The organism is Erwinia sp. 009765445 (assembly GCF_058137865.1).
In genome coordinates, this window is record NZ_JBYUWC010000001.1 from 1,984 (window position 1) to 442,145 (window position 440,162).

The window sequence follows — 440,162 nt, forward strand, 5'->3', positions numbered from 1 at the left end:
AGCAACAGCAACAGCAACAGCAACAGCAACAGCAACAGCAACAGCAACAGCAACAGCAACAGCAACAGCAACAGCAACAGCAATGTAACATATTGATGAAAAAGGTATGTATTTTGATAACAGCCATCTCCGCCAGATTCAATAACAGGATGATGATCCCAAATTAGTGAAATATTGACTGTTATGATCAACCTGCAACGACAGATTGCAGGGGTACTGATTTTATGCTTTCGTAACCATAAGGATGAGGGAATAATATGAGTAACAGCAACGATCAGGGAACTATGACGGTAAATGGCCCATCATCTGATCCAGGGTCAGAAAGCCCGCGCGGAAATAGCGGCGGTTCCGGTAATACCGGTTCTAACGGTGGGAATGCAAACAATTACACGGGAGTTTCCAAAACGGCAGGCGATGCCCTTGCCCGTTCGTGGGGTTTAAATCCAGCGGATTTCACTGAATATTATGTCCGTGAAGACGGTGAAGTTATTGGTATAGTTTCCCCTTCTGCGCCAGTAAAACCTACGGTAGACGGGTTTGTCGTTGGAGTAAACCTCGGCCCCATGCCCCCCGATATTGTTGACGGAAATAATAAAGATGAAGGTGCTGGCGGAACAGTCAGCAACAAACAAATAGTCGGTGAGGTAATCAACTTCCGTGGAGATACTTCAGATGCGCGCATTGCCGCACTGAATAAAATCGTTGCCGACAATGAAAAACTGGCGAACAGCGGCCAGGCTGGTCAAAGGATTGCCCGGGCCAAACAGGCGACGCGGCTGGCACAGGCGGAGCTGGCGCTGATAAATAACGTCAGGGAAAAGCAGGCTGCTGAAGCCAGAGCAAAGGCTGAAGCCGAAGCCCAACGTAAGCAGGCAGAATGGGATGCAACGCATCAGGTGGAGGCAGCACAGAGGGATGTGGATACTGCCCAGGCAAATCTGGACAATGCACGGAATGCGGTCAATGCTGCACAGAACGGCGTCAATTCAGCAAATGCTAATGTTGCCCAGAAAGCGAATGAATATAACGCCGCCCAGGCAAAGTATGACCGGACAATGCAGGATGTAAAACGGTTCTCCGTTTTTGCCAGCCAGCCAACCCTTCCCGGTTACCGTAATTTCATGGAAGCGGGTAAGGTTGCCGCACAGGATAAGCAAGCCATGGATGCCAGGAAGGGGGAACTTGATGCAGCCTATCATCAACTCAACGCAGCTAATGCAAATTTAAATAATGCTAATGCAGCAATGGAAGCGGCACAAAACAATCAGGTTCAGGCTGATAATAAGCTGGCAGAAGCCAGGTCAAAACGAGATGCCACTGAAAAAGAAAATGCGGCCAGGCGTGCGGCAGAAGAAAAGGCAAGAAAAGAGCAGGAAGAACTGGCGCGCCAGCGTGAAAAGGAAGCAGCTGAAAAAGCAAGTAATGAAAAAGAAGCGCTTACCAAAACCAGTGAACTGATTGCTGATATGGGTGACAAGATTGGTGAGCATCTTGGTGATAAATATAAGGCAATAGCTAAAGAAATTGCGGATGATATAAAGAACTTCCAGGGTAAAACGATCCGCAGTTATGATGACGCAATGGACTCTCTCAACAAAATCACCTCAAATCCCGGGATGAAAATCAACAAGGCGGACAAGGATGCAATTGTTAATGCATGGAAGAATGTTGATGCTGATGATATGGCGAATAAGCTCGGAAATCTTGGCAAAGCGTTTAAAGTTGCCGATGTGGTGATGAAAATCGAGAAGGTCCGGGAGAAAAGTATCGAGGGATATGAAACCGGGGACTGGGGGCCGCTGATGCTGGAAGTGGAGTCCTGGGTGCTGAGTGGGATGGCAGCTGCTGTTGCTACAGGATTGTTTGGGGCTATTCTTAGTGCATTACCTATTTCTGGACTGGCTCTAACAGCTATAACCATTTTGGGAATCATGACTATCAGCTATTTAGCATCGAAGATTGATGATAAAATAGCTGAAAAGATAAATAACGAGGTGATTCGACCTGGAAATTAACATGTTAAGGAGAGGTGCTTACCACCTCTCCTTGAATGCCCTATAAGTACCAATAGCAAACCATAAATACAAATAACTAAATATGTAAACCCCTGAATACAAGCTCGCATAAAAAAACGATAGAGTGAAATCATTTATTGACATCACTTTAAGTATTTTTTTTGAATCAGTTAGCTCTGTATTTGTAAACAAGAAACTATAAATTAAAATAGCATAAAACGTTGTAAAAAGAATATATATCATCAGCATGTTCCATGCTGACTGACCTCTCTTTAATTTTAGATTTTTACATGAAACTAGAAATACAAAAAAAGCAAAGAAAGGAGCTGTTTTTACATAAGCATCCATCACCTTAGTTAGTAATGGACTATTGGAAGATGAAATTGCTGGTAAGTTTTCCATGCCGCATGATATAGCGTTAAGAAAATTAGAGTTTGTATTATTCATGTAAATAACAGAAACTAATAACAAAGGTATAAGTGCAACTAATAAAAAAAAGAGCATTTTCCTTACTGCTTTGTTACCTTCATTAATCTCATTAAAGGTACTCATGTTACCTCCAGTTTTTTTTGCACAAAACAAAATATCAGTGAGATGTTGCATCTGTAAATAAATACATGAGAAATGTTATTTTTATTTCCAATGTTACCCATACTAATTCTGCCTGTTTTTTTAACTTTATTCCATTATATGCATGAGCTAGATAGTATTAAATCAGATACAATCACCTTATCCTTCAGGATTGAGGCCTTTACCCTGAGTATTGTCTGCCGTGTCGTATTGAATTCACGGGCAACGGCGCTCACGCTGATCCCTGCGCTCAGGCGTTCCAGCGCGGATTTTTTCTGTACATCGTTCAGCGCAGAGGGACGCCCAAAACGCTTTCCTGAGGCTTTTGCCCTTGCAATGCCAGAGTGCGTGCGCTCGAGCAGCAGGTCTCGTTCAAATTCTGCCACCGCTGAAATCACCTGCATGGTCATCTTTCCGGCCGGGCTGGTGAGGTCAACACCACCCAGCGCCAGGCAGTGAACACGAATATCTGATGCTGCGAGCAGCTCAACCGTTTTCCTTATGTCCATCGTATTGCGTCCAAGGCGATCAAGTTTTGTGACAATCAGTACGTCACCATTTTCCATGCGGTCAAGTAGCCTGGCAAAGCCGGGCCGTTCGCTGGCGGCCACCGAGCCGCTGATATGCTCCTCAATCAGCCGCTGGTGCCTGACGCTAAAACCGGCAGCTTCAATCTCCAGGCACTGGTTTTCAGTGGCCTGTTCCAGGGTGGACACCCGGCAGTAGGCAAAAACTCGTGACATAAAGTAATCTTCTGTACGAAAAGGATGTACGGATTATAACGTGTGTACGAAATAAATTTCACTTACTTTCGTACATCATGAAGATCCCGTGTACGAAACCGAACGGTTATGGTCACTCTTATGCTGCCACCTTCAGCCGACTGCTCATGTCCAGTTCGATACGACCATATGGATTGACATGGCTGTATATCAGCGGACTCAGCCCCCTCCTGTCAGCTTCTGTCATTTTGCTTCGCCAGGCAGGTTCAGACAGTAGCTCCTGAATCAGAAGTGTGTTGACGTAAACCAGACTGATCTGCAGCAGATGCAGTGCCAGCATGGAAATTTCCTGTTCCTCTGGCCTGTTGGAGGTGAATTCACCGTGCTCGCCGTAAAAAATAAAATCATTGGCGCTGTTCCAGTTCTCCACAACGTTCAGTCCGGAATTGATTTCACGCCGTAACCCCTCATCGTTTAAATAGCGGCAAAGGAAAATAGTTTTTACAGCCCGTCCCAATTCTGCCAGGGCTTTATATGTCGGGTGTTGCGCATTATTGCGGGTAAATCGTCTTAATATGGCCTCCGGCTCTGCAGTGCCGGTTCTCAGGGCCGCTGTATATTTAATAATTTCATCATACTGTTGCCGGATCAGCTCCCAGTTTATTTCTTTTGTCAGCACCGGAGATAGTGCCGGATATAGAGCGGTGTCACCAGATTCGCAGATACTGAGCTTTTGCCGGGCGATATTTTTCAGTCGGGGCAGTAAGTCAAACCCCAGCACATAGCTGAAGGCAAAAGCCACCTCGCTCTGACCGTGGCTGTCCACGTACTGGTGGTCGATTTCCATATCCGTACAGTGCCGCAGGACGCCCTCCATCATGGCGGCCACCTCTGACGATGAGCACCGGCGCAGCTGGGAATAAATGCAGGTGGAGTTGGTATCCACGTGCCAGTAAATCATAATGCCACGCCCGCCGTACCGCGCATGCCATTCCGTCATCAGATTCTGATCGTACGCGCTGAATTTCCTGGAGTCAGCGGCGCAGGACGTGGTGGCATTACCCCAGATGGTGGGCTGCTTTATCCGGAATATCCCGTTAACAATCTGCGCGATGGCCGATCGCAGAGTATCTTTCTGGATAAACTTCCGTTTGATATGACGTAATTCTTCATAAGAGACGCCCGGCTGCTGGCTGGCGATACGCTTCAGACCGACGTTGGTACCCAGCCCGAACAGACACAACAATAGCCGGTGCGGCAGCGTCTCCGGCTCAATCACCTCACGGCTGCCTGACGTTCTGAATAATGACGAAAACTTTTCCCGCAGGTCAACCTCCTTCAGCATGTCAATAAGCTCGAGGTCGGTCCAGCGACGTCCAATTTCACGCTTCAGCAACAGCGTATTCGGCGGCTCTTCCTGCGGGGGCAACGGGCTCAGGCGTATCCGTTTTTTCCCCTGCGACCGGATACTGACCTTCTGATTCAGAGGAAGTCCGTAATTTAGCGTTTCCAGCCACTGCCGCAGGGTCTTTTTGAGTTGGGCAATAAACACCTCTCCGTCAGTAGGTGCGCCCAGGAGCGTATAATAATGCTCCCGGTTATCAGAATAATCAGCCGGTAGATCTTCCTCCGGATTGCGGTAACGATCGGCTCCATTTACCCATATTTCTTTATTTCTGAGGCTGTTTCTTAACGCTCGCAGGACGCATATTTCATAATTAATTCGGTTAATTCGATCTTCACCCTGTTTACCAGTTTCCATAATAATATTGCGCCATTTTTTTTGGATTACACCATCAACAGGCACATCGTCTGCAGCATAATAATGCTGGTTACTGTGCCGGTGCATTTTTATAATATTAATAGCGTCAATCACGGGACGGTACAGGTGATTACCGGACTGGAAATCCAGTTGATCCAGTACGGGGAGCAGCATCCGGCGATAATGAGCACCATAAGATGCCCGGATAGACTCATGGACTTCAAGTTCAGGATCGCTTCCCAGCGTATTAAACTCCTCCACAAGACGCTGCAGCGTTCTCTGTGCAACAACGGGATAAACCACTTCTTTGATGACACCATCGGGTTGATCCGCTGTTGCTTCAGCCATCCGGAAGAGCAATTTTGCTTTTCCTCTGACTTTTTTAAAGGCCGCAAACTGTTTTTTATCCACTTTCTTCTCAGCCCGCGTTCCGAGGTTGTGGATCAGCTGCATCAGCATTTCAGTCAGGGCATCCGTCAGCTGTTGCCGACGTCGCCAGCAGTACATGATAATCATGGGGTAACGAATACTGACAGGGTGGCGCCGGATTTCCCTGACAGATTCGGCAGCGCAGCGCTGACGATATATTTCGATAAATTTGGGTGGTACGCCCCGGACCAAATCAGCATTCAGCCCCAGTTCATCGAGGGCTGTTAGTTGTGAAATAACAAAGAGAATATTATCGAGGCTGGGTTTCCCCGGTTCCTTTTTTATTATGCTGAATATATTTTCTTTATTATCGGAGTCATCATCTGTTTCTTTTTGCTTGTCGGGTAATAATTTATTGATTACATATTTATGGTTGCCGGTGAGTCTGTTGTAAATGGAGCTTAAAAGGGTCTCTTCATAATGGTATGTTGCCGAACGAATAACCCGCTCAAGATGTGCTGTTGCAGGAGGCTCTGTGCGTTGCTCGCGAAACCAGTCAAAAGCAGCTTCCCGGGCGTGGAGTGCTTTTGGATCCAGGGGCAAAACCTCAGCGCACAACCAGTCAAAAAGCTGCCGGAGATCACTGTCAGCAGAAGGGCGATAGCCGAGTAACTTCCGGATCGTCTGGCGATGCCGTAGCCCCTGCCGATCCAGTGGTTCGTATGAAGAAAAAAGATCACCAGAAAGACCGAGCTGTTGAGCAAGGTACTGAATAACATCCATGCTGACATCCTTGCCTGACGAAGGAAATCGTCCGTACATCTCCATAAACTTCAACTGAATGGCAAATCCGAGACGGCCCTTGTCGGTCATACCAGACAACAGGGGAACTTGCTCAGGAGTCAACAACCAGAGATCTTTCCATTCAGTTTTATCCTGCCAGTTATCCATATGTACTCCGATATATGTAACTATCAGAAGATGCAGGTGATTTTATTCCTGTATACCACAAATGTCGTCATATTGCAGCTTCGCTCCCATTAGGCCAACCTGCTGGAACAGATACGGGCCGTGCGGCTGGGGCACATCAGTAACGCGCTGGAGCTGCAATGGTCACAACCCATGACCTACACCTCGCTGAGCTTCGAAGAACGTCTGGGGCTCCTGCTGGAGCATGAACTGCTGCAGCGTGAGGTCTCGAAGGTCAACCGGCTGCGAAGGCAGTCAAAACTGAGGCTGGATGCTCAGCCTTCACAGCTTGACTACCGGCCGGAACGGGGGCTGAACCGGCAGTTACTGGTACAGCTGCTGACAGGCGCTTATGTTCACCGTCATGAAAATGTGCTGATCACCAGGCCAACGGGATGTGGCAAAACGTACGTTGCCTGTGCCCTGGGGGAGCAGGCCTGCCAGCAGCATATGCAGGTGGTGTACTACCGGCTGACGCGACTGCTTGATGACCTGAATATCAGCCATGCCGACGGGAGCTACCAGAAACAACTGCTGCAGCTGTCGAAAAAGGACCTGCTTATCCTTGATGACTGGGGCCTTGAGAAACTGAACACCCGGCAGTCCTCAGACCTGCTGGAAGTGATGGAAGACAGATACCAGCGTGGAAGCACGATAATCATCAGCCAGTTACCGGTGAGTGAATGGTACAAACTGGTGGGTAACCCGACGGTAGCCGATGCGCTGATGGACCGGCTTCTGCATAACGGACATCGCGTTGAGCTCAGAGGTGAATCAATGCGTAAACTGGCGCAAACCGATCAGACGGGTTAAAAACTAAAGTAAGAAATAACCAGCGCGAGAAGAGCGATCGAAATCGCCGGAATCACTGACCGGAATCATCGGAATATGCAGTTAACCGCCCGTCCGGTAAAATACATTGTAACATCGGCAGTTGTACACGGAACAAGCGATGGCGTTGTTATCAGTAATGAAAACGGTAAAGAGTGTTTTCTGAAAGCGGAATTTAAGATAACCAGTGACGACCGCAGGCCAGTCGGTTTTCTCACGCATGAATGACGGGGGAAAGGATACGGCTATTCAGATCCCTGCCCTGATCGTCAGTTTCATTCTTTCGGTGGAAGTGCCCGCAGCACGGCGGCGGCCTCCGCGACCCCGCCGCTGAACGGCACCGCCAGCGTGGCGGCCACGTCCAGCGCAAAAACCCGCGTATACACCTCAATGGATCGCGCATCCTTATGTCCGGCCTGCGCCTGGATCACTTTGAGCGGCTGGCGGTGGTAAAGCATGTGCATGATGTACGAGTGGCGGAATGTGTGCGGCGTCACCGGCACTGAGAACTGCACCCCGTCATCACCGGCCCGCCTGACGGCGGCCTTCAGCCAGTTGCGCATTGTTTCGTCGGTGACGGACCAGAGCGGCTCGGTGGCAAACCAGCTTCTGACCTGATGCACGTAGCCGGCGTCGGTGAGGGGTACCAGGCGCACCGCGTCCTTCGGCGGCCGCCCGCGCCGGTTGCGGACCTTCTCCGACAAAATCCTCACGAACGGCCGTGGACCGTCCGGCTCAAAGGATTCCGGCGTCAGCGTGCAGGCCTCGCCGATGTGCGCGCCGGTGTTCCACAGCGTGCTGAACAGGAAGGGGGGGCGCCGGTCCGGCATGTAGTGACAGCGCGCTCACCTCCGGCGCCAGCAGGTAAAACGGCGTGACGCCGTTCGCGGTGGCCATGCGCCGCAGCGCCACCGCCGTGGCAAAGTCCGCGCCCGGCGCGAACGAAAGTGCGCTGACGCGTTCTGGTGAATTCTGCAGGGGGAACGGGGTTCATTATCATAAAGTTTTCACGTAGCTCGATCTGTGCATTTATCCGTAGATTAGCGCCTTATCCAAAGCCGGTAAAGGAGCCTTTTTCGTCATAAACGGCGCAGACCCGCGTGGCACAAGGCTTTGCCCCCCGATCCGGGCGTTTGTTATAATAAGCGTAATCCCAGGTGGCGTCTCAAACGCGCAGCGTTCGCGTGAGGCGCAGCTTAAGGCGGAACTCATACAACCCGCAGGAGAAGGTATACCACAGAACAGGGAGACAAGTGGGGGGATGGACTGGCATTTATCTTTTCGTGGCATGAAGCGGGGATAGCGCCCCCCTTAATGACACAGAACAGAGTGTGGAGCATGTTAAAAACGGAGCAGGGAGGGAATATATTTTTCCGGATCGGAAGACAGCATTACCCCTTTTAAAGAGATGACATTAAAATAGTCTCAAATGGAAGCAGGCGCTGTGATTATTTATCTGCCCGAATATGGAAAAGGCGCGACTAAAAAAAGAATGAAGAACGGATAAATATTTACTTCATTCTTACAGAAAAATGGAGGGAATAAATAAACACCACATCTCTCCTGAAACCATCATAATCCATTCCGGATGGTGGAAAAAATTTCACCAAGAAGAGTCAAGAAAAGGATAAATAAAAATATGAAGAAAACGGGATGAGACAATCTGGTTCTGTCGCATTAATGAGTGGTCAGGTAACATACTGTTTTTTTCAATGTTGCCTGACCATGCCTCTGATCGAAAATTCCTTTAAACGCCTGCATTATCCCTCAGATGTAATTGCCCAGTGTGTTCGCTGGTATCTGGCCGACTCCCTGAGCCTGCGCAATCTGGAGGAGATGATGGCTGAGCGGGGTATCACCGTTGAGCATTCCACGCTTCACCGCTGGGTCATCCGGCTGGTACCCCTGCTGGATAAGGCGTTTCGCCGGCATAAACGTGCCGTGGGCCGCCGGTGGCGAATGGATGAAACTTACGTTAGGGTCAGGGGGCAGTGGAAATATCTGTACCGCGCGGTCGATACCGAAGGTCAGACCATCGACTTTTTGCTGACGGCTAAACGGGATGCCGCAGCAGCCCTGCGTTTCTTCCGCAAAACCATCCGCCACCACGGAGCACCGGAGGTGGTGACCATCGATAAAAGTGGCGCCAGTACGGCGGCACTGGCCACAGCCAATGCTGGTAAATCAGAAGAAGAAATCATCACCATCAGGCAGAGCAAATACCTGAATAACCTGATTGAACAGGATCACCGGAATATCAAACGCCGGACAAAACTGATGACGGGATTCAAATCGTTCCGGCATGCACAGTGTCTCCTGGCAGGAATTGAACTGCTCCACATGATACGTAAAGGGCAATATCAGCCCCCTGCCGGGGACGGGATGTCTCCGGCAGAACAGTTTTATCTGATGGCTGTCTGAAAAACAGGGAATACACTTTTTGCCATCCTGCTGACGTTAATGCGACAGAACCTGTTACCCGACCATTTCTTAATTTGACAGAACCTGGTTAATGACCTTCCAGTTGCTACCATCAGACATATACATTATGTGTTGGCCCTTGTTTACCTTAGTAATAGAACCATTAACATGAACAGATGAACTGTAACCAGCTCGATGGTCCATAAATATGGATTTCCATTTAAGCTCGTTAGGCTCCGGGAAATAGATGTTCGGTGCCCAGTTACCATCCTGAGAGCGAACAACTACCAAATCGACGTTGTTCAATGCATTAGATATGGTCTCTGCGGTCAAATCGTTTTCGTTGACAATCGATACTATAGGCGCATTTGGGGAGGCAATCGCATGAAGATTGCTTACAGTATTGATGCACGCATCATCGTTACATGCAGCTTTTACCACGTAAGGATCATTGCAGTTCCCATAAGTATAGGAACTCTGACCAGCCTTTATTTTATCATCGCCTAATGAGTTCAGAAAGATTGAACTTTGAGCTCCCATCACATAGCAGGAAGAAAGCTGACCATTCCCCTGGGAATACTCTTCAACAAAACCAGAGGATGAGTATAACTTGCCGAATATTTCTGGAACTTCGATAACGCCAACCGTTATAGCTGTACCATCCATCATATCTGTCACCACCCCTGTAACTAGATTTCCATTTTTGGAAACATCTAATTTGTACTGATGCCCAGTTTTCCACGGTACGACAATCTGGCATTGTACTCCAGAACCTTCGTGATCGAAGTAACTGCACTCACCGCTCTTCCATCCTTTTGCCTTCCATATAGAGTAATTAAAGGCATGAACTCCATCACCCCGATTTTGTAAACCAATGTATCCTCCATCCCCTTGTTTAAAATGAAACTGGTTGGCCCAGTAGTATTTGGACTCTGTTCCGCCATCGTTACTTATCTGCTGAAAAAAAGATAATTTATTAAATTCTGAGTTGACAGGCCATGAATGGTTGACCGAAACAATCCCACCGGCTACAACCGCATGGCTTAAGGGGCTTACCAGAAATAACAACAGGACTAATGCAGTTTTTTTAATCACACAGCTCATGATTTAATTCCTTATTTAGATGCAATGAAATTTTACTTACCCTTGCAAATGCAAAAGTATTATTTTAATGTAAGTATAACAATATTAATTGATAATTTACATTAACTCTCATTCTGTGAGAAACTACATACCCTATACGAAAGCATCAATATTTTGGCTATTTTATGATATCATCAAATAAATTACAGTAACGAAAGCCAAATGCCGTCAAATCGTGGGGTTGGCATACTTATTATTGCTGCAAACATATCCGACTTCGAGTATGAAGTATTGGTGAATTAACTTAACTATTTGTTTTTATATTCACTAGTTTGGTGTAATAAAGTTATCTTAGGTGACCATTCAAATTATCACAATCTCATCTTTTGAAATCAATTTTGGAAAAATTAGAAGCGACTGTGTGACCTGCTCCCCGTTGATTGATAGGGGCCAGTTGACGCATAGGAATTTCGAGGTACTGTCGCATTAACGGCTGCGGGTCGACAGAAGGGCACTGTTGCAAAGTTCGCGATGAGGTAACCTTTTATCTGATTGAAAGACCTTAGATGTAAAAGACTCTGCTCACCAGACGCATCTCGCCCAGGAGATCGCCATAATAAAATGCTGAGGCCTGCCCTTTGCGTAGTACACGGCCATAGGTGGGTGCTTTATCCGTGTTGATGAATCGCGGGATCTGCCACTTCTTCACATTGTTGAGGATTTTATCCAGGAACCTGTATGCGGCTTTGCTGGTACGACGTAGGGAGAGATAAAAATCGATGGGGCGGCCCCTGCTGACGACTGCCCGGTATAGATAAGCCCAGCGGCCACTGACCTTTACACACGTTTCGTCAATGTGCCACGGGTTGAGATCGGAAGGGTTACGCCAGTACCAGCGCAGTCTTTTTTCCATTTCAGGCGCATCACGCTGAACCCAGCGGTAAACCTTATATATGAAACGCAACTCTTTTACCGGTAGGCAATTCCACATCCAGACTGAGTTTACCGCCCATTGCCTCTACATAGCGCTTGAGTGTGGCAACCTTGATTTCGTTTCCGCGCTGCTGAATCTGAGAAATTGAAGTACGGTTATCAGTGCGGGGACGGTCTGTCCCCTGCTGAGCAGTTCTACCTGATAGCTGCCAAAAAAACAGGCAATGCGTTTTTTGCCAGCCTGCGGCCGTTAATGCGACAGAGTCCCTCTGGATGTGACGTTTACCTTTGTTATAAAAGATATTGTGTAACATGAATTTTCTACTACTGAGCGCCTGTCCCCACAAGTGTGGGGACAGTCTTCAATATCTAAACTGACCCCAATATCTGAAATTCCTCCTTAGCATTTGAATGCTGAAATTTACTTAAGTAGCATTCTTCGTGTGTCCCTTATTCTTCTTTCTATATGAATAACTGTTTTCTCGATATCTTCACTACTTACCCTTGCGAACTTAATTGTGTTTACGATTCCATCTCTTTTAATCTTTTCTTTTCCGAGGCTCTCAAACCTGTTCTGTATTTCATTATACATATCGGCGGCAATGATTGGCTCAACCACCTGAAATATTGACTCTATTTTCTTTTGTTTTTCACTTCCAATAGTTCCTTCACCCAATTCTTTCACCTGCATTGAGAGCCCTGCCAGGGCTTCAACAGGGAGAGATATATTCGTGGTTTTTTTCATCGCTTTTTTGGTGGCCATTAACGCGAAAGTTTTAAGTGAATCCTTACTTATGTAACTGTCCGCAACATCTAACATCACATTTGAAATAAGCCATGCATTAGCCCTGTCAATTTTTTTTATGAGCCTTGATGTTTGTAACCTTTCCTGTTTCTTTAAACCAGCCTTATCCATCACGATCCCACTTAATTTTTTGCCAATAATTCCGCCTGCTGCTGAGCCGATACCTGCCCCAATAGCTGTACCTACTCCGGGAGCAATTGCCGTCCCAATTAACGCCCCGGCGCCTGCTCCTGCCATACCCGAAAAGCTACCAGCTATATAAGATGTGGTAATGTTTGTGCCATTCCTGATAACTGTACGCAATCCACGGACGGGATTAAGGGTGCTGTCGACAGCATCATGTATAGTGTCCACAACGCTTTTCATGGCATCCAGACTGTTTGCGTATCTGTTGATTACATTTCTGTCTTCTTCATGTACTGCGTCCTCAAATTTACTGAACGCAGGATCTTCTTTGGCAATAGGCGCGTACTTTGGCATGTGCCCATCGGGATCAAATAACGTCACAGGATTATTCCTGCACATCCTGAACAGGTTCAGCCCGTCCACCGTCCCCGCCGGGTCCGCGCTCAGCCATCTGCCCGCCCACGGCTGGTAGTAGCGGTAACCGTAACAGTACAGCCCCGTCGCATCACGCTCCTTCCCTGAGTATCTGGTGGTTTTGTAGTCCGCCTCCACCTCACTGCGCGCCGTCCATACCGCCGTCCCGCCGTACGGATAATACTCCTCCGCGCTGATGATATTGCCATCGCCGTCCAGCTCCAGCCCGCTGCTGCCGGTCAGGTTATCGTGGCTGTAACGTAGCTGGTCGTCAGTGATTTCAGCCGGCCTGCCGCTCTCCCAGTGCAGTACCCGCACCTGCGCACGCCCTGCCTCGCCCACCGTGATAACCTGCAGGCTTTCCGTTTCCGCGCCGCCGGTTTTTGTGCTGCGCAGCTCCAGCCCAGGCAGGTACAGCGCCCGCTGAGTCTGCGTGCTGCTGCCCGTTTTCTGCACGCTGACCTTCAGGATGCGCTGGCTGCCGCCGTCATAGCGGTAGCTCTCCCTGTCATCCGTACCGCCGTCACGCACCACCGGCGTCACCTTCAGCAGTTCATTGCGGGCCGTCCAGATGAGGCCCTGCCCCGGCTGCAGCTGCTTCTGCTGCCCGCCCGCGGTGAACAGCGCATCCACGTCTGAGGGATTGTCCGTCAGGGTGCTCAGCACGCCCCGGTTGCTGCGGTCGCTTACGGTGATTTTTGTGGTGTAACCGCTGTCCGTTGCCGGGGTATGGCGGACCTGCGTCAGGTTACCGGCTTCGTCGCAGGTGTAAGTGCGGGTATAGTTTGTGTACGCAGAGCTGTCGCCGGGAAGGGGAACGGCGGTGGCGGGGAGATTACTGCCCTGCTGCCCGGCACCGGCCCTCTCGCGCCCGGTGGCACTGACCAGCTGGTACAGGCTGTCGTAGGCGTACGTATTCTCCGGCACCACTTTCTGGTTGCGCCAGAAGCGGGTCTCTTCCGCGTCGTTGGTGATTTTCAGGACGTTGCCCACCGGGTCATACTCGTAGCGCAGGTCCTGCAGTACTTTCGCACCGGAGACATGCCCGGTGGGACGCTCCGTTTTCATCCCGGTCAACCGCTGCGTCTCCGGCTCGTATTCATACGTGGTCACCACGCCGTTGCCGTGTACCTCGCGCAGTTTCTGCCCGGCGGCCGAATATGTCAGGGAGGCGACGATGATCTGCTCTTTTCCGCCCTTCAGGGTCAGCCAGCTGCCCGACAGCAGGCCCGCCACGTCGTACGCCACCCGCTGCACGTTGCCTTTTGCATCCGTGGTGGTCAGTACAGCGCCCGTGGCGTCCGCCGTGGTCTGGGTGGCGTACGTCTCTGCCGCCAGCATGTCGTTCCACGCAGAAGCGTCAGTGCCCTGCCAGTCGGCCGTAACGTCGGGATTGTCCGCATCCTTCAGCAGACGGCGGGTGACGGAGAGCGGCACGCCGTTCAGCGCCACGCTGTTGGTCTGCACCAGACCGGCCGTGTCGTAATGACTGACGCACTGCCCGGCCAGGTTCAGGGCCTTTTCTGCTGCCGTGTTACCGGCATACACGTAGCGTTCCGTGATGCGTGACGCGCCGTCCTGCACCTGCCCGGTGATGCTGAGGGGACGCCCGGACAGTTCGTTCCCCTCGTACTGAAAGGTGGTGACCGTGCCGGCGGCGTTCACCGCACGGAAGGGGCGCCCGGCTGCGTCGCTCAGCGAGACGGCCATGCCGGCATCGGCGCTCAGGGTGATAAGCGGGATGCCCGCCAGGTCCGTAAGGTACGTGAAGTTTGCCAGCCCGCTCTCGTGCAGGCGCGGGTCGGCGCTCTGTATCAGAAAGCCGTACTCATCGTACAGATGGCGGGTGATGCGCTCATCGGTCTTCTCCGGTGCATCAGGGTGACGGCAGTACGTAATATCGCGCACGGTCAGGCCGCGGTTGTCCAGGACCGTGACCGACGGGGTTTTAGTGTGAAGAGTGTCAGTACTCATAATCAGTTATTCCTGTAAAAGAGGTAAAATACCGGCAGGCCTCGTGCCTGCCAGAGCGGTGGTCAGGCGGCATCACTTGCTTCTGTCGCCGTGTCATTTTCATCCTCGCTGACCACAAACCACGGTGTTAACAGCACCCGGCGCAGCCAGCATTTAGCCGTCTGTACCTGCCACTCCCGCCCCACAGGGTCGTAATAATGCGTGTCGGCGTACAGGTCCTGACGGGCACTGTCGTCGCTGACGAACTTCCAGCTGTCCAGGAAATACGGCTGGTAAGTACGCACGGGTTGCCCCTTGTTGTCATATTCTGTGCGGCCAGTCACGGCCCAGCGCGTATCCGTCTGTGCCGTTACCGGAACGCCGTCTGCCCCGACAGTCAGCGAGCCGTCCTCTGCCCGCAGCCAGGCTTCGCCGTCCGCCTGCCGCGCCGCAGCCTGCAGTACCCGGCCAAAGCCATCGCTGAACGTCACCTGCTGCCGGATTTGCTGCGACTCATCGCTGTCATAGCGGTCAGTGGTCAGCGTCACCACGTGCGGCGGCATCCTGTCTTTTTCTGCTGTCCAGCTGTCCACCACGTAAACCAGGCACTGCGCCACCGGCAGTGCAGCCTTCAGCGCCAGTGCCCCGTCTGCCGATTCCGGAATGGTCATGGCCGCCTCGCTGTATCCCGCGGATACACCGTTTTCCGTCCCGCTGAAACGCAATGAAGTGACCCGGCCCAGTGCATCGATGGTGACTGACCGGACGTTGTCGTTCGCATCGGTCACCCTGACCGGCGTCAGAAAGCGCCAGTCATACTCTGCGGTGGTGGTCAGCCCGGCGGCATCCTTTAACCGGGTTATCACACAGTCATGCGCATCACGGGTGACGGTCACCGCGCCGGTCAGCAGCGTTTCCCTGAGCGCCACCGGCAGTCGGAAGTGCTCAGCGGTTCCGTATGTTGCATATCCCTGACGAACGCTCCACAGCGTTTTATCCGCCTCGCCGTCACGCGGGAACAGATATCCGGTCCGGGAATAACCGGCCTCTGTCAGGTGATCGGTGCTGATATTCCCCGACAGCGAGGTGACGGCGCCCTCATCCAGCACGGCGGTTTCAGTAAACGCCTGTAAGGGGGGAAAGGCCGGCGTCCCGGTCGTTGCCTCATTCCGGCCATCCAGATACCAGACCCGTGTCTGCCCGGCCAGAACGGACGACTGCCCGTCAGACAGCAGGCCGTCGCTTTGCTGCAGCCGTTCAAGTGACAGCCCGCCTGCCGGAACGGCAGTGGCCGGGTGCGTGAATGCGTCACTGCGGCTGCTGTCCGCCAGTCCCGGCAGCCAGATACCGTTCTCCGGGGATAACAGCGTGTGCCACCGGCTCTGTTGCAGCTGCAGGCGCAGAGCCTGCTGCTGGTCGTCATAACTGGCGGCAAAAAGCGTATCCGGCAACGTATCGGGGTACGGACTTTTCGCCGGCTGAGCACGCCGCGGGTAGATGATGCTGACCTGCTTCAGCGGCTGGCCGTACACATCGCTGCTCAGCAACACCTGCTGCCTGCACTGCGGGTCGCTGCTGACCCGCTCATAGTTGTATAGCCGGTTTTCTGCTGTAGTTGCCCGGACCACCGGATAGCTTCCCTGCTCCTGAATCAGCCGCACCTGCGGGCGGACTTCCGTGACGGTGTACGGAACGCCGGCCTGGGCGCTACCATCAGCGCCGTAGAGCTCACTGCGCAGCAGCATGCCTTTCTGTCCCCGGCTCAGCCAGAAGGCCATATCAACATCCGGCAAGTATGCCTGTTCATCCTCACCGCTGCCGGTGGTGAAGCGCGGGGCGAAGCCGGTAAAGGCTGCCGCATCGCCTTTCCAGTACTCTTCCGGCAGCAATGCATCGACTGCGGACAGGCCGGTGGCATACCAGCTGCGGGTGATAGCAGGCATACTGATTTCCTGCGCCGTGCCCCGACTGGCCAGGGTGTCCGTATCACTGACCTGCACATACCCAAACCCGCGGAACTCACGCTCCCGTCCATCCCAGGCGCCGTGCCGGTAACGTACCGTGCTGACCAGCCGGTTGCCGGTGATTTCGTCAGTGGTTTCCGTGCGGCACAGCGTATGCAGGGCGAACGGCAGGTGACTGACCGGTGTCGCTTTTCTGGCCGCCAGGGCTTCCGCCTTTTCATCCAGCCAGAATTGCGCCGAACTGCGGTAATGCAGAGCGTGGGCCGCTCCCATGCTGTTATTCATCCCGTTCAGCAGCCAGGGTTTTTCTGCTGACAGATGACAGACCCAGTGTTGCGTGGCCGGATGCGGCACCGTCAGCACCAGGCTGGCGACCCCGAGCCCCTGGATATCCGCCAGCTGCAGACTGCAGGTGCGGTCATAGCGCACGCCATCCGGCAGGCTCACGCTGAACGGGGCGGCAAAGCGGTTACCACTCTGATTGAGGTAAACCAGAAGATGGTCACTGAGGGCATAAATCAGGTCGGTGGTCCCTGACCCGTCCACATCGGCCAGATAAAGCTGCTCAGGATTGAACGAGGCGGCCGGCTGGCTGAAGCCAGACAGGCTTACCGGCTGACCGAAGCGTCCGTGCCCCAGGTTCGGCCAGTAACGCACGCCGTCCGCCCGTACCTCCACCAGATGCTGCTGGCCGCTGCCGGCCATATCGCTGAAGGCGACCATCACACGGGCATCCGTACCGGGAACCGGCAGCGTGATGCCCGCAGACTGAATAACCGTCTGCGCTTTTGTCCAGCCGTCTCCGTTTCCGCCGTAAAAGCGCACGCTTTTCGGGCCAATCAGCGCAAGGTCCGCCAGACCGGAGCCTGTGATATCCGCCAGCAACGCGCGCGGATGGACATATTCCACCGGCAGGGCAGACAGCGGCGTGAAGCGCCGCCATTCCCGCTCAGCGGTGCGATCGTACTGACCCGCCACGCCCGGCGTGGTCACCACCCATTCCAGATAACCGTCGCCGTTCAGGTCAGTCAGGAGGCCGCCATCACGGAGAGCCGGTACCGACGGCAGCGGGGCAGCCTTATCCCAGGTGACGGCGTCAGGATTATCCCCCGGCAGACGTACCGGTGCCCGGTACCACCAGGCACCGTTGTCCTGGTATAAAATTCCCGCCAGCCCTTCCCCGTTCAGGTCCACCATCTGGTAGGGCTGCAGCAGATTCATTTTTTCCAGGTCATCACGCTGCTGCCAGTCCGCGTCGTCAGGTGTCGGTGGCGTGAACGTCTGCCAGCTGAAGCGCAGTGGCGGTAGGGCAATGACGGTTCCGCCCGGCTCATACGCAACCTGCTGCACGCTCTGCAGGGTGGTGACAACCGGTGACTCCCCGTAATTCAGCTGCAGCCGCGTAATCAGCTGCGGCTCGTCACTACCCTGTCCTATGCCGTCCAGTGTCGTCACGGCGTGATACATCAGCAGCTGACGGCAGAGACGACGGGTGCGTACCTCAAAACCGAATTCCCAGCCGGAAAACGCATCCTGGCGGCATGGCCAGCCACCACTGCCGGGCGTAAGCCAGCCCGGGGCCGTCTCCGGCCCTGTACCGCGCTCGCCATAGTCAAACACCAGCGTGAACAGCCAGTCACCGGCAACCGGTACGGAAGAAAGCGCCGGCAGCGCCCGCGACGCCTTCCGGTTGCCGTACCAGACCGCCGCCGGATAGCGCTGCGCCGTAGCACCCGGATGCGCCGCCTCTTCATCTTCCGTACAGCCGGTATCGTCCTCAGCCCGGTACTGCCAGTAAATCTGCTCCCCGGTCAGCGTCACCGAGGACTCCTGCAGCCAGGCGGCGGTCTGAAAAGCATTATCCGGGTTGCTGACGCGCGCCTGGGCATTGCGTCCGAACAGGTGCGCCTGCCCGTCCGGGGCGTACAGCACCCAGAAGTCCGTCCCGGCACCGCTCTGTGGAGCCCAGTACTCCAGCCGGGTGAATGTGGTTTCTGTCCGGGAGCGGTAAGCGTGGACGGTGAAATCACCGCCCAAATCCGCCCCCAAAAGCGTGGCCGCCGTACGGGTTTCCCGTGCGCCGCTGTCAGTCAGCACCGGCACCAGCGCCTCACCGTCCGGACCGGTAAATTCATCCGCGCCGTCATACGACGGGACGCCTTTACTGGTACGCAAACGAATGGCCGGCAGGTTAAGATTCCAGCCAATGCCAAACGGTCCGTTACCGGCCCGGCTGTGATAGTTGAGCGCCAGTTGCGGGGCATAGCCCCGTCCGGCGCTGACCGGCAACGGAATGCTCAGCGTGGCCGCACCGTCCTGTCCGGCGGCGGCAATGTCGCCTTTCAGCCCGGTTATCGCGCCACCGCCGGAAGGCAGCGTGGGCGGCGTCAGGCTCAGTTGCTCTGTATTTTGCATAATAAAACTCTCCACAGGCTCCCCGCAGGGAGCCTGATAACAACAAAAAGGATGATTAACTGAGGATGGTGTAACGGATATGCAGAATGATGTCCGTCAGGCTGAGTAGCAGGTCTTTCTGCCGGTCATCCGCATCCGGGAAGCTCAGCGTCAGCGTGCCGGGGCCATCCACCGGAATCCCCTCGAACGGCAGCCAGCGGCCATCATTAAAGTCCAGCTGGAACTGCCCGCTGTCGTTCATGCCGTGCGACACCGCCAGTGCATCGCAACCTTTCGCCAGCCCTTTCGGGTCGCCATAGCTGAGCACCGCACGCACGTCCTGATACGGACCGACCAGCGCCGGCAGGGTGACGCTGATTTGTTTGATGCGCTTCATTTTACCCAGTGATTCGGGGTAATCTTTAGTAATATTCAGGTCAGAAAGCGTCAGCGTGGCCTGCAACTGACCGTTCTCCCTCTTCAGTCCGTTACCCGCAGAGCCAAAGTCGCTTGTCTTGCCATCCACCAGTGAGGTGATGACGTCTGCCAGCGTCGTATCCTTATCTTTTAACTCCGTCGCATACACGTCAGACAGGCACACGGTGCGCGTCACCTCTTTCCCTCGCTGGTCTTTGTTCAGATAATCCTGCTCCATCTGTGCCAGGTTCAGCATCAGGGTCTCACCCGCCATCAGGCCGGCATAGGTTCCCTGCCAGGCGCCGGGACGGATGAAGGTCGCAGCCGCGTCGCTGAGCGCCCACTTATACGCCTCTTCCGCCATCAGGCAGCGCGAGACCGCCAGGTCATAGAACTGGTAGTAAATCGCCGCCAGTTTGCCGCGCAGCCAGTTGTAGAGCGCTTTGCTGGTGAATTTGTTCAGCAGGAAGGTCATCTGCGCCTGCGTCTGGCTCTGCTGGGTCTCCAGGTACGTTTTCTGCAGCACGGCAGCCTCGCGCCGCACCGCCAGCGCATTCAGCTGAGCGTTAATCTGCTTCACGTCAGCCTGCGCGCTGTTGCGCTGGATTTCCCACTCCTGGCGCCGGCGGCGCCAGGCTTCCGACTGGCCTATACGTTCGGCCGAGATCCGTAAAGCAGAGGCGGCAATCTCAATGCCGGTACCGATAGCCTGTGGAATGGCGCCATAGCGGCTTCCGCCAAAAGCAAAACCGTAAATATTAGGCACCGCATCCAGCCCGGCCGCAACGGTATAGGAAATGGTGGCCGTGGTGGAAAGCACCGAAGCGGACAGCGCCAGATCCATCACCTGCTTCTCGCCGGTGTTGACATCTTCATCATACAGCGCGGTGTGGCTGTCCAGGCGCGACTGCGCCCCGATGAGGCCCTCTTCCAGCGTGGCCCGCTCCGCGTCAATTTCGGCGATGTTTTTATCCTGCAGCGCAATACTCTGCAGGACCAGCTCGCAGCCCTGGGTCTGCAGCAACTCGGACAGCGCCTCCGCGTCCTGACGTTCGGTAATGCCGAGCAGCGTGCTGCCGAACTGGCTCAGCTGCCCCACCATGCCCCGGGCGCTTTCCAGAATCACCGGGAACCGGTACGCCGGCATCAGCGCGGCAGGCAGGTCGGTGCCGCCCTGCGAGGCGTTCACTGCCGCGCTGAGCAGCGCCGCCGGATCGGCCGGCGTTGCATAGATGGCCAGCGACAGCGGATTACCGTCAATGGACAGGTTATGGCGCAGGTTGTACAGACGCTGCGCCAGCGTCTGCCAGTAACCCGCCAGCTTCTCATTCTGCTGCGGCAGGAACAGGTCAGTCAGGGAGTTGGCGGTGCGCAGTTCACCAGAGGCAACCTGCCGGCGTACGGTCAGCAGCGCCTGCTGCGTGCGGGTCTGGACGGTCTGGTCCGCCGCATCGCTCAGCTGCGGACTGGCCCAGCCTGTGCCCTGCGTCATGTAAGGTTCATCACCGAGAACATCCAGCGCCTGCACGTACCACATTTTAGCCTCGTTGAGGGTGTCGCGCTCAAGCTGGCGGTAGGCCGCGTCGCCGCGGGCAATCAGCAGGTCAAGCCAGGACATAAAGGTGGTCACCTTGTAGTGCATCGGGTCGGCCTGCGCCACCGCATCCGGGTCCACCGAGTCCAGCGGGCTGGCATTCCAGCTGGTATCTTCTTCCAGCGGCCGCACGTTCCACTGCCACGGGGCCGGGGTGCCATTATCCAGATAGCCCTCCGGGCTCCAGACGTATTTAATCCACTGCGTGGCTTCGGTGAAGCGGCCTTCCTGCAGCTGGCGTTTAAACGCCATCATCGGCACGTAGTAGAACATCTCCCAGAAGTAGAGCGCGTTGGCGCCGCTGAAATCCATGGGTTCCGTCTGTGAGTCAAGAACACGGCTTGTCAGACCCCGAGTTCTTGACGAATTATCTGAAGCAGCAACAAAGAGTTGCAAGCTTTGATTGTAACTGAATGACTGCATGGTAGCTGCAGATGAGGAGAATCTGGCATCCGAATATTCCACGCCAATAAAGACACTGCCGGGTTCCCGTGTTTTGACAATATAGGGGATAAAAACAGTGACAGTTGTGGTTTCACTCTCCGAAACATGTCCCGAAGCAACCAGATCCCGGCTGCGGCTGCTGTTATCCCCATTGTCGCGGGCGCCTATCAGATAAAGCTGATACGAACCGTCACCATGCAGACTGGTGTCATAGCGGCTGAATACCACCTGCACATAGCTGCCTTCACCCAGCTTTGGTTCCTGCAACTGCTGAGTTTCCATTGACAGAACGGCATTCAGACCGGTGTTTGCCCGCGCAACCAGCTGTTTTGCGAACAGCGTGTTCACCCTGATTCGTGCGGCACCATACTGCAGGTACTGTGCGGATGTGTCGGTATGATTCAGCGTGATAACAGGAAGCGTGTCAGCGGTCACCCTGGTCAGGGTGATCCTGAATGAGTTATTACCCAGTGAGCGGCCGTCCCCTGCCGGGGCAGAGGCACTGAAGGTAAAGTCAACGTCAGCAGTATTGCCGCTGAATGCGCTCAGAGGGACCTCAATGGTTTTCTCTTTAAACAGAAACAGTGATTCATCAAACGTATATTTTGTCCGTTCCTCCGGTGTGAAATTTGCGTTTCCGGCACCGGTAACAGCAAGTTTTACATCGGTTGAATTAATGGTCGTATCCAAACGTACAAAGCTGTTAAATTCTATCTGATAATCCAAAGAATTATTTAATGCTTCTGGTGTAACTCTTATTACGTCCGGTGGAACTGAAATATTTACACCATCAGCACTCCAAAGCCCGTTATCCTGCCTTATCAATACATACGGGTGTCCTGGATCATTACCATCGTTAAAGCCAGGCCATCTGGAAAAAATATTTTCAAGTCTGAAATACACATACGGATCTTTATTAATACTTACGCATTCCGCAGAAAAATCCATCGAACCTAGATTGGTCACACTTGATGGAAGATAAAACTCGTCACCTATATTACCAGCCAGCTTCATCATATCGACAAGTGCACGGCTTCTGGCCCCCCCATAACCATTATAAATCACTCTTGCCGTTGCATTAAAAGTAAATATGGCTTTAATCTCGCCTTCTGAAACAGAGGCATCAACACCGGATACAGTACCACCAGTCATAATGGTATAATAGCCATCACCCCAGCCGTATGCAGTTTGTGTGGCAGCGGAAAAGTTAATGTTATTACTGTAATGAGAGTTCAGTATCACCGATGAATGAGTACTTAACTGAGAATAAACCGGATAAGCCAACTCTCTGGCCACTTCTCCTTCCATATTTTCAACCCGGCCATCCGGAAAAATATTTACCGCAGAGATGGTTGACGATGTCTTATTGTAACTGTCAGCTATTTTGTAAAAGAATATATAAAGTTTCTCCTGCTCCACATCCCGGGCGCAGTACATACCCGTTTCAGCAATACCGGTATTGACAGGTGGCAGAATATTCCTGTCCGGCGTGACCAGGACAGGCACACTCCATGTTCCATCATGCCGGATATGGGCATATTTCAGCAGGTACTCTGTGGACTGAGTGGTCGTGCTGCCGGATGTAACCGATACTTCACGACTTTCCACCCAGACAGCGTACAGCCTTGACTGGAAGATGACCGGACGCACCAGATCATTAACGGCGGAAATTGCCGCAGTGATTTTCTTCCAGTCGCTCCACGCGTTAGCCGGCAGTTTTCCGGCCGACATTTTTCCGATATCGGCACTGCGCCAGTAATAGTCGCCGCTGCCGGATTTTCCAATCAGCCATGTGGTACCATTCCGATCGCTGACGCTGTCATGATAACCACTGATAACATCCAGATTGGCAATATCCTCAAAACGGGTCATGTAGGTTTTGAAGGCATCTTCCACCGTATCACTGGTCAGCTGGCTCTGACTGAGCGACTGCAGCATCTCATCCATCATCCCGGTTTGGCCAATGCGCATCGTCGGGTCAATGTAATTTTCCGGATAGTAAACCAGCTCCGACACCCCGGCCCAGGTACTGTAGCGCTTGTTATACGTGTCCCAGTCGCTAAAGAACTGACGCGCCCTGACGGCGGTCTTCACCCCTTCTTCCTGACCGCCCAGCGCACGGTTCACATACAGCTGCACACTGGCGATCCCCTCTGCCACCCGGGTGGTTTTGACCTGGGCGGAGACCTGATTATCAATCAGCAGCCAGCTGTACAGTTTGTTACGGTCTGTCACCTGGTCAGGTGCGATATTTTTGATAACGTATGTACTGGCGGCGGCACTGAGCGTTTCATCCAGTACCCCCTGCAGCTGCGCGGTCTGGCGGGTGCTGAGTCCGGCCTGCAGGGCATGGCTGACAGCTACCCAGTCGCGGTACGGTGACTGGTTATTCTCATCCGTGTATTGCAGATCCATTAACGCCGTGATGGCCGCTGGCGTGATACACAGGGTACCGGTCATATCCACCCATTGCAGCGTGATGTCCACATCCGTCCAGCTGCTGAAAGTGGAAGTTTCGCTGTCATGCTGGGCCAGCCCCAGAGTAACCATCTGCTCATCCAGCATCATCACCCGGGCCAGCCGGGCTGCCGTAAGGGTTCCGCCACCCAGCGCTGACAGGATTTCCGTCGCCGATTTCCCGCATTGCTGCAGCCAGTGGTGAAAACGCGCCAGGCTGCGGATCGTGGCGATATTCTGGGGCAGCGTAGAGGCTCCGGACTGGAAGACTTCAGGATGGCTGACCGCAAGCGAAAGTTCCCCCGGAGTGATCCCCAGCCTGCTGACAGTCAGCGCCAGCTGGGCCAGAACCTGGAAGAAAGTCACCAGCGCAGTGGTCTCAGCAGGAGTATGTTCATCCTGGTCTATCAGTTTCCTGAAACCCTGCAGGGTGAGTGCCTGCGGTCTGAGTTGATCCAGCCATTGCAGGATTGCTCCTGCCATATCTGCCGAATCCAGCTGTGCCGCAGCAGCAATAAATGGGGCGGCAGCCCTGATAAACTGACTGTCATCAGCCTGGCTGAGATCCTGATTAGCCAGTCCGTTTTTCAGCGTTGACAGCATATTTTCAATATCCGGTGACAGCGAGGTACTGTAGCGTCCTGTCGTCATCAAAAATAAATCGCCGACGGTCAGATTCTGGTCTTTCAGCCATCCGCAATACAGAGAAAGAAAATTATTCAGTTCAGAAAGTGATGAACCCGTGAGGGCGCCAATTGCGACGGAAGCATAAGGTGAAACTGACAGCAAGGCGGCCAGTTCTGTAACGCTCAGATCATGCACATCTGCCAACAGCTTTATCCGGTAAAGGATGGACAGGTTGGCAATGGTACAGGTGAAGTCTGCCGGGGTGCTGCTGGCCTGTGCCAGCGACCACAAAGTATAAAGCTCGGTGTCATTTACCTGAAAAGCGCGTTTCATTACGCCGGCACGGAAAGTATCCGTGATGTCAGAAGGCTTAAGTTTAACCGTGACGCCGTCAGCTGAAAAAAGCTGACCATTTAACGCCGGGGAGTTGAACAGCCGGTTGAAAGTGCTGCTCTGATTATTGTAGCCCGTATTATTAATGGACACACCGGACAGGACCAGAGCTGCAGATGCATCAATGTCATAACGATGCATATAGGAATTCACCCAGAACAGCCCACTCATCACTTCGCGGGTAATCGTGAGGTCATTATTACTGCTTTCAATAATGGTCCGGATATCGGCCGGCGAAATGCCTGTTGCCTTGTACAGACGTATCAGCTTATCCAGCTTCAGGAGAAGCAGTGCGGTAATACTGCCGGGATTAAAGTCCGTCGTGGCTCCGCCGGAAGCGGTTTCCAGACGAAAACTGGCCCGGGAGGATATTTTTGCAGCACTGTCATTTAGCCCATAGCGGTACAGAAACAGCCCAAACTCCCCGGACAGATCGCTTTCCGTCAGCGTGAACACTGGCGACTGATAAGTTACCTCTGCCAGCGTCGGTCCCGGAATGCGGCAGAGGAAAATATCACTGCGGGGAAAATCCAGCTTGACGCTGACCTGACCATAATCCCCCCTGAAATTTACTCTGACATAAAACCTGTTATCGCCGAGATAAAAAAGATCCATATAATGAAGCTGTGATTCATAGTTGGTTCCTCTCACTCTGGTAATACGATAAGTCTGTACAGAACCGTTATCATTGATCAGAAATGAATTCAGTACATCCCCTGAATAGGCATTACTTCCGTTCATAACGTCAAGAAAAAGAGACATTTCATCGAAAGTTATTCCGTAATACCAGGCGAGAAACTGAGGGCTCTGGAATCTTTCAATATCGATTACACCAAAATTTTTATAAATAAGATCGTCTACATTATTTTCAGTAATCTCTTCTGTCAGAATATTAAACAGATCGGGTGAAATATCGGCCTGGATACTGAGCAGTGAAGCCGTATCCATTTTTGCCGCCACGGACGGGTTGCGGTGGAAGGAGGCAAACTCCGGATCCTGCAGGAGAATGGCCTGCCGGGTGGCTTCATACGGATGATGATACGGCGTCATACCGGTCTGACGGTAGGTGGAAAGCATTTCCATCACCCCGTCATAATCTTTGCCTTCTTTCGTCTGAATATTATTTAACAGCAGCTCATTTGACAGGGACAGAGTTGAGAGCTCGTCGTCCATATTTGACTGGGACAGCGACAGTGAGGCCAGGTCCGGGCGGCGCGTATCGAGGTTGTATCTGTCGCCTCTGCCATGAAGGTTCCGTGCTTCGCGATACAGTTCGGTCAGATAGCCCGCCGGCGAGAACATCGAGGCGACGGAGCCGGGCCTCACGAAGCTGCTGGCGCGCGCCGGAAACAGATCGTCATAGCTGCGCAGCATGGAAGACTGGCGGATACCCAGCCGGACCGCGTTTGTTAATTGAGGATTGGCGCGGCTCAGGATGCGGGACTCCTCCATTTTATTTTCTTTCAGCTCTGCCTGTGCCTGCTGGTAAAGAAAGTTTTTTTCACCCCAGGAAAGACTGTCGCCGGCCAGTTCTTTAACCTCAGCAAAGGAGCGTACCATAATGTCAGGCAGCGTAATCTGGCTCTCACCGGCGGATTTACTGCGTTTTTTTTTCGTTTTGTTTTTGTTAATTTTGGTCAGGATTTCATCAGCAGAATACATATCAGTTACCTTGTTATAAGTTACAGGGTTGCTCGCCCGGAAGGAGGGATATACCTTCCTCCGGAACTCATGCATTAATAAGATAAATATTATTCATGTTCTCATTAAAGATAACCCGGAAATGGAAATTAATCCGTTGCCATTATTTCAGGGGCTGTTTTAATAATTAGCGATAACTGCATATTCTGGCGGAACGTGAACGCTGTTTCTGGTTTTACGTGAAAGCGTATTCCGGCGGAAAATACCACGATTTTGCACTATGACCAGAATCACTGTTCATTTTGCCAGAATCGGTGTTGACCCGATCGGAATTGCCGTTCACGTCGCCAGAACAGGGCAGCCTGACGGCCGCAATTGAAAAACGCCGCCCCTTGCCGCCCCGGTTTCATTCCCTGTGAGCACGCTGAGGAAGAAAACAAAAAAGGCGGCCCGCCATGGCGACGCCTGCTGATAAGCCATCTGGTGTTCCGTCCTCAGAAGCGATAGCTGAGGCCCAGTGACCCCGCCGTGTCGTGGTAGCCTTTGCTTCCCACCTGCTGCACCACCGCGCCCCACACGCTCAGTCCCTGGCTCAGTTTACCCTCAACGCCGGCCTTTACCTCGCCGGCATTCCGGGTGCCCGATACCGCATCCCCTTCGCCGTTCATTCGCACGCCGGTGGTTTCCGTGTTGTGGAGCCAGTTCGCTTCCACAAACGGCTGGAACTCGCGCACTGCTCCCTTATCCTTCACGCTTGGGTCTTCCGCAACCTGGGTAGAGATTTTCATGCAAGGGGACTCATCACACGTCGCCTCAGTAGCTCGAACCCTGCCCGACCATACATCTGGCGTTTCAGCATCTTCAGTCGGTTTACATGGCCTTCAACTACACAATTACTCCATCTGCTGCTTATCGCTTCGTGTATTGCTGTTGCATCAGCCTCCATCCCGGCCGCAACGCGCTGAAGGTCAACGAGACCACTCTGACTGACGTCAACGAACCATTGATTTAGCTGGGATTTATTCTTCATCTTCAGCCTCCGGTAGAAGTCGAGTGACAGTTGTTGTGCCATTTTCAGTTGCGGTTCCGTCTGGCACATTGACTCGATGAAGCGGGTCGCATAGTTTTCTTCTCCTCTGATCATTCGCCAGGGCATTAACCAGCGACTGACCCGGGATGCTGAGGGAAGCCGCCCTGGGGCGACAACAGGATCGCTAACCTGCCTACGCCACCTGGACACAGCATCCCTGACAGTCGTTTCACTCCCGGTAAAACCAGCACCAACCATCTCCCGCCATAGCTGCCGGGCATTATGGTTACCGTTTATTCGTTGTTCCTCCAGCCATTCCTGCCACGGCTCAATAAGTCCGGGTTTTGGTGGTCTCGTTGATATTTCAGGGAAGGCTTTCGACTGTATCCACCGACGAACCGTCACCCGGGACAGCCCGGTGAGACGTGATATTTCTCTGATCCCGCAACCTTTTTTATGAAGAGAGTCGACCTCAGCCCAGCGTTGATATCGCTTATCACGCCGTTGTTGTTTAATTTTCTCAGGGCGACGTAGCGTTGCGGCAGGTGCCGGAGAAGCTTCAGTATTCTGTTTTCCGGGAGACAACTCAGTGGCAACCAGCCGTATTAATGGCATGTGTCTGTACATCATGCGCTCCAGCGCATCACCGATATTCTTCAGCAGGTGCCAGCGATCGGCCACCTGTATTGCCTGCGGTGCTCCATCGCGTGCAGCTAATGCATAGATCCCGCCACGATCGCGTGAGACAACCTGTATCTCCGGATATTTTTTGAACGTAGCGCCCTTGCAGGGCGAGCGTCACGGCTTCGCCGTTCCGGTGGGTTACATGCCCTGTTCCCCGTTTTATACTCTGCCTCATGTATATTCCCCGCCCCGCCAAACTGCTGTTCACCGTTGATGACGGCTGGAACCGCTACCTTGAAAAACACGGCGACGGCGTCAGCCAGTGGACCCGCCTTGCCGTTGAGCGCATGCTCGCCTGTGGCACCTGCGCAATGGGCATTCGCCGTTACTGCTGTGCCTCTCCTGACTGCACCCACTCACGCTTCTTCTGCCAGAGCTGCAAGTCAAAGGCCTGCAGCGCCTGCGGCATGAAGTCCACTGAGCAGTGGATTGCTGAGCAGCAGCACGTTCTGCCCGACTGCGAGTGGCAGCACATCACATTCACCATGCCACACCTGCTGTGGCCCTTCTTTAACAATAACTGGCCCCTGCTCAATGACCTGTTCCGCTGCGCCACCCGCACCATGCTGAAGTGGACCCGTAAGCAGGGTATTGAGGTGGGTATATTCTGTGCCCTCCACACTTACGGTCGCCAGCTCAATCAGCATCCTCACGTCCACGTCTCCGTCACCCGCGGCGGCCTCGACGTTAAGCACGGCGTATGGCACAGCCTCTTCTTCAAAAAGAAGGCCGTGGAGGATCTGGCGGAATGCGGTCATCCGCCTGCTGCGCAGCCGCTACGAGCGGATCATGCCCGGCATGTTGCCGGGGGTGGGCCACATCCGCGATGAGCGCCAGTGGCACCGTTATCTGCAGGCCCAGTATGGCCGTTACTGGAAGGTACACTTCGCGAAGAAGACCCGGGGGGCCTGGCACAGCGTGAAGTATCTGGGCCGGTACCTGAAGCGGCCGCCGGTGTCAGCCTCCCGTCTGCGGCACTACGGTGGCGGCGCGGTGGTCCACCACTACCTCGATCACCGCACGGGTAAGCATAAGCGCCAGACGCTGAGCCAGGAAGAGATGATCGGGCGCTATATCAGCCACGTTCCGGCGCGCCATTTTAAAATGATGCGTTACTCCGGGTCTCTGGCCAACCGAAAGCGGGGAACGCTGTTGCCCCGGGTGTATGAGGCCCTGCAGATGCAGGCGCGGGAAAAACCGGAGAAGCCGGGATTCGCCGTGCTGATGAAGGGCTTCCTGGGCACGGATCCATACAAATGTATCCTGTGCGGGGACCGGCTGCGCTTTACCGGCGCTCAGGCCGGCACGCATGCAACGGAATTGTTGTCAGAAAGGCTGCGTGGAATGGAGAAAAAGCGATGGCTGCGGATGCCTGAATTGGATCAGTGCGCCTGATAAGTGGATTTTTGGTTAAAAACACATCAGAGACGGCATTTTCATACATATACTGATGAACAACCACGTCATAAAAGGGATGAGCCGCGGTTAAATTCATGGTCAGTCGCTATCAAAAGATGCGATTCAGATTCCTAACCATGAACGGCAAGCCTGCTATGGAGCTGGCTGCCACCCGGCCAAACCCGATGATTAACGGGCATCAGGAATGGCTGGATGGCCTGATTGCGGCGGCGCGGGCAGCACTATAGTTGACTCACCTCGTGGCGACCTCAGCCGCCACGAGGTGCCTGCATGAGCCTGGCTTAATTACTCCCGGCCTCCCAGCGCAGTTTTAACCTCGTTGGCTATCTTCTCCACCTGCGGGCCGTAAATGACCTGCACATCATGATCGCTGACGCGATTAACCCCATTCGCGCCAGTGGTCATTAGGGTTTGATCCACCACTTCCTTCATCTCTTTCACCCTGACGCGCAGTCGGGTAAAGCAGCAATCGACATCCTCTATATTGGCCTCACCGCCCAGTCCGCTGATGATCACCTGGGTTCGCTCACTGGCAGAAACGGTTTTACTCTCCTGCCCTGTTTCTTCCGTTTCCCTGCCCGGCGTCTCAACCCGCATGCGCAGAATGATGAACCTGAAGCCGTAGTAATAAACCGGCACATAAATAATCCCCAGCAGAATGCTCCACCACCACTGGGTCTTGCTGCCGCCCAGGATGCCGAATACCACCAGATCGATAGCGCCGCCCTGCACGTTGCCAATCATCAGGTGCAGCATCGACATCAGCATAAATGACAGGCCGCTCAGCGCCGCGTGAAACAGATACAGCACCGGCGAGACAAATATAAAGCAGAATTCCAGCGGCTCGGTGATCCCCGTGGTGAACGAAGTCAGCGCCCCCGCCAGTACCAGCGCTTTAACCCGCTGCTTGTGTTCCGGTTTGGCGCAGTGATACATCGCCAGCGCCGCCGCTGGCAGGCCAAACATCATCACCGGGATTTTGCCCTGGGCCAGAAAACGGGTGGCGCTTCTGATGGTGTCGTCAGGAATCGATCCCGGATGAGTCAGGGAATTATTAAAGATATTCAGTGCGCCGACGATAGTCTGGTTATCAACCGTGGCGATGCCACCGATGGGCGTAAAGCGCACCGTTTCATTAAGAATGTGATGCAGGCCGGTCGGGATCAGCAGACGTTCGCTGGTGCCGTAGAGGAATGCGCCGTACTGACCGCTTTTACCAATCAGTTCGCCAACCCAGGCAATGCCCGCGCCAACGGTCGGCCAGACCATCGCCAGCAGCACGCCCATCAACGGCAGGATCGTCAGGGTGATAATCGGCACCAGTCGCCTGCCGCCAAAAAAGGCAATCGCGATGGGTAATTGGGTCTGGTAAAAACGGTTGTGAATTACAGAAGTGAGTAATCCGGCGATCACCCCGCCCAATACGCTCATGTTGTAAGTAAAAATGCCCAGCATCTGGATAAATTCTGCGGCTGTCATCATTGCCGCCGTCTGGGACATACCGTTGGATTGCAGCGCCTGTGGCGTCATGGTTTCAGCCGTCATGCCCTGTGCCGCCAGCGTGGTGGTGACGCCGATATGCATGGCGATAAAACCAATAACGGCAGAGAACGCCGCCGTGGGTTTCTCGGCCTTCGCCTGACCTATAACAATAGCGATGGCAAACAGCACCGGCAGATTGGCAAACAATGCCCCGGCAATATTGCGGATAAACCGGATGATGAGCTGAGGCAGGAACAGGTTGGCAAAAGCCTCTCCGGTGATCGCCGGGTTTTGCATAGCGGCGGCAACGCCGAGGAAGATACCGGCGGCGGCGATGACCGAAATCGGCATCATCAGTGCCTTACCGAAGGCGTGAATTTTGCTGGCAAATTCTTTCACATAAGCCTCGCTTTCTCATCAGAAAGCCTAATTATTAGTCGGCTCTGACTGGAAGGAGGGGCAAATGCATAACATACAGCGCAATTCTTTGAATCAGTTCACGCTTTAGCGATAAATCGCGCCTATCGCACCATTAAACCAATCAATTAGACAATCCGTTTACCTGATTGCACACTTATCGCATAAAAGAAGCAATAACTTCTTAACAAGACAAAAACATAACTTAAACCTGCGAAGCATTATGAAATTTAAAACAGCCATTAAACCCTACCAGGCCGCTGCGGGCGGTTGGGGATCGCTTGAAGCTACCACCCGCTTTGTTTTCGACAGCAAACAAGTTCTGATAAACATGCGCAATCTAATGCGCATGAACAAGGCTAAAGGATTCGACTGCCCGGGCTGTGCCTGGGGCGACGACAACAAAAGTACCTTCAGCTTCTGCGAGAACGGTGCCAAAGCCGTGACCTGGGAAGCCACCCGCCGCTACGTTGATGCCAGCTTTTTCGCAAAATACAGCGTCTCAGCACTTTATCATCAGAGTGATTATTTTCTTGAATATCAGGGCCGTCTGACTGAACCGCTGCGCTACAACCGCGAAACCGACCATTACGAACCAATCGGCTGGGACGACGCTTTCCGGCTGATAGCCAGCCACATCCACGCGATGGACAATCCTGACCAGATGGAGTTGTACACTTCCGGCCGCGCCAGTAATGAAGCCTCGTGGCTCTACCAGTTGTTTGGCCGGATGAACGGCAGCAACAACTTCCCTGACTGCTCCAATATGTGCCATGAGGCCAGCGGCGCGGGTCTGAAACGCAGCATTGGCGTGGGAAAAGGCACTATCCGTCTCGACGATTTTGACCATGCCGACGCCATATTTGTATTCGGTCAGAATCCCGGAACTAACCATCCACGTATGCTGCACAGCCTGCGTCACGCAGCCGATCATGGCGCGAAAATTGTCACCTTTAACACCCTGCGCGAACGCGGACTGGAGCGTTTTGCCGATCCGCAAAAGCCGCTTGAAGTGGTGACCAGCAAAGCCGGTACCATCAGTTCCACCTATTATCAGCCCAACCTGGGCGGCGATATGGCGGCGATCCGCGGCATGGTGAAAGCCCTGTCTGAAACCCATCACGCGCTGGTGGCTGAAGGCAAAGAAGGCTTGTTCGATCAGGTGTTTATCAACGCCAAAACCGAAGGGATAGAGGCGTATCTTGCTGCCGTTGAGGCAACCAGCTGGCAGCAGATTGAGCAACAATCAGGCCTGACCGAGCGGCAGCTGCGTGAAGCGGCAGCCATTTACCAGAGCGCTGAACGGGTAATCTGCACCTGGGCGATGGGCATTACCCAGCATAAACACTCAGTGGATACCGTGCGTGAAATCGTTAACCTGCAGCTGCTGTTTGGCCAACTCGGCAAAAAAGGCGCAGGCCTGTGCCCGGTCCGTGGTCACAGCAACGTGCAGGGTAACCGCACCATGGGGATCGACGAGAAACCAGCCAAAGCTTTCCTCGACAGCATGGCAAACCATTTTGGCTTTGAGCCACCACGTGAACCCGGCCATAACACCGTGGAAGCGCTGGAAGCAATGCTGCGTGACGAGATCAAAGTGCTGATCGCGCTGGGTGGAAACCTGGCCGCTGCAGCACCAGACAGCCCACGAACTGAAGAAGCACTGCGCCGCTGTGGACTGACCGTGCAGATCAGCACCAAGCTGAACCGCAGCCATCTTTGTCCGGGCGCGATTGATGCGCTTATCCTGCCTACGCTGGGGCGTACCGAACAGGATATTCAGGCCAGTGGCCCGCAATTTATTACCGTTGAAGACTCCTTCAGCATGGTGCACGCCTCAGAAGGCGTCGGTAAACCCATTGCCGACACGCAGCGATCTGAAACGGCGATTATCGCCGGGATCGCTGATGCCGTGCTGGGCAAAGAGAAACTGGACTGGTTAGCGCTGGCGGCGGACTATAATAAAATCCGCGATCACATCGCAGCTACCATTCCTGGCTTCAGCGATTTCAACGCAAAATGTGATATTAAAGGTGGATTCTATCTGGGTAACGCCGCTGCTGAGTTCCGCTTTAACACACTGAACAATAAAGCGCAGTTCAGTGCAGCCAGCCTTCCTGACTCTCTGTTCCCACAGCTGGGCGACGACGTTAAAGTACCGTTCACTCTGCAGACGCTGCGTTCCCACGACCAGTACAACACCACCATTTACGGTCTGGACGATCGTTATCGCGGCGTGTACGGTCAGCGTGAAGTGCTGTTTATCCATCCTGAAGATATGGAAAAAATGGGTCTCGCCGCCGGTGACGATGTGGATATCGAAACGTTGTGGAATGATGGCATAACCCGCAAAGTCTTCGGTTTCAAGCTGGTGCCTTACAACATTCCGAAAGGCAATCTGGCTGCCTACTATCCGGAAACCAACCCGCTGGTCCCCCTTTCCAGCTATGGTGACGTCAGCGGCACGCCAACTTCGAAATCTGTTCCGGTGAAAATCACCCTCTCGCAGGTAAAAACAGGCCTGCGAATCGCCTGACAAACGGGGTCATTTGCCTTAAACAAAGCCGGGATATCCCGGCTTTTTACTTGCCGCGAGGCGGTTAATCGCGTAAAACTGTCTGCCGCTCTTAGGCCACGAAAACTGTTGAGATTATGTTCCAGGATAACCCGCTGCTCGCGCAGCTCAAAGAGAAACTCCACTCCCAGACGCCGCGTGTTGAGGGTGTGGTGAAAGGCACCGAGAAAGGCTTCGGCTTTCTCGAAGTAGACTCGCAGAAAAGCTACTTCATTCCGCCTCCGTTCATGAAAAAAGTCATGCACGGTGACCGCGTGATTGCCGTGCTGCAGACCGACAAGGATCGTGAAGTTGCCGATCCGGAAAAACTGGTTGAACCTTTCCTGACTCGTTTTGTTGGCCGCGTGCAGAAGAAAGACGATCGTCTGTCGATTGTTCCCGATCATCCGCTGCTGAAAGACGCTATCCAGTGTCGCGCCGACCGCAATGTCAAGCATGACTTCCAGGCGGGCGACTGGGCAGTTGCCGAGATGCGCCGTCACCCGCTGAAGGGCGACCGCACTTTCTACGCCGAGCTTACCGCTTTTATCACCACCGCTGACGACCATCTTGCCCCGTGGTGGGTAACGCTTTCCCGTCACAACCTGGAGCGTGAAGCCCCCGAAGCCGTGACCGGTGAAATGCTGGACGAACAGCTGGAGCGTGAAGACCTGACCGCGCTGGAATTCGTCACCATCGACAGCGCCAGCACCGAAGATATGGATGATGCACTGTTTGTGGAAGAGACGCCGGAAGGCACTCTGCGCCTGACTGTCGCCATTGCCGATCCTACTGCTTACGTTGCCGCCAACAGCGAACTGGATGCCATTGCAGCCGAACGCTCGTTCACCAATTACCTGCCAGGCTTCAACATTCCGATGCTGCCGCGCCAGCTGTCTGACGACATCTGTTCGCTGCGCCCTGACCAGCGCCGTCCGGTACTGGCCTGTCGCGTAACCGTTGCGGCTGATGGCACGCTGAGCGAAGAGATCACCTTCTTTGCCGCCTGGATCGAATCCAAAGCCAAGCTGGCCTACGACAACGTCTCTGACTGGCTGGAAAACAGCGGCGAATGGCAGCCAGAAAGTGAAGCGGTAGCGAATCAGATCCGCCTGCTGCACCGTCTCTGCCTTTCCCGTGCTGAATGGCGTCAGACCCACGCGCTGGTATTTAAGGATCGTCCGGACTTCCGCTTCCTGCTGGGCGAAAAAGGCGAAGTGCTGGATATCATCGCCGAACACCGCCGCATCGCGAACCGCATCGTCGAAGAAGCGATGATCACCGCCAATATCTGTGCCGCCACCGTGTTGCGCGAGAAGCTGGGCTTCGGTGTGTATAACGTTCACCTTGGCTTTGATCCCGAGAAAGCTGAACAGGCTGCAGCCGTGCTGGAAAATCATGGCGTGAAGGTCGATCCGCTGGCTATCGCCACGCTGGAAGGCTTCCGCGCGCTGCGTCGCGATTTGGATTCTCATCCAACGCAGTTCCTTGACAGCCGCATCCGTCGCTTCCAGTCGTTTGCTGAAATCAGCATCGCACCAGGTCCGCACTTTGGTTTGGGTCTGGAAGCGTATGCCACCTGGACGTCACCTATTCGTAAGTATGGCGATATGATCAACCACCGCCTGCTGAAAGCAATGATCAAAGGTGAAGCAGCCGAACGCCCTCAGGATGAGATTACCGTGAAGATGGGCGAACGCCGCCGCCTGAACCGCATGGCAGAACGTGATGTCGGTGACTGGCTGTATTCGCGCTTTCTGCAGAAATCGGCAGGAACCGACGAGCGTTTCGCTGCGGAAATCATTGATGTTTCCCGTGGTGGCATGCGCGTACGCCTGACCGCCAACGGCGCGGTAGCCTTTATCCCTGCCCCGTTCATCCACGCCGTGCGTGATGAGCTGGTATGCAGCCAGGAAAACGGCACCGTGCAGATCAAAGGTGAAGTGGTCTATCGTGTGACGGACGTGATTGAAGTCACCATCGCTGAAGTCCGCATGGAAACCCGCAGCGTGGTGGCACGTCCAGCATAACGTTTCAACAGGCGGGATAACGTCGATTATCCCGCCTGCTTCCCTCCCGCAACCATGCAGGGAACTAAACATTCTTTACTCTCATTAGTGCGGCAATGTTGCTGTTACTTATGAAAAAAAACCGATAGCAACCACTCAGTCGTCAATATACTCATCGCTACTACCCTCAAAGCTGTTTACCACTTAAAGCAGGTTTCTCAGGCAAATCTCCGCAGTAAATTCTCCATCCGGAGCTTCGATCGGGGCATTTTATTCGCCGGGTTGTTTTACCGTTTAAAAATATATACAACATACATCTTGAGATTATGCTGGTTGCCGAATACTGTTGCTAAAATAAGAAGATACAGCCTGCATTGCATCCTTCGAGGAGAACCAGATGACCGATGACCAAGGGCAATCGTTACTTGATACCTATTTTGGTACTACCCGCCCTCATTGGCGTTTAACGGCCGACAGCGATGCCCTTTTGTTTGCTGAAGATGAATCAGCCAGTACGCATATAGCTGTCGCCCTCACCGCGAGCCAGGCCAGCCTGCTGCGGGCAATGACAGTGATCACCAGCAGCGTAAATATTACGATTTCCTTATATGGGGAACCGCTGTCGCTGCATCTGGTTGGCAGAAAGGTTAATCAATCTGAATGGGCGGGCAGCGCTTCGGCGTGGGGAGATACCTCTTCCGTGGCCCGCGATCTGGTGCTGGCTCTCTCTTTCGCCGAGCAGGTGGTTTCCGAAGCCAACTCGGTGATCGTGATCCTCGATCAGCGGGGAAATATCCAGCGTTTTAACCGCAAGAGTGAGGAGTATACCGGGCTTAAGGAGCAGGAAGTGATAGGCCGCAACGTCTTCCAGCTGTTTATGACCAGGCAGGAAGCCGCCGCTTCGCGCCGCAATATCAGCGGTTTTTTCCGCGACGGCAGCTCTTACGAGGTGGAACGCTGGATCAAGACCAAAAAAGGCCAGCGGCTGTTCCTGTTCCGCAACAAGTTCGTCCACAGCGGCAGCGGTAAAAACGAAATTTATCTGATCTGTTCAGGCACAGATATTACCGAAGAACGACGGGCGCAGGAGCGCCTGCGGGTTCTGGCCAACACCGATACCATTACCGGTTTGCCCAACCGTAACGCGATCAACCACTCCATCGCCGAGGCGCTGGAACACCGGGTTGATCAGCAGATTGGCATCGTCTATCTCGATCTGGATAACTTTAAAAAGGTCAACGATGCCTATGGCCATATGTTCGGCGATCAGCTGTTGCAAGCGGTCTCACTGGCGATCCTCAGCTGTCTGGAGAAGGATCAGACGCTGGCCCGACTGGGAGGCGATGAGTTTATCGTGCTGGCAACCACGGCCAGCCAGGCATCGCTGGAGGCAATGGCTTCACGCATTCTGGACCGGCTTAAGCAGCCGTTCCGCATCGGCCTGATTGAAGTGTACTCGGGCTGTTCAATTGGCATTGCCGTCAGCCCCCAGCATGGCGAAGACCGCGAGAGCCTGATACGGAACGCCGACACGGCAATGTATACCGCCAAGGAGAATGGCCGCGGCAAGTTCTGTATTTTCAGTGCCGAGATGAACCAGCGCGTCTTTGAGTATCTCTGGCTGGATACCAACCTGCGCAAAGCGCTGGACCAGAATCAGCTGATTATTCACTATCAGCCAAAGTTGGATCATGCAGGCAATGTACACAGCGTCGAAGCACTGGTGCGCTGGCTCTCTCCAGAACGCGGGCTGGCCTCACCGGGTAATTTTATCTCCTATGCCGAAGAGTCAGGCCTGATTGTGCCGCTTGGCCGTTGGGTGATGTTAACCGCACTGGCGCAGATCGTTCACTGGCGAGAGAAAGGGATCAACCTGCGCGTGGCGGTAAACGTTTCACCCCGTCAGCTGATCGACCAGAGTATCTACTCAGACCTGAAACTCGCGCTGGATCAGGCAAAGCTGGAGGACTGCCCGATCGATATCGAACTGACCGAAAGCAGCCTGATCGAAAACGAGCAGCAGGCGCTGGCGCTGATGGAGCAGTTCCAGCAGCTGGGAGCAGAAGTGCATCTTGACGATTTCGGTACCGGCTACTCTTCCCTCTCTCAACTGGCAAGAGTGCCGATAAACGCCATCAAGCTGGATCAAAGTTTTGTGCGCGGTGTGAATAATCAGCCGGTTTCGCAGTCGCTGGTTCGCGCTATCGTCGCAGTGGCCAAAGCGCTGGATTTGCAGGTTATTGCCGAGGGAATTGAAACGGTGGAGGAAGAGTCGTTCGTGATGGCGAGCGGTGTCGATGCTCGCCAGGGGTTCTTATATGCCAGGCCGATGCCTGCAGAGGAGCTTGAGCAGTGGCTGGCTAAGCGTCCTGCCCGCTAGATTATCCGGCTTTGCGCATCGTCTGAGAGCTGTGACGATTCTGCAACTGCACCAGACGTTCCATATAGGCGATATCCTTAGGCTCAATGGTAAACGCAAAGTCGACCCAGTCTTCAGTGATATCCATCAGCTCAGCCCGCGTCAGCTGCAGCACCCGCTGACGCGCCTTCAGCATGGCTCTGACACCATTCAGTTTCGGCTGCAGAGTGTCAATGAAGGTGCGTGTGGCATGGTAGCCTTCGCCCGGCTGGAACAGCTTGTCAACCAGGCCACGTGTTTCAAACCATTCTGCCGTATGTGATTCTCCTTCACAGATCAGTTCTTCTGCCAGTTTCATTCCGGAACGACGGGCAACCAGAGAATAGCCACCCATGCCGGGAAACAGGTTGAAAGCTATCTCCGGGAAGCCCATCCTTGCAGTGTCCTGCGCCAGAATAAAATGGTGGGCCAGCGCAGCCTCGAACCCACCCCCTAATGCACTGCCTTCAATCATCGCGATGGTGACCGCCCCGGTATCAAATCCTCTGGCCGCCGCGTGAATGCAATCCACGCAGGCCCGTGCGTAAGCTCTTAACGCCTCACGCCGTCCGTTCTTGATTGATTCAACAAAGAACCGCAGATCGCCGCCGGCATTAAACATCGTCGGCACCAGTGAGCCGGTTACCCAGAAATCAATGGGTAAGCCAGAACGCTGGGCGGCATAGCTGAGGTTCATGATCTCTTCGATCAGTTCGTGGTTAAAACTCGGGCGCGGTTGTGCCCGCAGCAACATCCACAGGGTACGTCGGCCTTCTTCATAGTAAGCGGAGATCTGTGTGGTTTGTCCAACTTCGCTAAAGAGCCTGCAGGTAGTCTGATTAATTACTGTCATAGTCTCATCCTCTGTTTGTGGGAGCGCTTAAGCGCGTTTCCAGCGTAATCCAGAGTGTGAGTTCACTAAACGGGCATTTGATTTTTAAGATAAAACAGTAAGAATTATCTCCTTGCCAGCGCCTGAAAAACAAGGAGGGGCAGATAACCAATTTCAGTTAAAACTGTTGCCGGGATTATGTTAACAGCACTGATCTGATTATTTTCCCTGACCATACCAGGCATTACTTCCGTGTTTACGCAAATAATGGCAGTCCAGTAATGGCTGTTGTATGGACGGTAATGCGGGTGACAGCTGTTGGCTGAAAATCCCCATATACGCCACCTCTTCCAGCACCACGGCAGAATGGACTGCTTTTTCAGGAGTGGCTCCCCAGCAAAACGGCCCGTGTGAATTGACCAGTGCGGCAGGCACTGCCAGCGGATCCAGATCACGCTGATGGAAAGTTTCGATAATCACCTGCCCCGTTTCCCACTCATAGCGGCTCTGGATCTCTTCCGGGGTCATCTGTCGGGTGCAGGGGATCGCCCCATAAAAATCATCAGCGTGGGTGGTTCCCCAGGCGGGAATATCCAGACCGGCCTGCGCCCAGATAGTCGCGTGACGGGAGTGCGTGTGGACAATACTGCCAACGTTGGGCCAGGCGAGATACAGCGCCCGGTGGGTATCCGTATCGGATGAAGGGCGCATTTTTCCCTCAATCACTTTACCGCTGGCAACGTCAACCACCACCATATCGTCACGCTGCATGTTGGTGTAACTTACGCCTGAGGGTTTAATCACCATCAGCCCTGACTCGCGGTCTACCGCACTGACGTTGCCCCAGGTGAACACCACCAGCCCATGATGAGGTAACGCAAGATTGGCTTCCAGCACCTGTTGTTTCAGTAATTCCAGCATTCTGTTTCTCCGCAGGCAATTTAGTCCATTTTCCTCTGAGGGTCTCTGGCTGGGTATGGAGACAATGGCTGGATGCGCGGCAGTATTTGGCTGGAGAGCCGGAAATGCGCGTTGTGATTTAAGATTTTTTACCTGTAAAAATAACCAGAGGTCCATACAATATTAATGTGCAATAGCACCAGGGATGATAGTTAGAAGCTAAACTAAACAATGGTATCTCTGCAGTGTAATTTATGGAGAAGTGATTATGACAATAACTGCAAAACGCATTACTGCGGGCCTGCTGGCCGCAACTTTAGTGCTTTCTCTGAGCGCGTGCTCTCACTGGTCGAAGCGCGATCGCAATACCGCGATTGGCGCTGGTGCTGGTGCTATCGGTGGTTCTATTCTGTCCAATGGAAGTGGTCTGGGCACGGTAGGCGGCGCTGCGGTAGGTGGGATTATCGGACATCAAATCAGCCGTTAATCCTGGTGATATTCTCTGAACAATAAAAAAACAAGTCAGGCTACAGCAACGCATCTACACAAAAAGGGGCCGCGATCTTTCGCAGCCCCTTTTGCATTGCGTCACCACCTCAGCCACCTGTCAGTTTGACTTTATGTCCTTTGGCTTCAAGCAGCGTTTTAAGCAGGTCGCGCTTGTCACCCTGGATCTCAATAACGCCACCTTTGACCGAACCGCCACAGCCGCACTTCTTTTTCAGTTCTGCCGCCAGCTTGTCCAGTTCCCCATCCTCCAGATCCAGTCCGGTGACCAGGCAAACGCCCTTACCTTTTCTGCCGCTGGTCTGTCGCTGGATGCGCACTATACCGTCACCCTTTGGCCGCTGTACCTGCTCTTTTGGCTGATCAATCCGCCCGCTTTCGGTGGAGTAAACCAGCCTGTTGTTATCAGCCATTATGCCTCCTGTAACGATGCAAGTATGCCGGCAAGCGCGGCAGCCGGATCGGTGGCCTGAGTAATCGGACGCCCGATCACCATATAGTCCACGCCTGCCTGCTTAGCCTGCTGTGGTGTCATGATGCGGCGCTGGTCACCCGCATCGCTTCCTGCCGGGCGGATACCCGGCGTAACCAGGCGGAAATCTGCGCCCAGTGCATGCTTAAAGCGAACGGCCTCCTGCGCTGAGCAGACAACGCCGTCCAGCCCACATTTCTGCGTTAATCTTGCCAGACGTTCCGCATGGTCTGCAGGCGAAAGCTCAATACCGATATCTCTCAGATCCTGGGCCTCCATACTGGTCAGTACGGTGACAGCAATCAGCAAAGGCGCATCCTTCCCAAACGGCAGCAGCGCTTCACGGGCCGCAGTCATCATGCGCGCGCCGCCGCTGGCATGCACATTAACCATCCACACACCAAGATCTGCCGCGGCAGCCACGGCATGTGCCGTAGTGTTGGGAATGTCATGGAATTTCAGATCGAGGAACACTTCAAAGTCACGCTGTTGCAGATCGCGTACCAGCTGAGGCCCAAACAAGGTAAACATCTCTTTGCCCACTTTAAGCCGGCAGCTACGCGGGTCGATCTGGTCAACAAAAGCCAGTGCACTGTTGCGATCGGCATAATCGAGCGCGACCAGAATCGGAGAACCGGTTACCTGAGGTGACTGCATGGAAAAACCCTCTGAATATGAAGCACCGCAAGGCGCAAGAGATAAACGGCAAGCATTCTACCTGCGGACTCCACAAATTCACAGTTTACCGTCAGAGTTTTCGCCTGTTTCGCCCTGCCAGACGAAGTGAACACTGAAGTAACAGACAACTGTTTATGTCGACATTTTCAGTATGTTGTAACTAAAGAACACCGAAAAACAACGGCCACTTCCCTTGCAGGATTACTGACCGTCGAGTCCGCGAATCGGTTTAACGGATGACCAGGCCCGGCATGAAGGACAGTGCCAGTAAAGCGCATGGGCGGTGAAACCACATTTGTTGCAGCGGTAACGAGGTTTAGTGCGGATTTGCTCACCCACCATATCCCGCAGCACCATCAGGCTGTCTTTCGCCCTGCCTTCTTCCGCTTCGTTAAGGTGGAAGTCCATCAGCCGGTGGAACACACGCATGGTTGGATGGCGCTGCAGTTGACGATTGATGTAAAGCTGTGCCACTTCCCCACCTTCGTCGTGCTCAATCACATCGGACAGATAAAGTTCGGCCACCGCGCCAGTGTTCTCCTCAACACAACGTTTGAGGTACTCCGCCCAGGCCTCCGGCTGTTTCAGCTGTATGTAGCAGGTTTCCAGCATTTCCAGCGTTTCACTGACCAGCTCTTTATCCTGCTCAATGACCCGCTGCAGGAAGCCAACAGCTTTGCCGTACTCCCCTTTCGCCATGTAGATGCGGCCCATCATGATCGACACCCTGGCGCTCTGACGGTCGGCAGCCTCGCCTTTTTTCAGCAGGTTCATGGCACGATCGAGATCGTCGCTGCTCATCGCCTGTAATGCCAGTTCGCAGTAGAAGTGAGCAATTTCCATCCGCTGGCGATCTTTGCCCATCTTCACCAGCCGTTCTGCCACTTCAATCGCTTTCGGCCAGTCACTGGTGGCCTGATGAATAATCAGCAGCTGCTGCAGTGCTCCCACCCGGAAGTCAGTCTCATCAACCAGTTGGCTGAACATCTCTTCTGCTCGATCGTAAAAACCTGCCGCCATGTAATCGCGTCCCAGCTGCTGCACGGCGAGTAAACGCTGATCGTAAGTCAGCGAGGCACTTTCCATCAGCGCCTGGTGAATGCGGATGGCCCTGTCCACCTCTCCCCGGGAGCGAAACAAGTTTCCTAACGTCAGGTGAGCTTCAACCGTTCCACTGTCCTCCTTGAGCATATCAAGGAACAGATCGACCGCTTTATCCTGCTGGTTGGAAAGCAGGAAGTTCACCCCCGCCACGTAATCCCGTGACAGCCGGCTGGCTTCCTGTTGCTTATCCTGTTGCGCACTCCTGCGCCCCATATACCAGCCATAGGCCGCGGCAACGGGTAATAACAGAAACAGCAGTTCCAACATATAAAATTATTCCTTAACGACCGGAACGGGTGACGTTGTCACTGGTTCTTCAACCTGCCCCAGCTGTTGCTGCAGGCGTTTAAGTTTGCGTTGCGAGTTTGCCAGGGAAACACGAAGGCGCAGCCAGAAAAGGCCGCAAATTGCCCAACCAAGCACAAACCCAGCGGCAAACAGTATTGCCACCAGCGTGGAAACCCGATATTGGCCCTGTGCAAGCAGGTAGTTAAAACTGACAACCTGATCGTTATGTGCCCCGAGGGTAATGGAGATAATGAAGATCACTAAAACCAGTAAAAAAATCAGCAAATATTTCACAGTCCGTCCCATAGTCTGGTGATAACCAGATGAATTATGCCAAAAAAATCGCCCTGTTGCTTGCCTGATGCATCAACAAAAGCCGGGACCGTTAAATTTCCTTGTCCACGATTAAGTTATGGGGGCAAAAGCCAGAATAACAATCACTGCTCTTCTCGTTGATGAATCTCCTGTTGCTCAGCAGGCGGCACGGTCAGCGGCCCACAGTAGCGCTGAACCAGCCAGGTGGCGAGCGTCACCAGTACCCAACTGATTAGCGTGGATGTGACCAGATCGCGCGGCCAGTGCATACCCAGTAACAGGCGGCTACCCATCACCCCGACCGCCCAGGCAAATATCACGATTAACGTGACGATCCTGCGCCGGGGCCACAGCAATCCTGTCGCCAGCAGCGCCCAACTGGCAGCAAACATGGTATGGCCTGACGGGAAGGCATAACCGGTTTCAAACTCCCAATGAGATTTCAGCCAGCCTGGCATCCGGCTGTCGCTGGCTATTGCTTCGCGGACCAGTGCGCTGCGGTGTTTGCGTTTTTGTTCATAGAATGTTTTTTCATTCAGACCGTGATTTTGTTCCAGCCAGAGCACGTAAGGCCGGGGTTCCTGCACCTGGTCTTTAATAAAGGTTTTGGTTTGTTGCCCGATAAGGATCGCCAGGATCATAATCACCAGCAACAATACCGCAGGCTTCAGGCGATAGCGCAGGCACCACAGAAACCAGGCGCATAATATGGCGCTGCTCAGCGTTCCCCACGGACTGGTCACCGTTTCAGTCAGCCAGAACAGCATCTGGTGACCCAACCCCATCTCCACTGGATGCCACTGCCAGCCAGATACCCAGACGCTGAGCGGCATAATCAGCAGCAGCAAGGCTCCCAGCGTGGTGCGTTTAACGATGTCGAGCATAATTCTCCCTGTCCTGTTCGGGCCTTAAGGCCATTTTTAGCTGACAATATGAGAAAAAATAATAACATACTGGCTGAGATGGTGATAATTGTGCGTTATCACAACAATCGCTCTAAGACGTTAACCGCCCTGATGCTGATTGTGGCAAAATAAGCGCAACTGAGTGTCAGCTAGCTGACCACGCACTGCCATGAGGGCAGAGCAATCTTGAGTATCTGGAGAGTCACATGCAGCTTAAACGGGTAGCAGAAGCCAAACTGCCCACACCATGGGGAGATTTCCTGATGGTTGGTTTTGAAGAACTGGCAACCGGTCACGACCATGTGGCCCTGGTTTATGGCGATATCAGCAACAGCGAGCCGGTTCTGGCCCGTGTGCATTCTGAATGTCTGACGGGCGATGCCCTGTTCAGCCTGCGCTGTGACTGTGGTTTTCAGCTGGAAGCGGCGCTGAATCATATCGCTGAAGAGGGTCGCGGTGTGCTGCTTTATCATCGTCAGGAAGGTCGTAACATCGGCCTGCTGAATAAAATTCGCGCCTATGCTCTGCAGGACAAAGGGTATGACACGGTAGAAGCGAACCACCAGTTGGGCTTCGCCGCCGACGAGCGGGATTTCACCCTGTGTGCCGATATGTTTAAACTGCTGGGAGTGAATGAAGTTCGCCTGCTGACAAATAACCCGCGTAAAGTCGAAATCCTCAGCGAAGCGGGAATTAACATTGTTGAGCGTGTTCCGCTGATAGTTGGGCGCAATCCTGAAAACGCTCATTATCTGGATACCAAGGCGGCCAAAATGGGCCATCTGCTGTCGAAAGAGTGAGTCACTGTTGATCAAAACCACACGGGTCAAATTCAGACTGCCAATACCGCCTTCCCTGGCGTGAGGCACAACATTTACGGCCTGTGTTCCTTTCCTGTCAGTGTCTTAGCCTTAGCAGAACTAATTCAGCATATTACGAATTACGTAGTGCAGAATGCCATCGTTCTGGTAATAGGTCAGTTCATTGCCGGTGTCGATGCGGCAGCGGGTTTCCAGCGTCTCTTTATCGCCATTCACTCTGGTCAGCGTCACGGTCACCGTGCCACCGGGTTTAAGTTGTGACAGATTTTCCACATCAATCTGTTCATCACCGGTCAGCTTCAGCGTTTTCCTGGTAACGCCCTGCGGGAACTCCAGCGGCAGGATCCCCATGCCAATCAGATTTGAACGGTGAATACGCTCAAAGGATTCAGCGATAACTACCCTGACGCCTAACAGACGCGGCCCTTTCGCTGCCCAGTCACGGCTTGAACCCGAGCCATACTCCTTACCGGCGATCACCGCCAGTGGCGTCGACTGCTGCTGATACTTCATGGCAGCATCGTAAATAGCCAGCTGTTCATTGCCGGGAATAAATCGGGTGATGCCACCCTCCACACCGGGAACCATTTCATTTTTGATACGGATATTGGCGAATGTGCCGCGCATCATCACTTCATGATTCCCCCTGCGTGAACCGTAGGAGTTAAAATCAGCCCGTTCAACGCCATGATCCAGCAGATAACGCCCTGCCGGACTGTCGGCTTTGATGCTCCCGGCTGGCGAGATATGGTCGGTGGTGACGGAATCACCCAGCATCGCAAGGATTCTGGCCCCCTGAATATCTTCCACCGGCTCGGGCTCTTTGCCCATCTCATCAAAGAACGGCGACAAACGAATGTAGGTTGAGCCTTCATCCCAGTCGTAAGTTGCCGCCTCGCTGACTTTTATCTGCTGCCACTCAGGCGTGCCTTCAAAGACTTCGGCATACTCCTTATGGAACATATCGGTGGAGACCATCTGCACGGCTTCAGCAATCTCTTCCGGCGAAGGCCAGATATCTTTCAGGTAAACCGGCTTGCCTGTTTTATCCTCACCGAGCGGGTCTTTCTGAAGGTTAATATTCATATTCCCGGCGAGCGCGTAAGCCACCACCAGCGGTGGCGATGCCAGCCAGTTCGTTTTGACATAAGGATGGATACGGCCTTCGAAGTTACGGTTACCCGAAAGCACCGCGCCAACAGTCAGATCGCCCTCTTTGATAGCGGACTCAATCTCAGCCGGCAACGGCCCGGAGTTGCCGATACAGGTTGTGCAGCCATACCCAACCAGATTAAAGCCCAGCTTATCCAGATAAGGCGTCAGTCTGGCCGTAGCCAGATAGTCGGAAACCACTTTCGACCCGGGAGCCAGAGAAGCCTTCACCCATGGCTGACGTTTCAGACCCAGCGTCACGGCTTTTTTCGCCAGCAGTCCGGCAGCCATCAGTACGCTCGGGTTGGAAGTATTGGTACAGGAAGTAATCGCAGAAATGACCACCGCACCGTCTTGCAGTGTATGCTGCAGCCCGGTAGTGCTATCGGTATAGCTGACAGCCTTATGCTGTTTCTGAGCCTGGTTGACCTCAAGCTCGTTGCTGGCCTGAAATGCCTTCGGCACATCGCCAAGAGAAACTCGGTCCTGAGGACGTTTCGGACCTGCAAGGCTGGCTTCGACCTCTTTCATATCCAGCGCCAGTGAGCTGGTGAAGATCGGTTCGTCACCCGGATTACGCCACATGCCCTGCTCTTTAGCATAAGCTTCTACCAGCGCAACCTCTCCAACCGTTCTGCCAGTCAGCGTCATGTAACCCAATGTGACATCATCAACCGGGAAAAAGCCGCAGGTGGCACCGTACTCAGGTGACATGTTCGCAATGGTTGCACGGTCGGCCAGCGGCAGATCGTCCAGCCCGTCGCCATAGAACTCAACGAATTTCCCGACCACGCCATGCTTACGCAGCATCTGGGTAACGGTCAGAACCAGGTCGGTTGCGGTGATCCCCGGCTTTAATTTTCCGGTGAGCTTGAATCCCACCACGTCCGGTATCAACATGGAAACGGGCTGGCCCAGCATGGCAGCTTCCGCCTCAATCCCGCCCACGCCCCAACCCAGCACGCCAAGCGCATTGATCATAGTGGTGTGGGAGTCGGTACCGACCAGCGTGTCCGGATAGGCAAACGCCTCTCCGTCCTGCTTTTCATGCCAGACCGCCTTTCCCAGATACTCAAGGTTAACCTGGTGACAGATACCGGTTCCCGGTGGCACCACGCTGAATTTGTTAAAGGCCTTTTGCCCCCAACGCAGAAATACGTAGCGCTCGTGGTTACGCTCCATTTCCAGCCGGACGTTCTCTTCGAAAGCATCATCATCGCCGAAGTGGTCAACGGTAACAGAGTGGTCGATAACCAAATCGACTGGCGAGAGCGGATTAACTTTTGCCACGTCGCCACCGAGCCGCTTAACGGCTTCACGCATTGCGGCGAGATCGACCACGGCAGGTACGCCGGTAAAGTCCTGCATCAGTACACGGGCAGGACGATAAGCAATCTCACGGTCGGCATGAGCCTGCTTCAGCCAGCCGGCCAGTGCATAAATATCTTCTTCTGTTACGGAATCTTCATCCTGCCAGCGCAGGAGATTTTCAAGCAAAACTTTCAGGGATTTGGGCAGGCGGGAAAGGTCACCAAGGTGTGCTTCAGCTTTCGGCAGACTGTAATAATTATAGTGCTGGCCTTGCACATTCAGTCTGGCCCTGACCGTTTGGTGTAGGGTGGATGACATTGCTCCTCCTTTATTTGTCTTATCATAACCTGAGTAATTACATGGTCTGATGTAAAGATAGTACAAACAGGAGGTAACGTTTTGATAACAACATGAAATGATACCTGGAGCAACATCCGGTAAAACAAAAACGCCCCGCTGTATCAGGCAGCGAGGCGTTATTATGAGAATTCTTTTTATTTTATATATGCATTATTAATGCATCATCATTCCCAGCCAAAGCAGGCTTGTCCAGAATAAGGCAGAAAAAGTCCAGGTGCTGAACCAGGTCATTTGAGTTAAATTCATTTTATGCCCCCACTCAGGTCGAAATGACCATAAATGTACTGCTTCGAAACCGTTGCTATTGCAAACCAGCTTCACCGTTTATTGATGGTTTTCCCATCAGCAGGCGACAACGTGCCTTGACCAATAACAGGGTCAATAAGTTAGTTCTAAGTTTTTGAATTTTTAATGTCCGACCAGAAGCCGGTAAAGTACTGCTTAATTACTTACTTTTTTTTATCGATCATCACTTTTTTTATCGATCATCGAATCGATAAAACTGCGCTGCAGTTCACTCAGGCCCCAGGAGTCAGGAACAATCACTTCGTCCGTTTTTTTGCCTTTGCAATAACGCTCTTTGATTTTGCTTTGCTGCTGTGGCTTACGATTCAAAGTCTCCAGGTGCATCATTATCCCCAAATGCGCCAAATCATTAAGGCGGCAGCGATCCAGAATACAGCTGAACCAGCGAAAACGGCCATCCACGCTTTGCGTTTCAGGTTTGCATTACGCTGAACCGGTACGATCTTGTGCCCGAAGTCGGGTTGTACAGATAGTCTTGTAGTCATAGTTTTTGATAATCACTCTCATTAGGAACGATTGTTTGAACCAATCAGAAATTAGGATGAATCCTAAACATTTTACGGAGCGAGATCCAGTCATTTTTATTGAACTAAACGATTAACGGTATTCATCAAAGCAGAAAACCTAAATTGATTGTCCTTAAGCAAACTTAAGTCAATTAATGACTTCTTAAGTCAAATAACCCCGAAGACATCCCCTCTCAGATCCATTAATTACTCAAGTCACCTTTACTTACCCTTACGAAGCGCCTGTTCCAGCGACTCTTTAACTGGAGTATGGGAATGTTCTTAGAGGAGTGCAAAGCCGCACGGTAAAAAGTGTGTACCATTTCTCATTTAATGAATAACAAAGAAAAAACATGTGATACATGTTTCATTTACGTAAAAAGAATAAAAAGCTTTCATTGATGGGAGTAATAGAAAGGGACAATCAAACGATTCAGGGCCAAAGATTGGCCCTGATAATAACACTAATATTCACGAGGGAAATTATCTGGCAGGCAACTTGATATCTTTAAACATGGCTTCAATATCTTCATTCGAACGCAAACCTACAGCAGTATCAACAACATCGCGGGTCAGATGAGGAGCAAAACGCTGTATAAAGTCGTACATATAGCTTCTGAGGAAGGTGCTGCGGCGGAAGCCAATCTTGGTTGTACTGTAGGTAAAGACATCCGTTGCTTCAATTCTCACCAGGTCGGGATCGGAGACAGGATCAACCGCCATGCTGGCAATGACGCCAACACCCAGTCCAAGACGTACATACGTTTTGATAACATCTGCATCCGTCGCAGTGAAGACAATCCTTGGTGTCAGCCCCGCGCGATTAAAGGCCGTGTCCAGTTCTGATCGGCCCGTGAAACCGAAGGTATAGGTGACCAGCGGGTAGTCCGCAAGTTCCTCGATCGACACTTTCTCTTTACCCGCCAGTGGATGGTCGGGGGTAACGACGATGGCGCGGTTCCAGTGATAGCAAGGCAGCATGATTAAGTCGTCATACAGATGCAGGGCTTCGGTGGCGATGGCAAAGTCGGCATTACCCTTAGAAACGGCTTCGGCGATTTGCGTTGGCGATCCCTGATGCATATGCAGAGAAACCCGTGGATAGCGTTCGATAAAGCCTTTAATCACATTTGGCAGCGCATAGCGCGCCTGCGTATGCGTGGTAGCAACGTAGAGCGAGCCTTTATCCGGCCAGGTGTGCTCCCCCGCCACGGATTTGATCGCATCCACTTTGGAGAGAACTTCACGGGCAATGCGGATAATTTCCTGACCGGCTGGCGTAACCTGAGTCAGGTGCTTGCCGCTGCGGGCGAATATCTGGATACCCAGCTCATCCTCCAGCATGCGCACCTGCTTACTGATACCAGGTTGGGAGGTATAAAGCCCTTCAGCCGTTGAAGAGACATTCAGGTTATGGTTAACCACTTCAACGATATAACGCAGCTGCTGCAATTTCATGTTCATTCCATCCAGGGTTGAAGCCACGCGCCGGTTACCCGCGCTAACAGTTGCGGATGATCCACTGCACTGGGGAAATCCGGTCTAATGCGATTTGATAATAAGGAAAGGTATATCTATAACAACTATACCAAAAAAGCCTGGAATGTATAGCACAGTAAAGAGAGGGAGAAAAGGAAGGGCCGACAACAGCCGGCCCCTGAGGACTATTTTTTACCTGCTGCCTTGCTGGCCGCTTCCCATTTACCGTCGACGTAAAATGCCGACCAGCCAGTTGCCTTCCCGTCTTTCTCGGTGCTGACATACTGCTGTTTGGTTTTGCGGCTGAAGCGCACTACCGATTTATTGCCTTCATCGTCCGCTGCCGGAGCATCCGCCAGGTAGCTGAGCTTCTCAGGCAAACGGTCGCGGAAGCGCTGCAGCTCTTCCACCAGCGGGGCACGTGTTTCCCTGGATTTAGGGAAAGTGTTAGCCGCCAGAAAGACACCTGCTGCTCCGTCGCGCAGGACGAAGTAAGCATCCGATTTCTCGCAGGTAAGTTCTGGCAGCGGAACCGGATCTTCTTTCGGTGGCGCAACGTCACCATTACGCAGGATCTTACGGGTGTTTTTGCACTCGTCGTTGGTACAGGCCATATACTTACCGAAACGCCCCATCTTCAGGTGCATTTCAGAGCCGCACTTCTCACACTCAACGACAGGGCCGTCATAGCCTTTGATCCGGAACTCGCCCTGCTCGATTTCGTAACCATCACAGCCCGGATTGTTACCACAGACGTGCAGCTTACGCTGGTTATCGATCAGGTAGCTGTCCATTGCCGTGCCACACTTGTTGCAGCGATGGCGGGCGCGCAGCGCGTTAGTTTCCGCATCATCCCCTTCGAGAATATTCAGCACTTCATTCTCTGGAATCAGGTTAATAGTCTGTTTGCAGCGCTCTTTTGGCGGCAGCGCATAACCTGAGCAGCCCAGGAATACGCCGGTACTGGCAGTACGGATGCCCATTTTACGGCCGCAGGTCGGACAATCGATAGAGGTCAGGATCATCTGGTTCGGCTGCATGCCGCCCTCTTCCGGATCCTTATCCGCCTTCTCCAGCTGCTGGCTGAAATCGGTAAAGAACTTATCCAGCACGCCTTTCCACTGCGCTTCGTTATTGGCAACTTTGTCCAGATTGTCTTCCATGTGCGCGGTGAAATCGTAATTCATCAGCTCACGGAAATTCTCTTCCAGACGGTCGGTGACAATTTCGCCCATTTTTTCGGCGTAGAAACGGCGGCTTTCAACCCGCACATAGCCACGATCCTGAATGGTCGAAATGATGGAAGCATAGGTGGAAGGACGGCCAATGCCACGTTTTTCCAGCTCGCGAACCAGTGAGGCTTCGCTGAAGCGTGCAGGCGGCTTGGTGAAGTGCTGACTTGGCTTCAGCTGCAGCAGCTTAAGCTCTTCGCCCACGTCCACCGCCGGCAGGGTGCGATCTTCATCACCTTTACGCAGCGCAGGCATCACTCTGGTCCAGCCGTCAAAGCGCAGGGTACGGCCTTTCGCTTTAAGTTTGAAGTCACCGGCCGCTACGGTCAGCGTGGTGGAGTCGTACTGGGCTGGCATCATCTGGCAGGCCACAAACTGGCGCCAGATCAGCTGATAGAGCTTCTGTGCATCGGCTTCCATGTCCTTCAACTGCTCGGACTGCACGCCAACGTCGGAAGGACGAATCGCTTCATGCGCTTCCTGGGAATTGTCTTTACTGGCATAGACGTTTGGCGCTTTTGGCAGGTATTTCCCACCGAATTCGCTTTCAATGTAACCACGCGCCATGCTCACCGCATCCTGACTGAGGTTAGTCGAGTCAGTACGCATATAGGTAATGTGGCCAGCTTCATACAGACGCTGCGCCATCATCATGGTTTTCTTCACGCCGTAGCCCAGACGGGTACTTGCCGCCTGCTGCAGCGTGGAAGTGATAAAGGGTGCACCCGGCTTGCTGCTGGTTGGCTTGTCTTCACGATCGGCCACCACATAACGGGCTTTTTCCAGCAGGCTGACTGCCGCCTGAGTCTGCTCACCGTTAACCGGACGGAACGGCTTGTCATGCTGATGGGTCACTTCCATCGGCAGATCGCTGCCTTTCGGCGTGTTCAGATCGGCGTGCAGCTCCCAGTACTCTTCCGGGACGAACGCTTTAATTTCGCGCTCACGCTCGACCACCAGACGCACAGCAACGGACTGTACGCGGCCTGCAGAAAGGCCTCGGGCAATTTTCTTCCACAGCAGCGGGGAGACCATATACCCCACCACGCGGTCCATAAACCGGCGCGCCTGTTGCGCATTCACCCTGTCAATGTTCAGCTCGCCCGGCTTTTCAAAAGCCTGACGGATTGCATTCTTGGTAATTTCGTTAAACACCACGCGACTGAAGCGCGAATCATCGCCACCGATCACTTCCCGCAGGTGCCAGGCAATGGCTTCCCCTTCGCGGTCAAGGTCCGTTGCGAGATAGATGTGGTCAGCGTTCTGCGCCAGCGATTGCAGTTCGGAAACCACTTTTTCTTTACCGGGCAGGATCTGGTAGTTCGCTTCCCAGCCGTGATAAGGATCAACGCCCATGCGGTTAACCAGCGCCGCTTTTTCGTCCTTTTTCACCTTTTTGGTGGTTTTACTGGTTGTAGAGTCAGCGCTCTTTTTAACTGTTGATCCACTGGTCGGCAAATCACGAATATGACCGACGCTGGACTTCACCACGTAGTCATTTCCAAGATATTTATTGATCGTTTTGGCTTTTGCCGGGGACTCAACTATTACGAGAGCTTTTCCCATATTTACCTTTACCTGATTAAAACATCCGAGAGTAAATTGTGCCGTCTGCCCTGGGCAAACCTGCCGCGTCAAAGATATGGCTGCCGGATTTCAGTTTTTCAACCCGGTGACTTTTTACCAGATTGAAGCTACCTGCTCAGGAAGCCAACCTGCTGATTAACGACACCTTTTACAACCTGTAGAGCGAACTGCTCACAAAGCGTGAAGCCTGTTTTACGCCCGGAACCCGAAACGCCCACACTCTACCTGATAAAATCTGATACGCAACTTAATTAGCATCTGCCCGACGTTTCCGCCAGAAACTGGGGTAAAAAGAGTTACATGGCCCATGCTGCTACAAACATTGCGGTTTTGTTTATCGCGGACGTAATATATTGAGCGATAGAACCACTATAAAGGAGAGAACGGTGAATCAAACTGAGGCTGTTGACAAGGCCACCTTGTTGCTTAAAGCGAACGAGATGATTGCGCAGCATGAGCACTATTTCGAGGGATTAGCGGCCACGGACGTGGAGCAGAAAGGCGATGTACTGGTGTTTCGCGGTGAGTATTTCCTCGATGAACATGGGCTGCCCGGAGAGAAAAGTACCCTGGTGTTTAACGTGTTTAAATTTCTGGCGGTCGAGCTTTCGCCCCGTTATCACCTGATAAAATAACGCCCGCAGCGCGGGCGTTAGGATTACGCTGAATTTTATCGGTTACAACAGCGGCTTCTCACCACGCTGCCAGAGCCGTAACAGCAGACGTTCCGCGCTACTGGCGGCGCTCTGGGTAAAACGGTCCATCATTTTCTTGCGGCGGGTAAAGCGTACCGAGATCACTTCACGACCATTCATCTGATCAATGATCAAATCGTCGCTGGTGCCGATGGCGTCAACCAGCCCCTTTTCCAGCGCCTGAGTACCAAACCAGTGTTCACCGGTAGCGACATTGTCGATATCCAGCGAAGGGCGCATCTGGTGAACAAACTGTTTGAACAGCAGATGAGTTTCATTGAGGTCTTCACGGAATTTTTCACGTCCCTGCTCAGTGTTTTCACCAAACAGCGTCAGCGTGCGTTTGTATTCCCCGGCGGTATGCAGCTCAACGTCAATTTCGTTGCGCTTCAACAGGCGGTTGAAGTTCGGAATTTGTGCCACAACGCCAATTGAACCGATGATGGAGAATGGCGCTGCCACGATACGGTCGGCAACGCAGGCCATCATATAACCGCCACTCGCAGCAACTTTATCCACCGCTACGGTCAGACGGATACCTTTCTCACGCAGGCGCTGCAGTTGGGAAGAAGCCAGACCGTATCCGTGCACTACTCCACCCGGGCTTTCCAGACGCAGCAGCACTTCATCTTCCGGTTTCGCCACGGCCATCACCGCAGAGATCTCTTCACGCAGTGAGGAGACTTCATGGGCATCCATGCTGCCTTTAAAATCAATCACGAACAGCGTGGGCTTGCCGCTGTCTGATTTCAGCCCCTGCTTTGTACACTGTTTGGCGGTTTTGGCCTCATGCTTCTCTTTCTTCTTCTGCTCTTTGTGCCACAGTTTCTGATCCTGGTGCTTCATCTTCGCCAGCATCATCTCATCTTTCATTTCCTGGTAGCGTTCGCCCAGATGCGTCAGCTTCAACTGACCGCCCTGTGCCCGCTTGCGCATGGCCAGTTGAGTTATCAGGATAGCAATCACGGCAATCGCCACTACTACCGTGACCGTTTTGGCCAGAAATAGCCCATAATAAGAGAGTAGTTCCACTCATTCCGCCTTATTTAACATCGTATTGTACAGTCGCCAGTGTAGCCGAGTCGCTGGCTGGCGTCGCCCGAATCCCGTCGCCTGTGGGATGTTTTACCGTGGGATGACATTGAACTGATAATCATTTTCAGGCATAAAGCACATTATTCATTGCGGGCAAGGGGTTAACGGCGGTGCTGTGCCAGCCCTGCATCTCATTATTACCGCCAGAGGACTTCTTCGTGCACTATCAACCGAAAAGCAATTTGCTGAGCGATCGTATCATCCTTGTCACCGGAGCCAGCGACGGGATTGGCCGGGAAGCCGCGCTGACCTATGCACGCTATGGCGCTAAGGTTCTGCTGCTTGGACGTAATCCGCAAAAACTACAGGCTGTGGCGGATGAGATTGTCGCCAGGGGGAACCCCACTCCATACTGGTTTATTCTCGATCTGGAGACGGCTACGCCGGAACGCTGCCATCAGCTGGCCAGCGAAGTGGCAGAGAAAGTCTCGCTGCTGGACGGTGTACTGCACAATGCCGGTTTACTGGGCGAAATCGTGCCGATGGATCAGCAGGATCCGGTGGTCTGGCAGCAGGTCATGCGGGTGAACATTGATGCCACTTTCTTCCTGACTCAGGCTCTGCTACCGCTGCTGCTGAAATCCGCCTCGGGTTCGCTGGTGTTCACCACCTCCAGCGTCGGACGTCAGGGTCGTGCGGGTTGGGGAGCCTATTCCGTTTCCAAATTTGCCACCGAAGGCATGATGCAGGTGCTGGCCGAAGAGTATGGCCCGCATAACCTGCGGGTAAACTGCATCAATCCTGGCGGCACCCGTACCAAAATGCGGGCCAGCGCGTTCCCGCAGGAAGACGCCAGTAAATTAAAAACGCCGGCTGATATTATGTCGCTCTATCTCTATCTGATGGGCGACGACAGTAAAAGGAAGACCGGGATCAGCTTTGATGCCCAGCCGGGCCGTAAACCCGGAGCAGCAGAATAATGGCCGACGATCGTCACCAGCAACGCCAGCAGCGGCTGAAGGAAAAGGTGGATGCCCGTATTGCGGCTGCTACCGATTCGCGCGGTATTCTTATGGTGTTCACCGGCAATGGAAAAGGCAAAACCACCGCAGCCTTCGGAACCGCGACGCGGGCTGTCGGCCACCAGAAACGGGTGGGTGTGATTCAGTTTATCAAAGGTGAATGGCCAAACGGCGAACGCAATCTGCTGGAGCCGCACGGCGTGGAATTTCAGGTGATGTCTACCGGTTTCACCTGGGATACCCAGAATCGCGAATGGGATACCGCTGCCTGCCTGGCAGTCTGGCAGCACGCCAAACGCATGTTAACGGACGAGACGCTGGATCTGGTGGTACTGGATGAGCTGACTTATATGGTCAGTTTTGACTATCTGCCGCTGGAAGACGTGCTGGAAGCACTGGCGGGTCGTCCGTTGCTGCAGAGTGTGATCGTCACCGGCCGCGGCTGTCATCGCGATCTGGTGGAAATGGCCGATACCGTCACGGAAATGCGTCCGGTACGCCATGCTTTTGATGCAGGCATTCAGGCTCAACAGGGCATTGACTGGTAATAACTCATCCTGCAGGCGAAAAAAAAGGGTGAATATTTCACCCTTTTCACGTTTATCGTGCTGTTAACGCTTGCTGGCCGGACGGCGGCTGCCGGTTGACTGTGCGTGGCGCTTAACGGCGCGACGGATCTGATTCGCTTTGGTACGGCGACGATCTTTCTCGACCGGCACTTTACTGGTGGTTTCTGGTGGCAGACCAACCAGTTCACGCAGGTAATTAGTCGGAGCCAGATCCAGCTCGGTATAGCCACCGCGCGGTAAGCCTTTAGGCAGATCGATATCACCGTAGCGGGTACGGATCAGTCGGCTGACCTGCACACCCACGGACTCCCACAGCCGACGCACTTCGCGGTTACGGCCTTCAGTCAGGGTCACGCTGTACCACTGGTTGATACCTTCACCGCCGCTGAACTTCAGCGTTTTGAACGCGGCCGGCCCATCTTCCAGCTGCACGCCACGGCTCAGTTGCTTCAGCTTATCGTTATCAACCTGGCCGAAGACGCGAACCGCATATTCTCTTTCCACTTCACGGCTTGGGTGCATCAGGCGATTTGCCAGCTCACCGTCAGTGGTGAACAGCAGCAGGCCGCAGGTGTTCACATCCAGACGCCCTACGGCAATCCAGCGTGCGCCACGCAGCTTTGGCAGACGGTCGAAGACGGTTGGGCGACCTTCCGGATCGTTTCGGGTACATAACTCGCCTTCCGGCTTGTAATAAGCCAGCACGCGGCAGACTTCTTCTGTGGATTCCGCAACGGAGACCAGGTGGCCATCAATACGGATTTTCAGAGCTTTGCTCGGCTCAACACGGTCACCCAGTGTGGCCAGCTTGCCGTCCACACTAACCCGTCCGGCAGAAATCATGGTTTCAATCTCACGGCGGGAACCGTGCCCGGCGCGCGCCAGGACTTTCTGTAATTTTTCGCTCATGGAGCTACCTCTGTGTCGCCTTCCCAGGCGTCATGCTGTACGTCAACACGCCAGGCCAGAAACGAGTCGGGCCAGGCGTATTGTAGAGATTTCCTGGGTCAGCCCTGTCTGAACAGGCAGCTGTTCCCTCTTAATCGTGGCCGCACATACTACACGATTTTTCAGATAAAGGATGCTGATTAATAAGATCTCCGCTAACAAGCTTTGGCGATACGTGCGCCATGCCGGTGAAATCTTCCGGCGTAAAGCTTGCCATTACTGGTATTCGTAATGAATGGAATAAGCGCCCGTGCGTGGCAATCGCTTCAAACGCTGGCGCGGTAGAAGGAATGTCAGGCGGTGCGATTTATAATCATGATGACACCATCGGCGGCGTGATAGTCGGCTATAACCGCCAGGTGAGAAAACACAATTCAGCAGTTCCTGTTAAGGATGTCTCTGACTACATTCCCTGTCAGGATTTTAAGAGTAGCTGACTAAGTCAACTTCTTAATAAAATAATTAACACGCCCGATTAAATGAGATTTAAATGCATCTTATATTTATTTAGCGGCCGCCAGAATAATGTTCTCTGGCGGGCGTTTTTATTTACAGGAAAGGTTGCACATCCCCCATCCCTTCCCTGACCACCACCGGGCTGTTTTCAGTCAGGTCGATCACCGTTGTTGGGTGCTGCCCCAGATAGCCACCGTGGATGATCAAATCCACCAGCTTACCAATGGTGTCCTGAATAGCCTCCGGATCGGATTCCGTAAAATCATTGCCCGGCAGCATCAGCGAAGTCGACATCAGTGGCTCATTCAGCGCTTCAAGCAGCGCCAACGCAATCGGATTCGACGGCACGCGCAAGCCTATGGTTTTCCTCTTTTCGCTCATCAGACGGCGTGGCACTTCCTTGGTGGCTTTCAGGATGAAGGTATAGTTGCCCGGCGTGTTATTTTTAATCAGCCGGAAAGCCGTATTGTCCACATGAGCATAAGTAGACAGCTCCGACAGATCCCGACACATCAGCGTAAAGTTGTGATTGCCATCCAGCTGCCTGATGCGACAGATGCGCTCCATAGCATTCTTGTCTTCCAGCTTGCAGCCCAGCGCGTAGCCAGAATCCGTTGGGTAGACAATAACACTGCCTTTATGCAGCAACTCTACCGCCTGCTTGATCAGGCGTGGCTGCGGGTTTTCCGGGTGAATATAAAAAAATTGACTCATAACAAACCTCTTGTTTGCCGCGCAGCGGGCGGATCAAACTTGTGCAATTTCCGGGAAGCGCAGCCAGACGGCCTCAACGCCACCCGGCAGCCATAATTTTTTTCCCAACTCGATCCACGGACAGGGCTGATGGAAGTCAGAACCCTGCGACGCAGCCAGCTGGTAGTCCTGCGCATAGCGCGCCAGCTGGGTACGCTCATTGGGCGCCTGCTGACACTGTGCCACTTCCATTGCGTCGCCGCCCTCCTCACTGAAGTGGGCGATCAAACGCTTCAGCCATTTTGCCGACAGGCCGTAACGGCCCGGATGGGCCAGTACCGCACGTCCACCAGAATGATGAATGGCATCAATGGCTTGTTTAATTGTACACCACTGTGGCGGGGCATAACCGGTTTTGCCTCTGGCGAGGTAGTTTTTAAACACCTGCGCCATGTTGTCAGCTTTGCCCTGAGCGATCAGGAAGCGGGCGAAATGCCCCCGGGTGATCGCCCCGCCCTCAGCCAGCGCCATCGCGCCTGCCAGGCTGCCTGGAATATGGGCTTTTTCCAGCCGTTCTGCGATTAACTCTGCACGCGCCAGTCGCCGGTCAGTCTGTTCCTTCAAAAAAGCGGTCAGCTCCGGATGCTCAGTGGCCACACCCAGACCAACAATGTGAATCTCATGATTTTCCCACAGAGAAGAGACTTCCACCCCGGCGATCAGCTGCAAAGGGAGCTGATGCCTCGCAATCGCCTCACGCGCGGACGGAATGCCATCCACGGTATCGTGATCGGTGATAGCCAGCACGCCCACGCGATGCTCGACCGCGCGCAGCACCAATTCTTCCGGGGTAAGTAAGCCATCAGAGGCGCGGGTGTGACTGTGGAGATCGTATACGGGCCAGGGATCTAACGGGGTTGGATCTGTCAAAACTGCTCCGGCATCGGCGGATAAATGTCGCAGCATGATACCGGGATTTCGCTCCGGAGGAAAAAGAGTATTGACTTTTTGGCGGCGAACCAGTTAACTAGTACGCAAGTTCACATGCAAGGGTATCTGAATCATGACTATGACACATTTAATGATGACTGGTTGGTGGCGCACTTCTCCCTGAACGGGCGAAGGAGTCATGCACGCAACCAGACGTTGTGCAGATACCCAAGCCCGCCTAACGCGGGCTTTTTTTTAAGCAAATTTCAGAGAACTGACCTCATGCAAAATGCCAAACCTACAGTGAAGTTGATTACCGGCAACGCACCTTACCGCGAGGATCCGGCCGCCGTTTTTCATCAGCTGTGTGGTGCCCGCCCGGCCACGCTGTTGCTCGAATCCGCTGACATTGACAGCAAGCGTAATCTGAAAAGCCTGCTGATTGTCGACAGTGCTCTGCGCATTAAAGCACTGGGAAATACCGTTACCGTGCAGGCGCTGTCAGAGAATGGCCGCGCGATCCTGCCCCTGCTGGATGTCGCATTGCCTGCAAGCGTGATCAGCACCGTCCGCCCCGATGGCCGTGAGCTGACCTTTCCGGCCAACACAGAAGTGCAGGATGAAGATTCACGGCTGAAGTCGATATCCGTTTTTGATGCGCTGCGTCTGATCCCGCATCTGGTTAACAGCCCTGAAGAAGAGCGCGAAGCTATGCTGCTCGGCGGCCTGTTTGCTTATGACCTGGTGGCCGGGTTTGAGAACCTGCCAGAGCTGAACAACGACCAACGCTGCCCGGACTACTGTTTCTATCTGGCTGAAACGCTGCTGGTCATTGACCACCAGAGCCAGACAGCCCGCCTGCAGGCCAGCCTGTTTACCTCCACGCCGGGCGAATTTTTACGCCTGCAGAGCCGTATAGAACAGCTCCATGCGCAGATGCTGCAGCCCGCTCATCCACTCCCGGTCCAGCCGGTTGAAAAAATGACGCTGAGCTGCAACCAGAGCGATGAAGAGTACTGCAACGTGGTTCGTGAGCTGCAGGAAGCCATCCGCGTTGGCGAAATTTTCCAGGTGGTGCCGTCACGCCGTTTCTCACTGCCTTGCCCTTCTCCGCTGGCAGCTTATGACACGCTGAAAAACAGCAACCCAAGCCCGTATATGTTCTTTATGCAGGATCAGGACTTCAGCCTGTTCGGTGCCTCACCGGAAAGCTCACTGAAGTATGATGCCGCCAGCCGCCAGATTGAGATCTACCCAATTGCCGGTACCCGTCCGCGCGGACGCCATGCCGACGGTTCTCTGGACCGCGATCTGGACAGCCGCATTGAACTGGAAATGCGCACCGACCATAAAGAACTGGCCGAGCACCTGATGCTGGTTGACCTGGCACGTAACGATCTGGCACGCATCTGCACATCGGGCAGCCGCTACGTTGCTGACCTGACCAAAGTTGACCGCTACTCCTTTGTGATGCACCTGGTATCCCGCGTGGTCGGCCAGCTGCGTGAAGATCTGGACGTGCTGCACGCTTACAGCGCCTGCATGAACATGGGCACGCTGAGCGGTGCGCCGAAAGTTCGCGCCATGCAGCTGATTGCCGGAGCCGAAGGCACCCGTCGCGGCAGCTACGGCGGCGCGGTGGGCTACTTCACGGCCAGCGGCGATTTGGATACCTGTATCGTTATTCGTTCAGCTTACGTTGAAGACGGTGTCGCTACCGTTCAGGCCGGGGCTGGTGTGGTGCTGGATTCTGTTCCGCAAGCGGAAGCGGATGAGAGCCGTAATAAAGCCCGCGCCGTTCTTCGCGCTATCGCCACGGCCCATCACTGCAAGGAGATTTTCTGATGGCTGATATTCTGCTGCTCGACAACATTGACTCCTTTACCTATAACCTGGTTGACCAGTTACGTGCGTTTGGCCATAACGTGGTGATTTACCGTAACAATGTACCGGCAGAAACGTTAATCGACCGCCTGCAGAACATGGAAAATCCGGTGCTGATGCTGTCACCAGGTCCGGGAGCCCCTTCTGAAGCAGGCTGCATGCCGGAACTGCTGCAGCGCCTGCGCGGCCGTCTGCCGATTATCGGTATCTGTCTGGGCCATCAGGCGATTGTGGAAACCTACGGCGGCCACGTGGGGCAGGCTGGTGAAATCCTGCACGGTAAAGCCTCAGGCATTACCCATGATGATCTGGGCATGTTTGCCGGGCTGAGCAACCCGCTGCCGGTGGCGCGTTATCACTCTCTGGTGGGCAGCAATGTCCCGGCAGAACTGATCGTCAACGCTACTTTTAACGGCATGGTAATGGCTGTCCGTCACGATGCCGATCGCGTCTGCGGATTCCAGTTCCATCCGGAATCCATTCTGACCACCCAGGGCGCACGCCTTCTGGAACAAACACTCGCCTGGGCGCTGGCGTAATAAGGAGACCCCGATGAACGAGATTCTGGAAAAACTTTATCAGGCTCAGACCCTGACCCAGGCGGAAAGCCATCAGCTGTTCTCGGCAATCATAACCGGTCAGCTGGCGCCGACCCAGCTTGCTGCCGCGCTGATTGCGATGAAAGTTCGCGGTGAGCGCCCGGAAGAGATTGCCGGTGCTGCCACGGCGCTGCTGGAAGATGCCAAACCTTTCCCGCGTCCTGACTACGCCTTCGCGGATATCGTCGGGACCGGCGGTGACGGCAGCAACAGCATTAATATCTCCACCGCCAGCGCCTTTGTGGCGTCTGCCTGTGGTCTGAAAGTGGCCAAGCACGGCAACCGCAGCGTTTCCAGCAAATCCGGTTCTTCCGATCTGCTGGCGGCGTTTGGCATCAGTCTGGATCTGCCAGCAGAAAAAGCTCGCCAGGCACTGGACGATCTCAACGTCTGCTTCCTGTTCGCGCCCCAGTACCACACCGGCTTTCGTCATGCCATGCCGGTACGCCAGCAGTTGAAGACCCGCACACTGTTTAACGTACTCGGCCCGCTGATCAACCCGGCGCGCCCTCCTCTGGCAGTGATTGGCGTTTACAGCCCTGAACTGGTGCTGCCAGTGGCAAAAACGCTGAAAATGCTGGGCTACCAGCGTGCGGCGGTGGTCCACGGCGGCGGGATGGATGAGGTTGCCCTGCACGCTAAAACCCACGTGGCAGAACTGCGTGAAGGCGAGATCACCAGCTACCAGCTGACGCCGGAAGACTTCGGCCTGAGTTTCCACCCGCAGGAGGCGCTGGCGGGCGGCACACCTGAAGAAAACCGTGACATTCTGACACGATTACTCCAGGGTAAAGGCGAGCGCGCGCACGAGGAGGCCGTTGCGGCTAACGTGGCGCTGCTGCTGAAGATTTTCGGCAATGAAGATTTACGGGAAAATGCCCGGACGGCGCTGAGCGTCATCCGCAGTGGTCAGGCTTACGAGCAAGTTGTCGCACTGGCAGCAAGAGGATAATCATGCAGGAAACCGTACTTAACAAAATTGTTCAGGACAAAGCCATCTGGCTGACAGAACGCCAGCAGCAACAGCCGCTGTCGACTTTCCAAAACGAGATCGCACCGTCCACCCGCAGCTTTTATCACGCGCTGCAGGGTGCCAGGACCGTGTTTATTCTTGAATGTAAGAAAGCTTCGCCTTCAAAGGGGCTGATTCGGGAAGATTTTGATCCGGCGACTATCGCGGGCGTTTACCGGCATTACGCTTCGGCAGTTTCTGTGCTGACCGACGAGAAATATTTCCAGGGAAGCTTTGATTTTCTTCCCATAGTCAGCGCGGCGATTACTCAGCCAGTGCTGTGCAAAGATTTTATCATTGATCCTTATCAGATCTACCTGGCGCGTTTCTGCCAGGCCGATGCGATCCTGCTGATGCTTTCCGTGCTGAATGATGAGCAGTATCGCCAGCTGTCCGCCGTGGCGCACAGCCTGAATATGGGCGTGCTGACTGAAGTGATCAGCGATGAAGAGCTGGAGCGTGCCACCGCACTGGGCGCAAAAGTGATTGGGATTAATAACCGCGATCTGCGCGACCTGTCCATCGATCTGGACCGTACCCGCCGCCTGGCCCCGAAAGTATCCCATGGGGTAACGGTGATCAGCGAATCCGGCATTAACAGTTATGCGCAGGTACGTGAGCTGAGCCACTTTGCCAACGGCTTCCTGATTGGCTCAGCGCTGATGTCAGAAGCTGACCTCGCAGCCGCGGTGCGTCGTGTGATTATCGGCGATAATAAAGTCTGTGGCCTTTCCCGAGCGGAAGATGCGCTTAGCGCACTTGAAGCCGGTGCCATTTACGGCGGCCTTATCTTTGCCGAAGGCTCTCCACGCAAAGTGAGCATTGAACAAGCCAGAACGGTCCAGGCTGCTGCAGCGCTGAAATATGTTGGTGTATTCCGCAATAACGCCATCAGTGACATTGTCACGACGGCTCAGGCGCTTAATCTGCAGGTCGTTCAACTGCATGGCGACGAAGATCAGGCTTTTGTGGCCGAACTGCGCAGCCTGCTGCCCGCAGAGGTGAAAATCTGGAAAGCCTTCAGCATTAAAGATGCCCTGCCAGCCCGCGACTGGCCGCACGTTGACCGCTATGTATTTGATAACGGAAACGGCGGCAGCGGCAAACGCTTTGACTGGAGCCTGCTCAGCGGCCAGCAGCTGGACAACGTCCTGCTGGCTGGCGGACTGGGAGCGGATAACTGTGTTGAAGCCGCTCAGCTGGGCTGTGCCGGTTTAGATTTCAATTCCGGCGTGGAAAGCGCGCCCGGAATCAAAGATGCCTCGAAGATTGCCTCAGTCTTTCAAACGCTGAAGGCGTACTGACCGTCCGGAGCCGCCTGCGGTTCCGTTAGCGAAAAGAGAAGCGATATGACCTTACTGAACCCCTATTTCGGCGAATTTGGCGGCATGTATGTGCCACAAATCCTGATGCCAGCCCTGCGCCAGCTGGAAGAAGCCTTTGTCAGCGCTCAGCGCGATCCGAAGTTTCAGGCCGAGTTTACTGACCTGCTGAAAAACTATGCCGGTCGCCCGACAGCCCTGACATTGTGTAAGAACCTGACCAAAGGCACTAAAACCCGTCTCTACCTGAAGCGTGAAGATCTGCTGCACGGGGGTGCGCACAAAACAAACCAGGTGCTGGGTCAGGCCCTGCTGGCTAAGCGCATGGGCAAAACCGAAATCATTGCCGAAACCGGCGCCGGGCAGCACGGTGTGGCCTCCGCTCTGGCCAGCGCGCTGCTGGGACTGAAGTGCCGCATCTATATGGGCGCGAAAGACATTGAGCGCCAGTCGCCTAACGTCTTCAGAATGAAGCTGATGGGCGCGGAAGTGATCCCGGTGCACAGTGGCTCATCCACGCTGAAAGATGCCTGTAACGAAGCGCTGCGTGACTGGTCTGGCAGCTATGACAACGCCCATTACATGCTGGGTACTGCAGCCGGCCCACACCCTTTCCCGACCATCGTACGTGAATTCCAGCGGATGATTGGCGAAGAGACTAAAGTGCAGATTCAGGAACGCGAAGGCCGCCTGCCGGATGCGGTCATTGCCTGTGTCGGCGGTGGCTCCAATGCTATCGGCATGTTCGCCGACTTTATCGATGAAACGTCTGTTGGTCTGATTGGCGTTGAACCTGCCGGTCACGGCATTGAAAGTGGGGAACACGGCGCGCCACTGAAGCACGGTCGCGTGGGGATCTACTTTGGCATGAAAGCCCCAATGATGCAGACCGACGACGGGCAGATCGAAGAGTCCTACTCTATCTCGGCCGGTCTGGACTTCCCGTCAGTGGGACCGCAGCACGCTTATCTGAACAGTACCGGTCGTGCTGACTATGTGTCGATTACCGATGATGAAGCCCTTGATGCCTTCAAAATGCTGTGCCGCAGCGAAGGGATTATCCCGGCGCTGGAATCGTCGCACGCACTGGCTCATGCGCTGAAAATGATGCGCGAAGCACCAGAAAAAGAGCAGCTTCTGGTGGTTAACCTTTCCGGCCGCGGCGATAAAGACATTTTCACCGTTCACGACATTCTGACCGCTAAGGGAGAAATCTGATGGAACGTTACGATCGGCTTTTTACACGCCTGAAAGCACGCAAAGAAGGCGCATTCGTGCCATTCGTCACGCTGGGCGATCCCACACCTGAGCTGTCGCTGCAGATTATTGATGCGCTGGTTGAAGGCGGTGCCGACGCGCTGGAGCTGGGTATTCCCTTCTCTGACCCGCTGGCCGACGGCCCGACCATCCAGAATGCCACCCTGCGTGCATTTGCAGCAGGCGTGACACCGTCACAGTGTTTTGAGATGCTGACCGCCATTCGACAGAAATACCCGGAGATCCCGATTGGCCTGCTGATGTATGCCAACCTGGTCTTCTCCAACGGCATTGATAACTTCTATAGCCGCTGCCAGCAGGCCGGTGTCGATTCCGTGCTGGTTGCGGATGTGCCGGTTGAAGAGTCAGCGCCGTTCCGCCAGTCAGCGATGCGTCACAACATCGCGCCTATCTTCATCTGCCCGCCGAATGCTGATGATGATCTGCTGCGTGAGATCGCTTCACATGGTCGCGGTTATACCTACCTGCTCTCGCGCGCTGGCGTCACCGGCTCTGAAACCCGTGGTGAAAGCCTGTCGTTACAGCACCTGGTGACTAAACTGACCGAATATAATGCCGCGCCGTCGGTACAGGGCTTTGGCATTTCTGAGCCAGGCCAGGTGCAAGAAGCGCTGGCGGCCGGCGCTGCCGGTGCCATATCCGGTTCTGCCATCGTGAAAATCATCGAGAAAAATCACGCCAATCCTCCGGTTATGCTGGCTGAACTGAAGGCTTTCGTCTCCGGTCTAAAAGCCGCCACGCGCTAATCCCCTTGCTCAGTGCCTTACCTCTCACGGTAAGGCATTATTTTCCCACTCTTTATGGCCTTATCCGATTGCGAATTTTCCGCTCAGGACTAAGCTTCTTTTACAGAGCGATTCTGTAATCACGGCGAAGGCCAATCGAGAATGACAGGGAGAATGACAATGAAGTTGATGAAAATCCTGACCGGCATGGTTATTGCGGCAGTAGTGGCTGTTTCGGTCAGCGCCTGTGCGCCGACAGCAACCAAAGAAGGCACCGGCGGCTATCTTGATGACACGGTGATCACCACTAAAGTCAAAGGCGAGCTGTTGAAAGATGATTCGCTGAAATCGACTGAAATCAACGTGGAAACCTTTAAAGGCCGCGTACAGCTGAGTGGGTTTGTCAGCTCACCGCAGATGGCTAACCGTGCCGTTACCATTACCCGCAGTGTGAAAGGCGTCACCTCGGTGACTAATAACATGCAGATAAAGTAAGTTGCTGCACCATGTAAAAAGCCGCCCTGAGGCGGCTTTTTTTACGCCCGCTGAAGGCGGTCAGAAGCGATAACCTGCCCCGAAGAAGAACACAAACGGGTTGATATTCGTGTCGATACTCTGATGACCCGCCGGAGAGTCAAAGCCGACTTTGGTTTTGATATTCATGTACCACAGGGAGGCATTGAGCATCCAGTCCGGCGTCAGCTGATAATCCAGACCGAGCTGACCTGCCACACCCCAGGAATTTTTTACGCTCAGATTGCTTAACCCGGCATCACGCCCGGTCTGGTTGAAATCGTTGTCATAGAACATGGTGTAGTTAACACCGATACCGGCGTAAGGCTGCCATTTGCTGGTATTACCCATAAAGTACCACTGAGCCATCAGTGTAGGTGGCAGCTGGTGCACGGTAGCCAGTGTACCGGTCGCCTCCAGACCCACTTTATGGCGAAATGGCGTGGCTCCCAGCAGCTCAATACCGATGTTATCGGTCGCCATATAGGTAAAAGTCAGGCCCAGCTGAGTATTGTTGTCGACGTTGAACTCACCCAGCCCCAGCACATTGTCAGAGCCACCGGTTGGACGGACGGTTGCAGTACCTGCACGCATGAAAAAATCGCCAGCCTGATGGGCTGAAGCGACCGCCGGCAGCAGAGTCACTACCGCCAGAGCCAATGCTGTTAATTTCATAACCACTCCTTTGCATGTCATTAAGCGTTTTTACGCAATTGCTTACTGTTATCTGCGCCATCTTTACCTTTATTTGCAGAAAGGTCATGCAAATCATTTCTTTCATTCTCCTTAAAAAACAATGATTTGATTTGGATCAATTTCTACAATCATCCTGGTGAAGACGTTTTGCTTAATGGAGTCTCTAACCTGCCAGAGCGCGCCAGGGTCTGCCGCAACGGTTTGAGCCGATAATGCCTTCTTTAATTGAAAGTTATGTAAGTCAGGGTGCCAGGTTGCCGCCAGACCATGTACAATCGCCGGATCGCTAATACCGGCTTTTCAAGGAGTGTACATGTCTTTCACGGCAGGTTCGTTATACCGTGACACGGGGAACTTTTTTCGCCATCAGCTGATTACCATCGTGCTGATTTCGCTACTGACCTCATTTATCACCGTCCTGATCGGCCACGCGCTGACGCCAGGCGCCGATCAGCTCTCCCTTCTGACGGAAGGCGACAGCGGCTCGCGCATGAGCCTGCTGGAGATGGTGCAGAATATGTCACCTGACCAGCAGCGTATCCTGTTACGTGCTTCTGCAGCCGGAACCTTAGCTTCTCTGGTGGGGAATACCCTGCTGCTGGGTGCCATGCTGAGCCTGATCCCGATGGTCTCTGCCGGACAGCGCATCAGCGCGCTTCGGGCGATTGGGGCTTCTGCGCCGATGCTGCCTCGCCTGCTGCTGTTGGTGTTTATCATGACTCTGGTGGTGCAACTGGGCTTTATGGTGCTGGTCGTGCCTGGCGTGATCCTCGCTATCGTGCTGGCGCTGGCACCGATAATCCTCGCTACCGAAAAGATCAGCATCTTCGCGGCCATGCGCAGCAGCATGCGTCTGGTGTGGAGCCAGATGAAGATCGTTGCCCCTGGCGTGGCCGTCTGGCTGCTGGCAAAAATTGCCGTATTGCTGCTGGCATCCTCGCTGACCGTGCTGCCAGCCAACGTCGCGTCAGTGGTGCTGAACGCCCTGAGTAACCTTATTTCGGCCATACTGATTATCTATCTTTATCGCCTGTATATGCTGTTACGTTAATGGTGATTGCGTGCCCTGCGGGGCACGCAATGATAACGTGATGTTTTGCCCCAGTCTGGTATTTGGAAGCCTTTATGAAGCAGTTACTTGATTTCCTCCCGCTCGTGGTCTTTTTCATCTTTTACAAACTGTACGACATCTTTGTCGCCTCTGGTGCGCTGATTGTCGCCACCGCTCTGGCGCTGGTTGCCAGCTGGATAATGTTCCGCAAAGTAGAAAAAATGACCATCTTCACCTTCGTGCTGGTCGCGGTGTTCGGCACCCTGACGCTGGTGTTCCATAACGATGAGTTCATCAAATGGAAAGTCACGGTGATCTACTCCCTGTTCGGGCTGGCGCTGCTGTTCAGCCAGTTCTGGATGAAGCAGCCGCTGATCCAGACCATGCTGGGGAAAGAGCTGAAGCTGCCGGAATTTGCCTGGCGTAAGCTGAATGTGGCCTGGGCGCTGTTTTTCTTCGCCTGCGGGATAGCAAATATTTACGTCGCTTTTTGGTTATCTCAGGAATTTTGGGTTAATTTTAAAGTGTTCGGCCTGACCGGCCTGACCCTGCTCTTTACCCTCATCAGCGGCCTGTATATCTACCGCCTGATGCCACAAGAAGAAAAATAAACCTCAGAGCCCGGCATCAGTCGGGCCACCCTCCCATTATCTGGAAGCAAGCAATGAACGACGATAAAAACAGACTCCCGCAGGGCGAAATGGTGCTGCGGACGCTGGCCATGCCTGCGGATACCAACGCCAACGGGGATATTTTTGGCGGCTGGCTGATGTCACAGATGGATATGGGCGGAGCAATTCTGGCCAAGGAGATTGCCGGAGGACGTGTGGTCACCGTGCGTGCGGACGGCATGACCTTCCTCAAACCGGTCGCGGTGGGAGATGTGGTGAGCTGTCATGCCCGCTGCATTCGTACCGGGAAAAGTTCGATCACTATTAATATCGAAGTGTGGATCAAGAAAGTCTCTTCCGAGCCAATCGGCCAGCGCTATTGCACCACCGAAGCGGTGTTTATCTATGTCGCGGTGGATAATGAAGGCAAATCCCGCGAGCTGCCCGCCGATAAGATGCATTTCCAGCCGGATGTGCAGAACTGAAAAAAAAGCCGGATTTTCCGGCTTTTTCTTTATTCGATGCTGGTGCCACCGTCAATTTTGAAGACGATGTTCATGGTCAGGCCTTTGCCCGGCTTACCGGCTTCATATCGCCACTTCTTCATAGCCAGTTTTACTTCACGCTCAAACATATTCCGCGGCTCGGCAGAGAGAATGCGGATGTTGTCGACCTGACCTGAACTGTCCACGTCAAACTGAACCCGCACTCGCCCTTCCATCCGCAGTGCAAAGGCACGGGCCGGATAACCCGGTTTGCCCACGCTGATAGCTTTCGGCCCCGTTGAGGCCACAGCAGAAGGCGCTGGTGAGGTTTTGGGTGCAGTAGACGGCTTAGGCGCGGTCGCCATCTTGTCTTCATTAAACGGCGATGCCTGACGCGGCTCCGTGCGGGGTTTCACCTCTTTCTTCGGCTTCACCACTTCTTTTTTTACCGGCTTTGGCTTGGGCTTAGGCACGGGTTTTGGAATGGGCACTGGCTCAGGTTTGGGCGGCTCCGGCTCCGGCTCCGGCTCCGGCTTCGGAACGGGTTCGGGTTCAGGCTCTGCAACAGGTTCTGGAGCAGGCTGAGGAGCGGGCTGAGGCTCTGGCTGCACTTCAGGCGCAACCATCGAGACGCTGATGGGCTGAGACGCTTTCGGCACTTCGACTACCTGGTGAAAAGAAGCATAAAGTATTCCCCCAATCACTACCGCGTGCAGTCCCACAGAGAACAACATCGGCAGCGATATACGGCGGGGTAAAGAATTTTCTGTCAGCGTCGTCATAATCTTTCTGCTGTAAGTATTGAAACGTAAGTTTAAATGCAAATAGCAATCAGTTTCAATAACCCAGCCGCGCTGGCAGCGTGATTTCGTCAGAAAAGTGCCCGAAACTGACCGTAATCAGGCCGCGACTATCTTTCGTTTGCAGAAAGGTGAACGATGACTTAACGTGATCGCCGAATCTTACTGACCCGACAGGAGTTGTAAACGTGCTCTACGTAATTTACGCAGAAGATAATGCTGATTCACTGGAAAAGCGTACCGCCGTGCGCCCTGCCCATCTCGCACGTCTGCAGCTGTTGCAGGACGAAGGCCGGTTGATTGTGGCCGGACCGATGCCCGCCGTGGACAGCAATGACCCGGGCGTGGCTGGTTTCAGCGGCTCAACGGTGATTGCCGAGTTCGCGTCGCTGGAAGAGGCGCAATCATGGGCGCAGGATGACCCTTATATTGCCGCCGGAGTTTATAAGCAGGTTGCAGTCAAGCCCTTCAAACGGGTGTTTTAACCGCAAGTTTGCTTTCCCTGTGCGGTAAATGCACAGGGAAAAGTGCCCACTCAGGCAGGTCAGAACAGCTGATTGATAAACAGAACAGAACGTCGCTGCTGCTGGTTTACCTGATGACGGATGGCGTGCATACGACCATAACGTCTTGACTGCCCCTCCAGCCAGCGTGCCCGACGACGCTGGATCTGACGCGACATACGCCAGCGTGCGACTTCATTTCTGCTCCGTCTCATTTTACCCTCTGAGGTCAAAAAACTCGCGCAGCAGTATAAACCTTTCTGTTCTCATGCCAGGTCCGATGACTTTAAACCGGAAAAGGTTTCGCATGCTGTCATCTGCACGTAAACTCCCTGTATTCAAGCGCGAACGGGATTTCCACTGACATGTCGACTTTTTATACTGTACTCAGCTGGCTGCTGATTTTTGGCTACTGGCTGCTGATCGCGGGTGTGACGCTGCGTATTTTAATGAAACGCCGTGCCGTCCCTTCCGCCATGGCCTGGCTGCTGATTATCTATATCCTGCCGCTTGTCGGGATCATAGCCTATCTCTCCTTTGGAGAACTGCATCTGGGGAAGCGGCGGGCGGAGCGCGCGCGCACCATGTGGCCCTCCACGGCTAAATGGCTGAACGATTTAAAATCCTGTCACCAGATTTTTGCCGGGGACAACAGCGACGTTGCCCGCTCCCTGTTTCAGCTGTGCGAGAACCGTCAGGGCGTGGCGGGTGTGAAAGGCAATCAGTTGCAGCTGCTGACCTCAACTGAAGACACTATGCAGGCGTTAATCCGCGATATTCAGCTGGCGCGTCATAATATTGAGATGGTGTTCTATATCTGGCAGCCGGGCGGACTGGCGGATGAGGTGGCGGAATCGTTGATGGCCGCAGCAAGGCGCGGCGTGCATTGCCGCTTAATGCTGGATTCAGCCGGAAGCGTACAGTTTTTCCGCAGCCCGTGGGCCGCGATGATGCGCAATGCCGGGATCGACGTGGTAGAGTCACTTAAAGTCAGCCTGCTGCGCGTGTTTCTGCGCCGCATGGACCTGCGCCAGCACCGCAAAGTGGTTTTAATCGATAACTATATTGCTTACACCGGCAGCATGAACCTTGTTGACCCGCGCTATTTTAAACAGGATGCGGGCGTCGGCCAGTGGGTGGATTTAATGGCGCGTATGGAAGGCCCGGTTGCCACCACCATGGGGATTATCTACTCCTGCGACTGGGAGATTGAAACCGGCAAGCGCATTCTGCCGCCGCCGCCGGATGGCAACGTGATGCCTTTCGAGCAGGAAAGCGGCCATACCATTCAGGTGATTGCTTCCGGCCCAGGCTTCCCGGAAGACCTGATCCATCAGGCTCTGCTGACCGCAGTCTATTCCGCGCGCGAACAGCTGATCATGACAACGCCCTACTTTGTCCCCAGCGATGACCTGCTGCACGCCATCTGCACCGCTGCACTGCGTGGTGTCGACGTCAGCATCATTGTGCCGCGCCGCAATGATTCAATGCTGGTTGGCTGGGCAAGCCGTGCGTTCTTCGCTGAACTGCTGGAAGCCGGGGTTAAAATTTACCAGTTTGAAGACGGTCTGCTGCATACCAAAAGCGTGCTGGTCGATGGGCAGCTGAGCCTGGTCGGCACGGTGAACCTGGATATGCGCAGCCTGTGGCTGAATTTTGAGATCACGCTGGTGATTGATGATGACGGTTTCGGCGACGACCTGGCCCGCGTTCAGGACGATTATATCGCCCGCTCGCGGCTGGTAGATGGCAAACGCTGGTCCCGGCGTGCTTACTGGCAGCGGATTGTCGAACGACTGTTTTACTTCTTCAGTCCGTTGCTGTAAAACGAGCGGAATTGCACAGCGCCCGACGGGCATTATGGGAAATGTTATGGATTTAAATAACCGCCTTACCGAAGATGAAACCCTGGAACAGGCTTACGATATTTTTCTGGAGCTGGCAGGTGACAACCTCGACCCGGCCGATATCATTCTGTTCAATCTTCAGTTTGAAGAACGCGGCGGCGCAGAGCTGTTTGATCCTTCAGAAGACTGGGCTGAGCATGTTGATTTTGACCTGAACCCGGACTTCTTCTCCGAAGTGGTGATTGGGCTGGGTGAAGTGGATGGCGATCCGATTACGGACGTGTTTGCCCGCGTACTGCTGTGCCGTGAGAAAGACCACAAGCTGTGCCATATTTTGTGGCACGAGTAACGTTTGAGTAAATCAGCGGCTGCGTGATGAAGGCCACTCATAAACAGGCAAACAACGCCATTTATGGCAGCCCGACTCGCGCCGTCCATGGCGCGAGACGCTTTCCCGACCGGTGTTCCCCACGCCTCAGACTTCAGCGAAAATCACCTTACAGCGGGTCCACTTTCAGGCAGGAGACGGCATGACGGAAGCTGCCTTCCAGCAGCGGACGTGTTTTGGCACACTCCGGCCCGGCAATCGGACAGCGGGTGCGGAACACGCAGCCTGACGGCGGATTAATTGGCGAAGGCAGTTCTCCTTCCAGCAGCTGGATAACCTTATTCTTCTCCAGATCCGGATCGGGAATGGGCACAGCTGACATCAGCGCGCGCGTATAAGGATGCTGCGGATTCTGATAAACCTCATTGTAGGTTCCCAGCTCCACCGCATGGCCCAGATACATCACCAGCACGCGATCGGAGATGTGCTTCACCACCGCCAGGTCGTGGGCGATGAAGATCAGTGACAGCCCCATCTCTCGCTGCAGCTTCTGCAGCAAATTCACCACCTGCGCCTGAATTGACACATCCAGCGCCGAAACTGGCTCATCACAGATAATCAACTTTGGTTCAAGGATCAGCGCGCGGGCGATACCAATACGCTGGCACTGGCCACCGGAGAACTCGTGAGGATAACGGTTAATCAGGTTAGGCAATAAGCCCACCTTCATCATCATCGTTTTCACCCGCTCCTTCACTTCCTGCCGCGCCATCTCAGGATGATAGGTGCGCAGCGGCTCGGCGATGATGTCCCCGATGGTCATGCGTGGGTTAAGCGAAGCCAGTGGATCCTGAAAAATCATCTGGATATCGCTACGCGCCTTGCGCCACTCTTCCTCACTCTGCCCCAGCAGATCGCGTCCCAGCCAGGCCACACGCCCTTCGGTCGCCTTCACCAGGCCGATAATGGCGCGGGCCAGCGTAGATTTGCCACAACCGGACTCACCCACCACGCCAAGCGTCTCCCCTTCATAAAGACGCAGGCTGACGCCATCTACCGCTTTCAGAGTCTTTGGCGGCTGCCAGAACCACTGACGGCCATCTTTAATGTCGAAATGTACCTTCAGGTCGGCAATTTCTAACAGGACTTTCTTTTCAGCTACCGCACTCATACCAGTTCCTCCGCGGGTTTGAAGCAGGCACGCAGACGACCTTCACCAAACGGCGTCAGCGGTGGTGCAGTGGAACAGATTTCCATCGCGTGCGGACAGCGTGGCTGGAACGGGCAGCCTTGCGGCAGGCGCAGCAGGTTTGGCGGATTGCCCGGAATGGTGGTCAGGGATTCCCCTTCAGCATCCAGACGCGGCACCGCGTTAAGCAGGCCAATCGAATACGGATGAGTCGGTTGATAAAACACATCACGCGCCTTGCCGTATTCCATGGTTCTTCCGGCATACATCACCAGCACCTGGTCACAAATTCCGGCTACGACGCCTAAATCGTGGGTGATCATGATGATCGCGGTGTTGAACTCTCTTTTCAGATCGTTCAGCAACGTCATGATTTGTGCCTGGACCGTAACGTCCAGCGCGGTGGTTGGCTCATCGGCAATCAGCAACTTTGGCCGGCACAGCAGCGCCATAGCAATCATCACGCGCTGACGCATCCCACCGGAAAACTCGTGCGGGTACATTTTCATGCGCTTGCGGGCTTCCGGCATTTTTACCGCGTCCAGCATCCGCACCGACTCTTCAAAAGCCTGGGCACTGGTTATGCCTTTGTGCAACTTCAGCACTTCCATCAGCTGCTCGCCAACGCGCATATATGGGTTCAGTGAAGTCATTGGATCCTGGAAAATCATTGCAATCTGCTCGGCACGCAGGCTGTTAAGCTGCTTCTCCGGCAGGTTGAGGATCTCTTTACCGTTAAACAGCGCAGAGCCGCCAATGCGGCCATTGCTGGCCAGCAGGCCCATCAGGGCAAATGCCATCTGCGACTTACCGGAACCTGACTCACCCACAATGCCCAGGGTTTCACCGGCACGCAGGCTGAAGTTCAGGTCGTTTACCGCCGGGACATCACCATCCGGCGTGCCAAAGGTTACCCGCAGATCCTTCACGTCCAGCAGACGTTCGCTTCCCGCTTGTTTAGCCATTGCTGGCTGCAGTTCAGTTACGCTCATCGGGAAACTCCTTAACGATCTTTCGGGTCGAGGGCATCACGCAGGCCATCGCCGATAAAGTTGAAACAGAACAGCGTAACCACCAGGAATCCCGCCGGGAACAGCAGCAGCCACGGCGACACCTCCATTGAGTTAGCACCATCGCTGAGCAAAGCACCCCAGCTGCTCAGCGGCTCCTGCGTACCCAGCCCAAGGAAGCTGAGGAAGGATTCGAACAGGATCATGCTTGGCACCAGCAGCGAGGCATACACCACAACCACGCCGAGGACGTTCGGCACGATATGCCGCAGCACAATACTGGCGGTGGAAACGCCACCAACGTGGGCCGCTTCAATAAACTCTTTGCGCTTGAGGCTCAGCGTCTGGCCACGGACGATACGCGCCATATCCAGCCAGGAAACCAGCCCGATAGCGACGAAGATCAGCAAAATATTACGGCCAAAGAAGGTCACCAGCAGGATCACAAAGAACATAAACGGGAAGGAGTTGAGGATCTCCAGCAGGCGCATCATCACCGAGTCTGTTTTACCGCCCAGGTAACCGGCCAGCGAGCCATACAGCGTGCCCACCAGCACCGCCACCAGCGCAGAAGCAATCCCCACCATCAGCGAGATACGGCCACCAATCGCCACGCGCACCAGCAGGTCACGACCTGATGAATCGGTACCGAAGTAGTGTTTTGAAGCCATGTCCGGAGCGGCAGACATCATACCCCAGTCAGTATCGTCATAGGTAAACGAGGAGAGCATCGGGGCGAAGATCACAAACAGTGCAATCACAACCAGCACAATCAGGCTGCCCAGCGCGGCGCGGTTATGGATAAAGCGACGACGGGCGTCCTGCCACAAACTGCGGCCTTCGACCTCCAGCTTTTCACTGAAGGCATCGAGAGCTTCGCTATTTTTTTTACTCAACATCATGGCGAGCTCCGGATCAGTAACGAATTTTCGGATCGATAACCGCATACAGCACGTCAACGATCGCATTGAAAAGAATGGTCAGCACGCCCACCAGAATGGTCAGGCTCAGCACCAGCGAGTAGTCGCGGTTCAGCGCGCCGTTAACGAACAGCTGGCCGATACCCGGCAATCCGTAGATGGTTTCAATCACCATCGAGCCGGTGATAATGCCGACGAAGGCCGGACCAAGATAAGACATCACTGGCAGCATCGCAGGCTTCAGCGCGTGGCGCAGGACAATGCGGTGCATTGGCAACCCTTTCGCCCGCGCGGTGCGGATAAAGTTGGAGTGCAGCACTTCAATCATCGAGCCACGGGTTATACGCGCGATACTGGCGATATAGGCCAGCGACAGCGCCACCATTGGCAGGATCATGTATTTCACCTCACCGCCGTTCCAGCCGCCACCCGGCAGCCATTTCAGGGCAATCGCGAAGATCAGCACCAGCAGCGGTGCGACCACGAAGCTGGGGATCACCACCCCGGTCATCGCCACACCCATCACCACGAAATCCCATTTGCTGTTCTGTTTAAGGGCCGCAATCACCCCTGCCGACACCCCAATGATGATCGCCAGAATAAAGGCGGCCAGGCCGAGTTTGGCGGAAACCGGGAAAGCATGGCCGACCAGATAGTTAACCGAATAGTCTTTGTATTTGAACGACGGTCCGAAATCACCGTGGGCCAGCTGCACCAGATAGTCGGTGTACTGTTTCCAGATCGGATCGTTCAGATGGTATTTGGCTTCGATATTCGCCATCACTTCTGGCGACAGCGTACGCTCACCGGTAAAAGGACTCCCAGGTGCAAGACGCATCATAAAGAAGGAGATAGTAATCAGAATGAGTAACGTCGGAATCGCTTCCAGAAAACGACGTAAAATAAACTTTAACATTGCCCGTACCTGCTGGCTTGTGCCTCAGCACTGCTTAAAATAGACACGCTGAGGGAAGGTCGCCCTTCCCCCCATTTTTGCCATTAATGTTTGATGATATACAGATTTTTGTCATACACGTTGTCGAGGGCGTCTTTACCGGTGTAGCCACCAACGTAGGTTTTCACCAGGCGGGCGTTCACGTAGTAATAGACAGGCACGATAACCGAGTCTTTATCCAGAACCTGCTCAGCTTTTGCGTACAGCTGGCTACGGGCTTTCTCATCACTGGCCTGAGCCGCATCCGCCATCACCTTATCGAACTCTGCCGATTTATAGTGAGAAGTGTTGTTGCTGCTGTTAGAGAGCATAGTATTCAGGAACGAGGTTGGCTCGTTATAGTCCGCACACCAGGCTGCGCGGGAAACATCGAAGTTACCCTGATGACGGGTATCCAGGAAAGTTTTCCACTCCTGGTTGTTCAGCTTGATGTTCACGCCGAGGTTTTTCTTCCAGATTGAAGAGGCCGCAATCGCCAGCTTTTTATGCAGGTCGGAAGTGTTGTACAGCAGTTCGAAGGTCAGCGGTTTGTCCGCCGTGTAACCTGCTTCGGCCAGCAGTTTTTTCGCTTCTTCGTTACGTTTATCCTGTGACCAGTTGAACCACTCAGGTTTGATCAGCTCGGCACCGTCGGTAGCTGGCGGTGTGTAGCTCCAGGCAGGCAGCTGCCCCTGAGCCAGCACTTTGTTGACCATGATGTCACGGTCCAGGCCCAGCTTCAGCGCGGCACGGACGCGAGGATCGGTGAATGGCGCTTTTTGGTTGTTGATTTCGTAGTAATAAGTACACAGGTACGGGTCAACATGCAGCTCTTTCGGGTTATCGCGCTGCAGCTTTTTAAACAGCTCGATTGGCATGTTGTTGTAAGTCATGTCGCTGCCGTCGTTACTGAAGTAGCGGTTAACATCGCTCACTTCAGAAGAAATTGGCAGGAAGGTCACTTTATCCAGCTTGGTGTTGGCGTTGTCCCAGTAATCCGGGTTACGCACCAGCACGATACGCTCGTTAATCACGTGGGTCTGCAGTTTAAAGGCCCCGTTGCCCACCCAGTTTTCCGGCTGGGTCCACTTCTCGCCGAATTTATCGATCGCTGGCTTGTAAACCGGAGACATGGACGGGTGGATCAGCAGTTTGTAGAAGTAAGGCACGGATTCACTCAGGGTCACCTGCAAAGTGTGAGCATCCAGTGCTTTCACGCCGAGTGTATCAGCTGTTTTTTTACCGGCGATGATGTCGTCAATATTTTCCAGATGACCATATTGCAGATAGCTGGCGTAAGGGGAGGCCGTTTTCGGGTCAGCCAGACGCTGCCAGCTATACACGAAGTCCTGAGCAGTGACAGGCTCGCCGTTGGACCATTTAGCCGTGTTACGCAGGTGGAAGGTCCAGACTTTGCCGTCTTTGTTTTCCCAGCTTTCAGCCACGCCCGGGACCGGGTGGCCCTGAGTATCACTGATCACCAGTCCTTCCAGCAGATCACGACTGACGTTGGATTCCGGCACGCCTTCAATTTTGTGCGGGTCAAGTGACTGAACTTCGTCGCCGTTGCCTTTAACCAGTTCCTGTTTAGGTGCCAGCTCAACGCCAGCCGGAACCGTTGCCGCCACGGCCATATTGCCTGCAAGTGCAGTCAGAACGCCCAGTGCAATCAGGCTTTTTTTCGTGATGTTGGTCATAGTGATCCTACTCCAGTTTTTATCATTGCCAATGTGCTCAAAACCATCAGCGACCCCCGTTAACCGGGTAATCTTCCCGGAGCGCCGGAACGACGACGCTCAGAGTCGTTTTTGCTTTACCCTTTACTATCAATTCTATACGGGCGGCAAAATCCCACCCGCTCTTAATGCTTGATGATGTAGTAATACCGGAGGTTGGTCAGATCCTGCGGATCTTTGCCGGTGAATCCGCCAACCGACGGCTTGATCAGACGTGCGCTGACCCGGTAATACACCGGGACAATCGCCGAATCATTATCCAACTGCTGCTCTGCCTGCTGATAGAGTTCTGCCCGCTGCTGGTCGTTGGCAACCGTGAGCGTTTTTGCCATCAGCGCATCAAATGCTTTGCTGCTGTAAAAAGCGGTATTGCTGGAAGAGTTGCTCACCATGATGTTGAGGAAAGTGGAAGGCTCGTTATAGTCAGAGCACCATGTCGCACGCGCCACGTCAAAATTGCCCTGATGACGGGTATCCAGCATGGTTTTCCACTCCTGGTTGTTTAACGCCACGTTGGCACCCAGGTTCTTTTTCCACATTGAGGCGGCGGCAATCGCCTGCTTCTGATTCACGTCGGAAGTGTTGTACAGCAGGCTGAAGCTCAGCGGCTTCTCTGCGCTGTATCCGGCTTCGGCCAGTAATTTCTTCGCCTGCTCGTTACGTTGTTGCTGCGTCAGCTTCATCCACTCAGGCTGCTGCAGCTTTGCACCATTGATAAATGGTGGCGTGAAGGTACCCGCCGGGATCTGCCCCTGGGCCATAATTTTTTCGGCAATTATGTTGCGGTCGAGCGTTAATTTCACCGCCGTACGCACGCGCGGATCGTTAAACGGCGGGCGTTTGTTATTCAGCTCATAATAGAAAGTACAAAGCAGCGGGCTGACGTGAACCTGAGTTCCCAATGTTTTTTTCAGCGTCGGGAACTGTTCAGGCGGCAGCGTGCTACCGGAGATGTCAATTTCACCGCTGCGATAACGATTCACGTCGGTAGAAGCAGAGGTAATCGGCAGGAAGGTGCCGGTATCAATCACGGTGTTGCCGTTATCCCAGTAAAGCGGATTGCGCTTAACCACGATCTTCTCGTTAATCACCCAGTCACTGAGCGTATACGCACCGTTGCCAACGTAGTGGCCCGGCATCGTCCATTTTTCACCCCACTTCTCCAGCACATTGCGGTTAACAGGCATCAGTGAGGTATGGGCTGCCAGCGCGAGAAGATAAGGCACCGGCTCGCTCAGCGTGACCTGCAGATGATGGTCATCCAGAGCTTTAACGCCCAGCGTATCCGGAGATTTTTTGCCCGCCAGAACATCGTCAATGTTGGTGAGATGCGCATACTGCAGATAACTGGCATAAGGAGAAGCCGTTTTGGGATCGGCCAGTCGCTGCCAGCTGTAAACGAAATCACTGGCGGTTACCGGATCACCATTGCTCCACTTCGCCTCTTTTCTGAGTGTGAACGTCCAGACTTTGCCCTGCTCGTTGCTCCAGCTTTCCGCCACGCCCGGCACCACCTGCCCGATATTGTCTGTAGTGACCAGCCCTTCCAGCAAATTGAGGATAATATCGCTCTCAGGCACCCCTTCAATCTTCTGAGGATCGAGAGAAGAGACTTCGCCGCTATTATTAATCACTATGGACTGCTTCGGAGCCAGTGTGATACCCGCAGGTACCGTCGCGGCGTAAGAGGCGCTGGCATAAATAGCCAGGTTAACAACAATGGCCAGGTTGAGGCGCTGGCGGGCAAACGGAATACATTTCATTAAGGGCGATTAACCTGTGTTCTTGAACCTGTCCCGGTCCGGAAAAAGCCAAACGTAGTTGCACATCCGATGCCAATTTTTACAAACGCTACCGAAAACTAGCAGAACGCCGTTTTCTAAGCCAAAGCAAAATGACGGAAATGTTAAGTAATTCTCTTTTATCATGAGAATTTTCGCAGGAGAAGTGTTATTTAATGTTGAGAAATAAGGATTAAGCCAATGAAAAACATCAACTAAATTCAAATAAGATACTTATTCATTCAGGGCAAACAGGGATTTTGTTCACAAATTGAACGAGTTACTGCCGTTAAACTGCATTTCGGACTGATATCCCGCACCAGATGCATTTGTCAGCAAAATAACCTACCCGCATGGTATCTGACAGGCATTAAAGACTGTGATGAAATTAACATTCAAGGAATAATTTCTGCGGTAGCAGGGATTTGCAGTAATTACATTAATAACAGCGAGGCGCTGTTAAGCAACACGAATAATTGCACCATTATCAATCGCAAAACACGCATATCGCACTATTATGGTGCCTCATTTTGCAGCAAACAGAAAAAAAGCGCAGATTATGCGCTTTAATATCGACTTTCCAGTGACTGATATTTCAGTTAACCAGCCCCGGGAAAAGGGCTTTCACGCCGGTGACCACAAATTCAATTCCCAGCGCCATCAGCAGCAAGCCCATGATACGGGTGATCACGTTAATCCCGGTCTGCCCTAACACCCTTACCATCAGGGGGGCCGCACGGAATAACAGCCAGCAGCAGAAGGCAAAAAGCGCAATCGCCAGGCTGAAGCCGATCAGGTTCTGCCAGCTGTGGTAGCGGGTGCTCCAGACAATAGTCGAGCTGATTGCACCCGGACCCGCCATCAGTGGCAACGCAAGAGGCACCACACCAATGCTCTCTCTGATCGCCGTTTCTGACTTTTCCTGTTTGTTCTGCTTATCTTCCCCCAGCTTGCCGCTGATCATCGACATAGCGATGGTCACCACCAGAATCCCCCCGGCGATGCGGAATGAATCAATTGAGATCCCAAAGAATTGCAGAATAATGTCGCCCAGAAACAGCGAGGTCCACAGGATTATCGCTACCGACAGGTTGGCGGTCATGTTGGTTTTATTTCGCGCAGCTGGCACCTGGTAGCTGGTCATACTGATAAAAACCGGAATGATGCCGAACGGGTTGACCAGGGCAAAGAGCCCGACGAAAAATTTGATATAGACCGATAAGTCGAAAAGTGCCGGGTTCACGCTGAGCTCCTGCAAGGACTAATTAACGTGGCTAATTTAATGTAAAATCATCTCGCTTACCATGGCAAAAAGAAGATATTTTCGCCTGTTTTATCACCAGTTATCCGGTCATAAAAACTGCATTTCCGGATTTTATTAGCACTACACCCCTTCAGTATTACTGGCAGAATAATTTCATTCACCTGCCAGGCTGTGAAGTGGCGCACAACCTGAAGCTGAAAGGAGTCAGCTTGGAGCAAACTTGACTCAGATCAAAATTAAACTACTCCATTGTGAGTAAGATTTATTCCAACACACGGACCTGTTGAGTACTGCACATCTCCCCGGACAGGGAGTAATGCGAAGACTCTTTCAGTAAACCTGTAGAACTTATTCCAGATAATTCAAGTAAAGTCACACTGCCTTAACAGCACATTAACCGCCCGTGGCTATACTCGTTAGTTCTGACTTGTTTACTAATAGAGTTTAAACTTCCATCAGGAGATGCATTATGGCCGTTACTAATGTTGCTGAACTTAACGCACTGGTTGAACGTGTTAAAAAAGCACAGCGCGAATATGCCAATTTCACTCAAGAACAAGTAGATAAGATCTTCCGCGCCGCCGCTCTGGCAGCCGCTGATGCCCGCATCCCGCTGGCAAAAATGGCGGTAGCAGAATCCGGAATGGGGATAGTTGAAGATAAAGTCATCAAAAACCATTTCGCATCCGAATACATCTACAACGCCTACAAAGACGAAAAAACCTGCGGTATCCTCAGCACTGATGAGACTTTCGGTACCATCACCATTGCCGAGCCTACCGGCCTGATCTGCGGTATCGTTCCTACCACCAACCCAACCTCTACGGCTATTTTTAAAGCGCTGATCAGTCTGAAAACCCGTAACGGGATTATTTTCTCTCCACATCCACGTGCCAAAGACGCGACCAACAAAGCGGCAGATATCGTGCTGCAGGCTGCGATTGCCGCAGGCGCACCGAAAGACATTATTGGCTGGATTGATGTGCCTTCCGTTGAGCTGTCTAATCAGCTAATGCACCACCCTGATATCAACCTGATCCTCGCTACTGGCGGCCCGGGCATGGTGAAAGCCGCATACAGCTCTGGTAAACCAGCCATTGGTGTGGGCGCGGGTAATACCCCGGTTGTGATTGATGAAACCGCCGATATCAAACGTGCTGTGGCTTCGATCCTGATGTCCAAAACCTTCGATAACGGCGTTATCTGTGCTTCAGAGCAGTCAGTTATCGTGGTGGATTCCGTGTATGAAGCAGTCCGTGAGCGCTTCGCCAGCCACGGTGGCTACCTGCTGCAGGGCAAAGACCTGAAAGCGGTTCAGGATGTGATCCTGAAAAATGGCGCGCTGAATGCGGCCATCGTAGGCCAGCCAGCGGTGAAAATTGCTGAGATCGCCGGTATCACCGTACCAGCCAGCACCAAAATTCTGATTGGTGAAGTGAAACTGGTCGACGAAACTGAACCTTTCGCTCACGAAAAACTCTCCCCTACTCTGGCGATGTACCGCGCGAAAGATTTCGAAGATGCCGTCAGCAAAGCCGAAAAACTGGTTGCGATGGGCGGTATCGGTCACACCTCCTGCCTGTACACCGACCAGGATAATGAGCGCGAACGTGTGAACTTCTTTGGCGACAAAATGAAGACTGCACGTATCCTGATCAACACCCCGGCTTCTCAGGGTGGTATCGGCGACCTGTATAACTTTAAACTGGCGCCGTCACTGACGCTGGGCTGTGGTTCCTGGGGTGGTAACTCCATTTCTGAAAACGTCGGACCTAAACATCTGATCAACAAGAAAACCGTGGCTAAGCGAGCAGAGAATATGTTGTGGCACAAACTTCCTAAGTCCATCTACTTCCGCCGTGGTTCATTGCCAATCGCCATGGAAGAAGTGGCTACCGATGGTGCCAAACGCGCCTTCATTGTTACCGACCGTTTCCTGTTCAATAACGGTTATGCTGACCAGATTGTTGCCGTACTGAAATCACACGGCATCGAAACTGAAGTGTTCTTCGAAGTGGAAGCTGACCCAACGCTGAGCATCGTGCGGAAAGGCGCTGAACAGATGAACTCCTTCAAGCCCGATGTGATTATCGCTCTGGGCGGTGGTTCCCCAATGGATGCAGCTAAAATCATGTGGGTAATGTACGAGCATCCGGAAACCGCATTCGAAGAGCTGGCGCTGCGCTTTATGGACATCCGTAAACGTATCTACAAGTTCCCGAAAATGGGCGTGAAGGCTAAAATGATCGCCATCACCACGACTTCCGGTACCGGCTCTGAAGTTACGCCATTTGCGGTAGTGACCGATGATGCCACCGGCCAGAAATACCCACTGGCTGACTACGCTCTGACTCCGGATATGGCCATCGTCGATGCCAACCTGGTGATGAACATGCCTAAGTCGCTGTGTGCCTTTGGTGGCCTGGATGCGGTGACTCATGCGCTGGAAGCTTACGTCTCCGTGCTGGCGAATGAATACTCTGACGGTCAGGCGCTGCAGGCTCTGAAACTGCTGCAGGAAAATCTGCCAGCCAGCTATAACGAAGGGGCGAAAAACCCGGTTGCCCGTGAGCGTGTGCACAATGCCGCCACCATCGCTGGTATCGCCTTCGCTAACGCCTTCCTGGGTGTCTGTCACTCCATGGCCCACAAACTGGGTTCAGAGTTCCATATCCCACACGGTCTGGCGAATGCCCTGCTGATCAGTAACGTCATCCGCTACAACGCCAATGACAACCCGACCAAGCAGACAGCATTCAGCCAGTACGACCGCCCACAGGCACGTCGCCGCTACGCTGAGATTGCAGATCACCTCCGCCTGAGCGCACCTGGTGACCGTACCGCGCAGAAAATTGAGAAACTGTTGCTGTGGCTGGAAGGAATGAAAGCCGAGCTGGGTATTCCTAAATCAATCCGGGAAGCTGGCGTGCAGGAAGCTGACTTCCTGGCGAAGGTTGATAAGCTGGCTGAAGATGCCTTCGATGACCAGTGTACCGGTGCTAACCCGCGTTACCCACTGATTGCCGAACTGAAACAAATCATGCTCGATACCTTCTACGGTCGCGAATATGCCGAACCGTTCGCCAACATGGCGGAAGCGGCAGTTGCTCAACCGGTTGATGCTAAGAAAAAAGTTAAAAAGTAAAAGTAGTTTAAAAAAAACCCGCCATCCGGCGGGTTTTTTATTTGTCTGACCCGTAAGAAAAACTAATCAACCACTGAAATAAAAACCCGGTTAACAATACCGGGCGAATGAATAATTCAGACCGACTATTTTAGTGCTTATTTAATGCCGTGTTCGCCATGTACTGCCCTCAGGCATCCCTGCTCGATAGCCACTTTGTAATGCTTACGGCACACCGAGACATAACGCTCATTACCGCCAATAACAACCTGCTCACCCTCTTTGAAAGGAGCACCGTTTTCATCCAGTCTTAATACCATCCCGGCTTTTCTGCCGCAGTGGCAAACTGTTTTTAATTCAACAAGCTTATCTGACCAGGCAAGCAAATACTGGCTTCCGCCAAATAATTCCCCGCGAAAGTCTGTACGCAGCCCATAACACAGTACAGGTATATCGAGATTATCCACCACGTCTGATAGCGCTTTTACCTGGTCTCGGGTCAGAAACTGGCATTCATCAACCAGCACGCAGTGAACCGGTTCCATCTGATTCTCGGCATTAATTTCAGCAAAAAGTGCTGTCTCGTTATTAAACAGTTTTGCCGGAGATGAAAGGCCAATACGTGAACTAACCTTACCGGAACCGAAGCGGTTATCGATCTCCGCAGTATAGACCAGCGTACGCATGCCGCGCTCCTGGTAGTTATACGAAGACTGCAGTAAAGCGGTAGATTTTCCCGCGTTCATCGCGGAATAATAGAAATAAAGCTGAGCCATCAGGCCTCACTCCGGGTAAAAAAAGGGTAACAGGATGGCATGAATTGTACCACAGCCCTGCGCCAGCGGGAGACCTTAATGAAGCCCGCAAAAGGCATTTAACGATTAAAAAAAACAGAAATAACCCTGCTAATATTCGCAGAATTTTCTTAAGGTTAGCAAGATAACCCCGGTAAAATGCTTTATTTCTGCCCGTTAATTATTTTGCTGAACAAATGAGTCGCCGACAGATTTTATCTGCAACCGGACAGGGGAATGAACAACGTTGTTATTCAGAGAATGTTAATTTCCCGTCATGTTAATAGTCATTCTGCTAAATCAAATGGTTTTGTTATTCTGAATTACTTACAAAATTAACTATTGCAGTTCGTATTGCCGCACTCTATTATTATCAGGCAGAACATTCCCCCACCCATTATAATTTTTGAGATCAGGAACATGAGCGAAGCACTTAAAATTTTGAACAACATCCGTACCCTGCGCGCGCAGGCACGAGAATGTTCTCTGGAAACTCTGGAAGAGATGCTGGAGAAACTGGAAGTTGTGGTTAACGAGCGCCGCGACGAAGAGAGCCACGCTCAGGCTGAAATCGAAGAGCGTACCCGCAAGCTGCAGCAGTATCGTGATATGCTGATTGCTGACGGTATCGATCCAAATGAATTGCTGTCCACTCTGGCAGCGGCTAAAGCACCGGGTAAAGCAAAACGCGCTGCCCGTCCTGCCAAATATAGCTACGTTGATGAAAATGGCGAAAGCCGCACCTGGACAGGCCAAGGACGCACTCCTGCCGTGATTAAAAAAGCAATTGAAGAACAAGGCAAGAAGCTGGAAGATTTCATGCTGTAATGCTGGCAACCGATGCTGTCAGAAGACCCCATCCCTGAGATGGGGTTTTTTATTTGGCCCCCCACCAATTTCCTGGCCCTTTTTTAAAGCAAAAAAAGGAAGCCGCAGCTTCCTGTTTTTTTTATTTTTACCGCACGGTTTTAAACCTGATAGTAAGAACGATACCAGTTAACGAACAGCTGGATCCCTTCTTCCACACCGGTCTGGGGTTTAAATCCAATAGCGTTATATAAAGCAGTAGTATCCGCACTGGTTTCCAGCACATCGCCTGGCTGCATCGGCATCATATTTTTGTTAGCAGAAAGGCCTAATGCCTTCTCAAGCGCTTCGATATAAGCCATCAGCGTAACCGGATTACTGTTACCGATATTATAAACCCGGTACGGAGCAGAACTGCTGGCAGGGCTGCCCTCTTCTACTGTCCACTCAGCATCCGGCGACGGAATGACATCCTGTAGCCTGACTATGGCTTCCGCTATATCGTCGATATAGGTGAAGTCTCGTCGCATCTGGCCATTGTTATAAACATCAATCTGTTCACCCGCCAACATTGCACGGGTGAATTTAAACAGAGCCATATCCGGCCTTCCCCATGGCCCGTACACGGTGAAAAAGCGCAGTCCGGTAGTCGGGATACCATAGAGATGTGAATAAGTATGAGACATCAGCTCATTGGCTTTTTTGGTCGCGGCATACAGCGAGACCGGATGATCAACAGCATCATCAGTAGAGAAAGGTAATTTGCGGTTAAGACCGTAAACGGAACTTGAAGACGCATAGAGCAGATGGCCCACTTTATTGTGGCGGCACCCTTCAAGTACGTTCAGATGACCAATCAGGTTAGCATCAGCATAGGCTAACGGATTATCCAGCGAATAGCGGACACCAGCCTGAGCACCCAGATGGATAACGCGGTCAAAGCCCTGCTCACCAAAGAGTGAGGCCATGCCTTCTCTGTCAGCAAGATCGAGCTGGATAAAGGAAAATGCAGAATGAGGCTTGAGTAATTCAAGACGGGCAAGCTTCAGCTTTACGTCGTAGTAATCGTTCAGGTTGTCGATTCCGACAACCTGGTGACCGGCGCTGAGCAGGCGTTCCGCAACGTGGAAACCTATAAATCCTGCCGCACCGGTAACCAGATATTTCATACTGCCCTCATTAATTATGCAACTTGAATAGAAGCACCGCGGCCGATTGCATAATAAACAAAACCGCGTTTGCTGACTCTTTCTGGATCATACAGGTTACGACCATCAAAAATCACGGGTTCTTTCAGAGCATTTTTAATGACGTCGAAATCCGGCGCGCGGAAATTCTGCCATTCAGTACAGATAACCAGGCCATCAGCACCCTGCAGAGCGGCTTCTTTGGTTCCCATCAGCTTCAGATCGCTGCGATGTCCATAGATGCGCTGAGCTTCGTCCATCGCTTCCGGATCGAAAGCCTGCACGCTGGCACCGGCCTGCCACAGTGACTCCATCAGCACGCGGCTGGAAGCTTCACGCATATCATCGGTGTTTGGCTTGAATGACAGGCCCCACAGCGCAAAGGTTTTGCCCTGCAGATCGTCGCCAAAGTGACGTTTGATAAAGGCGGGCAGCTTGGTCTTCTGAGAGTCGTTAACGTCCTCAACAGCCTGCAGCAGGCGTGGCTTATAGCCAATCTGCTCGGCTGTACGGATCAACGCCTGCACGTCTTTCGGGAAGCATGAACCACCGTAGCCGCAGCCAGGGTAGATGAACGAGTAACCGATACGGGAATCAGAACCGATACCCTGACGAACTTTCTCGACATCCGCTCCCAGACGTTCAGCCAGGTTGGAAATCTCATTCATAAAGCTGATTTTAGTTGCCAGCATGCAGTTAGCGGCATATTTGGTCAGCTCAGCACTGCGGATATCCATCAGGATCATACGATCGTGATTACGGTTAAACGGCTCGTAAAGTTCACGCAGAAGTTCAACAACGTCATCATTGTCGGTACCCACAACAATACGCTCAGGACGCATGCAGTCAGCAACGGCTGCACCTTCCTTGAGGAATTCCGGATTTGAGACCACGTCAAAGGCAATCTCAACACCACGTGCTTTCAGCGTTTCAGTCATCACGGCGCGAACGCGGTCCGCAGTGCCGACAGGAACGGTTGATTTGTCGATAACGACTTTATGATCGTTCATGTGCTGTGCAATCGTGCGGGCCACTGCAGTAACGTATTTCAGGTCAGCAGACCCGTCTTCGTCCGGTGGCGTACCCACAGCGATAAACTGCATGATACCGTGATTCACACCCTCTTCCGCGTTGGTGGAAAACTTGAGGCGACCCGCCTCATAGTTTTGCATCACCAGAGGCGTCAGACCCGGTTCAAAAATAGGAATGATCCCTTTCTTCAGATTCTCGACTTTCTTTTCGTCGACATCGATGCAAAGAACGTCATGTCCGACTTCGGCCAGAACCGCAGCCTGAACCAGACCAACATAGCCGATACCAAATACGGTGACTTTCATTGAATTGTCCCGGTTAGAAATTAAATTTACTTTTTATTACCAACAGTGCTTTCCAGCCACTCTTTAAAGTCGCTGCCCAGCGTATTGTGCCGCACGCCATACTCGACGAAAGCCTGCATATAACCCAGTTTGTTACCGCAGTCGTGGCTCACGCCTTTCAGGTGGTAAGCTTCAACGGTTTCTTTATCCATCAGCATCGCGATGGAGTCTGTCAGCTGGATCTCATCGCCTGCGCCCGGAGGAGTCTTGGCCAGCAGTGGCCAGATGTCTGCAGACAGAACGTAGCGACCCACAACCGCAAGGTTGGATGGTGCTTTGTCTGCTTTAGGTTTCTCTACCACGCCCACCATCGGCGCGCTCTGACCTGCGGACAGTTCAGCGCCCTGGCAGTCAACCACACCGTAAGCGGTTACATCGGCAACGGGCTCAACCATAATCTGGCTGTGACCGGTTTCATCAAAGCGACGCATCATGTCGGCAAGGTTATCCTTCGCCAGGTTTGATTCGTACTCATCAATGATTACGTCTGGCAGAATGACCGCGACTGGCTCATTACCCACAACCGGGTAAGCACACATCACCGCATGGCCCAGACCTTTTGCCAGACCCTGACGAACCTGCATAATGGTGACGTGAGGTGGACAGATAGACTGGATCTCTTCCAGCAGCTGACGCTTAACACGTTTTTCCAGCATCGCTTCCAGCTCAAAACTGGTGTCGAAGTGGTTTTCAATCGAGTTTTTAGATGAGTGCGTGACCAGCACAATCTCAGTGATCCCTGCTGCGATGCACTCGTTAACGACATACTGAATTAACGGCTTATCAACCAGCGGCAACATCTCTTTTGGAATCGCTTTGGTTGCAGGCAACATACGCGTTCCCAAACCTGCTACCGGGATAACCGCTTTTTTTACTTTGGACTTATAGGCAGACATCTAAGTACCTCTCTTTATAGGCCGTTCAAGTTATTACTTGATATGTCGAGTTAAAAAACGAATTGAGTATACCAGTGGAACCCTGACGGATTTATCCTGGATAAACCATTTCAGCGCAAATTAAGACTATTACCTAAGTGTAAAGCTTATCTCTGGCCCTGTCTGCGGGGCTCAGCGATAAAATAATGCGGGTTGGTCAATCTGTGGACAACATCAGGCGCAGCCTGCCGCCAGCGCCCCATACCTGACACTGCCAGGCGTCACATCTCTGACTTATTTGGTTGAGATGTGTATTGCCTAAAGTACCAAGGGGCACGCCATTGCTGAGTTGTATTTGGTTTGTATTAATATTGAGCGTGGCATTCAGCCCTGCAGAAACGAGGATCAGATTTTTTAACCCCTGGTGATAGTAACCCACCAATAAAGGGAACTGTCCTTTCAGATTTGCCTGACGTAAAAGCAGGTTAACCTGTTTTAACAATCTATTTAATTCCGGCAGGCGTTGCGCCTGACCCGACAATTGATCCTGTAACAGCCCGTTGAATAATGCGCGTAATAACAAGGCTGCCAGGACGCCATTATCTCCTGCCCTTGTGACATCCAGACAATAAAACGCCAGATCTTTTTCCGACAAGGCAGCCACATCAAGAACCAGTCCTGGCTGTTCAGCCATGGTTAACTGGCGATAATTGATCCGGCAATTGGCAATGGTCTGCTGCACAGGAGGCTGAAGTTGTTTGAGCAATTTGGCCGCCGCCTGCGGGTCACGCACCAGCGCATCCCAGTCCTGAAACAGCTGTTCATCTTCTTCCACTTTAGAGGTAAACATGGAGGGATAAAGACATTCGTAAACCGCCTGGCGCAGACGTCCAAGATCTTTCAGCGGTTTAAGCAGCACATCCTGCACTCCAAGGCGCAGCACGTGAGCGATATCAGACATATTTTCCGTGGCGGAGATCACCAGTACGGGGACGGGATTGCCATTACTGCGCAGATGCTCAACCAGCCTGATACCATCCATACGCGGCATCGCCAGGTCACAGATAACCAAATCATGTGCCTGATGCTTCATTTTTTCGAGGGCGTTAAGTCCGTCATCTGCCAGCGTAATGACAGCACCGAGTGCAGACAGATAATTATCCAGCAGAGAGCGGAAAACGACTTCGTCTTCAACGATCAGGATCTGTTTTCCACTTAATGGCTTCTCCATTATCCCCCCTTATACACCGGTAAAGACAATAGTGGCTCATAATCCACAATCGCGCCTCCCTGATTTGCCCGAAGTACGATCATTTCGCACCCGGCAATTCATGTTGACGGACTAACGGCAGCAGCTCATCCATTTTCTTCTCCACGGCGAGTTTTCCTGCCTCTATCGCTTCTTCCGCACGATGGAAATCCAGCGTAGAAATCTGCGGGCAGAAAGGTTGGATCAGCACATCCGGAGGATCGCCCGCCATACGGTTGCGCTTGACGCGGTTCTCTAGTACCTGAATAGAAGTGGACATGATTTCCATCGCGGCCGGCGTCTGGTTAACTTTGCGCTGGGCGACTCTGGCCAGGCTTTGGCGCAATCTGCCGCCCCAGCTGGTTGAGGCTGCGGTGGTTTGGTCTTCCACCGACTGTGGCGTGATGGATAATAAGTCCTGCTGCATTAAGTGTGCATCGTGCTGAAGATCCACCGCGATGACAATGTCAGCGCCGAGCGCGCGGGTTAACGAGATAGGCACAGGGTTGACTACCGCGCCGTCCACCAGCCAGTAGCCGTTCCAGGCGACCGGAGCCAGCAGCCCCGGCATACTGCACGACGCTCGCACAGCCTGATGCAGATCGCCTTCGGTCAGCCAGAGTTCACGGCCGGTACTCAGGTTGGTGGTGACCGCGCCGAACGGCATGGCACACTGCTCAATATGATCGTTTTTCACCAGGCGGCGCACATGATTGAAAACACGTTCACCTCGCAGCAGGCCACCGCGACGCCAGGAGAAGTCCATCAGGCGGATAACGTCCCAGTAGCTGAAGGAGCGAACCCAGGTTTCCAGTCGCGGCAGGCGGTCGCTGGCATAGGCAGCGCCGACTAATGCTCCAACGGAACATCCGGCCACCACGTCTACCTTAATCCCGGCCCTTTCCAGCGCGTTGATCACGCCTATATGGGCCCATCCCTTGGCCGCTCCGGAACCCAGTGCCAGCCCTATTTTAACCTGTCTCATTCACCCTCTGGTACCCGTTTGACTTACAAATGGCATCATTAACGCCGCTCAGTTAACATGATGCCCAAACCCGCATTAAAACCCTATCTGGAGTTAACGTGTCAGACCCTTGCCCCTGCTGTAGCGGATCGGAGTATAGCTTATGTTGCCAACCCTGGCTGGACGGTGTGGCTTTCCCCCCTACACCGGAGGCGCTGATGCGCTCCCGCTATACCGCTTACGCCCGTCAGGATGCCGGTTACCTGATTGACACCTGGCATCCATCCTGCGAAGCAGAACGTTTTCGTACCAGCCTTGAGCAGAGCTTTGCCGTTACGAAGTGGCTTAGTTTACATATAATTACCACAGAAGTACCGGGAGATAACTCTGAAGGTTTTGTGACCTTCTGTGCTCGTTTCTCTGAAAATCAGCAGGAAAGTTTTATTCATGAACGTTCCCGCTTTCTTCGACTGGAGCAACGCTGGTACTATATCGACGGAACATACCCTGACACAGGGCGAAATGACCGGTGCCCGTGCGGTTCCGGCAAAAAATTCAAAAAATGTTGCGGGTAGCCAACTGCCCCTCATCTGACCCCAAGTTGCTACGACAGGATTACCATCGCAATGCAAGCGCAAACACTGCAACGAAAAGTTTTACGGACCATTTGCCCGGACGCAAAAGGCCTGATCGCCAAGATCACCAATATTTGCTACAAGCACGAGCTTAACATTGTGCAGAACAATGAGTTTGTCGATCACCGCACCGGTCGCTTCTTTATGCGTACCGAGCTGGAAGGGATCTTCAACGATGGCACGCTGCTGGCCGATCTTGACAGCGCGCTGCCAGCCGGGTCTTTCCGCGAGCTGAACCCGGCCGGACGCCGCCGTATTGTGATCCTGGTGACCAAAGAAGCGCACTGCCTGGGCGATTTGCTGATGAAGAGCACCTATGGCGGGTTGGACGTAGAGATCGCGGCTGTTATTGGTAACCATGAAACGCTGCGCACGCTGGTAGAACGCTTTGATATCCCGTTTATTCTGGTCAGCCATGAAGGCTTAACCCGCGAAGAGCACGATAACAATATGGCTGCGGAAATCGACCGTTACCAGCCTGATTATGTGGTTCTGGCCAAGTATATGCGCGTTTTAACGCCTGCTTTCGTGCAGCGTTATCCTAACCAGATCATCAATATCCACCACTCATTCCTGCCAGCCTTTATCGGTGCGCGCCCTTATCACCAGGCATACGAGCGCGGAGTGAAGATCATCGGCGCAACCGCTCACTACGTGAATGATAATCTGGATGAAGGTCCAATCATCATGCAGGACGTGATCCATGTGGATCATACCTACACAGCTGAAGATATGATGCGCGCCGGTCGCGACGTCGAGAAAAACGCGCTGAGCCGTGCCCTTTACCAGGTGCTGGCGCAGCGCGTATTTGTTTACGGCAACCGCACCATCATCCTTTAACCTGGTGAAAGACTGCTGTTTTGTCTGACAAAACAGCAGTCCGGGCAAAAAAACGGCAAACGAAACAATTTCTTTGCTGACGGGCTTTACAGCCACATTTCATCTGATATGATGCGCCCCACTTAAGCAACCAGCAGCAAGGCCAGCAGGTTGTGTACAGCAAACGTTTTACCCCTGGTGGGGTTCCCGAGCGGCCAAAGGGAGCAGACTGTAAATCTGCCGTCATCGACTTCGAAGGTTCGAATCCTTCCCCCACCACCATCTCAGACGTCCCCATACCTAAATCCTTTGCACGTTCCATCATGTTCCCTCACAAAAACACAGTCAGCCACCAACATTAAACACCCGCTTCCCTCACTTTCAGTTCATCCCCACATCTGCTACCATTCCACTCACTTTTTCCTCCCGATACGGCCGCCGAAATGAAATTTGTTTCTTTTAATATCAATGGGCTGCGCGCCCGTCCTCATCAACTGGAAGCCATCATCGACCAGCATCAGCCAGACGTCATTGGCCTGCAGGAAACCAAAGTTCACGATGACATGTTCCCGCTGGCAGACGTGGCTAAACTGGGTTACCACGTGTTTTATCATGGCCAGAAAGGCCATTATGGTGTGGCGCTGCTGACTAAAGAACAACCGATAATGGTCCGCCGTGGCTTCCCCGGTGATGAAGAGGGCGCACAGCGTCGCCTGATCATGGCTGATATCCCCAGCCCGATGGGCAACATCACGGTGATCAATGGCTACTTTCCCCAGGGCGAAAGCCGTGACCATGCCACAAAATTTCCGGCTAAAGAGAAATTCTATCGCGACCTGCAAAACTATCTTGAGCAGGAGCAGAACGCTGAAAACCCGGTGTTGATCATGGGTGATATGAATATCAGCTCGACCGATCTGGATATCGGCATTGGCGAAGAGAACCGTAAGCGCTGGCTGCGTACCGGCAAATGTTCATTCCTGCCAGAAGAGCGTGAGTGGATGGTTCGCCTGATGAACTGGGGTCTGGTGGATACCTGGCGCGCAGAGAACGCAGAAGTGAATGACCGTTTCTCGTGGTTCGATTACCGTTCAAAAGGCTTTGATGATAACCGCGGGCTGCGTATCGACCTGGTGCTGGCCAGCAAGCCACTGGCAGAGCGCTGTGTGGCAACCGGCATCGATTATGATATCCGCAGCATGGAGAAGCCATCTGACCACGCGCCAATCTGGGCGCAGTTCAGCTTCTGACCATGAAGAATTCCCCCGGTGCATAGCCGGGGGGCCTGAGTTACCTGATGGTTTTCCAGATCAGATTATTCGTGCCGAAAGATTTTTCATCACGCGCACACTGCAGCAGCATCCCTTCCATTTTCACTACAGAACCTTCCGTGTAGCTCCGGTTCTCATAAGTGCAGCAGGTCTGGCAAGGTGGCTGGTTGTTATTCTGCCTCTGCGTCCAGACTTCAGGCGGCATATCCACCATAACATCCGCATCAGGGCCGCTGCTGGTAGTGGTGTTACCGCGATAGCCAGTGCCGCTCTCATAGCTGCTACCGTGACCGGTACTCAGCCTCTGTTCAGCCGCCAGCAGAGGCTGACTGCAAAGCAGCAGACCCGCCAGCATCATCACACCCGTTCTTTTCATCATTCAGTTTCCTTTGCTTTTGCCGTTTTACGCCTGGGCTTTTTGTTCTCCGCCTCAGGGGCTGGCAACCCACGAAACGCATGGGCAGCAGGCTGCTGTCGTGCCTGAAAAATCAGATTATGCAGCGTCTCCACCAGCGGCTGCATAAACCCCTGATAGCTGCACTGCTTCTCACTGATTTTGGTCAGCGTGGACTCCCAGTGGGCGGTCATATCCGGTCGCGCGGCCATTTCCGGCAGCGAGTGGATTAGCGCCCGCCCGGCGGGACTGGAATGAATATAGCGCCCTTTCTTGAATAAGAACGAGCGTTTGAACAGCAATTCAATGATCCCGGCGCGCGTGGCCTCTGTTCCTAAACCATCGGTCGCACGCAGCACTTTCTTTAGATCTTTATCCTGCACAAAGCGGGCAATCCCGGTCATTGCTGACAGCAGGGTGGCATCGGTAAACGGACGCGGTGGCTGCGTTTGCTTCTCCACCACTTCTCCCCGCTCGCACAGCAGCTCATCCCCTTTCGCCACCACCGGCAGCGGCGTGCCGTCATTTTCCTCATCACGTTCTTTGCTGCCCAGCAGTGCGCGCCAGCCAGCTTCGGCGAGAAAACGGGCTTTGGCAACGAATTTACCGCCCGCGATATCCAGCTCGATAACGCATTTACGATAAACCGCATCCGGGCAGAACTGCATCAGATACTGAGTCGCCACCAGCCGGTAAATGTTATTTTCATTTTCGGTCAGTCTGATTTGATTGCTGCGCGCTGTCGGGATGATCGCATGGTGAGCATCGACCTTTTTATCATCCCAGCAGCGGTTTTTCCGGTCGGTATCAAAATCCGCTGGCGGCGTAATATCAGGTTGATGGGCATTGATGGCGTTTAAAACGGCATGCCGCCCGGCAAAATGTTCGTCCGGCAGATAGCGGCTGTCCGAACGTGGATAGGTAATCAGCTTATGGGTTTCATAGAGTTTCTGACAGGTATCAAGCACCGTCTGCGCGCTGAGGCCAAAACGTTTAGCCGCTTCGATTTGCAGGCTCGACAGCGAGAACGGCAGCGGCGCGGTGTCATTTTCGCGCTTATCGTTATAGCTGGTGACGAAAGCAGGCTGCCCGCCAATACGGGCCACCACATGGTCCGCCAGCGGGCGATGCAACAAGCGCCCTTCTTCATCCTGGTAAGGCTCACAGGAATCACTGGGCTGCCAGAGGGCAACAAAACGCTCCTCTTTCGGTGTGACAATATGCGCCTTCACTTCAAAAAAGTCTTTCGGGATGAAATTCTCAATCTCTTCATCACGACGGACCACCAGCCCGAGCACCGGCGTCTGCACTCTTCCAACCGAAAGCAAGCCATCATAGCCAGCGTTACGACCAAGCAGAGTATATGCGCGGGTCATGTTGATGCCGTAGAGCCAGTCAGCACGAGCCCTGGCCAGCGCCGAGACACACAAAGGAATAAACTCGCGATTCTCTCGCAGTCGCTCCACCGCGCGCTCAACGGCGGAAGGGTTGAGGTCGTTAATCAGGCAGCGTTGCACCTTTTCGCGCTTCTCCGGCGGCAACGCCAGATAATCCAGCACTTCATCCACCAGCAGTTGCCCTTCCCGATCCGGGTCACCGGCGTGGATCACTTCGCTGGCCTGCTCCAGCAGCCCTTTAATCACGTTGAGCTGCTTTGCCACTGACGGGCGCGGTTGCAGCTGCCACTTCTCCGGAACGATCGGCAGATCGGCCAAAGACCAGCGGGCAAAACGGCTGTTATAGCTGTCCGGCTGGGCCTGCTCAAGCAGGTGTCCCACACACCAGGTCACCATATGATCGCTGCCGCAGGCTATAAAGCCATCACCCCGGCGATGAGGTTTCGGTAAAACATCCGCAATAGCGCGGGCGAGGCTTGGTTTTTCGGCAATGAACAAACGCATCCGGCAGTGACTTCCTTCAGGAAACTATTTCAATTAAAGCATGCCCTTCGCGGGCTGGCAGCAGTTCCCCAATCGCGTTCAGGGTGATCCCCATCGCGCTGGCACTGTCGGTGACCGTGGCTTCAGCCTCAGGGGTCACGGCCAGCAGCAGACCGCCTGAGGTTTGTGGATCGCACAGCAGCTTACGCTGTTCATCACTCATTGCGCCAATTAAATGACCATAGCTGGCAAAATTGCGCTCCGTGCCGCCCGGAACACAGCCCTGAGCGATGTATTCATCCACACCTGCCAGTCGCGGAACCTGGCTGAACCAGACATCAGCCTGCACGCCAGAGCCCTGGCAAATTTCGCTCAGGTGGCCCAGCAGGCCAAAGCCGGTTACATCGGTCATCGCCGTCACACCGGCGATCTCAGAGAAAGCAGCACCGGCGCTATTCAGCTGGCACATCACCGTGGTCGCCAGCCCCTGATGTTCTGGTTTCAGCCTGGATTTTTTCTCTGCGGTGGTCAGCACGCCAATCCCCAGAGGTTTGGTCAGGAAGAGTTTGCAACCGACCTGTGCCGAACTGTTCTTTTTCACTTTCTGCGGATCGATAATGCCGGTAACCGCCAGCCCGAAAATCGGTTCTGGCGCATCAATAGAATGGCCGCCAGCGAGTGAAATCCCGGCATCGCGGCACACGCTGCGCCCGCCCTCGATTACCTTTCGCGCAACTTCAGGCGCCAGTTTATCAACAGGCCAGCCCAGAATAGCAATCGCCATGATCGGTTTCCCGCCCATGGCATAGATATCACTGATAGCATTAGTGGCCGCGATTCGGCCAAAATCAAAGGGATCGTCGACTATCGGCATAAAGAAGTCGGTAGTGCTGACAATCGCGGTGCCATTGCCCAGATCGTAGACTGCGGCATCATCAAGTGTTTCATTTCCGACCAGCAGCTTTGGGTCGTGCAGCAGCGCATGATCGCTGTGCAGGATTTTTTCCAGCACGCCAGGGGAAATTTTACAGCCGCAACCGGCTCCGTGACTGTATTGTGTCAGGCGAATAGCATCATTGTTCATGGGCAACATCCCTCAAAGTTTACCGGCGTTATGGTAACGTTTTCGACAGTCAGAGGTAAGGCTCTGACCTGTCGTTCGCTCAATATCCCGACAAATTGCAGGGCCGCTCACAACCTTGCCTGTAATGGGGGCGTTTGTCTTTCAGAAATAACTGACAAACGGTGCCGTGTCCGGAGGGATAATGGTGGTGGAAGATTTCAGCTCCGGGGTTCCCAGATAGAGGAAACCAACGATGGCATCCTGCTCGCGACAGTTAAAAGCTTTACGCACCGCTTCATGCCCGGTCCATGCGCCACTGCGCCAGATGCCGTTGAAGCCCTGAGCGACTGCCGCCATCTGCATCGCCATTACCGCACAGCCAGCAGAAACGACCTGCTCCCAGCGCGGAACTTTGTGATGCTCTTCGCAATGCGCCACCACGGTAATGATCATCGGCGCGCGAAAAGGCGACTGTTTTGCTTTGTCGATGGCCTTCTCATCCATGCTGTCATTTCGTGCTGCGGTTTCCAGCAGATCGCTGAAACGCTCGCGGCCCTGATTTTCGACAATAATAAACCGCCATGGCTGTAGCGTTCCATGGTCCGGTGCACGCATACCAGCGCGAAGAATGTTTTCCAACGCCTCGCCTGCCGGTGCTGGTTCACTCAACCGTGATGCTGAACGACGGTTAACCACTAAATCAAGTGCATCCATAACTGACTCCTGATAATGATTTTCATTTAGCTGAAACTAGCACAGGATGATGATTTGTTACAGCATCGCGCTTTTTCCTGCTGACAATTTCGCCCCTGCTATTTAGGATGTGACCAACACCACCCTGTTTGCGCCGTTTTACTTTTCAACTGGCGGACGCAGCGGGCTTTTTTACCGCTATTATGGAGATCATATGCGCATCTTGTGGCGAGCGATCGCTGGTTTTTTCAAATGGACATGGCGACTGCTGAATTTCGTCCGCGAGTTTATCCTCAACCTGTTTCTGGTGTTGTTGATCCTGGTTTGTGTCGGTATTTACTTTCAGTTCAGTAAATCCAGTACGCCAGTCGAACCTCAGAAAGGGGCACTGGTTGTCGATCTCAGCGGCACGGTGGTGGATAAACCTTCAGTCAGTAACAAACTCAGCAAAATTGGCCGTCAGTTACTCGGCACCAGCAGCGACCGCCTGAAGGAGAACTCCCTCTTTGACGTGGTGGATGCTATTCGTCAGGCCAAAGATGATGCCAATATCACCGGCATGGTTCTTGACCTGCGCGACTTCGCCGGAGCAGATCAACCATCTCTGCAGTACATCGGTAAGGCTCTGCGTGAATTCCGCGACAGCGGTAAGCAAATCTATGCCACCGGTGACAGCTACAGCCAGGCGCAATATTACCTGGCCAGCTTCGCCAACAAAATCTATCTCTCCCCTCAGGGAACGGTGGATCTGCATGGCTTCGCCACCAACGGTCTTTACTACAAGACCCTGCTGGATAAGCTGAAAATCAGCTCACACGTCTTCCGTGTCGGCACTTATAAGTCGGCGGTAGAACCGTTCCTGCGCGATGATATGTCACCGGCAGCGCGTGATGCGGACAGCCGCTGGATTGGCGAACTGTGGCAGAACTACCTCAACACCATCGCCGCTAATCGCCAGATTACGCCTGAACAGGTGTTCCCGGGCGCTCAGGGCGTGCTGGACGGCCTGCAGAAAGTCGGTGGAGATACGGCTCAGTATGCCAAAGATAACAAGCTGGTTGATGAGCTGGCTTCCCGCGCGGCAGTAGATCAGCAGATGAGTAAAATCTTCGGCTGGGATAAAGCGGCCAGTGATTTTAAAGGCACCAGCATTTACGACTATCAGGTCAAGGATTACAGCACGACTGACGGCAACATTGCCGTGGTGATGGCGAACGGCGCAATTATGGACGGCGATGAAACACCGGGCAGCGTCGGCGGCGATACCACCGCGATGGAAATTCGTCAGGCGCGCCTGGATCCGAAAATCAAGGCAATCGTGTTCCGCATTAACAGCCCTGGCGGCAGCGTGACGGCTTCCGAGACCATTCGTGAAGAACTGGCTGCGGCGAAGGAATCGGGTAAACCGGTGGTGGTTTCCATGGGCGGTATGGCTGCCTCCGGTGGTTACTGGATCTCCACTCCGGCTAACTACATCATCGCCAGCCCAAGTACGCTTACCGGATCCATCGGCATTTTCGGGGTGATTAACACCGTTGAAAACACGCTGGACTCAATTGGTGTGCATACCGATGGCGTCTCCACTTCGCCACTGGCTGATGTGGCAACCACCAAGGCGCTACCGCCTGAGGTTGCGCAGATGATGCAACTGAGCATCCAGAACGGTTACAAAAACTTCCTTGGCCTGGTCGCCAGCTCGCGCGGTAAAACACCAGAGCAGATTGACCAGATTGCCCAGGGTCACGTCTGGACCGGCAGCGATGCAAAATCCAACGGTCTGGTGGATTCACTTGGTGACTTCGACGATGCCGTGGCAAAAGCGGCCGAACTGGCAAAACTCAAGCAGTGGCATCTCAACTGGTATCAGGATGAACCCGGCTTTATTGACCTGCTGTTCAGCCAGATGAACGTGTCAGCCCGCGCCGCGCTGCCGGATGCTCTTAAAGCTTATCTGCCTGCGCCAATGATCGACGTAATGGCGGCAATGAAAAACCAGCCGGGTCTGTTTGATAACCTCAACGATCCGCAAAACCGCTATGCCATGTGCCTTACCTGTGGACAGGTGAAATAACATAACCCGCAGCCCGGCATCTGGTCGGGCTGCTTTTGCTCTGCTTTCCCCTTATACTTCGCCTTTTTGGCAAGCCTGAGTCTTTAAATGCATAAGAAATCAATTTACGTCGCCTATACTGGCGGGACCATCGGCATGCAGCGTTCCGAGCATGGCTATATTCCGGTATCGGGCCACCTGCAAACCCAGCTGGCGAATATGCCAGAATTCCACCGCGCCGAGATGCCGGACTTCACTATACACGAGTACTCGCCGTTAATCGACTCATCGGATATGACGCCACAGGATTGGCAATCGATTGCGGATGATATCCAGGCTAATTACGATAAATACGATGGCTTTGTGATCCTGCATGGCACAGATACCATGGCCTTCACCGCTTCAGCTCTCTCCTTTATGCTGGAGAATCTGTCCAAGCCGGTAATTGTGACAGGGTCACAAATCCCTCTGGCAGAACTGCGTTCAGACGGGCAGCAAAACCTGCTGAATTCCCTGTTCGTTGCCGCCAACTACCCGATCAACGAAGTTGCACTGTTCTTCAACAACACGCTGTATCGCGGTAACCGTACAACCAAGGCCCATGCCGATGGCTTCAACGCCTTCGCCTCGCCTAACCTTGCGCCGCTGCTTGAAGCGGGCATCCATATCCGTCGCCTGAACACCCCTGCCGCGCCAATGGGCCCGGGCGAGCTGATTGTGCACCCTATTACGCCACAGCCGATTGGCGTGGTGACTATCTATCCCGGAATTTCTTCCGATGTGGTAAGCAACTTCCTGCGTCAGCCGGTGAAAGCGCTGATCCTGCGTTCTTATGGCGTTGGCAATGCCCCACAGAACCCGGCCTTCCTGAAGGAGCTGAAAGAAGCTTCCGATCGCGGCATTGTTGTGGTCAACCTGACTCAGTGTATGTCCGGCAAGGTGAATATGGGTGGCTACGCCACCGGTAACGCCCTGGCGCTGGCAGGCGTGATCAGCGGTTATGATTTAACGGTAGAAGCAACGCTGACCAAGCTGCACTATCTGCTGAGCCAGAATCTGACCAGCGAGCAGGTGCGCCAGCAGATGCAGATTAACCTGCGCGGTGAACTGACCCCGGACGATAAGTGAGAGAGCGATAATGACCACACAGCAGGCGCTGCTTCTGATTGATTTACAAAATGACTTCTGTCCCGGTGGCGCGCTGGCGGTCAGCGGAGGCGATGAAGTCATCGCTATTGCTAACCAGTACGCCGCAGAATTTCACCAGCGAGGTCAGCCGGTGGTGGCCTCGCTGGACTGGCATCCGGCGGAACATGGCAGCTTTGCTTCCAACTCCGGCCAGGCAGCCTGGACGTTGGGCAAACTTGAGGGGCTGTCGCAGGTTTGGTGGCCCGATCACTGTATCCAGCACGGAGCCGGTGCGCAGCTGCATCCCGGGCTGGATCAACGCTATATCAGCGAGAAGATTTATAAAGGGCAGGATCCGAAGGTGGACAGCTACAGTGCATTCTTCGATAACGGCCACCGCAATAAAACCACGCTGGATCTGTGGCTCAAAAACCACGGGATTACCGCCCTGACGGTGATGGGTCTGGCAACGGATTACTGTGTGAAATACAGCGTGCTGGACGCACTGGCGCTGGGCTACACCGTTACGGTGATCGCTGCAGGTTGTCGTGGCGTCAATCTGGCATCGGGTGACAGTGAGCAAGCGCTGGCAGATATGGCGGCAAAGGGTGCCATTATTTTATAAACCCATTGCCAGTCAGATGCGCAGCCATTGCTGAACCGTCAGCATTCGCTGCCATTATAAGGGGGCCTTCTGCGCCCCTTTTTAACGCCATTTATTCCTGAAGGAATAATTTACTGCAACCGGATATGGGTGACGTTGTCATCCTCAATGCCGAACTCCTCTTTCAGCTGCTTCTTGGTTTTCATCACCATTTCGCCGCCCTTACCCACGCTCATGTGCTGAGGCTGTTCGTTATGGCGAGCCTGCCAGAGCATCACCAGTTGCAGACTGTTTTCCTTCTGTTCTGGCGTCAGAGCCACGCCATCAGCCCATTTGCCGGTTTCCACTGCGGTGACCAGACGCTGATAAACTTCCGGCGTCATGGCGGCAATCATCTCATCCAGCTCCATAGCAACTATCCTTTAATATTATTGCCATCATCGTCGGTAAAGCTTAACGAGGCGGAGTTAACACAGTAACGCTCTCCAGTTGGCTGTGGGCCATCAGGGAAAACGTGCCCCAGGTGTGCATCACAGTTGCCGCAGCGGATTTCAATACGCTGCATACCGTGCGAATCATCTTCAATATATTTAATAGAATCTTCATGATACGACTGATAAAAACTCGGCCAGCCGCAGCCGGAGTCGTATTTAGTTTCAGACAGGAACAGCGGCGAGTTGCACACCAGGCAGTGATAAATTCCCTCGCCTTTGTTGTGCAGCAATTTACCTGAGAAAGGCGGTTCGGTGCCGCGATGCTGCGTGACATAGCGCTGCATTTCGTTGAGGTCGGTTTCTGGGCTCAGTTGCTTCGGGTCATTAGCCATTTTGCTACTCTCGGGGGGTGAATCTGAAAATATCGGCTACTATTCTAACAAATACTTAACAACGTCAGGGGATTTTTTCGTTTCAGGGGGAGTCTGAAAGTGACCTGAAGATGAAAATGTGACTCAGATCACCCTTTGAGTTCGCCACCCCTTTATATTTGGGCAGAGCGTCCCCATATGAACCTTTATCGGTGGTCAGGGAACACGCATCCAGGGCAATAATTCCTGCTTTGCGGTTTGATTTGTCGCAACTATTGAAGCGATTCCGCTTGACGCCTGGTAAGGTTTTTGTAATTTTACAGCCAACCTTTTATTCACTAACAACAGCTGGTGGAATATATGACTATCAAAGTAGGTATCAACGGTTTTGGCCGTATCGGTCGCATCGTTTTCCGTGCTGCTCAGCAGCGTTCTGACATCGAGATCGTGGGCATCAACGATCTGCTGGACGCAGAGTACATGGCTTACATGCTGAAATATGACTCTACTCACGGTCGTTTCGACGGCACTGTAGAAGTTAAAGACGGCCACCTGGTTGTCAACGGCAAAACCATCCGTGTTACCTCTGAACGCGATCCGGCTAACCTTAAGTGGAATGAAATCGGTGTTGACGTTGTTGCTGAAGCAACCGGTATCTTCCTGACCGACGAAACTGCGCGTAAGCACATCGAAGCTGGTGCCAAGAAAGTCGTGCTGACCGGTCCTTCTAAGGATGACACCCCAATGTTCGTGATGGGCGTGAACCATAAATCTTACGCTGGCCAGGAGATCGTTTCTAACGCATCCTGCACCACTAACTGCCTGGCACCACTGGCTAAAGTGATCAACGACAAGTTCGGTATCGTTGAAGCGCTGATGACCACTGTTCACGCAACCACCGCTACTCAGAAAACCGTTGATGGCCCGTCTCACAAAGACTGGCGCGGCGGCCGCGGCGCATCTCAGAACATCATCCCTTCTTCTACCGGTGCTGCTAAAGCGGTAGGTAAAGTGATCCCTGAGCTGAACGGCAAACTGACTGGTATGGCGTTCCGCGTTCCTACCCCTAACGTTTCCGTAGTTGACCTGACTGCACGTCTGGCTAAGCCTGCTTCTTACAAAGAAATCTGTGCAGCAATCAAAGCCGCAGCCGAAGGCGAAATGAAAGGCGTCCTGGGCTACACCGAAGACGAAGTGGTTTCTACCGATTTCAACGGCGAAACGCTGACTTCTATCTTTGATGCGAAAGCCGGTATCGCACTGAGCGACACTTTCGTGAAGCTGGTTTCCTGGTACGATAACGAAACTGGTTACTCCAACAAGGTCCTGGACCTGGTTGCTCACATCGCTAAATAAGCGCGATGAACTGACTCTGAGGGCGACTACGGTCGCCCTTTTTTTTCGCTAAAGGAAAGTTTTCTGATGAACGAAAAAATTTTTTCGCTTCCGGTTATCAACCAAATCACCCCGTATATTTCTCAACGCAAGATTGGCGACCTTCCCGTTGTGGTGATCGTCCATCCAAAAGTGCGTGCCGCCGTCACCCTGCAGGGTGCTCACCTGATTGCCTGGCAGCCGAACGGTGAAAAGCCGGTGATCTGGTTGAGTGAGAAAACGGCCTGGGCTACCGGTAAAGCTATCCGGGGCGGCGTACCTATCTGCTGGCCGTGGTTTGGACCTGCAGGTGAACCCGCTCATGGTTTTGCCCGCACCCTGCCATGGACGCTGTCAGCGCATGATGAGAACGATGAGAGCGTGATGCTGACGCTGGTGCTGGAGAGCAACGAGCAGACCAAAAAGCTCTGGCCGCACGACTTCACCCTGTTTGCCCGCTTCCGCTTCAGCGACCGCTGTGAGATTGAGCTGGAAGCCCACGGGGATTATGAAGCCACTGCAGCCCTGCACAGCTACTTCAGCGTTGAGGACATTGCAGGCGTGGAAGTCAGTGGGCTGGGCACCAGTTACATTGATAAGGTTAATAACGGCGTTACAGGCACATCTGAGTCTGGTAAACAGACCTATCCGGACCGCATCGACCGCATATATACGCAGCCAGAAGATTGCAGCGTGGTCGCCGATAAAGCCGGTAACCGTTCGCTGGACATCTATCATCATTACCAGAGTGACGTTGTCACCTGGAACCCTGGTCCGGAACTGTCATGCAGCATGGGTGATATGGCGAATGAAGGCTATAAAACGATGGTGTGCGTTGAAACGGCTCACGTTTCTTCACCGATGAAGTCAGCGGGTGAATCCCCTTCCCGCCTTGCCGCGACTTTCCGGGTGCGGAAAGGCGCTTGATTATCAATACTGACCGGGTCGTAACCGACCCGGAACTTTGGCACACGGGTAAGGATCTTGTCCGACATGAACCTCAGTTGGCTGGCGAACATTGCGGGCGGATGGCTGGCTGAGGTGGGTTTTGAGATGGGAACCGGCATGAGCGTGAAGGTGCTTGATGGCTGTGTGGTGCTGCCACCCTGTTCGCGTCTTTGGTGCTAAATTTTGCGATGCTTCTCAACACCGAACGCAGGTTATGGCTGCTGTAAATTTTTTACTTGATGGTATCCAGTCCCGCAAGCTTTGCCCGCAGATCTCTGCTGCAGATGCCGCTCGCAGGATTGATTTTTAGCTTTTGCGCGGCAGGTACCACCTCTTCCCTCAGCCATTTTTCCACCCACTCCTCCTGCACGTCTTCTGACAGTTTTGACCGAAGCAGCCCGAACTCTTGCTCCACGTCCTGAATGTTTATTCCGTCACCTGTACCCACCGACATGCACCTTTTTCAGATGACCGATTGCTGATAACAGACAACTTAGCAGGAGTTGATCATGGCTGAGCACGATTGTATTGCAGAAGGGAAGATTTCCAAAACGGAACGGCGCTTTCTTGTGGGCTACCGCCCGAAAGGCGGTGACCGCAGCACGCCGCAGGTGAACCTTGCAGGTAAGTGGCTGGCTGAGGCGGGATTTGAGGTGGGAACCGGCGTAAGCCTGAAGGTGCTGGACGGCTGTCTGGTGCTGATCCCCGACAGCCGCGAAGAAACGCGGCTGCGGGCACTGGAGAAGGAGCTGAACCAGCAAAAAATCGAACTGGAACAGGCTAAAAAAAGGATGAAAGCGGCACTGGCATGACTGGCGACTGAAGATAAAAAGCCGGGAGGATCGTGGAAATTTTTCCGGCTATTTCTGGTTGGATTATTTATGATAATTCATTAATAAAATCATCAAAGGATTCCGATACGAAGGCTAACTCTTTCTCATCCATCATCCATATATATATCTTTCCATAATCTTTATCTTTCAATGAAAGCAAAAAGCAATTACCACCATCATCGTAAGCAAAAGGAACCATTTCTTTTAGCTCAGAAAAATTTTTCGTTAAGCTAATGTAGGTTTTTTCAGCAGGCACACTTCCATATTTTATTGCAATGAAACCACCTAATAAAAAAGGATTATGGCAATTATCTTCCGGTAGATATCCTCCATTATTATTGATATAAAAACTTCTAAAATTATCTGGGAATGATTTTTTGAAGGTTTTCTCAAACTCTAAAATATCATCGAGAGTAAGTGACCTTTCCTGTTCTTCAAGTATTAACATGTGCTTCCACCTCTTGCCCTGGCTGGGTGAGTATATGCATTACCTGTTGCCGCCTTATATTGGCTTACGCCACCATTATGATTAATTCCTAAATGCGCATTTTTTTCAACAAGCTGCATTGTACCTCTGTTTGTTGAGGGATCAAAATCATCAAGATGATGCCAAACATACCCTCTGGGTGTTGTCACCTGTTCTAAACCAGCAGCTCTATTTGCAGCTCGAAAATCAAGATCATAATCGCCAGTGTATTCTATTGGCACTATTGGATTAATACCGGGGATTTTATTATATAATGCATTACTCCCAGAATAATCCAATCCGCCACCTGTAGTTCTGATTACCCCGGTATAACCACGTTCAATTAATTCAGCTAAGGGATCATATGAGGATAACCCTAGCGGATCGATGTATGACAACGGATTCGGCGCATATTGATATAAATTAATACCTCCCGTCAGCCCCACCGGGTCCTGAGTAGTAAATCTTCCAACTTCAGGATCATAGTACCGGAACGTATTGTAATGTAAACCCGTTTCATCATCATGGTACTGTCCGGGATAACGCAACGGCTGATGTGATAGTCCTGAGTTATCTTCTTCAAGATGCACCTGCGGCTTAAGCTTACCCCAGGCGCTGTATCTGCCGCACCATATTATGTTGCCTTCGCTGCTGGTAAGCTCCAGCGGAGTTCCGTTCAGGTCAGTATGGAAATAATCTGTCTGCTGGCCATTCTCACTTTGAGTGATACGTGCAAGCGGAGCCCAGTTTTCATTCGGATCATAAATATAACTACGGACATGTTTCGGACTGATTTCTTGGATCAGTCGCAGTCCTTGCCAGCGAAAACGGGTAACTCTCTCTTCGATTTCTCCTTGATAAGTGACTCTCTTTTCCATACGCCGTCCCAGTCCGTCATACCGGTATTGCGCCTCATAGCGCCCTTCCGGCCCGTCTCCGCTGGCCCTGACCAACCGATTTTCATCATCATAAACAAAATTCTGCGTCTGACTCCCCTGTGTTCGCTGAACCATGTTGCCAAAACCATCATATCTGAATCCCGTACCGCACCAGACCGGCAACCGGTTTGTTCTGAAAGAATCCGGCCTGCCATTGTGGAAATTTGCCCAGTCAATTTCGGGTAAACCAAAGATATTATCCGCATCATCATAATTGAACGTTTCCACTCCTTTATCCGGTTGCGGCGTTTCATAACTCAGCAAGCGACTCTCCGCATCAAAGAGATAATGCTGGGTTCCCCGGAATGCATCATTCGTTCGTGTCAGCTCACCGGCCTGGTCAAAATGATATGTTCGCCATAATTTAGCCTGCTGTTTTATATCTGCATTTTCATTTAAAGCCTCCGCGGTAAATGCCCGTTGCCAGGCTCGCCTGCCCCGACTATCATATCCCCGTCTCTGCGTAAGTCCCCCCTGGGTTCGCTGTGTTTCGCGATGTAAATCATCACGTTCAAATTCGGTTACCAACTGATTATTATGGCGAATAGCACTGACATGACCTGCTCCGTAACTTAACCAGTGCAGAGTATTATTATTGGGTAGGCTCAGCTCTGTCAGTTCACCTGTTGGACTCCACTGGTAGCGAATTTTATCGCCATCACAGCTCTCCTCAAGCATCTGCCCTCTTTTATCCCAGCTGAACGTCAGCAGGTTTTCAACGATGCCATTTACTTCACCTTGCCTCGTCGGCGTTCTTCTGAGTTTAGTAAGCCTGTCCGCCGCATCATAGCTGTATGAAAATGAGGCTGTACCATTGCCCCTGGCAATCATCCGGCCCCCCTTATCATACTGACAGTCAAACTCACGCGAGACAGTGTTTCTTTCCGTGTGTCCGCATCCCAGCCATCTCTCCCTTACCGGATATCCGGAAGTATCATATTCAATCAAGTGGCGGGTTTTATCAGGCCGCAACTCCTCCACCAGACTGCCGTTTACATCATAACTAAACTTATATTCACCACCATTACCATTCATTAACCGGTATAAATGTCCCCGCGCATCATACCAATAGTGCAGCTGACGATTGAGCCGGTCAGTATATTGCACAGGCTGTCCCCGACGATTATAGCGCCACTCACGTTTTTTCCCCGCTGTATCGGTATGACATCTTAATAGACCTGATGGGAAATAAGTAAAATGCTCGCTACTGTTATCCGGATAGTGAACAGCTTTCAGCTCCTGTAGTTTATTATAAATAAATTGCGTTACCTCACCATGCATGTTGGTCGTACTGATTAAACTTCCGCTTTCATCCCAGGCGTAATAGATAGATTTTCCTGAGCAATCCGTGTATTGCAGTAAATTTGCATTCTCATCCCATTTCAGCTCTTTTTTTCCTCCCTTCGCATCAACGATCTGAATGGGTAATCCTGTTTTATCATAGCTGTACTTCGTCTGATGTTTAAGTGGATCGGTGGCTATCAGCAAGTGTCCTTTTTCATCATAGTCAGCCTGCCAGATACTGCCATCAGGAAACACTTTGCGTACCACTTTAAGTGTATTGAGATAGTAGTCTGTGCTGGTCATGCGACCAAGCGGATCAGTTTCTTCAATAATACGATTCAGTCCATCACGTTCAATTGTGATTCTTCGCTCTCCGGGAAGATGAAACAGGACGGGCATTCCTTCTGAGTTATACTCCACTCGATAAATATCCTGACTGAAGTCCTCAAAAAACGTAACCTGCTGTTTCTCATTAAATGCCCAGGTAGCCCTCAGCCCCCGCTCATCAATGACACTGCTTTGCCGTTTAGTGAAATCATAACTGTAGTGGGCTTGCTCCCCCTCGCTATTACGGCTTTCCGCTACACACCATTTCTCTTTCTCAACCAAGTGCCAACGGTAAAAACACTGCATCCCGTTAACATCAGTTTGCTCAGTCATCAGAGCATTTTCGTTGTAAACAAAGCGACGTGTCCGCGTGCCAGCAGTGTCATAAACGGCAGACAAATTGCCTTTTTCGTCGTAGTCATATCTGACCATGACTTGTCTGGTTCCATTTTTCTTTAATTGCTCAACTGAAATCAGACGTGCCAGCGTGGGATGCCAATTGCAAATCAATTTGTGGTCCTGGCTGTCACTGATCCCAACCAGTTTTTCCGCATTCTGTTCATCATAATGAAAGCGAATAAAGTTATGATCTGAGTCTTCGATATGTTCTGGACCTACAACATCACGGTCTTTAAATTCAGGATAAACGTAGTAAATATCATCAAGGGTACGTACAACGTGGCGCCCATCTGTCATGCAATAAAAGTAAATCTGGGATTCAGAACAATACGAATACTCTCCCGTACCCAGACGGGGAAAAACCGTTTGTTGACCGGTTCTGCCAGTATGTATAAGTTCTTCTCCATTACGCCGCAGAGAAACCTCAAAATCCAGACGCCATCCTTTCCCCAGAACACCTTCATTCAGCTCACTGGAATAATATCGTTGCCAGTAAATGGGAAGCCTTGCAGATATGATAAAATCCAACTCCCGTTCATCAAACAAAACTTTCTGACCATTAGTCACATCAACAGGATTTCCAAATAACCCACCAATATATTCCATTGCCTTATCCGAAATATAATTTGATGCAACTTCTCCGGCGACAAAACCAGCAACAAATTTAAGTGCACATTTACTTAACACTCCACCTGCCTTTTGAAAGGCACCAGCAGCTCCTCCTGCTATGCCGGCAACGACAAATAATATATCCGAAGCTTTTCTAACCCAGTCAGGTACTTCATCTTTTACCGGTAGATACTGAACTTTACCGCCACCGATAATCACATTATCGGAGCCTTCACTGATGGTTGCGCCACATTGTATCTTATCATTCTTGCGTGCAGCAGCATTCTGGTTGATAAAAACATTGGAAGATCCTTCTGCTACAGGCGCCATAGGCATATCCTTTGCGCATTCAGCGTTAGAGACTATCGCCTTTGCTGCCTGTCTTCCATTAATAAAAACATTGTTTGAACAACCAACCTGCAATATTTTTCCCGTTGTTGATTTGCACTTACTACCGACCCTTTCGGCCAAATCGCGGATACCATTAGCTGCAAAACCAGCGAACATTCCGGCAAGCAATGCAGCTCCAAATCCACATGTAAAAGTAGCAAACGCGACGGAAGCAATCAGTGCCGCTCCAATAATTGAACCAACAATGAATCCGGCAAGGGCACTGGTATGATGAATATTGTCCCCTGCTCTCGCAGCTGCTTCAGCCATAATTTACTCCCTTAAAATCTGTCATTGCCATGGACACCGCTTTCAGCGAAAACTGTTCAACCACTTCTGCCAGTAATTGAATTCCCGTTCAGCAAAGTCCTTCTCCGATGTTGCGCTAAATATCAAAATCTTATTTTGCGTGATTAAAAATGCGGCCTGACGCTGAAAGATGTTCTGTTTCTTTTCCTTCCATGTGCCGTAGATTTCAACCCCATCATATTTCCCACCTAACTGGCTTTCTTTCTTTTGTATCAATTTATATTTGTTAATATTTTTTTTTAAAATTTTTAACTGCCTCTCAACGTAATCACCGACCTGCTCACCTTGCAAAGGAATATCACGTGAAATACTGAGATTAAACTGACTTCTACCAGTTTCTCCAAGAACAAAACAGTTAACGGTTCTGTCATGGAAACTTTCAGAGATTTCAAAACTCCCTTCTTCTGTGTGATACATTTTCATGATTAATAACCCCGTATCTCATTCATTTAACTGAATAGGCTCGCCTTTAACAAAAACTTGCGCTGCACTTTCTACCTGAATTGCCTTACCTTTGATTATCACCTCACCACCTGAACACAGAGTAATTGAAGCACCACCTCCAGTTGAGATGACGACATTGCCGGATTCTGAGATAATTTGAATATCATTTGTTACTGTCAGTACATCACTGTCCTTAACTGTCGTCTGCCGGAACTTTGTTATATCTGTTATCTGACCGCCCTTAATGGTGGTCGATTGGTCTTCTTTAACTGTGACTGTCTGGTTCTTACTTATCTCAACCGTCTGATCTTCTTTAACCCTTTCATAGTGATTTTTTGACACGGTCACTAACCGGTCGTTTGTTACTTCCAGCGTCTGATCATTGCCAATTTTCTCAAGCTGGTTATTACTAATGGTCTGTTTTTGATCGTTGGCAACGGAAATTATCTGGTCGTTACCTATTGACTGAGTTTGATCATTTCCTACATTTTCACTGTGATTATTGCCAACATTCGTTCCTCGATCGTTATTGACTTTAGTATTCATATCTTTTTGAGCATGCATCGATAACTCTTCTTTACCTTTTGCGTCCTCGAATTTCAATTCGTTATAACCATCGCCTTTATGTGTTTTTGATTGCAACGCCATCTGGGTTTTACTTCCCGGCAGTGACCCCGGCGGAATATTATTCGCATGATAAGTCCGGCCGGTAACAATAGGCTGATCGGGATCGCCATGAAGGAAATCCACCACCACTTCCTGACCGATGCGTGGAATAGCCAGCATTCCCCAACCCTGGCCGGCCCAGGGCTGTGTTACGCGGATCCAGCATGAGCTGTTATCGTTGCTCTGCCCGTAGCGATCCCACAGGAACTGCAGTCGGATGCGGCCGAACTCGTCACAGTAGATTTCTTCTCCTGGCGGTCCCACCACCATGGCAATCTGCGGGCCATCCATTGCCGGTTTGTTCATCGGCGCAGGACGCCAGGTTTGATTAGGCGGAATAAAGGTGAAGTGGTTGTATAGCACCGTTCCCTGCTCGCCAGATTCCTGCTCAAGCGCCTGAGGCTGCTTACCGCTGTGCTCCACACTCATGACCTGCCAGAGGTGGTTCAGATCGTTTCTGGGATGGTTGCTCAGACGGAATAACACTCCAGGTTGCAGAGTAAAGTCATTACTCTGTCCCTGACCAAGATTGGCGTCATTGCGCAGAGCTTCCAGCCGGTAACGGGTGAAATCCTGTCCGTGCTGTTCATCTTTAAAACGGCCCGGAAAATCAAAGTGCTCATAGTCAGCACGCTGATTTTGTAATTCCCCGGATTGTTTGCTGAAGGCGGCCTGCCAGTTGGGATTTTTAAAGGTGTAATCTTTCAGCTGTACTGATGCTGTCCGCACCTGTGCGCTGCGGGTGAAAGTGGTTACACACAACTCCTGCGCCTGAGCGGCGACATTCGGGTTATAGGGTAATGTGGCCCCTTTCGGCAGCGAACCCACATCATCGGCATAGACAATGGTGTTCTTGCCCATAGTGAATTCGAAGTAATAAAAGATGCCTTCCTCAGCCGTCAGCCGCTGAATAAAATCAAAATCCGACTCCTGATATTGCACGCAAAATTCACGCGCAGGATGTGGATTACGAAATCCGAAGGCGAAATCATTAATACCATTTTCTTTCAGCAAGGTGGTGATAATGCTTTCAACAGACTCCTGCTGGAAGATGCGCGAATTGCGCCGCAGTGTGGTACGCCAGAGCGCCGGACGGATCACCATGCTGTAGCGGGTTTGATGAAAACCGGTATCTCCCTGTTCAAAACTGGAGACCATGCCGGTGATATTGCGTTGCAGCACACAATCCCGCCAGATATATAAGGTCGCATCTTTATCCAATACTGCCGCAAAATCGACGGCCGGATCTGCGCTGGCCAGTCCAACACTTAACTCAAATGGTGAAGAGAGTGTTTCCGTCAGCGCAAAGTCCACCACTACGAATGTCTCCGGCGAAACACCGGACGAAGTAAGCGTGAATTTTAAGCCCCGGTGCTTAGCGGCGGCCTGACTGGTTGCCAGAGCAGCTATTTGCCCGCCACCCATCTCTGAAGATTTAGCAGAAGACATAATATTCTTCGGTGCTGAGCCAGCTTGATCGCTGGCTTTTTTATCGTCAGTAAACATATTTTTCTCCTTCCTGGACGTTAACGAGCAGTCTGGTCCTGCCTGGTTAATTGGTGATAACGGCTGAGTAATGCATTCCAACGGTCCTCTATCTGCCCGATCAGCAGGGGTGAAGCTGGCTGCCGCTGTTCGGTTGCAACTGACAGCTGGCGCAGCAACTCTTCCAGTGGAACTTCACGATTTAGTCCGGTCTGCATCTGATAAACTGCTGTCTTTAGCCACGAAATAGTCAGGCTGCCGCGCGCCTTCTCCTGTTCCAGTAATTTTTCCGACAGGGCCTGGAGTTGCTGCTGCAGACGGAAATAGCTGCTGTCGGCAATAACCTTGCCGTTACGGGCTTGCAACAGACGCTCCCAGCGCTGACTTTCCGCAATCTGTATCGGATCTGTCGGCCAAAGACGCCGGGCTGTTTCCACGCTGGTATCCGCCATCTTTAATCCAGCCAGAGGGGATATCTTTTCCAGGTTATTGAGTTGCTGACCATAGGTAGCCACCTGCGGATTGTTAAGCCACAGCATCGCAGCCCCTTCAGGCAGCGAAGACATCGACAGCAGCTGCTGTTGTAATGGTCTGATTTGAAATACATAAACGCTCAATGCAATCAGCAAGCTACAGAGAACGCCGTAGCCAAGCCCCCAGAGAGTGGCAAAGCGCCCGACCACTGGGGCACTCGCAACCTGCGCGACGTGAAGTGGCGGCGATTGTGACGCTTCATATCCGGCTTCGGGAGAAGAAAGATCTTCAGATTCCGGTGCTGGAGTCGCTAAATACACCATTGAGGGGATCAACGGCGTTGCAGTCTTTACAGGCGAAAGCGTCCTTTCCGCTTCCAGCCGTTTTACCGTGTTCTGCATCAGGCAAAGCAGGTTTTCGATGCGCGGAACACGTTTAAGCTCAACCTGCTGCAACTTATCGCAAAGTAGCTGTAGCGCCCGCTCTGCGCGATACACCAGCCGCAAATCATCCCTTCCGGAAGGGTGCTGACGTAACTGTGTGCTTACCCGGTTATTGAACCACTGCAGGATCTCTGTACGTGCAGCCTGTTGTTGCGGCCAAAGCTGCTCCCACTGGCTGACTACCATGCCAGCCAGCAGCTCGCACCCTTCGGTGAAACCTGCCTGCCCATCCTTATGGGTACGTGCCAGGGTGTAATAGACTGCGGTTTGCAGATCCACACCATTGGACGCGAATAATTGTATGGCCAGTGTTTCAATCCGACTCCAGTTCACTTCTGGCCGCGAAGGATGGTTAATTTTATTAATTTCTTCACGAATTGCATTGAATTCAGGGCAGTCACGGGGGTCCTGACCCGTTTTGATGATGATATGTTGTGAGATTTTATTCATATGTGCTCATCCTTAAGACCCTCCCGATAATAACTACCGCTTATTCAAGTTCCGAATTAATAAATTCTTTCATCCCAGATACTGTAGCCTGATGTTCCGGCAACATGATGTTTCCAGGTGATGCTTTTGTATTTTACCGAGACAGTCTCATAAGGCTGTTGTTCATTATGGGTGAGTGAATTTGGATAAACACTGGCAACATTGTTAATGACCGCGTCGGTAAGTTCAATGCTGTAATATTTTTCAAGCCCCCCATCACGCGCGGTTCTGTAAAAATCAAAATTACATTCTAATAGCTCGTTGTTTGATATAGCCATACCAAACAAAGGTGAAGATTTATCAATAGCTTTTATAAACTTTACGGGATGATGACTAACATTTTGTTCGCGAGTCAGGTCATGTTCAAAAGAGTAAACCAATATCTCATTTTCATGCCCTGACTGATATTTATTCCCAACAGAATCATAAGTTGAGCAACCGGAGGATATCAGCCCCTGACTTTTTCCTTTTACTGTTAAATATATGACATTTGACATGCTATTCTCCTTGCACTTGAAATTGATAACAGCAAACAGAATGTGCCCGTAAAGATTTATCCAAACGGGACTTTCCTTATTACCCATCTGATAATTCACGCAGTGCTAATATCCATTAACCAGAAATATATCCGGTTCAGCCGTTACTGGAATTAATACAACGTCTCCGGCAGAGAAAATTGACTGAACAACCCACCGGCAAAGGGGTTATCAGACTCGTCCACATGGATGCGATAGGTCATCTCCCCACCCTCAACTTTGAAACGGACATCGAATGAGTTTGTTCCCACGTTGGTCAGCTCACCGGCGTTAATCAGACGCAGCTGAGCCCAGGGACCGGTGAAGCTGATCGAACGCGGTGATTTGTTGCTTTCGTCCGGGATCAGCGTCACTTTACTTTCCACTCCCGTACGCATCGAATTTGGCCAGACCAGATGCACCACGCTACTGCGACCATGTGCATAATCCAGCAACTGGCCGTCCAGGTTCAGCACGCTACGACGTTTGTTGCCACTCAGCGTAACCGGTTCTATGGCGAACTGGGTTCCCAGTCCGTTTTGCCCGGAGAAGAACGTGTCACGGATCTTCCGGGCCAGCGTCAGCTGCTGCAACACATCCGGGCGAATCAACAATTGCCCGTCGTTACCACTGCTGAGATTATTTTCCACGAATGGTCTGAGGTTTTGCTTGTAGAAGGTGGCGAGCGTTCCCTCAGGACCGAAGAATCGTTCGAATTCGCTCAGCGGTACATCCTGTTTAGCTTTCGGATCAAAGGGATAACGTCCAGCCAGATAGGTTTGGTACTGCCTGAACACCGTATCATTCCACTCCACCTCCAGCGACTGAATAGCCTCCATCATCACCACACGCCAGGCCTGTTCAGCCAGTTCCCCCACCCAGCGATTCAGCGGTTCTGGCAGATTTTTTGCCTGCTGCTGAACTTCAAAAATCGGGTCGCTGTTATTCTGATCAAGGCGTAAATGAACCGCCTTCATCGCCGCTTTGCCGGGTACTGGCGAATTCTGAATCGCTAACAGATAGCGGTGTAGCGCGGTCAGTTTTTGATAGACACTCTGGATAATGCTGCCTTTATCACCGTTTTCCACCAACACAGATGTTTCCGGCGCAAATTCACGATGGATACGAGCCAGCAACTGGTAATCTGGCTTCTGCACTGCCTCCTGAAGCTGTTTGCCTGCCAGTGCCTCAGGCAAAGCCGGGACCAGAGTGTTATCACTCAATGTCTGTAACGCCCGGCGGAAGGGTTGCTCACCGCTAATCACCTGCTCGATGGCCCCGATCGCCTGCGGCAGATCGTTTAGTTCACTGACTGAAAGATTATTCATCGCTGCCCGCCAGGTGGCGGTATAGTCGCCGAGATACAATTCAGTTACCTTGCGCTGAATTTCTTTTCGGTCTGCCTCGCTATATTCGACATTGCTGGTGAGATTGAGTACCCAACTGTCCATGACCGTCAGATCTACCAACTGATCGTTCTGTTTCGCGAAGTAATTTTTTAAACCATTTACCGTCAGTAACTGCGGGATGGTCAGCAGCCGATCGTTACCGGAGATAAATACCTCATCAAAGCTGGCGCCAATCTGATCGCGCAGGTTCAGAGACGGTGGCAACACATCCTGCGCCTTAATTCGCAGGTTCTGATAGACCCGCTGATAAATAGACAGTTTACTTAACTCACGCTGCGCGCTCTGTATTGGCTGGAGATAAGGCACAAAACTTCTGATAGCAAATTGATCGCCTCTTTCACGGGCGGCATGCCAGTCTGTATGGTTGAGTGCATAGTCGAGGTGGCTCATCAGCTGCTGCTGCAGTTCTCGTTGCCCGGTAAATTGCTGGCTCCAGCGATCCCTCATATATTGCTCAACCAGCGCGATATTGCGGCCGCTGCCATCTTCCAGCATTCGCATCACCCGCAGAATTTCGAGCTTATCCTCACTGCCTGCCGGTGCCGCATTCAACTGTTGCAGCAAACCGCTCATTAACGTTGGAACAAAACGTTGCTGCAACAACTGCAGGTAAGTGCCCTCAACATAGGGGCCGATATTATTGCCCTGATACAACCCCATATCAGCAAAAAAGATATTTTTGTCATGATAATTACCGTATGCCAGCGTGGCGTCACGGATAGGATTCAGCAAAGGCAGCTGCAGATTTCCATAGCGGTCATCACCGTCCGGGATCGGAATGGCAAGGAACGTTTTAGCCTGCGTGAGGACCTCTTCTCCGGCACGAAAGTTAATCTGATAGTAATAATGCCAGCAGCTCCATAGCATCAACGCAACCAGGCCGCCCGCGCCAGCAATAATGTTCATCCGCCTGAGGGCAACAGCCTGCCAGACTGTATTTTCACTCGCCAGATTCGGCTCGGCCAGCAGGACCTGATTAAACAGGTCCCGGGTAAAATAAGGGGTCATTTGTGCGGCAGGCCAGGTGGGGAACGCCTGCGGCGCAAGGTGATATTGCACGGCGGCTGACTGGGTAAAAACATCATCCATCTGACCGCTCTGTTGTGATGAGGTAAGATAAACCCCGCGCAATAATGGCTGCACGTGCTCACCGCTATACAGGATCCCCTCCAGCAACTGAACCACGTAATCCTGTGCTCCCTGCATCTGACGGGTGAAACTAAACAGCTGGCTGCGCTGTCCAGCTTCAACGCTACTGAGCATCATATCCGGCATTGCACCGTTCAGCTGCGCGATCCATTGCTGCCAGAACTGCTGTAACTCCTGACGCCAGCCGTCTGCCACGCCGGGGCTGAAAGTCACCCCTAAAATCTCCTCACGCTGCGTTTTATCCAGCGTCTGATACATCGCACCGAATCCATACAGCAAATCCAGCTTCGTCAACACGACATATAACGGCAACTGACTGTGCAGGGTCAGCCGCACATCCTGTAAACGCTGATGAATGCAGGAAACATAATTTTCCCGCTGAATTTTATTCGCCGTCAGTAACTGATGAAAATCAACTGTGAGGATCAGCCCGTTAAGCGGCTGGCGCTGGCGATGTTCAACCAGCCATGCCAGCAAGCCCTGCCATAGCCGGCCGTTAAGCGCGGCTTTACCGGCACCAGGGCACAATGGTTGCTCAATCAATTCGCCCGCAGGATCGATAATCACCGCCTTCTCACCCAACCAGCAGTGGACACGGACTTCGGCTGCGTCTTCCCTGTAGCTCTGTTCAGGCCCCGCAATCTCACTGAGCTTCACACCTTCTTTGATCAGCGTACTTTTGCCGCTTTTCTCCGCCCCCACCAGCATGTACCAGGGCAGGCAATACAAATACGCCGTCCTGTTAAGGTGCTTTTGCAGCTGCTGAAGCCAGACGTCGAGATAGCGATCCTGCCGCTCGATGTCCACCAGTAGCGGATCCTCAACCTTTGAGTTTGCCTGTAGCTGCAGATGCTCCAGATGTTGTACACGTCTGATCGCCTTCAGCGTCAACCAGCATATTGCCAGCAGCACAACAATAGCGGTCACCAGCCAGCGGCTGATTAATGTCGCCAGCGGATGGCTGTCCCGCACCTGCCATCCCGGCCCGTATACCCAGACCAAGAATAAACCTGCGCAGGCGAGCAGCGCGATAATCACCGGCACAGAGGCCTTAAAGCGTGGAATAGCGGGTTTCGCAAAGCGAATAAAAGACGGCAGTTTCATGCGGTAATGCTCCTGTTCCCTTCCCTGGCGATCACAGTTTGTGCAGCTGCCGCTTCTCTTCCAGCAGTGCTGTTAACGTGGGTTCCCATGCGCTTAGCTGCAATTGCTGAGCGATCTGTAACAAGCTGTGGTATTGCTGCTGCGCCAGCGTCGTTAAACCTGCTGTTTCGAGCAGTTGCGCACTTTGCAGTTGGTGGTAGAAACGATCCCTGGGTTGGTATTGGCTGGATTGCCGCTCCAGCAGCTGCAACGCGGCTTCCAGTCCTTGCTGTTGATAGCATTCCCTGATTTCATCCTGTTCAATGGTATTACTGCTTCCCTGCCCCCTGGTCTCCTGTCTTAACCAGTCGCTGGACTCAGCCGAAAGAAATGGCGTCATATTGCTAAAAAAGAGCTTTTTCAAAGCCGGTAAGCGCGTTAAAAAATCGTTGAGTTCATCGCGGATTGCCCGGGCGATATTTTCATGACCCAACCTGAGGGCGATTTGCGCGGAAAGCAGATGTCCGTCAAACCAATATGGTGCCAGAGTCAGGCTTTGTTCCACCTGCTGCCACAAAGCCATGTCAGCTGTAGCCATCCTCGCCTGATACTCTGCCGTACGGTCTGCGGAGACCGCTGCTAATGGCGTTCGGCCATCGACCTGTGCCACAGGAGGGGCGATTAAACTCCCCCAGATGGCATAACGACGCAGGCGAAAACCCATTGCAGCCTGAGGTTGCTGCTCACTAATCAGATCGGCCATTTTTAACAGCGTCTGCCGCCAGGCTTTATCGCTGGAATGATCAAGCTTCAGTTCAGCCAGGGGAGCAGACTCCGAAATTGAACCTGGCACAGTGCTGACCAGCAGGCTGGCTTCCCCGGCGGTCGCAATCTCAAGCACGGGCTCGGGTTGCCCGGCATATCGACTCCGCAAACCGTCCACCTCTTTAGCCAGCTCAGCTTCGGTGCTGTGCCAGACCTGAGCCAGATGCGCCAGCAATCCCTGCATAGTCTCGCGCTGCTCATCACTGGCTGTCTGAGAAAAACTGCCGCTGGCAAGAGCAAAACGTTTGAGGATTTGTTGGGCAAACCGCCGTTTCTGCAATGGATTTTGTGGCCAGGCGTCAGTCCAGAAGTTCCGGATATAACTGGTCAGCAGCTCTACGGCAAGGAGTAGTTCATCTGGCTTCCCCGCATGTTGCAAAGTACGCAACAGATGCGTCAGCAAACGAACATCCTTACTTTTCTCTGCCAGCAACTTCAGCGTTCTTTGCTGCAAATCGGGGATATCCAGCGTGGCGTGGGTCAGTGAACCTAATTTGACCATCTGACCGTCGAGATATTCCCATTGTGGATCGTTATCAGCCAGCGGCTGCCGGGTTTGTTCCGCCGTTAATTGCGCCAGCAACAGTGACTGCCAGGGATGTTGTGAAGTGATATCCATTGTCTTCACCAGTGGCAAGCGGCACGCAGCGGTTTTAATGCCTGCGCCAGTTGTGAAATGTTAAATGTCAGGTGAGGAAAACCACTCCCCGTCCCTTCAATTTCCAGCGTTCTGGCGGGTATCAACCGCTTTATTTCGTCAATTCCTGCCAGTCCACGGCTGGACTCCAGTAAATAACCATTTTCACGCAGGAACCACTGCACGCTAAACCGATCTTCATCTGCGCTTAACGTCACAACGCCCTCTTTCTGCGGAGCAGCCAGCGCAATCTGCAGGCGGGTAATATTGTCGATACAGCTCAACATCAACACCGGTCGCGGCGGCGGCACTCCCAGAGCAGGAGTAGTCACCGCCACCACCGGGTTCGGTCCTTCTCCGGCAGTAATCAGGAATATCGTCGAGTGATCATTACGTCCCTGCTCCTGATTCATCGCTCTTTGCCAGGCTGGACCAGCAACTCTCGACTCCGGCCGGGTTCCGCTATCCGGCAACAGAGCGTTGTCGTAGCATTCCAGCCGCACCAGAGGTGAATTCTCTGCACGGCATAGCATGACCCGTGCCAGCTGATTCAGCTCCCCATTTGCCGGTGGTACAGTGAATGACTTCAGCCAGGAAAAATCCCCCGGCGAAAGCAACAGCGTGCCAATGACAAGCCAGATATTCATAGGCTGCACCTGTATTTCGCAAAACGATATAGCAGGGTTCGCACCGAAATCCCCAGGCTTTCGGCGATGCGTTTCTTGTCGTTACCATAAAGGCGCTGACGCTGGAGCAGTACAGCATATTCGAAGTCCTCAATCGCCTCTCCCAGATCCTCAATTTTACTGTAATCCTGGGATAATCCCGGCGCTGCGCGGGCATCAGCGGTGCTGAGCGTCATCAGCAATTCATCCAGCTGCTTCTCTCGCTGCTGTTGCGCTTCAATCACCGAACGAATTTGGCTTAGCTGTGCCCGCAGGTGATCCAGCTCCTGAAGTTTATTGAGACGATGCTGAAAGACCTGGCAGTAAACGCCAAACATGCCTTTCGTATCCGCATAACGTTGGATATCACCGGCAAAAACGGCAATGACGCCGCAGGCACTACCCTGTACATCGAACAACGGCAAAGCATAAAGACCACAGTCAACAGGCAGTCCCTGAACCAGCCCGCGAAAAGCCTCATCTTCAATGCGCACTCCCTGAGACAGGGAGATCCACAATTCGGGTAAGCCCTTACGCAGCACCTGCACCAGTGGATGATTGCTGTCTTCGATATTGGCATTCAGCTTCTCAATGGCTGGCAGGTTGGCATCGGGCTGCCGAAAGCAGTCGAGATGCCCTTCACTGGCATTGAACAACCCCACGATCAGGGCACTGAACCGTTGCCGCTGGTGATTTACCGCCAGAAAATCAAGGACCAGTTGCCCGACAGAATCATTTTCCAGCAGTGACAGCATGCTTTTCAGTCGTTGCCGCATAGCGTCTCCTCAACCTGAGCGGTAAAGGCGCTTCCTTCCACCGCAAGCCGGATGTGGCTGACGGCTTTTCCCGCCGCTATTTTTTGCAGCAACAGTAAGGAAACCGGCGGTAATAGTGCCCCATCGATAATCGATTCGAGCATCCGCGCGCCATTTTCAGCACGGGTGGCCCGCTGCAGGATTTCCTCATTCACTTCCGGCGCTATCTCCACTTCGGCGCTGAAGCGCTGGCTGAGGAGATCATCCAGCCGCTTGAGTTTGCTGAAGATAATGGTTTGCAGCGTTTTTCTGTTAAGCGGCAGATAAGGCACCACTTCCATCCGGGCCAGTAGCGCAGGTTTGAAGAAAGCGGCCAACTCCGGATAAAGCAGCCCGGTAAGCTGTTCCGGCTCTCCGGCATGTTCGACAATCGTCTGATAGCCGAGGTTGGATGTGAGGAAAAACACGATATTTTTGCAGTCTATGATCCGGCCTTCACCATCAGCCAACTCACCTTTATCAAAAGCCTGATAGAAAAGATTAAGCACATCCGGATGGGCCTTTTCGACCTCATCCAGCAGCACTACCGAGTACGGTTTCTGGCGGATAGCCTCGGTCAGCACCCCTCCTTCACCATATCCGACATAGCCGGGCGGAGATCCGATCAGACGTGAGACAGTGTGTTTTTCCTGAAACTCAGACATATTGATGGTCGTGAGATACTGGCGGCCGCCATATAACAGTTCGGCGATTTGTAAAACGGTCTCCGTTTTCCCCACACCGCTGGGCCCGACCAGCAGAAAAGCACCCATTGGTCGCCCGGGTCGCCGTAAATCGGCTCGCGCAGTCAGCATGTGTTGATGCAGACAACGGATTGCCGTCTCCTGACCTTTAATCTGCTGCTCAAGGAAAAACGGCAGCTCAGTCACCACGGCAAGTTCACTTTGGCTCAAACGGTTTAACGGCACGCCGGTCCATTCGGCAATCACTGCAGCTATCTGCTGTTTGTCGACGTGAGGAGAAACCAGCGTCTGGTGCTGCTGCAACTGCTGCAACTCATCATCCAGCCTGCTCAGGCGTGCCACCTGCTCATCAGTTGCCGTTCCATCCTGAGTCAGTAAAATCGCACGTAGCGCCACAATCTCCTGCACCAGTAGCTGCTGCTGTTGCCAGCTGGCATGCAACGTGGCCAGTTGCTGTTCAGCCTCTGCGCGCTGCAGCCGCAATGCTGACAGCCGTTCGTCCGGGTGATTCAGATTAAGGCGTTGTTCCCGTTCGAGTATTTCAATTTCCATCGCCTGCTGATGCAGTCCTGTTTTTAGCGCAGAGATCTGGCGCGGAGCTGAGCTCAGATTGATGGCCACCCTGGCCGCCGCCGTATCCAGCACATCAATCGCCTTGTCCGGTAGCTGGCGCCCGGAAAGATAACGACCGCTGAGAGTGGCCGCGGCCTGCAAGGCCCCATCATCAATCAGCACACCGTGCGCCTGCTCATAAACAGTACGCAGCCCACGCAGGATCACCGTCGCCTCTTTCACGCTGGGTTCAGAGACCATTACCCGTTGGAAGCGACGTGAAAGTGCGGCATCTTTCTCGAAATACTTTTTGTATTCACTCCAGGTTGTGGCGGCAATCGTTTTCAGCTCTCCCCGCGCCAGCGCAGGTTTGAGCAGGTTGGAAATATCCAGTCCTCCCTGCTGATTTCCGGCACCAATCAACGTATGCGCTTCATCAATAAACAGAATAATGGGAACCGGCGACTCAGTAATTTCCGCCATGATGGCCTTGAAGCGTTTCTCAAACTCACCCTTCACTGCCGCACCAGCCTGCAACGCACCTAAATCCAGCGTCATCAGCTCGCTGCCACGCAGTTTTTCCGGCACCTGGTTATCCACGATGCGCAGTGCCAGCCCTTCGATCAGCGCGCTTTTCCCTACACCAGCCTCACCCACCACGATCGGATTATTTTTGCGTCGACGGCAGAGAATATCGATCATCAGGTCGATCTCTTCATCACGGCATAAAACCGGATCCAGCCCTCCGCTACGGGCCTGCAGAGTCATATTGCTGGCATAGCGGGCCAGCAAATTTTCACCGCTGGTCACCGCGGTTTTCCCCGTCCCCTTTTCTGTCAGGGGATTTTCAGCTGACGCTGCGGTCCAGTCTGCAAAATTCTGCCGCAGCAGTTCGCGATTAACCACGGAGAGCAGCTGGCTTGCCGCTGGCGTCAGGTAGCGCAGAGGACTTAACAGTAAAGTGAGCAGCATGACGCCGCTGCGCAGGCGATCGTGTGACATCTCGGTGGAAGCAAGCAGCCAGCTGTCCTGCAACCACTCCACCAGTAAAGGTGAAAAACTGGGATAGGCCTGGGTGACAGGCTGCAGATTGGGTATGCGTTGATCGAGTAATTCTCGCAGTTCCTCCCCCTCCACACCGCTTTGGCTCAAAATCAACCTGACATCACTCAACGGTGTGGCGCTCATTTGCAGCAATACCTGCGAGACGGTAATTTCAGCCTCCTGCTGGCTGACACAGCGTGCCGCAGCCGATTCCAGCGCATGGCGCGCAATGGGATTGAGGCAATTTACCAGCGCGGGTAAGTCAATCTGGATCATCTTTTAGCTTCCCTGGCTTAATAGATTGTTTAGCTGCTGCAAAATATCGAGAGACTGATTGTGCAGACGGAGGGCATAAAACAGATACACCATCACCAGCAGGGCGAAACCGCTCCACAGCAATTGTCGGATGCTAAGGCGTTTTTTCAGTAAATAGCGGCCGCCTGACTGAGCGTGTTTCTGGTGCAATACGGTGGCTGGCGCTTCACCCCGCAGCTGATGTAACTGATGGTGCAACCGCCGGAACAGTTGCCCGAACTCATCACTGTGTTGCAATGTCACTTTGTAGCGGCCGCGATAGCCAAGGCAGAAACAGAGATAAATAAATTCCAGCAAATCCTGGTAGCGCCTGGCTTCTCCCATCAGTCGTTCCAGCAGGACATAAACTTTCTCTCCACCCCAGGTTTCATTATGAAAATGCACCAAAAGGGATTGCTGCACCCAGCCATTTTGCGTATCCCAGCCATGCCCCAGAGCCGTTTCATCAATGAATGTACAGAGTACATAACGGAATGAGACGATAGCGCCCGGCTCATAACCTTTGGTCTGCAACAGTTGTTCAATAGCACGAATGTCTGTCACCACCTGTTGATACAGCTGGTCCGGCAAAGGCTGGTTTTCCATATCCTTCAAACGCAGCACCATCCCTAGTAATGGCGTGGCAGCATCCACCATCGCATTCAGGCTCTCGCCTCGTAGCGGAAGCTGGTATTGCCGGTAGTCAGCCACTTGTTCTTCTGCCGGTAGCAGACTGTCGGTACTCAGTTCTCTGTTCATCAGCTGCTCCTGATCGCCCAGAACTGCATATCCAGTTCAGGAAAATCGCCCGAGACGTGGAAAGCGATGGCATTACTTTGCTGGATTTCCTGCCAGGCTGGGCTTTGCCGATCCAGTCTGAAATAGGTATAACCGGAGTGGTAAGGCAGTTGACGTGGAGCGGCAGCAAGAGCAACCAGCGGTACGCCTGGTAACTGGATGCTGACAAGGTCGCGTATCTTCTCCAGGGTAGTGATTTTAATTTGCTGTACCAGCTGACGACGCAGCTGTTCCTGAGGCAGTTGCGCACGGACCGCCAGCACGAATTCGGCACTACGCAACAGGTCGGGATCGTTAATCGTCGCCACCCGAATGCCATGAGCCTGCAAATGCAACTGAATCGACACCGCTCTGGGAGTCAGAACCGTGCTCAACGCCTGTCGCATCGCCAAAAACAGGGGCTGAAAACTGTCGGTAAGATTGTCATGGTTATACACCGGGAAGATCCCCGCCAGACGGGACTCATCAGTGAAAGTACGCAACTCACCGCAGGTCTGCACCAGCTGGCGATAAAAATCCCGGGGATGCACAATCGCCTGATAAGCAAGATGGGTGTACACAGGCTGTTCCCGGTTAAATACCTGCAGCATCATAAATTCTGCCACGTCGGCTATCCCCTGTTGACCCGGCGAACCAATCCGCTTCGCCAGCAGCCGGGCCCGCTCCACCAGCGTGCCTTCCACTTCGTCCATAAAGCTCTTCAACTGGTCAGACACACCGATTGCAGTGCAGGTTGGAATGAACTCTTCCTCCAGGATTAATGAACCGTCGGGGCGTTTTTCTTTGATGCGACAGAGCGGCAGTACGGTCCAGGCGCTGAGATCTTCAGAACCCTGCATTAACCGGGGCGCCAACTGTGCCAGCAGCAGTTGGCTGACATCTCCGCCATCGGTATGCAAGTCGCGTACGTCATCAGCCTGTTCGCAGTATCGCAGTGTTCCCGCCAGAGGACTCTGCGCATCAGCCATCTCATTAACAGCCTCAGTTTGCATCGGCAGGGCCAGAAAAATCTCCCGACTGGCTGCATCATTGCAATTCAGAACATCCAGAGGCCTGGGTGCACGATCCTGAAAGGGAATATCAAATACCGTTCCGTCAGCCAGAGTTCCACTGGCCGAACTCAGGCCTATTCGTCCCAGTTTCAACAGCTCCTGATTAATGACCAGCGTGCTGAAGCCATAGCTGTAATCCTGGAGCGTGGTAATCCGGCGATGCAGTTGATAGTCGTTATGCCTTTGCTGCTGCTGGAAATGCTGCGGCTTGATGAACAAACCTTCGCGCCAGATCACTCTGTTCCTTGTTGGCATGGTTACTCTTCCTCTTTCCTAAGGTCTATTTCCCCGGATTTAACGTGGATCAGGACGGCATAGTGATAGCCAGTCCCCTTGATTTTGACGATCTTCTTCCATTCACTTCTGTTGGCATCGGCATACCAGGCAATCACCGCCAGATAACGGTTTTTCTCTTCAAGTACAATCGGCGACAGCGGCTTATATTGGTCGGGTAACAGGGTGTAATCCTGATGATCGATATAATTCTTACCCAGTGTTTTTTCTAACTTCTCACTCTCGAGCTGGTCATAATCAGCCGCCAGTAATCTGGAGTCTTCGCTCAGATACACAACTGCAATTTCAATGGGGGCAGCTTCGCCTTCCTCAGTAGGATTGATATCCGGATCGGCCAGCAGTGTCAGCCGTACCGTTGATTGCTGATCGGAGGCCTGTCCAACCTGGATATCCGGATCCATCATCACCTGCCCCATTTTTTTGCTGGCTTTCCAGACTGAACAACCCGACAGCGAGAAGACCATACAGAGCATGCCAATCAGCAGGTGACTTCTGCGGCTGCTCATTGTTCACTGTCCTTCATCCCCTGCCGCAGCGCATGGTCATAGGCCTGCTCATACACTTCACCAAACAATTTTTCGAAGCCTTGCTGGCGGCTTGAAGAGAGTTCCTGATAGTAGTTTTTGTACATTTCCCAGGCCCAGGCTGCGTCACCTGACTGACGCTCACTGCTGCGCAGATATTGCGCAAACCGCGTCAGCAGCCGATCCGGCGAAAAGGCTTCCAGTATGGTATCCAGTGCCTGAGCAATAGCCTGCTGATTAGCCTGATGATGCAGCCGCAGGTTATGCAGGCACTCGGCAACCGCCGCAGGGGCAGAAAGATGAACCGGGCTTTTTTGATCGGCAAACAGCAGGCTGAGCGTGGTGTGATAATCCATATTCAGGCGCAGCGGATTGTCTTCAATCGGCCGCAAATGTTTATCCCGCAGACCATGCTGGCTACGCTGTAAAGCCAACAGACCTTCGAGGGCCGCTTTTAAGGTTTTGCCGATCTCTTCAAGCAAATCATTGGCTTCCAGACTGTTACGTATTGGCAGCTGGGCAGAAACGCCACGCATTAACGGAGCGATCGCGACATGAAGCTGCGTCATTTCCAACTCTGTCGGCTCTTTTTCATCAGCGCAGAAACTGGCTGGCGGCAAATCTAAAAAAGGCTGATCCATGGTGCTGTCCCTTGCAGTATCAGAAAGTGGGGAAGGAAAAAGCGGAACGGAATAGCTCTCATGGTGCGCAGGCTTACCGGCAGAAGTTGCGACAAGCGATTCACTCATCGTCAGGCTTTCAGTTTCCAGAGCCTGTAAAGGATCGTTGCTGAAACTGTCAGCAATGGTGGTGGCCAGATAGCCCTCCGGCCTATGGTGAGATCGCTGCACTGGCACAGCTTCCATCATGGCATCCAGTGGATTGCTGTGGCTGGAAACCAGTGACTCTGGTGAGACTGTTAGCGGATCGACTTCTTCCAGGGCTGAACGATTGAGATGACAGCGGATAACCAGATGATCCAGCGCGATTTCATCCCCCTGCTGGAGGCGGACCGGAGCAGAGTTCACTGTCAATAACGAGTGATTGACAGTGACGGAGTCCTCTAATATACGCAGACAATAAGAACCATCACGCCATTCAATGGCAAAGAGTGAAGGACTTATGCTGCCTTTTTGATCCTGAACTGACCAGTGATGGCTGCCGCTACTGCCCACGGTTCCGCCGTCGACGTTAAACAAGCGGCAGGGTTGTTTACCGCTTTCAAGTTTATCGCTGTTTACTACCCGTAAAGAGAGCGTGGGCTGAGGTTTATCCATGGTTCCGGTTCCCTTGTTATTCCATAACGCTAAGGGTGACGTATGCCTTTTGCTCCGGATGCCCGAGAAAGCTCGTCCAACCCAAAAGAGTATTTTCTGGCGATCCCAGCAGCATGCCTTCAACCTGCTTTTCTGCCAGTCCCAGACGTAAATCCCATGCAAATTGATCGCGCATAATAAAAGCAACAAACATCACCAGCGGTTTATAGTTGGTGCCGTCCGGTAAAAATGACAAAAATTGCTCCCGCGTAAGCTGATTAATACACAGTAAAAATTTGCCGCTGCGATCGGCAACCTGCGAACCGATGGAGAAATTCACGCCCAGCACCGTTTTTTCCTGATATTTTCGGCCGGAATACTTCGCTCTGCTGCCCAATCGGTTCTGCTGCTCTGGCGCAATTTTGACTTTACGCAGCTGCCAGTTATGCAGAGTGACATCAGGTAAGTTGAAACAGTGCGAAACCAGGCTACAAATCACCTCAGGCGACCTGCCAGGGTTTGCCAGCAATCCGGCATAAGCCAGCATTTTGCAGTGGTTGATCTGCAACTTGTCCCGCACAACCTCGCTGCCTAATCCCACCAGCGCGAACATACGCTGGGAGAAAACATCATTACCGGCACCGTCAAAACAAATGTAATAGCGATATTTACGCCAGATTTGATGCAACAGCGTTATCAGCCGGTGATTAAAGACATTCAGGAAATCGGTCAGACGGTTTTCATTCTGAGCATCTTCCCAGGCCAGCGAATCAAGGTAATAACCGGGCAGTGGCGACTGGCTACCATGCAACCCGAGAAAAGAGACTTCCAGTTCAAACTGGCCGCTGTCAGAAGTCCGAAGTGCAATAACGTCCCTGGAGGGGAACGCCAGGCTGGCGGTTGATTTGAAACGGATGGCCTCCCTGGCTAATCCGGACGTACCGTCGGAATTCTGGCACGCTACCGCCATTTGATTGAGTAGCTCAACCAACTGAAAAAATTGATATCGTGAAACATCCGGCACCAGCTCTTTAGGTGCCACCTGACCATCCTCTACATCAATGCATGCTGCCCCATCTGTACCGGCCATTCGTAACATTCCTGATTGTCGGGATTGATGACTTTTAAAAGGTGAAATGCGTTTACGCTGGCATACAGAGCAAAGAAACGTGCCAGTACCGAGCTGAAGAGATAAAGCTCACCCTCGGAGCCAAAAGCGGTTTGCTCCAGCCAGAGAGTGGTTTGTAAACCCCTGACCGGCAGTCCGCGGAATAACCTGTCTACAGGTTGGGTTTCAATACGCTGGATCGCATCGAGTTTTTTTTCCGATGCTCTGGCGGACTGCCGATTGTGTAAGGCCGGGAAATCATAGGTTTGCAAAATTTGCTTCAGCGCATCTTTATCCAGCAAGGAGAGATAGTTCAGCGACATATTAGAAAGCAGCGACCAGTGCAGGCTGCCATCCAGTGCCGGATAGAGCGGCACTGAAGGTCGGGTAATATTGCGAAAAGTGGCAAAGGAAGGGCTGTCTTTCGTTAACTGACTGATATCCCCCACGCGAAGAGAAAGGGGTAATTCCCGGTTAGTGCAGGTCAGGCTGACCGAAACATTTTCTTCCGCCAGCGTCAGGGCTGACTCATCGCCACGGACAAAGGAGATAAAATGTTCGAAGCCTTTACGGAACAGCCCGTTCCTGATCCGTAACCGGTAATAAAGGGTGTTCCTCGCGTGGGCATTTTCAAACTGATGATGAAAGCTCTCGAACGAGGCATAGACTCTTTCCTCGCCCCGCGCACGTCCCTGGCGCGTCTGCTCTTCACTGAGCCAGCTGTCGACACGATCCACCGAGAAAATGTCATAGCGGTCCGGATCGGTGTAGCTGGCGCACAGAGGATATTCCGTTCTCCGACCGTCAAGCTCGATCGCTTCACTGTCGTGCCGGAACAGATTCACCGCAGGCGCACAGTTGAGACGTAATGTGGACGGCCGGATTTTAACATCGGCAGGGAGTGAGCGGGAAAAATGAAGGTTAATAGTGAATTCCCTGGCATTCAGATGCGCAGGGAAATCGATAACCCCACTGACATCAAAAAACAGAAAGCCTTCAGAAAAACAGAAATACTCCTGCAGAATACGATAGCCAATATAGGCATTTTTAGGGTAAGGCAGCAGTGCATCATCGCGTTCAAAACCCACCGGATTAAAGTCGAAATCCGGCATCGGCAACGTAACCCCGTTAACAACAATCTCAGCCGTTGAAAAATAATGATTAATCCAGAAATAAAGCTGAGTACTGGAGTACTGATCCTCACCAAGATAAAACCGCAGCTTATCCAGCTTCAGGCCCTGCAGGTTGAGATCGGTACCGGCTCTGAAATGCAGGCTTAGAATCCCCTGCTCGTTACTGTTATTGACGGTAATATTGACAATGCTCATCGGGAACAACCAGACATCCCGGCTTAAGGTAAAAATACATTGCGTCCCGGCAGAAGTTTCATTATTTTTCTGTGCCTCCGGCTTAACAGCCACGCTTAATAACTGCTTGCCGCGCTCAATCAGCGTCGCTTCCGTTATCACACTGTCATTTGGCGTATATTCAATAATAGTCATACTGGGGACAGGCCGGAGATAGTTCGGCCATAGCATCGTCAATAAACCATGAGTCAGTTCGGGAAACTGATCATCTATTTTCGCGCGCAGATTGCCAGTCAGAAACGCAAAACCTTCCAGCAGTCTTTCAACATCCGGGTCTGAACCCTGCTCGGATAAAAAAGCGGCTAAATGTGGTCGTTCGGCCGCAGCTTCACGACCAGATTTTCGCAAATAGTCGAGTTCATCCCTGAAATACTTTTCGAACGACATTATGCATCCTGATTAAGGCAGTAGCGCTGGTTATTATCTAACTGAATATTGAATTCGACCATATCATCCATATTGTCGAAATCAACCTGAGCGCTGATATGAAAACTTAACACCAGTGGATCGTTATCATTAGCTAAAGACTGGACTTCAACGGGAGAAATCCTTGGCTCATAATTATCGATACACTCCTTGATAGCCTGTTCAATGCTTTTCCTGAAATCAGTGGTTGTTGCTGTCGCGTCATTCAGATCGATAACTCCCAGGCTAAACGCACTCTGGCATGCACCGGGACGTGAGTTAAGCACTTCGTTAAGATGCTGTTTAATTGAATTTAAAAGCGCATGCGTCCGTTTGTCAGAGGAAGGCTTGCTGCCCTTCCCCTGGATCCGCTCAAATAAGCTGGCAGAATCCCCTCGCGTCCAGTTGAGCAGCGCAGCCATTGAGTATTATTCCTTATCAAGACGGCCAACCAGCGAGAGTTCAAAACTGGCGCCCATATATTTAAAATGTGGCCGCACCTGCATCGCAACCTGATACCAACCCGGATCGCCTTCTACATCCATAACCTGGATCTGTGCGGACCTCAGAGGGCGACGGCTGCGCACATCAGTCGGTGGATTTTCCTGATCGGCGATATATTGTTTGAGCCAGATATTGAGTTCACGTTCAAGATCCTGGCGCTCTTTCCAGGAGCCTATCTGTTCACGCTGCAGGACTTTAATATAATGAGCCAGCCGATTGATGATGAACATATAGGGTAATTGCGTTCCCAATTTATAATTGGTCTCCGCCATTTTCCCCTCGCGAGTATTGGGGAATATTTTCGGTTTCTGAACTGAATTAGCAGAGAAGAAAGCCGCGTTATCGCTCCCTTTCCGCATGGTAAGAGTAATGAATCCCTCTTCTGCCAGTTCAAATTCACGGCGATCGGTGATCAACACTTCAGTCGGGATTTTGGCCTGAATCTGCCCCATGGCTTCATAAAGATGAACCGGCAGATCGTGAACTGCACCGCCACTTTGCGGACCGATGATGTTAGGACACCAGCGATATTTAGCAAAGCTGTCGGTCAGGCAGGAGGCCAGCAAAAACGCAGTATTCCCCCACAGAAAATGCTCATGTTCCTTGCTGACATCTTCATAATAATTGAAGTTTTTAATCGGATTTTCGACAGTTGAATAAGGCAAGCGCAGCAGGAAACGTGGGGTAGTCAGGCCCAGATAGCGGGAGTCCTCTGACTCACGCAGTGCCCGCCATTTGGTATGGGCAGGCCCTTCAAAGACGGATTTAAGATCCTTGATGGCAGGCAGTTCCGTGAAGCTTCTGATACCGAAAAAGTCAGGTGCAACGCTGGAGAGGAACGGCGCATGCGCCATTGCACCAACGGCACTGACATACTGCAGCAACTTCATATCCGGAGTGCTGTTATTGAACGCATAGTTGCCGATAATCGCAGCTGTCGGCTCTCCGCCAAACTGGCCATAGCCCGCAGAGTAAACATGCTTATAGAAACCTGACTGGATAATCTCCGGCGAGAACTCAAAATCCTCCAGTAACTCTTCTTTAGTGACATGCATAATGTTGATTTTGATATTTTCACGAAAGTCAGTTCGATCAACCAACAGCTTAAGAGAGCGCCACGATGATTCTATTTCCCGAAACTCTCTGGCATGCAGGATTTCATCCATCTGTGCACTGAGTTTTTTATCGAGCTCAATAATCATTCTGTCAACTAACAGTTTATTGATCGGCTCTTCGTTAGCGCCGGTGTCCAGAATACTGGCAATAAAAGCTGCAACGCCCTGCTTTGCCACATCATAACCGTCATTTCCCGGCATCATCCGCGTCTGGGACATAATTTCATCAAGCAGCAGCGTTGGGCTGGCAGTACCTGCTGTTAAAACGGCATCTTCTTCTTGTAAAGACATACGCAAGACTCCTTGTTTACCGCTCGATTATTTTTGATTAATAACATCCAATTCTTTCAACAGCTGTTCGCGCATCTCTTCATTACCCAGCAGTTCCTGCAGGCGAGAGCGGAAAGCAGGAATATTTCCTAATGGCCCTTTTAAAGCCACTAGCGCTTCACGCAATTCCAGGATTTTTTTGAGTTCAGGGACCTTTTTAGCCACATTATCAGGCGAAAAATCTTCCAGTGAATTAAAAGACAAGGTAACAGGCATGTCGTTCTGCTCATTCCCTTCCAGCTGATTGGGTACGTTAAATGTCAGATTTATATTGGCTTCATTCATCACTGCGTTGAAATTATTCTTATTGACAGAGACAATCTGACGCTCCTCAATCGAACTCTCCTCCCGCTTGCCTTTCAAATCCCCTACAACCAGTAAGTTCAGAGGTAATTCAACTTCAGCAACTTGATCGCCAGTATTGGGAACATACTTGATATTTATTCTTTCCTTGGGAGCAACACTGCTTTGCTTACTTTTACTCATAACACGTCCTTTTAGCCACGAAAGTGATGTCAGCTAATTTCCTTATTACAGGCCATAACTGGCACCAGCCACAATGAGGAGCAGGTATATTCAGTTCAAAAAACTGTCCACTACGGTAACCGAACCAGACCAACGGATAGGTTGAAGACTATAATTCTGAAGACATTCGCTTTCCGAAATAATCCGGAAGATGAAAAATACTTAACAGTGCTAATCATTAGCGTATCGATTGAGAGAATTCCTATATCACGTCAGTTATCTACGGATATCGTCTACGATCTTTACCCTGAAAGTCTATATGCTGACCTCAATTTTTCGATCTTATTCTGTTAATGTGATGCTGTTGGCAATTTGAGTATGATCACATTTAAAATAACAGTATGATTTTAATTTTCCATTAAAAACATAAAATTACGTTATTGAATTCTCTAAGAACGTGAAATAAGTGTTGCAGTTAAAGTATGTGCTAACCATAAAACCAATATTAATCACTAATTACGCAAAAATTATAATATTTATCTCTAAGCCTGTTCAGGGGGAGTTATAGTCCTTACAGAATAGCCCTGGCTCCCGCCGCTGAGGGTGCTTATAGTCATCCTGAAAGTGTCGTTACGGAGCAAGTTGCACTCATACCTGACTTAAATGGACAGCAGAGGTGACTCGCATATAGTCGAAAGATGCAAACAATCAAGGATAGTTAAAATGCCAACTCCAGCTTATATTGCCATTACCGGCAAAACTCAGGGGAATATCACCTCAGGGGCTTTTACCGCAGAATCAGTGGGCAACATTTACGTTGAGGGCCATGAAGATCAGATGCTCGTGCAGGAATTTGAACATATTGTCACTGTACCTACAGACCCACAGTCAGGTCAGCCTTCAGGTCAGCGTGCACATAAACCCTTTCGTTTTACCGTCGCCTATAATAAAGCTGTCCCCTTGCTGTATAACGCCCTGGCGTCCGGAGAAATGTTGCCAGAGGTGGAATTAAAGTGGTATCGCACCTCGGTTGAAGGTAAACAGGAGCACTTTTTTACCACCAAATTAGAAGATGCCACGATTATCGACATCGATTGCAAGATGCCACACTGCCAGGATGCGGCAAAAGCGGAGTTCACGCAACTGGTTCGGGTCTCTCTGGCTTATCGTAAGATCAACTGGGAACACACCACCGCAGGAACTTCAGGTGCTGACGACTGGCGGGCACCTATCGAGGCGTAAGTTGTTCCACGTTCCGGCTTTTCCGGGGAGTAGAATGACTTTATTCTCAATGCAACAACAACGCTCCGGACTGGTTTAGCGCGGGGCGTTCTTGCATTAATGATTTATCGATCTCAAACCACATCCAGCGGCATTTTGCGTTCTGGCGGCGGGAAAGCCTGATTGATCAGCGCAAGGTCTTCACTGCTCAACACCACCTCCAGCGCCGCAGCATTCTCTGCCACATGCTGAACCGAACTGGCTTTTGGAATAGCGATGACCCCTTCCTTACGGATGACCCAGGCCAGCAGCAGCTGCGCCACGCTTATGCTCTTTTGTTGTGCAACCTGCCGCAGGATCGAGTTCTCCATCAGGTCGCGCCGGAGCCGGCCAGCCTGAGCCAGCGGGCAGTAGGCCATCAACGGGATCTGTAACTGCTGGCAGTCAGGCAGAAGATCGTATTCGATTCCCCGTGATGCCAGATGATAAAGCACCTGATTGGCAGCACAGGCATATCCGCCCTCTTCGGCAAGCAGTTCTGCCATATCATCACTGTCAAAATTGGAGACTCCCCAGCGCAGAATTTTGCCGGATTGTTGCAGAGCTTCCATCGCACTGAGGGTTTCTTCCAGCGGCACATTGCCACGCCAGTGCAGAAGATAAAGATCGAGGTAATCAGTTTTCAGACGGCGCAAACTGCGTTCGCAGGCTTCCACGGCATCCACGGCTCCGGCATTCCAGGGGTAAACTTTCGAGACCAGCCATGCATCGTCTCTGCGTCCCTGCAACGCCTCGCCCACCACTTCTTCTGCACCGCCATCTGCGTACATTTCAGCGGTATCGATCAGCCTCAGCCCTTTATCCAGCCCTGACTGCAACGCCGCCACCTCTTGTTTACGCTGGCTGACATCTTCACCCATATACCAGGTGCCCTGACCGATTGCCGGCAGGCTGCTGCCACCGCTAAATTCTACCGATTTCACAATTGCATTCTCCTGCACCATTTCAGGTCACCACAATCATGCAAAAGGGCGCAAAGCGCCCTTTTTTAGTGCAGTAATTGCAGATCAGAATGTGTAGCTGATTCCTGTCCACACTGCGACCTGGGAATCGCGATCAACCATTGGGCTGTTTTTCACTTCGCTGCTCAGTCGAGTGTAACGTCCTGAGAGCGTGGCATTCCAGTTCTGGTTAATCGACCACGCGGCCGTCATTTCCAGATAAGGATTCCAGCTGTCATCCGCTTCATAGCTGCCAAGGCCGCTGCGACGGGATTCCGCTTTGGAAACACCATAATAATAGTCATTCTGGTTTGAACTGCTGTACAGCGCACCGATACCCGGCGTCAGACTGAAGTCCCCCATCTGGAAGCGGTAAAGATAGGCCAGATCCCACTGATAGCCGTCGCTGTTGCCTAACATATCCCCAGCCAGCACGGTCCTGACGATGCCCCAGTTAGCCACGTGGCGATATGCCAGACCTCCCATCAGCGTCATATGACGATTATCCAGCTTTTTCAACTGCTTATTTTTGGTATCGTCAGTATTGAAGTTCTGCGGCGACCCCAGAATGGTCAGCGACAGCTGATCCTGCTGGTCTTTCCACAAATAGTAGCCAGCCTGCAGACTGTGCAGATAGAAGCTGTCACCGTCATAGTTAATCAGCGGAACCGGATAGTAACGCCCTTCGCCACCTTTATAAGGACTCTGGCTGTAGATGACGGAAGCACCCAGTGTTAAAGGGTTGGCATGTGCCAAAGTGGCAGAAAAACAGGCCGGTAAAAGCACGGCGAGCGCAGTAACTTTGAAATAGTTCACAATTTATTCATTCCATAAATATAACAATCAAGTCAGGCAGTTTAACAGCCCGGACGCCATTGATTAAAAGTTTACACGGTCTGTAGCACTCAGAATCAATTTTCAGACCGCCCGGCGCCCCAGCGATTGTACTGGCTTATTTACAATTTCCACGCAGCCCGCATCAGCCAAGGCCATCGCCAGGTCATTAAATGACTTTGTTATTGAAATTTCATTGAAAAAGGCGGGAGGTTCAGGAAATTTCTTAAATGCCAACTACGCTTTAATGAAAGAAGGTCAGTTTTAACGAGCAGAGTAATCATAAGTTTTGTGTATCCCGATAAAAAAACGTCAGGTTGGCATAAGGGTTGCTCTACTCATATAAGTTCCTTCAGGGGCTGACCGCAATTAGGCTCCTGTTACCTGTGCTAAAAACGAAAGGACGGGCATCGCTATGAATATATTCGATCACTATCGTCAGCGTTATGAAGCTGCCAAGGACGAAGAGTTCACACTGCAGGAATTTCTTACCGTTTGTCGGCAAGATCGCAGTGCATACGCCAACGCGGCAGAGAGACTGTTAATGGCTATAGGTGAGCCAGTAATGGTTGATACTGCGCAGGAGCCTCGCCTTTCCCGACTGTTCTCCAACCGTGTTATTGCGCGTTACCCAGCCTTTGAAGAATTTTACGGTATGGAAGAGGCGATTGAACAGATCGTCTCTTATCTGAAACACGCCGCGCAGGGCCTTGAGGAGAAGAAACAGATCCTTTATCTGCTGGGTCCGGTCGGTGGTGGTAAGTCCTCTCTGGCTGAGCGTCTGAAATCCCTGATGCAGCGCGTGCCTATTTATGTGTTAAGCGCTGACGGCGAGCGCAGCCCGGTCAATGACCATCCGCTGTGTCTGTTTAACCCGCAGGAAGACGCTAACATTCTTGAGAAAGAGTATGGCGTGCCGCGCCGCTATCTCGGCACGATTATGTCGCCGTGGGCAGCGAAAAGGCTGCATGACTTTGGCGGCGATATCTCCCGCTTCAAAGTTGTTAAGGTCTGGCCATCCATCCTTGAACAGCTGGCTATTGCCAAAACAGAACCTGGTGACGAAAACAATCAGGACATCTCTGCTCTGGTGGGTAAAGTGGATATCCGTAAGCTGGAAAACCACGCGCAGAACGATCCTGATGCCTATGGTTACTCTGGTGCACTGTGCCGGGCCAACCAGGGGATCATGGAGTTCGTCGAGATGTTTAAAGCACCAATCAAAGTGCTGCATCCCCTGCTTACGGCCACTCAGGAAGGTAACTACAACGGTACGGAAGGTATCTCCGCCCTGCCGTTCAACGGTATCATTCTGGCGCACTCTAACGAATCAGAGTGGGTCACCTTCCGTAACAACAAAAATAACGAGGCGTTCCTCGACCGCGTGTATATCGTTAAGGTGCCTTACTGCCTGCGCGTGTCTGAAGAAATTAAAATTTACGACAAGCTGCTCGATCACAGTGAGTTGACCCATGCGCCATGCGCACCAGGTACGCTGGAAACGCTGGCCCGCTTCTCTATTCTTTCGCGTCTGAAAGAACCTGAGAACTCCAGCACCTACTCCAAAATGCGCGTTTATGATGGGGAAAGCCTCAAGGATACCGATCCGAAAGCCAAGTCCTATCAGGAGTATCGTGATTACGCAGGCGTCGATGAAGGGATGAACGGCCTTTCTACCCGTTTTGCCTTTAAGATCCTCTCCCGCGTGTTCAACTTTGATCACGCCGAAGTGGCGGCCAACCCGGTGCACCTCTTCTATGTACTGGAGCAACAGATCGAGCGTGAGCAGTTCCCGCAGGACCTGGCGGAGAAATATCTGGAGCACCTGAAAGGCTATCTGATCCCGAAATACGCCGAGTTTATCGGTAAAGAGATCCAGACTGCTTATCTGGAGTCCTATTCGGAATACGGCCAAAATATCTTCGACCGCTACGTCACTTATGCTGACTTCTGGATCCAGGATCAGGAATATCGCGATCCGGATACCGGGCAGCTGTTTGACCGTGAATCACTGAATGCGGAGCTGGAAAAAATTGAGAAACCTGCCGGGATCAGTAATCCGAAAGACTTCCGTAATGAGATCGTCAACTTCGTGCTGCGTACCCGAGCCCATAACAGCGGTCGCAATCCGAACTGGACCAGCTACGAGAAGCTGCGTACGGTAATCGAGAAGAAAATGTTCTCGAACACCGAAGAGCTGCTGCCGGTAATCTCGTTCAATGCAAAAACGTCCACCGACGAGCAGAAAAAACACGACGACTTTGTCGACCGTATGATGGAAAAAGGATATACCCGCAAGCAGGTCCGCTTGCTGTGCGAATGGTATCTGCGCGTCAGAAAATCGTCCTGATACCAGCCTCAGAAGTGCTACAGGGGTCAGGGAAACCTGACCCGGCTTGCAACGTTGTTTGGGGGAGTTATGGCCTATTTTATCGATCGGCGTCTTAACGGGAAAAACAAGAGCGCGGTGAATCGCCAGCGCTTCTTGCGCCGTTACAAGTCGCAAATCAAACAGTCGATCTCCGAGGCCATTAATAAGCGTTCGGTAACAGACGTTGAAAGCGGCGAATCTGTCTCTATTCCCATTGATGATATCAACGAACCAAGTTTCCATCAGGGTCGCGGCGGCCAGCGCCACCGTGTTCATCCTGGGAACGACCACTTTGTTCAGAATGACCGTGTCGAACGCCCTCAGGGCGGCGGCGGGAGTGGTCAGGGCAATGCCAGTCAGGATGGTGAAGGCCAGGATGAATTCGTCTTCAACATCTCGAAAGACGAATATCTCGACCTGCTGTTTGAAGATCTGGCGCTGCCGAACCTGAAAAAAAACCAGCATCGCCAGCTGAATGAGTACAAAGTCCACCGCGCTGGCTACACCTCCAACGGGGTGCCGGCTAATATCAGCGTGGTGCGCTCGTTACAGAACTCACTGGCACGCCGTACTGCGATGACCGCAGGCAAACGCAGAATGCTGCATGAGCTTGAAGCTTCTCTGGAAGCCGTACAGCAAGCGGAACCCGCTCAGTTGCTGGAAGAAGAAAGGCTGCGTAAAGAAATCGCCGACCTTCGTGCCCGCATTAAACGAGTACCGTTTATCGACACTTTCGACCTGCGTTACAAAAACTTTGAAAAACGTCCTGAGCCTTCCAGCCAGGCGGTAATGTTCTGCCTGATGGACGTTTCCGGTTCGATGGACCAGGCCACCAAGGATATGGCTAAGCGATTCTATATCCTGCTTTACCTGTTCCTCAGCCGCACCTACAAAAATGTCGATGTGGTTTACATCCGCCACCACACTCAGGCAAAAGAGGTCGATGAACAGGAGTTCTTCTATTCGCAGGAAACCGGCGGCACCATTGTATCCAGCGCACTAAAGCTGATGGATGAAGTGATCAAAGAGCGTTACGACCCGGCACAGTGGAATATCTATGCTGCTCAGGCTTCCGATGGCGATAACTGGGCCGATGATTCACCTCTTTGCCACGAAATTCTGGCAAAACATCTTCTGCCAGTGGTTCGCTACTACACTTATATCGAAATCACCCGGCGTGCTCATCAGACGCTCTGGCGGGAATACGAACATCTGCAGGCCATGTTTGATAATTTCGCCATTCAGCATATTCGCGAGCCTGAAGATATCTATCCGGTCTTTCGTGAGCTGTTTCACAAACAAGCGGAAAAGAGTTACTGATCTTCTCTACGGTCATTCACAGCCAGTAAATTTTTTACTGGCTTTATCCATCGTTTATCAGATGTAACTCACAAAAACCCCGCACTTCTTCCGTTTTCTCAGTCAATCCCATAAATAAGCCCTTATTCATACGCACTCAGTGCCATTTGCCTGAGGGAAAAATAAGTTAAGATAGTGGCCTGAAAAAAAGCCTCTCACAGCGAGATGAATGATGCCCACGTTTTAACATTTGCGGTACTCTTACAACACACTGTTAAAACGCATAATTTCTAACCCACAGGAGAATGCCCCATTGGAAGCCAGCGCAATCTACAGTTTGTTTATTATCGGATCCGTGCTGGTTGCTGCGAGCATTTTACTGAGTTCGTTCTCTTCAAAGCTGGGCATTCCGATTTTGGTTATTTTCCTCGCGCTGGGCATGCTGGCTGGCGTCGACGGCATTGGTGGTATAGCGTTTAATGACTATCCGGCCGCCTATCTGATCAGTAACCTGGCACTGGCGGTGATCCTGCTGGATGGCGGTATGCGTACCCAGGCCAGCTCATTTAAGGTCGCGCTCGGACCGGCTCTTTCACTCGCTACGTTGGGCGTGCTGATCACGGCGGGACTGACCGGCATGGCGGCGGCGTGGTTATTCAATCTGAATATGATTGATGGCTTCCTGGTTGGGGCGATTATCGGCTCCACGGATGCAGCGGCAGTGTTTTCACTGCTCGGCGGCAAAGGGCTGAACGAGCGTGTCAGCGCCACGCTGGAAATCGAATCTGGCAGTAATGACCCGATGGCCGTGTTTCTGACCATCACGCTGATAGAGATGATCCAACGGGGCGAAACCGGCCTGAGCTTTATGTTTGTCGTCCATCTGATCCAGCAGTTTGGTCTTGGCATTGTGCTTGGTCTCGGTGGCGGCTGGGCTTTACTGCAGCTGATTAACCGCGTCTCGCTGGCCAGTGGCCTCTATCCACTGCTGGCGGTCAGCGGCGGCATCCTGATTTTTGCGCTGACCACCGTGCTGGAAGGCAGCGGCATTCTGGCGGTGTACCTTTGCGGGTTCGTGCTGGGCAACCGCCCTATCCGCAACCGCCACGGCATTCTGCAAACCTTCGACGGCATGGCATGGCTGAGCCAGATTGGCATGTTCCTGGTACTCGGCCTGTTAGTTAACCCGAAAGATCTGTGGAATATCGCTGTGCCTGCGATGGCACTCTCGGTCTGGCTGATCCTGATTGCCCGACCGCTGTCGGTGATGATTGGCCTGCTGCCGTTCCGCGGGTTCCATATTCGTGAGAGGTTGTTTATCAGTTGGGTAGGCCTGCGCGGAGCGTTACCGATCATCCTGGCCGTGTTCCCGATGATGGCTGGTCTGCCCCACGCTTCGTTGTTCTTTAATATTGCTTTCTTCGTGGTACTGGTATCGCTGATGGTACAGGGAACCTCTCTTGGCCTTGCCGCCCGTAAGGCCAGAGTCATCGTCCCGCCAATGGCCTCACCCATTTCCCGTGTCGGGCTGGATATTCATCCGGAAAATCCCTGGGAGCAGTTCGTTTATCAGTTAGGCGCGGATAAATGGTGCGTGGGCGCAGCACTGCGGGATTTGCGGATGCCAAGGGAAACCCGTATTGCCGCCCTGTTCCGGGATAACCTGCTGCTGCATCCCACCGGCAATACCCGCCTGAGAGAAGGCGATGTGCTGTGCGTGATTGGCCGCGAAAAAGATCTTCCGGAACTAGGCAAGCTGTTCAGCCAGTCACCTCCTGTGGCGCTGGACCAGCGTTTTTTCGGAGACTTTATTTTGCAGGCTGATGCACGACTGAACGATGTTTCCGAAATTTACGGCATAGAACTGGATAATGAGACCAACATTCAGCAGACGCTGGGCCATCTGATCGCCGGGATGATTGGCGGCGCACCGGTGGTAGGCGATCAGGTGGAATGGAAAAACATGATCTGGACGGTTGCCGAGAAAGAAGACAATGAGATTATCAAAATTGGCGTGCGGGTGGCGGAAGACAAGGAATAATCCTGGGCCGGATCGCTCGATCTCTGTGAAATAGCGACTACCATTAAAGTTCATGTATTTCCGAAGGGAGAAAATCATGGGTCATGTCGTGAAGATTGGTCGCTATGAAATCATCGATGCAGAGCTGGATGTGCAGAATATCGATACCGTCAGCATCCCCTGCCAGACCAACCCGGGGCTGACAGATCAGCTTGACGGCTGGGACGGTGAAACCAGCGTGCCCGCCTGGATTGACGGTGAGCCAGTCGATCTTGCCATCGGGCATTATGATAAAGAGCAAAATCGCTGGATACTGAAAAAACCTGCATAATCATGCCTTCTCACCGTTGCGGTTATTCGTAACGGTGAACCTTCATATTATTGTCGCCATATTGTTATCTTATTATCATAAGATGACAAATTAACTTATTTCTCCCCTCATTCATTTTCTTTCGCTCGCAATGATTCCCGATTCTAATTTTACCGGAAGCAATTCCACCATTTTAGGAATATCCCGTATTAACTAAGCCAAATAAGTCCTGCATACTCGTTCACTGCTTCACGATGCAATGGACCGCTGCGGCATTTACGGTGCTCAGTTCCCGGCGGTACACGATGGAAGACCGATACTCTTTTTTAGTTGAATTTTAAGGGATTAACTTCAACCCGTTACGCCTGAACGCGTGCTTGAACCTCGTCAGGTCTCCTTCACTCATGAAAAGAGAGCAGGCATTATGGCAAGTACTCTGGTACTGAACGACCGCCGTCGCGCTTTTAGCGGCACCCGAAAAAACATTATTGCCAAGGTGACATTAAGTCTTTCAGATTTAATCTCAATCAACCTGGCGCTGTTTTTATCCGCAGCGACTGTAAGAGGTATTTGGGGTAATCTGGATATATTTATCCCACCTCAGGAAGTGAAGGTCCGTTTTATTGCTCAATTCGTTATGTCAGTGGTCTGTACCGCATGGTTTTGGATGCGACTGCGTCATTACACCTATCGCAAACCCTTCTGGTTTGAATTAAAAGAGATAATTAAAACTCTGGTGATCTTCTCCCTGCTGGATCTGGCACTGATTGCCTTCTCCAAATGGGATTTCTCCCGCATGTTGTGGAGCTTCACCTGGGCTTTCGCACTGATCCTGGTGCCACTGCTTCGCTCCAGCGTTAAACACGCCATTCTGAAAGCGGGCCAGTGGCAAAAGCAGACCATCATTATTGGTTCCGGCAAGAACGCCCGTGAGGCTTACGCTGCGCTGCAAAGTGAAGAGCTCCTCGGTTATGAGGTTAAGGCGTTTGTTGCTTCTAATGGTCACAATGGTGCAGAAACCATGAATGGCGTGCCGGTGATCACCTCGAAAGACATCGTCTGGGACACGGTTGACCTGGAAAACACTCAGTTTATCGTGGCGATGGAATACGAGCAGCAGTCGATGCGTGACAAGTGGCTGAAGCTGCTTTCCAAGAAAAAATGCCGCTCCGTCTCTGTGGTGCCTACCCTGCGAGGTGTTCCACTGTACGGGACCGATATGTCGTTTATCTTCAGCCATGAAGTGATGATCCTCCGCGTCAGTAACAATCTGGCCAAACGCTCTTCCCGCTTCCTGAAGCGAGTATTCGATATCGTGGTCGCTTCGCTGCTGCTGCTGTTCCTGGCCCCGGCCTTTGGGTTGATTTGCTGGATGGTCGGCCGTGATGGCGGCAACAAAATCTATGGTCACGAGCGTGTGGGTCAGGACGGCAAGAAATTCAAGTGCCTGAAGTTCCGCTCAATGGTGACGAATTCAAAAGAAGTGCTGGAAGAGTTATTAGCCACCAGTGAAGAAGCCCGGGCCGAGTGGGACAAGGACTTCAAGCTGAAAAACGATCCACGTGTCACCAAAATTGGAGCATTCCTGCGCAAGACCAGCCTCGATGAGCTGCCACAGTTATGGAACGTTATCCGTGGTGAGATGAGTCTGGTGGGGCCACGTCCGGTAATTGAAGCCGAACTGGAGCGTTACGCCGGGGATGTGGATTACTATCTGATGGCTAAACCCGGCATGACCGGTTTATGGCAGGTCAGCGGACGTAACGACATCGACTATGACACCCGCGTCTATTTCGATTCATGGTATGTGAAAAACTGGGCACTTTGGACCGATATTGCGATTCTGTTTAAAACGGCCGGTGTGGTTCTGCGTCGCGACGGCGCGTACTAATCCCTCAAAAGTCAGAGTCATGCCGGTCAATGACGGCATGACTCTGAACTCTTGCCCTTCAGATTCTCCTTTTCTTTTTCCCCGCTAATCACTACCCTTTCCGGCTTGCTTGTTAATGGATGTCGCCTCGCACGATGCAAAAATTCACCTTACTCCTTCTCAGCCTGGTGCTTCTGGCGCCACTGGGTATCGATTTGTACCTGCCCACCCTGCCCGGGATCGCTCTGGGGCTGGATACGCCAGTCAGTAAAATTCAGACCACTATCCCGATTTTCCTGCTGGTGATGGGATTGGGGCAGCTGGTTGCCGGTCCGCTGGTGGATAACCTCGGCAGAAAACCGCTGGCGCTGGCCGGTCTGCTGCTTTATCTGCTGGGCAGCATCCTGGCGGCAACCGCCACCGACTGGCCGCAGTTCCTTACCGCACGCATCATCCAGGGGTGTGCCGTTTGCTGTACTGCCGTGGTGGCATTCAGCGGCGTACGGGATCGTCTTGACGGCGACGATGCCGCCCGCGCTTACGGTTTCCTTAATGGCGCGCTGAACATCGTTCCGGCACTTGCGCCGATGCTGGGCGGCTTTCTGGCAGATGCTTTTGGCTGGCGTGCGCCTTTCTGGTTCCTCACCAGCTATGCGCTGGTGATTGGAGCGCTGGTGATCTGCTTCCTGCCGGAAACCCGTCCGGCTGGCACTCTGGCGGTTAAAGGCATCCCCCTGCGCCAGTATTGGGAAATCCTCCGGCAGCCGCGTTTTCTGGCATTCGCCTTCGCCAATGCCGGAGCAATGGGTATGGTGCTGACCTATGTGTCTCTCGCACCACAGGTGCTGATGACCGAAGGTAAACTGAGCGCCCTGCAATTCTCCATTGCCTTTGGCGCCAATGGGTTCTGGATCATGCTGGTCAGCGTACTGGTGAATAAAATGATCCGTAAGCTGGGCCGCCCGATTTGCCTGGCGACCGGCAGCCTGGCGATGGCGCTTGGTGCCCTGACACTGACAGGTGGCGTAATATTGATGCCCGCAGCATGGCAAACAAGCTGGGCGCTCTATATGTTCCCCGTGGCGATTTCTGTGGCGGGACTGGCCTTTACCGTTGGTCCGGCCACCAGCTATGCGCTGGAGCCATACAAGCAACAGGCTGGCGTGGCTTCAGCACTTAACGGATTTATTCAGATGGCGGGCGGTTCATCAGCAGGTCTGCTGATGATGGCGATGCCGATAGCGGAAAAATCAATGCTGGCACTGATGATGGTGGCAGGTGCCGTTCTGACCGGCCTGGCGTGGGTATACAGTAAAAAAGTGCACGGCACGCTGACCGCGCTCAACTCTTAACTGACCTGTACCGGTACTCGTGGCGCTAAGGCACACATCAGTTCATAGCCCACGGTACCGGCTGCTCCGGCAACTTCGTCAATCTTCACATTGTTGCCCCACAGCTCGACCTGACTGCCAATGCCAGCCTGCGGGCAAGGCATTAAATCCACCGTGATCATATCCATCGATACAGCGCCAACAACCTGCGTCATTACGCCGTCCACCCAGACAGGTGTGCCGTTTGGTGCATGGCGCGGGTAGCCATCCGCATAGCCACAGGCCACCACACCAATGCGCTGCTCGCCTGCTGCACGGTAACGTGCTCCATAACCCACACCGTCACCCCCCTTCAGCGTCTGTACGGCGATAAGCTCGCTACTCAGCGTCATTGCCGGTTGCAGGCCGCTGCTGGCGACATCCTGCCATTTACCGCTCGGCGATGCACCATAGAGGATGATACCGGGACGAACCCAGTCGAAGTGAGTTTCACTGTGCCACAATGTCGCAGCAGAGTTTGCCAGCGAGCGAGGACAGTCCAGACTTTCAGCGGCATGAACGATGCGTTTCATCGGCTCAACGATCCCCTGGCTGGTCTCTGCCTCAGCAAAATGAGCCATCAGCGTCATCTCGCCGACGTTCTCCAGCCCCCTGAGTTTATGCCAGGCATGATTAACCTGCTCCGGCTGGAAGCCCAGACGGTTCATACCGCTGTTCATCTTCAGGTAAATATCCAGCGGCGCAGAGAGCTTCGCCTTCGACAGCGCCTGGATCTGCCAGTTACTGTGCACGCTGGTGGTCAGGCGGTAGCGGTCAAGGATCTCAAGCTCATCGGCGTGGAAAAAACCTTCCAGCAGCAGGATGGGCTTTTTCCAGCCGCGCTCGCGCAGCAGGATCGCCTCTTCAAGGTTCAGCAGGGCAAAACCGTCTGTATCGGAAAGACTCTGCCAGACGCGGTCAATACCGTGCCCGTAAGCGTTGGCCTTAACTACCGACCACAGCCGGGAATGAGGTGCAGCCTGGCGGGCAACCGCCAGGTTATGTCGCAACGCGCTGGTGTCGATAGTTGCGACAATCGGACGAGACATAACTTCTCCTGGTTCTCAATGCGTGAAGACTAACGGGCGCCGTGCAGCGTCTGACCGGATACCGGATAAAAGCCGGGCAGATAACGCATCACTGACAGGTCATCTGCGGCAATAGCTGGAGTCCGTCCGGAGATGATATCAGAAATCAGCTGACCCGAGCCGCACGCCATGGTCCAACCGAGCGTTCCGTGACCGGTATTCAGATAAAGATTTTTTAGCGGTGTGCGGCCGACAATGGGCGTCCCGTCCGGTGTCATCGGCCGCAGCCCGGTCCAGAAGCTGGCCTGCTCAATATGGCCGCCCTGCGGATAGAGATCGCTGACCACCATTTCCAGCGTTTCACGGCGGGCCGGTAGCAGTTTGGTGTTATAACCGACGATTTCTGCCATGCCGCCCACGCGGATGCGGTCATCAAAGCGGGTAATCGCCACTTTATAGGTTTCATCCAGCACAGTGGAAACCGGTGCCGCTTCGGCATCTTTAACAGGAATGGTCAGAGAATAACCCTTCAATGGATAGACCGGCACCTTCACAATATCATTCAGCAGACCAGTGGAATAAGAGCCAAATGCTACAACATAGGCATCTGCCTTAACAACCTCAGCTCCGCACTTCACGCCGGCAATCTGGTTACCTTCCTGCAGCAGCGCATCCACTGGCGTGTTGAACCGGAAAGTGACTCCTGTCGCGGCGGCCATTTCCGCCAGGCGCCGGGTAAACAGCTGACAGTCGCCGGTTTCGTCATTCGGTAAACGTAAGCCGCCTGTGAGTTTGTGCTGAGTGGTCGCCAGAGCGGGCTCAGCATCGGCAAGCTGGCTGGCTTCCAGCAGCTCATAAGGCACACCCGCCTCCTTGAGCACCGCGATATCTTTGGTGGCACTTTCAAACTGCTGCGTAGTACGGAACAGCTGCAACGTGCCGCCCTGACGACCTTCATAGGCAATGCCGGTGTCCTGACGCAGCGCCTTGATACAGTCACGGCTGTATTCAGCAATGCGCACCATGCGGCTTTTGTTCTGCTGATAGTGCCGCATATCGCAGTTACGCAGCATCTGCCACATCCACTCCAGTTGAAAGCGGCTGCCGTCCGGGCGGATAGCCAGCGGCGCATGGCGCTGGAACATCCATTTGACCGCTTTCAGCGGCACGCCCGGGGCTGCCCATGGCGCGGCATAGCCTGGAGAGATTTGCCCGGCATTCCCGGCACTGGTTTCCAGCGCGACATCCGGCTGGCGATCGATTACCGTGACTTCATGCCCGGCCTGAGCCAGATACCAGGCGCTGGCCACGCCGACTACCCCACTCCCCAGAATCACAACTCGCATAACCACTCCAACGATGTTTAGAAAAGAAGATTAAACTGGCTGCAGGCGACAGCACCGGATGAATTCACTACCTGCAACACACCAACATTACGCTGACATATTTCACATCTTTTTTACCCTGAAGGGGAATAAAAACAAGGTGGCAAATCCAATTTGGAGTTAAATACTGCTTAATCTCTATTTTAAGCAGCATATCATTGCGAATCCGGCGTTTTTAACTTTTGACAGTAGATTGTCAGTACGCCATATTTTTATCTTATATACAGCATTTTATACTGTTAGTTTTGCCATTTTCTGCATTTCGCCTCAGGTTAAAATGATTTTTCTCCGGGGGCTCTATTTTCTGTCAAAGATTTCAATTGTATTAGCCAGAGGGATCGGAGAGAGTGAACTATCATTGAAGTATTGGCTTTAATTCCAGGCTTGCCTGAGCACTGATTTTGCCCCGGCAGGTCGATATGAAAACGGATGTTTTGCCGCTACGTGTTGTAACGTCGAAAACCGGTTTTTAAAAAGGGGTGCGCTATGACGACTATCTTTGATGATCCCATTGCTGACAGCAAACGGCTGAGCGATGGGCCGGACTGGACTTTCGACCTGCTGGATGTGTATCTGGCGGAGATTGACAGAGTCGCCAAACTCTACCGGCTGGAAACCTATCCCCATCAGATCGAAGTGATCACTTCCGAGCAGATGATGGACGCCTATTCCAGCGTCGGGATGCCAATCAACTATGCGCACTGGTCGTTCGGTAAAAAGTTTATCGAAACGGAACAGCGCTACAAGCATGGTCAGCAGGGACTGGCGTATGAAATCGTCATCAACTCCAACCCCTGTATCGCCTACCTGATGGAAGAGAACACCATTACCATGCAGGCACTGGTGATGGCGCATGCCTGCTACGGGCATAACTCCTTCTTCAAGAATAATTACCTGTTCCGCAGCTGGACGGATGCCAGTTCAATTGTCGACTATCTTATTTTCGCGCGTAACTACATTACCCGTTGCGAAGAACGCTACGGCGTTGAAGAGGTTGAAAAGCTGCTGGACTCCTGCCATGCACTGATGAATTACGGCGTGGACCGCTACAAGCGCCCACAGAAAATCTCGCTGGAAGAAGAGAAAGCGCGTCAGCAGAGCCGCGAAGAGTATCTGCAGAGCCAGGTTAATATGTTATGGCGCACGCTGCCGCGGCGTGAAGTCGAGTCTTCTCAGGCGCAGGCGGCTCGCTATCCTTCTGAACCTCAGGAAAACCTGCTCTACTTTATGGAAAAGAACGCCCCGCTGCTTGAATCCTGGCAGCGTGAGATTTTGCGCATCGTGCGTAAGGTCAGCCAGTATTTCTATCCGCAGAAGCAGACTCAGGTAATGAACGAGGGCTGGGCCACTTTCTGGCACTACACCATCCTTAACCACCTGTATGACGAAGGCAAAGTTTCCGAACGCTTTATGCTGGAATTCCTGCACAGCCACACCAATGTGGTCTATCAGCCGCCTTACAACAGCCAATGGTATAACGGGATAAATCCCTATGCGCTGGGCTTTGCGATGTTCCAGGACATCAAACGTATTTGTCAGGAGCCGACGGAGGAAGATCGTTACTGGTTCCCGGAAATTGCCGGCAGTGACTGGCTGGAGACGCTGCATTTCGCCATGCGGGAGTTTAAAGACGAGAGCTTTATCAGCCAGTTCCTCTCACCGAAGGTAATGCGCGACTTCCGTCTGTTCACGGTGATGGACGATGACCGCAATAATTTCCTGGAAATTGCCGCAATCCACGATGAGGCTGGCTACCGGGCGATCCGCCAGCAGCTGTCAGCCCAGTACAACCTGAGTAATCTGGAGCCGAATATTCAGGTTTACGACGTCGACCTGCGTGGCGACCGCTCTCTGACACTGCGCTATGTACCGCAAAACCGTACACCGCTCGATAAGAGCCGCCGCGAAGTGTTGAAGCATGTGCACCGTCTGTGGGGCTTCGACGTGCATCTGGAGCAGCAGAACGATGACGGCAGTACCGAAATCCTCGACCGCTGCCCGCCTCGCCCTTCCACTCGGTGATTCTTCAGGAACAAAAAAAGCCGGTGAAAACCGGCTTTTTCTTTAGCGTCGCTGCTGTGGCGACAAATCCGTTGGCATGCTGTTCTGCATCCCGTGCCAGATTTCTCCGCTGCGCCGTCCGTAGTCACGAACCGCGTCCACGATTTTGTCAAACTGTTCGTTCTGGCAGATGTTCAGCAGTTGCTGGTAGAAATCACGTGCCAGCTGGCGGGCTTCCGGGTTAGAGAAATAGTGGCGACCCACGCGGGTATAGAGCCCCTTCAGCCCGTTCAGAATCAGACCGTAAATCGGATTGCCGGAAGCAAACGCCAATCCGCGGAAGATGCTGTAATCCAGATCGGTATAGGCTTCCGCTTTATCTTCCACGCCCTGCGCAGTAGCCAGCACTTCTTTTGCCTTATCCGGATAGGTGCGTATCGCCCGGCGGATAAAGATGGAGGAGATATTGGTCCGCACGGACAGCAGGTTATCGATCAGTTGCGGCACGCTGTCATGATCCAGCCGGGCAAGCGTTTCCAGAATACTGAGACCAGATGTTTCCCAAAAATCATTCACCCGCGTCGGCTTACCATGCTGAATGGTCAGCCAGCCATCGCGGGCCAGACGCTGTAACACTTCGCGCAACGTGGTTCGGGTGACGCCAATCAGTTCTGAAAGCTCGCGCTCTGCAGGCAGAATGGACCCAGGTGGAAAGCGGCTGTTCCAGATGCTTTCAATAATATACTCTTCAGCGAAACCGGCAGGGCTCTGCGCCTTAATAACCATAGCGTTTTGTTTCCGTTGCGTTCAGGGCTGCAAAAATTCAGCTCATCATACCAGACGCCCCCGGCATCACATAGACCAACCCATCAGTCAAAATCACTTTCGCCCCGCAAATTTCTAAAAAATTTAAGGCTTTCACCCTTACTGTAGCCCGCCACAAGTTTTATGCTCACGCCGGACAACATCAGAGACTGGAGAAACACATTTCATTACAAGTCATATAGGCTGATGCCATTTTCAGACCTAAATTTTATGCCTATCTGGCTGGCACAGCGACACTTTTAGTTTACACTGCCGGTTCAACGCCCATTACATGGATTGACTATGTTGCGATATTTGAATAGCTGTTCACGCGGCCGCGGAGCCTGGCTGCTACTGGCCCTGACGGCTTTTGTGCTGGAGATGGTTGCGCTCTATTTCCAGCACGTGATGCTGCTGAAACCTTGCGTGATGTGTATTTATGAGCGCTGTGCGCTGTTTGGCGTGATGGGTGCGGGTCTGGTGGGCGCAATCGCCCCGAAAACCCCGCTGCGCTGGGTAGCGATCCTGCTGTGGCTGTACAGCGCCATTGAAGGTTTGCGCCTCTCCTGGGAACACACCATGATCCAGCTGCATCCCAGCCCGTTCGTCACCTGTGATTTTGCCGCTCGCTTCCCGGGCTGGCTGCCACTGGATAAATGGCTGCCGTCGGTATTTGTGGCAAGCGGTGACTGCGCAGAAAAACAATGGTCACTGTTCACGCTGGGAATGCCGCAGTGGCTGATTGTCATTTTTGCCGTATTCCTGGTTGTCGGGCTGCTGGTGCTGATTGGACAATTCTTCAAACCGAAAAAACGCGATCTGTTTTCGCGCTAACTCTGGAAGGACGACGATCCCGCGACTAAGCTGAAGTTACGCATAATTCAATGATGGGATCGTCATGAAAAATCTCGCTTTTATACTGGCCCTTGCCTTTTCTTCCGCCGCCCTGTCGAGTTGTGCCTGGCAGAATGATGATCTGCACAGCGCGCCGCCTGCGCCACCAGGCGGCAGTGGACCGGTCGGCCAGCCACAGGCTGGCGGCTGATTCAGCAAGCTAAATACGGCGAATGAAAACCGTAAAAAAAGCGTTATCCATGACCAACGGTAAAGCCGTCATGGATAACGCTTTTTTTGTCTTTATAAGCCATCTGTAATCTCAGACAAGCTGCGATTTTTCAGCGATGGGGCCGGTTGATAATATGGTCTTCCCAGTCACGCACTTCACTTTCCCGCACTGCAATATGCCTGACAGAGATACGCTCGGCGTGCATAGCCGCCTTGGAACCTGTACGCAGCGGGTGCCAGACGGGCAGGTTTTTGCCTTCAGCCAGCACGCGATAGGCGCAACTGGGCGGCAGCCAGGAGAAGGTCGGCAGGTTTTCGCGCGTTAACTTGATGCAGTCTTCTTCATAGTCAAAACGGCGCTCATAGTTACGGCACTGGCAGGTTTTAATATTGAGCTGGTTACAGGCCACGTTGGTGAAATAGATTTCATCCGTGTCGGCGTCCTGCAGCTTGTTCAGACAGCACTGGCCACACCCATCACACAAGGATTCCCATTCCTCATCACTCATTTGTTCCAGCGTTTTCCGCTGCCAGAAAGGGGTATCAGTCATGTTGGTGTCCCATTTAAGTAAAAGCCCGCACCTTATAAACAGTTCGGGCTTCAGATGCAAGTCTTACAGGACGCGGGTGGCCACACCATGTCCGCCCAGCGACACTTCAAGCTTATCGCCAGAGGCCATCGGACCCACGCCTTCCGGTGTGCCAGTCAGGATAATGTCGCCCGCGCGCAGAGTGAAGAATTTACTCATATAGGCAATCAGCGGCAGTATTTTATGGATCATATCTTCCGTACTGCCGTGCTGGCGCACTTCGCCATTCACCACCAATTTCAGATCAACGTTTTGCGGATCGGCGTCAAATTCGCTGGCCGGAATAAAACCGGAAACAGGACAGGAACTGTCAAAGCCTTTGGCCTTTTCCCACGGCTGACCAGCGTTTTTACAGCCAGCCTGCACGTCACGCAGTGTCAGATCCAGCGCCACACCATACCCGGCAATGGCTTTGGCAACATGCTCTTCAGAGGCGTGCTTCAGCGTGGAACCAATCAGCACGGCCAGCTCCACTTCGTGGTGAACCGCGCCCAAGTCTTTTGGGATTGACAGCGGCTGGCGGATATCGCACAGCGCCGTTTCCGGCTTGATAAATAATACTGGCTCAGAAGGCGTCGCGCTGCCCATCTCTTTAATGTGCTTTGCGTAGTTACTGCCGACACAAACTACTTTGCTCACCGGATAATCCAACAACGCGCCCTGCCAGTTATGATGCTGATACATACTGTTCCCCCTGCCTGTGTTGAGAGAGGATGCCTGAAGAGACATCGTTCCGTTACTGTTAGCCTGTATTATTGTGCAATAGCGTCGGCCATCATGCCGATACTGATGGCGAAATAATAAGATCGATTCCAGTGCATGATGGTGCGGAAATTGTCATAAACCATGAATGCACGACCTGGCACATCATCCGGGGTAATAATCCACGCACGCTGGCTGGTCTCTGGCAATGCTGCATCGCTGTTCATGCGAACACCCAGCTTCTGCCATTCCCCTACTGTTTTGGCCTGCGCGTCTTTCAGCCCCGCCAGTTCCGGTACAAAGTCTGCCGGCAGGATCGCTTCCCTGCCCCAGCTCTGTCCTGGTTTCCAGCCCTCTTTCGCCAGATAGTTGGCGGTCGAAGCAAACACATCGTCGACGTTAGTCCAGATATCGATTTTACCGTCGCCGTCGCCATCAGCACCGTACCGCAAGAACGAACTCGGCATAAACTGATTCTGCCCCATCGCTCCGGCCCACGAGCCTTTCATCTGATCCGCTGTGATATGCTGTTGCTGAATAATTTGCAGCGAGGCCATCAGCTCTCTGGTAAAGAAGGCTTCGCGACGCCCCTCAAAGGCCAGCGTGGACAGCGCGGATACCACATCTTCCTTACCCTGAATATTGCCGAAGCTGCTCTCCATTGCCCAGAGGGCAACGATATATTGCGACTGCACGCCATACCGCTGACTGACCGGCATCAGTTCACCCTGATAGCGCTGCGCATTATCCCGGGCCTGCTGGATTTTCCACTGAGGCAGCACGCGAGTCAGGTAGTCGCTGAGCGTCACCTTCTTCTCTAACTGGTTGCGGTCCGAAGAGATGACATGATCGACAAAATGCACATTACTGAAGGCTGCATCAATGGTTTGCTGATCGATACCCTGCTGTCGGGCCTGCTGTTTAAGCTGCTCAACATAGCCCGGAAACTCTGCCGGATCGCGCCCTTGAGCATCCAGTGTGGTTTTGCCTGCCGGTTGTAGAAAACCGCCCTGAGTAGCAGGCTTGGCGGCTGATTGGGCAGAAGCTGACGCTTGTGGCGCAGGGGCGGCGCTGTTTTTGCTGGCGCATCCTGCAAGGATCAGGGAGAAAATAAGGGTGTTGAGGGATGAAAGCTTCATGCGGCATCCTTTTTTGATGAATCTCCGCCACAATTAAAATCCAGCTTTGTGAGCCTGCAGCGGAGATATATTTTGCAGACGAATCCTAATTAATTCTTTTTATCTTTTTCCAGATGGCTCTTGAGCAGATTTTCCAGCGGAGGAGGAACCTGTAAATAATAGCCCTGCTCTTCAAGTGAAGCCTTCACTTTTGCCAGGTCAGCATTGACGAGGCGCTTGCTGCCGTCGAGCGGCAACATCATCGCCAGCTGTGGTTTACCGAATCCCTGCATCAGTTCAGCAGGAACACGTGAGAAATCGTCTTTTTTTTCAACATACAGATATGTCTGGTCACGTTTGGAGCTTCTGTAGATCACACAAAACATATTTTTTACTCGAATTAACCTGGATGGTGACTTGCCTGAATATAGCAGTAACTATAACATGCTTGCAGAACTTCGGAATATTGTCTCAACGCGATTAAATGTCGGCCTGACTGGCATAATTTAGCGGGGAGATGAAATAACAGGACTGAGCGGGACAGATGTCACAAACGCCAATCGAGTTAAAAGGCAGCAGTTTTACTCTGTCTGTTGTTCATTTACACCACAGCGATCCGGAAGTGGTCAGTCTGGCGCTGCAGGATAAGGTTAGCCAAGCCCCAGCCTTCCTGAAAAATGCGCCCGTTGTGCTGAACGTGGCTTCCCTGACCAGTGAAGTCAACTGGCGGCTGATGCAGCAGGCCGTGACTTCCGCCGGGCTGCATATTGTTGGCGTCAGCGGGTGTAAAGATGAGTCACTGAAGCGCGTGATTGGCCGGGCAGGTTTGCCGCTGCTGTCAGAGGGCAAAGAGCAGAAAAAAGCCGTTGAAGTGGTCGAACCCGTCAAATCTGTTGAAACGCCTGCGTTCAAAACGCGAGTGATCAACACTCCCGTCCGCTCCGGCCAGCAGATTTATGCCAAAAACAGTGATTTGATCGTTACCAGCAGCGTCAGCGCCGGTGCCGAACTGATTGCCGATGGCAATATTCATATTTACGGCATGATGCGCGGCCGGGCTCTGGCCGGTGCCAGTGGCGACCGCGAGTGCCAGATTTTTTGTACCAGCTTGTCAGCGGAGTTGGTCTCCATTGCCGGTGAGTACTGGATCATGGACCAAATCCCTGCTGAATTTTTTGGAAAAGCGTCGCGTCTTTGCTTAAAAGACGGCGTCCTGACTATACAGACACTGAACTGAGCCAGGCTCATGAGCCCTTTCTTTTCTTAAGGAAATTATTTTATGGCACGCATTATTGTAGTTACATCGGGTAAAGGAGGCGTGGGCAAGACCACGTCCAGCGCGGCCATCGCTACCGGTTTAGCCCAGAAAGGTAAAAAAACCGTGGTGATCGATTTTGATATCGGTCTGCGTAACCTCGATTTAATCATGGGCTGTGAGCGCCGCGTGGTATATGACTTCGTCAACGTCATTCAGGGTGATGCCACGCTGAACCAGGCGCTGATTAAAGATAAGCGCACCGAAAACCTCTACATTCTTCCTGCGTCACAGACCCGTGATAAAGATGCACTGACCCGTGACGGGGTGGAGAAAGTGCTGAACAACCTCGGCACCATGGATTTCGATTTTATCGTCTGTGACTCTCCGGCAGGGATCGAAACCGGTGCGCTGATGGCGCTGTATTTCGCTGATGAAGCGATCATCACCACCAACCCGGAAGTCTCTTCCGTACGTGACTCCGACCGTATTCTCGGCATTCTGTCTTCCAAATCCCGTCGTGCGGAAAATGGACAGGACCCGATCAAAGAGCACCTGCTGCTGACCCGTTACAACCCGGGCCGGGTTAACCGTGGCGATATGCTGAGCATGGAAGACGTACTGGAAATCCTGCGCATTCCTCTGGCCGGTGTCATCCCGGAAGATCAGTCAGTGCTGCGTGCCTCTAACCAGGGTGAGCCTGTTATCCTGGACGCAGAATCAGATGCGGGTAAAGCCTATGCTGATACCGTTGACCGTATTCTCGGTGAAGAACGTCCCTTCCGCTTCATTGAAGAAGAGAAGAAGGGTTTCCTGAAACGCCTGTTTGGGGGATAAACCATGGCCTTACTTGATTTCTTTTTATCCCGTAAAAAGAGCACAGCCAATATAGCCAAGGAACGGCTGCAGATCATTGTGGCAGAACGCAGGAGGGGCGACAGTGAGCCCCATTATCTGCCACAGCTGAAAAGGGATATTCTGGAAGTCATCTGCAAATACGTGAAGATTGACCCTGAGATGCTCAGCGTGAAGCTGGATCAGAAGGACGACGACATTTCAATTCTGGAGCTGAACGTCACGCTTCCGGAAGCGGAAGAAGCACCGAAATGATCCACTTCTTCTCCTGATTTTCCCCTGCTTTTATGCAGGGGAAAGTTGTTTCCTCAGTCTTTCAGGATCTCCGCGATCCCGTCACGCAGCAGTTCGCCCCGCCAGCCATCCAGCAGTTCCGGTTTTCTGTCACGCGGCTTCAGCTGCCAGTGCCAGTTCAGCAACTGGTTAATCTGCCGGCGCGAAGCGAGTAATTCCTGACTGACACCGTTTTTCTCCGCAACGACCGCCATCAGCGCTTTCATCGATTTGAAAATTTGTTTATAGCCCGGATAGTCGACCAGATTCGCCACCGGCTGCGGCAGCTCGCTTTCATCCAGTTCACTGGCTCTGGCAACCATCGCCACCAACGCTTTACCGTGGAAGCGGATTTCCTGACCTGCCAGACCAAGATGATCAAGCTCACCCAGCGAGCCGGGCATAAAGCGCGCAACTTTCCACAGGTTCTCTTCGCGGACCACAAAATTCACCGCCATGTCTTTCTCGCGAGCCAGCTCAAGCCGCCACGCAGCCATCAGGCGCAGGGCAGCAAGCTGACGAGGGCGCAGCTGCCAGGCATTGGTAATATCACGCCAGGCCTCCTGGGGATCGACAACGATCTGACGACGCTGGCACAGCAGTCCGCACTCATTCAGCGCGGCATCATTTTTGCCAGAGGCTTCCGCTTCAGCCATCAGCTTTTGAGCAATCGGCAGCAGGTAATAAACATCGGCCGCTGCATACTGGCATTGCTTTTCAGTCAGTGGACGCGCCAGCCAGTCAGTACGGGATTCACTTTTATCCAGTGCAATACCGGTGAATGACTCAACGATTGTCGCAAACCCGCAGGAGAGTGGACGACCGGTGAAGGCAGCCAGAATCTGGGTATCGATCATCGGTGTTGGCAGCACGCCATATTCATGCAGGAATACTTCAAGATCTTCACTGCCCGCATGCAGAAACTTGATCACGCCGGTGTCGATCAGCAGATCGTGGAACGGCCCCCACTCGGTAATGGACAGCGGATCGATCAGCGAGATAGTCTCGCCGTCATAGAGCTGGATCAGCCCAAGGCCGGGATAATAGGTTCGGGTACGGACAAATTCGGTATCCAGCGCCACTGCGGGTACCTGGCGGGCAGCCTGACAAAGTACAGCCAGCGCCTCGTTGGTGGTTATCATGGTGTAATTCAAAGTGATCCTTACGCTGTGGCGTCTTGCGCCTCAGTCAATCAATAAAAACGCCGGCTTAACCGGCGTCTTAAACATTCAACGTGAACAGAAGCTGTTAACTGGCTTTGGCCCTTTTCATTGCTTCATCACGCAATTCGCGTCGCAAAATCTTCCCGACGTTAGTTTTCGGTAGCTCTTCCCGGAACTCAACAAGTCTGGGGATTTTATACCCGGTCAGATGTTTCTTACAGTGGGCAATCAGCTCTTCTTTGGTCAGCGAGTCATCTTTTTTCACCACGCAAACCTTCACCGTCTCCCCTGATACCTCATTAGGCACGCCAATGGCAGCAGCTTCACGCACTTTCGGGTGGAGCATCAGCACATCTTCAATTTCATTCGGGTAGACGTTAAAACCGGACACCAGGATCATGTCCTTTTTACGGTCAACAATGCGGATGAAGCCTTCATGGTCAACGGTAACAATATCGCCGCTGTGAAGCCATCCATTTTTCAGCACTTCATCCGTCGCATCTGGCCGTTGCCAGTAGCCCAGCATCACCTGCGGCCCTTTGATGCACAGCTCACCCGGTTCGCCTTCGGCCACTTCGTCACCCTGATCGTTCACCAGCCTGATATCGGTAGACGGGACCGGCAGACCAATGCTGCCGCTGTGGTAGCGAATATCATAAGGGTTAACCGAAACCAGCGGTGAACACTCTGTCAGGCCATAGCCCTCCAGTAGATAATGGCCGGTCAGTTTTTCCCAACGTTCGGCGACGGCTTTCTGGACTGACATCCCGCCCCCCGCCGACAGGCTGAGGCTGGAAAAATCCAGCTGCTGGAAATCTTTATCATTGAGCAGCGCGTTGAACAGCGTATTCACGCCGGTAATTGCCGTGAAGCGGACTTTTGACAGCTCCTTCACCAGACCGGGTATATCGCGTGGGTTGGTGATCAGCAGGTTGGCCCCGCCCAGATCGATAAACAGCAGGCAGTTCACCGTCAGCGCAAAAATATGATACAGCGGCAGCGCGGTTACCACCGTCTCTTTGCCATCCTTCAGCAGTGAACCGTAGGTCGCTTTGGTCTGTTCCAGATTGGCCTGCATATTGCGGTGGGTAAGCATCGCACCTTTGGCAACGCCGGTGGTGCCGCCAGTGTATTGCAGGAAAGCTAAATCATCATTGACGATTTCAGGCCGCACATATTGCATCCGGTAGCCTTTCTGCAGCGCGCTGCGGAACGAGATGGCATCCGGCAGATGATATTTCGGCACCAGCCGCTTAATATATTTCACCACGAAGTTCACCAGCGTGGCTTTCGCCGGGGAGAGCTGATCGCCCAGACGGGTCAGGATAACGTGTTTCACCTGCGTTTTGGCGACGACTTTTTCCAGCGTGTGAGCGAAATTGGAGACGATGACAATCGCGCTGGCACCGCTGTCATTAAGCTGGTGCTCCAGCTCACGCGGCGTATAAAGCGGATTTACGTTCACCACAATCATCCCGGCCCGCAGAATACCAAACAGGGCAATCGGGTATTGCAGCAGGTTTGGCATCATCAGCGCCACGCGGTCGCCCTTCTTCAGTCCCAGCCCTTGCTGCAGATAAGCAGCGAAGGCACGACTGCGCTCTTCCAGCTTACGAAATGTCATCGCCTGCCCCATATTGATGAAGGCTGGCTGATCGGCGTAGCGTTTAGCCGCCTGCTCAAACAGATCGATAAGGGACGTATAGCGGTCAGCACTGATCTCTGCCGGTACGTCAGCCGGATAACGGTTTAACCAGACCTTATTCAAGGAAACACCTCGGAAATTATTATTCGTTGTCATCGCAAGCCCGTCCGAACGCCTTAATTAACATTATTTTAACTCAGCGTACCAGTTAGCTCATTTCTCTGTTTCGAGGTTGCGAAGCCCATCACTAAATTTATCTCATCCTGAGACAACCAATAAAAAACGACCCGGCAACTGAGGTGCAGCCGCCGGGTCGCTAAAGAGTAAAACCTGTTATTCCGTCAGGATCGTCTGTACCTGAGCCGGTCCCTGATTATAGAAACCATAACCCGGAGCGGGTCCCCAGTAGCCACCACGATGACGGCCCGGAGGCGGACCATACCAAATCCACGGATCGATGGGCTGAGGTGGCGTGACTATCTGCTGGGTCAGGTGCCAGCGCTGATAACCAGTAACATTGACCGTAATAAAGTTATAGGTCGCCTGACCCACTTCACCTTTTTCGGTGCCTTTTATCGGCCCGACTACGGTGACCATCTGATTATTAAAATCAACCGGATCGACAAATCCGTTAATGTCCGCATAAATACGGCCAATCGACGGGCTTCCTAATACCGGCCTGGCAGTGTCATCAAGGCGCATGGCGGCAATTTCCAGCCGGGTCATGCCGTTTTTATTGGTGACCTTTACCACCCGCCCACCGAAGCGCGACTCCTGCCCGACATAGATCTGCGGCGCGTTAAGCACACGCACCAAATCCTGCTGTGGTGTCGGTGAAGTGCCCCGCACTGAATCCGGTACGCTGACACAACCCGCCAGCAAAGCCGAGGCCAAAACTAAACTTCCTAACTGCAATAAAACACGTTTACGCATAAAGTTCTCCCAGTCCTGTTAGCTTGGACTTCACCGCCACTGTTTAGTTGCTGCGGTTACTCGCGTCCCGGCAATTTTTTCCATGCCACTTCATTGCGCAAATAGGTTGGTTCGGCGTTTTCAACCGCCACCGCTTTGCCTTCTGCCAGAGCAGCCACCGCCAGCGGGATCATGTCTTCCGCGCACGGCAGCTCAACTTCTGTCGGCTGAAGCGCCAGCGAGCCCGAAGCAGCCAGCTGCGGATAAGCCTTCCAGCCAGTCCCCACCAGCGCCCACTCGCCGCCCAGTTGTTCCATACGTTGCTGTGCCGCTTCCGGCTTCAGCACCGCTTCCGTGTCTTCGCCCTGCCAGTTGCCTTTTTCGTCACGCTGATATTCGGCCCAGTAGACCTCTCCCATTCGTGCATCAATGGCTGCCAGCACGCGGGTCGCTCCTGTCAGTCGCCAGGCGCTCTGCGCCATGGTTTGCAGCGTTGACACACCCACCACCGGCAGCGCCGCACCCAGTGCCAGCCCCTGAGCAATACCGATGCCGATGCGAACGCCGGTAAAACTGCCCGGGCCCTGACCAAAAGCTAAGGCGTCCAGATCGGTTAAGGCTGTCTGCCGCTGCTGCAAAATATTCCGGACCAGTGGCAGGATGCGCTGCGTATGTTCGCGCGCACAAAGCTCGAAGTGAGCCGTTACCTGATCATCTTTCAGCAGAGCAACTGAACAGGCTTCTGTCGCCGTATCAATAGCCAAAATTCGCGTGGACATACTTACCTCTGGCGGGATAAAAATTTCGGCGCGCAGCATAGCATACTGCGCGGAAAATTACTGTTGCGGCTTGAGGAATTCAACCGCCTGCTGAATATCACGTGTGCGTGGCGTGGGGGGCAGACTGTTGAGGAAAACAGCGCCATAAGGACGCATCACCAGCCGGTTATCGCAAATCACCAGTACGCCGCGATCGTCGACATCACGGATCAGACGCCCGACGCCCTGTTTCAAAGTGATTACCGCATCCGGAAGCTGTACCTCATCAAAAGGATCGCCGCCACGCAGCTTGCAGTCATCCATTCTCGCTTTCAATAGCGGATCGTCCGGCGAGGTGAACGGCAGCTTGTCGATGATCACCAGCGACAACACGTCACCCCGTACGTCCACCCCTTCCCAGAAGCTACTGGTGGCTACCAGCAAGGCGTTGCCTGCGGCAATAAACTGCTTCAGCAGTTGGCCTTTACTGGTTTCTCCCTGCAGCAGAACAGGTAATGTCAGCATAGCGCGAAACTGCTCAGCCAGATCGCGCATCATCTGGTGCGAGGTACAGAGAAAGAAGCAGCGGCCGTTGTTGGCCTCGATCAGCGGCAGCAGCATCTGAGCCATCTGTCGTGCGCTGCCCGGTTGGTTAGGCGACGGCAAATTACGCGGCACGCAGAGCAACGCCTGGCTGGCGAAATCAAACGGGCTGTCGAGGATCATTGTCCTGGCCTTACTGACGCCGAGGCGGTCGACAAAATGCGTCATCTGCTCATTCACCGCCAGCGTTGCCGAGGTGAAAATCCAGCTGGCAGGCCGTTCATTCATCACTTCACGGAAGCGTTCAGAGACCGATAACGGCGTCAGGGCCAGCATGAAGTGGCGGGAATTGCACTCATACCAGTAGCTGAAACCAGGCTGGGTGACATCCTTCAGGCGCTTCAGCCTGCCGCGATAGAGCGCAGCCCTGTCAAAGGCAGCATCAAGCAATGCGGAGCGACCGAGTGCCATTTTCGCCACGTCGTAACACAATTCAAGTGCGTCATCGAGCAGCAGCAGCGAACGCTGAATAGAGGGATTGTTCAGCAGATCCCGCAAGTTACCGCGAAAACCAGGATCCCCCAGTGCCAGACGGAAATCCTGCGCGCTCTGCGCCAGCCGATCAGCAGACTTTTGCAGCTGCTGCATATCCCGGATTTCGGTGCGGTAGGCAATGGTAATGTCTTTGGCGAGGTCGATCAGCTGCTTGCTGGAGAGCTGTTGCCCGAAATACTGGCTGGCGATATCCGGGACCTGATGGGCTTCATCGAAGATCATCACGTCGGCCTCGGGGATCAGCTCGGCAAAACCGCTCTCCTTCACCACCATGTCTGCCAGGAACAGATGGTGGTTGACCACCACCACATCAGCGTCCATCGCTTTGCGACGGGCTTTCACTACAAAGCAGTCCTGATACTGCGGACAGTCGCTGCCCAGGCAGTTATCGTTGGTACTGGTGACCAGTGGCCAGACCGTACTGTCTTCCGCCACGCCTCCACAGGTGCTGATATCGCCATCCACGGTCTCGATCGACCAGCCACGCAGATGCACCAGATCGCTCATCGCCTGAGCGACCAGCTCGCCACCGGCCATCGACTGTTGCTCAAGCCGCTCCAGACACAGGTAGTTGGAGCGCCCCTTCAGCAGCGCCATTGAACCTTTGAATTTTAGCGCGCGGGCAACAGTCGGCAAATCGCGGCTGTAAAGCTGATCCTGCAGAGCTTTAGAACCGGTGGAGACGATCACTTTTTTGCCAGAACGCAACGCCGGTGCCAGATACGCAAAGGTTTTACCCGTGCCTGTTCCGGCTTCCACCACCAGCTCATGCCGCTCTTCAATTGCCCTGCTGACCGCCTCTGCCATCTGCCGCTGGGGTTCACGCGGTCTGAAACCGGGAATAGCCTGCGCCAGCGCACCATCTGCTGCAAAATCGTCTGCCACACTTCCTCACTGCCGGAATAAAAACACTGTTTATTATGTCAGTATCCACGCCCTCACTCCACCCTTAAGGTGACAGCCGGGGAGAATTTATGGCAGGCTAGCGGCAAATTTACAGCGATCTGCAAGAGGGAAAACTGATGAGCATTGAACGTCTCGATCCGGAACACCGCATGTCTGAAGCGGTTATTCATAACGACACGGTTTACTACACCAGCGTACCGGAAAATCTGGATGAGGGTGCTGAGGCGCAAACGGCTAACGCGCTGGCGGTGATCGACCGTATTCTGACCCGTGTAGGTTCGGACAAAAGCCGTATTCTGGATGCCACCATCTTTCTGGTGGACAAGGAAGATTTCCCGGCGATGAACCGTGCGTGGGATGCCTGGGTTTCACCGGGTAATGCGCCAGTACGTTGTACCGTGCAGGCCGGGTTGATGAACCCAAGATATCTGGTCGAAATCAAGATCGTCGCCGCTAAGTAATCACCATGGTGCTTCAGCGTGACGACGCGAAAAGCACCTGTCTGCCGGCTGGTGAAGGGAATACGCAGCCGACATCATGCCGACAGCCGTCCACCACTGTCAGCTGATGCGGCCTGACCGGCTCGAGGACATCACGATCGTATTGCGCGTAGTTCACCCCCCGATCCAGCCGGTAATTTCCCTGGCTGTTTGCCGCGCATGATTTATCCAGAATGCGGTAATACACTCCCCGTCCTTTGCCCCTATCATTACCCCCTTCCAGATAGCTGATATCTGCTGAGCGATAGCGTTCCCGCGCACCGGCTATTGCACTCTTTAGCCATTCAGGGACATTTTCCAGGCCATACTTCCAGTCATTCGCCGTCTTGCAGTCCGCCATTACCGGGCGCTTATCAAAATAGAGCCAGCTTCCCGGATCGGCAATCACATAACGCATCCGGACCCCTTCCGGGGGCTTAGCGAAGGCAACATAATGCTGCACAAACTGCCCGCCAGCTGAAAAGCCTGCCAGCGTGACCTGCCGCAGTGAAGGCCAGCGATGCCTGAGATGGGCCACCAGTTGATCGAGAGCATCGAAAGCATTCAATTTGCCGCTGATGTCCAGGCCGCCATCGAGCCATGAGTGGCAGTTCCAGAGGGCGTCATCAGGCAATGCTGCTGGCAGACCGGGCGAATGACAATGCACAGACTGAGCGGCAGAAACCTGAAATAACGGGGCAATAATGGGAATGTTGCTGGCTGCGGGATTACCGCTGGCAGCCTGTAAAGCAGCGCTGAGGGTGTTGCCGACATCACGCGGATGGCCATGCATCACAATCAACACCGAGGTGGTATTTTTGTCAGCATCCTCACCGGAGATAAAGTAATGGAGGTTGCCAGCGGAGTTACTGGTGGCGAAGGCCTCTTCTTTAAAACCTGAAGGAATGCCTGCGGCCTGAGTCATAGCAATCGGGCCGCAGCAAAACAGCAGAACGCAATAAAGGCGCATCAGGAGAGGGGTCGTCTTCTTCTGCCAGCCCGCCTTATGTTTCACGATTACTCCGCGTCGTCTTCATCTTCAAAACGGGCAGCAATCATGCCTCCGGTGTGCGTTTCGCGGATTTCCGCCGCCACCAGCTGGATAGCCTGCCCGCTACTCATGCCTTCGGCCATCAGCTCCTGAATGCGTTCCACCGCCTGTTGCTGCTGCTCGTGGGAAAGCGCCGGTAAACCAGTAATCATATGTACTCCTGTCAGGTAGCGCGGATGATTCCGCGCGGAACAAACAGATGCCAGCAGCAGAAAAATATGCCAGGCTTGCGGCCTGTTAATGTCTCGATCTGCTTAAAATCTATGTCAGCTGTTTATTATCCCCTGAAGTATACCCCGGAAGCACTCGGGGATCTGTTTGCTTGTGTGTCTGACCAGCCCTGGTCGATGCTGCTGCATTCCGGTTTTGCCGAACACAGCGATAATCGCTGCGATATCATGGTGGCCGAACCGCTAAAAACCCTGACTACCGTGGGTGAACTCACCCGCGTGCAGAGTGCCGGAAGCCTGATTGAAAGTCACGAAGACCCCCTGACTCTGCTGCAGAATGCTCTGCAGGAATGTGGGCTTGAGGCAGATGAGCGCAGCGACTCTCCCTTCCAGGGGGGCGCAGTGGGGCTGTTCGGCTATGATTTGGGCCGCCGGTTCGAAAAACTGCCGCAGCAGGCTGAACAGGATCTTCATACACCGGATATGGCTGTGGGAATTTATGACTGGGCATTGGTAGCCGATCATCACCTTAAAACGCTGACGCTGATTGACCATGGCAAAGCACAGCTCCGGCTGAACTGGCTGCACTCCCTGCAACCACGTCAGCAGGCTACTCCCTTCCGGCTGACCAGCCCGTGGTTGTCGAATATGACCCGCGAGCAGTATGGGGAGAAATTCCGCCGTGTGCAGGAGCTGCTGCGGAGCGGAGACTGCTATCAGATCAATCTTGCCCAGCGCTTTCAGGCAGGCTACCAGGGGGATGAGTGGCAGGCTTTCAACCTGCTGAATCAGCAGAACCGGGCGCCTTTCAGCGCCTTTCTCCGGTTACCGGGTAGCGCTGTTCTGAGCCTGTCACCGGAGCGCTTCCTGAAAATTGAGGCAGGAACAGCGGAAACCCGGCCAATTAAAGGCACACTTCCCCGCCTCAGCGACCCGCAGGCTGACCGGGAGCAGGCTGATAAGCTGGCGAATTCCCCTAAGGATCGGGCAGAGAACGTGATGATCGTCGATCTGCTGCGCAACGATATTGGCCGTGTTGCCCTGCCTGGCAGCGTACAGGTGCCGGAACTGTTTGTGGTGGAACAGTTCCCCGCAGTGCATCACCTTGTCAGCACGATAACTGCCAGGCTGAAGCCGGAACTGACCGCCTGCGATCTGCTGCGTGCCTGTTTTCCCGGTGGCTCGATTACCGGTGCGCCCAAAGTCCGCGCGATGGAAATCATCGATGAGCTGGAACCCCATCGCCGCAATGCCTGGTGTGGCAGCATCGGCTATCTCAGCGTCTGTGGCCGGATGGATACCAGTATCACTATCCGCACGCTGACCGCCGAAGCAGGCCAGCTCTATTGTACCGCCGGAGGCGGAGTAGTGGCCGACAGCGTCGAACAGGCCGAATATCAGGAAACCTACGACAAACTGAATCGCATTCTTCCCTGCCTGGAACAGCGCGATGGCGGATAATTATCTGACGCTGGATCAGTTTATGAGCCGGTTTGTGCTCCAGCTCCCGGAAGTTCAGACGGCGATAATGCCAGCCCGCCGGGCAGCCGTGCTGGTGCCCATTATCGATCGTCCCCGCCCCACGCTGCTGCTGACACGGCGCGCCGCCACGTTGAGAAAACACGCAGGACAGGTCGCGTTTCCCGGCGGCATGATGGATCCTGAAGATAACTCGCTGATCGCTACCGCCCTGCGCGAAGCAGAAGAAGAAGTGGCGATCCCACCAGCCAGCGTGCGCGTTGTCGGTGTGCTGCCAGTGGTTACCAGCAGTACCGGCTTTCAGGTGACGCCCGTTGTCGGCATCCTGCCGGATACCCTCAGCTGGCACGCCAGTGAAGTTGAAGTGGAGTCTGTCTTTGAAATGCCACTGCAGGAGGCGCTGAGGCTGAGCCGCTACTCTTCTCTTGATATCCAGCGCAACGGAATCGGCCACCGCGTCTGGCTCTCCTGGTTTGAGGACTATTTTATCTGGGGCATGACCGCAGGAATTATCCGCCAGCTCAGCTTGCAGGTGGCAAAATAGACAACTCCTGCACAAATTAACGACGCATTGCCTGCCTGACATCTCATTTTCGCTATTAACCACCATAAAGTGGCGCTTTATGCCAACTGAAACACTTCACAAATGCTGCGAATCCTTTATATTGCAGCGCAAATTATCAGGATACCCGGCGCTCATGGAAGCCTGCGCGCTTTGCCTTAGTTCAGATAAGGCACACTTCAGCACAAAACAGCCTGACAGGCCGCCTGCTGCCATAACTTTATTGTCTGAACCTGATTAGTTTATTTCATGCGATCATCTGCCTCAGGATGATTACTATTAGTACATCAGTTTCCGGGTGGTTCCAGTAGCCCCGTTAAGGAGCAAAGTGTGATTAGCGTTTTCGACATGTTCAAGATCGGCATTGGCCCTTCCAGCTCGCATACGGTGGGTCCAATGAAAGCCGGCAAACAGTTTGTCGACGATTTGGTAAGTCAGGGCATCCTGGAGAGCGTCACGCGCATTGCTGTGGATGTTTACGGTTCGCTGTCGCTGACCGGAAAAGGCCACCATACCGATATTGCGATTATCATGGGCCTTTCCGGCGCATCTCCTGAGTCCGTGGATATTGATGGTATTCCGGGCTTTATCCGTGATGTGGAAGAGCGTCAGCGCCTGCTGCTGGCCGACGGGCGCCATGAGGTGGACTTCCCACGCGAAGGTGGAATGGTCTTCCGCAGCGATAACCTTTCCCTGCATGAAAACGGCATGCGCATTACTGCTTTTGCTGGTGAAAAACCAGTCTGGAGCAAAACCTATTATTCCATCGGCGGCGGCTTTATCGTTGATGAAGAGCATTTCGGTCAGTCGACGCTGGAAGAAGTATCGGTGCCCTATCCGTTCAACTCTGCCAAAGAGATGCTGGCCCACTGTCACGAAACCGGTTTGTCACTCTCCGGCATGGTGATGAAGAACGAGCTGGCGCTGCACAGCAAGGCGGAAATTGAGCGCTATTTTGCCGACGTATGGCAGAGCATGCGTGACTGCATCGATCGCGGTCTGAACACTGAAGGCGTGCTGCCTGGTCCGCTTCGCGTGCCGCGCCGTGCCTCTGCCCTGCGCCGCCTGCTGGTCTCTTCGGACAAACTCTCCAGCGATCCGATGAACGTGATTGACTGGGTTAATATGTTTGCGCTGGCAGTTAACGAAGAGAATGCTGCCGGTGGTCGCGTGGTGACCGCTCCAACCAACGGAGCCTGCGGGATTGTTCCGGCGGTGCTGGCTTATTACGATCATTTTATCCAGTCGGTCAGCCCGGACATCTTTATTCGCTATTTCCTCGCGGCGGGCGCAGTAGGCATCCTGTATAAAATGAATGCTTCAATCTCCGGCGCAGAAGTGGGTTGCCAGGGGGAAGTGGGCGTGGCCTGCTCCATGGCGGCGGCCGGTCTTGCCGAGCTGCTGGGAGCCAGCCCGGAGCAGGTTTGCGTGGCTGCGGAGATTGGTATGGAGCACAACCTCGGTCTGACCTGCGACCCGGTTGCTGGTCAGGTTCAGGTGCCCTGCATCGAACGCAACGCCATTGCTTCCGTTAAAGCGATCAACTCGGCAAGGATGGCAATGCGCCGGACCAGCGAAGCGCGCGTGTCGCTGGATAAAGTCATCGAGACCATGTATGAGACCGGGAAGGATATGAATGCCAAGTACCGGGAGACCTCCCGCGGCGGCCTGGCAATCAAGGTGCAGTGCGACTGATTTTCTGAAACAGACATCATAACGGTGAACGCCACCCTTTTCGGGTGGTATTTTCTGTAATTCATTAAAAAATAATTACTCCGCCAGCTATCACCTGATTCCAGAAAACGCTAGAGTGTTTCTGGCCAGGCGGTGCGATAAGTCACTGTTTTAATTATTCCGTATTTCTTTCATACAAGACTAAACTTACTGCTTATTTTGCCGATAATGTGTGTTCGGTCTCTGTTTTCGTGTTTCGAATAAAGGGTGGTTAACTGATGCAAATGTCCCAGGAAGTTTTAGGACAGTTCCGCCGCAAGCGATTACTTATCGCTGTGGTCGTTGCAGCATTGGTTCTTATCCTCATCTTAGCATTCCGTTTCTTTGAAGAAAAAAGCCGTATCGAGCAACAATCCCGCTCTTTTGCAGACAACGCTATCCAGCGTTTTGACCGCCTGTTTTCGCCGCTGGACGTGGCAGCCAACAACACGCTCGGTCTGGTGGGGTTGCCCTGCGAAGAGGTGCGCTTCCCGCTGATTGAAAAGCTGGCTTCACTGCAGACCGTGCGCTCCATTATCCTGGTCGATAAAGACATCATGTACTGCTCCAGTATTTTCGGCCGCAAGACTCTCAGCTTCAGCAACGCCTATCCGGAACTGGCGGTTAATAATCAGCGCATGATGCTCAGCACCGACCAGCATCTGCTGAAAGGTTCGCCGATCCTGCTACTGTGGACGCCGCACGACAATAATAACCGCGCAGGTATCCTGCAGGTGATCAACATCGAGATGATGAGCAACTACCTGCTGGAGCCTACTCTGCCCTGGGTCGAACGTGCCATTTTCAACGTGGGCGGTAAGAGCCTGGAATATGGCAATCCGATGATCGAAGAAGCTGTCCCTTCTGAAGATGAAGTCAGCTATCAGGAATCCTCACTGCGATATCCGTTCAGTATTACCTTATTTGGCCCGGCGCCGACGCGACTGGCTCTGATGACCGTCCCTTCGCAGTTGCCGCTGGCTTTGCTACTGAGCCTGCTGATGGGCTATATTGTCTGGCTGGCTACAGCGAACCGGATGAGCCTGTCGTGGCAAATAAGCTACGGCATTACCGCCCGAGAATTTATGGTTTACTGTCAACCGCTGATTAACTCACGCAGCGGCGACTGCGACGGCATAGAGCTGCTATTGCGCTGGCACAACCCGCGTCAGGGCTGGATACCTCCGGATGTGTTTATTCCACTGGCTGAACGGCATAATCTGATCGCCCCATTGACCCGTTTTGTACTCAGCGAGGTGGTTCGCCAGCTGCCGGTGCTGCCAACCTGCCCGACTTTCCATATTGCGATTAACGTCGCTTCCAGCCATTTCCACGATCGTGAAATTATCGACGATTTACAGAAGTTCTGGTGGCCAGCCAACCCGGTGCCACAGCTGATTGTCGAACTGACCGAGCGTGATTCCCTGCCGGAAGTGGATCAACGAGTGGTGTCGCATCTGCATAAAATTGGCGTCAAGCTGGCTATTGACGACTTCGGCACCGGTCACAGTTCGCTTTCCTATCTGAAGACGCTGAGCCCTGACGTGCTGAAAATCGATAAGGTCTTCACCGCTGCAATCGGCACAGACGCGATCAACGCCACGGTCACGGATATGGTGATTTCGCTGGCCCAGCGCCTGAATATCAGCCTGGTGGCTGAAGGCGTGGAAACGGCAGAACAGGCAGAGTATCTGCGTGAAAAAGGAGTGGATACGTTGCAGGGTTATTTCTACGCGCGTCCAATGCCACTGGGCGACTTCCCTGAGTGGCTCAGAGAGCATAAAACCACCCTGATTGCCTGAATAAAAAAAGGGGGCGAATAAATTCGCCCCCTTCCTTCGCTATCTTCTCACTTATTTGCTGCGAGCCTGATCAAACCGGGACGAAAAGCGCCGTCCCGTTAGATATTATTCTTCCTGATCTTCGTCGTGAGGGTCTCGCTCACGAGTCACCCGTACCAGATCGACACGGTAGTCCGTGGCCTCAATGATGTGGAAACGCAGCGGGGGTAGCTCAATCATCTCACCAGCCTGTGGCAACTGCCCTTTCTGCGCAATCAGCAGACCGGCAAGCGTTGCATGATCGTCATCACGATTCACCAGTACCTGAGTATCCAGCAATTGCTGCAGCGAATGTAAATCCGTCCCGCCTTTGACCAGCCAGCCGTCACCGTCAGCAATGATGTCTGGCGTTTCATCTTCGTCCGGGAACTCACCGGCAATCGCCTCCAGCACGTCCAGCGGCGTAATCAACCCCTGCACCACACCAAACTCGCTGGTCACCACCACAAAACTGCCTTTCGCCCGACGCAACACGCCCAGCAGGTTAATCGGATCCAGCGTTTCCGGCACGATGATTGGCGGCGTTGCCGCAGCAAACGACACCACATCCATGCCATGATCCAGCGCCACAAGCAGCTCTTTAGCCCGTACCACGCCGATGATTTCATCCAGCTCGCCCCGGCAAACCGGAAACAGGCTGTGCGGCGTATCAAGCAGCTGCATACGAATTTCATCCGGCGGACGGGTGGCATCCACCCAGGAGATATCGCCGCGCGGCGTCATGATGCTGCGCACTGAACGGGAAGCCAGGGTGAGTACGCCATTAATCATGTAACGTTCTTCATCCTTAAAGGCTTCCTTCGGCAGGTTCTCCGCCACTTCTGCACCTTCTGCATTGTTCGCTTCCTGGCTGCGACGGCCCCCCATCATTCGCAGGATGGCCTCCGCGGTTCTCTCACGCATCGGCTTGCGGGCCTGATTACGCATAAAGTTTATGCGCGCAATCTGGTTGAACAGCTCGATCAGAATGGAGAAACCAATCGCCGCGTAGAGGTAGCCTTTCGGGATATGGAAACCGAAACCTTCGGCCACCAGGCTCAGACCGATCATCAGCAGGAAGCTCAGGCACAGCACCACCACCGTCGGATGCGCATTGACGAAGTTGGTCAACGGCTTTGAGGCCAGAAGCATCACACCCATCGCAATCACCACGGCGGTCATCATGATCGCCAGGTTGTTTACCATACCCACAGCGGTAATCACCGCATCCAGTGAGAACACGGCATCCAGCACCACGATTTGGATCACCACGGCCCAGAAGCTGGCGTAGCCTTTATTGCCCCCTTCTCCATGGTCGCGGTTCTCCAGCCGTTCATGCAGCTCCATGGTGGCTTTGAACAGCAGGAACAGTCCACCAATCAGCAGGATTAGATCGCGGCCGGAAAAACTGAACTCCCCCACGCTGAACAACGGGCGCGTCAGAGTCACCATCCAGGAGATCAGTGACAGCAGACCCAGGCGCATTATCAGCGCCAGTGACAAACCAATCAGGCGCGCTTTATCACGCTGCTTTGGCGGCAGCTTGTCGGCAAGAATGGCGATAAAAACCAGGTTATCAATACCCAGCACGATCTCAAGAACGACCAGCGTCAGCAGACCTGCCCAGATTGAGGGGTCTAAAAGAAATTCCATTACAGACTCCGGAAAAAGGAACGGGAAAACGCAGCCGGCGAACACAGGATCGCACAGCGTGAGGAAACACAGAGGGAATGAACATTGTCGTCAGATGACGGGGTGAAACTGGCCGGATGACCCGGTGGCATGATTAAGCGACTTCGGTGACAGTCCATGGGGAGGGCTGAGGCCCGTTACTCCTGTAAAAAATAAGGATCCCTACTGTAAACAGCTGCATCGGCGGCGTCAAAAATATTTTCTTACATTTACACATTTTCAGGTCATTTCGTGCTGCTCTTTTAAGCAAAGGCGTCAGAAGATGATATCGGCGTCTAAATAGCTGAGCACCGTCACATAATTTATTTTTTCGCGGACTAAAATAAATCCCGTCTCAGATTTGGGTTTGTGGCGTTAAGCAGTGACAAAGAACGTTAACAAAGCTCAAAATATAAACACCCTTTAATTCATGCTATTTGCTCTGGCATCTGGCTGAATACTCGCGCGGCTCGCCAGTACTTCGGGTCGCAGATTATTGTATAAGGAGGTAGCAAGTGACTATTGCTATTATCATCGGCACGCATGGCTGGGCTGCAGAGCAGCTGCTGAAAACAGCAGAAATGCTCCTTGGGGAACAGCAAAACGTGGGGTGGATTGATTTCGTACCCGGCGAAAATGCGGAAACCCTGATTGAGAAATATCAGGCACGAATGGCCGATTTAGACACCAGCCAGGGCGTACTTTTTCTGGTCGATACCTGGGGTGGCAGCCCGTTCAATGCAGCCAGCCGTATCGTGGTTGATAAAGAAAACCATGAGGTTATCGCCGGGGTAAATATCCCGATGCTGGTGGAAACCTTAATGGCACGCGATGACGACCCCACCTTTGATGAACTGGTCGCTATGGCGGTAGAAACAGGCCGCGAAGGGGTGAAGGCCCTGAAAGCGAAAGAGCCGGCACCTGCCCCGGTCGCTGCTGCCCCGGCCAAAGCGTCTCCCGCAGCACAGAAACCCATGGGTCCAAACGATTACATGAAGATCGGCCTGGCTCGTATTGATGACCGCTTAATCCATGGTCAGGTTGCGACCCGCTGGACCAAAGAAACCAACGTCACCCGCATTATTGTGGTCAGTGATGAGGTGGCTGCGGACCAGGTCCGTAAAACCCTGCTGACTCAGGTTGCCCCTCCTGGCGTCACCGCTCACGTGGTGGACATCGCCAAAATGATCCGCGTCTGGAATAACCCGAAATACGCTAACGACCGCGTCATGTTGCTGTTCACCAACCCTACCGATGTGGAACGTCTGGTGGAAAACGGCGTGAAAATTACCAGCGTCAATATTGGCGGTATGGCATTCCGTCAGGGCAAAACGCAGGTAAATAACGCCGTGTCGGTGGATGAAAAAGATATTGTCGCCTTCAAGAAACTGAACGAGCGCGGTATTGAACTGGAGGTGCGTAAGGTCTCCAGCGATCAGCGTCTTAAAATGATGGACCTGATTGGCAAAATGGCCCATTAAGCCGGCCATAATTTATTGCCTGACGAGTCAGGTTTAACTCAGTTCACGAATGTCAGAGGAGAAGTACAATGGAGATTACCACTCTTCAAATTGTGCTGATATTTATCGTTGCCTGTATTGCAGGTATGGGTTCCATTCTCGATGAGTTTCAGTTCCACCGCCCACTGGTGGCCTGTACCTTAATCGGCATGATTTTAGGGGATATGAAAACCGGTATTATTATCGGTGGTACGCTGGAAATGATCGCGCTGGGCTGGATGAACATCGGTGCAGCGGTTGCCCCTGATGCTGCCCTCGCCTCGATTATTTCGACTATCCTGGTCATCGCCGGGGGTCAGAGCGTGGGTGCCGGTATCGCACTGGCCATTCCGCTGGCTGCGGCTGGTCAGGTACTGACCATTATCGTGCGTACTATCACCGTGGCCTTCCAGCACGCAGCAGATAAGGCGGCCGAAAAAGGCAACCTGTCCGCTATATCCTGGATCCACGTATCAGCCCTGGTTCTGCAGGCAATGCGTATCGCCATTCCGGCAATCATCGTTGCCGTTTCCGTGGGTACCAGCGTTGTTCAGGGTATGCTCGAATCTATCCCTGAGGTGGTCACCAATGGCCTGAACATTGCCGGTGGCATGATTGTGGTTGTCGGTTATGCGATGGTCATCAACATGATGCGCGCAGGTTACCTGATGCCTTTCTTCTACCTCGGTTTCGTTACCGCGGCCTTCACCAGCTTTAACCTGGTTGCGCTGGGCGTGATTGGTGTGGTGATGGCGATTCTGTATATCCAGCTGGCACCGAAATACAACCGCGTGGCGGGTGCACAGGGTTCCGGCCCGGTAGCCAACGACCTTGATAACGAATTAGATTAAGAAAGGGTGAAAACAAATGGTTGATACCACAACAACTACTGCGCCAGCTGGCACGCAGAAGAAACTGACCCCGGGGGATGTGCGTGGCGTGTTCCTTCGTTCTAACCTGTTCCAGGGGTCATGGAACTTTGAACGTATGCAGGCGCTGGGCTTCTGCTACTCCATGGTTCCGGTGATCCGTCGCCTCTACCCTGAAAACAATGATGACCGTAAGCAGGCAATCAAACGCCATCTGGAGTTTTTTAACACCCACCCTTACGTTGCGGCTCCGGTGCTTGGGGTGACCATGGCGATGGAAGAGCAGCGTGCTAACGGCGCACCGATTGACGATGCGGCAATCAACGGCATCAAAGTGGGTCTGATGGGTCCGCTGGCTGGCGTGGGCGACCCTATTTTCTGGGGCACCGTTCGTCCGGTGTTCGCCGCGCTGGGAGCCGGTATCGCGATGAGCGGTAGTCTGCTGGGTCCTCTGCTGTTCTTTGTTCTGTTTAACCTGGTTCGTATGCTGGTTCGATATTACGGTGTGGCTTACGGCTACCGTAAAGGCGTGGATATTGTCGGCGATATGGGCGGTGGCTTCCTGCAGAAACTGACCGAGGGGGCGTCGATTCTGGGCCTGTTTGTGATGGGGGCATTGGTTAACAAATGGACCCACGTTAACGTGCCGCTGGTTGTATCACGCATTACCGACCAGACGGGTAAAACCACCGTCACCACCGTGCAGTCAATTCTTGACCAACTGATGCCGGGGCTGATCCCGCTGCTGCTGACCTTTGGCTGTATGTGGCTGCTGCGACGTAAAGTCAACGCGCTGTGGATTATTATGGGCTTCTTCGTGATCGGTATCTTTGGATACTGGATCGGCCTGCTCGGCGTTTAACCGTGAATACCGGGGGAAACCCCGGTATTTATTCAGAGGTCAGCCGGAATCGCTTTGACTAAAACGATCCCGGCTGTTCTTTCAGAGGAAAAAAGATGTCACTGACTGATTACGTCATCGTGCTGTTTATCACGTTGTTTCTGCTTTACGCGATTTACGATGAACTGATTATGGACCGTCTGCATGGCAAAGCCGGTCTGAAGGTGTTGCTGAAACGAAGAAACAAGCTGGACAGCCTGATCTTCGTTGGCCTGATCGCCATTCTGCTGTATCAAAACCTGAATAATCACGGCCCGCAGATCACCACCACACTGCTGCTGGCTCTGGCTTTTGTTTCGCTTTATCTGTTCTGGATCCGGCTGCCAAAATTGCGTTTAAAGGCCGATGGCTTCTATTACGCCAATATCTTTATCGCCTGGAGCCGGATTAAAAGTATGAACCTGTCAGAAGACGGTATTCTGGTTATTGAGCTGGAAAATCGCCGCCTGCTGATCCATGTTCGCAAGCTGGACGATCTTGAAAGTATTTATCAGTTTATGGTTGAACAGCAGTAAGTTCTGCAACTACCCTGCGCTGCCATAAACGCAGGGTAAAGTCGGTTTCACAGGTAAACTCGCTGGTGGTTGCCAGCACTCCCCACACTTCCGGACGTGCACGCCACGCAAACGGCGTCATCTGCAGCAGTGCGGCAGACTCTTCGCTGTTCAGCCGCAGCGGATAATTCAGTGAATGCTGTTCCACCAGCTCAAAACCGTCCATCTGCTCCGGCGTTTCATCGTGCAGTTTCACTTCCTGATAGATAAGCTCTTTAAATTGGATCAGATGGCGTGGACCTGGCGTGACGGTCAGCACATAGCCATTATCCTTCACCACACGTGCCAGTTCTTCAGCCTTACAGGGTGCATAAATTCGCAGCACTGCATCAAACTGAGCGGCTGCAAAGGGCAGACGGTGGCTGGAAGCCACACAGAACTCAACGTTGTGATAGCGCTTAGCACCAGAACGCACCGCGACTTTTGACACATCCAGCCCGTAAATCAAAGCCTCACCCCGCGCCTGCAGGCTGTTAGCCACTTCGTGGGTGTAATACCCTTCCCCGCAGCCAATATCCAGCAGGCTGACCGGCGACTGCGGCAGTACACGCTCAAACAACTCACAAACTTTCTGCTGCAGAGGCTGATAGTGTCCGGTATCGAGAAACTCGCGTCGTGCCTGCATCATATCTGCGCTGTCGCCTGGCTGGCGGGATCTCTTATGCTGTACCGGCAACAGATTAACGTAGCCCTCTTTTGCCCGATCAAACTGGTGCCGGTTTTCACAGCGCCAGACGGACGCTTCAGGCAGCAGGGGCTGATGGCAAAGGGGACACAGGTACGACATAACACTTCTCCGGCAACATTGACGGCGGCAGTTTACCGGAAAGCGACCGGCAACGGCACCCTTTCCTGCAGCCAACGAAAAAGCCCTGCCATTTCTGGCAGGGCTTTGACATTCAGATTCTTGCCTGAATTACACGACGCGCGGGCAATAGCAGGCTCAGATCGAAAATTAGATAGCGGTGACGTTCACAGCAGCAGGGCCTTTCTGGCCATCCTGAATTTCGAACTCAACGTTCTGGCCTTCAGCCAGAGTTTTAAAGCCATTACCCTGGATGGCAGAGAAGTGTACGAACACATCTTTGCTACCGTCAGCTGGGGTGATGAAACCAAAACCTTTAGACTCGTTGAACCACTTAACCTGACCTTTAATCTTTGCCATTTTGCAAATTCCTTAGAGTGTTTATTCGCCCGAGGGCTTACGTACAGAAAAACCAGAGACACTACTGCATGAGGCACGAATTAAGGCTCGGCAAGGAAGCGGTATTCAACTTAACGTCTTTACTCAGAACTTCTTTACTGAAGATGCCATACATAAACAGAACTGTACCTCGTTTAACCCAGAAAGCGTTATCACATATTCGTTTATTAATGGCAAGTCATTTTTAAACAGTGATAGAGATGCCGCACACTATTGAAACGGGTCTGGCACAATTTGCACATTATGCAGAGCGTCTGAAAACGTTAACGGTTAAAAACCAAATGCTGCAGACCCAATTGTTACTCAAAACGTAGGGGCCATGATAGCCCGCCGTCTCGCCGAAGTCTATTCCCCCCGTTTAACGCTGTCGCCAGTATGGCCTGAATTTATTGCACAATTATGGCATTGCTTGCTCAAAAAAATTCATTGCCCCACGAAGGTCATAGGTTAAAAGTCTGTCAACCGCTGGTGTACAAAAAGAAGCCGTTGGTACAATTTCATTTTAAATTGCACCAAAATCAGGAGGCTGTATTTCACATTGCCCCATTTAAAAGCACAAAGGCCTTCTATTTATTCCCGGCCGTACCATCAATCTGTTTGTATTATTAGACGTGGTTCTCATTTCTTCACAGTGTTAAATAAAAAGGTTTTAAGATTATTCCTGGAATATATTATTTAGCGCCTTTTTCGCGCCAATTTTCCATGGCTGAAATCGGCTTTCATCCATTCCTGCTGCCTGCATGGCCGCCGACAGCACTTTCGGCGGTTCATCCAGCGATTCGTCCGCCAGTTCGAACACACCCCAGTGGATAGGGATACTCAGCGGCTGACCTAATGCCTGGTGCAGAAGCACTGCCTGTTCCGGGTCCATATGCTGCCCGCGCATGAACCATTTTGGTGCATAAGCCCCCACCGGTAATGCCGCCAGGTTGAATGGCCCCAGTCGTCGGGAAATTTCCAATAGATTTTCCGTATAACCACTGTCACCAGTAAACCAGAAATTTAATTCTTTATTTTGTATCACCCAGCCACACCACAGCGAATGGTTCCGGTCCCAGGGCGTTCTCATGCTCCAGTGACGGGCGGGTACAGCATGAATTTGCAGCCCTGCAGCGTCGGTGGTTTCCCACCAGTCCAGCTGCACCACATTTCGGGCACCCAGCCTGCTGAACCACGGCTTCAGCCCCAGTGGCACTACGAACTGGGTTTTGGGAAAGCGTTTAAGAATTTTTTTTATGGTAGGTCGATCAAGATGATCGTAGTGACTATGCGAGATCAGTACGCAGTCCAGCGCCGGTAAGTCTTTAATCTCAAGTGCAGCAGGCGTTTTGCGCTTCGGACCGAAGAAACTCACAGGTGAGACGCGCCTGGACAAAGCGGGATCGATAAGCGTGTATTTTCCGCGAGACCGCAGCAGCAAACAGGCATGACCCAGCCACCAGATGGCGTCCTCCTCACCAGAGAGATCCGCTTTCTGCCACCACTGCTGAGTAAACTTGTCATAGCCCTGAGCCGGAGGAAAAGGCAATCCTGCAGCTTTACGCTCCTGGCGCCAGCGCCTGAGATCACCATTCTGCCGCAATTCTTCTTCATGATTACAAAAACCATCAGGCGTATGATGCGCCTTGAGGGGATCGTACCAAGGGTTGAGCCACACCATAGAATATCTGTCCTTGAGTTGGGCGATTATCGCTCCGGGATCAAACGGGTGAAGTCTTTGCTCTCTTTCTCACTGCCGGGGGCCTGCTCTTTACCAGCCACGGAATCCGTCAGGCGGCGCAGCAGTGTATTTTGCCGCTTCTGCTCTTCCAGTAATGCCTCCAGCAGGCGCACCTGTTGAGTGGCTTTTACGCTGGCACGATTAATGAAATACCAGGCTATCAACCCGACGATCGCCAGCGCGACCATAAACCCCATCGACGTAAAACCCATTGCGCCATTCGCTATCTCATTCATAAGTGCCTCAAAGTTCAAGCTACTCTGCTTCCTGACCGGACAGCAGACCTTGAAGAATTCTACCAGGTCGTACGCGAATTGATAGCCAGCTCACATAAATTTCAGAACGTTCGCGCAGGCGAAAGGTCACCAGTTGTGTATTCTCAATTCGAATTGCGTACGCTGTCACAACATGTTGATATGTAGCCGCTGACAGCGGGGCGAAACGCCAGGGTTGCTGTCTGATAAACTATAAGGGGAATACATGAGATTTTTAGTTCGCATTGTTGCGTTGCTGGTCATTATCTGGCTCGTCCTGTTGATGACTGGCTATGGCGTGCTGACAGGAAGTGCCAAGAACGTCGCCGGTATGGGATTACAGTGTCAGTATCTGACTGCCCGCGGCATGGTTACCGCCCAGTATCTGCATACTGACAGCGGGATTGTCGGCGTGACCGACTGCCCACTGCTGAAGAAAAGCACTGAAGTCGTTGATAACTGATCAATATCGGGCCGGTTACTTCCGGCCCACGTTATTTAAAATGGGTAATTGTGATAGCCCATCTGCTCGGAAATCTGCCTGGCAGCCTGGTGCAACATCTTCACATAGCCAGCTTTGTCTTCCTCAGAAAAACGAATTGTCGGGAAAGAGAGGCTCAGACCGGCAATCACCACGCCAAAGCGGTCAAAAACCGGTACGGCGATACAGCGTAACCCCTCTTCCTGCTCTTCATTATCTTCACCGAAGCCCTGAGAACGCACTTTATCCAGTACGGGCATTAACTCTTCTTTACTGCTCAGCGTCCGGGCGGTACTGCGGGTGAAGATCACCTCCGAGATAATTTCTTCCACTTCATGTCGGTCGCGCCAGGCCAGCAGCACCTTACCAATGGCAGTGCTGTAAAGGGGGTTACGACGACCTATGCGGGAATACATCCTCAGGTTATACAGCGAGTCGATTTTGTGGATATAGACGATACTGTCTTCCTCCAGCGCACCGAGATGGATAGTCTCCCGCGTCTGCCGGGAAATCTCACGCATCTGAATATCCGCGCTGCGGATCAAATCAACGTTTTGTAATGCTTTAGCACCCAGCTCGAACAGCTTCAGAGTCAGGGCGTATTTTTCTGACTCCCCTTCCTGCGAAACATACCCTAATGATTTCATTGTCTGCAAAAAGCGGTAAACAGTGCTTTTGGACATCATTACGCGCTGTGAAAGCTCAGTAATGCCGTGCTCCCTCTCCTCGCCCAGCGCCTGCAGGATGCCGAAAACCTTCAGCACCGAGGAGACTGAATCCGGCTGTTTGTCCAATTCGTCCTTTGCCATGAGCCAACCTTTTTAACTGTTTTATAAAAAATGGAACGCTATTTCCAGTATACGTTTGGCCACGTAAGAGGCGCAATGCCCGCAAGCAAATCAGACGGACACATCTGCTGATAGTTTTAGTTCATTAACAGATTGGAATACTCAGTAAAAAATCATTAGCATAATGATATTCACTCTCCTGACTAATCCGGACTATGCCGCAAACTCCACAACAGGACGGCCTTCCCGTTCCTCAGCGCTACGGCGCCATTCTTGCTATTGCCCTGGGTATCACCGTTGCCGTACTTGATGGCGCTATCGCCAACGTAGCCCTGCCGACCATTGCACGTGAGTTACAATCCAGTCCGGCGGAGTCGATCTGGATTGTTAACGCCTATCAGCTGGCAATCATCATTTCTTTGCTGTCGCTGTCTTTCCTTGGGGATATTGTTGGCTACCGTCGGGTTTATCAGTGCGGCCTGGTGCTGTTTACCTGTACCTCGCTGTTCTGCGCCCTGTCGAATTCACTGGAGATGCTGACGTTTGCCCGCGTGTTGCAGGGGTTTGGCGGTGCGGCATTGATGAGCGTGAATACCGCGCTGATCAGGATTATCTATCCGCAACGCTTTCTGGGCCGGGGGATGGGTATTAACTCGCTGATTGTCGCCGTTTCCACCGCAGCCGGGCCTACGGTAGCGGCTGCGGTGTTGTCTGTCGCCTCGTGGAAATGGCTGTTCCTGCTAAACGTCCCGGTCGGGCTGGCGGCACTGTATCTGGCATTCCGCTTCCTGCCGGATAATATGCAAAAGAGCAAAGAACAGCGCTTCGATATTCCCAGCGCGATCATGAATGCCCTGACCTTCGGCCTGCTGATTTCAGCTCTTAGTGGCTTTGCTCAGGGACAGAATATCCGGCTGGTGCTGGCGGAAGTTTCAGGCTTGTTCGTCGTGGGCTTCTTCTTTATCCGCCGCCAGCTGCGTCTGCCCTTCCCGCTGCTGCCGGTTGATTTGCTGCGCATTCCCGTCTTCTCGCTGTCTCTTGGCACTTCAGTCTGCTCTTTCTGCGCGCAGATGCTGGCGATGGTTTCGCTGCCATTTTTCCTGCAAACAGTGCTGCATCGGGGAGAAGTGGCGACCGGCCTGCTGCTGACTCCGTGGCCGCTGGCCACCATGGTGATGGCGCCGATTGCCGGCAGGCTGATCGAACGGTATCACGCCGGGCTGCTGGGCGCGGTCGGACTGGGAATGTTTGCCTGCGGACTGTTTTCTCTGGCACTGCTGCCTGCTTCACCGGAAGATCTGAACATTATCTGGCGAATGGCGCTGTGCGGAGCCGGATTCGGGTTATTCCAGTCCCCCAACAACCACACCATCATCTCTTCCGCACCACGCCATCGCAGCGGCGGAGCCAGTGGCATGCTAGGCACGGCTCGCCTGCTCGGCCAGACCAGCGGCGCGGCTCTGGTCGCACTGATGTTCAATCTGTTTGATGCACGCGGCACCCATGCCTCGCTGCTGCTGGCAGGCAGTTTTTCCACCGTTGCCGCAGTTGTCAGCGCGCTGCGCATCACCCAGCCCCGTCCTGAACAGGCATAAAAAAACCGGGCCTTACAGCCCGGTTTTATGTTCAGCCTGAGACAACTACTTCAGGTACTGTCCGCTGCGCAGCGCTTCAATACGCTTATCCAGCGGCGGATGCGACATAAACAGCTCGCTCAGTGACTTCGATTTGCCGTTGATGCAAAACGCCATCATGGTGCTGGCTTCCTGCGGCTCATAGCTGGTTTTCAGACGCTGTAGCGCAGCAATCATCTTCTCACGGCCCACCAGTTTTGCCGAACCGGCGTCGGCGTGAAACTCACGGTGGCGGGAGAACCACATGGTGATGATGCTGGCGATAATACCAAACACCAGCTCCAGCACCATCGACACCGCGAAGTAAACCAGCGGGTTGCCGTTGTTGCTCTCACCTTCATCGCGATCCCCGGACATAAAACCGGCAGCAATCTGCGCAATAATACGCGAAATAAAGATCACAAAGGTGTTCACAACACCCTGGATCAGCGTCATGGTGACCATGTCACCGTTGGCAATGTGGCTGATTTCATGCGCCAGCACCGCTTCGGCCTCGTCGCGGCTCATGTTCTGCAACAGGCCAGTGGAGACGGCTACCAGCGACGCATTACGACGGGCACCCGTAGCAAAGGCGTTGATATCCGGCGCGTGGTAGATAGCGACCTGCGGCATGGTAATGCCTGCCTGCTGCGCCTGCTGTGCAATAGTCTGAATCAGCCAGCGTTCGGTTTCGTTGCGTGGCTGCTCAATAACTTCACCGCCTACGGAACGCAACGCCATCCATTTAGACATCAGCAGTGAAACAAACGCACCGCCGAAGCCAAACAGACCCGCCATAATCATCAGTCCCTGTACACTGCTTGACTGGATCCCTGTCAGGCTGAGTATCAGCCCGAAAACCAACATTACCCCCAGGTTGGTCAACAGGAAAAGCGCAATACGCATCATAAAATTTCTTCTTCCTCAGTTAACAAAATCGCTCTTGGCGGATAACTATCCTATGGGCATAGCAAAACATTTCAAGCACTCTCCTGATTTAAGTCTCTAAAAAGACATAACTTTACATTTTGACGCATCTTGCTTTACGCGCGGAGAATGCGCCTGTCAGCCTGTGGTCAGAAAAGGTGAAGATTAACCGGGAGTGTGAAAAATTCAGGTAAAAAAAGGACACAGACTGTGCTGTGCCCTGAGGGTTATTTTGCTGTCGCCGGTGGTGTCTGAGCTTTCTCAAGCTGCGCCAGGTCGTTAGCAATATCGACCGTCTCATCAAGATACGGATCGGGTTCTTTGTAGTCTTTTGGCAGATCTTCGAGCTTAGCCAGCGGCTTTTTCCCCTCAGCCTGCAAACGGGCATTGATGCGCTCAAGACGCAATGCATCATCTTCTCGGTTCTCTTTCTCGCGCTCTGCGAGGTTCAGAGAAATGATATTGCGCTTATCTTTGTTAGCATTGAAACGCGCGATATCTTTGATGATGTACTGGAATTCGCGATCTTTTGCGATACGGTCCTGATGCATTTTAAGCAGCTGCGGCTCCAGCGGTTTCATGTCGCCGGTTTTGGTGTAGCTCGCCGCATTGATGCTGTCCCACGGCAGCGCGTTGTCTTCGAACTTCTCACCCGTTTCAACCGCTTCCACACCCGTTGGCATCAGCAGGTCTGGCGTTACGCCCTTACGCTGAGTACTGCCGCCATTGACGCGATAAAACTTCTGAATGGTGTAGGTGATGGAACCCAGCGCAGGCCATTCAGGACGCAGCATCTGATCGTAGATACGGTTCAGCGAACGATACTGCTGCACGGTACCTTTACCAAAGGTCGGCTCACCGACAATCAGCGCACGACCGTAGTCCTGCATTGCCGCCGCAAAGATTTCTGACGCGGATGCACTGAAGCGATCGACCAGCACCACCAGCGGGCCTTTATAGTAAACAATGCCATCGGTATCGCTGTCTTCACGCACTTTGCCATTATTATCACGAACCTGTACCACCGGGCCGCTTGGGATAAACAGGCCGGAGAGCGAAACCGCTTCCGTCAGTGCACCGCCGCCGTTGGTACGCAGGTCGATAACGATACTGTCAACGTTCTGCTTCTGCAGTTTCTGCAGCTGCACTTTCACATCATCAGTCAGGCCGACGTAAAAACCTGGGATATCCAGTACGCCAACTTTCTCTTTACCGACATTGTGCACGCTCATTTTAACCGCGCGATCTTCCAGACGGATTTTCTCACGTGTCAGGGTCACGATGCGGGTTTTGGTCCCCTTGCCTGCCGGCAGCACTTCAAGGCGAACTTTACTGCCCTTAGGACCTTTAATCTGCGCCACAACGTCATCAAGACGCCAGCCGATCACATCAACAATGGACTTACCTGGCTGGCCAACACCGACAATGCGGTCGCCAACGGTAATAGATTTGCTTTTCGCTGCCGGGCCACCGGCGACCATGGAATTGATCACGGTGTAATCATCATCCATCTGCAATACCGCACCGATACCTTCCAGAGAAAGGCTCATTTCGGTGTTGAACTGATCGGTGTTGCGCGGCGACAGGTAGCTGGTGTGCGGGTCGATTTCGCGGGCAAAGGCGGTCATTGCCAGCTGGAACACGTCCTCGCTGTTACTCTGAGTCAAACGACGAATGGCAAACTGGTAGCGTTTGGTCAGCACATCGCGGATCTCTTTTTCATCTTTACCGGTCAGCTTCAGGCTCAGCTCGTCATATTTGACTTTGGCATCCCACAGCTGATTCAGCTCGGCAGTGGTTTTTGGCCACGGTGACTTGCTGCGGTCGATATCAATGGTATCGTTTCCGGTGAAATTCATTGGCTTGTTCAGCACCGACAGCGCGTACTTATAGCGCTCGAAGCGACGTTTCTGTGCCAGATTGTACAGATCGTAGAAGACGTCCAGCTTACCGCTCTTCAGCTCATCGCCTAAGGTGGTCTTCTTGCTGGCGTACTGATCGACATCCGAAGAGAGCAGGACGTTGTGGTTGTAGTCGAGCAGGTTCAGATAGCGAGTGAAGATTTTCGCGGAAAAATCCTGATCCAGATCGAACTGACGATAGTGTGAACGGGTGAAGCGTGAGGTAACACGTTCACTGACTGTCGCGTGTTGCGCTTCCTGGTGAAGCTGTGGGATTTGGTCAGCGCGCGTAATATTGTCCGCAGCGAAAACATTTCCTGCCAGCAGCAGCCCAGCAATAACGGTGGTTCTGAAAAAGTTGTTCATGCCCTGATTGGCCTCCGTATCAGAACTGCAAGTGTTCTGCGCGTACTATCATTGCCAGGCCGGAAGCCAGCTGGACCCGGACGCCATCTTTAGTGATCTCAAGAATGGTCGCATCCATCGCACTTTTACCCGCGGTGACTTTGATATTCTGACCCACCTGCAATGCTGCAGTATCGGTGACGGGTTTGGTACGCGGTGGCTGACTTTCGGCGGCAGGTGCGCGCTCAGCAGCAGGACGCTGTGGTTTGCTGCGAGCCTGACGTGGCTGGTCGCCTTCAGCAGAAGGCTTACGGGTCGGCTTGCGAGGACGACGAGGGGCGCTTTCTTCACCCGCTTCGCGTTTTTTCGCCTGTTGCTGCTCGCGCTGTGCCTGAACACGCGCTTTTGCCTCTTCGAGCTGCTTACGGGCATGTTCAACATGCTGCTCGTCGAGGACGCCGCAGGCGTTGCCATCCAGGTCAACGCGGGTGGCACCAGCTTTGATGCCATACAGATAGCGCCAGCTGGAAGTGTACAGGCGTAGCGCGGAACGAAGCTGAGTTTTACTCAGGCTCATTTCGCCCTGAACACGGTCGACTAAATCCTGAAAGATGCCGATCTTTAGCGGGCGTGCTTCGCCTTCGGCACTGAAGCATTGGGGAAAACGCTCGGCCAGAAAGGCAATAACTTCTTTGCTGCTATTCAACTTGGGTTGATTTTCCATGAAATTTCCTGATTACAACGGGTAGCCAACAAGCCGCAGGCATGAACAGGCGTCATTATAATGACCCCATCGGCAAATGCTACGTGATCCAGCGCTTTAGCTGCGTTTCATGTGAATAAATTTTTCCACATCAGACCCGGCAAGCACTTCACACAGCCCGTCAGTCAGGGCTGACAGCCCCGCTTCGTCTTCGCTGTCGAAGCGGTTATACACTACGCTGTCGATGTCCAGTACGCCAATTGTCTGGCCGTTAACCACCAGCGGCAGTACGATTTCTGCATTGCTGGCCGCATCGCAGGCAATATGACCCGGAAACGCATGCACGTCATCCACTCGCTGGATCCGGCTCTCAGCCACCGCCGTGCCACAAACCCCTTTGCCCACAGGAATGCGCACGCAGGCTATTTTGCCCTGGAAAGGCCCCAGCACCAGCGTATCCGCTTCGGTCAGCAAATAGAAACCTGCCCAGTTAACACCTTCCAGGCGCTCAAATAAAAGTGCGCTACAATTGCCCATCGCCGCCAGAAAGCTGGTCTCGCCTGCAATGAGTGCACGCAAATCACGGTTCAGGTCCGAATAAAATTCTGCTTTTGTCATTTTTTAACCATTGTGGAAACTTGTCACGAGGCCCATCATGACCCCGCCTGTTAAAATAAGCATTAAATGTCCAGCGGGACAAGGTGAATGATTCCGTTGGTTAATATACCCTTATCCGTCTGGAGCAGTTGAGCATGACCGGGATGGGTCAATTTACCGCCGTGGCGATGAAAAAGCCTAACCCTGCCCTGGACCTGGTCCGGGCCTGAGCACCAAAATCAGGATTATGAAAATACACGCTATCAGCCATGCTCTGCCTCAGGCACGTTATCAGCGTTGCCCGCAATGCGATACCCTTTTTTCCTTACCAGATGTGAAATCCAACCAGTCGGCACACTGCCCCCGCTGCAACGCCAGGATCCTGAACGGCCGTGACTGGTCAATGACCCGTCTGACCGCAATGGCAGTGACTATGTTGATGCTGATGCCCTTTGCTTTCAACGAATCACTGCTGACCATTCGCTTGCTGGGCACCAATATTCGCGCCAGCCTGCTGGAAGGCATCACGCAGATGGCGCTGCAGGGAGATGTGATCACCGCATCAATGGTCGCGTTCTGTACCATCGGTGCGCCTGCCACGCTGGTTGCTTCCATTGCCTGGCTCTATTTTGGCAATATGCTGGGTATGAACCTCCGCCCGATCCTGCTGATGCTCGACCGCCTGAAGGAATGGGTGATGCTGGATATCTACCTGGTCGGGATCGCGATCGCCTCCATTAAAGTGCGGGATTATGCAGATATCACTCCCGGCCCCGGATTGATAGCCTTTATCTCTCTGGCTATCCTCAGCCTGGTCACGCTAATTCATATAAATGTCGAGCAGCTGTGGCACCGCTTTTATCCGCAGCCACACCTGAACGTGGCTCCGGAGCAGTTGCAGGTTTGTCTCAGTTGCCACCACACGGGACTGCCTGACGATCGCGGACGTTGCCCGCGCTGCCATACCCCTCTGTATTTCCGGCGGCGCTTCAGCCTGCAAAAGTCCTGGGCGGCACTGATCGCCTCAATAGTGCTGCTGATCCCGGCGAACCTGCTGCCAATTTCAATTATCTACCTTAATGGTGCGAAACAGCAGGACACCATCCTTTCCGGCATCATGTCGCTGGCTGCGGGAAATATTCCCGTGGCCGCAGTAGTATTTATTGCCAGTATTCTGGTTCCCTTTACTAAAGTGATAGTGCTGCTCACGCTGTTGATTAGCATTCATTTTAAATGCGAACAGGGCCTGAAAACCCGAGTCCGCCTGCTGCGGGTGGTCACCTGGGTAGGCCGCTGGTCGATGCTGGATCTGTTTGTGATTTCGCTAACCATGTCGCTGGTCAATCGTGACCAGCTTCTGGCTTTTACCATGGGACCGGCAGCCTTCTATTTTGGCTCATCGGTCATCCTCACTATCCTCGCCGTCGAGTGGCTGGATAGCCGTTTACTTTGGGATGCACATGCAACAGGAAACGCCGACTACACCGACTAACGCACGCATTAAAAACCGGCGCAAGATTTCGCCGTTCTGGCTGCTGCCCTTTATTGCGCTGCTGATCGCTGGCTGGCTGGTCTGGACCAACTACCAGGAGCGCGGCACTACGGTCACCATTGATTTCGCTACGGCGGACGGCATTGTGCCCGGCAGAACCCCGGTGCGTTACCAGGGCGTGGAGGTGGGTCTGGTGCAGGGCATCAGCATGACTGACGACCTGCGGACCATCAAAATCAAAGCCAGCATCAAAAATGACATGAAGGATGCGCTGCGTGAGAACACGCAGTTCTGGCTGGTCACGCCTAAAGCCTCACTGGCGGGCGTTTCCGGGCTGGATGCGCTGGTTGGCGGTAACTACATCGGCATGATGCCGGGCAAAGGTCAGCCGAAGGAAAACTTCGTCGCGCTGGACACTCAGCCAAAGTATCGTGTGAATACCGGCGAGATGCTGATCCACCTGCACACCACGGATTTGGGGTCGCTGAATACCGGATCGCTGGTCTATTATCGCAAAATTCCGGTCGGCCGCGTTTACGATTACAGCATTAATCCTGGCGATCAGGGCGTGACGGTTGATGTGCTGATCGAGCGTCGCTTCACTAATCTGGTGAAAAAGGACAGCCGCTTCTGGAACGTTTCGGGCGTGAAGGCAGACGTTGGCCTCAGTGGTGCGAAAGTCGAACTGGAAAGTCTCGCCGCACTGGTGAACGGAGCGATAGCGTTTGACTCACCTGAAGAGTCAGGACAGGCGAAGACCGACGACAATTACAACCTCTATCCTGACCTGGCGCACAGCCATCGTGGCGTCAGCATCAAACTCGACCTGCCTGACGGCAAAAATTTGAAAGCTAACAGTACGGTGCTGATGTATCAGGGACTGGAAGTCGGCACGCTGACCAGCCTCAACCTGCAGCCTGGCGGTAAAGTGACCGGCGAACTGACTATCGATCCTTCAGTCACAGGGCTGATGCGCAGCGGCACCCGTATTGAAATGCGCAGCCCAAAAATCAGCCTGTCGGATACCAGCCTCAGCAGCCTCCTCACCGGAAATACACTGGAGCTGATCCCGGGAGAAGGGCCTCCGCAGGATCATTACACCGTGCTGCCGGGCAATGAGTCATTGCTGCAGCAGCCGAATGCCATCGAGGTCAAACTAACCTCGCCCGAGAGCTATGGCATTGATGCCGGTCAGCCGGTGATGCTGCACGGCATGCAGATTGGCCAGGTGGTCAGCCGCACACTGACGGAGCAAGGGGTCAACTTCGTCGTGGCTGTTGCACCTGATTTCCGGCATCTGGTGCATGGTGACAGTAAGTTCATTATTAACAGCCGCCTGGACGTGAAGCTGGGCCTGGACGGAATGGAAGTGCTGGGTGCCAGCGCCCGCGAATGGATTGATGGCGGCATCCGCCTCGATCCGGGCAGCAAAGGCGAAGTGAAAGAGAGCTATCCGCTGTATGCCAACGCGGAGAAAGCAGCGGAAGGTATTACCACCAATCAGCTGCCCACCACTCTGACGCTGACCGCCAATAGCCTGCCGGATATTCAGGCCGGTTCCGTGGTGCTCTATCGTAAGTTCCAGGTGGGTGAAATCGTTGACGTGACGCCAAGAGCTAACGAGTTCGATGTGCGGGTGCATATCAAGCCGGAGTACCGCAAGTTGCTGACGCCGAACAGCGTGTTCTGGTCTGAAGGCGGTGCCCGCGTACAGCTGAACGGCAGTGGCCTGACGGTTCAGGCTTCGCCGTTGAACCGTGCGCTGAAAGGTGCTATCAGCTTCGATAACCTGGTGGGTGCCGGTGTGGGGCTGACCAGCAAAGACAAGCGCATGCTGTATAATTCGGAAACGGCTGCCCGCGCGGTCGGCAGCCAGATTGCGCTGCACACCTACGATGCCAGCAAGCTGGCGGCAGGTATGCCAATTCGCTATCTGGGCATCACCATCGGTCAGCTCGAATCACTGGCGCTCAGCCCGGATAAAAACCAGGTGATCGCCAAAGCAGTCCTCTATCCGGAATACGTGCAGGACTTTGCAAGGCTGGGCAGCCGCTTCTCGGTTGTCTCTCCGGAGATTTCTGCTGCAGGCGTTAACCATCTGGATACCCTGCTCCAGCCCTACATCAACGTGGATCCGGGTAAAGGGCGTGCCCAGCGCAGCTTTGAACTGCAGGAGTCGACCATTACCGATGCGCGTTACCTTGACGGGCTGAACGTGGTGATGGACGCGCCTGAAGGAGGCTCGCTCTCAGTTGGCACGCCGGTTCTGTTCCGCGGTATCGAAGTGGGTACCGTAACCGGAACTTCGCTGGGTGCAATGGCCGACCGCGTGCAAATTACGCTGCGGATCAGCAAAAAGTATCAGCACCTGGTACGCAATAACTCGGTGTTCTGGCTGGCTTCCGGCTATAACCTGAAATTCGGACTGATCGGTGGTGTGGTGAAAACCGGTACCTTCCAGCAGTTTATTCAGGGTGGTATTGCCTTTGCCACGCCGCCAACCATTCCGCTGGCCCCGCAGGCGTCCTCTGGCAAACACTTCCTGCTGGAAGATGAAGAACCGAAGGACTGGCGCAAATGGGGGACGGCGCTCCCCGCTAACTGACCCGGACGGGCAGCTCAGGCTGCCCGTTTTTTTATGCCGTCGGGGATGTGATAAACTCGCCCTACTTTTTTCCAGACGGAATTTTTCAGTGTCCTCCTCACGTGTGTATTTTCCCGAGCTCTTTCTCAACCAGATGCGCGAACTGCTGCCTGATGCAGCCGAATTCGACAAATTTATGGCGATCAGCCAGCAGCCATTACGCCGCAGCCTGCGGGTTAATACGCTGAAGATCAGCGTGGCTCACTTTCTGGCTCTGGTGGAACCTTATCAGTGGGCGCTGACGCCGATCCCGTGGTGTGAAGAAGGATTCTGGATTTCACGCGATGATGCTAATGCCATCCCGCTGGGCAGCACCGCAGAACATCTGTCGGGTCTGTTCTATATTCAGGAAGCGAGTTCAATGCTGCCGGTCACCGCCCTGTTTGACGGCTGTCCCGATCCTGAACGAGTGATGGATGTGGCGGCCGCGCCGGGATCGAAGACCACGCAGATTGCGGCAAAGATGGGAAATAAAGGAGCCATTCTGGCCAATGAATACTCCGCCAGCCGGGTGAAGGTGCTGCATGCTAACCTCAGCCGCTGCGGCGTCAGTAATACTGCCATGACCCATTTCGATGGCCGCGTATTCGGACCGGCGCTGCCGGAGACGTTTGATGCCATTCTGCTGGATGCGCCCTGTTCCGGCGAAGGCGTGATCAGGAAAGATGCAGATGCCCTGCGTAACTGGACGCCGGAGAGCATGGCTGAGATAGCTGCCACTCAGCACGACCTGATTGAGAGTGCTTTCCATGCCCTGCGCCCTGGTGGCACGTTGATTTACTCAACCTGCACCCTGAACCGCAGCGAAAATCAGCAGGTAGTGGCCTGGCTGATGGCGGCGTACCCTGGTGCCGTTGACATCGAACCGCTACATTCTCTGTTCCCCGGCGCGGAACGTGCCTGTACGGAAGAAGGGTTCCTGCATGTTTTCCCACAGATTTTCGACAGCGAAGGTTTTTTCGTTGCCCGATTACGTAAAGTGCAAAGCGTGCCTCCTCTCCCGATTCCTGGCTATAAGGTCGGTAAGCTTCCTTTCACTCCGGTAAGACCGCGCGAGGAACAGGAGATCGCCAATGCTGCAGGAAAATCTGGCCTGGCGTGGAACAGCAAAACCCACGGCCTGTGGCAGCGTGATAAAGAGCTGTGGCTGTTTCCGCGCGCCATTGAACCGCTGCTGGGTAAAGTTCGCTTTTCGCGTATTGGGCTGAAGCTGGCGGAAACTTTCCCGAAAGGCTTTCGCTGGCAGCATGAAGCGGTGATTGCGCTGGCGAAGCCAGAAGCGGCAAACCGGTTGGAATTGACCCTGGCGGAAGCGGAAGAGTGGTATCGCGGTCGGGACATCTATCCGGAGCGTGATTTACCCGCAGATGAAGTGATTGTGACCTGCCAGCAACACCCAATCGGACTGGCTAAAAAGGTTAACAGCCGGATCAAAAACAATTATCCGCGCGATCTGGTCCGCGACGGGAAGCTGTTCTCATCCTGAAGATGCTCACTGAACCTGCACCAGCGTCAACCGGTTGCCGAATACGGCACCGGTATCAATAAAATGCTGATTGTAAGCATTGAGGGGAGCGGAAAGCGGCGTGTGGCCAAAATAGAAGGCATCCGCCCCGGTAATGGCGGCTCCCCTGCCTTTTTGCAGTGATTCAATACGGGAACGGCTCCACACCACTTCAGCGCAGTCAACCTCCGCTCCCCAGGCATAGTGGTCGCCAGGATAATCGGCGTGGGCCACTACTACTATTTGATCCTCCAGCAACAGATGGAGGATCAGCGGCATTTCCCGACAACGATTAAGCGCATGTTTTGCCTCAATCATCCGCACTCCATCGAGCTGATAAAACCAGTCACCACCATTTCTCATCCACTGCTGGTGGTTACCCCCGCTCAGAGCATTCAGGGCCATCTCTTCGTGATTGCCGCGCACGCTGCGAAACCAGGGTTCATTGAGCAGCGCCAGGCAGCCCGGGCTGTCCGGACCGCGGTCAATCAAATCCCCCACGCTGACCAGCAAATCCTGTTCCACATCGAAGTGATGTGCCAGCAACTGCTCATCCAGCATCCGGCGGCAACCGTGTAAATCACCGACGATAAATATATGCCGCCAGTTTTCACCGTTAAGATATTGATACATCATCGTTACACCCTGGTACGCTTTTGCTGAAATATTGACTGTCTGTTTAAGTAATTCGCACTACAGTATAGTCAGTTCAGGGAACCGGGAGTCGACAGCCAATGAGCAATCAAAAACAGTTTTATTTTATGCTGGCACTGATCGCCGTCGGCAGCGCTTTAGTGATTGAGGTGCTGGCCAGGTTAGTTCATTTGCTGGTTGTGGGCTGACGCCCCTATTAGCGCTCTTTCAACGCCCGTGGGTTTTTACTCCTCGAAGCTGACCAGTTAAAATCTTTGATCTCACTTTCTTTCGCCGCTGCGGGTTTGCGGGGTTTTTTCGCGATAACTGCTTTGGTTGTCTCCTTTACCACACGATCTTTCATCACCAGGCGTTTCGCTTCTTTCAGGATCTCCTTCTCCTCTTTCTTACTCGCCACGTGCCCCAACTTCAGGGTCAGTGCCTCTACCTTCGCCGAGACCAGCTCTTTTTCACTGTCGGTAAACTGGTCAATCGAAATCTCTTTATCATTTTTCATCAGATCGGCTCCAGGCCAGAACGTGCGGACGCAAACTTCGCGTGTCATTGGTGCCCGTTGAGGGTAGAGCGTTGCCAGAGGATACACAAGCAGCAGCAGGAGAATAATAGAGGCGATCGGGGATAAAAATGGAAGGTGGCCACTCTTGATGGAAATCACCTTCCTCAGCATCGTTTTAACTTGCTCGTCTGGTTATTTATCCTGATCGGTATCTGGTCTTTCTGGAGTGGCCGTTTCAAATTGCTGGACTGGTTGTTCCAAATCGCAAAGCAACCAGCCCGAAACCAAAAAACAATCGGTGCTCCCCCGCCTCTCCCGGCAGTACCGGCAGCCTGGCCAACTTCACCCTTCCCTCGCTAAAAAATGGCCGGCTGATTGAGTTTGACGTGAACGGTCTGGTATGGGGTCAGAAGATCCTGCAGGAGGATATAATAGTCGGAACGATTGATACGATTGAATGGATTCCTGACAGGGCCGGGCTGGTGCCGGTGAAGAAGGAAGCGATCGAGGAAATGGCGAGAGGGTTCGGAAATATGTGGGATACCGCATCTCCGGGAATTTCTTCTTTACATGGTTAAATCAAAACCACATAGTTGATACGGTTAGCTGGCATCCTGGTAATGTCACATTTCTGCAGCAAAAGGTTGCCGGTTAGACAATCCATACAATTCACAAGGATGATTTCGAGAGGGAATAGTGCGCTACAACCGATTTATAAGCGACAAGTTAGAAGCTGACAAGCAACTGGCAATACTTTTGGATAAAGGCGTTCAGGGCTCGGGTCGTATGGCACTTGAGCAGGCTAATAAAATTGAGTCAGGATTCACCCGGCTCACATGGTATTCATCTTGTTTTTTTGAAAACTACCAGGATGTTTGCTCTAATTTGAAGCATGAGGATATAAGATTTATTAAAGCACTGGTAAAATTAACCCTTCACCCTGATGTAGTATTCAATATTGTCCAGATAATGGTTAAAGACATGTTAGGTGGACAGTCTGAAGAAAAAACAAACAAAATACATTTAATTCTTCTACAAAAAGGCGCAGGATTTGCGAGTAGTAAATACACAAGCAAAGCTTTTACCTTTTCCATTTCAACTGCAATATGTTCCAGTTTTGGAATGCGGGTTGCTATCAGTAGTTTTACGACGAGTGTATCAAAATGGGGAGTTTTTGCGGTAGGGGTTTACTCATACGTCAAGGTTGCTGCTGATGCTGCCAGCCGATTAAAATCACGTAAGCCGATGGTTTATGCCGCATTGTATCAAGCCGAGCTTGAAATGCTTTACTTCATTATTGAGCCAATATTTTCAAAGATTGATACCACCAGCTACTCAATGAGGAGTGAAAATGAGATAGCCTCTGACATAATGAGATTAATAAAATGAAAAAATTACTTAAGCTATTGTGGGATGATTTTATTGATGACATTATTGTTGTATACATTCCCGTTGCCAGCATAATAGCATTTGCAATTCTTGCGGTAATATTCTGGCCTAAATATGCTTGGGGATCCATAGTTTGCTATATTATATTTATTCCTGTTGTCTTGTATTTTTATCGAAGAAGGACCCCAAACCTTAATCCTTTCAGAAAGAATAGAAAATAAAAAAACCGCGTGAGCCGGGCCTGGTGTCGGTGCTTCAGGTTGGGAAATTTCAGGTAAAGGGTGACTCAGGGGCGATCAACATAATGCGGTGTGATTATGTGGGTCACAACGCCAAATACTGTCACCTCTTCCAGTGCTGGGCCGGACTCCAAAATGATCATTAATGTCAAAGCGTTTGTAGATGTAATCAGTGGCGGGTGAAGGGAGCCCATACTCAACCCCCGCCGTTTGGATTAAAAAACATGAACGTCCTCACTGCAATGAGATTCAGTCACAGTGTCAATGACCGCCTTCAGGTGATACAGGGTAAAACAGGCATGATGATTTCAATACCACTGGTTCTGGAATTACCAGCTCTGGGCCTCAAACTGAGGGCCATCGTTGACCGCTGCAGGCTGGCCAGCCAGATTTTCTGATAAGTCCCGGTGTTCGCAAAAACAACCTTGAAGGAGCATTGCACCCTGACAAACTAACAGATTCGTTCGCGTCCGCCCGGAACGCATCTGGTCTGAAGTTTACTGACTCTCCGCCAGGCTTTCATGAAATCAGAAGCCTGGGCGGCAGACTTTATGAAAAGCACAAGGGAAAAGAATTTGTCCGTAAATTGCTGGGCCATAAAATGGAGGCAATGACAGAAAAATATTTCGTTACACGCGGAAAAGAGTAAGTGATGTTATAAAAGCCTGAAGATATAATTTCGGGGAAATTTTGGGATTTTTAGAGATAAGGAAATTAACCCCGACAAAACAATTAATTAAAAAAAGACTGAAGACGATTCCTGTCTTCAGTCCAGGGAAATGGCTCCTGAAGGAGCCGTGCGCTAAAAGTTGGCATTATTGCAGGCGATGTCGCCTTGCCCTTTAAAAGATAGTCGAGATGTGAGGTTTTTCCAGCCAGTTGTCAACAGCGGGACGGAAAGATGCCAGCACTGTGATCGTGCTGGCAGAATTGTCACATCACGGTTTTTTAACGGGGTTTTACCAACTCAGCGGTCGATACTGCCTCAGTCGCACAGCTTCTGAGCACGTTCAATAAACGGCGCGAGACTCTTCTTCTGTCCGGGATGCTGGGGATCGTCAATCTGGATCACGCTAATCGGCTGCCCTTTCATCTGACCACTTTTCATCATCTGCTGCGCCGTGTCGTTTAGCGGATACTGCATCAGCGTGCTCGGGTTAACCGCCAGCAACGCGCCACCTTTGGCACAGGTCAGCATCACCTCTTCCCGATTAAACGCCCAGTTATCTTTGCCTATTTCGAAGCGGCTGACGGTGATAATCTCCGCAGCCATCGCGCTGGTACAGAAACTCAGAGCAATCATCAGACTGGCCAATTTTTTCATGGTGTAGCAAACCTCTCCGGTTAACGCCTGTTACGGCGATAAAAATAATCAATTTCAGGCTGGTTCCAGCGTGGCAAACACGCTGACCAGCAGCAATACCAGCGCGGCAACAAGCAACTCAGCCAGCGTGGTATGCATAAAATGATACTGGGCGCTCTCGCCACTGCGCTGAAAGCGGGGAACCAGCCAGTAACGGTTAAAGACGGCTACGCCGCACATTGCCGCCACTAACAGCGTTTTAAACAGCAGAAGCTGGCTGTACAGACGAAAACTGGTCGGCGGCCAGTTCAGAATTAGCAGCGCATTGATGACACCACTGATCACCACCAGGGCAACGGCAAGGTGTCCATAGCGGGAGAAGCGCATCAGCGTTCTGATCGCGTCATATCTCGTGTTCAGTTGGCGGGCATCGCGCATCAGCAGCAATACCGGTAATAATCCCCCGGCCCAGAAAGCCCCAGCAATAAGATGAACGACCTGATTAATACGCTGCAAAATCCCCATCGCGCCATCCAGCATCGCAGCATGGCCGACAAACGCCAGCCCGATCAGTTGCCCTGCTCCACTGAGCAGCAGCAACTGCTGACGAGGAAGGCCTTTTAACAGCAGCGCGAACACACCCACAACGGCCGCAATCAGTTGCCATTGCCAGACCTGTCCGAAACTGGTCTGCAACACTGCCTGCCAGATACCGACATTCAGCATATCCGCCCAGCCATTGCCCATCAGGCCGGTTTGCGCCGCGAGCAGCAGGATAGCCGTGACCAGTGCAGACACTGCGCTGGTCACCAGCAACAGATGAAAACGCCCAGCCAGATAATCCCTGAATCTTGCCGGGGCCATCAGTGCGGTATAAACACTGCCACCGGTCAGCGACATTAACGCGGCAAAGTGCAGCCAGCGACACAAAACGTAAAACAAACTCAGGGACATATCACTTCACGCTGAAGCTATAGTTCCCGTTGGTCTTATGACCGTCCACTGACAGCACATGCCAGTTGACCTGATAGTGGCCGTTGGCCAGGGGTTTCTCCAGCGGTACAATCATTTGGTTATGTTGCGCAGGTGCGCGCTCTGCTTTAGCCAGCGGAACAGGTTTCTGGTTGCCGTCAAGGACTTCAATCCCGCTGAATGCCGGTTCAATATCTTCGGAAAAAGTCAGCGTCAGCGCCTGTGGGGAAGCCTCCACATTGGCATTGGCCGCCGGATACTGGCTTTTAAGGTGAGCGTGAGCAGAGGCCTGCTGGGAAAACGCCGTTGCCGTGAGAGCAAGAGCAAAAACCAGAGAGAATTTACGAGTGAACATCGTATCATCCTTAACAGAGCAGCCGGTGGCTGCGGTAAGGCCGAAAGAATACCCCGCCAGAAATGGAGTGTCGAGTCGATAAGGGCGATTACCCGCAACCGGACTTGCGAAATCCTTCAGGGTGTTTTATTTTTGCGGCGAACTTCAGGAGAACCCCGATGAATTACAATCTGGCAGAGCTGCCACAGGAAGAAAAAGACAAAATTAACGTCGAACTGGCTGCGGCCAGCGTGGCTTTTAAAGAGCGTTATAATATGCCAGTGATTGCTGAAGTGGTCGAACGTGAACAGCCAGAACCCCTGCGTGACTGGTTTCGCCAGCGGCTGATGCAGTATCGTCAGGCTTCGCTGAGTCTTTCCCGCCTGCCTTATGAACCGAAACAAAAATAGCATTTAATATTCATTTTCACCTCTTGTGTTTCCTCACCGCTTCGGTTGAGATATTGGCTTAAATCCAGCTTCAAAGGAGAGCCTATGTCCGTCTGGAGTGTCGCTGCGGCACAGTCAGGATCGCGTCCGGGAGAGATTGACCATAACCTCTCACGTCATCTTGATTTCATCCATCAGGCCGCTGAACTGCAGGTCGATGTGCTGGTTTTCCCCGAACTTTCCCTTAGCGGTTACGAGCTGGCTCTCAGCCAGACGCTGGCCATGGAAATAAACGATCCCCGCCTTGACGCCTTTGCTTCTGCCGCCAGCGAATATCAGATGTCGATCGTTATTGGCCTGCCGTTGCTGCACGGCGATCAAACTCTGCTTGGCGCACTGACATTTCTGGCCGACGGTACCAAACTGGCCTACGGCAAACGAGAACTGTTTGGCGAAGAAAATCTGTTTTTTCAGGCTGGTGAAGGTGTTCCGCTGTTCGGCTATCGACACCACCACGTCGCACTGGCTATTTGTGCAGACATCAGCGTGGAAGAGTATGCAAGGGATGCCGCTAGACGCGGAGCAAACCTCTACGCCACCGGCGTGCTGGTCTCGGAAAAAGGGTATGCGAAAGATTGCGAATACCTTGCCCGCTGGTCAAAAGAGTACAAAATGCCGGTGCTGATGGCTAACCATGCACTGCCCACCGGCGGTTACCAGAGTGCCGGAAAAAGTGCGTTCTGGGATGAACAAGGTCGGCAGGTCGTATCGGGCAGTTCCGGGGAACAGCTGGTCATCGCCAGAAGAACGGGTAAAGATTGGCAAGGAGAGGTGCATTCGTTACGCTACCCGTCAGTTATTTAATAGGGACGAATTATGTTACGTGTGATCGATACCGAAACCTGCGGCCTGCAGGGCGGCATTGTCGAAGTGGCGTCAGTCGATGTGATTAACGGCCAGATTGTCAATCCCATGAGCGATTTAGTCTGCCCTGATCGCCCGATCAGCCGTCAGGCAATGGCTGTCCACCGCATCACCGAGGCCATGGTGGCCGGTAAACCTCCTATCGAACAGGTCATCAGCCGTTACCACGGCAGCGCTTACTATGTGGCTCATAACGCCAGCTTTGATCGCAGAATGCTGCCGGAAATGCCCGGTGAGTGGATCTGCACCATGACGCTGGCAAGAGGCCTGTGGCCGGGCAGAAAGTACGGTAACCAGGCATTAAGAGAATCTCTGCAGTTAGAGGTTACACCTCCCGCTGACCTGCATGCTCACCGTGCGCTGTATGACTGCTACGTGACAGCGTCACTTCTTATTCGTATTATGGAATTTTCCGGCTGGGATAGTGTGGAGATGGTTCGCCGGATGCAGGTCCGCGGTTCAGGCACCACCTTCCCGTTTGGCAAGTACCGCGGCAGTAAGATTGATGAAGTGGCGAAGCGCGATCCGGGTTATCTCAGGTGGATGCTCAAGAATATCCCGGACCTGAAACCCGATCTGCGCAGCGCCATGGAGCGGGCGCTGTCGGCAGAGTAAATATTCAGTGCGCAGTGGCCGCGCTGAGCGTTTCCTGCGCCAGCGCGATCAGGAATGCATATTCCAGTGCCACCCCTTCATAAGATTTGAATCGGCCTGATTTCCCACCGTGCCCGGCATCCATATCGGTGCAAAGCAGCAGCAGATTATCGTCAGTTTTCAGCGCCCTCAGCTTAGCCACCCATTTTGCCGGTTCCCAGTATTGCACCTGGGAATCATGCAGTCCGGTGGTCACCAGCAGGTGTGGATAATCCTGCGCGGATACGCAGTCATAGGGGCTGTACTGGCGGATGTAATGATAGAACTCCTCTTCCGCCGGATTCCCCCATTCGTCATACTCTCCGGTAGTCAGTGGAACTGACTCATCCAGCATGGTGGTCACAACATCCACAAAGGGAACCTGCGCCACAACACCATGGAAACGAGCGGGAGCCATATTGATTACTCCGCCCATCAGCAGGCCGCCCGCACTGCCTCCCATCGCATAGATTTTTTCAGGATTACCATACCCCTGCTCCACCAGCGCATCGGTCACATCAATGAAGTCGTGGAAAGTGTTCATTTTTTTCAGCAGCTTGCCATCTTCGTACCACTGCTGTCCCAGTTCACCGCCACCGCGAATATGTGCCAGTGCAAACACAAAACCGCGATCCAGCAGGCTCAAGCGGCTGGCGCTGAAGTCCGCATCCATGCTGCTGCCGTAAGAGCCATAGGCGTAAACCAGCAGCGGGTTTTTGCCGGGCTGATAGTGTTCACGGTGATAAACCAGCGAAACGGGCACTTCCACTCCGTCGCGGACCTTTATCCAGTGATGCTCACTTCGGTAGTGGCTGGCATTAAAGCCCTTCACTTCTGACTGTTTGAGCACCTGACGCTCACCGCTGTCCATATCAAGTTCAAACAGTGTGTCGGGCGTGGTCATTGAAGAGTAGCCGTAACGCAGCTTGCTGGTTTCTGGCGTGGGGTTGTATGACAGCCAGGTCACATAGGCCGGATCGTCGAATGCGATACCCATATCCTTGCCGGTTTTCCAGCAAATCTGACGCAAGCTGGTCAGGCCGCGCTGCCGTTCTTCCACCACCAGCCAGTCACGGAACAGGCTGAAATCTTCCAGCACAACAGCATCACGTGCCGGGATCACCGTTTCCCACATTTCTTCTTTAAAATGGTCGGTCCGGTAAATGCCGAAGTTCTTGCCTTCGCGGTTGGAACGAACGTAGAAATGTTGCTGGTAATGATCCAGCGTATATTCGTGGTCCTTACGCCGCGGGCAAAATACCTGTGGTGTGGCATCTGCATATTCGGCATCCAGCAGCAGGATTTCACTGGTAGTACTGCTGTTCAGAGCAATCAGAATAAAATGTTCGGAAGTCGTTTTATGCACGCTGACGTAGAAGGTATCGTCCTGCTCTTCATAGACCAGCTCATCTTCCTGCTGCGAAGTACCCAGCTGATGTCGCCATACTTGCCAGGGCAGCAGCGTTTGCTTGTCCTTGAGCACGTAATAAAACGTCCGGCTGTCGCTGGCCCAGACAAAGCTGGATGACACATTTTCCAGCTTTTCAGGATACCAACTTCCCGTTTCCAGATTGCAGAAGCGGATCCCGTACTGACGGCGTGACAGAAAGTCCTCTGCCAGCGCCATAGTCTGGTTGTCCGGGCTGATGCCCATGCCACCCAGCGTGTAAAACTCGCTGTGTGCCGCTCGCTGATTGCCGTCCAGCAGCAGGTCCCACTGTTCCGGCGTGGCGGTGTTCTCCGGCTGTCTGGTGTAGATGGCATACTCATTGCCCTCGTCATAGCGGCGCTGGTAGCGGTAACCATTTTTAACGTAAGGGACGGAGTGGTCGCGCTGCGGGATACGGTCAATGATTTCTTTCAGCACACGATCCTGCAGCGATTTCTGCAACTTCATCACTTCTTTGCCGTAATCGTTCTCCGCATGCAGATAGCCAAGCACCGCAGGATCTTCACGTTGATCGTCCCGCAGCCAGTAGTAATTATCTGTCCGGGTTTCTCCGTGGAGGGTCATCTCATAAGGAATTTTTTTGGCGACTGGTGGTTTAATCATGCTGCATCCCCGTTGAATAAGTCTTATCGGATAAGGGTGGCAGCTGTCACAGGGATTGCCAAGCGCTAAACGGAGGGACAGGTAAAAATAATGTCATAAAACAGGTTGTTGGGGGGCATTAAGCCCCCTTTCCGCCTCAGGCAGGCAGTTTTTGCTTTTCAGCCTGAATATCCCGGGCCATGCTGTCCCGGACATCCTGTGGGATTTTCAGCTCATCGCCCAGAGCCTGCAGATAGCTGCGCTCCATAAAATGGTCAACATCGACGACCAGATTACTGAGGAAATAGACTTCCAGCGCCTCTTCTTCATTTCTTACGTCGTGCGCCAGCATTTTTGGATCCAGCGGCATCTCAATGGCAGACTGCAGCAACCTTTCCCCATCACTACCCAGTCCTGACTGATGGATATGCTGATCAATAGCCTGTCGTTCACTGCTGTCGATATGACCATCACTCTTGGCTGCAAAAACGAGTGCCTGGATCAGGCGCTCAGCCCGGCGATCAACCGGTGACTGTTGCTTACCGTACTGCGGCTCCTCACTGTGTGATTCGCTCACTCGCTGCTTGTATTTATTCCAGAGCAACGCACCTGCGGCTGCACTGCCGCCGATAATTAATGCGTTTTTGCCATATTTACTCAGCAGTTTACGGGAGGATTTGCTGGCAATCAGCAGTCCGGCAAGGCCGCCCAGCGCCCCCGGAGCCAGCATTTTACTCAGTCCTTCGCTTCCCTGCTGTCCCGGCTTACTGTTTCCCAGAACAGATTGTATTTGCTGCAGCCAGTTCATCACTCTTCCTTCTCATAAATGAAAACATCAGCATAGAGTGGCATACGTCAAGTACCGTCAAGGCCTGCAAAGCCTCGAAAACCCCCTTACGTTTTGCCGATCCGGCAAGCCTGAGTGCCGGGCTATACTGTTGAGGACACCGGTTAACTTTTTCGCGGTAACAAAAGGTCAGACCGGGCAGGAGTAAGGGCAGCCAGACCCTGACCGGCAGTGCAATGTTGCAAGGTTTTAAAAGGGGAAAATCATGCGATTCAGCAACAATCCACTGTTTATCAATACGGTTCTGCTTGGCGGAACGCCGGAGGAGAAAATTGAGGCCGCAGCAACGGCAGGCTTCAGTCAGGTTGAACTCTGGCGACAGGACGTTGAGGCCGCGACCGGCAATACGGCCGATCTCTCCAACCTGCTGAAAGGGCACAATCTGGCGCTGACAGATTATCAGGTTCTGCTGGATTTTGACGGTGCGCCGGATGAGATGCGGCAGAGCAAGCATGATGAAGCTTTGCAGATGCTGGACACGGCCGTCTCGCTTGGCGCAACCACTGTTCTGACACCAGCTTCCACTCAGCAGAATTGTATTGCCGAACGAGAAGAGGAGGATATTCGCTGGCTGGCGCGTGAAGCGGGTAAACGGGGGCTGCGGATTGCCTTTGAAGCCATGGCATGGAGCACACACATTAACAATACCGCCGCAGCATGGAAACTTATCCAGCAGGTTAATGAACCCAATTTGGGTCTGGTGGTGGATGCCTTCCACATTTTCGTTCGCAGTCGCACCGTGGCGGATCTGGCAGGTATTCCAATGGATAAAATCTTCCTTGTACAGCTTTCCGATCTGGTTGTTCTGCCCGCTCAGGGTGAACTGGTGGATACAGCGCGCCACAAAAGGTTGTTACCCGGTCAGGGTAGCTTTCCGCTGTATACGCTGCTGGATTATCTGGAGTCAGAGGGTTACAGCGGGCCGCTGGGGCTTGAAGTCTTTAACGACGATTTTAACCAGCAGAATCCTGCAGATGTGGCAAGGGAAGCAATGCATGCCCTGAAGCGCTGTTGCACAAGGCTGACAGCCCCGCAAACTTACTGAGCTTCACAAAGAACGCCCGGCTAAATTTGCCGGGCAGTTGCGACGATAAATTTAAGCCGCTTTGCTGGCGCGTGAAGGCCTGGCGGCTTTTTTAACAATTTCAGCTACTTCCACCTCACCAGCATCATCTGATTCTTCAGACTCAGCCAGTTCTTCGTGGTGCTCAGCCAGAGGTGCAGATTCACTCTCTTCAGAAACCACATCGCTGCCTTCCGGCAGCTTGCTGGTGCGCAGGATGTGCTGAACGGCATCCTTGTTTTCGGCGAGGAACATGCCCAGCGCTTCACGCTGCTCTTCTTCTATGGTCAGCGGAGCAACGCTCAGCCAGTCGGAGAACACTTCCGCCATGTCGAGCATTTTGTCGTAAGCATCGGCTTCTTTCTTACTGGCGAATGTCATCTTTTCCTCACCTTTTCTGACGACAACATATTTGATTTCAACAGCCATAGTGCACACCTCAGTTAACTGTATTTTTATACAGTATAGCAGCGATGAAATTTTGGCTCAAGTCCGTAAAGCAGATGTATGCGCAATCGTTTTCGTTTATACTGCGCGCGTTTTTTTCATCCAATCAGGTAGAGATTATGACAACTCTTGGAACTGCGCTACGCCCTGCTGCCACTCGTGTAATGCTGCTGGGTTCAGGTGAACTGGGCAAAGAAGTCGCGCTGGAGTGCCAGCGTCTGGGCGTGGAGGTGATCGCCGTGGATCGCTATGCCGATGCTCCCGCCATGCACGTTGCTCACCGCAGCCATGTCATTAATATGCTGGATGGTGAAGCACTGAAGGCTCTGGTGGCACTGGAACGCCCTGATTTTATCGTGCCGGAAATCGAAGCCATCGCAACCGATATGCTGATTGAGCTGGAAAAAAAGGGTCAGCATGTTGTCCCAACCGCGCGCGCTGCCCGCCTGACCATGAACCGTGAAGGCATTCGTCGCCTGGCTGCGGAGGAGCTGGCTCTGCCCACTTCAACGTACCGCTTTGCCGACAGCGAAGAGGCTTTTCGCCAGGCTGCGCAGGAAATTGGCTTCCCGTGCATCGTTAAGCCGGTAATGAGTTCGTCCGGAAAAGGACAGAGTTTTATCCGCGAAGCTTCACAGCTGGATGTGGCCTGGGATTACGCTCAGCAGGGTGGCCGAGCCGGTGCCGGTCGCGTGATCGTTGAAGGTGTGGTTAAATTTGATTTTGAAATCACCCTGCTGACCATCAGTGCGGTGGATGGCATTCATTTTTGCGCGCCGATTGGTCATCGTCAGGAGGATGGCGACTACCGTGAATCCTGGCAGCCGCAGCAGATGAGCGCCCTCGCCCTGCAGCGTGCGGAAGAAATTGCCCAAAAAGTGGTACTGGCACTGGGCGGTCATGGTCTGTTTGGTGTTGAGCTGTTTGTCTGCGGCGATGAAGTGGTGTTCAGTGAAGTCTCCCCTCGCCCACACGATACCGGCATGGTCACGCTGATCTCTCAGGATCTGTCGGAGTTCGCACTGCATGTTCGCGCCTTCCTCGGCCTGCCTGTTGGCGGCATCCGTCAGTACGGCCCGGCGGCTTCTGCAGTGATCCTGCCAGAGCTGGACAGTGACAACGTGCAGTTTGCACAGTTGGGTAATGTGCTGGGTGCGGGTCTGCAGGTTCGTCTGTTTGGCAAGCCGGAGATCCGTGGTAAACGCCGTATGGGTGTGGCGCTGGCGACGGGCCACGACATTGACGACGCCGTGGAACGCGCAGTTAGCTGCGCGGCTGGCGTTAAGGTCAGCGGTTGAGTTAACTCTCGTCGTACCTACAAAAAAGGATGGCTTTTGCCATCCTTTTTTTTTCCGGAACCGGCTTCATCGCTGCCGGTATCTCAGCCGCAGCGAACAGAATCTCAGCGCGCGCCGGCCACGGCCTCTTTCGCCAACTGGGTGATACGGTCGTAGTCACCCGCTTCCAGCGCACCCGCCGGAACCAGCCAGGATCCGCCGATACAGAGCACGCTTTTCAGCGCCAGATAGTCGCGGTAGTTAGCCGGAGAAATACCACCCGTCGGGCAAAAACGCACCTGCGGGAACGGGCCGCCAATCGCCTGCAACGCTTTCACGCCACCATTCGCTTCTGCCGGGAAGAATTTAAACTCACGCAGGCCGTAGTCCAGCCCGGTCATCAGCTCTGAAACCGTGCTGATCCCCGGGATTAACGGAACAGGCCCCGCAACTGCTGCCTTCAGCAGTGATTCGGTAATACCAGGGCTGATAACGAACTGCGCTCCCGCATCAGTCACTTCTTTTAGTTGCTCTACGTTGAGTACCGTACCGGCCCCCACAATCGCTTCCGGCACTTCTTTGATCATCGCTTTAAGGGCATCCATGGCACAAGGCGTGCGCAGCGTCACTTCCAGTACCTTAACGCCACCCGCCACCAGCGCTTTCGCCATCGGCACCGCATGTTCCAGTCTGTTTACCACGATGACCGGCACAACCGGGCCAGTTGTCAGGATCTGTTCTGCGCTTGTTTTCCAGTTACTCATCGACCTGCTTCTCCTGTCTGACCAGCCTGATTCCCGTGGATACATGGCTGGCAAAAAGCGACGCCCAGGGCGTCCGGAAAGTGATTTCGTCCTCTACCATACAGGATAGTCACCGTCTTCGTCCATGCGCTTCCTCTGTTTTTGAAACCGCGGTTCATTTTTTTCTTTTTGTCGTTCAGGCATAAAAAAACCCGCCTGAGCGGGTTTATTCAGCCAGCGTGATTATTCAAACTCATTCCACGAGCGGCCATCGCGGGTGATCATCGCCACCGAGGCAACCGGTCCCCAGGTGCCTGCCTGATAAGGCTTAGGCGCTTCGTTATCAGCAGCCCAGGCTTCCATGATGGAGTCGACCCATTTCCAGGCCTCTTCGACTTCGTCACGGCGCACAAACAGTGCCTGAATGCCGCGCATTGTCTCCAGCAGCAGACGCTCGTAGGCATCGGCGAGATGTGACTGGTTGAAGGTTTCTGAGAAGCTCAGATCCAGCTTGGTGGTTTGCAGGTTGTGCTTGTGATCCAGACCGGGAACCTTGTTCAGGATCTGAATATCCACGCCTTCATCCGGCTGCAGACGGATAGTCAGTTTATTCTGCGGCAGTTCCTGCCAGGATTCTTTAAACAGGTTCAGCGCCGGATTCTTGAAGTAGACCACAACTTCGGAGCACTTGGTCGGCAGACGTTTGCCGGTACGCAGGTAAAATGGAACACCCGCCCAGCGCCAGTCATCAATATCCACGCGGATGGAGACGAAGGTTTCGGTGTTGCTGGCCTTGTTGGCATCTTCCTCTTCCAGGTAGCCAGGCACTTTTTTGCCCTGCACAAAGCCAGAAGTGTACTGACCACGCACGGTTTTATCGCGCACGTTGGTGTGGTCGATGCGGCGCAGCGAGCGCAGCACTTTCACTTTCTCATCACGGATACGGTCAGCAGAGAGATCGGCTGGCGGAGACATAGCAATCATGGTCAGAACCTGCAACAGGTGGTTCTGGATCATGTCGCGCATCTGACCAGCTTTATCGAAATAGCCCCAGCGACCTTCGATACCCACCTCTTCCGCCACGGTAATCTGCACGTGATCGATAGTGCGGTTATCCCAGTTGGAGGCAAACAGAGAGTTAGCGAAGCGCAGGGCCAGCAGGTTCAGCACCGTTTCTTTGCCAAGATAGTGGTCAATACGGAAGACCTGGTTCTCTTCGAAATATTCACCGACCTGATCGTTGATCTCGCGTGAAGTTTCCAGCGAGGTTCCAAGTGGTTTTTCCATCACGACGCGGGCAGGCTGAGCATTAAGTTTAGCAGTCCCCAGCCCTTTACAGATGGCGCCAAAGGTACCTGGCGGCATGGCGAAATAGTTGATGGTGACGCGCTTTTTCTGGTCGAGCATTTTGCCCAGTTTAGTGAAGTGCGCTACGTCGTTAACGTCCAGATTGCAGAAGTCGAGACGGCCGCTGAGCTTATCCCACAGCGCTTCGTCAATCTTCTCCTTCATAAAGGTTTCCAGCGCTTCACGCACTACCTTGGTATAGGCTGCTTTGTCCCAGTCCGCACGGCCCACGCCGATGATGCGTGAGTCTTCGTGGATTTGACCGGCTTTTTCTAATTGATACAGGGAAGGCAACAGTTTCCGGCGTGCGAGATCGCCTTTGGCACCGAAAATGACCAGATCGCATGCCTGGGCCGTTTGTGTAACCGCCATTATATTCTCCTCGTTGCAGGACAAGCCTGACCTGCGTAATCCGTAAGCATTCAGGCTCTTATTGTAATTTTCTTTCAGTACAATGTACTGCTTTTGCCGTGGCCGCGTAAACCTGAGAGCATCGTTCCAGCACAGAGTAGCCAGATTGTGCAAACTTTATCGCTGACCGGGCAGACAGTTTGTGCGTAATTTTTCAACTTTTTTGTTACTTCGTTTACAACTGTGAAAGTCAGACACAGATCAAATTCTGGGAAAAAAAGCGCAGGAAAGCACGTGAAGCCCCTGCCCCCGGCTGTTTAGCGCAATGTATATTCTCTACAAATTGACATCGATTTCTCCTTTGGTTGAAATCGTCAGAATGTATGAGTGGATGCCGTTATGAATATGCTGGAAAAAATCCAGACTCACCTGGAACACCTTAGCAAATCCGAGCGCAAAGTAGCGGAAGTGATCCTCGCCGCGCCCGGTTCCGCCATCCACGTCAGTATCGCGCTGCTGGCCCGTGAAGCAGAAGTCAGCGAACCCACAGTCAACCGCTTCTGTCACCGGCTGGAGGCGAAAGGCTTCCCGGACTTCAAGCTGCAGCTGGCGCAAAGTCTGGCCAACGGCACCCCCTATGTCAGCCGCAACGTCGATGAGAATGACAGCGTCGACTCCTACTCCGGCAAAATTTTCGAATCGGCAATGGCCGGGCTGGACCGGGTCAGAAACGGTCTGGATACCAGTGCAGTTAATCGCGCTGTTGACCTGTTGACCCAGTCAAAAAAGATCGCCTTCTTCGGTCTGGGTGCTTCTGCCGCCGTTGCTCACGACGCAATGAATAAATTTTTTCGCTTCAATGTGCCTGTCATCTATTCCGATGATATTGTGATGCAGCGGATGTGCTGTATCAACAGTACGGAAGGCGACGTTATGGTGCTGATTTCCCATACCGGGCGCACTAAAAATTTAGTCGAACTGGCACAACTTGCCCGGGAAAATGATGCCACGGTGCTGGCCATCACCTCCTCTGGCTCGCCGCTGGCGCGTGAAGCCACCCTGGCACTCACCTTAGACGTGCCGGAAGACACCGACATTTATATGCCGATGGTGTCGCGCCTGGCCCAGCTGACGCTGATAGACGTGCTCGCCACCGGCTTTACGCTGCGGCGCGGAGCGACATTCCGTGACAATCTTAAACGTGTGAAAGCGGCACTGAAGGAGTCGCGGTTTGAAAAAGAAGACGGGCTTGCGTTACCGACGCGACCCTGATTTCCATAATGACTGTGTAAAGGGCCGATCGACACGGTCCGAATATTATAAAATCACTGAACCTTTACAGGGATTGCTCCGGCAGTACCCTTTCAAAGTCAACGGAGTCATACATGTCCAGACGTCTCAGAAGAACCAAGATCGTAACCACGTTAGGCCCTGCCACCGATCGCGATAATAACCTCGAAAAAATCATCGCTGCCGGCGCCAATGTCGTTCGTCTTAACTTCTCTCATGGCACCCCGGAAGATCACATGCAGCGCGCCAACAGCGTCCGCGAAATTGCGGCGAAACTCGGCCGTCATGTGGCTATCCTCGGCGATCTGCAGGGACCTAAAATCCGTGTTTCCACCTTTAAAGAAGGCAAAGTTTTCCTCAGCGTTGGCGATAAATTCCTGCTGGATGCCAGCCTGGGCAAAGGTGAAGGCGATAAAGACAAAGTAGGTATCGACTACAAAGGCCTGCCTGCTGACGTAGTGCCGGGCGACATCCTGCTGCTCGATGATGGCCGTGTGCAGCTGAAAGTGCTGGAAGTTCAGGGGATGAAGGTTTACACCGAAGTGACCGTCGGCGGCCCGCTCTCCAATAACAAAGGCATTAACAAACTTGGCGGTGGCCTCTCTGCCGAAGCGCTGACGGAAAAGGACAAAGCGGACATCCTGACCGCTGCAAAAATCAACTGTGATTACCTTGCCGTCTCCTTTCCCCGCTGTGGTGAAGACCTGAATTATGCCCGTCGCCTGGCGCGTGAAGCCGGTTGTGAAGCAAAAATTGTTTCCAAGGTTGAACGTGCCGAGGCCGTTGCCTCCCAGGAGGCGATGGATGACATCATCCTCGCCTCCGATGTGGTAATGGTTGCCAGGGGCGATCTGGGCGTCGAGATTGGCGATCCTGAACTGGTCGGCATCCAGAAAGCCCTGATCCGTCGTGCCCGTCAGCTGAACCGTTCGGTGATCACCGCAACCCAGATGATGGAGTCAATGATCACTAATCCGATGCCAACCCGCGCCGAAGTTATGGACGTGGCAAACGCCGTGCTGGATGGTACGGATGCGGTTATGCTCTCTGCTGAGACCGCAGCCGGTCAGTATCCTGCCGAGACGGTGACGGCGATGGCGAAGGTTTGTCTGGGCGCTGAGAAGATCCCAAGCATCAACGTTTCCAAGCACCGCCTGGATGTGCAGTTCGACAATATCGAAGAAGCGATTGCCATGTCAGCGATGTATGCAGCTAACCACCTGCAGGGCGTCACCGCGATTATTACCATGACCGAATCAGGCCGTACCGCGCTGATGACTTCCCGTATCACTTCTGGTCTGCCCATTTTTGCCATGTCCCGCCACGAGCGCACGCTGAACCTGACCGCTCTGTACCGTGGTGTCACACCCGTTTATTTCGACAGCAACAATGACGGCGTGGTCGCAGCACATGACGCCATAAACCTGCTGCGTGACAAAGGTTTTCTGATGTCCGGCGACCTGGTTATCGTTACTCAGGGTGACGTGATGAGCACAACCGGCACCACCAACACCAGCCGCGTACTGCGCGTCGAGTAATTATTCAGGTTACTTGCTACTCAACGTCTCGCGTCATGACCGACGCGAGGCGTGCCTGGACTGAAATAGCGCTCTGTCCGGGCCACACGCCCTGTTTTGTACTTCCTGTATCTTTCCCATCTGCAATAAATTTCACTTATCTCCTTATCGCACTTTAGCTGCCTTTTTCCAGCCCTGATTGATTTTTGAGACGGAATTTTGTGATCTTGATCACACTTATAACATTAACAATACTTATCACAACTTTGTCACAATAATCTTATTGAATGATAATGATTACTATTTATAATCTCATCCTCAATAACAAACGGCGCCATTGAGCAACAAAACCACACAAAAGAGAGGTTTTTTCGCTTATCAAAGCAAAAGCCACTAACTGAAAGTGCCACGGGGAAATCTACCCTCCCTGAAAAACGTTAAATAATCTGAACTGGCGATCCGTCGTCAGGCGTATAACGCTGTCATTCTTCTGTGGCGGCAGGGCTTTTTACGTCTTCAATAAAGGAACAGGATATGGTTTTACGTTCGCAAACTCAGCCAGTGCCTCGCCGGCATCTCACTCCGGAGGCTGTTGCGCCTCAGGATTACATCTTCAGTGACCGGCAACTGGACGCCTGGGACCGGCAAACGCGGGATGTCCTGACGCTGCTGACCAGCACCCTGAACGGGGTTGAAAAACCTTTCAGCGGTATCCTGCCACATGAGCTGTCCCCCCTGTTCAGCAACGTTGACCTGAACGCGCCGCTGGGCAGCAACAAAGCCGCGCTGGAAGAACTGAAAGAGCTTTACCTGCGCGACGCCGTCTGGTTCCACCATCCTAAATATGTGGCCCATCTGAACTGTCCGGTGGTTCTCCCTTCCCTGCTGGCCGAGCAGATTATGGCTGCTGTTAACAGTTCGGTGGATACCTGGGACCAGAGCGCCGGCGGCACGCTGATTGAGCAGAAGGTGATCGACTGGACGCTCAGCCGCATCGGTCTGCCGCAAAACGCTGATGGCATCTTCACCAGCGGTGGAACCCAGTCCAATCTGATGGCGATGCTGCTGGCGCGTGACAGCTGGTGTGCCCAACATCATGCAGGTCACCTGATTAAACACCGTGGGCTGCCGCAGGATGCCAGTAAGTGGCGTGTGTTCACCTCAAAACTCAGCCACTTCAGCATTCAGAAATCGATGGCGATCCTCGGTCTGGGGTATGACGCAGTGATCCCGGTGGATCACGACGACTGCTACCGTATGGATGCCAGCCTGCTTGAGCAGGAAATTCAGCGCTGTCACCAGGAAGGATTGATTCCGATTGCGGTGGTTGCCACCAGCGGTACCACTGATTTCGGCAGCATTGACCCGCTGCAGGATATCGCCCACCTTTGCCAGCACTACGGCCTGTGGATGCACGTTGATGCGGCTTACGGCTGTGGCCTGCTGGTTTCTGAGCAACATCGCCCACGCCTGAAGGGAATTGAACTGGCGGATTCCGTTACCGTTGATTACCACAAATCTTTCTTCCAGACCGTCAGCTGCGGGGCGTTCTTCGTGCGGGACAAACAGCATCTCAGCCACGTGACACATCATGCGGATTACCTGAATCCATTGAGCGCTCAGCAGGAAGGTACGCCCAATCTGGTGAACAAAAGCATCCAGACTACCCGCCGTTTTGATGCACTGAAAATGTGGCTGACGCTGCGCATCATGGGACCGGCAGCGCTGGGTGAAGCCTTTGATTCCATCATTGCCCTGACCCAGACCGCTCACCAGTTGCTCACTGCCCATCCGGCGATTGAAGTGCTACATGTGCCGGAGCTGACCACTCAAATTTTCCGCTACGTTCCCCGGCCGGGCATGAGCGACGCGGCGGTTGACGAGATCAACGCCAATATCCGCAAAGCGCTGTTCCGTTCCGGTAATGCGGTGATCGCCGGAACCAAAGTCAACAGCCGTCAGTATCTGAAGTTTACCCTGCTGAACCCCAGCACCACCGTCGCAGACCTTGAAGATGTTATCGCCCTGATTGTGCATTACGGTCGGGAGCAGGTGCGGGCTTCTGCACTTAACGCGGCTAATCAGTGAGAGATGCTATGAAAACTATCCACGATTTTATCGGCATTGGCATCGGTCCGTTCAACCTGGGCCTGGCCTGCCTGAGCGAGCCGGTTGAGGGCCTGAACGGCGTGTTCCTTGACCAGAATCCGGGCTTTGACTGGCACACCGGCATGATGCTGGAAAGCGCACACCTGCAGACGCCATTTATGGCCGATCTGGTGACGCTGGCTGACCCGACCAGCCCTTACAGCCTGCTCAACTATATGAAAGAGAAAGGCAAGCTGTACTCTTTCTATATCCGGGAAGACTTTTTCCTGATGCGCAAAGAGTACAACCAGTACTGCCAGTGGGCGGCGGCGAAGCTGAGTAACCTGCGCTGGAACACCCGCGTGGAATACCTCAGTTTTGATGAGAGCGAGCAGTGCTACACCGTGCGTTCTGTCGATACTGTCAGCGGCGCAGCCAAAGAGTGGTATGCCCGCCGTCTGGTGCTGGGCACCGGGCCACAAGCCTGGATGCCAGCCTGTAGCCGTCCGTATCGCGATCGCCTGACCCACTCCAGCGAGTATCTGGTCAACAAAGATCAATTGCAGCAGAAAAGTTCGATTACCGTGCTGGGCAGTGGCCAGAGCGCCGCCGAGATCTATTACGACTTGCTGACCGACATCGACAAGTTTAACTACCAGCTCAACTGGATCACCCGTGCGCCGCGCTTCTATCCGCTGGAGTACACCAAGCTGACGCTGGAGATGACCTCACCGGAGTGGATCGACTACTTCCATGACCTGCCACCGGCCAAACGTGATGAGCTGAACGCCCGTCACAAAAATCTCTATAAAGGCATTAACAGCAGCCTGATTAACGACATCTATGACCTGATGTACGTCAAGCGTCTGGACGGCGAACTGGATGTCAATCTGTTCACCCACTCCGAGCTGTGCGATATGCGCCGGACGCCGGAAGGGGAATTCGAGCTGTCACTGCATCAGCAGGAACAGGGACGCGACTTCATCCGCAAAACCGAAGGTCTGGTTATGGCGACCGGTTATCATTATCAGCCACCGATGTTTATTGAAGGCATCGCCAGACGTCTGCGCTGGGATGAAAAAGGTCGCTACGACGTCCAGCGCAATTACAGCATCGACCACGACAACCAGATCTTTGTGCAGAACGCCGAGCTGCATACTCACGGTTTCGTCACCCCTGACCTGGGTATGGCGTGCTACCGCAATTCCGTCTTACTGCGCGAACTGGCTGGCCGGGAAGTCTATCCCGTCGAGCGTCAGATTGCCTTCCAGACTTTCCCGGCAAAAACGGAACGTTGATATGTCACAGAATCCTTTATTCAGCACCTCCCGCCCGGCGGGTCAGTTCACCCTCCGTCCGATGCAGGCCGAAGACGCCTCGCTGGTCCACAGCTGGGTGACACGTGATTACGCCCGCTTCTGGGGAATGCAAAACGACAGCCTGGAGCAGGTAGCGAAGTTTTACCGGGAGCTGACAGCCAGCAATCCGCAGGCGGCGATGATCGGCTGCTGCGATGATAAACCGGTGTTCCTGATGGAGTTCTATCAGGCCAGCGAGGATGAGGTAGGCAAGTTCTACCCGGCGCAGGAAGGCGATTACGGCATGCATATCCTGATTGCTCCCGCCAACAGCCCGGTACGCCAGTTCAGCTGGCAGGTATTCACCGTGGTGATGGATTATATGTTCAGCCAGCCCGCAGTAAAGCGCGTGGTGGTTGAGCCGGATGTGCGCAACAACAAGATCCACCCGCTGAACAAGCGTGCCGGTTTCCGCTACCAGCACACCATTGATATGGGCCACAAAACGGCGTGGCTGGCTTTCTGCCACCGCGATGATTACCAACACTCTCTACTGCAGGAAAAGCTGACTATGAATAGTGCCAACCCACTGCTGACCGGTAGCCATCTGTCAGGCGACAACTGGGCGCAAGCCAACCGGATGCTGATCCGCAAAGCGATTGCCGAATTTTCCCACGAGCTGATTATCACCCCAACAGAGCTGGCAGATGGCCGCTTCGCAGTGGCTGCACCGGTGGGTGAAGCAGATTATCAGTTTAAAGCCCGCCGTCTGGCGCTGGACCACTGGGAAATTGATGCGGATTCGCTGATTAAACAGGAAAACGGCCATTTGTTACCGCTTGACGCACTGCAGTTTATCGTCGAGTTCAGCCAGCAGATCGGTATCCCACAGAACCTGCTGGCGACTTATATGGAAGAGATCACCAGCACCTTATGCAGCAGCGTGTTCAAGCTGCAAAAGAACAACCCGGACAGCGCCGCACTGGTGAAAGCAGATTTCCAGACCGTGGAAGCCTCAATGACCGAAGGCCATCCCTGTTTTGTCGCCAACAATGGCCGTATCGGTTTTGATGCCCGCGACTATCTGGCGTTTGCACCGGAAGCCGCAACGCCTGTTAATCTTGTATGGGTGGCCGTTCACCTGCGTAATGCGCACTTCTCCAGCCTCAGTAACCTGGACTATGAACAGCTGATGCGCGATGAGCTGGGCCAGCCGTTAGTAGACAGTTTCAACAACAAACTGACAGCGCTGGGCGTATCGCCGGATGACTACCTGTTTATGCCGGTTCACCCCTGGCAATGGCAGAACAAGCTGCTGACGGTGTTTGCGCCGGATATCGCCAACCGCGATATCGTCTGGCTGGGAACCGGTGACGATCAGTATCAGGCTCAGCAGTCGATCCGCTCCTTCTTCAATCGCAGCCAGCCGGATAAACGCTACGTGAAAACCGCGCTCTCCGTACTGAATATGGGCTTTATGCGCGGCCTGTCGCCCTATTACATGGCTACCACTCCGGCCATAAATGAATGGCTTGAAGAGCTGGTTGCGAAGGATCAGTGGCTGCAACGCTGTGACTTCCGCATTCTGCGCGAAGTGGCGGCGGTCGGTTATCACAACCGCTATTACGAGAAAGCGATCACCGGCGACTCTGCCTACAAGAAAATGTTCGCAGCCCTGTGGCGTGACAACCCGGTAGCAAGCCTCCAGTCCGGCCAGCGCCTGATGACTATGGCCTCGTTCCTGCACGTGGATCAGCACCAGAAAGCCCTGCTGCCCGCGCTGATTGCCGATTCGGGTATTCCGGCGGAACAGTGGGTGCAACGCTATCTGACCTGCTACCTCAGCCCGCTGCTGCACTGCTTCTATCAGCACGACCTGGTGTTTATGCCTCACGGTGAGAACCTGATCCTCCTGCTGGAGAATAACGTGCCGGTCAGCGCTTACATGAAAGATATTGGCGAAGAGATTGCGGTGATGAACCCGGATGCGGAGCTGCCGGAGAAAGTGCAGCGTTTGGCTGTCGACGTGCCGGAAAACCTCAAGCTACTGTCTGTCTTTACCGATGTGTTCGACTGCATCTTCCGCTTTATCAGCGCGATCCTCGACGAGTCCGGCACGCTGCCGGAAGAGAAATTCTGGCAGGCCGTTGCCAACTGTGTGAAGGAGTACCAGCAGGCGCATCCGCAACTGGCCAGTAAATTTGCCCGCTACGATATGTTTACCGCTGAGTTCACCCGTTCCTGCCTTAACCGGCTGCAATTGGCTAATAATCAGCAGATGATCAACCTCTCTGACCCGGCAGAGAACCTCAAGTTTGCGGGCACGCTGGTTAACCCGATTGCGGCCTTTCGCTAAAAACTTCATTAAACCGGCATAAAACTGGTGTATGTTGGCGCGGTCGCTTCGGCGGCCGCGTCTTTTCATTTATTTCCTGCTGGAAGGAGCCAGAATGGCCTCATTTATTCCGGTGTCGAGCCTGACCCGCCGTCATCTGATTTTCCCTCTTTCACTGGTGCTTTTTGAGTTCGCCACCTACATCGCCCACGACATGATCCAGCCTGGCATGCTGCTGGTGACCAGCGAGTTCAACGTAGGACCGGAATGGGTTTCCGCCTCGCTCACCGCCTATCTGATCGGCGGAATTGTGCTGCAATGGCTGCTGGGGCCGCTCTCGGACAAGCTGGGGCGTCGTCCGGTGATGCTGGCCGGGGTCGCCTTCTTTATGCTGACCTGCTTCGCCACCCATTGGGTGCAAAGCATTGAACAATTTATCCTGCTGCGGTTTCTTCAGGGGATAAGCCTGTGCTTTATTGGCGCGGTGGGCTATGCCGCTATTCAGGAAGCGTTTGATGAATCACTCAGCGTGAAGATTATGGCGCTGATGGCTAACGTTGCTTTGCTGGCCCCGCTGGCTGGCCCGCTGGCCGGTGCGGCTTTCCTGTCGGTAAGCGACTGGCGCACTATGTTCTGGCTGTTTGGAGCCGTGACTGCCGTGGCACTATTTGGGCTGTGGCAGACCATGCCTGAGACCTCCGGAGATCGCAGCACCTCGATTTCACTCAAATCGCTGGGCAAGGGCTATTTCAACCTGCTGAAAGATCGTCAGGTGATGGGCGGTTCGCTGGCAATTGGGCTGGTGACCATTCCCTGCCTGGCCTGGGTAGCGCTTTCGCCGGTGATCCTGATCCACGATGAAGGGCTGACCAGAATGGATTATGCTCTGCTGCAGCTGCCGGTGTTTGTCGCCATGATAGCCGGTAACCTTACGCTGGGCCGCATATCCGGGCGCATGCCGATTGAACAGCCGCTGAAGCTGGGCGCATGGCCGATCCTGATCGGGCTGGCGCTGGCTGCATTGTGCACCTCAATCAATCCGCACAGCTATCTCTGGCTGACCGCTGGCCTGAGTATCTATGGCTTCGGCACCGGGCTGGTGAACGCCGGTCTGTACCGCCTGACGCTGTTTTCCAGCACTGCCGGAAAAGGGAGCGTGGCGGCAATGTTGGGGATGGTCAGTATCGTGGTCTTTGCGCTGGGGATTGAACTGGCGAAAAGTGCTTACTTCAGCGGAGGCAATTTCTGGTTCAGTGCAACCAATCTGCTCTGCGGGCTGGCGTGGTTCTGGCTGGTGCGCGCATTCCTCCGGGAGCGTAAGCGCCGGACAGCGATTGTTGAAGTGGAATAAATTCATGAGCTGAAAATGTCGCCGGGCTGAAACGAATGCCACCCCGGCGACAAAGCTGTGCAGTCTGCAGCGGCCGAATTTATCCGGCCCACATCAGGTCACTTCTTACGGTAAAGATCCTTACGCTTATAAGGCTCAATATCGCCCTCTTTCCGCGTTTTCAGCAGCTTCAGGATCCAGGTGTATTGCTCCGGATTCGGCCGCACAAAAATCTCCACTTCTTCGTTCATCCGGCGCGCCAGCGTATTGTCGTCCGCATCCAGTAAATCATCCATTGGCGGCCGCAGATGCACATCCAGACGGTGCGTTTTACTGTTATACACCGGGAACAGCGGCACAACTTTAGCGCGGCAAACTTTCATCAGCCTGCCAACCGCCGGGAGCGTCGCTTTGTAAGTGGCGAAGAAGTCCACAAACTCACTGTGCTCAGCACCGTGGTCCTGATCTGGCAAATAGTAGCCCCAGTAGCCCTGACGCACCGAGCTGATAAACGGCTTGATACCGTCGTTCCTTGCATGCATACGCCCGCCAAAACGACGGCGGATAGCGTTCCAGATATAATCCATCAGCGGGTTACGCTGGTTATGGAACATCGCGGCCATCTTCTGCCCTTCGGAAGCCAGCACCATCGCCGGAATATCCACGGCCCAGCCGTGCGGCACCAGGAAAATCACGTTCTGGTTCTCAGCACGCAGGTTGTCGATGATCTCCTTATTGTGCCAGGTAATACGCGGGCGGGTATGCTCCGGACGCATTGCCAGCTCGGCCATCATCACCATTGACTGTGGCGCAGTGGCGAACATCTCGTCGATGATTTTCTCGCGCTCCGCCTCGGGGATCTCAGGCATACAGTAAAACAGGTTGATTTGCGCACGACGACGCGCGCTTTTGGCAAACTTTCCGGCAAAGCGCCCCAGTGCGCCAAGCAGCGGATCGCGCACGCCAGCAGGAACCCAGGCCAGCCCGGCACAGGCACCAATTGCCAGCCAGTTACCCCAGTAGCGTGGCAGAAGAAAAGACTTCTGAAAGACGGGAATAAACTCAATGTTGCTTTTTTTGCTGTTTTCCATGCACTCGCCTCAAACAATAACCGGCTAATGATAGTGCTGGCGGGCAATTTTGCAATGCCTGCCTCATTTCCAGCAACAAGAAAAGCCGGCGGGAGATCCCGTCGGCTTACAGAACAGTAGCACCGTGGCTTATTTAAAGCGCAGTTGCGGCATAACCTCACGAACCTGAGCCAGGTAGGCTGAACGATCTTTACCGGTCAACCCTTCCATCCGTGGCAGTTTCGCTGTCAATGGATTGACGGCCTGGTTGTTGATCCAGATTTCATAGTGCAGATGCGGCCCGGTTGAACGGCCGGTGCTGCCGGAGAGGCCAATACGCTCGCCACGCTTCACTTTCTCGCCCGGCTTAACCAGCAATTTCTTCATGTGCATATAGCGCGTCATATACTGGCGGCCATGGCGGATAGCAACATAGTTGCCAGCTGCGCCGCTGCGTTTGGCAACGATCACTTCACCATCGCCAATAGCCAGCACTGGCGTACCCAATGGGATCGCAAAGTCGACACCTTTATGCGGAGCAATACGGCCAGTCACCGGGTTAAGACGACGTGGATTAAAGTTCGAGGAGACCCGATACTGTCTGGTCGTTGGGAAGCGCATAAAGCCCTGCGCCAGACCCGCGCCTGTCCGGTCATAAAACTTGCCATCTTCAGCGCGGATCGCGTAGTAATCTTTGCCACCGGTTTGCAGACGGACACCAGCCAGCTGACTCTGCTGACTCTTACCTTCCAGCATTTCGCGGGACATCAGCACGGAGAATTTATCGCCGTTACGCAGTTTGCGAAAGTCCATCTGCCACTGCAGGGCTTTGATCACCGCGCTGATCTCTCCGCTGGTAAGGCCTGCCTGTTTAGCGCTGCTGACAAAACTGCCGTTAACCGTGCCGGACAGTACGCTGTTACTCCACTCTCCTTTCAGAATTTCCGAGGAGGGTTTGAAGGAATCGCCAGAGCGGTCATAAGTGCGGGTTTCACGACGGGAGGCTTCCCATGTCAGACGTTGCAGTTGGCCGTCATCGGTCAGGGTCCAGGAGAGTTGCTGGCCCACCCGCAGATTACGCAGATCTTTATCCACCTTCACCAGCTGGTTGATATCGCCCATATCAATGCCATACTGATTAAGCACGCTGCTTAAAGTATCGCCAGAAGAGACAACGTAATCGTGGGTCCCCGATTCGTTAGGAACATCCTGATCTATCTCATCTTTTGGCACATCGTCTTCGGGGGCTGGCGTGTCCTGATCGAGCGGTTCACTGGCATCAGGCAGCAGGGTTCGCAGCTGATTTTTGTCCAGTTCAATGCTCTTTACAACGGGGTTTTCACCGGCATCGGAAGGATGATAGACAAACGGCCGCCAGACAGAGACGGCCAGTGTGACGACGGTGAGCGAACCCAGCATAATGCGGTGGGTTCGCGGTAAGGTGTTAAACGCCATGGCGACAGCGCGGGCAATCTGCTGCACTTTTACAGTTCCTCTAGGCTCCTTTCAGGCAGCTCGCATACTGGTTCGACAGCTGTGAGAGGAATTTCACATAGCTGTCTTTACTCACAGTGATGTCGGTTCCCAGCGGATCCAGCGTTCCAGAACGCACTTTGGTTCCTCTGGCAACGGCATCGATGACGGCCGGCCTGAATTGTGGCTCAGCGAAGACGCAAACGGCCTTCTGCTCAACCAACTCTGTTCGAATTTGATGTAGACGCTGGGCACCAGGCTGGATTTCAGGGTTGACGGTAAAATGACCTGTTGGGGTCAAACCGAAATGTTTTTCAAAGTAAGTGTAAGCATCGTGAAAAACGAAATACCCTTTCCCCTTAACCGGTGCAAGCTGAGTCCCTATTTGCGTATCGGCGGTCGCCAATTCTGCCTCAAAATGTTGCAGGTTCGCGTCTAGTTTGTCTCTGCTTTGCGGCATAAGTTCCAATAATTTTGCATGGATTGCAACCGCAGATTGCCTTGCAATCTCAGGGGACATCCAGAGGTGCATATTATACTCACCATGGTGGTGGTGTTCAGCAGACGAGTCGTGATCCTGGTGGGTATCCTGATGGTCATGATCGTCATCCTCTTCACCGCGCACTAACAACGGTTTAACAGATGCCAGATCGGCCAGTTCAATGGATTTTTGCGACGGAAGTTGGGCTACTGCTTTCGGCATAAAGGCTTCCATTTCAGGCCCAATCCACACCACGAGATCCGCGCCCTGCAAGCGTTTAATGTCCGATGGGCGCAGCGAATAATCATGCTCAGACGCCCCATCCGGCAGCAGCACTTCCACCGGGGTGACACCGTCGGCAATCGCTGCGGCAATAAATCCCAGAGGCTTTACTGAAGCGACTACTGCAGCCTGCGCCGGGGCAGCAAGCGAGGCGGCAAAGCTCAGGGCAGAAAGAAGGGTTATAACGCTCTTGTTTTTCTGTAACATAATGATTCAGTCCATCGTGACAGGTCGATGGAGTGTGATATTATAACATTCGAAAACTTCTGCAACCTGTAATCACTATGTCATCATTGATCAGTCTGGAAAAAATCTCGGTCAGCTTTGGTCAACGTTCCGTGTTGTCCAATGTTTCTCTGACGCTGCAATCCGGCAAAATTCTTACGCTGCTGGGACCTAATGGTGCCGGTAAATCCACTCTGGTGCGCGTCGTGCTGGGGCTTATTCAACCCGATCAGGGAAAAATGGTCCGTCCCGATCGTTTGCGCATTGGCTACGTACCGCAAAAAATTCATCTTGATGCCACCCTTCCGCTGACCGTTTCGCGCTTTATGCTGCTGCGCAACGGCGTGAAGCGTACCGATATCCTGCCCGCGTTAAAAAGAGTGCAGGCGGCGCAGCTGCTGGAGTATCCACTGCAGAAACTGTCTGGCGGCGAGATGCAGCGCGTATTGCTGGCCCGCGCCCTGCTCAACCAGCCTCAGTTGCTGGTGCTGGATGAACCCACGCAAGGAGTGGATGTGAATGGTCAGGTAGCGCTATATGACCTTATTGACCAGTTACGTCATGAGCTGAACTGCGGTGTGCTGATGGTTTCCCATGACCTCCACCTGGTAATGGCGAAAACCGACGAAGTTCTCTGTCTGAATCAGCACATCTGCTGTTCCGGCACGCCGGAAGTGGTGTCAAAACACCCGGAGTTTATTTCAATGTTTGGCTCACGCGGGGCCGAGCAGCTGGCAATCTATCGCCATCATCACAACCACCGTCACGATCTTCAGGGACGAATTGTTTTACGCAGAGGACAAGGGCAGTGATTGAATTGTTGTTACCCGGCTGGCTGGCCGGTTTTTTATTGGCGCTGGCTGCAGGCCCGCTGGGCTCGTTCGTGGTCTGGCGCCGGATGTCCTATTTTGGCGATACCCTGGCCCATGCTTCCCTGCTCGGGGTAGCTTTTGGTCTGCTGCTGAATATCAGCCCTTTCTATGCGGTCATCGCCATCACCCTGCTGCTTTCTTTACTGCTGGTGTGGCTGGAGCGACGCCCGCATCTGGCGATTGATACCCTGCTGGGCATTCTGGCGCACAGCGCGCTCTCGCTTGGCCTGGTGGTAGTCAGCCTGATGTCCGGCGTACGGGTGGATTTAATGGCCTATCTGTTTGGCGATTTGCTGGCCGTAACCCCAACTGACCTCTACACCATTGCTGTCGGCGTGGTGATTGTGCTGGGCGTGCTGGCGCTGAACTGGCGCTCACTGCTGTCGATGACCATCAGCCCGGAGCTGGCGCAGGTGGACGGGGTGAATATCCAGCGAACCAAGATGGTGCTGATGCTGGTGACGGCGCTGACGATTGGGGTGGCGATGAAGTTTGTCGGGGCGTTGATTATCACTTCGCTGCTGATTATTCCTGCAGCCACCGCCCGCCGCTTTGCCCGTTCGCCTGAACAGATGGCGGGTTGTGCGGTGCTGGTGGGGATCCTGGCCGTGACCGCCGGTCTGACTTTCTCAGCCTTTTACGATACGCCAGCAGGCCCGTCGGTGGTATTGGGCGCTTCGCTGATGTTTATGCTGAGTATGGTGAAGAAGCCGGTGGTTTGAATTGGTGGATTTAGCCGGTTTAGTTGATTCAACGATCAAAACCGGTTATTGCGTGGGGGAACCTGATCGCTCATAAAGACGCAAAAAGCGTCTTCCCTGGCACGAGACGCTTTATTCCCAACCAGCATCCCCCGCGCCTCAGGCAATTGAGTTGTCTCTACGATATTACTCTTCGCGCGTTATGCCGAAATGTCTGTAAGCGTGCTGGGTTGCCATCCGGCCACGCGGCGTGCGCTGAATAAAGCCCTGCTGGATCAGATACGGCTCCAGCACGTCTTCAATCGTTTCCCGCTCTTCGCCAATCGCCGCCGCCAGGTTATCCAGCCCTACCGGCCCGCCGGTAAACTTATCGATAATCGCCAGCAGCAGTTTGCGGTCCATATAATCAAAGCCTTCGGTATCCACGCTGAGCATATCCAGCGCTCTTGAGGCTACTTCCCCACTCAGATCGCCACCGGCGCGCACTTCAGAGAAGTCCCTGACGCGGCGCAGCAGGCGGTTAGCAATACGCGGCGTACCGCGTGAACGGCGGGCGATTTCAAGCGCGCCCTCGTCACTCAGCGGCAAACCCAGACAGGCGGCGCTGCGGCCGACAATGTGCTGCAGATCTTCTACCTTGTAAAACTCCAGGCGCTGGACGATGCCGAAACGGTCACGCAGCGGCGAAGTTAACGATCCGGCACGGGTTGTCGCCCCGATTAGCGTAAACGGCGGAAGATCCAGTTTGATCGAGCGGGCCGCCGGGCCTTCGCCAATCATGATATCCAGCTGATAATCTTCCATCGCCGGATACAGCACCTCTTCCACCACCGGGGAAAGCCGGTGGATCTCATCGATAAACAGCACGTCGTGCGGCTCAAGGTTGGTCAGCATGGCAGCCAGGTCGCCTGCTTTCTCCAGCACCGGGCCGGAGGTCGTACGCAGGTTAACGCCCATCTCGTTGGCGACGATATTCGCCAGCGTGGTTTTACCCAGGCCTGGCGGTCCGAAAATCAGCAGATGGTCCAGCGCGTCGCCACGCATTTTGGCCGCCTTGATAAAGATTTCCATCTGCTCGCGCACCACCGGCTGACCAACATACTCGTCCAGCAGTTTGGGGCGAATGGCGCGGTCAATGACCTCTTCTTCTGATATCGTTCCCGGCGAGACCAGGCGATCGGCTTCAATCATGCTTTACCTCAAATGGCTGCGCGCAGGGCTTCACGGATCAGCGTTTCACAATCCGCCTCCGGACGACCCACTTTGCTGATCATCCGGCTGGCTTCCTGAGGTTTATACCCCAGCGAGACCAGAGCGGCAACCGCTTCACTTTCCGCGTCGTTGGCCGCCGCAGCAGGCTGAACTTCACTGGTCAGGGCAAATGGCGCATCCGCAGCAAACAGATCGCCATGCATGCCTTTGAAGCGGTCTTTCATTTCCACTACAAGGCGTTCGGCGGTTTTCTTGCCCACGCCCGGCAGCTTGACCAGCGCGGCGATCTCTTCCCGCTCCACGGCCGTCACAAACTGCTGGGCGGACATGCCGGAAAGAATAGCCAGCGCCAGTTTTGGCCCAACGCCATTAACTTTGATCAGCTCGCGGAACAGCGCCCGCTCCTGCTTGCTGTTAAATCCAAACAGCAGCTGAGCATCTTCACGCACCACAAAGTGGGTAAACAGCACCGCTTCGTGATTCAGTTCAGGAAGCTCATAAAAGCAGGTCATCGGCATATGCACTTCGTAGCCCACACCGTTGGCTTCCAGCAGCACCAGCGGCGGCTGTTTCTCCAGAATATTGCCTCTCAGACGACCAATCACGTTAGCTTCCTTCAGAAAAGATTCAGTGCGGGGGTTATATCATAAAAAAAGCTGGATGAATATCCAGCTTATTAAGAACGCAGGCGGCCTCGCGCCAGATTCAGCGGCCCTTCGCCCATGCGGTTAGCATTCTGGCTGACGTGGCAATGGGTGATAGCGATTGCCAGCGCATCCGCGGCATCCGCCTGAGGATTGGCAGAGAGCTTCAGCAGGGTTCGCACCATGTGCTGAACCTGACTTTTTTCGGCGCTGCCGATCCCCACCACCGTCTGCTTAACCTGACGCGCAGCATATTCGAACACTGGTAGATCGTGGTTAACTGCTGCCACAATTGCCGAGCCGCGCGCCTGGCCCAGCTTGAGCGCCGAGTCGGCATTCTTCGCCATAAAAACCTGCTCTATGGCGAAAAAGTCCGGCTGGAACTGGGTGATAATTTCACTGACGCCAGCGTAAATCAGCTTCAGTCGGGACGGCAAATCGGTCACGTTGGTGCGGATGCACCCGCTGCCGAGATAGGTCAGTTGACGTCCCACCTGGCGGATTACGCCGTAGCCGGTGATGCGTGAACCTGGATCGATACCAAGAATGATCGCCATCACGCCTCTCCGGCCAGCGGGAATTCGGACAACACCATTACAGGGTTGCCGCCACCTCGTCGGAAATCTCACCGTTATGGTAGACTTCCTGCACGTCATCACAATCTTCCAGCATATCGATCAGACGCAGCAACCTGGGCGCGGTCTCTTCATCCATATCGGCTTTGGTTGACGGGATCATGGTCACTTCGGCTGACTCAACGGTCAGACCAGCAGCAGCCAGCGCATCTTTTACGTCGCCCAACGTTTCCCACTGCGTGAATACGTCAATCGCGCCGTCGTCATAGGTCACCACGTCATCAGCACCCGCTTCCAGCGCCGCATCCATCACGGCGTCTTCTTCCAGGCCCGGCGCGAAAGAAACCACCCCTTTACGGGTGAACAGATAGGCTACTGAGCCATCGGTCCCCAAGTTGCCACCGGTTTTGGTGAAGGCATGACGCACTTCAGACACGGTACGGTTACGGTTATCACTCAGGCATTCCACCATCACTGCCGTGCCGCCAGGGCCGTAACCTTCATAAATGATGGTTTCCATGTTGCTGTCATCTTCACCGCCCACGCCGCGTGCGATAGCACGATTCATGGTGTCTCGGGTCATGTTGTTGGACAGCGCTTTATCCATAGCCGCACGCAGACGTGGGTTCGAACCTGCATCGCCACCGCCCAGTTTGGCAGCGGTAACCAGCTCACGAATAATTTTGGTGAAGATCTTACCGCGTTTGGCATCCTGTGCCGCTTTGCGGTGCTTGGTGTTGGCCCATTTACTGTGACCTGCCATAAATTCATTTCTCCAGAAAAGACTAAATAACAAATTCTTCAATTGCCTGGCGATTACTCCAGGACCGGGTCAGCGCAGCGGCTTCGGTGGCAGGCAGCCACTGAAAGGCGAGATGTTCGCTCAGCACGATGTCCCGCTCCGCAGGCAGCGCCAGACTGAACCAGTGTTCACTGTTATGCGTCACATCCGGCGCATAACGATGGCGGAAGTGCGCAAAGATCTCGAATTGTATCTGACGCTGGCAGTCCACTAATGTGAGCTGCTCTGCGTTGATATCAATTGCCACCTCTTCACGCACTTCCCGCCGGGCGGTCTCTGCCAGCGTTTCACCCTTTTCCTGGCTGCCGGTGACCGACTGCCAGAATGTGGGATCGTCACGCCGCTGCAGCATCAGCACCCGCCCGGTATTTCGGGCGAAAATCACCACCAGTACCGATACGGGGTGCTTGTAAACCATCAGTTGTTCTCTGAGTTTTCTTCAGAGGAGGACTTCTGATATTTCTTCATCACTTCGATGCCCAACTCCGCCAGCGAGGCCGGGTTAGCAAAGTTTGGCGCTTCGGTCATCAGACAGGCCGCTGCGGTGGTTTTCGGGAAGGCGATAACGTCACGGATATTATCGGTTCCGGTCAGCAGCATCACCAGACGATCCAGGCCAAAGGCCAGGCCCGCGTGCGGAGGCGTACCGAACTTCAGCGCATCCAGCAGGAAGCCAAACTTCTCACGCTGCTCCTGCTCGGTGATCCCCAGAATACCAAACACGGTCTGCTGCATCTGGCCATTGTGGATACGGACGGAGCCGCCACCCACTTCATAGCCGTTGATCACCATATCGTAAGCGTTGGCGATAGCGGTTTCCGGTGCGTTTTTCAGCTCTTCCGGCGACATGTCGCGCGGTGCGGTGAACGGATGGTGCATTGCGGTCAGACCGCCCTCGCCATCTTCTTCAAACATCGGGAAGTCCACCACCCATAGCGGCGCCCAGGCATCTGCTTTGGTGATGTTCAGGTCGCGGCCTACCTTCAGGCGCAGCGCACCCAGCGCATCGGCCACCACTTTGGCGCTGTCAGCCCCGAAGAAAATGCTGTCGCCGTCGGTGGCACCAGTACGAGTCAGGATCTCTTCAATGATTTCCGCAGTCAGGAATTTGGCCACCGGGCTGGTGATCCCTTCCAGACCATTTGCGCGTTCGTTGACTTTCATCCACGCCAGGCCTTTCGCGCCATAGATCTCAACAAACTTGCCGTACTCATCGATCTGCTTACGGCTGAGCTGAGCGCCACCCGGCACGCGCAGGGCAGCCACGCGGCCTTTGGCATCGTTAGCCGGACCGGAGAAGACTTTGAACTCCACGTCTTTCAGCAGATCGGCAACGTCCACCAGCTCCATTGGGTTACGCAGGTCTGGCTTGTCGGAACCATAGCGACGCATCGCCTCGCCGAAGGTCATCACAGGGAAATCACCCAGATCAACGCCCTTCACGTCCTGCCACAGTTCGCGCACCATTTTCTCCATCAGAACCCGCACCTGTGGCGCAGTCATAAAGGAGGTTTCCACGTCGATCTGGGTAAATTCAGGCTGACGATCAGCACGAAGATCTTCGTCACGGAAGCACTTAACGATCTGATAGTAACGGTCGAAGCCGGACATCATCAGCAGCTGTTTGAACAGCTGAGGAGACTGCGGCAGCGCATAGAACTTACCTTTGTGCACGCGGCTCGGCACCAGATAGTCACGCGCACCTTCCGGCGTGGCCTTGGTCAGCATCGGCGTTTCGATATCCAGGAAACCATTGTCGTCCATAAAACGACGCACGAAACTGGTGATTTTCGCACGACTCTTCAGGCGCTGGGCCATCTCCGGGCGACGCAGATCCAGGTAGCGATACTTCAGGCGGGCTTCTTCGCTGTTGGTCTGGTTGGAATCCAGCGGCAGCGGTTCAGCGCGGTTGATAATGGTCAGGTCAGTGGCGAACACTTCAATCTCGCCGGTGGCCATATCGCTGTTTTTATTTTTTTCGTCACGGGCACGCACGGTGCCAGTGAGCTGAATGCAAAATTCGTTACGCAGCTCGGAAGCCAGTTTGAATGCGTCCTGACGATCGGGGTCGAAAAACACCTGCACGATGCCTTCACGGTCACGCATATCAATGAAGATCAGGCTTCCCAGGTCGCGGCGGCGATTGACCCAACCGCACAGTGTCACTTGCTGGCCTACGTGAGACAGGTTGATCTGTCCGCAATACTCAGTACGCATAACGATATCCTTTAAACTTCGCCGCTTCGCCGCAGTATGTTTAATTTTCAGCCACCGGGGGCCATGCTGCCGCGAAAAAAGGCGGCCATTATAATGGAAAAAGCCCGGCGCGATAAGTGCCGCAACGCACTCTGTGCCATTGTTAACGGGCAATCGTCTCCACAATTCGTCCGTTAATCACAAAAGCTAACAAATTTCACCCTTTTCGAACATTGTAGAGTTACGTATAAGAACTGATTGTCTGTAATCTCAATGATTTCCCCCTTTTTTTTACTGGAGAAACTATGTTGGAATTAAAAGCTGCATCCACAGCACTGGTACTGATTGACCTGCAGGAAGGCATCCTTCCTTTTGCCAAGGGACCTCACGCAGCATCCGATGTTGTGACTCGTGCAGCTAAACTGGCCGAAAAGTTTCGCGCAGTAAACGCCCCCGTCGTGCTGGTGCGCGTGGGCTGGGCGAAAGATTTCGGTGACGCACCGAAACAGCCAGTAGACGCAAGTCACGGCGGCGCGCTGCCGGACAACTGGTGGGTTTACCCGACCACGTTGGGCAAGCAGGACAGCGACATCGAAGTGACCAAGCACCAGTGGGGCGCGTTCTACGGTACCGATCTGGAGCTGCAGCTGCGTCGTCGTGGTATCGACACCATCGTGCTGGGCGGCATCTCTACCAACATCGGTGTGGAATCTACCGCACGTAATGCATGGGAGCTGGGCTTTAACCTGGTGACTGTGGAAGACATCTGCAGCGCAGGCAGCACCGAAGAGCACGAAGGTAGCTTCAAAAATATCTTCCCACGTCTGGGCCGCGTGCGCTCCAGCGAAGAAGTTATCAGCGCGCTGTAATTTCTCTGCTGCGATCGATGGGATTCGATCGTGGGTTGCACTCTCCCCCACTGATTCGTACCCTTGCAGTCCGGTTGGACAATCAGGGAACGCCAGTGAAGCCTTTTTATCTCGGACTGCCGCAGTGGCAGCACCCACAGTGGAAAAAACTGGGGATGAGCACCCTTGCCGATTACGCCCGCTATTTTAACTGCGTCGAAGGCAACACCACTCTCTATGCCCTGCCACGCCCGGAGATCGTTCAGCGCTGGCGTGATATGACCCACGACGACTTCCGCTTCTGCTTTAAATTTCCGGCCACCATCAGCCATCAGGCGGCTTTACGCCAGTGTGGCGACCTCACCGCTGAGTTTTTTGATCTGCTGGAGCCTCTGGCACAGCGACTCGGACAGTACTGGCTACAGCTGCCATCCGCTTTCAGTCCGGCAGATTTGCCCACTTTATGGGCATTTCTGGATAGCTTACCGGATACCTTCAGCTACGGCGTTGAAGTTCGTCATCCACAGTTTTTCGCCAAGGGCGAGGCTGAACAGGCGCTGAATCGGGGGCTTCATCAGCGTGGCACTAACCGCGTTATTCTGGATACGCGCGGCGTGCATTCAGCCCTTCCCACTACTCCCGAAATTATCGACGCCCAGCGTAAGAAACCTCAGCTCCCCGTGCATGCTGTCATGACGGCAGACCAGCCGATGGTCAGGTTTATCGGCGGTGATGATGAGCAGGCCAACCTGCAGTGGTTCCAGGCCTGGCGGCAGTTGCTGCCGCAGTGGTGTGAACAGGGACAACCGTGGCTGTTTATTCACACGCCGGATATCGCCTTTGCGCCAAAACTGGTGCAGCGCCTGTGGCCCGCATTGCAGCAGGCCGTTCCGCAGGTGGGAAACATGCCGGACTGGCCGCAACAGGAGAGCCTCTTCTGAGTAACCGATCTGATTAACCGGACGTGTAATTTAATCACTGAGTGCGATTGGTATGACAGTACCTCCTTTCGCCGCTATTATGACGTAGTTTTTAATGTGCTTTACGGAGTCTGGATGGTCAGCGCACTGTATGTGGTGCTTGGAGCACTGTTTCTGATTAAGTTTTCGCTTGATGTTGTTCGCCTGCGTCGGCTGTACCGGGTGACCCACGGTGACGGCGGGTTTTACGAACTGCAGGTTGCCATCCGCATCCACGGCAACTCGGTGGAAACTATCCCGATCGCCGTGCTGCTGCTGGTGATGATGGAGATGAATGGTGCCGATATCTGGATGCTGCACCTGGTGGGGCTGTTCTTTTTCCTTGGGCGCTGCCTGCACTGTTATGGCATGCGGACCAGCACTCTTTTGTGGCGCAAAAACGGCATGATTATCACCCTGCTTTCACTGGTGGCGATGATCCTCCTCAACCTGGTCTTCCTGCCGTGGGATCTGGTTCTTACGCTGCATTAATCCAACGACTGTAGCAGAAAGGATGCGCCCCGCGTCGCTTTCTGCCAGAATACTGCCTTTCCGTTTTTCTCTCGGACTTACCATTATGTCTAACCGCGATATGCTGTTCTCCGCGCCAATTGCCAAACTGGGCGACTGGACGTTTGACGAGCGCGTGGCCGAAGTTTTTCCCGATATGATCCAACGCTCGGTGCCGGGCTATTCGAATATTATTTCGATGATTGGCATGCTGGCCGAACGCTTTGTTCAGCCCGACACTCAGGTTTACGATCTGGGCTGTTCGCTGGGTGCCGCAACCCTTTCCGTTCGCCGTAACATCAAGGTTGAAGGGTGCAGAATTATTTCCGTGGACAACTCCCCGGCAATGGTCGAGCGCTGCCGCCGCCATATTGATGCTTTCCGCGCGGATACGCCAGTCGAAGTAATTGAAGCCGATATTCGCGACATCAACATTGAGAATGCCTCGCTGGTGGTGCTGAACTTCACGCTGCAATTCCTGGAGCCGGACGAGCGCCAGCAGTTGCTGAATACCATATGGAAAGGGTTACGTCCCGGCGGCGCGCTGGTGCTGTCAGAGAAGTTCAGCTTTGAAGATGCTGATGTCGGCGAACTGCTGTTCAATATGCACCATGACTTCAAACGAGCCAACGGCTACAGCGAGCTGGAGATCAGCCAGAAGCGCAGCATGCTGGAGAACGTCATGCTGACCGACAGCGTTGAAACCCATAAAGCGCGTCTGCGTACTGCCGGATTTGAACATGCGGAACTGTGGTTCCAGTGCTTCAACTTTGGCTCGCTGGTTGCCCTTAAAGCAGGTTCCGCCTGATGGATTTCGGAAACTTTTATCAGCTGATTGCCAAGAGCCCTCTTTCCCACTGGCTGGAGACGTTACCGGGGCAGATTGCCGCCTGGCAGCGCGAGCAGCTGCATGGTCATTTTAAAAACTGGGACCGCTCGGTGGAGCATCTGCCGGTGATGACGCCGGAAACGCTGGATTTACTGCACAGCGTCACGGCAGACAGCAGCCAGTTGAGCGAGCGTCAGCGTGGCGGCATTGAAAAATTGCTGAGAAATCTGATGCCCTGGCGTAAAGGCCCCTTCTCACTTTACGGCGTAAATATTGACACAGAGTGGCGCTCAGACTGGAAGTGGGAGCGGGTATTGCCGCATATCTCGCCGCTGGCCGGGCGCACCATCCTCGATGTGGGCTGCGGCAGTGGCTATCACATGTGGCGGATGATCGGCGCTGGCGCGCATCTGGTAGTTGGTATCGATCCGATGCAACTGTTCCTGTGTCAGTTCGAAGCCGTCAGGAAACTGCTCGGTGACGATCAGCGAGCCCATCTGCTTCCGCTGGGCATTGAGCAGCTTCCGGAGTTAAAAGCCTTTGATACGGTGTTTTCGATGGGCGTTCTCTATCACCGCCGTTCCCCGCTCGATCATCTGATGCAGCTGAAGAATCAGCTGGTCAGCGGCGGCGAACTGGTGCTGGAAACGCTGGTAGTTGAAGGTGATGACCGTGCTGTGCTGGTGCCCGGTGAACGGTATGCACAGATGCGCAACGTCTATTTTATCCCGTCGACCGGAGCACTGAAAAACTGGCTGGAGAAGTGTGGTTTTGTTGACGTGCGTATTGCTGATTATTCCATAACCAGTACCAAAGAGCAGCGCCGCACCGACTGGATGACCAGTGAGTCACTGGCCGAGTTCCTCGATCCTGACGATGCCAGCAAAACAGTTGAAGGCTATCCGGCCCCGCTTCGTGCCGTACTGGTGGCGCGTAAACCTTAAGCCTGATCATTTTATTGCGCACAATGCCGTTTTTTAACAAGTGTGCTGAAAGAGAAAGGATTAACCTGGGGACAGCACGACATCTTTTTCATTTAACTGAAAGGAGTCCCCATGAGTAAGTTCGTTTTCTCTTCCCCACGAAAATATGTCCAGGGTGCAGGTGTGATGGCGCAGTTGGGCGAGTACGTGGCTGAATTAGGTAACAATGCTTTTGTCGTCGCCGATGAAATTGTCTGGGGGTTGATTGGTAAAGAGGTGCAGGCTTCTTTACAACAGCACAACATCGAATTCCATTACCAGCAGTTCAACGGTGAAGCTTCCAAAAATGAAATTACCCGCCTGGCCGGTATCGCTAAAAGTGGCGGTGCCAGCCTGGTGGTTGGCCTTGGCGGCGGTAAAACCCTCGATACAGTGAAAGCCGTAGCTGATGAACTGAAGCAGCCGGTAGTGATTGTCCCGACCATTGCCTCAACGGATGCACCATGCAGTGCCCTTTCGGTTATTTACTCTGACAGCGGCGTGTTTGAGAGCTACCGTTTCTACAGCAAAAATCCCGATCTGGTGCTGGTGGATACCCAGGTTTGTGCCCGTGCGCCCGTTCGCCTGTTTGCTTCCGGTATTGCTGATGGCCTCGCCACCTTTGTTGAAGCTCAGGCGGTTAAACGCTCTCACAGCAAATCAATGGTAAACGGCGATCCCACCATTGCAGGAATGGCCATTGCCGAAGCCTGCGAGAAAACGCTGCTGACCTGGGGTTACAGCGCTTATCAGGCCGTGGAGAAAAAAGTGGTCACTCCGGCCGTCGAAGCGGTGGTTGAGGCCAACACGCTGCTTTCAGGTCTCGGTTTCGAGAACGCAGGGCTGGCAGGCGCACACGCGATACATAATGGCTTTACCGCTATTGATGGCGATATCCACCACCTGACTCACGGTGAGAAAGTGGCCTATGGTACGCTGACTCAGATGGTGCTGGAGCAGCGTCCTGATGAAGAGATTGCCCGCTATGTCCGCTTCTATCGTGCGATCAAAATGCCGACCACGCTGAAGGAGCTGCATCTGGAGCACGAGAGCTGGGAAAATCTGGTAAAAGTGGGTGCGCTGGCCAATAGCGAGGGCGATACCCTTAAGAACCTTAACCCCAATCTGAGTGCCGAAGATATCGCCAACGCCATTCTGGCGGTGGATGCATTCAGCCAGACCGTGGAGTAACGGCGAAGTTAATTCCTGCCAACCGGGCAGAAGTGAGTCGGCATAAGTGGCCCTTCCCTGAACAACAGCACTGTCAGAGACTGTGCCTGTCACAAATTAAGGGCGCCTGCAAAGTCGCCCTTATCAATCGCTTACTTACCTTCGCCCTGATCCCAGTATTCAAACTTATAGGCTGCGCTGATGTTCCGGCGAACCTCTCCTTTAGCAAACACCTCAGTTTCATGCGAATAACTCAGCGTACAGTTGTCGTGTTCGTCCCAAAGCTGGCACTCATCCACTGAGGTCAGATCGCTGTTGTCATTGTGGGTCATGGTCAGCAAGCGCTGCTCGCGATCATTATTGTCGTAGGTCCAGGTCATTTTGTTGGCACCTGAGTGGCTTGAAACCAACTGATTCTTCCGGTTCCAGCGGTAGGTGTATTCGCCATTGGCCTGAGCATCCGATCCTCTTGCCACGCTTTTAATCAGCCGCAGATGCGAATCGTAGGTATTAGTGGTTTCAGTAAACCCTTTTTCACCTTTTAACAGGAATGCGTCGGAAGAGCTGGTAATCGTGCCCTGCTTGCCGACCAGATAATTAATCTTGCCCTGCTTGCGGTTAACCTCAAACGGCTGGCCTTCTTTAATGACAAACACCGACAGGTCATACACCGCTTCCCAGCCGGTGGTGACCCGGACAATGCTTTGCACCATTTTCAGCATCATATTGCCTTCGTTTTTGTCGAAGGTCACATCCGCGCGCTCCAGAACGCCGCAGCGGTCGAACTCGCTGAGAATGCGCTTTTGCTGATCGACATCCTTGCCAAACTCCCCCATAACAACCTGTTTGATTGGTCCTTTCGCCGTACCGCCCAGCAGCAGCAGGCTGTTGCTGTCATTGATCTGCTGAGCATTGCCCGGGCAGTTTGCTGCCGCCAATGCCACATCCGGGGCCAGAGCCGCCAGCAGGACCACACCACTTGCACTCAGCATGATGATTTTCATCAATAATCTCGTCATAGAGGAATGGGGATACTCTAAGTGTAAAAGGCTTTTGGGCGTTAATGAATATTTTCGCCTTTTGCCGCATTTCCTGCCTGGTTGTGAAGCCAACCCGCTGACAATAGCCGCCTGTTTACAATTCCACACAAAACCATATAGTAACGCAGGTTAATCTGCGCACTGATGAAGTCCTGTTCCGCAACTCTCAGCCAGCTGATTAAACACTAACGAACACAAGGACAAGTTATGGATAACTACTTAGCAAAGAACCGCTTTTCTGATTATTTTCTGACTATGGCTAACCTGGAAGCCCGCCAGCTTTCAGAGACTGCACGCACTGTTTCATCTATGCACCTGACGGATCTGATAACCCGGATGCGTTTTATGGACGAGGTACAAAGATTCATATCCTCTCAGATGCAAACTATTCGGGCCGCCACGAACGATGCTGTTTGTCAGGAATGCCTGAACAATATTAAACAGGAGCGGCAGTATCTTGGTGTGCAAAACGAAATGTTACGCACCGGTCGTGCCGCAGTTAGTGCATCCGTGAAGTTCTATCACGACAATGAAAAAATTATTGGATATGTGATCGATGGGATTGGTGTTGTTCTTGGTGGGCTTCAATTGGTTGCAGGATTAGGAATAGCCGCCTCATCACTTATGACCGGTAATATTATTGGCACCGTAGTAGGTGTCAGTTTAGTTTTAAACGGTGCAAGTTCAGCTTATGAGAGTTTGCAAAAACTACAAGGTAAAAATGACGCTGAAGGGTTTATGAAAGTGGCATATATGGATGCAGCGGAATTTTTAGGATTTGATAGAAAATTTGGCATACTCACCTACCAGACTGTCGATTTATCTACATCTTACTATGGGATACTGAAATTATCTCTTAAGCCAGAAAGCTGGAGACTCTTCAAATATCTTCCTTCAGATTACTACAGAAAAATATCCACGATGAGCCGACCAGCACTCGCCATTAAGGGTGTTGGCGCAGCGTCAAAAATAGGAAAGATGGGGTTGACATATAAAGAGATTCAGGACAATAAATAATTTAAAAGGGGTTTTCACCCCTTTTTTTCTAAAAGAAACCGGTATGATTTCCAGGCTAAATTCATAGGTATAATATAATACACACATACCATTCCAAAAATCAGAACTATCAGATAAGTTTTTACATCACCAGATGAAGTGCCAATCATAATTAATAACGGCATAAATAAAACTAAAATTAAAAAAAATCCCGCATAAAATCGCTTTTTCAAATCATATAACAATGTAGCAAATGTTTCTTTACCTTCATCATCACGCGAAATTATCTTACGCATATGTGTGATGTTTTTTTCTGTGAAACCATTTTTAAGCAGCTTTGCTTCCATTTCATCATCGTTCATATCATTCCCTTACATTGCATTATCCGTTGCTGTTTATCATAACGTTATCCATGCAAAGGGCAACAAAAACCCTGTTTGCGCCAGGCCTGATGCTGCTGCTTATGATCCTGAGATTAATAACATCGGCCTGCAGCAGAAATAACGTTCTGACCTGTAAAAGAAAAAAAGCCCCATCAAAACGATGGGGCCTGGTACTTGCAAACATCACGTCGCTGAACTGGCGTGCTGCGCGGCAAAACCGGTTGTCAGGCGACTCTGACTGGCGAACGGTGAGACATCGCGACTTTCATGGCTTCCACCATATCACTGTCCACGCAGGTTCGGCTGAATTCATCGGTTTCAGCCACGGAACTCATCGAAACACCTGCTTTACGGTAGCGCATAGGTGAGGCGACACGCTGACTGGCCGAGCTGTGAAGCTCGCTCAGGCCAGCATCAATAAACTTTTGCAAATTGCTGAGGCGCACACCTGCGCCAGCCATGATGATTGGACCACGGGTGACGCGATTAAGTTCCTTCAGCAACATCAATCCGCTTTCCGCACTCTGCTGCTGTCCCGACGTCAGGATGCGTGCAACCCCTAAATCGGTCAGCTGTTGCAGCGCCACTATCGGACTGTGGCAGAGATCGAAAGCCCGATGGAATGTCACTGCCATGCCTTCACAGAGTGCCATCACCTGCTGCATTCGCGGCAGATCAATATGGCCGTCAACGTCAAGCATTCCTACCACCAGCCCGGGAAAACCCAATTCCCGAATAAATGCTATATCCGATTTTATTTCATTAAATTCGGTAGTGGTAAAGCAAAAATCCCCGCCGCGCGGTCGCACTATGGGGTGAACCGGAATGGTGACCGCCTCGCGCGCCTGTATCAGGCTACCGGCAGAAGGGGTTAACCCTCCTTCAGAAGGGGCGGCGCACAATTCTATACGATCGGCTCCCGCTTTCTCGGCGGCTGAAGCACAATCGACTCCATAGCAGCATACTTCCAGTTTTAGCATCCCATCCTCCTGTTAATGACTGCTGGCTGGTTGTGTAAATGAGTCCCGATGTTTAGTCTGACTGAAGAACTTAAGATTTATATTAACGGGAATCACTAACATGGCATGCAATTTTGACCAACGGATAGATCGCCGTCACAGCGATAGCCTTAAATGGCAGAAATATGGCGATCGGGACATTCTGCCATTATGGGTAGCCGACACCGATTTTCGTTCTCCTGAGTGCATTATTACCGCACTAAAGCAGCGCGTCGATCACGGTATTTTTGGTTACGGCAGTCCACCCGCTGAGTTAATCGACGTGGTGATCGCCCGCATGGCAGAACGCTACCAGTGGCAAATAAACCCGGAATGGCTGGTATTTTTACCCGGCGTGGTCAGCGGGCTGAATATCGCCGTACGCGCCTTTACTGACGAGCATCAGGGAACTATCGCACCCACCCCCATTTATCCGCCGTTCCGCTCTGCGGCTAAACTCGCTAACCGCAGCCAGTTGAATGCCCAGATGCGGCTGGAAGGAGAGCGCTGGGTCATGGATCTGGCCGCCCTCGTTCCTCAGATGACCGGCAGTGAAAAACTGCTGATGCTCTGTAATCCCCATAATCCGGGCGGCACCGTCTATCGTCGGGAGGAGCTTGAAGAGCAACTGCGCTTTGCCCGACAGCACGACCTGATTGTCTGCTCCGATGAAATCCACTGCGATCTGCTGCTGGAACCAGGTGTGAAGCACATTCCATTTGCCAGCCTGAGTGAAGATGCCCAGCAGCGCTCGGTCACCCTGCTCTCGCCTTCCAAAACCTTTAACATTGCGGGCCTGGGCGCTTCGCTGGCCATCATTCCTGATAAGGAGTTACGCCGCCGCTTCACCGCCGTGCGTCAGGGTATCGTACCCGGCGTCGATATCCTGGCTTTCGTTGCCGCCACAGCGGCCTGGAAAGAGGGCCAGCCGTGGCTGGATCAGCAGATCGGCTACCTGCGCGACACCCGCGATTTACTGACTCAGCGTGTCAATGAAATCGGTGGACTGTCGCTGATCGCACCGGAAGCCACATATCTTGCCTGGATTGATGCCAGCGAGCTGGATGTTGCCAGCCCAGCGCTGTTCTTTGAACGTCACGGGCTGGGGTTTTCCCCCGGGCGTGATTTCGGTGACGATGCTTTTGTCCGCTTCAACTTCGGCAGCACGCGCGATCTGGTCAATGAGGCGCTGCGCCGGATGGAGAGCGCGGTCAGAACTCTGCCGCGTGCCAACACGTTATAACTCACTCTCCACAATCTCTTTCAGGCTCCAGGGATGGAACTTGATGGTGACCCTCCCGTCAGACAGTGCCAGGGTGGGATTAGGTAAACTTTCCCCCTCTCCTTTTGGCGCACTGTTTTTGATTGAAATCCCCGGTTCAGTCAACCCTTCATCAGAGCAAAGCGCCAGCGCACGGGCTGCCAACCCGGCTTCCTCACCCCGTAATACAATTTCGAAATGCTCCCAGCCTTCATGGCGATAGCGCTTCTCTCCCGGCCAGGGAAGTTCAACAACGCTAATTTTCCAGGGGCCAATCAGCAGTGGAGTGATCAGTTCGAACAACGCTATCGGTCTGCCGTTGATCTCTTTCTCTGAAAGCAGCACTCCATGCTGTAAAAAACCTTGTTTCCATCGTTCCGCCGTGGTGTTTTGATGACATCGTACTGCAATATGGTCCACTTCCAGCCCGGAGAGATCCAATCCTAAACGGTTTGCCAAATCGTAAAGGGATTGTAAAAAAAAGGGCAAATCATTAGCCAGATCGCTTAATTCATCGGCAATTTTAGCCTCAAACATCGCCATTCCTCTTCATTACTGTAATAACTCTGAACATTAAGTTTTTCTTATCGGAACGATACAGATCCAGTAAAACCTCTGCCAAACCCAAGACGGCCCTGCCAACAGAGTAAAATTAATGCGATTTAATCGGATTTTCTCAGTTTTAACTGGCTCAGATCCAGTTTTTTATTTGGAAAATAGTTCTTAACTTAATGTTTTAGTTTAGTTAAATTTATACAATGAGACTTATCCTAAATCATTGTCACTACATTGTGAGGTAGTCTGGATTCTTATAGATTTGTCCCGAACCTCTCACAAGGAATAGCAAAATGCTAATGTTGATACTTGTCGCAGTGCTAATCGTTATGATGGGCTTTGCTCTGGTACGCCACTGGAAGGTGCGTAATCACAAAACCACCATCGCGAGCCCACATCGGCCTGGCCGCCGTCGTTCTTAATTCTTAATTCTTTTGGGCGGGACGCAGACACAGCACTGTTTCCCGCCATCCCTTCAGGTTCCTGGATAACTGCAGTTAAAATGCAGTATACTTTTCCCCTTATTTTTTAGCGGTGTCAGACGGTAGCAGAGTGTCTCGCTGTCGGACATCGTACAGAATGACGGCCTGTGCTTCCCGGCGCAGGTCTTTTTCAGCATATAAGGTAACCCGGTGAATATTCAGGCTCTTCTCTCAGAAAAAGTCAGTCAGGCGATGATCGCAGCAGGGGCTCCGGCCGATTGCGAGCCGCAGGTTCGTCAGTCCGCTAAAGCGCAGTTTGGTGATTACCAGGCAAACGGCATGATGGCCGTGGCGAAAAAACTGGGAAAGGCGCCCCGACAACTGGCTGAAGAAGTGCTGACTCATCTGGATCTGCAGGGCATTGTCAGCAAGATTGAGATTGCCGGACCCGGCTTTATTAACCTGTTCCTTGATAAGGAGTGGATCTCCGCACAGGTTGACAGCGTGGTGAATGCCCCGCGCCTGGGCGTCACACCAGTAACTCCTCAGACAGTGGTTATCGACTACTCTGCGCCTAACGTCGCAAAAGAGATGCACGTCGGGCACGTCCGCTCCACCATCATCGGCGATGCTGCGGTTCGTACGCTGGAATTTCTGGGTCACAATGTAATCCGGGCTAACCACGTGGGTGACTGGGGTACGCAGTTTGGCATGCTGATCGCTTTCCTGGAGAAGCAGCAGAACGAACATCACGAAGAGATCGCGCTGGCGGATCTGGAAGTCTTCTACCGTGAAGCGAAGCGCACTTACGACGAAGATCCGGTCTTTGCAGAGCGTGCCCGTGGTTACGTGGTTAAGCTACAGGGCGGCGACGAATATTGCCGTAAAATGTGGAAGAAACTGGTCGACATCACCATGTCGCAAAATCAGCTGATCTATGACCGCATGAATGTCACCCTCACCCGTAAAGATGTGATGGGTGAAAGCCTGTATAACGATATGCTGCCTGGCATTGTCACAGACCTGAAGGCTAAAGGCCTGGCGGTGGAAAGCGAAGGTGCCACCGTGGTGTTCCTCGACGAGTACAAGAATAAAGACGGCGATCCGATGGGTGTGATCATCCGGAAAAAAGATGGCGGCTACCTCTATACCACCACCGATATCGCCTGCGCCAAATATCGTTACGAGACGCTGCATGCCGATCGCGTGCTCTATTACATCGACTCCCGCCAGCATCAGCACCTGCAGCAGGCGTGGACCATCGTCCGTAAAGCCGGTTATGTGCCAGAGTCAGTGCCGTTAGAACACCATGCTTTCGGCATGATGCTGGGTAAAGACGGTAAACCGTTTAAAACTCGCGCCGGTGGCACCATCAAGCTGTCCGACCTGCTGGATGAAGCCGTTGAGCGTGCCACCAGTCTGGTCAGCGAAAAGAACCCGGATATGCCTGCTGATGAGCTCACGAAGCTTGCCAACATTGTGGGTATTGGCGCGGTTAAATATGCCGACCTGTCCAAGAGCAGGACCACTGACTACATCTTCGACTGGGATAACATGCTGGCCTTTGAAGGTAACACTGCGCCTTACATGCAGTATGCCTACACCCGCGTGCTCTCGGTCTTCCGTAAGGCCGGGATTGATGAAGCTTCAGTCAACGGGAAAACAGCTATTGGAGAAGATCGTGAAGCGGCGCTGGCCGTGCGTCTGCTGCAATTTGAAGAGACGATCACTCAGGTTGCCCGTGATGGTACGCCGCACGTGATGTGTGCCTATCTGTACGATCTGGCCGGTCTGTTCTCTGGTTTCTATGAACACTGCCCGATTCTGGCTGCGGAAGATGAAGTGACGAAGCAGAGCCGCCTGAAGCTGGCGCTGCTGACGGCGAAAACCCTGAAACAGGGTCTGGAAACGTTAGGGATTGAAACCGTAGAAAGAATGTAAACCTGTCAGCTACGTGGTGAGTCGGAGAGATCCGATTCACCACAGTTTAAGCGGGCATGTTCGCAGGGCGGAATTCACTCCGCCCACACCGAAATTGACTCCGGCCACATACGCCAACCTTATTGGTAGTTCACCATCACTTCGTTACTGAGCACCCGCAGTGCTCGCGGCAGCTTCCCCTTCCCCTGTACGCCATACACAAAATGCAGATTCTCCGCTGCGTTAACGTTAGTCAGCCCGCGCGTACTGCCGCTGGCTCCCTCAAGAACCACACAACGGCTCTGCGCGCAGAGGTGAACAATCAGCCCGGAAGGTGCCGGACCGGTCAACGTGTAACGCCAGGAGATCTGCGTCATTGCCCCCTGCACCGCTTCCGGTGCGCTGAGTGCCGGAGAGAACGCCTGCATGCCCCGATTCTGTAATCCCGGGCCGGTGCCGCTGGCCTGCCAGGCTCCTCCGGCCAATGCCAGACCGGGCAGACAAAGCAGGAACAGCAGTGCCTGCCTCATCAGTTTCCACCAATAGTTGACGTCATGCGGATTTGACGGTTATCGGTCAGTTCCAGATTAGAGATCACCATCAGCTGCGGCAGGTTGCGACGCAGGAAGCGGGCCAGCAGCGCACGAAGCGGATGGTTAACCAGCAGCACCGGCGGCGCGCCCAGCGACTCCTGATGAGCCAGTGCGCCCTGAGTCTGTGCCAGCAGGCGGTCTGCCAGGCCAGGTTCCAGACCGCCACCGCCCTGCAGAGCCTGCAGCAGCAGACGTTCCAGCGTGGTATCCAGCCCGATAACCTGCACTTCGCCGTTGCCAGGGAACCACTGCTGAGTGATCGCACGCCCCAGCGCCACACGCACTACCGCTGTCAGTTCCTGTGGGTCAGTCTGTACGGAAGCGTGTTCCGCCAGCGTTTCGATAATGGTACGCATATCACGGATAGAAACGCGCTCAGACAGCAGGTTCTGCAAGACTTTGTGCAGCGTGGTCAGGGTAATCACGCCGGGGATCAAATCTTCGGTCAGCTTCGGCATCTCCTGGGTCACACGGTCCAGCAGCTGCTGTGCTTCCTGACGACCGAACAAATCGCTGGCGTACTGACCAATCAGGTGGTTGAGGTGAGTAGCCACCACGGTACTGGCTTCCACCACGGTGAAGCCCTGAATTTGTGCCTGCTCTTTCAGCGCGCTGTCGATCCAGATGGCAGCCAGTCCGAAGGCCGGATCAATGGTCGCCTCGCCAGGCAGAGTTCCGGCGGCCGTGCCCGGATTGATCGCCATCCAGCGGCCAGGATAGGCATCCCCGCTGCCAATTTCGACTCCTTTCATCAGAATACGGTAGCGGGCAGGCGGCAGATCCATATTGTCACGGATATGCACCACCGGCGGCAGGAAGCCCATCTCCTGGGCGAACTTCTTACGGATGCTGCGGATGCGTCCCAGCAGCTCGCCGTCCTGCATATGATCCACCATCGGGATCAGCCGGTAACCCACTTCCATCCCCAGAGAATCTTCCAGCTGCACGTCGGTCCAGGAGGCTTCAACGTTCGCCGGCGTTTCAGCGGTTTTCACCAGGCTGCTCTGCGGTTCGGCTTTCGGCTTACTTTCTTTCCCGCGGATATACCAGGCCAGCCCGAGCAGTGCGGCAGTGAACAGCAGGAACACGAAGTTCGGCATCCCCGGCACCATCCCCAGCATCCCCAGTACGCCAGCGCTCAGCATCATCACGCGCGGATTTTTGAACAGTTGGGTCACCATCTGCTCGCCAACGTCCTGGTCGGTGCTGACGCGGGTCACGATAACACCGGCTGCGGTAGAGATTACCAGTGCCGGGATCTGCGCCACCAGACCATCACCGATGGTCAACAGGGTGTAGCTTTCTGCCGCGTGGCCAACGTCCATTCCATGCTGAATAACGCCCACCAACAGACCGCCGATCACGTTGATCACCATAATCATGATCCCGGCGATGGCGTCTCCGCGAACGAATTTACTCGCACCGTCCATTGAACCGTAGAAGTCAGCTTCCTGAGTCACTTCAGAACGGCGCTTTTTCGCTTCATCTTCGCCAATCAGTCCGGCGTTCAGGTCGGCGTCAATCGCCATCTGTTTACCGGGCATCCCGTCGAGCACGAAACGCGCGCCCACTTCGGCGATACGGCCAGCACCCTTGGTAATCACCATAAAGTTAATGATCACCAGGATAATAAACACCACGATACCGATGGCGAAATTACCGCCGACCAGGAAGTGACCGAAGGCTTCCACCACGTGACCAGCCGCACCGGCACCGGTATGCCCTTCCATCAGAATGATACGGGTTGAGGCGACGTTCAGCGCCAGGCGCAGCAGCGTTGAGAACAGCAGAATGGTCGGGAAAGCGGCGAACTCCAGTGTCCGCTGGGTGAACATCGCCACCAGCAGGATCATAATCGACAACGCGATGTTAAAGGTGAACAGCAGATCAAGGATGAAGGCCGGCAGCGGCAGCACCATCATCGACAAAATCATCAGGATCAACACCGGCCCGGCCATTACCTGCCATTGGGTATCTTTAACATTGGGTAACCGTAATAAAGCGGCCAGATTCGCCATCAGTCTTCTTCTCGTGGGCTAAAGTCCAGTGCTTCCGGCACGGGTAAATTAGCAGGTTTTTTCGGAGCCAGGCCGCCCTCAAGCTTCCATCGACGGAGCTGCCAGACCCAGGCCAGGACTTCAGCAACAGCCGCATATAACGTTCCCGGAATATGCTGGCCAATTTCACTGTGTCGGTACAATGCACGCGCCAGCGGCGGCGCTTCTAAAACAGGGATCCGGTGTTCTTTACCCAGTTCACGGATACGCAGGGCGATTTCACCTGCCCCTTTCGCCACCACTTTCGGCGCGCTCATTTTGCGCTCGTCATACTGCAGGGCGACAGAATAGTGCGTCGGGTTGGTGACAATCACGTCGGCTTTCGGCACATCGGCCATCATGCGGCGGCGTGCTGCGGCTCGCATTTGCTGGCGAATACGCCCTTTAACGTGCGGGTCACCTTCCTGCTGTTTGTATTCATCACGAATGTCCTGGCGGGTCATCCGCAGCCCTTTGAAGTAGCTGTACAGCTGCCAGAACACGTCAAAGCCCACCATTGGCATCAGGCCAAACACCACCAGGATGCAGCTCAGGGCGATCATATTGAGTGAGCTGGCCAGCGCGGTGTAAGGTGATTCGCTTATCAGCCTGAGCATATCCGGCCAGTGATGGCGGATATTTAGCCAGGTGACGATACCTACCAGAATCGCTTTCAGTACCGATTTCAGCAGTTCAGCCGCCGTCTGCGCCGACACCAGTTTCGCTAATCCCTTCAGCGGGTTCATTTTGCCAAAGTCGACCTTGATCGCTTTGCCACTGATCACCACCCCGCCGAGCAGCATTGGCGCAGCAATCGCCACCAGTACCAGACCGGCCATCATCGGCAACAGCGCAAACACGGCCTGCATTAACAGATTGCTGATCAGACGCAGCATCTGGCTGGTGTCGCTCACCACCGAATGATTGAAGTTGAGGCCCTGAGCCAGCAGCGAGCCGACTTTCTGTGCCAGAGATCCGCCACCGATCCACAAAATACTCAGTCCCGCCACCAACATCAGCACGGAGGTCAGTTCGCGCGAACGCGGGATTTGTCCTTCCTCTCGTGCTTTCTCAAGTCGGTGGGGGGTTGCGGCTTCGGTCTTTTCCTCTTCGCTGTCCCCGGCCACGGCAATTAACCTTCAGTACGGAATTTTCAGCTAGCATGACAAATTGGCGCAGGGATAATGCCGCGAGTAAACACGTAAAAAGGGGGTTATTTAACGGATGGTGAAAAACAGAGACGGCAAGCCGCCAGGCCGGGGGGAATCCCGACCTGGCGGCTTGATTATTCGAAGGGCACGTTCTCAACATGGGCGGAATAAATTCCCCCCTTACAACTGATTGGTTTAGCCTTCATGCGGCAAATTTATTCACCCCGAACAAGTTATGTGCACCGCCAGAATCAGAACCCGAGGCTGTCCAGCAGGTCATCGACCTGATCCTGGTTTGCCACGACGCCAGGCGCGGTACCGTTGATCTGTGGGCCGTTGAGCAGGCTGTCAGCATCCTTTTTCGGACGCACGGGCTGTTCCGGCATGTTCTCCAGTAACACCATCAGCAGCTGGCGCTCAATTTCCTGGATCACATCCATCATGCGTTTGATCACCTGCCCGGTGAGGTCCTGGAAATCCTGTGCCATCATGATTTCCATCAGCTGGGCATTGGTAAAGCCAGTGTGCCCCGGCACGGATTCCAGATAACCACGGGTATCCGAAACCAGAGAGCGGGCATCTGCCAGTTCGATGGGATTTTCAAACCACTCATCCCAGCGCCCTTTCAGCGCCTTCGCTCCATCTTCCATCAGTGTCTGACGTGGTTGCGCAGCCTCCACGCAGTTCAGAGCACGTTCGGCCGCCTGAGCGGTCATTTGCACAACGTAATCCAGGCGATCGCGGGCGTCGGGAATGGCTTCCGCCGCTTCAGCAATGGCCTGATCCAGTCCCAGCTCACGCAGGCTGTCGCGCAGCATCCGCGTCAGCGAACCAATTCGGGAGATAATGTCGTGCGCCGGATCCGCATCAACACTCGGTTTCGGAAGTTCGCTCATCTCGGCTCCTTACATACCCAGTTTTTCGAAGATCTTACCTAACTTCTCTTCAAGGGTGGCAGCAGTAAAAGGTTTAACAACATAGCCACTGGCACCCGCCTGAGCAGCCGCAATAATGTTCTCTTTCTTCGCTTCTGCCGTCACCATCAGCACCGGCAGCTTGCCCAGCGTGCCGTCGGCACGAATGGTCTGCAGCAGTTCCAGGCCGTCCATGTTGGGCATGTTCCAGTCGGAGATCACGAAGTCGTACCCCCCCGCGCGCAGCTTGGTCAGTGCATCAACACCGTCTTCTGCTTCTTCAACGTTGTTGAAGCCGAGTTCTTTCAACAGGTTCCGGACGATGCGACGCATGGTGTTAAAGTCGTCGACCACCAGAAACCGCATATTTTTATCAGCCATACTTACTCCTGTTTTTTGTAGCCCCGCGGGACGGGCGCTGCGTTAGATACGTAATGCCTGTCCGGCGCTAATTTTTGCCAGCATGTGCTGACTGATTTGGTGGAGATCCACCACTTCACTGGCTCCCCCGAGGGCGATGGCCTCACGGGGCATGCCAAAGACCACACAGCTCGCTTCGTTCTGCGCGATGGTCCAGGCCCCGGCCTTGTTCATTGCCAGCAGGCCTGCCGCCCCATCGTTGCCCATGCCGGTCAGGATCACCCCAACGGCGTTACGGCCCGCATACTGCGCCACTGATTTGAACAACACGTCCACCGACGGCTTATGACGGTTCACCGGCGGCCCTTCATTCAGTTTTACCTGGTAGTTGGCCCCGCTTCGGGACAGCTCCAGATGCATCGCGCCAGGGGCGATATAGGCATGGCCTGGTAAGATACGCTCACCATCTTCTGCCTCTTTCACCGTGATCTGGCACAGCTTGTTCAGTCGCTCGGCAAACGAGCGGGTAAAGCCTGGTGGCATATGCTGAGTGATCAGCAGCGCCGGGCTGGTTGCCGGTAGAGGCTGCAGCACATGCCTGATGGCTTCGGTACCACCGGTTGAGGCGCCAATCGCAATCAGTTTCTCACTACTCAGCAGCGGTCCGGCTTTCAGCATCACCGGTGCAGGCATTGGCCCACGGGCGTGCAGTTTGGCTCTGGAAGCCGCGCGAACCTTATCGGCAATCATCTGGCTGTAGGCCAGCATGCCCTCGCGAATGCCCAGAGAAGGTTTGGTGACAAAGTCCACCGCACCCAGCTCCAGCGCCCGCAGCGTCACTTCCGATCCTTTCCCGGTCAGTGAGGAGACCATCACCACCGGCATCGGACGCAACCGCATCAGTTTTTCCAGAAAATCCAGTCCGTCCATCCGCGGCATTTCAACATCCAGCGTCAGCACATCAGGATTGAATTCTTTAATTAAATCCCTTGCCACCAGTGGATCGGGTGCGGAGGCAACCATTTCCATGTCCGAATGACTGTTGATGATTTCCGTCATCAGCTGACGCATCAGTGCGGAATCGTCAACACATAACACTCTGATTTTGCCCATTATCTATCCTTAGTCAGTCCGTAGACCGTCTGGCCGCGCAGATAAAACTCTTTGCTAATCTGGCTGAAGTTCTCCGAATGCCCGGCAAACAAAATGCCTCCGGGTTTCAGCAGCGGTACAAAACGCCGCAGAATCTTCTCTTGTGTCTCTTTATCGAAATAGATCATCACGTTGCGACAGAAAATCGCATCAAACGGGCCGGGCAGCGCCCAGTCGTTCGCCAGCAGGTTTAGCTGCGCAAAAGCGATCGAGTTCGCCAGCTCCGGACGCACGCGAACCATGCCTGAATGCGGGCCGGTACCGCGGAAGAAAAAGCGCTGCAGCTGCTGTGGGGACAGCGTGCGAAGCTCCTCCTGCCGGTATACGCCAGCCAGTGCTTTTTCCAGCACCTGGGTGTCGATGTCCGTGGCGTGAACCTGGTACTTGCCCGGTCCACTACCCAACGTTTCACTCAGCGTCATGGCAATGGAATAAGGTTCCTCGCCAGTTGACGCCGCCGCACACCAGACGTTAAAGCTGCCACTGCGACGTTTGGCATGATCTGCCAGAATCGGAAAGTGGTGCGCCTCACGGAAAAATGCCGTCAGGTTGGTGGTCAGTGAGTTAACAAAAGCCTGCCATTCCGGGCTGTTAATATCGTTTTCCAACAGCGCAAGGTAACGACCAAAATCGTCGATGCCCAACATCCGCAACCTGCGCACCAGGCGGTTGTAAACCATTTCCCGCTTGTGATCGGCGAGAACGATACCTGCCCGCTGATAAATCAACTGACTGATACGCTTAAAATGCGTATCCGATAACGGCAGGCGCTGGACCATCTGAGCCAGCAGCGTTGCGTTTTCGGGCGGTGCTAACAACGTCGATTTTTTCATGTAATACCACCCTGCAAAGTACAGATTAAGGGGTTAAAACAAGGTTATTTTCCCTGAATGCCTGTACGGCGACCTGCTCCGGCTTGTCTGCATCGAGCGAGAACTTCCTCACTGCCCCGGTGAGATGATCGGCCTGTGATTCAAGTGCTTCCGTTGCTGCTGCCGCTTCCTCTACCAGCGCGGCGTTCTGCTGCGTGACCTGGTCCATCTGACTGACCGCGAGGGCAACCTGTTCGATGCCGCTACGCTGCTCATCAGAGGCAGAGGCGATCTCGCCCATGATGTCGTTCACCCTTGCCACCGAGCGGACAATTTCGTCCATGGTTTCACCGGCTGAGGCCACCTGAACCGATCCCTGGTCCACACGACTGACCGATTCTTCGATCAGCACTTTAATTTCTTTGGCCGCCTGAGCGCTGCGCTGTGCAAGATTGCGGACTTCACCGGCCACCACCGCAAACCCTCTTCCCTGTTCTCCGGCCCGTGCCGCTTCAACTGCAGCGTTGAGTGCCAGGATATTAGTCTGGAACGCGATGCCGTCGATCACGCCGGTAATGTCACCAATCTTCTTCGAACTGCGGGCAATCTCACTCATGGTGTTCACCACGTCGCTGGTAAGCGCACCGCCTTTAAGAGCGGTGGTGGAAGCCTCTCTGGCCAGCTGCGAAGCCTGGCGGGCATTCTCAGCATTACCGGTCACCGTGGCCGTGAGCTGCTCCATGCTGGCTGCCGTTTCCGCCAGCGAGGCTGCCTGTTGCTCGGTGCGTGACGACAAATCATTGTTGCCTGACGCAATCTCCCGGATGCCGGTTTGCATCGCATGCGTGCCATCTCGTACGCTGCTGACCGTGCCCGCCAGAGAAGCCTGCATCGCCTGCAAACTGGCAAACAGCTGGCCCAGTTCGTTGCGCCCCTCAACGGTAATCTCCCCCGCCAGGTTACCCGAGGCGATGCGCTCAAAGTGTCCGCGCATCAGGGCCAGCGGCGCGATAACCGCTTTTCTGACCCACCACATACCCGCCATTGTCACCAGCAGTGACAGCGCCACGGTGACAATGAAAATAATCTTAGACTGAGCGTAAAAACCCTGCCCTGCCTCGCTGGCGTGCTGGCGCAGCTGGTCGATATGCACCATCCACTGGTTGTACTCAGCCTGAAACTTGTCCTGCTTACCCTGTGTCGGAGAGTCCAGAAAATCCTGCAGCTGGAAGTTCTGCAGGTAAACAATCAGATGGGCCAGCTCCTGCGAGTAATTGTCATATTCGACCTTTATCGCTTTCTTAAGCTGAGCGCCTTCCGGCGTCACCACCCCGATAGCTTCGAACTGCTTATAAGCATTATCGGCAGCATCCAGATCTTCCTGAGCCTTTGCCATCAAACTTGTTATCTGATCGCGTGGCAGGCTCAGTGCCGCGCGGGTTCCGGCACGACTTAATGTCACGCGGGCGCTCAATAACTCAGCCCAGGTCTGACCGAGCGCGTCGCGCTGGTTGCCGCTGACTTCAACGTCGTGCAGATTACGGGCATCCAGACGAAATGAGTTAAATGACAGACCGTTGCCAACAATCTGCATGATACAAAACAGGCCGAGCAGAAAGATGATGGTGGTAGCAATGCGAAGCCGACTGATCATCAAAGTCTCCAGGTTTTGCCGCCCAACGCGGGCGGCAAAAAAATAGTGTTAAAAGGTTTCCCAGTTGTCACTGGACACCGGTGCAGCCAGCGCTTTGCGCGGGGCAACAGCAGGTGTCAGCAGGACGTTTTTATTGCTCTTAGTGCTGTTAACGGCCTGGATGACATTTTCTTTACGTACGCGAAACACTGCGACAGCCTGAGACAACCTGCTGGCCTGTTCTTCCAGCGCGGCAGCAGCAGCAGCGGACTCCTCCACCAGCGAGGCGTTCTGCTGGGTGACGCGGTCCATCTCGGTCACGGCAGTGCCTACCTGATCGATGCCGCGGCTCTGTTCGTCAGAAGCCGAGGCGATTTCGCCCATAATGTCGGTCACACGGGTCACGGCACTGACGATATCCGCCATCGTTTCACCGGCGCTTTCCACCAGCACTGAGCCGGTATCAACTCGCGCCACCGAGTCTTCAATCAGGCCTTTAATCTCTTTTGCCGCCTGGGCACTGCGTTGCGCCAGGTTACGTACTTCCCCGGCCACCACAGCAAATCCTCGGCCCTGTTCACCGGCACGCGCAGCCTCCACGGCGGCGTTCAGGGCGAGGATGTTGGTCTGGAAAGCAATGCCGTCAATCACGCTGGTGATATCAGCAATTTTCTTGGAGCTTCCGGCGATGTCGTTCATGGTTTTCACCACGCCATCCACCACTTTGCCGCCCCTCTGCGCGGTTTCCGAAGCGCTGAGCGCCAGCTTAGAAGCCTGACGTGCGTTCTCGGCGTTCTGCTTCACGGTGGCGGTTAACTGCTCCATGCTGGCAGCGGTCTCTTCCAGCGAGGCTGCCTGCTGCTCGGTACGCGAAGAGAGATCGTTATTCCCGGCCGAGATTTCGCTGGCACCGGTATAGATCGCATCTGAGCCATCGCGAACATCGCTGACCGTACGCACCAGGGACTGCTGCATATCGCGCAGGCTTTCTGCCAGTTGGGTCATCTCGTTGCGGCCATCCACCTCAATCGACTGGGTCAGGTCGCCACTGGCGATTTGACGGATATGGTCGATGTTGGTTTTCAGCGGACGCAGCAGGATTTTATAGATCCCGCGCCACGCCACAGCGATGACCGTCAGCAAGATCAGCAGCACGCCCAGCAGCGTCCATATAGTACGCTGCCAGGCATCCTGGTTAGCCTGGATCCCTTTTGCCGTCAGCTGGTTATTGGTTTCCAGCCACTCGTTGTAGATTTTATCGAAGTGGTCCTGATAGCTCTGCGTTGGCTGGGCAACGAAGTCGTTAAATCGGCCGTTTTGCATCATCCCAATCAGCTGAGACAGCGCGTCATGCAACTGCAGATAACTCGCCTGCAGCGCTTTCACGTTCTCTGCCGTTTTACCGTTTTCCGACATGTTGGCATTGAACACCGCCAGCGATTTATCCGCCAGATCGAGGTCGCTCTGCGCCTCGGTCAGCAGCTCTTTCACCGTGGCGCCCGAACCTGACTGATTAGCATCCAGCAGATAGCGGATACCGGCCCGGTTCAGCGTGTTGCGGGCCTGAACCAGCGAGATCCACGAGCTACCCATTGCCTGCTGCAAAACGCGCAGGCGCTGGTTGAAAGCAAAATTCTCTTTATCACTGTGTACCGTCTGGAAAAACAACCCACCGGTACCCAGCTGCAGAACAGCAAATAACACCAGCACGCATACCAGGCCAGTGACAACTTTTACACGCTTGAACATAACTACCTCTGTACAGGGCCAATTGGCTCTGTTATCGGCAGTCTGACCGGGATCTTTATCACAGAATCCACCGATTGCCGGGCGAAAGAGGATTCTGAAGTGCAACTCATCATCATGGGTGGAAGCGATTCCGGCCCTGCATGCGTGCAGCTCTCATCAGCAGGGGGGAGAAGTGATTGGTCCCCTGCCTTTTCAGTACTCAAAAGGTTTCCCAGTTACCCTGGTCTGCAACCGCTGCTGCGGCGGCTTTGCGCATCACTGGCTGAGCCGTCTTACGCACTGCAGGCGCTGCAGGTTTGATCCCCTGTTCTTTGCGCACGCGGAACACGGCAACAGACTGGGTCAGACGGCTGGCCTGCTCTTCCAGCGCGGCGGCAGCGGTGGCGGACTCTTCCACCAGCGAGGCGTTCTGCTGGGTGACGCGGTCCATTTCCGTTACGGCAGTGCCGACCTGGTCGATACCACGGCTCTGTTCATCAGACGCAGAGGCAATTTCGCCCATGATGTCGGTGACGCGGGTGACCGCATTGACGATATCGCTCATGGTTTCACCTGCCGTGCCGACCAGCACTGAACCGCTGTCCACGCGGGACACAGAGTCTTCGATCAGGCTCTTGATCTCTTTCGCCGCCTGGGCGCTGCGCTGGGCCAGATTGCGCACTTCACCGGCGACCACAGCAAACCCACGGCCCTGCTCACCGGCCCGCGCAGCTTCTACGGCGGCGTTCAGAGCCAGGATATTAGTCTGGAAGGCAATGCCGTCAATCACGCTGGTAATATCGGCAATTTTCTTCGAACTCCCGGCAATATCGCTCATGGTTTTCACCACTCCATCGACCACTTTGCCACCTTTCAGAGCCGTTTCAGAAGCACTGAGTGCCAGCTGGGAAGCCTGACGGGCGTTCTCGGCGTTCTGCTTCACGGTGGCCGTTAGCTGCTCCATGCTGGCAGCGGTCTCCTCCAGCGAAGCAGCCTGCTGCTCGGTACGGGCTGACAGGTCGTTGTTACCTGCGGCGATTTCACTGGCCCCGGTGTATATGGCGTCAGAGCCATCGCGCACGTCGCTGACGGTACGCACCAGAGCCTGCTGCATCTCCAGCAGACTGGCTGCCAGCTGGGTCATCTCGTTGCGCCCTTCCACGCTGATGTTGTGCGTCAGATCGCCGCTGGCGATATGGCTGATGTGCGCAATATTCTGCTGGAGCGGTTTGATTAATATGCTGCGCAGGCCGATCCAGCACAGCGCAATCAGGCCAATTACCAGCACCATCACCGCGCCGATCACCCACAACATTTTGCTGTACGCTGCCTGGTTATCCACCACACCCTGCCGGGTGATCACGCCCAGTGCATCACGCCAGCTGGTGTAAGCCTCCTGAACATCATTCTGCTTCTGCTCAATATTCAGTTTGTCCATCTCATCCAGCTGCTTGCTGTCCATCAGGGCCAGCATTTGTGTCAGAGCTTTGCCATAGCTGTCGTAATCTTTTTCCATACGCTCGACAATTTTCGGATCGATCCCTTTGGTATCCGGAATTGCCTGGTACAGTGCGAAAGACTTATCCGCAGCGGCCAGCATTTTTTTCGCTGTGCCGTTAATCTCACTCAGCGCAGTACTGCTGCCACTGTCTGATTTTTCAGTCTGCAGCTGCAGCATGCCGCTGCTAAGAGCAATACGGGTTTGGTTCAGAGCCATCAATGCGTCCGTAAAGGCCGACATGTTGTCACTCGAATTTTGGGCAACGGAAAAGCTGTTTTTATCGCCGGTCAGCGCATTGATAAATAATCCCCCTGCCAGCAGCTGCAGTGAACCAAATACCAGCATCACTAACAGCAGGCTGGTGACGACCTTAATACGTTTGAACATAATGGACCCTTGGTGTGTATAAGTGGCTCAACACTGGATCTATCGGCAGGTTTTAGCGGAAACTTTATGTGGCGTGAATCAGAATTTGTGGATAAATATTTTACTTTAAATATCAATGACGGATGATTACTTCAACGATCTGCAAGGATACAAAGGCCGATCTCTCGATCGGCCTTAATCGTTTGTCCCTTCTACAACACTTATGCGCTGCGCAGGGTGTCCATCAGCGCCATTTCTTCGCTGTTCAGCAGCTTCTCAATATCCACCAGGATCAGCATACGCTCGCCGAGCGCACCCAGACCGGTCAGATATTCGGTGGACATGGTCACCGCGAATTCCGGAGAAGGACGGATTTGCTCGTGCGTCAGTGACAGCACATCCGACACGCCATCCACCACTATACCCACCACACGCGCTTCAAGATTCAGCACGATCACCACCGTGTTGTCGTTATAGTCCACATCCGGCTGAGCAAACTTAATGCGCAGATCGATGATTGGTACGATAACACCGCGCAGGTTAGTGACGCCTTTAATGAATGAAGGCGTGTTAGCGATGCGGGTCACCTGATCGTAACCGCGGATCTCCTGCACCTTAAGAATATCAATACCGTACTCTTCGTCACCCAGTGTGAACACCAGGAACTCCTGCCCTACGGTTTCGCCAGCAAGTTTAGTGACAGTTGCCATTCCAGTCATAGTTCTACCCTTAATCGGTTAAAGTCAGGCTGCGGCTCCGGCCACACGCTTTTCACGGTTGAGCGATTGCAGAGCCGACACATCGACGATCAGCGCCACGCTGCCATCACCGAGGATGGTCGCCGCCGAAATGCCCGGAACTTTGCGATAGTTGCTTTCCAGATTCTTTACCACCACCTGGTGCTGACCAATCAGCTGGTCAACCAGCAGCGCATAACGTTTACCCGCGCTCTGCAGGATCACCACGATGCCCTGAGTGGCTTCGGTTTTTGCACCCTGTACATCAAAGACATTCCACAGCTCGACCAGCGGCAGGTATTCGCCACGGACTTCCAGCACGCGCTCGCCTCCGGCCAGCGGATGCAGGTCATCAGCCAGCGGCTGCAGTGATTCCATCACCGCGTTCAGCGGCAGGATAAACACTTCATCAGCCACGCGGACTGACATGCCGTCGAGGATTGCCAGCGTCAGCGGCAGCAGGATACGGATGGTGGTGCCTTTGCCCTGTTTAGAGGCAATTTCCACGTGGCCGCCCATCTCCTGGATGTTACGTTTCACCACGTCCATGCCCACGCCACGGCCGGAGACGTCTGTCACCTGCTCGGCTGTGGAGAAGCCCGGGGCAAAGATCAGCATGCCGACCTCTTCGTCGCTCATGGCGTCGCTGACCGGCAAGCCAGAAGAGAGCGCCTTCGCCAGAATGCGTTCGCGGTTCAGACCGGCACCGTCATCGACCACTTCGATGCAGATGTTGCCGCCCTGATGTTCCGCAGAAAGCGTCAGGTTGCCCACCGCATCTTTGCCCGCAGCCAGACGTTTGTCCGGGGATTCAATCCCGTGATCCAGGCTGTTACGCACCAGGTGCGTTAATGGGTCCATGATGCGTTCAATCAGGCTCTTGTCGAGTTCAGTTGAGCTGCCCTGCAGCGTCAGCTCCACTTCTTTACCGAGCTTGCTGGCAAGGTCGCGTACCAGACGAGGGAAGCGACTGAAGACGTATTCCATCGGCATCATACGAATTGACATCACCGATTCCTGCAGGTCGCGGGCGTTACGCTCCAGCTGTCCCATGCTGTTCAGCAGATCGCCGTGCGCCACCGGGTCCAGCTCGCCAGAACGCTGAGCCAGCATCGACTGGGTGATCACCAGCTCACCGACCAGGTTGATCAGCTGGTCAACTTTTTCCACCGCAACGCGGATGCTGGTAGATTCGCTGGCTTTGGCTGCCGCCGGTTTTTTCACGGCTTCACGCTTCACCGCCGGGGTGATATCGGTGACCGTAGCCAGTTCAGGCTCAGGAGTGGCTGCCACTTCGGCTTTCGCAACCTCTTCCGCCGCCGGAGCCGCGCCAGCATTGAGGAATTTAATCTGCGACTCTTCAATGACAAAGCACAGCACCGCCACGATATCGTCCGGGCTGACAGAGGAGTCCAGCGTCACCTCAACGGAGGTTTCCCCTTTTACCACATCAGAAACCGTGCCCAGGTTCCCCAGCTCTTCCAGCATCAGCGGAATTTCCGTTGCCTTCAGGTCAACCAGCGCCAGGCGCAGGCCACCCGCAGCCACTTCAGGCGCGGCGGGTTGCTCAGCAGCCAGCGTTTTTGGTGGAGCAATCACTTCACCCCTGGCTTCCAGAGCCAGCTGGCGCAGGGCCTGACAGATGTATTCAAACGTCGCGGCATTCGGTTCCGTGGCGGTTTTATAGGCATCCAGCTGTTCCTGCATAATATCTTTGGTTTCCAAAAACAGGTTGATGATATCGGTGCTCAGCTGCATTTCACCGCGGCGGGCACCGTCGAGGATGTTTTCCAGAATGTGCGTGGTTTCCTGTAAAACAGTGAAACCAAAAGTACCCGCCCCGCCTTTGATCGAGTGGGCCGCGCGGAAGATAGCGTTCATCTGCTCCGCATCTGGTTCCTGCGGGTCTAACCCCAGCAGGTGTTGTTCCATGTCGGCCAGTAACTCATCGGCCTCATCGAAAAACGTCTGATAAAAATCGCTGATATCCATGCTCACGGTATCACCTCTGCTGTGAGTCGCGACCGGTCTGGGCAGCTGGCGCGTCTGGCCGTCCTGAGGAGAATGCCCCCGGAACGTCCTGAGTACCTGCCGTCCCAGCCTTTGGTGGTTGAGGGGCTGGGTTATTGTTGGCACCGGACGGTATCGCCGGTGCCGCTATCTCTTTAAGGCTCGCCGGATCGTCGCCGCTTAGCTGCACGGCGTCACTCTCCGAGTTTTCCTTCTCAATCTGCATTTCGGTGTCATGGTTCAACACCAGCAGGCTGATCCGGCGGTTAACGGCATCATTCGCGCCGCGGTTTTTCAACTTCATGGTGTCAGCCATGCCGAGAACCCGCAGCATCTTGCCGCTATCCAGCCCGCCCGTTACCAGCTCACGGCGTGAGGCGTTGGCACGATCGGTTGACAATTCCCAGTTGCTGTATCCACGGTCACCGTTGGCATACTGGAAATCATCCGTGTGTCCCGCCAGGCTGATTTTGTTCGGAATATCGTTAAGGATCGGCGCAATAGCCCGCAGAATGTCCCGCATGTACGGTTCCACCTCTGCACTGCCGGTCTTAAACATCGGCCGGTTCTGGCTGTCGATAATCTGAATGCGCAGTCCTTCTTCCACCATGTTGATGATCAAGTGCGGACGCAGCGCCTTCAGTCGGGGATCGGCTTCAATCAGCTGATCCAGCTTTTCGCGCAGGCGGTTCAGCCGAATGTCATCCAGCTTGCGTTTCTGCGCGTCCATATCGACAACTTTTTGCACTTCACCTTTCTTCTGGGTTGGGTCTTCGCCACCGCCAGGGATTACGCTCACGCTCTCACTGCTGCGGGTGCCTCCGGTCAGAGCCACTCTCAACGGTGTTTTAAAATACTCAGCAATGCTCACCCGCTCCGCCGGTGTGGAGATTGAAATCAGCCACATCACCATGAAGAACGCCATCAATGCAGTCATGAAGTCGGCATAAGCAATCTTCCATGACCCATGCCCACCTTCATGGCCTTTGTGCTTCTTTTTCTTAACCAGAATAATGGGGTGATTGTTATGCTTCATGCGTCTTGATCCGAAGTCTGTTTCGCTGGTGATTTGGCGTTACGGACGTGCTCCTCCAGTTCGGTAAACGACGGTCGGTCTGTTGAGTAGAGTGTCTTACGGCCAAACTCAACGGCGATTTGCGGCGCATAACCATTCAGACTTGAGAGCAACGTTACTTTGATGCACTGCATCATCTTGGTGGTTTCCGCACATTTCTGCCGCAGAACACCGCTCAGAGGTGAAATAAAACCGTACGCCAGCAGGATCCCGAGGAATGTCCCCACCATCGCATGCGCCACCGAAGCACCCAGTTCTGCCGCAGGACGGTCAGCAGCAGCCAGCGTATGCACCACCCCCATTACCGCCGCGACGATACCGAATGCCGGAAGGGAGTCCCCTACCGTTTGCAGCGCCGTTGCCGGCACTTCGCACTCATGCTCGTAAGTTTCAATTTCCTCGTCCATCAGCGCTTCGATCTCAAAGGCGTTCATATTGCCGCTGACCATCAGACGCAAATAGTCGGTAATAAAGTCCACTAATCTACTATCGGCAAGAATGCGCGGGTAATTAGCGAAAATTTCACTCTCTTTTGGGCTTTCAATATCGCCTTCCAGCGATAACATGCCCTGCTGACGGGATTTCGCCATCAGGCGATACAGCAGAGCCATCAGATCCATATAGACAGATTTATTATATTTAGCACCACGCATTAACAGCGGTAGGGATTTCATGGTGGCTTTAATTGCTTTACCACTATTCCCCACAATAAATGCGCCAATACCTGCCCCACCAATTATCAGCAGTTCGGAGGGCTGATAAAGCGCCCCCATATGGCCGCCTACCATTGCATAGCCGCCCAACACCGACCCGAGAACCAGGATGTACCCCAAAATAATTAACACAATAAATCCTTACGTCTGCTGACGTGTGGGTGGAAGATGACCAGATTGCGTCAGGTTAGTTGGCCTGCGTGGGCAAAAAAAAAGCAGCGGTTAAATTACCGCTGCTGGATTCATTCCACGTGGCGAACTTAATTAAACGGCTTGTTTAACCTGTTCATCCAGCAGTTGTGAAATGTTATCGGCAGATTCCGGGAGAAGTTTACGTCTTTTTACCGCTCGTGATGGCGGCTGGCACAGGCTGCAGACAAAACTGCCAACAGGCTGATGCGCGTGGTTAATAAAGCTGCCACCGCAGCATTTGCAGTCGGACAGTTCGAGCATTCCACTCTCAACAAACCGGACTAAGGTCCAGGCACGGGTCAGCGCCAACAGCGGGCCTTCGTCCTGTTGCGGGCACTGCTCAAGGTACAGGCGATAGGCCTTGATCACAGCCTCCACGCCCTTACTCAGCCCGCTTTTGAGTAAAAACTGCCAGGCATTACAGAACATTGAAGCATGAATATTCTGCTCCCATGTCATAAACCAGTCGGTAGAAAATGGCAGCATGCCTTTTGGTGGCGGACTGCCGCGCAGTTCTTTGTAAAGTTTAATTAAACGGCCGCGGCTCAGTTGCGTTTCGCTTTCTAACATTTGCAGACGTGCACCCAGCGAAATTAACTCCATCGCCAGCTGTATATCACGTGCTTCCTGAACAATACTTTTCTCGCTCATTAACTCGCCCTCTTTTTCGGCAACTCGTCGGCTTTCTCCGACACGTTGCGTAATAAACGGCTTGATAACAGAATGCCGGTGTGGATTTGCTGTAAATCGTCCACGCGGGATTCCTGCGTTAAGCGGGTAATCGTATTGTGATCGTTAAAGCGGAACTGACAAACCAGCTGATTGGTTTCGGCCAGTTTTACCATTTCAGGTAAGGTTAACTGAGACAGCGCATCAGCCATCGCTTCGTCGATACCCAGACGGAACATAGCAGAAGCTTTTTCCTGGTTAATTAGACGTTGTGCAAGCAATAAATATGACAAGTTGATGTCGTAAATATGTTTGAGTAATTCTGATGTACCCATTTTTTATCCATCCTGACTGACGCTACATAAACGTTTGCGGATTGCGCCGCTACCTTGGTTGCTGGTTGGTAAATCTAAAGATGGCAAAAAATTTAGTGGCAGAAGCCAAACGTTTGCGAAGCTGATGGCTACCAAAATGGTGGCCTAACAGAAAGTAGTCATTAACTCATTTTGCCAGTTACTGCTCCTGAGTATCTCCTCTTCCCTGACATCATCCTTTCCTGTTTCGGCTCCCGTTTTAGGACTATTCCGAAAACAACGCAACTTTATCTGCTCTAATTTTTGGATACAACGAGAGCCAGGACAAATTTTAGATAAAGTGTGATACAGATCACACTTTTAGGGCAAATTTGACAAAAAAACCCTTCAGGAAAGCTGTTGATTAGTTCACTAACTAACCAAATTGGGCACTTTATGTTAATTTTTAACCTTCAGCATACATTTTCAAATGAAAACGATTCTTTTTACGCAGATTAAACGGAACGGTGACGTGATTTAGATCAAAATTAGAGTAAGTATCCGAATTTACAAAAATATACAGCATTAAATTCTGTATATTGCAGTTATGATACGTGTGAAAAGTAATCACAGAATGTGACTATCGTTAGGCAATACGATCGGTGAAATGTGACATAACGCAGGTTTTTATCAGGAAGTGTTTGTCTTTTGTAAGCCGCGCCAAGCTTGTGTTTAGAGCATGCCAGGAGATGTAACTGACGATTACATTAGTGATGTGAATGTTTTCACACAGGTTTTGCCCCTGCAGGGTTAGTATCGGCACGGCGTGCTGATTCTTGAGTAAAAAGGCGCATTTTTACCATTTTTTCTTTTAACTGGCCCTTATATCGCTCTTTTTGTCTTCCCAGGATTCCTAAAGTCAAATAAAAAAGGCGATCTGAGATCGCCCTTTTTTTAGCTGGCATGCATTATGCTAGTCGCGGATAGGTGGCAACTTTGTTGGCCTCCCCCTGCTCCTTGCTGCGGGCCGGTATCGCCTGCAAATCCTTCAGGTAGGTTTTGCGCCAGTGGGTAATATCGTTTCTGCGCAGCACTGCCATCATGTCGTTATACCGTGAAATACGTTCATTCAGCGGCATGGTTGCCGCCTGATTCAATGCTGCAGCCACTTCGCCACGATCGTAAGGGTTCACAATCAGCGCTGAAGTCAGTTCATTGGCTGCCCCGGCAAAACGTGATAGCACCAGTACGCCCGGGTCCTTAGGGTTCTGAGCGGCAATATACTCCTTCGCCACCAGGTTCATGCCGTCGCGCAGGGGCGTCACCAGACCGATGTCCGTCAGGCGGAAAATTTTCATCAGCAGGCGGCGATCAAAGTGCTGGTTCAGGTAATAGAGCGGCGTCCAGCCCAGCGTGCCGTATTTGCCGTTAATTCGTCCGGCTTCGGTCTCCAGCTGGTGGCGGATATCCTGATAGGCCTGCACATCCCCACGGGAAGTTGGAGCAATCTGAGAATAGCGAATCTTCCCGCGATGCTCCGGATAGTTTTCCAGCAGCTCTTCATAAGCCAGAAAACGCTCCGGCAGCCCTTTGGAATAATCCAGCCGCTCGCAGGCAATAATGTTCTTGGCATCCCCGAGATCTTTCTTCATCGCCGCCATCTTCGGTGGCAGCGGGCCTTCCGCCATCTCTTTAATGCTGTCCGGCTCTATCCCGATGGGGTAAACCTCAGTGGTGAAGTGGTTGCCAAAGGCGGTGTGTTGTTTTCCTTTGGTCTGCACCAGCGTCAGCAGCGACAGGCATTCCAGGAAGGCGGTACGGTCGTTTTCCGTCTGGAAGCCCAGCAGATCGTAATCACACAGCATCTCCAGCAGCTCACTGTGCGGTGGCAGTGCGTTAAAGATTTCCGGGGTCGGGAACGGAATATGCAGGAAGAAACCAATGCGGTTATTGACGCCCAGCTCGCGCAGCTCGGCGGCGAACGGCAGCAGATGATAGTCATGGATCCACAGAATATCATCCGGTTCAAGCAGTGGCAGCAGGCGTTTCGCCAGCATTTTATTGACGCTGCAGTACCCTTCCCAGGCTTCCCGCTGGAAATTGACCAGATCCAGCCGGTAGTGAAACGCAGGCCAGATTACGGCATTGGAAAATTGCAGGTAATAAAGATCGTAATCGTTCTGGTTCAGCCCAAAAGAGGCGTAGGTGACGCTGTCCTGTTCGAACAGGTTCATCTCTTCGTCATCCTCGCCGATTTCATTGATTTCGCCGTTCCAGCCAAACCACAATCCTCCGGTGGTTTTCAGCGCGTCCATGATACCAACGGTGAGACCGCCTGCGCTGGCTTTCGATCCATCGGGTACAGCGATGCGGTTAGATACGACTACTAAACGACTCATAACCTTTGACTCCTCGACCTTAGATTTTTAGTCTTGATCTAATTGTAATAGCGTTTGTTCCAGCCAGTGGTAAACAGCGTCAACATCCCGCAGGCGATACACTGCGTCAGTCTGGCCCTCTCCCACTTTGACTGTGATACCCTCCATGGCATTGACCGCTTTAAATGCTGCTTCATCGGTCAAATCATCACCAAGAAAAACCGGCGTTCTGCCGGTAAAGGGAGCCTGCTGCATAAATGCGGCAATGGCCGCCCCTTTATTGACACCTTTCGGTTTAATTTCCACCACGCATTTGCCGGGTTGCAGCGTCAGCATCGGGAAGCGTTCGATCGCTGATTCAGCCAGCGCCAGAACGTCCTGCTGAAAGTGTTCCGCGCGGCGATAGTGCAGCGCAAAGGCCATGCCTTTCGTTTCCAGCTGCGTATCCGGCAGGGCGGCCATCGCCTCGCTCAGCAGCGAAGAGAGCGACTCAGCCACATTCTCCGGCAGTGAGAGGCGTTCAATCTGATCAGCAGCATCACGGCGTTCTGCACCATGGACGCCAGCCAGAGGAAGGTGCAACGGCGAGACCAGCTCATCCAGCTCGCTTATCGGGCGGCCGGAAACCAGTGCCACGGCACCGTCACTCAGCTCCACCAGCCGCTGTAAATTGCCGAGGGTCTTTTCCGGAATAAAGACTTCATCCGGTCGCGACTGAATCGCCGCCAGGGTACCATCAACGTCGAAAAAGAGAGCATAGCGACCAGTCGGAGATAAGGGGGGCACGGACTCGTTCTGGGTATTCACAGTATTCCTCCTGATTAGATGTGTCATAGCGATACGTTCATCAGGCTGTTGCTGCGGCCCAAATTGCGCGGGCATGGGGGGGAGACTGGCGGGACTTATGGTGTCAGATATCATCAGATTACTGGTTCTGTTTTTTCCCTGTCAGCACTGCACGGCAGGTGCTGCCGGACTCCCCTTATTGCCCGGTACGCAACAACTTCAGCTTTCAGTATAGTCGCTGATCCGGGCTCTGCCAGACCAGCAGCCACAGCAGTCTGTTGCGGGATTGTTAAGAGTGGCAAATAACGGCAGAGAAAGATACAGGAAAAAGATGAAAGACATCTGACAACTACTGGAAAATACAGAAAAACCAGAAGTCAGGGATGCGGGACGTTGCGCCCTTGCAAAAAACCTCAGGCGACTGGCTTCATCCACAGAGAATCGACGTTGACTCCACTCCAGCACGCTGACTCTTCGGGACCGGCAATGCTGTCCCAGCAGTAGCGGTCTGCCAGGTCAACAATCTCCGGACAGAGAGACTGATTGGTTACCAGCGAATAAAAGACACAGACTTTAGGCTGCAACAGTGACCCCACGCCAGGTTCTGCCACCACAGCCACCCGTCCCGATGCCAGACGCACGACCGAGCCGACCGGATAGATCCCCACCGCCTTTACAAAGGCATAGAAGATTTTGCGGTCAAAGTGCCCTTCCGAGCTGGCCATCTGGTGCATGGCGTTGGCCGGATTCCAGCCCGCCTTATACGGCCGGTTGGAAGTAACCGCATCATACACGTCGCAGACCGCAGCCATCCGCGCCAGCAGCGAAATCTCTTTGCCCTTCAGACCATGCGGATAGCCGCTGCCATTCATTTTTTCATGATGATGCAGCGCCACGTCCAGCAGATCTTCCCTGGCTCCACTTTTCCTCAGCAGCGCCTCTCCAGGCACCGGATGCTGTTTCATGACTTCAAACTCCGGGCCGGTCAGCTTGCCGGGCTTATTGAGGATTGCCAGCGAGATCCCCGCTTTGCCCACGTCATGCAGCAGCCCGGTAGTCCCGGCGCGGCGGATCTGCTCCTCGTCCAGCGCCAACTGACGCGCCAGCGAAACCATCAGCGCGCAAATCGCCACAGAGTGCAGGTAGGTATAGTCATCGTGCGTTTTCAGGCGCACCACGCTTAGCAGTGCCGCCGGATGGCGGCTGATCGATCCGCCGATTTCATCCACCAGCGGCAGCGCGCTGACCGTGTCGATGGTTCTGCCCAGCCGTGCATCGCTGAACATATCCATCACCTGCCCTTTGGCATTCAGACAAATTGCCTGGGCCTGCTCAATCTCCTGATACATACCGCCCGATTCTGCGGCCACTCCAGGCAGCTCAGGTTCATCCAGTGCTGCCACGAGTTCCAGCCCGCGCCCTTTATCCAGGTCGATCCAGACTTCTTTAATGTCGTTTTCCACGATGCTGTTAATTTGTTGCTGGGTAGTAAGCAACATAGCGTTATGAACCAGGGGATCTTTCAGCCAGAAAACCTCCAGCTTGTGGACGTACATCCCGGTTCGCAACTCATGGGTCTGAACTTTTATTATCATTCTGACTCTCCCGGGTTTCCTGCCGGTTCCTCCATTCAGCACAGGTATCGGCCAGACCTTTGAAACCTTCAGGTGGGGGTGACGCTTAAACGCATCATTTACTAAATTTTTACATTTCAGCAATATTGTTGAGGGAAATGAGAGCAAATGAGCCCACCCACAGCTATCACTGCCAGGGGCAGTACACGCCGTCAGACCAAAGCCCCCTTTAGCATGCAGATAATGAAATCAGTGAGTGGGAAATGAAGCGCACTGAATTACTGTCTATTTTCCTGTTGCAGATAATCCGTCAGGAAAAATTGTGCATTCCCTTCTTCAGAAAGTTCTTTATTAAAACAGACGTTATAACTCTCTGCTTCACCGGGAAGATAAAGTTCACCCCGGTTATTACCCGTAATGATCAGTGCAACGTATTTCTTGCCATCAACCATGACGGAATAATCCCGGCGCTTGCCTTTTTTATCCACGTCCATCAGCTGGATTTTATTCTTCCAGGCATGGTCAATTTGCGTTATCTGTACCAGTGCTTTATGTTCATCCGGATGACCATAGCGCAGCGTCCAGACCTGAATCCCCTGTTCCCCACTCCATGCATGGACATTGTCAGCCACCTCTGGGCGGGTTGTCGTTGCTGCTGCGCTGCCCTGCGCGGCACTCAGAACCAGTAAAGCAACGGTGAATATCCTTAACATAACTTCTCCTTTTCATCATTTTCAACTTGCAGATAATGTTGACCGGGCGAAATCCGGCACGGGTATTTTATTGTTTGCAGGTTTTCTCTGACCACTCTGAAAGAGGTTTTATTATTTCAGGGCACAATATAACAAAGCCATTTTAAAAATAAAGCCGTCTTTTTTTTAAAAATGGTGTCATGAAAATATTATTATTCTGTCAGGGTGTTATTATTTTCTGTTACGTTTTAATGTTATTAAAACAAATCAGAGAAACGTTTATTTCTGCCAGTGATTCCTGACGGAGTTCTCAGCACCCATTTTTTCGCGGTTTAGTCAGGGAGTTGCTCAGTTCGTACAACCGGTTAACACTCTTCACTGGCAGTTCAGGCGCTGATGCGGCGAGGGCAAGTACAAGGATTTCCAGGCAAATCATCGGCGTGCCATGCACCGGGATTTTTTCCGCCTCGGCGCTGCGGGGGATCAGGATCACCGTGTCAGCAACGTTAACAAACGCTGCGTCCGGCGTACCGGTCAGCAAAATAATGCTGATGCCAAGCCGCTGCGCCTCTTCAACCGTCGTCGTTCCTTCCCGGTGCGCACTGCGCTGTGCCATCATGATCAGCACATCGCCCTTATTCATACCGATTAGCTGTTCGCTCAAAGCCGCCCCGGTACGGTTAAGCACATAGGCGGGCGTGCCGTTTCGGTTGAACAAGCGGGCGGCGTAATCTGCCAGCAGTGACGAGGCACCGATCCCAAAAACCGCCACCCGCTTTGCCGCTTTAAGCAGAGCAGTGGCGCGAGAAATCGCCTCACGGTTAGCGTCAGAGGCCAGCATCTCGCAGCTGATAAGATAGCTTTTCAGCACGAAATCAATGCTGGAGTTGCTGTCCGCCGTCAGCGCGCTGACCGTCGTGGCCATTCTCGCCGAGGTGCTGAGCGTTTCATCCAGCCACGCCGCCAGCACATTTTTCAGATCCCGCAGCCCGGAAAACCCCAGAGCCTGAATAGCCCGGATCACCGTGGCATCGGAAGTCTGGGTGTCAGCCGCAATTTCAATCGCCGTTTTATGCAGCACTTCCCCCCGATGCCGATCGATATACTGCGCAACGCTAAACAGGCGGGGTGAAAGCTCATGCTGGCGGGCGCGAAAACGCTCGCCATACAGATCGTGACGCTTGCGGCTGGAAGAGACGGTTGAAGTATTCACATCGGGCCCGGGTAGTTAAATGAGAACAGTTTACATCAGGGCGCTGGCCAGCACGGAAAATATTCGTGCATTCTCAGACTGCGAGACGTTAAAGCGCAGGAAATCTCCGGCGCTCTGCGACTGGCTGAAGGAGTTACCCGGAGCCAGTACCACGCCGTTTTGCAGACAGTGGCGGGACACGCTGACCGCATCGGCCCCCTGCGGTAAACGACACCACAGAAACATGCCTGAGGAGGGAAGCAGCCACGGAGTTATGCCGATTTGCGCAAGCTGCTGAGCTGTTCGCGCTCTCGCCTGTGCCAGCCTGACCCGCACCGACTCCATATGTCGCCGGTAGCCACTGTCGGTCAGCGCAGCCAGCAGCAGCTCAGCGGCCAGCCCTCCTCCCGCAAAGCTGGTAGCGATTTTGAGATCGATCAGGCTTTCAATCCAGTCAGCCCGGGCGGCAATGTAACCACAGCGCAAAGAGGCGGAGACCGTTTTGGAAAAGCTGCCAATCTGGATCACGCGCAACAGGCCGTCAAAGGCGGCCAGCCTTGGCGCGGGGCTGACCTCAAAATCGGCAAAGATATCATCTTCAACAATCACCAGGTTTGAGGTTTCTGCCAGCTTCAGCACGCGGTGAGCAGTCACCGGCGAGAGCACGGCCCCGGTTGGATTATGAATGCCGGAATTGGTGATATACATCCGTGGCGAATGCTCCTGCAGCGCAGAGGCAAAAGCGTCGGTGTCCGGCCCGCTGGGAGTGTAAGGCACGCCCACCACGTTCACCCGGTGCGCCTTCAGCAGAGCGTGGAAGTTAAAGTAGCAGGGATCGTCCACCAACACCGTATCACCCGGCTCCAGCAGAAAGCGGCAAATCAGATCGATGGCCTGCGTCCCCGATTCAGTCAGCATCATCTGCGGTGCGGAAGTTTCCACTCCCGCTACCGCCAGCCTGCGCAGCAAAAACTGACGCAGTCCGGGATGGCCTGCCGGGGTGGCATAGTCGGTCAGGGTCGCGCCCGCAGTTCTCGCCACGCTGCGCAATGCCCGCCGGATCCCCTCTTCATACATCCATGATGAAGGCAGCCAGCCACAGCCCGGTTTGAGGCTGCCGGGTTCACTGTCCAGTGACTGCCGGGAGACCCATAAAGGATCGATATCCCGGTCAAGCTGTGGGCCGAGCCGTGCCAGTGCCAGCGGGGCAACCGGGCCGGTAACAAAGAAACCCGCACCAGGCCTGGCGATGATGGCATTCTCCGCCGCCAGCCTCTCATAGGCTTCCACTACGGTGGAAACAGATACCTGCAGCGTACGGGCCTGCGCACGGACGGATGGCAACCGCGTTCCGGGCAGATAAGTGCGACCGGCGATTTTAGTGCGGACTTCTGCCATTACGGCATCAATACGGGTCAGAGGCTGAACCATCCACTTTCTCCCGAAGTGTACTGCCTTTTATAGCAATACAGTTTCTTTAAATTGTACTGCACTGTAGCTGGTCTGCCGCTGCGGCTCAATGCTTTACTGGTGTCAGGTAAACAGGAGAGAAGAATGAAGAGTACAACCAGTGGCTGGATCAACGGTTTTTTGGGTATCACTATTTTTGCCGGTTCGCTACCAGCCACCCGGGCGGCGGTCAGCGATCTCAACCCGACGTTTCTGACCTGTGCCAGAGCCAGCGTGGCGGCGCTGCTGGCAGCGATCCTGCTGATCGCGCTGCGACAACGCCTGCCGGGCAGAGAAACAGTGTTGCCGCTGTTGGTGACTGCTCTGGGCGTGGTGGTGGGCTTCCCGCTGCTGACCTCACTGGCTTTACAGCATGTTTCCTCTGCCCACTCCATCGTGTTTATCGGCCTGCTACCGTTGTGTACCGCCATTTTCGCCGTGCTGCGCGGTGGCGAGCGGCCCCGTCCGGCTTTCTGGCTGTTCTCACTGGCGGGCAGCACGGTGGTGGCCGGTTATGCCCTGTTCAGCGAAACCTCCGGCTCTTCCATTGGGGATCTGTACATGCTGGTCTCGGTAATTGTCTGCGGGCTGGGCTATGCCGAAGGTGCCCGGCTCTCCCGCAGTCTTGGCGGCTGGCAGGTGATCAGTTGGGCACTGGTGCTGTCACTGCCGGTGATGCTTCCTCTTGCCCTGCTGACGCTACCTGTTTCTTTCAACAAAGTCAGCACTCCTGCGTGGATCGGCTTTGCCTATGTCTCGGTGTTCAGCATGCTGATTGGTTTTATCTTCTGGTACCGCGGGCTGGCGCTGGGGGGCATTGCTGCCGTGGGCCAGCTCCAGCTGTTTCAGCCCTTTATGGCACTGGGACTGGCCGCCCTGTTGCTGCATGAAACCGTCAGCTGGATGATGCTGGCGGTGAGTCTGGCTGCTGTCCTCTGCGTTGCCGGGGCGAAAAAATTCGCCGGATAAGCCCTGCGGCTCCGGCCCGTTTCAGCACCGACCTTCAGCGTCATCTATCCTTTAAGGTCTCAGACCGACACAAGAGGGATTGATGACAATGAGCAGCAAAACCAGCGATTTTTTTGTGCAGCGTCTGAAAGAGTGGGGCGTGACGCGGATTTACGGCTATCCCGGCGATGGCATCAATGGCGTACTGGGGGCGATCCAACGCGCCAATAAAGCAGGTGATGGCATTGAATTTATACAGGTGCGTCACGAAGAGATGGCAGCCTTTATGGCAGCAGGTCATGCCAAATTTACCGGTGAGCCTGGGGTCTGTCTGTCCACCGGCGGGCCGGGAGCGACCCATCTGTTGACCGGCCTGTACGATGCCAAAATGGATCACGCGCCGGTGCTGGCGATAGCCGGCCAGGCAGAAAGTACCGCGCGCGGGGCCAGCTATCAGCAGGAAATGAATCTCGATCGGGTCTTTGCCGACGTGGCGAACTTTGTGCAGGAAGTGGCGGCTCCGGCACAAATTCGCCATCTGATCGATCGTGGTGTACGTCTGGCTATTGCCCAAAACGGCGTGGCAGTGCTGATTATTCCCAAAGATATTCAGGATGAAGAGTGGCAGCCACCGAAGCATCTGCATGGCTATACCCACTCCGGCCCCGGCTATCAACGACCAAAAGTGGTGCCTTACGAGGTCGATTTGCAGCGCGCCGCCACCGTACTTAATGCCGGTAAGAAAGTGGCTATTCTGATTGGTTCCGGTGCCCGTAACGCGGCGGTGGAGGTAGTACAGGCCGCTAATCTGCTGGCGGCCGGCGTCGCCAAGGCGCTGCTGGGCAAAGATGTGCTGCCCGACGATGCCCCCTTCGTCACGGGTGCCATCGGGCTGCTGGGAACCAAACCTTCCTGGGAACTGATGCAGAACTGCGACACGCTGCTGATGATTGGCAGCGGTTTCCCGTGGACCGAATTCCTGCCGCCGGAAGGCCAGGCGCGAGCCGTTCAGATTGATATCGACCCCGCAATGCTTAACCTGCGCTACCCTTGCGAAGTTGCCCTGCACGGTGATGCGGCGGAAACGTTGCGTGCCCTGCTGCCGCTGCTGGAACAGAAGCAGGATCGTCACTGGCAGGAAGAGATAGCGGTGCAGATCCGTGACTGGTGGATTTTAATGGAAGAGCGCGCAATGACCCCGGCTAATCCGGTTAATCCACAGCGCGTGGTGTGGGAAATGTCGCCTCAACTGCCTGATGATGCGATTGTCACCTCAGATTCCGGCTCCTGCGCCAACTGGTTTGCCCGTGATTATCGGGTCAAACAGGGCCAGCGCGCCACTCTCTCCGGCGGCCTTGCCTGTATGGGTGCAGCAGTGCCTTATGCCATCGCTGCGAAGTTCGCCAATCCTGACAAGCCGGTTATCGCTCTGGTGGGTGATGGTGCAATGCAGATGAATAATATGGCCGAGCTAATCACCATCCAGAAATACTGGCAGCAGTGGGCCGATCCCCGCCTGATTGTCTGTGTGTTCAATAACCAGGATCTCAATCAGGTGACCTGGGAGCAGCGGGTGATGGAAGGAAATGAGCGATTTGAGGCCACCCAGCAGCTCCCCGACGTGCACTATGCGCAGTTTGCCGAATCGCTGGGCCTGCAGGGCATCCTTGTCGATACTCCTGAAGCGCTGGCCGATGCCTGGCGACGGGCGTTACAGGCAGACCGTCCGGTGGTACTGGAAGTGAAAACCGATCCGGAAGTGGCTCCCCTGCCACCCCATATAACCTTCAGCCAGGCTAAAGCCTTTATGAGTTCCATGGCGAAAGGCGACCGGGGAGCCCTCCAGGCAATCAGCGATACCGCCAGCCAGATGTTCCACAAGAAAAACTGAACGGGAATTCGTTGAACTTTTCAGAAAGATAGCTGACTAACCATTTAGTGATTTTCCACTGCAACGAATTATTCAGCCTCCGCATGGGGGCTTTTTTTTGGCCGATGGGCGAAGATAGCCTGCGAGGCACAAATCAAAAATTTCGACGTTGCCCCGGTTACACAGGTTTCGAGCCACCCTATCCCTTCAGCGGAAGATAATGCTCTACCGGTCTCGTTTTTGGCAACGGCTGTCAGAGCGTTCCTGTACCACCATCAGAGCACCAGACCTGGCCAGAGGTATAGCTGCTTTCCGTCGAGGCCATGGTCACATACAGCGGAGCAATTTCAGCGGGCTGTCCCGGACGACCAAGCGGCGCTGAGGCACCAAACTGCTTCACTTTTTCCTGTGGCTGACCGCCGCTGGACTGTAGTGGCGTCCAGTAGGGGCCTGGGGCAACGGCATTAACCCGAATTCCCTCTTTACCCAACTGCTTCGCCAGTGATTTGGTAAACGCGACGATGCTGGCTTTGGTCTGGGCATAGTCCAGCAGAATATCACTCGGATCGTAAGCCTGAACTGAGCTGGTATTAATAATGGCTGCGCCACGCGGCAGATAATCCACAGCGGCTTTGGTTATCCAGAACATTGCATAAACATTGGTTTTAAAAGTCGCATCGAAATCTTCCGTACTTAAAGTGCGGATGGATTCATTAAATTGCTGACGACCAGCGTTATTGACCAGAATATCCAGTCCGCCAAGTTTAGTGGCAGCCTCTTTTACCAGTTGCTGGCAAAAGGCTTCGTCGCGGATATCGCCGGGAAGGGCAATGGCTTTGCACCCTTCCGCCTCAATCAGTGCGATCACTTCTGCGGCATCGGCCTCTTCTTCAGGCAGGTAACCGATCGCAACATCTGCCCCCTCACGGGCATAGGCAATCGCCACCGCACGGCCAATACCGGAGTCGCCCCCGGTGATCAACGCCTTCCGCCCCTGCAAGCGGCCGGAACCGCGATACGATTTTTCACCATGATCGGGAATCGGGATCATTTTACTGGCGAGACCTGGAACAGGCTGCGGCTGTTCGGCAAACGGAGGAGCGGGATAATCGACAGAAAGAAGACTTTTTTTATTTTCAACTGACATCTTGTTTTTCCTTATGATTATTCACAGTGCTTTAAGCCTGGCACATTTGTGAAGTTTGTCATATCAGTGACGCAGCCAGTTCCCTGCTAATGGTCAACTGCTCTCTGCCGAAATTTATTAGCAGAGGGTAAGTCCTGGCTATCCTTATATTTCTGGATGTCATGACTGGTGAGGTAAAGGATATTTTTTTCCCTTCTTCCCGCTCCTCCCTGATGACTCACAGAAAGAGGCAAAATGATGAAAGCTGGACCAAAGTCGTCCTTAACCCTGATTCACTGGTCTTTGCAGCCTGCCCGTTCAGATCCTGTCTCTCCTGCGCCCCCCTTACTACTCAGGCCGGCCCCCTGAAACGCGCCAATATTCTCTTCCCTTTTTCATGCTGTCGTGGCATTTTGGAAACGGTAATTTCCTTATTCATTGAGAAACCATGAGCACATCTTCCCTTCCCCGCAGCGCAAACAAAGAACGCGGCAGGCCACGAGAGTTTGATACTGAGCTGGCGCTGGACAATGCCATGCTGGTTTTCCGCCAAAAGGGATTTCATGCCGCCTCCGTCGCCGATCTCAGTGGGGCCATGAATCTGACGGCGGGCAGTATCTATAAGGCGTTCAAGGATAAACGCACGCTGTTTCTGCAGGTCTTTGAGCGCTATACCTCAGTGAGAAACGCCGACCTGCAACAACGCCTGGAAAAATACGCCACAGGACGCGAAAAGCTGGCAGAACTGCTGCGGTTTTATCTGGAGTCGGCTCAGGATCTGGAAGGCAGGCGCGGCTGTCTGGTGACGGGCAGCGCAACGGAACTGCAGGTGCTGGATGCTGAGCTGGCCGATCTGGTTCAGCGCGCGGTGATGCGCAATAAAAAGTTCCTGATCTCACTGCTGACCCGTGGACAGGAAGATGGCTCAGTATCTGTCAACCTGAACGTTGAAGCGGCGGCAGGGGTACTGCTGTGTCTCACTTTTGGCCTGCGGGTAGTGGGTAAAATTCAGAACGTCACTGACCGGGAAGAGACCCTCCGTCTGGCCCTGAAACTGCTGGACTGAGAGCAAACCAGGCCAGCGGAAAAAACCATTCTGAAGCCGTGAAAATTCAGCCAGCACACAGAAATAGTGCTGGCAGTGATAAAAAACCGCCAATTTAGGAAATAATAATTTCCTAAATAATATTGAGTCATCAATAACTGAAATCCACTACTGAGATCCTGTCATGTCATCAAAAAAAGAAGCTATTGCCCCCCTCTCTCCCCGTCGGGCTGAAGCCGGGCCTGCCACACATCAGGACCGGACGCTGACCGGTTTCGAACACCGTTACGCCACTGTTGACGGCATCAGAATGCATTACGTGACGGGCGGAAACCCGGACGGCGAAACCGTGGTACTGCTGGCAGGCTTTCCGCAGAGCTGGTACGCCTGGCGCAGCGTGATGCAGCAGCTGGCACCCACTTATCGTATTATCGCGCCCGACCTACCGGGCCAGGGGGATTCCGATCGCCCTGAAAGCGGCTATGATACGAAGTCGCTGGCAGCGAAAGTGCATGGCCTGCTGGCACAGCTCAGCGTCAGCCGCTATTTTCTGGCCGCCCATGACGTCGGGGCCTGGGTTGCCTGGCCCTATGCCTCACTCTATGGCAGTGAAGTCAGAAAGCTGGTGCTGCTGGATGCCGGTATTCCGGGCGTCACGCTACCGGATGCCCTTCCCGTCACGCCAGATAAAGCCTGGAAAACCTGGCACTTTGCCTTCCATGCCATTCCGGATCTGCCGGAGGCGCTGATTGCTGGCAAAGAGCTTGTCTATCTCGACTGGTTCCTGAAGAGAAAAACCGCCTGTCCGGATGTCTTCTCCGCAGAAGATATGGCTGAGTATCTGCGGATCCTGATGCTGAACGGCGGCTTGCGTGCAGGACTGGCTTATTACCGTGCGGCAGCCCTTTCCGCCTCGCAAAACCGGGAACTGGTGAAGAAAGGAAAACTGGCCATGCCGATCCTCGCCATCAGTGCTGAACAGGGTTCGATCGCCGATATGGCCACACCGCTGCGCCCTTTCGCTGAAGATGTCGCGGGTGTGCTGGTGCCGCATTGCGGACACTTCCTGCCTGAAGAGCAGCCGCAGGTCATCGCCCGCGAACTCAGCGGCTTCTTTATCTGATCGCTATTGCGCGCCGGAGCATGCTGGCGCGCCCACCGCAACGCTTACCAGGCAAAATTCCCGGTCGTTTCATTAGCAGGCCAAACTTCCTGATTAATTACGGCCTGCTCCGAATAAAATGCAGGATTTCAGGCAGCGGTCAGGATGATTTTTTAAGAAACCCGCAGTCTAAATTCCTCACCACTTCAAACGCTTTCCGGAATATTCCGGCAAGACTCTTGATCGTCACCGCTGACTGACGATACTGTATATAAACACAGTTATTCAAGAGAAACGATTATGCAGTTCATTTCCCCTTCCACCCTGAATAAACTTCTGCCGCTGCCGTTGTTTATCGAACGTGTACCGTGCGGCTTTCCCAGCCCGGCGCAGGACTATGTCGAAGAGCGGCTGGATCTGAACAAATTGATGATCAGACATCCGAGCGCCACCTACTTTGTGAAGGTCAGCGGCGATTCGATGATTGAGGCAGGAATTGGTGACGGCGATCTGCTGGTGGTTGACCGCTCGCTGACGGCGGAACATGGCGATATTGTGATTGCCGCCATCGATGGAGAGTTTACGGTAAAGGAGTTATGCACCCGTCCGTCGCTGCAGCTGAGACCACGTAACAGCAGCTACTCCCCCATCTTGTTTCACAGTGACGAAGCCCTGGAGATTTTTGGCGTGGTCACTTTTACCCTTAAATCAAATAAATAAGTATGTTTGCCCTGGTGGACGTCAACAGCTTTTACACCTCCTGCGAAACGGTGTTTCGCCCCGATCTGCAGGGTAAACCGGTGGTGGTGGTTTCCAATAATGATGGCTGTATCATCTCGCGATCTGTCGAGGCCAAACTGCTTGGCATCAAAATGGCAGGCCCGTACTTCCAACTGAAGGATGAACTCCGCCGCCACAAGGTGCAGGTGTTCAGCTCCAACTACGCGCTGTATGCCGACATGAGCCTGCGGGTGATGACTATCCTTGAAGAGATGGCTCCCAAAGCGGAGATCTACTCGATTGATGAAGCCTTTCTCGACCTGACGGGCGTCGGCAAGTGCGTCAATCTCGAAGTATTTGGCCGCGAAATCCGCCAGCGGTTGCTCAAAGAAACCGGTCTGACCGTCGGGGTTGGCATCGCGCCCACCAAAACGCTGGCCAAGCTGGCCAACCATGCGGCAAAAACCTGGAAAAAAACGGGCGGCGTGGTCGATCTGTCCAGTGTCGATCGCCAGCGCAAACTGCTGGCGCTGGTGCCGGTCAGCGAGGTTTGGGGCGTCGGGCGGCGTATCAGTAAGAAACTGAACCTGATGGGAATTGAAACCGCCCTGCATCTGGCCGAATGCTCCAGCTGGGTGGTTCGCAAGCACTTCAATGTGGTGCTGGAAAGAACATCCCGTGAGCTGCGCGGAGAACCCTGCCTGGCGCTGGAAGAGTTTTCCCCGACCAAACAGCAGATTATCTGCAGCCGCTCCTTTGGCAGCCGCATCACGGAATATGGCGATATGCATCAGGCAATCTGTGCCTACGCCGAACGCGCCGCCGAGAAACTGCGGGAGGAGAAGCAATTCTGCCGCTTTATCAGCGTGTTTGTCCGTACCAGCCCGCATGCCCAGGATGAGATCTTCTATGGCAACCAGTCCTCGGGCCAGCTGCTGACCCCTTCCAACGATACACGGGATATTATCCGCGTGGCGACCGAAGCGCTGGATCGCATCTGGATTGACGGCCATCGCTATATGAAAGCCGGGGTGATGCTGAGTGATTTCTTCAGCCAGGGCGTGGCGCAGTTAGCGCTGTTTGGTGAGCACCAGCCGCGGCCAGACAGTGCCGCGCTGATGCAGGTCGTTGATCGGCTGAACAGCTCCGGCCGGGGCACCGTCTGGTTTGCCGGCCAGGGCATCCAGAAATCCTGGGCGATGAAGCGTGAGATGCTGTCTCCGGCCTGGACCACGCGCTTTGCCGATTTCCCGGTGGTGAAGTGATCCTGAGGCTTCAGCAGCAACAATTACCCGGCCTTATTTCCGGGTTCAGCCTGCCGGGAACTGCTCCAGCTGGCGGAACAGCCCGAACCAGTCTTCCAGATGCCAGGTGGTGGTAATCCGCCCTTTATCCAGATGATGGAACTCATGAATGGCGAAGCTGACCTTTTTCCCGGTGGCGGCAATGCCCATAAAGTTGCCCAGATGCGTGCCGGTGATTTCCGCACGCACGGCAATACGGCCCGGTAGCTGGATCATCTCGTGGATTTCAATATTCACATCCGGCAGCGCCTCAATAAAACCCAGGAGGATCGGCTTGAACCCGGCTGCACCCGGTCCCTGCCCCGGTGCCAGCGGGATATCCTGCCAGTCGGCGCTGACGGCCTTGTCCAGCAGATCGGGATTTTTATCATTAAAAGCGCGGTACACCGTTTCCACGGCAATACGCTCGGCCAGCAGGCGGTCGGTATCAGAATGGCTCATTATTCAACTCCATTGGGTAAGTGATTGCCTGATAGTAAGCCGCCGCTTATTATCAATCCAACAAATAACCGGTATAGACGATTATACAATTTATGAATTTTCACGGTATCGACCTGAATCTGCTGGTGGCTTTCAACGCGCTGTTCAACGAGCGAAATGTCACACGTGCTGCCAGTCGGGTGGGCGTCAGTCAGCCTGCAATGAGTGCGGCTCTGGCACGCTTGCGCACGTTGTTTGGCGATCCCCTGTTCCAGCGTGGCGCTGAAGGGTTACATCCCACTGCCCGGGCGAATGAACTTGCCGGACCGGTGGCCAGTGCATTGCAGCAGCTGGAGTCAGCGCTGATTACCCGCCCCGCCTTTGCGCCCGACACGGTGAGCCAGACCTTCCGCCTGGGGCTGTCTGACTATGCGGCTTATGTGCTGCTGCCGTCGCTGAGCAAAGCGCTGGAGCAGCAGGCTCCGGGCGTTACGCTACAGGTACTGGCAGTGGCAAACCGCGACAGCGTGATCGATCTGCTGGATGCCGGAAAAATTGATACTGCAATTGGCGTCCCGCCCAGTGCTCAGAACAGCCGGATACTGTCTCGCCCGCTGTTACAGGATCGGTTTGTTACCCTGCTGCGTCACGATCACCCGGCGGCGAAAAGGGAAATGGACATCAACAGCTTTCTGACGCTGAAGCATATCCTGGTGTCACCGGAAGGAGATGGTTACGGCGTGGTGGATCAGGCTCTGGCGCGGCAGGGATTGCAACGAACCCGCGCGCTGGTGCTGCCGCAGATGTTCGTGGCACCGGAAGTGGTCGCCACCACGGATATGGCCGCCACGGTAATGGAGCGTGTGGCGATGAACTGTCCCGCCAGAGATAAATTGCGGCTTTACACACCGCCACTGGAGCTGCCGGTGATCCCCTTCGATCTGATCTGGCACCGGCGCAATGACAACTCAGCCGCTCAGCAGTGGCTCAGAGCGTTAATTGACTCTCTGGCATCCTCGCTATAATGGTAGCTGCCGGTGCGGAAGGCGCGCCGGATGTAACCACAGAGGTGAAGTTTTGATTAAATACAGCGTGCTGTACCCGAACACTGAAAACGGTGAATTTGACCACGACTATTATCGCGATGTGCATCTGCCGTTGATCAAAGAGAGAATGGGTGATTTCCTGCTGTCGTATTCCATCGACAAAATCATTGCCACACCGGAAGGCACTCAGGCACCCTATATTGCCGCCTGCCACCTGGTTTGCCGTTCCGTTGACGATCTGAAAAAAGGCATGGAAGGCCACGTTGATGAGATCGTGGGTGACGTGGCGAATTTTACCAACCTCAAGTCGGTGAAGTGGATTTCAGAAGTGGTGGAATAAGTTCCATAGCGCGAGGAGTGCCGGACAGTAAAAGGGCGGAATAAATTCCGCCCCGGCAAACCGTGTCTCCCTCGCCTGCAGGCGAGCGAATCTATTCACCCCGTCTGATTACAGCAGTTTCTTCTCAGCGAGGTCCAGCGCAAAGTAGCTGAAGATCAGATCCGCACCAGCACGTTTGATCGCCCCCAGACTTTCCAGCACCACGTCCTGCTCATTGATCGCGCCAGCCTGTGCGGCAAACTTGATCATCGCGTACTCACCGCTTACCTGATAAGCCGCCAGCGGCAGCTCGGTGCGCTCACGCACGTCGCGGATAATATCCAGATAAGCACCCGCCGGTTTCACCATCAGCGCATCTGCACCTTCAGCCTGATCGATCAGTGATTCACGAATCGCTTCGCGACGGTTCATCGGGTTCATCTGGTAGGTTTTGCGATCGCCCTTCAGCGACGTTCCGGCTGCTTCACGGAACGGGCCGTAGAAGGAAGAGGCAAATTTGGTGGAGTAAGACATGATGGCGGTATCGGTAAATCCGGCCTCATCCAGCGCATGGCGGATAGCGGCAACCTGACCATCCATTGCCGCAGAAGGCGCAATGAAATCCGCCCCCGCGCGGGCAGCAGCAACGGCCTGTTTACCCAGGTTAGCCAGCGTGGCGTCATTATCCACACCGTGGTCATGCAGCACACCGCAATGGCCGTGAGTGGTGTATTCGCAGAAGCAGGTATCCGACATCACGATCATTTCCGGCACGGTATCTTTGCAGATACGGGACATGCGGGACACCAGACCGTTCTCCTGCCAGGTATCGCTGCCATCCGCATCGGTATGGTGAGAGATACCAAAAGTCATTACCGAGCGGATACCCGCTTTAGCAATGCGCTCAATTTCATACGCCAGGCGCCTTTCCGGAATACGCATCACGCCAGGCATCGCCTGAATCGCTTTGTACTCATCCAGCCCTTCCTCAACAAAGATCGGCAGTGCAAGGTCGTTAATGCTGAGGGAAGTTTCCTGAAACATTGAGCGGAAAGATGGGGTCTGACGCAGGCGTCGTGGGCGAAGGCTTGGAGAATAACTGGACAAAACAACCTCGGATTAGCAGCTGTTGCGGCGATAAACCCGCCACGGGTGACAAAAAAGTGAGTCCGCTAACAGTATACCTCTGCGCGCTTTCTGACAATCTTTGCAGCGCTTACCGCCCGAACAACGGCACAGAATGCGTATCTCTGGTGGCATTCCCGTCCTGAAATTGTCTTAAAAAGACGCCTTTTCAACAGGCTACCCGTTTCGCGTCCATACTTAAGTAAACTGAAACAGGAGTAAAAATGGGATTTCTTGGCTGGACCGCCGCCACCGGCGGACTGTTACTGTTAATGTCACTGGCATCAGGCTGGATCAACCGTGGCCCGGTGACGGCATTTGCCCTCTATCTGGTCGCCGGTGTGATCAGCGGTCCCTGGGTGCTGGACCTGCTGCGGGTTGATATCGCGGCGCATGCTGAACTGGCGAAAAATATCACCGAAATAGCAATGGCCGCTTCGCTGTTTATTACCGGTCTGAAGCTGAGATTGCCGTTAAAAAGCCAGGGCTGGCGTATTGGGCTGCGGCTGGCGTTTCCCGGCATGCTGCTTACCGTGGCGGGCGTGACGGTGGCGGCTCACTTTCTCACCGGTCTTTCCTGGCCGTTCGCTCTGGCATTTGCCGCGATTGTCGCCCCCACCGACCCGGTACTGGCCAGTCTGATCTCTGTGAATGATGCGCGGGATAACGATAACCTGCGCGTTTCGCTCTCAAGTGAAGCGGGAATGAATGATGGCACCGCCCTGCCGCTGCTGATGCTGGCAGTGATGCTGATTGCCGGACATGGCGACTTATCCCTGGAGCAGTTTGGTCAGTGGGCGCTGAAGGATGTGCTCTGGGCCATTGCAGGCGGACTGGGGATTGGATTTGCACTGGGGCGCTTTGTCGGACAGTACGCCACGCATTTGCGCCATACGCATCAGGACGTGGCACCGAATGATTTCCTGGCGCTGGCGCTGATTGCCCTCAGCTATGCTGCAGCACAGGCCCTGGATGCCTCAGGATTTCTCGCCGCCTTTGCTGCCGGAGTGGGACTGCGCCGCGCCGAGATGCGGGTCATTAACCGCCAGCCCGCAGACATCTTTCAGGACAGCGAAAACCGGCCTCCGGCAGAGGTTATGGTCAATCCCCATATCCGTCACGAACCGGGTGAAACCAATCCCGCCAGTTCGGCAGGCCTGGTGGTGGGTGACGCACTCTCTTTTGGCGATACGGTGGAACGCTTGTTCGCCGCGGGGATCATCATTGTGCTGGGGGTCACACTGGCTCAGCACTGGGACCCGGCGGGGTTAGTCATGGCGGCCCTGCTTTTCTTACTGATCCGTCCGGCTTCCGTATGGATTGCAACCCTGGGAATAAAAGCTCCACGCCAGCACCGGCTGATTATCGGCTGGCTGGGTATCCGGGGGATTGGCAGTATTAACTATATTGCCTGGGCTTATACTCACGGGCTGGCAGGAGAAGAGGTGACGCGGATGGCCAATATGGCCTTTACGCTGATTGTCGCCAGCGTGGTGGTACACGGCATTTCCGTAACGCCTTTACTCAACTGGCGGCAGGCAAAAATTGCTGCCGCCAGCCGCAAAGATCCCTGAACAGGGATCAGGTCATGCTAAAACCAGAGAGCTTTCTTTTACACCAGGTCAGGCTGGTGTAAAGAGGATGACAGTACCAGATAATGCTGAACTTCAGATTGTTACGGGTCATCTTACGCACCAGTGAACTGAAAGCCGGTTGATACTCTTTCGGCACGGCCATATCGTGTTTTCTCACCATGGCCAGGCACCCTCCCATCACCGGAGAGTAGTAGTAATCAATCAACTTATTGTCCACCGGGATACCGGAAGCCAGAATAGCCTTCTCGGTCCCCTCCCGGGCAATGAAATAGTTCTTCACCCACGAGAAATCACGGGTCGCCACCGACAGCGACCCCAGGCTGTACCGCTTGAAGTAGTAAGCATTGGCGGTGAGGAACAGACACCGGGCCTGGAGATAAAGATTAAACATAAACGGCGCATCTTCATGATTCTGGATCGGCAGAAAAACGCTGCCGCTGCGGTTAATTAACTCGCGGGAGATCACGCTTGACCACAGCACCCGGTGAGCGGATTCAGTGTCAAGCAACTGCTGCAGTGTTTGGGTTCCTCCCTTAAAAAGGCCCACGGTTGCCCGGCCATGAGCATTTTCATAGGTTCTCTTTTCCACTGGCAGGTCCGGGAACATTTTCGCTGAGAAGCCGAACAGCTCCAGGTCCGGGCAGGCCTGCTTTTCACGAATAAAATCGGCAAACAGCGTCGGACCGACATAATCATCCGCATCCATGAAATAGATGAACTGCCCGGTAGCGATGTCGAGGCCTTTATTACGGGCAGCACTCACGCCACCGCGGGCATTGCGGATCAACCTGATAAAAGAGTGAGCGGCGCAATAGTCGGCGATCAGCTGGTCAGTTCCATCAGTAGAGCCATCATCAATGATAATGATCTCATCCGGCATTGCAGTTTGCCGAAGCAGTGAATCAATTGCTTCACTCAGATATTCCCGTCCGTTATAGACGGGGATAATGACTGACAGGGTTGGCTTCTCAGCCTGGACGTTGACAGTGCTCATCTTTCTCCCCGCAGGTTCAGTCGACGAAAAGTCATGTTTTTGAGAGATTCCCCGACCTTGCTGTGGAACAGGCAGCAGATCACCAGGTTGATAAAGCCGATAATTCCGAGGAACAGCAGGTTCAGCCAGCGGTTAACGTTCCACTCAAAAGGAATGTACAGCGAGACGAAGGCCACCACGGCGGAGACACCCCAAATCAGCATCACGTCGCGGGTCAGCCAGGGAATATGAATTTTCGGGGCAAACTTACGGTGCACAATATAAGCCCAGACCAGCAGGTAGAAGATGTTCTGCCCCAGCCAGACCACGCCGGTTCCCAGCGCGCCATAATGCATTGCCGCAAAGATGTTCAGAGGGATCAGCACGATGGCAAAAACGGTAAAGCCTTTCATGTGCAGCGACAGGTTGCCACTGACGTATTGCAGGTTATAAAGCAGACCACAAATAGCCTGAATCCCGCTGCCCAGAGCATAAAGAGTCATCACCAGCGACATCTGTTCGCCAATCAGGGCATTCTGCGTCCATGCCCAGATCAGCTGGGTCGGATACAGAGCAATGGTGATACTCAGCGGTGCCATAAAGATACTGACGGCCTGAGTGGTCCAGCGGTAGAGCTTCAGGGTTTCCTGCTCACCATTCCCTGTGTTGGTTTTCATCCCGGTCATTCTTGGCACGATAGCCTGCATGATCGGGCTGCTCAGCATCACGATGCCGGTGGCAGCCGTTGCCACCACGGTAAAGGAACCGTAGGTTGCCAGCGGCAGCGTTTTGGAAAGCACCAGACGGTCAATCTGCGAAATAAAGGTCCAGATGGCGCTGGAAAAAGCCGCACCCAGCGCAAATTTCAGGAAAGGTTTGATGACGGTGTTAAAGTCCGGCGCTTTGGTTTTGCGACCCGTGCGCGGAACCAGCTGGTAAGACTTGAAGATACAGCAGGCGGCTTCAGCCACCGAGATCGCAAGCTGCCAGCCAAAGAAGAAGATCACCGGGTTGGAAGCAAAACGAATCACAAACACCGCACCAAAAGTACGCAGCGTAATGACAATCACGTTCAACGCATTCAGCCAGACCTGGTGTTCATAACCGACAATCACGCTGCGGAAAGGTCCGGTACGCCAGCGGATAGCCGCCGTCAGCACCATCACCGCCACGGCAATAATCAGATCCTGATGAGGAATGGTTTTCGCATGCAGCCAGTGAGAGGCAATGTAAGGCGTGGCAATCCAGCCCAGCACCACCAGTACGGCCGAGGAGATCAGGAAAAACTTGCCCAGCGTGCCAAACAGGGAAGGAAAATAGGGATTCTGTTCTTTATTAGCACGATAGCGGGCCGCTTCACGTAACAGAGTGGTGGAGATCCCCACGTCCAGCAGTTGGAGCCAGGTCAGCAAAATAGAGAAAAAACCGATCAGGCCATAAATCTCCATTCCCAGCTGATGAATATACAATGGCACGACAAGAATACCGGCCAGAGTGGAATAGAGTTGCCCGACATAATTCGCAACCGCATTACGCTTAATCGACATAATCTCTTCTTATTGTGACTGAGATACCAGGATTTGATAATTCAGACTAACAAATTGTCGCTGGTACGGCATCAGGGAAATAATCTTAAAAAACCATGCAGCGGCCAGCCGCTGGCTTCTTTGATCACCTTCAGCAACAATTTGTTATAAAAGAAAGGCACCCGGCATGCTTACCACAGCCATTCCGGCTGTTATTCAGGGTAAGAAGACCAGGTTTCAAAATTAAAACAGCCAACACTTAAGCAGCGCTAAACATGAGCAGTACCAGACTTAGTGCGAAAAAACACATTATATAGTTCCGGTTTTCTCAGCAATATCCAGTTAGTCAATGAACCTGCCCGTAAGTCACGACCAAAGTAATGGATGGCATTAAATAAAAAATCAGGCGTCTGAATACCATTATTCTGCGCGATCTGCATCATCGATTTAAAAGACTGAATAAGATACAGCCGCCGTAATTCCTGTGAAGCACGAGAATCTTCAGAGAGTCGCGTTAATTTTTCATAGCCACTGACAAAGGCATCATAACGGCCACGGAAACTGTGTTCGTCTTTCACCGAGACTACCGCTACGGCGGCGGGCGAACGCAGACTGTAATGGCACTTGTCGCTGACCCAGGCCTGGCCGGATCGCAGGAAAACTTCCAGCGTGTAAGTGGAATCCTGACACAGGGGTTTGCAGTGCATAATCTGCCAACTGTCCAGCTTTTGCTTCTGCACAACAAAGTTACAGGTCGCTGAATGACAGACGCCATTCTGCAGCATATCGCTGAACGCCTGCCGGGCCGTCATCAGGCCATGGCGGCGATGAACAACATGATCCCGGGCGCTGAAGGACGGATTTGTCTCATCTGTCCTGGTGTTAAAACAGAACAGCTCAACCTGCGGGTGACTGGCAATGATCCGGGTAAAATCCGCACAAAATCCGTCGCTGACCAGCCCGTCAGGGTCGCAGCAGTACAGCCATTTACTCTGTGCCAGACCGGTACCATAATCACAAAGATTCTGGGTTTCCCCGGCGGGTTGAGCGGCAATAACGATACCAGCCTGTCCGGAAATTTCACGGAGCGCATCCGCCGTAGCGGTGTCAGACTGGTGATGAACAATAATAATCTCGTCAGGAACGGGAGACTGGCGAAGTAATGCTGCCACGCAATGGGCGACATTTTTTTCGGCGTTATCGACAGGGATAACGACCGACAGCAGTTTTTGCGTCATAGTCTTCTTCTTCTTAACGAAAAGCATGGGCCATAATAAACAACAATAGCGCCATAATTTCAATGTTCATTCGACTGTTAAGCGTGGATTAGGAATTATACCCGGGTAAAATACTAATTATATTCCTATGTAACCAATTTGTTTTTAATTGCAAATGAAATTAATACCCTCTTGTGTATCAACATTATTTTTAACATTAAAAGCATTGTAACTTTGAATTATTTAAAGTCTTATTTAAGTATTGTATGGACCTCTTTCCGGTGATAATTTTCGAATAAACCTCCCCTAAACGAATCATCAACAACTCATACCACCAGGACTTTTCTTAGTCAGGCTGTTTTACAAGCTGTAACCATCACCTGAGGAAATTCTTAACATCCAACTTCCCTTATGAAGCGATAAAGTCATTAATAAATAGAATAACTCATAACTTACAATCAGTTTCTCCAGTGCATTTTCATGCCTTTCTCCTTACCCCCATTTTGGGAAAAAATATTTTTGCTTACAGAGTTTACCCAATCGTAATGCAAACAGTATTCGCGTCCTGAGTATTTCGATTGCAAAGAATCACCTGCTGCATGCAAAGCCGGACAGAAAAAGGGCCATTTCCCCGGTCAGCCATAAAAGGTTACTTTTGCACTTCTGAAGAATACGCCCTTCCTTCAGACAGCTGCATCCATTTAACATCAGCAACACTTAACGCTAACCCAGCCCCGCTTCACCCTACTTATCAGGCCAGGGATGCCTCAGTGGAACTTTCGTCATCAGTAAAAGAAATTTATTGGTTAACCAGTACTTCACTAATAAAACGCTGAAAAAGCAGCCTTTCTCACGATCTCTCTCCGCTGTGAAAGTCTGTCCTGAGATTTATGCTAGCCTGAAAGAGGGCTTACGCCACCGCTGTCAGACAGAAGAGATCATAAAATAGATGAAAATTTCAGACAGTTTCCGCAGCCATTTTATCCGCGAAATCCTTCTGCCACTTGTCCTGGTGCTGCTAATCACTTTTACAGCGGCCAGCTTTACTGTCTGGTGGGCGACCTCCAGGAGCAATGCCAGCGCAGAGGCACAACAGCAACAGATAATCAAAACTTCTCTTTCGCAGAGCCTGGAAGAGATGATCATACAGCACCGAAGCCTGTCCTTGTAGGATCCACTGGCCCGCCAGCTGGCACTGACGCCCAAAAATACCGCGTGGCTGAACCAGAATGTGGGTAGCTGGCTTTCCGGAATGTTTGGTCACCAGCTGGTTTATATCCTTGATGCCAACAACCAGCCGGTCTATCGCTGGGAGAATGGTAAGAATGTTTCCGCCACTCAGTTTGCTCATCTGCAGCAACCGGTGATGGCAATGATGCAGCAGTTGCAGATTCCCTCGCAAAGCGGAAGTCATCACCGTGATCGGGTTGATTTCACGCTTATTGATAATCGTCCGGCCGCGCTGGCGATGGGCACCGTTGACGGTGATAACGGTCAGAGCAGCAGGTTCACGCTCGTCAGCGTCAAGTATCTGGACAGCAACTACCTTGAGTCTCTTGCCCAACGGAGCCTGCTCAAAGATCTGCGATACGTGGATGGCAACCCGGACCCCAATGGCGCGAACTGGTTACTCACCAATAAAGAGGGAAAGCCACTCGGTCATCTCTCCTGGCGTCCTGATACGCCTGGCACGCAAATGCTGCATGTCATCGGCCCACTGGTGCTGGTGGTTGTGCTGATCATTACGCTGATTTGCGTGGTGATGATCCGCCGGTTGTGGTTGTCCTCGCTGAAATTGTCCCAATCGCTGTTGCAGCTCAGTGCCAGCGAGGCACAGGCGCAGCATCTGGCTTTTCATGATGTGCTGACCGGCCTGCCAAACCGCGCACTGGTCGAAGACCGTCTGACCCAGCTCCTGAGCAAACTGATGCGTAATGATGAACAGGTGGCCCTGCTTTTACTCGATCTGGACCGTTTCAAACTGGTTAATGATACCTACGGCCATCATGCGGGTGATGATTTAATCATTGAGGTGGGCCACCGGCTCAGCCAGCTGGTCAGAGAAAAAGACAGCGTGGGTCGTCTGGGTGGCGATGAATTTGTGGTGATTATCGACGGCGTTCACTCACCGCGGGATATCCAGCAGTTGTGTGAAAAAATCATCGAATCCCTCGGCCGCTCCTTCACTTTGCTGGGCAGCGAAACCTGGATTGGCGTGGCGCTCGCCCCGCAGGATGCTACCGATCGTTCCGAGATAATGCGCAAAGCGGATATTGCCCTGTATGAGGCCAAGAGCCAGGGCCGGGGACAGTATCGCGTCTTTGAACAGGTGATGGATGAATCCGTTAAAACCCGCCAGCAGGTAGCCGCTGATTTGCGTCTGGCCCTGCAAACCAAACGCGACCTGGCGGTGTACTACCAGCCGCTGATGGACATTTCAGGGCAAAAGGTGGTGGGACTGGAGGCACTGATGCGCTGGAACCATCCCGTCCGCGGTCCTGTCCCGCCCACAGAGTTTATCCCGCTGGCCGAGGAGATGGGGCTGATTATTCAGATTGGCGAATGGGTGCTGCGTGAAGCCTGCCGGGTGTCGCTGGCCTGGCCAGAACTGACCATTGCGGTGAACGTCTCTCCGCTGCAGTTTCGGGCGAGCGGTTTTGTTGAGCGAATCAAAGCTATTGTCAAAAAGGAGAAAACGCTGCCCTCCCGCATTGAACTGGAAATCACCGAAGGCGTACTGATCGAAGACGAAAAAGAGGCACAGGAGATTATCAAAAAATTGCGTCAGGCAGGATTCCGTATTGCGCTGGATGACTTCGGCACCGGATACTCCAGCCTGAACTACCTGAGCCACTTCCCGGTAGATAAAATCAAGATTGACCGTTCTTTCACCCAGTCGCTGGGCATGACCGAAAACGCTGTTGCAATCATCGAGTCGGTGGTGAAGCTGGGCCAGGCCATGGGGCTGACGGTAACGGCCGGAGGAGTGGAAACCAGCAGCCAGATGGCGGCGCTGGCCGAAGCAGGATGTAATCAACTGCAGGGTTATCTGTTCTCTCAGGCGGTGCCCGAATCACAGATTGTCGGACTGCTGGCACCCCGTAAGACGGGATAAACGCTGACGGGCGGAATGCATTCCGCCCTCCTCCATCCGGCTTCAGTCGTTCTCAGGAAAAATAGTGGCCTGTAACCGGGGCTGCTTCACGCTGCGGTTAACCAGCAACCAACACAGCGCGGTGAACACCCAGCCGATAATCCACGAGATATCGTTGCCCTCAAACAGCCAGACCAGCGAGCCGCTGTAAAAGCCGTTAGAGATAAACGGCAGCTGGATCAGCACGCCCACAACATAAGTGCCGATACCCGCCATGTTCCAGCGCTTGTAGCGGCCCTGCGGATTGGAGAGCGCTGGAATATCCACGTGCCCACGGGAGATAAAATAGTAATCCATCAGGTTCATGGCGCTCCAGGGCACAAAGAACGCCAGCAGGAACAGCAAAAACTGGGTAAAGGACTTGAGAAAAGAGGGCTCGCTGAGCATCGCAATAGCACAGCTGATCGCCACCATGCTGACGATAAAGATAATCCTTCCCGCCGCGGTGATCGCAGCCGTCTTTCTGAACCCGCACACAATGGTGGTCAGCGACATAAAGCTGCCATAGGCATTGAGCGTGGTGAAAGTAATTTTGCCGAAGCAGATAGCAAAATAGAGCACCAGCGCCATTGACCCGGTCGATCCCAGCCCGACGATATAACCGACTTCATTACCGGAGAAAGCCTTGCCCGCCAGGGCTGCGGCAATCACCCCCAGAGTCATTGAAAGCTGCGTGCCCAACGCCGTTCCGGCAAATACCGCCAGGAAGGTTTTTTTTGCGGAAACATTACGCGGTAAATAGCGCGAGTAGTCAGAAACATAGGGGCAAAACGCAATCTGCCAGGAGGACGACAGTGACATCGCCAGCAGGAACATCGACAAAGAAAAATGGTTGTTGCTCAGCAACGCGCCGACATCATTTTCCAGCAACAGACGGAAAAACAGGTAGATAAAAGTCAACACGCCGACCACGCTGGCGACTTTTCCCAGACCGTGGATTAACCGGTAACCCAGCGTGGCCACCACGATAATAATGACCCCAAAAGCAACAATCCCTGCCCGGTCGCTGATACTGGCTAAATGCGCCAGCGCCTGCCCGGCCAGCACGGTGCCGCTGGCAGAAAAACCAACATACATGACACAGACCAGGATTAGCGGGATCACCGCACCGTATACACCAAACTGTGTCCGGCAGGTAATCATCTGCGGCAGACCGAGGCGGGGTCCCTGCACCGCATGCAGTGCCATAATCCCTGCCCCGAGGATCTGTCCGACCAGCAGGCCAATCAGCGACCAGACCACATCGCCGCCCAGTACCACGGCCAGCGCTCCGGTTACTATGGCGGTAATTTGCAGATTGCCGCCAAACCACAGCGTGAACTGGCTGAAAACCGTGCCATGGCGCTCTGATTCGGGGATGTAATCGATACTGCGGCTTTCAATAAGGCCGGATGCTGCACGCTCGCTGTCGTGCGGAGCAGAGGATGCTGACGCCATAATTCACTCCTGAGCTGAGAGGGAGCCACCGATCCATGGGAACGTCATGGAACCGGGTGACGTGATGGTGTGCCCGGGTTGTGCTTTGTTGTATATACAACCCTATGGCAGCGTGCCACATTCTCAGCGGGTCAGCAAGAATCTCGCTCATAAGAAAAATCAATATGTTAAAGGGATCACGGCGTGAAACAGCCCGGCGCAACCGGATAGCGCACACAGTCCGCCTTCACCGCTTTTTCCTGATGAGGCGTGCCCGGTGGCGCCCAACCATAATCCACCAGCTGTGCGCGGTAGACCTGATTAGTAATATAGCGATCGCGCGGCATCGAACGGCCAAACCAGGGGCTGACGTATTCCCAGACGATCTCACCGGAAGGCGTCACCTGGAACAGACGGCCATGCTGGCCTTCATCAATCAAGGTGTTACCATTCGGCAGGCGCTGGACGCTGCTGATAAAGGCGCTGTAGAAGCTCCAGATGGCCTGACCAGATTTCTCCCCGTCATATTCCCAGACAATCTGCTTACTGACCGGATTCACCTCGATAATTCTGGAGGCTGAGAAAAATCCCTGACGGGTTGGCGGGAAGCCCGCATTGCCCTGATTATCAAACATCAGCAGATTACCTGCGCCGGGAAGCCCTTTCGGAATGATATGCAGATCGTGTGCGCCAATCGTTTGATCCAGCGGACGGGGAAGAGGTTTACCCAACTGTAAAGCCGGATACTCCGGCCCGATACGCCAGACCACTTTGCCTGTGTGCCGGTCAATAATCACCGCAACGTTAGCATTGCGCGAATTAAGCATGATGTTGTCTGGCGCGAAGCGTTTATCGCCGCCATCAAACCAGCGGTCAGGACCAACCGGTGAAGCAGTATTAAAATGCAGGAAATCCGGATCGCTGGAGTCTTTAATCATCTGGATCTGCTCTGCTGTAAAGCCGAACTGTTCCAGGTTATCGCCCGCTGACCAGTGCCATACCACCCGGCCCTGCGGTGACACTTCGTCAATGCTGTTATCGATTATCGGGTAATCAAATCCCGGCAACTTGCGCAGTTGCGCATCCAGTACCAGAGTATTGCCATTATCCAGCCGCCGCATTTCATGATGCTGATGCACAGGACTCTGCTGACTCCCCCACTGCCAGACCACTTTACCCTGCCAGTCCACTTCAGCCACCGAGGCGTTAAGCATGCCATTGCCTGGGTTTGCCACCGGAGAGGTCATTTGCAAACGTTCCTTCTGTACCAGTATGTGGCCGTGCTGCCCTCTTGCCTGGTCAGGCTGTAGCGGCCACGGCGGGAAGCTCTCAAAGTCCCAGCGGTGGACTTCATTACCATTCATATCAATCAGGTGGGTTTTATTATCATTACCCGGCAACAGTACAAAACCGTTCCAGGCCTTCTGCGGATCGTAATAAGTAGTGCCGGTAGGGTAACTGGTGGGAAGAGCAACAGCAGAACTGCAGGCAAAGAGTGAAGCCGCAGCCAGCAACGTTCGGACAGCGGGACGCATCAACCTTATAGAAGGCTCCTGGGCAAATGCCTGAAAGGCAAAAGTGAAAACCCAAGTTTAGACGCAGACTTTCCGCTCTGCCGTCAGAGGGACACCAATAACTTCACATATCCAATCCGCAGGGCCAGTGGGCGTTTCTCCAGAAGCTTAATCAAGTCATTGACTGAGGTGCGTCAGTGTAGCCAACGCACCTGCAGTCTGAACAATGAAAAGGAAATCAGAAGAAGCCCAGCGGCTGGACACTGTAGCTCACCAGCAGGTTTTTAGTCTGCTGATAGTGATCGAGCATCATCTTGTGGGTTTCGCGACCGATGCCTGATTTTTTATAACCACCAAATGCGGCATGCGCCGGATAGAGGTGATAGCAGTTGGTCCAGACGCGCCCGGCCTTGATCGCCCGGCCAACACGATAGGCCCGGTTGATATCTCTGGTCCAGACGCCAGCCCCCAGCCCGTAGATTGAATCGTTGGCAATCGCGACAGCCTCAGCCTCATCTTTAAAGGTGGTGATCCCCACCACCGGCCCAAAGATCTCCTCCTGGAAAACCCGCATGCTGTTGTTGCCCTTCAGTAAAGTCGGCTGGATGTAGTAGCCGGTCGACAGGTCACCTTCCAGTTTCTCAATCCCGCCACCGGTCAGCACTTCTGCCCCCTCTTTTTGGGCAATATCCAGATAGGAGAGGATCTTATCGAACTGCTGCTGCGAAGCCTGCGCACCCACCATGGTGTCAGTATCCATCGGGTCACCGCGTCTGATGCTTTTCACTCGTTTCAGCACGGCTTCCATAAATGGCGCATAAATCGATTCCTGAACCAGCGCCCGGGACGGACAGGTACAAACCTCGCCCTGATTAAGGAAGCCCAGCACCACACCTTCCGCCGCTTTTTCGATAAAGGAAGGCTCGGCCTGCATAATGTCTTCAAAGAAAATGTTCGGTGATTTGCCGCCCAGCTCGACGGTGGAAGGGATCAGGTTTTTCGCCGCCAGCTCAAGGATATGGCCGCCGGTTGCCGTAGAGCCGGTAAAGGCCACCTTGGCGATACGCGGATGACCGGCCAGCGCTTCACCGGCTTCACGGCCATAGCCATGGACCACATTCAGCACGCCTTTGGGCAGTAAATCGGCAATTAATTCCACAAACAGCGTGACCGACAGCGGCGTCTGTTCAGCCGGTTTAAGCACCACGCAGTTGCCTGCTCCGAGTGCCGGAGCCAGTTTCCAGGCGGCCATCAGCAGCGGGAAGTTCCACGGAATAATCTGCGCCACCACGCCGAGCGGTTCGTGGAAGTGATAGGCAGCGGTAAATTCATCAATTTCGGCAGCCGAACCTTCCTGCGCACGCAGGCAACCGGCAAAGTAACGGAAGTGATCGACGGCCAGCGGCAGGTCAGCAGCCAGTGTTTCACGCACCGGTTTGCCGTTATCCCAGGTTTCATTGACTGCAATAAATTCCAGATTCTCTTCCAGGCGATCGGCAATTTTCAGCAGGGTCAGCGAACGGGACTGCACTGAGGTTTTTCCCCAGGCATCAGCAGCGGCGTGGGCGGCATCAATCGCCTTCTCAACATCATCCTTGTCGGAGCGGGGAAATTCGCCGATGACGGAGCCGTTAACAGGCGAGGAATTGGTGAAATACTTCCCGTTAACCGGCGGAACGAACTCACCATTAATAAAGTTGCCGTAGTGCGACTTCAGGGTGATCAGGGATTCTTTCGTGCCCGGATAAGCGTAACGCATCATCGTTCTCCTGTGGAGTGAATTGCCGAAGCAATTTAACAACAAAATAACCAATGGTTAACATTGTTGACTCTCAGAGAATGTCAGAACGCTGAAGCGGAAACTGTGATTGCTGCCAGAAATCCTGCAACAGCTGGCGCGGCCAGATGGGTTCCTCCTGATGGGTCAGCAGGCTGCTAACTTCGGGTTTATTCTGCAGACAGGCCGTCATGATGGTGCCGGTGAACTCAGGATGAAACTGAACCGACAGCGCATGCGGGCTGTAACGGATAATCTGGCAGTGATCCAGCGCGGAAGAGGCAAGCACCTGAGCACCCGGCGGCGGCTGCAGCACTGACTGGCGATGTGAAAGCCATGCGGAAAAGTGTTCCGGCAGCTGGCTGAGCAGCGGATCTTGCTGGCAGGCGGTAGCGGTTTCCAGCTGCTGTAATCCCCGTTCCCACCCCCGGGGATTATCATCCACCATCCCACCCAGCGCGTAGGCCATCAGCTGGTGACCATAGCAGACGCCAAGAAGAGGCAACTGGTGATCCATCGCGCTACGGATCCAGGCCGCCGTGCGTTCACTCCACCCGGCATGGTCGGTCACCATCGCCCAGGAGCCGCTGAGAATGGCCGCAGCTATCGAGGCCGGATCGGGCAGGTCTTCACCAAGATCGGGACGTACCACAATATAGTCACCGGCCTGCAGGCCGAGCGCCGCGACAAACCAGTGCTGTTGTTCGCCAATCTGTGACATCACCGCAGCAGGCGGTGTTTCAAGCTGAATAATCGCTAACGGTAGAGAACTCATAATGGGCCTGGCCGTCCTTATCGGTCGCCCGCTGGCTGCAGACGTCTGTGACTTATCATGGCATGCCATCCGGACCCTGTCACATCACATTTTGTCGCGTTATTCCGTAAATAGTCATAAGCCCGTCGCGAAATAATTCCCGCTGCCGCGCTCAAAAATCCGGAAATTCGTGCCATGATGACCGGGTGGTTAAATGAACGAAAGGACAGCCTTGTGGCTTTGCGTCATTTTTTTCTGATTCTGCTGGTCGTGACTCTCTGGGCATTTAATAACGTGGCGATTAAGTGGGGATTGCTTGATCTTCCGCCGCTGTTTCTCACCATGATGCGCTTTGTGGTGGTGGCCGCGATCCTGGTCCCCTTCACCAGAGTCACCCGTGAGCAACTGCGTTATCTGCTACCGCTGGCGTTCACTTTTGGTTTCCTGCACTTCTCTCTGCTGTTTGTCGGGCTGAAATTTACCGATGCCGGGACCGGTGCCATTGTGGTCCAGCTCGGCACGCCGATTGCCATGCTGCTGGCGATGGCGATCCTGAAAGAAAAGCTGACGCTGGTGCAGATCGCTGGCATTGTCACCTCGCTCACTGGCGTGGTGGTGCTGGCGGGCAGTCCGACTATTCCGGCCTGGTGGGTGCTGTGCCTGTTGCTGTGCAGCGCGGTGGGTTGGGCAGTCAGTAATATGATCGTCAAAAAATCCCCGGCGATTAAGCCTCTGACCATGACCGGCTGGCTCTCTTTTCTGGCGATCCCGATTGTCGGTCTGGCCTCCTTTATTCTGGAGACCGATCAGCTGAACAGCCTGGTTCACTCCAGCTGGCGGGGCTGGTTCGGCATCTTTTACAGCGCCATCTTCTCCTCAATTGTGGCCTACTCATTGTGGTATTCCCTGCTACGCAGTTACAACGTTAACCTGATTATGCCCTACTCGCTGCTGACGCCGGTGCTGTCGGTGATCATGGGCGTGGTGGTGCTTGGTGACGGCATGAACAACTTTAAAATTATCGGCGCGCTGCTGGTGATTGCCGGGACGGCGATTGCGGTAATTAACCTGCGAAACCTGCGGATGCACGCCCGCCTGCCAAAGTTCCAACGCCTGCGCTAGTGCCAGGCAAAACCCGGGTTTCATTGCTAAAGTGATCGGAGAAAGGAGGAAGGCAATGGACACCGGGTTAACCACACTGCTCTGGCAACAACTCTGGCAGGGACTGCGTAACACCGCCACGCCAGTACCGACCGTCAACTTAACAGGCGATAAGCGTCTCTGCTCCGGTTATCCGGTAAGCGAACTGGCGGCGACCAGCACCGCACTGGCCATGCAGGCTACTGCAGCCTTAATTGATTCCCCTCATCAACTGACCGTGGATGCGCGTCTGGCTTCGCGCTGGTTTCAGCACAGTTTCCGCCCGATAAATCGCGATGCGCCTGCGCTGTGGGATGCGTTTGCCGGTGACTATGCCACCCGCGAGGGGTGGATCAGACTGCATACCAATGCACCGCACCACCGTCTGGCGATGGAAAAAGTGCTGGGACAGCATCCCAGCCGTCAGGCGCTGGCCAGCGTCGTCAGCCAGTGGCAGGCGACCGGGCTGGAAGAGGCCATCGTTGCTGCCGGAGGCTGTGCAGCTGAAATGCGCAGCATTGCCGCGTGGCAGCAGCATCGCCAGGGGCAGAGCGTCAGCAGAGAAGCGCTGATCGCGCAGACTTTGCAGCCGGAAGCCCCCGCGCCAGACTGGCAGTTGCCCGCAGCACGCCCCATGCTCGGTGTGAAAGTGCTGGATCTGACCAGGATTATTGCCGGGCCGGTCGCCACACGTTTTCTGGCAGGGCTTGGCGCGGAAGTGTTACGCATCGACCCGCCAGGCTGGGAAGAACCCACCCAGGCAGAGGAAGTGACGCTGGGGAAACGCTGTGCGAGGCTCGACCTGAAAACAGCGGCCGGACGGGAAACGTTTGAGGCATTATTGCGGCAGGCAGATGTCATCGTTCACGGCTATCGGGCCGATGCGCTGAGTAAACTGGGTTATGACAGCGAAACGCGGCAAAAACTCGCCCCGGGGCTGATCGATGTCAGTCTGAATGCCTGGGGCTGGACCGGTCCCTGGCGTAACCGCCGGGGCTTTGACAGCCTGGTGCAGATGGAATGCGGCATTGCCGATACCGGACGCCTCTGGAAGAGGAGCGATGCCCCTTCCCTGTTGCCGGTGCAGGCGTTGGATCAAGCAACGGGTTATCTGATGGCTGCCGCCGTGCTGGAAGGGATGCGTCAGCGTCGGTTAAATCACACCGGGTTCACGGCACGTCTGTCACTGGCCCGTACCGCCTGTCTGCTGACGGATAATCCTTATGCGGACACAAAGCATCCTGGCGGCCTGGGTCCGGCCCGGCGTCATGATGAAAACGTCGAAACCGAAATGACCCACTGGGGCATCGGTAGCCGGTTGCGTTCTCCCCTCTGGCTGCCCGGCACGCCGCTGATCTGGTCGCGCCCGGCCTCACCGCTCGGCTCCAGCTCAGCCTGCTGGCTGAAGTGACCTTTGTAATTCGAACAGTCCTCCGGCTGACATGAAAATGTGCCGGACGGGCCTTCCTCACATGGTCGAATTTATCCGGCCCAATTGTGCATCACCCGCGCAGGATCAGTTGTCCCCTTCCTCTTCCAGCTCGTCACGCATTGCCTGGATCGCTTCACGACTCAGCGCTGCCAGCGTGCGGTAGAACGCCGTGCTGGCATGGGCTTCCACTTTGCCCAGGAACTGGCCGCACCAGGGCATCAGGTAGTCATCAAACAGAGAGATCTGCGCCTGAGACTCGTCGGCTTCTGACTGATCTTCCAGCCAGGACGAGGCCAGCAGCAGCGCGCCAAAATGGTCGGCTTGCGCATCAGTCATCGGCATACCCCGGCTTTGCAGGAAGGCACGGACTTCGCTCTCCTGTGGTCCGTTATCCCAGTGAGAGCCGTAAGGAGGAACCTTGCAATCACTGCCAACAAACAGCGCGTTGTAATCGGCGGCCAGCGCCTGTGGATCGCTGTTCTGCTGCAAACGCTGCAACAGCTCATCCTGATCCAGCGGCCAGTGCTGCTGCAGTTTGCCTTCATGCAGCAGCGTAAAAAGCGGCACCAGCAGCGGATCCTGAGGCTGGCGATAATAGAGCGAGCCAAGGATACGGCAGATGATCGAAAATTCATTCATGACGGGGTGTCCATTCAGAGGTTAAGCGTGACAGGGTCACATATCAGCAAATTCAGCAATTTTTTTGCCCGTGCGCAGCTCCAGGAAGTCGAGCAGGCGACGTGGCGTAACATTTAAGATGCGATCTTCCGGGAAATCAACTTCCTTCGCAATCCGCAGGCAGTGCTCAAAGTTACCGAGCGTAAACGCAGTATGTGAGTCTGAACCAAAGGAGAGCCGCCCTCCCGCATCGCGAACCGCAGCCACTATCGCCCGGCAGTTCGGTTCACTTCCCGGGCGGGAATGGGTAAAGGAGGAGTTGTTCAGCTCCAGCGCCACATCGTATTTTGCCGCTGCGGCTGCAATGGCCAGGATATCGACAGGATATTTAGGATTACCCGGATGGCTGATGATATGCACGTTACCGCTGGCCATCGCTGCAATCATCGCTTCGGTATTCGTCGCCTTATCACGCGGCGCAAATACCGGCTCGTGAAAGCCTGCCACCACAATATCCATCGCTTCCATCATCGGCCCGGTGCAGTCGATATCACCGTCGGTATTTTTAATATTGGCTTCAATGCCGCGCAAAATACCCACACCTTCAACCAGTCGCGGCCAGATACGCATATTAACGAAGTGCCAGTAGTGTGGCGCATCGGCCATATCCGGACCGTGATCGGTAATCGCCAGCAGCTTCACGCCGCAGGTTTGCGCCTGCTGAACGTAATCTCGCAGCGTGCTATAAGCGTGCGTACTGGCAACGGTGTGCATATGAAGGTCAACGGGGTACATAAAATTCTCCTGATTGCGGTAAGGCAAGAATAGCATTCCTGCCCCGGATTGACTTAATAACCACGCTCCACGTCCACGCGGCCGGAAGGCATCGCGCCCGATTCACGCTGGTTAATGGATCTGGCAATGTAATCCATAGCTTCCTCCGGCAAGGTTACAGCGGCATTATGCGGCGTGATGGCGACAGCCGGGTGCCCCCAGAAAGGATGATCCTGCGGCAACGGTTCATGCACAAAAACATCCAGCGCGACGGCTTTGATCTCACCCGCCTCGATAGCCGCCAGCTGATCGGCTTCCACCAGATGAGGACCACGTGCAAGATTAAGCAGGAAAGCGCCCGGTTTGAGTTGGCTCAGTAGCTGACGGTTGAGGATGCCCGTGGTCTGTGGCGTGTTGGGTAACAGATTGATCAGTACCTGAGTGCCGGAAAGAAACTCGCTTAACTGCTGCTGGCCGTGGAAGCTGGTGACGCCAGGCAGATCTTTGGGGGAACGGCTCCAGCAGCGAACCGGAAAGCCCCAGAATTTCAGGCTTTCTGCCACGCTGCTGCCCAGCACACCTGCGCCAAGAATGCCGATGCTGAACGCTTCACGGGAGTAATTACTCAGATGCTGCCATAAAGTCTCACGCTTCTGCTGCTGATACTCCGTAAAGCGGCGGAACCAGCCGAGCACGTGATAAACCGCGTATTCCTGCATCTGGCGACTCATGCCAGTGTCTTCCAGACGGAACAACGGCACTCCGGCTGGCAGCAATTCCGGGTGGCGGCGCAGCTGGTCGAGAATATCATCCACGCCTGCACCAAGCGCGAAGACCCCTTTCAGTCCGGTACGCCCTTGTAACATCTCGACCGGAGGCTGACGGACCAGCGCATAATCAGCATGGGCATTATCACCGGGAGTCCATATACGGAGGCGGGCCTGTGGCAGGCGCAGCTGCAAGCCAGCGAGCCATTTTTCTGCATCAAAGGAAGGGTGATAGTAAATGATGTCCATGTTTGCTCTCCTGTTTTTGCTTCAGGCTCGGGGAAAAAAGCGCTACTGGCAAGCAAAAATTGTTGGGATACTAATAGTACCCCAATAAATTATTAGCGGAATTGTGGTTGCTGTATCAGCTTGCGCAGCAGCGGTATCAGCATCAGCAGGATCAAACCGACAACGGCGCTGCCCCAGCCCAGCAGGCTGAAGATATGGCTGTAACCCGGGTTGGTCAGCGCTGCAGTGCTGCCGCTGTTTTCTGGCATCAGCCCGGAAACGTAACCCGCCAGCACCGAGGCTATGCCGGTGACCATCATCCAGCAACCCATCATGATGCCCTGATAACGTGCCGGAGCCAGTTTGCCGATCATCGCGTAACCAATCGGCGAGAGCAGCAGCTCTGCAATACTTTGCAGAACATAGCTGATCACAATCCACTTAAAGGCCACCATACCATCACCACCCGCCAGCATGATCCCCAGCGGCAGCACCAGCATACCAAGCCCGATAAAGAATAATGACGAAGCGAACTGCAAAGGAATATTTATACGCCAGCAGCGGTCCGCCAATCACAATCACCAGCGTGTTGATATTCTGCACCCACTGCGGTGCGATACGGATCCCCCAGACGTTAAGGATAATGTTGTGTTCGGTGAACAACATCAGGCCCATCGGTGCCAGCTGATACAGCGTCCAGAACACCAGTGAACCCAGCGCGAGGATCAGATAAGCCACCATCCGGCGCTGCTCTTCACGCGGGCGATGGCGCAGAGTGGTAATCCCCAGCAGCACAAAAATGACCGCGCCCAGCCCAATCACAAACGTGCCGGTGAAATCAGCATGGGTCAGCATGATGCGGATAACCGGCACCAGCACCACCAGAATAGCCAGACCGGCCAGCATCCTCCTCCGGAACTGATTTTTGCTGACGTGCAGCAGCGGTGTGTCGATATCAGCGAGGATTTTCCAGCGCAGCAGCGAGATAACGATAGCAACCGCATTGCCCAGTGTGGCAAACAGGAACAGAGCCTGGTAATGCTCAGTGAGCTGGAAGTAACCCGCGCCGGTAAAACCGATAAAAAAGCCCAGGTTCATTCCGGCGTAGTTCCACAGAAACGCGCTCTCACGGCGGTTATCTTCCGGGGTAAAGCGCTGGGTCAGCATCATATTGATGCAGGTGACGTTAAGGCCGCTGCCGGTCAGGAACATCGCCAGTCCCCAGTAAAGGCCTTCGGCACTCTGGCCCGACAGCACCCAACATCCGGCAACCTGCAGGATCATACCCAGCACGAAGAGGTTACGGTTGCTGAGATAGCGCCCACCCAGGTAGCCACCAAACAGGTGCAGGCCGTAATTAAACGCACCGAAAACCCCCATCATCGCATTGGCCTGCCCTTCGCTGAAGCCCAGCCGTTTGGTGGCGTAAAGCACCAGCGTTGAATAGAGCACGGCAAAACCGAGCGTGGCGAATATTTGGATAAAGAACAGCGCACTCGTTCCGCCGGGAGCGGTGGCCATATTTTTTGTCGGGGTGTTCACACCGGACCTCGTGATTTTCCTGCCATCTGAAATGCATTATTATGCATGCTGAGGCTCAGAATGCGCCCCCTGCAAATGCTTTTGGTGCCGCTGAAAGACGCTTTTGCCGATTTAAACAGCAATCTGCTGTAAAACTGGCTAAATGGGCGGAAAAGTAGAGAAAGAGTGTTGACCGGCGCAGGACTTTTCCCTACATTAGCGCCCGTCAGCAACACAGTTGCGACAACAATATGGTGAGGTGTCCGAGTGGCTGAAGGAGCACGCCTGGAAAGTGTGTATACGGCAACGTATCGGGGGTTCGAATCCCCCCCTCACCGCCATAATTCGAAAAAGAGCTCGAACTTACGTTCGGGCTTTTTTTTTCGCATATTGCACAGTAGTGGGTGGGTGAGAAACCCCGCCGGGGTTCGACAACCGGCTTTTACGCTTTACCAAAGCTCACATCAATGTTCATCGCATCGGTATGGCGCATCGGATTGCTGCCCTGCCCGAGCTGATCGTCATTCGGGTGGATATAGGTATCACCTGTGCCCAACTGATCCTCCATATACTGCCCACCCGCCTTCATGGTATCGCTTGAGCCGTCGTACCAGCCTGCAATAGTTTTATTACCGGCACTGTCTTCTGAAACGATATTGGACGGAGCACCGTCAGCGATACTTTTGTTGTCCCCAATATTAAAGCCATTGTGGTCGGTAGCGCTGATTGATGCGTTACGTCCATCAATGTCGCTGGTATTCACAAAACCATTGTAAAACTCCAGTCGGCTGGCGCTGTCCTGATATTTACCGTCGGCGTCCGCCTGCTTGATTACGCCGGTAAAATCATTCTGGTAGTTCATTGTTCCCGTCTCACCGGGTTTGAGCTTCATCTCCGCAACTTTATTATTGTCCTTATCGAACATTCCGAGCGAAATATCATGGTCTTCGTTATTGGTAATATCGAACGATCGCGGCCCGCTCCCCACCGGCTTGCCAGAAGCCGGAGTGGCGCTGGTAGCGGAATCAGGATCCGTGCTGGCAGTGGAAGACGACAGGTTATCAGCGCCACTGGAATCGATGGCGGTGGAAGATGCTGATTGCGCCGGGGTGCTAGCGCCAGCATTCTCCTGCGGTTGCGCTACGTTGCTGGCGGTTGCCGCTCCAACATCAGCGGCTGATGGACTACTGCCTGAACTTCCAGAACTTGTTGCTGGCGAGCTGCTGCTGTCGTTATTGCTGTTGCCACTATTTTGCTGCAGAAGCTGCATCACCATTTTGAGCAGTTCACTCACTACCTGCAAAATCTGCTGGTTGAGTTCTCCGCCGGAATTTTGTGTGTTGCTGCCAGAACCAACTTCATCAACCGCAGAACGACTTTGCGACATGCTGTTGCCGAAGTTCAGGGCACTGCCACCAGATTGTGTCGCGCCATAATTAATACCGCCGCCAGACTGTCCTGAGGTGTTTGTTTTACAGGACAGATCCGAAGTCCCAAAGCCTGAACCAAAACTGTTTTCTGATGGTTGCGGATGATTGATGTAGCCCGCCGATCTGAGACTGTCCACTGACATAGGATTTTCCACACGGTGAGTTAGGGTGTAAACGTGAGTGAAAAAACAGTGCCCCTGGTTCCGTTCAGTGCAAAATTTAACAAAATAGCTGCCGGCCCGGGCTGTAACACCGCAACAGCATAATGGCGGGCACCGGCAGCGTCAGTAACACGTCAATCAGCTAAAATCACTTAATCTCCATCGCCGTTTTCAGCGTGTAGAACAGGTCAGTCTGATCGGTCAGCCCGACCACGTTCGCGGCATGAGGACCAAATGCTGCGATACGTAACTGTGTACCGGTATGGCCCTGCGAATCCTCTTCTGAGTTGCCGTAGCTGATGGTCATCAGGCCGCCCTCTCTGGTATTCAGCGTTTGCGTCACTCCCGGAGCTTTACTGTCATTGGCAATGATCTGGCTGGAGTGTGCATGATCGGCGGTTACCACCACCAGCGTATTGCCCTCTTTACGGGCAAACTCCAGCGCCTGCTGTACCGCTTCGTCCAGGTCCACCGTTTCACCGATCTGCCCACAAGAATTGGCCGCGTGGTCCTGCTTGTCGATAGAAGCCCCTTCCACCTGCAGGAAGAAGCCGTTCTCATTTTTGCTCAGTAGCTGGATGGCCTTATCCGTCATCTGCGCCAGGGTTGGCGTCGAAGCCGGACGCTCCGCATTCACTTCACAGGTCACCGTTTTTCCGTCCAGGTTACCGTGATAGGTGGCTTTCGGGCCTTTCCAGCGCACCGGCATATTGCCGCCAGCAAACAGTCCCAGCACGGGATTAGCCTGGCTGGCTTCTGTAACTGCATTCAGACTGTTCAAATCGCTGATTAACTGGTAACCGCGCAGCTTAGCCTGCTCTTCCAGTGTCTTGCCCTGCCACTCGCCAGCCTTCGCCGTTTCGCTGAATGTTTTGCCACCGCCGCCCAACGTGACATCAGCGCGGGCATTCAGCAACTGTTCGGCTATCGATCCCTTGCCACCCTTCTCCAGCGCGTTCGCCGGGCAAATCTCACTGGTCTTTTCCGGGCCGTAGCATTTACGGGAAGTGACATGAGCAATTTGCGCGGCAGGTGTGGCATCTTCCAGCTCGGCCGTGGAGACGTTACCGCTTGCTTTGCCTGCGGCTTTAGCCAGTTCCATTATTGTCGGATGATCTTTGCCAGTCACATCCACGCCGAGTGCCCCGTTATAAGATTTAACGCCGGTGCTCCATGCCGTGGCCGAGGCAGCAGAATCGGTGACGTAGTCAGGCTTATGCGTTTTTTTATCCAGCGCATAATGCGTGTACTGGCCGGTTAACGGCAGAGCATCAATCCCTTTAAAAAAACCGCCTGCCCCTTCCGCATAGTTACGTGCGGCAGTGATTTCTGAATCTCCCATACCATCGCCAATCAGCAGGATGACATTCTTCGCCTTGCTGTTGCTGAGGGAGGCTTTCAGCGCTTCGGTCTGATCTTCTGTCAGCCGACGTGCTCCGCCCGGTTGAGTGATATCTCCCTGAGCAGCGCGGCTGTATGCTGCAATATCAGCCCAGGCGTTAGCAGATAAGACGGTGGCGATCAGGGACAGGGTGAGCAGGGTTTTATGTTTCATTAAGTCGACGCTCCGTGAAAAAGTTTTGCTAAAAGTTTCAGGGAGCCAGTCTGCGACACAACCATGTCATTTTTGCGTCAGATAAATGTCATCCTGATGACAATTGCCCGCACTGGCTGCAAGCCCTGACAGCCGCGCGGAACGGGAGCTGGCCAGGTCTTAACCTGCCAGAATAAAAAGAAAATTTTGCTTGACCAGAATCAGGCGACTCCCTATAGTAGCGCCCCGTCGCCCCAGCCGGCGAAGCAGTATTTGTGGTGAGGTGTCCGAGTGGCTGAAGGAGCACGCCTGGAAAGTGTGTATACGGCAACGTATCGGGGGTTCGAATCCCCCCCTCACCGCCATAATTTAAAGAAGAGCCTGAACTCGCGTTCGGGCTTTTTTTTCGCATATAGCTCAGTAGAGGGTGGGTGAGAAACCCCGCCGGGGTTCGACAACCGGCTTCAGCCGGTTGGACAGATCGGACGCAGCGCGGACGAACTGCCCGAAGGGCGAGCAAAGCGAGTCAATCCCCCCCTCACCACCATGATTCAAAAAAAAGCCCGGACTCTCGTCCGGGCTTGATTATATCTCACAGAATCAGCGTCAAACGGTGATTAACCGTAGGCCAACAGCGTACGCTGGCAGAGCTGTGAACGTACGCAGTCTTCTTTACCAAAACGCACCACGCTTACCATCTCGTCATCCTCAAAGCGGGCCAGGGCATCGCTGAGACCAGACTGCACATGGGACGGCAGGTCACACTGGGTGACATCGCCGTTGACGATAACGGTTACGTTTTCCCCGAGTCGGGTCAGGAACATCTTCATCTGAGCGGCGGTGACATTTTGCGCCTCATCCAGTATCACCACGGCATTTTCGAAGGTACGCCCACGCATATAGGCAAAGGGAGCGATCTCCACCTTACCGATTTCGGGACGCAGACAATATTGCATAAAGGAAGAACCGAGACGTTTAACCAGAACGTCATACACGGGCCGGAAGTACGGAGCGAATTTCTCTGAGATATCCCCGGGCAGGAACCCGAGATCCTCATCCGCCTGCAGCACAGGCCGCGTCACTATGATCCTGTCAACATCCTTATGTATCAGGGCCTCGGCCGCTTTTGCGGCGCTGATCCAGGTTTTACCGCAGCCTGCTTCGCCGGTAGCGAAGATCAGCTGTTTGCTTTCTATGGCTTTGAGATAGTGCGCCTGAGCTTCATTACGGGCTTCAATCGGCGAGTGGTCGCGGGTGTCGCGAGCCATGCCAATGGAGTCCAACCCACCCATCTGCACCAGCGAGGTGACCGATTCTTCTTCACGCTGACGGTGACTGCGTGAATCGCTACGAAGCACACGTTTTGCTTCACGACGAGCTTTGATCACTGCTTTCTGTCTTCCCATAGTGGCACCTTACAGTTGGTTTCATTTCCCGCATCTTTATTATCGACGCGATTACGTGAACGCTTTAGAGGTTTTGGTGGCTTCCTTTTAAGCCTTGTCTGGCCGTTAAGAGCGGTACACAGCGTTGTACGAACGCCGCCGGGCACCGGGTTACACTGAATTCAGAATGAATGCTGGAATGGTAAAGAGAAGAGGAAGTCGTTGGGGCAGTAAGGCCCTCACGAGGGTAAGCGATATGTATTTTCTGACGCTCCTGTCCGTTAAAGGACTTTACCATTCGCGATCTCCGTGGTGGACACAGGAACACTGCCGACATCTGATGTGAATAAAGTGCAACAGATTTGAACCTGAATGCAACATCAATTTTTACTTCAGACGAGTAAAAATTCCAATATAACCGGGAAGTAAAGCGTTACTAAATTAAACTTATCTTGTAAATCATGCAGTTGGATAATAACGACAGCTGAAAAATATTTAGGAACTTTCGTCATCTGGTCAGGAAAATCGACCGAATGGTTTATTTGCGCAAAAAACAACCTCCCGCACGGAACACGGGCAGGAGGCCAGAAAAAATCACTCATGCTTCCAGCAAAGATTGCCCAAGATAATGTTTATCATCAGGAACACCCGGCAGAACAAAAAAGTAACCGCCGCCGATCGGCCTGATATATTCTTCAAGCGCTTCGCCGTTGAGCCTTTTTTGCACAGTCAGAAAGCCTTTTTCCAAATCATGCTGATAACAGACGAAAAGCAGGCCCATTTCCAGCTGGCCGGCATTGGAAACGCCAAGGGAATAACTGTAGCCACGGCGCAGCATCAGGTTATTTTGCGTTTCCGGCGTACGCGGGTTAGCCAGGCGAATATGCGCATCCATTGGCGTGATGTTGCCGTCAGGATCGCTGGCATAATCCGGCACATCGTGCTCGTTCTGCATCCCCAGAGGCGCGCCGCTGTGCTTCACGCGGCCAAAGATGGTCTGCTGCTCCTGCAGCGGCGTACGATCCCAGAATTCCACGTGAAACTGGATAATTCGCGCCGCCTGATAGCTGCCGTTCACCGCCCAGGCCGGTTCCCCCTGCTCCGCCGACACCCACAGAATGGACTCCATCAGCGGCTGATTGCTGGTGTCAGGATTGGCCGTACCATCCTTAAAGCCCAGCAGGTTAATCGGCGTCTCTTTCCCTTTGCTGCGTGCGGCATGGTCGGAAATAAACCCTTCCCGCCGCCAGCGCACGCTAAGAAGATCCGGCGAGTGCTTGATGATATCGCGCAGCGCGTGGATCACCGTGTCGTTGGTGTTGGCGCAGATTTGCAGCAGCAGATCGCCGTGACACAGGCTGCCATCCAGCGCATCGTTAGGAAAGCGGGTCATTGCCTGCAGCTTCAGCGGCTTGTGGGCCTGCAGACCATAGCGGTCGTCGAACAGTGAGTGACCGGCTGAAACGGTAATGGTCAGGTTATCCGGATAGATATCATCACCGAGGATCCCGGAGTCCATTGGCGGCAGCTGCGGATTGGTCACCAGCGGCGCTTTGCCACCTTTGGTGAGAAAAGCGATGCGGTTATCCAGCAGGCGGAACAGGCGTTCCAGATCGGCCTTATCCGTTGCCAGCACGTCGAAGGCCACCAGCATCATCGACGCCTGTTGCGGCGTGATGATGCCCGCCTGATGCGGGCCATAGTAAGGCTGCGCTTCCTGCCGGGCATTAGGTGACAACGCACCCGGCGAGAAGGATTTATTATCCGGGGCGGCATGAACCGGACAGCCGCCGCTGACAGCGAGGGCACCGCTGAGGATGCCCATTCCTTTCAGTAAACGACGACGCGAAGCGAGCAGTGCGTTGTCAGAAGGTTGTCTTGCCATGATCAATTAATCCAGACCCAGCGTACCACGCAGTTTGGACAAATCTTCCGCCAGGGTGGTGATCGGGCCTTTCATCGCATTGCGGTCAGCGTCGGTCAGCTTGTCGTAAGATTCGTAGCCGTCTTTGGTACGATATTTCGAGAGAATGCTGTCAACTTTCCTGAAGTTGACATCAACTTTAGCCAGCAGCGCGGCATCGGCTTTCTGCAGCATTGGACGCAGCAGGTCGACAATTTTCTGTGCGCCATCGACATTCGCCTGGAAGTCAGAGAGATCGGTACGGCTGTAACGGTCTTCTTCGCCGGAGATCTTGCTGGAGGCAACCTCTTCGATCAGACCCGCAGCGCCACCGACGACTTTGCTCGGCGGGAAGGCCAGCTCGTCAACGCGCTTCTGCAGATCCAGCGTGTCGGTGTTCAGCTTGTCAGCATACTCGCTCATGCCTTTGGTGCTGTTGTCACCAAAAAGCGCTTTTTCCAGGCGGTGCCAGCCGGTGAACTTAGGATCTTCAGCTTTCTTCTCGTAGTCATCTTCACGGGCATCAATGCTGCTGTCGAGATCGGAGAACAGCTCGGCAATCGGTTCGATACGCTCGTAGTGTTTACGGGTTGGCGCATACAGGGCTTTGGCTTTTTCGATATCGCCCGCTTTCACCGCGTCAGTGAAGGCTTTGGTTCCGGCAACCAGTTCGGCCACTTCTTTGGTGACATACACCTTGTATTCTGCAATCGGTCCCACCAGCTGCATCACGTCCGGCTTGCCGTTGGACGGGCCGTTAGTCCCTTTCACAATCAGCTTGCCTTTCGGGTTGCTCAGCAGGCCGCAGGTAAGGTCGTACTCACCCGCTTCCAGGTTGGCAGTCAGTTTCTGCGTGAAACCTGGCGCAATATTCTCGCGCTCTTCCACCACCATCACCCCTTTCAGGATCTCCCACTCCAGCCCTTTCTGGCTGTTGTTCTGGATCACAAACTGGGTTTTACCGGCGTTGACGGTAACGGTCATCGGATCGCACTGTTTGTCATTCACAGTGATTTTAACCTGAGGAACATCCGCCGCCATCGCAGCAGAAGAACCGGCCAGCAGAGCAAGGAGTGCAGCAGTCAGCGCAGACTGACGAAAACGAAGAGTCATAAGTTAATCCCTGTGAAAAAAGTAATGCCTGCCAGGCAGGCACGGAGAGAGGCTTAACGCGAAGTGCGTATTGCAGCAGCCTCAGGGCGCGCGGGCAAAAAGAACAGCAGTAGCGCGGGTATTAAATAGATAAACCAGACCGCCACTTCGCTGACGCTTGGGGTTTCCTGGTAGCCGAAGAAGCCTTCCAGCAGCGTACCGAACAGCGTACTGGTGGAGAGCGAATTGCTCAGGTCAAACGCCACGTCCTGGAAGTGGTTCCACAAACCGGCCTCATGGAAGGCGCGGATCGCACCAGCGGCCAGCCCGGCAGCAACAAAGAGAATGAACAGGCTGGTCCATTTGAAGAATGCCGCCAGGTTCAGACGCACGCCGCCCCAGTAGAGCAACATGCCAAGGATGATGGCGGTCGCCAGGCCCAGCATCGCTCCGAGAGGAGGTGCAATGCCAACGTCCTGCTGGAATGCCGCCAGCAGGAAGAATACCGACTCCAGCCCTTCGCGCGCCACGGCCAGGAACACCATGCCAATCAGCGCCCAGCCACTGCCCTTGCCTTTCTGCAGGGCATTGTCGACTGCGCCTTCCAGTTGCGCCTTCACGTTGCGTGACACTTTGCGCATCCAGAACACCATCCAGGTCAGGATACAGACGGCGATCACCGCCACAATTCCCTCAAACAGTTCCTGCTCTTTCTGTGGGAACTCGCCGGTGGTTTCATTGATGAAATAGCCCAAACCGAGGCACAGCGCGGCGGCGAGAAACACCCCTGCCCACATAGCCCCAAACCATTCACTGCGTTGGGTGCGCTTCAGGTAACTGGCAATCAGGCTGACGATCAGCGCGGCTTCCAGCCCTTCGCGTAACATAATGAGAAACGGGACAAACATGCCAACACCCTCGCGTGTGAAAGAAGTTCAGTTCGGGTAAAGAAACGTAAATCGAAACGATACCGATTATCATTATCGTGCAAGAAAATACAAGTGGGCAACCGGGTATTTTCGTATTTTGCCAAAAAGCAGCGACAAGTGTGCTGAGCCTGAGGAGATGGGACAGGGAGGGCTAATCAGTCCGAAGGTCTGAATGCTGGAATTAAGTGGAAGTCAGAGGGCGTTAAGAAAAGGGGCCGCGGAGTGCGGCCCGAAAAGTTTAATCCGCGTTATATTCGGCCTCGGCAGCGGCAAAACGTTGCTGCGCTGCGGCTGAAGGCTCGCGGCCCATCAGGCTGACCAGCACGATCGCCACGCTGGCGAACAGGAAGCCAGGGATGATTTCATACAGATCCAGCCAGGCATACTGTTTCCATACCAGCACGGTCGCCGCACCGATCACCATCCCGGCGAGTGCGCCGTTGCGGGTCATCCGCTTCCAGATCAGCGAGAACAGCACCACCGGACCGAAGGCGGCACCAAAACCGGCCCAGGCGTAGCTCACCAGGCCCAGCACGCGGTTTTCAGGATTGGAGGCCAGCGCAATAGCAATCACCGCCACCAGCAGTACCATCGCACGACCAACCCAGACCAGCTCGCGCTGGGATGCGTGCTTGCGCAGGAAGTTTTTATACAGATCTTCAGTCAGCGCCGAGGAGCATACCAGCAGCTGGCAGCTCAGGGTGGACATCACCGCTGCCAGAATGGCCGACAGCAGAATTCCGGCAATCCAGGGATTGAACAGAATACGGGCCAGCTCAATAAAGATCCGCTCGCCATTCTGAGTTACGCCTGCGGCCTGCTCCGGATGGTTCTGGAAGTAAGCAATGCCAAAGAAACCGACTGCCACGGCGCCAGCCAGGCACAGGATCATCCACGCCATACCGATACGGCGGGCGGTACGGATTGAGCGGTGCGAATCTGCCGCCATGAAGCGGGCAAGAATATGCGGCTGACCGAAGTAACCCAGTCCCCAGCCCAGCAGAGAAATCACCGCCACAAAGTTCAGGTTCTTCAGCATATCGAGGTTTTCAACGCTCTTTGCCTCAATGACAGCCAGCGAATCGCCCAGGCCACCTACCGCGAAAATGACCATCACCGGTGTGAGGATCAGCGCGAAGATCATCAGGCTGGCCTGCACAGTATCGGTCCAGCTCACGGCGAGGAACCCGCCGACAAAGGTATAAATAATAGTCGCAGCAGCACCGGCCCACAGCGCCGTTTCATAGCTCATACCGAAGGTGCTTTCGAACAAACGCGCCCCTGCCACGATGCCGGAAGCACAGTAGATAGTGAAGAAGACCAGAATAACCAGCGCGGATATTACCCGCAGCAGTTTGCTTTTGTCCTCAAAACGGCTGGAGAAAAAGTCAGGCAACGTCAGCGCGTTGTCATGATGCTCGGTCTGCACGCGCAGGCGGCCAGCGACGATTTTCCAGTTGAGCCAGGCACCGATAGTCAGGCCAATGGCAATCCAGCTTTCGGAGATGCCCGAGAGGAAGATCGCGCCGGGCAGGCCCATCAGCAGCCAGCCGCTCATATCAGAAGCGCCGGCGGACAACGCGGTAACCAGGCTTCCCAGACTTCGTCCGCCAAGGATGTAGTCATCAAAATTCCTGGTCGATCGCCAGGCAATAAAACCGATCAGCACCATGCCGAGGATATAAACGCAAAAAGTCACCATCATTGGTGTGCTTACTGTCATCAGGTTCTCCATTTATAATTGTTAAAGCGCAATCCGGGCTTTCAGCCAGCACTGCCGGAACGTAGCAGCGCCACCACCGTTAACCCGGGGCGGGGTATCCTGCCGTAAACCGCTTTTACGCACAAACGATTTAACACAGCAGTTACAGTCATTTCACCTTCCGGTGCGGATAAAGTGTCAACAGGTTGCACTGGATCACAGTATCGCTGGTTGCACCCTGAAAAACCTCTTTAAAACCAGGTATTATTGCCACTCCACACTCTGGCCGGATTCTTGCAGAAATAACCATGCCGCTTTTCCAGCGGTGGATTTAAAGTCTGCAAACAGGGTCACATTTAACACAGTTGCACAAAGTTGCAACTTAAGTGATATTGCTTGCCAACATCGTAATTTCTTTGCAAGGAGTTCTCAGGCATGGGCACAACCACCATGGGCGTGAAGCTGGATGAAGCCACGCGCGAGCGGATCAGACAGGCGGCCAGCCAGATTGATCGCACCCCACACTGGCTGATTAAACAGGCTATCTTTAACTATCTGGAGCAGCTGGAACGTGGCGATGCCATGCCGGAAATTCCTTTACAGGCGGTAGTGCAGGAAGCCGAAGACTCCCCTGCTGAAGAACCGCGTCAGCCCTTCCTCGACTTCGCCGAGGCCATATTGCCACAGTCGGTGAGCCGCGCGGCTATCACCTCCGCATGGCGTCGTCCTGAAACGGAAGCGGTGCCAATGATACTGGAACAGGCGCGTCTGCCTGCCGCACTGGCACAGCAAACCTACCGCCTGGCTCATCAGCTGGCGACCAGCCTGAGGCACCAGAAAGGTGCAACCGGTCGTGCCGGAATGGTGCAAAGCCTGCTGCAGGAGTTCTCCTTATCCTCACAGGAAGGGGTTGCACTGATGTGCCTCGCAGAAGCGCTGTTGCGTATTCCCGACAAACCTACCCGCGACGCGCTGATCCGCGACAAAATCAGCAACGGTAACTGGCAGTCACACCTGGGCCGCAGCCCTTCCCTGTTTGTTAACGCTGCCACCTGGGGCCTGCTGTTCACCGGCCGCCTGGTCTCTACTCATAACGAAGCCAATCTTTCCAGCTCGCTTAACCGCATTATCGGTAAGAGCGGCGAGCCTTTAATCCGTAAAGGCGTGGATATGGCAATGCGCCTGATGGGCGAGCAGTTTGTGACCGGCGAGACGATTGCCGAAGCGCTGGCGAATGCACGCAAGCTGGAAGAGAAAGGCTTCCGCTACTCCTACGATATGCTGGGCGAAGCCGCCCTCACCGCGCAGGATGCAAAGGCCTATCTGGTTTCCTATCAGCAGGCGATCCACGCCATCGGCAAAGCCTCGAATGGCCGCGGTATTTATGAAGGGCCGGGCATCTCCATCAAGCTCTCTGCCCTGCATCCACGTTACAGCCGTGCACAGTACGACCGCGTGATCAGCGAGCTTTATCCGATCCTCAAATCGCTGACCCTGCTGGCCCGCTCTTACGACATCGGGATCAATATTGATGCGGAAGAAGCCGACCGGCTGGAGCTGTCACTCGATCTGCTGGAGAAACTCTGCTTCGAGCCAGATCTTGAGGGCTGGAACGGCATTGGCTTTGTGATCCAGGCCTATCAGAAACGCTGCCCGTTTGTGATCGATTCCCTGATCGACATGGCGCAGCGCAGCCGTCGTCGTCTGATGATCCGCCTGGTGAAAGGGGCTTACTGGGACAGCGAGATTAAACGTGCCCAGGTGGAGGGGCTGGAAGGCTATCCGGTCTATACCCGCAAGGTCTATACCGACATCTCTTATCTGGCCTGCGCCCGCAAACTGCTGGCGGTGCCGAACCTGATCTATCCGCAGTTCGCCACCCACAACGCCCATACGCTGGCGGCGATCTACCAGCTGGCGGGCAATAACTACTATCCTGGTCAGTACGAGTTCCAGTGCCTGCACGGCATGGGCGAACCGCTGTATGAGCAGGTGGTGGGCAAAGTGGCCGACGGAAAGCTCAACCGTCCATGCCGGATTTATGCGCCGGTGGGAACTCACGAAACGTTGCTGGCCTACCTGGTGCGCCGCCTGCTGGAAAACGGGGCCAACACCTCGTTTGTAAACCGCATAGCGGATAACACACTGGCCATTGAAGACCTGGTTGCCGATCCGGTAGAAGACGTAGAGAAGATGGCGCGGACCGAAGGAGCCGTTGGCCTGCCGCATCCTAAAATTCCTCTGCCGCGCGATCTGTATGGTCCTGAACGCCAGAATTCAGCCGGACTGGATATGGCTAACGAACATCGTCTGGCCTCACTGTCCAGCGCCCTGCTCAACAGCGCAATCCAGCCGTGGCAGGCCCTGCCGATGATTGACGGTGAGGCAAACAGTGGCGAGCCGCTGCCGGTGATCAACCCGGCGGAACCGGCTGACATTGTCGGCTATGTGCGTTACGCCAGCGAGGCAGATGTTTCCACCGCGCTGGATGCCGCAGTGAACGCCGGACCGATCTGGTTCGCCACCCCACCGCAGGAGCGTGCCGCCATTCTTGAGCGTGCCGCGATCCTGATGGAAGGGCAGCTGCAGCGTCTGCTCGGCATTCTGGTGCGCGAAGCGGGTAAAACCTTCAGCAACGCGATTGCTGAAGTGCGTGAAGCCGTCGACTTCCTGTATTACTACGCGGGCCAGGTTCGTGAAGATTTCGACAACGAGACCCACCGTCCACTTGGGCCGGTCGTCTGCATCAGCCCGTGGAACTTCCCGCTGGCAATTTTCACCGGTCAGATTGCTGCTGCGCTTGCGGCGGGAAACAGCGTGCTGGCGAAACCGGCTGAACAAACGCCACTGGTGGCAGCCGCTGCCGTGGCATTGCTGCATGAAGCAGGCGTCCCCGCTGGCGCACTGCAATTACTGCCAGGCCTGGGTGAAACAGTGGGCGCTCAACTGACTGGCGATCCTCGCGTGCGTGGCGTGATGTTCACCGGTTCGACAGCGGTTGCCACATTGCTGCAGCGCAACCTGGCCGGGCGTCTGGATCCGCAGGGCCGCCCGACTCCGCTGATCGCGGAAACCGGTGGCATGAACGCGATGATCGTTGACTCTTCCGCGCTGACCGAACAGGTGGTGATCGACATCGTCGCTTCTGCGTTCGACAGTGCCGGCCAGCGTTGTTCCGCTCTGCGTCTGCTCTGTGTACAGGAAGACGTGGCGGACCACACCCTGAAGATGCTGCGCGGCGCAATGGCCGAGTGCCGCATGGGGAATCCTGAGCGCCTCTCCACCGATATCGGGCCGGTGATTGATGCCGAAGCGAAGCAGAATATCGAGCGTCACATCCAGGCAATGCGCACCAAAGGGATGGCCGTATACCAGGCCGCCCAGCCGAACGAGCAGGACAGTAAAGAGTGGCAGAGCGGCACATTTATTCAGCCCACGCTGATTGAGCTGCAGAGCGTTGCCGACCTGGATAAAGAAGTGTTCGGGCCGGTGCTGCACGTGGTGCGCTACAACCGCAGCACGCTGCCGCAGGTGATTGAACAGATCAACGCTTCCGGTTACGGCCTGACGCTGGGCGTGCATACCCGTATCGATGAGACCATCAGCCAGGTCACCAACCGGGCGCATGTGGGCAACCTCTATGTGAACCGGAATATGGTCGGTGCGGTAGTTGGCGTGCAGCCGTTTGGTGGGGAAGGCCTCTCCGGCACCGGTCCAAAAGCAGGCGGCCCTCTGTATCTGTACCGCCTGCTTTCCAACCGGCCGGAAGGTGCGCTGCGTGTGACGCTGGATCGTCAGGATGGGGAACGCCCGGTCGATGCGGCACTGCGTCCGACTCTGCTGGCGGCCCATCAGGCGCTGACCGGGTGGGCAAAAGATAATGCGGATCTGGCAGCCCTGTGCACCCGTTATGCCGAGCAGGGCCAGGGCGGGACCGTTCGCCTGCTGCCGGGACCGACAGGTGAACGCAACACCTTCGCCCTGCTGCCGCGTGAGCGGGTGCTGTGCGTGGCGGATAACGAAGAAGATACGTTGATCCAGCTGGCTGCGGTGACGGCAACGGGCAGCCGGGCGTTGTGGAGCGATGACGAAATGCATCGCGCGGTGTTTAAAAAGCTGCCCGCAGCAGTGAAGGAACGTATCGACTTTGCGGCCGATCCGATCGCGCAGCAGAACGAGTTCGATGCAGTGATTTATCACGGTGATGCCGATCAGTTGCGGACAGTTTGCGAGGCCGTGGCGGCGCGTGAAGGAGCAATTGTTTCTGTGCAGGGCTTTGCCCGCGCGGAAACCAATCTGCTGCTGGAGCGCCTGCTGATTGAGCGCTCTCTCAGCGTTAATACCGCAGCGGCGGGCGGGAACGCCAGCCTGATGACGATTGGTTAACAGGTAAAGCAAGGGGCGGTAGTCAGATCCCGCCCCTTTTCTTCAGACATCAAACTTCATTCGCAGCAGTTTCGGATAGATAAACAGGTTTTTCCCCACGCCGCGGTTCAGCAGCGTCCAGATCCCCACCGAACAGGCAGCACAGACCGCAACCATCGCAATCGGGAAACCGGCCGCCCACAGCATCGAGAACGCTTTGCTGGCAAAGAGATGGTGCCGTTCTGCAAACAGAATGGCTGACATGCCAAAGAACTCGATAAAAATGCGGTGCAGCACGTAGATCTGCAGCGTGTTGCGACCAATCCAGTTCAGCCAGCTCATAGTGAACACTTTATTCAGCGCCCGGCAGAGGGCGATACACATCAGGATCGCCAACACGCAGAGGAACAGACTTCCCGTAACGCCCATCGCGGCATGCGCACCAGCCAGCACCACCAGCGCCGCCCATGGCAGAAAATTACTGCGGTGCCATTCACTCCAGCGCATCACTATATTGCTGCAGAACGTGCCCAGCAGGAAGAAGATAAGATACTGCGACAAGCTCTCCGGACCCCAGCCAGGGATGATTTTAGTCACGGCGGCATAATTCAGCATCAGAGCAATAATTATCATCGCCGCCTTTTGTTCTTTGAATATTTTGGCAAAGACAAAGAACAGCCCCAGCGCATATAAATACCACGATGAACTCATTGCCAGCAGCATCAGCTTGATAAATTCCAGTGGGGAATCAGCCCAGGCCGCATTGGTATTGTTTGACAGTTGCGCACCCATGATTTCATTGGATACCCCTCGGATCATCAGCCACTGGATTATTCCCCAGAGGAAATAAAGATAAAATAAATTAGTGACGCGACTGGTAAAAACCTGCTTCCACGGACGATTGATAATTCCGTTGGTTGCCAGCAGCCCGGAAACGAAGAAGAAAGCGGGCATACGCAGCGGTGAGAGATAATAATTGAACGCCACCCACAATTTCGCCGGGATAAACCCTGCGGTCAGATGGGGGATCATTTCGGCATAGCCTGGCAAAACCACGTGATACAGTACGACAAGTAAAATACACCCACCCTTAAGGCTGTTCACCCAGGTGATGTCTTTTTTCTGAGTAGTATTCATTATATTACTCCGAACGTTATCTGTAGATGTGTAAATTTTCGGGTGAATACTGAATCCCGATAATGTGTATTTTTATTATTTTCTGGCACTGAATGTGACGATAATAAAATACAAAAGGCCGATATTATCGGCCCCAAAGGAATCATTAGATACTTCACAGATTATTTACTTTTATTATTTAAATGACCATGAGGTTTATCTTAAATGGCGCTGCTACGCCAGACATAAGTAAAGCGTAAAAACACCAGGAAATATCTGAACAGCCATTTATCTGAGTCTGCTGAAAGGATATTTAAGATTAACCTTACGGAAAGTCAGGCCGCGCTGGCCCGACCAGGAACTTCGCCGGATCGACCGGCGATAATTCCGTTATGCATTTAAAAACTTGTCGAGAAACTGGCGGGTACGGGGCTGCTGTGGGTTAGCGAACAGCTCTTTCGCCGGGCCCTGTTCCACAATTTTCCCCTGATCCATAAAGATGGCGCGATCGGCCACATCACGGGCAAAGCTCATTTCGTGGGTCACTATCACCATCGTTCGCTTCTCTTCTGCCAGTGCGCGGATGGTGCTTAGCACTTCCCCCACCAGCTCCGGATCGAGCGCCGAGGTCGGTTCGTCGAACAGAATCACTTCCGGCCTCATGGCCAGCGCACGGGCGATTGCCACACGCTGCTGCTGCCCACCGGAAAGACGACGGGGGTAGCTGTCCTCTTTGCCATGCAGACCCACTTTATCCAGCAGCTGTCGGGCACGGGCAATCGCTTCCGCTTTTGGCTCACGCTTGACGATGGTTGGCCCTTCAATGATATTTTCCAGCACCGAGCGGTGTGGGAACAGGTTGAAGCTCTGGAACACAAAGCCCACCTGCTGGCGCAGCTGACGAACCTGCTCTTTCTGCCGGTTCATGCCTGCTGTGGCATCAATGCGGATATTACCGACCTGAATAGTACCGCTGTCCGGCGTTTCCAGCAGGTTAATGCTGCGCAGCAGCGTGGTTTTACCCGAGCCGCTGGGGCCGATAATCGCCACCACTTCCCCGGAAGCGACTTCAAGATCAATGCCCTGCAGCACCGTCTGACCGTTGAACTGTTTAACCAGTTTGCTGACTTCGATGGCACTCATTTTGGCTCCCGATCCTGACGATTAACGCGATCTTCCAGCCTGCTCTGCAGCCAGGAGAGTACCGTGGCCATCACCCAGTAAATCAGCGAGGCGGCGAGGTACATGGTGAACACTTCCAGCGTCCGGGAAGTGATCAGCTGCGCCTGACGGAACAACTCCGGCACCTGAATGGTGGCGGCCAGCGAGGTGTCCTTCACCAGGCTGATAAAGCTGTTGCCTAACGGTGGCAGCGCGGTGCGGGCGGCCTGCGGCAAAACAACGCGGCGCAGGGTCTGCCAGCGCGTCATACCAATACTCGCGGCAGCTTCCCACTGTCCCCGCTCGATAGCGGCAATCGCCCCACGCAGTGACTCAGAGGCATAGGCTGCGGTGTTCAGCGACAGGCCAATCATTGCCGAAGGGATCGGATCCAGTTCAATACCGAACTGTGGCAAACCGTAGTAGATCATAAACAGCTGAGCAATCAGCGGTGTGCCACGAAAAACCGATACGTAGAAACGCGACAGCCAGGAAATCGGCCAGAAGTGCGACAGGCGCATCATCGCCAGAATAAACCCGAGCACCAGCCCGAAGAACATTCCACCGATGCTTAACTGCAGCGTGAAGACTGCCCCTTTTAATAAAAAAGGTGCTGAATCCAGCACCAGTTGAATACTTTCCTGCATTATTTAGTTACGTCCGCGCCAAACCATTTTTCCGACAGTTTAGCCATCGTACCGTCTTTCTGCATGTCGGCAATGGCTTTGTTGATGGCGTCCAGCAACTGGGTATTCCCTTTGCGCAGCGCAACGCCAGACTCCTGACGGGAGAAGGCGGGACCGGCGACTGCCAGCGTGTCACCGGTTTTTTTCACCAGATCCAACGCTGCCAGGCGGTCAACCAGGATGGCATCGATACGGCCCACGCGCAGATCCTGATATTTGGTCGGGTCATCATCATAAGTGCGGACATCCACGTCCTTCACGTTGGCGCGAACCCACTGCTCATAGTTGGAGCCCAGACCGACGCCGACTTTCTTACCGCTCAGATCTTCGGGTTTGGTGATGCTGGCCGCGTTGGCTTTTTTGGTCAGCGCCTGAATACCAGAGATTGTGTAAGGGGTGGAGAAATCATATTTCTTCTTACGCTCGTCGGAGATGGTCACCTGGTTGATCACCACATCGATACGTTTGGAGTCCAGCGAAGCCAGCATCCCGTCCCATTTGGTCGGCTTCAGGCTCGCTTTCACGCCGAGGTGCTGCGCCAGCGCGGTGGCAAAATCCACTTCGAAACCGGCCAGCTTGCCGTTTTCGTCCTGGAAGCTGAACGGCGGATAGGTGCCTTCCAGCCCCACCAGCAGTGAACCGCGCTCTTTCACTTTATTCAGCAGGTTTTCTTCAGCAGCAAATGCACTGGAGGAGAGACCCGCTACCAGCGCCAGAGACATCACACCCATCACCAGTTGGCGACGAACCAGAGAGAAATTCATAAGGACTCCACTATGTTTTCAGATCCCAAACGGAATATATTTCGCTATGACCACAGGAGGAAATTATTGGCAATTGAGGAAAACCCCGCCCCTTGCAGCATTGGTGAGAGATGACTCCCACGTTAACAGCGCCATTGTAGGGGGCGAATTCGTTCGCCCGGATAGAATAATAAGATCCAGCTTAGACCAAAGAGTGATAAGCGAACAGTGCCGGGGCACCGCCGGTATGCACGAAGACAATTGGGCCTTCCCGGCGGAAGCGGTTCTGGCTGATACCGTCCAGCAAACCAGCCATTGCTTTGCCGGTATAGACCGGGTCGAGGAAGATCCCTTCCAGCCGGGCCAGCAGTTTGATTGCCTCGTTTCCCTCTGCGTTCGGCTCACCATAGCGTGGACCGAAGTAGTCATCCCACAGGGTAATCGGGGCGGAAGCAGTCAGTTCCAGCGAGGCCGCCAGCTGTTGCTGGATCGCGGTGACTTTTGGCAGCTGATCGACCACTTTACGCGAAACCGTCACGCCAACCAGTTCGGTATCGGGCAGCAACTGCTCCAGGCCAACGGCCAGCCCGGCGTGGGTTCCGGCGCTACCGGAAGCCACCACCACTGCAGCAAAATCCACCACGCCTTCGCACTGATGAGCAATTTCCTGTGCACACTCAACGTAGCCCAGCGCGCCCAGCGCATTGGAGCCGCCAAGCGGCACCACATAAGGACGGAAACCCTGTGCCTCAAGCCTGGTAGCCTGCTCTTCCAGCTGTTCATTGGGACTATGCAGGGCATCGACCATCACCACTTCAGCGTCCATCAGCTCAAGCAGCAGGCGATTGCCGTTAGAAAGGTAGTTTTCGGCATCAGTGCCGATGGGGTTTTCCAGCAGGGCCACGCATTTCAGCCCGAGTTTTGCCGCCACGGCGGCCGTCTGGCGCACGTGGTTAGACTGGATGGCGCCAGCCGTCAGCAGCACATCTGCGCCCTGACGCAGGGCATCAGCAGCCAGGAACTCCAGCTTTCGCAGTTTGTTACCGCCCATCGCAACCGGTGTGACATCATCACGCTTAATGAAAATGTCACGCCCGAGATAATCGGACAGACGGGGAAGATGCTCAAGAGGCGTCGGTGCGCCCAGCAGTTCCAGTCGCGGAAAAGAGTGTAAAAGATGTAAGGACAACGAGGCCTCCCAAGTCGGCGCAACAAGTTATCCTTACAGTTTTACAGAAGAACGCTAAAAGGTAACGAAAAAAAGAGGTTGTCATCGCCAACCTAATTGCGCTGCCAGCCTAAAAACTGGTCATATTTGCGTAAAGCAATGCGGTAGTTATTGTTTCCGGCATCCGGCAGGTCATTCTCCAGACATTCGTGCCAGCTGTTACCACTCAATTTTTCCGCAGGGAAGTTGCGGGCTGACAGCATATCGTCAAGGCGACGCAGGCGAACAACATATTCGCGAATGGTACTGTGACTCATCTCGGTCTGCTCAAACAGATATTGTTTAAACGCCATGATGTCGAAATAATTCGGATGGGTATTGCAGTAAATATCACTGCAGAAGCGGCACAATGCCGTCAGCTCATTCTGAAGTTTCAGCCAGACCTGATCGTCGATCAGCTGGTCCATCCGGGCTATGGCTTCTTTATTAATAATCTGGCCGCGAAAGACCAGTGCCATACGGTCCAATATTTTGCCGCAGTGCGAACAATTACTCTGGCTGTGTTTGTAGTCTTTTAAATAACGGCTCAACGGCCTCATTTTAGCTTTGGATCCCATTTTGGAGTCCCCGGTTGGTGTTGAGAGTGCAAAACTGACCCTGTCAGCGCGCTCCCGTTAACCGGGCGCGCAGGCGTTTGATCGCCTGACTGTGCAACTGGCTGACGCGGGATTCCCCGACTTCCAGCACTGCGCCAATCTCTTTCAGATTCAGCTCTTCCTGGTAATAAAGCGTCAGCACCATTTTTTCGCGCTCGGGCAAAGCCTCAATCGCTTCAATGACACGTTCACGAAGATTCCCTTCCATCAACTGGTGCAGCGGGTTAGCTTCTTCATGGCCCTCCGTCACCAGCTCCGCGCTGTCGCCGTGCTCTTCACGAAACTCGTCGTAGGAGAACAACTGGCTGTTATTGGTATCCAGCAGGATTTGACGGTACTCATCCAGAGACACATCCAGCTGCGAAGCCACTTCCTGCTCGGTCGCCGAGCGCCCCAGCGCCTGTTCGACCCGATGCATAGCTCCGGCCACTTCACGCGCATTACGCCGCACGCTGCGGGGAGCCCAGTCACGGCTTCGCAATTCATCCAGCATCGCGCCACGAATTCGCTGTACTGCATAGGTGGTAAAAGCTGTTCCCTGCAGCGCGTCATAGCGCTCCACGGCATTCAACAGCCCGATGCCACCTGCCTGCAGGAGGTCATCCAGCTCCACGCTGGCAGGCAACCTGACCTGTAAGCGAAGCGCTTCATGACGCACCAGTGGCACATATCGCTGCCACAGCGAGTTTTTATCCATCACGCCATCGGCGGTATATAGATCGTTCACTCTGACTACCCTGCGTTAGTTAAGTTATCGGCACGATTATCTGTTTCTGTAGGGTGGATTGATTGGCGGAATAGCGGTAAAAAAGGCGGGTTATTTCAATTTTGCGAAGAAAGGCGGCGGGTTCTCCCTGCCGCCTCGCTGTGTTTCAACGTACGTTTTGCAGCTTCTCACGAGTCGCTACGGGAACCTGCGACCATAAAGCACACACCTTCCCTTCCAGCTCCTGATAAAACGGCATCAGAGTGTGATCTTCCTGCAGCGCGCGACGGAACTGTACCGTACCATTTTGCGCATCAATGCTCAGCCGCCGGCTGGCAAAGAGGCGTTGCAGATCGCTGCGCAGAAACAGGCCATTATCGGTACTGTTATCCAGCATAAAGCCCTGCTCACTTTCGCGCGTGTCGATTTGGCAGGCTTCCACCCAGGGCCATGCATGTTCATCCGTCAGCAACGTACCGGTGATCACACAAGCACCATAACGCTCGCGAACCGCCCGGTTGAACTCCTGATGGCTGGCTCGATGCCAGAGCCGGGCTTTCACCCGCCGCCCTACCTGAGTCCCCTGGATCACCCCGGCCGGTGGCGGCAGCAGCGGCGAAGTCAGCACCACAATAAATTGCAGCTGACGGGAGTATTCAAAGCAGGGTTTCGACTGCCGGTCATACAGCTGCCAGTACTCTTCCTCATCTTCACTGCGCAGCAGCGTAAGCGTATAACCCCGCTGCTGCAGCAGGCTTTGCGCCATGATCGACGCAGGATCAAGCATAGCCAACACCTTGCTCTCACCCATCACCTTCCACGAATTCCAAGGTGCCGGATCGGCAGGACGACGGAAATAGAGAAAGCTTTCCTGGCGAGTCAGATAGTGTTCAAAGCGCTGCAAATAATTTTTCCGTTCATTATCGCTGGCGATAAACAGCAGATCATCCAGCGGGATCTGGCTGTCTTTACTGGCAAAGACCGCACGGATCGTCCAGTTCTTACTGGACGTGGACGGGCTGAGTAAGCCCCGGCTGGTCAGCGATTTATCGTCGGGATAGCGCTGGCTGTAGCGTTCGCTGATTTCATCGAACGACAGCTGCTCCCCGGGTAACAAGTCATAATTGAAGCGCATCGGACACTCCAGAACAGGGATCTACCCACAGTTATTGATCTCTGTGGGTATCGGCAGCTCTGGCTATTTCTGTATGTTTTTTGTAAGGGCTGGCAAATCCGGCAGGAAAGATCTACTTCAACTGAACAAACAGCGTATCGCTGGCAACAAATGATCCCGCCACTCGCGGGTCAGCAATAAGCTCCATCCCCGCCCGTTGTGGCCCATCACCAAAAGACCATTCGTAGTCATCAAGCAGGATCCAGCCACCGGATTTCATGAACGGCATCCAGCTGGCAATGTCTTTTTTCACTTCTTCGTACTTATGGTTTCCATCGATGTGCAGCACAGCTATCTCGCCGGTGATGCAAATCTCACCCAGTTCAGCAGTACGAAGGACACCCGACTGCCGCAGTTCCTGATATTTTACCGCCGCCGCACTGGAGGTATCCCGGATATAGTTAATATTATCCAGCGAGGCGACAGAGGTCAGAAAGCCCTGGAAAACCTGCTCCCAGTCGATCAATTTAACCGCGTCATTCACCAGCTGCGTGCCTTCGCCCTGATCGCTGCTTGGCTGCAGATCCCATGGGTCAATCGAGACAACGCTGCCAAGACCGTGATGTCTGGCAAGGAAAGCCAGTGCGTAAGATGAGCGCCCCCAGAAACAACCTATTTCAACAATATCTCCAGGAACAGCAAGCGTAAACACGCTGGCCAGCGCCAGCAATTTATCGCCGTCACTCTGACCCGGAATGTGATGGAAACCCAGGTTAAGATTGGCATATTGCTTAGTGCGTAAGGGCGGATTAACCGGCTTGCCATACTTTTCACTGGTAATATCACGCAATGCCTGTTCAGCCCATTTTTCTGCCTGGTGATAGTAGTTGTGATGAGCTTTGTGCTGATAATCATTACAGAGCTGGAACCGCTCACCGTAATTATTTTGAGTACGAAGTTTTTTTAAAAAATCCAGCACCACATCATGAGCAGCATAAACGTAGCCAATATCTTCCTGCTCAAGAAGCGCGTGGAAAGCAGGAAGGAAACCCGATTCATTCACAAAAGGAAGATGATATTGCCCGATTACGCTGTCAGCCTCTGCTGCCACAGAAGTGGCTCTGACCACTTCCACACCCAGCGCAGAAACAGTTTTTGCAAACTCTTCGCCATGGGGAATATGGCAAGGGAAGATCAGTACTTTTTTATTTATCACCATTTTCAGGCCTCTGCGGATCGCTGAGATAATGATTTAATCATCATCATTGTGTCTGTTTTTTCATTAAAGGGAATAAACCCCTGTCGCTGATAGAAATGTAATGCTCTGGTATTTTTACTGTTAACTTCAAGGATGATGGCGTTCATTGCCATCAGCTGTGCCAACTGTTCAATATGGCGCATCAGTTTTTGCGCGTGACCAAGCCCATGAAGTTCAGGGCTGACGCTGATGCTGGAAATGAAGGCGCGCTTCAGAGCGCTATCGTTGGCATAAAATGCTGCATATCCCCAGTCCCGCTCTCCGTCCGTGAGAAACAGATTAACGGCGTGGCTGGCCAACTTACCCGCATATCCCCCGATCTCGACCTGATCATGCAATGAAGGAGTGAACGTATCCGCCATTATCATCAGGTAATCACTGATTCTTTGCTTATTATTGTCTCTGATGATTTCCATTTTACATCTCTGATGCGGTGAGCAGTTTTCCTGCAGTTAAATGTTCCCGGCACGTTTGTGGAGAGCAAAACATCAGCATATCGATAATCGACAGACCTGCGACAAATTCTTCTCCCTGCTGCAGATAAGCAGAGAGTGTTGGCTGACAAAATAATAATGAAAGCCCTTCCCGGCTGAAGTCTTCATCCGCGTAAAGCGCTCTTCCACCGGAGGCATTGTGGTAGCACAGGGCTTCGCTCCTCAGGCATAAATCAATAATTCTGTCTGACGCTTTGAGCTGTTTTTCATTAGAAAAATCAGAAGAATAGCGCCACTTGAAAGGTAGCGACAAATAACTGAACACACTGCTGATGCTGCATGCATTCACCGCAGCGACATTTCTGGTGGACAGTTTTATCACCTGCAGAATCATTGGCATTACCGCATCAAAATAGGGCGCAGTCTGGTAACTCTGCCGGATCAGCTGCAAAAATGGCTGATAATTGCCAACATAATCATGCTGATTGATCGCCCGGTTTTGGCTCTGGTTAACCACTGGGAGGCTGAAACGGCAGGATTGTCCCGCCGCCAGAATTGCATTGCGGTTTATATAGCCTTTTTTGATATAGCTGACATCATCGAAAAAGATAAAATTGTCCACACCTGCCGCCAGCTGATAATAGCCCAGATAAGGGAAAAAATAGGGCTGCATAATGGCAATTTTCATTTTCCGTTCACAATATCAATAATTTTGCTGACGATATTATCCGGCAAACCATAAAATACCGGCAGACAAAGTATCCGTGACGCCACATCCTGCGAGGCAATTTTCGGCTCACTGGCGTTGTAAAACTCCAGGGTATCCAGGCTGGGATAGAAATAACGACGGGAAGAGATATTTATCTTCAGCAATTTTTTCTGTACTTCCAGCATCTCAGCGGTATTTTTAAAGACCACCGGATAGTAGGCATAATTGTTGCTAATATCTGCCATTCTTTTCTGTCTGATCACCTGATCGGACAACTCGCGATAATATCGCTGCCAGATCTTTTCACGGCCTTCGATGTTGATCATGTATTCATCGAGTAGACTCAGTCCCATAGCCGCGCTGAATTCGTTCATTTTGGCATTAATCCCTACGGCCTCAACCACATCGGGACCAGTAATACCAAAGTTAATCAGGTGCTTTGCCCGCTCCAGATCTTCCTGATTTTTGAAGATGATCGCCCCACCCTCAATGCAATGGAATATTTTGGTGGCATGGAAACTCAGGGTAGTAGCGTCACCCCATGATAATGCGCTGCCGCCTTTATAACCTACGCCAAAAGCATGGGCACCATCGTAGATAACTTTTAAATGATGCTCTGCAGCTACTGCGGCTATTTTTTCAACTTCACAGATATTGCCAAAAACATGTACCGGGACAATAGCCCGCGTTTGTGGCGTTATTTGCTGTGCAATATGTTCAGGTTTCAGACACCAGCTGGACGGATCGATATCCGCATACACAGGTTTAATGCCTTCCCAGACCAGCGTGCTGCTGGTTGCAGCAAAGCTGAAGGGCGTGGTGACGGCTTCAGCAGGTTGACCCTCAACGGATTGATGAATATTCAGCGCACGGTAAGCGATTTGCAGCGCCAGAGTGCCGTTTGACACCAGCAGTAAATTCCTGACACCGAGAAAGGCCTGCAGCCGCTCAGTCAGCAACTGTACCAGCGGTCCATTGTTAGTGAGCCATCTGCGCTGGTAAATGCCATCAATATAGGCATCCAGCCTTTTGCGATCGGGCAGATAAGGCTGAGCCACTGGAATGACTGTGCCCTGAAAAGGCTCAAACACAGGGTTTACAGGACTTTGTGAGAGATCGTCTGCGCCAACTTTATCAATCAATTTCATTTTTCACCCCTGAGAGTATCCCGTACTCTGCTAATCGGCAGTAGGTTCACAACCTTCTACCTGATCTTTACGTTGTTTGAGCCGGTTAACATTATTCCTGCCAGGCCTTAGCCCAGTGCAGTAAATTATTTCCTGAAAGCATCCAGTTCTGTTCAACAACAGCCTGTAGTTCCCGCCCCTGACTTGCACTACCGGAGAGATCGCTGAGATGACTGCGCAGCGCATCACGCCAGTCTTTAAAACGGTTTCTGACGCGCGTCACCGGCAGCTCATCCTGTAAACAGCGCACATCACTGCAGATCACCGGAATGGCACAGGCGCCATACTCCAGCAATTTCTGGTTGTTTTTACTGAGGCTGAGGAAATTGTCTTCCAGCGGCACTACCGCCAGATCGAGATTTAACGATGCCAGCCGCTGAGCATAAAGCTCCGGAACGCCCTGCACGTGGACTTCATGGACATAAGGCCGCAGAGAGTCAGGACAGGAACCGAAAATGACCCATTCAACCTTACCGGCGAACTCCCGAATAAGATCGGAGATAACGTTTAAGTCGTGAGCATCATCCGCAGTACCTGACCAGCCAACCCGGGGGCTCTGTCCACGGTTACGGTAGCTGTACAGCCCACTCCAGCTGGCCACTGGCAGCCGTGCTGGCAGGTGAACGATGTCACGGTGGCCCCCTTCCAGCGCTTCGGCCAGTCCGGCGGAAGAGACAATGACCCGATCAACATGGCTGAGCGTCATCTTCAACCGGGCGATGGCCTCATTTTTAAGTTCATGTCGGTAATGATTCTTCAATCCCAGCGTCGGAACGGTTTGATCGAGCCAGTACACTTTGAACAATCGCTCAATGCGGTGAAGCTTTTCAACATACTGATGGAAAGCGGCAGAAGAGTGATGTTGCAGGATAAGTGTGTCAGGCTGGTACTGCGCCAGCCTGGCAAGAACGGGTAATTCAGCAAGAGTGATGCCGGTGGCAATCCCCTGCTGCTGCATGACTTTGAACGCTTCACGGATCCGCCAGCTGACATCTGCTGATGTCTCATCAGTGAGGGCAAAAAAGGTCGGCACCGCAAGACCGGCAAGGGGTTTCCAGCTGGTCAGGCTTTGCGCCTCCATTTCAAAGGTTTTACTTTTAAACGACAAATTGCTGTTATAAGCAGGATCGCGGGCAATCAGTGGCTGCCACCGTTGGTACATAATATCCTGCTCCGCGCTGAGCTGAGTCTCACTTTCCACCAGCGTGTTTTCAACGCTACTGCGCAGAATTCGCGCATGGGGAGTCCAGACAGTTAAATACCCTCGTTCACGAAGACGCAGGCAGAAGTCGACATCATCATAGCGATCGAGGGAGGTATCAAAACCCTCTACCGCCAGCAACGCCTCTTTGCGAACCAGCATGAAGTTACCGGAGACGGCACTGTAGTTTTGCTCCAGGCGCAGACGATTCATCATCGTCAGCTGCTGTTCAACCGCACCACTGAAGACCTCACCCACCAGCCCGTCAATTCCCAGCACATACCCGGCATGATGGATCCGCCCGGCTGGCGTAAGCTGTCTGCCACCGACAATGCCCACTTCTGGCCGTTGGGCATGATTAAGGAGGTTATCCAGCCAGTATTCATCACTGACCGCCAGTTCAGCATGCATATAAAGCAGATATTCACCGCTGGCCACGCCGACAGCCAGGTTGCTCATACCACTGCGCTGAAACTTGTTCGGGAAAGCACAGACTTTAATGCCGCTGCCTTCAAGGCGGCCAATTTCGCTCAGCCAGCTGTCGCGGGCAGGCGAGCTCTGGTTGTCCGCGACAATGATCAGCTCATAGTGCGGATAACGGGTCCTCTCCATGATGCTGGTCAGGCAACCAATCAGCGAGGGAAGATGGCTGCCAGCCAGAATAACGATGCTGACCAGCGGCTTATGCAGATGATGGTAATGAACACGGTAGTGACCGCTCTCATCACAGCTGATCTCCGCGTCCGGGAACCCGCGCTGGTGAATATGGCGCTGGATCACGGTCATTTCCTCTGCGGGATCGCCCTTCTTGCTGCTGGTCAGCAGTAAAGGTTCAGGCAGATGGCCGATGGAGGCAAAACCGGTGCTTTCAATCAGCTTGAGGATCAGGGCCAGTTCAGCAGCCTTGCCACAACTTTCATCCAATCCTCCGGCAGCCAACAGCAGGTCGCGGCGGAACAGCCAATGATGTGCCATGGTTGCTGGTGAACTCAGGAACAGATCAAGATTGAAATCGGGGCGTGACAGGCAGGCGGAAGGACCGCTGCCTGCCATAATCACTTCGTCTCCATACAGCGCCAGTAAATCGCCAGCCTGCGGCAATGAGGTCGAAAGTGACGTCAGCCCTGAAGCAGTAAATTTATCGCCTGCCTGCAGGAACATGAACCAGTTACTGTCATTACTCTTAATGACGGTATTGAGATCGCTCAGATAGCGATCGCTGTCCGTCAAAACCACCGCCGTCTCAACAAGCGGAAGCGACTCTTCTCCCATCACGATCGGGGTGACTTGCAATCCTGTACGAGGATGCTGCCGGACAGAGGCAAGCGTCTGCTCAATGGCGGCCAGGCTACTTTCCAGCGCAGCAATAACCACCACCAGCTGAACAGTGGCAGGATTAGCCGCATGATGCCGATCAATCAGCTCCTGCTGCGCAGGCGTCAGCTTACGTACATCCAGCCAGCTGAAAAACTCACTTGCCGCAAAATTACGCAACATGGCAGCCGTGACATCTGTCCAGTGCAATTTGTGAAGATCGGAAATCGGTGCAACCCTGATCTTACCTTTAAACAGCTCATCAGGTCTCGCCCATCCCAACGCGAGTAAATGCTGGGGTAATTTCAGATGGCTGTGTCCGGCACGCCGGTCCTTATCCCGCCCCATCTGGCTGACCTGTTCATCCGTGATGCGGAAGAAAGAAAGCGGTTCCACCAGATATGCCAGGTCACCTTTACGCAAAATTTTCAGGTAGATGGTCAGATCACCGAGGAAATACATCATCTCCCCGTTAAGGCGATACAGCAGATCTTCACTGGCGACCATTTCCAGTAAATCTTCACGGCGCATCAGTACGCAGGTCGGTTCACCAATAAAATTGCTGATGCAACCTACTGTAAAATTAATGATGTCCAGCCCTTTCATCACGCTGTCAACACTGACCGGAAGGCTGTTTGTCGGGATATCGCTGAGCCGCTCTCCCACCGCATCTATCCGGTGGCGTCGTGAAGTAGCCATCACCACGTCTGGCCCGGCACTCATGGCCTTAACCAATTCACTGACACAATTGGTTGCCAGCAAATCATCATCAAAAAGAAATTTGATATATTTGCCCCGGCTTTCGGTGATGCACTGTATGCAGTTCTGCTCTTCACCCAACGCAGGAACATTATGGATATAACGCAGTGGATGACGGGATGAAGACTGATAACGACTGACAATATCGCTGATAAACAGCGTCGGGCAGTCGTCACTGACGATAATTTCGCAATGAGGATAATCCTGATCGAGGGCGCTTTTCAGCGCGGCTTCGAACCAGGTTGTTTTATAAGAAGGAATAACAATGCTGACGAGCGCTGGCTCTGCCATGATTCACCTGTTCTCATTCTTTCTGGATCGCTTGGGCTACCAGGGAAGTTGCCGGTGTAAATGACACCAAATAATGCCCACTTTAGCCTGAGGAAAGGCAATTCAATGTGTGCAATAAAGGTCATAAACGTCGCTATTCCGCCCGTTAACTCAAATGCAGCCTTACGGCTGCATCTTTCCTGATACCGTGCGGTCAGATCAGTTCGCCGTCCAGGCTTTCAGCCAGCGGGCAGCATTGTCACCGGACAGCATCCAGTCGCGCTTCAGCCGGGCCTGCAGCTCGTCGCCCATTCTGGCACTGGCATCCAGATCGTTCAGGTGCATACGGATCGCATCACGCCAGTCTTTGAAGCGATTACGCACGCGAGTCACCGGTAAATCACCGCGGTAGCACTCCACGTCACTGCAGATGACCGGTACGCCACAGGCACCGTATTCCATCAGGCGCAGGTTGCTCTTGCAGGAGTTGAAGATATTTTCCTCAACCGGTGCCAACGCTAAATCCAGATTTAACGCGGCCAGCGTGGCCGGGTAAATTTCAATATCCACGCCATAGTGCAGCTCATGGACGTAGGGGCGTAATTTATGCGGACACATGCCCATAAATACCCACTCCACTTCATTGGCGAACTCCTTCACCACATCAACGATCATCTCCAGATCGCCGGTGTGGCTTGACCCTCCCGCCCAGCCGACACGCGGTTTTTTGCCCTGACGGCGCTGACTTTGCAGGTTGCCCCACCACTGTACCGGCAGGTGGTTTTGCATCACCACGATCTCACTGTGCATGCCTTTGAAGGCTTCAGCCAGTGGCTCGGTTGACACCACAAAGCGGTCAAAAAAGCCCAGACTGCGGCGCATTTTTTTCCACATGTCCTGTCTGAAATCTTTGTGGTGATGGTTTTTTATCGGCACATTGAGGATGTAGTCGTCCAGCTCGTACACCTTGAATATCTCAGTAGCAGCCACCACCGGTGCCATCCAGTTCTGGAATATTTCGGAGTAACGTCGCTGAATAACCAGGCTGTCCGGCTTGTGCTGCGCCAGTTCTGCAACCGACAGCAGACGATTGTGCAGCTTGCCATTGGCCATGCCCTCTTTCTGCATGGCGTTGAACGGAGCAATGATTCGATAGTGTCCGCACCCGGCCATGTCGGCATGGTTGGCAAGGATCGTCGGCACTCCCGGGCGGTTAACCGGGGACCAGCATTGCGCGCTGTCACTGTTAAGATCGAACTGACGGCTTTTCAGGGAAAGGTTGGCATTAAACGCCGGATCGTTAGCGATCATCGGCATCCAGCGCCGGTAAAATCTCGAGTCCTCTTCCTGCTTAAGGGTTTTAGCCGCCTGGGCGCTCTCCCCCTGGAACGGGTTCTGGCGGGCAGCCGGACGCAGTATGCGCGCATACGGTGTCCACACCGTCATATAGCCCTGCTCGCGCGCCCGCAGGCAGAAATCGACATCATCGTACAGCTGGCTGCTGGTATCGAATCCGCCGATCGCCTCATAAACTTCGCGGCGCACCAGCATAAAATCACCCGAGACAGCACTGTAGTTCTGATCAAGTTGCAGACGGCCCAGATAGCTGTCCTGATCGTCTGGCATACCGCGAAAAGCATCGCCAACCGCACCGTTCATCCCCAGCAAATATCCGGCATGGCGAATACGGTTCTGGGAATTGAGCTGTTTGCCCCCCACAATCCCCACTTCCGGACGCTGGGCATGGTTAAGCAAGTTGTCCAGCCATTCCCCTTCCGTCACTGCCAGCTCACAATGCAGGAAAGCCAGATATTCCCCACGGGCTGCGGTAGCCGCCAGATTGCTCATCCCGGCATGCTGCCAGCTCTGCGGATAATGCATCACCTTGATCCTTTCAGGATCGACACTGGCAATACTGCCCAGCCAGTTTTCCCGTTCAGCGCTTTGCTGATTATCCGCCACGATAATCATTTCATAATTCAGATAGCGGGTTTTCTCCAGCAGCGTGGTAACAGAGGTGATCAGTGAGGGCAAATGCCAGTTAGCCAGGATAATCAGCGAGACCAGCGGCTGATGCGCATGCTGGTAACGCAGGCGGTAGTTGCCAAATTTATCCAGTGCCACCTGGCCTTCCGGATAACCCCGGTTGGTGAGATGGCGTCGCAGAATCTCAGCATCTTCGGCTAATGCACGCAATTTCAGTGAGGTCTTCAGCAGAGGTTCAGACAGGTGGCCGATCACATCAAAGCCCTGGCTTTCAATCAGTTTAGTGATCAGGTCAAACTCACAGGAGGCCGGGTAAGCCGCATCGAATCCTTCAGCAGCGGCCAGAAGTTCACGGCGGAACAGCCAGTGCTGAGCGAGGGTTTTGGGTGAGCTGAGGAACATGTCAAGGTTGAAGTCAGGCCGGAATGAGATGCCGCCGGGTTGCCCTTCAATGGCAAAAAATTCATCAGCGAACAGAGCCAGCGCATTACCCGCCTGGTGTAGTGAGGTGGAAAGCGCAATCAGGCCGGAAGGCAGAAAAGTCGTTCCGGCATCAACAAAAATAAACCAGTCTTCGGTCCGTTCAGCCAGCACGCTGTTGATCACCGTTAAGCGGTTTTCATCCGTGGCCGGATAACACGGAATGCCTGACAGATCCGCACCGGTCTCTCCCACAATAATAGTATTTAAAATCAAAACCCTGTTGTCAGCACTAATGATACTGGCTACCGTCTCCTCTACCTTATTCCGGGTTTCTGCTGTTGCGGTAATGACGACACCAATGCTTATCGGGCCGCCATTTTCCTGCGCAATATGGGCAATGTACTCCTGCTCAAAAGGTTTGAGCTTGCGCTGTGCCAGCCAGCCGGTCATCTCGCCCTGAATAAAGTTGTTGTAATGCTGCTGGCTGAAGTTCTGGAACTCAAAAACGTCCGGAGTCGACAGCCCGGCAACTCTCACCATGTTGTGGGATCTTTCAGCCTGGCTGAACCAGCCTTGATGGCGAAGATAATGGAAAAGCTTGTCGCGGTTAACGACAACTTTTTCTTCGTTATCACGCTGCCCCGGCTGTTGATAAACAGTGGAAACGCGGATGGTGCACAGAGGCTCGTTAACCCAGCCGAGCAGGTTGCCCGGCAACAATTTTGCGTAGAGCGTCAGCGCTTCCACTTCCAGCAGTTTTTCATCATTAACAGTGAAAAATCCCCCCTCCCGGGTAATCAGGGACGTTAGATCTGCCCGACGGAATAATGCGACGCTCAGCTCACCGACAACGTTAAATCTGAGCGTGCAAAGTTGCCGCAACAGATCTTCTCCGTTAATCAGGCTGTCAGCAGTAACCAGAGAGGAGTTAGACAAAATATCCGGCAGGCGATTATTCAGGCAGTCTTCACGAACGCGACGGGTCACCGCGACGGAGACCTTTTCATCAACTTCCATCACGGCCAGCAATTTACTGACCGCATCCGGTGCCAGCCAGTCGGCATCCGCAAGGAATTTTATGTATTCGCCCTGCGCTTCCTGCACCGCGTTTTCATACACCCCTTCCTGATCTTTCGGATGGTTGTAAAAACGTATTGGATGGCCCGGCTTATCGAGATAAGGGGCAGCAATACTCTGGATGTATTTATCTATGCTGTTGTCAGCAATCAGAATTTCACACTGCGGGTGCTCCTGAGCAAGGGCGCTTTTCAATGCCTGTTCAAAATAAGTGGGAATGCGCGCAATAATAATAATGCTGACTAAGGCTGGCCTGGACATAACAGATATGCTCCCGGAGGGCTAAAATCCCAGTCTGTAAAGGGTTCTGGGAGTAAAATGTTTTTTTTATCTTAACGACAAAAGTCAAATTCAATCGCGGGAGAAAGTGGGTAAAAGCAGGGTATTCCGGAAGTTTGCTTTCCAGATTTCGGCCATAAAAAAACCCCGCCGGAGCGGGGTTTACAGGGAGATTAACTCGCTGGTTATTAGCCCTGCAGCAGAGACAGGACCTGCTGTGGAACCTGGTTAGCTTTCGCCAACACGGAGTTACCAGCCTGCTGAATAATCTGTGCTTTGGACAGATTCGACACTTCCGTCGCGTAGTCGGCATCCTGAATTCGGGATTGCGCTTCCGACAGGTTAGTGGTGGTGTTGTTCAGGTTGGTGATAGCAGAATCCAGTCGGTTCTGTACCGCACCCAGGCTTGAACGGAACTTATCAACCTGTGCAATCGCTTTGTCCAGCAGAGCCAGCGGATCGGAAGTTGAAGTACCGGTGTACACGTTGGCGTTGCCAGAGTCAGAGATATCGTCGATATCGCTGGTACCAGTAGTTGCAGAGTCACCGCCGTTAACGATGCTGCCTGAAGACACAGAGTAGTCTTTGCCCTGTACAGAAACGAAGCCGACTGCGTTGCCGTTGGCATCTGCGCCAACTTTGATTGCCTGACCGGTCATCACACCTGAAGAGACGCCGTTTTTGCTGTCAGAATAGTCAACTTCAGTGGTGTTCAGTTCAATTTTACCGCTGGTGCCAACAGACACAGAGTAGTTGTCGCTGCCAGAAGAAACAACGTAGGTACCGGTTGCTTTGCCATCGCTCCCCAGCACGCTATGCAGAGACAGGCCAGAAGCCGCAACACCCAGATCTTTAGCCACGTCGCTCAGGTCGACGGTAGACATTGCGCCAGAACCGGAAGCATCGCCAACCTGAGTAATGTTGTCGCCCAGGCTCAGGGAGTTTTTGTCTACAGAGAAGCCTTTCAGGCCCAGAGTAGAAGAGTCAATTTTCTGCAGGTCAACAGTGATGGTTTCGCCATCGTTAGAACCAACCTGGATTTTCATGGTGCCGTCTTTAGCCAGCACGTTCACGCCGTTGAACTGAGTCTGACCAGATACGCGGTCAATTTCGTCCAGACGGGATTTGATTTCGTCCTGGATTGAAGACAGGTCGGAATCAGAGTTGGTGCCGTTCTGTGCCTGTACGGTCAGTTCACGAACACGCTGTAAGTTGTTGTTGATTTCTGACAGTGCGCCTTCAGTAGTCTGCGCAGCAGAGATACCGTCGTTGGCGTTACGAGCAGCCTGAGTCAGGCCGTTGATGTTAGAGGTGAAGCGGTTAGCAATTGCCTGGCCAGCGGCGTCATCTTTCGCGCTGTTGATACGCAGACCAGAAGACAGGCGCTCAATAGAAGTAGACAGAGCAGACTGGTTCTTGTTGATGTTGTTCTGAGTGATCAGCGAGAGGCTGTTGGTATTGATTACTTGTGCCATGATAAAGTTTCCTATTAAAATCGAATCTGTTAAAGGTGGTTGGGCTTATTTGCCGCCCGGCTTCATCGCCGTCAATGTTGTTATCGTCTGTGTCCAGGCAACCTTTAGATTTTTTTTAGTGCCGGGCAAAAAATTTTTCACCACCCCTACTCTTCGAAATATCCCTCTTTATTACCGCTATTCGCTTCATTGTCCCGAATCAATTAATCGTAAACTTTGCTCATGACTGGCCGATAACCACGTAGTTCACTCTCCGTGTTGACTACATAAGGAAACATTATGGCTTCTATATCTACATTGGGAATCGGCTCGGGTCTCGATCTTGCCAGTATTCTGGACAGCCTGAAAGCGTCAGAGAAAGCCGCGTTAACCCCTATTTCAACGCAGCAGTCTTCTTATACTGCAAAGCTGAGTGCCTACGGCACGTTGAAAAGCGCACTGACCACCTTTCAGACGGCTAACAGCACGCTGAATAACGCTGACCTTTTTTCTTCAACCGCTGCGTCCAGCACCACCACCGCCTTCAGCGCGACCACGGCATCCGGTGCGGTTGCCGGGAAATACACCATCAGCGTGTCGCAGCTTGCTACGGCTCAGACGCTAACTTCCGGTGTACAGACGACTAACAACACCGCGATTGCCAGCTCTGACAGCACCATTACTATTCAGCAGGGTGGCGACGCCAAGCCAGTAACCATCTCTCTGGCTGCAGGCAACTCTTCTCTGACCGGTATTCGTGATGCGATCAATAAAGCGGACGCAGGCGTTACCGCCAGTATCATCAAGACCGGCGACGGCAGCTATCGTCTGTCAATGACGTCGAACGATACCGGTACTGACAATGCGATGACCATTGCGGTTAGCGGTGACAGTACGCTGCAGAGCTTTATGACTTACGACGGCACTTCCAGCAGCAATATGACGCAAAGCGTGGCGGCAAAGAATGCCGAGCTGACAGTCAATAATGTGCCGATTGAAAACAGCAGCAACACCATCAGTGATGCTCTGGAAGGGATCACACTGAACCTGAATGATGTCACCTCTGGCAACCAGAGCCTGACCATCACCAAAGACACTTCAGGTGCTTCAAGCGCGATCACCAACTGGGTGAATGCTTATAACACCCTGCAGGATCAGTTCTCCAGCCTGACGAAATATACTGCGGTGGCAGTTGGCGCAGATGCGCAGGATTCCAGCAACGGCGCACTGGTTGGCGACAGTACTCTGCGCACCATACAGTCACAGCTGAAAAGTATGCTGACTAACGCTCAGAGTTCATCAACCTATAAATCTCTGGCGCAGATCGGCGTCACCAGCGATCCGTCAACGGGATCGCTGTCAATCGACTCCACCGCGCTCTCAACGGCTTTAGATAAAGATCCGGACGGCATCAAAGAGATGATTGTTGGCGACGGCAAAGAAACCGGGATCGCCACCACTATCGGCTCTAACCTGACCAGCTGGTTGTCCTCTACCGGCATTTTGCAGGCGGCAACGGATGGCGTCAGTAAGACGCTGAACAATCTGACCGATCAGTACAATGCGCAGAACACCCGAATTAATGACATGATTGCCCGTTACCAAACCCAGTTTACCGCGCTGGATGTGTTGATGAGCAAACTTAACAGCACCAGCAGCTATCTGACGTCGCAATTCAGTACTTCAAGCAGTTCTACAAGCAGTACCTCATCTTAATAAGGAGACAAAATGTATAGCGCAAGCGGCATCAAAGCCTATGCAAAAGTAGGGGTGGAAAGCGCAGTGATGAGCGCCAGCCCCGACCAACTGGTCACGCTGCTGTTTGACGGGGCGCTCAGCGCCCTGGTTCGTGCCCGGTTGTTTTTGCAGGACGGCAACACGGCTGGCAAAGGAGAATCTCTCTCCAAAGCCATCAACATTATTGAAAACGGGTTGAGAAAAGGCCTGGAAGAGAACAGCGGCGACGAGCTGGCTGACAACCTCGCCTCACTGTATCGCTATATGGTGCATCGCCTGCTGCAGGCTAATCTGCACAATGACGGGGAAGCCATTCAGGAAGTCGAAGGGTTGCTGCGCAACATCGCCGATGCCTGGAAAGAAGTTTCCGGAACCACAGCTCTTCAGGATGCCGTTTAAATGAATATTGCTCCGCACATGCTTGCGATCTACCAACAATTGTTAGTGCTCAGCCAGTCTATGTTACGCCTGGCCACCGAGGGCAGCTGGGAAGAGTTGATTGAAATGGAAGTCGATTATGTCAGTGCGGTAGAAAAACTGGCGGAATGCACACAGCATACCCCCGTTCCGGCCCACGTACAGGATCAGTTACGTCCTGTGCTGCGCCATATTCTTGATAACGAAGCCGAAGTGAAAAGCCTGCTGCAGGCGCGGATGACCGAGCTCTCCTCGCTAATCGGACAGGCCACACGGCAGAAATCTGTAAACAAAGCCTATACCCGGGTCCAGGCCAATATTCTGTTCCCTGAAGGCCCCTACAGTGCATAAAAGCCCCTGTATGGTATGAATTTGACCAACACCTTCCAGCGGGTCAGAACGGCATAAAATACATCCATTCTGGCCCGCGCTTTATGGTGTGATTAAGCCTTGCCGTTTTTCAACATCGATTTGTGATGGCTTTTGCCTGTTGAAGGCTGCTTTGGCTGTGCAGCAGGTTTGTCATTGACGTGTTTAAGCGCATCCTGACATTCAGTTGTTGGCTGGTGGACTCTTTGCATAACCAGCTTGTCGTAATGCAATTCGCCACCTTCCAGCTCCAGCGGCATCACCCTTGCAGCGTTGTTAACGTTAACCCAGTCACCGCTCAGCTGCGTGACTTTGCCCGGCTTGGCGATCACCCGCTGCCACTGGCGGCAATCGAGCGTATCCCCTTCGGCGGTAATTATCAGGTTGGCTATTGCCTCTTTACTGACCAGGCCTTTCTGCGGCCCCATGGTCTGCCAGTTGCCAACCAGATTTGCCGGTGGCGGGGTTTTTACCACGCTCTGGTAATTGGGTATCTGGGCACAACCTGTCAGCGCCAGGCTGGCGGTGGCGGCTGCGGCTAAAATCCACTTTTTCATTTTCAGTTCCTGACTCATCGACCAGGCGCTACGTTATAATTTCTTCCCAGCCACCGCAAGCAGCACAAGCCCAACCCCGGTGAATTACTCGCTGCTGAAACGATGCAGCAAAATAATAACAATTATAACTTAAAGTTTACACTCTCATCAGCCGATAGCCTTCCAGAGAGGGGGTAATCCCTCACGGTGATTATCAACCTGCGCGATGTACATTAACTGGGGAAAGTTGTTATGCGTCTGACTATCCGCGCCCGCCTGATTGGCATTGTGGGCCTGCTGTGTATTCTGCTTATCATCGCCGCAGTATGGGGCATCATCGGTTTACGGGCCGCCGACCAGCGGGCGGTGACCACCTATCGCACCGAACTGTTGCCGCTGCAAACTACCTCGCGACTGTTCCGGACGGCACAGCTTCAGTCCTCCACTCTGTTCGAAGCGCTGCGCTACTGGACGGACCCGACCGAAGTGGACAAACGTCTGCAGAAAATCAGCCAGTATGCTGCGCAGATCGCTGATGACCGCAACAGTTTTAAAAATATGCCGCGCATTACGGGCACCGAAGCCGTCAGCAACAAGCTGCTGGCCGATCTGGACGACTGGCAGGCAGCGCTGGGCGAGGCAGGAAGCCAACTGAAGGCCGGTAACCCATCCGCCGCGCTGGTGATTGTGGAAACCCGCCTGAAAAGCGGCAGTGAAGCCCTGCAACAGGGGATCGACAGCCTGGATCGGCAGATGCGCCAGCATGCCGAAAAAAATTACGCCGACAGCGCAAGCTCTTACGTGCTGGCCCGCAACAGCCTGATAGCGATCCTTGCCGGGGGGCTGTGCCTGGCACTGATTGCCGGCTGGCTGCTGGTTCGCTCGATTGCCCGCTCGGTATCGGATGCCCGCCGCCTGGCAGAGTCAATCGCGGACGGGCAGTTAGATCATCACATCACCCACTTCTCGAAAGATGAGATGGGCGAACTGATGCGTTCGCTGGCCACCATGGATATCAGGCTTTCCGACATCGTGCGTGAAGTGGGCGAAAGTGCGGTTGCGCTGAATGACGCGGCGCGGCAGATGGCCGAAGGCAATGATGATTTGTCTGAACGAACCCATACTCAGGCCAGCTCGCTGGAACAGACCGCCGCCAGCATGGAACAGATGACGGCGACCGTTAAGCACAATGCCGATAACGCCGCTCAGGCTAACGAACTGGCCGTCACCGTGCGGGAACAGGCACAACGGGGCAGTAAAGTACTGAATGACGCGGTTGTCGCCATGCAGGAAATTGAATCCTCCAGTAAACGCATCGCCGATATTAACCGGGTGATTGATGAGATCGCCTTCCAGACCAACCTGCTGGCGCTGAACGCCGCGGTAGAAGCCGCCCGTGCTGGCGAACAGGGCCGGGGCTTTGCCGTGGTGGCGGCAGAAGTGCGTCAGTTGGCTCAGCGATCGTCCAAAGCTGCGCAGGAGATTAAAGAGCTGATCCAGGCCAGCGTCAGTAAAGTGGACACCGGCAGCACGCTGGTGCTGCGTTCCGGTGAGATGCTGGAAGAGATCAACGGCGGCGTGGCGCGCGTGGTGGATATCGTCGGTGAAATTGCCATTGCCAGCCGCGAGCAGTCCAGCGGCATCGATCAGGTTAACGTGGCGGTAATCCAGATGGACAGCGCCACCCAGCAGAACGCCGCGCTGGTGGAAGAAGCCACCGCCGCCAGCCAGACCGTCAGCCAGCATGCCGGACTGCTGGTAGAAAAAATGGCCTTCTTCCATCTGCAGGATGGTGGAAACAGTGAAGTGTCCGCCGTGGCCCGGAGTCTGTCACAGGCCGAACCCGCGATGAATCTGAGGAGCCGCTATGCGTAAATCCGCCCTGCTGGCCCTGATGCTGACGCTCCCCTTTGCCACACTGGCCGACACCACCGTAACAATCGCCACCATTGCCAACGGGGATATGAGCATCATGCAGCAGCTCTCCGGCGACTTTGAAAAAAGTCATCCGGGCGTGCATCTTAAGTTGCAGATCATGAGTGAAGCCGAACTGCGCCGACAGAATATGGAGGCTATGAGCAGCGGGAAGCCGGGCTTCGATGTGATAACCGTCGGGACTTATGAGGCACCGCTGTGGGGAAAACGTGGCTGGCTGACCCCGCTAAACTCGCTGCCTGCCGATTATCAGGCAGAAGATCTGCTCAAACCGGTGCGTAAGGCTCTGTCCTGGAACGATACGCTGTACGCCCTGCCTTTCTACGGCGAAAGCAGCATGACCTATTATCGTAAGGATCTGTTGGCGGAAAAAGGCCTGATCATGCCCGACGATCCCAACTGGAGCGATATTAAACGGCTGGCGGCAAAACTGAACGACCGGCAGAAAGGTATTTACGGCCTGTGCCTGCGCGGCAGTCCGGGTTGGGGCGACAATATGGCCATCATCGATACCATGGCCAACAGCTACGGCGCACAGTGGTTTGATGATAACTGGAAAGCCATGCTGGACAGCACCGAATGGCGCGAAGTTTTGCAGGATTACGTGCAGATGGTGCACGATTACGGCCCGGCTGATACGCCAAAAAACAGTTTCGGCGAGATCCTGAGGCTGTTTGCTCAGGGGAAATGCGCCATGTGGGTAGACAGCACGGTGGCCGCTTCCCTGTTGATTAATCCGCAGATTTCACTGGTGGCGGACAAAATTGATTTTGCTCCCGCCCCCGGCGAACTGACCCGCAACGGCTCGAACTGGCTCTGGGCCTGGGCGCTGGCGCTCCCCAGTAACGCCCCCAACAAACAGCAGGCGGTCGAATTTATCAGTTGGGCAACTTCCCGTGCCTATATCAATCAGGTGGCACAGACCGTCGGCTGGGGCGCGGTGCCTCCCGGCAGCCGTATTTCAACTTATCAGCAGGCGAGCTACCTCAAGCTAGCGCCATACGCGCAGCGTGTGCGTTCAGCCGTGGAGAGTGCCAGTGTTGAGCAACCCACCCTGATGCCTGTCCCCTATCAGGGCGTGCAGTACGTCAGCATCCCCGGCTTTGATCAGATGGGCAATACCGTGGGTGAGCAGATTGCTGAACTGCTGCAGGGAAAACTGACGCTGGATGAAACGCTGAGTAAAAATCAGCAGGCAGTCACGCGCATCTATGCTGAAACACCGCGATAAGTGTACACTGGCGCGCATTATCAGCTGCCGGACTTGTTGTGATGAAGACCATTGAAGAGTATTACGCTGCAGCCACCGCTCTGTTCCTGGAAGCGCACCCGGAGATCAAGGCAGGAATCGCTGATTTGCAGGAAGAAGATGCGGCAAAGCTCGGTATGACCCTGCCTCAGCTGCAGGCGATGCAAACCGATCGGGCTTATGCCGCCTTCACCCGCGAGAAAAAACTGGACGGCATGCTGTTCGCCATCCAGCTGGCAGAACCGGATAAAGAGGTGGCTGCCCAGGCTATTGAGGGCTATCTGCGTGGACATGCCACCGCGCTGGGCATGAGTTGGGAAGAATTTTGTATCAAAAACGAATTGTAGCGTTCACTGAAAACACTTTCATCGCGTCGGATTGTTCCGGCGCTTATTAATCCCCTCGATTTTCCGGCCAAAACCAGCCAGTAAGCCGCTCCCTTTTGCCTTATTTCAGTGCCATTTCTGTTAAGAATGCTCCCAAACAGAAAGTACCAGTATATTATCGTTCGAAAAGCGAAACTGTTTACGATATATATGCGACACTCTCCTTACCGGGTTAAGCAATTTAGTTAAGGTTATTTAACTTTCCGGACGATTGTATTTTAAAAGCCGCGAGGATATCCTGATAAGCATCAGCATGCGTGCCGCATCCTGCCTTAGTAATACCCTGTAAGAGCCCAGAGCCAGAACATGCAACTAAATAAATATAAGATTAACCAGGTTATATTCCTCTTTTTTCTCGCATTGTGTTTAGCCACGCTGGGTCTGCACTGTCGTTCTTACACCGCACTGTCCCTTTTCTGGCCCTGTAACGCTATTCTGCTGGGATTGCTGGTCCGTTTTCCCCAGCTGGATGCTGTCCGTCTGCTGCCCGCTATGTATATTGGCATGGTGCTGGCCGACGTGCTGTATGGCACCCCTTTTATTACCTCTCTGGGATTAGATGCGGCTAATATCGTCTTTATTGCCGTGGGCTATGCTGTTCTGCTGACCACTCATTTTACCCGGCCCTGGCCGCGTCGCCTGCAGGCATTAATCCGGATATTTCCGGCGTCCATTTTTGCTGCCGGAGCCTGTGCTGTCGTCGGCAGTCTCACCAGCCAGCACTATTTTCATGACGACCTGGTGAAAGGCTGGATCTCCTGGTTCTGCGAACAGTTCTCCACCTCGATACTGATGCTGCCAGTGGTGATTACCCTGCCCCGTCGCGATGAATTGCCGCAGCTGGTGAAAGATCTGAAAGAGTCTTCACTGCTGCCGCTGCTGTCGCTGGTGATTTCCACCGTAGCCGGGATTTACGTTGGCGGAGGCGGAAGCCTGATCTTCCCTCTGCCAGCCCTGATGTGGTGCGCCATCAGCTATCCGATCTTCTTTACCTGCCTGCTGACCATGGTGACCGGCATTGCCGAAATTATTCTGGTTGCCAGTAACGTGCTGAATATTCAGTGCTCGGATGACTTCTTCCGTATCGACAGCCTTGCCTCAGCGCGCCTGGGCGTGGCGGCGATGACCATCAGTCCGTTGATCGTTGCGCTCAGCAGCACTGCCAATAAAAAGCTGGTCGCCCGCATTACCAGGCGCGCCGATTATGATTTCCTGACTGGCGCATTAACCCGCAGCGGCCTTTCATCGCGGCTTGATGCTATTGCCGCGCGCCGGGACAAGCAGAATGTGTTTTTTGGCGCGGCGTTTGTGATTGATATCGATCGCTTTAAAAATATCAATGATACCTATGGTCATGCAGCCGGGGATTATGTGCTGGCTAAAACGGTGGAGCGTATCCGCCTGTCGTTGCAGCAGACCGCCATCATCAGCCGGATGGGGGGAGAAGAGTTTCTGGTATTGATCGAGGGGATTTCACAGCCACGTGCCTACCTTCTGGCAGACCGTCTGCGGCAGAGCGTTGAGCAGCACTGCATTATGCTTAACGATCAGGATTTAAGCGTGACGGTAAGTATTGGCATCAGCACGCTGAATATCATTGACGCCACCAGCCTGGATGAATCAATTAAAACCGCAGATGAACAGCTTTATATCGCCAAAACCAGTGGCAGAAACCGCGTCAGTCCTGAGTTTGTACTGTAGTACACTGGTCGGACCGACGCGAAAACTCAGACCTCGTTATCGATGCGGTTAGCCTCGATATCGATGTCCTGAATGGCCTTATCCAGCTCATCCAGCAACTTGCCCTGCATGGTCAGCAGATCGTTGATCCGCCCCGCATACTCATCATGTTTGTATTCGCCCTGGTCAAAGGCCAGCCAGTGCGTTGAAAGCGTTTCCGTATTGGATTGTGCATAGTGGCGCATTTCTTTTAACTGCGAAGTCACATCACGGAAATGGTCGGTCTGAGATTTGCGTTCTTCTGTATCACTCATGCATTTATCCTTTTATGGTTAAAAAAGCACTCATAATTTCCGACCGTAAGCGGTAGCGAAAGTTCATAACACTTTTTTAACCAATCGCAGAAACCACTGAAAAAGGCCGCCATTACTGGCGGCCAATGCCATTTTACCGGCTAAAAATAGGCGATTTTGCGGTCTGTACCGTTGATATTGACGGTGACATACCCTGCCGGTGTCGTGGTTGACGGCGCGGTCGCGACAGACGTTGCCATGGTTAATACTCCTTTTTCGTTCGCACCAATCCCTGCCAGTCCGTTGTGCAGGCTCATACGCGCATTTGGCGATGTTGTTCCGATAGTGGTGGTGTCCGTCACTTCGCTCAGATCCGGAGAAAAAATGCAGCATTCGCCAGACTCGAAGCGGCTTGGCCCGGTCGACTTCAGGTTAAAGACCATATCGCCGCTGGCCGCTTTCAGCTTCACCCAGATTTCCGCGTAGGTAAACCCAATCCGGTTAAGCTTAACGTCCAGCACCGCAGGCAGACCTTTATGCTGAATGTCAGCGTAGATCGCCGTCGAGCAGCGCGAGATATTCAGCCAGGTCAGACAGGAGGCCATCGCGCTGATCGGGCTACCCGCCGTGCCGCTGAGCACATCGTTGGTGTTTTTACTGATCATCTCAACAATCCACTGCTGATTGTCCTTCGGCAGATTCACCTTGCCAAGCTTGTACCACTTGTCGCTGGTGGAGGTATTAGTCACCTTGTAACCGGTATACCAGCCCGCCTTCATCGACCCGCTCATCACCGTGCCGTAGTTCTCGTCACGACGCCAGCCGTACTCATAGCCGGACAGCCAGCGAGTGGTGTCCGCCCCCAGATTAACTGCCCCGCCTGACTGCAGGTTGAGCTGACGGATCTGCACCCGCCCGTTCAGCATGTTCAGCGGGTTGGCACAATCTTCCAGGCTTAGCGCATCCACCAGCCACTGCCCTTCACTCATATTACCGGGGAAACGGGTATGCTCGATCCACACATTGCGCAGCACCCCCTGAGTCACTCGTGGCATATAGAGCGTGGCATCACCGTAACCGGTCTGGAAGTTAGCATTTGACAGTTCGATAGCCGTTGAGTGATCCCACGCTCCGGCAGCAGTATCTGACCAGCCCACATCCAGAACCCTGGCGTAAGTGTGCAGGGTGTAGATCTGGTCGATTTTGGTATCCAGCGTATCCAGCAGTTTGATCACCGTGCCGCCGCTGCCCTGTGTGCGAAAGCAGTTGATTACCACAGACTCTCCGGCCACCATGGTATTTTGAAAGAAGGGCTGCTGGTTAGAACACATCGCCGCAGTAATCGCCCCCGTATTGGTGGTGATATCCGCCGTGGCCTGGCCGTTCCAGCAAATCCCCTTGATGGTCGTTCTTCGCGCCTGAACTTTGAAAACGGGTGAAGTCGACTTGTCAGAGATAATGGTGGTGCGCGGAATTCCTCCGTGCGGATTGTAGTCGCCCAGGATATAAAAAAACACAATCTCCGAAGCGGACAAATCAACCGGATGAATAAGAAACTTCCCGGCGGGAAAGCGCACGGGAATATCCCGCATATTGCTGCTGAAATTTTGTGCCCAGTTGATCATCAGCTTAAAAGCACCGCTGTCATCCGTAGTGCCATCACCTTTTGCACCAAAGTGATAGAGGTTTACCTCATCGGGATCGTTGATCACCCGTTTCCAGTAAAAGCCGCTACCGGCCGCGACGGTGCCGGAATCATCCGCCGGTGGAGTAGTTGTAACAAAGCCGACAAAATCTCCCCCACCATGGAAGGTGGAATCTTTATCATAATAACGACGAAGCATCGCCAGATCGCCAGATTTGGTTGGCGCAGTGGTGCGCAGTTCAGCAAATGAATTAACTTCAATCATAATAACCTCCGCGGTAATAAGCCGGGGCTTATCACCAGTAGTGAATAGTCAGTAAGGGATGGATTCGGTATTGAAATGAGACGACATCCTGCTTATTTTATTCCTGCCCCATGCTTAACCGGCAGTGACTTATCCTTATTAGTAGCGCAAACTTAAATTAATCCCTGATAAGCATCGTATGTTCCGCTGCGCATCACCTCAGCATGACGGTGAGCTCTGAGCGGGGTTTGCCTCGCCCAGAGACTGCTGAGCATACCTTCCGCTGCGGCATCGAAGTGGCCACCAGCAATCATCATCAGCGTATTTTTAAACGCGCTCAACCCGCTAATTCCCAGTTGATAAGCCATGCTGTAAAGCACATCGGCCCGCGCGTCATTACACTTATCCAGCGCGGCTTTCAGCGCCGGAACCAGCTTCATCTGCCGGATTTTTTCATCGAGAATCTGCTGCATCCAGACATCGCCGACGCTGCGGGGAATGCTGAACTGATAATTAGCCAGAGAGGCATTTCTGGGACCAACTAAAATGCCGCAGCCAACGGTGGGATAACCTTCAGTATCTGTATAGGGCCGTTCTCTGTAGCCCTCTTCACAGGAAAGAATTTCAATTATTTTGCTCATCATCGACCTCCAGAGCGAATAATTCACTAAAACAGAAATTAAGTGGGTGGTGAGTTTCCCCTGGTGAAACTTTCTTTTATCAGGAAGCATTCACGCTACCGAACAATCACTGTATGAATGCTGTTCTTATCACACTAGAACGGATATTGCGTACGCAACTCGTTTTAGCTAAAAAAAAACATAAATTATTTTTTTATTTTCATTAGAGTCCTTTTCTTCAATGAAAAATAAAGAGATTAATTTTTGTGAAACAAGATCATTAATTTTCACACTCAAGTTCAATCTCCAGTGTGCTGAGAGCGCCCTCGACAAAACCCTCTGCCATTTGCAGCTGTTTACGAATGGTGCCATCGGCGCAACGGCGACGTTGGGCAATGGTACGAAGGGAAAGACGGTAATGGTAGTGAGCAACCAGCAGAGCGTGCTCTTCAGGGTGGTTCAGCTTCAGACGACTGATGCAGCTGTCGAGGATTATTCCATCGTTATCAGTGCAGATCAGGCTGCGGGGAGCAGAAGAAGTGATAAGCCCACGAAACCCGGCGGCAATGTGTGAATAATTGACGCCGCTGCGTTCAGTGGCTGCCCAGCCGCCCCACATTTCCAGTAACAGTTTAATATCTCGCATATATTCTCCTTTCACAGTGGAGATGGCACAGGATGCAAAGAACTTTTCAGCGCCTTTTGTCAACAGCTGCTAGTTTGAAAAAGTCATGACAATCGCGTACGAACCGGCAATGCCAGCACACGGTGTGGGTAGGGAGTTGCCAGCGGTTAGGCTGGGCGGCCAGGGTGTTAAAGAGCGGCAGATGCACGGCCTGTAATAGCCCGAAGCAATCTTGAAAAACCGTTTAAGTATCACCTCACCTTAAGTAATAGCAAAGGTTATTAAAACTGACAATAGCAAAGCGTGTTTGACGAAAAATACGCATCGCTATAAATTCTGGTATATGAAACCTAATACGCTCGCCTACCGACTGAACATGGCCATGTCCATGATGGAGATCACTCAGGGTGCTTTAGCCAAAGCATCAGGGGTATCCCAGCCCACAATATGGCGTCTCACTAAAGGAGAAGCCGAAGGTTCCCGTAAGCTGGTCGATATTGCCAGAGCGCTTGATGTCAACGTGCAGTGGCTGGCAAGTGGCGAAGGCGAAATGCGGGGTAACGTCGGATTAAGCGCCGCCGACAAAGTAAAGAGTGGTACTACTATCGCGGTCTGGGGATCAAAAGGCAAAACGGCAGAGATGGTCTCCGCACCTAACGGTGTGAAGGCGAAGAAAAGCTGGCGAGCCTACATCCTGGAAAGGAACAGTGGCTGTTCCGAAGCCACTGCCGGCACTATCGTGATCATTGATACCGACGTACCACCTGAATCTGGAGATTTGGTGATGGCCAGAGTTGCTGCCCGCATCTCCGTCTACCGTTACCTCGAAGGCCCTTCCAGTGGTTTTTTAACCGTGGACGACCCCCGCCTGCCTGCCGTAGAGCTGTCTGAAGAGGCAGAATTGATCGGTGTTGCAATCTTTTTGATCCGTGATTTGAGGCGATAAGTCGTCATATCCTGCCCCGGCAGAATGGTCTCCTTATAGTGGCCTCCGGACACTCTGTGTAACACAGATATCATCAGTTTATCCTCGCGAAATTCCACCCTCTGTACAGTTAATCTGCGCAGAGGGTATGGCGCATTGATTCAACTGAATAGATTAGTAAAGCTTTTAATAACATCGCCAGAATAAAGCGTAAAAAAATCGTTAATAAAAAATTTAATTGTTAAATAACATAAAGTTACATCAATAACATAAGTTATTCAACCAATACCTATTGATATAAATAATAACTATAGCTATCGTTTTTCTGGTGAAATGGATTCCTGACGTTAACCTGTTTGTCGGGCCGCCGTCTGCGGTGTTGATTTTTCCTGACCGGAGAGACTTATGACCACCATCATCTGGAAAACCGCGGCTCCCTTTGGCACCAGCAAAAGCCGTTACAAAGCCCGTCGCCTTAAGGCTCAGACGGAGCGGGTCAGAAGTAAGCAACTGGCACGTAAGGTGGCTCAGACTCTGTCAGGGTGCAGCCTGCGCGTATTGCTGGTCCTGCCTGAGGAGTAATCTGCTGCAAACTTTTACTGTTTTTATATACAGTATTATTTTTTCTGGCCGACAAGCAAGGATTTTTCACCACAGCAGGACAAAAGCAGTAAAGCTTCTGGTAAGGTACTTGCGTTAAAAACCTGTTACTGGAATATGCCATGTTGTCGACCATTATCTATCGCAGCCATCTTTGTGATGATGTTCCCATTAAGTCTCTGGAAGAACTGGCTGTTAAAGCAAATACAATCAATGAATTGCATGGCGTTACTGGCATTCTGCTGTTCAACGGCACCCATTTTTTTCAGGTGCTGGAAGGCCAGGAAGAGTCAGTGCGAAAAATTTACGACCGCATCTGCACCGACGACCGGCATCATAATGTTGTTGAACTGATGCGTGATTACGCCCCTTCCCGGCGCTTTGGTAATGCGGGAATGGAGCTCTTTGATCTGCGGAAATACGACAGAGCCTCGGTGCTGCAGGCGTTGCTGGATAAAGGGACGTCAAAATATCAGCTGACCTACGATGACCGGGCACTGCAGTTCCTCAGGACGTTTGTCGAAGCCCGTGAGAGGGAAAACTATTTCGAAGTTCCCTCTGACGGCGGCTGGGAGTTTATTGCCGATGAACAAACGGCGGTGAAAGGTGATGCCAGCCTGCCGGAGGCTGAAGAGTTCAGCTTTGCTTTCCAGCCAATCATCGATCCCATGTCGCTGGAAATCGTCTCGCTGGAGGCACTTATTCGTACAGCCGGAGGGGGTTCATCCGTCGAATACTTCTCACAGCTCTCACGCGATGAAGTGTACAAAGCAGACATCCGTTCCAAGAAACTGGCCTTTGCCATGGCGAAAGCACTGGGAATTCAGGGCCTGACGCTGTCAGTAAACCTGCTGCCAATGTCGTTGGTGATGGTGCCGGACTCGGTAGATTTCCTGTTACGGGAGATTGAAGCCAACGGCCTGGTGCCGGAGCAGATTGTGGTGGAAGTAACGGAAGATGAAGCCATTTCGCGCATTGACGAATTTGATAATGTGATCAGGCAACTAAAGTCTGCGGGTATCAGCCTGGCCATCGACGATTTTGGTGCCGGTTCGGCTGGCCTGCAGCTGCTAGCCCGGTTCCAGCCGGACATAGTAAAAATTGACCGCAATATCATTGCTGACGTGCACAAAAGCGGCCCAAAACAGGCCATTATTCAGGCCATCATCAAGTGCTGCGCCTCACTGGAAATTACCTTGATTGCGGAAGGGGTGGAAAAACCTGAAGAGTGGATGTGGCTGGAATCCGCCGGGATCTGCAACTTCCAGGGCTTCCTGTTCGCCCGCCCTGCCATCAACGGCATTCCCGCCGTCGCCTGGCCGGAAAAGAAATGATTCCCCGCCTGAGTCCTTTTGAGCAATCAGTAGCATGATTGTGAGAGTGCCCGCTTCAGCTACTCAGGCCAGCACAAAACAGACGCAATCATTGTTACGAATTTAGAATAACATTATACAGGTTCCTGCCGACAGGTACTCCAGAATGCCGGGGTACCTGCCATACGGTTTCATCCAAACCTGTGCCTCGACGCACTTCTTGCTGTCGGGGTGACAGAGAACACTATGCGTTGCCATTAGGCTGAAAAGTTGTAGGCCTTTGGCAACAGGAATGCTCGCCGTCTACGGGTAAATTTTATTCTTTTTATTGGCATGGTTTTTGAGCGTCGCGTTTGATGCCATGTAAATCAGTATAAAACCTATAAGGATCAGAAATTGGTATCCAATCAGGTGAAAAAGCCATATACCAACGACTCCGCCCGCCAGAAATGACATTAGCGTTAAGAAATGTAGTCTCAGTCGCTCCAGGTAGACAGGAGCATCTTGCAGTGACTCTCGCCTGAACAACACATCAAAAAGCATGGCTAACTCAATACCGATGTCAGTTGAAGTGCCAGACACATGTGTAGTCCTTACTCGGGCATTAGATATTCGCGTTACCACTGCATTTTGCAGACCCATTAAGAAACTTAAGGATAAGACGAGAATCCTTCCAGGAGATGCTGGAGTGAACCAGCTTTCAACAATACCCAGTAAAATGAGAGCAGAGCCTTCAATAAAGATATTGAATGCGAATATTGAACGAATGTTCTTCCTCCGCCCTGCATTGATAATAATGGTGGAAAACGCGGAGCCGGTTATAAAAATACAGACAATCGTCAGGAAAAATATCCCTGTTCCAAAACTTGCCCTGGCAAGATTATCTGACAATGAGGAAACATTACCGGTCATGTTCGCAGAGAAAAAACCCACAGCCTCAAATGCTGCAGTATTAAGAGCCCCGGCCACGGAAGCAAGGGTACATGCAAGCTGTTTATCAGCAGTACTGCTGCGGGAGTTTTCAAAGCTGATTAACATAGTGCCTACAATGGTCAACCAAGATGCACATATGTTCCACCTATTCGTTTAAAGTAACAAGCCCAATCATTATCAAAAAATGTTGTACAACCGCCCCTGTCTTTGCATAAATTTCGTTCGGCGTTATTTGAGCAATGTTTCAGGTCCAGACAGGAAGTATCAAAAGTAAAGCCAGCCTGTGCTTACAACTCTTTTTATAAATTTTAATTAGTTATAAAAATTTTGCTGAGTTAAACATACTAATATCAATCTTCTGGCAGGAGTACATCATGCAACTCCTGGAGCGCCTTGAGACTGAGAGATGTTATAATGCCCGATATTTATCGAAATGCCTTATAGATCATTGTGCATCGAACCCCTGATGACCTGGTTAAATAAGCCGCCCCTATTCTGACCGGCCATTGTTGTGACACATATGCATACCGATCTTTATCAACTGGTGCGAACTGAACTACGTTGCTTATCTGATGGAACACGCTGACGCCCGGAGGGCATATCGGATTTACGGCTCATGGATGAACGAAAATGATGAGGCGCAGCTGAACATCATGAATTCAAAACTGAACGACTTTGCCCCACACTGGCCCTACAACAAAACCGCCTGAAGCTTTTTAACTCTATTTCTTATATAGTTAGAACACCTAAACCTGCATATTCATAATGTCCGTATAGGCACTGATCAGCTTGTTACGCACCTGAATGCCCAGCTGCATTGACACGCTCGACTTCTGCATATCGACCATCACGTCATTCAGATTGACGCCTGGTTTGCCCATCTCAAAATCCTGTGCCTGACTGCGCGCTTCGTTCTGCGTGTCGCTGATTTTGTTCAGCGCCGCCTTCAGCTCACCGGCGAAATCAGCATGGCTGCCAGCATCAACGCTCTTGCCACTGGCCTGAATCGCTGCGGTTTGCAGCTGTTGCATCACACTCTCAATAACCTGAATTGCCATCGTTTACTCCGGTTGTCTTATCACGGTGATTTTCACTGTTGGAAAACTTAACACAATGTCAATAAGACAAAGCCGCTAAATAAGAGCAAAAATCATGGCTTATCCACCCATCGAATTTGCCGATTCAGAAAATAATGGCAGCCATCAGAAGTGAAAATTTTGAGTCGAGCCGCTCAGGGAGTCAGTTTTGTTACGACACTACACGAAACAGTCCGGCAGGAAAGAGTCATGAATGCAACTGTCACGCAGGATCAACCAGAGAAGAAGGGGCTGAACGAGCTCTTCGCTCGCCTACGCGCTAATCCTCGCATCCCAATTATCATTGCGGCTGCGGCGGCCGTAGCCATCGTTATCGCCATGGTGCTCTGGGCCAAACAGCCCGACTACCGTGTGCTTTATAACAACCTCAGCAATGAGGATGGCGGCGCCATTATCACTCAGCTGACCCAGATGAACGTTCCTTATCAGTTTGATGATAAGAGCGGTGCTATTACGGTTCCGGCTGAAAAAGTCTACGAGCTGCGTCTGCGTCTGGCACAACAGGGCCTGCCAAAAGGCGGCGCAGTAGGCTTCGAACTGCTGGATCAGGAGAAATTCGGCATCAGCCAGTTCAGCGAGCAGGTAAACTACCAGCGCGCACTGGAAGGTGAACTCTCACGTACCATCGAAACCTTAGGCCCGGTGAAGAACGTTCGTGTTCACCTTGCCATGCCAAAACCTTCTCTGTTCGTCCGTGAGCAGAAAGCACCAACCGCCTCCGTGACCCTAACCCTGCAGCCGGGCCGCGCGCTCGACCAGGGGCAGGTCAGCGCCATCGTGCACATGGTCTCCAGCAGCGTTGCCGGCCTTCCGCCGGGTAACGTGACCGTCGTCGACCAGGCCGGTCACCTGCTGACCCAGTCTGATAACGCCGGACGCGACCTCAACGATGCGCAGCTGAAATACGCCACCGACGTTGAAAACCGTTTCCAGCAACGTATTGAAGCGATCCTAAACCCGATTGTCGGCAACGGCAACGTCCACGCTCAGGTTACCGCGCAGATCGACTTTAACGCCCGCGAACAGACTGATGAGAAATATCAGCCTAACAGCGACCCGGCAAACCAGGCTATTCGCTCACGCCAGACCAGCAACAGCGAACAACTGGGCAGTGCATATCCGGGTGGTGTCCCCGGCGCCCTGTCCAACCAGCCTGCCCCTGCCAACAGCGCGCCGGTAAATACGCCGAACAATAACAACAACCAGGCGAACGGCAATACAGCAAACGGCAACACCGCGAACAACGCTGCGGCGAACCAGAACAGCAGCACCGCGAAAAGCAGTGGACCGTCAAATACATCGAATGCTGACACCACTAACTATGAAGTGGACCGCACTATCCTCCACACCAAAATGAATGTGGGTGAAGTGCAGCGCCTGTCTGTAGCGGTGGTTGTTAATTATAAAACTGATGCTGCCGGTAAGCCTGTCGCCATGAGCGATGCGCAGATTAAGCAGATTGAAAACCTGACTCGCGAAGCAATGGGCTTCTCGGACAAGCGTGGCGACAGTCTGAACGTGGTCAACTCACCGTTTACCGAAACGGCTGAGACCGGTGGCGACCTGCCATTCTGGCAGCAGCAGTCCTTCATCGACCAGATGATGGAAGCAGGGCGCTGGTTGCTGGTGCTGATTGTGGCCTGGATCCTCTACCGCAAACTGGTTCGTCCGCAGCTGCGTCGTAAAGCTGAACAGGAGAAAGCCGTGGCAGAAGCCATCGCGATGGCTAACCAGAATCGAGATCCGGAAGATGAAGCCGTCTCCGTCAAGCTGTCGAAAGACGAGCTTGAGCAAGAACGTAAGTCTCAGCACCGCATGAGTGCTGAGGTAATGAGCCAGCGCATTCGCGAGATGTCAGAAAACGACCCGCGTGTTGTGGCTCTGGTCATTCGCCAGTGGATGAAGGACGAACTATGAGTCTCACCGGTACCGAAAAAAGCGCCATCCTGATGATGACGATTGGCGAAGACCGTGCTGCAGAGGTGTTTAAACACCTCGGCACCCGCGAAGTGCAGCACCTGAGTACTGCCATCTCCAATATGCGTCAGGTTTCCCACAAGCAGCTGACTGAAGTGCTGCGGGAATTTGAAACCGACGCCGAGCAGTTCGCGGCGCTGAGCGTCAACTCGAATGACTATCTGCGTTCCGTGCTGGTGAAAGCGCTGGGCGAAGAGCGTGCTTCCAGCCTGCTGGAAGACATTCTTGAGACTCGCGAAACCACCAGCGGAATGGAAACGCTCAACTTTATGGAACCGCAGGCTGCTGCCGACCTTATTCGCGACGAGCATCCGCAGATTATCGCCACCATCCTGGTGCACCTCAACCGCGCCCAGGCAGCCGATATTCTGGCGCAGTTCGACGAGCGCCTGCGTCACGACGTGATGCTGCGTATCGCCACCTTCGGCGGCGTACAGCCTGCCGCGCTGGCGGAACTGACCGAAGTGCTGAATGGCCTGCTCGATGGTCAGAACCTCAAGCGCGCGAAGATGGGCGGCGTGAGAACCGCAGCGGAAATCATCAACCTGATGAAAACGCAGCAGGAAGAAGCGGTTATCGAAGCGGTTCGCGAGTTCGACGGCGAGCTGGCACAGAAAATTATCGACGAGATGTTCCTGTTCGAAAACCTGGTGGAAGTCGACGACCGCAGCATTCAGCGCCTGCTGCAGGAAGTGGAGTCCGAATCTCTGCTGGTCGCCCTGAAAGGCTCCGAACAGCCGCTGCGCGAGAAGTTCCTGCGCAACATGTCCCAGCGTGCCGCGGATATCCTGCGCGACGACCTGGCAAACCGTGGTCCGATGCGTATGTCTGCGGTCGAGAACGAGCAGAAAGCAATCCTGCTTATCGTCCGTCGTCTGGCAGAAAGCGGCGAGATGGTGATCGGTGGTGGCGAGGAACAGTATGTCTGATAAATCATCGCTGCCCTGGCAGCGCTGGCAGCCCAATGACCTCGGGCAGCTGAACAACCCGCTGATTGAGGAGTTTATTGAGCCAGCTGCCCTGCCGGAAGATCCTTTCAATCAGCAGCAGTTCGAGCTGGAACAGCTGCAGAATCAGGTGCGCAATGAAGCGCAGGGCCTGGGCTATGCCGAGGGGCAGCAGAAGGGATACAGCGAAGGTCAGAAAGCGGGTTATGAGGCCGGTTTCCAGCAGGGGCTGGAAGAAGCTCAGCAGCAACAGGCTCCTTTGCAGGCGCGCATGCAGCAGCTGGTGTCCGAATTCCACCATACGCTGGAAGCGCTGGACAGCGTCATTGCTGCCCGTCTGATGCAGCTGGCTCTGGAAGCCGCGCGTCAGGTGATTGGCCAGGCACCGCACGTTGACGGTACCGCCCTGCTCCGCCAGATCCAGGGGATGATCCAGCAGGAACCAATGTTCAGCGGGAAACCCACGCTGCGCGTGCATCCTGACGATTTACAGCGCGTTGAGCAGACGCTCGGTGCCACGCTCAGCCTGCACGGCTGGCGACTGCTGGCCGACAGCACCCTCCACCCGGGTGGCTGCAAGGTCAGCGCGGAAGATGGCGATCTGGATGCCAGTATCGCCACCCGCTGGCATGAACTCTGCCGCCTGGCGGCACCGGGAGAACTGTAATGACCACCCGCCTGTCGCGCTGGCTTGGCGCACTTGACTCCTTTGAACAGCGTCTGGCCCAGGTGCCGGACGTTCGCCGTTACGGCCGCCTGACCCGCGCCACCGGTCTGGTACTGGAAGCCACCGGCCTGCAGTTACCGTTAGGTGCGACCTGCGTGATTGAGCGCAGCGACGCCAACGGCATTGCGGAAGTGGAAAGCGAAGTGGTGGGCTTCAACGGCCAGCGGCTGTTTCTGATGCCGCTGGAAGAAGTGGAAGGCATTTTGCCTGGCGCGCGCGTGTATGCCCGCGTCGCCGGGGACCAGAAACACAGTGGCAAGCAGCTGATGCTTGGCCCGGAGTTGTTGGGCCGCGTGCTGGATGGCAGCGGGCGCCCACTGGATGGCCTGCCTTCACCGGAAACCGGCTACCGTGCGCCACTGATCACTCCCCCCTTCAACCCTTTGCAACGTACGCCGATAACTGAAGTGCTGGATACCGGCGTGCGCGCCATCAACGCCCTGCTGACCGTTGGTCGCGGACAGCGTATGGGCCTGTTTGCCGGTTCTGGTGTGGGGAAAAGTGTGCTGCTGGGCATGATGGCCCGCTACACCAAAGCCGATGTGATTGTGGTCGGTCTGATCGGCGAACGTGGCCGCGAAGTGAAAGACTTTATCGAGAACATCCTCGGCACCGAAGGCCGCGCCCGCTCGGTAGTGATCGCCGCACCGGCTGACGTTTCACCACTGCTGCGTATGCAGGGTGCCGCTTATGCCACGCGCATTGCCGAAGATTTCCGTGACCGTGGCCAGCACGTACTGCTGATTATGGATTCACTGACCCGTTACGCCATGGCACAGCGTGAAATTGCACTTGCGATTGGTGAGCCACCGGCAACCAAAGGCTACCCGCCTTCCGTGTTCGCCAAGCTGCCCGCTCTGGTCGAGCGTGCCGGTAATGGCATTGATGGTGGTGGCTCAATTACCGCTTTCTATACGGTACTTACCGAAGGAGATGACCAGCAGGACCCGATTGCCGACTCAGCACGCGCCATTCTCGATGGCCATATTGTTCTGTCGCGCCGCCTGGCTGAATCAGGTCACTACCCAGCCATTGATATTGAAGCTTCAATCAGCCGCGTGATGGCGCATCTGATTGATGACACACATTACGCGCGGGTTCGACAGTTCAAACAGCTGCTGTCTAGCTATCAGCGGAACCGCGACCTGGTCAGCGTGGGAGCTTATGCCGCAGGCACCGACCCCATGCTGGACAAGGCGATCAAACTCTACCCTGAGCTGGAAACCTTCCTGCAGCAGGGCATGTTTGAGCGCAGTTCCTTTGACGATGCCTGTCTGCATTTACAGGCAATTTTCGGCTAACGAGCGGAGGGGAATATGCCAAAGGTTGCATCACCAATTGAAACCCTGCGTGACCTGGCGCAGAAAGATCTGGAAAAAGCCGCCATCCAGCTGGGTGACGTGCGCCGGGCCCAGAAGCAGGCTGATGAACAATTAACCATGCTGCTCAGCTACCAGGATGATTACCGTAATACCCTGAACAACACCATGACGGAAGGGATTGCCAGTACCCGCTGGTACAACTTTCACCAGTTTATCGACACGCTGGAAAAGGCCATCGAACAGCACCGCCAGCAGCTGGCGCACTGGAACGGCCGAGTGGAGAAGGCGCTTAATTTCTGGCGCGACAAACAGCAGCGGCTGCATGCCTACGAAACGCTGCAGGCCCGCGCGCTGGCAAACGAATTATTACAGGAAAACCGTCTCGATCAGAAACGGATGGATGAATTTGCCCAACGGGCATCATTGAGGAAAGGCGAATGAATGTGCCATTTGTGACGAGCGGGACCAAAGTCAGCGCCACCACCACTGCGTCAACTTCTGCCACGGCGACCACCGACCCGGGTACGGAGACTTCTGCCACTGACGTGGGTGAAACCGCACACAACAGCGGCTCACAGGGTTTCCTTACGCTGTTGGGCAACAAGCTCCTGACTCTTGCGAAACAGAGGGAAACCGCAGCGCAAACCACCCCGGCAGAGGCCGACAACGAAACGGCTGGCGCATCGTCAAAAGCGAAGATCGACAGTCTTCTGGCTTCACAGGACTTGCCTGGAAAGCTGAACGCGCTGCTGCAGAAATCAAAAGTCAGCACCGACGGCAAAGGCGAGACGACCACCGACAGCACTGAAGCGGCATCCACCGCTTCAGCCACGCTCAGCACCAGCGATATGCAGGCACTACAGGCTCTGTTCGCCATGTTGCCTCCGGCCCCTCAGCAGCCCACTGACACCCTCACGGCGAAAGGCGGCGACACGCTGGAGAGCGATGGTAGCATCAAGGGCGGTAAGACCACTCTTGCCTCACTGCTGTCCGGCAAAGAGAGCGCCACCAGCGATGACGAAGCCACCAGCAAAGCCGGTGATAAAAGCGGCAAGATCGGCAGTACCACGCTGACTGCCGCGACCGGTTCGCAAAAGTCCACGACGGACACCAGCGCGGCTAATACTGCATTCCAGCAGGTGTTAAGCAGCGTAACGAGGGATGCCGACAAAGAAAATTCAAGTTCTGCCCCGGCCCCGACGATAACCAATAATGTGATCAGTGCCGCATCCGCTGCCCTGACGCCAGCCACCACCACCCTGGTGACAGCTCCGGCCACTTCTCAACTGAGTTCGCAGTTGGGCAGCCCGGAATGGCAGCAGGCGCTGGGACAGCAGATCGTGATGTTCAGCCGTAACGGACAGCAGACCGCCGAACTGCACCTGCACCCGCAGGACCTGGGCAGCATCCAGATCAGCCTGAAGCTGGATAACGACCAGGCTCAGCTGAATATGGTTTCAGGCAACAGCCACGTGCGCGCCGCGCTGGAAGCAGCCCTTCCCCAGTTGCGAACTGCACTGGCAGAAAGCGGAATCAACCTCGGCCAGAGCAATGTCAGCAGCGACGCTTTCCAGCAGGGCCAGAGCTTCAGCGGGCAGCAGGGGCAGCAGCAAAACAACAGTCGTGGCAACACATTTAGTCTTGCCAGTGAAAATGATGGTGATGTAACCCCGATTGCCGTTCCTGCCGCGCTGCAGTCTCGTGCAGCCGGTTCCAGCGCTGTTGATATTTTCGCCTGACGGTAACAAACGCATAAGCTAACGGCAAAATCCGCGCCTTTTCTACCAATTGTTTAGAACAGGACGCGGGATAATCTGCCCATAAAGCCGTGGGACAGTGGATAAGTTCAGTCCACACCTCGAAATAATCACAGGAAGTTATAGCTCATATGACTGATAAAAAAGCCAAAAGCGGCAAAAGCAAGCTCCTGATACCGTTAATAGTATTGGTACTACTGGTAGCTTGCGGCGCTGGGGGCTACGTGGTCTGGCACATGATGAAGGGCCCTGCTGACGCCACTAAGGCTGCGAAGCCTGAGCCACCCCCTGCGCCGGTCTTCTTTACCCTGGACACCTTTACCGTGAACCTGATCAACCAGGATAACGATTCTGACCGCGTGCTGTATGTAGGCTTTACCCTGCGCCTGCCCGATCAGGACACGCTGCGCCGGATGACCGATTATCTGCCGGAAGTGCGCAGCCGTTTACTGCTGCTGCTCTCCCGCCAGAACGCTGCAGCATTGAGCAACGAGCAGGGTAAGCAGGAACTGGTTAATCAGATTAAAACTGTACTGGCACCGCCGCTGGTACCGGGACAACCTCAGCAGACGGTGAATGATGTGCTGTTCACTGCCTTCATCCTGAGGTAAGGCAAAATGGGCGACAGCATTCTCTCACAGGCAGAAATTGACGCGCTGCTCAATGGCGACAGCGAAAGCGCGGCAGAAGAAAACGTCAGCAGCGTGGGCGACAATGACATTCGTCCTTACGATCCCAATACCCAGCGTCGCATGGTTCGCGAACGTCTGCAGGCGCTGGAGATCATTAACGAACGTTTTGCGCGCTCGTACCGTATGGCGCTGTTTAACCTGCTCCGCCGTAGCCCGGATATCACCGTCGGTGCGATTAAAATTCAGCCTTACCATGAATTTGCCCGCAACCTGCCGGTGCCAACCAACTTAAACCTGATCCATCTGAAACCGCTGCGCGGTACGGCTCTGGTTGTGTTCTCTCCGAGCCTGGTCTTTATCGCCGTGGATAACCTTTTTGGCGGTGACGGTCGTTTTCCGACCAAGGTTGAGGGACGTGAATTTACGGCAACCGAACAACGTGTGATCCGCAAGATGCTGAAGCTGGCGCTTGAAGGCTACAGCGAAGCGTGGAAACCGATCTACCCGCTGGACGTGGAATACGTACGCTCTGAAATGCAGGTCAAGTTTACCAACATCACCACCTCTCCGAACGACATTGTGATCACCACACCGTTCCAGGTGGAAATTGGCAACCTGATTGGGGAATTCAACATCTGTATTCCGTTCAGCATGATTGAACCGCTGCGCGAAACGCTGGTGAATCCCCCGCTGGAGAACTCGCGTCAGGAAGACCATAACTGGCGTGAAACGCTGGTTAAGCAGGTTCAGCACTCTGAGCTGGAGCTGATCGCCAACTTTGCCGACGTGTCGATGCGCATCTCAAGCCTGCTGGCACTGAAACCTGGCGACGTATTACCGATTGATAAACCGGACCGCATTATCGCTCATGTGGATGGCGTGCCGGTATTAACCAGCCAGTACGGCACCCTGAACGGGCAGTACGCGCTGCGTGTGGAACATCTGATTAACCCGATTTTGAATTCGATGAATGAGGAACAGCCCGATGAGTGACACCAAGAAGCCGTCCGAAGACGACATCTCCGCGGACGACCTGTGGGCTGACGCGATGAACGAGCAGTCCGGCAGCTCCTCGCAAGAAGGGGTGTTTAAAACTCTGGAAAACAATGACATCTCCGGGTCGCTGCAGGATATAGACCTGATTATGGATATCCCGGTCAAGCTGACCGTTGAGCTGGGCCGCACCAAAATGACCATTAAAGAGCTGCTGCGCCTGACTCAGGGTTCCGTGGTCGCGCTGGACGGTCTGGCTGGTGAGCCACTGGATATTCTGATTAACGGTTATCTGATTGCTCAGGGTGAAGTGGTGGTGGTCGCCGATAAATACGGCGTGCGCATTACCGATATCATCACCCCGTCAGAACGTATGCGTCGCCTGAGTCGTTAAATGAATACCAACACCAGTCAGGTGCAGCAGCAACCCACCGCCCAGCCGGTTATCTCTACCGGCTCGATGCTGACGCAGGTCAGCAGCGTACTGGCGATCATTATTCTGTTAATTCTGGCCTGTGCCTGGGTAACCAAACGCCTTGGTTTCACCCCTAAACGTGGGAGCACGGGTCAGAGCCTGTCCGTCAGCGCCAGTTGCCAGGTCGGCCAGCGCGAACGTGTGGTGATTGTTGATGTGGAAGACGCCCGCCTGGTGCTGGGCGTTACCGGTCAGCAGATCACCCATCTGCATACCCTGCCGCCGAAACCGCCGCAGGAAAATCCGGAAGCTCCGGCTGCGACGGCAGATTTCCGTCAGGTTTTACAGACGTTAATCAAACGCCCCGGAAAGCCATAATGAAACGCTCTCTTCCCCTGCTGGCGCTGCTTCTGCTGCTGGCACCCAATGTTCACGCCCAGCTGCCGGGCCTGATCAGCCATCCGATTGCGAATGGTGGTCAGAGCTGGTCGCTGCCGGTACAGACGCTGGTGTTTATCACCTCGCTGACCTTCCTTCCGGCTATTTTACTGATGATGACCAGCTTCACGCGCATCATTATTGTGTTTGGCCTGTTGCGTAACGCCCTGGGCACGCCCTCTGCGCCACCGAACCAGGTGCTGCTTGGCCTGGCGCTGTTCCTGACCTTCTTTATTATGGGGCCGGTGTTTGACAGAATTTACCAGGATGCCTATCTGCCATTCAGCCAGGACAAGATCACCATGGACGTGGCGATCGATAAAGGGGCTCAGCCGCTGCGTGAATTTATGCTGCGTCAGACCCGCGAAGCTGACCTGGCGCTGTTTGCCCGCCTGGCGAACACCCCGCCATTGCAGGGACCGGAAGCCGTGCCGATGCGTATTCTGCTGCCTGCTTATGTGACCAGCGAACTGAAAACGGCTTTCCAGATTGGTTTTACCGTTTTCATCCCGTTCCTGATTATTGACCTGGTTGTCGCCAGTGTGCTGATGGCGCTGGGGATGATGATGGTACCGCCTGCAACAATATCGCTGCCGTTTAAGCTGATGCTGTTCGTGCTGGTTGACGGCTGGCAGCTGCTGATTGGTTCACTGGCACAAAGTTTCTACTCTTAAATTTTCTCCGGAGTCACTTATGACACCTGAATCGGTCATGGTTATTGGTCACGATGCAATGCAGGTAGCGCTTGCTCTGGCCGCCCCGCTGCTGCTGGCGGCTCTGGTCAGCGGCCTGCTGATCAGCCTGCTGCAGGCGGCAACACAGATTAACGAACAGACTCTCTCCTTTATCCCTAAAATTCTGGCCGTGGTCACCACCATGGTGGTAGCCGGTCCGTGGATGTTAAATCTGATCCTGGATTACATGCGCACCCTGTTTAACAATCTGCCTTACATGATCGGCTAATGATCAACATCGACAGTAATGAACTGCTGATGTGGGTGAGCCAGCTGTTCTGGCCGCTGGCCCGCGTTCTTGCCCTGATCATGACTGCGCCGTTGCTCAGCGAAAAGTCGATCGGTAAAAAGGTTAAAATCGGTCTCGGACTGATGATTACCTATGTGCTGATCCCTTCACTTCCGCCGGTTAACGTGACTTTGTTCTCAGTTGGCGGTTTCTGGCTGCTGTTGCAGCAAATTTTAATTGGTATTGCGATTGGTTTTACGATGCAATTCGCGTTCACGGCGGTCAGGCTGGCCGGCGAAGTGATCGGTCTGCAAATGGGACTGTCATTCGCCACCTTCTTCGATCCCGCCAGCCGTCTGAACATGCCGGTGCTGGCGCGTTTTCTCGATATTCTCGCCATGCTGCTGTTTTTATCCTTTAACGGCCACCTCTGGCTGATCTCGATGGTGGCCGACAGTTTTCACACCCTGCCAATCGGTGGCGACCCGATAAATGGCAATGCTTTTATGGCGCTTACTAAAGCGGCAGGTATGATTTTCCTTAACGGAATGCGATTAGCGTTACCGCTAATAACTTTGCTGCTCACCCTTAACCTGGCCCTGGGTTTGTTAAACCGTGTTTCACCACAACTGTCCGTTTTCGCCATTGGCTTCCCTGTCACCTTATCGTTAGGCATGGTGTTCCTGAGCCTGATGATGCCTCTGCTGGCCCCGTTCTGCGAACATCTGTTCAGCGAAGTGTTTGATTTACTCGCGAGTGTTCTGAGTGAACTCCCTGCCAGATAAATTAATGTATGGACTGATGCATAATTAGCTATTGTTAAGCAGTAGAAATATATCTTTGCATTTTTCGAACCAGTTTTATCAGAATTTCCTTAAGGAAATTCTGATAAATTGCCCGCCGCAATGAAAATTATTCTTATTAAGTTCTGATTAGCGTATTTTGTTTCTCGAAACGGATGAAATGTTACGTGAACGTTAATGCTCGCAAAATACATAACATCTTGTTTTAGCGAGATGTTTTATTTTTGTTAGTTTTTCTTGTATCAAACTGCGTTTTACGGCATTGTCAACACTCATCTCCGGGTCACTCATTCGCGAGGTGAATGTTTTTTAGGAATCGTCCTATCAGATTTTTCTGTGTTCTGCGCGATAGTGGCGGGGTTCACAAAATGATGCCGAAAGTTGTTGTAAGACAAATCTGCCAACGGGTCTGCCTGAAAGATCGCTCTTTCAGCGTCACGGCCGGGCATTATGTCGACCAAACTCAAATGTTACATCGGGCATGGACGAGTCAGTCGGAGCATGAGGCTCAGAATGATTCAATGCTGAAGTACTAATAACAAGACTGAAATCAGAACGCTTACTCTCTAAACTACACAATCGCGTAATTCATCGTTGATTTAAACGGATAACAATTTGGTGAGGGTCGCAATAATGCCTACAATTATAATGGATTCATGCAGCTATACACGACTAGGGCTTACAGATTATATGACGGTGAAAGGAGTTAAAAAGAAAAATATAACTTCTGTTACCGATATTGATCAGTTACAAACCAAATGCCAACAGTACCAGCCAGGCGTAGTTTTTATTAATGAAGATTGCTTTATTCATGAAGCAGATGCCAGCCAGCGCATAAGAACAATTATTATGCAGCATCCTGACACACTGTTCTTCATCTTTATGGCGATATCCAATATCCATTTTGAGGAATACCTCTACGTTCGTAAGAACCTGATTATTACATCAAAATCGATAAAACCGGCTACGCTGGACAATCTGCTGCTGTCGTATTTTCAAAAGAAACTCAACGTTTCGCCACGTTATTCCGCTGGTTTCGACGTTCATCCACTGACGTTAAGCCAGACAGAATCAAACATGTTAAAAATGTGGATGTCTGGTCACGATACCATTCAGATATCGGACAAAATGCAAATTAAGGCCAAGACAGTTTCTTCCCACAAGGGAAATATTAAACGTAAAATTAAAACACACAACAAACAGGTTATTTATCATGTTGTCCGTTTAACGGATTACGTCACCAGCGGTATCTACGTTAATGTAAGATAACAAGATGTGAAAAAGCCGACGCTTGTCGGCTTTTTTATTTTCTTTTTTTACATCTTTATGACAGATATAGTCCGGTAATTTTTGCCGTCAGGTTTCCGTAAGTTTAGTTACAAAGCACGTTCCCCCTCTGCAACCTCCAGACAATCTTCTTACTGATTTTGTTAACCAGATCGCAATTCTTTGTTAAGACTTTTCTGCATACTGCCGATGCTCTCTCTACAGACCGTAGCCCGGCTTCGCTTCCCCTCACAGAGAGCAAAAGGATATGAAATCATCACAAATCAGCGCCGAAACGCCCAGTTTCTGGCAGCATCTGCGACTCGTTCCTCTCTTTGCCGCCATCCTCGGCGGAATTTTGCTGTTATTTGCCCTGTGTATTGGCCTCGCCAGTTATTTTTTGATTCAGAGTAATCAGTCATTAAAGGATGTCACTGAAGAGATTCAGGTGCGCATGGCTATATCCAACAGCTCCAACCACCTTCGGACCGCCCGCCTGAACGTGATCCACGCCGGTGCTTCAGCCCGTATCGGCGAAATGGACGCCTTCAGCGATAATCTTAAGCAAACGGAAAAGCGCATACAGCAGGCCACCGACAGCTTTAACGCTTATTTAAAACGTCGGGTAAAAACGCCGGCTGACCAGGCACTGGATGGCGAATTAAAAGCCCGCTTTGATGCCTATGTGACGCAAGGTTTACTGCCGATGGTGAAAGCGGCCAAAGATGGCAGTTTTGAAGGCGTGATAGCCCAGGAAACAGATTATACCCGCAAGCTGGATGACGCTTATAACGACGTCCTGCTGAAGGCTATCGCCATCCGTACTCAACGTGCCGATGCCATCAACAACGAAGCGGATGCACAAACGCGCAACGGCTTTATTATGATGGCCTGCGCCTTTGGTGCGGCTCTGCTGCTGACTCTGGCCACCTTCGTCTTTCTCCGTCGGGTAGTGATTACCCCCCTGCGTCAGGCCGTCGACCGCATTGAGCATATCTCCCGTGGGGATCTGACCGCCCCGCTCCAGACCTGGGGACGCAGTGAAATTGGAACGCTCGGCAGCAACCTTCAGACTATGCAGCAGTCGCTGGTCAAAACTGTCGGCACGGTACGTGAAGGTGCCGTGGCAATTTACCAGGGTTCCAGCGAGATCTCTGCCGGTAACACCGACCTCTCCTCCCGTACCGAGCAGCAGGCTGCCGCGCTGGAACAGACCGCAGCCAGCATGGAAGAACTGACCGCAACGGTTAAACAGAATGCCGAGAACGCCCATCACGCCAGCCAGCTTGCCGCCGATGCTTCCGGAAAGGCCCGCCAGGGTGGCGACATTGTTTCCGGGGTGATCAGCACCATGAACAATATTTCCGGCAGCTCGAAGAAAATCGCCGAGATCACCACGGTGATCAACAGCATTGCCTTCCAGACCAACATTCTGGCACTGAACGCCGCGGTGGAAGCAGCACGCGCAGGTGAACAGGGTCGCGGATTTGCGGTGGTGGCCAGTGAAGTGCGTAACCTGGCGCAGCGCAGTGCCGGTGCGGCGAAGGAGATTGAGGGGCTGATTGCCGAGTCAGTCGATTTGATCGGCAAAGGATCGTCTCAGGTTACCCATGCAGGCGATACGATGACAGACATCGTGGAAGCCGTTCGCCGCGTGACCGATATCATGGCGGAGATTGCTGCCGCATCCGATGAGCAGAGCCGCGGGATTCAGCAGGTCAGTCTGGCAGTGACCGAAATGGATAATGTCACCCAGCAGAACGCCTCGCTGGTTGAGGAAGCCTCTGCGGCAGCCTCCTCACTGGAAGAGCAGGCCTCCCGCCTGACTCAGGCCGTGGCCGCTTTCCACCTCAGCGACAGCGCGCCGCATAAAACAGCCACTCAGGTCCCGGCTGCCAGCCCGGCGAAAGCTTTGCCGATCCCGGCCCGTCCAGCTCTTGCCACCAGCAGCGATAACTGGGAAACCTTTTAACTGCTGACCGGCTGAAGCGTGTTAGTAAAAGCTAAGGGGCGACTATTCGCCCCTTAGCTGTAAGATACGCACGTTTGCAGAGACGGTCTCCCTTCCGGATCAATGATTATCCCCGCCCGTTATCACGGAACAGATCCCGTCAGGAGCGCCATTTTTATGGATGCGGTTCGACAAAAATGCCGTCCGAATGGCCTGTTTCGTTAAAGAACCAGATCCCCATCGGATAATCCTCCAGCGCAACCAGAAACATGGTGCCCTCGCTGAAGTCTTCCACTGCCAGCACCGTGCCCGGCCTGCGCGGCCCGCCGTCAGTTTTCACCGTCACCCGATCGTTCACTTTCATAATGTCAGTCTCCCTTTATGTGTTCCACTAAGTTTATCCGAGAATAACCCGCTTTGCCGGAACAGACGTTGACTTAGCGCCGGGCAATCACCCATACCGCGTGCACAATACCCGGAATGTAGCCGCACAGAGTCAGCAGGATATTCAGCCAGAACGCCCCGCCGAAACCCACCTGCATAAACACACCTAAAGGGGGAAGAAGTATTGCAATAATTATCCGGATAAAATCCATAATGCCTCCGCTGCAGGAAAAAAGTTCGTTTTATAATCGATTGATAAATATAGCAGTTATCACTCAGCCCACCCTAAGCCCGTTGTAAAACTACGTAAGGTAAAAAGCCTGAAGGCCTTTTCGTTTTTTTAACGTTTCACGGTGAGACTTCTTACGGGCTGCCCGCTTACACTGTCCCCACTGCACCAACCCCAAAGGCGCAGTCAACTTAAAAAGTAACAAGGATTTTTGCCCGCGCAGCGCGGGCTTTTTTTTGCCTTTTTTCCGCCCTTTCCCGGTTCTTCTCCATGCCTGCCACTTCGACCATTCAAGACAATTGCTGGCAGCAATCCCCCTTACGCCACCGGAATTCTCTCCCGCCCTGGATCCGAAGGTGAGCAAGAACGCTATACTCAATGATTATCCTGCTTTTTTGTCCGGCTCTGATTGAGGTAATGACCATGCCCACGCTCCAGGATCCGCTGATGATTGTGACCGACCTTGACGGCTCACTGCTGGATCATCACACCTACAGCTGGCAGCCCGCGCAGCCCTGGCTTGACCGCCTCAAAGCCGCCGGGGTCCCAATCGTCATTTGTTCCAGTAAAACGGCGGCTGAAATTCTGCCCTTACAGCAGTCGCTGGGCATTACCGGCGCGCCTTTTATTGCTGAGAACGGCGCGATTGTGAAATGGAAAAACCTCAATGAACTCGCCGGCACCTCTCAGCCAGGAAAAAATTATCCTGCGCTCTGTGCGACGCTCCAGCACTTCCGTGAGCAGTATGGCTTCAGATTCACCGGTTTTTCCGATGTGACGGAAAAGGAAGTGGCGGACTGGACCGGCCTGACGCCGGGTAATGCCGCTCTGGCGATGAAACGGGAGGGTTCAGAAAGCCTCATCTGGCGTGACAGCGCAGAAAATTTTATCGCTTTTCAGCAGGCGCTGGCGGAGGAAAAACTTGAACTGGTGCAGGGCGGGCGCTTCTGGCACGTGATGAATCAGGGACGTGGCAAAGGGACGGCGCTGGCCTGGCTGCTGGCCCACTATCCACCTCCGCAGGGAAAACACTGGGTCACCCTCGGCCTCGGTGATGGCCCTAACGATGCGCCCATGCTCGACGAAGTGAATCACGCCGTAGTGATAAAAGGCTACAGTAAGAACAGCTTGCAACTGTTACGCAAGGATAAAGAGAATATTTATTACAGCACAGACTATGGCCCACTGGGCTGGAGCGAAGGCCTGTCGCATTTTGTCCGGAATTAATTTCAACGTGCCCGCAAGGCGCAGCGTTTTAAGGGGAAGACGATGAGTGATTTTTTCCAGAATGGCGTGATAACCAATTTTCATAATCTCACCGGCCGCTCCGTGGACGAGCTGGAGAGAGATCTGATGCAGTTCTCCACTAAACGCAAAATGGCGCTGATTCTGCCGTCACTGTTTTCCGAACTTGAGGGGCCGGCGCTCGGCCATATTGTGGATGAACTGGCAAAGGTGCCCTACCTGGAAGAGATTGTTATCGGGCTGGATCGGGCCGACCGGGATCAGTTTCTGCATGCACGGGAGTTTTTCTCCCGTCTGCCGCAGCGCCACCGAATTTTGTGGAACGACGGCCCGCGCCTGAAAGCTATCGATGCCGAGCTGGATAAAGAGGGCCTGTCGCCCTCCCAGCCAGGCAAAGGCCGCAACGTCTGGTTCTGCACTGGCTATACGCTGGCCTCGGACCGTTCAGCCTGCGTTGCGTTGCATGACTGCGATATCGTCACCTATGAGCGCGGCATGCTGGCCCGCCTGCTCTACCCGCTGGCCAACCCTTCGTTCCAGTACGAGTTCTGTAAAGGATTTTACGCCCGCGTGGCCGACAACAAACTCAACGGGCGCGTGGGACGCCTGCTGGTCGGCCCACTGCTGCGATCGCTGCAAAAAGTGTATGGTCACTCGGAATATCTCGATTATCTCAGCAGCTTCCGCTATCCGCTTTCAGGTGAATTCGCTATGCGCACCCACGTGCTGAACGGCATAAAAATTCCCGGTGACTGGGGGCTGGAGATTGGCGTGCTGTCGGAAATTTACCGCAACTACACCACGCGCCAGAGCTGTCAGGTTGAGATTGCGAATAACTATGACCATAAGCATCAGCCGCTGTCGGAAGAGGATGGTACCGGCGGCCTGCGCCGGATGAGTAATGATATTGTCCAGTCGCTGCTGCGGAAAATGGCCACGATGGGGGTGAATATTACCAGTGACTCCTTCCGCGTGCTGAAGGCCACTTACTATCGTAATGCGCTGGATATGATGGAAATTTATAACCATGAGGCCAACATGAACGGCCTGAAGTTCGACCAGCATGCGGAAGAAGCCGCGGTGGAGATGTTTACCCAGTCGATTCTGGAAGCCGGGCAGTCATTTATTGAACGCCCGAATGAAAAGCCGTTTATCCCCAGCTGGAGCCGCGTACAGTCGGCTTTCCCTGACATTCTGCAGCGCATCTACCACGCGGTGGAAGAGGATAATGAAGGGAAAGTTTAACCTTCGCTGCATACGCGGTTACGCCCTGATTCTTTAGCAATATAAAGCCTGCCGTCGGCAACCGACTGCAGGCTTTCAAACTCATAATCCCCGCACTCTTCGCTGCAGGCCACGCCGAATGAAGCGGTAATGTGCAGCAGCAGCGTACTGGAAACCGGCACCTGCTTCTTCGCCAGTTTCTCTCTCACCCTTTCGGCAATCGCTATCGCCTCTTCCTTACTGGTATCCGGCAACGCAATGCAAAATTCTTCACCACCTACCCGGCCGCCGCATCCTTCACCCTGATCGTTTCCTGCAGGATGGCCGCCGCATGCGAGAGTACCCGATCGCCAGCCTGGTGCCCGTGAGTGTCATTGACCAGTTTGAAGCGGTCAAGATCCAGCTGGATAAGCGCAAAAGCCTGCTGCTTCAACTGGCAGCCCCGAGCCAGTTCGTCCGCGCGGTCAAAAAATGCGCTCCGGTTCAGCATTCTGGTCAGCCTGTCGTAGTTTGCCCGCCAGCTCAGCTGCTCCTGCAGTTTCAGCATGCGGGTCACCAGCGTGATAATGGCCTGATGCGACAGCACCAGCACCAGGGAGAACAGCAACCACATCAACACCAGTACCAGAGTGACATGGCCAGTCTCACCCTGAATCCCTTCCCTCAGCGTATCGACATTGACCATCACGCCTTCGGAATTGCTGGTTTTCACCCAGGAGAGAAACAACGTTCCAAAACGCAAAGCGCCCTGTTTGCTCTTTTTGACCGCCTTTATCAGTTTGTTCACCTCACCGGCGTCGAGTTGCTCCCTGATGAGCTGGCTGCCGGGAGAAGCCGCAATCAAATTCATCTCCCGATCGTAAAACTGCACGGACCCCAGATGGGACTGAGGCGTAACGTGCTGCAAGAAGTCGCTGACGCGGCTGGCAGAGAAATCCATCGCCAGCACGCCATACCAGTGTCCGTTCAAATCCACCGGCAGGCTGGCCGTCACCATTTTTCCTTCCTCAAACGCCCCGTCATATAATCTGCTCCAGCGGGTTTTACGCTGCGGATTAAGCTCCGGGCTCATACCTGTAAAATAGGAACGTTTCATAAACAGGCCGAAGCTTTCCAGCGTTTCCTTATCGTCTGAAGGCGGTTTGGAACTGAGGAAAAAACCCGATCGAGAGATATACCACAGTCGCGAGTGAAAATTGTGGTTGGGGTCGTTGAGTTGCAGAATGAAGCTCATCTCCATGGCCGCGGTCAGCTCATTTTTCATCCCTTCACCGTCATGCCTCTCCATCAGCGGGAATAGCTTGAGCTCATCATCAGAAATTCCGCTAAGCGGCATAGTGCGTTTAATATTGGGAGTCAGGTGCCAGACAGAGAGCGAACGAAGTTGCTGAAAGAGTCTGAGCTGTTTGCGGATGTTATCGTTTTCCACCGGTGACTGCATGGCATGCACCAGCATATTGCGATAAAAAAACAGCTCATCAAGGCTGCGCTGCAACTGGCGTTCCAGCCCGCTGGTGATAGTGTTAAGCCCGATTTGCTGATTCACCTCATAGGTATTTTTCAGCACCATAGCTTCGCGCCAGGTGAGCGTCGTGGAAAACAGAAAGACCAGCAGAAAACAGATATGAATGACTGTTTTGGGCCGTAAGAGCCAAAACTCTTTGGTTCGATTCAAAGCGTCAGACTCCCGGATCGCCACTCTGCAAATGCAGATAATCCTGAGAGTTTAGTTGCGACGCGCCGCGCGCGCCAGCGGCAAGTTAAAGAGAAATAAATGAAAACAGGACGAAAATGCTCGTCCTGTTCGGTGCCTTGCTAACTGGCAAGCTGGCCCTGAACGAGGTTCAGAGGACAGAGTTCATCTTCCCTGAACGCCTCACGCCTGACGCTGTGGCCATCGTACCAGCGGCACTCGACCATGCCGCTGGCATAGCCGGTAACAATCATTGCCGGACCGCCTTCTTTAAGCTGCACTTCCTCACTGATCAGAATCATGCCTGTCTCCTGTGCTGGATTACCAGACCTCACGCCGGGAAATTTAGGTATAGCAGGCAGGGCAGGATAATTCCGTTAATGACAGGTAAAAGTTTTGTTAAATCGAATTAAGCAGTTAAAAATGCGAAAAATAAAAAAAGCGAGTAAGGTTAATTACTCGCTTTTAAGGCAGAAAAGGGGTGATGTGGACTAGATTTTACATCCTTCACAATCCGCTTCATCGCCTGTATCAGCCGGGACTTCACTGGCTTTCTTTTCTGCGTTAGCTTCGGCTTGCTCCAGCTGAGCATCAATATCAAATTCAAAAATGTCGTCTTTCATCATCACTCCGGATTGCTGACTTGCTGATAAGCTGCCTTTATACTGATTATGCCCTGGCTCTGGCAATCAGATTTACCACTGACAGCACGATCGACCCCACGATAAAGCCCAGCACCAGGTTTGCCAGGTTGCTGACCAGCGAAGCCATCAGGCCGCTGTAATCCGCCGTGAAGTCGCTGATAAAATGGTGAACCTGCGGAATGCCATGGGCAATAATCCCGCCACCCACCAGAAACATCGCCAGCGTACCCACCACTGATAACACCTTCATCATCTGCGGGGCCATCGCCAGCAGGAAGCTGCCAACTCCCTGCGCCAGCGAGGAGGATTTCTGCTTCAGCCACAGGCCCAAATCGTCAATTTTAACGATGCCGGCCACAATGCCATAGACGCCTACGGTGACCAGAATGGCAATGCCGGAGAGGATCAGCACCTGATTGAGCAGCGGAGCTTCAGAAACAATTCCGAGGGTGATCGCCACAATCTCGGCAGAAAGAATAAAGTCGGTACGAACAGCGCCCTTCACTTTCTTCTTTTCAAATTCTGCCGCTTCCTGCTTATCCAGATTGCGCAACCGCTGTTCGCGCGCTTCGTCGGTTTTCGCTGACTTGTCTTTATGCAGGCTGTGGAAAACTTTTTCCACGCCTTCATAACAGAGGTAGGCCCCCCCCACCATCAGTAACGGCGTTATCGCCCAAGGAGCCAGCCAGCTTATCACCAGCGCCAGCGGCACCAGAATCAATTTATTCAGAAAAGAGCCTTTCGCCACGCCCCAGACTACCGGCAGTTCGCGATTGGCCTTCACTCCGCTTACCTGCTGCGCGTTCAGCGACAGGTCATCGCCCAGCACGCCTGCGGTCTTCTTTGCCGCCACCTTGCCCATCACCGAAATATCATCAAGCAACGTGGCAATATCATCCAGTAATGTCAGTAAGCTACTTCCTGCCAAAATATCCTTCCTTTTCGTTAATCATGCTGACAGCAGGGACAAACCTGCAACTCGGTCACCGCCATATCGGCAATGCCGTCACACTCCCACTCCACCCGTACCGGCTGCCCTTCGGCCTCCTGGTGGTGCAGATATTTGCTGACCGGACTTTCCGTCATCCCGGAGACATCCTCTGTTGCCACCAGCTTGTCACCAACATAAATGCGTGCGGTCGCCTGAGTATTGACCATGCGCTCCCCGCTGATTTTGTACAGTCGTCTTACCGTGAGTTTGATACTGGCCATAATCCACCGTGGACAGAGGAATGTTAAAGAGTGTGATCTAAGCAATTATGACCTGAATATGCAAATTATGTAAAAGACGGCAATATAATCGCCAGGACAAATTGATCGGTTCTGTCGCATTAACGGCAGCAGGCTGGCAAAAAGTGCATTGCCTGTTTTTCACATAGCCATCAGATAAAATTGCTCTGCCGGGGACAGTCCGTCACCGTCCGGATGCCCGTACTGCTCTTTGCGTATCATGTGGACCAGCTCTATTCCCGCCAGGATGGTCTGTGCCCGACGAAATGATTTGAATCTCAGCATCAGACGTATTCGTCGTTTGATATTCCGGTGATCCTGCTCAATCAGATTGTTCAGATACTTACTCTGCCTGACCCTAATGCGACCATCGTCTTCTCTGTCGGCGTTAAGCACTGCGAGTACTGCTGTATTAGCTCCACTTTTGTCTATGGTCACGACTTCTGGCTGGCCGTGATGTCGGATGGCCTTACGAAAGAAGCGCAGGGCCGCTGCGGCATCCCGCTTCGCCGTCAGCAGAAAGTCGATTGTCTGACCGTCAGTATCGATGGCCCGGTACAGATATTTCCACTGCCCTCTGACTTTTATGTAGGTCTCATCCATTCGCCACCGGCGACCCACGGCACGTTTATTCCGGCGAAACGCCTTATCCAGCAGAGGTACCAGGCGGATAACCCAGCGGTGAAGCGTGGAATGGTCAACGGCAATCCCACGCTCAGCCATCATCTCCTCCAGGTTACGCAGGCTCAGGGAATAAGCCAGATGCCAGCGGACACACTGGGCAATAATATCGGTGGGATAATGCAGGCGTTTAAAGGCTCTTCGGATCAGAGACATGGTCAGTAAACGTTAATAAAAACAACATGTTACCTGAGCCCACCTTAATGCGACAGAACCAGATTGAGTGGCTGGCGCTGGCGATCATCGTGCTGGCGGTTGTTCTGGTGACGCTGGGTAAATATCTGTTTCCCGGCAAACCGACCATTAAACCGGTGATCACGGAAAACAGACAACCAATTGATTAATCAGCAAAAATTTATACCGCAGGCACCCCAGGTAACACGTTGATAAGGCGTTTATTTTACAGGTTTACCGCCGTGATATCATACTGGCCGTTTTAAAGGCATGGACATACGTCGATGAACAATACAGGCCTGAACCTGATCAAAACTCTGGGTTGTCTGACGGCGGTTACCTTCTTTACGCTGTATAACACCTACGATAATTATTCTTATAACTACAATACCATCCTTGCTTTTCTGACCTTCATTTCCACCATCTCCACACCGCTGTTCTTTGTGGTAGCGGGCTATCTGGATGCCAGCAGCCCGCACAACAATCAGTGGCGGCTGAAAAAAATCGGCGCCATCCTGCTGATTTTCGCATTCTGGTATCTGGTCTGGTATTTTGTCGGGCCTTATTACAAAGGCTATCTGATCCAGCCATGGTTCGTGCTGGCGCTGCTAATCATCTATTGCTTTCACTCTTTGATCGACCAGCTGGCCCGGCGCAGGCGACTGCTGATTGCCACCATCGCTGTTATTCTGCTGCTGGCATTCGGCTATGATTTGCTGGCGCTCCATATCGCAGATCACCAGTGGTTTATCCTGCCCGCTGAATTCAGGCTGTGGACGTGGGTGTTGTATTATTTATCCGGCCAGCTGCTGTTCGATCCCGCAGTGGCGACCTTCTATTCGCGGCCAGCAGTGGCGCGCTCTGCCCTGATAGCCGTCCCCTTTGTTTATGTCCTGACCTGGCTGTATGAGAAACACTTTTTCTTCACCCTGTTCAGCGTCGAGCGTAACGGTTTTATTCTCACTGGCTCTCAGGTGTATATTCTGGTGGTGTTAATCATTATTGCGGTAAATGGTCTTTCTGTGGGGCAGGGCTTGCAAAGCCTTGCGGCGAAGCTGAGCAAAACCATGACCGGGGTGTATATTCTGCACTACTCTTTTTTCAATTTGCTGATCCGGTGGATCTCCATTACCTCACTGGGCACCAAGCTGCTGGTGATCTTCCTGACCTTTATGCTGTCGGTTATGCTGACGCTGGCAATGCTGCGCTTCAGATGGAGCAGACTGCTGGTGACCTTCTAGTTCAGTCGATCATCTGGCGAATCCCCTGCCAGTCAATTTCACCATTGCCCTCCCCGGCGAAAATCCACTCTTCCAGCCGGGAGGTCATGGCCTCTTCTTCGAGCTTCGTTTTACCGCGCAGCGCACATTCCCACACCACCAGCACTTTCCAGCCTGCCGCGCTCAGTTCGGCGATGTAGCGTTTGTCCCGCTCCACGTTACTGCCGATTTTCCCCATCCAGAAGGCGGTACGGGTGGCGGGAACCTTAAAGAGATGGCAGTGGTGGTGATGCCAGAAGCAGCCGTGCACAAAGATAATGGTCTGATATTTATCCAGCACGAAATCCGGCCGTCCGGGCAGCGATTTATCCTGCACGCGGTAGCTGAATCCCAGCTCTGCCAGCAATTCTGCCAGGCGGTTTTCAATGGCGGTGTCGCGCGTGCGGATGGCGCGCATGTTTTTACTGCGGGTCTCAGAGGAGTGAACGTCAGGCATAGCATCATCCTTATTTTCTGACTAAGTATAGTCTTTCCCTTTACGCGGGATCTGGCCGGTCAGCCAGTCCGCGATGGCGATCAGGTGCCGCTCGCCAGCCTGCGCCTTATTCATTAACAGATAGTAGCCTTTATGGCTCGGCGCCCTGACGGTAAACAGCTGCACCAGCTCCCCCTGCGCCAGCTCACTTTCCAGCAGCAGCGGATCGGTGATCATTACCCCCTGCCCGGCCTTTGCCGCTTCTATCGCCAGCAGCGTCTGGTCAAAATGGATGCCGGAGATTTCACTGATATCACCGTCGCTGAGGCTGCTGTTAATCCGCAGCCACACCGGCTACCACGGATGCAGCGTGCTGTGCAGCAGCGTTGCCCGCTGTAGATCCTCTGCACATCTCAGCTGCTTCGCCTCAATGTAGCGCGGGCTGGCAAAAACTGAGCTGTCATCATTAACCAGCAGCCGGGTGAAGAACTGTTTGCTGTCGCCGTCAAAATGGCGGATCAGCATATCCGCCTGTCCGGCGGCCAGGTCAACGTAAGAAGTGGTGGCATTGAGATACAAATCGTACTGCGGGAAAGCCCGGATAAAATCACCCAGCCGCGGGCTGAACCACTTCGCCGCCAGCCCCGGCGGCATCGACAGCCTGATCTGGCGCTTCTGCGGATGCCTTACCGCCTGGCTGACCTGCGCAATCTGTCCGAGCAGCGGCGCAATCTGCCGATGATAGTTCATCTCTTCCGGCGTCACCGTAATCCGTCTCACATCCTGCACCAGCAGGGCAATCCCCAGCCCGCTCTCCAGCTTTTTAATCCGCTGGCCGACGGCACCCGGCGTGACGTGCAGCGCTTCTGCCGCCAGCTTGATGCTGTTTCTGCGTACCACTTCGTCGAAGGCCACCAGCGCGCGCAGGGGAGGATAAACAGTCATGGCGTAGTTTTTCTCTTTTATTTACCTGTTTATCTGCCTTGTAACATGCACCGCCTTTCCCGACAATCGCTGTTTTTAACCGTGGCGAAAAGATGAATCTACCAGGACTGGCATTTGCCCAGCTGGGATTGATTTGGGGCAGTAATTTTATTTTTATGCACTGGGCCAGCGCCTGGATTACTCCGTTGCAGATAGTCCAGATCAGGGTCTTTTTGGGTTTTATCCCACTGCTGATCATCGGATTGTGGCAGGGAGTGTTCCGCCGGGAACACTGGCGCTATACGCCACATTTCGTGGTCATGGCCATACTGGCCACCGTACTCTATTACTGGGCCTATGCGGCAGGTACCGCACTGCTGCTCTCCGGCATTTCGGGTGTGATCAGCGGCTGCATCCCGTTGTTCTCCTTTATTGTTGCCGCAATTTTTCTGCGCCATGAGCCGATCACGCCACGTAAGCTGCTCGGCGTAGCGCTGGGGCTGGTTGGTGTGCTGATGATCGCCCGCCCATGGCAGGCAATGGCCGTTGACCAGCATGGCCTGTGGTTAATGATTGCCGGTTCGCTGTGCATCGGTGTGTCGTTTGTCTATGCCAAAAAATTCCTCAGCGATCTGCCGATCCCCGCGCTGGCACTGGTTAACTATCAGATGGGAGCAGCACTGATTATCCTGCTGTTGCCGGGTGGCTTCGACAGCATGATGAATATCACTGCCAGCAGCAAGGCGCTGCTGGGCCTGGTTATTGGGCTGGGGATTCTCGGAACGGGCGTAGCCTATTTTATCTATTATTATCTGGTGCGTTCTCTGGGGGCCGTAACCGCTTCGTCGGTCACCTACATCCCTCCGGTCATTGCACTGCTGATTGGCTACTTCTTTGCCGGAGAGCCGATTGGCAGCGTGGAAATCGTCTCCACACTGCTGATCTTCCCTGGCGTCTGGCTGCTGCAGAGCGGCAGAAAAACTAGCGCGCCTTAAGCTTAACCGCCTGCTCAATCCACGGCAGCAGCAGTTTTGCCACCGCGCCGAAGGCAGGCACCACCACCGAGTTGCCGAACTGCCGGTAAGCCTGGGTATCTGAGACCGGGATGCGGAAGCCGTACCCGCCAGAGGTTTCGAACCCCATCAGCCGGGCGCACTCTCTTGGCGTCAGGCGGCGGGGACGACGCTGCTGGTTCTGCGGATGGTCAAAATCGCTTTCGCCCAGCAGGTGATCCCAGCCACGATCGATCAGAATTTCAGACCCGTCTTTGTAGTAGCGTGCTGACAGGGTACGCACCACGCCATTCTCTTTCTCCGGGTTAACCAGCCCGTAGCCAAACCCGTTGCCTTTAGCCTGATGCTTCCTGGCATAATTATAAAGATACTTCCACAACGTCGGCGTAAGGATGTATTTCGCATCTACCGTTGGCTCCAGCAGGTCACGCAGCGGCGTTCTTTTCTGAGGATAAAGAGTGGAAAGCGAGGTCAGGCTGAATGTCGGCAGTTTCAAATCGCGGCGGAATCCCACCAGCACAATACGTTCGCGGTGCTGCGGCAGGAAATGTTTGCCATCGACAATCTTCGGATCGGCTGCCCCGCTGACATCAGCATCGGCCACGTCGTAACCCAGCTCATCCAGCGTATCCATAATGATGCGGAAAGTTTTTCCCTTGTCGTGGCTCTTGAGGTTTTTTACGTTCTCCAGCACGAAGATCGCCGGTTTTTTGGCGGTGATAATCCGTGCCACATCGAAAAACAGCGTGCCCTGGGCTTCACACTCAAAACCGTGAGCACGGCCTAAAGCATTCTTTTTCGACACGCCAGCCAGCGAGAACGGCTGGCAGGGAAAGCCCGCCAGCAGCACATCATGATCGGGCACCTGCCGGTCGATATGCAGGTAAGCTTCCTGCTCGCCGATAGCCGGATTGCCACTCAGCGTGACGTCGCGAATATCCTGATTGAAGGCGTGCGTTTCCGGATCGCAGTACCAGTTAGCTTTATATGTTTTCACCGAGTACTTGTTCCACTCGCTGGTAAACACGCACTGCCCACCGATCGCTTCAAAACCACTGCGAATCCCGCCAATACCGGCAAACAGATCGATAAAGCGGAAGGCATAATGCGGGTGATGAGCAGGCGGGGTGGGAAGCATACTGGTGAGCAGGTCGATCTCCGCTTCGCTCAGCAGCCTGGTTGCTGCGGAACCTTTCGCCAGGCGGTTCAGCGCCTCACGGGTCCAGCCATGCTGGCTGAGCGTTGCCGCCACGGTTTTCAGATCATAAATATCCAGCACCCGCGCCATCAACTGGCGGTCCTGCTCAAACTGACTCTCCTGCTGATGTGCCGGTTCCGCTGACTGCGCGGCAATGCGGTCGAACTTGCTCATAATCACCCGGTAGCAAAGAATATACCGGGCTAGTCTATCACTTCATGGCCCCCGTGACATCGGCAGACATAGCACCTAAACTAATGTAGTTTTTTAATGAATAATGGAGCCAGACGCGATGAGCGACATCTCACGCCCGCCCCTGAGCCTGCCGAAAGGTGCCAATAAATTACTGCTGCACTCCTGTTGCGCGCCCTGTTCTGGCGAAGTGATGGAGGCAATTCAGGCTGCCGGTATCGACTATACAATCTTCTTCTACAACCCGAATATTCATCCGCAGAAAGAGTATCTGCTGCGTAAAGAAGAGAACATCCGCTTTGCCGAAAAGCACGGCGTGCCGTTTATCGATGCCGACTATGACACTGACAACTGGTTTGAGCGGGCCAAAGGAATGGAGTGGGAGCCGGAACGTGGCGTACGCTGCACCATGTGTTTCGATATGCGCTTTGAACGCACCGCGTTGTATGCACACGAGCATGGTTTCCCGGTGATCTCCAGTTCGCTGGGCATCTCACGCTGGAAAAACATGCAACAGATCAATGACTGTGGCGCGCGGGCGGCCGCACCCTATCCTGAGCTGACATACTGGGACTACAACTGGCGTAAAAAAGGTGGTTCGGCGAGGATGATCGAGATCAGCAAGCGCGAGCGCTTTTATCAGCAGGAGTACTGCGGCTGCGTCTATTCACTGCGAGACACCAACCTGCATCGCAAAAGTCAGGGCCGCCAGTTGATCAAGCTTGGTGTGCTCTACTACGGCGACGAAGAACAATAAGTAACGGAATATCCGCAGGTAATTTGCGTTATCAGCGGATCTATCGCTGTTTCTTCTGCGGACTGGCAGCATGTAACACGACTGACATAAAGGGAGTGAATACTCTTTTTTTTGGAGTCCTTTATGTCGATGCTCACCACTCTGCCCCTGCGACCGCGCCGTTTATCCATCAGGTTTCCGGCCTGGTTGCAAAGCCTGCGCGGCGCATTTTCCCTGTTTCTGATCCTATTCTGCCTGTTACAATGTGCCAGCGCCCTGCTGCTGACCCGGCTGGTGGGCACCACTCAGCAAAACGTCACCGTTTCCCACCAGCTGGTGCAGCGCCAGTCGCTGCTTGATAAAGCCCGCATGGAGCTGCTCACCGCCAGCGATAACAGTAACCGTGCCGGTATCTATCTGATGCAGGACAACCAGACCGGCTCGGTGGACAGCTGGAAAAGCCTGGCTGAAGCGGCTCAGGTCTCGCTGACCAACGCACAAAAACTGTTTGCCGATTACCACGCCGACGAGAAAGGCCAGCTGAAGCAGAATTTCGATATGCTGGTTGAAGGACTGAACGAGCAGCTGAAAGGCCTGACTGCGAAGGATACCGACTCTGTTTTTATGGTGCCGATGCAGGCCTTTCAGCAACAGTTTAACGACTCTTATTACCAGACAATCAGCGCAGCCAACGCGAAGTCGGCCCACCTCAATCAATCCACGCTCGGATCGCTGACCACCAGCCGTGACGTTTCGCTGGGTATCTCAGCGGTACTGCTGCTGCTGTTGATGGCTGGCGGACTGATGCTGTTGCGCGGAGTGATCCTGCCGCTTAATCGCGTTTCAGCGCAGCTGATCCGCATTGCCGTTGGCGATCTTTCCCACTCTGCAGGCACGAAGGGATGGCAGGCCAGGGAAATCGGACAACTCACCCGCAGCATTGAAGAGATGCAGCAGGGATTACAGCATATTGTCGGAGAGATTAACGCCATTTCGCTGGCGGTGATGAACAGCGCCGATCAAATGGCGCAGCAGAACGAGGCGTTCAGCGCCCACAATCAACAGCAGAGCACCGCCTTTGAACACATCAGTGAACGGCTGAACCGGGTGGCCGAAGAAGTGGAACACAGCGTTGAATTCGCCAGCCATGCCACCCGACAGGTTCAGGAAGCGGATAAGCTGACCCAGCGCTGCGGCGTGATGGTGGGAGATGTGGATGCCCAGATGCGGGAGATTGTTGGTGCTTCGGGCGAAATCGCCGGAATTGTCAGCCTGCTTGATGGCCTGTCGCTGCAAACAAAACTGCTGGCGCTGAATGCTGCTATTGAGTCAGCGCATGCTGGCGTGTATGGCCGTAGCTTCGCAATAGTGGCAAAAGAGATTGGCCTACTAAAGGACGAGGATGGCTGATGAGGGAAATGCCCCTGACGGAAAAATCAGGGGTAAGCAGAAAGGAGTTACTTCTTCTTTTTCGACTTTTTCAGTAAAGCGCGGATCTGTTTGAGTTCAGCAGAGGTCAACTGTGGATCAACTTCTTCAGACAGGTCCTGACTGTCCACCGCAGGATGCTGATGGGTGGTCAGGCTGCTCTGTAAGCGCTGGGTCACTTCCTGGCTGAGTGAAATCTGATTTTCAAGGGCAAGCGTTTTCAGCGTTTCCTTTAAGGTGGGATCGATTTTAATCGTTAAGCTAACGGTGTCGGTCATACCTGATTCTCCTGAGTATTGTCCTCAACACCGTAGCCTGAAAAGTGCTATTTAACTATACGTTCATAAAAATTTAATATTTCTCAAGCATGGGCGAGAATTCCATTAACACTTCCTCATCCAGTCCGCAGTGATCGCCCTTCAATTCAGCACAAAGTTTGGCCATATAAGTCACCAGAAATTCGGCATTATATTCCGCCAGTCGTCTGCCCTCAGCGGTCTGCATCGTCTCTGGCAGCCGCAGCAGTTTTTTCTGGAAATGGTCCAGCGCCCATTCAGTATCGTTTAAGGGTCTGACCCGTCCCAGCGGGTCGTTGCTGTCAAACAGCGATCGCCCCAGCGCACCGGAAACATAGAACACACGTGCCAGCCCTATCGCACCCAGCGATTCCAGTCGGTCGGCATCCTGCACGATTTTTGCTTCCAGCGTTTCTGCCGGTACGCCCGCGCTGAAACTGTGTGCATGCACCGCATGTGACACCGCATCGTGCTTCTCTTTTGGAAAATCAGGGAAGACGTCCAGTAATATCCGGCGCGTTTCTACTGCGGCCTTAGCGGAAGCCAGATGTCTTTCGGGGTGATTTTTGGGCAGGTTCACAATGTCATGAAAATAACAGCCTGCCAGCACAACCAGCTCATCGGCTTCTGTGCCTTTCATAATACGCTGAGATGTCTGCCAGACCCGGCGTAAGTGCGCCACATCATGGGCTTTGTCATCCTGTGGCCAGGTCTGATGCAGCCAGCTTTCAAAGCGGGTTTGCCAGTGAATAAGTGTCATAGACTTCTCCTTATTGTTTGGACTTTAAGAGACGTCAGTGGGTAGTACCCGTCCACTGTAGGGAAAACCGTCTGTACCATTTGGTCAAAAACGAGATCCACATCATGTTTATAGCGTTAATTTTAACAGATTCACAACATATTTTGTTTTTTCAGCATTTTGCCATAAAGAAATAACTGATTAGATTTAAGGCGAATGGTTAAACATACATAATGTACGAATTAAAATAAGTTATCGGCATTTTACCTGTTGTTAAGTTAGAATCGTGGGCAGCAAGCCATTAATCACAGATTTATGCGTGCTACCAGCACCGGGTAACCAGCCGGTAGCTATATCTGTAAGGGATTGTAAAGACGCCATATGTCAAATTTGTGATCGCAGGATAATCTCCGATTGTCTCTGACGAGGGGACCGGAAGTCTGACCAGATAGCAGAGCCGTGTTTTATGCGCTTCTGACAGGTCAAAAATTAACAAGCACAGCTAATGATTAGTTTCTAATTTGGTTCAACTTTTTTCTCGGGCTAATGTTCGGAATTTTCTGTATTGTTTTTTTAGTGAGGCTGTGATCAGCATTTCCACAAGTGTGTAACAGAGGTTAAACCATGAAAGAACGCCCGATTTTGTTTAACGATCAACGGGTGCGAGCGCTGCTCTCAGGCCAACAGAGCCAAACCCGGCGCATCATGAAATCACAACTCCTGGGTCCCGGACAGGATAACCATGAGGGTTGTTATGGTATCGACGTGCTGAATAATCAGTTGCAGGGCAACCGCGTAATGGGTATGGAAAACTTAAGTTACCACTGCCCGTACGGCCAACCCGGTGACCGCCTGTGGGTCAGGGAAACCTGGCGCGGGCCGGTGATTAATTCGCAGGAGATGACAGAGTACGAGCGTACGCCTGCCCTGTTTAAATCCGCGCGCTACTGCCAGTACCGTGCCGATACCAGTCAGTTTTCTAACGCAGCAGATGAAAATGAGTATTTTGGCTGGCAGGCAGGGATCCATATGCCGCGCTGGGCCAGCCGTATCGACCTGCAGATCAGCAGTATCAGGGTGGAACGAATTCAGGACATCAGTGATGACGATGTGATCGCCGAAGGGGTGCAGACGGATTCTCACTTCCTGAACAACTTTTTTACCATGCACAATGAGGCGGTTTCTTCGAAAGATGCCTACCGTAAACAGTGGGCGCAGCAATACGGCGGCACCAGTTGGGAAGTGAACCCATGGGTTTGGGTGATTGAATTCAGCAGGGTCTGAATAGCTTCCTCCCGGCTTCCCGGCCAGCGTTTCGTCATGGCCGGGGCTGTTTCGTTTCCTCTCCGGATTGGATTGTACGATGATCAAATGGCCATGGAAAACCACTGACGATGCCGCCGATAACCTGCCCTGGCAGCAGGCGCTGGATATCCCTGTGCTCGGTTCGCTAAGCGAATCCGAACAGCGATTGCTTATTCAGCATGCCCAACGTTTCCTGCAGCAAAAAAGAGTGGTCGGACTTCAGGATTTTGCACTGGACGAACTGAAAAGCTGCCGAATTGCCCTGTTATTTTGCCTGCCGGTATTGAATCTGGGTTACGAGTGGCTGGACGGTTTCCATGAAGTGTTGATTTACCCTGCTCCCTTTATGGTCGATGACGAATGGCAGGATGAATTTGGCCTGGTGCATTATGAAAGGATGGCGCATGCAGGACAGAGCTGGCAGCAGGGACCAGTGGTACTGAACTGGCTGGATGTGCAGGACTCATTCGATCTTTCCGGCTACAATCTGATAATCCATGAAGTGGCGCACAAGATCGATGCCCGTGGCAGCGCCCATGCGAACGGCGTTCCGGCAATAGCCCTGCGGGATGTGGCAGGCTGGGAGCAGGATTTGCATGCGGCAATGAATGCGATTCAGGATGAAATCGATCTGGTAGGCGAGAATGCAGCCACTATCGATGCCTATGCAGCCAGCGATCCGGCGGAGTGTTTTGCGGTGCTGTCGGAATATTTCTTCAGCGCGCCCGAACTGCTACTGGAACGCTTCCCGACTTTATATTGTCGCTTCACCCTGTTCTATCGCCAGGACCCGGCACGCCGCCTGAACGATGAACAGTCAATGCAGAATCCCGGCGGTATCGTTCATTAATTGACGGCAACCTGTTCACAATTCGCTCACGTTGATTTAAACGCAGCCAGTTGAAAGCTTGGGTGTTTTTTACTGTTGACAGCCCTGAACGACCCCGCTAATATGCGCCCCATCGAAACCGATTCCTCTGTAGTTCAGTCGGTAGAACGGCGGACTGTTAATCCGTATGTCACTGGTTCAAGTCCAGTCAGAGGAGCCATATTGAAGAAGCCCGCTCGGGTTACCTGAGCGGGCTTTTTGCTGTCTGGAAAAGGGCCTTATTAAAGGGGAAAAGGGTGTTTCCCTTTGGGGTATTTCAATCCATGAATTATTCAGCAGATCAATCAGCCGCAGCTGAGCCAGTAAAAGCTCCAGTACAGCGATGTGCACAATCAGCTTATGCGTCAGCGTGTCCATCCGCTCTCCTTCTGAAAGGAGCGCAACGCCTGCACCTTACCCTTACACTGCCTGTTGGTTCAGGTTTACAGTTACTTGATTGTACTGTCACGCAAAGCCGCTCAGACCGCCACTTGTGTCCTGAGGGCGAAAAATGAAGAACCCTGCCTCACCAGCGGGGTTTTATATTTTCTGCGATCTGCCTTCCAATAACACCCCTTGCCTTTGCCCTGTAAAGATTCTCTGCAGATGCCACTTTGCATACCCTGCTCTCTGCACCACATCTTCAATTTTAAGCGGTTTGTCGATATTTCTTTCAATCCATTCGATTAATTCATGGATGATATCCTCATACCTGTCCATAAAAATATCCTCAAATTATCACTTCAAGTGCAGTAAATATTATCACTCATTGATTGAAATAATTAAGCGCTGCTATCTGTAAATTCCTATGAGTAAAAGTAATTAATCAAGGTGATTTCAATCAAGCCAAAGTCTGAAACGGGTAGAAAAGTTGACATCAATCACATAAAATCAGCATCATCAGCGATACTGTTGAGTTTTGAGCATATATTCCAATTTGTGTAATCCAGACCTGGTTCATGCAAAAGAACCTGGGGATAATCCACATCCCACAGGCAGCCTTCGTCATGCAGAAGGAGTAAACGGGGAGCGTGCTGCAGCAATATGCAGGTGATCTGGCTGGGATCATTTCAGGCATAATGGGTGGGGCAGCCACGATCACTATCTGGCTAATGTCAGAAACGGAATCTCCATATCAAGAAATGCTTTTTTTCTCACTATTCACTCTTCTTTTTTCGTTGGTGTTAATTCCCTGGGTATGGCATTCATTCGATTTATCAACCAGTCCATATTTAATGTTGCCAGGTATGGTTACAACTTTAGCGCAATATTTTCTTTCAGTTGCATGTTCTTATGCGCCTACCGATAAAATAGCGTCCTGGATTTACCTGTCAGTAGTGTTCGCCGCGTTTTTTGGATATTTTGGATGGAATGAGAAATTAACCGTGAGCATGATGTTTGGAATGATAATGATAGTTATTGGCGCACAGTTAACGCTAAAACGAGCCTAACTATCTGGACTCGTTAACTGTTCTGCTCCGCGCAGACTAAGTTTGTAGTCAATAACCGAGACAGACCCTCCCGGATCGATGCGCACTAATACCTGGCCAGAGATGTGGCAGTAGGCATTCATCGCAATGCTACCGCCCCACCAATTTGGGGAGGGAGGCGTTCATTACATTATCTCTGGCGATACGCTGAAGTCTTTTTCCATCGCATCGGTCATTTTGCGTGAAGAGTTATCCAGGGAAGAAGAAATCACCCCTTTTCCTCAGATCCCCTCATTCAGCGGCCAGGACTCGAACAAATAGCCGTCGAAATTCAGGTCATCGACGTCAGAGAACTCCAGCAGGCGCTGCTTGACGTTTTCGAGGTGCTGCCACATGGCGAATTTCGCTGCCCGGGCATCTTTTTTGATCAACGCAGCGAGGATTTTTTTATGGTCGCCGAGCCACTCCTTGCGGTAGCGGGAATCGCTCAGATGGCGGTGAAGCTGCGCCCACATCGGGTTATTCACGCGCCACTGCCAGGATTGTTTGAATAACTCCACCAGCATACTGTTGTGCGTGGCTTCGGCGATGGCGAGGTGGAACTGCATATCGCCGTTTTCGGTATCATCCAGACTTTCGGATGCCAGCTCCTGCTCTTCCAGCTGCAGCGCCTGGCGCATCTTGCTGATATCGGCGGGAGTGACCTGCAGTGCAGCGAACTCAGCGATATTGCTTTCCAGCAGCTGCCGCGCCTGCAACAGCTCGAAAGGACCCGCGCCTGCACCCTGCGGTTCCGGGTTTTCATTTGCCACTGGCTGGCTGAGCTGTGGCTGACTGACCACGAAGATCCCTGCGCCACGTCGCACATCAATCAGCCCTTCAATTTCCAGCATGATCAGCGCCTCACGCACCAGCGTGCGCGTCACGTTAAACTGTTCAGCAATTTCCCGTTCGGCAGGCAGGCGATCGCCGGTCGCATAGGGTTTTTGCTTAATCAGGTTACGCAACTGGGCGGCAACTTCCTGATAGGGGCGCTGTTGCAGGGGGGCTGATTTCATCACGATATGGGCTAACCTTAGTCGTCTGTATTGCTACCGGGTCGTCTTGATAGTGTCAAATATACTGCGGACAGCAGGACAATGCCATTTCGGTTCGCCACTTTATTAAGCTGGCTGACCAGAGTATTGATTCTGGTCAACCACCTGGCGGCCGTCAGCGATCCAGGGAGAAATAACGCTCGGCATTCGCGCCCAGCGTGCGGAACATGCGCGTGTTGGTATTACGCAGCGCGCCGATATGCATCTGCATCGCCCAGCCGCGCTGATGATACTGCGCGCCCAGCCAGACAAACAGCGCGGTGGTGTACTGTGCCACCTCCAGCTCGCTCAGCTCACCCCCTGCAAACACCGGGTCAGGATCGCATCCAGTTGCCAGTCATCAGGGATCGGCGCATAGCGCAGATTTTCAATGCCGTGGTCGGAAGCACGGCAGCCATGCGCGACAAAATGATCCAGACGTTTTGTCAGCGCATTACGCAAATCGTCAAAGCGGCGGATAAACACATCAGCCACCTGCTCCAGCTTATGGATGTAGTCAGCAAAACCGTCCAGCTCAATTTTCAGCACCCGGTCAGGACGCCAGCTTGGTGCCACTTCCACCGTGAAATCTTTATCTACGGCGATTTTGCGGTGATGCTCCAGTGAATCCAGCGGATCGTCGGTGGTGCCGACCAGGCGAACGTTCATCTGGCGCATAATGCCGCGCGCTGAAAACTCCGGCGTGGCCAGCTTCTCATTACATGCATGCCAGATCGCCCCGGCCGTCTCAGGGCCGAACAGCTTGCCGGTGATGCCAAATGGGCGCTTCAGCTCCAGATGCGTCCAGTGATACAGCGGGTTCCCCAGCGTCTGTGGCACGGTGTTCGCCCAGGCCAGATACTTCTCGTAATCGCTGCTCTGATTGCCGGTGATCAGCGCCTCTTGCACCCCGGCACAGCGCAGCGCACGCCATTTATAGTGGTCGCCTTCCAGCCAGATCTGCCCCAGATTGTCGAACTGGCGATCTTCCGCAATCTCACGCGGGCTTAGGTGACAGTGATAATCGTAAATCGGCATCCCGGCGGCAAAGTCATGATACAGGCGGCGGGCCGTTTCGGTTTTTAACAGGAAATCTTCGTTCATAAACGACTTCATTTCAGGCTCCGTTTGAAAAGAAGGCACGGTGGACAGCCAGTTCCACCCCACGGATTTCAGCCAGGCCTTTCAGGCGGCCAATTGCGGAATACCCCGGATTGGTTTTCTTGTGCAGGTCGTCCAGCATCTGGTGACCATGATCCGGACGCATTGGGATCAGGTGCTGCTCTCCGGCATTTTTCCGGCGCTGTTCTTCCTCAGCAATTGCCCGGATAACTTCATACATATCCACGTCACCGCCGAGATGTTCCGCTTCATGGAAGCTGTTCGGGTTAGTTTCACGCTGTGTGGAGCGCAGGTGAATAAAATAGATACGCGAACCAAAACGCCTGGCCATAGCGGGCAGATCGTTATCTGCACGTACGCCGTAAGAGCCAGTACACAAGGTAAAACCGTTGGCCGGGCTGCTCACCGTATCCACCATCCACTGCATATCTTCCGCTGTGGATACGATACGCGGCAGGCCCAGAATCGGACGCGGTGGATCGTCCGGATGCACCGCCATGCGCAGACCGACCTGCTCCGCTACCAGGATAATCCCCTTAAGGAAGTAAGCGAAGTTCTCACGCAGGCGTGCGTTATCAATGCCGTTATAGCGATCGAGCTGCGCCCGGAATTTCTCCAGGGTATACCCCTCTTCCGAACCCGGCAGCCCGGCAATAATGTTACGGGTCAGACGCTCTCTTGACTCTTCGCTCATGGCAGCAAAACAGGCATCTGCCTGCGCCAGCTCTTCAGCCGTGTAATCTTTCTCTGCGTCCGGGCGCTTCAGGATATGGCGTTCGAAAGCGGCGAATTCGATCTGATCAAAACGCAGCGCTTTCGCTCCGTTTGGCAGTTCCCACGCCAGGTCAGTACGGGTCCAGTCCAGAATCGGCATGAAGTTATAGCAAACGGTGTGGATGCCGCACTCCGCCAGGTTGCGCAGCGTCTGGCAGTAGTTAGCGATCCACTGGTCAACCTGTCCGCTGTGCGTTTTGATCTCTTCATGGATTGGCACGCTTTCCACCACCGACCAGACCAGGCCAGCCTGCTCCACGATGGCTTTTCTTTTCAGAATTTCAGCCAGGCTCCAGACTTCACCATTAGGAATATGGTGCAGCGCGGTGACGACGCCAGTTGCGCCTGCCTGCCTTGCATCCGCCAGCGTTACGGGATCGTTAGGGCCATACCAGCGCCAGGTTTGTTCCATTTTTCTGCCTCCAGGATTGTAGAGAGAACCCGCCTGCCGCTGAAGAAATGTCGGTTAAAATTGGTTCACCATTCAGCTTAGAACAGGCCAGCCCGGTAGATATTCTGACTTTCACCGCCCTAAAATCCCGCTTAATAGCGTTCATATCAACTACAAAAAGCCAAATTGGTTAACCAAATCACAAATACGCCATCAGCCTGGCGACCCGTTGCCTGAGATGTGCTTCACTCACCCGGCGACCATTGCCTGGTGGCAGGAAGGCGTCACCAGCCAGCTGCTGGAGAGGGGCATTGATTCCACCTGGAATGACAACAACGAGTACGAAGTGTGGGACGGCGAAGCCCGCTGCCACGGCTTCGGCAAGAGTATCGCCATTAAGGATGTGCGCCCGGTGATGCCACTGTTAATGATGCGCGCCTCAATGGAAGCGCAGCAGCGTTTCGCACCGGATAAACGCCCTTTTCTGATTTCCCGCTCGGGTTGCGCAGGGATGCAGCGCTATGTGCAGACCTGAAGCGGTGACAATCGCACCAGCTGGCAGACGCTGCGCTACAACATCCGCATGGGCGTGGGAATGAGCCTGTCGGGACTCTATAACGTCGGCCACGATGTTGGCGGTTTCTCTGGTGACAAGCCAGATGCAGAACTGTTTGTGCGCTGGGTGCAGAATGGCGTGATGCATCCCCGCTTCACCATCCACTCGTGGAACGATGACCACACCGTCAACTGGCCGTGGATGTACCCTGCCGTCACCCCGGCGATCCGCGAAGCGATTGAGTTGCGCTATCGCCTGATGCCGTACCTCTACACTCTGCTGTGGCAGGCCCACGCGGATGATGAGCCGGGCCAGCGCGAGCGCAGCCTGTGGCTGCCGGACAATCAGGCTGGCTGGTATGATTTTTACAGCGAAAACTGGTACAGCGGCGGTCAGCAGATCACTCTGGATGCTCCGCTGGAAAAACTGCCGCTGCTGGTGCGTGCCGGTGCCGGTCTGCCCCTGAGCCAGCATCTGAAGCCGGTTGACGCTGAGCGGGATAACCAGCGTGAACTGAAGTTGTTCCCGCTGAAAGGCGTGGGCAACGCTCAGGGAATGTTTTTCGAAGATGACGGCGAGTCGTGGGGTTATCAGCAGGACAAAGCACTATGGCTGAACTGGGAGATGCACTGCACTGCCGGAGAAATCAGGCTGACCTTCAACCGCCGTGGGAGCTATCTGCCTGCGTGGAAGAGACTGCAAATCACTCTGCCACAGCAGGAGCAGCGTCGGCTGATTATCGACGGAATTGAACGCAGCGAGTGGACAGTTTCACAAGGCTAAACACCTTAAAAAAAGCCCGTTCAGTGCTGAGCTGAACGGGCTTTTTTAATCAGAGCGCACAGCTCATTCCAGTAGCTGTATCGAATGCTGTGAGGATGGCGGCTATTTTTCATAATGGTCCCGTGAATGCAGATAGCTCATTTCGAAACCGTACAACTGACTGACCGGTAACAGGGATTCGGCAACCCGCGCGGCGTCCAGCGGTTCATCGATCTGCGCGGCCTGAAAAAAGCTGTTTTGCAGCCAGCTCAGTATCTGTGTGGTCCGGCTAAGCAGGTTAACGTTTTGCATCTCAGTTCCTTCACTCGGTGTGGTCTGTAACTGATTTAAACCTGTCTGCCGCGAAGAGGGAAATATCAACTTATGCAAACTTTATATGCTGTGGTGCTAAGCATGCCAGGTATTCGCCTGAAAACGCGCCTGCCGCAGATTTCTTCGCTGTAACTTATGCCATACTCGTCCAATCTGTGCACGGGCGGCCGCCCGTCTTCCCCTTCCCGATAAAGAGAATGCTCATGAGCAACTTCCTCACACCCGCGGCGGCTTATCTTAACCGTCGTAATGAGCTGCTGGCCGGGCGTTCAGTGGTGCAGTCGCCAGCGGTCATACAGACCATCAATAAAGCACTGCTGGCCAGTGAAATAGCCATGGCGACGTTTTACGATCTGGAATCCCTGCGCTCGCTGCAGCAGCGCAAAGCCCGGCTGATTGACTGGCATGATCCAAAACGTCAGCGGGAACTGCTCGATTTCGAGCTGCGCTGCAACGAACTGACGCTGATGGATGAAACTGACGAAGCCGCGTTTGACGCCTACCAGCTTGCTTTCAGCCAGTTTGCCGCCGACTATCCGTGGCAGCATGCCAGCATCGAGATGGTGCAGAATGAGCTGTTTTCCACCACATTCACTCTGTGGCAGGAAACGCTGGAAGAGCTTTTCGCGGCCGACCACAGGCAGCATCTGTTTATCCGTATTGATAAGATCCTGACCTTCTCAATTGGCAAGATCCCTGTGCTCGGCGAGACGAAGGATGTCTGGCGGGCGCTGAAGACGGTCATCGCCTCCTGTCGGCAGCGCGCGCCCGGAGATAAAGCCTGTTTCACCTCGCTGGAGAGCTACAGCGAAGCCGCGAATTTATGCAGCCGGGGAATATTGTTGTTTTGCTTTACCACTGAAGCGGTGCTGCGAGGCCGGGCATTACCGGACGAAACGCAGCTGAATGAAAAGATTAAAGACCACTTTGATAGCGTTATTGATGGCACTTATCCCTGGTTTTGACCCGCTGCGCTACCGGCTTCTGCTGTCAGAACGCCGGAGTCTGATGCCGATCACACTGCCCCGCACGTAGCCATAAGCTTTCTGTGGTATTCTTAACATCCTTGTTACCGCAACGGTTTAAAGACCACGGATTTATCGACCCGCTATGCCTGCTACTGCCAAAAGAAAGAATGACCCGGAAGGGTTGAAGAAACGTATCCTTGCCGGTGCCCTTGCCACCTTTGCTGAATTCGGCCTTCAGGGTGCCCGTATGGAGCAGATTGCTGAGCATGCTCAGACCACCAAGCGCATGGTGGTGTACCACTTCAGCAATAAAGAAAATCTTTATATGGAAGTGCTGGAGCAGGTCTATCAGGCCATCCGAGAACATGAAACCGGGCTGAATCTCGCGGAGATGCCGCCGGTGGTGGCGATGACACGTCTGGCCGAAGCCAGTTTTGACTACCACATCACTCACCCGGATTTTATGCGGCTGGTGTGCAGTGAGAACCTGATGCGCGGCCGCTATATCAGCCAGTCAACCCGCATTAAGACGCTGAATCAGAGCGCGCTCGACGTGCTGGAAAGCGTACTGGTGCGCGGCAAAGCCACTGGCGTATTCGATCAGAAAGCGGATACCGTGGATGTTCACCGCCTGATCAGCAGCATCTGTACGCACAACGTCTCCAACCGTTACACCTTCCATACGCTGTTTGGCGGCAACGAGACGGAACAGCAGAGCATCGCCCGCAACCGCCAGCTGGTGGTGGATGCCACACTGCGTTACCTGCGCCCGGCCTGACTGAAAACCTGTACAGAAATTTAATGCGACGTACAACTTTCTCTGCTCCGGACGCTGTCGTTCCGGGGCAATTCAGCTACGCTTACTATGTCGGATTCTGAAAGCTCACTTCCGCGCTTGTAAACACAATCATGTTATTGTCCTGAAAAAGGAGTTGTCGATGACACCCGAAAATACCGGTTATCCTCGCCGTAAACCGCAATTGGGCGACGAGTCCAGATTGTGGAACTGGGCACAGAATGCGACGCTGGCAGACAAGAACGCAGTCAGTACGCCAGAAACAGAAGAGGAATTGCAGGCGATCCTTGCCATCAGCAGGGGTAAAATCCGCGTAATGGGCAGCCGGATGTCGCCGGGCCGAATGCTGAAACTGGCCGCCGCTGGCGATACCCTGCTCGATTTACAGCATTTACGTGGCCTGCTGGATATCACCGAGGACAGCGCCACTTTTGCCGGTGGCACCCCGCTGCACGAGGTGTATGAAATTCTCACCGGCGTGGGCAGAATGTTGCCGTCTTCCCCTGGTGTGATTGCGGCCCAGACGCTGGCTGGCGCGCTGGCGACCGGCACTCACGGCCAGGGGCTGCAGCAAAGCTCCATCGCTGACGAGGCTTTAAACATCCGCATGGTGCTGGCCGATGGCAGCGTGCAGGAGTTCAATCGCGCTCACCCTTCCTTCCCCGCTGTCCAGCTGGGATTAGGCTCGTTAGGGGTGGTGACTCAGGTCACGCTGCGTACCCAGCCCTCGCTGGTCTACACCTGTTTTAAGAACGCCGTCAGCGCTGACACGCTGGAAACAGATCTGCTGGACTGGAATCATAACTATGCCCTGAGTAAAGCCTGGTGGTTCCCGAATGAAAATCAGGTCCATGTCTGGGCAGCCCGAGAGGCCACCGAAGAAGAGACAGAAAGCTATCACGATAACAACGACGACCTGCTGAAGCAGGAAGAGACCAGCGACGCAATGAATCACACTGTCGATCAGACGCTGAAACATATGCGCAGTGACACCAAGATCGTCGATAAGAACGGCAAGCCTTTTCGCACCGTTACCCGCTTTAAGGATTTTTCGGACGTCACGGGCGATGTCTACCAGGTCTTCTGTCGCGGCATTGCCACCCCGCAGATTAACGTTGAGATCGGCATTCCGCTGGCGCGGGCCGCAGAGGTGATCCGCAAGATTAAAGAGTGGCATACGGAAACCCAGCCGCACATGCACTATCCGATTATTCTGCGCTGTACCGGCCCGTCCACTTCCTGGCTGAGTCCCGCATATCAGCAGGATACCTGTTTCTTCGGTTTTGTCGTTTATTACGCCGAGGACGGTTCCCTGTCGGAAGAAGGGGTGGCGTTCCTGCAGGCGGTGGAAAAAGTGCTGGCAGCGGAAGGTGGCAGGCCGCACTGGGGCAAATATTTTGAAGCGCCGCTGTACAACTGGACGGCGATCTATCCGCAATGGGAAGCCTTCCGCAAAGTGCGCGACCAGCTGGACCCGCAGCACAAATTTGAGAATGCGTTTACCGCACAACTGCTCGACTGATGATAAGGAGAGAGCCAATGAAGGCATGGGCTACCCTGCTGACGCAGCCGGTCTATCTGGTGGGCGTGAAGGCGCTGCATAAGTCGCTGAAGAGAGTGAACAGCGCATACCCGTTGATTGTCATGGTGACTGAAAATATCGATGCGCCGTCCCGTCAGGCGCTGGAGAGTGAAGGCTGCCTGCTGCGTGAAGTGCAGCCGATCAGCCCGGACAGCAGCCTGCAGCATAACTATGCTAACGCGCGCTTCTCTGAAGTGTGGACCAAGCTGGCGGTCTGGCGGCTGACCGAATTTGAGCGCATCGTGTTTCTGGATGCCGATATGCTGGTGACAAAAAATATGGACGAGCTGTTTAAGCTGCCGTTGGCTGAAGGGCAGATCGCCGCCTGCCACGCCTGCCGCTGTAATCCTAACAAGATTGCCAGCTACCCCAAAAGCTGGCAGCCGGAAAACTGTTTCTACAGCTATTGTCAGGGCGTGCACCACACTGAGCAGCTGGATGAGGTGGACAACTATCTCAACGGCGGTTTCCTGGTGCTGAAACCGGACGAGGCGGTGTTTGATGATATGCTGCATCAGCTGGCGGAGCTGAACGACCTGTCACGCTATCTGTTTGCCGAACAGGATTTCCTTAACGACTACTTCCACCAGCACTGGCAGCCGCTGCCGTATATCTATAATGCGCTGAAAACGCTGCCCTTCCAGCATGCGGCGATGTGGGACATGGCGGAAGTGAAGAACATTCACTACATCATTGATAAGCCATGGGAGAAGAAGCTGGATCCGGATGACCGCTACTATTCACTGAACAAAATGTGGTGGGACATTACCTCATCTTAAATCCGGGCATATGGCTGTTTGCCGCGGCGAAAGGATTCGCCCCGGTAAGATAAGGAGTGGATGATCCCCGTTGCGAGATTAATTCCACCCATATCGGTGATTTGCGCCGACAGTTCGATTCCTGCCCAAACAGCGGAACCGGTCTGCCACTGATATAACGTTTACGCAACTTCGCCGAGACATAATCCATCGCCATCACGATCGCCACCAGAATCAGAGTGATAAACATCACCACATCCCAGTTCCATAAACGCATATTCTCGGCATAGACCAGCCCCACGCCCCCCGCACCAACAAACCCCAGCACTGCCGCAGAGCGGGTGTTGGATTCAATCTGGTAAAGGCTCAGCGCCAGGAAGTCCGGGAATGACTGGGTGAAAATGCCATAGCGGTGCTTCTGCAGCGAATTCGCGCCCACTGCATTCAGGCCACGGCCCGGCGAACGCTCCACGGCCTCATGTCCTTCGGCATAGAGTTTTTCCAGCAGCCCCCACGTCCTGCATCACAATTGCCAGTACCCCGGCCAGCGGCCCCATTCCTACCGCACGCACAAAAATAAGGCCCCAAATCGCCATATCGATCCCGCGCAGAATATCCAGCAGGCGACGCACTACCACGGCAACAGGACGCAATATTGGAGAAGACATCACATTACGCGCAGCAAGAAATGATACCGGCAGCGCCAGCAGCGTGGCCGTAATAGTTCCGGCGAACACGATGGCAACGGTGATAAATATCTGCGTGAAATAATAGGCAAACGGCCAGCTCGCCACGTCGTGCCAGACAAACATCCGCAGAAAGTAGCGGCTAATCTGCGTGCTGCCGGTGGCCAGCTGCGCCCAGCTGATGCCGAACATATTGAAGAAGAAAATGTAGTAAGCCAGTACTGCCGCTGCCACCAGGCCGATACGGCGCAGGTAACGGCGCTGCACGAAGAACAGTTCGCTGTGCTGTGATTTGAGTGAGGCCAGAGAGTCTGACCCGGCTAATGCGATCATGCGGCTTTCCCCTCAACCACCCAGTGACGCAGACGCCCGGAAAGCGCGTCCAGCAGTGAAACCACAATGATAATCAGCAGTATGGTCATGCTGACCTGATCGTAGCGATCGAGTTTAATGTTGGTCATCAGCTCCTGGCCAATGCCGCCTGCGCCCACCAGACCAAGAATGGTCGACTGGCGGAAGTTCACTTCCAGGCGCATAAAGCTGTAGGAGAGAAATACCGGTTTAACCTGCGGCCACAGGGCAAAGCGCATTCTTTGCAGCGTACCGGCGCCACAGGCGGAGAGGCAACGGCCGGGCTTGTCTGACGCACTTTCAATTGCCTCATAAAACAGCTTGGTCAGGCTGCCGATGGTGTGCAACGCCAGCGCGAGGAAGCCCGGAATTACGCCGATCCCGAAGGCCATCACGAACATCACCGCCCAGGCCAGTTCCGGCATGGTACGAAGAAAAGCTACCGCAGTGCGGATGGCATAACGAACGACGGGCGGAGACTGGGTGTTATCAGCCGCCAGGAAAGCCAGTACCACCGCCGCAATCACCGACAGAATGGTGGCAGCCAGCGCCAGATTGTGCGTTTCCCAGATCAGCGGCAGCTGGATATGCAGACGATAGCCCCAGTAAGCCAGCGAGCCTTCGGTATGCCCGTCCGCGAACAGCAGGTTCCAGTGCAGCACCGGCACGGTTTCAGCCAGATAGTCGAAGAAGTGCGGCAGAGAGGACCAGAGCGTTTGCAGGCTGAATTCAGAAATGTTGCCGGAAGCAATATAGAGGGCCTGCAGGGTCAGTGACCAGAGTACGGTGTCGCGCTTTTGTTTGCCCCGTACCTGCTGATAGTAGCGTTCAAAGTCGGTATTTTGCATGCGTTACCGCTTTTGTCGGTGTTCAGGGTGGCCCCACCCGGCCTGAACCAGGCGGGGCACCTGCCGCGTATTAACGGGCTTTGGTCAGCGCTTCATATCGATGATGTTCTGGAAATCAGCCACGCTCGCCGGAGCGATATGCTGGGTGCCGCCCATCGCTTTGATAAAGCAGCTGTGGTCGGATTTATCCAGTTTTTTGATGGCGGCGACCAGCTTAGCTTTGAATTCCGGGTCCAGCTTGTTGCTCACCAGGATTGGGCCGTTAGGGATCAGCGGCGACTGCCAGATAATGCGGATCTGCTTCATCAGGTCCGGATGATCTATGCGGATCATCCGGGTGAAGGCGCCGCTGGTGTAACCGGTGTTGTAGTCGCCGATCATTGAAGCCCAGGTCACCGCGCCTTCAAACTGGCCGTTCAGTACGCCTAACACGTCCTGCTCGTGGCCACCGGAGAAAGTGACGCTGGAGAAGAAACCTTTGTATTTGTCATCAATCGAGCCGCCGAACTGCTTTTTAAAAGCCTGGTTCGGGATCAGGAAGCCGGAAGTGGAGTCCGGATCGGCCATGCCGAAAGATTTGCCTTTCAGATCTTCCAGCTTTTTGTACGGGCTGTCAGCTTTGACGATAACTACTGAGTGGTAACCGGTTGACTGGTCAGTGTCATCAGCAGCGATACCAACGATATCCACGGCTTTCGGGTCGTTGATGTACACGGAAGCATAAGAAGAAGGTGACATGCTCAGCACCATATCCACTTTGCCGCCCAGCAGGCCCTGAATCCCGCCAGAATAGTCAGAAGAGTTGCGCAGTTTGGTGTCTACGCTCAGCTCTTTGTCGAAGAAATCTTTCACGCACTGGTTGTCACCAATCTGCTGTGTGGCGTTCTGACCACCGAGAATGCCAAGGTTCAGTTCCTTTGGCGCGGCGGCCTGAGCATAGTTAACTGCCATTACGCTGGTAAGCACCGCCGATAAGAATAATTTTTTCATTGCTGAGTCCGTATCCCAAAAATTGGCTTAGTTAAGTTGCGTCATCTCTTCGACATACAGGGTATGGAGAAGGTCTTCTGTTAACTGCGACGGATGCCCGTCGAAAACAATGCGTCCTTTGGCGATGCCAATGGCGCGCGTGCAGTATTCTTTCACCAGCTCAACGGAGTGCAGGTCGAAATTGATATCGTGCAGCACACGATTTTGTGCTGAATACGCTTTGCCCAGTCCCTGTACCGCCAGCACTTTTTTCTGCGCTGACCACACGGGAGCGACTTCAGGTGCGGGGGCCGGTTTTAACAGTGCCTGTGCCATAGTTTTTCCCGTTGAGAGTCTGGCGTTAAGCCTCGTGGGCCCTATTAACGGCGAGGACGATGACGTTCAGATGACAGGGGGATGATGAAAAAATTACGCCACACCGAACAGACCACTTCGGGCAGGCTGACCAGCAGGAGTGCCAGCCGCCACACACTTTTGGCAATCCCCTCCTTTGGTCTGACCTTTTTTTAATTTAAATCAACATTCAACTGGACAGTAAAAATACGATAAGCGCTGATTTTATCGCCAAAGGAGTGGATGATGAGCCTCAGCCTGCCGGGGATTGACCTCTGGTATCTGCCTAAAGACAACCCTCATCAGCCCAGGCGGCACGGGCCACAGGAAGAAGCCCGCATGAAAGAGAGGGTGAAATCGGGCAAGGTGGTGCCACACAGTCTGTAACATGGAAGGAAAAAAACAGTGATGATAAAACGCACTGCCGTACTGATGCTGATGCTGGGGCTGACCGGCTGTCATGGGCAACAAAAAACGTCCCCCTTTGCCAGAGGCGACTATACGTTGCCGTATGGCAAATAGAAGTTCGCGTTCTTTACCCCGAAGGCGCTGCCGGCACTGGTGACCCACGCAGCTATAGTCGACACCAGAGGCTATCTGCTCAGCTTTAATGCGCTCGACAGCACCCAGGACAATCCTGACAGCGTGGGAACATTGAGTGAAAAGGTCAGGCGCAGCTCCATCCATTATAATCAGGCGGATTACCCGCCGCAGTATATGGTGTTTTGCTGGGACTCCATCATCGATAAAAAAGTCTCCGAGACGAGTCTGTTTTTCACGGAATCAGTGTGGCAAAAGATGATGACGCCGGCCAGTCATAAAGCCCGCTCAGGAGCGACCGTATGGTACAGCACGATGCTGTTTGGGCTGGCCCCGGGAGGAAAAGTCCGGGTCTGGTTACAGGATGTTGGGGACCACCCGAATTATCCGGTCCCGGTGGTTAACCTGAAAACCGTCTCAGGAGATAAGCTGGACGTTTGCAAAAATATTACTCAACACCCTGATGGATATGAGTATTACGGTGAAATGCCAGAGTTTATCAAAAACAAAACTTACCCATACGGTAGCTGGTAAAATCGCCCTCGCCTTCACACGCGGAGCACAGACCCCGCGCAAAGTTTTTTATCAGGGCACGGCTACACTGAGCGGCATTACGCACCAATACGCCGTTTTTCTCGTTATATTTCCACTACCAGGCCGTCATACGCCGCAGCGACGCCCGGCGGTAAGGCATGCTCTGCCAGCCAGTTATCCACATCATGGCTGATATGGGTCAGCCAGCACTGTCGGGGAGCAATTAACGAATGCTTGCTTTGTTCATCGAGATAGCCGGGGTTATAACCGCTCAGTTCAGTCACGGTGCTTCTCCTGATAATCGGCACGCAGGCGGTTGAGCAGCTCAAGCTCGGCCTGGAAGTCTACGTAGTGAGGAAGTTTCAGATGTAAGACAAAGCCAGCCGCCTCAACGTTATCCGCATGGGCCAGCACAAACTCTTCGTCCTGCGCCGGGCTGGTAATACGTTCGTTGTACTCGCCGGTTTGCAGCGCGCGATCCACCAGCGCCATCGCCATCGCTTTACGTTCGGCGCGGCCAAACACCAGACCGTATCCCCGCGTCAGATGCGGCGCTTTATCAGCCGGAGTGGTGAAGCCGTTGACCATTTCACATTCGGTCAGCATCACTTCACCAATTTCCAGTGGGAAGCCCAGCTCTTCCGGTTCGATTTCCACCGTGACGTAACCGGTACGGATTTCACCGGCAAAGGGATGGTTGCGGCCATAGCCACGCTGGGTGGAATAGCCCAGTGCCAGCAGAAAACCCTCATCCCCGCGCACCAGTTGCTGCAGACGGGCAGAACGTGGCATAGGATAGGATGGTGGTTCGCGGGTAATGTCCTGCGGCTCGCTGCCGTCATCCTCTTCGGTGACGGCCAACCCTTCCCGGGTCATCAGCTCAAACATATGCGGGCAACTCTCATCCAGCGGCTGCTCAGCGCGTGGGGCGGCAGGCGCTTTGCCCTCTGCCAGCAGGGTGAAATCCAGCAGGCGATGCGTGTAATCGTAGGTCGGGCCGAGCACCTGCCCGCCTGGCAAATCTTTATAAACGGCAGAGATACAACGCTCCAGACGCATATCGGCGCTGTCCAGAGGCAGGCTGTCAGCCAGGCGTGGCAGCGTGGTGCGATAGGCGCGCAGCAGGAAAATCGCCTCTACCAGATCGCCACTGGCCTGCTTGATGGCCAGTGCCGCCAGCTCGCGATCGTGAATGCCACCCTCGGTCATCACGCGATCCACTGCCAGCCCCAGTTGCTGGTCGATCTGGCTGCAGTTCAGTTCGTCCGGGCCTTCACCCCGGCGCAGGTTTTCCTGCAGCTGATGGGCGGCGGCAATCGCCTTCTCCCCCCCTTTCACGGCAACGTACATCAGCAGACCTCCACATCAGTAGTGCGTGGCAGCGCCATCATGTTTTCGCCACAGGTGAAGATCAGATCGATTCCCTGAGGAAAGCGATGCGGGCGCTCTCGCAGATAGCTAAGCACGCTTTCCGGCAGCTGCGGAGCAATCGCGCGCGGCTCCATCAGACCCGGGCCGCTGAGGCGCAGCGTCAGACCGCCGCTCAGGGCTGGCACTTCAATAATCACCGTGGTGCTTTTTTCCGGCGCGGCGTTATCGCCTGGAGAGAACTGATCGAGGGCAGTATCGGATTTGGCATGCAGCAACGCGAACGGTGCATCAGGTTCAGGAGTGACTGGCGCACCGGTATGAAAGCGCAGGTTGCTCAGCAGGACATCACTGCTCAGCGTGCTGTCCAGCCAGATTGGCGTTTCGCGGTCAACCAGGGTCATCATCACGGCAGTGGCCGCCTGAGAAACCTTGCCCCAGGCAGGCAGCTGCGGCATGGAAACCATCACGCCCGGCTCGCTCATCGCTTTCAGAATACGTCGAAAGGCGCGCTGCGAATCGGCAACCGGATGGGTAAAGCTGGCGAGTAAGGTCATTAGTTGTCTCCCGGACAAGGGTGAAGAAATCGACGCGGCTGCTGGCGACTTCCCGGGCGCGCAGTGTGAGTTTTTCCTGGCGGGCAGCAGCCAGAGGGGTAATGATCCTCCGCTGGATCAGCTCACTGAAGCTGGTCTGCTGCAGCAGCGCATCCATCAGCGCACACAATTCGGCGTGATCTTTATTACGGCTCATCACATAGCTGTAGCCGCAAATACCATCCGGCAGACGCACCACAGCGCGGGTCACGGTCGTATCGCCGAGGATAAAGCGACGGCCGGTGCCTCCCATCCTCGCCTGCAGGCGGGTTAACCCTGTTTCCGGCGTACGCAGCAACTCATACTCTGGGTGAAGATCCAGCGGCTGCCAGTGCGTCAGCAGGGTTTCCGGCTGGCAGTGCGCCAGTACCGAAAGCCAGTGCTGTCTTGCCTTCAATGACTCCATTTAGTGCTCCAGCGTCAGTTCGATCATGTCGGCGCGGGTCAGGCTGACGGAGTATTCCGCCAGCTGTCCGCTACCGGTGCAGGTGTTCAGCGTACGGACACACAGCAAAGGAGAGTGCAGTGACACTTCCAGCAGCTTGCTCTCTTTGGCCTGTGCGCGGCGTGCGGTGATACGGGTTTGCTTACGGCTTAAATCCAGCGCCAGTTCGCGCTGCATGAATTCATGTAACGATCCGCTGTTAAACTGCTGCAGCTTTGGCCACCAGCGCAGATCGGCCAGATAGTGGTTGATCACACAAACCGGCACGTCGTTGACACGGCGCAGGGTGCGAACCACCGTGTCGCCTTCCGCCAGGCCGAGCGCGGCGGCAATTTCGCCATTAGCCGGGCGTAGCACCGCCAGCAACCTTTCACTGGTTGGATGGCTGCCCTGCTCCATCAGGTTCTGGCTGAAGCGGGCCTGCGCATGCAGCGGATAGTTGTAAGGGCGCATCAGTACCAGGATACCGACGCCCTGACGGCGCTGAACCAGTCCTTTGTTAACCAGCTCGTCAACGGCGCGGCGGAGCGTGTGGCGGTTTACGGCATAGCGCTCCGCAAGCTGTTTCTTTGAGGGCAGATACTCGCCGCAGCGGTAGTTGCTGCTCAGTTCCTGCTCCAGCTGGGCGGCTATCGCCTGATAAACAGTGGTCGGATGTCTGGATAAGTTCAGCATGTGAAATAACCTCAATCGCCATGGAGGTGCCCGAAGCGGAGTGCCTGCCCGGAGTACTTTTGATTGCGGCTATGGTGCGCGGGAAATGTGACAGAGGGGTTAAATCAAGATGTCGGGGAGATGAATTTGCGGGCGAGGCCCGCGATGGTTAACGGAGGAACAGCTCACGCTCACGCTGGCGGCGTGGCAGCAGGATATCGGGGTTGTTTCCCGCCCTTTTCCACATCAGAAAAGCATCCGCAGCCCCGGCATAATCACCCGTGTTGAGCTTTTTCTTTACCGTTGAACTGGCAAAAGAACCGGCACCGATATTAAAAATCAGGCTGCAAAGCGCGTCATACTGATTTTGCGTCAGGGTTACGGTGACGTTCTTTGTAATGGCCTGTTCTGCCGTTGCCAGATCCTGCAACAGCAACTGGGTGGATTTTGCCGCAGTAATCTCTGTATTTCTGGCGATGGGCATACCATCAACGTAGCCGGTATGGCCGACGCCAATCGTTGGGATCCCCACTGAATCAAGATAGGCGCTCAGCCTTTCGCCCTCTTCCTGCTTAATAAATTGAATGCCGTCATCGCTGATTTTCATTTCTTTCTCCTTCCAGGCGTTTAGTCAGTTTGCCTTCGATCAGTTCGCGAATTTTCTCCACACCGACAAAGCCAATAATGCCGCCAATCAGATTGACTGCATTTTCGGGCAGGCCCAGATGTTCCAGAGAGCCGGAAATCGCCAGGGTGAAGATCCCGCAGATAAAGGGGCCTGACACGATTTTCCAGATTGGTTTGCTGTCATAAATGCCCATAAAAAAGGCAATCAGCATGGAGGAAAGCGCGGAGAATACTGCGGGTAAGTACTCCAGGATCCATTCTGAGCAATGTTCCAGGATGCTGTGTAGTGTGGACATCATTGACAACCTCAGACAGATTCGGCCGGAGACAGCAAGCGGGCCAGTTCCCTCTGGCCAGCCTGTTATCAGTTACCCGTCAGGCAATTTGGGCCCACAGGGTTTCAGCCACACCCGGTGCCCAATCCGGCACGTGGGCAGTATGAGCTTGCAGGCAGATCCAGTTTTTACCCTGATAGCTGACCTTGTCGCCGGTTGGATAGAAGGTACCCAGCTTCCACTCAGGATACAGATCGCCACCGCCGTTATCTTCGTCAGCCAGCGTGGTCACTGCCAGCACGTTCGACGGCACAGACAGCTGGCCCTGAGAATCAAAAGCGGCCACGAAATAGCGATAAGCCGTTTCCGCCTTCAGGCCGGTGTCGTCATAGCTCAGTTGCGCCACGCCGGTACGGGTAATTTCATTGCCATCACGGTAGACGATATAACCGGCCAGCGTGCCGCTGCTGGTTGATGCACCCCACATCAGCTTCACCGTATCTGCGGTGGTACCCATGCTGTGCAGATGAGTAGGTGCCGTTGGCGGAGTACCCGGGATAACCGTGCCACTGGTGGTAACCACAATGGCCTGGCTCAGCGCGGATTCGATACCCGCAGCATTAATGGTGCTGACTGCATAACCATAAGCGGTGTTTTCGCTCAGGCCGGTGTCGGTGATTGTAAGCGCGGTAGTCTGACCAACAGGATTGCCATCACGGTACAGGCGGTAGGCTGAAGCTGTAGTCACAGAAGCATTCCATGACAGAGTTGCGCTGCTGGTGGTCACGCTGCTGGCGCGCAGGCCTGCCGGAGCAACAGGGGTCACTTCACCACCGTTATCATCACCGCTGAAATCCAGGTCAATCACGTGGTAGAAGGCGTTACCGGTATTTGCCACTTCCCAGACGGCCAGGATCACATGGTAACCAGAACGCTGCGGCAACATCACATCATGCACGGTAGGCTGCGGCGGATTCAGCGCCTCATGGTGGCTCCAGTATGGTTGCTCAGTCAGCTCTACTTTGTAGAACGGTTGATCTTCAAACTGCGCACGACTTAGCGGCAGATTAGGGTTCCAGCCTTCGCGGGTAATAAAGTAATTCCAGCGACGAGTATCGTGAAGCGCCGAGTAATACCAGGAAATTTTTAACATCTCGGCAGAAGCCACGCTGTGTTTCTGCCAGTGAGTGCCCGCTTCATCAAGGAAATTACCGTTGCCCTGATTGGCACTGGCAATTTTACCGTCCGGTGGCGGAGCGAAGTTGGTGACGTCACTCGGTGCTACAACATCTGTCAGCCCGCTGGCGGTAGCAGGGAAAAATTTACCGCATTCACGCTGGTTCAACATACCCTCATCAATTTTCCCTTCCTGCCAGGCAATATAAGCGCGTGATGCGGGTGAGAATATGTGACCGTGACGAAGCATCGAGCCGGATTTGCTGGTGCTGATAATGTCAGAAGAACGTTCAGTCATGGTATTAATACCTTTATAGTTTTTAGCGAGAGTAAATTCACGCCACAGGGAGGTAGCCACATTCGGCGCCCAGTAGATATTGGAGTCATGGACCATCAGGCAGACCCAGACCGCTGACCCCCAACGCACCAGATCGTTGTCGTGATAGCGCACACCGGTAGTCCACTGCGGATATTCTGGCTCTGGCTCTGGTTCTGGTTCTGGTTCTGGTTCTGGCTCTGGCTCTGGCTCTGGCTCTGGCTCTGGCTCTGGCTCTGGCTCTGGCTCTGGCTCTGGCTCTGGCTCTGGCACCGTGCCATCCCCGGCAAGATAGCCGTAGCGATTAATAAATTCCCATGCATACTCTTCACCGCTTTGGGTGAATCCGGCATCCCAGTTCACTGACCAGGTCATCAGGCCCAGAATATCCAGTCCTGCCGCTTTCAGTCGTGCCAGCGCGTTATACACATCCTGCGGATCAATGACATAGCCAGTGGCAGCTGCATCATTATTAGTCGGCAGACCGATAATAAATTTGTCATGAGGGATTTTGATAAAACCACGGGTACCCGTGACCAGGCTTTCGGTCAGGTAATAAAGGAAGTCTTCCTTCTGTGCGTCATTATTCTGCGCAATCCAGCCCACGCCATCGACATAAACACCGTCGCCACCCTGATTATAAAATTGCGGTGCAATGTAGTCGTAATAACCTTCCAGTCCGTTAATATAGGCGTTATATTCACGGCCCTGCACCAGGTAAGGAAACTCCGGAGCCATACTGATGGTGAAGTTTTTACCCAGCGGACGGAAATGATCTTTCACCACTTTCAGTGCCGCAGGAATAACCGTCTGATTGTCAGCAGCAGTAATAGCAGCCTGTTCCAGATCAATATCCAGCCCGTCAAAATCGTACTGATTAGTCAGTGCAATAATGCGGTTTGCCAGCGCCACTTCATCTCCACTGTGCAGCTCAATATGTGCATCCGCACCACCGAGAGAAATAAGCACTTTACGACCCTGGGCGTGAACGAGGTCAATCTGACGACGGAACTCAGCTTCCGTGCCTTTATAAGGTTTGAAATCAGGAATCCGACTGCTGTTATCCAGCACCTTCATAAAAGCAACGGCGATAACATTATACTCCACGGGAATTTCTGACAGCGCCATTTCAGTAAAACGACCCAGTTTATATCCCTGGCCCGGTTCTGGCGCCCAATTGTGCCAGAAGCCCATCACAATTTTATTTTCACTACTCTGTAGTGAAGGTGTTTTCTCGGACATAACCACTCCATTTAATTATTGAGAGTAACTTCATATGCTGTTAATTACACAGCGCTACGGCGAACGCCACGCCTGAGTAAAGCCACCATTTATCCTGCATAATGACTTTGCTGGAATTAATTTTACGCCCAGAGGATATATACTCAATTTCAATAATTAAAAAGCACCGCTGAAATATTGGTAACTCTTTGAATTTACTACCTGTGATAATGATTGCATCAGAAAATTAAAGAATTATTGCTGACACAGATACAAACAGTAATAAAAACCCAATAAATACGTCACTTAACATCTCATCCATGCAACACAAGATAAATAATAAATAAATATTCAAAATCACATTTAACATTAATAATACCAGCATCTCGGCGAGTTTCTGGCATAACAAATAGCTGTTGTTGGCAAATTATTTAACACGAAAAAAACCGGCCATTACGGACCGGTTTATCAATAATTGCTGGGATAAATTAGCTTATTAACTGGTGATTGGCTTCAACTCAATCGCATAAAGCTGACCGTTGACGAACACCTGCAGACTGTTGGTTGAGGTCCCGGTTCTGGAGGTATTCACCAGTTGACCACGCATCAGTAGCTGGTTGTTGTTGTTGTAGCCAATACCAACCTGATCACGCCCCATCCAGTGCTGGAATAAGGTGGTTGAAGTCCCACTGTTGAGATCCTCCAGCACTTCAGTATCGGTCACTCTGGTGTAGGCTTTTTCCAGGCGGAAACGAACACCTCGGGCAAAACGGTCAAAGGAAGTGGTGGTAAACCACGCCCGGCAGAATCCGGTGTATTTCGCCAGTTTGACGTAGATCCGCACTCTGTTGGTCGCCAGGTGTTTTACATTGACCCCCACTAATGGGATCGATCCTGTTCCTGACCAGCTGTTAATGAAAGTTCCGTTGATATTCTGCAACGAAATAATCGCTTCGCCTTCCGGGGTACGGGTGGTGTAATCAGTCTGCGTGTCGCTCATGCCAATGAACTGCGACGAACCCAGCAGACGGACATTCACTACCGTGGTATTTTCCGGTACTTCCAGATCGGACACATGGAACCAGGCTTCATCATTGGTACGGTTATCTATAAAATCTGGCGAGGTCAGGTACTGGTAGTTCAGTGAACCATCGATTTTCATCCCGTGGTTTTCCAGCCACAGCTGTCCATCTTCATATTTACTCAACCACGGATTCGGATCGGGGGTAAGATCCATTGTCGAGCCAGCCTGCATATTGAGCTGGGTAGACACAATACGGGTTGAGTTAAGTTTCAGCGGGTTAACGTTAGTTTCAAGGTTGAAGGCATCAAAAATCCACTGGCCGTTTGAGAGATCGCCCGGATACTCACAGTGTTCAATCCAGCCGTTACGGATAATTGACTGACCGGCACGCTGTAGATCGATCATATTAGCTTTGGTGCCGTGCTGAACGTTGAAGTTAGTCAGCTCAACTGCGGTAATGTGATCCCACACACCTTCTGCCCGACCGGACCAGGTAGCATAAATGACCGTGGCCGAGCAGTGACTGGCATACCACTGGTCAATTTTGCAATCGAGCGTATCCAACATATCCAGACATCTACCGCCCATATTGCTGAACGACATGCTGGTCACGCGAACGAACTGGCCACCCGGATCGATATTTTTCAGGAAGCCTTTGGTTTTGGTGTTGTCCTGACCGTCAATCAACAGGCCGGAAATGGACATCCAGCGGGCATTAATCAGGAACATGTATTCGCCGGCTTTACCATCAGACACCAGCGTGGTGCTTGGATAGTAGCCAAAGTTAACGTGTGAACCCACCAGACGGAAGCGCCCGACTTCATTGGCAGAGATATCAAACTTCGAAATAAAGTAGCGGCCAGCCGGGAAGCGAATACCAATGTTCTGATTAGGCTTGCTATTGGTGGCGTTATCAGTGAGCTGTGACCAGTTCCACATATGGGTAACCGCATCCACACAGTCGGTTTTACCATCCGGTATCGCACCAAAGTCACCTACAGTCAGGTCAGCATAATTAGAGAGGTAGCGCTTCCAGCGGGCACCTTTCGGGGTGACAAAGACTGTGCCTTTATCGTCGGCAGAAGTGGTATCTTCCAGGTCATAGACGAAAATACCGCCACCAACACGTGAAGTACGGTGGTATTGCAACACTACCGCAATTTCGCCAGCTTTGTTCGGCTCAGTTGCACGCAGTTCATCTATCGAGAATAGAGTGGTGAAACTTCCGTCTCCGCCATTGCTGCTGGCCAGCTCAATGACCACTTTTGAAAAGTCCACAAGTTTGCCGCTGCTGTCGTACACATTCAGACTGCTGGCCGCGCCGAGCATTGCCGTTCCCGCTGCGGCGGCATTCACTGCTTTGGCGTTATCGTTGTTCGAACTCATTGTGTACCTCTCATTTATTAAATTTTGAAATAATTTTCATGATAAAAACGGATGATTCACCAATATTTTCAGAAATGTTAACCTTTTTGCTTTCACTGCCGTTTTAAATTATTTTAATCCCTGGTGCTGATAATGGTTACGCGGGTCTGATTCAGACACTGAAAGCGTATGTACAGGCCCAAAATCCCGCAAGGTCAAAAATTAAATAACACCCTTTAAAAAATAGTATCATGATGAAAAAACTGCAAAAAAGCCGATTAATCTTAAGAATAATCCCGTTTTGACGACTTTACAGTGTGCTATATTTCACTTGATTTAATCAGGCGCTAATTACCCCTATAAGGAGGCCGTATGTTTGTTTCATCTAATCTGAAATGTTTTATTATCGTGGCGAGAGAAAAATCTCTCAAAAAAGCGTCAGAGATTCTTTTTGTGACTTCATCCCCTATATCAAGAAGAATAAAACTTTTCGAAGATGAGCTGGGATACAAACTCTTTTCACGAACAGATCATGATTTCACACTGACAAAAAAAGGACTGGAGCTGTATGAAAAAATAATGCCGTATTATATGAAAATATCTGAAATTGAAGACAGCTTTTCACAAAAAACGACTAATTTAACCATCAGAAGAAGCGTTATGATTGGGGTGGAAAATCTTAATCATTTCCTTTTTAATATTGTGGTCAAAAAAAGAAAGAAAACCGAGTGCGTTTCTTACTGCTCAAGTGATGCCAGTCATTCCCTTGAGTCTCTTCTCTCTGGTGAAATTCAGGCGGTGATCTCACATCGACAAATCTCTGAAAGTGGGATCAGTACATTAAATTTCTATAGCGAACCAGTTTGTTATCTTTTGTCGACTGAACTGGGTAATTATCAACTCAGTGATATGAAAAACATCCCCGTCATCATTCCTAAAAATGGTTTCCACGATGAATACATAAAAACTGCACATATGAAAATTCTTACTCTATGCCCCACTGCGCAGGTTATCATTGTCGACGACATTGATAACTACCTGTTCCTGATTGGCAGCGGTGATGCCGTGGGCCTGATGAGTGAATCAATGGGCTCCTACTATAAAAACAAATACTGTCTGACTAATAACCTGAATTACACCATCGAACGCTCGTTTCCGGAGTTAAAAACCTATATTTATTGCCTGAAAGATCGTGAGGAAAATCTCAGGCTGGCTCTTAACAGCATCCTTCCTGGAGAGATGAATTCAGAGAGCGCAGCGGGGGAAGAATGATAAATTAACCTATATTTTAACAAGTTAAGGCCAATTACATTCACATTACTTACCGATTTCAATACCAAAATATAATACATGATCGATCACGATCCTGATTGCAGTACGCTCCCGACAGGTCCATAACAGATAAAACTACACAGATGAGAAATGATTCCGTCTGGGCATCTTTCGCCATAATGGCGTTTATTAAATAGATTATTTTTTCATTTACCAAAAAATAACAGGTTAGCATTAATATAAATAACAGATAACGCTGGATCTGATTATTGAGTGGGTTAAATGGTGTAGATATATGAGCTTTTTTGTTACAGATAAAAATGGAATGTGATCCGGTGAATTGATAAGAAAAACTAATCATTCTCTTCTCCCGCAGACACCGGATGGTAACCGGGAAACGGTGACATATTTCTCAGTCCAGTTTTTCAGTCCAGCGCCTGCAGTTGAGACAGAACATATCTTTTCTGTTTTACATGATTCATCTCACCAGCTTACCTAAAAAAACCATTAACTTGCCGGGCATTAATGTATCAGTTTTGTTGCTTCGCTTATAAAATAGTGAAAACGCAGTTCTCCAGCTCAACCCCCGACTATTACTGCAACTCACAGCAACAAGAGGAATTACTATTTCTGACATGCTAAGGGGATTCTGACGGGTCAACAAGACCTGAGTAAATCCCTGGGTAGGATTTTCTGATGGCAGTCCATAGCACTTGCCTTGATTATTCCCTTATTTTTTATTACTGCAGTTATTCTGATCGTCCGAAATATTCGTCCCTGCTGTCATCCTTATGTGGATGCGATCTTTACGCCATGCAGTCATACGACTATCACTTTAAACATAGATATATTTCCGCGCTCATTTTTATATATTTCGTTCCAGATTTAAAATCTGAGAACCACAAAAATCAGACCTTCTCCGCTCACAGAAGATTGACTGATTTTCCGTGATTAATCCTTTCCAGCCAGCACCTCAGAAAACTGGGTGCAAATAACTAATTGCAGCATCAGGATCTCTCACCCTACAGTGGATTACAGACTGGTCTGCTATGATGATTATTTCAGAACCATTGATATCCACTGCAAAGCTCCCGGAACCGGAGTGAAATATTACTTATTATCGAAAAACATATTCATTTAGCTGTATTTTTTAGGATAAAAAAACGCCCTGCGATAAAACAGGGCGTACGGGATATTATTAAGTTGAGTCTAAATCTGAGACTTATTTCGGAAAATCAGTCCCAATGGAAGCCGTTTTCCATGCTTCTATTTGTTGCAGACGCTCTTTCAATTTTGCAGTAACTGCTTCATAACCGAAAGCTCCCATCACCAGATGACGCGGAGGATTTGCCTCCTGAGTCAGGGCAATCATCGCCTGCGCAGCACGCAAGGGGTCGCCTGGCTGTCTGCCGCTACGTTCTGAAGTCTCCTTCATCCTTGCCGCAGCCGTTTCAGCGTAGTCAGCAATCCTGCTGGTGGTCTGGCGCAGCGATCGCCCGGCCCAGTCGGTGCGGAACGGTCCAGGCTCAACACAGGTGACCTTAATGCCCAATGGCCCCCCTTCAGCGGCCAGCGAGTCAGACCAGCCCTCCACAGCATGTTTACTGGCAGAGTAGTAGCCGGAAGCCGGGAAACCAATCAGTCCGGCCACCGAGGTAATGTTGATAACATGGCCGCTTTTCGCCTTACGCATCACCGGCAGCACCGCCCGGGTCATGGCAAACAGGCCAAAGACGTTGGCATCGAACTGGGCGCGGATCTCTTTCTCCTCACCCTCTTCCACCGAGGTCTGATAACCGTATCCGGCGTTGTTCACCAGCACATCGATAGTGCCAAACTTAGCCAGAGCCGCGTCCACTGCCTGTTCAATATTGCCGCTGTCAGTGACATCCAGTGCCACTGCCAGCGCGCGATCTTCCTGACCTGAAATCAGATCGCTGACCTTCGCTTTATCACGGGCGGTCACCACCAAGTTAAAGCCCTTCTTCAGAACCTCTTTAGCCAGTTCACGTCCGAATCCTGTAGAGCAGCCGGTAATAAACCAGACAGGTTGCTTGGTCGTCATAGTGGAATCCTCTCAGTTACAGCTCGCAAAAACGGGAGAACCTGACCACGAACGCGGTCAGGGGAAATACGTTTATAAAGGGTAGTCGGTGTTAAGCGGGGACGCCGTGTCGGTTTGTGCGCAAATGTTGCGGGTCAGAGTTCCCGACGGATAGCAGGGCTTTGAAGCTAAATCTGAAAATCGATCGCCGGTTCCTCGATCTCTACCGACAATGCCTGACGCTTGATCTCCTCCAGCGACAGGTTGGCATTACACAGTTCGAGGAACTGCCAGACATAGTTGCGCTGCAGCTGTCCTCGCTTCAGTCCCAGCCAGACCGTGTTCGACTCAAACAGATGTTTGGCTTCCAACCGGGTCAGCGGGGAATGCTCATCCAGCTGGCAGGCCTGGTCGGCCAGGATACCCACTCCTAAACCCAGCTCGACATACGTTTTCACCACGTCACTGTCTTGTGCACTCAGCACAATATCCGGTGTCTGACCCGCAGCGTGAAAAGCCCGATCCACCCGCGAACGGCCAGTAATTCCCTGCCGGTAGGTGATCAGTGGATAACGGCTTAATGTAGCCAGGGAGATGGGCTGCTCCTGCTCAAGCTCATGCCCTTTTGGTACCAGCAAAGCATGGTGCCAGCTGAACCACGGAAAGGCCGCCAGTGAAGGATTGTTGACGACCTGCTCGCTGGCAATGCCGATATCAGCTTCGCCCGCCACCAGCATCGACACGATCTCCTGTGGCGATCCCTGATTCAGCTCCAGACGAACATTTGGATAGAGTGCGCGAAAAGCTTTGATCACTTTGGGCAGGCTGTAACGAGCCTGAGTATGCGTGGTGGCGATGGTCAGCACGCCGCTGGATTCATTGGTAAATACATCGGCAAGACGACGGACTTTTCCGGCTTCGTCGAGAATGCGCTCAGCAATGGCCAACAGTGCTTTGCCCGGTTCGGTCATCCCCAGCAATCTCTTACCACGGCGAATAAATATCTCCACGCCGAGTTCATCTTCCAGATCGCGGATATGGCGGCTGACGCCAGACTGGGACGTAAACAGGGTATTGGCCACTTCGGTGAGATTAAAATCGCAGCGTGCCGCTTCCCGGATAATTTTAAGCTGCTGAAAATTCACGCGCGTTCCTCTCTTTGTTATCAGTCAGTTCACATCATGTTAAAGACGCAAATTGATAGCAACAAATAATAAAAAGAGGTTTTATATGCTTTTTCGCGATAAGAAGTGAGGCGCGCCAGCGCGCGCCCTTGAGACGGGTTAGCTCACCAACATCAGTTCGCGATCTTCGACTACCGGCTTGTTGAGCAGCGACAGCAGAATATTTTTTACCGCCTGTGCCGATGGAGACAGCGGCAAACGGGCCGAAACGTTCAGTGACAGCGGCAGATTCAGCGTCGGGCTGTTAATGCGCGCCATCCAGGCATTGGTCGAGCTGACCAGCGCACGGGCTGCAGATTCTGGTAATACCGTCACTCCCATTCCGCTGGAAACGGCAGCGGTCAGCGTGGCGATGGATTCAATTTCGCCGATGATGCGGGCGCTGAGGCGACGCAGAGAAAAAGCTTCGTCGACACGTTTACGCACGGCGCTGTAATCACGGGGCAGGAACAGATTCATCTGCGCAACGTCTGCAAGGTCCACGTTCTGTCCGGGACAGTCAGTGGCACCCACCAGATAAAGTTCTTCTTTCATCAGCGGCATGCTGGTGATACCGGCCGTCGGAGCACGATCGTAAAGGACCGCCATGTCAAGCTGGCCATTCATCACTTTTTCGTTTAACGAAGCGCCGCTGTTTTCGTGTAAGTAAACCAGCACATCCGGGAACTGCTCACGCACGGTCTGCAGTAAAGGCATGGTCAGTGATGACGCCGCCGTACCCGGTGCCAGCCCAATGGACACCTGCCCGTTCAGTGACTGACCGGCATTGATGACCGCCGTCTGAGCCTGTTCGCACTGGCGCAGGATGGTACGTGCATGCGAATACAGGATTTTTCCGGCTTCGGTAGGCGTCACGCCGCGCTTGGTGCGGATCAGCAGCTGTTGATCCAGCTCGTTCTCCAGCGTTGCGACCTGCTGACTGAGCGCCGGCTGTGCAATATGCAGGACTTCTGCTGCCTGGGTCAGGCTGCCGATATCGACGATTTTCACGAAATATTTGAGTCGTCTTAAGTTCATTTTGCCTCCGTCACGGATCCCCGAATGCCATTGTCACTGGCGGTAAGAAATAAGTTTTCACTCTGGTGCAGTGAGATAATTGCAAGCGTCGTGCCAGAATTTTCTTAATGACGCTTAACAGCGCCAGCTTATGGCTAACAGGCGGTTAAATAAGAGAATCTGATTACCCCTAAAGGGTTAATCACTCTTTTTGATACTGACGGGGTCACACCAGTCACGCAAATCGCACTGCAATGGTGCAGAAAATGCCATTACGGTGTGCATGTAATCGCTTCCACTCAATGACGCGCGCAGTGTTAGTATTTTGTCAGCTTTCCGGCAGTGGAAGTGACTAAATGTTTCTCACAGTTCCGAAATATGATAATAACTATTTCACAACATCATTTCAGGGCATAAAAAATGAAAAAATACTGCGTACTGTACTGGCGGTTTTAGTGCTTTCAGGATGTAGTTCAACGGGTAGCGAAGACAAATTCAGCGCCAGCTATCTGAACAGTCATGTTGTTGAAAATAAGACGACGCATGCGGAAGTCCAGTCGCTATATGGCGTACCTGACGATCAGACCGTTCACTCTGATGGCACCGCCTATTGGTATTACGACAAAATGGCCCCCTCAATACCGCTTCAGGTCTGGCCGGTTATATTCCCGGCGCCGGAGCCATTTCCAGTGCGCTGGGTATGGCGAATACCGCCAACAGTGCCTCCAGCGCTGCCAGCAAGGCCTCAGGGAAAATGTCAGGTAACACGGAGTACCACGGCGATCGTTTACAAATCAGTTTTGATAAAAACAAAATTGTCCGCAGCTGGTCGCGTTGAGAGAGGATCTCACCCACCAAAAAGGGCGCCCCGCCGCCCTTAATGACTTTTGCAGAACCAAACTCAACGTTTCTTACGGTTGCGATACATGTCGACAGAAACGGCAGCGACGATAATAATGCCTTTGATGATGTCCTGCACATAAGCATCAACGCCAACAAAGGTGAAGCCGCTTTTGATCAGACCGAGGATTACCGCACCAATCAGCGTACCGGTTATACGCCCCACTCCGCCCATCAGGCTGCTGCCGCCAATCACCGCTGCGGCAATCGGCACCACCGCAGGCAGATTGACCAGCGAAGGATACATTGGCGTCAGGCTGTCAGAGGTTTGTGCCAGGCTGGCCGATACCACCGCTGTCAGCGCAATCACCGAGCCGGAAGAGAGGTCAATCCCGGTGGTGATAATGACCTGAGTCACCCCCACCGCGATAATGCCGATAATTGCCACCTGCAAAATAATCAGCACCAGACGGTTCGGGTTCATCAGGAACGACTGGTCACGGACATACCAGCCGAAAGCTTCAAATATCAGCGCAATGCCGACCATCACGATAAAGATGCCGGTGTCTTTAGGTAACTTACTTTTCAGGTTACTGAACAGTGATACCGACTGAACCGGCTGCTGAGTTGTCATCTTTACGTCACTCATATAGTCCTCTCACGCCCCTATTCGGACGCCAACGACAAAATGGTTTCCTGGTCAGCCTCTTCTTTACTGAGGATGCCGGTGATACGACCGCCGTGCATTACCATCACCCGGTCGCTCATACCCAGAATTTCAGGCAGATCTGAGGAGACCATAATGATGGCAACGCCACGGTTCGCCAGTTCGCTGATCAGGCGGTAGATCTCCGCTTTGGCGCCGACGTCGATACCGCGTGTGGGCTCATCGAGGATCAGGACTTTCGGTTGCGCCAGCAGCCAGCGGGCTATCAGCACCTTCTGCTGGTTACCGCCACTGAGGTTGTTAATAATCTGGACCATGGTGGGTGTCTTGATATTCAGACGTCGGATCTGTTCCATGCAATCTTTCGCCATCTGCATATGGCTGACGAAGCCTGCCTTACTGCTGTACTCCGGCATGTTGACGATGCTCATGTTCTCCATCACCGACAGCACCAGGAACAGCCCGGATTTCTTGCGATCCTCGGTCAGAAACGCCAGCCCTTTTTCAATTGCCGTGGAAGGCGAATCAATCCTGGCCGGCACGCCGTCCATCAGGATTTCACCGCTATCGATGCTGGTCATGCCAAACAGGCTCTCCATCACCTCGCTGCGGCCAGCGCCTACAAGCCCAGCCACACCAAGGATCTCTCCGCGACGGACGCTGAAGCTGATGTCATGAAACACATCTTTGCGCTGCAGATTGCGCGCGGTCAGAACATCTTCACCAATGTCGCTGTTGAATTTCGGGAACAGCTGGGTCAGTTCGCGGCCCACCATCTGGGTGATCAGCGACTGCCGCGTATAGCTGGAAGTCTCGTTGCTGCCCACCCAGGCACCGTCGCGGAATACGCTCACCTCATCCGTAATGGTAAAAATCTCATCCATTTTATGGCTGATATAGATGATGGCTTTTCCCTGCTGCCGGAGGTCACGAATAATGGCAAACAGATGGGAAACTTCCGTTTCGGTCAGCGCCGAAGTCGGTTCGTCCATAATCACCACATCGGCATTCCAGGAGACCGCCCTGGCAATTTCCACCATCTGCTGCGAAGCGATACTCAAATCGCCCACCAGCCGCTCCGGCGTCAGGCGAATATTGAGTTTGCTCAGCAGGTCTTTGGTCAGTTTGTTCAGCCTGCCGTGGTCAACAAAGCCGTACTTAATTGGCTCACGGCCCAGCCAGATATTTTCGGCCACCGTCATGTACGGCACCAGATTAAGTTCCTGATGAATCATTGAGATACCGGAACGCAGCGCGTCCATCGTATCCCGAAATTGCACCGGCTCCCCTTTAACGCGGATCGTGCCCTCATCGGGACGATAAATCCCGATGAGGCACTTCATTAAAGTAGATTTGCCCGCGCCATTTTCACCCATCAGCGCATGGACGGTTCCGGCTTTTACACGTAAAGAGACGTTACTCAGTGCCTTTACACCCGGAAAAAACTTGCTGATGCCTTCGGCTTCAAGCGCAAATGCGGCCATTCTTCACCTCCGTACAGCGGGGTTATTTTTGGTTCTGGCTGGCAAATTTCGCCATGTTGTCTTTGGTGATCAGCTGGAACGGGATATCGACAACCTTCTGCACTTTCTCACCCTTAGCCAGCTTCACCGCAGTCTGCACTGCGCCTTCACCCTGGCCTTTCCCGTCCTGGAAGACGGTGGCAACCATCTTGCCGTTTTTGATCATCTGCAGGGCATCAGGAGTACCATCCACGCCTGCCACCAGCACATGTCCGTCATTTTTGCCGAGTGCCTGCAGCGCACCGATCGCCATTTCATCGTTATTGGAAGCGATTGCCTGGATATCATCGCCAGCGGTTAACCAGTTGCTGACCACATCCACAGCATCGTTACGGGTGAATTTTGCGGTTTGTTCCTTCACCACTTTCAGGCCAGGATATTTGGCGACCACCGCTTTAACGCCTGCGGTGCGTTTACGGGTGGACTCATTGGCGAGGTCACCCAACAGAATGGCCACGTTGCCTTTAAAGTTCATGTTTTTTGCCAGCGCTTCCATCTGCAGGCGACCCGCCAGCTCAGAATCCGACCCGACATAAGCCATTTTGTCTGGCAGCTGGCCTGCCGGTTCGCGGTTAACAAAAATCAGCGGTATACCCGCTTTGCTGGCCTGATCGATAATCGGTTTCACCGCGTTGGTGTCTACCGGGTTGACGATGATGGCATCCACGCCCTGACCGATGAAGTTCTGCACCTGTTGCAGCTGCTGGGCAACGTCGCCTTTGGCGTCTTCTATCTGTCCTTTAACCTGCTCTTTATCCATCTCTTTTGTGATTGAGTTGCGGACAATGGTCAGGAAGTTATCATCAAAAAGTGCCATAGAGACGCCGACCTGAAGATCTTTCGCAAAGGCAGAGACGGGTAACATACACACTAACAGCGACGCTAAAATCGTTTTTTTCACGTTCATGGCAAAGCCCTTTTTGTCGTTAGCATGAGCAGGCTGGCTGGGACATCGAATGAAAAATATCTTTTACATTCACTCAACTTCACCGACGGCTTTAGTAAAATGTAGGGGAGATAGTGCTCAGGGTAAGGCCCGTTTTATTCCTTCACTCCTTTCTTTTACGTTATTTAAATCAGCGAGTTAATTTCTAACCTGCGTTTCAGTTTTTCACGCGTAACGGCCGGGAAACCCACTTCAGTTCATTTATTTCAAAATAAAGTAATTTGAAATTTTCAAAATGAAATCACCGAAACAACTGTTTTAAAATCTTCAGATAACAAAAATTTGACACACCTCTAACATCGGCAACGTAATCCCTCGAAAGTGGGATCTGGCGCAAGAGATTGGAGTTTGTACCGCAGGGCGAGAAAATCAGCGGATCGCTGGTATTGCCAGCAAACGCACCGGAAATTGCATTCCCCCCTTTGACATTGGGAAGGGGCACCGATAACATGCGCCCCGTTGAAACAATTCCTCTGTAGTTCAGTCGGTAGAACGGCGGACTGTTAATCCGTATGTCACTGGTTCGAGTCCAGTCAGAGGAGCCATATTAAAGAAGCCCGCTCAAAAATAACCTGAGCGGGCTTCTTGCTTTTGGGCCTGTCACTGCAATCTCAACCGTTTTCGGGATGTAATTTTAAAGCGAGGACACTGCATAACTGCGCCCTGCTTCAACAAACATGGATAACATCAGGTCAGGATTACTTCGAATCTGGCCAACACTTCATCCACGATTGAGCTGAAGAAATATTAGCGTTAGTGCATTGACCTGAGTTGACGAGGCCAGCCCTGAACGCAGTGAACTGCCTGTCAGTCAAGGCATTTCACCGGGTGACCAACTGTCAGCCTGTTTCGAACCTGATATCAGTACCATATGCTGAGGATTGGCCAGCCCACCACCAGCAGCAGGGTGATGTAAACCACGCCAAGGATGCCGCCGAGACGCCAGTAATCTTTCGATTTTACGTAGCCGCAGCCATAGATAATCACCCCGGGACCGGTGGCATAAGGCGTCAACACGCCCATCAGGCCGATCGACAACACCAGCAGGATCGACAGATGCTCCATTGATACGCCGGGTAAACCTTTCCCCACCGCCAGAATGACCGGCAGCAGCGTTGCCGTATGCGCTGACAGGCTGGCAAAGAGGTAGTGAGCAAAGTAAAACACCAGCACTAACGCAATCAGCGTCGTATCCGGCGAAAAACCTTCCAGATGCGTGCTCATGGTTGTGGCAAACCAGTCGATAAAGCCCGAGCGGGTCAGCCCGCTGGCCATCACCACCAGCGTGGCGAGATTAACCAGCGTATTCCATGCACTTGAATAGCGAGTGATATCCTTCCAGGCAACGACCTTCAGCACCAGCATCAGCGAAACCGCCAGCAAACACACTGCCGTGGCATTCACCACCTTGCCGCCAAAGACCCACAGGCACAGGCTGAGCAACACCAGAGCGATCAGCGTATATTCCTTGCGTGAAACTTTGCCCATCTCAACCAATGCGCTGCCTGCCCAGACCGCGACTTCATTACTGTGCGTCACGCCGGGTTTGTAGAGGTACCAGGAGATCAGCGGCGCAACAATCAGCAGGATCAGTCCGACCGGTAAAAAGGCCAGGAACCACTGCATCCAGCTGATTTGCAGACCAGCAATCTTGTTCACAAATTCGATGCCCAGCACGTTGGGGGCCGCGCCGGTGATAAACATAGAGGAGCTGATGCTGGTCCCCACCACCATCATCCACATCAGGTAGCCACCTATGCGGCGGGAGGAAGCATCATTGGGGAAGGAGTCAAACAGTGGTGGCAGATTTCGAACTACCGGGAAAACGGTGCCTCCTGTCCGCGCCGTATTAGAGGGTGTGAACGGGGCCAGCAGAACATCCACGATAACCACTGCATATCCCAGCGTCAGTGTGCGTTTCCCCATAAACTTCACCATAAACAGGGCAATCCGTCTGCCAAGACCGGTAGATTCATAGCCCAGCGCGAAGATAAATGCGCCGAAGACCAGCCAGACCGTTGCGCTGGAAAAACCAGCCAGCCCCCATTTCAGCGCCTCTTTACCGGCGTTAAAACCAGGTGCCGCCAGCTCCTTCGCGCCGAACAAAACCCAGTCAGCTGCCAGCACGCTGGCCGTCACAGCAATAAAGCTGATTGCCGTGGCAGGGATTGGCTCCAGGATCATCCCGACAATCATGGTGACGAAAATAGCAAAAAAATACCAGGCCTGCGGCGGCATTCCTTCGGGTACCGGTATCAGTAAAATGGCCGCCAGGACTGCCAGCGGTGCCAGGGACTTCACTATTTTGGATGTTAATTCAGACACTCAGCCTCTCCTTAGGCGACCCGTTTAGGGTCATCAGGACTGTGGCAAACGGGCCAGCAGCCAGCTCACTATCAACAAATCAGCACTGCCACCCGGGCTGAGATTGCGTGCTATGCATGCGTCATCAAACCGGATCAATGCTTCCCATCCTGCCTGCCTGTTCCCCCTCTCTCTCTGTGCCAGCAACGCGGCTGATTCCTGTTTTAACCAGCGCAATCCGGCCATTCCTCCGCGGGAGACGACGTTGGTATCGTCGTTATGAGCCATCAGCCACAGCAGGCAGTCCGTCATCACTTCCTGTTCACTGTGGCCCTGCTCTCTGCCCTGATGAAGTAAAGGAAGAGCGCCATTAATCACCAGTGGAAAACCGGCTTCCGCTTCACCGCGTGCCCCCTTCAGGCCATATGTCGCGTATAAACGTTGGCCTGCAGTCTGGCAGGGATTGTTGTTTTCCAGCTCACGGCTCACCAGCCCCTGGCTGATTGCCGCAACTCCGTGACAAAGCGTTGCAGCACTGAGGATTTTCCGCTGCTGATAAAGTCGCCCAAATACCGCACACAATAAAGCCAGAGAAAAAATGCTCCCCTTATGGGTATTAACCCCGCCCGTAGCCCGATACATGTGGCTTTCACAAGCCATCCCGGCCGGACGCAAACGTGACAAAATCCGATGTTCGGGCAACGCCGCATCCACCCGCCCCTGATGGATAAAACGAGGGAGCCACAAGTTAATAGCGGCAACGCTGCGGCAAAAAGTCCCGATATGCATATCGGTATGTGCGCCGTTGTTGCGCCGATCTACCAGACCTGGCTTTGGCGTCAGATTGACCTCGGCCAGTAATGCCTGGATGGCATCAGCAGCAAACCGATTGGGATCGGGTGATACGTCAACCACGCCTGGCTTATTGCGGGTTAAAAGCTGCATCGGCCCGCCTTGTCATCTCCGCCAGAAGCCCGGCAACATTATGTGTTCTCTGTCTTGCGCAAACCTTTGCGGGCAACGCGCACAACAGGCACTGCCGCTCTGCTAATCCCCTTTCCCGGCGGGACAGGATCTCTCCTTCAAACGTCAGCACATCAATATCCCAAAGCCGCCCGAGGGGTTCATCAGACTCCAGCACGATTGTCTGCGCTTTCACTGCCTCTGCCTTCGCATCCACCAGCCAGAACCCTTCACAACCGGTTGCCAGCGTAAAGGCCTCAGCCCGCAGAACAGGCCACCGCCGCTGCTGTATTTGCTGCCATCCGGCATTAAAAATCCGCCGGGTCAGCTCGCTGTCTTTGACGGCACCGGGCGTGACCACGGTCAGCACTACCAGCGTGGCGGGCTGCTGGTGCAACCACTGCCGCTGACGAGCCTGTCGGTTATCGCGGCTGGCAAGCAGTTCGGGCAGGCTGACTGCCCGTCCGTCTGCCTGTTCAGGGATCGCCGGGTTATTCTGCAATCTGATGCACGACATCTATCACTGAACCATCCCGGTAGCGCACTACGGCCACCACATTGTCAGTAAAGGCCACTGGTTTTGGATCGCCCGTCAGTAGTCTGGCCCGCTCGTACAGCCATTCAATGCTGACCAGATCGATCCCCTCTTCGCGTAAGCGCTGCGCCAGCTCCGGGCGGGATGGATTGACCGCTGTGCCGTGATCGGTCACCAGGATATCGATGCCCGATCCCGGCGTAATGCAGGTGATGACCTCTTTAACCAGAGTGGGAATTCGCCCGCGCACCAGCGGCGCAACAATGATCGCCAACTGTGCAGCAGCGGCAGTGTCACAGTGCCCACCCGAAGCACCGCGCAGCACGCCATCCGAACCGGTCAGTACGTTGACGTTAAACCCGGTATCAATTTCCAGCGCGCTGAGCACCACCACGTCAAGCCGGTCAACCACCGCCCCTTTCGAGTGAAAGTTGGCATACTGATTAGCACTGATTTCGATATGGCCCGGATTGCGGGCCAGTGACATGGCGGCCATGCGGTCAAAGCTCTGCACGTCGAGCAATTTGCCTATCAGCCCCTGTTCATGCAGCTCCACCATCGCTGAGCTAATCCCTCCCAGCGCAAAGGCCGCCTGGATCCCTTTCGCACGCATTTTATCTGCCAGAAAGCGGGTCACGGCCAGCGAAGCACCGCCCGTGCCTGTTTGCAAAGAAAAGCCGTCGGTGAAATAACCGGAGCGGACAATAATCTCTGCCGCACGTCGGGCAATCAGCAACTCCCTGGGATTTGAGGTCATGCGCGTGGCGTCAGCACCGATCTTGTCGGCATCTCCGACTTTCTCCAGCGGCACAATCAGGTCGACCCGATCCTGGGCCAGGCTGGCCGGATGATGCGGATAAGGCACTATCGCTTCGGTCAGCAGCACCACTTTATCCGCCACCTGCGCATCAACCAGGGCATAACCCAGCGACCCGCAGCAGGCCTCACTGCTGTAGCCATTGGCATTGCCATATTCATCGCAGGCCGGGACCGCCAGGAAAGCGACATCGATATGCAGTTCGCCAGACGTTATCAGGTTGACCCGTCCGCCGTGCGAATGGATCTGGACCGGCTGCCGGAGCAGGCCGCGTGAGATGGCTTCCGCCAGTGGACCCCGCAGGCCCGAGGTATAAATGCAACTGACCACACCTTCGCGAATATGCTCAACCAGCGGTGCATGGCAGTCGCTGAGAGAACTGGACGCCAGAGTGAGATTACGCAACCCCATCTCTGCCAGCGTCGCCATCACCTGGTTAAGCGCCAGGTCGCCATTGCGAAAGGCGTGGTGGAAAGATACCGTCATTCCATCCTGCAATCCACTGCGCAGGATGGCCTCCCTGAGGGTGCTGCAGCGCTTGATATCGCCGGGTTTCTGCGCCCGCCGCTGCGTTTTTTCAGTATCACGGAAGCACAAAATTTCTCGCTCTGTGCGCAAAGTCATCAGACGTTGTTGTCGGTTCATCGGGTTTCCTTACCGTAGCCCTCTTCCTGATGCAGACCGGAAAGAGCCACTCTCTGCAGCACCAGACGGGCGCGTTCAATCACCGGGCCATCGACCATTTTGCCATTCAGTGACACCACTCCCCGTCCTTCCCGCTCAGCGGCAACAGCAGCATCTACCACGCGCTGCGCATGGGCAGCTTCACTGGCGGTTGGGGCATAAAGGTTATGGATCAGCTCAATTTGCCGGGGATTGATCAGCGATTTCCCGTCAAAACCGAGCTGTTTAATCAGGGCAGCCTCCTGCAGAAAGCCCGCGTCATTACTGGCATCAGAGTAGACCGTGTCGAACGCCTGGATACCTGCTGCACGGGCAGCCTGAAGAATCGAACAGCGGGCAAACAGCAGCTCGATGCCCTCGGGTGAGCGCTCTGTGCGCAGGTTCCGCACATAATCTTCTGCGCCAAGTGCAATGCCGACAAGCCTGGATGAAGCCCGTGCTATCGCCACTGCATTAGTGATCCCTTCAGCCGACTCAATAGCTGCCAGCAGGCCAGTGCTGCCCTGCTGTCTCCCGCAGGCGACCTCAATCGCCGTAATCTCTTGCGCCATATCCACCACGTCCTGTGCGCAATCGGTTTTTGGCAAACGCACAATGTTTGCGCCACCCCGTACCACAGCCTGCAAATCCGCGAGGCCATGAGGGCTGTCCAGCGCATTCACGCGAACGAGAGTTTCCTGTTGCTGGTAGAGGGGATGCTGCAACGCATGGAAAACCAGCCTTCGCGCAGCATCTTTCTCACGGAGGATAACGGAGTCTTCCAGATCGAACATCACGGCATCCGCCTGATAAATAAAGGCGTTACTCAACATTGCCGCATTGGCTCCGGGGACAAACAGCATGCTTCGCCGTACCCGCTTTTTATCCGGCATGTGCATTGCTGGCCTCCCAGGGGAGAGCGTCAAGACCGCTGGCACGCATCAGCGCCGTCTCCATCCGCGCCCGGAGAACACAATCCAGCGCACCTTTATCATCGACAATCACCTGAACTGGCTCAACCTGATAGTGCGCCAGCACCTGGAGCAGGGTGTGCCGGATGGCATCCCCGAACTGTTTTTCCACGCTGCTGGCTATCAGCAAATCGTGCTGCCGGCCTGTCGAGGGAGCGATGCGCACCATCACATCGCTGGACTCAAGCGTTCCGGCCATTGCTTCCCTGATTATTTTCATCCCTTCCTCTGATTAGGTGACGGCAATTTCCTGGCGTTTTGCCAGAAGGCATTCTAAAAAGTGTTTTGTTGCTTCCGGTACCAGCGGAGCAATAGCCTGTATATCGCCTGCAGGCAGCAGTTTTCTTACCCATGAAGCCGAAATCGGCGTGCCGTTATATTTCAGCCGCTCAATCTCCACCAATTCTACTGGCGGCTCCGCCAATGCGGGCGTATTCAGCCAGTAACGCATATCGCGGTTATATTTTGCTGTCACCTCACAAAAAGGTTCATTGCCCACGAAACGATGAGTAATTCCCAACGAGGGAGCCAGATATTGCCGGAAAATTTTCAGATCGATTTCTGTATAACACTCATCGGCAATCCCTTTTTCTTTGATGAAATAACAGGGGAACGTTGCGCGGGAAATAATATATTGCGATCCCTCATGGATCGTCAGATTAGCAATCCCCTGAGTGCCCGCCGTAACCAGATCTAACCGGTCCTGATAACGAAAGCGAGAGTTATCTTCCCGGACCAGAAACAGGTGCAACCAGTCACAGGCTGCTGCGGCCTGTTGCACCAGATAGTGGTGCCCAAGGGTAAACGGGTTAGCGTTCATCACAATACTGCCAATTTTTTCGCCCGGTTTTCGCTGGTTGGCAAGCTGGGCGGCATAACGGGATAACCGACAGGGGCTGTTTTCCATCAGCACCATAATCCCCGGCACGTGGGCAATGGGATAGAAACCGCACTGGCGGAACAGGGATTCATTTTGCGTTTTGGTATAGATGAACAGTTGGGTTTGATCCATCTCCCAGGCCAGATTGACCAGCTCAGTAGCCAGTGCAAGCCCCAACCCTTCACCGCGCAGGTCTGGGGAAACGGCCACGCATTTAATAATATTGTCAGCAATGCCGCCGCAGGCCACCAGCTTTCCCTGCTGGATAGCAGTGACAAACACTCTGATGGTCCGATCGATATTCAGTTCGTTTTCACGCAGAAAGCATTTTATCTCTGCGACAGCCTTATCATCATTCCGGTACACCCGGTTAAATACCACTTGACCAGACATAACTCTTCCACAACACCCTGTAAAAATAATTAATTCCCGGCATTAAGAATAATATTAAAACCTGAAAGCATGCAGATTCTATCGCCGAAAAAAGTCTTACAAAGGATAGAGAGTTTTAAAAAATCATTAGTGACTCAATTCACACTTCACTTTTTTATCCTCAAACTTCCCACCCGAATAGTTAATGAGAAACCATCCTTACAACAATAATAAACATTATATTTTCATAGAAGCAACATCAGGTGTATATCAGAGACAACTGATGTCATCTTACCAGGTTGAATTTCACGGCCCTTCACCCACTACCGGGGGGACACGACATTATCGCTACGGTATTTTACCGGCGTGACCGCCAGCGCCTGCTGGAAAATAGCACAGAAATATTGCGGGGTGTTATAACCACATAAACGACTGATTTCGGCTACAGGCAGAAGGGTCGTTGCCAGCAGCGCCTTCGCTTTGCCCAGCTTTTCATCCTGGATAACTTTATGGATAGTCATTCCCATCTCCGTCATAAATTTTTTGTCGAGATTCGAACGCGAGGTGCCTATAGCTTCCAGTACGTGTTCAACGGTAATCCCCCGGCAGGCATTTTTGCGAATAAACCCCATCGCCCTGATCACCATAGTGTCGATGACAGAGCGGTAATCCGTTGACTGTCTTGCAATCACTCTTTCCGGCGGCACGATGATCGGCTCATTCGCTGTCTGCCGCTGAGATAACAACGCATCCAGCAATTTTGCCGCTGCAAACCCCATTTTGCGGGTTCCCTGCATCACTGACGAAAGCGAAATTTTCGACAGGTAACGGGTCAGTTCCTCATTATCAATGCCGATTACACACAGGCTTTCCGGCACGGTGATACCGATACAGTCACAAGTTTGCAGCACGTGCCGGGCGCGGGCATCAGTAACCGCAATAATACCGGTCTGCGGAGGCAACCCTTTCAGCCACCGGGCCAGTCTTTGCTGCGCCTCCCCCCAGGTATTGCTGTCCGTTACCAGACCTTCATAGATAATGCCGGGGCAGGACATTTTGCGGCTCAGATGTTCAAAGGCTGCCGCACGCTCCTGGGCCCAGCGTTTACCGGCCTCCTGTGGCAGACCATAGAAAGCAAAACGCTCAATCAGATGGTTTAACGCTGCGGCAACCAGCGCTTCGTTATCCGTCGCGACATAGTGTACAGGCGGATAGTCCTGTCGGTTATGGTAGGAACCGCCCACACCCACCACCGGTATGTCAGTGTGGCTCAGCTGACGGGCAATATTTTCATCGTCAAAATCGGCGATGATACCGCTGCTGGTCAGGATTGTATGAGTAAAGTGATGGACGCTGAAATCCTCTTCGATATAGATATCCCACCCACACTGTGAGGCATAAAAAAACTCACCGATTCCCTCGATAATTTGCCGGTCATAGGCCTTATTGGCGTTAAAAAGCAGCGAAATTCTTGCCTGAGGCGTGGCGTTACGGTCACTGATGTTCATTGCGTTTTCCTGAAGATGGTCGGCAAACGGGGTTGCCTGTTCCGTAACATCAGAGTAATGCCCGGCGACCCGGGGAAAAAATAAGTAAAGTGCTGAAAGGGGAAGTTATGCTTCAGAGATGCGAGCAGGATCGGAAAAGCAGCAGGAAGCAGAGGGTTAATCTGACGCCTGTTCACACCAGGGATTTAAAATCCCCTGTTTAATTTATGCTGGCCGTCTGCCGGTAAAGCGTGCTGAACCGCGCCTGCCGGACACGGTATAGCGCGTGGCGATCCGCATCCGGGATATAGCGGGCTTCCAGCGGAAGTTCAGGTAACAATTCGCCAGTGGAAACGCCAGGATTACAGCTCATCCTCGCCAGTCGGGCCGCGCCCAGAGCAGGCCCGACATCACCACCGGTACGGCAATCCAGCGCCATCCCACTGATATCAGCCAGAAGCTGCCGCCAGAGATGACTTCGCGCACCACCGCCAATCAGCGTGACCGACGATGGCCTGACGCCTGAGGCATGCAGCACTGACATCCCCTCCGCCAGCCCCAGACTGACCCCTTCCAGCACCGCCATCGCCAGATCTTCCGGACCGTGCTGGTGGGTGAATCCCCAAAAAAGTCCCGTTGCGTCCGGATTATTGTGCGGCGTTCGTTCACCAGAAAGATAGGGCAGGAAGCAGGGAGAATGCTCGTTAAGCTGAACTTTTCCCGCCAGTTTCAGGAGATCGGCTACCGATTGTTGTCCGGTCAGTCGTGCGGCCCAGTCCAGACAGGAAGCGGCACTGAGCATCACCGACATCAGATGCCAGGTCTGCGGCAGAGCATGGCAGAAACTGTGCACGGCCCGTTCAGGATTACTCAGAAAACCCTTGCATACTGTAAAATAAACGCCGGACGTTCCCAGTGACAGCATCGCCTGCCCTTCCTGCCAGATCCTCGCCCCAATGGCTCCTGCCGTATTGTCCCCACCACCGGCCACCACCGGTAACCGCGCAGGCAGTCCCCAACGCTGGCTTACGTCAGACCGCAGTGTTCCTGTCACCTGATAACCTTCAAACAATGCAGGCATCTGGTCCCGGGATAAGCCACAGGCCGACAGCAGATTATCGTGCCAGTCTCGTCTGCCGACATCCAGCCACATTGTGCCCGCAGCATCTGACATGTCACTGGCAAAATCACCGGTCATCCGCCAGCGCAGATAATCTTTTGGCAACAGAACACGGGTGATCTGACGGAAAATATCCGGCTCGTGCTCTCTCACCCACAGCAGTTTTGGCGCCGTGAAGCCCGGCATCATCAGATTGCCGGTGATCCGCCGTGACTCCGGCACGCTCTTTTCAAGCTGCTGACAAGCCAGGCTGCTGCGGCCGTCATTCCATAAAATGGCCGGTCGCAGCACGTTCTGCTGTCTGCCAAGCAGAACCGCGCCATGCATTTGCCCGGTCAGCCCCAGCGCCCGGACGTCATGCAATGGATGCTTCTGTGCGAGAGCCTGCATCGCCCGATCTGTTGCCTGCCACCACTCCTCCGGGATGTTGTTCAGACCATAATGAATGAGGCCGGGAAACCGTCAGCGGCTCCGTGTGGCTGGCTAACACCCTGTTATCTTCATTCAGCAGGATGACTTTGACGCCTGAAGTGCCGAGATCGATACCTGTATACATGCCTGTTGCCTCTGGCGTTGTGTTGCCGTCAATTCTCAGCGGTAGATAGCCTGATTCACGATATTCTCCAGGCGCTCCTGCCGGCCACTACGATGCTGCGGGTACAACGCCTCTTTTTTCGTGAAATTTGCCAGCTCTTCCAGCGACATCGTTCCCGCCAGAATGTCCTGACCCAGCTTGCTGTTCCAGCCCGCGTAGCGTGCCTCACGCGCCTGCTCCAGCCGCCCTTCTTCAATCAGCCTGGCAGCAATGCGCAGTCCCTGCGCCATCACATCCATGCCACCAATATGGCCAAAGAACAAATCGTAAGGGTCGGTGCTTTGACGGCGCACTTTGGCGTCAAAATTCAGACCGCCGGTGGTGAAGCCCCCTGCGTTGAGGATCTCGTACATGATCAATGCATTCTCTTCTACGCTGTTCGGGAACTGATCCGTATCCCAGCCGAGCTGCAAATCCCCACGGTTGGCATCGACCGAACCCAAAATACCCAGCGCGGGCGCCGTGGCAATTTCATGCTGGAAGGAGTGACCGGCCAGCGTGGCATGGTTCGCCTCAACGTTAACCCTGATTTCCTTTTCCAGACCAAACTGCTTCAGGAAGCCATATACGGTGGCAACATCATAATCATACTGATGTTTACTCGGCTCCTGCGGTTTTGGTTCTATCAGCAATGTCCCGCGGAACCCAATACGATGTTTATGCTCCACGACCATCTGCATAAAGCGGCCAATCTGTTCACGCTCACGTTTCAGGTCAGTATTCAGCAGTGTTTCATACCCTTCACGACCGCCCCACAGCACGTAGTTCTCACCACCCAGTTTCTGCGTGGCATGCATGGCTGCATTCACTTGCGTAGCCGCCCAGGCAAAAATTTCCGGGTCCGGGTTTGTGGCTGCGCCCGCACCGTAGCGAGGGTGCGTGAAGCAGTTGGCGGTGCCCCACAGAAGTTTAACGCCTGTGTTCTGTTGTTTTTCCAACAGGATGTCAGTAATAACCGCAAAATTATGCAGATATTCCTTTACTGAATTGCCCTGTGGGGCGACATCAACATCATGAAAACAGTAGAAAGGGGCGTTCAGTTTATGGAAGAATTCAAAAGCAATATCTGCCTTCATTTTCGCCCGTTCCAGTTCACTGCCCGCATCAAACCACGGGCGTTCAAACGCACCGGTACCAAACATATCGGTCCCTGCCCAACAGAAGGTGTGCCAGTAGCAGGCGGCAAAACGCAGATGATCTTCCATTCGTTTACCCAGAATCATTTCATCTGGGTTATAAAAATGAAAGGCCAGATCGTTCTGACTCTCAGCACCCTCGTAAGAGATTTTATCAATACGGTCAAAATAATCAGCCACGGTGATTCTCCTTAATTAACGAAAAAGGAATTGTCGATTGCAATTAAATAAACGTCTTCACTATGCAAAGAACTGGATTGCCATGACAATTATAAAATTTCACAACTCCCTTATGTAAAATCCCAATCATGACCCGGATCACACAGGGTCAGAGATCCGTTTCACTGTTCTCAAAGTGGGCACTGTGATCGTCATCAGTAAAAGCAAAACGACGGTAGATATTACAAAAAATTGTAATTTTATTCTCTGATGAGCGGGCATATGTTTTATCTCGCAAGAAAAAAACCGAATCGTCAGTAAAATTACTCTGAGGCTTGCTATGGCACCCACATCTGAGATGAAAGCCAATAATCGCTATATAATATCAGTAACCCTTGTGGCAACATTAGGTGGATTATTATTTGGTTACGACACTGCGGTGATATCCGGCACGGTTTCATCGCTGGATGCCGTTTTTATTACCCCAAGAGGATTAAGTGAATCCGCAGCCAACTCTTTACTGGGCTTTTGCGTGGCCAGCGCGCTGATAGGCTGCATTATTGGCGGTGCCTGTGGTGGGCCGCTGAGCGCCCGTTTTGGCAGAAAGAAAACGCTGCTGATCGCGGCCGTGCTGTTTTTCTTTTCTGCACTGGGTTCTGCGTTCCCTGAAATTGGCTTCCGTAGCATCGATCCGAACGAAGGCGTGCCATGGTATCTCTCTGATTATCTGAGTGAGTTTGTCATTTACCGGATTATTGGTGGGATCGGCGTTGGTCTGGCTTCCATGGTCTCGCCAATGTATATCGCCGAAATTACTCCAGCGGAAATACGTGGAAGGCTGGTTGCCTGCAATCAATTTGCTATTATCCTCGGGCAATTGCTGGTTTATTGCGTCAATTACAGCATCGCCCTGTCAGGCAGCGAAACCTGGCTGAATACGCTGGGTTGGCGTTTTATGTTTCTTTCTGGCGCAGTGCCTTCACTGTTGTTCTTTATTCTGTTATTCGTGGTACCGGAAAGTCCACGCTGGCTGGCCACAAAAGGCTTAAATGAAAAAACCGCCTCCGTACTGGAGAAACTGTTCGGCAAAGAACAAAGCCAGATCGAACTGCGTAATATTATTCAATCCGTTAATACCGGAACGGAAAAAAATCGCCGTTATTTTCCTTTGGCATTTCCGTCGTGGTTATCGGCATTATGCTTTCCGTCTTTCAGCAATTCGTCGGCATTAACGTGGTCCTTTATTATGCACCGGAGGTTTTCCGCTCGGTGGGGGCAAGTACTGACATTGCTTTGTTGCAAACAATCATTGTTGGCGTCATTAATTTACTCTTTACCACCATAGCCATACTAACCGTCGATAATTTTGGTCGTAAACCACTGCAGATTATTGGCGCGATGGGTATGGCAATCGGAATGTTTACGTTGGGAACCGCGTTCTATACCAAAATGTCCGGGGTGGTGGCGCTGGGAGCCATGCTGTTTTATGTCGCTTCCTTCGCGATCTCCTGGGGACCAGTCTGTTGGGTGCTGCTGGCGGAAATCTTCCCGAACCGCATCCGCAGCAAGGCGATGTCAATCGCCGTAGCGGCACAGTGGATTGCTAATTACCTGGTTTCCTGGACATTCCCGATGATGGATAAAAACAGCTACCTTATCGCACATTTCAACAACGGTTTTGCCTACTGGATCTATGGCCTGATGGGCCTGCTGGCAGCGTTGTTTATGTGGAAATTTGTGCCGGAAACCAAAGGAAAATCGCTGGAGGAACTGGAATCTCTGTGGCAGAAGCCGTAGCCTGATGCAAAGAAAACAATAAGCATCGCCAGAGGAGAGATCATGAACCAGCCTTTCACCCCAATGGGATTGTCAGTAGCTGAGGCGCTGGACAAGCTGGACGCGCTGTATGAGCAAGCCGTTAACGCGCTGCGGGAAGCCGTAGCGGCCTATATCGACAGCGGCAAACTACCGGACGATGTCAGCCGTGCCAGCGGGCTTTTTGTTTACCCTGAACTGCGCGTCAGTTGGGGTGGGGATGCAGAGAAACATAAGATGTCCCGTGCATTTGGCCGTTTTACCCGTCCGGGTAGCTACGCCACCACGGTGACCCGCCCCGCCCTGTTCCGTCATTACCTGGCTGAACAACTGGAGATGCTGACCGGTGAATATCCGGTCACGCTGGAAGTGAAACCCTCTTCGCAGGAGATCCCTTTCCCTTATGTGATTGACGGTTCAAACCTGGGGCTGGATCGCAGCATGAGCGCCGGGCTGGCCCAGCACTTCCCGACCACCGAACTGGCGCAGATTGGCGATGAGAATGCCGATGGCCTTTACCAGCCCGGCGAACAGTTCCCGCTGTCGCATTTTGATGCGCTGCGTACTGACTTTTCACTGGCGAGGCTGCGGCACTATACCGGTACGCCGGTTGAACATTTTCAGTCATATGTGCTGTTCACCAACTACACGCGCTATGTGGATGAGTTTGTGCGCTGGGGCTGCGAACAGATTGCCGATGCGGATTCGCCATATGAAGCGCTTTCGTGCGCGGGAAGCATCTACGTGACTGCCGAAACCCCTAATCCTCTGGAAACCCTCTCAGGCCTGGCATGGAAAAATCACCAGATGCCCGCCTGGCACCTGGTCGCCAAAGACGGACAGGGAATTACGCTGATCAATATTGGTGTCGGCCCTTCAAATGCCAAAACCATCTGCGATCACCTTGCCGTACTGCGCCCGCATACCTGGCTGATGATTGGCCACTGCGGCGGCCTGCGCGAGAGCCAGACCATTGGTGATTATGTGCTGGCGCATGCCTATCTGCGTGATGACCACGTGCTGGATGCGGTGCTGCCGCCAGATATTCCGGTTCCAAGTATCGCAGAAGTACAACGTGCACTCTATGATGCCACCAAACAAGTGAGCGGAATGCCGGGAGATGAAGTGAAGCAGCGCCTGCGCACCGGAACGGTGGTTACCACGGATGATCGCAACTGGGAGCTGAGATATTCTGCTTCTGCGCTACGTTTTAACCTCAGCCGTGCGGTGGCCGTTGATATGGAAAGTGCCACTATCGCCGCTCAGGGTTACCGCTTTCGCGTTCCGTACGGCACGTTGCTGTGCGTGTCCGATAAGCCATTGCACGGAGAAATCAAATTGCCGGGCCAGGCGAATCGCTTCTATGAAGGGGCGATTTCCGAGCATTTGCAGATTGGGATCTGTGCCATTAATCTGCTACGGGCCGAGGGGGATAAACTGCATTCCCGTAAGCTGCGCACCTTTAATGAGCCGCCGTTCCGCTGAGGCAAAAACCGCCTTCAGTAAAGGCGGTTTCACAGCATTCTTTTGTACCCTTCCAGCACGCTGACCGTCCTGATACCAGGCATCCCGTAATACCCGTCATTGAGGCCGTTACGCCCCTCCCAGATAAGCGCTCCGGACCTCCGGGTTAACCAGCAGTTCCTGCCCGGTGCCGCTCAGCCGGATTTGTCCATTGACCATCACGTAAGCGCGGTCGCACAGCTTCAGGGCATGGTTGGCGTTCTGCTCGACCAGAAACAGCGTCATTCCTTCACGGGTCAGATCCCGCAGGATCTGGAAAATCTGCTTCACCACCAGCGGTGCCAGCCCCAGGCCTGGCTCATCAAGCAGCAGCAGTTTCGGCCTGCTCATCAAAGCGCGGGCAATCGCCAGCATCTGCTGTTCCCCTCCGGAAAGCGTCATCGCCCGCTGGCTGCGACGCTCCTCCAGCCGGGGAAACAGCTGATACATCTTCGCCCTGTCCTGATTCTGATAGCGGTTGCCGATTGGAATGGTGCCCATCAGCAGATTTTCTTCCACCGTCATATCCGGAAAGATCCGCCGGCCTTCCGGAGCCTGAGCAATGCCATTGCTGGCGATAAAATGGGTCGATTTACGGCTGATATCCTCTCCGCGATAGAAGATTTGTCCATCAGCGATGCGTGGCTGGCCGAAAATGGACATCAGCAGCGTGGACTTTCCCGCGCCGTTGGCACCAATCAGAGAGACGGTTTCACCTTCATTCACGGTCAGCGATACGTCCTTCAGCGCCTGGATCGGGCCATAAAACACATTCACATGACGAAATTCGAGCAGCGGCTGGCTCATCCGGCGACCTCCTCTTCATCGGTTCCCAGGTAAGCCGCGATGACACTGGCATTGCTCTGGATCTCACGAGGCGAGCCACGGGCAATCACGTTACCGTGGTCAAGGACAATCACATGGTCCGAAATCTCCATTACCATTCCCATATCATGTTCAATCAGCAGCACGGTGACGGCATGCTGCCGCCGCAGGAAGCGCACAATGCGGCTCAGCGCCTGAGTCTCCACCGGATTCAGCCCGGCGGCGGGTTCATCCAGACAAATCATTTCCGGCCCGGTACACATGGCGCGGGCTATCTCCAGCCTGCGCTGCTGTCCGTAAGAGAGCGTTCCCGCCAGCCGGTTGGCGCAGTCAACCAGATCCACCACCTCCAGCCAGTAGAAAGCCCGGTCCAGCGCCTGATTTTCCGCTTTACGATAGCCTGCCGTGTTCAGGAACCCGGCCAGCAGATTACGGTTCGCCTGCATATGCTGCGCGACCAGCAGGTTCTCCACCACCGACATCTCACGGAACAGGCGAATATTCTGGAAGGTGCGCGCCAGTCCGGCACGGTTGACCAGGTGAGTCCCACCGAACATTTTGTAGTAAATAAGCGATCCCAGTCGGGCAGGATTCAGCAGGTCAGCAGGGCGAATTTTCTGCCCCAGCACCTGAATAACATCCGTCTTTCGCGACCGGGCGTTGAGGACAATCGACCCGCCCGAAGCCTGATAGAAACCCGTCAGGCAATTAAAAACCGTGGTTTTCCCGGCACCGTTTGGGCCAATCAGCGCCGTGACGGAACCCCGTTCCACCTCCAGATTCACGTCGTTCAGCGCCTTAATGCCGCCAAAATGCATCATCAGATGTTCAACACGCAGAATGCTGTCGCTCATGGTGCCACCCCCTTGCGGACCGGCACGCCAGCACGACTGGTCCGTACCAGCCCGCGTGGACGCCAGATCATCATCAGCACCATCAGCACGCCAAACAGCAGCACGCGGTATTCGGCGAAGCTGCGCAACAACTCAGGCGCAACCGTCAGCACAAAGGCCGCCAGCACCACGCCGAGCGTGGAACCCATGCCACCCAGCACCACAATGGCGAGGATTAAAGCAGATTCAAAAAAGGTGAAGGAGGTGGGATTGACGAATCCCTGGTAAGTGGCAAAGAACACTCCGGCAATCCCGGCGGTTGAAGCACCGAGCATGAATGCCGACAGCTTCACCAGCACGTGATTCAACCCCATCGCGCGGCAGGCAATCTCATCTTCCCGCAGCGCTTCCCATGCCCGGCCAATGGGCATCCGCGTCAGCCGGTGTTTGATAAACAGCACCAGCAGCACCACCAGAATCAGCGCCCCGTAGATAAAAATAAACTTGAGGTTGGGGTTATAGGTGGTGTGGAAGAACTCGTGAAAAGGGACGCCGCCCTCTTTTGCCCGCCGGGCGAACTCCAGCCCGAAGAAGGTGGGCGCAGGTACCGACACGCCGTTAGGCCCACCGGTGAAACTGACCCAGTTGGTCAGTACCAGACGAATAATTTCACCAAAACCCAGCGTGACAATCGCCAGATAGTCGCCGTGCATGCGCAGCACCGGGAAGCCCAGCAGCGCTCCCGCCAGGGCTGCCATCACTGCGCCCAGCGGCAGCATCGCCCAGAAACCCAGCCCCAGATACTGGTAGCCCAGTGCCAAGCCATAAGCGCCGATGGCATAGAACGCCACATAACCGAGATCCAGCAGTCCGGCCAGGCCGACCACAATGTTCAGCCCCAACCCAAGCAGCACATAGATCAGCCCCAGAATGGCGACGGTCAGCAGGTATTTGGTGGCAATAAACGGAAACGTCACGCCCAGAACCAGCAGCAGCGGAATGATCCAGCGCAACCGTGAACGGTAGTCTGGCGGACGGACATAAACCCCGTCATCGGCCCCTTCAAATCGGCTGGCAAACTTCCTGCCGGTTGCGCTTTGCAAGGTCAGACTCAGCGCCAGTTTGCCAGCCATCACCACCGCGACCAGTACGGCAACGCGCAGTGGCGACAGCGTAAAACTGTACCCTTTCAGAACAATGCCGACTATCGGTCCAAAAACTACCAGCGCGCATAGCCCGGCAAGCACCGTTTCGATCAGGCTTTGCTTGATATCCAGCCCTGGCTTCAGAGAAGCATCTGACATGATTTTCCCCTTAAACCTTGGCAACCAGCGGCCTGCCCAGCAGCCCCTGCGGACGGAAGATCAGGATGACCACCAGCAACGCAAATGAAAACACGTCTTTGTAATCGGAGTTCACCATCCCGGCAAATTGCGCTTCAGCCACGCCCAGCAGCAGGCCGCCGAGCATTGCACCAGGCAGGGAACCAATTCCGCCAAGTACCGCAGCGGTGAACGCTTTAATGCCGATAATGAAGCCCGCGTAGAAATCAAAGGTGCCGTAGTTCATGGTGACCAGCACGCCAGCCAGCCCGGCCATTGCCGCCCCGATCATAAACACCAGCGAAATCACCCGGTCGGTATTAATCCCGAGAATCGAAGCCATCCGCCGATCCTGCTGCGTGGCACGGCAAATGCGGCCCAGCCGGGTGTACTGAATAATCCAGGTAAGCACGGCCATCCCAATCAGCGCGGCCAGCAGAATAAAGACTTTGGTCCAGGTGATTTGCACCACGCCATCGCCAACGTCAAAACGCAGCACGCCGGTCAGTAAAGTCGGGATACCCTGCTGGTTCGGCCCCTGACTGATCTGCACATAGTTCTGCAGGATCAGCGACATACCGATGGCAGAAATCAGCGGAGCCAGGCGTGTTGAATTGCGTAAAGGCCGGTAGGCTATGCGCTCAATCGCCCAGCCATACACACCGGTCACGACAATGGTGAAGATCAGCGTGCCGAAAATCAGCAGTGGAAAGGAGTGGATCCCAAAAAAGGAGAGCAACGCCAGCCCGATAGCACAGAGGTAGGCGGAGATCATATACACTTCGCCGTGTGCAAAGTTAATCATACCGATAATACCGTAGACCATGGTGTAGCCGATAGCGATCAGGCCATATACGGCACCCAGCGTCAGCCCATTGACCAGCTGTTGCAGAAAAAATGCTTCCATTAAGCCGTCCCGCCTGTTGTTAGCCAGCGTGACGCCGAGCGCCACGGCTGCCGTCGGTGGTGCAACGCCCTGCCTGTACGGCAGGGCAAGGTGAGGTCAGTGATTACAGCTGGTGATATTTCCCTTTATCATCCCACTGGTAAACGACGTAATCCGATACTTTCAGGTCGCCTTTACCGTCCCAGGATTTTTTCCCCATTACCGTATCGACATCGTGTGACTTCAGCCATTCACTGGCTTTGGCGTTGTCTTTTCCCGCGCCGTTATAGGCAGCAGCAATTGCCTGAATGGAAGCATAGGCATACAGGGTGTAGCCTTCCGGCTCGAAGCCGCTGGCGCGGAACTTCTCAATCACCGATTTACCCGCCGGAATAGTGCGCGGATCGTTACCAAAGGTCATCAGCACGCCATTGGTATACTGTGGGCCTCCTGCCGCAGTGACCATATCCTCCGTGACGATGCAGTCGCCGGAGAAAAATTTCGCCTGCACGCCCTGCTCACGCATCTGCCGCACCAGCGGTCCGGCTTCCGGATGGCAGCCGCCAAAGTAGACCACGTCCGGTTTGAGTGAACCTATTTTGGTGACCAGCGCGTTAAAGTCTTTTTCGCCACGCGACAGGCCCTCATACAACACCTCTTTGGTGCCGCGTTTTTCCAGCGCCGCTTTGGTGGCATCCGCCAGACCCTGACCATAGGTATCCTTATCGTGGATCACCGCAATTTTCTTCGCCTTCAGCACGTCCAGCATATAGTTAGCGGCAACAGCGCCCTGCTGATCGTCGCGTCCGCACATGCGGAACATATCTTTCATGCCGCGTTCGGTAATCTGCGGATTGGTTGAGCCAGGGGTGATAGTCAGCACACCCGCTTCGTCATAGACCTCCGAAGCGGGCATGGTGGAGGAGGAACAGAAATGCCCCACTACCGCAGAAACTTTTGATTCATCCACCAGCCGGTTTGCCACCGCCACCGCCTGTTTTGGCTCACAGGCATCATCGCCCTGGACCAACACGATTTTCTCGCCCTTGATTCCACCGGCCGCATTGATGTCGGCCACCGCCTGTGAAGCGCCTTTCCAGTACTGCGCACCGTAAGTGGCATTTGGTCCGGTAAACGGCCCTGCCACGCCAATCATCACGTCCGCATGCGCGTACAGCGCTGTGGTCAAACATCCTGCCATCACAACCTGAAGGGGTAACTTGATCAATTTCAAAGACATTCGGGTATTCCTCAGCACTGTTAAGAGCCTGACGCCACCGGAGTGGCACGGGAGAAATCACTAGCTTTGTCATTACCATGTCGCGGTCGATCCAGGATCCGGCCGTCCAGCATTCATTAAGCAAGAACCCCGCCAGTCAGTCAGAAAACAACTGATTTTTTGCTGAGAGGTGACGTAACACGCAGCAACAAGCGGTAACAGGACCGGACAGAATGATAAACATAGCGACAGCTTGTGCGGGTTGCGCACTGCACTGGTGCAAAACTGCGGAGACGATCAAGACGTTGGAACAATTAATGGCGGAGGTGTGAGGAAGGTTACACTACAGAAAAAAATGGGAGCTTTCGCTCCCGTCATCAGTCCGTTTGCTGGATATTCTCAGACCGACATCCAGCGGCGTTCCACAGCCGAAACCGCTATTGCCTGCAGCACCTTCGAAACCTGCAATCCTTCGGCAAAATCCGGCCACATACTCTCGCCGGCAGCGATGCCGTTGATCAGATCACGGATCTCCACGGTTTTCTGATCGTTAAAACCAATGCCGTGACCGGCAGAGATACAAAACGCTGCATAGTCCGGATGGGCCGGGCCGGTCAGTATGGTTTTAAAACCCTGACGCCCCGCCGGATCGTCATTCAGATACAGCGCCAGCTCTGCCATTCTTTCCTGGGTGTAGCGGATGGCGCCTTTGGTGCCGGTCACCACGTAGGTCAGCCCCATTTTGCTGCCGCAGGCAATACGTGACGTTTCAATCACCCCATGCGCTCCATTGACGAAACGCAGCAGCGCGCTGGCCTGATCTTCATTCTCAACGTCCCGCAGCACGGAAGGATCTTTCGGGTCCGGGCGCTGTTTAATCACCGTCAGCATGTCTCCCGAGACTTCACTGATATTGCCCACCAGATAGTGCGCCATATTAACGATATGCGCGGCAAGATCGCCCAGCGCCCCCAGCCCGGCCAGCGCTTTCTGGCAGTGCCAGTCCAGCGGCGTCTGTGGATTCGCCAGATAGTCTTCGTTGTGGGTGCCATAAAAGTGCACCACTTCTCCTATCTCACCGCGGGCAATAATTTCGTGCGCCAGCTGGCTGGTCGGATTCTTCATATAGTTGAAGCCTACCAGCGTTTTCACTCCGGCTTCCCTCGCGGCGTTGGTCATCAGCTCCGCATCCGCCACGTCCAGCGCCAGTGGTTTTTCCGAGTAAACATGCTTGCCGTGTTTGATCGCCTCCAGCGCCATCTCTTTATGCAGGAAATTTGGGGCACAAATATCCACCACGTCGATGTTCGGGTCAGCGACCAGCTCTCGCCAGTTGCCTGTAGATCGGTGAAAGCCCAGTGCCGCCGTCTGTGCTCTGGCGACATCCGGGTTAACCTCCGCCACCATTTCACGCACGATTTCACCTTTCAGTGAAAAGACGGTGGCAGCCTGAGCATAAGCAATGGCGTGACAACGGCCGATATAACCAGTACCTATCAGCCCGATTCTGATCTTTTCCATAGAGGTTCCTTGCAGGGTAGGAAAACAATTAAATGGAATTTATGTTTCATAATTAAGCATTTGCAATGCAGAAATGAAATAAACGTGATCATTCTGACGAAACGGAATGTAAATACCCGTGGCATACAGTGGCGGCCTGCAAGGCGCTACGCAAAAGAGGCCAGCGTGTAAACTGGCTACAATCAGCGGGATTTTCAGAGAAATGGCGTTTTATTCAGCAGTCAGTTAAAAAGGTGAAATCAGGCTTTGACATCCCGGAGCGCTCTGGATATTATGCGCCCCGTTCAAACGATTCCTCTGTAGTTCAGTCGGTAGAACGGCGGACTGTTAATCCGTATGTCACTGGTTCGAGTCCAGTCAGAGGAGCCAAATTCTTGTTTTCATGCCTCTTTGCGAATCCTTATGGGATTTAGATTCAATAAGTTAGCGTGAAAAATCTTCCCGATGCATTTTTAGTTTTCCCTCTGCATCGGGAGAATTTGGTGGTCAGATTTGGGGTCAAGTTGGTTCGATGACGGAGTGACCCCCAAATGTCCCTTACCGATGCAAAAATCCGCACTCTTAAACCTTCTGATAAACCCTTTAAAGTCTCCGATTCTCACGGTCTGTACCTTTTAGTAAATCCAGTCGGTTCACGTCTTTGGTATCTCAAATATCGTATCAATGGTAAAGAATCCCGCCTTGGCTTAGGTGCCTACCCCGATGTTTCTCTGGCTTACGCTCGTCAGCAACGTGATGGTATCCGTAAATTGCTGGCGCATAATATCAATCCAGCACAACAGCGCTCTGCTGAAAGAGCCACTTCCTCGCCAGAAAAAACTTTCAATTATGTGGCACTGGAGTGGCATAAAAGCAACCGTACATGGTCAGAGAACCACGCAACCCGTCTGCTTGCCAGCATGAACAATCATATATTTCCTGTGATTGGACACTTGCCGGTAACTGAACTGAAACCTCGTCACTTTATTGACCTGCTGAAGGGAATCGAGACAAAAGGTTTGCTGGAAGTCGCAGCACGTACCCGGCAGCATATGTGCAACATCATGCGTCATGCCGTACATCAGGAGTTGATAGAACACAATCCGGCAGCAAATCTGGACGGTATCATCGCCCCGCCCGTTAAACGCCACTACCCTGCCCTTCCGCTGGAGCGACTGCCGGAACTGTTGGCTCGCATTGAGGACTACAAGCAAGGACGAGAGTTAACCCGCCTGGCCGTATTACTCACCCTTCACCTGTTCATCCGTTCCAGCGAACTGCGTTTCGCCCGTTGGTCTGAGATCGATTTCAAAAATAGAATCTGGACCATTCCTGCCACTCGCGAGTCCATCCCCGGTGTCCGCTACTCTGGGCGTGGTGCAAAAATGCGTACTCCACATATCGTTCCACTCTCCTGTCAGTCTATTGCTATTCTGAAACAGATACGGGAAATATCCGGTCATCAGGTGCTGGTATTCCCCGGCGATCACAATCCTTATAAACCGATGTGTGAAAACACGGTCAACAAGGCGCTACGCCTGATGGGCTATGACACAAAAGATGAAATTTGCGGCCACGGGTTTCGGGCAATGGCCTGTAGTGCCCTTATGGAATCAGGTCTATGGTCACAGGATGCCGTTGAGCGTCAAATGAGCCATCAGGAACGTAATAGCGTTCGAGCGGCATACATCCATAAAGCAGAATATGTCGATGCCCGTAAAGCGATGATGCAGTGGTGGTCGGATTATCTGAATATGTGCCGGAAAGCGTATGCCCAACCTTATATTGTGGGAAGGAAATCAGTTACACAATGGGATAATCCTCTGACAAAATAAATCACAGAAATAGCCGTATCAGTCTGTACTGGTACGGCTATTTCTGGCTTCAACTCGGAGAAATTGTTAAGCCATTTATGAGCATCGTCAACCGAATTGACCTGCGTGAATCTAAAGTGTGAGGTCACGCTTCTTATACAAAACTAACCACGGAAACGGCTTAGGTCTGCTATGAGCTGTGTGGAACTGTAGTGATGTTATGGACGCCCCTCCCTGAAGTAGCCAGTGCCATACTCTATTGACTGCAATTAATTCAGGAGTGATATCAC

Annotated in this window: 377 protein-coding genes, 6 tRNA genes, 21 pseudogenes and 1 other annotated feature; of the genes and pseudogenes, 158 read left to right on the forward strand and 246 right to left on the reverse strand. The window is 53.4% G+C overall.

The window, feature by feature from the left end; all coding sequences use genetic code 11:
• Positions 1-257 precede the first annotated feature (257 nt).
• Positions 258-2,015, forward strand: coding sequence for a colicin-like pore-forming protein (locus tag AC3Y5R_RS00025; RefSeq protein ID WP_489919607.1), 1,758 nt, complete (start codon positions 258-260; stop codon positions 2,013-2,015).
• 18 nt (positions 2,016-2,033) lie between these two features.
• On the opposite strand, the gene cui is transcribed toward AC3Y5R_RS00025, so the two are convergent.
• From cui to AC3Y5R_RS00040, 3 genes are all read right to left on the reverse strand, one after another.
• Complete coding sequence (cui, locus tag AC3Y5R_RS00030) at positions 2,034-2,567, reverse strand: colicin immunity protein Cui (protein ID WP_489919608.1); 534 nt, start codon at positions 2,565-2,567, stop codon at positions 2,034-2,036.
• A 134-nt stretch (positions 2,568-2,701) separates the two neighbouring features.
• The gene (locus AC3Y5R_RS00035; RefSeq protein WP_489919609.1) at positions 2,702-3,328 is read right to left on the reverse strand and encodes a recombinase family protein; all 627 of its coding nucleotides are present in this window, start codon (positions 3,326-3,328) and stop codon (positions 2,702-2,704) included.
• A gap of 118 nt (positions 3,329-3,446) precedes the next feature.
• Positions 3,447-6,389, reverse strand: coding sequence for a Tn3 family transposase (locus AC3Y5R_RS00040; RefSeq protein ID WP_489919610.1), 2,943 nt, complete (start codon positions 6,387-6,389; stop codon positions 3,447-3,449).
• 120 nt (positions 6,390-6,509) lie between these two features.
• Between AC3Y5R_RS00040 and istB the strand changes: the two genes are divergently transcribed.
• Positions 6,510-7,220, forward strand: a complete 711-nt coding sequence (gene istB, locus AC3Y5R_RS00045) for an IS21-like element helper ATPase IstB (RefSeq protein WP_489919611.1) — start codon at positions 6,510-6,512, stop codon at positions 7,218-7,220.
• A gap of 293 nt (positions 7,221-7,513) precedes the next feature.
• Here the strand turns inward: istB and AC3Y5R_RS00050 are convergent.
• A pseudogene (locus AC3Y5R_RS00050) lies at positions 7,514-8,216 on the reverse strand (tyrosine-type recombinase/integrase).
• A 747-nt stretch (positions 8,217-8,963) separates the two neighbouring features.
• On the opposite strand from AC3Y5R_RS00050, the gene AC3Y5R_RS00055 reads away from it, so the two are divergent.
• Positions 8,964-9,659, forward strand: a complete 696-nt coding sequence (locus AC3Y5R_RS00055) for an IS6 family transposase (protein WP_489919612.1) — start codon at positions 8,964-8,966, stop codon at positions 9,657-9,659.
• Between the two features lie 69 nt (positions 9,660-9,728).
• On the opposite strand, the gene AC3Y5R_RS00060 is transcribed toward AC3Y5R_RS00055, so the two are convergent.
• The 9 genes and pseudogenes from AC3Y5R_RS00060 to AC3Y5R_RS00100 all read right to left on the reverse strand — a co-directional run.
• Positions 9,729-10,763, reverse strand: coding sequence for a DUF3472 domain-containing protein (locus AC3Y5R_RS00060; protein WP_489919613.1), 1,035 nt, complete (start codon positions 10,761-10,763; stop codon positions 9,729-9,731).
• 541 nt (positions 10,764-11,304) lie between these two features.
• Positions 11,305-11,688: pseudogene (locus AC3Y5R_RS00065) on the reverse strand (DDE-type integrase/transposase/recombinase); the annotation flags it as partial.
• A gap of 1 nt (position 11,689) precedes the next feature.
• A pseudogene (locus AC3Y5R_RS00070) lies at positions 11,690-11,809 on the reverse strand (transcriptional regulator); the annotation flags it as partial.
• A gap of 287 nt (positions 11,810-12,096) precedes the next feature.
• Positions 12,097-14,994 (reverse strand): RHS repeat-associated core domain-containing protein, encoded by a 2,898-nt coding sequence (locus AC3Y5R_RS00075; protein ID WP_489919614.1) that lies wholly within the window; start codon positions 14,992-14,994, stop codon positions 12,097-12,099.
• 62 nt (positions 14,995-15,056) lie between these two features.
• The gene (locus AC3Y5R_RS00080) at positions 15,057-19,352 is read right to left on the reverse strand and encodes a SpvB/TcaC N-terminal domain-containing protein (protein ID WP_489919615.1); all 4,296 of its coding nucleotides are present in this window, start codon (positions 19,350-19,352) and stop codon (positions 15,057-15,059) included.
• A 55-nt stretch (positions 19,353-19,407) separates the two neighbouring features.
• A complete protein-coding gene (locus AC3Y5R_RS00085; RefSeq protein WP_489919616.1) occupies positions 19,408-26,925 on the reverse strand; it encodes a Tc toxin subunit A-related protein in 7,518 nt (2,505 codons plus the stop codon).
• Between the two features lie 318 nt (positions 26,926-27,243).
• Positions 27,244-27,384, reverse strand: a complete 141-nt coding sequence (locus tag AC3Y5R_RS00090; protein ID WP_489919617.1) for a hypothetical protein — start codon at positions 27,382-27,384, stop codon at positions 27,244-27,246.
• Positions 27,385-27,398: 14 nt separating this feature from the next.
• The gene (locus AC3Y5R_RS00095) at positions 27,399-27,692 is read right to left on the reverse strand and encodes an autotransporter outer membrane beta-barrel domain-containing protein (RefSeq protein ID WP_489919618.1); all 294 of its coding nucleotides are present in this window, start codon (positions 27,690-27,692) and stop codon (positions 27,399-27,401) included.
• Positions 27,689-28,708 (reverse strand): annotated as a pseudogene (locus AC3Y5R_RS00100) (transposase); the annotation flags it as partial. The pseudogene AC3Y5R_RS00100 and the gene AC3Y5R_RS00095, both read right to left, overlap by 4 nt.
• Before the next feature lie 83 nt (positions 28,709-28,791).
• Here AC3Y5R_RS00100 and AC3Y5R_RS00105 point away from each other — a divergent pair.
• Positions 28,792-30,013, forward strand: a pseudogene (locus AC3Y5R_RS00105) (IS91 family transposase).
• 137 nt (positions 30,014-30,150) lie between these two features.
• Positions 30,151-30,264: pseudogene (locus tag AC3Y5R_RS00110) on the forward strand (SRPBCC domain-containing protein); the annotation flags it as partial.
• Between the two features lie 58 nt (positions 30,265-30,322).
• Here the strand turns inward: AC3Y5R_RS00110 and AC3Y5R_RS00115 are convergent.
• Positions 30,323-31,873: a PTS transporter subunit EIIC gene (locus AC3Y5R_RS00115; RefSeq protein ID WP_489919914.1), complete on the reverse strand. Its 1,551-nt coding sequence runs from the start codon at positions 31,871-31,873 to the stop codon at positions 30,323-30,325.
• 286 nt (positions 31,874-32,159) lie between these two features.
• Between AC3Y5R_RS00115 and AC3Y5R_RS00120 the strand changes: the two genes are divergently transcribed.
• The 3 genes from AC3Y5R_RS00120 (at position 32,160) to pdeR (ending at position 38,879) form a co-directional block, all read left to right on the forward strand.
• A complete protein-coding gene (locus AC3Y5R_RS00120; RefSeq protein WP_489919619.1) occupies positions 32,160-34,472 on the forward strand; it encodes an FdhF/YdeP family oxidoreductase in 2,313 nt (770 codons plus the stop codon).
• Between the two features lie 116 nt (positions 34,473-34,588).
• The gene (locus AC3Y5R_RS00125) at positions 34,589-36,520 is read left to right on the forward strand and encodes an exoribonuclease II (protein ID WP_489919620.1); all 1,932 of its coding nucleotides are present in this window, start codon (positions 34,589-34,591) and stop codon (positions 36,518-36,520) included.
• A gap of 376 nt (positions 36,521-36,896) precedes the next feature.
• Entirely contained in the window at positions 36,897-38,879 is a 1,983-nt protein-coding gene (gene pdeR, locus AC3Y5R_RS00130) for a cyclic di-GMP phosphodiesterase (protein WP_489919621.1), read from the forward strand.
• Position 38,880: 1 nt separating this feature from the next.
• Here the strand turns inward: pdeR and AC3Y5R_RS00135 are convergent, their stop codons facing one another.
• Both AC3Y5R_RS00135 and AC3Y5R_RS00140 read right to left on the reverse strand, forming a co-directional pair.
• On the reverse strand, positions 38,881-39,750 hold the full coding sequence (locus AC3Y5R_RS00135; RefSeq protein ID WP_489919622.1) for a crotonase/enoyl-CoA hydratase family protein: 870 nt from the start codon (positions 39,748-39,750) through the stop codon (positions 38,881-38,883).
• A gap of 198 nt (positions 39,751-39,948) precedes the next feature.
• Positions 39,949-40,650 (reverse strand): L-ribulose-5-phosphate 4-epimerase, encoded by a 702-nt coding sequence (locus AC3Y5R_RS00140; protein ID WP_489919623.1) that lies wholly within the window; start codon positions 40,648-40,650, stop codon positions 39,949-39,951.
• A gap of 247 nt (positions 40,651-40,897) precedes the next feature.
• Between AC3Y5R_RS00140 and osmB the strand changes: the two genes are divergently transcribed.
• On the forward strand, positions 40,898-41,116 hold the full coding sequence (osmB, locus tag AC3Y5R_RS00145; RefSeq protein ID WP_489919624.1) for an osmotically-inducible lipoprotein OsmB: 219 nt from the start codon (positions 40,898-40,900) through the stop codon (positions 41,114-41,116).
• Positions 41,117-41,225: 109 nt separating this feature from the next.
• Here the strand turns inward: osmB and yciH are convergent, their stop codons facing one another.
• The 5 genes from yciH to pgpB all read right to left on the reverse strand — a co-directional run bounded on the left by yciH (position 41,226) and on the right by pgpB (position 44,877).
• A complete protein-coding gene (gene yciH, locus AC3Y5R_RS00150; RefSeq protein WP_489919625.1) occupies positions 41,226-41,549 on the reverse strand; it encodes a stress response translation initiation inhibitor YciH in 324 nt (107 codons plus the stop codon).
• The gene (gene pyrF / locus AC3Y5R_RS00155; protein ID WP_489919626.1) at positions 41,549-42,265 is read right to left on the reverse strand and encodes an orotidine-5'-phosphate decarboxylase; all 717 of its coding nucleotides are present in this window, start codon (positions 42,263-42,265) and stop codon (positions 41,549-41,551) included. Before pyrF ends, yciH begins: the two co-directional genes overlap by 1 nt.
• 222 nt (positions 42,266-42,487) lie before the next feature.
• On the reverse strand, positions 42,488-43,657 hold the full coding sequence (gene lapB / locus AC3Y5R_RS00160; protein WP_489919627.1) for a lipopolysaccharide assembly protein LapB: 1,170 nt from the start codon (positions 43,655-43,657) through the stop codon (positions 42,488-42,490).
• Positions 43,658-43,663: 6 nt separating this feature from the next.
• A complete protein-coding gene (locus AC3Y5R_RS00165; RefSeq protein ID WP_489919628.1) occupies positions 43,664-43,972 on the reverse strand; it encodes a LapA family protein in 309 nt (102 codons plus the stop codon).
• A gap of 143 nt (positions 43,973-44,115) precedes the next feature.
• Positions 44,116-44,877, reverse strand: a complete 762-nt coding sequence (gene pgpB, locus AC3Y5R_RS00170) for a phosphatidylglycerophosphatase B (RefSeq protein WP_489919629.1) — start codon at positions 44,875-44,877, stop codon at positions 44,116-44,118.
• Positions 44,878-45,104: 227 nt separating this feature from the next.
• Between pgpB and ribA the strand changes: the two genes are divergently transcribed.
• Complete coding sequence (gene ribA, locus AC3Y5R_RS00175) at positions 45,105-45,698, forward strand: GTP cyclohydrolase II (RefSeq protein WP_158784960.1); 594 nt, start codon at positions 45,105-45,107, stop codon at positions 45,696-45,698.
• Positions 45,699-45,818: 120 nt separating this feature from the next.
• On the opposite strand, the gene acnA is transcribed toward ribA, so the two are convergent.
• From acnA to topA, 5 genes are all read right to left on the reverse strand, one after another.
• Positions 45,819-48,500 (reverse strand): aconitate hydratase AcnA, encoded by a 2,682-nt coding sequence (gene acnA / locus AC3Y5R_RS00180; protein ID WP_489919630.1) that lies wholly within the window; start codon positions 48,498-48,500, stop codon positions 45,819-45,821.
• A gap of 501 nt (positions 48,501-49,001) precedes the next feature.
• Positions 49,002-49,157 (reverse strand): hypothetical protein, encoded by a 156-nt coding sequence (locus tag AC3Y5R_RS00185; RefSeq protein ID WP_489919631.1) that lies wholly within the window; start codon positions 49,155-49,157, stop codon positions 49,002-49,004.
• Positions 49,158-49,174: 17 nt separating this feature from the next.
• Complete coding sequence (locus tag AC3Y5R_RS00190; RefSeq protein ID WP_158784957.1) at positions 49,175-49,333, reverse strand: YmiA family putative membrane protein; 159 nt, start codon at positions 49,331-49,333, stop codon at positions 49,175-49,177.
• 504 nt (positions 49,334-49,837) lie between these two features.
• Positions 49,838-50,812, reverse strand: coding sequence for an HTH-type transcriptional regulator CysB (gene cysB, locus AC3Y5R_RS00195; RefSeq protein ID WP_158784956.1), 975 nt, complete (start codon positions 50,810-50,812; stop codon positions 49,838-49,840).
• Between the two features lie 206 nt (positions 50,813-51,018).
• Positions 51,019-53,631, reverse strand: a complete 2,613-nt coding sequence (topA, locus tag AC3Y5R_RS00200; protein WP_489919632.1) for a type I DNA topoisomerase — start codon at positions 53,629-53,631, stop codon at positions 51,019-51,021.
• Between the two features lie 407 nt (positions 53,632-54,038).
• On the opposite strand from topA, the gene AC3Y5R_RS00205 reads away from it, so the two are divergent.
• Positions 54,039-54,287, forward strand: coding sequence for a DUF2498 family protein (locus AC3Y5R_RS00205; protein ID WP_489919633.1), 249 nt, complete (start codon positions 54,039-54,041; stop codon positions 54,285-54,287).
• A gap of 42 nt (positions 54,288-54,329) precedes the next feature.
• Here the strand turns inward: AC3Y5R_RS00205 and sohB are convergent, their stop codons facing one another.
• Positions 54,330-55,379, reverse strand: coding sequence for a protease SohB (gene sohB / locus AC3Y5R_RS00210; protein ID WP_489919634.1), 1,050 nt, complete (start codon positions 55,377-55,379; stop codon positions 54,330-54,332).
• 221 nt (positions 55,380-55,600) lie between these two features.
• Here sohB and AC3Y5R_RS00215 point away from each other — a divergent pair, with 221 nt between their 5' ends.
• Entirely contained in the window at positions 55,601-56,362 is a 762-nt protein-coding gene (locus tag AC3Y5R_RS00215; RefSeq protein ID WP_489919635.1) for a YciK family oxidoreductase, read from the forward strand.
• Positions 56,362-56,952, forward strand: coding sequence for a cob(I)yrinic acid a,c-diamide adenosyltransferase (gene cobO / locus AC3Y5R_RS00220; RefSeq protein ID WP_489919636.1), 591 nt, complete (start codon positions 56,362-56,364; stop codon positions 56,950-56,952). The genes AC3Y5R_RS00215 and cobO overlap by 1 nt, the downstream gene beginning before the upstream one ends.
• Positions 56,953-57,015: 63 nt before the next feature.
• On the opposite strand, the gene rluB is transcribed toward cobO, so the two are convergent.
• Complete coding sequence (rluB, locus tag AC3Y5R_RS00225; protein ID WP_489919637.1) at positions 57,016-57,882, reverse strand: 23S rRNA pseudouridine(2605) synthase RluB; 867 nt, start codon at positions 57,880-57,882, stop codon at positions 57,016-57,018.
• Positions 57,883-58,103: 221 nt separating this feature from the next.
• Between rluB and AC3Y5R_RS00230 the strand changes: the two genes are divergently transcribed.
• Positions 58,104-58,358: a hypothetical protein gene (locus AC3Y5R_RS00230; RefSeq protein WP_489919638.1), complete on the forward strand. Its 255-nt coding sequence runs from the start codon at positions 58,104-58,106 to the stop codon at positions 58,356-58,358.
• A gap of 112 nt (positions 58,359-58,470) precedes the next feature.
• On the opposite strand, the gene AC3Y5R_RS00235 is transcribed toward AC3Y5R_RS00230, so the two are convergent.
• On the reverse strand, positions 58,471-59,091 hold the full coding sequence (locus AC3Y5R_RS00235; protein ID WP_489919639.1) for an L-threonylcarbamoyladenylate synthase: 621 nt from the start codon (positions 59,089-59,091) through the stop codon (positions 58,471-58,473).
• A 33-nt stretch (positions 59,092-59,124) separates the two neighbouring features.
• Complete coding sequence (rnm, locus tag AC3Y5R_RS00240; protein ID WP_489919640.1) at positions 59,125-60,036, reverse strand: RNase RNM; 912 nt, start codon at positions 60,034-60,036, stop codon at positions 59,125-59,127.
• Between the two features lie 121 nt (positions 60,037-60,157).
• Positions 60,158-60,257, forward strand: a sequence feature (Trp leader region).
• A gap of 25 nt (positions 60,258-60,282) precedes the next feature.
• On the opposite strand from rnm, the gene AC3Y5R_RS00245 reads away from it, so the two are divergent.
• The 6 genes and pseudogenes from AC3Y5R_RS00245 to AC3Y5R_RS00270 all read left to right on the forward strand — a co-directional run bounded on the left by AC3Y5R_RS00245 (position 60,283) and on the right by AC3Y5R_RS00270 (position 67,315).
• Positions 60,283-61,845: an anthranilate synthase component 1 gene (locus tag AC3Y5R_RS00245; protein WP_489919641.1), complete on the forward strand. Its 1,563-nt coding sequence runs from the start codon at positions 60,283-60,285 to the stop codon at positions 61,843-61,845.
• Positions 61,845-63,435: pseudogene (gene trpD, locus AC3Y5R_RS00250) on the forward strand (bifunctional anthranilate synthase glutamate amidotransferase component TrpG/anthranilate phosphoribosyltransferase TrpD). Before AC3Y5R_RS00245 ends, trpD begins: the two are co-directional and overlap by 1 nt.
• A 2-nt stretch (positions 63,436-63,437) precedes the next feature.
• Positions 63,438-64,799 (forward strand): bifunctional indole-3-glycerol-phosphate synthase TrpC/phosphoribosylanthranilate isomerase TrpF, encoded by a 1,362-nt coding sequence (trpCF, locus tag AC3Y5R_RS00255; protein ID WP_489919642.1) that lies wholly within the window; start codon positions 63,438-63,440, stop codon positions 64,797-64,799.
• Between the two features lie 45 nt (positions 64,800-64,844).
• Positions 64,845-66,035 (forward strand): tryptophan synthase subunit beta, encoded by a 1,191-nt coding sequence (gene trpB, locus AC3Y5R_RS00260; protein WP_489919643.1) that lies wholly within the window; start codon positions 64,845-64,847, stop codon positions 66,033-66,035.
• The gene (gene trpA, locus AC3Y5R_RS00265; protein WP_489919644.1) at positions 66,035-66,841 is read left to right on the forward strand and encodes a tryptophan synthase subunit alpha; all 807 of its coding nucleotides are present in this window, start codon (positions 66,035-66,037) and stop codon (positions 66,839-66,841) included. The genes trpB and trpA overlap by 1 nt, the downstream gene beginning before the upstream one ends.
• Before the next feature lie 159 nt (positions 66,842-67,000).
• Positions 67,001-67,315, forward strand: coding sequence for a BON domain-containing protein (locus AC3Y5R_RS00270; RefSeq protein ID WP_158784941.1), 315 nt, complete (start codon positions 67,001-67,003; stop codon positions 67,313-67,315).
• 60 nt (positions 67,316-67,375) lie between these two features.
• Here the strand turns inward: AC3Y5R_RS00270 and ompW are convergent, their stop codons facing one another.
• On the reverse strand, positions 67,376-68,008 hold the full coding sequence (gene ompW, locus AC3Y5R_RS00275; protein ID WP_489919645.1) for an outer membrane protein OmpW: 633 nt from the start codon (positions 68,006-68,008) through the stop codon (positions 67,376-67,378).
• A 334-nt stretch (positions 68,009-68,342) separates the two neighbouring features.
• Between ompW and AC3Y5R_RS00280 the strand changes: the two genes are divergently transcribed.
• The 3 genes from AC3Y5R_RS00280 to yciA all read left to right on the forward strand — a co-directional run bounded on the left by AC3Y5R_RS00280 (position 68,343) and on the right by yciA (position 70,176).
• Complete coding sequence (locus tag AC3Y5R_RS00280; RefSeq protein ID WP_489919646.1) at positions 68,343-69,080, forward strand: YciC family protein; 738 nt, start codon at positions 68,343-68,345, stop codon at positions 69,078-69,080.
• 74 nt (positions 69,081-69,154) lie between these two features.
• Positions 69,155-69,691 carry a septation protein A gene (locus AC3Y5R_RS00285; RefSeq protein ID WP_158784938.1) on the forward strand — a complete coding sequence of 179 codons (537 nt, stop codon included), beginning with the start codon at positions 69,155-69,157 and terminating at the stop codon, positions 69,689-69,691.
• A gap of 53 nt (positions 69,692-69,744) precedes the next feature.
• Positions 69,745-70,176, forward strand: coding sequence for an acyl-CoA thioester hydrolase YciA (gene yciA, locus AC3Y5R_RS00290; RefSeq protein ID WP_158784937.1), 432 nt, complete (start codon positions 69,745-69,747; stop codon positions 70,174-70,176).
• Between the two features lie 29 nt (positions 70,177-70,205).
• Here the strand turns inward: yciA and tonB are convergent, their stop codons facing one another.
• A complete protein-coding gene (gene tonB, locus AC3Y5R_RS00295) occupies positions 70,206-70,958 on the reverse strand; it encodes a TonB system transport protein TonB (RefSeq protein ID WP_489919647.1) in 753 nt (250 codons plus the stop codon).
• 206 nt (positions 70,959-71,164) lie between these two features.
• Here tonB and AC3Y5R_RS00300 point away from each other — a divergent pair, with 206 nt between their 5' ends.
• Complete coding sequence (locus AC3Y5R_RS00300) at positions 71,165-71,461, forward strand: YciI family protein (RefSeq protein ID WP_158784935.1); 297 nt, start codon at positions 71,165-71,167, stop codon at positions 71,459-71,461.
• 59 nt (positions 71,462-71,520) lie between these two features.
• Here AC3Y5R_RS00300 and AC3Y5R_RS00305 read toward each other — a convergent pair whose 3' ends face one another.
• Complete coding sequence (locus AC3Y5R_RS00305; RefSeq protein WP_489919648.1) at positions 71,521-71,694, reverse strand: YciY family protein; 174 nt, start codon at positions 71,692-71,694, stop codon at positions 71,521-71,523.
• Positions 71,695-71,844: 150 nt separating this feature from the next.
• On the opposite strand from AC3Y5R_RS00305, the gene cls reads away from it, so the two are divergent.
• Both cls and AC3Y5R_RS00315 read left to right on the forward strand, forming a co-directional pair.
• Positions 71,845-73,305, forward strand: coding sequence for a cardiolipin synthase (gene cls / locus AC3Y5R_RS00310; protein ID WP_489919649.1), 1,461 nt, complete (start codon positions 71,845-71,847; stop codon positions 73,303-73,305).
• 46 nt (positions 73,306-73,351) lie between these two features.
• A complete protein-coding gene (locus AC3Y5R_RS00315; protein ID WP_489919650.1) occupies positions 73,352-73,675 on the forward strand; it encodes an HI1450 family dsDNA-mimic protein in 324 nt (107 codons plus the stop codon).
• 148 nt (positions 73,676-73,823) lie between these two features.
• Here the strand turns inward: AC3Y5R_RS00315 and oppF are convergent, their stop codons facing one another.
• The 7 genes from oppF to AC3Y5R_RS00350 all read right to left on the reverse strand — a co-directional run bounded on the left by oppF (position 73,824) and on the right by AC3Y5R_RS00350 (position 82,467).
• Positions 73,824-74,825: a murein tripeptide/oligopeptide ABC transporter ATP binding protein OppF gene (oppF, locus tag AC3Y5R_RS00320; RefSeq protein ID WP_158784931.1), complete on the reverse strand. Its 1,002-nt coding sequence runs from the start codon at positions 74,823-74,825 to the stop codon at positions 73,824-73,826.
• Positions 74,822-75,835, reverse strand: coding sequence for an ABC transporter ATP-binding protein (locus tag AC3Y5R_RS00325; RefSeq protein ID WP_489919651.1), 1,014 nt, complete (start codon positions 75,833-75,835; stop codon positions 74,822-74,824). The genes oppF and AC3Y5R_RS00325 overlap by 4 nt, the downstream gene beginning before the upstream one ends.
• Positions 75,836-75,846: 11 nt before the next feature.
• Entirely contained in the window at positions 75,847-76,755 is a 909-nt protein-coding gene (oppC, locus tag AC3Y5R_RS00330; RefSeq protein WP_158784929.1) for an oligopeptide ABC transporter permease OppC, read from the reverse strand.
• Positions 76,756-76,768: 13 nt separating this feature from the next.
• Positions 76,769-77,689: an oligopeptide ABC transporter permease OppB gene (oppB, locus tag AC3Y5R_RS00335; protein ID WP_489919652.1), complete on the reverse strand. Its 921-nt coding sequence runs from the start codon at positions 77,687-77,689 to the stop codon at positions 76,769-76,771.
• 83 nt (positions 77,690-77,772) lie between these two features.
• Entirely contained in the window at positions 77,773-79,404 is a 1,632-nt protein-coding gene (oppA, locus tag AC3Y5R_RS00340; protein ID WP_489919653.1) for an oligopeptide ABC transporter substrate-binding protein OppA, read from the reverse strand.
• 164 nt (positions 79,405-79,568) lie between these two features.
• Positions 79,569-81,206, reverse strand: coding sequence for an ABC transporter substrate-binding protein (locus AC3Y5R_RS00345; protein WP_489919654.1), 1,638 nt, complete (start codon positions 81,204-81,206; stop codon positions 79,569-79,571).
• 613 nt (positions 81,207-81,819) lie between these two features.
• Positions 81,820-82,467: a YchE family NAAT transporter gene (locus tag AC3Y5R_RS00350; protein WP_489919655.1), complete on the reverse strand. Its 648-nt coding sequence runs from the start codon at positions 82,465-82,467 to the stop codon at positions 81,820-81,822.
• Positions 82,468-82,957: 490 nt separating this feature from the next.
• Here AC3Y5R_RS00350 and adhE point away from each other — a divergent pair, with 490 nt between their 5' ends.
• Entirely contained in the window at positions 82,958-85,633 is a 2,676-nt protein-coding gene (adhE, locus tag AC3Y5R_RS00355) for a bifunctional acetaldehyde-CoA/alcohol dehydrogenase (protein WP_489919656.1), read from the forward strand.
• 137 nt (positions 85,634-85,770) lie between these two features.
• On the opposite strand, the gene tdk is transcribed toward adhE, so the two are convergent.
• Entirely contained in the window at positions 85,771-86,388 is a 618-nt protein-coding gene (tdk, locus tag AC3Y5R_RS00360; RefSeq protein WP_489919657.1) for a thymidine kinase, read from the reverse strand.
• A gap of 438 nt (positions 86,389-86,826) precedes the next feature.
• On the opposite strand from tdk, the gene hns reads away from it, so the two are divergent.
• Positions 86,827-87,234: a histone-like nucleoid-structuring protein H-NS gene (gene hns, locus AC3Y5R_RS00365; protein WP_158784922.1), complete on the forward strand. Its 408-nt coding sequence runs from the start codon at positions 86,827-86,829 to the stop codon at positions 87,232-87,234.
• Positions 87,235-87,374: 140 nt separating this feature from the next.
• Here the strand turns inward: hns and AC3Y5R_RS00370 are convergent, their stop codons facing one another.
• From AC3Y5R_RS00370 to rssA, 5 genes are all read right to left on the reverse strand, one after another.
• Complete coding sequence (locus AC3Y5R_RS00370) at positions 87,375-88,382, reverse strand: NAD-dependent epimerase (RefSeq protein WP_489919658.1); 1,008 nt, start codon at positions 88,380-88,382, stop codon at positions 87,375-87,377.
• Positions 88,383-88,396: 14 nt separating this feature from the next.
• A complete protein-coding gene (locus AC3Y5R_RS00375) occupies positions 88,397-89,737 on the reverse strand; it encodes a UDP-glucose dehydrogenase family protein (protein ID WP_489919659.1) in 1,341 nt (446 codons plus the stop codon).
• A 26-nt stretch (positions 89,738-89,763) separates the two neighbouring features.
• A complete protein-coding gene (gene galU, locus AC3Y5R_RS00380) occupies positions 89,764-90,672 on the reverse strand; it encodes a UTP--glucose-1-phosphate uridylyltransferase GalU (RefSeq protein ID WP_489919660.1) in 909 nt (302 codons plus the stop codon).
• 196 nt (positions 90,673-90,868) lie between these two features.
• Positions 90,869-91,882 carry a two-component system response regulator RssB gene (gene rssB, locus AC3Y5R_RS00385; RefSeq protein ID WP_489919661.1) on the reverse strand — a complete coding sequence of 338 codons (1,014 nt, stop codon included), beginning with the start codon at positions 91,880-91,882 and terminating at the stop codon, positions 90,869-90,871.
• A gap of 79 nt (positions 91,883-91,961) precedes the next feature.
• Positions 91,962-92,885, reverse strand: a complete 924-nt coding sequence (rssA, locus tag AC3Y5R_RS00390) for a patatin-like phospholipase RssA (protein WP_489919662.1) — start codon at positions 92,883-92,885, stop codon at positions 91,962-91,964.
• Between the two features lie 98 nt (positions 92,886-92,983).
• Here rssA and AC3Y5R_RS00395 point away from each other — a divergent pair, with 98 nt between their 5' ends.
• The 4 genes from AC3Y5R_RS00395 (at position 92,984) to xthA (ending at position 95,568) form a co-directional block, all read left to right on the forward strand.
• Positions 92,984-93,439 carry a YchJ family protein gene (locus AC3Y5R_RS00395; protein WP_489919663.1) on the forward strand — a complete coding sequence of 152 codons (456 nt, stop codon included), beginning with the start codon at positions 92,984-92,986 and terminating at the stop codon, positions 93,437-93,439.
• A 51-nt stretch (positions 93,440-93,490) separates the two neighbouring features.
• The gene (gene purU, locus AC3Y5R_RS00400; protein ID WP_489919664.1) at positions 93,491-94,339 is read left to right on the forward strand and encodes a formyltetrahydrofolate deformylase; all 849 of its coding nucleotides are present in this window, start codon (positions 93,491-93,493) and stop codon (positions 94,337-94,339) included.
• Between the two features lie 176 nt (positions 94,340-94,515).
• Positions 94,516-94,600, forward strand: a tRNA-Tyr gene (locus AC3Y5R_RS00405).
• A gap of 161 nt (positions 94,601-94,761) precedes the next feature.
• Entirely contained in the window at positions 94,762-95,568 is an 807-nt protein-coding gene (gene xthA / locus AC3Y5R_RS00410; RefSeq protein ID WP_489919665.1) for an exodeoxyribonuclease III, read from the forward strand.
• Between the two features lie 40 nt (positions 95,569-95,608).
• Here xthA and AC3Y5R_RS00415 read toward each other — a convergent pair whose 3' ends face one another.
• From AC3Y5R_RS00415 to AC3Y5R_RS00430, 4 genes are all read right to left on the reverse strand, one after another.
• Positions 95,609-95,965 (reverse strand): DUF1496 domain-containing protein, encoded by a 357-nt coding sequence (locus AC3Y5R_RS00415; protein ID WP_489919915.1) that lies wholly within the window; start codon positions 95,963-95,965, stop codon positions 95,609-95,611.
• Positions 95,965-97,884: a DNA topoisomerase III gene (locus AC3Y5R_RS00420; protein WP_489919666.1), complete on the reverse strand. Its 1,920-nt coding sequence runs from the start codon at positions 97,882-97,884 to the stop codon at positions 95,965-95,967. Before AC3Y5R_RS00420 ends, AC3Y5R_RS00415 begins: the two co-directional genes overlap by 1 nt.
• Positions 97,885-97,900: 16 nt before the next feature.
• Positions 97,901-98,947 carry a selenide, water dikinase SelD gene (gene selD / locus AC3Y5R_RS00425; RefSeq protein ID WP_489919667.1) on the reverse strand — a complete coding sequence of 349 codons (1,047 nt, stop codon included), beginning with the start codon at positions 98,945-98,947 and terminating at the stop codon, positions 97,901-97,903.
• Positions 98,948-99,088: 141 nt separating this feature from the next.
• Entirely contained in the window at positions 99,089-99,640 is a 552-nt protein-coding gene (locus tag AC3Y5R_RS00430; RefSeq protein ID WP_489919668.1) for an NAD(P)H nitroreductase, read from the reverse strand.
• A 193-nt stretch (positions 99,641-99,833) separates the two neighbouring features.
• On the opposite strand from AC3Y5R_RS00430, the gene sppA reads away from it, so the two are divergent.
• The 3 genes from sppA to pncA all read left to right on the forward strand — a co-directional run bounded on the left by sppA (position 99,834) and on the right by pncA (position 103,422).
• The gene (sppA, locus tag AC3Y5R_RS00435; RefSeq protein ID WP_489919669.1) at positions 99,834-101,690 is read left to right on the forward strand and encodes a signal peptide peptidase SppA; all 1,857 of its coding nucleotides are present in this window, start codon (positions 99,834-99,836) and stop codon (positions 101,688-101,690) included.
• 87 nt (positions 101,691-101,777) lie between these two features.
• Entirely contained in the window at positions 101,778-102,797 is a 1,020-nt protein-coding gene (gene ansA, locus AC3Y5R_RS00440) for an asparaginase (RefSeq protein WP_489919670.1), read from the forward strand.
• Positions 102,798-102,807: 10 nt separating this feature from the next.
• Positions 102,808-103,422, forward strand: coding sequence for a bifunctional nicotinamidase/pyrazinamidase (gene pncA / locus AC3Y5R_RS00445; protein WP_489919671.1), 615 nt, complete (start codon positions 102,808-102,810; stop codon positions 103,420-103,422).
• 110 nt (positions 103,423-103,532) lie between these two features.
• On the opposite strand, the gene AC3Y5R_RS00450 is transcribed toward pncA, so the two are convergent.
• Both AC3Y5R_RS00450 and msrB read right to left on the reverse strand, forming a co-directional pair.
• Positions 103,533-103,811, reverse strand: coding sequence for a YeaC family protein (locus AC3Y5R_RS00450; RefSeq protein ID WP_158784908.1), 279 nt, complete (start codon positions 103,809-103,811; stop codon positions 103,533-103,535).
• Between the two features lie 5 nt (positions 103,812-103,816).
• On the reverse strand, positions 103,817-104,227 hold the full coding sequence (gene msrB, locus AC3Y5R_RS00455) for a peptide-methionine (R)-S-oxide reductase MsrB (protein WP_158784907.1): 411 nt from the start codon (positions 104,225-104,227) through the stop codon (positions 103,817-103,819).
• A 339-nt stretch (positions 104,228-104,566) separates the two neighbouring features.
• Here msrB and gapA point away from each other — a divergent pair, with 339 nt between their 5' ends.
• From gapA to AC3Y5R_RS00470, 3 genes are all read left to right on the forward strand, one after another.
• Entirely contained in the window at positions 104,567-105,562 is a 996-nt protein-coding gene (gapA, locus tag AC3Y5R_RS00460) for a glyceraldehyde-3-phosphate dehydrogenase (protein WP_034887893.1), read from the forward strand.
• A 66-nt stretch (positions 105,563-105,628) separates the two neighbouring features.
• Positions 105,629-106,507, forward strand: coding sequence for a D-hexose-6-phosphate mutarotase (locus tag AC3Y5R_RS00465; protein WP_489919672.1), 879 nt, complete (start codon positions 105,629-105,631; stop codon positions 106,505-106,507).
• A 66-nt stretch (positions 106,508-106,573) separates the two neighbouring features.
• Entirely contained in the window at positions 106,574-106,708 is a 135-nt protein-coding gene (locus tag AC3Y5R_RS00470; RefSeq protein ID WP_489919673.1) for a hypothetical protein, read from the forward strand.
• Between the two features lie 52 nt (positions 106,709-106,760).
• On the opposite strand, the gene AC3Y5R_RS00475 is transcribed toward AC3Y5R_RS00470, so the two are convergent.
• A complete protein-coding gene (locus tag AC3Y5R_RS00475) occupies positions 106,761-106,976 on the reverse strand; it encodes a hypothetical protein (RefSeq protein WP_489919674.1) in 216 nt (71 codons plus the stop codon).
• Between the two features lie 61 nt (positions 106,977-107,037).
• Here AC3Y5R_RS00475 and AC3Y5R_RS00480 point away from each other — a divergent pair, with 61 nt between their 5' ends.
• Positions 107,038-107,340 (forward strand): SymE family type I addiction module toxin, encoded by a 303-nt coding sequence (locus AC3Y5R_RS00480; RefSeq protein WP_489919675.1) that lies wholly within the window; start codon positions 107,038-107,040, stop codon positions 107,338-107,340.
• Between the two features lie 67 nt (positions 107,341-107,407).
• Here the strand turns inward: AC3Y5R_RS00480 and AC3Y5R_RS00485 are convergent, their stop codons facing one another.
• From AC3Y5R_RS00485 to tssB, 20 genes are all read right to left on the reverse strand, one after another.
• Complete coding sequence (locus AC3Y5R_RS00485) at positions 107,408-107,809, reverse strand: SMI1/KNR4 family protein (protein WP_489919676.1); 402 nt, start codon at positions 107,807-107,809, stop codon at positions 107,408-107,410.
• On the reverse strand, positions 107,803-112,044 hold the full coding sequence (locus AC3Y5R_RS00490) for an RHS repeat-associated core domain-containing protein (protein ID WP_489919677.1): 4,242 nt from the start codon (positions 112,042-112,044) through the stop codon (positions 107,803-107,805). The genes AC3Y5R_RS00485 and AC3Y5R_RS00490 overlap by 7 nt, the downstream gene beginning before the upstream one ends.
• Positions 112,045-112,086: 42 nt before the next feature.
• On the reverse strand, positions 112,087-112,506 hold the full coding sequence (locus tag AC3Y5R_RS00495) for a DcrB-related protein (RefSeq protein ID WP_489919678.1): 420 nt from the start codon (positions 112,504-112,506) through the stop codon (positions 112,087-112,089).
• Positions 112,507-112,524: 18 nt separating this feature from the next.
• A complete protein-coding gene (locus tag AC3Y5R_RS00500; RefSeq protein WP_489919916.1) occupies positions 112,525-114,618 on the reverse strand; it encodes a type VI secretion system Vgr family protein in 2,094 nt (697 codons plus the stop codon).
• 101 nt (positions 114,619-114,719) lie between these two features.
• Positions 114,720-116,045, reverse strand: coding sequence for a VasL domain-containing protein (locus AC3Y5R_RS00505; protein ID WP_489919679.1), 1,326 nt, complete (start codon positions 116,043-116,045; stop codon positions 114,720-114,722).
• A gap of 56 nt (positions 116,046-116,101) precedes the next feature.
• The gene (locus AC3Y5R_RS00510; protein ID WP_489919680.1) at positions 116,102-116,581 is read right to left on the reverse strand and encodes an Hcp family type VI secretion system effector; all 480 of its coding nucleotides are present in this window, start codon (positions 116,579-116,581) and stop codon (positions 116,102-116,104) included.
• A gap of 152 nt (positions 116,582-116,733) precedes the next feature.
• Positions 116,734-120,261, reverse strand: coding sequence for a type VI secretion system membrane subunit TssM (gene tssM, locus AC3Y5R_RS00515; protein ID WP_489919681.1), 3,528 nt, complete (start codon positions 120,259-120,261; stop codon positions 116,734-116,736).
• A gap of 31 nt (positions 120,262-120,292) precedes the next feature.
• A complete protein-coding gene (gene tssA, locus AC3Y5R_RS00520) occupies positions 120,293-121,684 on the reverse strand; it encodes a type VI secretion system protein TssA (RefSeq protein ID WP_489919682.1) in 1,392 nt (463 codons plus the stop codon).
• 5 nt (positions 121,685-121,689) lie between these two features.
• Positions 121,690-122,349 (reverse strand): type VI secretion system-associated protein VasI, encoded by a 660-nt coding sequence (gene vasI, locus AC3Y5R_RS00525; protein WP_489919683.1) that lies wholly within the window; start codon positions 122,347-122,349, stop codon positions 121,690-121,692.
• Positions 122,346-123,143 (reverse strand): Fis family transcriptional regulator, encoded by a 798-nt coding sequence (locus AC3Y5R_RS00530; protein ID WP_489919684.1) that lies wholly within the window; start codon positions 123,141-123,143, stop codon positions 122,346-122,348. The genes vasI and AC3Y5R_RS00530 overlap by 4 nt, the downstream gene beginning before the upstream one ends.
• On the reverse strand, positions 123,128-125,737 hold the full coding sequence (gene tssH / locus AC3Y5R_RS00535) for a type VI secretion system ATPase TssH (protein ID WP_489919685.1): 2,610 nt from the start codon (positions 125,735-125,737) through the stop codon (positions 123,128-123,130). The genes AC3Y5R_RS00530 and tssH overlap by 16 nt, the downstream gene beginning before the upstream one ends.
• A gap of 3 nt (positions 125,738-125,740) precedes the next feature.
• Complete coding sequence (gene icmH, locus AC3Y5R_RS00540) at positions 125,741-126,514, reverse strand: type IVB secretion system protein IcmH/DotU (RefSeq protein ID WP_489919686.1); 774 nt, start codon at positions 126,512-126,514, stop codon at positions 125,741-125,743.
• The gene (tssK, locus tag AC3Y5R_RS00545; RefSeq protein WP_489919687.1) at positions 126,514-127,860 is read right to left on the reverse strand and encodes a type VI secretion system baseplate subunit TssK; all 1,347 of its coding nucleotides are present in this window, start codon (positions 127,858-127,860) and stop codon (positions 126,514-126,516) included. The genes icmH and tssK overlap by 1 nt, the downstream gene beginning before the upstream one ends.
• A 2-nt stretch (positions 127,861-127,862) precedes the next feature.
• The gene (tssJ, locus tag AC3Y5R_RS00550; RefSeq protein ID WP_489919688.1) at positions 127,863-128,405 is read right to left on the reverse strand and encodes a type VI secretion system lipoprotein TssJ; all 543 of its coding nucleotides are present in this window, start codon (positions 128,403-128,405) and stop codon (positions 127,863-127,865) included.
• The gene (gene tagH, locus AC3Y5R_RS00555) at positions 128,402-129,700 is read right to left on the reverse strand and encodes a type VI secretion system-associated FHA domain protein TagH (RefSeq protein ID WP_489919689.1); all 1,299 of its coding nucleotides are present in this window, start codon (positions 129,698-129,700) and stop codon (positions 128,402-128,404) included. The genes tssJ and tagH overlap by 4 nt, the downstream gene beginning before the upstream one ends.
• 16 nt (positions 129,701-129,716) lie before the next feature.
• Complete coding sequence (gene tssG, locus AC3Y5R_RS00560) at positions 129,717-130,769, reverse strand: type VI secretion system baseplate subunit TssG (protein WP_489919690.1); 1,053 nt, start codon at positions 130,767-130,769, stop codon at positions 129,717-129,719.
• Positions 130,733-132,541: a type VI secretion system baseplate subunit TssF gene (tssF, locus tag AC3Y5R_RS00565; protein WP_489919691.1), complete on the reverse strand. Its 1,809-nt coding sequence runs from the start codon at positions 132,539-132,541 to the stop codon at positions 130,733-130,735. Before tssF ends, tssG begins: the two co-directional genes overlap by 37 nt.
• Positions 132,541-132,981: a type VI secretion system baseplate subunit TssE gene (gene tssE / locus AC3Y5R_RS00570; RefSeq protein ID WP_489919692.1), complete on the reverse strand. Its 441-nt coding sequence runs from the start codon at positions 132,979-132,981 to the stop codon at positions 132,541-132,543. Before tssE ends, tssF begins: the two co-directional genes overlap by 1 nt.
• A gap of 6 nt (positions 132,982-132,987) precedes the next feature.
• The gene (gene tssC, locus AC3Y5R_RS00575) at positions 132,988-134,469 is read right to left on the reverse strand and encodes a type VI secretion system contractile sheath large subunit (protein ID WP_489919693.1); all 1,482 of its coding nucleotides are present in this window, start codon (positions 134,467-134,469) and stop codon (positions 132,988-132,990) included.
• A 27-nt stretch (positions 134,470-134,496) separates the two neighbouring features.
• Positions 134,497-134,994 carry a type VI secretion system contractile sheath small subunit gene (tssB, locus tag AC3Y5R_RS00580; RefSeq protein WP_489919694.1) on the reverse strand — a complete coding sequence of 166 codons (498 nt, stop codon included), beginning with the start codon at positions 134,992-134,994 and terminating at the stop codon, positions 134,497-134,499.
• A 702-nt stretch (positions 134,995-135,696) separates the two neighbouring features.
• Between tssB and AC3Y5R_RS00585 the strand changes: the two genes are divergently transcribed.
• Positions 135,697-136,215, forward strand: a complete 519-nt coding sequence (locus tag AC3Y5R_RS00585) for an Hcp family type VI secretion system effector (RefSeq protein ID WP_489919695.1) — start codon at positions 135,697-135,699, stop codon at positions 136,213-136,215.
• A 113-nt stretch (positions 136,216-136,328) separates the two neighbouring features.
• Here the strand turns inward: AC3Y5R_RS00585 and AC3Y5R_RS00590 are convergent, their stop codons facing one another.
• Together AC3Y5R_RS00590 and AC3Y5R_RS00595 are read right to left on the reverse strand one after the other, a co-directional pair.
• Positions 136,329-137,198, reverse strand: a complete 870-nt coding sequence (locus AC3Y5R_RS00590) for an aldo/keto reductase (protein WP_489919696.1) — start codon at positions 137,196-137,198, stop codon at positions 136,329-136,331.
• A gap of 63 nt (positions 137,199-137,261) precedes the next feature.
• The gene (locus AC3Y5R_RS00595) at positions 137,262-138,011 is read right to left on the reverse strand and encodes a MipA/OmpV family protein (protein ID WP_158784904.1); all 750 of its coding nucleotides are present in this window, start codon (positions 138,009-138,011) and stop codon (positions 137,262-137,264) included.
• Positions 138,012-138,444: 433 nt separating this feature from the next.
• Here AC3Y5R_RS00595 and yeaG point away from each other — a divergent pair, with 433 nt between their 5' ends.
• The 3 genes from yeaG (at position 138,445) to AC3Y5R_RS00610 (ending at position 143,740) form a co-directional block, all read left to right on the forward strand.
• Positions 138,445-140,379, forward strand: a complete 1,935-nt coding sequence (gene yeaG / locus AC3Y5R_RS00600) for a protein kinase YeaG (RefSeq protein WP_158784903.1) — start codon at positions 138,445-138,447, stop codon at positions 140,377-140,379.
• Between the two features lie 69 nt (positions 140,380-140,448).
• On the forward strand, positions 140,449-141,720 hold the full coding sequence (locus tag AC3Y5R_RS00605; protein ID WP_489919697.1) for a YeaH/YhbH family protein: 1,272 nt from the start codon (positions 140,449-140,451) through the stop codon (positions 141,718-141,720).
• A gap of 292 nt (positions 141,721-142,012) precedes the next feature.
• On the forward strand, positions 142,013-143,740 hold the full coding sequence (locus tag AC3Y5R_RS00610; protein ID WP_158784901.1) for a potassium/proton antiporter: 1,728 nt from the start codon (positions 142,013-142,015) through the stop codon (positions 143,738-143,740).
• Here AC3Y5R_RS00610 and AC3Y5R_RS00615 read toward each other — a convergent pair.
• Positions 143,675-143,818: pseudogene (locus AC3Y5R_RS00615) on the reverse strand (hypothetical protein); the annotation flags it as partial. The gene AC3Y5R_RS00610 and the pseudogene AC3Y5R_RS00615 sit on opposite strands and share 66 nt — an antisense overlap.
• On the opposite strand from AC3Y5R_RS00615, the gene AC3Y5R_RS00620 reads away from it, so the two are divergent.
• The 3 genes from AC3Y5R_RS00620 (at position 143,817) to AC3Y5R_RS00630 (ending at position 147,251) form a co-directional block, all read left to right on the forward strand.
• Positions 143,817-144,050 carry a DUF1480 family protein gene (locus AC3Y5R_RS00620; protein ID WP_158784900.1) on the forward strand — a complete coding sequence of 78 codons (234 nt, stop codon included), beginning with the start codon at positions 143,817-143,819 and terminating at the stop codon, positions 144,048-144,050. The pseudogene AC3Y5R_RS00615 and the gene AC3Y5R_RS00620 overlap by 2 nt on opposite strands.
• Before the next feature lie 403 nt (positions 144,051-144,453).
• Complete coding sequence (wbaP, locus tag AC3Y5R_RS00625; protein WP_489919698.1) at positions 144,454-145,920, forward strand: undecaprenyl-phosphate galactose phosphotransferase WbaP; 1,467 nt, start codon at positions 144,454-144,456, stop codon at positions 145,918-145,920.
• Positions 145,921-146,054: 134 nt separating this feature from the next.
• The gene (locus AC3Y5R_RS00630; RefSeq protein WP_489919699.1) at positions 146,055-147,251 is read left to right on the forward strand and encodes a multidrug effflux MFS transporter; all 1,197 of its coding nucleotides are present in this window, start codon (positions 146,055-146,057) and stop codon (positions 147,249-147,251) included.
• Here AC3Y5R_RS00630 and dadX read toward each other — a convergent pair.
• Positions 147,248-148,318 (reverse strand): catabolic alanine racemase DadX, encoded by a 1,071-nt coding sequence (gene dadX, locus AC3Y5R_RS00635; protein ID WP_489919700.1) that lies wholly within the window; start codon positions 148,316-148,318, stop codon positions 147,248-147,250. The genes AC3Y5R_RS00630 and dadX overlap by 4 nt on opposite strands.
• Positions 148,319-148,347: 29 nt before the next feature.
• Complete coding sequence (locus tag AC3Y5R_RS00640) at positions 148,348-149,643, reverse strand: D-amino acid dehydrogenase (RefSeq protein WP_489919701.1); 1,296 nt, start codon at positions 149,641-149,643, stop codon at positions 148,348-148,350.
• A 525-nt stretch (positions 149,644-150,168) separates the two neighbouring features.
• Here AC3Y5R_RS00640 and AC3Y5R_RS00645 point away from each other — a divergent pair.
• The gene (locus AC3Y5R_RS00645) at positions 150,169-151,704 is read left to right on the forward strand and encodes a SpoVR family protein (protein ID WP_489919702.1); all 1,536 of its coding nucleotides are present in this window, start codon (positions 150,169-150,171) and stop codon (positions 151,702-151,704) included.
• Between the two features lie 42 nt (positions 151,705-151,746).
• Here AC3Y5R_RS00645 and fadR read toward each other — a convergent pair whose 3' ends face one another.
• Positions 151,747-152,469 carry a fatty acid metabolism transcriptional regulator FadR gene (gene fadR, locus AC3Y5R_RS00650; RefSeq protein WP_489919703.1) on the reverse strand — a complete coding sequence of 241 codons (723 nt, stop codon included), beginning with the start codon at positions 152,467-152,469 and terminating at the stop codon, positions 151,747-151,749.
• Between the two features lie 321 nt (positions 152,470-152,790).
• On the opposite strand from fadR, the gene dsbB reads away from it, so the two are divergent.
• Positions 152,791-153,321 (forward strand): disulfide bond formation protein DsbB, encoded by a 531-nt coding sequence (dsbB, locus tag AC3Y5R_RS00655; RefSeq protein WP_158784893.1) that lies wholly within the window; start codon positions 152,791-152,793, stop codon positions 153,319-153,321.
• Between the two features lie 64 nt (positions 153,322-153,385).
• Entirely contained in the window at positions 153,386-153,532 is a 147-nt protein-coding gene (locus AC3Y5R_RS00660; RefSeq protein WP_489919704.1) for a hypothetical protein, read from the forward strand.
• A gap of 130 nt (positions 153,533-153,662) precedes the next feature.
• On the opposite strand, the gene ycgN is transcribed toward AC3Y5R_RS00660, so the two are convergent.
• From ycgN to AC3Y5R_RS00680, 4 genes are all read right to left on the reverse strand, one after another.
• Entirely contained in the window at positions 153,663-154,103 is a 441-nt protein-coding gene (gene ycgN / locus AC3Y5R_RS00665; protein WP_158784892.1) for a cysteine cluster protein YcgN, read from the reverse strand.
• 63 nt (positions 154,104-154,166) lie between these two features.
• The gene (locus AC3Y5R_RS00670) at positions 154,167-154,826 is read right to left on the reverse strand and encodes a fumarylacetoacetate hydrolase family protein (protein ID WP_489919705.1); all 660 of its coding nucleotides are present in this window, start codon (positions 154,824-154,826) and stop codon (positions 154,167-154,169) included.
• Between the two features lie 68 nt (positions 154,827-154,894).
• Positions 154,895-155,983, reverse strand: a complete 1,089-nt coding sequence (locus tag AC3Y5R_RS00675; RefSeq protein ID WP_489919706.1) for a lytic murein transglycosylase — start codon at positions 155,981-155,983, stop codon at positions 154,895-154,897.
• 89 nt (positions 155,984-156,072) lie between these two features.
• A complete protein-coding gene (locus AC3Y5R_RS00680) occupies positions 156,073-156,348 on the reverse strand; it encodes a YcgL domain-containing protein (RefSeq protein WP_158784890.1) in 276 nt (91 codons plus the stop codon).
• 158 nt (positions 156,349-156,506) lie between these two features.
• Between AC3Y5R_RS00680 and minC the strand changes: the two genes are divergently transcribed.
• From minC to minE, 3 genes are read left to right on the forward strand one after another with little or no spacing between them, the layout of a single operon-like run.
• Positions 156,507-157,199, forward strand: a complete 693-nt coding sequence (minC, locus tag AC3Y5R_RS00685) for a septum site-determining protein MinC (protein WP_489919707.1) — start codon at positions 156,507-156,509, stop codon at positions 157,197-157,199.
• A 42-nt stretch (positions 157,200-157,241) separates the two neighbouring features.
• The gene (gene minD, locus AC3Y5R_RS00690; protein WP_489919708.1) at positions 157,242-158,054 is read left to right on the forward strand and encodes a septum site-determining protein MinD; all 813 of its coding nucleotides are present in this window, start codon (positions 157,242-157,244) and stop codon (positions 158,052-158,054) included.
• A 3-nt stretch (positions 158,055-158,057) separates the two neighbouring features.
• Positions 158,058-158,327, forward strand: a complete 270-nt coding sequence (gene minE, locus AC3Y5R_RS00695) for a cell division topological specificity factor MinE (protein ID WP_158784887.1) — start codon at positions 158,058-158,060, stop codon at positions 158,325-158,327.
• 53 nt (positions 158,328-158,380) lie between these two features.
• Here the strand turns inward: minE and rnd are convergent, their stop codons facing one another.
• The 5 genes from rnd to yoaA all read right to left on the reverse strand — a co-directional run bounded on the left by rnd (position 158,381) and on the right by yoaA (position 164,806).
• On the reverse strand, positions 158,381-159,487 hold the full coding sequence (gene rnd / locus AC3Y5R_RS00700) for a ribonuclease D (protein ID WP_489919917.1): 1,107 nt from the start codon (positions 159,485-159,487) through the stop codon (positions 158,381-158,383).
• A gap of 106 nt (positions 159,488-159,593) precedes the next feature.
• Entirely contained in the window at positions 159,594-161,276 is a 1,683-nt protein-coding gene (fadD, locus tag AC3Y5R_RS00705) for a long-chain-fatty-acid--CoA ligase FadD (RefSeq protein ID WP_489919709.1), read from the reverse strand.
• 210 nt (positions 161,277-161,486) lie between these two features.
• Entirely contained in the window at positions 161,487-162,086 is a 600-nt protein-coding gene (locus AC3Y5R_RS00710) for a Slp family lipoprotein (RefSeq protein WP_158784885.1), read from the reverse strand.
• A 56-nt stretch (positions 162,087-162,142) separates the two neighbouring features.
• Positions 162,143-162,844 carry a tRNA (adenosine(37)-N6)-threonylcarbamoyltransferase complex dimerization subunit type 1 TsaB gene (gene tsaB, locus AC3Y5R_RS00715; protein ID WP_489919710.1) on the reverse strand — a complete coding sequence of 234 codons (702 nt, stop codon included), beginning with the start codon at positions 162,842-162,844 and terminating at the stop codon, positions 162,143-162,145.
• A gap of 57 nt (positions 162,845-162,901) precedes the next feature.
• A complete protein-coding gene (gene yoaA, locus AC3Y5R_RS00720; protein WP_489919711.1) occupies positions 162,902-164,806 on the reverse strand; it encodes a DNA repair helicase YoaA in 1,905 nt (634 codons plus the stop codon).
• A 137-nt stretch (positions 164,807-164,943) separates the two neighbouring features.
• Between yoaA and AC3Y5R_RS00725 the strand changes: the two genes are divergently transcribed.
• Positions 164,944-165,288 (forward strand): RidA family protein, encoded by a 345-nt coding sequence (locus AC3Y5R_RS00725; RefSeq protein WP_489919712.1) that lies wholly within the window; start codon positions 164,944-164,946, stop codon positions 165,286-165,288.
• Positions 165,289-165,301: 13 nt separating this feature from the next.
• On the opposite strand, the gene AC3Y5R_RS00730 is transcribed toward AC3Y5R_RS00725, so the two are convergent.
• Positions 165,302-166,321 carry a hypothetical protein gene (locus AC3Y5R_RS00730; RefSeq protein ID WP_489919713.1) on the reverse strand — a complete coding sequence of 340 codons (1,020 nt, stop codon included), beginning with the start codon at positions 166,319-166,321 and terminating at the stop codon, positions 165,302-165,304.
• Positions 166,322-166,323: 2 nt separating this feature from the next.
• Positions 166,324-166,509: a YoaH family protein gene (locus AC3Y5R_RS00735; protein ID WP_489919714.1), complete on the reverse strand. Its 186-nt coding sequence runs from the start codon at positions 166,507-166,509 to the stop codon at positions 166,324-166,326.
• Between the two features lie 111 nt (positions 166,510-166,620).
• Here AC3Y5R_RS00735 and pabB point away from each other — a divergent pair, with 111 nt between their 5' ends.
• The 4 genes from pabB (at position 166,621) to AC3Y5R_RS00755 (ending at position 172,083) form a co-directional block, all read left to right on the forward strand.
• Positions 166,621-167,988 carry an aminodeoxychorismate synthase component 1 gene (pabB, locus tag AC3Y5R_RS00740; protein ID WP_489919715.1) on the forward strand — a complete coding sequence of 456 codons (1,368 nt, stop codon included), beginning with the start codon at positions 166,621-166,623 and terminating at the stop codon, positions 167,986-167,988.
• Complete coding sequence (locus tag AC3Y5R_RS00745) at positions 167,978-168,550, forward strand: CoA pyrophosphatase (protein ID WP_489919716.1); 573 nt, start codon at positions 167,978-167,980, stop codon at positions 168,548-168,550. Before pabB ends, AC3Y5R_RS00745 begins: the two co-directional genes overlap by 11 nt.
• Positions 168,551-168,898: 348 nt before the next feature.
• Positions 168,899-170,263 (forward strand): L-serine ammonia-lyase, encoded by a 1,365-nt coding sequence (gene sdaA, locus AC3Y5R_RS00750; protein WP_489919717.1) that lies wholly within the window; start codon positions 168,899-168,901, stop codon positions 170,261-170,263.
• Positions 170,264-170,520: 257 nt separating this feature from the next.
• Positions 170,521-172,083 carry an EAL domain-containing protein gene (locus AC3Y5R_RS00755; protein ID WP_489919718.1) on the forward strand — a complete coding sequence of 521 codons (1,563 nt, stop codon included), beginning with the start codon at positions 170,521-170,523 and terminating at the stop codon, positions 172,081-172,083.
• A gap of 105 nt (positions 172,084-172,188) precedes the next feature.
• Here the strand turns inward: AC3Y5R_RS00755 and AC3Y5R_RS00760 are convergent, their stop codons facing one another.
• On the reverse strand, positions 172,189-173,754 hold the full coding sequence (locus tag AC3Y5R_RS00760) for a TerC family protein (RefSeq protein ID WP_489919719.1): 1,566 nt from the start codon (positions 173,752-173,754) through the stop codon (positions 172,189-172,191).
• A gap of 533 nt (positions 173,755-174,287) precedes the next feature.
• On the opposite strand from AC3Y5R_RS00760, the gene manX reads away from it, so the two are divergent.
• From manX to AC3Y5R_RS00780, 4 genes are all read left to right on the forward strand, one after another.
• Entirely contained in the window at positions 174,288-175,253 is a 966-nt protein-coding gene (gene manX / locus AC3Y5R_RS00765) for a PTS mannose transporter subunit IIAB (RefSeq protein WP_489919720.1), read from the forward strand.
• 68 nt (positions 175,254-175,321) lie between these two features.
• A complete protein-coding gene (locus tag AC3Y5R_RS00770) occupies positions 175,322-176,122 on the forward strand; it encodes a PTS mannose/fructose/sorbose transporter subunit IIC (protein WP_158784874.1) in 801 nt (266 codons plus the stop codon).
• A gap of 16 nt (positions 176,123-176,138) precedes the next feature.
• Complete coding sequence (locus tag AC3Y5R_RS00775) at positions 176,139-177,002, forward strand: PTS mannose transporter subunit IID (protein ID WP_158784873.1); 864 nt, start codon at positions 176,139-176,141, stop codon at positions 177,000-177,002.
• Positions 177,003-177,097: 95 nt separating this feature from the next.
• Entirely contained in the window at positions 177,098-177,556 is a 459-nt protein-coding gene (locus tag AC3Y5R_RS00780; protein WP_489919721.1) for a DUF986 family protein, read from the forward strand.
• On the opposite strand, the gene rlmA is transcribed toward AC3Y5R_RS00780, so the two are convergent.
• The 5 genes from rlmA to AC3Y5R_RS00805 all read right to left on the reverse strand — a co-directional run bounded on the left by rlmA (position 177,537) and on the right by AC3Y5R_RS00805 (position 180,755).
• Positions 177,537-178,382 carry a 23S rRNA (guanine(745)-N(1))-methyltransferase gene (gene rlmA / locus AC3Y5R_RS00785; RefSeq protein WP_489919722.1) on the reverse strand — a complete coding sequence of 282 codons (846 nt, stop codon included), beginning with the start codon at positions 178,380-178,382 and terminating at the stop codon, positions 177,537-177,539. The two genes, AC3Y5R_RS00780 and rlmA, sit on opposite strands and share 20 nt — an antisense overlap.
• A gap of 168 nt (positions 178,383-178,550) precedes the next feature.
• A complete protein-coding gene (gene cspE / locus AC3Y5R_RS00790) occupies positions 178,551-178,760 on the reverse strand; it encodes a transcription antiterminator/RNA stability regulator CspE (RefSeq protein ID WP_001062678.1) in 210 nt (69 codons plus the stop codon).
• 61 nt (positions 178,761-178,821) lie between these two features.
• Positions 178,822-178,914 (reverse strand): DUF2627 domain-containing protein, encoded by a 93-nt coding sequence (locus AC3Y5R_RS00795; protein WP_233268482.1) that lies wholly within the window; start codon positions 178,912-178,914, stop codon positions 178,822-178,824.
• Positions 178,915-179,454: 540 nt separating this feature from the next.
• The gene (locus AC3Y5R_RS00800) at positions 179,455-180,459 is read right to left on the reverse strand and encodes an MBL fold metallo-hydrolase (RefSeq protein WP_489919723.1); all 1,005 of its coding nucleotides are present in this window, start codon (positions 180,457-180,459) and stop codon (positions 179,455-179,457) included.
• 26 nt (positions 180,460-180,485) lie between these two features.
• Positions 180,486-180,755: a YebO family protein gene (locus tag AC3Y5R_RS00805; protein ID WP_489919724.1), complete on the reverse strand. Its 270-nt coding sequence runs from the start codon at positions 180,753-180,755 to the stop codon at positions 180,486-180,488.
• A 244-nt stretch (positions 180,756-180,999) separates the two neighbouring features.
• Here AC3Y5R_RS00805 and AC3Y5R_RS00810 point away from each other — a divergent pair, with 244 nt between their 5' ends.
• Positions 181,000-181,236, forward strand: coding sequence for a YobH family protein (locus AC3Y5R_RS00810; protein WP_158784868.1), 237 nt, complete (start codon positions 181,000-181,002; stop codon positions 181,234-181,236).
• Between the two features lie 35 nt (positions 181,237-181,271).
• Here the strand turns inward: AC3Y5R_RS00810 and kdgR are convergent, their stop codons facing one another.
• On the reverse strand, positions 181,272-182,063 hold the full coding sequence (kdgR, locus tag AC3Y5R_RS00815) for a DNA-binding transcriptional regulator KdgR (protein ID WP_489919725.1): 792 nt from the start codon (positions 182,061-182,063) through the stop codon (positions 181,272-181,274).
• A 194-nt stretch (positions 182,064-182,257) separates the two neighbouring features.
• Here kdgR and AC3Y5R_RS00820 point away from each other — a divergent pair, with 194 nt between their 5' ends.
• Complete coding sequence (locus AC3Y5R_RS00820; protein ID WP_489919726.1) at positions 182,258-183,637, forward strand: MFS transporter; 1,380 nt, start codon at positions 182,258-182,260, stop codon at positions 183,635-183,637.
• Positions 183,638-183,682: 45 nt separating this feature from the next.
• Here AC3Y5R_RS00820 and htpX read toward each other — a convergent pair whose 3' ends face one another.
• From htpX to AC3Y5R_RS00840, 4 genes are all read right to left on the reverse strand, one after another.
• On the reverse strand, positions 183,683-184,564 hold the full coding sequence (htpX, locus tag AC3Y5R_RS00825; RefSeq protein WP_489919727.1) for a protease HtpX: 882 nt from the start codon (positions 184,562-184,564) through the stop codon (positions 183,683-183,685).
• 245 nt (positions 184,565-184,809) lie between these two features.
• The gene (gene prc, locus AC3Y5R_RS00830) at positions 184,810-186,849 is read right to left on the reverse strand and encodes a carboxy terminal-processing peptidase (protein ID WP_489919728.1); all 2,040 of its coding nucleotides are present in this window, start codon (positions 186,847-186,849) and stop codon (positions 184,810-184,812) included.
• A gap of 19 nt (positions 186,850-186,868) precedes the next feature.
• A complete protein-coding gene (gene proQ, locus AC3Y5R_RS00835; RefSeq protein ID WP_489919729.1) occupies positions 186,869-187,552 on the reverse strand; it encodes an RNA chaperone ProQ in 684 nt (227 codons plus the stop codon).
• 96 nt (positions 187,553-187,648) lie between these two features.
• Positions 187,649-188,149: a GAF domain-containing protein gene (locus AC3Y5R_RS00840; RefSeq protein ID WP_489919730.1), complete on the reverse strand. Its 501-nt coding sequence runs from the start codon at positions 188,147-188,149 to the stop codon at positions 187,649-187,651.
• Between the two features lie 226 nt (positions 188,150-188,375).
• Here AC3Y5R_RS00840 and yebS point away from each other — a divergent pair, with 226 nt between their 5' ends.
• From yebS to rsmF, 3 genes are all read left to right on the forward strand, one after another.
• The gene (gene yebS, locus AC3Y5R_RS00845) at positions 188,376-189,620 is read left to right on the forward strand and encodes a membrane integrity lipid transport subunit YebS (RefSeq protein ID WP_489919731.1); all 1,245 of its coding nucleotides are present in this window, start codon (positions 188,376-188,378) and stop codon (positions 189,618-189,620) included.
• On the forward strand, positions 189,589-192,225 hold the full coding sequence (locus AC3Y5R_RS00850; RefSeq protein WP_489919732.1) for a PqiB family protein: 2,637 nt from the start codon (positions 189,589-189,591) through the stop codon (positions 192,223-192,225). Before yebS ends, AC3Y5R_RS00850 begins: the two co-directional genes overlap by 32 nt.
• Before the next feature lie 88 nt (positions 192,226-192,313).
• On the forward strand, positions 192,314-193,750 hold the full coding sequence (gene rsmF / locus AC3Y5R_RS00855; protein ID WP_489919733.1) for a 16S rRNA (cytosine(1407)-C(5))-methyltransferase RsmF: 1,437 nt from the start codon (positions 192,314-192,316) through the stop codon (positions 193,748-193,750).
• Positions 193,751-193,756: 6 nt separating this feature from the next.
• On the opposite strand, the gene AC3Y5R_RS00860 is transcribed toward rsmF, so the two are convergent.
• The gene (locus tag AC3Y5R_RS00860) at positions 193,757-194,404 is read right to left on the reverse strand and encodes a metallophosphoesterase (RefSeq protein ID WP_158784858.1); all 648 of its coding nucleotides are present in this window, start codon (positions 194,402-194,404) and stop codon (positions 193,757-193,759) included.
• A gap of 214 nt (positions 194,405-194,618) precedes the next feature.
• Complete coding sequence (yjbD, locus tag AC3Y5R_RS00865) at positions 194,619-194,918, reverse strand: DUF3811 domain-containing protein (RefSeq protein WP_489919734.1); 300 nt, start codon at positions 194,916-194,918, stop codon at positions 194,619-194,621.
• 386 nt (positions 194,919-195,304) lie between these two features.
• Here yjbD and AC3Y5R_RS00870 point away from each other — a divergent pair, with 386 nt between their 5' ends.
• The 3 genes from AC3Y5R_RS00870 (at position 195,305) to AC3Y5R_RS00880 (ending at position 197,195) form a co-directional block, all read left to right on the forward strand.
• Complete coding sequence (locus AC3Y5R_RS00870; protein WP_489919735.1) at positions 195,305-195,496, forward strand: hypothetical protein; 192 nt, start codon at positions 195,305-195,307, stop codon at positions 195,494-195,496.
• A 118-nt stretch (positions 195,497-195,614) separates the two neighbouring features.
• Positions 195,615-196,307 (forward strand): hypothetical protein, encoded by a 693-nt coding sequence (locus AC3Y5R_RS00875; protein ID WP_489919736.1) that lies wholly within the window; start codon positions 195,615-195,617, stop codon positions 196,305-196,307.
• A gap of 675 nt (positions 196,308-196,982) precedes the next feature.
• Entirely contained in the window at positions 196,983-197,195 is a 213-nt protein-coding gene (locus tag AC3Y5R_RS00880; RefSeq protein ID WP_489919737.1) for a tyrosine-type recombinase/integrase, read from the forward strand.
• A 336-nt stretch (positions 197,196-197,531) separates the two neighbouring features.
• Here the strand turns inward: AC3Y5R_RS00880 and AC3Y5R_RS00885 are convergent, their stop codons facing one another.
• Genes AC3Y5R_RS00885 through yobA form a run of 3 tightly spaced genes read right to left on the reverse strand, consistent with a single transcriptional unit; the run spans position 197,532 to position 199,176 of the window.
• Complete coding sequence (locus tag AC3Y5R_RS00885) at positions 197,532-197,870, reverse strand: YebY family protein (RefSeq protein ID WP_489919738.1); 339 nt, start codon at positions 197,868-197,870, stop codon at positions 197,532-197,534.
• A gap of 54 nt (positions 197,871-197,924) precedes the next feature.
• Complete coding sequence (gene copD, locus AC3Y5R_RS00890) at positions 197,925-198,803, reverse strand: copper homeostasis membrane protein CopD (protein ID WP_489919739.1); 879 nt, start codon at positions 198,801-198,803, stop codon at positions 197,925-197,927.
• A gap of 1 nt (position 198,804) precedes the next feature.
• Positions 198,805-199,176, reverse strand: coding sequence for a CopC domain-containing protein YobA (yobA, locus tag AC3Y5R_RS00895; RefSeq protein WP_489919740.1), 372 nt, complete (start codon positions 199,174-199,176; stop codon positions 198,805-198,807).
• A 158-nt stretch (positions 199,177-199,334) separates the two neighbouring features.
• Here yobA and AC3Y5R_RS00900 point away from each other — a divergent pair, with 158 nt between their 5' ends.
• The 3 genes from AC3Y5R_RS00900 (at position 199,335) to exoX (ending at position 201,083) form a co-directional block, all read left to right on the forward strand.
• Complete coding sequence (locus AC3Y5R_RS00900) at positions 199,335-199,565, forward strand: DNA polymerase III subunit theta (RefSeq protein WP_158784852.1); 231 nt, start codon at positions 199,335-199,337, stop codon at positions 199,563-199,565.
• An 84-nt stretch (positions 199,566-199,649) separates the two neighbouring features.
• Positions 199,650-200,408 carry a carbon-nitrogen hydrolase family protein gene (locus AC3Y5R_RS00905; RefSeq protein WP_489919741.1) on the forward strand — a complete coding sequence of 253 codons (759 nt, stop codon included), beginning with the start codon at positions 199,650-199,652 and terminating at the stop codon, positions 200,406-200,408.
• Positions 200,409-200,420: 12 nt separating this feature from the next.
• Positions 200,421-201,083: an exodeoxyribonuclease X gene (gene exoX / locus AC3Y5R_RS00910; protein WP_489919742.1), complete on the forward strand. Its 663-nt coding sequence runs from the start codon at positions 200,421-200,423 to the stop codon at positions 201,081-201,083.
• A 4-nt stretch (positions 201,084-201,087) separates the two neighbouring features.
• On the opposite strand, the gene AC3Y5R_RS00915 is transcribed toward exoX, so the two are convergent.
• Together AC3Y5R_RS00915 and AC3Y5R_RS00920 are read right to left on the reverse strand one after the other, a co-directional pair.
• A complete protein-coding gene (locus AC3Y5R_RS00915) occupies positions 201,088-203,151 on the reverse strand; it encodes a prolyl oligopeptidase family serine peptidase (RefSeq protein WP_489919918.1) in 2,064 nt (687 codons plus the stop codon).
• A gap of 139 nt (positions 203,152-203,290) precedes the next feature.
• A complete protein-coding gene (locus tag AC3Y5R_RS00920; RefSeq protein WP_489919743.1) occupies positions 203,291-203,944 on the reverse strand; it encodes a tellurite resistance TerB family protein in 654 nt (217 codons plus the stop codon).
• Positions 203,945-204,185: 241 nt separating this feature from the next.
• Here AC3Y5R_RS00920 and AC3Y5R_RS00925 point away from each other — a divergent pair, with 241 nt between their 5' ends.
• Positions 204,186-205,025 carry a sugar phosphate isomerase/epimerase family protein gene (locus tag AC3Y5R_RS00925; RefSeq protein WP_489919744.1) on the forward strand — a complete coding sequence of 280 codons (840 nt, stop codon included), beginning with the start codon at positions 204,186-204,188 and terminating at the stop codon, positions 205,023-205,025.
• A 51-nt stretch (positions 205,026-205,076) separates the two neighbouring features.
• Here the strand turns inward: AC3Y5R_RS00925 and AC3Y5R_RS00930 are convergent, their stop codons facing one another.
• A complete protein-coding gene (locus AC3Y5R_RS00930) occupies positions 205,077-205,472 on the reverse strand; it encodes a YebG family protein (protein ID WP_489919745.1) in 396 nt (131 codons plus the stop codon).
• Positions 205,473-205,609: 137 nt separating this feature from the next.
• On the opposite strand from AC3Y5R_RS00930, the gene purT reads away from it, so the two are divergent.
• A complete protein-coding gene (gene purT, locus AC3Y5R_RS00935; RefSeq protein ID WP_489919746.1) occupies positions 205,610-206,788 on the forward strand; it encodes a formate-dependent phosphoribosylglycinamide formyltransferase in 1,179 nt (392 codons plus the stop codon).
• A 104-nt stretch (positions 206,789-206,892) separates the two neighbouring features.
• Here purT and AC3Y5R_RS00940 read toward each other — a convergent pair whose 3' ends face one another.
• Both AC3Y5R_RS00940 and zwf read right to left on the reverse strand, forming a co-directional pair.
• A complete protein-coding gene (locus AC3Y5R_RS00940) occupies positions 206,893-207,531 on the reverse strand; it encodes a bifunctional 4-hydroxy-2-oxoglutarate aldolase/2-dehydro-3-deoxy-phosphogluconate aldolase (protein WP_489919747.1) in 639 nt (212 codons plus the stop codon).
• A 222-nt stretch (positions 207,532-207,753) separates the two neighbouring features.
• On the reverse strand, positions 207,754-209,229 hold the full coding sequence (zwf, locus tag AC3Y5R_RS00945; RefSeq protein WP_489919748.1) for a glucose-6-phosphate dehydrogenase: 1,476 nt from the start codon (positions 209,227-209,229) through the stop codon (positions 207,754-207,756).
• Positions 209,230-209,607: 378 nt separating this feature from the next.
• Between zwf and AC3Y5R_RS00950 the strand changes: the two genes are divergently transcribed.
• From AC3Y5R_RS00950 to AC3Y5R_RS00975, 6 genes are all read left to right on the forward strand, one after another.
• Entirely contained in the window at positions 209,608-210,480 is an 873-nt protein-coding gene (locus tag AC3Y5R_RS00950) for a MurR/RpiR family transcriptional regulator (protein ID WP_158784843.1), read from the forward strand.
• 113 nt (positions 210,481-210,593) lie between these two features.
• A complete protein-coding gene (gene pyk, locus AC3Y5R_RS00955) occupies positions 210,594-212,036 on the forward strand; it encodes a pyruvate kinase (RefSeq protein WP_158784842.1) in 1,443 nt (480 codons plus the stop codon).
• A 513-nt stretch (positions 212,037-212,549) separates the two neighbouring features.
• Positions 212,550-214,103, forward strand: a complete 1,554-nt coding sequence (locus AC3Y5R_RS00960; RefSeq protein ID WP_489919749.1) for a pyridoxal phosphate-dependent decarboxylase family protein — start codon at positions 212,550-212,552, stop codon at positions 214,101-214,103.
• Positions 214,104-214,111: 8 nt separating this feature from the next.
• Positions 214,112-215,401: a lysine N(6)-hydroxylase/L-ornithine N(5)-oxygenase family protein gene (locus AC3Y5R_RS00965; RefSeq protein ID WP_489919750.1), complete on the forward strand. Its 1,290-nt coding sequence runs from the start codon at positions 214,112-214,114 to the stop codon at positions 215,399-215,401.
• Between the two features lies 1 nt (position 215,402).
• Entirely contained in the window at positions 215,403-217,757 is a 2,355-nt protein-coding gene (locus AC3Y5R_RS00970; RefSeq protein WP_489919751.1) for a GNAT family N-acetyltransferase, read from the forward strand.
• Between the two features lie 94 nt (positions 217,758-217,851).
• Positions 217,852-219,087: an MFS transporter gene (locus AC3Y5R_RS00975; RefSeq protein WP_489919752.1), complete on the forward strand. Its 1,236-nt coding sequence runs from the start codon at positions 217,852-217,854 to the stop codon at positions 219,085-219,087.
• 98 nt (positions 219,088-219,185) lie between these two features.
• Here AC3Y5R_RS00975 and lpxM read toward each other — a convergent pair whose 3' ends face one another.
• The 3 genes from lpxM to znuA all read right to left on the reverse strand — a co-directional run bounded on the left by lpxM (position 219,186) and on the right by znuA (position 222,579).
• Complete coding sequence (lpxM, locus tag AC3Y5R_RS00980; RefSeq protein ID WP_158784837.1) at positions 219,186-220,157, reverse strand: lauroyl-Kdo(2)-lipid IV(A) myristoyltransferase; 972 nt, start codon at positions 220,155-220,157, stop codon at positions 219,186-219,188.
• Between the two features lie 129 nt (positions 220,158-220,286).
• Positions 220,287-221,618, reverse strand: coding sequence for a murein DD-endopeptidase MepM (gene mepM, locus AC3Y5R_RS00985; RefSeq protein WP_489919753.1), 1,332 nt, complete (start codon positions 221,616-221,618; stop codon positions 220,287-220,289).
• 13 nt (positions 221,619-221,631) lie between these two features.
• On the reverse strand, positions 221,632-222,579 hold the full coding sequence (gene znuA / locus AC3Y5R_RS00990) for a zinc ABC transporter substrate-binding protein ZnuA (protein ID WP_489919754.1): 948 nt from the start codon (positions 222,577-222,579) through the stop codon (positions 221,632-221,634).
• A gap of 77 nt (positions 222,580-222,656) precedes the next feature.
• Between znuA and znuC the strand changes: the two genes are divergently transcribed.
• Positions 222,657-223,409 carry a zinc ABC transporter ATP-binding protein ZnuC gene (gene znuC, locus AC3Y5R_RS00995; RefSeq protein ID WP_489919755.1) on the forward strand — a complete coding sequence of 251 codons (753 nt, stop codon included), beginning with the start codon at positions 222,657-222,659 and terminating at the stop codon, positions 223,407-223,409.
• Positions 223,406-224,191 (forward strand): zinc ABC transporter permease subunit ZnuB, encoded by a 786-nt coding sequence (znuB, locus tag AC3Y5R_RS01000; RefSeq protein WP_489919756.1) that lies wholly within the window; start codon positions 223,406-223,408, stop codon positions 224,189-224,191. The genes znuC and znuB overlap by 4 nt, the downstream gene beginning before the upstream one ends.
• Before the next feature lie 165 nt (positions 224,192-224,356).
• Here the strand turns inward: znuB and ruvB are convergent, their stop codons facing one another.
• From ruvB to aspS, 6 genes are all read right to left on the reverse strand, one after another.
• Entirely contained in the window at positions 224,357-225,361 is a 1,005-nt protein-coding gene (gene ruvB, locus AC3Y5R_RS01005; RefSeq protein ID WP_158784832.1) for a Holliday junction branch migration DNA helicase RuvB, read from the reverse strand.
• A gap of 8 nt (positions 225,362-225,369) precedes the next feature.
• Entirely contained in the window at positions 225,370-225,987 is a 618-nt protein-coding gene (gene ruvA / locus AC3Y5R_RS01010) for a Holliday junction branch migration protein RuvA (RefSeq protein ID WP_158784831.1), read from the reverse strand.
• Positions 225,988-226,058: 71 nt separating this feature from the next.
• Positions 226,059-226,583 (reverse strand): crossover junction endodeoxyribonuclease RuvC, encoded by a 525-nt coding sequence (ruvC, locus tag AC3Y5R_RS01015; protein WP_489919757.1) that lies wholly within the window; start codon positions 226,581-226,583, stop codon positions 226,059-226,061.
• A 37-nt stretch (positions 226,584-226,620) separates the two neighbouring features.
• Positions 226,621-227,364, reverse strand: coding sequence for a YebC/PmpR family DNA-binding transcriptional regulator (locus AC3Y5R_RS01020; RefSeq protein ID WP_489919758.1), 744 nt, complete (start codon positions 227,362-227,364; stop codon positions 226,621-226,623).
• A 22-nt stretch (positions 227,365-227,386) separates the two neighbouring features.
• The gene (nudB, locus tag AC3Y5R_RS01025; protein ID WP_489919759.1) at positions 227,387-227,821 is read right to left on the reverse strand and encodes a dihydroneopterin triphosphate diphosphatase; all 435 of its coding nucleotides are present in this window, start codon (positions 227,819-227,821) and stop codon (positions 227,387-227,389) included.
• Entirely contained in the window at positions 227,821-229,620 is a 1,800-nt protein-coding gene (gene aspS / locus AC3Y5R_RS01030) for an aspartate--tRNA ligase (protein WP_489919760.1), read from the reverse strand. The genes nudB and aspS overlap by 1 nt, the downstream gene beginning before the upstream one ends.
• Before the next feature lie 284 nt (positions 229,621-229,904).
• Between aspS and AC3Y5R_RS01035 the strand changes: the two genes are divergently transcribed.
• The 6 genes from AC3Y5R_RS01035 (at position 229,905) to AC3Y5R_RS01060 (ending at position 234,898) form a co-directional block, all read left to right on the forward strand.
• Positions 229,905-230,468: a hydrolase gene (locus tag AC3Y5R_RS01035; protein ID WP_489919761.1), complete on the forward strand. Its 564-nt coding sequence runs from the start codon at positions 229,905-229,907 to the stop codon at positions 230,466-230,468.
• 95 nt (positions 230,469-230,563) lie between these two features.
• Entirely contained in the window at positions 230,564-231,388 is an 825-nt protein-coding gene (locus AC3Y5R_RS01040; protein WP_489919762.1) for a DUF72 domain-containing protein, read from the forward strand.
• Positions 231,389-231,502: 114 nt separating this feature from the next.
• On the forward strand, positions 231,503-231,898 hold the full coding sequence (locus AC3Y5R_RS01045) for an MAPEG family protein (protein ID WP_489919763.1): 396 nt from the start codon (positions 231,503-231,505) through the stop codon (positions 231,896-231,898).
• An 85-nt stretch (positions 231,899-231,983) separates the two neighbouring features.
• Positions 231,984-232,724, forward strand: coding sequence for a carboxy-S-adenosyl-L-methionine synthase CmoA (gene cmoA / locus AC3Y5R_RS01050; RefSeq protein ID WP_489919764.1), 741 nt, complete (start codon positions 231,984-231,986; stop codon positions 232,722-232,724).
• Positions 232,724-233,689, forward strand: a complete 966-nt coding sequence (gene cmoB / locus AC3Y5R_RS01055) for a tRNA 5-methoxyuridine(34)/uridine 5-oxyacetic acid(34) synthase CmoB (RefSeq protein WP_489919765.1) — start codon at positions 232,724-232,726, stop codon at positions 233,687-233,689. The genes cmoA and cmoB overlap by 1 nt, the downstream gene beginning before the upstream one ends.
• A gap of 111 nt (positions 233,690-233,800) precedes the next feature.
• A complete protein-coding gene (locus tag AC3Y5R_RS01060) occupies positions 233,801-234,898 on the forward strand; it encodes a glycerol dehydrogenase (protein WP_489919766.1) in 1,098 nt (365 codons plus the stop codon).
• Positions 234,899-235,029: 131 nt separating this feature from the next.
• Here the strand turns inward: AC3Y5R_RS01060 and AC3Y5R_RS01065 are convergent, their stop codons facing one another.
• Positions 235,030-235,881, reverse strand: a complete 852-nt coding sequence (locus AC3Y5R_RS01065) for a hypothetical protein (protein WP_489919767.1) — start codon at positions 235,879-235,881, stop codon at positions 235,030-235,032.
• A gap of 243 nt (positions 235,882-236,124) precedes the next feature.
• Here AC3Y5R_RS01065 and AC3Y5R_RS01070 point away from each other — a divergent pair, with 243 nt between their 5' ends.
• Positions 236,125-236,934, forward strand: coding sequence for a DUF4225 domain-containing protein (locus tag AC3Y5R_RS01070; RefSeq protein WP_489919768.1), 810 nt, complete (start codon positions 236,125-236,127; stop codon positions 236,932-236,934).
• A 14-nt stretch (positions 236,935-236,948) separates the two neighbouring features.
• Here AC3Y5R_RS01070 and AC3Y5R_RS01075 read toward each other — a convergent pair whose 3' ends face one another.
• Together AC3Y5R_RS01075 and cutC are read right to left on the reverse strand one after the other, a co-directional pair.
• A complete protein-coding gene (locus AC3Y5R_RS01075; RefSeq protein WP_489919769.1) occupies positions 236,949-237,275 on the reverse strand; it encodes a hypothetical protein in 327 nt (108 codons plus the stop codon).
• A gap of 245 nt (positions 237,276-237,520) precedes the next feature.
• Positions 237,521-238,276, reverse strand: coding sequence for a copper homeostasis protein CutC (gene cutC, locus AC3Y5R_RS01080; RefSeq protein ID WP_489919770.1), 756 nt, complete (start codon positions 238,274-238,276; stop codon positions 237,521-237,523).
• A 100-nt stretch (positions 238,277-238,376) separates the two neighbouring features.
• Here cutC and AC3Y5R_RS01085 point away from each other — a divergent pair, with 100 nt between their 5' ends.
• Complete coding sequence (locus AC3Y5R_RS01085; RefSeq protein ID WP_489919771.1) at positions 238,377-239,537, forward strand: MalY/PatB family protein; 1,161 nt, start codon at positions 238,377-238,379, stop codon at positions 239,535-239,537.
• Here the strand turns inward: AC3Y5R_RS01085 and AC3Y5R_RS01090 are convergent.
• On the reverse strand, positions 239,532-240,098 hold the full coding sequence (locus tag AC3Y5R_RS01090; RefSeq protein ID WP_489919772.1) for a VOC family protein: 567 nt from the start codon (positions 240,096-240,098) through the stop codon (positions 239,532-239,534). The genes AC3Y5R_RS01085 and AC3Y5R_RS01090 overlap by 6 nt on opposite strands.
• A 305-nt stretch (positions 240,099-240,403) precedes the next feature.
• On the opposite strand from AC3Y5R_RS01090, the gene AC3Y5R_RS01095 reads away from it, so the two are divergent.
• On the forward strand, positions 240,404-240,532 hold the full coding sequence (locus tag AC3Y5R_RS01095) for a hypothetical protein (RefSeq protein ID WP_489919773.1): 129 nt from the start codon (positions 240,404-240,406) through the stop codon (positions 240,530-240,532).
• A gap of 210 nt (positions 240,533-240,742) precedes the next feature.
• Positions 240,743-242,473, forward strand: a complete 1,731-nt coding sequence (gene argS, locus AC3Y5R_RS01100) for an arginine--tRNA ligase (RefSeq protein ID WP_489919774.1) — start codon at positions 240,743-240,745, stop codon at positions 242,471-242,473.
• A gap of 119 nt (positions 242,474-242,592) precedes the next feature.
• Here the strand turns inward: argS and flhE are convergent, their stop codons facing one another.
• The 23 genes from flhE to AC3Y5R_RS01215 all read right to left on the reverse strand — a co-directional run bounded on the left by flhE (position 242,593) and on the right by AC3Y5R_RS01215 (position 268,440).
• Positions 242,593-242,982 carry a flagellar protein FlhE gene (flhE, locus tag AC3Y5R_RS01105; protein WP_489919775.1) on the reverse strand — a complete coding sequence of 130 codons (390 nt, stop codon included), beginning with the start codon at positions 242,980-242,982 and terminating at the stop codon, positions 242,593-242,595.
• Positions 242,982-245,063: a flagellar biosynthesis protein FlhA gene (gene flhA, locus AC3Y5R_RS01110; RefSeq protein WP_158784811.1), complete on the reverse strand. Its 2,082-nt coding sequence runs from the start codon at positions 245,061-245,063 to the stop codon at positions 242,982-242,984. Before flhA ends, flhE begins: the two co-directional genes overlap by 1 nt.
• The gene (gene flhB, locus AC3Y5R_RS01115; protein ID WP_489919776.1) at positions 245,063-246,208 is read right to left on the reverse strand and encodes a flagellar biosynthesis protein FlhB; all 1,146 of its coding nucleotides are present in this window, start codon (positions 246,206-246,208) and stop codon (positions 245,063-245,065) included. Before flhB ends, flhA begins: the two co-directional genes overlap by 1 nt.
• 275 nt (positions 246,209-246,483) lie before the next feature.
• Complete coding sequence (gene cheZ / locus AC3Y5R_RS01120) at positions 246,484-247,128, reverse strand: protein phosphatase CheZ (RefSeq protein WP_489919777.1); 645 nt, start codon at positions 247,126-247,128, stop codon at positions 246,484-246,486.
• Between the two features lie 9 nt (positions 247,129-247,137).
• Entirely contained in the window at positions 247,138-247,527 is a 390-nt protein-coding gene (cheY, locus tag AC3Y5R_RS01125; RefSeq protein ID WP_489919778.1) for a chemotaxis response regulator CheY, read from the reverse strand.
• Between the two features lie 42 nt (positions 247,528-247,569).
• On the reverse strand, positions 247,570-248,619 hold the full coding sequence (locus AC3Y5R_RS01130; protein ID WP_158784807.1) for a protein-glutamate methylesterase/protein-glutamine glutaminase: 1,050 nt from the start codon (positions 248,617-248,619) through the stop codon (positions 247,570-247,572).
• Entirely contained in the window at positions 248,619-249,491 is an 873-nt protein-coding gene (gene cheR / locus AC3Y5R_RS01135; RefSeq protein WP_489919779.1) for a protein-glutamate O-methyltransferase CheR, read from the reverse strand. Before cheR ends, AC3Y5R_RS01130 begins: the two co-directional genes overlap by 1 nt.
• Positions 249,492-249,516: 25 nt before the next feature.
• Positions 249,517-251,124: a methyl-accepting chemotaxis protein gene (locus tag AC3Y5R_RS01140; RefSeq protein WP_489919780.1), complete on the reverse strand. Its 1,608-nt coding sequence runs from the start codon at positions 251,122-251,124 to the stop codon at positions 249,517-249,519.
• A 48-nt stretch (positions 251,125-251,172) separates the two neighbouring features.
• Positions 251,173-252,852 (reverse strand): methyl-accepting chemotaxis protein, encoded by a 1,680-nt coding sequence (locus tag AC3Y5R_RS01145; protein WP_489919781.1) that lies wholly within the window; start codon positions 252,850-252,852, stop codon positions 251,173-251,175.
• Between the two features lie 199 nt (positions 252,853-253,051).
• Positions 253,052-254,719, reverse strand: a complete 1,668-nt coding sequence (locus AC3Y5R_RS01150) for a methyl-accepting chemotaxis protein (protein ID WP_489919782.1) — start codon at positions 254,717-254,719, stop codon at positions 253,052-253,054.
• 200 nt (positions 254,720-254,919) lie between these two features.
• Positions 254,920-255,417, reverse strand: a complete 498-nt coding sequence (gene cheW, locus AC3Y5R_RS01155) for a chemotaxis protein CheW (protein ID WP_489919783.1) — start codon at positions 255,415-255,417, stop codon at positions 254,920-254,922.
• Positions 255,418-255,441: 24 nt separating this feature from the next.
• On the reverse strand, positions 255,442-257,427 hold the full coding sequence (gene cheA, locus AC3Y5R_RS01160; RefSeq protein ID WP_489919919.1) for a chemotaxis protein CheA: 1,986 nt from the start codon (positions 257,425-257,427) through the stop codon (positions 255,442-255,444).
• 10 nt (positions 257,428-257,437) lie between these two features.
• Positions 257,438-258,481, reverse strand: a complete 1,044-nt coding sequence (motB, locus tag AC3Y5R_RS01165) for a flagellar motor protein MotB (RefSeq protein ID WP_489919784.1) — start codon at positions 258,479-258,481, stop codon at positions 257,438-257,440.
• On the reverse strand, positions 258,478-259,365 hold the full coding sequence (gene motA, locus AC3Y5R_RS01170; RefSeq protein ID WP_489919785.1) for a flagellar motor stator protein MotA: 888 nt from the start codon (positions 259,363-259,365) through the stop codon (positions 258,478-258,480). Before motA ends, motB begins: the two co-directional genes overlap by 4 nt.
• A gap of 132 nt (positions 259,366-259,497) precedes the next feature.
• Entirely contained in the window at positions 259,498-260,076 is a 579-nt protein-coding gene (gene flhC / locus AC3Y5R_RS01175) for a flagellar transcriptional regulator FlhC (protein ID WP_158784798.1), read from the reverse strand.
• Entirely contained in the window at positions 260,076-260,429 is a 354-nt protein-coding gene (flhD, locus tag AC3Y5R_RS01180) for a flagellar transcriptional regulator FlhD (RefSeq protein ID WP_158784797.1), read from the reverse strand. Before flhD ends, flhC begins: the two co-directional genes overlap by 1 nt.
• Positions 260,430-261,172: 743 nt before the next feature.
• Entirely contained in the window at positions 261,173-261,352 is a 180-nt protein-coding gene (locus AC3Y5R_RS01185; RefSeq protein WP_489919786.1) for a hypothetical protein, read from the reverse strand.
• Positions 261,353-261,355: 3 nt separating this feature from the next.
• Positions 261,356-262,786: an alpha,alpha-trehalose-phosphate synthase gene (gene otsA, locus AC3Y5R_RS01190; RefSeq protein WP_489919787.1), complete on the reverse strand. Its 1,431-nt coding sequence runs from the start codon at positions 262,784-262,786 to the stop codon at positions 261,356-261,358.
• Between the two features lie 27 nt (positions 262,787-262,813).
• On the reverse strand, positions 262,814-263,599 hold the full coding sequence (gene otsB, locus AC3Y5R_RS01195; protein WP_489919788.1) for a trehalose-phosphatase: 786 nt from the start codon (positions 263,597-263,599) through the stop codon (positions 262,814-262,816).
• A gap of 365 nt (positions 263,600-263,964) precedes the next feature.
• Positions 263,965-265,146, reverse strand: a complete 1,182-nt coding sequence (locus AC3Y5R_RS01200; protein ID WP_489919789.1) for an HD-GYP domain-containing protein — start codon at positions 265,144-265,146, stop codon at positions 263,965-263,967.
• A 257-nt stretch (positions 265,147-265,403) separates the two neighbouring features.
• On the reverse strand, positions 265,404-265,838 hold the full coding sequence (locus AC3Y5R_RS01205) for a hypothetical protein (RefSeq protein ID WP_489919790.1): 435 nt from the start codon (positions 265,836-265,838) through the stop codon (positions 265,404-265,406).
• Between the two features lie 289 nt (positions 265,839-266,127).
• On the reverse strand, positions 266,128-267,030 hold the full coding sequence (locus AC3Y5R_RS01210) for a MurR/RpiR family transcriptional regulator (protein WP_489919791.1): 903 nt from the start codon (positions 267,028-267,030) through the stop codon (positions 266,128-266,130).
• A 30-nt stretch (positions 267,031-267,060) separates the two neighbouring features.
• Positions 267,061-268,440, reverse strand: coding sequence for an aminotransferase-like domain-containing protein (locus tag AC3Y5R_RS01215; protein ID WP_489919792.1), 1,380 nt, complete (start codon positions 268,438-268,440; stop codon positions 267,061-267,063).
• Positions 268,441-268,536: 96 nt separating this feature from the next.
• Between AC3Y5R_RS01215 and AC3Y5R_RS01220 the strand changes: the two genes are divergently transcribed.
• Positions 268,537-269,427, forward strand: coding sequence for a DMT family transporter (locus AC3Y5R_RS01220; protein ID WP_489919920.1), 891 nt, complete (start codon positions 268,537-268,539; stop codon positions 269,425-269,427).
• An 88-nt stretch (positions 269,428-269,515) separates the two neighbouring features.
• Positions 269,516-271,297, forward strand: a complete 1,782-nt coding sequence (locus AC3Y5R_RS01225; RefSeq protein WP_489919793.1) for a thiamine pyrophosphate-requiring protein — start codon at positions 269,516-269,518, stop codon at positions 271,295-271,297.
• Between the two features lie 232 nt (positions 271,298-271,529).
• Here AC3Y5R_RS01225 and AC3Y5R_RS01230 read toward each other — a convergent pair whose 3' ends face one another.
• Complete coding sequence (locus AC3Y5R_RS01230) at positions 271,530-272,423, reverse strand: SDR family oxidoreductase (RefSeq protein ID WP_489919794.1); 894 nt, start codon at positions 272,421-272,423, stop codon at positions 271,530-271,532.
• A 427-nt stretch (positions 272,424-272,850) separates the two neighbouring features.
• On the opposite strand from AC3Y5R_RS01230, the gene AC3Y5R_RS01235 reads away from it, so the two are divergent.
• From AC3Y5R_RS01235 to umuC, 4 genes are all read left to right on the forward strand, one after another.
• Positions 272,851-273,468, forward strand: a complete 618-nt coding sequence (locus AC3Y5R_RS01235; RefSeq protein ID WP_489919795.1) for a TetR/AcrR family transcriptional regulator — start codon at positions 272,851-272,853, stop codon at positions 273,466-273,468.
• A 289-nt stretch (positions 273,469-273,757) separates the two neighbouring features.
• Positions 273,758-274,570 carry an alpha/beta fold hydrolase gene (locus AC3Y5R_RS01240; RefSeq protein WP_489919921.1) on the forward strand — a complete coding sequence of 271 codons (813 nt, stop codon included), beginning with the start codon at positions 273,758-273,760 and terminating at the stop codon, positions 274,568-274,570.
• A gap of 279 nt (positions 274,571-274,849) precedes the next feature.
• The gene (umuD, locus tag AC3Y5R_RS01245; protein ID WP_158784785.1) at positions 274,850-275,269 is read left to right on the forward strand and encodes a translesion error-prone DNA polymerase V autoproteolytic subunit; all 420 of its coding nucleotides are present in this window, start codon (positions 274,850-274,852) and stop codon (positions 275,267-275,269) included.
• A gap of 2 nt (positions 275,270-275,271) precedes the next feature.
• Positions 275,272-276,534 carry a translesion error-prone DNA polymerase V subunit UmuC gene (umuC, locus tag AC3Y5R_RS01250; RefSeq protein ID WP_489919796.1) on the forward strand — a complete coding sequence of 421 codons (1,263 nt, stop codon included), beginning with the start codon at positions 275,272-275,274 and terminating at the stop codon, positions 276,532-276,534.
• 45 nt (positions 276,535-276,579) lie between these two features.
• Here the strand turns inward: umuC and AC3Y5R_RS01255 are convergent, their stop codons facing one another.
• The gene (locus AC3Y5R_RS01255; protein ID WP_489919797.1) at positions 276,580-277,014 is read right to left on the reverse strand and encodes an ester cyclase; all 435 of its coding nucleotides are present in this window, start codon (positions 277,012-277,014) and stop codon (positions 276,580-276,582) included.
• Between the two features lie 92 nt (positions 277,015-277,106).
• Here AC3Y5R_RS01255 and AC3Y5R_RS01260 point away from each other — a divergent pair, with 92 nt between their 5' ends.
• Together AC3Y5R_RS01260 and AC3Y5R_RS01265 are read left to right on the forward strand one after the other, a co-directional pair.
• Entirely contained in the window at positions 277,107-278,018 is a 912-nt protein-coding gene (locus AC3Y5R_RS01260) for a LysR family transcriptional regulator (RefSeq protein ID WP_489919798.1), read from the forward strand.
• A gap of 52 nt (positions 278,019-278,070) precedes the next feature.
• Entirely contained in the window at positions 278,071-278,379 is a 309-nt protein-coding gene (locus AC3Y5R_RS01265) for an EthD family reductase (RefSeq protein ID WP_158784781.1), read from the forward strand.
• A gap of 108 nt (positions 278,380-278,487) precedes the next feature.
• Here the strand turns inward: AC3Y5R_RS01265 and hemB are convergent, their stop codons facing one another.
• A complete protein-coding gene (gene hemB / locus AC3Y5R_RS01270) occupies positions 278,488-279,465 on the reverse strand; it encodes a porphobilinogen synthase (protein WP_489919799.1) in 978 nt (325 codons plus the stop codon).
• A gap of 242 nt (positions 279,466-279,707) precedes the next feature.
• Between hemB and AC3Y5R_RS01275 the strand changes: the two genes are divergently transcribed.
• Positions 279,708-281,057 (forward strand): cation:proton antiporter, encoded by a 1,350-nt coding sequence (locus AC3Y5R_RS01275; protein WP_489919800.1) that lies wholly within the window; start codon positions 279,708-279,710, stop codon positions 281,055-281,057.
• 7 nt (positions 281,058-281,064) lie between these two features.
• On the opposite strand, the gene AC3Y5R_RS01280 is transcribed toward AC3Y5R_RS01275, so the two are convergent.
• From AC3Y5R_RS01280 to AC3Y5R_RS01290, 3 genes are all read right to left on the reverse strand, one after another.
• Positions 281,065-282,072, reverse strand: a complete 1,008-nt coding sequence (locus tag AC3Y5R_RS01280; RefSeq protein WP_489919801.1) for a glycosyltransferase family 2 protein — start codon at positions 282,070-282,072, stop codon at positions 281,065-281,067.
• On the reverse strand, positions 282,069-283,598 hold the full coding sequence (locus AC3Y5R_RS01285; RefSeq protein WP_489919802.1) for a lipopolysaccharide biosynthesis protein: 1,530 nt from the start codon (positions 283,596-283,598) through the stop codon (positions 282,069-282,071). Before AC3Y5R_RS01285 ends, AC3Y5R_RS01280 begins: the two co-directional genes overlap by 4 nt.
• Before the next feature lie 248 nt (positions 283,599-283,846).
• A complete protein-coding gene (locus tag AC3Y5R_RS01290) occupies positions 283,847-284,815 on the reverse strand; it encodes a glycosyltransferase (RefSeq protein ID WP_489919803.1) in 969 nt (322 codons plus the stop codon).
• 1,174 nt (positions 284,816-285,989) lie between these two features.
• On the opposite strand from AC3Y5R_RS01290, the gene AC3Y5R_RS01295 reads away from it, so the two are divergent.
• A complete protein-coding gene (locus AC3Y5R_RS01295) occupies positions 285,990-287,909 on the forward strand; it encodes a bifunctional diguanylate cyclase/phosphodiesterase (protein WP_489919922.1) in 1,920 nt (639 codons plus the stop codon).
• Positions 287,910-287,951: 42 nt separating this feature from the next.
• On the opposite strand, the gene AC3Y5R_RS01300 is transcribed toward AC3Y5R_RS01295, so the two are convergent.
• The 4 genes from AC3Y5R_RS01300 to AC3Y5R_RS01315 form a co-directional block, all read right to left on the reverse strand.
• Entirely contained in the window at positions 287,952-289,385 is a 1,434-nt protein-coding gene (locus AC3Y5R_RS01300) for a purine-cytosine permease family protein (RefSeq protein WP_489919804.1), read from the reverse strand.
• Positions 289,386-289,561: 176 nt separating this feature from the next.
• Positions 289,562-290,899 (reverse strand): aryl-sulfate sulfotransferase, encoded by a 1,338-nt coding sequence (locus AC3Y5R_RS01305; RefSeq protein WP_489919923.1) that lies wholly within the window; start codon positions 290,897-290,899, stop codon positions 289,562-289,564.
• Between the two features lie 217 nt (positions 290,900-291,116).
• Positions 291,117-292,637, reverse strand: a complete 1,521-nt coding sequence (exaC, locus tag AC3Y5R_RS01310) for an acetaldehyde dehydrogenase ExaC (RefSeq protein WP_489919924.1) — start codon at positions 292,635-292,637, stop codon at positions 291,117-291,119.
• 73 nt (positions 292,638-292,710) lie between these two features.
• The gene (locus AC3Y5R_RS01315; protein WP_489919805.1) at positions 292,711-293,430 is read right to left on the reverse strand and encodes a glutamine amidotransferase; all 720 of its coding nucleotides are present in this window, start codon (positions 293,428-293,430) and stop codon (positions 292,711-292,713) included.
• Positions 293,431-293,643: 213 nt separating this feature from the next.
• On the opposite strand from AC3Y5R_RS01315, the gene AC3Y5R_RS01320 reads away from it, so the two are divergent.
• On the forward strand, positions 293,644-294,531 hold the full coding sequence (locus tag AC3Y5R_RS01320; RefSeq protein ID WP_489919806.1) for a DMT family transporter: 888 nt from the start codon (positions 293,644-293,646) through the stop codon (positions 294,529-294,531).
• Between the two features lie 55 nt (positions 294,532-294,586).
• Positions 294,587-295,960, forward strand: a complete 1,374-nt coding sequence (locus AC3Y5R_RS01325) for a CoA transferase (protein WP_489919807.1) — start codon at positions 294,587-294,589, stop codon at positions 295,958-295,960.
• Positions 295,961-296,065: 105 nt separating this feature from the next.
• On the opposite strand, the gene AC3Y5R_RS01330 is transcribed toward AC3Y5R_RS01325, so the two are convergent.
• The 4 genes and pseudogenes from AC3Y5R_RS01330 to AC3Y5R_RS01345 form a co-directional block, all read right to left on the reverse strand.
• On the reverse strand, positions 296,066-296,620 hold the full coding sequence (locus AC3Y5R_RS01330) for a TorD/DmsD family molecular chaperone (protein WP_489919808.1): 555 nt from the start codon (positions 296,618-296,620) through the stop codon (positions 296,066-296,068).
• Positions 296,621-296,656: 36 nt separating this feature from the next.
• Positions 296,657-297,394, reverse strand: coding sequence for a phosphatase (locus AC3Y5R_RS01335; RefSeq protein ID WP_158784768.1), 738 nt, complete (start codon positions 297,392-297,394; stop codon positions 296,657-296,659).
• 53 nt (positions 297,395-297,447) lie between these two features.
• A complete protein-coding gene (gene ghrA, locus AC3Y5R_RS01340) occupies positions 297,448-298,389 on the reverse strand; it encodes a glyoxylate/hydroxypyruvate reductase GhrA (RefSeq protein WP_489919809.1) in 942 nt (313 codons plus the stop codon).
• Positions 298,390-298,481: 92 nt separating this feature from the next.
• Positions 298,482-299,889: pseudogene (locus AC3Y5R_RS01345) on the reverse strand (peptide MFS transporter).
• A gap of 253 nt (positions 299,890-300,142) precedes the next feature.
• Here AC3Y5R_RS01345 and AC3Y5R_RS01350 point away from each other — a divergent pair.
• Positions 300,143-300,230: transfer RNA gene (locus AC3Y5R_RS01350), tRNA-Ser, on the forward strand.
• 101 nt (positions 300,231-300,331) lie between these two features.
• Here the strand turns inward: AC3Y5R_RS01350 and AC3Y5R_RS01355 are convergent.
• Both AC3Y5R_RS01355 and phoA read right to left on the reverse strand, forming a co-directional pair.
• Positions 300,332-301,462: a hypothetical protein gene (locus tag AC3Y5R_RS01355; protein ID WP_489919810.1), complete on the reverse strand. Its 1,131-nt coding sequence runs from the start codon at positions 301,460-301,462 to the stop codon at positions 300,332-300,334.
• Between the two features lie 166 nt (positions 301,463-301,628).
• Entirely contained in the window at positions 301,629-303,035 is a 1,407-nt protein-coding gene (phoA, locus tag AC3Y5R_RS01360) for an alkaline phosphatase (RefSeq protein WP_489919811.1), read from the reverse strand.
• 256 nt (positions 303,036-303,291) lie between these two features.
• On the opposite strand from phoA, the gene AC3Y5R_RS01365 reads away from it, so the two are divergent.
• Positions 303,292-303,379, forward strand: a tRNA-Ser gene (locus AC3Y5R_RS01365).
• 252 nt (positions 303,380-303,631) lie between these two features.
• Here AC3Y5R_RS01365 and phoH read toward each other — a convergent pair.
• From phoH to putP, 5 genes are all read right to left on the reverse strand, one after another.
• Complete coding sequence (phoH, locus tag AC3Y5R_RS01370; protein ID WP_489919812.1) at positions 303,632-304,420, reverse strand: phosphate starvation-inducible protein PhoH; 789 nt, start codon at positions 304,418-304,420, stop codon at positions 303,632-303,634.
• A gap of 577 nt (positions 304,421-304,997) precedes the next feature.
• Positions 304,998-306,284: an iron uptake transporter deferrochelatase/peroxidase subunit gene (efeB, locus tag AC3Y5R_RS01375; RefSeq protein WP_489919813.1), complete on the reverse strand. Its 1,287-nt coding sequence runs from the start codon at positions 306,282-306,284 to the stop codon at positions 304,998-305,000.
• A 6-nt stretch (positions 306,285-306,290) separates the two neighbouring features.
• Positions 306,291-307,415 (reverse strand): iron uptake system protein EfeO, encoded by a 1,125-nt coding sequence (efeO, locus tag AC3Y5R_RS01380; protein WP_489919814.1) that lies wholly within the window; start codon positions 307,413-307,415, stop codon positions 306,291-306,293.
• Between the two features lie 53 nt (positions 307,416-307,468).
• A complete protein-coding gene (gene efeU / locus AC3Y5R_RS01385; RefSeq protein ID WP_158784466.1) occupies positions 307,469-308,302 on the reverse strand; it encodes an iron uptake transporter permease EfeU in 834 nt (277 codons plus the stop codon).
• A gap of 259 nt (positions 308,303-308,561) precedes the next feature.
• Complete coding sequence (putP, locus tag AC3Y5R_RS01390) at positions 308,562-310,046, reverse strand: sodium/proline symporter PutP (protein WP_489919815.1); 1,485 nt, start codon at positions 310,044-310,046, stop codon at positions 308,562-308,564.
• A gap of 414 nt (positions 310,047-310,460) precedes the next feature.
• On the opposite strand from putP, the gene putA reads away from it, so the two are divergent.
• A complete protein-coding gene (putA, locus tag AC3Y5R_RS01395) occupies positions 310,461-314,411 on the forward strand; it encodes a trifunctional transcriptional regulator/proline dehydrogenase/L-glutamate gamma-semialdehyde dehydrogenase (RefSeq protein WP_489919816.1) in 3,951 nt (1,316 codons plus the stop codon).
• A gap of 42 nt (positions 314,412-314,453) precedes the next feature.
• Here the strand turns inward: putA and AC3Y5R_RS01400 are convergent, their stop codons facing one another.
• From AC3Y5R_RS01400 to AC3Y5R_RS01470, 15 genes are all read right to left on the reverse strand, one after another.
• A complete protein-coding gene (locus AC3Y5R_RS01400; protein ID WP_489919817.1) occupies positions 314,454-315,527 on the reverse strand; it encodes an acyltransferase family protein in 1,074 nt (357 codons plus the stop codon).
• Between the two features lie 369 nt (positions 315,528-315,896).
• Positions 315,897-316,649, reverse strand: a complete 753-nt coding sequence (gene tcyN, locus AC3Y5R_RS01405; protein WP_489919818.1) for an L-cystine ABC transporter ATP-binding protein TcyN — start codon at positions 316,647-316,649, stop codon at positions 315,897-315,899.
• Positions 316,646-317,314 carry a cystine ABC transporter permease gene (gene tcyL / locus AC3Y5R_RS01410; RefSeq protein ID WP_158784461.1) on the reverse strand — a complete coding sequence of 223 codons (669 nt, stop codon included), beginning with the start codon at positions 317,312-317,314 and terminating at the stop codon, positions 316,646-316,648. The genes tcyN and tcyL overlap by 4 nt, the downstream gene beginning before the upstream one ends.
• Positions 317,314-318,117, reverse strand: a complete 804-nt coding sequence (tcyJ, locus tag AC3Y5R_RS01415; RefSeq protein WP_158784460.1) for a cystine ABC transporter substrate-binding protein — start codon at positions 318,115-318,117, stop codon at positions 317,314-317,316. Before tcyJ ends, tcyL begins: the two co-directional genes overlap by 1 nt.
• Before the next feature lie 181 nt (positions 318,118-318,298).
• Positions 318,299-319,285, reverse strand: coding sequence for a D-cysteine desulfhydrase (locus AC3Y5R_RS01420; protein WP_489919819.1), 987 nt, complete (start codon positions 319,283-319,285; stop codon positions 318,299-318,301).
• A gap of 92 nt (positions 319,286-319,377) precedes the next feature.
• Positions 319,378-319,881 carry a flagella biosynthesis regulatory protein FliZ gene (fliZ, locus tag AC3Y5R_RS01425; RefSeq protein WP_158784458.1) on the reverse strand — a complete coding sequence of 168 codons (504 nt, stop codon included), beginning with the start codon at positions 319,879-319,881 and terminating at the stop codon, positions 319,378-319,380.
• A gap of 43 nt (positions 319,882-319,924) precedes the next feature.
• On the reverse strand, positions 319,925-320,647 hold the full coding sequence (locus AC3Y5R_RS01430) for an RNA polymerase sigma factor FliA (RefSeq protein WP_489919820.1): 723 nt from the start codon (positions 320,645-320,647) through the stop codon (positions 319,925-319,927).
• A gap of 145 nt (positions 320,648-320,792) precedes the next feature.
• Complete coding sequence (locus AC3Y5R_RS01435; protein WP_489919821.1) at positions 320,793-321,761, reverse strand: HNH endonuclease signature motif containing protein; 969 nt, start codon at positions 321,759-321,761, stop codon at positions 320,793-320,795.
• A gap of 112 nt (positions 321,762-321,873) precedes the next feature.
• Entirely contained in the window at positions 321,874-322,959 is a 1,086-nt protein-coding gene (locus tag AC3Y5R_RS01440) for a class I SAM-dependent methyltransferase (protein ID WP_489919822.1), read from the reverse strand.
• 2 nt (positions 322,960-322,961) lie between these two features.
• Positions 322,962-323,414 (reverse strand): GNAT family N-acetyltransferase, encoded by a 453-nt coding sequence (locus AC3Y5R_RS01445; RefSeq protein ID WP_489919823.1) that lies wholly within the window; start codon positions 323,412-323,414, stop codon positions 322,962-322,964.
• 1 nt (position 323,415) lies between these two features.
• Positions 323,416-324,120, reverse strand: coding sequence for a WbqC family protein (locus AC3Y5R_RS01450; RefSeq protein ID WP_489919824.1), 705 nt, complete (start codon positions 324,118-324,120; stop codon positions 323,416-323,418).
• Positions 324,117-325,289: a DegT/DnrJ/EryC1/StrS family aminotransferase gene (locus tag AC3Y5R_RS01455; RefSeq protein ID WP_489919825.1), complete on the reverse strand. Its 1,173-nt coding sequence runs from the start codon at positions 325,287-325,289 to the stop codon at positions 324,117-324,119. The genes AC3Y5R_RS01450 and AC3Y5R_RS01455 overlap by 4 nt, the downstream gene beginning before the upstream one ends.
• A 91-nt stretch (positions 325,290-325,380) precedes the next feature.
• Entirely contained in the window at positions 325,381-328,893 is a 3,513-nt protein-coding gene (locus AC3Y5R_RS01460) for a glycosyltransferase (protein ID WP_489919826.1), read from the reverse strand.
• Between the two features lie 198 nt (positions 328,894-329,091).
• Positions 329,092-332,619 (reverse strand): glycosyltransferase, encoded by a 3,528-nt coding sequence (locus AC3Y5R_RS01465; protein ID WP_489919827.1) that lies wholly within the window; start codon positions 332,617-332,619, stop codon positions 329,092-329,094.
• 206 nt (positions 332,620-332,825) lie between these two features.
• Positions 332,826-334,112, reverse strand: coding sequence for a FliC/FljB family flagellin (locus AC3Y5R_RS01470; RefSeq protein WP_158784449.1), 1,287 nt, complete (start codon positions 334,110-334,112; stop codon positions 332,826-332,828).
• 279 nt (positions 334,113-334,391) lie between these two features.
• Here AC3Y5R_RS01470 and fliD point away from each other — a divergent pair, with 279 nt between their 5' ends.
• From fliD to fliT, 3 genes are read left to right on the forward strand one after another with little or no spacing between them, the layout of a single operon-like run.
• Positions 334,392-335,807: a flagellar filament capping protein FliD gene (fliD, locus tag AC3Y5R_RS01475; RefSeq protein ID WP_489919828.1), complete on the forward strand. Its 1,416-nt coding sequence runs from the start codon at positions 334,392-334,394 to the stop codon at positions 335,805-335,807.
• 12 nt (positions 335,808-335,819) lie between these two features.
• Positions 335,820-336,227, forward strand: coding sequence for a flagellar export chaperone FliS (fliS, locus tag AC3Y5R_RS01480; protein ID WP_489919829.1), 408 nt, complete (start codon positions 335,820-335,822; stop codon positions 336,225-336,227).
• The gene (gene fliT / locus AC3Y5R_RS01485) at positions 336,228-336,596 is read left to right on the forward strand and encodes a flagella biosynthesis regulatory protein FliT (RefSeq protein ID WP_489919830.1); all 369 of its coding nucleotides are present in this window, start codon (positions 336,228-336,230) and stop codon (positions 336,594-336,596) included.
• Positions 336,597-336,688: 92 nt separating this feature from the next.
• Here the strand turns inward: fliT and yedD are convergent, their stop codons facing one another.
• Positions 336,689-337,171, reverse strand: a complete 483-nt coding sequence (gene yedD, locus AC3Y5R_RS01490) for a lipoprotein YedD (RefSeq protein ID WP_489919831.1) — start codon at positions 337,169-337,171, stop codon at positions 336,689-336,691.
• Positions 337,172-337,402: 231 nt separating this feature from the next.
• On the opposite strand from yedD, the gene AC3Y5R_RS01495 reads away from it, so the two are divergent.
• From AC3Y5R_RS01495 to AC3Y5R_RS01510, 4 genes are all read left to right on the forward strand, one after another.
• Positions 337,403-339,025 carry a methyl-accepting chemotaxis protein gene (locus AC3Y5R_RS01495; protein ID WP_489919832.1) on the forward strand — a complete coding sequence of 541 codons (1,623 nt, stop codon included), beginning with the start codon at positions 337,403-337,405 and terminating at the stop codon, positions 339,023-339,025.
• A complete protein-coding gene (locus AC3Y5R_RS01500; protein WP_489919833.1) occupies positions 339,018-340,316 on the forward strand; it encodes an ABC transporter substrate-binding protein in 1,299 nt (432 codons plus the stop codon). Before AC3Y5R_RS01495 ends, AC3Y5R_RS01500 begins: the two co-directional genes overlap by 8 nt.
• Positions 340,317-340,357: 41 nt before the next feature.
• The gene (locus tag AC3Y5R_RS01505) at positions 340,358-340,681 is read left to right on the forward strand and encodes a DUF6388 family protein (protein WP_158785421.1); all 324 of its coding nucleotides are present in this window, start codon (positions 340,358-340,360) and stop codon (positions 340,679-340,681) included.
• A 345-nt stretch (positions 340,682-341,026) separates the two neighbouring features.
• Positions 341,027-342,421, forward strand: coding sequence for a GGDEF domain-containing protein (locus tag AC3Y5R_RS01510; RefSeq protein ID WP_489919834.1), 1,395 nt, complete (start codon positions 341,027-341,029; stop codon positions 342,419-342,421).
• A gap of 26 nt (positions 342,422-342,447) precedes the next feature.
• On the opposite strand, the gene AC3Y5R_RS01515 is transcribed toward AC3Y5R_RS01510, so the two are convergent.
• The 4 genes from AC3Y5R_RS01515 to AC3Y5R_RS01530 form a co-directional block, all read right to left on the reverse strand.
• Positions 342,448-342,714, reverse strand: a complete 267-nt coding sequence (locus AC3Y5R_RS01515; RefSeq protein ID WP_489919835.1) for a hypothetical protein — start codon at positions 342,712-342,714, stop codon at positions 342,448-342,450.
• A gap of 140 nt (positions 342,715-342,854) precedes the next feature.
• Positions 342,855-344,603 carry an amylovoran biosynthesis protein AmsF gene (locus tag AC3Y5R_RS01520; RefSeq protein WP_489919836.1) on the reverse strand — a complete coding sequence of 583 codons (1,749 nt, stop codon included), beginning with the start codon at positions 344,601-344,603 and terminating at the stop codon, positions 342,855-342,857.
• A gap of 152 nt (positions 344,604-344,755) precedes the next feature.
• Entirely contained in the window at positions 344,756-345,223 is a 468-nt protein-coding gene (locus AC3Y5R_RS01525; RefSeq protein ID WP_489919925.1) for a glycoside hydrolase family protein, read from the reverse strand.
• 259 nt (positions 345,224-345,482) lie between these two features.
• Positions 345,483-345,848: an antiterminator Q family protein gene (locus AC3Y5R_RS01530; protein ID WP_489919837.1), complete on the reverse strand. Its 366-nt coding sequence runs from the start codon at positions 345,846-345,848 to the stop codon at positions 345,483-345,485.
• 322 nt (positions 345,849-346,170) lie between these two features.
• Between AC3Y5R_RS01530 and AC3Y5R_RS01535 the strand changes: the two genes are divergently transcribed.
• The 3 genes from AC3Y5R_RS01535 to AC3Y5R_RS01545 all read left to right on the forward strand — a co-directional run bounded on the left by AC3Y5R_RS01535 (position 346,171) and on the right by AC3Y5R_RS01545 (position 348,686).
• Positions 346,171-346,773, forward strand: a complete 603-nt coding sequence (locus AC3Y5R_RS01535; RefSeq protein WP_489919838.1) for an XRE family transcriptional regulator — start codon at positions 346,171-346,173, stop codon at positions 346,771-346,773.
• A 384-nt stretch (positions 346,774-347,157) separates the two neighbouring features.
• Positions 347,158-347,334 carry a hypothetical protein gene (locus AC3Y5R_RS01540; protein ID WP_489919839.1) on the forward strand — a complete coding sequence of 59 codons (177 nt, stop codon included), beginning with the start codon at positions 347,158-347,160 and terminating at the stop codon, positions 347,332-347,334.
• 140 nt (positions 347,335-347,474) lie between these two features.
• Complete coding sequence (locus tag AC3Y5R_RS01545; RefSeq protein WP_489919840.1) at positions 347,475-348,686, forward strand: diguanylate phosphodiesterase; 1,212 nt, start codon at positions 347,475-347,477, stop codon at positions 348,684-348,686.
• A gap of 282 nt (positions 348,687-348,968) precedes the next feature.
• On the opposite strand, the gene AC3Y5R_RS01550 is transcribed toward AC3Y5R_RS01545, so the two are convergent.
• Together AC3Y5R_RS01550 and fliE are read right to left on the reverse strand one after the other, a co-directional pair.
• A complete protein-coding gene (locus tag AC3Y5R_RS01550) occupies positions 348,969-349,703 on the reverse strand; it encodes a YoaK family protein (protein ID WP_489919841.1) in 735 nt (244 codons plus the stop codon).
• 641 nt (positions 349,704-350,344) lie between these two features.
• Entirely contained in the window at positions 350,345-350,656 is a 312-nt protein-coding gene (gene fliE / locus AC3Y5R_RS01555; RefSeq protein ID WP_489919842.1) for a flagellar hook-basal body complex protein FliE, read from the reverse strand.
• 228 nt (positions 350,657-350,884) lie between these two features.
• On the opposite strand from fliE, the gene fliF reads away from it, so the two are divergent.
• The 15 genes from fliF to AC3Y5R_RS01630 all read left to right on the forward strand — a co-directional run bounded on the left by fliF (position 350,885) and on the right by AC3Y5R_RS01630 (position 364,907).
• Positions 350,885-352,612: a flagellar basal-body MS-ring/collar protein FliF gene (gene fliF / locus AC3Y5R_RS01560; RefSeq protein WP_489919843.1), complete on the forward strand. Its 1,728-nt coding sequence runs from the start codon at positions 350,885-350,887 to the stop codon at positions 352,610-352,612.
• On the forward strand, positions 352,609-353,601 hold the full coding sequence (fliG, locus tag AC3Y5R_RS01565; protein ID WP_158784432.1) for a flagellar motor switch protein FliG: 993 nt from the start codon (positions 352,609-352,611) through the stop codon (positions 353,599-353,601). Before fliF ends, fliG begins: the two co-directional genes overlap by 4 nt.
• Positions 353,594-354,286 carry a flagellar assembly protein FliH gene (fliH, locus tag AC3Y5R_RS01570; RefSeq protein ID WP_489919844.1) on the forward strand — a complete coding sequence of 231 codons (693 nt, stop codon included), beginning with the start codon at positions 353,594-353,596 and terminating at the stop codon, positions 354,284-354,286. The genes fliG and fliH overlap by 8 nt, the downstream gene beginning before the upstream one ends.
• Complete coding sequence (gene fliI / locus AC3Y5R_RS01575; protein WP_489919845.1) at positions 354,286-355,647, forward strand: flagellar protein export ATPase FliI; 1,362 nt, start codon at positions 354,286-354,288, stop codon at positions 355,645-355,647. The genes fliH and fliI overlap by 1 nt, the downstream gene beginning before the upstream one ends.
• Positions 355,648-355,662: 15 nt before the next feature.
• Entirely contained in the window at positions 355,663-356,109 is a 447-nt protein-coding gene (fliJ, locus tag AC3Y5R_RS01580) for a flagellar export protein FliJ (protein WP_489919846.1), read from the forward strand.
• Positions 356,106-357,407 carry a flagellar hook-length control protein FliK gene (locus AC3Y5R_RS01585; protein WP_489919847.1) on the forward strand — a complete coding sequence of 434 codons (1,302 nt, stop codon included), beginning with the start codon at positions 356,106-356,108 and terminating at the stop codon, positions 357,405-357,407. Before fliJ ends, AC3Y5R_RS01585 begins: the two co-directional genes overlap by 4 nt.
• Before the next feature lie 149 nt (positions 357,408-357,556).
• Positions 357,557-358,036, forward strand: coding sequence for a flagellar basal body-associated protein FliL (fliL, locus tag AC3Y5R_RS01590; protein WP_489919848.1), 480 nt, complete (start codon positions 357,557-357,559; stop codon positions 358,034-358,036).
• A 6-nt stretch (positions 358,037-358,042) separates the two neighbouring features.
• Positions 358,043-359,050 carry a flagellar motor switch protein FliM gene (fliM, locus tag AC3Y5R_RS01595; RefSeq protein ID WP_489919849.1) on the forward strand — a complete coding sequence of 336 codons (1,008 nt, stop codon included), beginning with the start codon at positions 358,043-358,045 and terminating at the stop codon, positions 359,048-359,050.
• Positions 359,043-359,444 carry a flagellar motor switch protein FliN gene (gene fliN / locus AC3Y5R_RS01600; RefSeq protein ID WP_489919850.1) on the forward strand — a complete coding sequence of 134 codons (402 nt, stop codon included), beginning with the start codon at positions 359,043-359,045 and terminating at the stop codon, positions 359,442-359,444. Before fliM ends, fliN begins: the two co-directional genes overlap by 8 nt.
• On the forward strand, positions 359,445-359,843 hold the full coding sequence (fliO, locus tag AC3Y5R_RS01605; RefSeq protein ID WP_489919851.1) for a flagellar biosynthetic protein FliO: 399 nt from the start codon (positions 359,445-359,447) through the stop codon (positions 359,841-359,843). It abuts the gene before it with no gap.
• On the forward strand, positions 359,843-360,577 hold the full coding sequence (gene fliP, locus AC3Y5R_RS01610) for a flagellar type III secretion system pore protein FliP (RefSeq protein WP_489919852.1): 735 nt from the start codon (positions 359,843-359,845) through the stop codon (positions 360,575-360,577). The genes fliO and fliP overlap by 1 nt, the downstream gene beginning before the upstream one ends.
• Before the next feature lie 19 nt (positions 360,578-360,596).
• Complete coding sequence (gene fliQ, locus AC3Y5R_RS01615) at positions 360,597-360,866, forward strand: flagellar biosynthesis protein FliQ (protein ID WP_158784422.1); 270 nt, start codon at positions 360,597-360,599, stop codon at positions 360,864-360,866.
• A complete protein-coding gene (gene fliR, locus AC3Y5R_RS01620; protein ID WP_489919853.1) occupies positions 360,866-361,651 on the forward strand; it encodes a flagellar biosynthetic protein FliR in 786 nt (261 codons plus the stop codon). The genes fliQ and fliR overlap by 1 nt, the downstream gene beginning before the upstream one ends.
• Positions 361,652-362,302: 651 nt before the next feature.
• Positions 362,303-362,938, forward strand: coding sequence for a transcriptional regulator RcsA (gene rcsA / locus AC3Y5R_RS01625; protein ID WP_489919854.1), 636 nt, complete (start codon positions 362,303-362,305; stop codon positions 362,936-362,938).
• Between the two features lie 265 nt (positions 362,939-363,203).
• Complete coding sequence (locus AC3Y5R_RS01630; RefSeq protein WP_489919855.1) at positions 363,204-364,907, forward strand: methyl-accepting chemotaxis protein; 1,704 nt, start codon at positions 363,204-363,206, stop codon at positions 364,905-364,907.
• Positions 364,908-365,061: 154 nt separating this feature from the next.
• Here the strand turns inward: AC3Y5R_RS01630 and dsrB are convergent, their stop codons facing one another.
• The gene (dsrB, locus tag AC3Y5R_RS01635) at positions 365,062-365,250 is read right to left on the reverse strand and encodes a protein DsrB (protein WP_158784418.1); all 189 of its coding nucleotides are present in this window, start codon (positions 365,248-365,250) and stop codon (positions 365,062-365,064) included.
• A 73-nt stretch (positions 365,251-365,323) separates the two neighbouring features.
• Positions 365,324-365,482 (reverse strand): YqaE/Pmp3 family membrane protein, encoded by a 159-nt coding sequence (locus AC3Y5R_RS01640; RefSeq protein WP_158784417.1) that lies wholly within the window; start codon positions 365,480-365,482, stop codon positions 365,324-365,326.
• 440 nt (positions 365,483-365,922) lie between these two features.
• Here AC3Y5R_RS01640 and AC3Y5R_RS01645 point away from each other — a divergent pair, with 440 nt between their 5' ends.
• Positions 365,923-366,726, forward strand: a complete 804-nt coding sequence (locus tag AC3Y5R_RS01645; RefSeq protein ID WP_489919856.1) for a mannosyl-3-phosphoglycerate phosphatase-related protein — start codon at positions 365,923-365,925, stop codon at positions 366,724-366,726.
• A gap of 42 nt (positions 366,727-366,768) precedes the next feature.
• Entirely contained in the window at positions 366,769-367,989 is a 1,221-nt protein-coding gene (locus AC3Y5R_RS01650; protein ID WP_489919857.1) for a glycosyltransferase family protein, read from the forward strand.
• On the opposite strand, the pseudogene dgcQ reads toward AC3Y5R_RS01650, so the two are convergent.
• The 6 genes and pseudogenes from dgcQ to AC3Y5R_RS01680 form a co-directional block, all read right to left on the reverse strand.
• Positions 367,986-369,667, reverse strand: a pseudogene (gene dgcQ, locus AC3Y5R_RS01655) (cellulose biosynthesis regulator diguanylate cyclase DgcQ). The gene AC3Y5R_RS01650 and the pseudogene dgcQ overlap by 4 nt on opposite strands.
• A 116-nt stretch (positions 369,668-369,783) precedes the next feature.
• Positions 369,784-369,963, reverse strand: coding sequence for a YodC family protein (locus tag AC3Y5R_RS01660; protein ID WP_158784413.1), 180 nt, complete (start codon positions 369,961-369,963; stop codon positions 369,784-369,786).
• A gap of 189 nt (positions 369,964-370,152) precedes the next feature.
• Positions 370,153-370,284 (reverse strand): hypothetical protein, encoded by a 132-nt coding sequence (locus AC3Y5R_RS01665; protein ID WP_255455430.1) that lies wholly within the window; start codon positions 370,282-370,284, stop codon positions 370,153-370,155.
• A 46-nt stretch (positions 370,285-370,330) separates the two neighbouring features.
• The gene (locus AC3Y5R_RS01670) at positions 370,331-371,233 is read right to left on the reverse strand and encodes a DUF808 family protein (RefSeq protein WP_158784412.1); all 903 of its coding nucleotides are present in this window, start codon (positions 371,231-371,233) and stop codon (positions 370,331-370,333) included.
• Positions 371,234-371,250: 17 nt separating this feature from the next.
• Entirely contained in the window at positions 371,251-371,517 is a 267-nt protein-coding gene (locus AC3Y5R_RS01675) for a hypothetical protein (RefSeq protein ID WP_158784411.1), read from the reverse strand.
• A 159-nt stretch (positions 371,518-371,676) separates the two neighbouring features.
• On the reverse strand, positions 371,677-372,372 hold the full coding sequence (locus tag AC3Y5R_RS01680; protein ID WP_489919858.1) for an IS6 family transposase: 696 nt from the start codon (positions 372,370-372,372) through the stop codon (positions 371,677-371,679).
• A gap of 56 nt (positions 372,373-372,428) precedes the next feature.
• Here AC3Y5R_RS01680 and AC3Y5R_RS01685 point away from each other — a divergent pair.
• A pseudogene (locus AC3Y5R_RS01685) lies at positions 372,429-372,560 on the forward strand (hypothetical protein); the annotation flags it as partial.
• 114 nt (positions 372,561-372,674) lie between these two features.
• Positions 372,675-373,631 (forward strand): acyltransferase family protein, encoded by a 957-nt coding sequence (locus AC3Y5R_RS01690; protein ID WP_489919859.1) that lies wholly within the window; start codon positions 372,675-372,677, stop codon positions 373,629-373,631.
• A 1-nt stretch (position 373,632) separates the two neighbouring features.
• On the opposite strand, the gene AC3Y5R_RS01695 is transcribed toward AC3Y5R_RS01690, so the two are convergent.
• From AC3Y5R_RS01695 to AC3Y5R_RS01705, 3 genes are read right to left on the reverse strand one after another with little or no spacing between them, the layout of a single operon-like run.
• Positions 373,633-374,106: a very short patch repair endonuclease gene (locus AC3Y5R_RS01695; protein ID WP_489919860.1), complete on the reverse strand. Its 474-nt coding sequence runs from the start codon at positions 374,104-374,106 to the stop codon at positions 373,633-373,635.
• Between the two features lie 21 nt (positions 374,107-374,127).
• Positions 374,128-374,436 carry a type 2 periplasmic-binding domain-containing protein gene (locus tag AC3Y5R_RS01700; RefSeq protein WP_489919861.1) on the reverse strand — a complete coding sequence of 103 codons (309 nt, stop codon included), beginning with the start codon at positions 374,434-374,436 and terminating at the stop codon, positions 374,128-374,130.
• Positions 374,437-374,439: 3 nt separating this feature from the next.
• Positions 374,440-375,030, reverse strand: coding sequence for a LysR family transcriptional regulator (locus AC3Y5R_RS01705; RefSeq protein WP_489919862.1), 591 nt, complete (start codon positions 375,028-375,030; stop codon positions 374,440-374,442).
• Positions 375,031-375,122: 92 nt separating this feature from the next.
• Here AC3Y5R_RS01705 and AC3Y5R_RS01710 point away from each other — a divergent pair, with 92 nt between their 5' ends.
• Positions 375,123-376,004: a DMT family transporter gene (locus AC3Y5R_RS01710; protein ID WP_489919863.1), complete on the forward strand. Its 882-nt coding sequence runs from the start codon at positions 375,123-375,125 to the stop codon at positions 376,002-376,004.
• Here AC3Y5R_RS01710 and AC3Y5R_RS01715 read toward each other — a convergent pair.
• Positions 375,991-377,394 carry a DNA cytosine methyltransferase gene (locus tag AC3Y5R_RS01715; protein ID WP_489919864.1) on the reverse strand — a complete coding sequence of 468 codons (1,404 nt, stop codon included), beginning with the start codon at positions 377,392-377,394 and terminating at the stop codon, positions 375,991-375,993. The genes AC3Y5R_RS01710 and AC3Y5R_RS01715 overlap by 14 nt on opposite strands.
• A gap of 118 nt (positions 377,395-377,512) precedes the next feature.
• Here AC3Y5R_RS01715 and AC3Y5R_RS01720 point away from each other — a divergent pair, with 118 nt between their 5' ends.
• Both AC3Y5R_RS01720 and AC3Y5R_RS01725 read left to right on the forward strand, forming a co-directional pair.
• Positions 377,513-378,169: an epoxyqueuosine reductase QueH gene (locus tag AC3Y5R_RS01720; protein ID WP_489919865.1), complete on the forward strand. Its 657-nt coding sequence runs from the start codon at positions 377,513-377,515 to the stop codon at positions 378,167-378,169.
• Between the two features lie 123 nt (positions 378,170-378,292).
• Positions 378,293-379,558 carry a Tar ligand binding domain-containing protein gene (locus AC3Y5R_RS01725; RefSeq protein ID WP_489919866.1) on the forward strand — a complete coding sequence of 422 codons (1,266 nt, stop codon included), beginning with the start codon at positions 378,293-378,295 and terminating at the stop codon, positions 379,556-379,558.
• A gap of 47 nt (positions 379,559-379,605) precedes the next feature.
• On the opposite strand, the gene AC3Y5R_RS01730 is transcribed toward AC3Y5R_RS01725, so the two are convergent.
• Both AC3Y5R_RS01730 and AC3Y5R_RS01735 read right to left on the reverse strand, forming a co-directional pair.
• A complete protein-coding gene (locus AC3Y5R_RS01730) occupies positions 379,606-379,854 on the reverse strand; it encodes a hypothetical protein (RefSeq protein ID WP_489919867.1) in 249 nt (82 codons plus the stop codon).
• A 73-nt stretch (positions 379,855-379,927) separates the two neighbouring features.
• A complete protein-coding gene (locus AC3Y5R_RS01735; protein WP_489919868.1) occupies positions 379,928-380,632 on the reverse strand; it encodes a phosphohydrolase in 705 nt (234 codons plus the stop codon).
• A 603-nt stretch (positions 380,633-381,235) separates the two neighbouring features.
• On the opposite strand from AC3Y5R_RS01735, the gene AC3Y5R_RS01740 reads away from it, so the two are divergent.
• The 3 genes from AC3Y5R_RS01740 to AC3Y5R_RS01750 all read left to right on the forward strand — a co-directional run bounded on the left by AC3Y5R_RS01740 (position 381,236) and on the right by AC3Y5R_RS01750 (position 382,965).
• Entirely contained in the window at positions 381,236-381,895 is a 660-nt protein-coding gene (locus AC3Y5R_RS01740) for a hypothetical protein (RefSeq protein ID WP_489919869.1), read from the forward strand.
• A 79-nt stretch (positions 381,896-381,974) separates the two neighbouring features.
• Entirely contained in the window at positions 381,975-382,766 is a 792-nt protein-coding gene (gene mtfA / locus AC3Y5R_RS01745; protein ID WP_489919870.1) for a DgsA anti-repressor MtfA, read from the forward strand.
• A 123-nt stretch (positions 382,767-382,889) separates the two neighbouring features.
• Positions 382,890-382,965 (forward strand) — tRNA-Asn (locus AC3Y5R_RS01750).
• Here the strand turns inward: AC3Y5R_RS01750 and AC3Y5R_RS01755 are convergent.
• Together AC3Y5R_RS01755 and AC3Y5R_RS01760 are read right to left on the reverse strand one after the other, a co-directional pair.
• Positions 382,944-383,162 carry a hypothetical protein gene (locus AC3Y5R_RS01755; protein ID WP_489919871.1) on the reverse strand — a complete coding sequence of 73 codons (219 nt, stop codon included), beginning with the start codon at positions 383,160-383,162 and terminating at the stop codon, positions 382,944-382,946. The genes AC3Y5R_RS01750 and AC3Y5R_RS01755 overlap by 22 nt on opposite strands.
• Before the next feature lie 162 nt (positions 383,163-383,324).
• Positions 383,325-383,504 carry a hypothetical protein gene (locus AC3Y5R_RS01760; protein WP_489919872.1) on the reverse strand — a complete coding sequence of 60 codons (180 nt, stop codon included), beginning with the start codon at positions 383,502-383,504 and terminating at the stop codon, positions 383,325-383,327.
• Positions 383,505-383,815: 311 nt separating this feature from the next.
• On the opposite strand from AC3Y5R_RS01760, the gene AC3Y5R_RS01765 reads away from it, so the two are divergent.
• A complete protein-coding gene (locus AC3Y5R_RS01765) occupies positions 383,816-384,235 on the forward strand; it encodes an EamA family transporter (protein WP_489919873.1) in 420 nt (139 codons plus the stop codon).
• 260 nt (positions 384,236-384,495) lie between these two features.
• Here AC3Y5R_RS01765 and uxuR read toward each other — a convergent pair whose 3' ends face one another.
• The 3 genes and pseudogenes from uxuR to uxuA all read right to left on the reverse strand — a co-directional run bounded on the left by uxuR (position 384,496) and on the right by uxuA (position 387,598).
• The gene (gene uxuR, locus AC3Y5R_RS01770; RefSeq protein WP_489919874.1) at positions 384,496-385,272 is read right to left on the reverse strand and encodes a Uxu operon transcriptional regulator; all 777 of its coding nucleotides are present in this window, start codon (positions 385,270-385,272) and stop codon (positions 384,496-384,498) included.
• A 190-nt stretch (positions 385,273-385,462) separates the two neighbouring features.
• A pseudogene (gene uxaC / locus AC3Y5R_RS01775) lies at positions 385,463-386,406 on the reverse strand (glucuronate isomerase); the annotation flags it as partial.
• Position 386,407: 1 nt separating this feature from the next.
• Positions 386,408-387,598, reverse strand: coding sequence for a mannonate dehydratase (gene uxuA, locus AC3Y5R_RS01780; RefSeq protein WP_489919875.1), 1,191 nt, complete (start codon positions 387,596-387,598; stop codon positions 386,408-386,410).
• A 223-nt stretch (positions 387,599-387,821) separates the two neighbouring features.
• Between uxuA and AC3Y5R_RS01785 the strand changes: the two are divergent.
• Positions 387,822-388,916, forward strand: a pseudogene (locus AC3Y5R_RS01785) (glycoside hydrolase family 31 protein); the annotation flags it as partial.
• A gap of 102 nt (positions 388,917-389,018) precedes the next feature.
• Here the strand turns inward: AC3Y5R_RS01785 and AC3Y5R_RS01790 are convergent.
• Positions 389,019-389,207 (reverse strand): hypothetical protein, encoded by a 189-nt coding sequence (locus AC3Y5R_RS01790; protein WP_489919876.1) that lies wholly within the window; start codon positions 389,205-389,207, stop codon positions 389,019-389,021.
• 224 nt (positions 389,208-389,431) lie between these two features.
• Here AC3Y5R_RS01790 and AC3Y5R_RS01795 point away from each other — a divergent pair, with 224 nt between their 5' ends.
• From AC3Y5R_RS01795 to AC3Y5R_RS01810, 4 genes are all read left to right on the forward strand, one after another.
• Entirely contained in the window at positions 389,432-390,193 is a 762-nt protein-coding gene (locus tag AC3Y5R_RS01795) for a hypothetical protein (protein ID WP_489919877.1), read from the forward strand.
• Positions 390,194-390,338: 145 nt separating this feature from the next.
• Positions 390,339-390,974, forward strand: a complete 636-nt coding sequence (locus AC3Y5R_RS01800; RefSeq protein ID WP_489919878.1) for a TetR/AcrR family transcriptional regulator — start codon at positions 390,339-390,341, stop codon at positions 390,972-390,974.
• Positions 390,975-391,134: 160 nt separating this feature from the next.
• Positions 391,135-392,514, forward strand: coding sequence for a D-arabinono-1,4-lactone oxidase (locus tag AC3Y5R_RS01805; protein WP_489919879.1), 1,380 nt, complete (start codon positions 391,135-391,137; stop codon positions 392,512-392,514).
• 17 nt (positions 392,515-392,531) lie between these two features.
• Positions 392,532-393,353 carry a glycosyltransferase family 8 protein gene (locus AC3Y5R_RS01810; protein WP_489919880.1) on the forward strand — a complete coding sequence of 274 codons (822 nt, stop codon included), beginning with the start codon at positions 392,532-392,534 and terminating at the stop codon, positions 393,351-393,353.
• A 115-nt stretch (positions 393,354-393,468) separates the two neighbouring features.
• Here the strand turns inward: AC3Y5R_RS01810 and phnE (AC3Y5R_RS01815) are convergent.
• From phnE (AC3Y5R_RS01815) to AC3Y5R_RS01830, 4 genes and pseudogenes are all read right to left on the reverse strand, one after another.
• Positions 393,469-394,351: pseudogene (phnE, locus tag AC3Y5R_RS01815) on the reverse strand (phosphonate ABC transporter, permease protein PhnE); the annotation flags it as partial.
• A complete protein-coding gene (gene phnE / locus AC3Y5R_RS01820; RefSeq protein ID WP_489919881.1) occupies positions 394,348-395,217 on the reverse strand; it encodes a phosphonate ABC transporter, permease protein PhnE in 870 nt (289 codons plus the stop codon). The pseudogene phnE (AC3Y5R_RS01815) and the gene phnE (AC3Y5R_RS01820), both read right to left, overlap by 4 nt.
• Positions 395,218-395,301: 84 nt before the next feature.
• Positions 395,302-396,207: a phosphonate ABC transporter substrate-binding protein gene (phnD, locus tag AC3Y5R_RS01825; protein WP_489919882.1), complete on the reverse strand. Its 906-nt coding sequence runs from the start codon at positions 396,205-396,207 to the stop codon at positions 395,302-395,304.
• A gap of 27 nt (positions 396,208-396,234) precedes the next feature.
• Positions 396,235-396,384 (reverse strand): annotated as a pseudogene (locus AC3Y5R_RS01830) (phosphonate ABC transporter ATP-binding protein); the annotation flags it as partial.
• 399 nt (positions 396,385-396,783) lie between these two features.
• On the opposite strand from AC3Y5R_RS01830, the gene AC3Y5R_RS01835 reads away from it, so the two are divergent.
• Entirely contained in the window at positions 396,784-396,927 is a 144-nt protein-coding gene (locus AC3Y5R_RS01835) for a hypothetical protein (RefSeq protein WP_489919883.1), read from the forward strand.
• Between the two features lie 150 nt (positions 396,928-397,077).
• Positions 397,078-397,614 (forward strand): annotated as a pseudogene (locus AC3Y5R_RS01840) (DUF2931 family protein); the annotation flags it as partial.
• A gap of 104 nt (positions 397,615-397,718) precedes the next feature.
• Here AC3Y5R_RS01840 and AC3Y5R_RS01845 read toward each other — a convergent pair.
• The 10 genes and pseudogenes from AC3Y5R_RS01845 to AC3Y5R_RS01890 all read right to left on the reverse strand — a co-directional run bounded on the left by AC3Y5R_RS01845 (position 397,719) and on the right by AC3Y5R_RS01890 (position 406,702).
• Positions 397,719-397,898, reverse strand: coding sequence for a hypothetical protein (locus AC3Y5R_RS01845; RefSeq protein WP_489919884.1), 180 nt, complete (start codon positions 397,896-397,898; stop codon positions 397,719-397,721).
• Positions 397,891-398,964, reverse strand: a complete 1,074-nt coding sequence (locus AC3Y5R_RS01850) for a carbon-phosphorus lyase complex subunit (RefSeq protein WP_489919885.1) — start codon at positions 398,962-398,964, stop codon at positions 397,891-397,893. The genes AC3Y5R_RS01845 and AC3Y5R_RS01850 overlap by 8 nt, the downstream gene beginning before the upstream one ends.
• Positions 398,964-399,539 (reverse strand): phosphonate C-P lyase system protein PhnH, encoded by a 576-nt coding sequence (phnH, locus tag AC3Y5R_RS01855; RefSeq protein ID WP_489919886.1) that lies wholly within the window; start codon positions 399,537-399,539, stop codon positions 398,964-398,966. Before phnH ends, AC3Y5R_RS01850 begins: the two co-directional genes overlap by 1 nt.
• Positions 399,540-399,549: 10 nt before the next feature.
• A pseudogene (phnG, locus tag AC3Y5R_RS01860) lies at positions 399,550-399,984 on the reverse strand (phosphonate C-P lyase system protein PhnG); the annotation flags it as partial.
• Positions 399,985-400,698 (reverse strand): phosphonate metabolism transcriptional regulator PhnF, encoded by a 714-nt coding sequence (phnF, locus tag AC3Y5R_RS01865; protein WP_489919887.1) that lies wholly within the window; start codon positions 400,696-400,698, stop codon positions 399,985-399,987. It lies immediately after the preceding pseudogene.
• A 148-nt stretch (positions 400,699-400,846) separates the two neighbouring features.
• Positions 400,847-401,284 carry a lysozyme gene (locus AC3Y5R_RS01870; RefSeq protein ID WP_489919888.1) on the reverse strand — a complete coding sequence of 146 codons (438 nt, stop codon included), beginning with the start codon at positions 401,282-401,284 and terminating at the stop codon, positions 400,847-400,849.
• Positions 401,268-401,603 (reverse strand): phage holin, lambda family, encoded by a 336-nt coding sequence (locus tag AC3Y5R_RS01875; protein WP_489919889.1) that lies wholly within the window; start codon positions 401,601-401,603, stop codon positions 401,268-401,270. The genes AC3Y5R_RS01870 and AC3Y5R_RS01875 overlap by 17 nt, the downstream gene beginning before the upstream one ends.
• A 76-nt stretch (positions 401,604-401,679) precedes the next feature.
• Positions 401,680-403,149, reverse strand: a complete 1,470-nt coding sequence (locus tag AC3Y5R_RS01880) for a lytic polysaccharide monooxygenase (RefSeq protein ID WP_489919926.1) — start codon at positions 403,147-403,149, stop codon at positions 401,680-401,682.
• Between the two features lie 168 nt (positions 403,150-403,317).
• Positions 403,318-404,313, reverse strand: a pseudogene (locus tag AC3Y5R_RS01885) (chitinase); the annotation flags it as partial.
• Positions 404,314-404,788: 475 nt separating this feature from the next.
• On the reverse strand, positions 404,789-406,702 hold the full coding sequence (locus AC3Y5R_RS01890; protein ID WP_489919890.1) for a hypothetical protein: 1,914 nt from the start codon (positions 406,700-406,702) through the stop codon (positions 404,789-404,791).
• Between the two features lie 351 nt (positions 406,703-407,053).
• On the opposite strand from AC3Y5R_RS01890, the gene AC3Y5R_RS01895 reads away from it, so the two are divergent.
• Positions 407,054-407,953: a LysR family transcriptional regulator gene (locus AC3Y5R_RS01895; protein WP_489919891.1), complete on the forward strand. Its 900-nt coding sequence runs from the start codon at positions 407,054-407,056 to the stop codon at positions 407,951-407,953.
• Positions 407,954-409,175: 1,222 nt separating this feature from the next.
• Here the strand turns inward: AC3Y5R_RS01895 and AC3Y5R_RS01900 are convergent.
• From AC3Y5R_RS01900 to nac, 3 genes are all read right to left on the reverse strand, one after another.
• Positions 409,176-410,018, reverse strand: coding sequence for an oxidoreductase (locus tag AC3Y5R_RS01900; protein ID WP_489919892.1), 843 nt, complete (start codon positions 410,016-410,018; stop codon positions 409,176-409,178).
• Positions 410,019-410,185: 167 nt separating this feature from the next.
• Positions 410,186-411,142, reverse strand: a complete 957-nt coding sequence (gene cbl, locus AC3Y5R_RS01905) for an HTH-type transcriptional regulator Cbl (protein WP_489919893.1) — start codon at positions 411,140-411,142, stop codon at positions 410,186-410,188.
• 138 nt (positions 411,143-411,280) lie between these two features.
• Positions 411,281-412,198, reverse strand: coding sequence for a nitrogen assimilation transcriptional regulator NAC (gene nac, locus AC3Y5R_RS01910; protein ID WP_158783471.1), 918 nt, complete (start codon positions 412,196-412,198; stop codon positions 411,281-411,283).
• Positions 412,199-412,787: 589 nt separating this feature from the next.
• Between nac and AC3Y5R_RS01915 the strand changes: the two genes are divergently transcribed.
• Positions 412,788-413,015, forward strand: a complete 228-nt coding sequence (locus AC3Y5R_RS01915; RefSeq protein ID WP_489919894.1) for a hypothetical protein — start codon at positions 412,788-412,790, stop codon at positions 413,013-413,015.
• A gap of 63 nt (positions 413,016-413,078) precedes the next feature.
• On the opposite strand, the gene AC3Y5R_RS01920 is transcribed toward AC3Y5R_RS01915, so the two are convergent.
• From AC3Y5R_RS01920 to AC3Y5R_RS01930, 3 genes are read right to left on the reverse strand one after another with little or no spacing between them, the layout of a single operon-like run.
• Positions 413,079-413,666 carry an ABC transporter permease gene (locus AC3Y5R_RS01920; RefSeq protein WP_489919895.1) on the reverse strand — a complete coding sequence of 196 codons (588 nt, stop codon included), beginning with the start codon at positions 413,664-413,666 and terminating at the stop codon, positions 413,079-413,081.
• A gap of 17 nt (positions 413,667-413,683) precedes the next feature.
• A complete protein-coding gene (locus AC3Y5R_RS01925) occupies positions 413,684-415,168 on the reverse strand; it encodes a sugar ABC transporter ATP-binding protein (RefSeq protein WP_489919896.1) in 1,485 nt (494 codons plus the stop codon).
• A 22-nt stretch (positions 415,169-415,190) separates the two neighbouring features.
• The gene (locus AC3Y5R_RS01930; RefSeq protein WP_489919897.1) at positions 415,191-416,114 is read right to left on the reverse strand and encodes a sugar ABC transporter substrate-binding protein; all 924 of its coding nucleotides are present in this window, start codon (positions 416,112-416,114) and stop codon (positions 415,191-415,193) included.
• Between the two features lie 508 nt (positions 416,115-416,622).
• Between AC3Y5R_RS01930 and AC3Y5R_RS01935 the strand changes: the two genes are divergently transcribed.
• Positions 416,623-416,698: transfer RNA gene (locus AC3Y5R_RS01935), tRNA-Asn, on the forward strand.
• 316 nt (positions 416,699-417,014) lie between these two features.
• Here AC3Y5R_RS01935 and AC3Y5R_RS01940 read toward each other — a convergent pair.
• The 10 genes and pseudogenes from AC3Y5R_RS01940 to xylA all read right to left on the reverse strand — a co-directional run bounded on the left by AC3Y5R_RS01940 (position 417,015) and on the right by xylA (position 428,176).
• Complete coding sequence (locus tag AC3Y5R_RS01940; protein WP_489919898.1) at positions 417,015-418,478, reverse strand: anion permease; 1,464 nt, start codon at positions 418,476-418,478, stop codon at positions 417,015-417,017.
• Positions 418,479-418,511: 33 nt separating this feature from the next.
• Positions 418,512-419,402, reverse strand: coding sequence for a triphosphoribosyl-dephospho-CoA synthase CitG (citG, locus tag AC3Y5R_RS01945; protein ID WP_489919899.1), 891 nt, complete (start codon positions 419,400-419,402; stop codon positions 418,512-418,514).
• A complete protein-coding gene (gene citX, locus AC3Y5R_RS01950; protein WP_489919900.1) occupies positions 419,380-419,937 on the reverse strand; it encodes a citrate lyase holo-[acyl-carrier protein] synthase in 558 nt (185 codons plus the stop codon). The genes citG and citX overlap by 23 nt, the downstream gene beginning before the upstream one ends.
• Positions 419,912-421,396, reverse strand: coding sequence for a citrate lyase subunit alpha (citF, locus tag AC3Y5R_RS01955; protein ID WP_489919927.1), 1,485 nt, complete (start codon positions 421,394-421,396; stop codon positions 419,912-419,914). Before citF ends, citX begins: the two co-directional genes overlap by 26 nt.
• Before the next feature lie 17 nt (positions 421,397-421,413).
• Complete coding sequence (locus tag AC3Y5R_RS01960; protein WP_489919901.1) at positions 421,414-422,328, reverse strand: aldolase/citrate lyase family protein; 915 nt, start codon at positions 422,326-422,328, stop codon at positions 421,414-421,416.
• Positions 422,318-422,626 (reverse strand): citrate lyase acyl carrier protein, encoded by a 309-nt coding sequence (citD, locus tag AC3Y5R_RS01965; protein ID WP_489919902.1) that lies wholly within the window; start codon positions 422,624-422,626, stop codon positions 422,318-422,320. Before citD ends, AC3Y5R_RS01960 begins: the two co-directional genes overlap by 11 nt.
• Before the next feature lie 12 nt (positions 422,627-422,638).
• A complete protein-coding gene (gene citC / locus AC3Y5R_RS01970; RefSeq protein WP_489919903.1) occupies positions 422,639-423,679 on the reverse strand; it encodes a [citrate (pro-3S)-lyase] ligase in 1,041 nt (346 codons plus the stop codon).
• A 302-nt stretch (positions 423,680-423,981) separates the two neighbouring features.
• Entirely contained in the window at positions 423,982-425,166 is a 1,185-nt protein-coding gene (locus AC3Y5R_RS01975) for an AraC family transcriptional regulator (protein ID WP_489919904.1), read from the reverse strand.
• Positions 425,167-425,365: 199 nt separating this feature from the next.
• Positions 425,366-426,821: pseudogene (gene xylB, locus AC3Y5R_RS01980) on the reverse strand (xylulokinase).
• Positions 426,822-426,856: 35 nt separating this feature from the next.
• Positions 426,857-428,176, reverse strand: coding sequence for a xylose isomerase (xylA, locus tag AC3Y5R_RS01985; RefSeq protein ID WP_489919905.1), 1,320 nt, complete (start codon positions 428,174-428,176; stop codon positions 426,857-426,859).
• 337 nt (positions 428,177-428,513) lie between these two features.
• On the opposite strand from xylA, the pseudogene AC3Y5R_RS01990 reads away from it, so the two are divergent.
• The 3 genes and pseudogenes from AC3Y5R_RS01990 to AC3Y5R_RS02000 form a co-directional block, all read left to right on the forward strand.
• Positions 428,514-429,371: pseudogene (locus AC3Y5R_RS01990) on the forward strand (MFS transporter); the annotation flags it as partial.
• Positions 429,323-429,952: pseudogene (locus tag AC3Y5R_RS01995) on the forward strand (sugar porter family MFS transporter); the annotation flags it as partial. The pseudogenes AC3Y5R_RS01990 and AC3Y5R_RS01995, both read left to right, overlap by 49 nt.
• Positions 429,953-429,994: 42 nt before the next feature.
• A complete protein-coding gene (locus AC3Y5R_RS02000; RefSeq protein WP_489919906.1) occupies positions 429,995-431,455 on the forward strand; it encodes an AMP nucleosidase in 1,461 nt (486 codons plus the stop codon).
• A 108-nt stretch (positions 431,456-431,563) separates the two neighbouring features.
• On the opposite strand, the gene AC3Y5R_RS02005 is transcribed toward AC3Y5R_RS02000, so the two are convergent.
• The 6 genes from AC3Y5R_RS02005 to AC3Y5R_RS02030 form a co-directional block, all read right to left on the reverse strand.
• A complete protein-coding gene (locus AC3Y5R_RS02005; protein ID WP_489919907.1) occupies positions 431,564-432,280 on the reverse strand; it encodes an ABC transporter ATP-binding protein in 717 nt (238 codons plus the stop codon).
• Positions 432,277-433,152 (reverse strand): ABC transporter ATP-binding protein, encoded by an 876-nt coding sequence (locus AC3Y5R_RS02010; RefSeq protein ID WP_489919908.1) that lies wholly within the window; start codon positions 433,150-433,152, stop codon positions 432,277-432,279. The genes AC3Y5R_RS02005 and AC3Y5R_RS02010 overlap by 4 nt, the downstream gene beginning before the upstream one ends.
• On the reverse strand, positions 433,149-434,435 hold the full coding sequence (livM, locus tag AC3Y5R_RS02015) for a high-affinity branched-chain amino acid ABC transporter permease LivM (protein WP_489919909.1): 1,287 nt from the start codon (positions 434,433-434,435) through the stop codon (positions 433,149-433,151). The genes AC3Y5R_RS02010 and livM overlap by 4 nt, the downstream gene beginning before the upstream one ends.
• Positions 434,436-434,445: 10 nt before the next feature.
• Positions 434,446-435,360, reverse strand: a complete 915-nt coding sequence (locus AC3Y5R_RS02020; protein WP_489919910.1) for an ABC transporter permease subunit — start codon at positions 435,358-435,360, stop codon at positions 434,446-434,448.
• Between the two features lie 103 nt (positions 435,361-435,463).
• Positions 435,464-436,579: a branched-chain amino acid ABC transporter substrate-binding protein gene (locus AC3Y5R_RS02025; RefSeq protein WP_489919911.1), complete on the reverse strand. Its 1,116-nt coding sequence runs from the start codon at positions 436,577-436,579 to the stop codon at positions 435,464-435,466.
• A gap of 378 nt (positions 436,580-436,957) precedes the next feature.
• Positions 436,958-438,079, reverse strand: coding sequence for a Gfo/Idh/MocA family protein (locus AC3Y5R_RS02030; protein WP_489919912.1), 1,122 nt, complete (start codon positions 438,077-438,079; stop codon positions 436,958-436,960).
• 293 nt (positions 438,080-438,372) lie between these two features.
• Between AC3Y5R_RS02030 and AC3Y5R_RS02035 the strand changes: the two genes are divergently transcribed.
• Positions 438,373-438,448 (forward strand) — tRNA-Asn (locus AC3Y5R_RS02035).
• A 161-nt stretch (positions 438,449-438,609) separates the two neighbouring features.
• A complete protein-coding gene (locus AC3Y5R_RS02040) occupies positions 438,610-439,893 on the forward strand; it encodes a tyrosine-type recombinase/integrase (RefSeq protein ID WP_489919913.1) in 1,284 nt (427 codons plus the stop codon).
• Positions 439,894-440,162 lie beyond the last annotated feature (269 nt).

Bases quoted from the DNA above. Each gene is read 5' to 3' on its own strand.
- AC3Y5R_RS00025 (WP_489919607.1), top strand. From the start codon at position 258: ATGAGTAACAGCAACGATCAGGGAACTATGACGGTAAATGGCCCATCA.
- cui (WP_489919608.1), bottom strand. From the start codon at position 2,567: ATGAGTACCTTTAATGAGATTAATGAAGGTAACAAAGCAGTAAGGAAA.
- AC3Y5R_RS00035 (WP_489919609.1), bottom strand. From the start codon at position 3,328: ATGTCACGAGTTTTTGCCTACTGCCGGGTGTCCACCCTGGAACAGGCC.
- AC3Y5R_RS00040 (WP_489919610.1), bottom strand. From the start codon at position 6,389: ATGGATAACTGGCAGGATAAAACTGAATGGAAAGATCTCTGGTTGTTG.
- AC3Y5R_RS00055 (WP_489919612.1), top strand. From the start codon at position 8,964: ATGCCTCTGATCGAAAATTCCTTTAAACGCCTGCATTATCCCTCAGAT.
- AC3Y5R_RS00060 (WP_489919613.1), bottom strand. From the start codon at position 10,763: ATGAGCTGTGTGATTAAAAAAACTGCATTAGTCCTGTTGTTATTTCTG.
- AC3Y5R_RS00075 (WP_489919614.1), bottom strand. From the start codon at position 14,994: ATGAGTACTGACACTCTTCACACTAAAACCCCGTCGGTCACGGTCCTG.
- AC3Y5R_RS00080 (WP_489919615.1), bottom strand. From the start codon at position 19,352: ATGCAAAATACAGAGCAACTGAGCCTGACGCCGCCCACGCTGCCTTCC.
- AC3Y5R_RS00085 (WP_489919616.1), bottom strand. From the start codon at position 26,925: ATGTATTCTGCTGATGAAATCCTGACCAAAATTAACAAAAACAAAACG.
- AC3Y5R_RS00090 (WP_489919617.1), bottom strand. From the start codon at position 27,384: ATGGCTTATCAGCAGGCGTCGCCATGGCGGGCCGCCTTTTTTGTTTTC.
- AC3Y5R_RS00095 (WP_489919618.1), bottom strand. From the start codon at position 27,692: ATGAAAATCTCTACCCAGGTTGCGGAAGACCCAAGCGTGAAGGATAAG.
- AC3Y5R_RS00115 (WP_489919914.1), bottom strand. From the start codon at position 31,873: ATGATGCCGATTTCGGTCATCGCCGCCGCCGGTATCTTCCTCGGCGTT.
- AC3Y5R_RS00120 (WP_489919619.1), top strand. From the start codon at position 32,160: ATGAAATTTAAAACAGCCATTAAACCCTACCAGGCCGCTGCGGGCGGT.
- AC3Y5R_RS00125 (WP_489919620.1), top strand. From the start codon at position 34,589: ATGTTCCAGGATAACCCGCTGCTCGCGCAGCTCAAAGAGAAACTCCAC.
- pdeR (WP_489919621.1), top strand. From the start codon at position 36,897: ATGACCGATGACCAAGGGCAATCGTTACTTGATACCTATTTTGGTACT.
- AC3Y5R_RS00135 (WP_489919622.1), bottom strand. From the start codon at position 39,750: ATGACAGTAATTAATCAGACTACCTGCAGGCTCTTTAGCGAAGTTGGA.
- AC3Y5R_RS00140 (WP_489919623.1), bottom strand. From the start codon at position 40,650: ATGCTGGAATTACTGAAACAACAGGTGCTGGAAGCCAATCTTGCGTTA.
- osmB (WP_489919624.1), top strand. From the start codon at position 40,898: ATGACAATAACTGCAAAACGCATTACTGCGGGCCTGCTGGCCGCAACT.
- yciH (WP_489919625.1), bottom strand. From the start codon at position 41,549: ATGGCTGATAACAACAGGCTGGTTTACTCCACCGAAAGCGGGCGGATT.
- pyrF (WP_489919626.1), bottom strand. From the start codon at position 42,265: ATGCAGTCACCTCAGGTAACCGGTTCTCCGATTCTGGTCGCGCTCGAT.
- lapB (WP_489919627.1), bottom strand. From the start codon at position 43,657: ATGTTGGAACTGCTGTTTCTGTTATTACCCGTTGCCGCGGCCTATGGC.
- pgpB (WP_489919629.1), bottom strand. From the start codon at position 44,877: ATGCTCGACATCGTTAAACGCACCACGCTGGGAGCCTTGCTGCTGCTG.
- ribA (WP_158784960.1), top strand. From the start codon at position 45,105: ATGCAGCTTAAACGGGTAGCAGAAGCCAAACTGCCCACACCATGGGGA.
- acnA (WP_489919630.1), bottom strand. From the start codon at position 48,500: ATGTCATCCACCCTACACCAAACGGTCAGGGCCAGACTGAATGTGCAA.
- AC3Y5R_RS00190 (WP_158784957.1), bottom strand. From the start codon at position 49,333: ATGACTACAAGACTATCTGTACAACCCGACTTCGGGCACAAGATCGTA.
- cysB (WP_158784956.1), bottom strand. From the start codon at position 50,812: ATGAAATTGCAGCAGCTGCGTTATATCGTTGAAGTGGTTAACCATAAC.
- topA (WP_489919632.1), bottom strand. From the start codon at position 53,631: ATGGGAAAAGCTCTCGTAATAGTTGAGTCCCCGGCAAAAGCCAAAACG.
- cobO (WP_489919636.1), top strand. From the start codon at position 56,362: ATGGCCGACGATCGTCACCAGCAACGCCAGCAGCGGCTGAAGGAAAAG.
- rluB (WP_489919637.1), bottom strand. From the start codon at position 57,882: ATGAGCGAAAAATTACAGAAAGTCCTGGCGCGCGCCGGGCACGGTTCC.
- AC3Y5R_RS00230 (WP_489919638.1), top strand. From the start codon at position 58,104: ATGCCGGTGAAATCTTCCGGCGTAAAGCTTGCCATTACTGGTATTCGT.
- AC3Y5R_RS00235 (WP_489919639.1), bottom strand. From the start codon at position 59,091: ATGAGTCAATTTTTTTATATTCACCCGGAAAACCCGCAGCCACGCCTG.
- rnm (WP_489919640.1), bottom strand. From the start codon at position 60,036: ATGCTGCGACATTTATCCGCCGATGCCGGAGCAGTTTTGACAGATCCA.
- AC3Y5R_RS00245 (WP_489919641.1), top strand. From the start codon at position 60,283: ATGCAAAATGCCAAACCTACAGTGAAGTTGATTACCGGCAACGCACCT.
- trpCF (WP_489919642.1), top strand. From the start codon at position 63,438: ATGCAGGAAACCGTACTTAACAAAATTGTTCAGGACAAAGCCATCTGG.
- trpB (WP_489919643.1), top strand. From the start codon at position 64,845: ATGACCTTACTGAACCCCTATTTCGGCGAATTTGGCGGCATGTATGTG.
- trpA (WP_489919644.1), top strand. From the start codon at position 66,035: ATGGAACGTTACGATCGGCTTTTTACACGCCTGAAAGCACGCAAAGAA.
- AC3Y5R_RS00270 (WP_158784941.1), top strand. From the start codon at position 67,001: ATGAAGTTGATGAAAATCCTGACCGGCATGGTTATTGCGGCAGTAGTG.
- ompW (WP_489919645.1), bottom strand. From the start codon at position 68,008: ATGAAATTAACAGCATTGGCTCTGGCGGTAGTGACTCTGCTGCCGGCG.
- AC3Y5R_RS00280 (WP_489919646.1), top strand. From the start codon at position 68,343: ATGTCTTTCACGGCAGGTTCGTTATACCGTGACACGGGGAACTTTTTT.
- AC3Y5R_RS00285 (WP_158784938.1), top strand. From the start codon at position 69,155: ATGAAGCAGTTACTTGATTTCCTCCCGCTCGTGGTCTTTTTCATCTTT.
- yciA (WP_158784937.1), top strand. From the start codon at position 69,745: ATGAACGACGATAAAAACAGACTCCCGCAGGGCGAAATGGTGCTGCGG.
- tonB (WP_489919647.1), bottom strand. From the start codon at position 70,958: ATGACGACGCTGACAGAAAATTCTTTACCCCGCCGTATATCGCTGCCG.
- AC3Y5R_RS00305 (WP_489919648.1), bottom strand. From the start codon at position 71,694: ATGAGACGGAGCAGAAATGAAGTCGCACGCTGGCGTATGTCGCGTCAG.
- cls (WP_489919649.1), top strand. From the start codon at position 71,845: ATGTCGACTTTTTATACTGTACTCAGCTGGCTGCTGATTTTTGGCTAC.
- AC3Y5R_RS00315 (WP_489919650.1), top strand. From the start codon at position 73,352: ATGGATTTAAATAACCGCCTTACCGAAGATGAAACCCTGGAACAGGCT.
- oppF (WP_158784931.1), bottom strand. From the start codon at position 74,825: ATGAGTGCGGTAGCTGAAAAGAAAGTCCTGTTAGAAATTGCCGACCTG.
- AC3Y5R_RS00325 (WP_489919651.1), bottom strand. From the start codon at position 75,835: ATGAGCGTAACTGAACTGCAGCCAGCAATGGCTAAACAAGCGGGAAGC.
- oppC (WP_158784929.1), bottom strand. From the start codon at position 76,755: ATGATGTTGAGTAAAAAAAATAGCGAAGCTCTCGATGCCTTCAGTGAA.
- oppB (WP_489919652.1), bottom strand. From the start codon at position 77,689: ATGTTAAAGTTTATTTTACGTCGTTTTCTGGAAGCGATTCCGACGTTA.
- oppA (WP_489919653.1), bottom strand. From the start codon at position 79,404: ATGACCAACATCACGAAAAAAAGCCTGATTGCACTGGGCGTTCTGACT.
- AC3Y5R_RS00345 (WP_489919654.1), bottom strand. From the start codon at position 81,206: ATGAAATGTATTCCGTTTGCCCGCCAGCGCCTCAACCTGGCCATTGTT.
- adhE (WP_489919656.1), top strand. From the start codon at position 82,958: ATGGCCGTTACTAATGTTGCTGAACTTAACGCACTGGTTGAACGTGTT.
- tdk (WP_489919657.1), bottom strand. From the start codon at position 86,388: ATGGCTCAGCTTTATTTCTATTATTCCGCGATGAACGCGGGAAAATCT.
- hns (WP_158784922.1), top strand. From the start codon at position 86,827: ATGAGCGAAGCACTTAAAATTTTGAACAACATCCGTACCCTGCGCGCG.
- AC3Y5R_RS00370 (WP_489919658.1), bottom strand. From the start codon at position 88,382: ATGAAATATCTGGTTACCGGTGCGGCAGGATTTATAGGTTTCCACGTT.
- AC3Y5R_RS00375 (WP_489919659.1), bottom strand. From the start codon at position 89,737: ATGAAAGTCACCGTATTTGGTATCGGCTATGTTGGTCTGGTTCAGGCT.
- galU (WP_489919660.1), bottom strand. From the start codon at position 90,672: ATGTCTGCCTATAAGTCCAAAGTAAAAAAAGCGGTTATCCCGGTAGCA.
- rssB (WP_489919661.1), bottom strand. From the start codon at position 91,882: ATGGAGAAGCCATTAAGTGGAAAACAGATCCTGATCGTTGAAGACGAA.
- rssA (WP_489919662.1), bottom strand. From the start codon at position 92,885: ATGAGACAGGTTAAAATAGGGCTGGCACTGGGTTCCGGAGCGGCCAAG.
- purU (WP_489919664.1), top strand. From the start codon at position 93,491: ATGCAAGCGCAAACACTGCAACGAAAAGTTTTACGGACCATTTGCCCG.
- xthA (WP_489919665.1), top strand. From the start codon at position 94,762: ATGAAATTTGTTTCTTTTAATATCAATGGGCTGCGCGCCCGTCCTCAT.
- AC3Y5R_RS00415 (WP_489919915.1), bottom strand. From the start codon at position 95,965: ATGAAAAGAACGGGTGTGATGATGCTGGCGGGTCTGCTGCTTTGCAGT.
- AC3Y5R_RS00420 (WP_489919666.1), bottom strand. From the start codon at position 97,884: ATGCGTTTGTTCATTGCCGAAAAACCAAGCCTCGCCCGCGCTATTGCG.
- selD (WP_489919667.1), bottom strand. From the start codon at position 98,947: ATGAACAATGATGCTATTCGCCTGACACAATACAGTCACGGAGCCGGT.
- AC3Y5R_RS00430 (WP_489919668.1), bottom strand. From the start codon at position 99,640: ATGGATGCACTTGATTTAGTGGTTAACCGTCGTTCAGCATCACGGTTG.
- sppA (WP_489919669.1), top strand. From the start codon at position 99,834: ATGCGCATCTTGTGGCGAGCGATCGCTGGTTTTTTCAAATGGACATGG.
- ansA (WP_489919670.1), top strand. From the start codon at position 101,778: ATGCATAAGAAATCAATTTACGTCGCCTATACTGGCGGGACCATCGGC.
- pncA (WP_489919671.1), top strand. From the start codon at position 102,808: ATGACCACACAGCAGGCGCTGCTTCTGATTGATTTACAAAATGACTTC.
- AC3Y5R_RS00450 (WP_158784908.1), bottom strand. From the start codon at position 103,811: ATGGAGCTGGATGAGATGATTGCCGCCATGACGCCGGAAGTTTATCAG.
- msrB (WP_158784907.1), bottom strand. From the start codon at position 104,227: ATGGCTAATGACCCGAAGCAACTGAGCCCAGAAACCGACCTCAACGAA.
- gapA (WP_034887893.1), top strand. From the start codon at position 104,567: ATGACTATCAAAGTAGGTATCAACGGTTTTGGCCGTATCGGTCGCATC.
- AC3Y5R_RS00465 (WP_489919672.1), top strand. From the start codon at position 105,629: ATGAACGAAAAAATTTTTTCGCTTCCGGTTATCAACCAAATCACCCCG.
- AC3Y5R_RS00470 (WP_489919673.1), top strand. From the start codon at position 106,574: ATGAACCTCAGTTGGCTGGCGAACATTGCGGGCGGATGGCTGGCTGAG.
- AC3Y5R_RS00480 (WP_489919675.1), top strand. From the start codon at position 107,038: ATGGCTGAGCACGATTGTATTGCAGAAGGGAAGATTTCCAAAACGGAA.
- AC3Y5R_RS00485 (WP_489919676.1), bottom strand. From the start codon at position 107,809: ATGTTAATACTTGAAGAACAGGAAAGGTCACTTACTCTCGATGATATT.
- AC3Y5R_RS00490 (WP_489919677.1), bottom strand. From the start codon at position 112,044: ATGGCTGAAGCAGCTGCGAGAGCAGGGGACAATATTCATCATACCAGT.
- AC3Y5R_RS00495 (WP_489919678.1), bottom strand. From the start codon at position 112,506: ATGAAAATGTATCACACAGAAGAAGGGAGTTTTGAAATCTCTGAAAGT.
- AC3Y5R_RS00500 (WP_489919916.1), bottom strand. From the start codon at position 114,618: ATGGGTGGCGGGCAAATAGCTGCTCTGGCAACCAGTCAGGCCGCCGCT.
- AC3Y5R_RS00505 (WP_489919679.1), bottom strand. From the start codon at position 116,045: ATGAATAAAATCTCACAACATATCATCATCAAAACGGGTCAGGACCCC.
- AC3Y5R_RS00510 (WP_489919680.1), bottom strand. From the start codon at position 116,581: ATGTCAAATGTCATATATTTAACAGTAAAAGGAAAAAGTCAGGGGCTG.
- tssM (WP_489919681.1), bottom strand. From the start codon at position 120,261: ATGAAACTGCCGTCTTTTATTCGCTTTGCGAAACCCGCTATTCCACGC.
- tssA (WP_489919682.1), bottom strand. From the start codon at position 121,684: ATGGATATCACTTCACAACATCCCTGGCAGTCACTGTTGCTGGCGCAA.
- vasI (WP_489919683.1), bottom strand. From the start codon at position 122,349: ATGAATATCTGGCTTGTCATTGGCACGCTGTTGCTTTCGCCGGGGGAT.
- AC3Y5R_RS00530 (WP_489919684.1), bottom strand. From the start codon at position 123,143: ATGCGGCAACGACTGAAAAGCATGCTGTCACTGCTGGAAAATGATTCT.
- tssH (WP_489919685.1), bottom strand. From the start codon at position 125,737: ATGATCCAGATTGACTTACCCGCGCTGGTAAATTGCCTCAATCCCATT.
- icmH (WP_489919686.1), bottom strand. From the start codon at position 126,514: ATGAACAGAGAACTGAGTACCGACAGTCTGCTACCGGCAGAAGAACAA.
- tssK (WP_489919687.1), bottom strand. From the start codon at position 127,860: ATGCCAACAAGGAACAGAGTGATCTGGCGCGAAGGTTTGTTCATCAAG.
- tssJ (WP_489919688.1), bottom strand. From the start codon at position 128,405: ATGAGCAGCCGCAGAAGTCACCTGCTGATTGGCATGCTCTGTATGGTC.
- tagH (WP_489919689.1), bottom strand. From the start codon at position 129,700: ATGGATAAACCTCAGCCCACGCTCTCTTTACGGGTAGTAAACAGCGAT.
- tssG (WP_489919690.1), bottom strand. From the start codon at position 130,769: ATGGCCGGTACAGATGGGGCAGCATGCATTGATGTAGAGGATGGTCAG.
- tssF (WP_489919691.1), bottom strand. From the start codon at position 132,541: ATGTCGTTCGAAAAGTATTTCAGGGATGAACTCGACTATTTGCGAAAA.
- tssE (WP_489919692.1), bottom strand. From the start codon at position 132,981: ATGGCTGCGCTGCTCAACTGGACGCGAGGGGATTCTGCCAGCTTATTT.
- tssC (WP_489919693.1), bottom strand. From the start codon at position 134,469: ATGTCTTTACAAGAAGAAGATGCCGTTTTAACAGCAGGTACTGCCAGC.
- tssB (WP_489919694.1), bottom strand. From the start codon at position 134,994: ATGAGTAAAAGTAAGCAAAGCAGTGTTGCTCCCAAGGAAAGAATAAAT.
- AC3Y5R_RS00585 (WP_489919695.1), top strand. From the start codon at position 135,697: ATGCCAACTCCAGCTTATATTGCCATTACCGGCAAAACTCAGGGGAAT.
- AC3Y5R_RS00590 (WP_489919696.1), bottom strand. From the start codon at position 137,198: ATGGTGCAGGAGAATGCAATTGTGAAATCGGTAGAATTTAGCGGTGGC.
- yeaG (WP_158784903.1), top strand. From the start codon at position 138,445: ATGAATATATTCGATCACTATCGTCAGCGTTATGAAGCTGCCAAGGAC.
- AC3Y5R_RS00605 (WP_489919697.1), top strand. From the start codon at position 140,449: ATGGCCTATTTTATCGATCGGCGTCTTAACGGGAAAAACAAGAGCGCG.
- AC3Y5R_RS00620 (WP_158784900.1), top strand. From the start codon at position 143,817: ATGGGTCATGTCGTGAAGATTGGTCGCTATGAAATCATCGATGCAGAG.
- wbaP (WP_489919698.1), top strand. From the start codon at position 144,454: ATGGCAAGTACTCTGGTACTGAACGACCGCCGTCGCGCTTTTAGCGGC.
- AC3Y5R_RS00630 (WP_489919699.1), top strand. From the start codon at position 146,055: ATGCAAAAATTCACCTTACTCCTTCTCAGCCTGGTGCTTCTGGCGCCA.
- dadX (WP_489919700.1), bottom strand. From the start codon at position 148,318: ATGTCTCGTCCGATTGTCGCAACTATCGACACCAGCGCGTTGCGACAT.
- AC3Y5R_RS00640 (WP_489919701.1), bottom strand. From the start codon at position 149,643: ATGCGAGTTGTGATTCTGGGGAGTGGGGTAGTCGGCGTGGCCAGCGCC.
- AC3Y5R_RS00645 (WP_489919702.1), top strand. From the start codon at position 150,169: ATGACGACTATCTTTGATGATCCCATTGCTGACAGCAAACGGCTGAGC.
- fadR (WP_489919703.1), bottom strand. From the start codon at position 152,469: ATGGTTATTAAGGCGCAGAGCCCTGCCGGTTTCGCTGAAGAGTATATT.
- dsbB (WP_158784893.1), top strand. From the start codon at position 152,791: ATGTTGCGATATTTGAATAGCTGTTCACGCGGCCGCGGAGCCTGGCTG.
- AC3Y5R_RS00660 (WP_489919704.1), top strand. From the start codon at position 153,386: ATGAAAAATCTCGCTTTTATACTGGCCCTTGCCTTTTCTTCCGCCGCC.
- ycgN (WP_158784892.1), bottom strand. From the start codon at position 154,103: ATGACTGATACCCCTTTCTGGCAGCGGAAAACGCTGGAACAAATGAGT.
- AC3Y5R_RS00670 (WP_489919705.1), bottom strand. From the start codon at position 154,826: ATGTATCAGCATCATAACTGGCAGGGCGCGTTGTTGGATTATCCGGTG.
- AC3Y5R_RS00675 (WP_489919706.1), bottom strand. From the start codon at position 155,983: ATGAAGCTTTCATCCCTCAACACCCTTATTTTCTCCCTGATCCTTGCA.
- AC3Y5R_RS00680 (WP_158784890.1), bottom strand. From the start codon at position 156,348: ATGTTTTGTGTGATCTACAGAAGCTCCAAACGTGACCAGACATATCTG.
- minC (WP_489919707.1), top strand. From the start codon at position 156,507: ATGTCACAAACGCCAATCGAGTTAAAAGGCAGCAGTTTTACTCTGTCT.
- minD (WP_489919708.1), top strand. From the start codon at position 157,242: ATGGCACGCATTATTGTAGTTACATCGGGTAAAGGAGGCGTGGGCAAG.
- minE (WP_158784887.1), top strand. From the start codon at position 158,058: ATGGCCTTACTTGATTTCTTTTTATCCCGTAAAAAGAGCACAGCCAAT.
- rnd (WP_489919917.1), bottom strand. From the start codon at position 159,487: ATGATAACCACCAACGAGGCGCTGGCTGTACTTTGTCAGGCTGCCCGC.
- AC3Y5R_RS00710 (WP_158784885.1), bottom strand. From the start codon at position 162,086: ATGCGTAAACGTGTTTTATTGCAGTTAGGAAGTTTAGTTTTGGCCTCG.
- tsaB (WP_489919710.1), bottom strand. From the start codon at position 162,844: ATGTCCACGCGAATTTTGGCTATTGATACGGCGACAGAAGCCTGTTCA.
- AC3Y5R_RS00725 (WP_489919712.1), top strand. From the start codon at position 164,944: ATGAGCATTGAACGTCTCGATCCGGAACACCGCATGTCTGAAGCGGTT.
- AC3Y5R_RS00735 (WP_489919714.1), bottom strand. From the start codon at position 166,509: ATGATTACTGGTTTACCGGCGCTTTCCCACGAGCAGCAGCAACAGGCG.
- pabB (WP_489919715.1), top strand. From the start codon at position 166,621: ATGTCAGCTGTTTATTATCCCCTGAAGTATACCCCGGAAGCACTCGGG.
- AC3Y5R_RS00745 (WP_489919716.1), top strand. From the start codon at position 167,978: ATGGCGGATAATTATCTGACGCTGGATCAGTTTATGAGCCGGTTTGTG.
- AC3Y5R_RS00755 (WP_489919718.1), top strand. From the start codon at position 170,521: ATGCAAATGTCCCAGGAAGTTTTAGGACAGTTCCGCCGCAAGCGATTA.
- AC3Y5R_RS00760 (WP_489919719.1), bottom strand. From the start codon at position 173,754: ATGGAATTTCTTTTAGACCCCTCAATCTGGGCAGGTCTGCTGACGCTG.
- AC3Y5R_RS00770 (WP_158784874.1), top strand. From the start codon at position 175,322: ATGGAGATTACCACTCTTCAAATTGTGCTGATATTTATCGTTGCCTGT.
- AC3Y5R_RS00775 (WP_158784873.1), top strand. From the start codon at position 176,139: ATGGTTGATACCACAACAACTACTGCGCCAGCTGGCACGCAGAAGAAA.
- AC3Y5R_RS00780 (WP_489919721.1), top strand. From the start codon at position 177,098: ATGTCACTGACTGATTACGTCATCGTGCTGTTTATCACGTTGTTTCTG.
- rlmA (WP_489919722.1), bottom strand. From the start codon at position 178,382: ATGTCGTACCTGTGTCCCCTTTGCCATCAGCCCCTGCTGCCTGAAGCG.
- cspE (WP_001062678.1), bottom strand. From the start codon at position 178,760: ATGGCAAAGATTAAAGGTCAGGTTAAGTGGTTCAACGAGTCTAAAGGT.
- AC3Y5R_RS00795 (WP_233268482.1), bottom strand. From the start codon at position 178,914: ATGTATGGCATCTTCAGTAAAGAAGTTCTGAGTAAAGACGTTAAGTTG.
- AC3Y5R_RS00800 (WP_489919723.1), bottom strand. From the start codon at position 180,459: ATGGTGTGGCTCAACCCTTGGTACGATCCCCTCAAGGCGCATCATACG.
- AC3Y5R_RS00805 (WP_489919724.1), bottom strand. From the start codon at position 180,755: ATGAATGAGATAGCGAATGGCGCAATGGGTTTTACGTCGATGGGGTTT.
- AC3Y5R_RS00810 (WP_158784868.1), top strand. From the start codon at position 181,000: ATGAGATTTTTAGTTCGCATTGTTGCGTTGCTGGTCATTATCTGGCTC.
- kdgR (WP_489919725.1), bottom strand. From the start codon at position 182,063: ATGGCAAAGGACGAATTGGACAAACAGCCGGATTCAGTCTCCTCGGTG.
- AC3Y5R_RS00820 (WP_489919726.1), top strand. From the start codon at position 182,258: ATGCCGCAAACTCCACAACAGGACGGCCTTCCCGTTCCTCAGCGCTAC.
- htpX (WP_489919727.1), bottom strand. From the start codon at position 184,564: ATGATGCGTATTGCGCTTTTCCTGTTGACCAACCTGGGGGTAATGTTG.
- prc (WP_489919728.1), bottom strand. From the start codon at position 186,849: ATGAACAACTTTTTCAGAACCACCGTTATTGCTGGGCTGCTGCTGGCA.
- proQ (WP_489919729.1), bottom strand. From the start codon at position 187,552: ATGGAAAATCAACCCAAGTTGAATAGCAGCAAAGAAGTTATTGCCTTT.
- AC3Y5R_RS00840 (WP_489919730.1), bottom strand. From the start codon at position 188,149: ATGACAAAAGCAGAATTTTATTCGGACCTGAACCGTGATTTGCGTGCA.
- yebS (WP_489919731.1), top strand. From the start codon at position 188,376: ATGAAAATACACGCTATCAGCCATGCTCTGCCTCAGGCACGTTATCAG.
- AC3Y5R_RS00850 (WP_489919732.1), top strand. From the start codon at position 189,589: ATGCAACAGGAAACGCCGACTACACCGACTAACGCACGCATTAAAAAC.
- AC3Y5R_RS00860 (WP_158784858.1), bottom strand. From the start codon at position 194,404: ATGATGTATCAATATCTTAACGGTGAAAACTGGCGGCATATATTTATC.
- yjbD (WP_489919734.1), bottom strand. From the start codon at position 194,918: ATGAAAAATGATAAAGAGATTTCGATTGACCAGTTTACCGACAGTGAA.
- AC3Y5R_RS00885 (WP_489919738.1), bottom strand. From the start codon at position 197,870: ATGAAAAAATTGGCCAGTCTGATGATTGCTCTGAGTTTCTGTACCAGC.
- copD (WP_489919739.1), bottom strand. From the start codon at position 198,803: ATGTCCCTGAGTTTGTTTTACGTTTTGTGTCGCTGGCTGCACTTTGCC.
- yobA (WP_489919740.1), bottom strand. From the start codon at position 199,176: ATGTTCACTCGTAAATTCTCTCTGGTTTTTGCTCTTGCTCTCACGGCA.
- AC3Y5R_RS00900 (WP_158784852.1), top strand. From the start codon at position 199,335: ATGAATTACAATCTGGCAGAGCTGCCACAGGAAGAAAAAGACAAAATT.
- AC3Y5R_RS00905 (WP_489919741.1), top strand. From the start codon at position 199,650: ATGTCCGTCTGGAGTGTCGCTGCGGCACAGTCAGGATCGCGTCCGGGA.
- exoX (WP_489919742.1), top strand. From the start codon at position 200,421: ATGTTACGTGTGATCGATACCGAAACCTGCGGCCTGCAGGGCGGCATT.
- AC3Y5R_RS00925 (WP_489919744.1), top strand. From the start codon at position 204,186: ATGCGATTCAGCAACAATCCACTGTTTATCAATACGGTTCTGCTTGGC.
- AC3Y5R_RS00930 (WP_489919745.1), bottom strand. From the start codon at position 205,472: ATGGCTGTTGAAATCAAATATGTTGTCGTCAGAAAAGGTGAGGAAAAG.
- purT (WP_489919746.1), top strand. From the start codon at position 205,610: ATGACAACTCTTGGAACTGCGCTACGCCCTGCTGCCACTCGTGTAATG.
- AC3Y5R_RS00940 (WP_489919747.1), bottom strand. From the start codon at position 207,531: ATGAGTAACTGGAAAACAAGCGCAGAACAGATCCTGACAACTGGCCCG.
- zwf (WP_489919748.1), bottom strand. From the start codon at position 209,229: ATGGCGGTTACACAAACGGCCCAGGCATGCGATCTGGTCATTTTCGGT.
- AC3Y5R_RS00950 (WP_158784843.1), top strand. From the start codon at position 209,608: ATGAATATGCTGGAAAAAATCCAGACTCACCTGGAACACCTTAGCAAA.
- pyk (WP_158784842.1), top strand. From the start codon at position 210,594: ATGTCCAGACGTCTCAGAAGAACCAAGATCGTAACCACGTTAGGCCCT.
- AC3Y5R_RS00960 (WP_489919749.1), top strand. From the start codon at position 212,550: ATGGTTTTACGTTCGCAAACTCAGCCAGTGCCTCGCCGGCATCTCACT.
- AC3Y5R_RS00965 (WP_489919750.1), top strand. From the start codon at position 214,112: ATGAAAACTATCCACGATTTTATCGGCATTGGCATCGGTCCGTTCAAC.
- AC3Y5R_RS00970 (WP_489919751.1), top strand. From the start codon at position 215,403: ATGTCACAGAATCCTTTATTCAGCACCTCCCGCCCGGCGGGTCAGTTC.
- AC3Y5R_RS00975 (WP_489919752.1), top strand. From the start codon at position 217,852: ATGGCCTCATTTATTCCGGTGTCGAGCCTGACCCGCCGTCATCTGATT.
- lpxM (WP_158784837.1), bottom strand. From the start codon at position 220,157: ATGGAAAACAGCAAAAAAAGCAACATTGAGTTTATTCCCGTCTTTCAG.
- znuA (WP_489919754.1), bottom strand. From the start codon at position 222,579: ATGTTACAGAAAAACAAGAGCGTTATAACCCTTCTTTCTGCCCTGAGC.
- znuC (WP_489919755.1), top strand. From the start codon at position 222,657: ATGTCATCATTGATCAGTCTGGAAAAAATCTCGGTCAGCTTTGGTCAA.
- ruvB (WP_158784832.1), bottom strand. From the start codon at position 225,361: ATGATTGAAGCCGATCGCCTGGTCTCGCCGGGAACGATATCAGAAGAA.
- ruvC (WP_489919757.1), bottom strand. From the start codon at position 226,583: ATGGCGATCATTCTTGGTATCGATCCAGGTTCACGCATCACCGGCTAC.
- AC3Y5R_RS01020 (WP_489919758.1), bottom strand. From the start codon at position 227,364: ATGGCAGGTCACAGTAAATGGGCCAACACCAAGCACCGCAAAGCGGCA.
- nudB (WP_489919759.1), bottom strand. From the start codon at position 227,821: ATGGTTTACAAGCACCCCGTATCGGTACTGGTGGTGATTTTCGCCCGA.
- aspS (WP_489919760.1), bottom strand. From the start codon at position 229,620: ATGCGTACTGAGTATTGCGGACAGATCAACCTGTCTCACGTAGGCCAG.
- AC3Y5R_RS01035 (WP_489919761.1), top strand. From the start codon at position 229,905: ATGTTGGAATTAAAAGCTGCATCCACAGCACTGGTACTGATTGACCTG.
- AC3Y5R_RS01045 (WP_489919763.1), top strand. From the start codon at position 231,503: ATGGTCAGCGCACTGTATGTGGTGCTTGGAGCACTGTTTCTGATTAAG.
- cmoA (WP_489919764.1), top strand. From the start codon at position 231,984: ATGTCTAACCGCGATATGCTGTTCTCCGCGCCAATTGCCAAACTGGGC.
- cmoB (WP_489919765.1), top strand. From the start codon at position 232,724: ATGGATTTCGGAAACTTTTATCAGCTGATTGCCAAGAGCCCTCTTTCC.
- AC3Y5R_RS01060 (WP_489919766.1), top strand. From the start codon at position 233,801: ATGAGTAAGTTCGTTTTCTCTTCCCCACGAAAATATGTCCAGGGTGCA.
- AC3Y5R_RS01065 (WP_489919767.1), bottom strand. From the start codon at position 235,881: ATGAAAATCATCATGCTGAGTGCAAGTGGTGTGGTCCTGCTGGCGGCT.
- AC3Y5R_RS01070 (WP_489919768.1), top strand. From the start codon at position 236,125: ATGGATAACTACTTAGCAAAGAACCGCTTTTCTGATTATTTTCTGACT.
- AC3Y5R_RS01075 (WP_489919769.1), bottom strand. From the start codon at position 237,275: ATGAACGATGATGAAATGGAAGCAAAGCTGCTTAAAAATGGTTTCACA.
- cutC (WP_489919770.1), bottom strand. From the start codon at position 238,276: ATGCTAAAACTGGAAGTATGCTGCTATGGAGTCGATTGTGCTTCAGCC.
- AC3Y5R_RS01085 (WP_489919771.1), top strand. From the start codon at position 238,377: ATGGCATGCAATTTTGACCAACGGATAGATCGCCGTCACAGCGATAGC.
- AC3Y5R_RS01090 (WP_489919772.1), bottom strand. From the start codon at position 240,098: ATGGCGATGTTTGAGGCTAAAATTGCCGATGAATTAAGCGATCTGGCT.
- AC3Y5R_RS01095 (WP_489919773.1), top strand. From the start codon at position 240,404: ATGCTAATGTTGATACTTGTCGCAGTGCTAATCGTTATGATGGGCTTT.
- flhE (WP_489919775.1), bottom strand. From the start codon at position 242,982: ATGAGGCAGGCACTGCTGTTCCTGCTTTGTCTGCCCGGTCTGGCATTG.
- flhA (WP_158784811.1), bottom strand. From the start codon at position 245,063: ATGGCGAATCTGGCCGCTTTATTACGGTTACCCAATGTTAAAGATACC.
- cheZ (WP_489919777.1), bottom strand. From the start codon at position 247,128: ATGAGCGAACTTCCGAAACCGAGTGTTGATGCGGATCCGGCGCACGAC.
- cheY (WP_489919778.1), bottom strand. From the start codon at position 247,527: ATGGCTGATAAAAATATGCGGTTTCTGGTGGTCGACGACTTTAACACC.
- AC3Y5R_RS01130 (WP_158784807.1), bottom strand. From the start codon at position 248,619: ATGGGCAAAATCAGAGTGTTATGTGTTGACGATTCCGCACTGATGCGT.
- cheR (WP_489919779.1), bottom strand. From the start codon at position 249,491: ATGAAAAAATCGACGTTGTTAGCACCGCCCGAAAACGCAACGCTGCTG.
- AC3Y5R_RS01140 (WP_489919780.1), bottom strand. From the start codon at position 251,124: ATGATCAGTCGGCTTCGCATTGCTACCACCATCATCTTTCTGCTCGGC.
- AC3Y5R_RS01145 (WP_489919781.1), bottom strand. From the start codon at position 252,852: ATGTTCAAGCGTGTAAAAGTTGTCACTGGCCTGGTATGCGTGCTGGTG.
- AC3Y5R_RS01150 (WP_489919782.1), bottom strand. From the start codon at position 254,719: ATGTTCAAACGTATTAAGGTCGTCACCAGCCTGCTGTTAGTGATGCTG.
- cheW (WP_489919783.1), bottom strand. From the start codon at position 255,417: ATGACTGGAATGGCAACTGTCACTAAACTTGCTGGCGAAACCGTAGGG.
- cheA (WP_489919919.1), bottom strand. From the start codon at position 257,427: ATGGATATCAGCGATTTTTATCAGACGTTTTTCGATGAGGCCGATGAG.
- motB (WP_489919784.1), bottom strand. From the start codon at position 258,481: ATGAAGCATAACAATCACCCCATTATTCTGGTTAAGAAAAAGAAGCAC.
- flhC (WP_158784798.1), bottom strand. From the start codon at position 260,076: ATGAGCGAGAAAAGTATTGTTCAGGAAGCACGTGATATACAGCTGGCG.
- flhD (WP_158784797.1), bottom strand. From the start codon at position 260,429: ATGGGTACATCAGAATTACTCAAACATATTTACGACATCAACTTGTCA.
- AC3Y5R_RS01185 (WP_489919786.1), bottom strand. From the start codon at position 261,352: ATGCCAGCTAAAAAAAGGGCGATCTCAGATCGCCTTTTTTATTTGACT.
- otsA (WP_489919787.1), bottom strand. From the start codon at position 262,786: ATGAGTCGTTTAGTAGTCGTATCTAACCGCATCGCTGTACCCGATGGA.
- otsB (WP_489919788.1), bottom strand. From the start codon at position 263,599: ATGACACATCTAATCAGGAGGAATACTGTGAATACCCAGAACGAGTCC.
- AC3Y5R_RS01200 (WP_489919789.1), bottom strand. From the start codon at position 265,146: ATGATAATAAAAGTTCAGACCCATGAGTTGCGAACCGGGATGTACGTC.
- AC3Y5R_RS01205 (WP_489919790.1), bottom strand. From the start codon at position 265,838: ATGTTAAGGATATTCACCGTTGCTTTACTGGTTCTGAGTGCCGCGCAG.
- AC3Y5R_RS01215 (WP_489919792.1), bottom strand. From the start codon at position 268,440: ATGGTTCAGCCTCTGACCCGTATTGATGCCGTAATGGCAGAAGTCCGC.
- AC3Y5R_RS01225 (WP_489919793.1), top strand. From the start codon at position 269,516: ATGAGCAGCAAAACCAGCGATTTTTTTGTGCAGCGTCTGAAAGAGTGG.
- AC3Y5R_RS01230 (WP_489919794.1), bottom strand. From the start codon at position 272,423: ATGTCAGTTGAAAATAAAAAAAGTCTTCTTTCTGTCGATTATCCCGCT.
- AC3Y5R_RS01235 (WP_489919795.1), top strand. From the start codon at position 272,851: ATGAGCACATCTTCCCTTCCCCGCAGCGCAAACAAAGAACGCGGCAGG.
- AC3Y5R_RS01240 (WP_489919921.1), top strand. From the start codon at position 273,758: ATGCATTACGTGACGGGCGGAAACCCGGACGGCGAAACCGTGGTACTG.
- umuD (WP_158784785.1), top strand. From the start codon at position 274,850: ATGCAGTTCATTTCCCCTTCCACCCTGAATAAACTTCTGCCGCTGCCG.
- umuC (WP_489919796.1), top strand. From the start codon at position 275,272: ATGTTTGCCCTGGTGGACGTCAACAGCTTTTACACCTCCTGCGAAACG.
- AC3Y5R_RS01255 (WP_489919797.1), bottom strand. From the start codon at position 277,014: ATGAGCCATTCTGATACCGACCGCCTGCTGGCCGAGCGTATTGCCGTG.
- AC3Y5R_RS01260 (WP_489919798.1), top strand. From the start codon at position 277,107: ATGAATTTTCACGGTATCGACCTGAATCTGCTGGTGGCTTTCAACGCG.
- AC3Y5R_RS01275 (WP_489919800.1), top strand. From the start codon at position 279,708: ATGGGATTTCTTGGCTGGACCGCCGCCACCGGCGGACTGTTACTGTTA.
- AC3Y5R_RS01280 (WP_489919801.1), bottom strand. From the start codon at position 282,072: ATGAGCACTGTCAACGTCCAGGCTGAGAAGCCAACCCTGTCAGTCATT.
- AC3Y5R_RS01285 (WP_489919802.1), bottom strand. From the start codon at position 283,598: ATGTCGATTAAGCGTAATGCGGTTGCGAATTATGTCGGGCAACTCTAT.
- AC3Y5R_RS01290 (WP_489919803.1), bottom strand. From the start codon at position 284,815: ATGACGCAAAAACTGCTGTCGGTCGTTATCCCTGTCGATAACGCCGAA.
- AC3Y5R_RS01300 (WP_489919804.1), bottom strand. From the start codon at position 289,385: ATGGCGTCAGCATCCTCTGCTCCGCACGACAGCGAGCGTGCAGCATCC.
- AC3Y5R_RS01305 (WP_489919923.1), bottom strand. From the start codon at position 290,899: ATGCGTCCCGCTGTCCGAACGTTGCTGGCTGCGGCTTCACTCTTTGCC.
- exaC (WP_489919924.1), bottom strand. From the start codon at position 292,637: ATGCGTTACGCTTATCCGGGCACGAAAGAATCCCTGATCACCCTGAAG.
- AC3Y5R_RS01315 (WP_489919805.1), bottom strand. From the start codon at position 293,430: ATGAGTTCTCTACCGTTAGCGATTATTCAGCTTGAAACACCGCCTGCT.
- AC3Y5R_RS01325 (WP_489919807.1), top strand. From the start codon at position 294,587: ATGGACACCGGGTTAACCACACTGCTCTGGCAACAACTCTGGCAGGGA.
- AC3Y5R_RS01330 (WP_489919808.1), bottom strand. From the start codon at position 296,620: ATGAATGAATTTTCGATCATCTGCCGTATCCTTGGCTCGCTCTATTAT.
- AC3Y5R_RS01335 (WP_158784768.1), bottom strand. From the start codon at position 297,394: ATGTACCCCGTTGACCTTCATATGCACACCGTTGCCAGTACGCACGCT.
- ghrA (WP_489919809.1), bottom strand. From the start codon at position 298,389: ATGGACATCATTTACTATCACCCTTCCTTTGATGCAGAAAAATGGCTC.
- AC3Y5R_RS01355 (WP_489919810.1), bottom strand. From the start codon at position 301,462: ATGTCAGTGGACAGTCTCAGATCGGCGGGCTACATCAATCATCCGCAA.
- phoA (WP_489919811.1), bottom strand. From the start codon at position 303,035: ATGAAACATAAAACCCTGCTCACCCTGTCCCTGATCGCCACCGTCTTA.
- phoH (WP_489919812.1), bottom strand. From the start codon at position 304,420: ATGGGAAGACAGAAAGCAGTGATCAAAGCTCGTCGTGAAGCAAAACGT.
- efeB (WP_489919813.1), bottom strand. From the start codon at position 306,284: ATGGCAAGACAACCTTCTGACAACGCACTGCTCGCTTCGCGTCGTCGT.
- efeO (WP_489919814.1), bottom strand. From the start codon at position 307,415: ATGACTCTTCGTTTTCGTCAGTCTGCGCTGACTGCTGCACTCCTTGCT.
- efeU (WP_158784466.1), bottom strand. From the start codon at position 308,302: ATGTTTGTCCCGTTTCTCATTATGTTACGCGAAGGGCTGGAAGCCGCG.
- putP (WP_489919815.1), bottom strand. From the start codon at position 310,046: ATGACAGTAAGCACACCAATGATGGTGACTTTTTGCGTTTATATCCTC.
- putA (WP_489919816.1), top strand. From the start codon at position 310,461: ATGGGCACAACCACCATGGGCGTGAAGCTGGATGAAGCCACGCGCGAG.
- AC3Y5R_RS01400 (WP_489919817.1), bottom strand. From the start codon at position 315,527: ATGAATACTACTCAGAAAAAAGACATCACCTGGGTGAACAGCCTTAAG.
- tcyN (WP_489919818.1), bottom strand. From the start codon at position 316,649: ATGAGTGCCATCGAAGTCAGCAAACTGGTTAAACAGTTCAACGGTCAG.
- tcyL (WP_158784461.1), bottom strand. From the start codon at position 317,314: ATGCAGGAAAGTATTCAACTGGTGCTGGATTCAGCACCTTTTTTATTA.
- tcyJ (WP_158784460.1), bottom strand. From the start codon at position 318,117: ATGAATTTCTCTCTGGTTCGTCGCCAACTGGTGATGGGTGTGATGTCT.
- fliZ (WP_158784458.1), bottom strand. From the start codon at position 319,881: ATGGGATCCAAAGCTAAAATGAGGCCGTTGAGCCGTTATTTAAAAGAC.
- AC3Y5R_RS01435 (WP_489919821.1), bottom strand. From the start codon at position 321,761: ATGCGCTTCAATTATGACTTGTTACCCGGGGAGCAGCTGTCGTTCGAT.
- AC3Y5R_RS01440 (WP_489919822.1), bottom strand. From the start codon at position 322,959: ATGGTGATAAATAAAAAAGTACTGATCTTCCCTTGCCATATTCCCCAT.
- AC3Y5R_RS01445 (WP_489919823.1), bottom strand. From the start codon at position 323,414: ATGGAAATCATCAGAGACAATAATAAGCAAAGAATCAGTGATTACCTG.
- AC3Y5R_RS01450 (WP_489919824.1), bottom strand. From the start codon at position 324,120: ATGAAAATTGCCATTATGCAGCCCTATTTTTTCCCTTATCTGGGCTAT.
- AC3Y5R_RS01455 (WP_489919825.1), bottom strand. From the start codon at position 325,289: ATGAAATTGATTGATAAAGTTGGCGCAGACGATCTCTCACAAAGTCCT.
- AC3Y5R_RS01460 (WP_489919826.1), bottom strand. From the start codon at position 328,893: ATGGCAGAGCCAGCGCTCGTCAGCATTGTTATTCCTTCTTATAAAACA.
- AC3Y5R_RS01465 (WP_489919827.1), bottom strand. From the start codon at position 332,619: ATGTCCAGGCCAGCCTTAGTCAGCATTATTATTATTGCGCGCATTCCC.
- AC3Y5R_RS01470 (WP_158784449.1), bottom strand. From the start codon at position 334,112: ATGGCACAAGTAATCAATACCAACAGCCTCTCGCTGATCACTCAGAAC.
- fliD (WP_489919828.1), top strand. From the start codon at position 334,392: ATGGCTTCTATATCTACATTGGGAATCGGCTCGGGTCTCGATCTTGCC.
- fliS (WP_489919829.1), top strand. From the start codon at position 335,820: ATGTATAGCGCAAGCGGCATCAAAGCCTATGCAAAAGTAGGGGTGGAA.
- fliT (WP_489919830.1), top strand. From the start codon at position 336,228: ATGAATATTGCTCCGCACATGCTTGCGATCTACCAACAATTGTTAGTG.
- yedD (WP_489919831.1), bottom strand. From the start codon at position 337,171: ATGAAAAAGTGGATTTTAGCCGCAGCCGCCACCGCCAGCCTGGCGCTG.
- AC3Y5R_RS01495 (WP_489919832.1), top strand. From the start codon at position 337,403: ATGCGTCTGACTATCCGCGCCCGCCTGATTGGCATTGTGGGCCTGCTG.
- AC3Y5R_RS01500 (WP_489919833.1), top strand. From the start codon at position 339,018: ATGCGTAAATCCGCCCTGCTGGCCCTGATGCTGACGCTCCCCTTTGCC.
- AC3Y5R_RS01505 (WP_158785421.1), top strand. From the start codon at position 340,358: ATGAAGACCATTGAAGAGTATTACGCTGCAGCCACCGCTCTGTTCCTG.
- AC3Y5R_RS01510 (WP_489919834.1), top strand. From the start codon at position 341,027: ATGCAACTAAATAAATATAAGATTAACCAGGTTATATTCCTCTTTTTT.
- AC3Y5R_RS01515 (WP_489919835.1), bottom strand. From the start codon at position 342,714: ATGAGTGATACAGAAGAACGCAAATCTCAGACCGACCATTTCCGTGAT.
- AC3Y5R_RS01520 (WP_489919836.1), bottom strand. From the start codon at position 344,603: ATGATTGAAGTTAATTCATTTGCTGAACTGCGCACCACTGCGCCAACC.
- AC3Y5R_RS01525 (WP_489919925.1), bottom strand. From the start codon at position 345,223: ATGAGCAAAATAATTGAAATTCTTTCCTGTGAAGAGGGCTACAGAGAA.
- AC3Y5R_RS01530 (WP_489919837.1), bottom strand. From the start codon at position 345,848: ATGCGAGATATTAAACTGTTACTGGAAATGTGGGGCGGCTGGGCAGCC.
- AC3Y5R_RS01535 (WP_489919838.1), top strand. From the start codon at position 346,171: ATGAAACCTAATACGCTCGCCTACCGACTGAACATGGCCATGTCCATG.
- AC3Y5R_RS01540 (WP_489919839.1), top strand. From the start codon at position 347,158: ATGACCACCATCATCTGGAAAACCGCGGCTCCCTTTGGCACCAGCAAA.
- AC3Y5R_RS01545 (WP_489919840.1), top strand. From the start codon at position 347,475: ATGTTGTCGACCATTATCTATCGCAGCCATCTTTGTGATGATGTTCCC.
- AC3Y5R_RS01550 (WP_489919841.1), bottom strand. From the start codon at position 349,703: ATGTTAATCAGCTTTGAAAACTCCCGCAGCAGTACTGCTGATAAACAG.
- fliE (WP_489919842.1), bottom strand. From the start codon at position 350,656: ATGGCAATTCAGGTTATTGAGAGTGTGATGCAACAGCTGCAAACCGCA.
- fliF (WP_489919843.1), top strand. From the start codon at position 350,885: ATGAATGCAACTGTCACGCAGGATCAACCAGAGAAGAAGGGGCTGAAC.
- fliG (WP_158784432.1), top strand. From the start codon at position 352,609: ATGAGTCTCACCGGTACCGAAAAAAGCGCCATCCTGATGATGACGATT.
- fliH (WP_489919844.1), top strand. From the start codon at position 353,594: ATGTCTGATAAATCATCGCTGCCCTGGCAGCGCTGGCAGCCCAATGAC.
- fliI (WP_489919845.1), top strand. From the start codon at position 354,286: ATGACCACCCGCCTGTCGCGCTGGCTTGGCGCACTTGACTCCTTTGAA.
- fliJ (WP_489919846.1), top strand. From the start codon at position 355,663: ATGCCAAAGGTTGCATCACCAATTGAAACCCTGCGTGACCTGGCGCAG.
- AC3Y5R_RS01585 (WP_489919847.1), top strand. From the start codon at position 356,106: ATGAATGTGCCATTTGTGACGAGCGGGACCAAAGTCAGCGCCACCACC.
- fliL (WP_489919848.1), top strand. From the start codon at position 357,557: ATGACTGATAAAAAAGCCAAAAGCGGCAAAAGCAAGCTCCTGATACCG.
- fliM (WP_489919849.1), top strand. From the start codon at position 358,043: ATGGGCGACAGCATTCTCTCACAGGCAGAAATTGACGCGCTGCTCAAT.
- fliN (WP_489919850.1), top strand. From the start codon at position 359,043: ATGAGTGACACCAAGAAGCCGTCCGAAGACGACATCTCCGCGGACGAC.
- fliO (WP_489919851.1), top strand. From the start codon at position 359,445: ATGAATACCAACACCAGTCAGGTGCAGCAGCAACCCACCGCCCAGCCG.
- fliP (WP_489919852.1), top strand. From the start codon at position 359,843: ATGAAACGCTCTCTTCCCCTGCTGGCGCTGCTTCTGCTGCTGGCACCC.
- fliQ (WP_158784422.1), top strand. From the start codon at position 360,597: ATGACACCTGAATCGGTCATGGTTATTGGTCACGATGCAATGCAGGTA.
- fliR (WP_489919853.1), top strand. From the start codon at position 360,866: ATGATCAACATCGACAGTAATGAACTGCTGATGTGGGTGAGCCAGCTG.
- rcsA (WP_489919854.1), top strand. From the start codon at position 362,303: ATGCCTACAATTATAATGGATTCATGCAGCTATACACGACTAGGGCTT.
- AC3Y5R_RS01630 (WP_489919855.1), top strand. From the start codon at position 363,204: ATGAAATCATCACAAATCAGCGCCGAAACGCCCAGTTTCTGGCAGCAT.
- dsrB (WP_158784418.1), bottom strand. From the start codon at position 365,250: ATGAAAGTGAACGATCGGGTGACGGTGAAAACTGACGGCGGGCCGCGC.
- AC3Y5R_RS01640 (WP_158784417.1), bottom strand. From the start codon at position 365,482: ATGGATTTTATCCGGATAATTATTGCAATACTTCTTCCCCCTTTAGGT.
- AC3Y5R_RS01645 (WP_489919856.1), top strand. From the start codon at position 365,923: ATGCCCACGCTCCAGGATCCGCTGATGATTGTGACCGACCTTGACGGC.
- AC3Y5R_RS01650 (WP_489919857.1), top strand. From the start codon at position 366,769: ATGAGTGATTTTTTCCAGAATGGCGTGATAACCAATTTTCATAATCTC.
- AC3Y5R_RS01660 (WP_158784413.1), bottom strand. From the start codon at position 369,963: ATGATTCTGATCAGTGAGGAAGTGCAGCTTAAAGAAGGCGGTCCGGCA.
- AC3Y5R_RS01665 (WP_255455430.1), bottom strand. From the start codon at position 370,284: ATGAAAGACGACATTTTTGAATTTGATATTGATGCTCAGCTGGAGCAA.
- AC3Y5R_RS01675 (WP_158784411.1), bottom strand. From the start codon at position 371,517: ATGGCCAGTATCAAACTCACGGTAAGACGACTGTACAAAATCAGCGGG.
- AC3Y5R_RS01680 (WP_489919858.1), bottom strand. From the start codon at position 372,372: ATGTCTCTGATCCGAAGAGCCTTTAAACGCCTGCATTATCCCACCGAT.
- AC3Y5R_RS01690 (WP_489919859.1), top strand. From the start codon at position 372,675: ATGAACAATACAGGCCTGAACCTGATCAAAACTCTGGGTTGTCTGACG.
- AC3Y5R_RS01695 (WP_489919860.1), bottom strand. From the start codon at position 374,106: ATGCCTGACGTTCACTCCTCTGAGACCCGCAGTAAAAACATGCGCGCC.
- AC3Y5R_RS01705 (WP_489919862.1), bottom strand. From the start codon at position 375,030: ATGACTGTTTATCCTCCCCTGCGCGCGCTGGTGGCCTTCGACGAAGTG.
- AC3Y5R_RS01710 (WP_489919863.1), top strand. From the start codon at position 375,123: ATGAATCTACCAGGACTGGCATTTGCCCAGCTGGGATTGATTTGGGGC.
- AC3Y5R_RS01715 (WP_489919864.1), bottom strand. From the start codon at position 377,394: ATGAGCAAGTTCGACCGCATTGCCGCGCAGTCAGCGGAACCGGCACAT.
- AC3Y5R_RS01720 (WP_489919865.1), top strand. From the start codon at position 377,513: ATGAGCGACATCTCACGCCCGCCCCTGAGCCTGCCGAAAGGTGCCAAT.
- AC3Y5R_RS01725 (WP_489919866.1), top strand. From the start codon at position 378,293: ATGTCGATGCTCACCACTCTGCCCCTGCGACCGCGCCGTTTATCCATC.
- AC3Y5R_RS01730 (WP_489919867.1), bottom strand. From the start codon at position 379,854: ATGACCGACACCGTTAGCTTAACGATTAAAATCGATCCCACCTTAAAG.
- AC3Y5R_RS01735 (WP_489919868.1), bottom strand. From the start codon at position 380,632: ATGACACTTATTCACTGGCAAACCCGCTTTGAAAGCTGGCTGCATCAG.
- AC3Y5R_RS01740 (WP_489919869.1), top strand. From the start codon at position 381,236: ATGAAAGAACGCCCGATTTTGTTTAACGATCAACGGGTGCGAGCGCTG.
- mtfA (WP_489919870.1), top strand. From the start codon at position 381,975: ATGATCAAATGGCCATGGAAAACCACTGACGATGCCGCCGATAACCTG.
- AC3Y5R_RS01755 (WP_489919871.1), bottom strand. From the start codon at position 383,162: ATGGACACGCTGACGCATAAGCTGATTGTGCACATCGCTGTACTGGAG.
- AC3Y5R_RS01760 (WP_489919872.1), bottom strand. From the start codon at position 383,504: ATGGACAGGTATGAGGATATCATCCATGAATTAATCGAATGGATTGAA.
- uxuR (WP_489919874.1), bottom strand. From the start codon at position 385,272: ATGAAATCAGCCCCCCTGCAACAGCGCCCCTATCAGGAAGTTGCCGCC.
- uxuA (WP_489919875.1), bottom strand. From the start codon at position 387,598: ATGGAACAAACCTGGCGCTGGTATGGCCCTAACGATCCCGTAACGCTG.
- AC3Y5R_RS01790 (WP_489919876.1), bottom strand. From the start codon at position 389,207: ATGCAAAACGTTAACCTGCTTAGCCGGACCACACAGATACTGAGCTGG.
- AC3Y5R_RS01795 (WP_489919877.1), top strand. From the start codon at position 389,432: ATGAGCAACTTCCTCACACCCGCGGCGGCTTATCTTAACCGTCGTAAT.
- AC3Y5R_RS01800 (WP_489919878.1), top strand. From the start codon at position 390,339: ATGCCTGCTACTGCCAAAAGAAAGAATGACCCGGAAGGGTTGAAGAAA.
- AC3Y5R_RS01805 (WP_489919879.1), top strand. From the start codon at position 391,135: ATGACACCCGAAAATACCGGTTATCCTCGCCGTAAACCGCAATTGGGC.
- AC3Y5R_RS01810 (WP_489919880.1), top strand. From the start codon at position 392,532: ATGAAGGCATGGGCTACCCTGCTGACGCAGCCGGTCTATCTGGTGGGC.
- phnE (WP_489919881.1), bottom strand. From the start codon at position 395,217: ATGCAAAATACCGACTTTGAACGCTACTATCAGCAGGTACGGGGCAAA.
- phnD (WP_489919882.1), bottom strand. From the start codon at position 396,207: ATGAAAAAATTATTCTTATCGGCGGTGCTTACCAGCGTAATGGCAGTT.
- AC3Y5R_RS01835 (WP_489919883.1), top strand. From the start codon at position 396,784: ATGATGAGCCTCAGCCTGCCGGGGATTGACCTCTGGTATCTGCCTAAA.
- AC3Y5R_RS01850 (WP_489919885.1), bottom strand. From the start codon at position 398,964: ATGTACGTTGCCGTGAAAGGGGGGGAGAAGGCGATTGCCGCCGCCCAT.
- phnH (WP_489919886.1), bottom strand. From the start codon at position 399,539: ATGACCTTACTCGCCAGCTTTACCCATCCGGTTGCCGATTCGCAGCGC.
- phnF (WP_489919887.1), bottom strand. From the start codon at position 400,698: ATGCTGAACTTATCCAGACATCCGACCACTGTTTATCAGGCGATAGCC.
- AC3Y5R_RS01870 (WP_489919888.1), bottom strand. From the start codon at position 401,284: ATGAAAATCAGCGATGACGGCATTCAATTTATTAAGCAGGAAGAGGGC.
- AC3Y5R_RS01875 (WP_489919889.1), bottom strand. From the start codon at position 401,603: ATGATGTCCACACTACACAGCATCCTGGAACATTGCTCAGAATGGATC.
- AC3Y5R_RS01880 (WP_489919926.1), bottom strand. From the start codon at position 403,149: ATGGTCCATGACTCCAATATCTACTGGGCGCCGAATGTGGCTACCTCC.
- AC3Y5R_RS01890 (WP_489919890.1), bottom strand. From the start codon at position 406,702: ATGAGTTCGAACAACGATAACGCCAAAGCAGTGAATGCCGCCGCAGCG.
- AC3Y5R_RS01895 (WP_489919891.1), top strand. From the start codon at position 407,054: ATGTTTGTTTCATCTAATCTGAAATGTTTTATTATCGTGGCGAGAGAA.
- AC3Y5R_RS01900 (WP_489919892.1), bottom strand. From the start codon at position 410,018: ATGACGACCAAGCAACCTGTCTGGTTTATTACCGGCTGCTCTACAGGA.
- nac (WP_158783471.1), bottom strand. From the start codon at position 412,198: ATGAACTTAAGACGACTCAAATATTTCGTGAAAATCGTCGATATCGGC.
- AC3Y5R_RS01920 (WP_489919895.1), bottom strand. From the start codon at position 413,666: ATGAGTGACGTAAAGATGACAACTCAGCAGCCGGTTCAGTCGGTATCA.
- AC3Y5R_RS01925 (WP_489919896.1), bottom strand. From the start codon at position 415,168: ATGGCCGCATTTGCGCTTGAAGCCGAAGGCATCAGCAAGTTTTTTCCG.
- AC3Y5R_RS01930 (WP_489919897.1), bottom strand. From the start codon at position 416,114: ATGAACGTGAAAAAAACGATTTTAGCGTCGCTGTTAGTGTGTATGTTA.
- citG (WP_489919899.1), bottom strand. From the start codon at position 419,402: ATGCAGCTTTTAACCCGCAATAAGCCAGGCGTGGTTGACGTATCACCC.
- citX (WP_489919900.1), bottom strand. From the start codon at position 419,937: ATGTCGTGCATCAGATTGCAGAATAACCCGGCGATCCCTGAACAGGCA.
- citF (WP_489919927.1), bottom strand. From the start codon at position 421,396: ATGACTTTGCGCACAGAGCGAGAAATTTTGTGCTTCCGTGATACTGAA.
- AC3Y5R_RS01960 (WP_489919901.1), bottom strand. From the start codon at position 422,328: ATGCCGGATAAAAAGCGGGTACGGCGAAGCATGCTGTTTGTCCCCGGA.
- citD (WP_489919902.1), bottom strand. From the start codon at position 422,626: ATGAAAATAATCAGGGAAGCAATGGCCGGAACGCTTGAGTCCAGCGAT.
- citC (WP_489919903.1), bottom strand. From the start codon at position 423,679: ATGTCTGGTCAAGTGGTATTTAACCGGGTGTACCGGAATGATGATAAG.
- AC3Y5R_RS01975 (WP_489919904.1), bottom strand. From the start codon at position 425,166: ATGAACATCAGTGACCGTAACGCCACGCCTCAGGCAAGAATTTCGCTG.
- AC3Y5R_RS02000 (WP_489919906.1), top strand. From the start codon at position 429,995: ATGAACCAGCCTTTCACCCCAATGGGATTGTCAGTAGCTGAGGCGCTG.
- AC3Y5R_RS02005 (WP_489919907.1), bottom strand. From the start codon at position 432,280: ATGAGCCAGCCGCTGCTCGAATTTCGTCATGTGAATGTGTTTTATGGC.
- AC3Y5R_RS02010 (WP_489919908.1), bottom strand. From the start codon at position 433,152: ATGAGCGACAGCATTCTGCGTGTTGAACATCTGATGATGCATTTTGGC.
- livM (WP_489919909.1), bottom strand. From the start codon at position 434,435: ATGTCAGATGCTTCTCTGAAGCCAGGGCTGGATATCAAGCAAAGCCTG.
- AC3Y5R_RS02020 (WP_489919910.1), bottom strand. From the start codon at position 435,360: ATGGAAGCATTTTTTCTGCAACAGCTGGTCAATGGGCTGACGCTGGGT.
- AC3Y5R_RS02025 (WP_489919911.1), bottom strand. From the start codon at position 436,579: ATGTCTTTGAAATTGATCAAGTTACCCCTTCAGGTTGTGATGGCAGGA.
- AC3Y5R_RS02030 (WP_489919912.1), bottom strand. From the start codon at position 438,079: ATGGAAAAGATCAGAATCGGGCTGATAGGTACTGGTTATATCGGCCGT.
- AC3Y5R_RS02040 (WP_489919913.1), top strand. From the start codon at position 438,610: ATGTCCCTTACCGATGCAAAAATCCGCACTCTTAAACCTTCTGATAAA.